This is a genomic window from Pseudomonas sp. DTU12.3, from assembly GCF_004124275.1.
Classification (GTDB): Bacteria; Pseudomonadota; Gammaproteobacteria; order Pseudomonadales; family Pseudomonadaceae; genus Aquipseudomonas; species Aquipseudomonas helmanticensis.
On sequence record NZ_CP027218.1, the window covers coordinates 4,038,108 to 4,482,500 of the forward strand.

Annotated in this window: 404 protein-coding genes, 10 tRNA genes, 2 rRNA genes and 4 pseudogenes (2 of these 420 running past the window's edge); 195 read left to right on the plus strand and 225 right to left on the minus strand. The window is 59.4% G+C overall.

Annotated elements, in window-relative coordinates; translation table 11 throughout:
* On the minus strand, positions 1 to 675 hold the 5' portion of the coding sequence (locus tag C2E19_RS18290; protein WP_129394475.1) for an FAD-binding oxidoreductase. It extends 627 nt beyond the left edge of the window; only the first 675 of its 1,302 coding nucleotides appear in the window; its start codon is at positions 673 to 675; its stop codon lies off the left edge, out of view.
* 160 nt (positions 676 to 835) lie between these two features.
* On the opposite strand from C2E19_RS18290, the gene C2E19_RS18295 reads away from it, so the two are divergent.
* Positions 836 to 1,726, plus strand: coding sequence for a LysR substrate-binding domain-containing protein (locus C2E19_RS18295; protein ID WP_129394476.1), 891 nt, complete (start codon positions 836 to 838; stop codon positions 1,724 to 1,726).
* Positions 1,727 to 1,799: 73 nt separating this feature from the next.
* Here C2E19_RS18295 and C2E19_RS18300 read toward each other — a convergent pair whose 3' ends face one another.
* Both C2E19_RS18300 and C2E19_RS18305 read right to left on the minus strand, forming a co-directional pair.
* A complete protein-coding gene (locus tag C2E19_RS18300) occupies positions 1,800 to 2,192 on the minus strand; it encodes a c-type cytochrome (protein ID WP_129394477.1) in 393 nt (130 codons plus the stop codon).
* Positions 2,193 to 2,276: 84 nt separating this feature from the next.
* Complete coding sequence (locus C2E19_RS18305; RefSeq protein WP_129394478.1) at positions 2,277 to 3,608, minus strand: PLP-dependent aminotransferase family protein; 1,332 nt, start codon at positions 3,606 to 3,608, stop codon at positions 2,277 to 2,279.
* A 90-nt stretch (positions 3,609 to 3,698) separates the two neighbouring features.
* On the opposite strand from C2E19_RS18305, the gene C2E19_RS18310 reads away from it, so the two are divergent.
* Positions 3,699 to 4,592 (plus strand): DMT family transporter, encoded by an 894-nt coding sequence (locus C2E19_RS18310; RefSeq protein WP_129394479.1) that lies wholly within the window; start codon positions 3,699 to 3,701, stop codon positions 4,590 to 4,592.
* 4 nt (positions 4,593 to 4,596) lie between these two features.
* Here C2E19_RS18310 and C2E19_RS18315 read toward each other — a convergent pair whose 3' ends face one another.
* On the minus strand, positions 4,597 to 5,412 hold the full coding sequence (locus C2E19_RS18315) for an AraC family transcriptional regulator (protein ID WP_129394480.1): 816 nt from the start codon (positions 5,410 to 5,412) through the stop codon (positions 4,597 to 4,599).
* A 325-nt stretch (positions 5,413 to 5,737) separates the two neighbouring features.
* Here C2E19_RS18315 and C2E19_RS18320 point away from each other — a divergent pair, with 325 nt between their 5' ends.
* The gene (locus C2E19_RS18320) at positions 5,738 to 6,250 is read left to right on the plus strand and encodes a carboxymuconolactone decarboxylase family protein (RefSeq protein WP_129394481.1); all 513 of its coding nucleotides are present in this window, start codon (positions 5,738 to 5,740) and stop codon (positions 6,248 to 6,250) included.
* A 142-nt stretch (positions 6,251 to 6,392) separates the two neighbouring features.
* On the opposite strand, the gene C2E19_RS18325 is transcribed toward C2E19_RS18320, so the two are convergent.
* A complete protein-coding gene (locus C2E19_RS18325) occupies positions 6,393 to 7,838 on the minus strand; it encodes a SulP family inorganic anion transporter (RefSeq protein ID WP_129394482.1) in 1,446 nt (481 codons plus the stop codon).
* A gap of 159 nt (positions 7,839 to 7,997) precedes the next feature.
* Between C2E19_RS18325 and C2E19_RS18330 the strand changes: the two genes are divergently transcribed.
* A complete protein-coding gene (locus C2E19_RS18330; RefSeq protein ID WP_129394483.1) occupies positions 7,998 to 8,306 on the plus strand; it encodes a hypothetical protein in 309 nt (102 codons plus the stop codon).
* Here C2E19_RS18330 and C2E19_RS18335 read toward each other — a convergent pair.
* Positions 8,297 to 8,755, minus strand: a complete 459-nt coding sequence (locus C2E19_RS18335) for an N-acetyltransferase (protein ID WP_129394484.1) — start codon at positions 8,753 to 8,755, stop codon at positions 8,297 to 8,299. The genes C2E19_RS18330 and C2E19_RS18335 overlap by 10 nt on opposite strands.
* Positions 8,756 to 8,897: 142 nt before the next feature.
* Between C2E19_RS18335 and C2E19_RS18340 the strand changes: the two genes are divergently transcribed.
* Entirely contained in the window at positions 8,898 to 9,539 is a 642-nt protein-coding gene (locus tag C2E19_RS18340) for a TetR/AcrR family transcriptional regulator (RefSeq protein WP_129394485.1), read from the plus strand.
* Between the two features lie 747 nt (positions 9,540 to 10,286).
* Here C2E19_RS18340 and C2E19_RS18345 read toward each other — a convergent pair.
* Together C2E19_RS18345 and ggt are read right to left on the minus strand one after the other, a co-directional pair.
* A complete protein-coding gene (locus C2E19_RS18345; protein ID WP_129394486.1) occupies positions 10,287 to 10,823 on the minus strand; it encodes a cysteine hydrolase family protein in 537 nt (178 codons plus the stop codon).
* Between the two features lie 66 nt (positions 10,824 to 10,889).
* Positions 10,890 to 12,617: a gamma-glutamyltransferase gene (ggt, locus tag C2E19_RS18350; RefSeq protein ID WP_129394487.1), complete on the minus strand. Its 1,728-nt coding sequence runs from the start codon at positions 12,615 to 12,617 to the stop codon at positions 10,890 to 10,892.
* Between the two features lie 151 nt (positions 12,618 to 12,768).
* On the opposite strand from ggt, the gene C2E19_RS18355 reads away from it, so the two are divergent.
* Positions 12,769 to 13,284 carry a methylated-DNA--[protein]-cysteine S-methyltransferase gene (locus C2E19_RS18355; protein ID WP_129394488.1) on the plus strand — a complete coding sequence of 172 codons (516 nt, stop codon included), beginning with the start codon at positions 12,769 to 12,771 and terminating at the stop codon, positions 13,282 to 13,284.
* Positions 13,285 to 13,411: 127 nt separating this feature from the next.
* Here C2E19_RS18355 and C2E19_RS18360 read toward each other — a convergent pair.
* The 3 genes and pseudogenes from C2E19_RS18360 to C2E19_RS18370 all read right to left on the minus strand — a co-directional run.
* Positions 13,412 to 14,434 (minus strand): annotated as a pseudogene (locus C2E19_RS18360) (chitinase); the annotation flags it as partial.
* A gap of 41 nt (positions 14,435 to 14,475) precedes the next feature.
* A complete protein-coding gene (locus C2E19_RS18365; RefSeq protein WP_129394490.1) occupies positions 14,476 to 15,111 on the minus strand; it encodes a lytic polysaccharide monooxygenase auxiliary activity family 9 protein in 636 nt (211 codons plus the stop codon).
* Positions 15,112 to 15,332: 221 nt separating this feature from the next.
* Positions 15,333 to 15,770, minus strand: coding sequence for a hemerythrin domain-containing protein (locus tag C2E19_RS18370; protein ID WP_129394491.1), 438 nt, complete (start codon positions 15,768 to 15,770; stop codon positions 15,333 to 15,335).
* Positions 15,771 to 15,918: 148 nt separating this feature from the next.
* Here C2E19_RS18370 and C2E19_RS18375 point away from each other — a divergent pair, with 148 nt between their 5' ends.
* Positions 15,919 to 16,344 carry an N-acetyltransferase gene (locus tag C2E19_RS18375; protein ID WP_129394492.1) on the plus strand — a complete coding sequence of 142 codons (426 nt, stop codon included), beginning with the start codon at positions 15,919 to 15,921 and terminating at the stop codon, positions 16,342 to 16,344.
* Positions 16,345 to 16,446: 102 nt separating this feature from the next.
* Here the strand turns inward: C2E19_RS18375 and C2E19_RS18385 are convergent, their stop codons facing one another.
* Positions 16,447 to 16,797 (minus strand): hypothetical protein, encoded by a 351-nt coding sequence (locus C2E19_RS18385; protein WP_129394494.1) that lies wholly within the window; start codon positions 16,795 to 16,797, stop codon positions 16,447 to 16,449.
* Positions 16,798 to 16,931: 134 nt separating this feature from the next.
* Between C2E19_RS18385 and C2E19_RS18390 the strand changes: the two genes are divergently transcribed.
* From C2E19_RS18390 to C2E19_RS18425, 8 genes are all read left to right on the plus strand, one after another.
* Positions 16,932 to 17,261, plus strand: coding sequence for a DUF6388 family protein (locus tag C2E19_RS18390; RefSeq protein ID WP_129396148.1), 330 nt, complete (start codon positions 16,932 to 16,934; stop codon positions 17,259 to 17,261).
* A gap of 25 nt (positions 17,262 to 17,286) precedes the next feature.
* On the plus strand, positions 17,287 to 17,991 hold the full coding sequence (locus C2E19_RS18395) for a YoaK family protein (RefSeq protein WP_129394495.1): 705 nt from the start codon (positions 17,287 to 17,289) through the stop codon (positions 17,989 to 17,991).
* 178 nt (positions 17,992 to 18,169) lie between these two features.
* Positions 18,170 to 18,562 (plus strand): sulfurtransferase complex subunit TusD, encoded by a 393-nt coding sequence (tusD, locus tag C2E19_RS18400; RefSeq protein WP_129394496.1) that lies wholly within the window; start codon positions 18,170 to 18,172, stop codon positions 18,560 to 18,562.
* A gap of 1 nt (position 18,563) precedes the next feature.
* The gene (gene tusC / locus C2E19_RS18405) at positions 18,564 to 18,920 is read left to right on the plus strand and encodes a sulfurtransferase complex subunit TusC (protein ID WP_129394497.1); all 357 of its coding nucleotides are present in this window, start codon (positions 18,564 to 18,566) and stop codon (positions 18,918 to 18,920) included.
* Positions 18,920 to 19,213: a sulfurtransferase complex subunit TusB gene (gene tusB, locus C2E19_RS18410; protein WP_129394498.1), complete on the plus strand. Its 294-nt coding sequence runs from the start codon at positions 18,920 to 18,922 to the stop codon at positions 19,211 to 19,213. The genes tusC and tusB overlap by 1 nt, the downstream gene beginning before the upstream one ends.
* A complete protein-coding gene (locus tag C2E19_RS18415) occupies positions 19,210 to 19,545 on the plus strand; it encodes a TusE/DsrC/DsvC family sulfur relay protein (RefSeq protein ID WP_129394499.1) in 336 nt (111 codons plus the stop codon). The genes tusB and C2E19_RS18415 overlap by 4 nt, the downstream gene beginning before the upstream one ends.
* On the plus strand, positions 19,542 to 20,543 hold the full coding sequence (locus C2E19_RS18420) for a glycosyl transferase family protein (RefSeq protein ID WP_129394500.1): 1,002 nt from the start codon (positions 19,542 to 19,544) through the stop codon (positions 20,541 to 20,543). Before C2E19_RS18415 ends, C2E19_RS18420 begins: the two co-directional genes overlap by 4 nt.
* Positions 20,544 to 20,634: 91 nt before the next feature.
* Entirely contained in the window at positions 20,635 to 21,636 is a 1,002-nt protein-coding gene (locus tag C2E19_RS18425; protein WP_129394501.1) for a glutathione S-transferase family protein, read from the plus strand.
* Positions 21,637 to 21,724: 88 nt separating this feature from the next.
* Here C2E19_RS18425 and cysG read toward each other — a convergent pair whose 3' ends face one another.
* The 6 genes from cysG to C2E19_RS18455 all read right to left on the minus strand — a co-directional run bounded on the left by cysG (position 21,725) and on the right by C2E19_RS18455 (position 29,403).
* Positions 21,725 to 23,119: a siroheme synthase CysG gene (cysG, locus tag C2E19_RS18430; protein ID WP_129394502.1), complete on the minus strand. Its 1,395-nt coding sequence runs from the start codon at positions 23,117 to 23,119 to the stop codon at positions 21,725 to 21,727.
* Positions 23,120 to 24,400 (minus strand): serine--tRNA ligase, encoded by a 1,281-nt coding sequence (gene serS, locus C2E19_RS18435; protein WP_129394503.1) that lies wholly within the window; start codon positions 24,398 to 24,400, stop codon positions 23,120 to 23,122.
* A 15-nt stretch (positions 24,401 to 24,415) separates the two neighbouring features.
* The gene (gene crcB, locus C2E19_RS18440) at positions 24,416 to 24,790 is read right to left on the minus strand and encodes a fluoride efflux transporter CrcB (RefSeq protein ID WP_129394504.1); all 375 of its coding nucleotides are present in this window, start codon (positions 24,788 to 24,790) and stop codon (positions 24,416 to 24,418) included.
* On the minus strand, positions 24,790 to 26,112 hold the full coding sequence (locus C2E19_RS18445) for a replication-associated recombination protein A (protein ID WP_129394505.1): 1,323 nt from the start codon (positions 26,110 to 26,112) through the stop codon (positions 24,790 to 24,792). The genes crcB and C2E19_RS18445 overlap by 1 nt, the downstream gene beginning before the upstream one ends.
* 195 nt (positions 26,113 to 26,307) lie before the next feature.
* Positions 26,308 to 26,928: an outer membrane lipoprotein chaperone LolA gene (lolA, locus tag C2E19_RS18450; RefSeq protein ID WP_129394506.1), complete on the minus strand. Its 621-nt coding sequence runs from the start codon at positions 26,926 to 26,928 to the stop codon at positions 26,308 to 26,310.
* 66 nt (positions 26,929 to 26,994) lie between these two features.
* A complete protein-coding gene (locus C2E19_RS18455) occupies positions 26,995 to 29,403 on the minus strand; it encodes a DNA translocase FtsK (protein ID WP_129394507.1) in 2,409 nt (802 codons plus the stop codon).
* 296 nt (positions 29,404 to 29,699) lie between these two features.
* Here C2E19_RS18455 and trxB point away from each other — a divergent pair, with 296 nt between their 5' ends.
* The 4 genes from trxB (at position 29,700) to infA (ending at position 32,499) form a co-directional block, all read left to right on the plus strand.
* Positions 29,700 to 30,659 carry a thioredoxin-disulfide reductase gene (gene trxB / locus C2E19_RS18465; protein WP_129394509.1) on the plus strand — a complete coding sequence of 320 codons (960 nt, stop codon included), beginning with the start codon at positions 29,700 to 29,702 and terminating at the stop codon, positions 30,657 to 30,659.
* Positions 30,660 to 30,722: 63 nt separating this feature from the next.
* Positions 30,723 to 31,403: a leucyl/phenylalanyl-tRNA--protein transferase gene (aat, locus tag C2E19_RS18470; RefSeq protein WP_129394510.1), complete on the plus strand. Its 681-nt coding sequence runs from the start codon at positions 30,723 to 30,725 to the stop codon at positions 31,401 to 31,403.
* A gap of 57 nt (positions 31,404 to 31,460) precedes the next feature.
* Positions 31,461 to 32,168, plus strand: coding sequence for an arginyltransferase (locus C2E19_RS18475; RefSeq protein ID WP_129394511.1), 708 nt, complete (start codon positions 31,461 to 31,463; stop codon positions 32,166 to 32,168).
* A 112-nt stretch (positions 32,169 to 32,280) separates the two neighbouring features.
* Positions 32,281 to 32,499 carry a translation initiation factor IF-1 gene (gene infA / locus C2E19_RS18480; protein WP_002553999.1) on the plus strand — a complete coding sequence of 73 codons (219 nt, stop codon included), beginning with the start codon at positions 32,281 to 32,283 and terminating at the stop codon, positions 32,497 to 32,499.
* Positions 32,500 to 33,484: 985 nt separating this feature from the next.
* On the opposite strand, the gene clpA is transcribed toward infA, so the two are convergent.
* A complete protein-coding gene (gene clpA, locus C2E19_RS18485; RefSeq protein ID WP_007920210.1) occupies positions 33,485 to 35,755 on the minus strand; it encodes an ATP-dependent Clp protease ATP-binding subunit ClpA in 2,271 nt (756 codons plus the stop codon).
* Positions 35,756 to 35,785: 30 nt separating this feature from the next.
* On the minus strand, positions 35,786 to 36,169 hold the full coding sequence (clpS, locus tag C2E19_RS18490; RefSeq protein WP_129394512.1) for an ATP-dependent Clp protease adapter ClpS: 384 nt from the start codon (positions 36,167 to 36,169) through the stop codon (positions 35,786 to 35,788).
* A gap of 224 nt (positions 36,170 to 36,393) precedes the next feature.
* Here clpS and C2E19_RS18495 point away from each other — a divergent pair, with 224 nt between their 5' ends.
* On the plus strand, positions 36,394 to 36,705 hold the full coding sequence (locus C2E19_RS18495) for a cold shock domain-containing protein (protein ID WP_129394513.1): 312 nt from the start codon (positions 36,394 to 36,396) through the stop codon (positions 36,703 to 36,705).
* Positions 36,706 to 36,786: 81 nt separating this feature from the next.
* Here the strand turns inward: C2E19_RS18495 and icd are convergent, their stop codons facing one another.
* Positions 36,787 to 38,043, minus strand: a complete 1,257-nt coding sequence (icd, locus tag C2E19_RS18500) for an NADP-dependent isocitrate dehydrogenase (RefSeq protein WP_129394514.1) — start codon at positions 38,041 to 38,043, stop codon at positions 36,787 to 36,789.
* A 481-nt stretch (positions 38,044 to 38,524) separates the two neighbouring features.
* On the opposite strand from icd, the gene C2E19_RS18510 reads away from it, so the two are divergent.
* The 26 genes from C2E19_RS18510 to C2E19_RS18640 all read left to right on the plus strand — a co-directional run bounded on the left by C2E19_RS18510 (position 38,525) and on the right by C2E19_RS18640 (position 70,075).
* A complete protein-coding gene (locus C2E19_RS18510) occupies positions 38,525 to 40,750 on the plus strand; it encodes an NADP-dependent isocitrate dehydrogenase (protein ID WP_129394515.1) in 2,226 nt (741 codons plus the stop codon).
* 205 nt (positions 40,751 to 40,955) lie between these two features.
* Positions 40,956 to 41,402, plus strand: a complete 447-nt coding sequence (locus C2E19_RS18515) for an NUDIX hydrolase (RefSeq protein ID WP_129394516.1) — start codon at positions 40,956 to 40,958, stop codon at positions 41,400 to 41,402.
* Positions 41,403 to 41,461: 59 nt separating this feature from the next.
* Positions 41,462 to 42,586, plus strand: coding sequence for a tRNA 2-thiouridine(34) synthase MnmA (gene mnmA, locus C2E19_RS18520; protein ID WP_129394517.1), 1,125 nt, complete (start codon positions 41,462 to 41,464; stop codon positions 42,584 to 42,586).
* Entirely contained in the window at positions 42,583 to 43,206 is a 624-nt protein-coding gene (gene hflD / locus C2E19_RS18525) for a high frequency lysogenization protein HflD (RefSeq protein WP_038362633.1), read from the plus strand. Before mnmA ends, hflD begins: the two co-directional genes overlap by 4 nt.
* Positions 43,207 to 43,332: 126 nt before the next feature.
* A complete protein-coding gene (purB, locus tag C2E19_RS18530) occupies positions 43,333 to 44,703 on the plus strand; it encodes an adenylosuccinate lyase (protein WP_129394518.1) in 1,371 nt (456 codons plus the stop codon).
* A gap of 86 nt (positions 44,704 to 44,789) precedes the next feature.
* Positions 44,790 to 45,959, plus strand: coding sequence for a cupin domain-containing protein (locus tag C2E19_RS18535; protein ID WP_129394519.1), 1,170 nt, complete (start codon positions 44,790 to 44,792; stop codon positions 45,957 to 45,959).
* Entirely contained in the window at positions 45,952 to 46,377 is a 426-nt protein-coding gene (locus C2E19_RS18540) for a GNAT family N-acetyltransferase (RefSeq protein WP_016987414.1), read from the plus strand. The genes C2E19_RS18535 and C2E19_RS18540 overlap by 8 nt, the downstream gene beginning before the upstream one ends.
* A 302-nt stretch (positions 46,378 to 46,679) precedes the next feature.
* The gene (locus tag C2E19_RS18545; RefSeq protein WP_129394520.1) at positions 46,680 to 47,441 is read left to right on the plus strand and encodes a secretin N-terminal domain-containing protein; all 762 of its coding nucleotides are present in this window, start codon (positions 46,680 to 46,682) and stop codon (positions 47,439 to 47,441) included.
* 473 nt (positions 47,442 to 47,914) lie between these two features.
* Entirely contained in the window at positions 47,915 to 49,240 is a 1,326-nt protein-coding gene (gene aceA / locus C2E19_RS18550; RefSeq protein ID WP_008032724.1) for an isocitrate lyase, read from the plus strand.
* A gap of 772 nt (positions 49,241 to 50,012) precedes the next feature.
* Positions 50,013 to 50,426: an NADH-quinone oxidoreductase subunit A gene (locus tag C2E19_RS18560; RefSeq protein WP_003223812.1), complete on the plus strand. Its 414-nt coding sequence runs from the start codon at positions 50,013 to 50,015 to the stop codon at positions 50,424 to 50,426.
* A 10-nt stretch (positions 50,427 to 50,436) separates the two neighbouring features.
* A complete protein-coding gene (locus tag C2E19_RS18565) occupies positions 50,437 to 51,111 on the plus strand; it encodes an NADH-quinone oxidoreductase subunit B family protein (protein WP_003223809.1) in 675 nt (224 codons plus the stop codon).
* Positions 51,112 to 51,184: 73 nt separating this feature from the next.
* Entirely contained in the window at positions 51,185 to 52,969 is a 1,785-nt protein-coding gene (gene nuoC / locus C2E19_RS18570; RefSeq protein ID WP_129394522.1) for an NADH-quinone oxidoreductase subunit C/D, read from the plus strand.
* A 2-nt stretch (positions 52,970 to 52,971) separates the two neighbouring features.
* Positions 52,972 to 53,469: an NADH-quinone oxidoreductase subunit NuoE gene (gene nuoE / locus C2E19_RS18575; RefSeq protein ID WP_129394523.1), complete on the plus strand. Its 498-nt coding sequence runs from the start codon at positions 52,972 to 52,974 to the stop codon at positions 53,467 to 53,469.
* The gene (nuoF, locus tag C2E19_RS18580) at positions 53,466 to 54,821 is read left to right on the plus strand and encodes an NADH-quinone oxidoreductase subunit NuoF (RefSeq protein WP_129394524.1); all 1,356 of its coding nucleotides are present in this window, start codon (positions 53,466 to 53,468) and stop codon (positions 54,819 to 54,821) included. Before nuoE ends, nuoF begins: the two co-directional genes overlap by 4 nt.
* Before the next feature lie 133 nt (positions 54,822 to 54,954).
* Positions 54,955 to 57,669 (plus strand): NADH-quinone oxidoreductase subunit NuoG, encoded by a 2,715-nt coding sequence (nuoG, locus tag C2E19_RS18585; protein ID WP_129394525.1) that lies wholly within the window; start codon positions 54,955 to 54,957, stop codon positions 57,667 to 57,669.
* Complete coding sequence (nuoH, locus tag C2E19_RS18590; RefSeq protein WP_129394526.1) at positions 57,666 to 58,673, plus strand: NADH-quinone oxidoreductase subunit NuoH; 1,008 nt, start codon at positions 57,666 to 57,668, stop codon at positions 58,671 to 58,673. Before nuoG ends, nuoH begins: the two co-directional genes overlap by 4 nt.
* A gap of 11 nt (positions 58,674 to 58,684) precedes the next feature.
* The gene (nuoI, locus tag C2E19_RS18595; protein ID WP_129394527.1) at positions 58,685 to 59,233 is read left to right on the plus strand and encodes an NADH-quinone oxidoreductase subunit NuoI; all 549 of its coding nucleotides are present in this window, start codon (positions 58,685 to 58,687) and stop codon (positions 59,231 to 59,233) included.
* 9 nt (positions 59,234 to 59,242) lie between these two features.
* Positions 59,243 to 59,743 (plus strand): NADH-quinone oxidoreductase subunit J, encoded by a 501-nt coding sequence (nuoJ, locus tag C2E19_RS18600; RefSeq protein ID WP_129394528.1) that lies wholly within the window; start codon positions 59,243 to 59,245, stop codon positions 59,741 to 59,743.
* Positions 59,744 to 59,746: 3 nt separating this feature from the next.
* Positions 59,747 to 60,055, plus strand: coding sequence for an NADH-quinone oxidoreductase subunit NuoK (gene nuoK / locus C2E19_RS18605; protein ID WP_003223790.1), 309 nt, complete (start codon positions 59,747 to 59,749; stop codon positions 60,053 to 60,055).
* Entirely contained in the window at positions 60,052 to 61,905 is a 1,854-nt protein-coding gene (gene nuoL / locus C2E19_RS18610; protein ID WP_129394529.1) for an NADH-quinone oxidoreductase subunit L, read from the plus strand. Before nuoK ends, nuoL begins: the two co-directional genes overlap by 4 nt.
* Before the next feature lie 39 nt (positions 61,906 to 61,944).
* Positions 61,945 to 63,477: an NADH-quinone oxidoreductase subunit M gene (gene nuoM, locus C2E19_RS18615; protein ID WP_064117787.1), complete on the plus strand. Its 1,533-nt coding sequence runs from the start codon at positions 61,945 to 61,947 to the stop codon at positions 63,475 to 63,477.
* Positions 63,478 to 63,484: 7 nt separating this feature from the next.
* Positions 63,485 to 64,948 carry an NADH-quinone oxidoreductase subunit NuoN gene (gene nuoN, locus C2E19_RS18620; RefSeq protein ID WP_064117786.1) on the plus strand — a complete coding sequence of 488 codons (1,464 nt, stop codon included), beginning with the start codon at positions 63,485 to 63,487 and terminating at the stop codon, positions 64,946 to 64,948.
* Positions 64,949 to 65,257: 309 nt separating this feature from the next.
* Positions 65,258 to 65,881: an aldehyde dehydrogenase iron-sulfur subunit PaoA gene (gene paoA, locus C2E19_RS18625; protein ID WP_129394530.1), complete on the plus strand. Its 624-nt coding sequence runs from the start codon at positions 65,258 to 65,260 to the stop codon at positions 65,879 to 65,881.
* On the plus strand, positions 65,878 to 66,834 hold the full coding sequence (locus C2E19_RS18630) for a xanthine dehydrogenase family protein subunit M (protein WP_129394531.1): 957 nt from the start codon (positions 65,878 to 65,880) through the stop codon (positions 66,832 to 66,834). Before paoA ends, C2E19_RS18630 begins: the two co-directional genes overlap by 4 nt.
* Positions 66,831 to 69,029: an aldehyde oxidoreductase molybdenum-binding subunit PaoC gene (gene paoC / locus C2E19_RS18635; RefSeq protein WP_129394532.1), complete on the plus strand. Its 2,199-nt coding sequence runs from the start codon at positions 66,831 to 66,833 to the stop codon at positions 69,027 to 69,029. The genes C2E19_RS18630 and paoC overlap by 4 nt, the downstream gene beginning before the upstream one ends.
* 155 nt (positions 69,030 to 69,184) lie before the next feature.
* A complete protein-coding gene (locus C2E19_RS18640) occupies positions 69,185 to 70,075 on the plus strand; it encodes a LysR family transcriptional regulator (RefSeq protein ID WP_129394533.1) in 891 nt (296 codons plus the stop codon).
* A gap of 29 nt (positions 70,076 to 70,104) precedes the next feature.
* Here C2E19_RS18640 and C2E19_RS18645 read toward each other — a convergent pair whose 3' ends face one another.
* Positions 70,105 to 71,064: an aldo/keto reductase gene (locus C2E19_RS18645; RefSeq protein WP_174823938.1), complete on the minus strand. Its 960-nt coding sequence runs from the start codon at positions 71,062 to 71,064 to the stop codon at positions 70,105 to 70,107.
* A gap of 111 nt (positions 71,065 to 71,175) precedes the next feature.
* Here C2E19_RS18645 and C2E19_RS18650 point away from each other — a divergent pair, with 111 nt between their 5' ends.
* The gene (locus C2E19_RS18650) at positions 71,176 to 71,946 is read left to right on the plus strand and encodes an alpha/beta hydrolase (protein ID WP_129394534.1); all 771 of its coding nucleotides are present in this window, start codon (positions 71,176 to 71,178) and stop codon (positions 71,944 to 71,946) included.
* A gap of 299 nt (positions 71,947 to 72,245) precedes the next feature.
* On the plus strand, positions 72,246 to 73,112 hold the full coding sequence (locus C2E19_RS18655; RefSeq protein ID WP_129394535.1) for a CAP domain-containing protein: 867 nt from the start codon (positions 72,246 to 72,248) through the stop codon (positions 73,110 to 73,112).
* 119 nt (positions 73,113 to 73,231) lie between these two features.
* Here the strand turns inward: C2E19_RS18655 and C2E19_RS18660 are convergent, their stop codons facing one another.
* Together C2E19_RS18660 and C2E19_RS18665 are read right to left on the minus strand one after the other, a co-directional pair.
* Positions 73,232 to 73,864 carry a PQQ-binding-like beta-propeller repeat protein gene (locus C2E19_RS18660; protein WP_129394536.1) on the minus strand — a complete coding sequence of 211 codons (633 nt, stop codon included), beginning with the start codon at positions 73,862 to 73,864 and terminating at the stop codon, positions 73,232 to 73,234.
* Between the two features lie 31 nt (positions 73,865 to 73,895).
* Entirely contained in the window at positions 73,896 to 75,107 is a 1,212-nt protein-coding gene (locus C2E19_RS18665; protein WP_129394537.1) for a helix-turn-helix domain-containing protein, read from the minus strand.
* A gap of 142 nt (positions 75,108 to 75,249) precedes the next feature.
* On the opposite strand from C2E19_RS18665, the gene C2E19_RS18670 reads away from it, so the two are divergent.
* From C2E19_RS18670 to C2E19_RS18690, 4 genes are all read left to right on the plus strand, one after another.
* Positions 75,250 to 77,385, plus strand: coding sequence for a type VI secretion system tip protein VgrG (locus tag C2E19_RS18670; protein WP_256661219.1), 2,136 nt, complete (start codon positions 75,250 to 75,252; stop codon positions 77,383 to 77,385).
* On the plus strand, positions 77,382 to 77,960 hold the full coding sequence (locus C2E19_RS18675; RefSeq protein WP_129394538.1) for a DUF4123 domain-containing protein: 579 nt from the start codon (positions 77,382 to 77,384) through the stop codon (positions 77,958 to 77,960). The genes C2E19_RS18670 and C2E19_RS18675 overlap by 4 nt, the downstream gene beginning before the upstream one ends.
* Positions 77,961 to 78,011: 51 nt before the next feature.
* Positions 78,012 to 78,614, plus strand: a complete 603-nt coding sequence (locus tag C2E19_RS18680; RefSeq protein ID WP_129394539.1) for a hypothetical protein — start codon at positions 78,012 to 78,014, stop codon at positions 78,612 to 78,614.
* A gap of 452 nt (positions 78,615 to 79,066) precedes the next feature.
* Complete coding sequence (locus tag C2E19_RS18690; protein ID WP_129394540.1) at positions 79,067 to 79,495, plus strand: nuclear transport factor 2 family protein; 429 nt, start codon at positions 79,067 to 79,069, stop codon at positions 79,493 to 79,495.
* A gap of 191 nt (positions 79,496 to 79,686) precedes the next feature.
* Here C2E19_RS18690 and mqo read toward each other — a convergent pair whose 3' ends face one another.
* On the minus strand, positions 79,687 to 81,333 hold the full coding sequence (mqo, locus tag C2E19_RS18695; protein ID WP_129394541.1) for a malate dehydrogenase (quinone): 1,647 nt from the start codon (positions 81,331 to 81,333) through the stop codon (positions 79,687 to 79,689).
* A gap of 538 nt (positions 81,334 to 81,871) precedes the next feature.
* On the opposite strand from mqo, the gene C2E19_RS18700 reads away from it, so the two are divergent.
* A complete protein-coding gene (locus tag C2E19_RS18700; protein WP_129394542.1) occupies positions 81,872 to 82,303 on the plus strand; it encodes a nuclear transport factor 2 family protein in 432 nt (143 codons plus the stop codon).
* Between the two features lie 166 nt (positions 82,304 to 82,469).
* Here C2E19_RS18700 and C2E19_RS29430 read toward each other — a convergent pair whose 3' ends face one another.
* Both C2E19_RS29430 and C2E19_RS29435 read right to left on the minus strand, forming a co-directional pair.
* Positions 82,470 to 83,333: a methyl-accepting chemotaxis protein gene (locus C2E19_RS29430; RefSeq protein WP_372238487.1), complete on the minus strand. Its 864-nt coding sequence runs from the start codon at positions 83,331 to 83,333 to the stop codon at positions 82,470 to 82,472.
* A pseudogene (locus tag C2E19_RS29435) lies at positions 83,328 to 84,083 on the minus strand (MCP four helix bundle domain-containing protein); the annotation flags it as partial. The pseudogene C2E19_RS29435 and the gene C2E19_RS29430, both read right to left, overlap by 6 nt.
* Before the next feature lie 245 nt (positions 84,084 to 84,328).
* Between C2E19_RS29435 and sodC the strand changes: the two are divergent.
* The 3 genes from sodC (at position 84,329) to C2E19_RS18720 (ending at position 85,807) form a co-directional block, all read left to right on the plus strand.
* Complete coding sequence (sodC, locus tag C2E19_RS18710; RefSeq protein WP_129394544.1) at positions 84,329 to 84,850, plus strand: superoxide dismutase family protein; 522 nt, start codon at positions 84,329 to 84,331, stop codon at positions 84,848 to 84,850.
* Between the two features lie 160 nt (positions 84,851 to 85,010).
* A complete protein-coding gene (locus C2E19_RS18715; protein WP_122594408.1) occupies positions 85,011 to 85,325 on the plus strand; it encodes a DUF2388 domain-containing protein in 315 nt (104 codons plus the stop codon).
* A gap of 80 nt (positions 85,326 to 85,405) precedes the next feature.
* On the plus strand, positions 85,406 to 85,807 hold the full coding sequence (locus C2E19_RS18720; protein WP_174823939.1) for a hypothetical protein: 402 nt from the start codon (positions 85,406 to 85,408) through the stop codon (positions 85,805 to 85,807).
* Here the strand turns inward: C2E19_RS18720 and ligD are convergent, their stop codons facing one another.
* Genes ligD through C2E19_RS18735 form a run of 3 tightly spaced genes read right to left on the minus strand, consistent with a single transcriptional unit; the run spans position 85,808 to position 90,773 of the window.
* The gene (gene ligD / locus C2E19_RS18725) at positions 85,808 to 88,414 is read right to left on the minus strand and encodes a DNA ligase D (protein WP_129394546.1); all 2,607 of its coding nucleotides are present in this window, start codon (positions 88,412 to 88,414) and stop codon (positions 85,808 to 85,810) included.
* 17 nt (positions 88,415 to 88,431) lie between these two features.
* Complete coding sequence (locus C2E19_RS18730) at positions 88,432 to 89,385, minus strand: class I SAM-dependent methyltransferase (protein ID WP_129394547.1); 954 nt, start codon at positions 89,383 to 89,385, stop codon at positions 88,432 to 88,434.
* Positions 89,386 to 89,396: 11 nt separating this feature from the next.
* Positions 89,397 to 90,773: an iron-containing redox enzyme family protein gene (locus C2E19_RS18735; protein WP_129394548.1), complete on the minus strand. Its 1,377-nt coding sequence runs from the start codon at positions 90,771 to 90,773 to the stop codon at positions 89,397 to 89,399.
* A gap of 301 nt (positions 90,774 to 91,074) precedes the next feature.
* Here C2E19_RS18735 and C2E19_RS18740 point away from each other — a divergent pair, with 301 nt between their 5' ends.
* Positions 91,075 to 91,533 carry a transposase gene (locus C2E19_RS18740; protein ID WP_129394549.1) on the plus strand — a complete coding sequence of 153 codons (459 nt, stop codon included), beginning with the start codon at positions 91,075 to 91,077 and terminating at the stop codon, positions 91,531 to 91,533.
* A gap of 111 nt (positions 91,534 to 91,644) precedes the next feature.
* Here the strand turns inward: C2E19_RS18740 and C2E19_RS18745 are convergent, their stop codons facing one another.
* Positions 91,645 to 92,403 (minus strand): tellurite resistance TerB family protein, encoded by a 759-nt coding sequence (locus C2E19_RS18745; protein WP_129394550.1) that lies wholly within the window; start codon positions 92,401 to 92,403, stop codon positions 91,645 to 91,647.
* 261 nt (positions 92,404 to 92,664) lie between these two features.
* Here C2E19_RS18745 and pcsA point away from each other — a divergent pair, with 261 nt between their 5' ends.
* Entirely contained in the window at positions 92,665 to 93,387 is a 723-nt protein-coding gene (pcsA, locus tag C2E19_RS18750) for a phosphatidylcholine synthase (protein WP_129394551.1), read from the plus strand.
* Between the two features lie 126 nt (positions 93,388 to 93,513).
* Here pcsA and C2E19_RS18760 read toward each other — a convergent pair whose 3' ends face one another.
* Both C2E19_RS18760 and C2E19_RS18765 read right to left on the minus strand, forming a co-directional pair.
* Positions 93,514 to 94,326, minus strand: coding sequence for a class I SAM-dependent methyltransferase (locus C2E19_RS18760; protein ID WP_129394552.1), 813 nt, complete (start codon positions 94,324 to 94,326; stop codon positions 93,514 to 93,516).
* A 33-nt stretch (positions 94,327 to 94,359) separates the two neighbouring features.
* A complete protein-coding gene (locus tag C2E19_RS18765; RefSeq protein WP_129394553.1) occupies positions 94,360 to 94,632 on the minus strand; it encodes a DUF4242 domain-containing protein in 273 nt (90 codons plus the stop codon).
* Between the two features lie 225 nt (positions 94,633 to 94,857).
* Here C2E19_RS18765 and C2E19_RS18770 point away from each other — a divergent pair, with 225 nt between their 5' ends.
* Entirely contained in the window at positions 94,858 to 95,319 is a 462-nt protein-coding gene (locus C2E19_RS18770; RefSeq protein ID WP_129394554.1) for a GNAT family N-acetyltransferase, read from the plus strand.
* Between the two features lie 8 nt (positions 95,320 to 95,327).
* Here C2E19_RS18770 and C2E19_RS18775 read toward each other — a convergent pair whose 3' ends face one another.
* Together C2E19_RS18775 and C2E19_RS18780 are read right to left on the minus strand one after the other, a co-directional pair.
* Positions 95,328 to 96,539, minus strand: a complete 1,212-nt coding sequence (locus C2E19_RS18775; RefSeq protein ID WP_129394555.1) for a cytochrome c biogenesis protein DipZ — start codon at positions 96,537 to 96,539, stop codon at positions 95,328 to 95,330.
* 48 nt (positions 96,540 to 96,587) lie between these two features.
* The gene (locus tag C2E19_RS18780; protein ID WP_129394556.1) at positions 96,588 to 96,794 is read right to left on the minus strand and encodes a hypothetical protein; all 207 of its coding nucleotides are present in this window, start codon (positions 96,792 to 96,794) and stop codon (positions 96,588 to 96,590) included.
* A gap of 295 nt (positions 96,795 to 97,089) precedes the next feature.
* On the opposite strand from C2E19_RS18780, the gene C2E19_RS18785 reads away from it, so the two are divergent.
* Positions 97,090 to 97,830 (plus strand): response regulator, encoded by a 741-nt coding sequence (locus C2E19_RS18785; protein ID WP_064392669.1) that lies wholly within the window; start codon positions 97,090 to 97,092, stop codon positions 97,828 to 97,830.
* Positions 97,827 to 99,140 (plus strand): ATP-binding protein, encoded by a 1,314-nt coding sequence (locus C2E19_RS18790; RefSeq protein WP_129394557.1) that lies wholly within the window; start codon positions 97,827 to 97,829, stop codon positions 99,138 to 99,140. The genes C2E19_RS18785 and C2E19_RS18790 overlap by 4 nt, the downstream gene beginning before the upstream one ends.
* Positions 99,141 to 99,229: 89 nt before the next feature.
* Here C2E19_RS18790 and C2E19_RS18795 read toward each other — a convergent pair whose 3' ends face one another.
* Both C2E19_RS18795 and C2E19_RS18800 read right to left on the minus strand, forming a co-directional pair.
* Complete coding sequence (locus C2E19_RS18795; protein ID WP_129394558.1) at positions 99,230 to 99,982, minus strand: DUF2063 domain-containing protein; 753 nt, start codon at positions 99,980 to 99,982, stop codon at positions 99,230 to 99,232.
* A complete protein-coding gene (locus tag C2E19_RS18800) occupies positions 99,975 to 100,826 on the minus strand; it encodes a DUF692 domain-containing protein (protein WP_129394559.1) in 852 nt (283 codons plus the stop codon). The genes C2E19_RS18795 and C2E19_RS18800 overlap by 8 nt, the downstream gene beginning before the upstream one ends.
* A gap of 454 nt (positions 100,827 to 101,280) precedes the next feature.
* On the opposite strand from C2E19_RS18800, the gene C2E19_RS18805 reads away from it, so the two are divergent.
* Both C2E19_RS18805 and C2E19_RS18810 read left to right on the plus strand, forming a co-directional pair.
* Positions 101,281 to 102,327 carry a class I SAM-dependent methyltransferase gene (locus C2E19_RS18805; RefSeq protein WP_129394560.1) on the plus strand — a complete coding sequence of 349 codons (1,047 nt, stop codon included), beginning with the start codon at positions 101,281 to 101,283 and terminating at the stop codon, positions 102,325 to 102,327.
* A gap of 188 nt (positions 102,328 to 102,515) precedes the next feature.
* On the plus strand, positions 102,516 to 103,364 hold the full coding sequence (locus C2E19_RS18810; protein WP_129394561.1) for an NAD-dependent protein deacetylase: 849 nt from the start codon (positions 102,516 to 102,518) through the stop codon (positions 103,362 to 103,364).
* Between the two features lie 87 nt (positions 103,365 to 103,451).
* Here C2E19_RS18810 and C2E19_RS18815 read toward each other — a convergent pair whose 3' ends face one another.
* Positions 103,452 to 104,333: a LysR family transcriptional regulator gene (locus C2E19_RS18815; RefSeq protein ID WP_129394562.1), complete on the minus strand. Its 882-nt coding sequence runs from the start codon at positions 104,331 to 104,333 to the stop codon at positions 103,452 to 103,454.
* Between the two features lie 265 nt (positions 104,334 to 104,598).
* Here C2E19_RS18815 and C2E19_RS18825 point away from each other — a divergent pair, with 265 nt between their 5' ends.
* From C2E19_RS18825 to C2E19_RS18835, 3 genes are read left to right on the plus strand one after another with little or no spacing between them, the layout of a single operon-like run.
* Complete coding sequence (locus C2E19_RS18825) at positions 104,599 to 105,297, plus strand: CoA transferase subunit A (protein ID WP_129394564.1); 699 nt, start codon at positions 104,599 to 104,601, stop codon at positions 105,295 to 105,297.
* Positions 105,298 to 105,321: 24 nt separating this feature from the next.
* Positions 105,322 to 105,987, plus strand: a complete 666-nt coding sequence (locus C2E19_RS18830) for a CoA transferase subunit B (protein ID WP_129394565.1) — start codon at positions 105,322 to 105,324, stop codon at positions 105,985 to 105,987.
* Between the two features lie 11 nt (positions 105,988 to 105,998).
* A complete protein-coding gene (locus tag C2E19_RS18835; protein ID WP_129394566.1) occupies positions 105,999 to 107,180 on the plus strand; it encodes an acetyl-CoA C-acetyltransferase in 1,182 nt (393 codons plus the stop codon).
* A 221-nt stretch (positions 107,181 to 107,401) separates the two neighbouring features.
* Here C2E19_RS18835 and C2E19_RS18840 read toward each other — a convergent pair whose 3' ends face one another.
* A complete protein-coding gene (locus C2E19_RS18840) occupies positions 107,402 to 108,721 on the minus strand; it encodes an Nramp family divalent metal transporter (protein WP_129394567.1) in 1,320 nt (439 codons plus the stop codon).
* 158 nt (positions 108,722 to 108,879) lie between these two features.
* Positions 108,880 to 109,416, minus strand: coding sequence for a chalcone isomerase family protein (locus C2E19_RS18845; protein ID WP_129394568.1), 537 nt, complete (start codon positions 109,414 to 109,416; stop codon positions 108,880 to 108,882).
* 146 nt (positions 109,417 to 109,562) lie between these two features.
* On the opposite strand from C2E19_RS18845, the gene C2E19_RS18850 reads away from it, so the two are divergent.
* Both C2E19_RS18850 and C2E19_RS18855 read left to right on the plus strand, forming a co-directional pair.
* A complete protein-coding gene (locus tag C2E19_RS18850; RefSeq protein ID WP_129394569.1) occupies positions 109,563 to 110,339 on the plus strand; it encodes a hypothetical protein in 777 nt (258 codons plus the stop codon).
* 80 nt (positions 110,340 to 110,419) lie between these two features.
* The gene (locus C2E19_RS18855) at positions 110,420 to 110,983 is read left to right on the plus strand and encodes a hypothetical protein (protein ID WP_129394570.1); all 564 of its coding nucleotides are present in this window, start codon (positions 110,420 to 110,422) and stop codon (positions 110,981 to 110,983) included.
* Here C2E19_RS18855 and C2E19_RS18860 read toward each other — a convergent pair.
* The 21 genes from C2E19_RS18860 to C2E19_RS18965 form a co-directional block, all read right to left on the minus strand.
* Entirely contained in the window at positions 110,973 to 111,689 is a 717-nt protein-coding gene (locus C2E19_RS18860) for an alpha/beta hydrolase (protein WP_129394571.1), read from the minus strand. The genes C2E19_RS18855 and C2E19_RS18860 overlap by 11 nt on opposite strands.
* An 869-nt stretch (positions 111,690 to 112,558) precedes the next feature.
* The gene (locus C2E19_RS18865; protein WP_129394572.1) at positions 112,559 to 113,419 is read right to left on the minus strand and encodes a CsgG/HfaB family protein; all 861 of its coding nucleotides are present in this window, start codon (positions 113,417 to 113,419) and stop codon (positions 112,559 to 112,561) included.
* Positions 113,420 to 113,448: 29 nt separating this feature from the next.
* The gene (locus C2E19_RS18870; RefSeq protein ID WP_129394573.1) at positions 113,449 to 113,880 is read right to left on the minus strand and encodes a curli assembly protein CsgF; all 432 of its coding nucleotides are present in this window, start codon (positions 113,878 to 113,880) and stop codon (positions 113,449 to 113,451) included.
* Complete coding sequence (gene csgE, locus C2E19_RS18875) at positions 113,877 to 114,269, minus strand: curli production assembly/transport protein CsgE (RefSeq protein ID WP_129394574.1); 393 nt, start codon at positions 114,267 to 114,269, stop codon at positions 113,877 to 113,879. The genes C2E19_RS18870 and csgE overlap by 4 nt, the downstream gene beginning before the upstream one ends.
* Positions 114,266 to 114,805 (minus strand): type II secretion system protein, encoded by a 540-nt coding sequence (locus C2E19_RS18880; protein WP_129394575.1) that lies wholly within the window; start codon positions 114,803 to 114,805, stop codon positions 114,266 to 114,268. Before C2E19_RS18880 ends, csgE begins: the two co-directional genes overlap by 4 nt.
* The gene (locus C2E19_RS18885; RefSeq protein ID WP_007919395.1) at positions 114,780 to 115,154 is read right to left on the minus strand and encodes a type II secretion system protein; all 375 of its coding nucleotides are present in this window, start codon (positions 115,152 to 115,154) and stop codon (positions 114,780 to 114,782) included. Before C2E19_RS18885 ends, C2E19_RS18880 begins: the two co-directional genes overlap by 26 nt.
* Positions 115,155 to 115,159: 5 nt before the next feature.
* The gene (locus tag C2E19_RS18890) at positions 115,160 to 115,636 is read right to left on the minus strand and encodes a type II secretion system protein (RefSeq protein WP_129394576.1); all 477 of its coding nucleotides are present in this window, start codon (positions 115,634 to 115,636) and stop codon (positions 115,160 to 115,162) included.
* A gap of 2 nt (positions 115,637 to 115,638) precedes the next feature.
* Positions 115,639 to 117,486, minus strand: a complete 1,848-nt coding sequence (locus C2E19_RS18895) for a secretin N-terminal domain-containing protein (protein ID WP_129394577.1) — start codon at positions 117,484 to 117,486, stop codon at positions 115,639 to 115,641.
* The gene (locus C2E19_RS18900) at positions 117,483 to 118,001 is read right to left on the minus strand and encodes a hypothetical protein (protein ID WP_129394578.1); all 519 of its coding nucleotides are present in this window, start codon (positions 117,999 to 118,001) and stop codon (positions 117,483 to 117,485) included. Before C2E19_RS18900 ends, C2E19_RS18895 begins: the two co-directional genes overlap by 4 nt.
* Positions 118,001 to 118,549, minus strand: a complete 549-nt coding sequence (locus tag C2E19_RS18905; RefSeq protein WP_129394579.1) for a GspMb/PilO family protein — start codon at positions 118,547 to 118,549, stop codon at positions 118,001 to 118,003. The genes C2E19_RS18900 and C2E19_RS18905 overlap by 1 nt, the downstream gene beginning before the upstream one ends.
* On the minus strand, positions 118,536 to 119,081 hold the full coding sequence (locus tag C2E19_RS18910) for a PilN domain-containing protein (protein WP_034152599.1): 546 nt from the start codon (positions 119,079 to 119,081) through the stop codon (positions 118,536 to 118,538). Before C2E19_RS18910 ends, C2E19_RS18905 begins: the two co-directional genes overlap by 14 nt.
* Before the next feature lies 1 nt (position 119,082).
* Entirely contained in the window at positions 119,083 to 119,886 is an 804-nt protein-coding gene (locus C2E19_RS18915) for a hypothetical protein (protein ID WP_129394580.1), read from the minus strand.
* Complete coding sequence (locus C2E19_RS18920; RefSeq protein ID WP_129394581.1) at positions 119,867 to 121,573, minus strand: GspE/PulE family protein; 1,707 nt, start codon at positions 121,571 to 121,573, stop codon at positions 119,867 to 119,869. Before C2E19_RS18920 ends, C2E19_RS18915 begins: the two co-directional genes overlap by 20 nt.
* Before the next feature lie 81 nt (positions 121,574 to 121,654).
* Entirely contained in the window at positions 121,655 to 122,185 is a 531-nt protein-coding gene (locus C2E19_RS18925) for a response regulator (protein ID WP_129394582.1), read from the minus strand.
* A gap of 219 nt (positions 122,186 to 122,404) precedes the next feature.
* A complete protein-coding gene (locus C2E19_RS18930; RefSeq protein WP_129394583.1) occupies positions 122,405 to 123,166 on the minus strand; it encodes a SurA N-terminal domain-containing protein in 762 nt (253 codons plus the stop codon).
* Between the two features lie 14 nt (positions 123,167 to 123,180).
* The gene (locus tag C2E19_RS18935; protein ID WP_129394584.1) at positions 123,181 to 124,731 is read right to left on the minus strand and encodes an ABC transporter substrate-binding protein; all 1,551 of its coding nucleotides are present in this window, start codon (positions 124,729 to 124,731) and stop codon (positions 123,181 to 123,183) included.
* A gap of 9 nt (positions 124,732 to 124,740) precedes the next feature.
* On the minus strand, positions 124,741 to 125,361 hold the full coding sequence (locus tag C2E19_RS18940; RefSeq protein WP_129394585.1) for an SCO family protein: 621 nt from the start codon (positions 125,359 to 125,361) through the stop codon (positions 124,741 to 124,743).
* A complete protein-coding gene (locus C2E19_RS18945; RefSeq protein ID WP_129394586.1) occupies positions 125,358 to 126,008 on the minus strand; it encodes an SCO family protein in 651 nt (216 codons plus the stop codon). Before C2E19_RS18945 ends, C2E19_RS18940 begins: the two co-directional genes overlap by 4 nt.
* A gap of 14 nt (positions 126,009 to 126,022) precedes the next feature.
* Positions 126,023 to 127,945 (minus strand): YncE family protein, encoded by a 1,923-nt coding sequence (locus tag C2E19_RS18950; protein ID WP_129394587.1) that lies wholly within the window; start codon positions 127,943 to 127,945, stop codon positions 126,023 to 126,025.
* An 892-nt stretch (positions 127,946 to 128,837) separates the two neighbouring features.
* The gene (mnxG, locus tag C2E19_RS18960) at positions 128,838 to 134,672 is read right to left on the minus strand and encodes a manganese-oxidizing multicopper oxidase MnxG (protein ID WP_129394588.1); all 5,835 of its coding nucleotides are present in this window, start codon (positions 134,670 to 134,672) and stop codon (positions 128,838 to 128,840) included.
* A 201-nt stretch (positions 134,673 to 134,873) separates the two neighbouring features.
* Positions 134,874 to 135,482, minus strand: coding sequence for a lytic transglycosylase domain-containing protein (locus C2E19_RS18965; RefSeq protein WP_129394589.1), 609 nt, complete (start codon positions 135,480 to 135,482; stop codon positions 134,874 to 134,876).
* Between the two features lie 205 nt (positions 135,483 to 135,687).
* On the opposite strand from C2E19_RS18965, the gene gspG reads away from it, so the two are divergent.
* The 3 genes from gspG to C2E19_RS29095 all read left to right on the plus strand — a co-directional run bounded on the left by gspG (position 135,688) and on the right by C2E19_RS29095 (position 137,947).
* Entirely contained in the window at positions 135,688 to 136,116 is a 429-nt protein-coding gene (gene gspG, locus C2E19_RS18970; protein WP_129394590.1) for a type II secretion system major pseudopilin GspG, read from the plus strand.
* A 14-nt stretch (positions 136,117 to 136,130) separates the two neighbouring features.
* Positions 136,131 to 137,318, plus strand: coding sequence for a type II secretion system F family protein (locus tag C2E19_RS18975; protein WP_129394591.1), 1,188 nt, complete (start codon positions 136,131 to 136,133; stop codon positions 137,316 to 137,318).
* A 74-nt stretch (positions 137,319 to 137,392) separates the two neighbouring features.
* Positions 137,393 to 137,947, plus strand: a complete 555-nt coding sequence (locus C2E19_RS29095; protein ID WP_178083593.1) for a hypothetical protein — start codon at positions 137,393 to 137,395, stop codon at positions 137,945 to 137,947.
* A gap of 545 nt (positions 137,948 to 138,492) precedes the next feature.
* On the opposite strand, the gene C2E19_RS18985 is transcribed toward C2E19_RS29095, so the two are convergent.
* On the minus strand, positions 138,493 to 139,392 hold the full coding sequence (locus C2E19_RS18985; protein ID WP_129394592.1) for a LysR family transcriptional regulator: 900 nt from the start codon (positions 139,390 to 139,392) through the stop codon (positions 138,493 to 138,495).
* Positions 139,393 to 139,620: 228 nt separating this feature from the next.
* Between C2E19_RS18985 and C2E19_RS18990 the strand changes: the two genes are divergently transcribed.
* A complete protein-coding gene (locus tag C2E19_RS18990) occupies positions 139,621 to 140,640 on the plus strand; it encodes an alpha/beta hydrolase (RefSeq protein ID WP_129394593.1) in 1,020 nt (339 codons plus the stop codon).
* Positions 140,641 to 140,847: 207 nt separating this feature from the next.
* Entirely contained in the window at positions 140,848 to 142,275 is a 1,428-nt protein-coding gene (locus tag C2E19_RS18995) for a mechanosensitive ion channel family protein (protein WP_129394594.1), read from the plus strand.
* Positions 142,276 to 142,497: 222 nt separating this feature from the next.
* Here C2E19_RS18995 and ycaC read toward each other — a convergent pair whose 3' ends face one another.
* From ycaC to C2E19_RS19025, 6 genes are all read right to left on the minus strand, one after another.
* Complete coding sequence (ycaC, locus tag C2E19_RS19000; protein WP_007913541.1) at positions 142,498 to 143,121, minus strand: isochorismate family cysteine hydrolase YcaC; 624 nt, start codon at positions 143,119 to 143,121, stop codon at positions 142,498 to 142,500.
* 71 nt (positions 143,122 to 143,192) lie between these two features.
* The gene (locus C2E19_RS19005) at positions 143,193 to 145,031 is read right to left on the minus strand and encodes an amidohydrolase (protein WP_129394595.1); all 1,839 of its coding nucleotides are present in this window, start codon (positions 145,029 to 145,031) and stop codon (positions 143,193 to 143,195) included.
* Between the two features lie 43 nt (positions 145,032 to 145,074).
* A complete protein-coding gene (locus C2E19_RS19010) occupies positions 145,075 to 145,701 on the minus strand; it encodes an antibiotic biosynthesis monooxygenase (RefSeq protein ID WP_129394596.1) in 627 nt (208 codons plus the stop codon).
* Complete coding sequence (locus C2E19_RS19015) at positions 145,694 to 146,110, minus strand: DoxX family protein (protein ID WP_129394597.1); 417 nt, start codon at positions 146,108 to 146,110, stop codon at positions 145,694 to 145,696. Before C2E19_RS19015 ends, C2E19_RS19010 begins: the two co-directional genes overlap by 8 nt.
* A 154-nt stretch (positions 146,111 to 146,264) precedes the next feature.
* Entirely contained in the window at positions 146,265 to 149,150 is a 2,886-nt protein-coding gene (locus C2E19_RS19020) for a hypothetical protein (protein ID WP_129394598.1), read from the minus strand.
* Between the two features lie 433 nt (positions 149,151 to 149,583).
* Complete coding sequence (locus C2E19_RS19025; RefSeq protein ID WP_129394599.1) at positions 149,584 to 150,507, minus strand: LysR family transcriptional regulator; 924 nt, start codon at positions 150,505 to 150,507, stop codon at positions 149,584 to 149,586.
* A 211-nt stretch (positions 150,508 to 150,718) separates the two neighbouring features.
* Here C2E19_RS19025 and C2E19_RS19030 point away from each other — a divergent pair, with 211 nt between their 5' ends.
* Positions 150,719 to 151,150 carry a helix-turn-helix domain-containing protein gene (locus tag C2E19_RS19030; RefSeq protein WP_129394600.1) on the plus strand — a complete coding sequence of 144 codons (432 nt, stop codon included), beginning with the start codon at positions 150,719 to 150,721 and terminating at the stop codon, positions 151,148 to 151,150.
* Between the two features lie 128 nt (positions 151,151 to 151,278).
* Positions 151,279 to 154,203 carry a winged helix-turn-helix domain-containing protein gene (locus C2E19_RS19035; RefSeq protein ID WP_129394601.1) on the plus strand — a complete coding sequence of 975 codons (2,925 nt, stop codon included), beginning with the start codon at positions 151,279 to 151,281 and terminating at the stop codon, positions 154,201 to 154,203.
* Here C2E19_RS19035 and C2E19_RS19040 read toward each other — a convergent pair.
* Together C2E19_RS19040 and C2E19_RS19045 are read right to left on the minus strand one after the other, a co-directional pair.
* Positions 154,168 to 155,616 carry a winged helix-turn-helix domain-containing protein gene (locus C2E19_RS19040; RefSeq protein ID WP_129394602.1) on the minus strand — a complete coding sequence of 483 codons (1,449 nt, stop codon included), beginning with the start codon at positions 155,614 to 155,616 and terminating at the stop codon, positions 154,168 to 154,170. The two genes, C2E19_RS19035 and C2E19_RS19040, sit on opposite strands and share 36 nt — an antisense overlap.
* A 90-nt stretch (positions 155,617 to 155,706) precedes the next feature.
* Complete coding sequence (locus C2E19_RS19045; RefSeq protein WP_129394603.1) at positions 155,707 to 156,657, minus strand: GlxA family transcriptional regulator; 951 nt, start codon at positions 156,655 to 156,657, stop codon at positions 155,707 to 155,709.
* A 219-nt stretch (positions 156,658 to 156,876) separates the two neighbouring features.
* Between C2E19_RS19045 and C2E19_RS19050 the strand changes: the two genes are divergently transcribed.
* Positions 156,877 to 157,599 (plus strand): pirin family protein, encoded by a 723-nt coding sequence (locus C2E19_RS19050; RefSeq protein WP_129394604.1) that lies wholly within the window; start codon positions 156,877 to 156,879, stop codon positions 157,597 to 157,599.
* A 52-nt stretch (positions 157,600 to 157,651) separates the two neighbouring features.
* On the opposite strand, the gene C2E19_RS19055 is transcribed toward C2E19_RS19050, so the two are convergent.
* Both C2E19_RS19055 and C2E19_RS19060 read right to left on the minus strand, forming a co-directional pair.
* Positions 157,652 to 158,116 carry a hypothetical protein gene (locus C2E19_RS19055; RefSeq protein ID WP_256661221.1) on the minus strand — a complete coding sequence of 155 codons (465 nt, stop codon included), beginning with the start codon at positions 158,114 to 158,116 and terminating at the stop codon, positions 157,652 to 157,654.
* 182 nt (positions 158,117 to 158,298) lie between these two features.
* Positions 158,299 to 159,174 carry a LysR family transcriptional regulator gene (locus C2E19_RS19060; protein ID WP_129394605.1) on the minus strand — a complete coding sequence of 292 codons (876 nt, stop codon included), beginning with the start codon at positions 159,172 to 159,174 and terminating at the stop codon, positions 158,299 to 158,301.
* Positions 159,175 to 159,285: 111 nt separating this feature from the next.
* On the opposite strand from C2E19_RS19060, the gene C2E19_RS19065 reads away from it, so the two are divergent.
* The 3 genes from C2E19_RS19065 to C2E19_RS19075 all read left to right on the plus strand — a co-directional run bounded on the left by C2E19_RS19065 (position 159,286) and on the right by C2E19_RS19075 (position 162,676).
* Positions 159,286 to 160,563: a YbfB/YjiJ family MFS transporter gene (locus tag C2E19_RS19065; RefSeq protein ID WP_129394606.1), complete on the plus strand. Its 1,278-nt coding sequence runs from the start codon at positions 159,286 to 159,288 to the stop codon at positions 160,561 to 160,563.
* A 57-nt stretch (positions 160,564 to 160,620) separates the two neighbouring features.
* Positions 160,621 to 161,619: an NAD(P)H-quinone oxidoreductase gene (locus tag C2E19_RS19070; protein ID WP_129394607.1), complete on the plus strand. Its 999-nt coding sequence runs from the start codon at positions 160,621 to 160,623 to the stop codon at positions 161,617 to 161,619.
* A gap of 112 nt (positions 161,620 to 161,731) precedes the next feature.
* Positions 161,732 to 162,676 carry an alpha/beta hydrolase gene (locus C2E19_RS19075; RefSeq protein WP_129394608.1) on the plus strand — a complete coding sequence of 315 codons (945 nt, stop codon included), beginning with the start codon at positions 161,732 to 161,734 and terminating at the stop codon, positions 162,674 to 162,676.
* Here the strand turns inward: C2E19_RS19075 and C2E19_RS19080 are convergent.
* On the minus strand, positions 162,673 to 164,484 hold the full coding sequence (locus tag C2E19_RS19080) for an ABC transporter ATP-binding protein (protein ID WP_129394609.1): 1,812 nt from the start codon (positions 164,482 to 164,484) through the stop codon (positions 162,673 to 162,675). The two genes, C2E19_RS19075 and C2E19_RS19080, sit on opposite strands and share 4 nt — an antisense overlap.
* 242 nt (positions 164,485 to 164,726) lie before the next feature.
* Between C2E19_RS19080 and C2E19_RS19085 the strand changes: the two genes are divergently transcribed.
* Positions 164,727 to 165,140 carry a VOC family protein gene (locus C2E19_RS19085; RefSeq protein ID WP_129394610.1) on the plus strand — a complete coding sequence of 138 codons (414 nt, stop codon included), beginning with the start codon at positions 164,727 to 164,729 and terminating at the stop codon, positions 165,138 to 165,140.
* Positions 165,141 to 165,198: 58 nt separating this feature from the next.
* Here the strand turns inward: C2E19_RS19085 and C2E19_RS19090 are convergent, their stop codons facing one another.
* The 4 genes from C2E19_RS19090 to C2E19_RS19105 all read right to left on the minus strand — a co-directional run bounded on the left by C2E19_RS19090 (position 165,199) and on the right by C2E19_RS19105 (position 168,526).
* A complete protein-coding gene (locus C2E19_RS19090) occupies positions 165,199 to 165,528 on the minus strand; it encodes a hypothetical protein (protein ID WP_129394611.1) in 330 nt (109 codons plus the stop codon).
* A 187-nt stretch (positions 165,529 to 165,715) separates the two neighbouring features.
* Positions 165,716 to 166,828 (minus strand): succinylglutamate desuccinylase/aspartoacylase family protein, encoded by a 1,113-nt coding sequence (locus tag C2E19_RS19095; RefSeq protein ID WP_129394612.1) that lies wholly within the window; start codon positions 166,826 to 166,828, stop codon positions 165,716 to 165,718.
* A gap of 198 nt (positions 166,829 to 167,026) precedes the next feature.
* Positions 167,027 to 167,806: an ABC transporter substrate-binding protein gene (locus C2E19_RS19100; protein WP_129394613.1), complete on the minus strand. Its 780-nt coding sequence runs from the start codon at positions 167,804 to 167,806 to the stop codon at positions 167,027 to 167,029.
* A 291-nt stretch (positions 167,807 to 168,097) separates the two neighbouring features.
* Positions 168,098 to 168,526 (minus strand): rhodanese-like domain-containing protein, encoded by a 429-nt coding sequence (locus C2E19_RS19105; protein ID WP_129394614.1) that lies wholly within the window; start codon positions 168,524 to 168,526, stop codon positions 168,098 to 168,100.
* A gap of 102 nt (positions 168,527 to 168,628) precedes the next feature.
* Between C2E19_RS19105 and ftrA the strand changes: the two genes are divergently transcribed.
* Complete coding sequence (ftrA, locus tag C2E19_RS19110) at positions 168,629 to 169,603, plus strand: transcriptional regulator FtrA (RefSeq protein ID WP_129394615.1); 975 nt, start codon at positions 168,629 to 168,631, stop codon at positions 169,601 to 169,603.
* Positions 169,604 to 169,687: 84 nt separating this feature from the next.
* Here ftrA and cobF read toward each other — a convergent pair whose 3' ends face one another.
* Together cobF and C2E19_RS19120 are read right to left on the minus strand one after the other, a co-directional pair.
* On the minus strand, positions 169,688 to 170,443 hold the full coding sequence (gene cobF / locus C2E19_RS19115) for a precorrin-6A synthase (deacetylating) (protein WP_129394616.1): 756 nt from the start codon (positions 170,441 to 170,443) through the stop codon (positions 169,688 to 169,690).
* Complete coding sequence (locus tag C2E19_RS19120) at positions 170,443 to 171,012, minus strand: histidine phosphatase family protein (RefSeq protein WP_129394617.1); 570 nt, start codon at positions 171,010 to 171,012, stop codon at positions 170,443 to 170,445. Before C2E19_RS19120 ends, cobF begins: the two co-directional genes overlap by 1 nt.
* Before the next feature lie 331 nt (positions 171,013 to 171,343).
* Here C2E19_RS19120 and C2E19_RS19125 point away from each other — a divergent pair, with 331 nt between their 5' ends.
* The 8 genes from C2E19_RS19125 (at position 171,344) to C2E19_RS19160 (ending at position 179,664) form a co-directional block, all read left to right on the plus strand.
* Positions 171,344 to 172,198 carry a MurR/RpiR family transcriptional regulator gene (locus C2E19_RS19125; protein WP_129394618.1) on the plus strand — a complete coding sequence of 285 codons (855 nt, stop codon included), beginning with the start codon at positions 171,344 to 171,346 and terminating at the stop codon, positions 172,196 to 172,198.
* Between the two features lie 2 nt (positions 172,199 to 172,200).
* Positions 172,201 to 172,845, plus strand: coding sequence for an isochorismatase family cysteine hydrolase (locus tag C2E19_RS19130; protein ID WP_129394619.1), 645 nt, complete (start codon positions 172,201 to 172,203; stop codon positions 172,843 to 172,845).
* Positions 172,842 to 174,173, plus strand: coding sequence for a glutamine synthetase (locus C2E19_RS19135; protein ID WP_129394620.1), 1,332 nt, complete (start codon positions 172,842 to 172,844; stop codon positions 174,171 to 174,173). Before C2E19_RS19130 ends, C2E19_RS19135 begins: the two co-directional genes overlap by 4 nt.
* Positions 174,157 to 174,909, plus strand: coding sequence for an N-formylglutamate amidohydrolase (locus C2E19_RS19140; RefSeq protein WP_129394621.1), 753 nt, complete (start codon positions 174,157 to 174,159; stop codon positions 174,907 to 174,909). The genes C2E19_RS19135 and C2E19_RS19140 overlap by 17 nt, the downstream gene beginning before the upstream one ends.
* A gap of 86 nt (positions 174,910 to 174,995) precedes the next feature.
* Complete coding sequence (locus C2E19_RS19145) at positions 174,996 to 176,345, plus strand: APC family permease (RefSeq protein ID WP_129394622.1); 1,350 nt, start codon at positions 174,996 to 174,998, stop codon at positions 176,343 to 176,345.
* 117 nt (positions 176,346 to 176,462) lie between these two features.
* Positions 176,463 to 177,479 (plus strand): arginine N-succinyltransferase, encoded by a 1,017-nt coding sequence (locus C2E19_RS19150; RefSeq protein WP_129394623.1) that lies wholly within the window; start codon positions 176,463 to 176,465, stop codon positions 177,477 to 177,479.
* Positions 177,480 to 177,540: 61 nt separating this feature from the next.
* A complete protein-coding gene (gene astA / locus C2E19_RS19155) occupies positions 177,541 to 178,575 on the plus strand; it encodes an arginine N-succinyltransferase (protein ID WP_129394624.1) in 1,035 nt (344 codons plus the stop codon).
* 219 nt (positions 178,576 to 178,794) lie between these two features.
* A complete protein-coding gene (locus tag C2E19_RS19160) occupies positions 178,795 to 179,664 on the plus strand; it encodes an oxaloacetate decarboxylase (protein ID WP_129394625.1) in 870 nt (289 codons plus the stop codon).
* A gap of 122 nt (positions 179,665 to 179,786) precedes the next feature.
* On the opposite strand, the gene C2E19_RS19165 is transcribed toward C2E19_RS19160, so the two are convergent.
* A complete protein-coding gene (locus C2E19_RS19165) occupies positions 179,787 to 181,022 on the minus strand; it encodes a M20/M25/M40 family metallo-hydrolase (RefSeq protein WP_129394626.1) in 1,236 nt (411 codons plus the stop codon).
* 243 nt (positions 181,023 to 181,265) lie between these two features.
* Complete coding sequence (locus tag C2E19_RS19170) at positions 181,266 to 182,336, minus strand: diguanylate cyclase (protein ID WP_129394627.1); 1,071 nt, start codon at positions 182,334 to 182,336, stop codon at positions 181,266 to 181,268.
* Between the two features lie 275 nt (positions 182,337 to 182,611).
* On the opposite strand from C2E19_RS19170, the gene C2E19_RS19175 reads away from it, so the two are divergent.
* The 3 genes from C2E19_RS19175 to C2E19_RS19185 all read left to right on the plus strand — a co-directional run bounded on the left by C2E19_RS19175 (position 182,612) and on the right by C2E19_RS19185 (position 186,516).
* Positions 182,612 to 184,066, plus strand: coding sequence for an NAD(P)/FAD-dependent oxidoreductase (locus C2E19_RS19175; protein WP_129394628.1), 1,455 nt, complete (start codon positions 182,612 to 182,614; stop codon positions 184,064 to 184,066).
* Positions 184,067 to 184,087: 21 nt separating this feature from the next.
* Positions 184,088 to 185,017, plus strand: a complete 930-nt coding sequence (locus tag C2E19_RS19180) for an alpha/beta fold hydrolase (protein ID WP_129394629.1) — start codon at positions 184,088 to 184,090, stop codon at positions 185,015 to 185,017.
* A 119-nt stretch (positions 185,018 to 185,136) separates the two neighbouring features.
* Positions 185,137 to 186,516 carry a VOC family protein gene (locus C2E19_RS19185; protein ID WP_129394630.1) on the plus strand — a complete coding sequence of 460 codons (1,380 nt, stop codon included), beginning with the start codon at positions 185,137 to 185,139 and terminating at the stop codon, positions 186,514 to 186,516.
* Positions 186,517 to 186,584: 68 nt separating this feature from the next.
* On the opposite strand, the gene C2E19_RS19190 is transcribed toward C2E19_RS19185, so the two are convergent.
* Entirely contained in the window at positions 186,585 to 187,262 is a 678-nt protein-coding gene (locus C2E19_RS19190; RefSeq protein WP_129394631.1) for a type 1 glutamine amidotransferase domain-containing protein, read from the minus strand.
* A gap of 404 nt (positions 187,263 to 187,666) precedes the next feature.
* Here C2E19_RS19190 and C2E19_RS19195 point away from each other — a divergent pair, with 404 nt between their 5' ends.
* From C2E19_RS19195 to C2E19_RS19235, 9 genes are all read left to right on the plus strand, one after another.
* Positions 187,667 to 188,182 (plus strand): Hcp family type VI secretion system effector, encoded by a 516-nt coding sequence (locus C2E19_RS19195; RefSeq protein ID WP_007919523.1) that lies wholly within the window; start codon positions 187,667 to 187,669, stop codon positions 188,180 to 188,182.
* 91 nt (positions 188,183 to 188,273) lie between these two features.
* Complete coding sequence (gene tssI, locus C2E19_RS19200) at positions 188,274 to 190,316, plus strand: type VI secretion system tip protein TssI/VgrG (protein ID WP_129394632.1); 2,043 nt, start codon at positions 188,274 to 188,276, stop codon at positions 190,314 to 190,316.
* On the plus strand, positions 190,306 to 191,043 hold the full coding sequence (locus C2E19_RS19205; RefSeq protein WP_129394633.1) for a DUF4123 domain-containing protein: 738 nt from the start codon (positions 190,306 to 190,308) through the stop codon (positions 191,041 to 191,043). Before tssI ends, C2E19_RS19205 begins: the two co-directional genes overlap by 11 nt.
* Positions 191,043 to 195,743, plus strand: a complete 4,701-nt coding sequence (locus C2E19_RS19210) for an RHS repeat-associated core domain-containing protein (protein WP_256661222.1) — start codon at positions 191,043 to 191,045, stop codon at positions 195,741 to 195,743. The genes C2E19_RS19205 and C2E19_RS19210 overlap by 1 nt, the downstream gene beginning before the upstream one ends.
* Entirely contained in the window at positions 195,740 to 196,126 is a 387-nt protein-coding gene (locus C2E19_RS19215; RefSeq protein WP_129394634.1) for a hypothetical protein, read from the plus strand. The genes C2E19_RS19210 and C2E19_RS19215 overlap by 4 nt, the downstream gene beginning before the upstream one ends.
* A 172-nt stretch (positions 196,127 to 196,298) precedes the next feature.
* A complete protein-coding gene (locus C2E19_RS19220) occupies positions 196,299 to 196,703 on the plus strand; it encodes a HEAT repeat domain-containing protein (RefSeq protein ID WP_129394635.1) in 405 nt (134 codons plus the stop codon).
* Between the two features lie 277 nt (positions 196,704 to 196,980).
* Complete coding sequence (locus tag C2E19_RS19225; protein WP_174823940.1) at positions 196,981 to 197,268, plus strand: barstar family protein; 288 nt, start codon at positions 196,981 to 196,983, stop codon at positions 197,266 to 197,268.
* A 103-nt stretch (positions 197,269 to 197,371) separates the two neighbouring features.
* Positions 197,372 to 197,746 carry an SMI1/KNR4 family protein gene (locus tag C2E19_RS19230; RefSeq protein WP_129394636.1) on the plus strand — a complete coding sequence of 125 codons (375 nt, stop codon included), beginning with the start codon at positions 197,372 to 197,374 and terminating at the stop codon, positions 197,744 to 197,746.
* 125 nt (positions 197,747 to 197,871) lie between these two features.
* Positions 197,872 to 198,897 (plus strand): hypothetical protein, encoded by a 1,026-nt coding sequence (locus C2E19_RS19235; RefSeq protein ID WP_129394637.1) that lies wholly within the window; start codon positions 197,872 to 197,874, stop codon positions 198,895 to 198,897.
* A gap of 70 nt (positions 198,898 to 198,967) precedes the next feature.
* Here the strand turns inward: C2E19_RS19235 and C2E19_RS19240 are convergent, their stop codons facing one another.
* Positions 198,968 to 199,942: a tetratricopeptide repeat protein gene (locus C2E19_RS19240; protein WP_129394638.1), complete on the minus strand. Its 975-nt coding sequence runs from the start codon at positions 199,940 to 199,942 to the stop codon at positions 198,968 to 198,970.
* 51 nt (positions 199,943 to 199,993) lie between these two features.
* Positions 199,994 to 200,812, minus strand: coding sequence for a VanW family protein (locus C2E19_RS19245; RefSeq protein ID WP_129394639.1), 819 nt, complete (start codon positions 200,810 to 200,812; stop codon positions 199,994 to 199,996).
* 227 nt (positions 200,813 to 201,039) lie between these two features.
* Here C2E19_RS19245 and C2E19_RS19250 point away from each other — a divergent pair, with 227 nt between their 5' ends.
* A complete protein-coding gene (locus C2E19_RS19250) occupies positions 201,040 to 201,843 on the plus strand; it encodes a glycosyltransferase family 2 protein (protein ID WP_129394640.1) in 804 nt (267 codons plus the stop codon).
* Positions 201,844 to 202,179: 336 nt separating this feature from the next.
* On the opposite strand, the gene C2E19_RS19255 is transcribed toward C2E19_RS19250, so the two are convergent.
* The 7 genes from C2E19_RS19255 to C2E19_RS19285 all read right to left on the minus strand — a co-directional run bounded on the left by C2E19_RS19255 (position 202,180) and on the right by C2E19_RS19285 (position 209,525).
* Positions 202,180 to 202,764, minus strand: a complete 585-nt coding sequence (locus tag C2E19_RS19255) for a hypothetical protein (RefSeq protein ID WP_129394641.1) — start codon at positions 202,762 to 202,764, stop codon at positions 202,180 to 202,182.
* Positions 202,765 to 202,848: 84 nt separating this feature from the next.
* Positions 202,849 to 203,046, minus strand: a complete 198-nt coding sequence (locus C2E19_RS19260) for a hypothetical protein (protein ID WP_129394642.1) — start codon at positions 203,044 to 203,046, stop codon at positions 202,849 to 202,851.
* Between the two features lie 11 nt (positions 203,047 to 203,057).
* Entirely contained in the window at positions 203,058 to 203,300 is a 243-nt protein-coding gene (locus C2E19_RS19265) for a hypothetical protein (protein ID WP_129394643.1), read from the minus strand.
* 171 nt (positions 203,301 to 203,471) lie between these two features.
* On the minus strand, positions 203,472 to 204,542 hold the full coding sequence (locus C2E19_RS19270; RefSeq protein ID WP_129394644.1) for a lipocalin-like domain-containing protein: 1,071 nt from the start codon (positions 204,540 to 204,542) through the stop codon (positions 203,472 to 203,474).
* Positions 204,532 to 207,003 (minus strand): FtsX-like permease family protein, encoded by a 2,472-nt coding sequence (locus C2E19_RS19275; protein WP_129394645.1) that lies wholly within the window; start codon positions 207,001 to 207,003, stop codon positions 204,532 to 204,534. Before C2E19_RS19275 ends, C2E19_RS19270 begins: the two co-directional genes overlap by 11 nt.
* Complete coding sequence (locus C2E19_RS19280) at positions 207,000 to 207,653, minus strand: ABC transporter ATP-binding protein (RefSeq protein ID WP_129394646.1); 654 nt, start codon at positions 207,651 to 207,653, stop codon at positions 207,000 to 207,002. Before C2E19_RS19280 ends, C2E19_RS19275 begins: the two co-directional genes overlap by 4 nt.
* A gap of 174 nt (positions 207,654 to 207,827) precedes the next feature.
* Entirely contained in the window at positions 207,828 to 209,525 is a 1,698-nt protein-coding gene (locus tag C2E19_RS19285) for a sulfatase-like hydrolase/transferase (protein WP_129394647.1), read from the minus strand.
* A 391-nt stretch (positions 209,526 to 209,916) separates the two neighbouring features.
* Here C2E19_RS19285 and C2E19_RS19290 point away from each other — a divergent pair, with 391 nt between their 5' ends.
* From C2E19_RS19290 to C2E19_RS19370, 17 genes are all read left to right on the plus strand, one after another.
* The gene (locus C2E19_RS19290) at positions 209,917 to 211,269 is read left to right on the plus strand and encodes a UDP-glucose/GDP-mannose dehydrogenase family protein (RefSeq protein ID WP_129394648.1); all 1,353 of its coding nucleotides are present in this window, start codon (positions 209,917 to 209,919) and stop codon (positions 211,267 to 211,269) included.
* The gene (locus C2E19_RS19295) at positions 211,266 to 212,303 is read left to right on the plus strand and encodes an NAD-dependent epimerase (RefSeq protein WP_129394649.1); all 1,038 of its coding nucleotides are present in this window, start codon (positions 211,266 to 211,268) and stop codon (positions 212,301 to 212,303) included. Before C2E19_RS19290 ends, C2E19_RS19295 begins: the two co-directional genes overlap by 4 nt.
* 18 nt (positions 212,304 to 212,321) lie before the next feature.
* Complete coding sequence (locus C2E19_RS19300; protein WP_053119140.1) at positions 212,322 to 213,068, plus strand: sugar transferase; 747 nt, start codon at positions 212,322 to 212,324, stop codon at positions 213,066 to 213,068.
* The gene (locus C2E19_RS19305) at positions 213,068 to 213,715 is read left to right on the plus strand and encodes a CpsD/CapB family tyrosine-protein kinase (protein WP_008084477.1); all 648 of its coding nucleotides are present in this window, start codon (positions 213,068 to 213,070) and stop codon (positions 213,713 to 213,715) included. The genes C2E19_RS19300 and C2E19_RS19305 overlap by 1 nt, the downstream gene beginning before the upstream one ends.
* 21 nt (positions 213,716 to 213,736) lie before the next feature.
* The gene (locus C2E19_RS19310) at positions 213,737 to 214,762 is read left to right on the plus strand and encodes a polysaccharide biosynthesis/export family protein (RefSeq protein WP_129394650.1); all 1,026 of its coding nucleotides are present in this window, start codon (positions 213,737 to 213,739) and stop codon (positions 214,760 to 214,762) included.
* Between the two features lie 16 nt (positions 214,763 to 214,778).
* Positions 214,779 to 216,371 carry a Wzz/FepE/Etk N-terminal domain-containing protein gene (locus C2E19_RS19315; RefSeq protein ID WP_129394651.1) on the plus strand — a complete coding sequence of 531 codons (1,593 nt, stop codon included), beginning with the start codon at positions 214,779 to 214,781 and terminating at the stop codon, positions 216,369 to 216,371.
* The gene (locus C2E19_RS19320) at positions 216,368 to 217,459 is read left to right on the plus strand and encodes a glycosyltransferase family 4 protein (protein ID WP_129394652.1); all 1,092 of its coding nucleotides are present in this window, start codon (positions 216,368 to 216,370) and stop codon (positions 217,457 to 217,459) included. Before C2E19_RS19315 ends, C2E19_RS19320 begins: the two co-directional genes overlap by 4 nt.
* Complete coding sequence (locus C2E19_RS19325; protein ID WP_129394653.1) at positions 217,456 to 218,829, plus strand: O-antigen ligase; 1,374 nt, start codon at positions 217,456 to 217,458, stop codon at positions 218,827 to 218,829. The genes C2E19_RS19320 and C2E19_RS19325 overlap by 4 nt, the downstream gene beginning before the upstream one ends.
* Positions 218,826 to 219,794 (plus strand): glycosyltransferase, encoded by a 969-nt coding sequence (locus C2E19_RS19330; RefSeq protein WP_129394654.1) that lies wholly within the window; start codon positions 218,826 to 218,828, stop codon positions 219,792 to 219,794. The genes C2E19_RS19325 and C2E19_RS19330 overlap by 4 nt, the downstream gene beginning before the upstream one ends.
* Entirely contained in the window at positions 219,787 to 220,923 is a 1,137-nt protein-coding gene (locus C2E19_RS19335; protein WP_129394655.1) for a glycosyltransferase, read from the plus strand. The genes C2E19_RS19330 and C2E19_RS19335 overlap by 8 nt, the downstream gene beginning before the upstream one ends.
* Positions 220,924 to 220,936: 13 nt before the next feature.
* Positions 220,937 to 221,938 (plus strand): polysaccharide deacetylase family protein, encoded by a 1,002-nt coding sequence (locus tag C2E19_RS19340; RefSeq protein WP_129394656.1) that lies wholly within the window; start codon positions 220,937 to 220,939, stop codon positions 221,936 to 221,938.
* On the plus strand, positions 221,935 to 223,239 hold the full coding sequence (locus C2E19_RS19345) for a lipopolysaccharide biosynthesis protein (protein ID WP_129394657.1): 1,305 nt from the start codon (positions 221,935 to 221,937) through the stop codon (positions 223,237 to 223,239). The genes C2E19_RS19340 and C2E19_RS19345 overlap by 4 nt, the downstream gene beginning before the upstream one ends.
* The gene (locus C2E19_RS19350) at positions 223,236 to 225,155 is read left to right on the plus strand and encodes a hypothetical protein (protein ID WP_129394658.1); all 1,920 of its coding nucleotides are present in this window, start codon (positions 223,236 to 223,238) and stop codon (positions 225,153 to 225,155) included. Before C2E19_RS19345 ends, C2E19_RS19350 begins: the two co-directional genes overlap by 4 nt.
* 281 nt (positions 225,156 to 225,436) lie before the next feature.
* Entirely contained in the window at positions 225,437 to 226,126 is a 690-nt protein-coding gene (locus tag C2E19_RS19355; RefSeq protein WP_129394659.1) for an N-acetyltransferase, read from the plus strand.
* A gap of 4 nt (positions 226,127 to 226,130) precedes the next feature.
* Positions 226,131 to 227,315, plus strand: coding sequence for a GNAT family N-acetyltransferase (locus tag C2E19_RS19360; RefSeq protein WP_129394660.1), 1,185 nt, complete (start codon positions 226,131 to 226,133; stop codon positions 227,313 to 227,315).
* On the plus strand, positions 227,287 to 228,078 hold the full coding sequence (locus C2E19_RS19365) for a ChbG/HpnK family deacetylase (RefSeq protein ID WP_129394661.1): 792 nt from the start codon (positions 227,287 to 227,289) through the stop codon (positions 228,076 to 228,078). The genes C2E19_RS19360 and C2E19_RS19365 overlap by 29 nt, the downstream gene beginning before the upstream one ends.
* Positions 228,079 to 228,192: 114 nt before the next feature.
* On the plus strand, positions 228,193 to 228,885 hold the full coding sequence (locus C2E19_RS19370; RefSeq protein ID WP_129394662.1) for a GNAT family N-acetyltransferase: 693 nt from the start codon (positions 228,193 to 228,195) through the stop codon (positions 228,883 to 228,885).
* Between the two features lie 170 nt (positions 228,886 to 229,055).
* On the opposite strand, the gene C2E19_RS19375 is transcribed toward C2E19_RS19370, so the two are convergent.
* Complete coding sequence (locus tag C2E19_RS19375) at positions 229,056 to 229,853, minus strand: class I SAM-dependent methyltransferase (RefSeq protein WP_129394663.1); 798 nt, start codon at positions 229,851 to 229,853, stop codon at positions 229,056 to 229,058.
* A gap of 273 nt (positions 229,854 to 230,126) precedes the next feature.
* On the opposite strand from C2E19_RS19375, the gene C2E19_RS19380 reads away from it, so the two are divergent.
* The 3 genes from C2E19_RS19380 to C2E19_RS19390 all read left to right on the plus strand — a co-directional run bounded on the left by C2E19_RS19380 (position 230,127) and on the right by C2E19_RS19390 (position 231,183).
* Positions 230,127 to 230,420 carry a type II toxin-antitoxin system RelE/ParE family toxin gene (locus tag C2E19_RS19380; protein WP_129394664.1) on the plus strand — a complete coding sequence of 98 codons (294 nt, stop codon included), beginning with the start codon at positions 230,127 to 230,129 and terminating at the stop codon, positions 230,418 to 230,420.
* Between the two features lie 2 nt (positions 230,421 to 230,422).
* Positions 230,423 to 230,728, plus strand: coding sequence for an addiction module antidote protein (locus C2E19_RS19385; protein WP_129394665.1), 306 nt, complete (start codon positions 230,423 to 230,425; stop codon positions 230,726 to 230,728).
* A 107-nt stretch (positions 230,729 to 230,835) separates the two neighbouring features.
* Positions 230,836 to 231,183, plus strand: coding sequence for a hypothetical protein (locus C2E19_RS19390; RefSeq protein ID WP_129394666.1), 348 nt, complete (start codon positions 230,836 to 230,838; stop codon positions 231,181 to 231,183).
* Between the two features lie 143 nt (positions 231,184 to 231,326).
* On the opposite strand, the gene C2E19_RS19395 is transcribed toward C2E19_RS19390, so the two are convergent.
* From C2E19_RS19395 to C2E19_RS19415, 5 genes are all read right to left on the minus strand, one after another.
* Positions 231,327 to 232,757 carry a sigma-54 dependent transcriptional regulator gene (locus C2E19_RS19395; RefSeq protein ID WP_129394667.1) on the minus strand — a complete coding sequence of 477 codons (1,431 nt, stop codon included), beginning with the start codon at positions 232,755 to 232,757 and terminating at the stop codon, positions 231,327 to 231,329.
* Entirely contained in the window at positions 232,726 to 234,219 is a 1,494-nt protein-coding gene (locus C2E19_RS19400) for a HAMP domain-containing sensor histidine kinase (protein ID WP_129394668.1), read from the minus strand. Before C2E19_RS19400 ends, C2E19_RS19395 begins: the two co-directional genes overlap by 32 nt.
* A 94-nt stretch (positions 234,220 to 234,313) precedes the next feature.
* Complete coding sequence (locus tag C2E19_RS19405) at positions 234,314 to 235,393, minus strand: SCO family protein (RefSeq protein WP_129394669.1); 1,080 nt, start codon at positions 235,391 to 235,393, stop codon at positions 234,314 to 234,316.
* Between the two features lie 17 nt (positions 235,394 to 235,410).
* On the minus strand, positions 235,411 to 238,218 hold the full coding sequence (locus C2E19_RS19410) for a multicopper oxidase domain-containing protein (RefSeq protein ID WP_129394670.1): 2,808 nt from the start codon (positions 238,216 to 238,218) through the stop codon (positions 235,411 to 235,413).
* Positions 238,219 to 238,506: 288 nt separating this feature from the next.
* Entirely contained in the window at positions 238,507 to 239,955 is a 1,449-nt protein-coding gene (locus tag C2E19_RS19415; RefSeq protein WP_129394671.1) for an ATP-binding protein, read from the minus strand.
* A 398-nt stretch (positions 239,956 to 240,353) separates the two neighbouring features.
* Between C2E19_RS19415 and C2E19_RS19420 the strand changes: the two genes are divergently transcribed.
* From C2E19_RS19420 to C2E19_RS19435, 4 genes are all read left to right on the plus strand, one after another.
* On the plus strand, positions 240,354 to 241,700 hold the full coding sequence (locus tag C2E19_RS19420) for a hypothetical protein (RefSeq protein ID WP_129394672.1): 1,347 nt from the start codon (positions 240,354 to 240,356) through the stop codon (positions 241,698 to 241,700).
* A 35-nt stretch (positions 241,701 to 241,735) separates the two neighbouring features.
* Positions 241,736 to 243,970, plus strand: coding sequence for an Ig-like domain-containing protein (locus C2E19_RS19425; protein WP_129394673.1), 2,235 nt, complete (start codon positions 241,736 to 241,738; stop codon positions 243,968 to 243,970).
* A gap of 72 nt (positions 243,971 to 244,042) precedes the next feature.
* Positions 244,043 to 244,507 (plus strand): curlin, encoded by a 465-nt coding sequence (locus tag C2E19_RS19430; protein WP_103305806.1) that lies wholly within the window; start codon positions 244,043 to 244,045, stop codon positions 244,505 to 244,507.
* A gap of 27 nt (positions 244,508 to 244,534) precedes the next feature.
* Positions 244,535 to 245,986, plus strand: a complete 1,452-nt coding sequence (locus C2E19_RS19435; RefSeq protein WP_129394674.1) for a curlin — start codon at positions 244,535 to 244,537, stop codon at positions 245,984 to 245,986.
* A gap of 589 nt (positions 245,987 to 246,575) precedes the next feature.
* Here C2E19_RS19435 and C2E19_RS19445 read toward each other — a convergent pair.
* Complete coding sequence (locus tag C2E19_RS19445; RefSeq protein WP_129394675.1) at positions 246,576 to 246,947, minus strand: DUF6124 family protein; 372 nt, start codon at positions 246,945 to 246,947, stop codon at positions 246,576 to 246,578.
* Between the two features lie 602 nt (positions 246,948 to 247,549).
* The gene (locus C2E19_RS19455) at positions 247,550 to 248,476 is read right to left on the minus strand and encodes an alpha/beta hydrolase (protein WP_129394677.1); all 927 of its coding nucleotides are present in this window, start codon (positions 248,474 to 248,476) and stop codon (positions 247,550 to 247,552) included.
* A gap of 295 nt (positions 248,477 to 248,771) precedes the next feature.
* On the opposite strand from C2E19_RS19455, the gene C2E19_RS19465 reads away from it, so the two are divergent.
* The 3 genes from C2E19_RS19465 to C2E19_RS29030 all read left to right on the plus strand — a co-directional run bounded on the left by C2E19_RS19465 (position 248,772) and on the right by C2E19_RS29030 (position 249,687).
* Positions 248,772 to 249,041 (plus strand): hypothetical protein, encoded by a 270-nt coding sequence (locus C2E19_RS19465; protein ID WP_129394678.1) that lies wholly within the window; start codon positions 248,772 to 248,774, stop codon positions 249,039 to 249,041.
* A 52-nt stretch (positions 249,042 to 249,093) separates the two neighbouring features.
* A complete protein-coding gene (locus C2E19_RS19470; RefSeq protein ID WP_129394679.1) occupies positions 249,094 to 249,477 on the plus strand; it encodes a hypothetical protein in 384 nt (127 codons plus the stop codon).
* 66 nt (positions 249,478 to 249,543) lie between these two features.
* Positions 249,544 to 249,687, plus strand: a complete 144-nt coding sequence (locus C2E19_RS29030; RefSeq protein ID WP_164979440.1) for a hypothetical protein — start codon at positions 249,544 to 249,546, stop codon at positions 249,685 to 249,687.
* Between the two features lie 145 nt (positions 249,688 to 249,832).
* On the opposite strand, the gene C2E19_RS19480 is transcribed toward C2E19_RS29030, so the two are convergent.
* Both C2E19_RS19480 and C2E19_RS19485 read right to left on the minus strand, forming a co-directional pair.
* Positions 249,833 to 250,162 (minus strand): hypothetical protein, encoded by a 330-nt coding sequence (locus tag C2E19_RS19480; protein WP_129394681.1) that lies wholly within the window; start codon positions 250,160 to 250,162, stop codon positions 249,833 to 249,835.
* Positions 250,163 to 250,366: 204 nt separating this feature from the next.
* Entirely contained in the window at positions 250,367 to 250,705 is a 339-nt protein-coding gene (locus tag C2E19_RS19485; RefSeq protein ID WP_129394682.1) for a superinfection immunity protein, read from the minus strand.
* Between the two features lie 114 nt (positions 250,706 to 250,819).
* On the opposite strand from C2E19_RS19485, the pseudogene C2E19_RS19490 reads away from it, so the two are divergent.
* A pseudogene (locus C2E19_RS19490) lies at positions 250,820 to 251,059 on the plus strand (site-specific integrase); the annotation flags it as partial.
* 75 nt (positions 251,060 to 251,134) lie between these two features.
* On the opposite strand, the gene C2E19_RS19495 reads toward C2E19_RS19490, so the two are convergent.
* From C2E19_RS19495 to thrS, 9 genes are all read right to left on the minus strand, one after another.
* Positions 251,135 to 251,211, minus strand: a tRNA-Pro gene (locus tag C2E19_RS19495).
* 89 nt (positions 251,212 to 251,300) lie between these two features.
* Positions 251,301 to 251,657 carry a MerR family transcriptional regulator gene (locus C2E19_RS19500; RefSeq protein WP_003179985.1) on the minus strand — a complete coding sequence of 119 codons (357 nt, stop codon included), beginning with the start codon at positions 251,655 to 251,657 and terminating at the stop codon, positions 251,301 to 251,303.
* A complete protein-coding gene (ihfA, locus tag C2E19_RS19505; RefSeq protein ID WP_002553164.1) occupies positions 251,638 to 251,940 on the minus strand; it encodes an integration host factor subunit alpha in 303 nt (100 codons plus the stop codon). The genes C2E19_RS19500 and ihfA overlap by 20 nt, the downstream gene beginning before the upstream one ends.
* A 3-nt stretch (positions 251,941 to 251,943) precedes the next feature.
* Entirely contained in the window at positions 251,944 to 254,322 is a 2,379-nt protein-coding gene (gene pheT / locus C2E19_RS19510; protein ID WP_129394683.1) for a phenylalanine--tRNA ligase subunit beta, read from the minus strand.
* A 26-nt stretch (positions 254,323 to 254,348) separates the two neighbouring features.
* Positions 254,349 to 255,365, minus strand: a complete 1,017-nt coding sequence (gene pheS, locus C2E19_RS19515) for a phenylalanine--tRNA ligase subunit alpha (protein WP_105708849.1) — start codon at positions 255,363 to 255,365, stop codon at positions 254,349 to 254,351.
* Positions 255,366 to 255,474: 109 nt separating this feature from the next.
* On the minus strand, positions 255,475 to 255,831 hold the full coding sequence (gene rplT / locus C2E19_RS19520) for a 50S ribosomal protein L20 (protein ID WP_007913489.1): 357 nt from the start codon (positions 255,829 to 255,831) through the stop codon (positions 255,475 to 255,477).
* Positions 255,832 to 255,859: 28 nt separating this feature from the next.
* On the minus strand, positions 255,860 to 256,054 hold the full coding sequence (rpmI, locus tag C2E19_RS19525; RefSeq protein WP_002553160.1) for a 50S ribosomal protein L35: 195 nt from the start codon (positions 256,052 to 256,054) through the stop codon (positions 255,860 to 255,862).
* Between the two features lie 60 nt (positions 256,055 to 256,114).
* Positions 256,115 to 256,666, minus strand: a complete 552-nt coding sequence (gene infC, locus C2E19_RS19530) for a translation initiation factor IF-3 (RefSeq protein WP_170947229.1) — start codon at positions 256,664 to 256,666, stop codon at positions 256,115 to 256,117.
* Positions 256,666 to 258,588, minus strand: coding sequence for a threonine--tRNA ligase (gene thrS, locus C2E19_RS19535; RefSeq protein WP_007913488.1), 1,923 nt, complete (start codon positions 258,586 to 258,588; stop codon positions 256,666 to 256,668). Before thrS ends, infC begins: the two co-directional genes overlap by 1 nt.
* A 370-nt stretch (positions 258,589 to 258,958) precedes the next feature.
* Here thrS and C2E19_RS19540 point away from each other — a divergent pair, with 370 nt between their 5' ends.
* Together C2E19_RS19540 and C2E19_RS19545 are read left to right on the plus strand one after the other, a co-directional pair.
* On the plus strand, positions 258,959 to 259,261 hold the full coding sequence (locus C2E19_RS19540; protein WP_129394684.1) for a hypothetical protein: 303 nt from the start codon (positions 258,959 to 258,961) through the stop codon (positions 259,259 to 259,261).
* Positions 259,262 to 259,551: 290 nt separating this feature from the next.
* Entirely contained in the window at positions 259,552 to 259,764 is a 213-nt protein-coding gene (locus C2E19_RS19545) for a cold-shock protein (protein WP_003179963.1), read from the plus strand.
* A 72-nt stretch (positions 259,765 to 259,836) separates the two neighbouring features.
* Here the strand turns inward: C2E19_RS19545 and C2E19_RS19550 are convergent, their stop codons facing one another.
* Both C2E19_RS19550 and C2E19_RS19555 read right to left on the minus strand, forming a co-directional pair.
* Entirely contained in the window at positions 259,837 to 260,154 is a 318-nt protein-coding gene (locus C2E19_RS19550) for an I78 family peptidase inhibitor (RefSeq protein WP_129394685.1), read from the minus strand.
* A 167-nt stretch (positions 260,155 to 260,321) separates the two neighbouring features.
* Positions 260,322 to 260,627, minus strand: a complete 306-nt coding sequence (locus C2E19_RS19555; protein ID WP_129394686.1) for a hypothetical protein — start codon at positions 260,625 to 260,627, stop codon at positions 260,322 to 260,324.
* Positions 260,628 to 260,758: 131 nt separating this feature from the next.
* Between C2E19_RS19555 and C2E19_RS19560 the strand changes: the two genes are divergently transcribed.
* Complete coding sequence (locus tag C2E19_RS19560; RefSeq protein ID WP_129394687.1) at positions 260,759 to 260,971, plus strand: hypothetical protein; 213 nt, start codon at positions 260,759 to 260,761, stop codon at positions 260,969 to 260,971.
* A 33-nt stretch (positions 260,972 to 261,004) separates the two neighbouring features.
* Here C2E19_RS19560 and C2E19_RS19565 read toward each other — a convergent pair whose 3' ends face one another.
* The 8 genes from C2E19_RS19565 to C2E19_RS19600 all read right to left on the minus strand — a co-directional run bounded on the left by C2E19_RS19565 (position 261,005) and on the right by C2E19_RS19600 (position 268,626).
* Complete coding sequence (locus C2E19_RS19565; protein WP_129394688.1) at positions 261,005 to 262,033, minus strand: nucleoside hydrolase; 1,029 nt, start codon at positions 262,031 to 262,033, stop codon at positions 261,005 to 261,007.
* Positions 262,034 to 262,065: 32 nt separating this feature from the next.
* Positions 262,066 to 262,470, minus strand: a complete 405-nt coding sequence (gene rbsD, locus C2E19_RS19570) for a D-ribose pyranase (protein WP_129394689.1) — start codon at positions 262,468 to 262,470, stop codon at positions 262,066 to 262,068.
* Complete coding sequence (gene rbsK, locus C2E19_RS19575; protein WP_129394690.1) at positions 262,467 to 263,384, minus strand: ribokinase; 918 nt, start codon at positions 263,382 to 263,384, stop codon at positions 262,467 to 262,469. The genes rbsD and rbsK overlap by 4 nt, the downstream gene beginning before the upstream one ends.
* Before the next feature lie 24 nt (positions 263,385 to 263,408).
* On the minus strand, positions 263,409 to 264,428 hold the full coding sequence (locus C2E19_RS19580) for a LacI family DNA-binding transcriptional regulator (protein ID WP_129394691.1): 1,020 nt from the start codon (positions 264,426 to 264,428) through the stop codon (positions 263,409 to 263,411).
* A gap of 9 nt (positions 264,429 to 264,437) precedes the next feature.
* Positions 264,438 to 265,415, minus strand: coding sequence for an ABC transporter permease (locus C2E19_RS19585; RefSeq protein WP_129394692.1), 978 nt, complete (start codon positions 265,413 to 265,415; stop codon positions 264,438 to 264,440).
* On the minus strand, positions 265,412 to 266,965 hold the full coding sequence (locus C2E19_RS19590) for a sugar ABC transporter ATP-binding protein (RefSeq protein ID WP_129394693.1): 1,554 nt from the start codon (positions 266,963 to 266,965) through the stop codon (positions 265,412 to 265,414). The genes C2E19_RS19585 and C2E19_RS19590 overlap by 4 nt, the downstream gene beginning before the upstream one ends.
* Before the next feature lie 57 nt (positions 266,966 to 267,022).
* Entirely contained in the window at positions 267,023 to 267,979 is a 957-nt protein-coding gene (locus C2E19_RS19595) for a sugar ABC transporter substrate-binding protein (RefSeq protein ID WP_129394694.1), read from the minus strand.
* Positions 267,980 to 268,179: 200 nt separating this feature from the next.
* On the minus strand, positions 268,180 to 268,626 hold the full coding sequence (locus tag C2E19_RS19600; protein ID WP_129394695.1) for a hypothetical protein: 447 nt from the start codon (positions 268,624 to 268,626) through the stop codon (positions 268,180 to 268,182).
* 349 nt (positions 268,627 to 268,975) lie between these two features.
* On the opposite strand from C2E19_RS19600, the gene C2E19_RS19605 reads away from it, so the two are divergent.
* From C2E19_RS19605 to C2E19_RS19615, 3 genes are all read left to right on the plus strand, one after another.
* Complete coding sequence (locus C2E19_RS19605; protein WP_129394696.1) at positions 268,976 to 270,064, plus strand: asparaginase; 1,089 nt, start codon at positions 268,976 to 268,978, stop codon at positions 270,062 to 270,064.
* 198 nt (positions 270,065 to 270,262) lie between these two features.
* Positions 270,263 to 270,532, plus strand: coding sequence for a DUF1654 domain-containing protein (locus C2E19_RS19610; protein WP_166219800.1), 270 nt, complete (start codon positions 270,263 to 270,265; stop codon positions 270,530 to 270,532).
* 4 nt (positions 270,533 to 270,536) lie between these two features.
* Positions 270,537 to 271,226 (plus strand): endonuclease, encoded by a 690-nt coding sequence (locus C2E19_RS19615; protein ID WP_129394697.1) that lies wholly within the window; start codon positions 270,537 to 270,539, stop codon positions 271,224 to 271,226.
* 57 nt (positions 271,227 to 271,283) lie between these two features.
* Here C2E19_RS19615 and C2E19_RS19620 read toward each other — a convergent pair whose 3' ends face one another.
* A complete protein-coding gene (locus C2E19_RS19620) occupies positions 271,284 to 272,195 on the minus strand; it encodes a siderophore-interacting protein (RefSeq protein ID WP_129394698.1) in 912 nt (303 codons plus the stop codon).
* Between the two features lie 87 nt (positions 272,196 to 272,282).
* On the minus strand, positions 272,283 to 272,651 hold the full coding sequence (locus C2E19_RS19625; protein WP_129394699.1) for an SPOR domain-containing protein: 369 nt from the start codon (positions 272,649 to 272,651) through the stop codon (positions 272,283 to 272,285).
* 250 nt (positions 272,652 to 272,901) lie between these two features.
* Between C2E19_RS19625 and csrA the strand changes: the two genes are divergently transcribed.
* Entirely contained in the window at positions 272,902 to 273,096 is a 195-nt protein-coding gene (gene csrA / locus C2E19_RS19630; protein ID WP_003179932.1) for a carbon storage regulator CsrA, read from the plus strand.
* 219 nt (positions 273,097 to 273,315) lie between these two features.
* Here the strand turns inward: csrA and C2E19_RS19635 are convergent, their stop codons facing one another.
* Complete coding sequence (locus C2E19_RS19635) at positions 273,316 to 273,771, minus strand: DUF2214 family protein (RefSeq protein WP_129396153.1); 456 nt, start codon at positions 273,769 to 273,771, stop codon at positions 273,316 to 273,318.
* Between the two features lie 438 nt (positions 273,772 to 274,209).
* On the opposite strand from C2E19_RS19635, the gene C2E19_RS29240 reads away from it, so the two are divergent.
* On the plus strand, positions 274,210 to 274,749 hold the full coding sequence (locus C2E19_RS29240) for a hypothetical protein (RefSeq protein ID WP_256661224.1): 540 nt from the start codon (positions 274,210 to 274,212) through the stop codon (positions 274,747 to 274,749).
* A gap of 36 nt (positions 274,750 to 274,785) precedes the next feature.
* Positions 274,786 to 275,097 (plus strand): hypothetical protein, encoded by a 312-nt coding sequence (locus C2E19_RS19645; protein ID WP_256661225.1) that lies wholly within the window; start codon positions 274,786 to 274,788, stop codon positions 275,095 to 275,097.
* 140 nt (positions 275,098 to 275,237) lie between these two features.
* Here C2E19_RS19645 and C2E19_RS19650 read toward each other — a convergent pair.
* Positions 275,238 to 275,314 (minus strand) — tRNA-Val (locus C2E19_RS19650).
* 183 nt (positions 275,315 to 275,497) lie between these two features.
* On the opposite strand from C2E19_RS19650, the gene C2E19_RS19655 reads away from it, so the two are divergent.
* On the plus strand, positions 275,498 to 276,781 hold the full coding sequence (locus C2E19_RS19655; RefSeq protein ID WP_129394700.1) for an FAD-binding oxidoreductase: 1,284 nt from the start codon (positions 275,498 to 275,500) through the stop codon (positions 276,779 to 276,781).
* Between the two features lie 152 nt (positions 276,782 to 276,933).
* Here C2E19_RS19655 and C2E19_RS19660 read toward each other — a convergent pair whose 3' ends face one another.
* The 23 genes from C2E19_RS19660 to leuC form a co-directional block, all read right to left on the minus strand.
* On the minus strand, positions 276,934 to 277,905 hold the full coding sequence (locus tag C2E19_RS19660; RefSeq protein ID WP_129394701.1) for an XdhC family protein: 972 nt from the start codon (positions 277,903 to 277,905) through the stop codon (positions 276,934 to 276,936).
* Position 277,906: 1 nt separating this feature from the next.
* Positions 277,907 to 279,142, minus strand: a complete 1,236-nt coding sequence (locus C2E19_RS19665; RefSeq protein WP_129394702.1) for a cytochrome c — start codon at positions 279,140 to 279,142, stop codon at positions 277,907 to 277,909.
* A gap of 2 nt (positions 279,143 to 279,144) precedes the next feature.
* The gene (locus C2E19_RS19670) at positions 279,145 to 279,684 is read right to left on the minus strand and encodes a (2Fe-2S)-binding protein (protein WP_129394703.1); all 540 of its coding nucleotides are present in this window, start codon (positions 279,682 to 279,684) and stop codon (positions 279,145 to 279,147) included.
* Positions 279,677 to 282,508, minus strand: a complete 2,832-nt coding sequence (locus C2E19_RS19675; protein ID WP_129394704.1) for a xanthine dehydrogenase family protein molybdopterin-binding subunit — start codon at positions 282,506 to 282,508, stop codon at positions 279,677 to 279,679. Before C2E19_RS19675 ends, C2E19_RS19670 begins: the two co-directional genes overlap by 8 nt.
* Before the next feature lie 553 nt (positions 282,509 to 283,061).
* Positions 283,062 to 283,138 (minus strand) — tRNA-Asp (locus C2E19_RS19680).
* Between the two features lie 91 nt (positions 283,139 to 283,229).
* Positions 283,230 to 283,306: transfer RNA gene (locus C2E19_RS19685), tRNA-Asp, on the minus strand.
* 55 nt (positions 283,307 to 283,361) lie between these two features.
* A tRNA-Val gene (locus C2E19_RS19690) sits at positions 283,362 to 283,437 on the minus strand.
* 217 nt (positions 283,438 to 283,654) lie between these two features.
* Positions 283,655 to 284,431 (minus strand): SDR family oxidoreductase, encoded by a 777-nt coding sequence (locus C2E19_RS19695; protein WP_129394705.1) that lies wholly within the window; start codon positions 284,429 to 284,431, stop codon positions 283,655 to 283,657.
* Entirely contained in the window at positions 284,428 to 285,639 is a 1,212-nt protein-coding gene (locus tag C2E19_RS19700) for an O-succinylhomoserine sulfhydrylase (RefSeq protein WP_129394706.1), read from the minus strand. Before C2E19_RS19700 ends, C2E19_RS19695 begins: the two co-directional genes overlap by 4 nt.
* 73 nt (positions 285,640 to 285,712) lie before the next feature.
* Positions 285,713 to 287,218 carry an amidophosphoribosyltransferase gene (purF, locus tag C2E19_RS19705; protein WP_007913462.1) on the minus strand — a complete coding sequence of 502 codons (1,506 nt, stop codon included), beginning with the start codon at positions 287,216 to 287,218 and terminating at the stop codon, positions 285,713 to 285,715.
* Between the two features lie 41 nt (positions 287,219 to 287,259).
* Entirely contained in the window at positions 287,260 to 287,820 is a 561-nt protein-coding gene (locus tag C2E19_RS19710) for a CvpA family protein (RefSeq protein ID WP_007913461.1), read from the minus strand.
* A gap of 98 nt (positions 287,821 to 287,918) precedes the next feature.
* Positions 287,919 to 288,569: an SPOR domain-containing protein gene (locus tag C2E19_RS19715; RefSeq protein ID WP_129394707.1), complete on the minus strand. Its 651-nt coding sequence runs from the start codon at positions 288,567 to 288,569 to the stop codon at positions 287,919 to 287,921.
* The gene (folC, locus tag C2E19_RS19720) at positions 288,553 to 289,860 is read right to left on the minus strand and encodes a bifunctional tetrahydrofolate synthase/dihydrofolate synthase (protein ID WP_129394708.1); all 1,308 of its coding nucleotides are present in this window, start codon (positions 289,858 to 289,860) and stop codon (positions 288,553 to 288,555) included. Before folC ends, C2E19_RS19715 begins: the two co-directional genes overlap by 17 nt.
* A complete protein-coding gene (gene accD / locus C2E19_RS19725; protein ID WP_129394709.1) occupies positions 289,857 to 290,777 on the minus strand; it encodes an acetyl-CoA carboxylase, carboxyltransferase subunit beta in 921 nt (306 codons plus the stop codon). Before accD ends, folC begins: the two co-directional genes overlap by 4 nt.
* Positions 290,778 to 291,004: 227 nt before the next feature.
* The gene (locus tag C2E19_RS19730) at positions 291,005 to 291,625 is read right to left on the minus strand and encodes a phosphoribosylanthranilate isomerase (protein ID WP_129394710.1); all 621 of its coding nucleotides are present in this window, start codon (positions 291,623 to 291,625) and stop codon (positions 291,005 to 291,007) included.
* A 65-nt stretch (positions 291,626 to 291,690) separates the two neighbouring features.
* Positions 291,691 to 292,581 (minus strand): tRNA pseudouridine(38-40) synthase TruA, encoded by an 891-nt coding sequence (gene truA / locus C2E19_RS19735; protein ID WP_372238451.1) that lies wholly within the window; start codon positions 292,579 to 292,581, stop codon positions 291,691 to 291,693.
* A 159-nt stretch (positions 292,582 to 292,740) separates the two neighbouring features.
* On the minus strand, positions 292,741 to 295,395 hold the full coding sequence (locus C2E19_RS19740) for a FimV/HubP family polar landmark protein (protein ID WP_129394712.1): 2,655 nt from the start codon (positions 295,393 to 295,395) through the stop codon (positions 292,741 to 292,743).
* A 208-nt stretch (positions 295,396 to 295,603) separates the two neighbouring features.
* Positions 295,604 to 296,614, minus strand: a complete 1,011-nt coding sequence (locus tag C2E19_RS19745) for an aspartate-semialdehyde dehydrogenase (protein WP_129394713.1) — start codon at positions 296,612 to 296,614, stop codon at positions 295,604 to 295,606.
* A gap of 250 nt (positions 296,615 to 296,864) precedes the next feature.
* Positions 296,865 to 297,977, minus strand: a complete 1,113-nt coding sequence (gene asd, locus C2E19_RS19750; RefSeq protein WP_129394714.1) for an aspartate-semialdehyde dehydrogenase — start codon at positions 297,975 to 297,977, stop codon at positions 296,865 to 296,867.
* A gap of 66 nt (positions 297,978 to 298,043) precedes the next feature.
* Positions 298,044 to 299,126, minus strand: coding sequence for a 3-isopropylmalate dehydrogenase (leuB, locus tag C2E19_RS19755; RefSeq protein WP_129394715.1), 1,083 nt, complete (start codon positions 299,124 to 299,126; stop codon positions 298,044 to 298,046).
* Positions 299,127 to 299,180: 54 nt separating this feature from the next.
* Positions 299,181 to 299,948, minus strand: coding sequence for a class I SAM-dependent methyltransferase (locus tag C2E19_RS19760; protein ID WP_129394716.1), 768 nt, complete (start codon positions 299,946 to 299,948; stop codon positions 299,181 to 299,183).
* A 136-nt stretch (positions 299,949 to 300,084) separates the two neighbouring features.
* A complete protein-coding gene (gene leuD / locus C2E19_RS19765) occupies positions 300,085 to 300,729 on the minus strand; it encodes a 3-isopropylmalate dehydratase small subunit (protein ID WP_007913445.1) in 645 nt (214 codons plus the stop codon).
* 10 nt (positions 300,730 to 300,739) lie between these two features.
* On the minus strand, positions 300,740 to 302,158 hold the full coding sequence (leuC, locus tag C2E19_RS19770; RefSeq protein WP_129394717.1) for a 3-isopropylmalate dehydratase large subunit: 1,419 nt from the start codon (positions 302,156 to 302,158) through the stop codon (positions 300,740 to 300,742).
* 140 nt (positions 302,159 to 302,298) lie between these two features.
* Between leuC and C2E19_RS19775 the strand changes: the two genes are divergently transcribed.
* Positions 302,299 to 303,183: a LysR family transcriptional regulator gene (locus C2E19_RS19775; protein ID WP_064389123.1), complete on the plus strand. Its 885-nt coding sequence runs from the start codon at positions 302,299 to 302,301 to the stop codon at positions 303,181 to 303,183.
* 74 nt (positions 303,184 to 303,257) lie between these two features.
* Positions 303,258 to 306,536: a PAS domain S-box protein gene (locus C2E19_RS19780; RefSeq protein WP_129394718.1), complete on the plus strand. Its 3,279-nt coding sequence runs from the start codon at positions 303,258 to 303,260 to the stop codon at positions 306,534 to 306,536.
* A 58-nt stretch (positions 306,537 to 306,594) separates the two neighbouring features.
* Here the strand turns inward: C2E19_RS19780 and C2E19_RS19785 are convergent, their stop codons facing one another.
* The 9 genes from C2E19_RS19785 to gltX form a co-directional block, all read right to left on the minus strand.
* A complete protein-coding gene (locus C2E19_RS19785) occupies positions 306,595 to 307,554 on the minus strand; it encodes a tRNA-dihydrouridine synthase (protein WP_129394719.1) in 960 nt (319 codons plus the stop codon).
* Between the two features lie 163 nt (positions 307,555 to 307,717).
* A complete protein-coding gene (locus tag C2E19_RS19790) occupies positions 307,718 to 308,155 on the minus strand; it encodes a thioesterase family protein (protein ID WP_129394720.1) in 438 nt (145 codons plus the stop codon).
* 46 nt (positions 308,156 to 308,201) lie between these two features.
* Entirely contained in the window at positions 308,202 to 309,035 is an 834-nt protein-coding gene (locus C2E19_RS19795) for an alpha/beta fold hydrolase (RefSeq protein ID WP_129394721.1), read from the minus strand.
* Between the two features lie 30 nt (positions 309,036 to 309,065).
* Positions 309,066 to 309,605 carry a TetR/AcrR family transcriptional regulator gene (locus C2E19_RS19800; protein WP_129394722.1) on the minus strand — a complete coding sequence of 180 codons (540 nt, stop codon included), beginning with the start codon at positions 309,603 to 309,605 and terminating at the stop codon, positions 309,066 to 309,068.
* Positions 309,606 to 309,786: 181 nt separating this feature from the next.
* A tRNA-Glu gene (locus C2E19_RS19805) sits at positions 309,787 to 309,862 on the minus strand.
* 80 nt (positions 309,863 to 309,942) lie between these two features.
* Positions 309,943 to 310,018 (minus strand) — tRNA-Ala (locus tag C2E19_RS19810).
* A gap of 53 nt (positions 310,019 to 310,071) precedes the next feature.
* Positions 310,072 to 310,147, minus strand: a tRNA-Glu gene (locus tag C2E19_RS19815).
* 80 nt (positions 310,148 to 310,227) lie between these two features.
* Positions 310,228 to 310,303: transfer RNA gene (locus C2E19_RS19820), tRNA-Ala, on the minus strand.
* Between the two features lie 256 nt (positions 310,304 to 310,559).
* Entirely contained in the window at positions 310,560 to 312,041 is a 1,482-nt protein-coding gene (gene gltX / locus C2E19_RS19830) for a glutamate--tRNA ligase (RefSeq protein ID WP_129394723.1), read from the minus strand.
* 228 nt (positions 312,042 to 312,269) lie between these two features.
* Between gltX and C2E19_RS19835 the strand changes: the two genes are divergently transcribed.
* A complete protein-coding gene (locus C2E19_RS19835) occupies positions 312,270 to 313,319 on the plus strand; it encodes an HlyD family secretion protein (protein ID WP_129394724.1) in 1,050 nt (349 codons plus the stop codon).
* Positions 313,320 to 313,368: 49 nt separating this feature from the next.
* Entirely contained in the window at positions 313,369 to 314,859 is a 1,491-nt protein-coding gene (locus tag C2E19_RS19840; RefSeq protein ID WP_174823974.1) for an MDR family MFS transporter, read from the plus strand.
* A 113-nt stretch (positions 314,860 to 314,972) separates the two neighbouring features.
* Here the strand turns inward: C2E19_RS19840 and uvrB are convergent, their stop codons facing one another.
* A complete protein-coding gene (gene uvrB, locus C2E19_RS19845; protein ID WP_129394726.1) occupies positions 314,973 to 316,988 on the minus strand; it encodes an excinuclease ABC subunit UvrB in 2,016 nt (671 codons plus the stop codon).
* A gap of 337 nt (positions 316,989 to 317,325) precedes the next feature.
* Between uvrB and C2E19_RS19850 the strand changes: the two genes are divergently transcribed.
* Entirely contained in the window at positions 317,326 to 318,522 is a 1,197-nt protein-coding gene (locus C2E19_RS19850) for an amino acid aminotransferase (protein WP_129394727.1), read from the plus strand.
* Positions 318,523 to 318,747: 225 nt separating this feature from the next.
* Positions 318,748 to 318,948, plus strand: coding sequence for a hypothetical protein (locus C2E19_RS19860; RefSeq protein ID WP_102358660.1), 201 nt, complete (start codon positions 318,748 to 318,750; stop codon positions 318,946 to 318,948).
* On the opposite strand, the gene C2E19_RS19865 is transcribed toward C2E19_RS19860, so the two are convergent.
* Entirely contained in the window at positions 318,945 to 319,175 is a 231-nt protein-coding gene (locus C2E19_RS19865; RefSeq protein ID WP_129394728.1) for a hypothetical protein, read from the minus strand. The two genes, C2E19_RS19860 and C2E19_RS19865, sit on opposite strands and share 4 nt — an antisense overlap.
* A gap of 219 nt (positions 319,176 to 319,394) precedes the next feature.
* Here C2E19_RS19865 and C2E19_RS19870 point away from each other — a divergent pair.
* A tRNA-Asn gene (locus tag C2E19_RS19870) sits at positions 319,395 to 319,470 on the plus strand.
* A gap of 203 nt (positions 319,471 to 319,673) precedes the next feature.
* Here the strand turns inward: C2E19_RS19870 and C2E19_RS19875 are convergent.
* Positions 319,674 to 321,197 carry a nucleobase:cation symporter-2 family protein gene (locus C2E19_RS19875; RefSeq protein ID WP_129394729.1) on the minus strand — a complete coding sequence of 508 codons (1,524 nt, stop codon included), beginning with the start codon at positions 321,195 to 321,197 and terminating at the stop codon, positions 319,674 to 319,676.
* A gap of 254 nt (positions 321,198 to 321,451) precedes the next feature.
* Between C2E19_RS19875 and C2E19_RS19880 the strand changes: the two genes are divergently transcribed.
* On the plus strand, positions 321,452 to 321,736 hold the full coding sequence (locus C2E19_RS19880; RefSeq protein ID WP_129394730.1) for a BrnT family toxin: 285 nt from the start codon (positions 321,452 to 321,454) through the stop codon (positions 321,734 to 321,736).
* A gap of 3 nt (positions 321,737 to 321,739) precedes the next feature.
* Positions 321,740 to 322,069 carry a BrnA antitoxin family protein gene (locus tag C2E19_RS19885; RefSeq protein ID WP_129394731.1) on the plus strand — a complete coding sequence of 110 codons (330 nt, stop codon included), beginning with the start codon at positions 321,740 to 321,742 and terminating at the stop codon, positions 322,067 to 322,069.
* A gap of 3 nt (positions 322,070 to 322,072) precedes the next feature.
* On the opposite strand, the gene C2E19_RS19890 is transcribed toward C2E19_RS19885, so the two are convergent.
* A complete protein-coding gene (locus tag C2E19_RS19890; RefSeq protein ID WP_129394732.1) occupies positions 322,073 to 322,900 on the minus strand; it encodes an arylamine N-acetyltransferase in 828 nt (275 codons plus the stop codon).
* A 101-nt stretch (positions 322,901 to 323,001) separates the two neighbouring features.
* Positions 323,002 to 323,796, minus strand: a complete 795-nt coding sequence (xth, locus tag C2E19_RS19895; RefSeq protein WP_129394733.1) for an exodeoxyribonuclease III — start codon at positions 323,794 to 323,796, stop codon at positions 323,002 to 323,004.
* A 128-nt stretch (positions 323,797 to 323,924) separates the two neighbouring features.
* On the opposite strand from xth, the gene C2E19_RS19900 reads away from it, so the two are divergent.
* Positions 323,925 to 324,506, plus strand: a complete 582-nt coding sequence (locus tag C2E19_RS19900) for a GNAT family N-acetyltransferase (protein WP_129394734.1) — start codon at positions 323,925 to 323,927, stop codon at positions 324,504 to 324,506.
* Positions 324,507 to 324,591: 85 nt separating this feature from the next.
* Positions 324,592 to 324,903, plus strand: a complete 312-nt coding sequence (locus C2E19_RS19905) for a hypothetical protein (protein WP_129394735.1) — start codon at positions 324,592 to 324,594, stop codon at positions 324,901 to 324,903.
* Between the two features lie 53 nt (positions 324,904 to 324,956).
* On the opposite strand, the gene C2E19_RS19910 is transcribed toward C2E19_RS19905, so the two are convergent.
* Complete coding sequence (locus C2E19_RS19910) at positions 324,957 to 326,525, minus strand: sensor domain-containing diguanylate cyclase (protein WP_129394736.1); 1,569 nt, start codon at positions 326,523 to 326,525, stop codon at positions 324,957 to 324,959.
* 260 nt (positions 326,526 to 326,785) lie between these two features.
* On the opposite strand from C2E19_RS19910, the gene C2E19_RS19915 reads away from it, so the two are divergent.
* Positions 326,786 to 327,280, plus strand: coding sequence for a LysR substrate-binding domain-containing protein (locus C2E19_RS19915; protein WP_256661226.1), 495 nt, complete (start codon positions 326,786 to 326,788; stop codon positions 327,278 to 327,280).
* 220 nt (positions 327,281 to 327,500) lie between these two features.
* Here the strand turns inward: C2E19_RS19915 and C2E19_RS19920 are convergent, their stop codons facing one another.
* A complete protein-coding gene (locus C2E19_RS19920) occupies positions 327,501 to 328,166 on the minus strand; it encodes a ribonuclease T2 (RefSeq protein ID WP_129394737.1) in 666 nt (221 codons plus the stop codon).
* Between the two features lie 165 nt (positions 328,167 to 328,331).
* Between C2E19_RS19920 and C2E19_RS19925 the strand changes: the two genes are divergently transcribed.
* Positions 328,332 to 328,802 carry a hypothetical protein gene (locus C2E19_RS19925; protein ID WP_129394738.1) on the plus strand — a complete coding sequence of 157 codons (471 nt, stop codon included), beginning with the start codon at positions 328,332 to 328,334 and terminating at the stop codon, positions 328,800 to 328,802.
* Positions 328,803 to 328,808: 6 nt separating this feature from the next.
* Here the strand turns inward: C2E19_RS19925 and C2E19_RS19930 are convergent, their stop codons facing one another.
* Complete coding sequence (locus tag C2E19_RS19930; RefSeq protein WP_129394739.1) at positions 328,809 to 329,663, minus strand: LysR substrate-binding domain-containing protein; 855 nt, start codon at positions 329,661 to 329,663, stop codon at positions 328,809 to 328,811.
* A gap of 102 nt (positions 329,664 to 329,765) precedes the next feature.
* Here C2E19_RS19930 and C2E19_RS19935 point away from each other — a divergent pair, with 102 nt between their 5' ends.
* Both C2E19_RS19935 and C2E19_RS19940 read left to right on the plus strand, forming a co-directional pair.
* Entirely contained in the window at positions 329,766 to 330,413 is a 648-nt protein-coding gene (locus tag C2E19_RS19935; protein WP_129394740.1) for an FMN-dependent NADH-azoreductase, read from the plus strand.
* Positions 330,414 to 330,471: 58 nt separating this feature from the next.
* Positions 330,472 to 331,257, plus strand: a complete 786-nt coding sequence (locus C2E19_RS19940; RefSeq protein WP_129394741.1) for a transporter substrate-binding domain-containing protein — start codon at positions 330,472 to 330,474, stop codon at positions 331,255 to 331,257.
* Here the strand turns inward: C2E19_RS19940 and C2E19_RS19945 are convergent.
* On the minus strand, positions 331,226 to 332,077 hold the full coding sequence (locus tag C2E19_RS19945) for a helix-turn-helix domain-containing protein (RefSeq protein WP_129394742.1): 852 nt from the start codon (positions 332,075 to 332,077) through the stop codon (positions 331,226 to 331,228). The two genes, C2E19_RS19940 and C2E19_RS19945, sit on opposite strands and share 32 nt — an antisense overlap.
* A gap of 162 nt (positions 332,078 to 332,239) precedes the next feature.
* Here C2E19_RS19945 and C2E19_RS19950 point away from each other — a divergent pair, with 162 nt between their 5' ends.
* Positions 332,240 to 333,151, plus strand: coding sequence for an alpha/beta hydrolase (locus C2E19_RS19950; protein ID WP_129394743.1), 912 nt, complete (start codon positions 332,240 to 332,242; stop codon positions 333,149 to 333,151).
* Positions 333,152 to 333,343: 192 nt separating this feature from the next.
* Here the strand turns inward: C2E19_RS19950 and C2E19_RS19955 are convergent, their stop codons facing one another.
* A complete protein-coding gene (locus C2E19_RS19955) occupies positions 333,344 to 333,559 on the minus strand; it encodes a hypothetical protein (RefSeq protein WP_129394744.1) in 216 nt (71 codons plus the stop codon).
* A gap of 135 nt (positions 333,560 to 333,694) precedes the next feature.
* On the opposite strand from C2E19_RS19955, the gene pseH reads away from it, so the two are divergent.
* Both pseH and C2E19_RS19965 read left to right on the plus strand, forming a co-directional pair.
* Positions 333,695 to 334,261, plus strand: a complete 567-nt coding sequence (pseH, locus tag C2E19_RS19960) for a UDP-4-amino-4,6-dideoxy-N-acetyl-beta-L-altrosamine N-acetyltransferase (protein WP_129394745.1) — start codon at positions 333,695 to 333,697, stop codon at positions 334,259 to 334,261.
* Positions 334,262 to 334,312: 51 nt separating this feature from the next.
* Positions 334,313 to 334,717 carry a hypothetical protein gene (locus C2E19_RS19965; RefSeq protein ID WP_129394746.1) on the plus strand — a complete coding sequence of 135 codons (405 nt, stop codon included), beginning with the start codon at positions 334,313 to 334,315 and terminating at the stop codon, positions 334,715 to 334,717.
* 138 nt (positions 334,718 to 334,855) lie between these two features.
* On the opposite strand, the gene lepB is transcribed toward C2E19_RS19965, so the two are convergent.
* A complete protein-coding gene (lepB, locus tag C2E19_RS19970) occupies positions 334,856 to 335,644 on the minus strand; it encodes a signal peptidase I (protein ID WP_129394747.1) in 789 nt (262 codons plus the stop codon).
* 181 nt (positions 335,645 to 335,825) lie between these two features.
* Complete coding sequence (locus C2E19_RS19975; RefSeq protein ID WP_129394748.1) at positions 335,826 to 336,188, minus strand: DUF6124 family protein; 363 nt, start codon at positions 336,186 to 336,188, stop codon at positions 335,826 to 335,828.
* Between the two features lie 1,027 nt (positions 336,189 to 337,215).
* On the opposite strand from C2E19_RS19975, the gene C2E19_RS19980 reads away from it, so the two are divergent.
* Positions 337,216 to 338,457 (plus strand): AAA family ATPase, encoded by a 1,242-nt coding sequence (locus C2E19_RS19980; RefSeq protein WP_129394749.1) that lies wholly within the window; start codon positions 337,216 to 337,218, stop codon positions 338,455 to 338,457.
* Complete coding sequence (locus C2E19_RS19985; protein ID WP_129394750.1) at positions 338,450 to 339,124, plus strand: hypothetical protein; 675 nt, start codon at positions 338,450 to 338,452, stop codon at positions 339,122 to 339,124. The genes C2E19_RS19980 and C2E19_RS19985 overlap by 8 nt, the downstream gene beginning before the upstream one ends.
* Here C2E19_RS19985 and C2E19_RS19990 read toward each other — a convergent pair.
* Complete coding sequence (locus C2E19_RS19990; RefSeq protein ID WP_129394751.1) at positions 339,121 to 340,104, minus strand: hypothetical protein; 984 nt, start codon at positions 340,102 to 340,104, stop codon at positions 339,121 to 339,123. The genes C2E19_RS19985 and C2E19_RS19990 overlap by 4 nt on opposite strands.
* A pseudogene (locus C2E19_RS19995) lies at positions 340,077 to 340,784 on the minus strand (hypothetical protein). Before C2E19_RS19995 ends, C2E19_RS19990 begins: the two are co-directional and overlap by 28 nt.
* Positions 340,785 to 341,057: 273 nt before the next feature.
* On the opposite strand from C2E19_RS19995, the gene dusA reads away from it, so the two are divergent.
* Both dusA and C2E19_RS20005 read left to right on the plus strand, forming a co-directional pair.
* Positions 341,058 to 342,044 (plus strand): tRNA dihydrouridine(20/20a) synthase DusA, encoded by a 987-nt coding sequence (gene dusA / locus C2E19_RS20000; protein WP_129394752.1) that lies wholly within the window; start codon positions 341,058 to 341,060, stop codon positions 342,042 to 342,044.
* Between the two features lie 75 nt (positions 342,045 to 342,119).
* Complete coding sequence (locus tag C2E19_RS20005) at positions 342,120 to 342,491, plus strand: DUF2388 domain-containing protein (protein ID WP_129394753.1); 372 nt, start codon at positions 342,120 to 342,122, stop codon at positions 342,489 to 342,491.
* Here the strand turns inward: C2E19_RS20005 and C2E19_RS20010 are convergent, their stop codons facing one another.
* Positions 342,492 to 343,325, minus strand: coding sequence for an undecaprenyl-diphosphate phosphatase (locus C2E19_RS20010; RefSeq protein ID WP_129394754.1), 834 nt, complete (start codon positions 343,323 to 343,325; stop codon positions 342,492 to 342,494).
* Positions 343,326 to 343,808: 483 nt separating this feature from the next.
* Between C2E19_RS20010 and C2E19_RS20015 the strand changes: the two genes are divergently transcribed.
* The 3 genes from C2E19_RS20015 (at position 343,809) to C2E19_RS20025 (ending at position 347,255) form a co-directional block, all read left to right on the plus strand.
* Positions 343,809 to 344,549 carry a winged helix-turn-helix domain-containing protein gene (locus tag C2E19_RS20015; protein WP_129394755.1) on the plus strand — a complete coding sequence of 247 codons (741 nt, stop codon included), beginning with the start codon at positions 343,809 to 343,811 and terminating at the stop codon, positions 344,547 to 344,549.
* Positions 344,550 to 344,828: 279 nt separating this feature from the next.
* On the plus strand, positions 344,829 to 345,470 hold the full coding sequence (locus tag C2E19_RS20020; protein WP_129394756.1) for a winged helix-turn-helix domain-containing protein: 642 nt from the start codon (positions 344,829 to 344,831) through the stop codon (positions 345,468 to 345,470).
* A 390-nt stretch (positions 345,471 to 345,860) separates the two neighbouring features.
* Positions 345,861 to 347,255 carry an undecaprenyl-phosphate glucose phosphotransferase gene (locus tag C2E19_RS20025; protein WP_129394757.1) on the plus strand — a complete coding sequence of 465 codons (1,395 nt, stop codon included), beginning with the start codon at positions 345,861 to 345,863 and terminating at the stop codon, positions 347,253 to 347,255.
* Positions 347,256 to 347,667: 412 nt separating this feature from the next.
* Here the strand turns inward: C2E19_RS20025 and C2E19_RS20030 are convergent, their stop codons facing one another.
* From C2E19_RS20030 to galE, 6 genes are all read right to left on the minus strand, one after another.
* Positions 347,668 to 349,746, minus strand: coding sequence for a YjbH domain-containing protein (locus C2E19_RS20030; RefSeq protein ID WP_129394758.1), 2,079 nt, complete (start codon positions 349,744 to 349,746; stop codon positions 347,668 to 347,670).
* A complete protein-coding gene (locus C2E19_RS20035) occupies positions 349,743 to 350,456 on the minus strand; it encodes a capsule biosynthesis GfcC family protein (RefSeq protein ID WP_256661228.1) in 714 nt (237 codons plus the stop codon). The genes C2E19_RS20030 and C2E19_RS20035 overlap by 4 nt, the downstream gene beginning before the upstream one ends.
* Positions 350,457 to 350,500: 44 nt before the next feature.
* Entirely contained in the window at positions 350,501 to 351,166 is a 666-nt protein-coding gene (locus C2E19_RS20040; RefSeq protein WP_129394760.1) for a YjbF family lipoprotein, read from the minus strand.
* Positions 351,167 to 351,177: 11 nt separating this feature from the next.
* Complete coding sequence (locus C2E19_RS20045) at positions 351,178 to 352,239, minus strand: polysaccharide biosynthesis/export family protein (protein WP_129394761.1); 1,062 nt, start codon at positions 352,237 to 352,239, stop codon at positions 351,178 to 351,180.
* Between the two features lie 144 nt (positions 352,240 to 352,383).
* Entirely contained in the window at positions 352,384 to 352,620 is a 237-nt protein-coding gene (locus C2E19_RS20050) for a hypothetical protein (protein WP_129394762.1), read from the minus strand.
* Positions 352,621 to 352,851: 231 nt separating this feature from the next.
* Entirely contained in the window at positions 352,852 to 353,868 is a 1,017-nt protein-coding gene (gene galE, locus C2E19_RS20055) for a UDP-glucose 4-epimerase GalE (protein ID WP_129394763.1), read from the minus strand.
* Between the two features lie 389 nt (positions 353,869 to 354,257).
* Between galE and galU the strand changes: the two genes are divergently transcribed.
* Together galU and C2E19_RS20065 are read left to right on the plus strand one after the other, a co-directional pair.
* A complete protein-coding gene (galU, locus tag C2E19_RS20060; RefSeq protein ID WP_129394764.1) occupies positions 354,258 to 355,091 on the plus strand; it encodes a UTP--glucose-1-phosphate uridylyltransferase GalU in 834 nt (277 codons plus the stop codon).
* A gap of 50 nt (positions 355,092 to 355,141) precedes the next feature.
* Complete coding sequence (locus tag C2E19_RS20065) at positions 355,142 to 355,552, plus strand: mannose-1-phosphate guanylyltransferase (RefSeq protein WP_129394765.1); 411 nt, start codon at positions 355,142 to 355,144, stop codon at positions 355,550 to 355,552.
* Between the two features lie 98 nt (positions 355,553 to 355,650).
* On the opposite strand, the gene C2E19_RS20075 is transcribed toward C2E19_RS20065, so the two are convergent.
* The 8 genes from C2E19_RS20075 to C2E19_RS20110 all read right to left on the minus strand — a co-directional run bounded on the left by C2E19_RS20075 (position 355,651) and on the right by C2E19_RS20110 (position 365,379).
* The gene (locus tag C2E19_RS20075; protein WP_129394766.1) at positions 355,651 to 356,772 is read right to left on the minus strand and encodes a GDSL-type esterase/lipase family protein; all 1,122 of its coding nucleotides are present in this window, start codon (positions 356,770 to 356,772) and stop codon (positions 355,651 to 355,653) included.
* Positions 356,773 to 357,047: 275 nt separating this feature from the next.
* Positions 357,048 to 358,085 carry an acyltransferase family protein gene (locus C2E19_RS20080; RefSeq protein WP_129394767.1) on the minus strand — a complete coding sequence of 346 codons (1,038 nt, stop codon included), beginning with the start codon at positions 358,083 to 358,085 and terminating at the stop codon, positions 357,048 to 357,050.
* A 12-nt stretch (positions 358,086 to 358,097) separates the two neighbouring features.
* The gene (locus C2E19_RS20085) at positions 358,098 to 359,201 is read right to left on the minus strand and encodes a hypothetical protein (protein ID WP_129394768.1); all 1,104 of its coding nucleotides are present in this window, start codon (positions 359,199 to 359,201) and stop codon (positions 358,098 to 358,100) included.
* Positions 359,192 to 360,424, minus strand: coding sequence for a phosphoribosylaminoimidazole carboxylase (locus tag C2E19_RS20090; RefSeq protein WP_129394769.1), 1,233 nt, complete (start codon positions 360,422 to 360,424; stop codon positions 359,192 to 359,194). The genes C2E19_RS20085 and C2E19_RS20090 overlap by 10 nt, the downstream gene beginning before the upstream one ends.
* Complete coding sequence (locus tag C2E19_RS20095) at positions 360,421 to 361,533, minus strand: polysaccharide pyruvyl transferase family protein (RefSeq protein WP_129394770.1); 1,113 nt, start codon at positions 361,531 to 361,533, stop codon at positions 360,421 to 360,423. Before C2E19_RS20095 ends, C2E19_RS20090 begins: the two co-directional genes overlap by 4 nt.
* A 14-nt stretch (positions 361,534 to 361,547) precedes the next feature.
* On the minus strand, positions 361,548 to 362,630 hold the full coding sequence (locus C2E19_RS20100) for a glycosyltransferase family 4 protein (protein WP_129394771.1): 1,083 nt from the start codon (positions 362,628 to 362,630) through the stop codon (positions 361,548 to 361,550).
* A 40-nt stretch (positions 362,631 to 362,670) separates the two neighbouring features.
* Positions 362,671 to 364,899 (minus strand): polysaccharide biosynthesis tyrosine autokinase, encoded by a 2,229-nt coding sequence (locus C2E19_RS20105; protein WP_129394772.1) that lies wholly within the window; start codon positions 364,897 to 364,899, stop codon positions 362,671 to 362,673.
* A 39-nt stretch (positions 364,900 to 364,938) separates the two neighbouring features.
* Complete coding sequence (locus C2E19_RS20110; RefSeq protein ID WP_129394773.1) at positions 364,939 to 365,379, minus strand: low molecular weight protein-tyrosine-phosphatase; 441 nt, start codon at positions 365,377 to 365,379, stop codon at positions 364,939 to 364,941.
* A gap of 292 nt (positions 365,380 to 365,671) precedes the next feature.
* Between C2E19_RS20110 and C2E19_RS20115 the strand changes: the two genes are divergently transcribed.
* Together C2E19_RS20115 and tal are read left to right on the plus strand one after the other, a co-directional pair.
* Positions 365,672 to 366,625, plus strand: a complete 954-nt coding sequence (locus C2E19_RS20115) for a cellulase family glycosylhydrolase (protein ID WP_129394774.1) — start codon at positions 365,672 to 365,674, stop codon at positions 366,623 to 366,625.
* A 202-nt stretch (positions 366,626 to 366,827) separates the two neighbouring features.
* Positions 366,828 to 367,754: a transaldolase gene (gene tal, locus C2E19_RS20120; protein ID WP_129394775.1), complete on the plus strand. Its 927-nt coding sequence runs from the start codon at positions 366,828 to 366,830 to the stop codon at positions 367,752 to 367,754.
* 190 nt (positions 367,755 to 367,944) lie between these two features.
* On the opposite strand, the gene rssC is transcribed toward tal, so the two are convergent.
* Both rssC and rssB read right to left on the minus strand, forming a co-directional pair.
* Positions 367,945 to 368,427 carry an anti-sigma factor antagonist RssC gene (rssC, locus tag C2E19_RS20125; protein WP_042560140.1) on the minus strand — a complete coding sequence of 161 codons (483 nt, stop codon included), beginning with the start codon at positions 368,425 to 368,427 and terminating at the stop codon, positions 367,945 to 367,947.
* Positions 368,427 to 369,608 (minus strand): two-component system response regulator RssB, encoded by a 1,182-nt coding sequence (rssB, locus tag C2E19_RS20130; protein WP_047302218.1) that lies wholly within the window; start codon positions 369,606 to 369,608, stop codon positions 368,427 to 368,429. The genes rssC and rssB overlap by 1 nt, the downstream gene beginning before the upstream one ends.
* Before the next feature lie 276 nt (positions 369,609 to 369,884).
* On the opposite strand from rssB, the gene C2E19_RS20135 reads away from it, so the two are divergent.
* Positions 369,885 to 370,184, plus strand: coding sequence for a PilZ domain-containing protein (locus C2E19_RS20135; protein WP_129394776.1), 300 nt, complete (start codon positions 369,885 to 369,887; stop codon positions 370,182 to 370,184).
* Positions 370,185 to 370,236: 52 nt separating this feature from the next.
* On the opposite strand, the gene C2E19_RS20140 is transcribed toward C2E19_RS20135, so the two are convergent.
* Positions 370,237 to 370,926 (minus strand): VacJ family lipoprotein, encoded by a 690-nt coding sequence (locus tag C2E19_RS20140; RefSeq protein ID WP_129394777.1) that lies wholly within the window; start codon positions 370,924 to 370,926, stop codon positions 370,237 to 370,239.
* Between the two features lie 197 nt (positions 370,927 to 371,123).
* On the opposite strand from C2E19_RS20140, the gene C2E19_RS20145 reads away from it, so the two are divergent.
* Positions 371,124 to 371,744: an HAD family phosphatase gene (locus C2E19_RS20145; protein ID WP_129394778.1), complete on the plus strand. Its 621-nt coding sequence runs from the start codon at positions 371,124 to 371,126 to the stop codon at positions 371,742 to 371,744.
* Between the two features lie 108 nt (positions 371,745 to 371,852).
* The gene (locus C2E19_RS20150) at positions 371,853 to 372,116 is read left to right on the plus strand and encodes a DUF4404 family protein (protein ID WP_129394779.1); all 264 of its coding nucleotides are present in this window, start codon (positions 371,853 to 371,855) and stop codon (positions 372,114 to 372,116) included.
* An 85-nt stretch (positions 372,117 to 372,201) separates the two neighbouring features.
* On the opposite strand, the gene queF is transcribed toward C2E19_RS20150, so the two are convergent.
* Both queF and C2E19_RS20160 read right to left on the minus strand, forming a co-directional pair.
* Entirely contained in the window at positions 372,202 to 373,032 is an 831-nt protein-coding gene (gene queF, locus C2E19_RS20155) for an NADPH-dependent 7-cyano-7-deazaguanine reductase QueF (RefSeq protein ID WP_129394780.1), read from the minus strand.
* Between the two features lie 61 nt (positions 373,033 to 373,093).
* Positions 373,094 to 373,621, minus strand: a complete 528-nt coding sequence (locus tag C2E19_RS20160; RefSeq protein WP_129394781.1) for a plastocyanin/azurin family copper-binding protein — start codon at positions 373,619 to 373,621, stop codon at positions 373,094 to 373,096.
* A 173-nt stretch (positions 373,622 to 373,794) separates the two neighbouring features.
* On the opposite strand from C2E19_RS20160, the gene C2E19_RS20165 reads away from it, so the two are divergent.
* Positions 373,795 to 374,475, plus strand: coding sequence for a heavy metal response regulator transcription factor (locus C2E19_RS20165; RefSeq protein ID WP_129394782.1), 681 nt, complete (start codon positions 373,795 to 373,797; stop codon positions 374,473 to 374,475).
* On the plus strand, positions 374,475 to 375,824 hold the full coding sequence (locus C2E19_RS20170) for a heavy metal sensor histidine kinase (protein ID WP_129394783.1): 1,350 nt from the start codon (positions 374,475 to 374,477) through the stop codon (positions 375,822 to 375,824). Before C2E19_RS20165 ends, C2E19_RS20170 begins: the two co-directional genes overlap by 1 nt.
* 170 nt (positions 375,825 to 375,994) lie before the next feature.
* On the opposite strand, the gene C2E19_RS20175 is transcribed toward C2E19_RS20170, so the two are convergent.
* From C2E19_RS20175 to C2E19_RS20185, 3 genes are all read right to left on the minus strand, one after another.
* Complete coding sequence (locus C2E19_RS20175; protein WP_129394784.1) at positions 375,995 to 377,239, minus strand: lipoprotein-releasing ABC transporter permease subunit; 1,245 nt, start codon at positions 377,237 to 377,239, stop codon at positions 375,995 to 375,997.
* 63 nt (positions 377,240 to 377,302) lie between these two features.
* Positions 377,303 to 378,001 (minus strand): lipoprotein-releasing ABC transporter ATP-binding protein LolD, encoded by a 699-nt coding sequence (lolD, locus tag C2E19_RS20180; RefSeq protein ID WP_129394785.1) that lies wholly within the window; start codon positions 377,999 to 378,001, stop codon positions 377,303 to 377,305.
* Positions 377,994 to 379,244 (minus strand): lipoprotein-releasing ABC transporter permease subunit, encoded by a 1,251-nt coding sequence (locus C2E19_RS20185; protein ID WP_129394786.1) that lies wholly within the window; start codon positions 379,242 to 379,244, stop codon positions 377,994 to 377,996. Before C2E19_RS20185 ends, lolD begins: the two co-directional genes overlap by 8 nt.
* A gap of 94 nt (positions 379,245 to 379,338) precedes the next feature.
* Here C2E19_RS20185 and C2E19_RS20190 point away from each other — a divergent pair, with 94 nt between their 5' ends.
* Together C2E19_RS20190 and C2E19_RS20195 are read left to right on the plus strand one after the other, a co-directional pair.
* A complete protein-coding gene (locus C2E19_RS20190; RefSeq protein ID WP_129394787.1) occupies positions 379,339 to 379,920 on the plus strand; it encodes a PilZ domain-containing protein in 582 nt (193 codons plus the stop codon).
* A 14-nt stretch (positions 379,921 to 379,934) separates the two neighbouring features.
* Complete coding sequence (locus C2E19_RS20195; RefSeq protein ID WP_129394788.1) at positions 379,935 to 380,657, plus strand: glycerophosphodiester phosphodiesterase; 723 nt, start codon at positions 379,935 to 379,937, stop codon at positions 380,655 to 380,657.
* Positions 380,658 to 380,699: 42 nt separating this feature from the next.
* On the opposite strand, the gene sthA is transcribed toward C2E19_RS20195, so the two are convergent.
* Entirely contained in the window at positions 380,700 to 382,094 is a 1,395-nt protein-coding gene (gene sthA / locus C2E19_RS20200; protein WP_064117858.1) for a Si-specific NAD(P)(+) transhydrogenase, read from the minus strand.
* 197 nt (positions 382,095 to 382,291) lie between these two features.
* Complete coding sequence (locus C2E19_RS20205) at positions 382,292 to 383,278, minus strand: FAD:protein FMN transferase (protein ID WP_174823942.1); 987 nt, start codon at positions 383,276 to 383,278, stop codon at positions 382,292 to 382,294.
* A 119-nt stretch (positions 383,279 to 383,397) separates the two neighbouring features.
* On the opposite strand from C2E19_RS20205, the gene C2E19_RS20210 reads away from it, so the two are divergent.
* Entirely contained in the window at positions 383,398 to 384,699 is a 1,302-nt protein-coding gene (locus C2E19_RS20210) for an MFS transporter (RefSeq protein WP_129394790.1), read from the plus strand.
* A 170-nt stretch (positions 384,700 to 384,869) separates the two neighbouring features.
* Here C2E19_RS20210 and C2E19_RS20215 read toward each other — a convergent pair whose 3' ends face one another.
* The gene (locus C2E19_RS20215) at positions 384,870 to 386,333 is read right to left on the minus strand and encodes a glyceraldehyde-3-phosphate dehydrogenase (RefSeq protein WP_129394791.1); all 1,464 of its coding nucleotides are present in this window, start codon (positions 386,331 to 386,333) and stop codon (positions 384,870 to 384,872) included.
* A 354-nt stretch (positions 386,334 to 386,687) separates the two neighbouring features.
* Between C2E19_RS20215 and mfd the strand changes: the two genes are divergently transcribed.
* From mfd to C2E19_RS20230, 3 genes are read left to right on the plus strand one after another with little or no spacing between them, the layout of a single operon-like run.
* Positions 386,688 to 390,137 (plus strand): transcription-repair coupling factor, encoded by a 3,450-nt coding sequence (gene mfd, locus C2E19_RS20220; protein ID WP_129394792.1) that lies wholly within the window; start codon positions 386,688 to 386,690, stop codon positions 390,135 to 390,137.
* 10 nt (positions 390,138 to 390,147) lie between these two features.
* Positions 390,148 to 390,714 carry a CsiV family protein gene (locus tag C2E19_RS20225; protein ID WP_129394793.1) on the plus strand — a complete coding sequence of 189 codons (567 nt, stop codon included), beginning with the start codon at positions 390,148 to 390,150 and terminating at the stop codon, positions 390,712 to 390,714.
* 11 nt (positions 390,715 to 390,725) lie between these two features.
* On the plus strand, positions 390,726 to 393,416 hold the full coding sequence (locus C2E19_RS20230; protein ID WP_129394794.1) for a DEAD/DEAH box helicase: 2,691 nt from the start codon (positions 390,726 to 390,728) through the stop codon (positions 393,414 to 393,416).
* 139 nt (positions 393,417 to 393,555) lie between these two features.
* Here C2E19_RS20230 and C2E19_RS20235 read toward each other — a convergent pair whose 3' ends face one another.
* The 3 genes from C2E19_RS20235 to C2E19_RS20245 all read right to left on the minus strand — a co-directional run bounded on the left by C2E19_RS20235 (position 393,556) and on the right by C2E19_RS20245 (position 396,182).
* Positions 393,556 to 394,293 (minus strand): S-methyl-5'-thioinosine phosphorylase, encoded by a 738-nt coding sequence (locus C2E19_RS20235; RefSeq protein ID WP_129394795.1) that lies wholly within the window; start codon positions 394,291 to 394,293, stop codon positions 393,556 to 393,558.
* 12 nt (positions 394,294 to 394,305) lie between these two features.
* A complete protein-coding gene (gene nagZ, locus C2E19_RS20240; protein WP_064117851.1) occupies positions 394,306 to 395,316 on the minus strand; it encodes a beta-N-acetylhexosaminidase in 1,011 nt (336 codons plus the stop codon).
* Positions 395,317 to 395,474: 158 nt separating this feature from the next.
* A complete protein-coding gene (locus C2E19_RS20245) occupies positions 395,475 to 396,182 on the minus strand; it encodes a TetR/AcrR family transcriptional regulator (RefSeq protein ID WP_016986747.1) in 708 nt (235 codons plus the stop codon).
* 229 nt (positions 396,183 to 396,411) lie between these two features.
* Between C2E19_RS20245 and lexA the strand changes: the two genes are divergently transcribed.
* Together lexA and sulA are read left to right on the plus strand one after the other, a co-directional pair.
* Positions 396,412 to 397,020 (plus strand): transcriptional repressor LexA, encoded by a 609-nt coding sequence (lexA, locus tag C2E19_RS20250; protein WP_042560165.1) that lies wholly within the window; start codon positions 396,412 to 396,414, stop codon positions 397,018 to 397,020.
* Between the two features lie 10 nt (positions 397,021 to 397,030).
* Positions 397,031 to 397,504, plus strand: coding sequence for an SOS-induced cell division inhibitor SulA (sulA, locus tag C2E19_RS20255; RefSeq protein WP_129394796.1), 474 nt, complete (start codon positions 397,031 to 397,033; stop codon positions 397,502 to 397,504).
* A 98-nt stretch (positions 397,505 to 397,602) separates the two neighbouring features.
* Here sulA and C2E19_RS20260 read toward each other — a convergent pair whose 3' ends face one another.
* The 7 genes from C2E19_RS20260 to C2E19_RS20295 all read right to left on the minus strand — a co-directional run bounded on the left by C2E19_RS20260 (position 397,603) and on the right by C2E19_RS20295 (position 406,011).
* Positions 397,603 to 397,836, minus strand: a complete 234-nt coding sequence (locus C2E19_RS20260; RefSeq protein WP_064392830.1) for a hypothetical protein — start codon at positions 397,834 to 397,836, stop codon at positions 397,603 to 397,605.
* A 106-nt stretch (positions 397,837 to 397,942) separates the two neighbouring features.
* Positions 397,943 to 398,467, minus strand: a complete 525-nt coding sequence (locus tag C2E19_RS20265) for a DUF6586 family protein (RefSeq protein WP_129394797.1) — start codon at positions 398,465 to 398,467, stop codon at positions 397,943 to 397,945.
* Positions 398,468 to 398,611: 144 nt separating this feature from the next.
* Complete coding sequence (gene topA, locus C2E19_RS20270) at positions 398,612 to 401,242, minus strand: type I DNA topoisomerase (RefSeq protein ID WP_129394798.1); 2,631 nt, start codon at positions 401,240 to 401,242, stop codon at positions 398,612 to 398,614.
* Positions 401,243 to 401,356: 114 nt separating this feature from the next.
* A complete protein-coding gene (locus tag C2E19_RS20275; protein ID WP_007910467.1) occupies positions 401,357 to 401,593 on the minus strand; it encodes a DUF1653 domain-containing protein in 237 nt (78 codons plus the stop codon).
* A 99-nt stretch (positions 401,594 to 401,692) separates the two neighbouring features.
* Positions 401,693 to 402,868, minus strand: a complete 1,176-nt coding sequence (gene fadA, locus C2E19_RS20280) for an acetyl-CoA C-acyltransferase FadA (protein ID WP_008082213.1) — start codon at positions 402,866 to 402,868, stop codon at positions 401,693 to 401,695.
* A 32-nt stretch (positions 402,869 to 402,900) separates the two neighbouring features.
* Complete coding sequence (gene fadB / locus C2E19_RS20285; protein WP_129394799.1) at positions 402,901 to 405,048, minus strand: fatty acid oxidation complex subunit alpha FadB; 2,148 nt, start codon at positions 405,046 to 405,048, stop codon at positions 402,901 to 402,903.
* 525 nt (positions 405,049 to 405,573) lie between these two features.
* The gene (locus C2E19_RS20295; protein WP_129394800.1) at positions 405,574 to 406,011 is read right to left on the minus strand and encodes a hypothetical protein; all 438 of its coding nucleotides are present in this window, start codon (positions 406,009 to 406,011) and stop codon (positions 405,574 to 405,576) included.
* Between the two features lie 103 nt (positions 406,012 to 406,114).
* Between C2E19_RS20295 and C2E19_RS20300 the strand changes: the two genes are divergently transcribed.
* Positions 406,115 to 406,552 carry a universal stress protein gene (locus tag C2E19_RS20300; protein ID WP_053122097.1) on the plus strand — a complete coding sequence of 146 codons (438 nt, stop codon included), beginning with the start codon at positions 406,115 to 406,117 and terminating at the stop codon, positions 406,550 to 406,552.
* 140 nt (positions 406,553 to 406,692) lie between these two features.
* On the opposite strand, the gene C2E19_RS20310 is transcribed toward C2E19_RS20300, so the two are convergent.
* Positions 406,693 to 408,615 (minus strand): ATP-binding cassette domain-containing protein, encoded by a 1,923-nt coding sequence (locus C2E19_RS20310; protein ID WP_129394801.1) that lies wholly within the window; start codon positions 408,613 to 408,615, stop codon positions 406,693 to 406,695.
* A gap of 214 nt (positions 408,616 to 408,829) precedes the next feature.
* On the opposite strand from C2E19_RS20310, the gene C2E19_RS20315 reads away from it, so the two are divergent.
* Positions 408,830 to 410,758 carry a transglycosylase SLT domain-containing protein gene (locus tag C2E19_RS20315; protein WP_129394802.1) on the plus strand — a complete coding sequence of 643 codons (1,929 nt, stop codon included), beginning with the start codon at positions 408,830 to 408,832 and terminating at the stop codon, positions 410,756 to 410,758.
* A 168-nt stretch (positions 410,759 to 410,926) separates the two neighbouring features.
* Here C2E19_RS20315 and C2E19_RS20320 read toward each other — a convergent pair whose 3' ends face one another.
* Positions 410,927 to 412,711 carry an ABC transporter transmembrane domain-containing protein gene (locus C2E19_RS20320; protein WP_129394803.1) on the minus strand — a complete coding sequence of 595 codons (1,785 nt, stop codon included), beginning with the start codon at positions 412,709 to 412,711 and terminating at the stop codon, positions 410,927 to 410,929.
* Between the two features lie 256 nt (positions 412,712 to 412,967).
* On the opposite strand from C2E19_RS20320, the gene C2E19_RS20325 reads away from it, so the two are divergent.
* Positions 412,968 to 413,147 (plus strand): PA1571 family protein, encoded by a 180-nt coding sequence (locus tag C2E19_RS20325; protein WP_129394804.1) that lies wholly within the window; start codon positions 412,968 to 412,970, stop codon positions 413,145 to 413,147.
* Between the two features lie 169 nt (positions 413,148 to 413,316).
* On the opposite strand, the gene pdxB is transcribed toward C2E19_RS20325, so the two are convergent.
* Entirely contained in the window at positions 413,317 to 414,462 is a 1,146-nt protein-coding gene (gene pdxB / locus C2E19_RS20335; RefSeq protein ID WP_129394805.1) for a 4-phosphoerythronate dehydrogenase PdxB, read from the minus strand.
* A 213-nt stretch (positions 414,463 to 414,675) separates the two neighbouring features.
* On the opposite strand from pdxB, the gene C2E19_RS20340 reads away from it, so the two are divergent.
* On the plus strand, positions 414,676 to 416,085 hold the full coding sequence (locus tag C2E19_RS20340) for an MATE family efflux transporter (RefSeq protein ID WP_129394806.1): 1,410 nt from the start codon (positions 414,676 to 414,678) through the stop codon (positions 416,083 to 416,085).
* A gap of 135 nt (positions 416,086 to 416,220) precedes the next feature.
* On the opposite strand, the gene tusA is transcribed toward C2E19_RS20340, so the two are convergent.
* Positions 416,221 to 416,472, minus strand: coding sequence for a sulfurtransferase TusA (gene tusA, locus C2E19_RS20345; RefSeq protein ID WP_025111044.1), 252 nt, complete (start codon positions 416,470 to 416,472; stop codon positions 416,221 to 416,223).
* Positions 416,473 to 416,651: 179 nt separating this feature from the next.
* Complete coding sequence (gene rlmM, locus C2E19_RS20355) at positions 416,652 to 417,725, minus strand: 23S rRNA (cytidine(2498)-2'-O)-methyltransferase RlmM (RefSeq protein ID WP_129394807.1); 1,074 nt, start codon at positions 417,723 to 417,725, stop codon at positions 416,652 to 416,654.
* 221 nt (positions 417,726 to 417,946) lie between these two features.
* Here rlmM and acnA point away from each other — a divergent pair, with 221 nt between their 5' ends.
* Complete coding sequence (gene acnA, locus C2E19_RS20360) at positions 417,947 to 420,688, plus strand: aconitate hydratase AcnA (RefSeq protein WP_129394808.1); 2,742 nt, start codon at positions 417,947 to 417,949, stop codon at positions 420,686 to 420,688.
* Positions 420,689 to 421,035: 347 nt separating this feature from the next.
* On the opposite strand, the gene C2E19_RS20365 is transcribed toward acnA, so the two are convergent.
* Both C2E19_RS20365 and C2E19_RS20370 read right to left on the minus strand, forming a co-directional pair.
* Positions 421,036 to 421,851 (minus strand): aminoglycoside phosphotransferase family protein, encoded by an 816-nt coding sequence (locus tag C2E19_RS20365; protein ID WP_129394809.1) that lies wholly within the window; start codon positions 421,849 to 421,851, stop codon positions 421,036 to 421,038.
* Positions 421,838 to 422,326 carry an SRPBCC family protein gene (locus C2E19_RS20370; RefSeq protein WP_129394810.1) on the minus strand — a complete coding sequence of 163 codons (489 nt, stop codon included), beginning with the start codon at positions 422,324 to 422,326 and terminating at the stop codon, positions 421,838 to 421,840. The genes C2E19_RS20365 and C2E19_RS20370 overlap by 14 nt, the downstream gene beginning before the upstream one ends.
* A 142-nt stretch (positions 422,327 to 422,468) precedes the next feature.
* On the opposite strand from C2E19_RS20370, the gene C2E19_RS20375 reads away from it, so the two are divergent.
* Entirely contained in the window at positions 422,469 to 422,759 is a 291-nt protein-coding gene (locus C2E19_RS20375; RefSeq protein ID WP_129394811.1) for a hypothetical protein, read from the plus strand.
* A gap of 52 nt (positions 422,760 to 422,811) precedes the next feature.
* Complete coding sequence (locus C2E19_RS20380; protein WP_129394812.1) at positions 422,812 to 423,216, plus strand: lysozyme inhibitor LprI family protein; 405 nt, start codon at positions 422,812 to 422,814, stop codon at positions 423,214 to 423,216.
* 113 nt (positions 423,217 to 423,329) lie between these two features.
* Here the strand turns inward: C2E19_RS20380 and peaD are convergent, their stop codons facing one another.
* The 4 genes from peaD to peaA all read right to left on the minus strand — a co-directional run bounded on the left by peaD (position 423,330) and on the right by peaA (position 427,896).
* Positions 423,330 to 424,448 (minus strand): quinohemoprotein amine dehydrogenase subunit beta, encoded by a 1,119-nt coding sequence (peaD, locus tag C2E19_RS20385; RefSeq protein WP_129394813.1) that lies wholly within the window; start codon positions 424,446 to 424,448, stop codon positions 423,330 to 423,332.
* Between the two features lie 29 nt (positions 424,449 to 424,477).
* On the minus strand, positions 424,478 to 424,801 hold the full coding sequence (gene qhpC / locus C2E19_RS20390) for a quinohemoprotein amine dehydrogenase subunit gamma (protein ID WP_123409863.1): 324 nt from the start codon (positions 424,799 to 424,801) through the stop codon (positions 424,478 to 424,480).
* Position 424,802: 1 nt separating this feature from the next.
* Positions 424,803 to 426,233 (minus strand): quinohemoprotein amine dehydrogenase maturation protein, encoded by a 1,431-nt coding sequence (gene peaB / locus C2E19_RS20395; RefSeq protein WP_129394814.1) that lies wholly within the window; start codon positions 426,231 to 426,233, stop codon positions 424,803 to 424,805.
* Between the two features lie 82 nt (positions 426,234 to 426,315).
* Positions 426,316 to 427,896, minus strand: coding sequence for a quinohemoprotein amine dehydrogenase subunit alpha (peaA, locus tag C2E19_RS20400; protein WP_129394815.1), 1,581 nt, complete (start codon positions 427,894 to 427,896; stop codon positions 426,316 to 426,318).
* Positions 427,897 to 428,455: 559 nt separating this feature from the next.
* Between peaA and C2E19_RS20405 the strand changes: the two genes are divergently transcribed.
* A complete protein-coding gene (locus C2E19_RS20405; protein ID WP_129394816.1) occupies positions 428,456 to 428,638 on the plus strand; it encodes a hypothetical protein in 183 nt (60 codons plus the stop codon).
* Positions 428,639 to 428,815: 177 nt separating this feature from the next.
* Complete coding sequence (locus tag C2E19_RS20410) at positions 428,816 to 430,306, plus strand: aldehyde dehydrogenase (RefSeq protein ID WP_129394817.1); 1,491 nt, start codon at positions 428,816 to 428,818, stop codon at positions 430,304 to 430,306.
* Between the two features lie 99 nt (positions 430,307 to 430,405).
* Here the strand turns inward: C2E19_RS20410 and C2E19_RS20415 are convergent, their stop codons facing one another.
* The 5 genes from C2E19_RS20415 to C2E19_RS20435 all read right to left on the minus strand — a co-directional run bounded on the left by C2E19_RS20415 (position 430,406) and on the right by C2E19_RS20435 (position 436,542).
* The gene (locus C2E19_RS20415) at positions 430,406 to 431,701 is read right to left on the minus strand and encodes an FAD-dependent monooxygenase (protein ID WP_129394818.1); all 1,296 of its coding nucleotides are present in this window, start codon (positions 431,699 to 431,701) and stop codon (positions 430,406 to 430,408) included.
* The gene (locus C2E19_RS20420; protein ID WP_129394819.1) at positions 431,698 to 432,375 is read right to left on the minus strand and encodes a S8 family serine peptidase; all 678 of its coding nucleotides are present in this window, start codon (positions 432,373 to 432,375) and stop codon (positions 431,698 to 431,700) included. Before C2E19_RS20420 ends, C2E19_RS20415 begins: the two co-directional genes overlap by 4 nt.
* A complete protein-coding gene (locus C2E19_RS20425) occupies positions 432,365 to 434,083 on the minus strand; it encodes an ABC transporter ATP-binding protein (protein WP_129394820.1) in 1,719 nt (572 codons plus the stop codon). The genes C2E19_RS20420 and C2E19_RS20425 overlap by 11 nt, the downstream gene beginning before the upstream one ends.
* Positions 434,083 to 435,987 carry a sigma-54-dependent Fis family transcriptional regulator gene (locus C2E19_RS20430; protein ID WP_129394821.1) on the minus strand — a complete coding sequence of 635 codons (1,905 nt, stop codon included), beginning with the start codon at positions 435,985 to 435,987 and terminating at the stop codon, positions 434,083 to 434,085. The genes C2E19_RS20425 and C2E19_RS20430 overlap by 1 nt, the downstream gene beginning before the upstream one ends.
* Positions 435,988 to 436,089: 102 nt before the next feature.
* Positions 436,090 to 436,542: a MerR family transcriptional regulator gene (locus C2E19_RS20435; protein ID WP_129394822.1), complete on the minus strand. Its 453-nt coding sequence runs from the start codon at positions 436,540 to 436,542 to the stop codon at positions 436,090 to 436,092.
* Between the two features lie 114 nt (positions 436,543 to 436,656).
* Between C2E19_RS20435 and C2E19_RS20440 the strand changes: the two genes are divergently transcribed.
* The 4 genes from C2E19_RS20440 to C2E19_RS20455 all read left to right on the plus strand — a co-directional run bounded on the left by C2E19_RS20440 (position 436,657) and on the right by C2E19_RS20455 (position 439,183).
* Positions 436,657 to 437,295, plus strand: coding sequence for an NAD(P)H-dependent oxidoreductase (locus C2E19_RS20440; protein ID WP_129394823.1), 639 nt, complete (start codon positions 436,657 to 436,659; stop codon positions 437,293 to 437,295).
* Positions 437,296 to 437,605: 310 nt separating this feature from the next.
* Positions 437,606 to 438,211 carry a hypothetical protein gene (locus C2E19_RS20445; protein WP_129394824.1) on the plus strand — a complete coding sequence of 202 codons (606 nt, stop codon included), beginning with the start codon at positions 437,606 to 437,608 and terminating at the stop codon, positions 438,209 to 438,211.
* 9 nt (positions 438,212 to 438,220) lie between these two features.
* Positions 438,221 to 438,427, plus strand: a complete 207-nt coding sequence (locus tag C2E19_RS20450) for a helix-turn-helix transcriptional regulator (protein ID WP_007910409.1) — start codon at positions 438,221 to 438,223, stop codon at positions 438,425 to 438,427.
* 84 nt (positions 438,428 to 438,511) lie between these two features.
* Entirely contained in the window at positions 438,512 to 439,183 is a 672-nt protein-coding gene (locus C2E19_RS20455) for a hypothetical protein (RefSeq protein ID WP_129394825.1), read from the plus strand.
* A 56-nt stretch (positions 439,184 to 439,239) separates the two neighbouring features.
* Here the strand turns inward: C2E19_RS20455 and mrdA are convergent, their stop codons facing one another.
* The 3 genes from mrdA to C2E19_RS20470 all read right to left on the minus strand — a co-directional run.
* The gene (gene mrdA / locus C2E19_RS20460) at positions 439,240 to 441,132 is read right to left on the minus strand and encodes a penicillin-binding protein 2 (RefSeq protein ID WP_129394826.1); all 1,893 of its coding nucleotides are present in this window, start codon (positions 441,130 to 441,132) and stop codon (positions 439,240 to 439,242) included.
* A gap of 222 nt (positions 441,133 to 441,354) precedes the next feature.
* Positions 441,355 to 441,470: ribosomal RNA gene (gene rrf / locus C2E19_RS20465) — 5S ribosomal RNA — on the minus strand.
* A gap of 168 nt (positions 441,471 to 441,638) precedes the next feature.
* Positions 441,639 to 444,393 (minus strand): 23S ribosomal RNA (locus tag C2E19_RS20470); it runs 139 nt beyond the window's last position.

Sequence of the window (444,393 nt, forward strand, 5' to 3'; positions counted from 1 at the left end):
GCCCTCTACGGCATTGGCGCGCAGACGCCCTTGGCTCAGGCGCTCCAGAGCGCTGATGTCGGTGTTTTCGTACACGGTGATGCTGCCCGGCAAGGCATTGAGCAAGCCCTTCACGTACTTGGCTGGCTGCAACAACGCGTTGCCATTGCCACAGCAGATCGCCGCCTCGTAGTGGCGAGTGCCGAGCTTTTGCGCCAATGCCGCGCCCTGCAGAAATTCCGCACGGGCGCCGAGGGCGCGCAGGGTCGCCAGTTTGGCGTCGACCTGGTCGAGCTTGGCCCGATCGTTGACGGCAAAGTAATAACCGCTGTCGCGAAAGTCGCATTCGATGCCGTGGCGGGCGATGCGTTGGCGCACTTCTTCGCTGGCAGCGCGGGAAATATTCGTGTCGATTTCAAACCCGGCGAAGCCCGGCGCGCCGATCAGTTCGCTGTGCGCCGGATGCTCATGGGCAACGACGAATCCCGAGTTGCGTGCCGATGCGCCTTGCGCCGCCCGCTGCCGATCAACCACGACGATGCGCGCCTGCGGATGCATTTCGGCAAGGGTATGCGCGGCGCTGAGGCCGGTGATGCCGCCACCGATTACCAGCCAGTCGGCCTTCTGCGCACCACTCAGGCGACCACGTTCCGGCGAGCTGCCAGCCTGCGCGATCCAGCCACATACGTTTTCCATGCACCACCTCATTCGACTGTCGTTCTGCGGCTTGCTTCTGCACAGCGGCCATGCGTGAATCGCATGAGCTGCTTGAGAAGATTGCCGCCAGAGCTAAAATCTATAAGGTCTTCGTCGCCCCAACCAACGTTATAAAATCATCGAGCCATTCGGAAAACGCATGGATAAAATCCGCCACGTGCCCTCACTGCAAGCCCTGCAAGCCTTGGTCGAAGTCGCCCGCTGCGGCAGTTTTACCAGCGCGGCACAAAGCCTTTGCCTGACGCAAAGCGCGGTAAGCCGGCAGATCCAGCAACTGGAACATCACTTCAATGTACCGTTGTTCATCCGCACCAGTCGCAGCCTGCGCCTGACCACGGAGGGCGAACAGGTACTGGCCAGCGCCCGCAGCATCCTCGACCAACTGAAAACCCTGGAAGAACGCCTCGCCCCGCAAAAGCGGCCGTTGCGCATTCGCATGCATGTGTCGCTCGCGGTGCGCTGGCTGCTGCCGAAACTCAGCGACTTTTACCTGCGCCATCCCGAGGTGTCGCTGGCGATTGAAACCGTCGCCACCGAGGTGGTCGAGCCGGCGAGCGACAGTGACGCCTACATTGTCTATTTGCCGCAGCCGTCCAGCGATCCCGATTGCCTGACGCTGTTCGAAGAAACGCTGGTGCCGGTGTGTTCACCGAACCTGGCAGACGCGCCTCGATCGGTGGAAGAACTGCGGCGCTTTCCATTACTGCATCGCTCGGCGGATCGTCAGGCATGGATCGAATGGCTGGCAGCAAACGAGGGAAAACCGCTGGAGGAATACCGGCACATCCCGTTCAACCTGGATGAGCTGGCTCTGGATGCGGCGGCGCGGGGATTGGGCGTGGCGGTGACGGACATGACCCTGGCGGCCGAGTCGATCGAACGCGGTTTGCTGGTCGTGCCATTCGGTGAACCGCTGCGCACGGGCGGCGTTTATGCGTTGTGCCTGCAACCGGAAGCTGCATCGCATCCGGCCTGCGCGCTGGTCATGCAATGGTTTGCCAATCAAGCCACAACCAAAATCCCCCTGTAGGCGCTGCCGCAGGCTGCGATCTGTTGATTTTGTTTTTAAGACAAGATCAAAAGATCGCAGCCTGCGGCAGCTCCTACAGTTGTGCCGGGAAGGTTTGCAGATACGCCAGCAGATTATCGAGTTTCTCTTCGTCGCTGAGGCCCCAGAAAATCATCCGCGTGCCCGGCACCACGCCTTTGGGATCTTTCAGATAGGCCGTCAGCGTGTCGCGGCTCCAGGTCACGCCGGAGTTTTTCATCGCCTCGGAATACACGTAGTTCGCCGATGTGCCGGCGGGTCGGCCGAAGATGCCGTTGAGTTGCGGGCCGAACCCCGGACGCGCGGATTCGCCGACCTGATGGCAGCCGCCGCACAGCCGCGGGAAGATTTTCGCACCGGCTTCGGGATCGCCCGCAGCCTGGGCGGTGCTGCTGAACAGGCCTGCGCTGAGCATCAGGGTGAGGAACAGTGACGCGGTGTTTTTCATCGGGCAATCCAGAACGGTGTCATGCAATTGTGCCAAGGCTATCATTTTGTGGCGAAGGCGCTTGCTCTCGGGCTAGAGCGTTTTTTACAGATAAGCGCCGATGACTTTTCTGACCGTGATCAACGCCTGACGCAAAACCTCCATGTCCACCGAGCCCAGCGCCAGACGTATCGCATGCGGCACATGCGCCGACACTGAAAACGGTTCGGCGCTGGTCACCGAAATCTGTGCGTGCATCAACTCGACGACGATCTGATCGGCACGCACGTCTTCCGGGAGCGGCAGCCACACGAAGTACGAGGCCGGATGGCCAATGACCTTCAATCCTTTGAGCAACTTGGCAGCCAACGCCTGACGCGCCCTGGCGTCGTTGCGCTTTTGCTCTTCGAGCACGGTGACAGTGCCGTCATCCAGCCAGCCGCAAGCGATCGCCGTCATCACACCCGGGGTGTTCCAGGTCGTCGCACGAATGATCCGTTCCAGCGCCGGCACCTTCTGCGCCGGCGCGGCGATGAAGCCGACACGCAAGCCGGTGGCGATGTTTTTCGACAGCCCCGACACGTACAGGGTGCGCTCTGGTGCCAGGTCGATCAGCGCGGCTGGCGGGTTGTCGACCAGAAACGCGTAGGCCGCGTCCTCAATGAGGGTCAGATCATGCCGACGGGCAATCGCCACCAGTTGCTCGCGTTGCGCCAATGGCATCACCCAACCCAACGGATTGTGCAGCGTCGGCATGCTGTAGACGGCACGTACCGAGCGGCTGTGGCAGAGCTTGTCCAGCACGGCGAGATCCGGTCCCTGATCGTTGATCGGGATCGCCACGACTTCCAGATGCAGCGCTTCGGCCAGCACTTTGAACCCGGAATAGGTCAGCGCATCCGCCGCAATCACATCGCCAGGCTTGAGCAGCGCCATCAGCGTTACCGCCAACCCTTGCTGGGCGCCGTTGACGATAAGCACCTGCTCGGCGTCGACGTTGACGCCACGGCTCAGCAGATGGCGCGCCACCGAGGCGCGCTCGTGCGAGCGGCCGGCATGCGGTTGATAACGCAACAAGGCTTCGAGGTCACCGGACAACGCCAGTTGGCGCAACGCCGTGCGCAGCAGGTCGGCCTGACCGGGCAATGACGGGTAATTGAAATTAAGGTCGATCATGCCGACCGCCACGTCTTTCTGATCGATGCCCTGCCCCGGCGCCAGCGACGTTTCGCGCACGAACGTGCCGCGCCCGGTTTCGCCGCTAACCAGGCCCATCGCTTCCAGCTCGGCGTAAACCCGGGAAGCGGTGACCAGCGCCAGGCCCTCCTGCGTGGCCAATTGGCGATGCGTCGGCAGGCGCGTTCCTGGCGCCAGCTGCCCCGAACGAATATCTGCCGCAAAGGTGTCAACGAGGGTCTTGTAGCGAGAGCGCGGCATGCCGGGATGTATCCATGACAATTCTTTGATTGTGCTGATTCTCAACCATAGGATTGCGCCAATGCAACCCACCTCTGAGCGCAACCTCGTATGGAACGAACCACCCATCTGACTACCCCGGCGCTGGAAAAAACCAGCGGCTGGATCAATGGCTTCATCGGCGTGGTGATCTTCAGCGGCTCGCTGCCGGCCACGCGCCTGGCGGTGCTGGAGTTCGATCCGGTGTTTCTCACGGTGGTGCGTGCGGCCATCGCCGGCGTCCTCGCGGTGGCGCTGTTGTGGCTGTTTCGCCAACGCCGCCCGGCGCGCCAGCAATGGTTGTCACTGTTTATCGTGGCGATGGGCGTGGTGCTCGGTTTTCCGCTGCTGACCGCGCTGGCCCTGCAACACGTGACGTCGGCGCATTCGATTGTGTTTGTCGGCCTGCTGCCGCTGGCGACGGCGATTTTCGCCGTGCTGCGTGGCGGCGAACGCCCACGGCCAGTGTTCTGGCTGTTTTCACTGCTCGGCAGTGCCCTGGTGGTCGGCTTCGCTCTGTCGCAGGGACTGACCGCCTCGCCCACCGGTGACCTGCTGATGCTCGCGGCCATTGTGGCCTGCGGCCTCGGTTACGCCGAAGGCGCAAAACTGTCGCGAACCCTCGGCGGCTGGCAGGTGATTTGCTGGGCGCTGGTGCTGTCGCTGCCATTGATGGCGCTGCTCAGCCTGTGGCTGGCGCCCGCCTCGTTCAGCCACATCAGCCTGTCGGCGTGGCTGTGTCTGGCTTACGTCTCGCTGTTCAGCATGCTGATCGGCTTCGTGTTCTGGTATCGCGGACTCGCTCAGGGCGGGATCGCCGCTGTCGGGCAATTGCAGTTACTGCAACCGTTTTTTGGCCTGGCGCTGGCGGCGACATTGCTGCACGAGCAGGTCAGCCTCGGCATGCTCGCCGTGACGCTGGGGGTGATTCTGTGTGTGGCCGGGGCGAAGAAATTCGCCCGATAAGCACTCAGGCGCCAGCCTTCCACTCGCGTGGGCTGAGCCCGGTCTTGCGACGAAACGCCCGGGCCAGCGCCGAGGGACTTTCATAGCCGACCTCTTCGGCAATCAGCGCAATCGGCTTGCCCTCGCGCAGACGCTTCTGCGCGAGGCTGACCCGCCAGCTCAGCAGATAATCCGCCGGAGTCTGCCCGACTACACGGCGAAACTGCTCGGCAAAACCTGCGCGCGACAGGTTGGCTGCGGTCGCGAGATCGGCCACGCTCCACGGCTTTTGCGGTTGCTCGTGCATCAGGCTCAAGGCGCGCGACAACCGTGGATCGGCCAGCCCGGCCATCATTCCCGGCTGCTGATCACGACTGCCGATCAGGTGGCGCAACAGCAGAATCACCAACAATTCAAACAGCCGGTCCATCACCGCGACACGTCCGCAATGGCCTTCGAAGGCTTCTTTGAACAACCATTCGAGGGTGCCGCCCAGCTCTGGGATTTCAGTGAGTTTCAGCACCAGATAATCCGGCAGCGCCGCCGCCAGCGCATTGCCTGAACCACCGTCAAACGTCAGCGTGGCGCAGACCACTTGGGTGTTCGTGGCTTCATCGGCAAACATTCGATGGGGAAACGGTCTGGGGAAGAAAATCAGTGAAGGCTCGTTGAGTTTGATCTCACGCTCACTGCCGGGTTTGAGCAGCAACTCACCGGACTGCAACAGATGCACATGGCCGGCCGGCTCGCCTTCATGCACGGCGACACCGCAAAACGCGCCGCTGTGGAAGGTGCCGGCATTGACGCCGAAATGGCTGAGTAATGTAGACAGGCGATCCATGGTCGACTCCGGCTGTATCTGGCTGCTGCTTGTGTAGTTTCACCGCAGATACCGTGGCGCGATCTTCGCGAGCAAGCCCGCTCCCACATTTGAAACGCATTCCCCTGTGGGAGCGGGCTTGTTCCCACATTTGAAACGCATTTCCCCTGTGGGAGCGGGCTTGCTCGCGAAGGCGTCCGCCATGTCAGCATAAATTATCAGGGCGCGGGTATTTTTGGACGATCTGTCGCATATCCTCGACGATTTGCCGCCAAAGCACCATCCGCGATCCCTAACATCCTCTCCATCGCCGGCGCATTTCGCGCCGGACTTTCGGAGAATCACCATGAGCCGCATCAACGCCATCAGCCTCGAAAACGCCACCGACGCCAGCCGCCCAGTGCTGGAGGGTGTGAAGAAGAAAATCGGCTTCCTGCCCAACGTCTTCACGACCTTGGCCAAGGCTCCAGTCGCGCTGGAAACGTACGTGCAAGCCTCGGCGATCCTCGGCAAGACCTCATTGAGCGCCAAGGAAAAAGAAGCCGTGTACCTCGCCACCTCCCAGGTCAACGGCTGCGATTATTGCCTGGCGGCGCACACCCTGTTTGCCGGCAAGGCCGGGCTGTCGGCGCAAGAGATCAGCGCGGCGCGTCAGGGCGAATTGAACGCCTACGCGGCCCTCGCCCGGCAACTGACCGAGACGCGCGGGCACTTGAGCGACGAGCAGATCGCCGCCGCCCGCGCTGCCGGGATCAACGACGTAAAAATCATTGAAGTGATCGCGCTGGTGGCGGTGCAGACACTGACCAACTACCTGAACAACAGCGCCCTGACGGACATCGACTTCCCCGCCATCTAAGCCACCGCGCGCTGACGGACATCGACTTCCCGCCATCTAACCCACCCCCTGTAGGAGCTGCGGCACGCTGCGATCTTTTGACTTGGTTTTTAAAGACCAGATCAACAGATCGCAGCGTGCCGCAGCTCCTACACGGGGGGTGTCAGTCGTGGTTGATGTCGGCGCGTTTCAGCAGTTTTTTGCAGCGTTCCGAGAGATGAAACACTTGCAGGTGCTTGCCGGCCTTGGCGTAGCGCTCGCGCAGGGTTTTCAGTGCGGCAATCGCCGAGTAATCGACGAAGCTCAGATGCCGGCAATCCAGGGTGACCTTTTGCGGGTCGTTGGCCGGGTCGAACTGGTTGAGAAACGGCGTGGTCGAGGCAAAGAACAGCGTGCCATGCAGGCGATAGAGCTTGCTGCCGTCCGCTTCCAGATGTTCATCGGCGTACAGCTCGCGGGCCTGCTGCCAGGCGAAATTCAGTGCGGCAATGATGATCCCGCACAGCACGGCGGTGGCCAGATCGGTGAACACGGTGATGGTAGTCACCGCGATGATCACCAGCACATCGTTGAACGGGACTTTGTTGATCACGCGCAACGACGCCCAGGCGAAGGTCTGCTGCGACACCACGAACATCACACCGACCAACGCCGCCAGCGGAATGCGCTCGATCAGCGGTGACAGAAACAGGATGAACAACAGAATCAGCACGCCCGCGACCACCCCGGACAAACGCCCGCGCCCGCCCGAGCTGAGGTTGATCACGGTCTGGCCGATCATCGCGCAACCGCCCATGCCACCGAATGCACCCGAGACCATGTTCGCCGCGCCCAGCGCCACGCATTCGCGGTCCGGGTAGCCACGGGTTTCGGTGATTTCGTCGGTGAGATTAAGCGTCAGCAGGGTTTCCAGCAGGCCGACCAGCGCCATCAGAATCGCGTACGGGGCGATGATGCGCAGGGTCTCGAAGGTCAACGGGATGTCCGGCAAGGCCAACGTCGGCAAGCCGCCGGCAATGTGCGCCATGTCACCGAGGGTGCGCGTCGGCAGGCCGAACAGGTAGACCAGCAGACCGACGCCGAGGATCGCCACCAGCGCCGGCGGCACCGCTTTGGTCAGGCGCGGCAGGACGTAAACGATGGCCATGGTCAGCGCCACCAACCCGGTCATCCAGTACAACGGCGTACCGCTGAGCCACGCTTCGCCGCTTTTGAAATGCTCCAGTTGCGCCAGCGCGATAATGATCGCCAGGCCGTTGACGAAGCCGAGCATCACCGGATGCGGCACCATCCGCACCAGTTTGCCCAAGCGCAACAGCCCGAACGCCATCATGATCAAGCCGCCAAGCAGCACCGTCGCCAGCAGATATTGCACGCCGTGCTGGACCACCAGCGCAACGATCACCACCGCCATCGAACCGGCCGCGCCGGAGACCATGCCCGGCCGCCCGCCGAACAACGCGGTCAATGTACAAATGATGAAGGCGCCGTACAGGCCCATCAACGGATTGAGGTGCGCCACCAGCGCGAACGCAATGCATTCGGGCAACAGGGCAAACGAGGTGGTGAGTCCGGCCAGGACATCGGCGCGCAGACGAATCGGTTTCATGCTGTACCTGACTGAGCGGCCGCCGTGCGCGGCCGCAGATGTTCGCGGGATTTAAGGGGTGCGGATGTTACGGAAATGTCCGGGATCGGGCCAGTGATCGCTGACACTTGTCGACTTCGGCTTTATGCTGGCGCGCTCTTCTGCTCGTCGAGTTTAAACATGGGCTCTTTTCTTACTGCCCGCGAAGTGTGCCAGCGTTTGCGTGACGCTGCGCTCGGCGTGCTGGCGTTCAACGTCTGCGAGCGGCCGAACGCGGCCGGGATGGTCGCGGTGGACATCGACGGTTGGTCTCTGCTGCTGGATTTCGCAGATGGTCGACTACATCACTGTGAACACGCCCGCACTGCCGATGGCAGGGATGGCGCATTCGACACTTGGCAGCGTTACGGCACTGATCCGGTGAGTTTGCTCAGTACCTGGGAGCTGGCGCAGATCGAAAAATTACTGCACGAACTGACTCAGCCCTGACGCAAATCGAGCAGGTAGGTGTAGTAACCCGTGTCGCGCACGTACCCCAGTGACTCGTACAAACCCTGCGCCGTGACGTTATCGGTGGCGGTTTCCAGCATCAGGCCTTTGGCGCCGGTCTGCAGTGCAAACTCTCGCGCCGTGTTCATCAGCAAGCGACCTACCCCGCGACCACGGGCAGCGGGCGTGGTGAACAAATCGCTGAGCAACCAGGTGCGATGGGCGTCGATCGACGAAAACGTCGGGTACAACTGCACAAATCCCAGCGCCGCGCCGGACTCATCCTGCACCAGAAAAATCGCTGACTCATTGCCGGCCATGCGCTCGGCGATGAACGCGCGTGATTGCTCAAGATTCGGCGGTTGCTGGTAAAAACCTCGATAGGCGTCGAATAACTGCGCCACCGCGTCCAGCTGTGCGGCGCCCGCGCGCAATGCCTGAATGGCCATTTCCCCTCCTTTTTTACGTCAATGATCGAACCAGCATAGCGCTGCGCGTCGAGTATGCTGGATTCACCGCTATATAGTTTTGTATATTGCGAAACCGAAATCGCCAGAAGCTTTCCATGCCGTCCAATCAATTCGTGTCTCCATGAGTGCCATACGCGTACGTAACGAGCAGTTGATCCTCGCCGCCGCCAGCGAAGAATTCGCCGCCAAAGGCTTCGACGCCACCCAGACTCGCGACATCGCGGCCCGTGCCGGGGTGCCCAAGGCCAACCTGTATTACTACTTCCAGACCAAGGAAAACCTCTACGGCAAAGTGCTGCTGGGTTTTGTCGAACCGCTGCTGGAAGCTTCGGCGGTGCTACGTGAAAGCGATGATCCGCTGATTGGTTTGCGTGCCTACGTGGCGGCGCGGATTCGCATCGCCCGGGAACATCCGGCGATTGCCAAGGTGTTCAGCGGCGAACTGTTGCTCGGTGGCCGACAATTGCCCGACGAATGTCGCGACCTGCTGCACGCCGAAGCGCGGCGCAATGTCGAGTGCCTGCGCAGCTGGATCGAGCGCGGCTTGCTCGCGCCGGTGGATCCGCAACATTTGATGCTGTTCATCTGGTCGGCGACGCGCACGTACACCAACATCGGCTGGCAGATGGGCTGCATCACCGGGCGCGCCGAACCGCAGGATGAGGACTATCAGGCAGCGGCGGAAACGATTACGCGAATGGTGCTGGAGGGGGTGGTGTCGGAACCGATGAAAAGTGCGCGCGGATGGTTGTTCGCGACGTGAATGACGCGGGGCTGCTGGGCAGCCCCGACGATGTTCGCCAAGTACCTCGCCGCAGAGTGTCAGGGCATGAAATCCAGCGGCAAAGTTTCACCGTCCGTTTTTGCAACAACGTCTGATAATCGCCTTTGAGCAGCGTGTGCGGTAGCTCGTTTTCCTGCTCAGTCCGCGCCACGCCCAGGCTGAGCAGGTCGTAATCAATCGACAGCGACCGTTTCGACGCTACGTAGCAGAGTTTGCAAGACAACATCGACAGATTCCATTCTTCGGGGCGGCGGCATTATGCCAGCGGAGTGTTGTCAGTGCTGCCGCCTTCGCGAGCAGGCTCGCTCCCACAGGGGAGTTATGCCGGACGCAGGAATCTGTAAACACCCCCATTATTGTGGGAGCGGGCTTGCTCGCGAAGGCGTCGTGTCAGCCAAAACATGCGTTACAGGCACACCGCTTTCGCGAGCAAGCTCGCTCCCACAGGGGAGTTATGCCGGACGCAGGAATCTGTAAACACCCCCATTATTGTGGGAGCGGGCTTGCTCGCGAAGGCGTCGTGTCAGCCAAAACATGCGTTACAGGCACACCGCTTTCGCGAGCAAGCTCGCTCCCACAGGGGAGTTATGCCGGACGCAGGAATCTGTAAACACCCCCATTATTGTGGGAGCGGGCTTGCTCGCGAAGGCGTCGTGTCAGCCAAAACATGCGTTACAGGCACACCGCTTTCGCGAGCACGCGTTGCTCCTACAGTGGCTCGGGGGGTTATTTGAAGGTGATGGCGGCGGCGAGTTCTACGTCGATGCGGGCCACGGAGCCGGTCAGGTGGGCGAGGTCCTTGTTGTATTCGGCAATGATGTCTTCGGCGCTGGTGTTGCCATTATCGATGGTCGAATGTGCATCGGCGGCGAGCACCACGTCATAACCCAGTTGATGGGCCTGGCGCACGGTGGCATTGACGCAGTAATCGGTTTGCAGGCCGCAGATGACCAGTTGCTCGAAATCTTCGCCGGGCAGCAGTTTGCGCAAGTCGGTCTGGTAGAACGAATCCGGGGTGGTCTTGCGCACGCGCAGGTCTTTCGGGCTTGTTTCAAGGCCTTCGGCCAATTGCCAGCCTTCGGCACCATGGGCCAGCGGGCTGTCCTTTTCTTCGTGCTGAACCAGCACCACTGGCACGCCGGCCTTGCGGGCACGGCCGCTAAGAACGTTGATCGCTTCGATCACGCGGGGAATGTCGAAGCACTGGTATTCGCCCGAACAGAGAGCGCGCTGCACGTCGATGATCAGCAATGCGGTGGTCATGGTGTGCCTTCCTTGATCAGTCCTTGAGACAGGGGCGGATATGACTCCGCCCCCTTTTTACGCCTCTCAGTAACCCAGTGACAACCCGGTGTTGCGCCGTGGATCGTTGGCGCCGTAGAAGCGGTTTTTGCCGACCGGTTTACCGCCCAGCGACGGCGCGCCGACCAGAATCGCGGCGATATGGTTAGCATCCTGGGGACCTGCAAACTTGTGACCCCAACTTTCGAGGATCTTCTTCGTATCCGGGCTGGCGGCGAAGTCTTCGAGGTTGGTTTCTTCCGGCATCCACTGCTGGTGGAAGCGTGGCGCATCGACCGCTTCCTGTAAGCCCATGCCGTAGTCGATGACGTTGAGCATGGTCAGCAAGGTCGCGGTGATGATCCGGCTGCCACCCGGTGTGCCCACCACCATCACCACTTTGCCGTCCTTGGTGACGATGGTCGGGCTCATCGACGACAGCGGCGCCTTGCCCGGGGCGATGGCGTTGGCTTCGCCCTGCACCAGGCCGTACATGTTCGGCACGCCGACCTTGGAGGTGAAGTCGTCCATTTCGTCGTTGAGGATCACCCCGGTTTTGCTTGCCATCACGCCGGCGCCGAACCAGTCATTGAGGGTGTAGGTGACCGAGACCGCGTTGCCCCACTTGTCGACGATCGAATAGTGCGTGGTGTTGCTGCCTTCATGCGGTGCGACGCCGGGTTTCAGCTCAGCCGACACACCGGCCTTCTGTGGCTGGATGGCGTCGCGCAGTTTGGTCGCGTAGTTCTTGTCGAGCAGGTGCTCGATCGGGTTCTTGACGAAATCCGGATCGCCGAGGTAGCTGTTGCGATCCACGTAAGCGTGGCGCATCGCTTCGATCTGGTAGTGCATGCCCTGGGCCGAATGGAAGCCCAGATCCTTCATCGGATAGCCTTCAAGAATGTTCATGATCTGGCAGATCACCACACCGCCGGAGCTTGGCGGTGGCGCGGAGACCACGTGATAGCCACGGTAATCGCACTCCACTGGCGCCAGTTCGCGCGTCTTGTACTTGTCGAGGTCGGCCTGGGTGATGATGCCCTTGTTGGCCTGGCTGGAGGTCACGATGGCGTCGGCCACCCAGCCTTTGTAGAACCCGTCGGCGCCTTTTTCCGAAATCGTCCGCAGGGTTTTACCGAGATCCTTTTGCACCAGTTTCTGCCCGACCTGCATCGGCTCGCCGTTGTGCAGGAAAATCGAACCGGAATCGCGCATGTCCTTTTTGAACACATCGGTGGCGTAGTCCAGCAGTTCGACGTCGCCCTGCTCCAGTTCAAAACCGTCTTCAGCCAGTTTGATGGCCGGCGCGATCATTTCCTTGCGCGGTTTAGTGCCGTACTTGCTCAGGGCCAGCTCCATGCCGGACACGGTGCCCGGCACGCCGACGGCCAGATGGCCACGCGTACTCAGATCCGGGACGACGTTGCCGTCCTTGTCGAGGTACATGTTGGCGGTCGCTGCCAGCGGGGCTTTTTCGCGGAAGTCGAGGAAGGTCTTGCGCCCGTCCGCCAATTGAATGGTCATGAAACCGCCACCGCCCAGGTTACCGGCGGCGGGATACACCACCGCCAGCGCATAACCCACTGCAACAGCGGCATCCACGGCATTCCCGCCGCTCTTCAAGACGTCGACGCCAACGTGAGTGGCGAGGTGTTGCGCGGTGACCACCATGCCGTTTTCGGCGGCAACCGGGGCCACCGAGGCGGCGTGAGCCATGAGGCAGCTGAGTGCCAGTGAGGTCGCTATCAGCGATTTGGCAAAAGGTTCGTACTTCATGAGTCGATCTCTTTTTTGTTTTTAGGAGATGGGCAAAACCCAGGGGAACGCTTCAAGAGCAACAAGCAGTATGGTCGGCTTTGCGTATTGCGCCTCCCAGCACGGGCGCTATGCTGGACGCCGTTCACACTTTGCGCCGGAGCCTGTCGTCATGCCCTACACGTTCATCACCCTGCCCTCGCCGGTCGGCGAGCTGAAGCTGGTCGCGAACGGCGCACGACTGGCGGCCATCCTCTGGGAAAACGACAAACCGAACCGCGTGCCCCTCGGGCCGATGAGCGCAGCGCCGGACAATCCGATCCTGCTGAAAACCGCCCGGCAGCTCGAAGAATATTTTGCCGGTACGCGCGATTGCTTCGATCTTGAACTGGACTTCGCCGGCACTGCGTTTCAGAAACAGGTCTGGGCCGCATTGCTGACCATTCCGTTTGGCCAAACACGCACCTACAGCCAGATCGCCGCGCAGATCGGCAATCCTGCTGCGGTAAGAGCGGTGGGTGCGGCGAACGGGCGTAATCCGATCTCCATCGTCGCGCCGTGTCATCGGGTGATTGGCGCATCCGGAAAACTGACCGGGTTTGCCGGAGGCCTTGAGGCAAAAGAGCGGCTGTTGGTGCTTGAAGGTGGGCAGTGGCCAGGAACCACCGGACGTTTGGAAGGCTTCTAAATGTAGGAACTGCCGCAGGCTGCGATCTTTTGATCTTGACCAACCCACAAAAAAGCCCGGCAGCGCTACCGGGCTTTTTGTTCACTTACCGCTGATGCGCAATACCCTCCACGAGCGCATCAAACGCCTGATCAGACAACCGCGCCCCATGAATCAGCGGCCCATAACGCCGGCTGAATTCCCAGTTGTACGGCACGCGATCCTTGCTGACGCCGTTGTCCCAGTTGACCGACCAGGTCATCAAGCCTTTGATCGGATGCCCCTTGATCGCCAGACGCTTCAGCGCATTGCCGACCACGGTGTTATCGATCACGTAACCGGTGGCAGCCGCATCATTGTTCGCTGGCAGACCGATGACGAACTTGTCCGCCGGGATTTTGGTGAAGCCACGCGTGCCGGTTACCAGACTTTCGGTCAGGTAATAGAGGAAGTCCTCCTTCAGCGCATCGTTGTTCTGCGCGATCCACGCGCCCGCACCGTTATTCGCTTCAGGCACCCAGACGCCGTCGCCACCCTGGTTGTAGAACTGCGGCGCGATGAAGTCGTAGTAGCCTTCCAGTGCCTGCAGGTAACCGACGTATTTGCCGTTACTGGTCAGGTAGGGAAACTCCGGGGCCATGCTGATGATGAAGTGCTTGCCCTGACCGGCGTAATGATCCCTGACCAGTTTCAGCGCAGCCGGCAGGACAGTCTTGTTGGCAGCGAAATCAATCGCGCTCTGTTCAAGATCGATGTCCAGACCATCGAAGCCATAGGTTTCCACCAGCCGGATGATCTCGTTGGCCAGCGGTTGTTCCTGGCCGGCGCGCAGCTCGATGTGCGCATCGGCACCGCCGAGGGAAATCAGCACCGCCCGCCCCTGACTGTTGAGCACACCGACCTGGCGGCGAAACTCGGCATCGGAGACATTGAACGGTTTGAAGGTCGGAATCCCGCGGCCCTTCATGAAGGCTACCGCAACCACGTTGTACTCCTTGGGCACCTCTTCAAGCGCGAGGCTGGCGAAACGGCCTTGACGATAACCATCGCTCGGCCCCGCCGGCCAGTTGTGCCAGAAGCCCATGAGGATCTTCTTGCCGGCAATGTCCGGCATCAGAGAGGCAGCATCGCTCGCCGCGTTGTGCATTAAAGAAAAGTCGATGTTTGACATGTTCTAATCCTTCAGAACGTGTGGATTTGGCGTTACGAACGCTATTTGAAGTCGACGTCAAAAGCCTGATAGAAGGCGTTGCCAGTGTTGGCGACGATCCACATCAGCACGATAACGTGATGACCCTTTTTATTGGCCGGTAGTTTCACCGCGTGATTGACCTTGGCCTTCAGCTCGTTCGGATAGCTGTAGTAAGGCACCTGCGGGTAGAAATCCTCGAAGAACGGTTGGGTTTCCAGTTCCGCGCGGGTGATGCGTTGTTTCGGGTCCCAGCCATCCTTGGTGATCAGCCAGCGATAGCCGCGAGTGGTGTGCGGCGCGGTGTATTCCCATTTGATTTCGAGGGTCTGCCCCGGGGTGACGTTAAGCAGCGGCCAGGTGAACGGGCGAGCGAGCTTCTTGCTCATTTCCTCGCTGGTGAAGTTCACGCAGTCACGGGCATCGGTCTTGCCACCGCTGAGAATGTAGCCGTCGGCCGGCGGCGTGACACTGTCAGAGTCAGTCTGATACGGCGCCGGGAAAGGTCCCGCCGTCAGTGCCGGGAAGTTCTTGCCACCTTCCATCTCGTTGACCTGCCAGGCACCGAGCAATCCTTGCTCGATGGCAACCGCACCGCGGCTGGCAGGGGAAATGACACGACCGTGTCGCAGTTGGGTTAGTGCTTGTGGTTGATTCATGTTTTTCACTCCGTTGATTTAAGAACTCTCCTGTCCGAGGAGAGGCCTTCAAGCTAACGGAGGGGTATTTTTTGTCCATCGGCGCTTTTGTCGCAGCACGACGTGCAAAACCACTGAAACGGCGAAAACACTGGATAGATAAACAGTACATTGCAACGATTCGTACCTGACGTGTAGCCAAAGGCGTACACGTCGATGTTACGAAATCTTGCATTCACCCATCACGGCAACTGCGCCTTGAACTCCTTTTCGTATTGCCCGGCGAGCTGCTCTTTCTGCTTTTCGTTGAGCAGTTTGCCGGCCATCTGAAAGAACTTCTGCTCTTCTTCCTTGAGATGGTGATGGACCTTTTCCGAGAGTTTTTTCGCCGTGGCCAGCCACGCGGGGCTGGACATCTCGGTCTCGTCGAGTTCTTCCATCATCTCGTCCATTTCATGGTGTTCGGAAATCGCGTGACGGCTGAGATCGACGCCGTTGTCGAACTCCATCAACGGGATGTAGAAGTGCCGTTCTTCGGCGGTTTCATGAGCTTGCAGTTCAGCCTTGAGCTGTTTGTAGGCCTCGACCCGTTCCGGCGTGTCACCGCTGGTCTCGATCAGGGTTTTGACGTAGCTGCGCTGGCGGTCGTGGCTTTCGCGAAGGGCTTCGAAAATGTTCATGGGATGTCCTCATCAACCGCGTGCTGGAATGACGCTGTAAAGGCTAGACCCCGGCGTGAGAGCGGCAGTTCCACCGAGTTGAAGAAGCGTTTGGAAGATGGCCGTCGGGCGGGATAGGCTGTTGATTCAGACCACAAGGAAGTCATGCATGAACTTGCATATCGAGTTGTCGCAGAACCCCACCGAAGAACAACGCAACGCGATTCTGGCGCCGTTGCGCGCGCATAACATCGCCCAGGCCGGCGCCTCGAAGAAGGAGCCGCTGGCGCTGTTGGTGCGCGACGAGCACGACGCGATTCTCGGCGGCCTGTATGGCCACACGTTCTATCGCTGGTTATTCATTGAGCTGCTGGCAGTGCCGGAGCAAGGGCGCGGCCAGGGCATCGGGTCAAAGTTGATGCAGATGGCCGAGGATTTTGCCCGGGACAACGATTGCGTCGGGATCTGGCTCGACACCTTTTCGTTTCAGGCGCCGGAGTTTTACCGCAAGGTGGGATTTAGCGAGTGTGGCGAGATTGTCGATTATCCGCTGGGACACAAACGGCATTTCTTTCAGAAGCGGCTTATCGGTTGAATTCAAGGGCCTCTTCGCGAGCAGGCTCGCTCCCACAATTGAAATGCATTCCAATGTGGGAGCGAGCCTGCTCGCGAAAGCGGCAAAAGTATCACTGCATCGTTACAGGCAGGTCGCCAACGCCGCCAGGCGCCGCTTGGCAACAAAATCATCCTTCTGCGCGTAGTAATTCAAGGTCGTGCCCGACGCCTCGGTGATCACGTCGACAAACGACTCCGCCGAACGCGTATAGACCGTTGTCCCGCCAAGCTTGCGTGGCTCCAGATAAGCCGCCGCATCGACACCGAACACCGCCTCGTCCTGCCAGCCGAATTGCACGCACTGGGCCACGACTTTCTCGGCTTTGTCCGAGGTCAGTACTTTGTAAGGGGCTTGCGTGCGAGCATCGTTCATCGCCGAACCCGCGCAACCGCCCAGCATCGTCGCGGCCAGCGCTACCATCAGAATTCGCATTGCATTCGCTCATTCAGAAAAAAGCGGACTGTATCACTGCAACGCGGGAAATCGTTCTGCTTTACTGCATTTATAGCGCGACACCTGCCCGCCGCTACGGCAACCTAAGGACATCAGCCTCACAAGGAAAACCCATGGCGCCTACCGACCAACGACATGAACACGCCCTGCAAGTATTTCTCGATGCCCGCCCCGAGCTGCGCGAAAGTCTCGATCATCTCAACCCGTTGCTGGCCCAGGCCAAGGGCGAAACCCAGGCGCAGTATCGCGAAGAACGCCTGCATGAAGCGTTTGAGGCCGAGGCGGAAAATCTCGGACTGTTTGCCTGGGAATTGACCTTGCAACTGACGGCTGATTCGCCCGAGGAATATCAGGCGCAACGCTTGGAAGTGCATCGGGAAGTGGCAGAAATGGCCGGGATGGATTGGCTGGAATATTGCGATTTGTATGGGATAGAACCGTAACCGCCGCTCAAGGACACCTGCACCGATGCTGCCATCCGCCTCGACTCATCGCGCCAGCCCTGGCCATCTGCACACGCAAAAGTGGCGCGGCCGCGTGGGTCTGGCACTGGTGGCGAGCCTGTCGGTACTGGCCGGAATGACCGATGCAATCGGCTTCATGGCCAGCGGCGACTTCGTCTCGTTCATGAGCGGAAATACTACCCGACTGGCCGTGGCAATCAGCGTTGGTGACATCGGACTGACCATGCGCCTGGTGATTCTTGTCGCCACGTTCGTGGTCGGTAACACCTTGGGGGTTGTCGTGGCGCGTCTGGCCGGACGACGCGCGCTGCCGCTTTTGCTGTGCATCGCCACCCTGCTCTGTGCGGCGGCAGCCTGGCCGTATGACACGCAACTGCCGGCATTGCTCGCAGCGATCATTGCGATGGGCATGCTCAACGCGTCGGTCGAAGAAGTGAATGGTTTACCGGTCGGACTCACCTATGTCACCGGCGCGTTGTCGCGATTCGGACGCGGACTGGGCCGCTGGATGCTTGGCGAACGGCGCAGCGGCTGGCGGGTGCAACTGGTGCCGTGGAGCGGGATGTTTATCGGCGCGATTCTCGGAGCGGTGCTGGAACATCATTTCGGACTCAAGGCGATGTTTGCCAGCGGTTTGCTGGCCGCGATGATCGGGCTGCTCTCGCTGAAAATCCCGCGGCGCTGGCAACTGGGCTACATGCCCCGCTAACCGCAAATCCCCTGTAGGCGCTGACGAGCGAAACGGGCTGCGATCTTTTGATCTGGTTTTTTAAAATCAAGATCAACAGATCGCAACGTGCCGCAGCGCCTACAGGGATCGGGTTTGCGCGATCCTTTGGCGGCCGCAATGCTTTATCATGGCCGCAGTTTTGCTGATCGAGTCCGTCATGAAGTTCGCCATCGCGCTGTTTTCCGCCGCCCACGCGCCCTCCTCGCGCCGCGCCCTGCTGTTCGCGCAGGCTGCGCTGGCCGGTGGGCATGAAATTGTCCGGTTGTTTTTCTATCAGGACGGCGTCTACAACGCCTCGGACGCGGTGGTCTCGCCGCAGGACGAACTCGACCTGCCCAAGCAGTGGCGCACATTCATCAGTGAGCAAAAGCTCGACGGCGTGGTGTGTATCGCTGCTGCCCTGCGTCGTGGTGTGTTGAACAATGAGGAAGCCAAGCGTTATCAGCGTGAAGCCGTCTCAGTCAGCGCGCCGTGGGAGTTGTCCGGCCTCGGTCAGTTGCACGACGCGGTGCAAGACGCCGACCGTCTGATCTGCTTCGGAGGTGCGTAACATGGCCAAATCCCTGCTGCTCATCAGCCGCCAATCGCCATGGTCCGGCCCGGCTGCCCGCGAAGCGCTGGACATCGTCCTCGCCGGTGGCGCCTTCGATCTGCCGATCGGTCTGCTGTTTCTCGATGACGGTGTGTTGCAACTCGCTGCCGGGCAGAACGCCAAGGCCCTGCAACAGAAAGATCTCAGCGCCAACCTGCAAGCGCTGCCGATGTTTGGTGTAGAAGAGTTGTTCTACTGCGCCGACAGCGCCAGCGCCCGTGGCCTCGACCAGTTGTCGCTGGACGAAGCGCAGGCGCTGGCCGCCGAGCAAATCACCGCCCTTATTGACCGTTACGACCAAGTGATCACCCTCTGATGTCGACTTTGCACGTGTTGTCTCATTCCCCGTTCGGCGACGATCGCTTGAACAGTTGCCTGCGCATCATCGGCAATGCAGACGCGTTGCTGCTGTCCGGCGACGCGGCTTATGCGTTGCAACCCGGCACTGCGCCGTTTAATGCGCTGCAAAGCCGTCAGGTGAAACTGTTCATCCTCGCGGAAGACGCGCAGGCCCGCGCCATCGAGATCCCGGACTGGGCCGACCCCATCGATTACCCGGCCTTCGTCGAGCTGTCGACCCACCACGACAAGGTTAATAGCTGGCTATGAATTCGATCACCGTCGGCGCCCGCGCCATCGAACTGGACAAGGACGGTTTTCTGGTCGACTTGAGCGACTGGTCGGCCGACGTCGCCAGCGCCCTCGCCGCCGCAGAAGAGATCGAGTTGAAGCCTGAACACTGGGAAGTCCTCGAACTGCTGCGCAGCTTCTATGCAGAATTCCAGCTGTCGCCGGCCACACGTCCGCTGATCAAGTACACCGCGCTGAAACTCGGCCCGGATAAAGGCAACAGCCTGCACCTGAACCGACTGTTCAAAGGCACCCCTGCCAAACTCGCCGCGAAACTGGCGGGCCTGCCCAAACCGACGAATTGCTTATGACCGACTTTCCAGCGCTGACCCTCGAAACACCCGCCGAGCACCCGTTCGCCCAATTCGTGCGCATTCTCGGCAAGGGTAAACGCGGCGCTCGCGACCTGACCCGCGAAGAGGCTCGCGAGGCGATGGGCATGGTCCTCGACGACAAGGTCGAAGACACTCAGCTCGGCGCCTTTCTGATGTTGCTGCGGCACAAGGAAGAAAGCGCCGAGGAAATGGCCGGTTTCACCGAAGCCCTGCGCGCACGTTTGCAGGCGCCGGCCTTGAATGTCGATCTGGACTGGCCGACCTATGCCGGCAAGAAGCGCCATCTGCCGTGGTATCTGCTGGCGGCCAAGTGCCTGGCGCAGAACGGCCTGCGCATTTTCATGCACGGCGGCGGCGCGCACACCGCCGGGCGCCTGTATAGCGAACAACTGCTCGGCGAGCTGAACATTGCGTTGTGCCGCAATTGGCAGCAGGTTGGCACGGCGCTGGATAACGGTGGCCTGGCGTTCATGCCGCTGGTGGACTGGGCGCCGCAACTGCAAAAGATGATCGACCTGCGCAATACGCTGGGCCTGCGCTCACCGATTCATTCGCTGGCGCGGATTCTCAATCCGCTGGGCGCACGTTGCGGGCTGCAAAGCATCTTCCACCCGGGCTATCAGGCTGTGCACCGCGATGCCAGCGGTCTGCTTGGCGACACGGCGATTGTGGTCAAGGGCGACGGCGGCGAAATCGAGATCAACCCGGATGCCGACAGTCACCTTTACGGTACTACCGGCGGCGAGAGCTGGGACGAGGAATGGCCGCAACTGTCGGCGCAACGTCACGTCAAACCGGCCTCGCTGGAGGTCGAACACCTGAAGGCCGTGTGGCGCGGCGACGTGGTCGACAGCTACCCGCAAATGGCCCTGATTGCGACCATGGCCCTGGCATTGCGCGGTCTCGGTCAAAACCGTGAACAGGCTTTCGCCACCGCCGAGCAATATTGGGCCGCCCGGGACAAATCGATTTAACCGATCATTCACGCCCGATCTTTGCGCTTTTTGTTCGAACTCATCGGAATAGACTCGACTCCAACGATTATTGGTTTACGGAGTCTTGATCATGGGTTTACTCGTCGACGGCCACTGGCAGGACAAGTGGTACGAAAGCAGCAAGGACGGCGCATTTCAGCGCGAACAGGCCAAGCGCCGCAACTGGGTGACCGCAGACGGCCAGCCCGGCCCGAGCGGTGAAGGTGGCTTCGCCGCCGAAGCCGGGCGTTATCACCTCTACGTTTCTCTCGCCTGTCCATGGGCGCATCGCACGCTGATCCTGCGCAAGCTCAAAGGTCTGGAAAGTCTGATCGACGTTTCGGTGGTCAGTTGGTTGATGCTGGAGAACGGCTGGACTTTCGACAAGTCGCACGGCTCGACCGGCGACAAACTCGATGGTTTCGACTTCATGCACCAACGCTACACCGCCGATACCGCCGACTACACCGGCCGTGTGACCGTGCCGGTGCTGTGGGACAAAAAGCTCAAGCGCATCGTCAGCAACGAATCGGCGGAAATCATCCGCATGTTCAACAGCGCGTTCGATGGCTTGACCGGCAACGATCTGGACTTCTACCCGGCGCCGTTGCGCGGTGAAATCGATGCGCTGAACGAGCGGATCTATCCAGCGGTAAACAACGGTGTCTATCGCGCAGGCTTTGCGACTTCGCAACAGGCTTATGAGGAAGCGTTCGATGAGGTGTTTGCCGAACTCGATCATCTGGAGCGCGTGTTAGGCGCCAACCGTTATCTGAGCGGGGAATTCCTGACTGAAGCGGACGTGCGTCTGTTCACCACCATGATTCGGTTTGACGCGGTGTACCACGGCCACTTCAAGTGCAACCTGCGGCGGATTGCCGATTACCCGAATCTGTCGAACTGGTTGCGTGAGTTGTATCAGTTGCCGGGGATTGGCGAGACGGTGGATTTTCAGCACATCAAAAATCACTACTACGGCAGCCACAAGACCATCAACCCGACGGGAGTTGTGCCGAAGGGACCGGAGCAGGATTTCACTGTGGCCCATGATCGGGCGCGGTTGGCTGGCAAAGGGGTTTGGTTGAAGGGTTAACAACAAAAGATCGCAGCCTTCGGCAGCTCCTACATGAGAATGCGTTCCCCTGTAGGAGCTGCCGAAGGCTGCGATCTTTTGATCTGCTTCAGACCTGCGCCTGAGCGCCCTCGAACCACGCCAGTTTCTCGCGCAGTTGCACCACTTCCCCAACGATCACCAATGTCGGCGCATGCACTTCATGCTCCGCCACCAATCGCGGCAGATCAGCCAGCGTGCCGGTAAAGACCCGTTGATTGACCGTGGTGCCCTGCTGAATCAACGCCGCCGGGGTATCCGCCGAACGACCGTGCTTGATCAGCTGTTCGCAGATAACCGGCAAACCCACCAGACCCATGTAGAACACCAGCGTCTGCGCCGGCGCGACGAGGTCGGCCCACGGCAGATCGGTGGAACCGTCCTTCAAATGCCCGGTAACAAAACGCACTGACTGCGCGTAATCACGATGGGTCAGCGGAATCCCGGCATACGCCGCGCAACCGCTGGCCGCCGTAATTCCCGGCACCACCTGAAACGGAATGCCGTGGGCCGCCAGCTCTTCGATCTCTTCGCCGCCACGGCCGAAGATGAACGGATCACCGCCCTTCAAACGCACCACACGCTTACCGGCCTTGGCCAAATCGACCAGTTGCTGGTTGATCTGATCCTGCGGCACGGCGTGATCGGCACGACGCTTGCCGACATAAATGCGTTCGGCATCGCGACGGCACAGTTCAAGAATCGCCGGCGCGACCAAGCGGTCGTACAGCACCACATCGGCTTGCTGCATCAGGCGCAAGGCCTTGAAGGTCAGCAGATCCGGATCGCCCGGCCCTGCCCCGACCAAATACACTTCACCAGTGGTGACCGTGGCTTCGCCATCGATCTTCGCCTGTAGCAAACGCTCGGCTTCGGCGCCCTGCCCGGCCAGTTGCCGATCGGCAATCGGGCCCTGGAACACGTCTTCCCAAAAGCCACGACGCTGCTGCACATCCGGAAACAAGGTTTTCACCTGATTGCGGAAGCGTGCCGCGAGCCCGGCCAGATGGCCGTAAGTCGATGGAATCCAGGTTTCGATCTTGGCGCGAATCAACCGCGCCAGCACCGGCGCATCGCCGCCGCTGGACACCGCGATGATCAGCGGCGAGCGATCGACAATCGCCGGGAAGATCACGCTGCACAAGGCAGGCGCATCGACCACGTTGACCGGCACGCAGCGCCGATGAGCATCGGTCGAGACTTGTGCGTTCAGCGTTTCGTCGTCGGTGGCGGCGATGATCAGCCCGCAACCGTCCAGATCCGCTTCAACGTAACCGCGCAACAGGCACTCGCCAGCAGAGGCTGTGACCAGTTCGCGCAGTTGCGCTTCGATTTCAGGTGCGACCACCCGCAGCAGCGCACCGGCGTCGGCCAGCAGGCGGGACTTGCGCAAGGCAATTTCCCCCCCACCGACGACCAACACACGACTGCCGCGCAGGTTGTGAAACAGCGGCAGATATTTCATTTAGCCGATGACCTCAAGGCCACCCATGTACGGCTTCAGTACGTCCGGCACGCGGATCGAACCGTCTGCCTGCTGGTAGTTTTCCAGCACGGCCACCAGCGTACGACCGACCGCCAGACCCGAACCGTTCAAAGTGTGCACCAGCTCAGGCTTGCCGGTTTCCGGGTTGCGGAAACGCGCTTGCATGCGGCGGGCCTGGAAGTCGCCGCAGTTCGAGCACGAGGAGATTTCGCGGTACTTGTCCTGGCTCGGGATCCACACTTCCAGATCGTACGTTTTGACCGCGCTGAAGCCCATGTCGCCGGTGCACAGGGCCAGGGTACGGTAAGGCAGACCGAGCAGTTGCAGGACTTTTTCGGCGTTGGCGGTCAGGCCTTCCAGCGCTTCCATCGAGGTCGACGGCTCAACGATCTGGACCATTTCAACTTTGTCGAACTGGTGTTGACGGATCATGCCGCGCGTGTCGCGACCCGACGCACCGGCTTCGCTGCGGAAGCACGGAGTGTGAGCGACGAACTTGATCGGCAGCAGTTTCGAATCGACGATTTCGCCGGCAACGATGTTGGTCAGCGACACTTCGGCGGTCGGGATCAGGTACAGATCGGCTTCGCCTTCGCGGGCGATCTTGAACAGGTCTTCTTCGAACTTCGGCAGCTGACCGGTGCCTTGCAGCGCCGGGGCCTGAACCAGATAAGGCGTATAGGCCTCTTCGTAGCCGTGCTCATTGACGTGCAGGTTGATCATGAACTGCGCCAGTGCGCGGTGCAGACGGGCGATCGGGCCACGCAGCAAGGCGAAACGGGCGCCGGACAGCTTGGCGGCGGTTTCAAAATCCAGCCAGCCGAACTTCTCGCCCAGGGCAACGTGGTCTTTCACTTCGAAATCGAAGGCCGTCGGCGTGCCCCAGCGGCGCACTTCGACGTTGTCGTCTTCGTCTTTGCCGACCGGCACAGATTCGTGTGGCAGGTTAGGAATACCCAGCACGATCGAGTCCAGCTCGGTCTGGATCCCGTCCAGCTCGACTTTACCGGCGCTCAGTTCGCCCGCCATACGCTCGACGTCCGCCATCAACGGAGCGATGTCTTCGCCGCGCTGCTTGGCCTGACCGATGGATTTGGAACGCGCGTTACGCTCAGCCTGCAGTGCTTCGGTGCGGGTCTGGACGGTCTTGCGCTGTTCTTCCAGCGCTTCGATGCGCGCGGTATCCAGGGCAAAGCCACGGGAAGCCAGGCGGTCCGCTACGTCCTGAAGGTTGCTACGTAACAGTTTGGAATCGAGCATGTCGGTTTCTCGTTATCAAAGTTTGGTCAAAGACAGGCCAGCCCACGTTGCGAGCAGCCCGCCGAATACGCTGAGTGCCGCATAGCCCAGGGCCAGCGGTACTTGCCCGCTTTCCAGCAGGCGCACCGTATCCAGTGAAAAGGATGAAAAAGTCGTCAGCCCCCCGAGGAAGCCGACCATCAACCCGGCGCGCACCTCGATCGGCACTTCCGGGCGTATCAAAAACAGGCCGTACAACACGCCAATCAACAGACAGCCCACGATATTAACGGCCAGCGTCGCGGTATAGAAGTGCCGCGGCCAATTGGCGTTGATCCAATTGCCGGTGGCGAAGCGCAACAAGGTGCCGGCAACCCCGCCGACGGAGACCGCAACGATCAATGGAAGCACTATTTTCTCCGCTGCCGAGGGCTTAAACGATCAAGTTGGGCGAGGTGGTTGAGCTTCTCGCCGATCTTCAGCTCAAGGCCGCGCGGCACCGGTTGGTAGAACGGGATCGGCTCGAGATCTTCCGGGAAATAGTCTTCGCCGGCAGCGTAGGCATCCGGTTCGTCGTGGGCGTAGCGGTATTCGTCGCCATAACCCAACTGTTTCATCAGCTTGGTCGGCGCGTTGCGCAAATGCAGCGGCACTTCCAGCGAGCCGTTTTCGGCGGCGGCACGCAGGGCGGTTTTGAAACCCATGTACACCGCGTTGCTTTTTGGCGCACACGCCAGATAAGTGATGGCTTGCGCTACCGCCAACTCGCCTTCCGGGCTGCCGAGGCGTTCCTGCACTTCCCACGCCGCGAGGCACAGGCTCAGTGCGCGCGGGTCGGCGTTGCCGATGTCTTCGCTGGCCATGCGCACCACGCGCCGGGCCAGGTACAGCGGATCGCAACCGCCGTCGATCATCCGCGCGAACCAGTACAACGCGCCGTCGGGGTTGGAGCCGCGTACCGATTTGTGCAGCGCCGATATCTGGTCGTAGAACGCTTCGCCGCCTTTGTCGAAGCGTCGACGGGTGTCGCCGAGCAGGCTTTGCAGCAGCTCGGTGCCAATCTCGCTGTCGTCTTCGGCCAGATCCGAGGCGTTTTCCAGCAGATTAAGCAGGCGCCGACCATCGCCATCGGCGGCGGACAGCAGCATCTGGAAACCTTCATCGTTGAGCGTCAGATTGCGCTTGCCCAGGCCGCGCTCTTCGCTGAGCGCGCGCTGCACCAGTTTGCGCAGCGCTGCTTCGTCGAGGCTTTTCAGCACGTAGACGCGCGCGCGGGACAACAAGGCGTTATTGAGTTCGAACGAAGGGTTTTCGGTGGTGGCGCCGATGAAGATCAGCGTGCCGTCTTCAACGTAGGGCAGGAACGCGTCCTGCTGGGATTTGTTGAAGCGGTGCACTTCATCGACAAACAGAATCGTGCGCTTGCCGTACTGGCCGGCTTGCTGCTTGGCGATTTCAACCGCCTGACGGATCTCCTTGACCCCGGCGAGCACCGCCGAGACCGTTTCGAAGTGCGCATCGGAGACTTCCGCGAGCAACCGCGCCAGGGTGGTTTTGCCCACGCCGGGCGGGCCCCAGAAGATCATCGAATGCAGGGCACCCTGCTCCAGCGCCTCACGCAGAGGCTTGCCGCGAGCGAGCAGGTGTTCCTGGCCGACGTACTCATCCAGATTGGTCGCCCGCAAACGCGCGGCCAGTGGCTGGGCAATCGGTGCACTGCGAAACAGATCCATCACGTAGCGTTGAAACCTCTATTTTTTCGAATACTGTGTGAAACCGTGTGGCGAGGGGATTTATCCCCGTTGGGCTGCGAAGCTGCCCCAAAAGCGACGACTGCTGCGCAGCCCAACGGGGATAAATCCCCTCGCCACAATAGCCCCTCAACAGCAGGCCCTCACCACAAAGGCCCTGACACAAGGGGCCTGGATTTATTCCTGGATCACGTCCGCACCCTTGGGGATGTCGAACTTGAACTTCGAGGCTGGCACTGGCTCGTTGGCCTTGACCCCGGTGAACAGGATGTTGGTGCGCTGGCCGACGCTGTCGATCAGTTGCATGTCGTTAAGCAGACCGTTGCGGAATGACAGACGCAGGTTGTCGAACAGGGTGTCCTTGGTTTTCGGCTTGAGGGTGAAGTCGATCACGCCGCCCGCTTCTTTCGCGCTGATGTCGAAGCTCTGGCTGATCTTCGACACGTCACCGGACAGCAGCAGCGCCGGGGTCTGGGTCAGGCGTTCGTCGAGCTTCTTGATGGTGGCCTGTTCCAGATCCGGGTCCCACAGGGTGACTTTCTTGCCATCGGAAACCATGGTCTGCTCGGCCGGCGCGTTGGTGTGCCAGTAGAACAGGCCCGGACGCTGCAGGGTCATGTCGCCAGTGGTTTCCTGCAACTGCGTGCCGCCGCCGTCGAGGGTCAGCTGCGAGAAGTTCGCGCTCAGGGTCTTGGATGTTTCCAGCAATTGGGTCAGACGTGCCACGTCCTTGTCATCGGCGTGAGCCGTGAGGGTGGTCAACGCCAGTACTGGCAACAGCATGCGGATAAGACGCATGGGAGTCCTCTTGAATACTCGTGGGAGAGCGGCGGAACATCATTGTCCCGCCTCTTGCTTTTGCAATCAGTCGCGAACCGGGCCCGGGGCCAGAACTTCACGCGAACCGTTGGTGTTCATGGAGGTGACGACGCCGGCCATTTCCATGGCTTCGATCATCCGCGCAGCGCGGTTGTAACCGATCTTCAGCTTGCGCTGTACCGCAGAAATCGATGCCCGACGGCTCTCGAGGACGAACTGTACGGCTTCGTCATACAGCGCGTCGGTTTCCGGATCATCGCCATCGCCGCCACCGCTGCTGCCTTCAAAGCCGCTGCCGGCCTCTTCGACACCGTTGAGGATGTCGTCGTTGTATTCCGGTGCGCCGCGCAGTTTCCACGCTTCCACCACGCGATGGACTTCTTCGTCGGAAACGAACGCGCCGTGAACGCGGATCGGCAGGCTGGTGCCCGGCGGCATGTAGAGCATGTCACCGTGGCCGAGCAGTTGTTCGGCGCCGCCCTGGTCGATGATGGTCCGCGAGTCGATCTTGCTCGACACCTGGAACGCCATACGTGTCGGAATGTTGGCCTTGATCAGACCGGTGATCACGTCCACCGACGGTCGCTGGGTCGCGAGGATCAAGTGGATACCCGCCGCACGCGCCTTCTGCGCGATACGGGCGATCAGTTCTTCAACCTTCTTGCCGACGATCATCATCATGTCGGCGAATTCGTCGACGACCACAACAATGGTTGGCAGCTTCTGCAACAGCGGCGCTTCGTCGTGGATGCTTTCGCGCTTGTACAACGGATCACTCAACGGCTCGCCGGCGTCCTGGGCTTCCTTGACCTTGGCGTTGAAGCCGGACAGGTTGCGCACGCCCATCTTCGCCATCAGCTTGTAGCGCCGTTCCATCTCGGCAACGCTCCAGCGCAGGGCGTTGGCGGCGTCTTTCATGTCGGTCACGACCGGGCAGAGCAAGTGCGGAATGCCTTCGTAGATCGACAATTCCAGCATCTTCGGGTCGATCATGATCAGCTTGGCGTCTTCCGGGCCGGACTTGAACAGGATCGACAGGATCATCGCGTTGACACCCACCGATTTACCGGAACCGGTGGTACCGGCCACCAGCAAGTGCGGCATCTTCGCCAGGTCAGTGATCACCGGTTTGCCACCGATATCGTGGCCCAGCGCCAGGGTAACCGGCGATTTGAAGTTGTCGTACTCAGGCGTCGACAGCACTTCGGAGAAGCGCACGATCTGCCGGTCTTCGTTGGGAATCTCGATACCGACGGTGGTCTTGCCCGGAATCACCTCGACCACCCGCACACTGGTCACGGCCAGCGAACGCGCAAGGTCTTTCGCCAGGTTGGCAATGCGGCTGACTTTGACGCCAGCAGCCGGCTGGATTTCGTAACGGGTAATCACCGGGCCGGGATGGATCGAATCCACCGTGACTTCGACGCCGAACTCCTTGAGTTTGATCTCCAGCAAGTGGCCGACCGCTGCCAGGGATTCCGGAGAATAATTGAGTTGTTTCTTTTCCGCAGGATCGAGGATCGAGATCGGCGGCAAGGTGCCTTCCACGGCGCTGTCGACGAACAACGGCACCTGTTTCTCTTTCTGTACGCGCTTGCTTGGCTCCGGGGCCTTGACCGGCGCCGGGGCAATCACTGGCGGCACCTGTTTCTCGCGGTCGGACATGTGCTTGCTCAGGGCTTGCTCACGTTCGATCAGGCGTTCTTTGACTTTGGCTTGCTCGCGCTTGTCGGTGACCGTTGGCGCGACCACGTCATGCACGCGATCGTCGACTTCACGCAGTTGCGCGACCAGTTGTTTGCGCTCGGTACGTGCCGACCACCAGCGGTTGAGTGCGCCCTGGAACAGTTCGAACAGGTCGAGGGTGATCTTGCCGGTGATGTCCATCACCTTGAACCACGACAGGTCGGTGAACACGGTCAGGCCGAACAGGAACAAGGCAATGAACAGCAATGTGCTGCCTTGAATGTTCAGCGCGTTCTTCGCCAGATTGCCGAGGCTTTCGCCCAGCGCACCCCCCGCACCCGCCGGCAGACCCGACGCCGCATGAAAGTGCAGATGCGCCAGCGCAGCGCCGGACAGCACCAGAAACACCAGACCGATCAGGCGCCAGGAGAACAGCCAGCCGCTCCACTGCCACGGCTCGTGACGCTGACGGAATATCTGATAAGCCTTGATCGCCAGCAGCAACGGGAAGATATAGGCGAAATAGCCGAGCACCATAAACAGGATGTCGGCGCTGTAGGAGCCCGCCGGGCCGCCGAAATTCTGCACGTCGTCGATCTTGCTGTTGTGGCTCCAGCCCGGATCGTCCTTGCCGTAGGTCAGCAAGGCCATCATCAGGAACAGGCACAAGGCGCCAATGGCGATCAATGCACCTTCCTTGAGCCGGTAGTGCAACTGTTGGCGCCAGAGCGGAACGACTGTTTTAGGTGCTGCGGTGGATTTCTTCAAAACGCTACTTTTCCTGCGCCCGAGGCGCGTCCATCTATTGAATGACGATAAAAAACTGCCCAATCCAGGCAGGTAACAAAGTGAGCGAGCGCAACTGGGACTACTTTTAACACTGCGCCGAGGCTTTTAAAAACACGGCACAGCGCGAATATTCTGTAACAGCCCGGCATTGTACGGGTTTGTACGTGCGATGCCATGCTTCAAACCCCAGGGTAAAGCATAGTCAAGCACACAAACCTGTGGGCCAATTTGAGCATGCATTACCTTTTGTGACAAAGGCTTATGAGGTGTATTTGATGAACGCAGCGAAGCATTCACGCCTGATCATCCTCGGCTCCGGCCCGGCCGGTTACAGCGCCGCCGTATACGCCGCTCGCGCCAACCTCAAACCGGTGGTCATCACCGGACTGCAGGCCGGTGGCCAGCTCACCACCACGGTCGAAGTCGACAACTGGCCCGGCGACGTCGAAGGCCTTACCGGCCCGGTACTGATGGAACGCATGCAGAAACACGCCGAACGCTTTGCCACAGAGATCGTTTACGACCACATCCACACCGCCAAGTTGCAGCAGCGCCCGTTTGAGCTTGTCGGCGACAGCGGCACCTACACCTGCGACGCGCTGATCATTGCCACCGGCGCCTCGGCGCAGTATCTGGGCCTGCCGTCGGAAGAAGCCTTCGCCGGCAAGGGCGTTTCCGCCTGTGCGACCTGTGACGGATTCTTTTATCGCAATCAGGTGGTCGCGGTCATCGGTGGTGGCAACACTGCCGTGGAGGAAGCGCTGTACTTGTCGAACATCGCCAAAGAAGTGCATTTGGTCCATCGTCGCGACAAGTTGCGCTCAGAGAAAATCCTCCAGGACAAACTCTTCGAAAAAGCCGCCAACGGCAATGTGCGCCTGCACTGGAACCAGAATCTCGACGAAGTGCTCGGTGATGCCAGCGGTGTGACCGGCGCTCGTCTGCGCGACAGCCACACCGGCGAAACCCGCGAGCTGGCGCTGTCCGGCGTGTTCATCGCGATTGGCCACAAACCCAACACCGACCTGTTTCAAGGCCAGTTGCCGATGCGTGACGGTTATTTGCAGGTCAAGGGCGGCAGCGACGGCGATGCCACCGCCACCGCCATCCCCGGCGTGTTTGCCGCCGGCGATGTCGCTGACCATGTTTATCGCCAGGCCGTCACCTCAGCCGGCGCCGGCTGCATGGCCGCGCTCGATGCCGAGAAGTATCTGGACGACATTCCTGTCATTTAACGGCACACTTTATCGCGGGCCGAACGGCCCGCACTGCCCTCCCCTTCTGCAAGCCTGGATGCCATGCTGACTTGGTTACAACGCAATTCCCTGACTTTTCCGCCACTGGAAAAGGCCATGCGCGACCCCAACGGACTGCTCGCCGCTGGCGGAGATCTGTCTGCCGATCGTTTGATCCAGGCGTATCGCCACGGCTGTTTTCCGTGGTTTTCCGAAGGCCAGCCGATTCTCTGGTGGTCGCCGGACCCGCGCACCGTGTTGTTTCCCGACGAACTGCATGTCTCGCGCAGCCTCGGTAAACTGTTGCGCCAGCAACGCTATCAAGTGACGTTCGATCAGGACTTCGATGCGGTGATCCGCGCCTGCGCCGCACCCCGCGATTACGCCGACGGCACCTGGATCACGGAGGCGATGCAAGACGCTTACATCGAACTGCACCGCCGCGGCTTTGCCCACTCGGTCGAGGTTTGGGATCAGGGCGAATTGATCGGTGGCCTGTATGGCCTGGCGATGGGCCAACTGTTTTTCGGCGAGTCAATGTTCAGCCGCGCCGACAATGCCTCGAAATATGGCTTTGCCACGCTGGTACAGCACCTGAAAGACGCGGGATTCGTGCTGATCGATTGCCAGATGCCGACCGATCATCTGCACAGTCTCGGCGCCCGGGCCATTCCCCGCGACGAATTCGCTGATTATCTGGCCCGCCACCTGGATCAACCCAGTCGCGCCACCTGGGTTTGCTGAGCGACTTTTGCGCGCGTGGCTTACACTTAATTCACCAGCTTATCCCGAGGGTTGATCATGACCGAGTTGGCGCGTTTGAAGTTCTATGCCACTCAGCCTCACTCTTGCAGTTATCTGCCCGAGGAGCAGGCCACGACCCTGTTTCTCGACCCGAGTCAGCCCATGGATGTGCACGTCTACGCAGACCTGTCGGAAATGGGCTTTCGTCGCAGCGGCGATCATCTGTACCGGCCGCATTGCCAGAATTGCAATGCGTGCGTGCCTGCGCGCATTCCGGTCGCGCAGTTCACCCCCAATCGTCAGCAGAAACGCATTTTCAAACGCAATGCCGATTTGCAGGTGCGCCCGGCCAAACCGCAGTTCAGCGAAGAATATTTCGATCTGTACCAGCGCTACATCGAACAACGCCATGCCGACGGCGATATGTACCCGCCGAGCCGTGATCAATTCTCGACGTTTCTGGTGCGCGACCTGCCGTTCTCGCGCTTTTACGAGTTCCGACTCGACGGACGGTTGCTGGCTGTGGCGGTGACCGATTTGCTGCCCAACGGTTTGTCGGCGGTGTACACCTTCTACGAACCTGACGAAGAGCGGCGCAGCCTCGGGCGTTTCGCGATCCTGTGGCAGATCGGCGAGAGCCAGCGTCTCGGGCTTGAAGCGGTTTACCTGGGTTACTGGATCAAGAACTGCAAAAAGATGAACTACAAGACGCAATATCGGCCCATCGAATTGCTGATTAATCAGCGCTGGGTCATCCTCAACTAAACCCGCGCCCTAAACCCCTTGGCGTAAACCCCATTTTTCGGGCACAATGCACGCCGCTTTTGCCTGGCGCAGTTGCACCGGGCCATTCATTGGATACCGAGGGCTTTACTGCATGTCGAAAGAAGACAGCTTCGAAATGGAAGGCACTGTCGTCGACACCCTGCCCAACACCATGTTTCGTGTGGAGTTGGAAAATGGGCACGTCGTAACCGCGCATATTTCCGGCAAGATGCGCAAGAACTACATTCGTATTCTTACCGGTGACAAAGTGCGCGTCGAGCTGACGCCCTATGACTTGAGCAAAGGGCGCATTACTTACCGCGCTCGTTAATCAAGTCAATACAGAACGCCCGGTTTATGCCGGGCGTTTTTGTTTGTCCGCGTTTTGGGTTTTAGTCTTGTGTTTATATCCGTTGCTGCGGTAACGGCTTCTTAGGGTTTCGCCCTTACGGCGAGTCACCTTTTCCAAACGCCGAAAAGGTAACCCAAAAGGCTTTGCCCCGGCGTACGGCACTTCGCTGAGGCTCAGTGTTCCCTCGCTACGGTGTCCATCCGGGGGCATCGCCTACGGTTTGCTTCGCTGCACCTCCTCTCGATGTGTGCGGCTGCGCCGCACGGCGCTGCGCGCCTAACCCCCGGATGGACACCTACGCTCGGCCTGCCGATGGGGCAAAAGATCAAAAGCCGAAGCCAAAACAAGATCACAAGCCAGATCAAGAGCCCCTCACCCTAGCCCTCCCGAAACGTCGGACCGCCCGTAGGGAGAGGGGACTGACCGCGGTGTTTGGGGAAGGTACGCCGACATGCGATACCGCGTTGAGCTCAGGTTTTGAAAAGCCCACAAATCGGCTCCCTCTCCCTCGGGAGAGGGTTGGGCGGGCGGCGTTCCGATGAAGGGCAGCTCCAACGCAAATCCAAAGCCGGCCACGCTTTGCCCCTCACCACTCAACAGGATGAGCGTTAGCTCGGCTGCAGCTTTTGATCTGTAAGGCGACGTCGGAAGGCTGAGTGGAGGGATTGATCCGGGCGTGGGAGCGCAGCGACCGTTTGGCGCAGCCAAACACAGCGAGAGGAGGTGCAGCGAAGCAAACCGTAGGCGCTGCGCCCGGATCGATCCCGGAGCGAAGGAACCCCGAGCCCCAGCGAGCGGGCCGCACGCAGGAGCAAGCCTTTTTGGTTACTTTTTCGGCGTCTGGAAAAAGTGACCCGCCGTAAGGGCGGAACCCTAAGCAGCCGTTGCCGCAGCAACGGATATATACCCAAAAGCAAAAGGCACCCGAAGGCGCCTTTAGCTTTACAGCATCAGCCAAAAACCATCAGGCCATCTCTGCGGTGGTCTCGAAGTCAAACGTCAACTCGCCATCCTTGATGTCGATGTGCACCACACCGCCATGCTCGGCCAGCTCGCCAAACAGAATTTCCTCTGCCAGCGGACGCTTGATCTTGTCCTGGATCAGACGCGCCATTGGACGTGCGCCCATTGCCGAGTCGTAACCACCAGCCGCGAGCCAACTGCGCGCCGCGTCGGTCACTTCCAGCAACACACGCTTGTCTTCCAGTTGCGCCTGAAGCTCGGTAAGGAACTTGTCCACCACACTTTTGATGACCTCATGACTGAGGCGACCAAACTGGATAATGGTGTCCAGACGGTTACGGAATTCCGGCGTGAAGCTCTTCTTGATCACTTCCATCGCATCGGACGAGTGGTCCTGATGGGTGAAACCGATCGAAGCACGCGCCGCCGTTTCGGCACCGGCGTTGGTGGTCATGATCACGATCACGTTGCGGAAGTCCGCCTTGCGCCCGTTGTTGTCGGTCAGCGTACCGTGGTCCATGACCTGCAACAGCAGGTTGAAGACTTCCGGATGCGCCTTCTCGATCTCATCGAGCAACAATACGCAGTGCGGCTGCTTGGTGATCGCTTCGGTCAACAGACCGCCCTGATCGAAACCGACATAGCCTGGAGGCGCACCGATCAGACGCGATACGGTGTGACGCTCCATGTACTCGGACATGTCGAAGCGAACGAGTTCGATCCCCAACGCCTTGGCCAGTTGCCGCGCGGCTTCGGTTTTACCGACACCGGTCGGCCCTGCGAACAGGAACGATCCGACTGGCTTGTCAGGCGATTTAAGCCCGGCACGCGACAGTTTGATTGCAGTCGACAGCGAATCGATCGCGGCGTCCTGACCAAACACCGTTAGCTTCAGGTCTCGCTCCAGGTTACGCAGCAGTTCCTTGTCGGAGCTGGTGACGTGCTTCGGCGGAATCCGCGCGATTTTCGCGACGATGTCTTCGACATGCGGCACTTCGATACGCTTGGCGCGCTTCTCGACCGGCTGCAAGCGTTGATAGGCGCCCGCCTCGTCAATCACATCAATGGCCTTGTCCGGCATGTGCCGGTCATTGATGTAGCGCGATGCCAGTTCAGCAGCTGCACGCAGCGCTTCGTCGCTGTATTCGATGTTGTGGTGCTGCTCGAAACGCCCTTTCAGGCCGCGCAGGATACCAATGGTGTCTTCCACCGATGGTTCGACGACATCGACCTTCTGGAAGCGACGCGCCAGGGCACGATCCTTCTCGAAGATCCCGCGAAACTCCTGGAACGTGGTCGAACCGATGCAGCGAATGTCGCCAGACGACAGCAGCGGCTTGAGCAGATTCGAAGCGTCCATGACCCCGCCCGACGCAGCGCCCGCACCAATAATGGTGTGGATCTCGTCGATGAAGAGTATGGCTTGCGGACGTTTCTTCAGTTCATTGAGCAGCGCTTTGAAGCGCTTCTCGAAATCACCGCGATACTTGGTGCCCGCGAGCAGAGCACCGAGATCAAGCGAATAAACCACGCTACCGGCCAGCAGATCCGGCACCTGGTTGTCGACAATACGCTTGGCCAGGCCTTCGGCAATCGCGGTTTTACCCACGCCTGCTTCACCGACCAGCAGCGGATTGTTCTTGCGTCGACGCGCGAGAATCTGCGCGACACGCTCGACTTCCGATTCGCGGCCTACCAGCGGATCGATGCGACCCTGGCGTGCGAGTTCGTTGAGGTTGCTGGCATAAGCATCCAGAGGATTGCCTGAAGAAGAAGACTCACCGCCCTCGTCGTCCTGCATATCTTGTTCACCTTCAGAGTGATCGCCATGCCCAGGCACTTTGGAAATGCCGTGAGCGATGTAGTTGACGACATCGATGCGCGCAACGCTCTGCTGTTTCAGCAGGAACACTGCCTGACTCTCTTGCTCACTGAAGATTGCAACCAGCACGTTGGCGCCAGTTACTTCGCGTTTGCCCGAGCTCTGTACGTGGAAAACAGCACGTTGCAATACACGCTGGAAGCCCAGGGTTGGCTGGGTTTCGCGATCTTCGTCATGAACGGGGATCAGTGGCGTGGTGGAGTCGATGAACTCCTGCAGGTCATGCTTGAGTTTGTCGAGGTTCGCGCCGCAGGCACGCAAAACGGTGGCGGCAGCCTCATTGTCCAATAAGGCCAGCAAAAGGTGTTCGACGGTCATGAATTCATGACGCTTCGAACGAGCCTCCTTGAAGGCAAGATTGAGGGTGACTTCGAGCTCGCGGTTTAACATAGCTTCACCTCATACCCAAGTGGTCGGCGATTAACCGTCCTTCTCGATTTCACAGAGTAGCGGATGCTGGCTTTCCCTGGCGTACTGGTTGACCTGCATGGCCTTTGTCTCGGCGATGTCGCGGGTAAACACTCCACATACTGCCCGTCCTTCTGTGTGGACGGCCAGCATGACCTTGGTCGCCAGCTCGCGATTCAGGTTAAAAAACACCTCGAGCACTTCGACGACGAAATCCATCGGTGTGTAGTCATCGTTGAACAAAACCACCTTGTACATCGGCGGCGCCTGTAATGCAGGCTTTGCTTCCTGAACAGCAACGCCCGCCGAATCGTCGTCGTGTTCCTCCGGGTGATCCTTTTGGAGAGTCGGGCGATCCTGATTGAATGTTAGTCGAATCTGGCTGATTGCATGCATGGAAAGAAAGGTTCGTCAGTTGTGCAAATACAGTGGTGGGGGCGGTTGTCCACGTTTTCAACTCCGACTGCCCGGTCACCTTGACTATCGGGAAAACGGTGTTACAACCAATAGAGCCCACAGTGGGTAAAAAAGATCCGCGGAGTCAATCCTTTTAACGGATTAGATTGCGGATGACTTGGATGATACTCCAGCGATGGAGTCTGTTGCAGAGGGATTTGAGCATGGCTGTCGGCAAGGTGAAATGGTTCAACAATGCCAAGGGATTCGGCTTTATCAATACCGACGCCCGCGAAGGCCGCGACGAGGACGGCAAAGAGATCGACTTCTTTGCCCATTACTCCGCCATTGAAATGGACGGGTATAAAACCCTCAAGGCAGGACAAGCCGTGGTTTTCAATATTGTTCAAGGCCCCAAAGGACTGCATGCGGTCGGCATCAATGCTGTCATCGAGAAACCATCCAGTGCCGCTGAAGGCGCTGCTGTCGGCGCCGCTGCTGCTGCCGCTGCCGCGACTGCCAAAGCGATGAGCTGACTGATTTACCTCTGAATACCGGCAACAAAAAAACCGCCTGACTCAATTCATCGAGTCAGGCGGTTTTTGTGTGCCTGCGTTTTACATGTGCGAGATCAACGCATCGCCGAAGCCTGAAGACGAAACCAGTTTGGCGCCGTCCATCAGTCGTTCGAAGTCATAGGTCACTGTCTTGGCCGAGATCGCGCCGTTGGTGCCCGTGATGATCAGATCCGCCGCTTCCGTCCAGCCCATGTGGCGCAGCATCATTTCTGCCGAGAGAATCAGCGAACCCGGGTTGACCTGATCCTTGCCGGCGTACTTCGGCGCGGTACCGTGGGTCGCTTCGAACATGGCCACGGTATCGGACAGGTTGGCGCCCGGCGCGATACCGATACCGCCCACTTCTGCGGCCAAGGCGTCAGAAAGATAATCGCCGTTCAGGTTGAGGGTGGCGATCACATCGTATTCGGCCGGGCGCAGCAGGATCTGCTGGAGCATGGCGTCGGCGATGGCGTCCTTGACCACAACGTTCTTGCCGGTTTTCGGGTTCTTGAACTGCATCCACGGGCCGCCGTCGAGCAGGGTCGCGCCGAATTCTTCGGCGGCCACTTCGTAGGCCCACTCTTTGAAGGCACCTTCGGTGAACTTCATGATGTTGCCTTTGTGCACGATGGTCAGCGAATCGCGGTCATTGTCGACCACATATTGCAGGGCCTTGCGTGCCAGGCGCTTGGTGCCTTCCAGCGAAACCGGCTTGACACCGATGCCGCAGTTTTCGTCGAAACGGATCTTGGTGACGCCCATTTCTTCTTTAAGGAATTTGATGACTTTGGTGGCTTCCGGCGAACCGGCCTTCCACTCAATGCCGGCATAGATGTCTTCGGAGTTCTCGCGGAAGATGGTCATGTCGACGTCGCCAGGCTTTTTCACCGGGCTCGGCACACCTTCGAACCAGCGCACCGGGCGCAGGCAGACGTACAGGTCGAGTTGCTGACGCAGGGCCACGTTCAGCGAACGAATGCCGCCACCGACCGGCGTGGTCAGCGGGCCTTTGATGGAAACCACGTAATCCTTGACTGCGTCGAGGGTTTCCTGCGGCAGCCAGGTGTCCTGATCGTAAACCTGAGTGGCTTTTTCCCCGGCGTAGACTTCCATCCAGGAAATCTTGCGTTTACCGCCGTATGCCTTTTGAACTGCAGCATCGACAACCTTGATCATCACCGGGCTGATGTCGACACCAATGCCGTCACCTTCGATGAAGGGGATGATCGGGTTATCAGGAACATTGAGAGAATGGTCTGCATTGACGGTGATTTTGTCGCCGACGGCTGGAACCTGAATCTTCTTGTAACCCATGCTGAACTCCATTGTTTGGATTGAACATCTGGCTTGGTTCGAGCGTAACCCAGTTAAATCAACACGCAAACCCTCTGTTCCCGGCAATCGCACAACTCGTTTCGTACAAGCCTGAAAGCAAAGGGAAAAGCGCCAAACTCAAGCATCCGCGACGACTCTACGCGCCACCCTGCCCTGCGACCTTTAGACCAATGGACGAGATTGGTTGCATATGAACCATCGGCAGATTGCCAGCTACCTATGTATAATGCCGCCCGCTGACCACAGGGTCACGACGGCTGGCCTCTCTAGTACGAGACTTTCCGCCTGATTGGTCGGGTTGTTACCGCAGCCTGACTGCTTGACGCTCTACTGATGCACCCAACATCACCGCGAAGAATCTCGACATTCGGTTCATGGATGACTTTGAACGAACGCGCTTACCCGGCGCCCCTCGAGTTTCTGCGCACGCTTTAGCAAAGAAGAGAGAGTTAATCCGAATATGCCCACCCGCTCGAAGATCATCTATACCTTCACCGACGAAGCTCCTGCCCTCGCCACCTATTCCCTGCTGCCGATCATCGAGGCTTACACCGCCTCGGCCGATATCGCCGTGGAAACCCGCGATATCTCTCTTGCAGCACGCATCCTGGCAAGCTTCCCCGAGCAACTGGGCGACAAAGCCGTAGCCGACCACCTCGCCGAACTGGGCGACCTGGCCGTTACGCCTGAAGCCAACATCATCAAGCTGCCGAACATCAGCGCTTCGGTTCCACAGCTGCAAGCCGCGATCAAAGAGCTGCAAGCTCAGGGTTACAACCTGCCGGACTACCCGGAAACCGTGACCAGCGACGCCGACAAAGACGCCAAGGCGCGTTACGACAAGATCAAGGGCAGCGCCGTTAACCCGGTTCTGCGCGAAGGCAACTCCGACCGTCGTGCACCGCTGTCGGTGAAGAACTACGCGCGCAAGCACCCGCACAAAATGGGCGCCTGGGCCAAAGACTCCAAGTCCCACGTCGCTCACATGAGCACCGGCGATTTCTACGGCAGCGAAAAAGCTGCCCTGATCGACGCCGCTGACGCTGTGAAGATCGAGCTGATCGCCAAAGACGGCACCGCGACCGTTCTGAAAGAAAAAACCACCGTTCAGGCTGGCGAGATCCTCGACTGCGCCGTGATGAGCAAAAACGCCCTGCGTGCGTTCATCGCTGCTGAAATCGACAACGCCAAGGCTCAAGGCGTGTTGCTCTCGGTTCACTTGAAAGCGACCATGATGAAGGTCTCCGACCCGATCATGTTCGGCCAGATCGTTGCCGAGTTCTATAAAGACGCATTGACCAAGCACGCAGCCGTGCTGGCCGAGATCGGCTTCAACCTGAACAACGGCATTGGCGATCTGTACGCGCGCATCAAAGCCCTGCCGGCCGAGCAGCAAGCACAGATCGAAGCTGACATGGCCGCGGTCTACGCTGCTCGCCCATCGCTGGCGATGGTCAACTCCGACAAAGGCATCACCAACCTGCACGTGCCGAGCGACGTTATCGTCGACGCCTCGATGCCAGCGATGATCCGTGACTCCGGCAAAATGTGGGGCACCGACGGTCAGCTGCACGACACCAAGGCTGTGATCCCGGATCGTTGCTACGCAACCATCTACCAGGCGGTGATCGAAGACTGCAAAGCCAATGGCGCTTTCGACCCGACCACCATGGGCAGCGTGCCAAACGTTGGCCTGATGGCGAAGAAAGCCGAAGAGTACGGCTCGCACGACAAGACCTTCCAGATCAAGGCTGACGGCGTGGTTCGCGTGACCGACAGCAAAGGCACCCTGCTGATGGAACAGGCTGTTGAAGCCGGCGACATCTTCCGCATGTGCCAGACCAAAGACGCGCCGATCCAGGACTGGGTCAAACTGGCTGTCAACCGTGCTCGCGCAAGCAGCACGCCAGCGATCTTCTGGCTCGACCCAATGCGCGCTCACGACGGCGTAGTGATCGAGAAGGTTCAGGCGTACCTGAAGGATCACGACACTGCCGGTCTGGACATCCAGATCATGGCGCCGGTCGACGCAATGAAGTTCACCCTGCAGCGCACCCGCGAAGGCAAGGACACCATTTCGGTGACCGGCAACGTACTGCGCGACTACCTGACCGACCTGTTCCCGATCATGGAACTGGGCACCAGCGCCAAGATGCTGTCGATCGTGCCGCTGATGAACGGCGGTGGCCTGTTCGAAACCGGCGCCGGCGGTTCGGCTCCGAAGCACGTGCAGCAACTGGTTGAAGAGAACTTCCTGCGCTGGGATTCGCTGGGCGAGTTCCTCGCACTGGCAGCGTCCCTCGAGCACTTGGGCGTAAACTACAACAACCCGAAAGCGCTGGTGCTGTCGAAGACTCTGGATCAGGCCACTGGCCAGTTCCTCGACAACAACAAGTCGCCATCGCGCAAAGTCGGCAACATCGACAACCGCGGCAGCCATTTCTACCTGGCGATGTACTGGGCTCAGGCCTTGGCCGCCCAGACTGAAGACGCTGCACTGCAAGCGCAGTTCGCGACCCTGGCAAAAACCCTGACCGAGAACGAAGCAACCATCGTTGCCGAACTCAACGCCGTTCAGGGCAAGCCAGTCGACATCGGCGGTTACTACCACGCCAATGCCGAGCTGATCAGCAAGGCCATGCGCCCAAGCGCAACCCTCAACGCGGCGATTGCTGCGCTGGTTTAAGGTTGTAGCGCGGTAAACAAACCCCGGCCCTGTGCCGGGGTTTGTGTTTCCGGGTTTTATGATCACCACAAAACCCTGTGTGGGAGCGGGCTTGCTCGCGAATGCGGTTTATCATTCAACCTCTTCATTGACTGACCCACCGCTTTCGCGAGCAAGCCCGCTCCCACAGGGGATTGGGTTTCAATTCAATATTTGAGGAAGATTTATGGAATGGCTCCCCCACATCACCGTTGCCACCATCGTCGAAGACAACGGTCGTTTCCTGATGGTCGAGGAACACAAGGCCGGGCGTAACGTGCTCAACCAGCCCGCCGGCCATCTCGACCCGAACGAAACCCTGATCGAAGCTGCCGTGCGTGAAACCCTCGAAGAAACCGGCTGGGACGTCGAACCCACCGGCGTCATCGGCATTTACCTGTACACCGCACCGAGCAACGGCGTGACCTACCAGCGCGTGTGTTTCAGCGCCAAAGCCGTCAAACATCACCCGGATTACCAGCTTGACGACGGCATCGTCGGCGCCAAGTGGCTGACCCGTGACGAATTAATCGCCCAGCGCGACCACTGGCGCAGTGAGCTGATCATCCGTTGCATCGACGATTATCTGGCGGGCAATCACTTCGGCCTCGAACTGATCCGCCCTTCTCTTTAGCCTTGAGGCCGTGAGCCTGATAGAATCGCGTCCTTTTTCAAGACACTCATTGAATCCCTATGCGTGATCCAGCCCCTTCTGACACATCCAAGAAGCGCGTCATTGTCGGCATGTCCGGCGGCGTGGACTCTTCCGTTTCCGCTCTCCTGCTGATCGAGCAGGGTTACGAGGTGGAAGGCCTGTTCATGAAGAACTGGGAAGAAGACGACGGAACGGAATACTGCACCGCCATGGACGACCTGGCGGATGCCCAGGCTGTGTGCGACAAAATCGGCATCAAGCTGCACACCGCCAACTTCGCCGCCGAGTACTGGGACAACGTGTTCGAGCACTTCCTGGCCGAATACAAGGCCGGGCGCACGCCCAACCCGGACATCCTGTGTAACCGCGAAATCAAGTTCAAGGCGTTCCTCGACTACGCCATGATGCTCGGCGCCGACCTGATCGCCACCGGCCATTACGTGCGCCGCCGTGACATCGACGGCCGTACCGAACTGCTCAAAGGCCTCGACCCGAACAAGGATCAGAGCTACTTCCTGCACGCCGTCGGCGGCGAACAGATCGCCAAGACCCTGTTCCCGGTCGGCGAACTGGAAAAGCCCGAAGTTCGCAAAATTGCCGAAAAATACGAACTGGCGACCGCCAAGAAGAAGGATTCCACCGGGATCTGCTTTATCGGCGAACGTCGTTTCAGCGACTTCCTCAAGCAATACCTGCCGGCACAACCGGGCGAGATCAAAACCACCGAAGGCGAAGTCATCGGCCGTCACCACGGTTTGATGTACCACACCATCGGCCAGCGTCAGGGCCTCGGCATCGGCGGTTTGAAAGACGCTGGCGATGAGCCGTGGTACGTGCTGCGCAAGGATCTCGACACCAACGAGCTGATCGTCGGCCAAGGCAACAACCATCCGTGGCTGTTCTCCGGCGCCCTGCTCGCTTCGGAAATCTATTGGGTCAACCCGATCGACCTGAGCCAGCCGCTGCGCCTCACTGCCAAGGTTCGCTATCGCCAGAGCGATCAGGCCTGCATTCTGGAAAAAACCGCCAGCGGCTACCGCGCTGTGTTCGACGAGCCGCAACGCGCGGTGACGCCGGGCCAGTCCGTGGTGTTCTATGACGGTGAAATCTGCCTCGGCGGCGGCGTGATCGAAGTCGCCGAGCCGTGGAGCGGCCAGGCATGAGCCCGACTCAGGAACAACTGACGGCGCTCGGCGGGGTATTTCTCGCCGCCGTGCTGGTCGACCGGATCGCCAAGACCGGGCAGACCAGCGAAGCCGGCCTGACCTGCATGCTCGGCAGCCTGCTGGTGCGCGACCCGAAAGACACGCTGGACGTCTATGGCGGCGACGACCTCAATCTGCGCGAGGGTTACCGCGCGCTGATCGGGGCGCTGGAACGCGACCCGAGCACACTGCAGCGCGAGCCACTGCGCTACGCCCTGTCGATGCTCGGTCTGGAACGTCAACTGGCCAAGCGCAACGACATGCTCGACACCATCGGCAAACGTCTGCCGCAGATCCAGTCGCAGGTCGAGCATTTCGGCCCGGCCCATGAAAACGTGGTTGCGGCTTGCGGTGCTCTGTATCAGGACACCCTGAGTACCCTGCGCCAACGCATTCAGGTGCACGGCGACATGCGCAACCTGCAGCAACCGAGCAACGCCTCGAAAATTCGCGCCCTGCTCCTCGCCGGCATTCGTTCGGCGCGCCTGTGGCGGCAACTCGGCGGCCATCGCTGGCAGTTGGTGATCAGCCGGCGCAAGCTGCTCAAAGAGCTGTATCCGTTGATGCGCAGCGAGTAAACGCCGCGCAATAAAAGCTTTGTAGTCTGTAACGCGTAATACGCCGGTCAGTTGGCAACGGACCGGCGGATTTTTTCATGTATGATACGCGCCCCATTTCGTTGCCCGACTGTCCGAGAACACCCCATGCAGCTTTCTTCGCTCACTGCGGTTTCCCCTGTTGACGGCCGCTACGCCGGCAAAACCCAGGCCCTGCGCCCGATTTTCAGCGAGTACGGTCTGATCCGTGCCCGTGTTCTGGTTGAAGTGCGCTGGCTCCAGCGCCTGGCCGCCCACGCTGGCATCCCTGAAGTGCCAGCCTTCTCCGCCGAGGCCAACGCCGTTCTCAATGAACTGGCTGAAAACTTCTCGCTGGAGCACGCCGAGCGCGTCAAAGAAATCGAGCGCACCACCAACCACGACGTCAAGGCGATCGAATACCTGCTCAAAGAGCAGGCGGCCAAGCTGCCGGAGCTGGCCAATGTCAGTGAGTTCATCCACTTTGCCTGCACCAGCGAAGACATCAACAACCTGTCCCACGCTCTGATGCTGCGCGAAGGCCGTGACGACGTGATGCTGCCACTGATGCGCCAGACTGCCGAAGCCATCCGCGAACTGGCCATCCGTTTCGCTGACGTGCCGATGCTGTCGCGCACTCACGGCCAACCAGCCTCGCCGACCACTCTGGGTAAAGAGCTGGCGAACGTGGTCTACCGTCTTGAGCGTCAAATTGCTCAAGTCGCTGCCGTTCCGCTGCTGGGCAAGATCAACGGCGCTGTCGGCAACTACAACGCACACCTGTCGGCCTACCCGCAGATCGACTGGGAAGCCAACGCCCGCGCCTTCATCGAAGACGAGCTGGGCCTGGGCTTCAACCCGTACACCACGCAGATCGAACCGCACGACTACATCGCCGAGCTGTTCGACGCGATCGCGCGCTTCAACACCATCCTGATCGACTTCGACCGCGACATCTGGGGCTACATCTCCCTGGGTTATTTCAAACAGCGCACTATCGCTGGCGAAATCGGTTCGTCGACCATGCCACACAAGGTCAACCCGATCGACTTCGAAAACTCCGAAGGCAATCTGGGCATCGCCAACGCACTGTTCCAGCACTTGGCGAGCAAACTGCCAATCTCCCGCTGGCAGCGCGACCTGACCGACTCCACCGTACTGCGCAACCTCGGTGTCGGCTTCGCCCACAGCGTTATCGCATACGAAGCCAGCCTCAAAGGCATCAGCAAGCTCGAGCTGAATGCTCAGAAGATTGCTGCCGACCTCGACGCTTGCTGGGAAGTATTGGCCGAGCCGATCCAGACCGTGATGCGCCGTTACAACATCGAAAACCCGTACGAGAAGCTGAAAGAACTGACTCGCGGCAAGGGCATCAGCCCGCAAGCGCTGCAGACTTTCATCGATGGCCTGGACATGCCAGCGCAAGCGAAAGCCGAGCTCAAGCAACTGACCCCGGCCAACTACATCGGTAACGCTGTAGCGCAAGCCAAACGTATCTGATCGACCGCTTGACCCGTTTGAGACGCCCGGCCGCGCCGGGCGTTTTTATTCCCGTCTGAAAAGTGCTTTTTTTCAATAGGTTACATATGAATTCCGATATTCCTCTTCAACTTCTGGGCGGCATCACAGCGCGCGAATTCCTGCGCGACTACTGGCAGAAAAAGCCACTGTTGATCCGTCAGGCAATTCCTGACTTCGAAAGCCCGATCGACGCCGACGAACTGGCCGGCCTGGCCCTGGAAGAAGAAGTCGAATCGCGTCTGGTGATCGAGCACGGCGAGCGCCCATGGGAACTGCGTCGCGGCCCGTTCGCTGAAGACGAGTTCAGCAAACTGCCGGAAAAAGAGTGGACCCTGCTGGTACAAGCGGTTGACCAATTCGTCCCGGAAGTCAGCGAGCTGCTGGAAAACTTCCGCTTCCTTCCGAGCTGGCGCGTCGACGACGTGATGATCAGCTTCGCCGCCCCGGGTGGCAGCGTCGGTCCGCACTTCGACAACTACGACGTGTTCCTGCTGCAAGGCCACGGCAAGCGCAACTGGAAAATCGGCCAGATGTGCGATTCCGAGAGCCCGCTGCTGCAACACGCCGATCTGCGCATCCTCGCTGAATTCCACGAGACCGAAGAGTGGGTGCTGGAACCGGGCGACATGCTCTACCTGCCGCCGCGCCTGGCTCACTGCGGTGTCGCGGTCGACAACTGCATGACCTATTCGGTCGGCTTCCGTGCGCCGAGCGCTTCCGAAGTGCTGACCCACTTCACCGACTTCCTCAGCCAGTTCCTGACTGACGAAGAGCGCTACACCGATGCCGACGCGCAACCGGCAGCCGATCCGCATCAGATTCAGCACGATGCGCTGGACCGCCTGAAAAGCCTGCTCGCCGAACACATGAGCGACGAGCGCCTGCTGCTGACCTGGTTCGGCCAGTACATGACCGAGCCGCGCTATCCGGAGCTGGTGGTTGGCCCGGAAGAAGTCGAAGAAGAAGACTTCCTCAGCGCTCTGCAGGATGGCGCGATCTTGATCCGCAACCCGAGCGCGCGCCTGGCCTGGTCGGAAGTCGATGACGACCTGCTGCTGTTCGCCAGCGGCCAGAGCCGTTACCTGCCGGGCAAACTGCGCGAGCTGCTGAAATTGATCTGCGCCGCTGACGCCCTGCACACCGATAACCTCGGTGAGTGGCTGAACGACGAAGACGGTCGCGGCCTGCTGTGCGAGCTGGTCAAGCAAGGCAGCCTGGGGTTCGCGGATGAATAAGATTCGCGTACGTGTCGCAGATTGGCAGAAGGACATCGCCGAAATCCGGCGCATTCGTGAAACGGTGTTCATCGCCGAACAATCGGTGCCACCCGAGCTTGAATGGGACGCGGATGACGCGACCGCCGTGCATTTTCTGGCGTTTGAAGGCGACTTTCCGATCGGCACTGCACGCCTGCTGCCGGATGGGCACATCGGCCGGGTTTCGGTGCTGAAAGACTGGCGCGGGATGAAGGTCGGTGATGCGCTGATGCAAGCGGTGATTGCCGAAGCGGAAGCGCGCGGCTTGAAAGAGCAAATGCTCAGCGCGCAGGTTCAGGCCACAGCGTTTTACGAGCGCCTGGGCTTTAGCCTGGTCAGCGAGGAATTCCTCGAAGCCGGGATCCCGCATGTCGACATGGTTCGCCATTCGGCCTGAGACCGCGGCGCGGCTTTCGCGAGCAGGCTCGCTCCCACAAGGAATCTCCAGCGGACACGATATTTGTGTCAGGCAGGGATTCAATGTGGGAGCGAGCCTGCTCGCGAAGAGGCCCGCAAGCACAGCACAAAATCCTGTGGCGAGGGAGCTTGCTCCCTCGCCACAAAAAGCAGTATGTGAACATCTCAAAACGCCCCGCCATTTTCGGATGCCGGGGCGTTTTGCTGTCTACGATTCAACTTGCCCCACCCAAGGCCGACAAACTGGCAATATCAAGCCTTTCGAAAGCGGAGATAACGGACATGTCCCTACGCACCCTGCTCACCACCCTGCTGCTCGGCTGCAGTTTTTCGGTGATGGCAGCCACAGAAATCGTGCCTCTCAATTACCGCACCAGCAATGACATGCTGCCGATGGCGCAAGACTTCCTCGGCAAGGACGGTCAGGTCAGCGCCTATGGCAACCAACTGATCATCAAGGCCGAGCCGGACAAGATTCAGGAACTCAAGGCGCTGATCACCCAACTCGACACCGCGCCCAAACGCCTGCTGATCACCGTCGACACCAACGAAAACAACGGCCGCGGCGACGAAGGCTATTCGGTCAACGGCGCACAACCGAGCCAGACCCGCATCATCAGCCGCAGCACCACCAGCCGTAATGGCGGCGTCCAGCAGGTTCAGGCCAGCGAAGGCATGCCGGCGCTGATTCAAGTCGGGCAAAGCGTGCCGATCACCAGCAGCCAGAGCAATTCCTACGGCGATTACAGCAGCCAGACTCAATACCGCAACGTCACCCAGGGTTTCTATGTCACCGCCAGCGTCACCGGCGACATCGTTCACTTGGCGATCAGTACCAACCATGACCGCATGAGCCAGGAACGTCCCGATGTAGTGAACGTGCAAAGCACCGACACAACGGTCAGCGGGCGCCTCGGTGAATGGATCACTCTCGCTGGCGTCAACAGCCAGACCCAGGCCGACAAACAGGGCCTGGCCCGCAGCTACTCGACTCAAGGCCGGGATGACATGACCTTGCGGGTAAAAGTCGACACGCTGGACTAAAGCACCGAAAACTGACTGATTAGTCGTATTAGACGAAAGATGTAGTGCCTGAAAAAAAGCACTACAAAACGTTTGACGAGGCAAAAAAGCGAAGGCATGATGGCCTCGCTCCCGCTAATCAGAGGCCCTGGCAAGGGCCTTCGAAGCGATGTTCGCACCTACCCCGCGAACCGCTTCGTGTCTGTACCGCCCACAAGGTGTGTTTGACGAGGTTGCCGACTGGAACGAAGTTGTCCCGAGGGACGGAAGCGTAATTAGGTAACCCGGCTCCACACTGTAGAACGTATAGAGGCCCACGACGCCCGAATGCGCCCGCAGTCCGCCACTACCTGCTCACTTCCCCTCGAGCCCATCGTTCATCCCGTCGCCTACCCCGCCGAATCCGACTTGACCACCTAAGCTTCTGGTCAGCGAGCGCAGGAATTTTCCACCGCAGAACAACTTTTCATAAAGACGCGACGAGGTTTATCTCCATGGCACTGACACGCGAACAGCAAATTGCAGCCCTCGAAAAAGACTGGGCTGAAAACCCGCGCTGGAAAGGCGTGACACGCGCTTACTCCGCTGCTGACGTCGTCCGCCTGCGTGGCTCGGTTCAACCTGAGCACACTTTTGCAAAACTGGGCGCCGAGAAGCTGTGGAACCTGGTCACCCAGGGTGCCAAGCCGTCCTTCCGTCCTGAGAAAGATTTCGTCAACTGCATGGGCGCCCTGACCGGCGGCCAGGCTGTGCAACAAGTCAAAGCCGGCATCCAGGCGATCTACCTGTCGGGCTGGCAGGTGGCTGCGGACAACAACTCCGCCGAATCGATGTACCCGGACCAGTCGCTGTACCCGGTGGATTCGGTTCCAACCGTGGTCAAGCGCATCAACAACTCGTTCCGTCGTGCTGACCAGATCCAGTGGAAAGCCGGCAAAGGCCCGGGCGACGAAGGCTACATCGACTACTTCGCGCCGATCGTGGCTGACGCTGAAGCCGGTTTCGGTGGCGTACTGAACGCCTACGAGCTGATGAAGAGCATGATCGAAGCAGGCGCCGCCGGCGTTCACTTCGAAGACCAACTGGCTTCCGTGAAAAAATGCGGTCACATGGGCGGTAAAGTACTGGTTCCAACTCAGGAAGCCGTACAGAAGCTGACCGCTGCACGTCTGGCTGCCGACGTTGCCGGTACCCCGACCATCATTCTGGCCCGTACCGACGCGAACGCCGCTGACCTGCTGACCTCCGACTGCGACCCGTACGACCAGCCGTTCGTGACTGGCGAGCGCACTCAGGAAGGTTTCTACAAGGTACGTGCCGGTCTGGACCAGGCCATTGCCCGTGGCCTGGCTTACGCGCCATACGCCGACCTGATCTGGTGCGAAACCGCCAAGCCGGATCTGGACGAGGCTCGTCGCTTCGCCGAAGCGATCAAAAAGGAATACCCGGACCAACTGCTGTCGTACAACTGCTCGCCTTCCTTCAACTGGAAGAAAAACCTCGACGACGCGACCATTGCCAAATTCCAGCGCGAACTGTCCGCCATGGGTTACAAGCACCAGTTCATCACCCTGGCCGGCATTCACAACATGTGGCACAGCATGTTCAACCTGGCGCACGACTACGCCCGCAACGACATGACTGCCTACGTGAAGCTGCAAGAGCAGGAATTCGCTGACGCCGCCAAGGGTTACACCTTCGTGGCTCACCAGCAGGAAGTGGGCACCGGCTACTTCGACGACATGACCACTGTGATTCAAGGTGGCTCGTCCTCGGTAACCGCACTGACCGGTTCGACCGAAGAAGAACAGTTCCACTGATCTGATTCGCCTGAGCAAACGGCCCCTGCGGATCGGATAGAAAGCTAACCGCAGAGCCGCAAAACTGACGCCCCGACTGGTTCGGGGCGTTTTTTTTGCCCCCGGAAAACAAACCCTCCCCGGTAGGAGCTGCCGCAGGCTGCGATCTTTTGATTTTGTTTTTTCAGATTCAACAGCAGGATCAAAGGATCGCAGCCTGCGGCAGCTCCTACATGGGGCATGTGTTGGGCTAAAGAACTCCCAAGCGCCACGAAACCTTGTGGGAGCGAGCCTGCTCGCGAAAGCGTTGTGCCAGCTTGCACACGTGGTGACTGACCCACCGCATTCGCGAGTAGGCTCGCTCCCACGGGAAAGCGTCAGCCTCGAGACAAAACATTGATCCAGAGCGGTACAACCGTCAGAAAAATCGGCTAAAACGGGCGCCGTCGCTACTTGCAGTAACGTGCAAGTAAGACAACTTCCCAACTGGCACCCCGTTAAACAGTTACAAAACCACCTCAAACGATATTAATTATCATTTAGCCGCAACTATGTTCGTTACATTCCCCACAAAACATTATTCGCAGAAAACCGCCTAAAGCCCGCTACGCATGGGCTGCAGGGCATTGGAGATGCGCTATGTGCTTATTCCAATAAATAATTTCGCTATAGGAATTTTACTTGCAGGGTGTTTAGCCATAAAATCAGCGCGATTGATTGCTGCGACATATCGTCACTGCCTTATTTCTTTATCAAGCTCAGAGACCTTTGCTCTCTGTTAAGGATTACCAGCATGCCCGAAGCGACAGGACTCATGGCCCACAACTGGGGCTTTGCCATTTTCCTTCTGGGTGTCGTCGGCCTGTGTGCCTTCATGCTTGGCGTCTCCAGCCTTCTTGGGTCAAAAGCCTGGGGCCGCAGCAAAAACGAACCGTTCGAGTCGGGCATGCTACCTACCGGTGGCGCCCGCTTGCGGCTCTCAGCCAAATTCTATCTGGTCGCGATGCTCTTCGTGATCTTCGATATCGAAGCCCTCTTTCTCTTTGCATGGTCTGTGTCCGTCCGCGAAAGCGGCTGGACCGGATTCGTCGAAGCTCTCGTTTTCATAGCAATTCTGTTGGCAGGTCTTGTCTACCTGTTCCGAGTGGGCGCCCTTGACTGGGCTCCGGAAGCTCGTCGCAAGCGGCAGGCGAAGCTGAAACAATGAGGCTTTGGCAATGCAATACAATCTCACCAGGATCGACCCCGATGCTCCTAACGAGCAATATCCGATTGGCGAACGGGAAACCGTTTCCGATCCGTTAGAAGATCAAGTCCACAAAAACATTTTCATGGGCAAGCTGGAAGACGTGCTGAGTGGCGCGGTCAACTGGGGACGTAAGAACTCCCTGTGGCCGTACAACTTCGGCCTGTCGTGCTGCTACGTGGAAATGACCACTGCCTTCACGGCGCCCCACGACATCGCGCGCTTTGGCGCCGAAGTTATCCGGGCATCGCCGCGTCAGGCCGACTTCATGGTTATCGCCGGTACCTGCTTCATCAAGATGGCGCCGATCATCCAGCGTCTCTACGAGCAAATGCTCGAGCCGAAGTGGGTTATCTCCATGGGTTCGTGCGCTAACTCCGGCGGCATGTACGACATCTACTCTGTGGTTCAAGGGGTGGACAAGTTCCTGCCTGTGGACGTCTACGTACCTGGCTGCCCGCCTCGTCCAGAAGCTTTTCTGCAAGGCTTGATGCTGTTGCAGGAATCGATTGGACAGGAGCGTCGTCCGCTTTCCTGGGTCGTTGGTGATCAAGGCGTTTATCGCGCCGACATGCCTTCGCAGAAGGAACAGCGCCGCGAACAGCGAATCGCAGTCACCAACCTGCGCAGCCCTGACGAAGTCTGATCCAGATCTGTTCTGACAAAGAAACGAGAAGCTGGCTTCATTCTTTACGTTGACCGAAAGCGAAAAAATAACCATGACTACAGGCAGTGCTCTGTACATCCCGCCTTATAAGGCAGACGACCAGGATGTGGTCGTTGAATTGAACAACCGTTTTGGCGCCGAAGCGTTCACCGCTCAGTCGACCCGCACCGGCATGCCGGTGCTGTGGGTCGCTCGCGCCAAACTCGTCGAAGTCCTGACCTTCCTGCGCAACCTGCCCAAGCCGTACGTCATGCTCTATGACCTGCACGGCGTGGACGAGCGCCTGCGCACCAAGCGTCAAGGGTTGCCGAGCGACGCTGAGTTCACTGTGTTCTATCACCTCATGTCGCTGGAGCGTAATAGTGACGTGATGATCAAGGTCGCCTTGTCCGAGAGCGACCTCAGCTTGCCGACCGTCACCGGCATCTGGCCGAACGCCAACTGGTACGAGCGTGAAGTCTGGGACATGTTCGGCATCGACTTCAAAGGTCACCCGCACCTGTCGCGCATCATGATGCCGCCGACCTGGGAAGGTCACCCGCTGCGCAAGGACTTCCCGGCGCGCGCCACCGAATTCGATCCATACAGCCTCAACCTCGCCAAGCAACAGCTCGAGGAAGAAGCCGCGCGCTTCCGTCCTGAAGACTGGGGCATGAAGCGCTCCGGGACGAACGAGGACTACATGTTCCTCAACCTCGGCCCGAACCACCCTTCTGCGCACGGTGCGTTCCGCATCATTCTGCAGCTGGACGGTGAAGAGATCGTCGACTGCGTGCCGGACATCGGTTACCACCACCGTGGTGCCGAGAAGATGGCCGAGCGTCAGTCGTGGCACAGCTTCATCCCGTACACCGACCGTATCGACTACCTCGGCGGCGTGATGAACAACCTGCCGTACGTGCTCTCGGTCGAGAAGCTGGCCGGCATCAAGGTGCCCGAGAAGGTCGACGTCATCCGCATCATGATGGCCGAGTTCTTCCGGATCACCAGCCACCTGCTGTTCCTCGGGACTTACATCCAGGACGTCGGCGCGATGACTCCGGTGTTCTTCACCTTCACCGACCGCCAGAAGGCGTACACGGTGATTGAAGCCATTACCGGTTTCCGTCTGCACCCGGCCTGGTACCGCATCGGTGGCGTTGCCCACGACCTGCCGCGCGGCTGGGAAAAACTGGTGAAAGACTTCGTTGAATGGCTGCCAAAACGCCTCGACGAATACACCAAGGCTGCCCTGCAGAACAGCATCCTCAAGGGCCGTACCATCGGCGTCGCCCAATACAACACCAAAGAGGCCCTGGAATGGGGCGTCACCGGTGCCGGCCTGCGTTCGACCGGTTGCGACTTCGACCTGCGTAAAGCGCGTCCGTACTCCGGCTACGAGAACTTCGAGTTCGAAGTGCCGCTGGCCGCCAATGGCGATGCTTACGACCGCTGCATGGTCCGCGTTGAAGAAATGCGCCAGAGCATCAAGATCATCGACCAGTGCATGCGCAATATGCCGGAAGGCCCGTACAAGGCGGATCACCCGCTGACCACGCCGCCGCCGAAAGAGCGCACGCTGCAGCACATCGAAACCTTGATCACGCACTTCCTGCAAGTTTCGTGGGGCCCGGTCATGCCGGCCAACGAATCCTTCCAGATGATTGAAGCGACCAAGGGCATCAACAGTTATTACCTGACGAGCGACGGCGGCACCATGAGCTACCGTACCCGGATCCGCACTCCAAGCTTCCCGCATCTGCAACAGATCCCTTCGGTGATCAAAGGCAGCATGGTCGCGGACATGATTGCGTACCTGGGTAGTATCGATTTCGTTATGGCCGACGTGGACCGCTAAGCATGAACAGCACGCTTATCCAGACAGACCGTTTCACCCTCAGTGAAACCGAGCGCTCGGCCATCGAGCACGAGCTGCATCACTACGAAGACCCGCGCGCGGCGTCGATCGAAGCCCTGAAGATCGTTCAGAAAGAACGTGGCTGGGTGCCGGATGGCGCCTTGTACGCGATCGGCGAGATCCTCGGCATCCCGGCGAGCGACGTTGAAGGTGTGGCGACGTTCTATAGCCAGATTTTCCGTCAGCCGGTTGGCCGTCACATCATTCGCGTCTGCGACAGCATGGTCTGCTACATCGGCGGCCACGAGTCGGTGGTCAGCGAAATCCAGAACAAGCTGGGCATCGGCCTGGGTCAGACCACCACCGACGGTCGTTTCACCCTGCTGCCGGTCTGCTGCCTCGGCAACTGCGACAAGGCACCGGCGCTGATGATCGACGACGACACCTTTGGTGATGTGCAGCCTGCTGGCGTCGCCAAACTGCTCGAGGGCTACGTATGACCCTGACATCTTTCGGTCCTGCCAACCGCATTCAGCGTTCGGCCGAGACTCACCCGCTGACCTGGCGTCTGCGTGATGACGGCGAAGCCGTGTGGCTCGACGAGTACCAGGCCAAGAACGGTTACGCCGCTGCGCGCAAAGCCTTCGCCGACATGGATCAGGACGCCATCGTCCAGACCGTGAAAGACGCAGGCTTGAAAGGTCGCGGCGGTGCAGGCTTCCCCACGGGCGTGAAGTGGGGCCTGATGCCCAAAGACGAATCCATCAACATCCGCTACCTGCTGTGCAACGCGGATGAGATGGAACCGAACACCTGGAAAGACCGCATGCTGATGGAGCAACTGCCCCATCTGCTGATCGAAGGCATGCTGATCAGTGCACGCGCGCTGAAAACCTACCGTGGCTACATCTTCCTGCGTGGCGAATACACCACCGCCGCCAAGCACCTCAACCGTGCCGTGGAAGAAGCCAAGGCTGCGGGCCTGCTGGGTAAAAACATCCTCGGCAGCGGCTTCGATTTCGAGCTGTTCGTCCACACCGGCGCCGGGCGTTATATCTGCGGTGAAGAAACCGCACTGATCAACTCCCTCGAAGGCCGCCGCGCCAACCCGCGCTCCAAGCCGCCCTTCCCTGCCGCTGTTGGCGTGTGGGGCAAGCCGACCTGCGTGAACAACGTTGAAACCCTGTGCAACGTGCCGGCGATCATTGCCGACGGCGTTGACTGGTACAAATCGTTGTCTCGCGAAGGCAGCGAAGACATGGGCACCAAGCTCATGGGCTTCTCCGGCAAGGTCAAGAACCCCGGCCTGTGGGAGTTGCCATTCGGCGTCACCGGTCGCGAGTTGTTCGAAGACTACGCCGGCGGCATGCGCGACGGCTTCAAGCTTAAGGCCTGGCAGCCAGGTGGCGCCGGTACCGGTTTCCTTCTGCCTGAGCACCTCGACGCACAAATGTACGCCGGCGGCATCGCCAAAGTGGGCACCCGTATGGGTACCGGCCTGGCCATGGCGGTGGACGACAGCGTCAACATGGTCTCGTTGCTGCGCAACATGGAGCAGTTCTTCGCTCGTGAGTCGTGCGGCTTCTGCACCCCGTGCCGTGATGGTTTGCCATGGAGCGTCAAGCTCTTGATGGCCATCGAAGAAGGCCGCGGTCAGCCAGGCGACATCGAGACCCTGCTGGGTCTGGTCAACTTCCTCGGCCCAGGCAAGACCTTCTGTGCTCACGCACCGGGTGCCGTGGAACCGTTGGGCAGCGCCATCAAATACTTCCGTCCAGAGTTCGAAGCCGGTATCGCGCCAGTCAGCGCCGCCGTCCCGCCTCTGGCAAGGCCGATCGTAATCGGCGCGTAAACGCTTAAAAGGTGAAGGGCCCGGGCCTTTCGCCTCCTGCGATGACGCCTTTCGAGGCTGGTTTGATTCGCACGGATAACAAGATTCCATTAGCCACGCCCGCTGACACCGGGCCAACGAAGACCTTTGAACCATGGCCACTATCCACGTAGACGGCAAAGCGCTCGAAGTCGACGGGGCAGACAACCTGTTACAGGCATGTCTGTCGCTGGGCCTCGACATTCCATATTTCTGCTGGCACCCCGCGCTCGGTAGCGTCGGGGCATGCCGCCAGTGCGCGGTCAAGCAGTACACCGACGAGAACGACACCCGTGGTCGCATCGTCATGTCCTGCATGACGCCTGCCACCGACAACACCTGGATCTCCATCGAAGATGAAGAATCCAAGGCGTTCCGCGCCAGTGTTGTCGAATGGCTGATGACCAACCACCCGCACGACTGCCCTGTGTGCGAAGAAGGCGGTCATTGCCACCTGCAAGACATGACAGTGATGACCGGCCACAACGAGCGCCGTTATCGCTTCACCAAACGCACCCACCAGAACCAGCAACTGGGCCCGTTCATTTCCCACGAAATGAACCGCTGCATCGCTTGCTACCGCTGCGTGCGTTTCTACAAGGATTACGCTGGCGGCACCGACCTCGGTGTATTCGGCGCCCACGACAACGTGTACTTCGGTCGCGTTGAAGACGGCACCCTTGAAAGCGAGTTCTCCGGCAACCTCACCGAGGTCTGCCCGACCGGTGTGTTCACCGACAAGACTCACTCCGAGCGCTACAACCGCAAGTGGGACATGCAGTTCTCGCCGAGCATCTGCCATGGCTGCTCGAGCGGTTGCAACATCTCCCCGGGCGAGCGTTACGGTGAACTGCGTCGCATCGAAAACCGTTTCAACGGTTCGGTGAACCAGTACTTCCTGTGCGACCGTGGCCGTTTCGGTTATGGCTACGTCAACCGCACAGACCGTCCACGTCAGCCGCTGCTGGCCGACGGCACCAAGCTCGGTCTCGACGCTGCACTGGATAAAGCTGCTGATCTGCTGCGCGGGCGCAACATCGTCGGTATCGGTTCGCCGCGTGCCAGCCTCGAAAGCAACTACGCGTTGCGCGAACTGGTTGGCGCCGAGCACTTCTACTCGGGTATCGAAGCGTCCGAACTGGAACGCATCCGTCTGGTTCTGCAAGTGCTCAAAGACAGCCCGCTGCCAGTGCCAAACATGCGCGACATCGAAGACCACGACGCGATTTTCGTTCTCGGTGAAGACCTGACCCAGACCGCCGCCCGTATGGCGCTGTCGCTGCGTCAATCGGTCAAAGGCAAAGCCGAAGACATGGCCGAAGCCATGCGCGTCCAGCCTTGGCTCGACGCTGCGGTGAAGAACATCGGTCAGCACGCGCTGAACCCGCTGTTCATCGCCAGCCTGGCGGAAACCAAGCTCGACGACATCGCTGAAGAATGCGTTCACGCCGCTCCGGACGATCTGGCGCGCATCGGTTTCGCCGTTGCCCACGCACTGGATGCCAGCGCGCCTGCCGTTGAAGGTCTGGACGCCGAAGCACTGCAACTGGCCAAGCGCATCGCCGACGCCCTGCTCGCCGCCAAACGTCCGCTGATCATCGCCGGTACGTCGCTGGGCTCCAAAGCCCTGATCGAAGCCGCCGCGAACATCGCCAAGGCGTTGAAGCTGCGCGAGAAGAACGGTTCGATCAGCCTGATCGTGCCGGAAGCCAACAGCCTCGGCCTGGCCATGCTCGGTGGCGAATCGGTGGATGCTGCGCTGCAAGCCGTCATCGACGGCAAGGCTGACGCGATCGTCGTGCTGGAAAACGATCTGTTCACCCGCACCGCCAAAGAAAAAGTCGATGCCGCACTGAACGCTGCGCAAGTAGTGATCGTTGCTGACCATCAGAAGACTGCGACCAGCGACCGCGCGCACCTGGTTCTGCCAGCCGCAAGCTTCGCTGAAGGCGACGGTACGCTGGTCAGCCAGGAAGGTCGCGCCCAGCGCTTCTTCCAGGTTTTCGACCCGCAATACCTCGACGCGAGCATTCTGGTGCACGAAGGCTGGCGCTGGCTGCACGCCCTGCGCGCGACTCTGCTGAATCAGCCGATCGACTGGACACAACTCGACCACGTCACCGCTGCCGTTGCTTCGAGCACCGAGCAACTGGCGCGTATCGTCGACGCTGCACCGTCGGCGGCGTTCCGCATCAAGGGTCTGAAACTGGCGCGTGAGCCGCTGCGTTATTCCGGTCGCACCGCGATGCGCGCCGACATCAGCGTTCACGAACCACGCACCCCGCAAGACAAAGACACCGCGTTCGCCTTCTCCATGGAAGGTTACTCGGGTTCGGTTGAACCGCGTCAGCAGGTGCCATTCGCCTGGTCGCCGGGCTGGAACTCGCCACAAGCGTGGAACAAGTTCCAGGACGAAGTCGGTGGTCACATCCGTGCTGGCGACCCGGGCACCCGCCTGATCGAAAGCACTGGCGATTCGCTGAACTGGTTCGCTGCAGCACCGCGTGCGTTCAACCCGGCGCCGGGTACCTGGCAAGCCGTGCCGTTCTTCCACCTGTTCGGCAGCGAAGAAAACTCTTCGAAAGCCGCACCGGTTCAAGAGCGTATTCCGGCGGCTTACGTGGCACTGGCGAAATCCGAAGCGGATCGTCTGGGCGTCAATGACGGTGCCCTGCTGAGCCTCAACGTGGCCGGCCAGACCCTGCGTCTGCCGCTGCGCATCAATGAAGAACTGGGCGCAGGTCTGGTGGCATTGCCTGCGGGCATCGCCGGCATTCCACCGGCATTCGCCGGCGTATCCGTCGACGGTCTGCAGGAGGCAGCGCAATGACCTGGTTCACCCCTGAAGTGATCGATGTGATCCTCTCGGTCGTCAAAGCCATCGTGATTCTGTTGGCCGTGGTGGTTGCAGGCGCGTTGCTCAGCTTTGTCGAACGTCGCCTGCTGGGCTGGTGGCAGGACCGCTACGGTCCGAACCGCGTTGGCCCGTTCGGTATGTTCCAGATCGCCGCCGACATGCTGAAGATGTTCTTCAAGGAAGACTGGACCCCGCCGTTTGCCGACAAAGTGATCTTCACTTTGGCACCGGTGGTGGCCATGTCCGCCTTGCTGGTCGCGTTTGCGATCATCCCGATCACCCCGACCTGGGGCGTCGCGGACCTGAACATCGGCTTGCTGTTCTTCTTCGCCATGGCCGGTCTGTCGGTCTACGCGGTGTTGTTCGCCGGCTGGTCGAGTAACAACAAGTTCGCCCTGCTCGGCGCGTTGCGTGCTTCGGCGCAGACCGTGTCCTACGAAGTGTTCATGGGCCTGGCCCTGATGGGCATCGTGGTCCAGGTTGGCTCGTTCAACATGCGTGACATCGTCGAGTACCAGGCGCAGAACCTGTGGTTCATCATTCCGCAGTTCTTCGGCTTCTGTACCTTCTTCATCGCTGGCGTCGCCGTGACTCACCGTCACCCGTTCGACCAGCCGGAAGCGGAACAGGAACTGGCCGACGGTTACCACATTGAATACGCCGGTATGAAATGGGGCATGTTCTTCGTCGGTGAATACATCGGCATCATCTTGATCTCGGCGCTGCTGGTCACCCTGTTCTTCGGTGGCTGGCACGGTCCGTTCGGCATCTTGCCGCAACTGGCTTTCCTCTGGTTCGCACTGAAGACCGCGTTCTTCATCATGCTGTTCATCCTGCTGCGCGCATCTATCCCGCGTCCGCGTTATGACCAGGTGATGGATTTCAGCTGGAAATTCTGCCTGCCACTGACCCTGATCAATTTGCTGGTGACCGCTGCGGTCGTGTTGTTGAACACGCCTGCAGTCGCGGTTCAGTGAGGATTTGACCCATGTTCAAATATATTGGCGACATCATTAAGGGTACCGGTACCCAGTTGCGCAGCCTGGTCATGGTCTTCGGCCATGGCTTTCGCAAGCGCGACACCCTGCAATACCCGGAAGAAGCGGTCTACCTGCCACCACGCTACCGTGGTCGCATCGTCCTGACCCGCGACCCCGATGGCGAAGAGCGTTGCGTTGCCTGCAACCTGTGCGCCGTGGCTTGCCCGGTAGGTTGCATCTCGCTGCAGAAAGCTGAAACCGAAGACGGTCGCTGGTACCCGGACTTCTTCCGTATCAACTTCTCGCGCTGCATTTTCTGCGGTCTCTGCGAGGAAGCCTGTCCGACCACCGCAATCCAGCTGACACCGGATTTCGAGATGGCCGAGTTCAAACGTCAGGACCTGGTGTACGAGAAAGAAGATCTGCTGATCTCCGGCCCCGGCAAAAACCCTGATTACAACTTCTATCGTGTTGCAGGTATGGCAATCGCTGGCAAGCCGAAAGGCGCCGCACAGAACGAAGCCGAACCGATCAACGTGAAGAGCTTGCTGCCTTAAGGAAGAACGATGGAATTCGCTTTCTATTTCGCATCGGGTATCGCTGTTGTGGCCACGCTACGTGTGGTCACCAACACCAACCCTGTGCACGCCCTGCTCTACCTGATCATCTCGTTGATCGCCGTGGCCATGACCTTCTTCGCACTCGGCGCCCCGTTCGCCGGCGTGCTGGAAGTGATCGCCTACGCCGGCGCCATCATGGTGCTGTTCGTGTTCGTGGTGATGATGCTCAACCTCGGCCCCGCCGCGGTTCAGCAAGAACGCGCCTGGCTCAAGCCCGGCATCTGGGCCGGGCCGGTGATTCTCGGCGCGCTGCTGCTGGCCGAACTGCTGTATGTGCTGTTCGCTCACCAGAGCGGCCAGTCCATCGGCCACACCACCGTAGACGCAAAAGCCGTGGGCATCAGCCTGTTCGGCCCGTACCTGCTGGTGGTCGAACTCGCCTCGATGCTGCTGCTCGCTGCAGCCGTCACGGCGTTCCATTTGGGCCGTAACGAGGCGAAGGAGTAAGTCATGCCTGCTATCCCTCTCGAACATGGTCTGGCGGTTGCCGGCATCCTGTTCTGCCTTGGTCTGGTCGGCCTGATGGTCCGCCGCAACATTTTGTTCGTGTTGATGAGTCTGGAAGTGATGATGAACGCCTCTGCACTGGCGTTCATTGTCGCGGGCGCCCGTTGGGGCCAGCCGGATGGACAGATCATGTTCATCCTGGTGATCAGCCTTGCAGCTGCCGAGGCCAGTATTGGTCTGGCGATCCTGCTGCAACTGTATCGCCGCTTCCACACGCTCGATATCGACGCTGCCAGTGAGATGCGCGGATGAACCTGATCTTTCTGACTTTCGTATTCCCTCTGCTCGGTTTTCTGCTGCTGTCGTTCTCCCGTGGACGCTGGTCGGAAAACCTCTCGGCGCTGATCGGCGTGGGTTCCATTGGCTTGTCGGCGATTGTCACCGCCTACATCATCTGGCAATTCAACGTCGCGCCACCGGAAGGCGGTCACTACACCCTGGTGCTGTGGCAGTGGATGGCGGTCGAAGGCTTTAAGCCTGACTTCGCCCTCTACGTCGACGGCCTGTCGATCACCATGCTCGGCGTGGTGGTTGGCGTCGGTTTCCTGATCCACCTGTTCGCGTCCTGGTACATGCGCGGCGAAGCGGGCTACTCGCGCTTCTTCTCGTACACCAACCTGTTTATCGCCAGCATGCTGTTCCTGGTGCTCGGCGATAACCTGTTGTTCCTGTACTTCGGCTGGGAAGGCGTGGGCCTGTGCTCGTACCTGTTGATCGGTTTCTACTACAGCAACCGCAACAACGGTAACGCCGCACTCAAGGCGTTCATCGTGACCCGGATCGGCGACGTGTTCATGGCCATCGGCCTGTTCATCCTGTTCCAGCAAGTGGGCACGCTGAACATCCAGGAACTGCTGGTGCTGGCACCGCAGAAATTCCAGGTCGGCGACTTCTGGATCACCCTGGCGACTTTGATGCTGCTGGGTGGTGCGGTCGGTAAATCGGCGCAACTGCCGCTGCAAACCTGGCTCGCGGACGCGATGGCCGGCCCGACCCCGGTTTCGGCACTGATCCACGCTGCAACCATGGTTACTGCGGGTGTTTACCTGATCGCCCGTACCCACGGCCTGTTCACCCTGGCGCCGGACATCCTGCACCTGGTCGGCATCGTCGGTGGTGTGACCCTGGTACTGGCAGGTTTCGCCGCACTGGTACAGACCGACATCAAACGTATCCTCGCCTACTCGACCATGAGCCAGATCGGCTACATGTTCCTGGCGCTGGGCGTGGGCGCATGGGATGGCGCGATTTTCCACCTGATGACCCACGCCTTCTTCAAGGCCCTGCTGTTCCTTGCTTCCGGTGCGGTGATCGTTGCCTGCCACCACGAGCAGAACATCTTCAAGATGGGCGGTCTGTGGAAAAAACTGCCACTGGCCTACGCCAGCTTCATCGTCGGCGGCGCGGCACTGTCGGCCCTGCCACTGGTGACCGCAGGCTTCTACTCCAAGGACGAAATCCTTTGGGAAGCGTTCGCCAGCGGCAACCACGGTCTGCTTTACGCAGGTCTGGTCGGCGCATTCATGACGTCGCTGTACACCTTCCGCCTGATCTTCATCACGTTCCACGGTGAAGCCAAGACTGAAGCCCACGCCGGTCACGGCATCGCTCACTGGCTGCCGCTGTCGGTACTGATCGTGCTGTCGACCTTCGTCGGCGCGATGATCGTTCCACCGCTGCACGGCGTTCTGCCAGAAAGCGTTGGCCATGCTGGCGGCGAAGCCAAGCACAGTCTGGAAATCGCTTCGGGCGCTATCGCCCTGGCCGGTATCCTGCTGGCAGCGCTGCTGTTCCTCGGCAAACGTCGCTTCGTCACGGCGATCGCCAACAGCGGCATCGGCCGTTTCCTTTCGGCCTGGTGGTTCGCTGCCTGGGGCTTCGACTGGATCTACGACAAACTGTTCGTCAAGCCTTACCTGGCGATCAGCCACGTACTGCGCAAAGACCCGCTCGACCAGACCATCGGTCTGATCCCGCGTATGGCCAAGGGTGGTCACACTGCCCTGAGCCGCACCGAGACCGGTCAACTGCGTTGGTACGCTGCTTCGATGGCTGCTGGTGCCGTGCTGGTGATTGGCGCCATCGTGCTGGTAGCGGTCTGATATGAACCTTGCGAATTTGCGAAAGGAAACGAGCCCGTCATGATTCTGCCTTGGCTAATCCTGATCCCCTTCATCGGCGGCCTGCTGTGCTGGATGGGTGAGCGCTTCGGCGCTACCCTCCCCCGCTGGATTGCGCTGTTGACCATGACCCTGGAACTCGCCCTCGGCCTCTGGCTGTGGGCCCACGGTGACTATTCATTTGCTCCGGCGCCTGGCGCCGATCCGACCTGGGCGCTTGAGTTCAAGCATGTCTGGATCCAGCGCTTCGGCATCAACGTGCACCTGGCCCTCGACGGCCTGTCGCTGTTGATGATCCTGCTGACCGGTCTGCTGGGTATCCTCTCGGTACTCTGCTCGTGGAAAGAGATTCAACGTCACGTTGGCTTCTTCCACCTGAACCTGATGTGGATCCTGGGCGGCGTTGTCGGCGTGTTCCTCGCCCTCGACCTGTTCATGTTCTTCTTCTTCTGGGAAATGATGCTGGTGCCGATGTACTTCCTCATCGCGCTCTGGGGTCACAGTTCTTCGGACGGCAAGAAAACCCGGATCTACGCGGCGACCAAGTTCTTCATCTTCACTCAGGCTTCCGGCCTGATCATGCTGGTGGCGATCCTCGGTCTGGTGCTGGTCAACTTCAACAACACTGGCGTGATTACTTTCAACTACGCCGACCTGTTGAAAACCAAGATGTCGATGACCACCGAGTACATCCTCATGCTCGGCTTCTTCATCGCTTTCGCGGTCAAGCTGCCGGTCGTACCGTTCCATTCGTGGTTGCCTGATGCCCACGCCCAGGCGCCGACTGCAGGTTCCGTCGACCTCGCCGGTATTCTGCTGAAAACCGCTGCCTACGGTCTGCTGCGTTTCGCCCTGCCGTTGTTCCCGAATGCTTCGGCCGAGTTCGCGCCGATCGCCATGACCCTCGGTCTGATCGGGATCTTCTACGGTGCGTTCCTCGCGTTCGCGCAAACCGACATCAAGCGCCTGATCGCCTTCTCCTCCGTTTCCCACATGGGCTTCGTGTTGATCGGCATCTACTCCGGCAGCCAACTGGCCCTGCAAGGTGCAGTGATCCAGATGTTGGCGCACGGTGTTTCGGCGGCGGCACTGTTTATCCTCAGCGGTCAGTTGTACGAGCGTCTGCACACTCGTGACATGCGGGAGATGGGCGGTCTGTGGTCGCGTATCGCTTACCTGCCGGCGATCAGCCTGTTCTTTGCGGCCGCGTCCTTGGGTCTGCCGGGTACCGGTAACTTTGTCGGTGAGTTCCTGATCCTGATCGGTACGTTCGCCAGCGCGCCATGGATCACCGCGATTGCTACCTCCGGTCTGGTGTTCGGTTCGGTCTACTCGCTGATCATGATCCACCGTGCCTACTTCGGTCCGTCGAAATCGGATTCGATCCTGCACGGTATGGACGCTCGCGAACTGATCATGGTGCTGGGCCTTGCGGTACTGCTGATTTACCTCGGCGTGTACCCGCAACCGTTCCTCGACACGTCTGCCGCCACGATGCATGGCGTACAGCAGTGGCTCGGCACCGCCTTCACTCAACTCGCTTCGGCCCGGTAAGAGCGCTATGGAATTCACGATTCAACACTTTATTGCGCTTGCGCCACTGTTGATCACCAGCCTCACCATTATCGTGGTGATGCTGGCAATCGCCTGGCGCCGCAACCACTCGCAGACCTTCCTGATCTCGGTCGCCGGTCTGAACCTGGCCTTGCTGTCGATCCTGCCGGCATTGAAAGTCGCGCCTTTGGCCGTGACCCCGTTGCTGCAGATCGACTCGTTTGCCTGCCTGTACATGGCACTGATCCTGGTCGCCACCCTCGCCTGCGTCACCCTCGCCCACGCCTATTTGGGTGATGGCGGTACGGGTTACCCGGGCAACCGTGAAGAACTGTACTTGCTGATCCTGATGGCCGCCGCCGGTGGTCTGGTTCTGGTCAGCGCGCAGCACCTGGCCGGTTTGTTCATCGGTCTGGAACTGCTCTCGGTACCGGTTTACGGTCTGGTGGCTTACGCCTTCTTCAACAAGCGTTCGCTGGAAGCCGGCATCAAATACATGGTGCTGTCGGCCGCCGGTTCCGCGTTCCTGTTGTTCGGTATGGCGCTGCTGTACGCAGACTCGGGTTCGCTGAGCTTCGTCGGTATCGGTCAGGCTCTGGCTGCAACTGGCCTGCCTAGCTCGCTGGCGCAACTGGGCCTGGGCATGATGCTGATCGGTCTGGCGTTCAAGCTGTCGCTGGTACCGTTCCACCTGTGGACGCCGGACGTCTACGAAGGTGCTCCGGCTCCAGTGGCTGCGTTCCTCGCGACCGCGTCGAAAGTGGCAGTGTTTGCGGTGATGGTGCGTCTGTTCCAGATCTCCCCTGCCGCCAGCAGTGGTGTACTGAGCGACGTGCTGACCGTTATCGCCATCGCCTCGATCCTGTTCGGTAACCTGCTGGCCCTGACCCAGAGCAACCTCAAGCGTCTGCTCGGTTACTCGTCCATCGCGCACTTCGGCTACCTGCTGATCGCGCTGGTGGCGAGCAAGGGTCTGGCGGTGGAAGCCATCGGCGTGTACCTGGTCACCTACGTGATCACCAGCCTCGGCGCTTTCGGCGTGATCACCCTGATGTCCTCGCCGTATAACGGTCGTGACGCAGATGCCTTGTACGAATACCGCGGCCTGTTCTGGCGCCGTCCGTACCTGACCGCCGTACTGACCGTGATGATGTTGTCGCTGGCGGGTATCCCGCTGACTGCTGGCTTCATCGGCAAGTTCTACATCATCGCTACCGGTGTTGAATCGCACCAATGGTGGCTGGTCGGTTCGCTGGTGCTGGGCAGCGCCATCGGCGTTTTCTACTACCTGCGCGTGATGGTCACCCTGTACCTGATCGAGCCAAACCTGCGTCGCCACGACGCCCAGCTGCACTGGGAACAGAAGGCAGGCGGCGTAATGCTGCTGGCCATCGCTCTGGTCGCATTCTTCCTGGGTGTGTACCCGCAGCCATTGCTGACACTGGTTCAGCAGGCGGGTCTGGCGGGCTGATTGCTCGGCTGGCTACACATGAAAACGGCACCTTCGGGTGCCGTTTTTTTTTGCAATTTCAAGATCAAAAGATCGCAGCCTGCGGCAGCTCCTACAGGTATTCGTGTAGGAGCTGCCGAAGGCTGCGATCTTTTGATCTCCCCCGCACCATTACATTAATGAGCAAAACACATAACTCTATAGCGCAAATCCGCAAAAACCTTTTCCTCTCTCCAGCAGTCACTCCTTAACGAGACCGGCGCTCACGCCGGCACGCCCGTTTGGGCCATTTGACCCTGCTGCCCTGATTGAGAAAAAAGGAATCGAACCATGACGATTTCCCGACGCAGATTTCTGATCCTTGGCGCCGTCACCGCGACGGCGTTCGCCATGCCGCCGTTTATCAGCCTCAAGGCCTACGCGGCCAACCTGGAGCAACCGGCCATGAGCAAAGTAACGATCAACGTCAACGGCAAACCGCGTGAACTGCATGTCGATACGCGCACGACCCTGCTCGATGCGCTGCGTGAACACCTGCACCTGACCGGCAGTAAAAAAGGCTGCGACCACGGCCAGTGCGGCGCCTGTACAGTGATCGCCGATGGCCGCCGGATCAATTCCTGCCTGACCCTGGCGGTGATGCACGAAGGCAGTGAAATCACCACCATCGAAGGCCTCGGCATGCCCGACAGCCTGCATCCGATGCAAGCGGCGTTCATCAAACACGACGGTTACCAGTGCGGTTATTGCACGCCGGGGCAGATTTGCTCGGCGGTCGCCGTCATCAAGGAAATTCGCGACGGCATCCCCAGCCACGCCAGTGCCAGCCTGACCGAACCGCCGCAACTGATCGCGGCGGAATTTCAGGAGCGCATGAGCGGCAATATCTGCCGTTGCGGCGCCTACTCGAACATCATCGAAGCCATCACTGAAATCGCGGAGGTGCCGGCATGAGACCGTTCAATTACAGCCGCGCCGACTCGCCTGCCGCCGCTGCTGCGCAAGCCGCTCAAGTCGAAGGCGCAAGGTTCATCGCCGGTGGCACCAACCTGCTCGACCTGATGAAACTCGACATCGAAACCCCGCTGCACCTGATCGACGTCAATCACCTCGGCCTGGACCAGATCGAAGCCACACCCGAGGGCGGACTGCGCATCGGCGCGCTGGTGCGCAACACCGATCTGGCTGCCGACGCACGCATCAGAAAGGATTACGCCCTGCTCTCGCGCGCACTGCTTGCCGGGGCTTCCGGGCAATTACGCAACATGGCCAGCACCTCCGGCAACCTGCTGCAGCGCACGCGTTGCCCGTATTTCTACGACACCCATCAAGCCTGCAACAAACGTAATCCCGGCAGCGGCTGCGCAGCGATTGGCGGCGTCAGTCGGCAACTGGGCATCATCGGCGTCAGCGATGCCTGCATCGCCACCCATCCGAGCGACATGGCGATTGCCATGCGCGCACTCGATGCACAGATTGAAACGGTGAAACCCGACGGCAGCACGCGCAGCATCGCAATCGCGGATTTCCACCAATTGCCGGGCACCACGCCGAACATCGAAACCAGCCTGACGCCAAGCGAATTCATCACGGCGGTGACCTTGCCCGCACCGGTTGGCGGCACGCACGTCTATCACAAGGTCCGTGATCGTTCGTCGTACGCCTTTGCGCTGGTCTCGGTGGGTCTGATTCTGCAAAAAGACGGCAGCGGGCGCATCGCCGTCGGCGGTATCGCGCCGAAACCCTGGCGCGTCGAAGCCGCCGAAGCGCTGCTGCCCAAAGGCGCCAAAGCCGTCAGCGAACGCCTGCTCGACGGTGCCACGCCGACGCACGATAACCAATTCAAACTGACCCTGGTCGAGCGCACGCTCGGTTCAGTGTTGGCGCAAGCGAGGGACGAAGCATGAAATTCGACACGCCCGCCACCACCAACCCGATCGACCAGTTGAAAGTCATCGGCAAACCCACCGACCGCGTCGAAGGCTCACTGAAAACCAGTGGCCAGGCGCCGTACGCTTACGAGCAACATGAAGCGGTGGCCAATCAGGCTTACGGCTTCATGGTCGGTTCAGCCATCGCCAAGGGGTGGATCAACAACATCGATCTGGCGGCAGCCAAAGCCGCGCCCGGCGTGTTGGCGATCGTCACCGCCGCCAACGCCGGCAAACTCGGCAAGGGCAAGTACAACGCCGCACATTTGTTGGCGGGGCCAGAGATTCAGCACTATCACCAGGCCGTCGCGCTGGTGGTCGCCGAGACCTTCGAACAGGCCCGTGCTGCTGCGCAAATGGTCAAGGTCGATTATCTCGCCGACAAGGGCGAGTTCGATCTGACCAGCGTGCGTGACAAAGGCGTAGAACCGAAAGACGAGTTGCCCGATGTCAAACACGGCGATTTCGCCAAAGCCTTCGCCGCCGCGCCAGTGCAGTTCGATCAGACCTACACCACGCCGGATCAGTCCCACGCAATGATGGAGCCGCACGCGACACTGGCCGCCTGGAAAGGCGATCAGTTGACCCTGTGGACGTCGAACCAGATGATCGCCTGGAGCGTTGCCGACATCGCCACCACCCTCGGCCTGCCCAAGGAAAAAGTCCGCCTGATCTCGCCGTACATTGGCGGCGGCTTTGGCGGCAAGCTGTTCGTGCGCGCCGACGCAATCCTCGCCGCCCTCGGCGCACGCATGGCCGGCAGACCGGTGAAAGTCGCCCTCGCCCGCCCGCAGATCGCCAACAACACCACCCATCGCCCGGCAACGATCCAGCGCATTCGCATGGGCGCGACGGCGGACGGCAAGCTCACTGCGATTGCCCATGAAGGCTGGTCGGGCAACCTCGCTGAAGGCAAAGTCGAAGTCGCCGCGCAACCCAGTCAGCTGTTGTACGCCGCCGAAAATCGCCTGGTGAGCATGCGCCTCGCACCGCTGGATCTGCCGGAGGGCAACGCCATGCGCGCGCCCGGTGAAACCCCGGGGCTGATGGTGCTGGAAATCGCCATGGACGAAATGGCCGAGCAGCTCAAGCTTGATCCGGTGCAATTGCGCATCCTCAACGACACTCAGGTCGACCCGGTGAAAACCGAGCGGCCGTTTTCCCAGCGACGGCTGATCGAATGCCTGCAAACCGGCGCCGACAAGTTTGGCTGGGACAAACGCAATGCGCAGCCCGGTTCTCGCCGTGAAGGTCGCTGGCTGATCGGCATGGGCGTGGCGGCGGCGATCCGCAACAACCTGCTGGTGAAATCCGCTGCGCGCGTGCGCCTGGAGCGTGACGGCAAGATCACCGTCGAAACCGACATGACCGATATCGGCACTGGTAGCTACACGATCATCGCCCAGACCGCCGCCGAAATGATGGGCGTGAGCCTGAAAGAGGTTACGGTGCATCTGGGCGATTCGAGCTTTCCGGTGTCCTCCGGATCTGGTGGCCAATTCGGTGCCAATTGCTCGACTGCTGGGGTGTACGCCGCGTGCATGAAATTGCGTGAAGCGGTGGCCGGCAAGTTGGGCATGGCGGCTGATCAGGCCGAGTTTGTCGCCGGTCAGGTGCGGGTAGGCAACAAAAGCCTGCCGATGCGCAACGCAGCGCAAAACGGCGCAGTAACGGCGGAGGACAGTATCGAATTCGCCGACCTCGCCAAGCAGTATCAGCAGTCGACATTCGGCGCGCATTTCGTCGAAGTCGCCGTAGATGCGGCGACTGGAGAAGTGCGGGTGCGGCGAATGTTGGCGGTGTGTGCAGCCGGGCGGATTCTCAATCCGAAAGCGGCGCGCAGCCAGGTCATCGGCGCGATGACCATGGGCGTTGGTGCGGCGTTGATGGAAGAACTGGCGGTGGACAAAAAGCTCGGCTTTTTCGTCAACCATGACCTGGCCGGATACGAAGTGCCGGTGCACGCCGACATTCCGCATCAGGAGGTGATTTTCCTCGATGAGACCGACCCGATTTCTTCGCCAATGAAGGCCAAGGGTGTCGGCGAGCTGGGCATTTGCGGCGTCAGTGCGGCCGTCGCCAATGCGATCTACAACGCCACCGGCGCACGGGTTCGCGACTACCCGATCACCCTCGACAAAATCCTCTCCTCCCTACCCCCGATGCTCTAAACATCTCCCCTGTAGGAGCTGCCGCAGGCTGCGATCTTTTGATTCTGTTTTCAAGATCAAAAGATCGCAGCCTGCGGCAGCTCCTACAGGGGTGGGTTAATCGCTCTGCGGATATTCGACTAGAATTCGAAAAAACTTATGCAGGAAAATCATCAATGCTCCGGGAAAACGCCACCGACCTGCTCGCCTTCCTTGCCGTGGCGCGCGAACGCAGTTTCACCAAAGCGGCGGCCAGGCTCGGCGTTTCGCAATCGGCGCTGAGCCATACCATTCGGGCACTGGAAGCGCGCCTTGGCCTGCGTCTGCTGACCCGCACCACCCGTAGCGTTTCCCCCACCGAGGCCGGCGAACACTTGCTGCAAACCATCGGCCCGCGTTTCGAAGAGATCGAACTGGAACTGCAAGCCCTGAGCAATCTGCGCGAAACCCCGGCAGGCAAAATTCGCATCAGCGCCACCGACCATTCGCTGGACTGGTTGCTACGCCCGGTGCTCAAGCAATTCCTGCCCAAGTACCCGGACATCGCCGTCGAAGTCTGTTGCGATTACGGTTTCGTCGACATCGCCGGGCAAGGTTTTGACGCTGGCGTGCGCCTGGGCGAAGACGTCGCGCAAGGCATGATCGCCACCCGCATCGGCCCGGACATGCGCATGGCCGTGGTCGGCTCGCCAGCCTATTTCGCCCGTCGCCCTGCTCCGCAAACCCCGCGCGACCTCACCGCGCACGCCTGCAACAACCTGCGCCTGCCCACCAATGGCGGACTCTATAGCTGGGAGTTCGAGAAGGATGGCGAACGCCTGAAAGTGCGCGTGACCGGGCAAGTCACCTTGAGCGGCGTCTATCCGTTACTGGATGCGGCACTGGATGGTTTCGGTCTGAGCTACATTCCGGAAAACATCGTCGCACCGTATCTGGCCGATGGCCGCTTGCTGCAAGTGCTGGAGGACTGGTGCCCGACGTTTGCCGGTTATCACCTGTATTACCCGAGCCGGCGTCAGGCGGCCCCGGCGTTTGCGTTATTGCTGGAGGCGTTGCGCTATCGCTAGTAACGATCTCTCAACGACATAACTTGCGATCAACCGACCAACGCAATCAACTGATGCCGCTGCGCATCGGTGAGCATCGGCCCGAATCCGGCCTTGACGTTGTCGGCCATGTAGCGCGGATTACTCGTCCCCGGAATCACACAGGTTACCGCCGAATTCGTCAGGAGAAACTTCAATAACAGTTGCGGCCAACTGTTGACCTGAACATCCGAGACCCACGCCGGCAGCGGTTTGCCCTTGACTCTGGCAAGCAGACCACCACCGCCGAACGGCCGATTGCAGATCACCGCGACCCCGCGCTCGCGGCACAGCGGCAAAATGCGTTTCTCCACGCCACGGTCATCGAGGGCGTAATTGATTTGCAGGAAATCCACTTGCTCGGCTTTCAACACCGCTTCGACTTCGTCATAGGCCGAGGGCGTGTAATGGGTGATGCCGATATAGCGAATGCGCCCTTGCTCTTTCCATTCACGCAACGTGGGCAGATGGGTTTGCCAATCGAGCAGGTTGTGGATCTGCATCAGGTCGATGCGCTCGGTGCGTAGCAGGCTGAACGATTGCTCCATTTGCGCGATGCCCTCGTCGCGGCCACGCGTCCACACCTTGGTGGCGAGGAATGCCGGAGAGCTGGGTTCGTGGATCGACAGCAATTCACCAGTGGTCTGTTCTGCGCGGCCATACATCGGCGAGCTGTCGATAACCGTGCCGCCCTTGGCAAACAATTCATCGAGCACCGCCGGCAATTGGCGGTACACCGGGTCGCCCGGGGCCACGTCGAAACCGCGATAAGTGCCGAGCCCCACCATGGGCAGCGATTCGGAGCTGGAGGGGATGGCGCGGGTCAGCATGGTCTGGTCTCCTGCGGCACTGGGCAGCGTGACGGCGGACGTGGTGGCAGTGGCCAACGCCCGGTTCAAGGTGCAGACCGCCGAAACCCCGGCAGCCAGCGTGAGCAATCGGCGACGGGAGTAACCCTCAGTGTGGCTCATGCTGGTTCCCCTGCTGCGTGGATCTGTTGCACGTTGTGTGCGCAGGCTGCCTGGCCGAATCGCTGGACTACACTGCGACAGCGAACCTGCTTACCCGTTAAAAGTAGCCGAATGTCCCGAACCCTGATGTCACTCGTCGTTTTGATCGTCGCCGTTTACTTGGTGCTGTGCGCCGCGCTGTTCGTTTTCCAGCGTTCGCTGATCTATTTTCCGCAGCCCGCAGCGCTGGATTCGGCGGATTCACGGTTGAAACTGTCGATGCCGGATGCGCAGGTGTGGGTCAGCACCCGCGAGCGCGTCGGGCAGCGGGCGCTGATCTATTTCGGCGGCAATGCCGAGGATGTGTCGCGCAATCTGCCGGAGTTCAGCGAGGCGTTTCCTGATTACGCGCTGTATTTTCTGCATTACCGGGGCTTTGGTGGCAGTGGCGGTTCGCCGTCCGAAGAGGCGATTGCCGAGGATGCGCTGGCGCTGTTCGATCAGGTCTATGCCCGTCATCCGCAGATTGCCGTGGTCGGCCGCAGCCTTGGCTCCGGCGTCGCGGTGCGTCTGGCCAGCCAGCGGCCGGTGCAGAATCTGATTCTGGTGACGCCTTACAACAGCCTCGAAGAAATCGCCGCGCGGCAGTATCCGTGGGTGCCGGTGCAGTGGTTGCTGAAAGATCGCTACGAGTCGGGCAAATACGCCGCGCACATCCGCGTGCCGACCTTGCTGCTGGCGGCGAGTGATGATGAGGTGATTGCGCGGGCCAGCACCCAGCGTTTGCTGGAGAACTTTCCCAAGGGCGTGGCGGTGCTCAAGGTGGTGCCGGATTCAGGGCATAACTCGATTTCCGACCGTGTGCAGTATTTGCAGTGGATGGGCGATGTGCTGAATCGCTGAGGGTTAGGTATCTGCAATTATCGGTTGTGTGCTCCGGCCTCTTCGCTGGTAAGCCAGCTCCCACAAGGATTGCAGCCGTACTCAAAAACTGTATTCACAAAAAACCTGTGGGAGCTGGCTTGCCAGCGATTGGGCCAAATCAATCGCCATCAATTTTCCCGAAAAAATCAGCAGGTCGTCGCCCCGCAATAAAAGCCCTCACCGAGCCTTGAACCAAGCCCTGAAAACCCAGTCCTACTCGCGCCGCTCGCTGCGGTTCACCTCCTTTTGGCGCTGCCCTCTTCAGAGCTGTCCGTCCCATGCGCCACGCCGTTCGTTCGTCTCGCTTCGTTTCGCTGTGCCTGCTGATCCTTTCACCTTTGTTCGCCGATACCGTCCTGGCTGGAGCGGAACGACAGTTGGTGGCCGCCATCAACGATTACCGCGCCCTCCCGCAACGCTGCGACCGACGTCCCGCGCAGCGCTTGTCACCGCTGGCGCTGAAATCGAACCTGGCATTGCCGATCGGCTATCGCTATGGCGGCGGAATGCGCGAAGCCTTGAAGGCTTCAGGGTATTCAGCGGTGGCGGTGCGCAGCATTCGCATTGTCGGCGCCGAGGATGCCGAGGCAGCGTTCGACCGATTGCAGAGTGATTACTGTGGCGCACTGCTGGACGCCAGCTACGCCGACATCGGCATCAGTCGCGCACGCAATGAATGGCAAGTGGTGCTGGCGCAACCGGTGCTCGACAGCCGTGTCGGCGATAACCGCAGTGTCGGCAAGGCGCTGCTGGCCGAGGTCAACGCCGCCCGCGCACGGCCGCGAATGTGCGGACGCCAACGCTTCGCCGCAGCCCGGCCGTTGAGCTGGAATCCAGCGTTGGGCGCCGCAGCGCAGGGGCACAGTAAAGCCATGGCTTACGGCAATTACTTTGCGCACCGTGATCCCGACGGCGACCTGCCCGCGGATCGCGCCCGGGCAGCCGGTTATCGAGGGCGTCAGGTAGGCGAAAACATCGCGGCCGGACAGAGCTCGCCGGGCAAGGCGATGGCGGGTTGGCTGGCCAGCCCAGGGCACTGCGCCAATTTGATGAACCCGATGTTTACTCAGGTCGGCGCGGGGTTTGCCAGTGAGGCGCGCAGCGATGAAGGGGTTTACTGGACGATGGTGTTGGGTGCGCCTTGATTTTATGGCGACGCGGATGAGTTTTCGCGAGCAGGCTCGCTCCCACAGTGGCTCAGGTATACGCCGAACCACTGTGGGAGCGCGCCCGCCCGCGATGGGGCCTGATCTGGCAGCGTAATTTATTCAGGCCGACGCACAGCCCGCACCTGCCCACTGTCACCGCCACCGCAATAAAACCGCTCAGCGCCGTCCGCCTCCAGCCCGGAAACGCCCTTGCCGTCGGGCATTTTCAGACTTTCCAGCACTTCGCCATCCTGCGGATCGATGCGCCGCAACTCGCTCTCATCCGCCTCCCAGGTGCCATGCCACAGCGCCCCGTCAACCCAGGTCACGCCGGTAACAAAGCGGTTCGATTCCAGCGTGCGCAGGATCTTCCCGGTCTCCGGGTCGATCTGATGAATCTTGCGCTCGCGATACTGGCCGACCCATAACGAACCCTCGGCCCAGGCCATACCGGAATCGCCACCGCCGCCGGGGGCGGGAATCGTGTGCAATACACGCCCGGTGACCGGGTCGATCTTGTGGATCTGCCGGTCGGCGATCTGAAACAGATGCTTGCCGTCGAACGCGGTGCCGCCGTCGGCGCCGACCTTGAGCGTGCGCACAGTCTCACCGCTGTCCGGGTCGAGTGCGTTGAGCTGACCATCGCTGGCAAACCAGACTTGCCGACCATCGAACGTGACGCCATGAATGCCTTTTATATGCTCAAACGGACCATATTCGCGAAGCACTTCTGCCTTTGCCTGTTTCATGCTGACTTCCTCATGGGTGTGTGAGGCCAGACTAACCATTGCCCAGCGACACCGGGAGTAACAAGATCGTCGCGAAACCCGGCACCGGCGGTGTCATCCAGCGCCGCGCGCGACCGAGACCGAAAGCCTGCACCTTGTCTTGCCCCGCGAGATTTTCCAGCGCCCGCTGCACCTGGCGTTGACTGCTGGCGAGAGCGAGCGCCAGTGCCGAACTCGACCAGGCTTCACCATCGGCGAGCAACGCCAGCAGCGCGGCGTGCTTGTCCTCGACGGGCAGCGTCAGCAGCGCCACAGCCGTGGCCTGCAAAACGAAACCCTGGCGGGTCGCAGTCACTTTCGCCAACGGTTGCAACGCCGCACGCAAGCGTCCGATTTCGACGCGCAAACGCGCGCGGTGCGATTCATCGCTGAGCTTCAGGCGAAAGGCTTTGGCAATCAGCACTTCGCGAGTCACCTCTGCCGGCCAGGCTTCGGCCAGCGTACGCAGCAGATTGAACAGCACCGGCCGGGTCGCCAGCGGCACAGTCATGCCGGCGCCACGCACGCTATAGCGACAGGCATCGACGAGCAATTTGTCCGACGTGAACAGTGCCTCGACCTGTGCCAGTGTGACTGCCCGCGACTGACCGGCAAACGTCAAGCGGGCTGCGGGCGCGCAGAGCAATTGACTGGCGTGTTCGATTTCCGCCGTCAGCGAGGCGATGCCGGCCTGTTGCGCCGCCTGCTGCGCTCGGGCCAGCGCCGCTTCGGCCTTGCGCGCCTGCACTCGGCGCAAAGCGATGCCGGCCGATACCAGTTCATGGGCCGCACGCAATGCCGGCGGCAGCGGCGCCGGGTCCAGTTCACCGAGCAGCGCTTCGGCCGCGTCCAGCTCACCGATCAGCAACAACCGGCGAATTTGCAGATAACGCGCGTGAGCGGCGTTTAACCAGTCACCATGACTGTGTAAAACCTGCCGCGCGGTCTCCAGCGCCTTGACCGGCCAACTTAGCTCCCGCACGGCCAATGCCACTTCTGCCTCGGCCACTACACAGCGTGCTCGCGACAACGGTTCATTCGCGCCGAACGCCTTCACCGCCCTCTGCAGCAACGTTCGCGCGCGCGGTAAATCGCCAAGCTGAGCCATGGCAATGCCGCGTAGCGCCAGCGCGGGCGGGTCTTCGCGCAAAGCCACGTAGTTCAACGCGGTCAGTGGATCGCCAGCAGCGAGTGCCCGGCCGGCGGCGGTAATCAGCGAGTCCATGGTGAGTTCATCTTCGCGGCCACTGCGCTTTACAGCGCTGAAATCGAGTTTAATTTCGCTGTTTATGTGCGTTTAAAATCCCTTGATAGCACTTTAGTATTCCTGCACCATCGGCACAGCTTTTCCACGGAAGGAGTCAGGCATGCTGGACGCAAACGCTACCCACATTACCTTTTCGCTCGAAGGCGTTTCCGCCGATCTGCAAGTGTTGAGTTTTGTTGGCCGCGAAGCCATCAACCAACCCTTCTGTTTCGATATCGAACTGGTCAGCGCCCGCCCCGACCTGAAGCTCGAAGAACTCCTGCACAAGCCCGGCGTGCTGACCTTCGGCGCCACCGGCGAAGGCACGATTCATGGCCTGGTGTATCGCATCGAACAAGGCGATTCCGGCAAGACCCTGACCCGCTACAGCATCAGCCTGGTCCCGCAACTCGCCTACCTGCGACACAACCACGACCAGCAGATTTTCCAGCAATTGAGCGTGCCGAAAATCATCGCCCAAGTGCTTGAAGATCGCGGCATTCTCGCTGACGCCTACGATTTCCAGCTCAGCGCCGAGTACCCGCCGCGCGATTACTGCGTGCAGTACGACGAATCCGACCTGCATTTCATCCAGCGCCTGTGTGAAGAAGAAGGCATTCACTTCCACTTCCAGCACAGCAGCAGCGGCCACAAGCTGGTGTTTGGCGACGACCAGACGGTATTCCGCAAACTCAAAGCCGTGAGCTACCAGCAAGACTCCGGCATGAGCGCCGACAAACCGGTGATCAAGCGCTTCAACCTGCGCCTGGAAACCCGCACCACACGCGTTTCTCGCCGCGATTACGACTTCGAAAAACCGAAGATCCTCCCCGAAGGCGCAGTCAAATCCGACTTCGCCCCGGATCTGGAGGACTACGACTACCCCGGCCGCTTCACCACCCGCGAGCGCGGCAAATTCCTCTCCACCCGCGCCCTCGAACGCCATCGCAGCGACTACAAACTCGCCGAAGGCAAAGGTGATGAACCGACCCTCACCAGCGGCCATTTCCTCACGCTCGCCGAACACCCGCGCGGCGAATGGAACGATCTGTGGTTGCTGCTGGAAGTCTTCCACGAAGGCAAACAACCGCAAGTGCTCGGCGAAAACGTCACCAGCGACGTCACCGACCACAAAAGCGATTTCCACCAGGGCTACCGCAACAGCTTCCTCGCCACGCCGTGGGACGCGCACTACCGCCCTGCCCTTGCGCACCCGAAACCAAAAGTCCTCGGCAGCCAGACGGCCGTCGTCACCGGGCCGGCCGGTGAAGAGATTCACTGCGATCAGTACGGCCGGATCAAGGTGCAATTCCACTGGGATCGCGACGGTAAGTCCAACGACAAAACCACCTGCTGGATGCGCGTCGCCAGCGGCTGGGCTGGCGCAGCCTACGGCGGCATCGCCATCCCGCGCATCGGCATGGAAGTCCTCGTCACCTTCCTCGAAGGCGATCCCGATCAGCCGCTGGTGACCGGTTGCCTGTACCACAAGGAAAACGTCGTCCCTTACGACTTGCCGGCGAACAAGACCCGCAGCACCTTCAAGACCCTGAGTTCACCGGGCGGCAAGGGCTACAACGAGTTTCGCATTGAAGACAAGAAAGGCGTCGAGCAGATCTACATCCATGCCCAACGCGATTGGGACGAGAACATTGAGCACGATCAGAAGATTCGCGTCGGCAATGAGCGGCATGACACGGTTGAAGCTAATGCGCTGAGTGAGTTCAAGGTTGAAGAACACCGGATTACCCACCTCGACCGCAAGACGGAAACACGGGTCGATGACCATCTGACGGTGGGCGTCACCCGGCACCTGAAGGTCGGTACCGCGCAATTTGTCGAGGCTGGCACCGAGATCCACTACCACGCCGGCGCCAAGGTCGTGATCGAAGGTGGCATGGAACTCACGGCCAAGGCTGGCGGCAGTTTTGTGAAGGTGGATGCCGGCGGCGTGACCATCAGCGGTGCCGAGGTGAAAACCAACTCCGGCGGATCGCCAGGCTCGGGCACCGGAATCGCGATCAAGCTACCGATCGCCTTGACCCCCGCCGACGCCGATGCTGCCGGCAAACTCCTCAGCGCGGCGCCGATCAACACGCCGACGCCTGCGGAGCTTCTCGCCGCACCATCATCCGGCGCCGCACCCGCTGCGCCAACGGCTGCAGAAACCCGGTTGATCCAACAGAACATGCAGGCGCAAACCCTGGTAGCTGCCGCGAAAAGCGGCGTGCCCTTCTGCGAGATCTGCAACCGATGAGCCAGTTTCGCCCCAGTCTCAACGAATGGTTGACTGCCGAGTTCTGGCCGCAGGGCACGCAGCCTGACGCGCCGAAGGCCTATGCCCTGCTGGACGGTGCCCGCGACCCACGCATCGAACCGCTGGTGCGCAGCAGCGGCGCGGAATTTTCCTGCCTGTACGCGGGCGAACTCGCTCCGAGCCTGTCGGCCGCAGCGCCCTATCTGCTGCAGCTCGACCCGCAACAGCCGTATACATGGCGACTGTTCGAGGAAGGCTGGGGGCAGAGTTGGGGCAGTTTCGTCATCGCCCCGGCGCACGTGTCGCTGGACGACCTGCGCAGCCACTTTCGCACGCTGCTGCGGGTGACCGATCCGGATGGCAACCTGTTGGTGTTCCGTTTCTACGACCCCAGAGTCCTGCGCGTTTACCTGCCGACCTGCACCGCGCAAGAGCGCGCCGCGATGTTTGGCCCGGCGAGCAAGCTCATTGCCGAAACCAGTACGGGTAATTCCTTGATTGTTTACCCGGCGGATCCCGCCGGCGGGCCAGCCGCGCGAGTCAGTGGCTGGCCGTCGGCTGATGCGGTTGGGTAATACGCTCTGGAAAACCCTCGAGCGGCAAAATAACCATCACGGAGTGGCTGATTGAAACGTCTCGCCTGTCTATTGTTTCCGCTGCTCGCCGCCTGTAGCGCTGGCCCGCTGATGTATCCCGAATCGACAGCAGGTCGCCCGACGCTCCTTTATCCGACCTGCCCTGGGCCGCAGACGGCGATGCGCTTCACAACGACATCAAACGAGCTGAACTGGGTTTTCCTGCTGGTTCACGTCTCGTTGCCGGGAGGCGAGACCTGGCCGCCAGGAGCCGCAGTGACGGAAACCGAGGTACGACTTTCCACACAGCTGTATATGGAATATTCGCCTCGCCGTGCACTTCCCCCCCAGGGTCAATCCGAGACACAACCCAAAGTGCCGCTGCGGATCAGCGCCTCATCGCCGATGGCAACCGTGCAGTTGGCCAACGGAAAAACCTATCAAGTCAGCATCGAACGCCTGAAAACCGGCTTCGATCCGCGCGCCCCTGAAATACGCGATGTTCAGCACCCCGGAAGCCCACTTGGCAAAGGGGATCTGGGCGATTTCATCCTGACCTTGCCCGAGCTGTACCTGAACGGTGAGAAAATCAACACCGCGCCGATCCATTTCAAGAAACGTGAAGAGCGCTATTTCCCGATATTCAACTGTTGAAGGCTCAGACCGGAGAAATGGTCGCGAGCAAGCCGATCAGAATGGTCAGTGTCAGAAATCCACCCAGAAAAAACGCCATCTTGTTCATGTTGCTCTCCTCAATGCTGAGCTTGCGGTGCACCGGACGCTTCGGGATGAAGGACTGCCGCGAGTGACCGGACTACGGGGCTATTCTGAGCCGATGACTGCGCCGGTTACAGAGGCAGATCGCACTGAAAAATACATATCAGATGCACATCTGATCCTGTAGGAGCTGTCGAGTGAAACGAGGCTGCGATCTTTTGATCTTAAAAAAAATAAAATCAAAAGATCGCAGCCTCGTTTCACTCGACAGCTCCTACACAGGCTTTTCATGGGGTGATATTCAGGTAGCCACGACAAGGTTGCCCTGCCGGCGCTTTGATCTAGAGTCTTGAACACCGCGAGAACAACTAGAAAAAACCGGAGTGAACATGACCGACCTGAACCTGCAAGCCAACGTCGCCGAATCCCTTAACCGCTGGCACCAGATGATCCGCACCGGCGACCTCAAAGCCCTGCCCGAGCTGCTCGATCCCAAAGCCGTATTCCGTTCGCCAATGGCGCACTCCCCGTATCCCGGCGCGCCAGTGGTGGCGATGATTCTGAATACCGTGTTTGAAGTTTTTGAAGACTTCAAATACCACCGTGAACTGGCGACGGCGGATGGTCTCAACGTGATTCTGGAATTCAGCGCCAGGGTCGGGACGAAGGAGCTGAAGGGCATCGACATGATTCGCTTTGATGAAAGCGGCAAGATCGTCGAATTTGAAGTGATGGTGCGGCCATTGAGCGGGTTGCAGGCCCTCGGCGAAGAAATGGGCCGGCGCCTCGGCGCATACCTGGCAAACGCAAAACCCTAACTACGAACCCCCATGTAGGAGCTGCCGCAGGCTGCGATCTTTTGATCTTTGTATTTAAGATCAGAATCAAAAGATCGTCCGAACGCGGCCCGAGCCTGCGGCAGCTCCTACATGGGTAGATACAACTCGTGCCCACAAAAAAGCCCACTGACCTTTACCGGTTCAGTGGGCTTTGTGTATCCGGCGTCTAGTTACAGAGCCATATCACGTGCAGCGTTTTCCTTCGGCGCTTCAGCTTTTCCAGCGGCCGGTGCAGCCGGAGCAGCAACCTGACCAATCACCGGAGGCGTCGGCAGTTCGAGGATCTTGGCGGTGTAAGCCCATTCTGCAGCCACTTTGGCTGGATCGCTGTTCAGCTGAGTGCCGTAGCTTGGAACGATCTGGTGCAGCTTGGTTTGCCACTCTGGGCTAGCCACTTTGTCTTTGAAGACTTTCTGCAGCACGCTCAGCATGATCGGTGCAGCGGTCGACGCGCCTGGCGATGCGCCCAGCAGGCCGGCGATGGAGCCGTCTTGCGCGGCAACGATTTCGGTGCCCAGTTTCAGCACGCCGCCAGCGGCTTCATCACGCTTGATGATTTGCACGCGTTGGCCGGCTTGCCACAGGCGCCAGTCTTCGGCTTTGGCGTTCGGGAAGTACTCCTTCAGCGCGTTCATGCGGTCTTCATCCGACAGCATCAGTTGGCCAGCAAGGTACTCGACGAGCGGGTATTCCTTGATGCCGACCTTGGTCATAGGCCAGATGTTGTGGGTGGTGGTGCTGGTCAGCAGGTCCAGGTACGAGCCTTCCTTGAGGAACTTGGTGCTGAAGGTCGCGAATGGGCCAAACAGGATCACGCGCTTGCCGTCCAGAACACGGGTGTCCAGGTGCGGAACCGACATCGGCGGTGCGCCAACCGAAGCTTTACCGTAGGCCTTGGCCAGGTGCTGTTCAGCGATGGCCGGGTTATCGGTCACCAGGAACGAACCACCGACCGGGAAGCCAGCGTATTCCTTGGCTTCAGGAATGCCCGACTTCTGCAGCAGGTGCAGTGCACCGCCGCCAGCGCCGATGAACACGAACTTGGCGTCGGTTTCGGTTTTAGTGCCGTCTTTCAGGTTTTTGTAGCTGACGCGCCAGGTGCCGTCGGCGTTCTTGGTGATGTCCTCGACTTCGCTCGACAGTTTCAGATCGAAGTTAGGCTTGGTTTGCAGGTGGGCAGCGAACTGGCGGGTGATTTCGCCGAAGTTCATGTCGGTACCCAGCGGGCTCCAGGTGGCCGCGATTTTCTGGTTCGGGTCACGCCCTTCCATCATCAGCGGAACCCACTTTTTGATCACAGCCGGGTCTTCGGAGTACTGCATGCCGGCGAACAGCGGGCTCGCTTGCAGGGCTTCGTAGCGCTTTTTCAGGAACTTGATGTTGTCATCGCCCCACACGAAGCTCATGTGCGGAGTGGTGTTGATGAACGAGCGAGGGTTCTTCAGAACGCCTTGCTGAACCTGCCACGCCCAGAACTGACGCGACACCTGGAACGCTTCGTTGATCTCGACCGCTTTCGGGATCGTCACGTTGCCTTTGTCGTCTTCCGGGGTGTAGTTCAACTCAGCCAAAGCCGAGTGACCGGTACCGGCGTTGTTCCAGCCGTTGGAGCTTTCGAGGGCGACGCCATCGAGGCGCTCGACCATTTCCATCGACCAGCTTGGCTCCAGCTCATTGATCCACACACCCAGGGTGGTGCTCATGATGCCGCCGCCGATCAGCAGAACGTCGACTTTCTTTGCTTCGTCAGCATTGGCGGATGTCATCCCCATCGCCAAAGCCAGACCCAGCAGGGCTGTGTTCACTTTTTTAAACATCTGTTGCACCTATGATAAAACGCCTTCCGCCCGCCGCTGTTATCTGTATGCGATCCGCTTTGATGACGCTCAGGCTAGCGTCTGGGATTGCGGCACACTTCAATTTTGACGGGTGGGCACACAAGGCCGACGTGCTGCATCGACCTCAGTTAATGTCCCTTCTGAACTGACTTCTTATCATTATTGGCTTCAGCTACTTGAGCGACAGGGATTCCGTCAGCCCGCCCGAAGGCAAGCAAACTGAATTAGGTCAAACCAAGTTGGCGCGAAGAATATCACGTCAGGGCAAACCCGCGCGTCTGTTCCCGACTTGAGAGTCCTTTTCCGCTCAGGGACTTATCGGCCGTCAATCGCCGAACATGACCCCGGCGCAGGCTCTGACTGAAGCCTTTCAGCGTTCCTGCTGGGGTTATGGCCGTTCATGCCCCTGTCAACGCTGCCCAATCAATCAAGAAGCTGCTAAGTTGTACGATGACTGATGAATTCACATCCTGAATCAATCAGTCATCAAACCCATAACAACAAGGAAATACCTTCCATGAATAACACCCGCCTCCTGATCGGTTTTCTCTGCGCCTTCAGCGGTTACACCCTGGCCGCCCCTGCTCCGGCGGAGAATGACGTCGCCCAGGCCGTCGATCATTTGACCCAGGCGATGCTGCACAAGAACATCGCCGAGCTGAACGCCCTGACCGCGCCCAACCTGACTTACGGCCATTCCAGCGGCAAGATTCAGGACAAGAAAGAATTCATTGCGGATATCGAGACCGGCAAGAGCGCGTTCAAAACGCTAGAGATGCAGAAGCAGACCATCACCTTGTCTGGCGATACCGCGTTGGTGCGCCACCACTTTTCTGCGCAGGCATTGAAGGGCGCTGAGGTGGTACCGACCGAGATCGAGAACTTTCAGGTCTGGCAGAAGCAGGATGGCAAGTGGCTGCTGGTGGGGCGGCAGGCGTTCAAGTTTTGATTGAGATTTATCTGGCCTGAATGGATGTTGACTGGGCTGGCGTCATCGCGAGCAGGCTCACTCCTACAAGGAATTGGGGGCGTGTATGGGATATACGTACCGCCGCGCCCCTTGTAGGAGTGAGCCTGCTCGCGATGGCGGCCACCCAGACAATACAAATCTCCGGTCACAACCGAAACCGGTCCACCGATTGCGCCAACTGCCCCGCCAGGCTGGACAGCTCATCGGTAGTATTCGCCGTCTGCCCGATCACCCGGCTGTTGCCCTCGGACATCCCGGCAATCATTTCCACCTGATGGGCGATTTCGTTACTGGCCTGACTCTGCTCGCCAATCGTGCGGGTAATGTCATTGACCAGTTGCGTGGTGCTCAAGGTCGCTTCGAGGATTTCGCGGATGGCGCGTTCGACGTCAGCCGTTACCGCCATGCCCTTGTCGACCTGTGCCACCCCCGCCTCCATACTGCTGACCGCCTCACGGGTGCTGTTTTGAATGCGCGCGACCATCGCCGCGATCTCTTGCGTCGAGGCACTGGTGCGCGCCGCCAGACTGCGCACCTCATCCGCCACCACCGCAAAGCCCCTACCCTGTTCACCGGCGCGAGCCGCCTCGATCGCAGCGTTGAGCGCCAGCAGGTTGGTCTGGTCGGCAATGCTCTTGATCACCTGAATGATGTTGAAGATGCCTTCCGATTCCTGATCCAGCGTGCGAATCACCTGCGCCGACTGTTGCGCCGAGCGAGCGATGTCGTCCATGTCGCTGACCACTTGATGAATCACCCCTCCGCCCTCTTTCGCCAGGGATTCGGCCTGGTTGGCCATGCTCAGGGCGCGCTCGGCGTGACGGGTTATTTCCTCGATGCTCGCGGTCATCTGGCTGGCGGCCGCGGCCATGGTGCTCGCGGCAACGCTTTGTTGCTGGCTGCTGTCGGCGACCTGATGGCAGCCCTGACTGAGCTGTGCACTCATGCCGCTGACGCCGTGGGCATTGCTGCGCACCACGTCGATCATGTTGCGCAGGTCGCGCTGCATGGTCGCCAACGTGCGAATCAGCGCGCTCGCCTCATCCTTGCCGGACGGCTCGATGATCGCTTCGCCAAGGTTGCCGTGGGCAATGCTTTCGGCGATACGGCTGGCGGTTTTCAGTGGCCCCATGATGCTGCGGACCACCCAGCGTCCTTCGACCAATAGCAGCAACAACCCGGCAAGCAACACCACACCGAGCGCGAGGTTGGCATTACGGATCGCGGCTTCGGTGCCAGCGCTGGTCTGCCGGGTATTGGTTTCGATCAGCTCACTCAAAGCCGCCATCTGCTCTTCGAGCTGGCCAAATGCGTTGTTGAAGGTGCCAAGTTCCTGCTGTGCGGTGTCCGGGTTATCCAGCGCCAGGCCGACAATCCGCTCGCCCGCGTTGATGTAGGTGTCGAGGCTCGGCTTTATCTGCTCCAGCGCCGTGCGCAACGCAGGATTGATCGGCAACTTGAGGTTCTCGTCGAGCACTTCGCGAAAATGCCCCGCGTGTTCGTCGATCGACTTGCGCACTTCTGCCGCCGTGCTGGTGCTCTTGCCCAACCCCACCAGCATCGCCGAGTAGACATCGGCGCGCAGGGCGTCGTGCATCATGTCCGCCTCCATGTGGTTGCGCAGCGCGCTCATGCTGACCGCGTTGTCGCTCACCGCGGCGGCCATCCGCTGGTTGCCGACGTAGCTGACCAGGCTGACGATCAAGGCCGTGAGCAGGCTGGTAACAATCAGCAACACTAAACGCAGTTTGATCGACACCGTGTTTTCCTCCTTGGGGTGCGCCCGAAAACGCTCGTCAGACCTTGAGTTAAGCCTATTTGCACCGGTCTGCTGCGCCAGAGCGTGTCAGCAGGTCCGCCGGACGCGGTAACCGCCATAAAACTTTCGGATTGGGCGGCAAGTCTCACTTTGCAACGCACCCGGACATGCCTTCATCGCTGGTTAATACCGCTGGGCTATCAGTCCACCCTTCAAAAAACTCGTTACAGCAAAAGGAAACGCTTATGAAACGCGCACTGTGGTTGGGCTTGCTCGGTACCTTCGCCATCGGCACCGCTCAGGCGGCGGAGGAAAAAGTCGCCATCAATCTGGTCAGCGCCGATGGCGCCCCGCAAGCGATTGGCTCCATCACCATCAGCGAGACGCCGTATGGCCTGTTGTTCACGCCCGAGCTGAAATCGTTGCCGGCCGGCGTGCACGGTTTTCATGTACATGAAAACGGCAGTTGCGAAGCCGGCATGAAGGATGGCGTCAAAGGCGCCGCACTGGCTGCCGGCGGGCACTTCGACCCGCAGAAAACCGGCAAACACCTCGGCCCTTATGCCGATGGCCACTTGGGTGACTTGCCGGCGGTCTATGTCAGCGCTGACGGTAACGCCAACTATCCGGTGCTGGCGCCGCGCCTGAAGAAAATCGCCGAAGTCAAAGGCCACGCGCTGATGATCCATGCCGGTGGCGACAATCATTCGGACATGCCAAAACCTTTGGGTGGCGGCGGCGATCGCATGGCCTGCGGAGTCATCTGATTTCCCCGCGATGAAGACCCGGGCAACCCGCAACGGCGTTGCCCGCATCGGTTTTGCAATCACACGGACTTTTTCACGCCACGGAACTCCGCCCCTGCGCGCCCCTCTCACATTATGTAGTCCTTCCCTTTTTGCTTCGCGCTTGTGGAGGAACACCGTCATGCGCAAGTTAGTGCTCGTTTCTTCTTTACTCTTATGCCTGCCGGTCGGCTCGGCGCTGGCTCGCGTCGACGCGGGCGATGTCGCCACTTCGGCCGGTGTCTCCGCGTCGCTGTACTCGACCTTCAAGGATCACAAAATGGTGATCCCGGCCCGTGACGACTTGTCTGCATTTGTCGCCAGTGGCGGGGCCATCCGTGGGGTTTATCTCGAGTCGGTGCTGCAGCAGGTGCGCCAGGACAACCCTGGCCTCAACGCCAGCGATGAAGACCTCGCCAACGCGATTCTGGTGCATTACGAAGGCCTCAATCAGTAGCGTTCAGGGACCCGGCAGCCGATGGACGGCCGCTGAACGCGCATAGGCAAAACTGTCCGACGGCCTCTATGATGGAGGCCATGACGACCACTGCGCCATTGCGCTCACCCTGCCCGCCCGGCGCCTGCATTTGCGGGCGCGACCCGTTGCTGGAGACGCCCGGTGCGGACTTGCGCATCCTGCGCCTGACCCGCGAGGAAGAAAAACGCTTGCTCGCGCGCCTGGAAATGCTCAAGGATCTCGACGACCTCAAACAACTGCAACAGCGCATGTTTGACCAGTTGGGCATTCGCGTGGAAGTCGCGCCGGGATTCAATGAAGTGCGGACGATGCGCGGCATCGCCATTCAGATCGACGCCTTGCCAGGATTGTGTCGCAAGACCCGCGCGGCGATTCCGGCAGCAATTCGCCGAGGCCTGGAAAATCATCCGCAAATTGCTTTCGAACTGCTCAACGCGCACGACTTGCTGCGCGACACTTGATCACTTCTTCATGCCGACCCGTTTGCGCATCTCGGCGGTGATGCTCTGGCGGGTTTTCTTCATGTCCGCCCACGGCTCATCACCGACTTCGGCCAGACGTTCATGGACGTTGTGCACGTTCCACTGATTACCGCCCTTGATCTCGGCGACTTCCTCACGGAACAACGGCACCGACACTGGCAAACCTTCACGCGTGCGCGCCGAGTAAGCACAAATGGTGGTGGCGCCGAGACCGTTGCGCAGGTAATCGATGAAGATCCGCCCGACACGGTTTTTCGGCCCGGACACCGCCGAAATCCGCTCCGGCAACAGCTTGGCCATGTGGCTGACAATCGCATGGCTGAAGTCTTTGACCTCATCCCAGCCAAGTTTGCGCGTTATTGGCACGACCAGATGAATGCCCTTGCCGCCACTGGTCTTGAGAAACGCCTTGAGCCCCAACTCATCCAGCACGGTCAGGGTCAGCGCGGTGGCTTCGACCATGCTTTTCCAAGGCAGCGCCGGATCCGGGTCGAGGTCGAGAACGAAGCGATCCGGCTTATCCAGATCGACGGTCGTAGCGTTCCAGGTGTGCAACTCGACAGTGCTCATCTGCACCGCGCCGATCAGCGCTTCGGCGTTGTTGATCAACATCACCGGTTGACCGGTGACGTCTTTGTCCAGCGTAGTGATCCCCGGAATCGCCAAACGCTCGGCGTTCTTCTGGAAAAACAGTTCGCCGGCAATACCGTCCGGAGCGCGCACCAGCGCCACCGGGCGCTCTTTGAGTTGCGGCAGAATCCATTCGGCGACACTGGCGTAATACTCGGCCAATTGCATTTTGGTGGTGCCGCTGACGGCATCGATCACGCGATCCGGGTGGGTGATGCGCACTTTGCCGCTGGCCACACCGAGTTGCGACGGCGCACTGCTGGTGTCAGCCGTAGAGGCTTGTTTGGCGGGGGCTTCTTTCGCTGGTTTTTTCGCGGTGGTTTTCTTCTCTGAAGTCTTCACGGGCTTCGCTCGCTCCTCAGTGATGTCCTTGGCCGGTTTGTCATCGCGCAGACCATGGAACACAGCATGGCGCACCGAGCCGTCCTTGGTCATCTCGGCAAAAGCCACTTCTGCCAACAGCTTCGGCTTCAGCCAGTGCACGCCTTTGGCTTCGAAGCCACTCGGGGGATTGACCACTGCCGCTGTCTTCGCCTGCAACGGTTTCAGTTTGGCGAGGATGCTTTTCAACGTCGCTTCGTTGAACCCGGTGCCAACCTTGCCGGCGTATCGCAATTGGCCGCTGTCGCGATCATGCAGCCCCAGCAACAATGCCCCGAAGGCACTGCGCGAGCCTTTCGGTTCGGTGTAGCCGACCACGACGAATTCTTGCCGATGTTTGCACTTGAGCTTGATCCAGTCGCTGCTGCGCCGCGAGAGATAAGGAGAGCCGAGACGCTTGCCGATCAAGCCCTCCATCTGCATCTGGCAGGCGCTGTTGAGCAAGGCGTCCGGGGTTTCGTCAAAGGCTTCGGAGAAGCGCAGCAGCGGATTTTTCTGCGCGCCGAGGATGGTCGCCAGCGCGGCGCGCCGCTCCTCGACCGGCACTTCGCGCAAGTCGACGCCGTTGAGATACGGCAGATCAAACAGGTAGTAGAGAATGTTAGCGCTACGCCCGACTTCGAAGGCGTTTTGCAGCGCCTGAAAGTCCGGCACCCCGTGTTCGTTGGCGACGACCATTTCGCCGTCCAGCCAAGCTGACTCCAGCCCCAGCGCGGCAAGGGCCTCGGCTTGTTGCGGCAGTTTATGCGTCCAGTCGTGGCCGTTGCGGGTGAACAGTTGCACCTGGTCATGATCGATGCGCGCCATGATCCGATAGCCGTCGAACTTGATCTCGTAGCTCCACTGCCCTTGCGGCGCGCTATCGACCAACGTCGCCAGTTCCGGTTTGAGCTGCGCGGGCAGTTTGGCTTTGTGCGCCCCGGTCAGTTTTCCACTGGCCTGCTTGCGGGGCTTGGCCGGGACTTGCTTCGCCGGCTTGCTTTGCTCGGCAGCGAGTTTGGGTTTACCGACAATCGTGCGCTCACTCAACACACTGTCCGGCTCGGCTACCAACACGTCGTAGTCATCCTGCGGCCGCGCAGCGCTGTCCTGATGCTTGATCAGAAACCATTGCTCCTTCTTGCCCGGCATGTGCGTGCGTACCAGGTTCCAGATCCCGCCGAGCTTCTCGCCTTGCAGCTCAAACTTGAGCTTGCCCTTGGCGTAGGCCTTGTGCGGATCTTCCTGCGGGATCCACACGCCGCGATCCCAGACGATCACATCGCCGGCACCGTAATGCCCCTCGGGAATGCTGCCCTCGAAGGTCGCGTAATCGAGTGGATGGTCTTCGACATGCACCGCCAGACGCTTGACCTTGGGATCGAGTGACGGCCCCTTCGGCACCGCCCAACTCTTCAGCGCGCCATCGAGTTCCAGGCGAAAGTCGTAGTGCAGGTGCGAAGCGTCGTGCTTCTGGATACAGAACTGCAAGGCGTGATCCTTGGCGCTTTTGCTGCCGGAGCGCTTGATCGCCGCCGGCTCCGAAGTCGCTGAAAAATCGCGCATGCGGTTGTAATCATCGAGGTTCCTGTTCATCGCGCACCTGCCTTGCTTCAGCCAATTCGGGTTACGGTCAGCGCAACCACGGCGATCCGGTCGACCCGTTGATAGCCGGGATTGAGCAGCTCCTCGCCGAACACATCGGGATCAAGTTCACGGTAAGTCCAGCCGAAGCGCTTGGCGTCCAGCCGTGGCAGCACCGTGTCGAGAAACGGATCGCGGCCGTCGACCATTGCCACCCCGGTATAGAGCAGCAGCGAGCCGCCGGGGGTCAGCCGATTCAGCGCCTGTTCGACGATGCGCAGCGACAGCCCTGCGCCCAGCGTGCCGCCGCCGTGGCGATAGGCGCGAGCTGCCGGATCGGCCATGTACGGCGGGTTGGCGACGATCAGGTCGAACTCGCCATCGACCCCCTGCAACAGATCGCTGGCGCGTGCTTCGACATTGGCCACCTCCGCCAGCGCGGCATTGATCGTGGTCAGGCGCAACGCGGCGGGGTTGATGTCCAGCGCCAGCACTTGCGCCTCGCGGCGGGCACGGCCAATCAGGATCGCACCGACGCCAGCGCCACAACCAATGTCCACCGCACGCCGGATCGGTGCGAAGTTCTGCTGCAGATGCGCCTGGATGAGTTGGGCGAAACGGTAAGTGTCGGGGCCGAAGAACACCGCGTCCGCCGCATCGGTGGGAAACGCCGAATGCACGAACAGCAAGTCATCGAGGCTTGACCAGCGCACGCGACTCTTCAAGCGTCCCTCGCAGGCATCGAGAATCTGCGCGTCCTGCAATTGGCGTTGTTCATCGGCAGACAACAAGCCCGGCTCGAACGGCCGCGACCAACCAAAGACATCGCGCAGGCAGTCAGCCGGCTGGCCCTCGGCGCGTTGGTTGACGCGCTGATGAGTCAGCGGCGTCGGGGTGATGAAACGATAGTTGTCAGCCTGCAAACGCCGGCCCAATTGCAGCAGCGCAAGATCGTTGGCGCACAGCTGTTCTTCCTGATTCATGGGCAAAGTCCTTAAGGCAGTCGCGATTTCAGTTCGATAAACCGGCGGGTGGCGAGCAGCCCGGCCGGATGCGCGTGGCGCGCGGGCGCGAGCCAGGGAATCAGGATCGGCATTTGCGCGATTGCGTCCTTGCCCTCCAGGGCCGAGTTGAGCTGCTGGACATCCGGATCCACATCGCAGACCGGCAATGGCGCCGAGGCCTGGGTGTGACGCCGAGTGAGTCTCGGCGTATTCGGGCTCGTCCAGTCGGCGGCAATCCAGTCGTGGATCAGTTGCTTTTCATAAGCGCTGAAAACCCCGAACATCGCCGCGCCATCGCCGTCGATCAGTTGGAAGAAGCGGCTGCCTTGCGGGTCTTCATTGCGCTTGATCCAGCCCTTGTTTTGCAACGCCTGGAGGAACCCCGGCAATTGCTCCGGAGCGCTCAGCCATTGATTGACGGTCTGCCCTTCGAAGCGGCAATAGTCGGAATGCATGTGCTGGCCGAAGGGGCGCTTGCGCTCGAGCATCGCCAGCAGCTCACGCTCGAGATCAAACCCTTCGATGATCGCGCGGCTGCCCTGCCCCAGGTCATTGAGTCGATAGCCCAACGACACCCGGCGCAGGAAATCGGCGCGATCCGCCTCGATCGGCAGCAGGTCGAGTACCGCCTGCACGGCCTTTTGCGCGTGGCCGGTGCTGGCGTTGTCGATGGTCACATGCAGGGTGAAGTAATACGGATCGATGCCCAGCTCACTGAGTTCATAACTGCTGATCAACAAGTGCAACGGCAGCTGTTCGTAGCCGAGGTTGTAACCGATCACCTCCGGCAGATAATCCGCCGCGCAGGCGCCAAGGGCCAATTGCAACGCACCCTGCAGGTAGCGCTCATCGGCAATCGCAGTGCTGTCCTGCAAATCGTGTTCAGCCAGAAGTTTGCGGTAGATCACCACATGATTCTGCGCAGGATTACCCTCACCCAATTCTTCCAGATAGGTGCACAGCAAGCCCGCGAAGCGTGGATCCTGCCAGTGTGGCAACAGGCCGCAAAGCCACGCGCCGTCGACCAGTTTGGTCGGCGCCACGGCTTGCAGAAAATACAGCGCCTGCGCCTTGCAGGCGAAGAACTGCCGTGGCCCGCCGGCTTTGCGTTGTTGCAGGTATTGGGCGTATTGCCCGGCGACATCAGTGCAATGCGCGGCCACCCAGGCGTGCCACGTGGCGGGGTCTTGCGGCAGCGGGTCGGGCAATTGCGCGGCGTGTTGCAGGTGCTCCTGCAAGAACGCTTGAGCGAGCGGTTGCGGGTTTTCCTCGTGCAACAGGGCTTGATAAATCGGCCGTATGTTCCCCGCGCAATTCATCGATTGCAGTTGGGCCGGCGCAGCTTGCAGGCGTGTCAGGACAGTCATGGCAATGATCTCGGTCGGTTGGCAGGGCGCTGATTCACACGCCTCTACAGCAGCAGAGAGGCTGCGCCTGCGAAAAATTCAATCGACGTGAAAATTGCCCGGACGGACGGCCACCGAATCCCCCCTGTAGGAGCTGCCGCAGGCTGCGATCTTTTGACCCTGTTTTTTAAAATCAGAATCAAGATCAAAAGATCGCAGCCTTCGGCAGCTCCTACAGGGTTACATCGTGCAATGGGTTGGAATGGCGTGGAGGTGACGGATGGCTATGGTTCAGGGACGTTAGGTTTTGGAGGGCAAAGGAATGCCTGTTGCGGCAAAAGCGTGTGGATTGCGCAAAGGACGATATAGCGAGGCTGGACGTATTTATCTGCTCACTGCAGTTGTGCACGAACGTCAGTCGGTGTTTTCAGATTGGAAGTTGGGAAAACTATTGGTTGAACAGATGCGTGCGGCCAATGACGAGGGAATGGTCAAGTCACTGGCGTTCGTTGTGATGCCAGATCATCTGCATTGGCTGGTTGAGCTAAAGCAAGGTTCTTTGGCGCAACTGATGTGCCGTGTGAAGTCGCGAAGCTGTCGGGCGATCAATATTCGACGTGGCAGTCAGGGGCGATTATGGCAGCGCGGTTATCACGAACGGGCGTTGCGTCGGGAGGAAAATCTCAAGAGTGTCGCGCGATATATCGTCATGAACCCTTTGCGGGCCGGGCTGGTGCAGCGGTTGGGGGATTACCCGCTCTGGGATGCGGTTTGGATTTGAAGATCAAAAGATCGCAGCCGCGTTTTGCGCGACCACGCTCCCCTGTAGGAGCTGCCGAAGGCTGCGATCTTTTGACTTTTGACTTTTGACTTTTGACTTCTGACTTTCGCCTCAGGCCTGCCCCTTGGCCTGCTGCTCCAGATGCACCTGCAACTCAGGATCAATCCGCAACGCCGCCGCCAACGCGTCCAGATAACTGCGCTCAGCGTCCTGCTGATCATCCACCAGCATCACACTGGCCAGGTACATTTCAGCGGCGACCGCCGGATCGTCATTCGCTGCCTGAGCCACTTCGCTCGCGTCCAGCGGCTTGGCGACTTCCGCATCGAGCCATTGCTGCAACTGCGGGTCATCGGTGTGCTTGCCGATTTCGCTGCTGATCAGGTGTTTCTCTTTTTCATCGATGCGCCCGTCCGCCTTGGCTGCCGCAATCAACGCGCGCAGCACCGCGTGGCTGTGTTCTTCGACATCGGGACCGGCGAGCAGATTGGCCGTTTGCGGCAGCTGTTGCGGCGCCGCGCTCGCCTGGCTGCGTTGCCAGGCTTGATAAGCCTGGTACGCCATCATCCCCAGTGATGCCAGCGCCGCGTAATTGCTGCCACCGGAGCGACTTTGCGTACCGCCTCCGCCACCCAAGGCGCCGCCCAACCCGCCAGCACCGCCACCCAGCAGGCCGCCGAGCAAACCACCCAGACCGCCAAGCCCACCGCCCGCAGAACCACCGCGCGTGCCGCTGGCGTCGGCGCCACCCAGCAGACCGCCCAGCAAGCCGCCGAGCCCGCCGAGGCCATCACCGGTCGTAGCGCTGGTTTGTTGTCCCGCCGAGGCCTGGCCTCGCAGCAGTTGTTCGAGCAAATCGCTGGTGTTCATGACGTCATCCTCAGGCTAAGGCCGTGACTGCGTCTGGCAACGATAGACCGCTGCGGCAGGAGCGCCAGCACCGTTGGGCTGACGCTGAATCCGCCAGGGTATTTCCCTCGCGTAATTTTTCCGTGGCCAGCTAAGATTCAAGGAGGGTGAACCTTATCCCGGCCAAACCGGTCGATAGCTGCAACCCCGACCCGGTTTGCCGGCGCCCTTGCTGCCCAAGGGTGATACCCGGCCTGCTTCATTTTTCTGGAGAACGCCCCCGTGATATCGACCGTACACATCGCCAGGCTCAAAGCATGGGGCGCCCATGGTTTTACTGCGACTGGCGTGGTCACTGCATTCCTGGCCACCCTCGCCCTGCTGGAAAATCAGCCGACCCACTGCCTGATGTGGCTCGGCGTCGCGCTGATCGTCGACGGCCTCGACGGTGCGTTGGCACGCAAGGTCAACGTGCAATCGGTGCTACCGAGTTTCGACGGTTCGATCCTCGATCTGGTGATCGATTACCTGACGTACGTGTTCATTCCGGCGCTGTTCATCTATCGCTACATTCCCCTGCCCGACTACACCCTGCTGCTGACGGTGTCGCTGATTCTGGTGTCGTCGCTGTTCTGCTTCTGCAACGTCAACATGAAGAGCAAGGACAACTATTTCGTCGGGTTCCCGGCCGCGTGGAATGTCGTTGCCCTGTGCCTGTACATCATCGGCCCGGGGCCGTGGATCACCTTCCTGACCGTGATCGGCCTGGCGCTGCTGACCGTAACGCAAATGAAATTCCTGCACCCCTTCCGCGTGCGCCGCTTCATGCCGATCAACATCGCGGTGACGGCGATCTGGTTGCTGTGCAGCCTGTCGCTGGTGCTCCAGCACCCGGTGATAAACCCGCTGGTGATGGGGCTGTGGTTGCTGATGTCGGCATATTTTCTCGGGATCTGCATCTGGCGCACGGCGCTGGAATGGTTTGAGCGGCCGCCCGTGAAATAGACCTTCACCCCAACTACATTTCCCTTGTGGGAGCGAGCCTGCTCGCGAAGAAGGAGTGTCAGACAACATCTGTGTTGAATGACACAACGCTTTCGCGAGCAGGCTCGCTCCCACAGGGATCTCCACTCAGCGTTTACTGATCACCACCTCCAGATACTCGCTCGGCACCACCAGCGATCCCTCCCCCGCCCGGTTCATGCGATTGAGCAAATCCGCCAGATCGCTTTCCAGCGCCTGCGCGCTTTCCGGCGGCAGCACCGCGAAAGCCTTGTGCACCGGCCCGTACCAATGGCGAAAGATGTCGATGAAGTGCGCCGCCGAGCGATAGCGGAAGTTGAACTCGCGCCGGGTTACGCGCACCAGAAAATCGCGGTCATCGAAGTGTTTGTGCAGCCAAGCGTCCGAGCCCCAGTTCGATGGCGGTTGCGCACCGGCGGGCGGTGGCAGATGGTGGCCGAGGATCTTGAACATCTGGCCGACGAAGCCTTCCGGCGTCCAGTTGGCCAGACCGATACGCCCGCCTCGGCGACAGACTCGTCCCAACTCGCCAGCAGCCTTGGTCTGATCCGGCGCGAACATCACGCCAAACGTCGACAGCACGGCGTCAAAACTGTCATCGGCAAACGGCAAGGCTTCGGCATCGGCGACCTGGAACGTCACGTCCAGATGCTCGGCCCGGGCGCGATCCTGACCCCTTTCCAGCAGGGCTGCGACGTAATCGGTCGAGGTCACCAGACAGCCACGCCGCGCCGCCGCCAGCGTCGCATTGCCATTGCCGGCAGCGACATCCAGCACCGCTTCATCGCACAGCAGGTTGCAGGCTTCGGCGAGGTTTTCGCCGACGATTTGCAGCGTGGTGCCGACCACGGCGTAGTCACCACTGGCCCAGGCGACTTTCTGGCGTTCCTTCAAGGCAGTGAGATCAATCGGTGTACTCATGAGGTCGAGCTCCGCTGCAAGTCGGGACGATGGTCATTCGGCGGTGGTCGGGTCGATGACCGTTATCACCCGCGCCACGCTATTGGCCGGGAATCCTCCGAGCCTGGCGTGCTCACGCACCTGTTCCTCATCAGGGGCGATATAGACGCAGTAGATTTTATCGGCGGTGACGTAACTCTGTAGCCACTGCACCTGTGGGCCAAGTTGGCGCAACGCCTGGCAGGACGTTTGCGACACGGCCTGGAGTTCTGCTTCCGACAGCTTTCCGGCCCCTGGAATCTCGCGTTCAATCACGAATTTCGGCATGGCAACCTCGCGTTCTTGTTATGTGGCAGAGCCGGCAGTGACCCCGCTTCAGCACTATCGCGCCGCAGCCGGCCGGCGTCCTTGCCAATCGTCCGGCAACCGCGCAAAACAGCGGCTTTGCCGATGAGTGGCGGCAATCTGTTAAGCCGCTGCAACACCGTCGGGATTGCCAAGTGCCGGACATTGGTTTTTGATGCGCGTTCGCCACCGCAACGGACTCGACCGATGTCACTGCAACTCGACTGGCTCGCCGGCCACATGCATCACAGCGACACGTATGCCGCCTGGATTCACCAGCAGTTCCACTACGAATATGCCCATCAACCGTTGGCCGAATGGCAGCGCGAATTTGCCGATGGCCAAAGCAATGGCAAGTGGTCGTGCCTGATCGCCTTCGACGGTGACCGATTGATCGGCGGTGCCGCGCTGGCTCGTGATGATCTCGCCCATCGGCCTGACCTCGGCCCGTGGCTGGCCTGCGTTTTCGTCGACCCACAGGCGCGCGGACAAGGTCTGGCGGAACAGTTGATCGAAGGCGTCTGCGATGAAGCGCAAAGGCGCGGACTGAAACGACTGTATCTGCACACGCAGAACAAACGGGACTACTACGCCAAACGCGGCTGGCAGAGGCTGGAAGACTTCCGCGCCTGGGATAATCAACATTGGCTCATGGTGCGCGACCTCTGAGCTTTTGATCAGGCGGATGGTGCTTTGGCCTCTTGCAGCAGTTGCCGGATCATTTGTTCCTGCTCTGCATAACGTCCCTCGCCGAAGTGGCTGTAGCGCACCTGCCCCTTGGCATCAATCAGGTAATGCGCCGGCCAGTACTGGTTGTCGAAGCTGCGCCAGATCGCGTAGTTGTTATCGATGGCCACCGGGTAGGTGATGCCGAGTTTCGCGACCTGATCCCTGACGTTGTCGATGATCCGCTCGTAGCCGTATTCCGGGGTGTGCACGCCGATGACCACCAGGCCATCCTTCTGGTACTTCTGCGCCCAGTCTTTGACATAGGGCAGCGTGTGCTGGCAGTTGATGCAGTCGTAGGTCCAGAAGTCGACCAGCACCACTTTGCCGCGCAGGGATTGCGCGCTCAGCTCAGGCGAGTTGAGCCATTGCACGGCACCGGACAGCGGCGGCATCCCACCCTTGCTTGCGTCAGGCATGGAATCGGCTTTCACTTTGCTGATGAAGTAGTCGAGCACTTTCGGCAGGTTTTCCAGCACGCTGCTCTCGACCGTCGCGACGCCTGCGGAAGAGGTACCGGCGAGCAGGGTTTTGTCCGCTCCCGTGGCAATCAGCACTGCTGCAGCAAGCACCGCAACACCGGCCCCGCGCCGCAACCAACCGGTAAACGGGATCGACGGTTTGAGCCGATTGACCAGGCCGCGACCAGCAAAAATCAGCGTTGCCAACGACAAGGCGCTGCCCGCGCCATAAGCCAGCAACAACAAGCTGGTGTGGGCATTGGCGCCTTGCACCATCGCGCCAGTCAGGATCACCCCAAGAATCGGCCCCGCACAGGGCGCCCACAGCAGACCGGTGGCGACGCCGAGCAGGAGCGATGCCAGCGGCCCGGCGTTTTTGCGCGTGCCTGCATCGAGACGGTTGCCGAGCGCCACAAACGGCCGCGTCAACCAGTCACCGATGCGCGCGGAAATCAACGACAAGGCAAACAACATCATTACGATCAACGCGAGGTGACGACCGCTGTTGCTGGCCTGAATCACCCACTCGCTGCTGACCACGGCCAGGCTGGAAATCAGGGCAAAGGTCAGGGCCATGCCGGCCAAGGTCAGCAGGATCGCCGAGCGCTTGCGATTGGCGCCGGCAAACAGGAACGGCACCACCGGCAGAATGCAGGGACTGAGGACGGTCAGCAGACCGCCAAGAAATGCGATGAGGTACATGGTCGGTCACTCAAGGTGAATGGGCACGGCCTGACTGAGGCCAGGGCTTCAAGCGTTCTGGCTTTCCAGCCAAAGGCTCTGCGGCGTGCGGCTGGCGCCGTTTTCGACAACCAGGTCATCAGCATTGACCGGCGGCGTCAGTTGAAAGCAGCTGCCGCTGTGGCAGCTATGCTGTTCAACCGCAGCGTTGGCATCGGCGGCAAAACCGGCGCAGGCAAAAGCGCTGGCAGTCAATAAACGTGAGAGTTTGTTCATGGTGTTTTCCTCAAGGCTTCAGTGGAGTTGAGTCGAGGCGCTCGGTGGAGGCCTCGATGGCGCTCATTTGAAGCCCGCGAGGTATCACGGATGTGTCGGCAAACGGCGCGGGTAAATCGCTGTGTATCGCTGCCGCGCGGGGATACACAGCGATACAGAACCCTGAAAAAACCCGGTATTTGCGTTTCCGTGTATCGCTTGTCACCGCAGATACACTGCAATACAAAGGCAGGCAGGCGCGCCGGCAAAGGCTCGATAGACTGCAGGGCATTCCCTTTGATAGAGGTTCTGGGCGATGGAACATGTCGATCACATTCTCATCGTTGACGACGATCGCGAGATCCGCGAACTGGTCGGCAACTACCTGAAGAAAAACGGCCTGCGTACCACGGTGGTCGCCGACGGCCGACAGATGCGCAGTTTTCTCGAAGCCAATACCGTCGACCTGATCGTCCTCGACATCATGATGCCGGGCGACGATGGCCTGCAGCTGTGCCGGGAACTACGCGTGGGCAAACACAAAGCCACACCGGTGCTGATGCTGACTGCGCGCAACGATGAAACCGATCGCATCATCGGTCTGGAAATGGGCGCCGATGACTATCTGACCAAACCCTTCGCCGCCCGTGAACTGCTCGCGCGGATCAACGCTGTGCTTCGGCGCACGCGCATGCTGCCGCCCAATCTGGTGGTTACCGAAGCTGGGCGTTTACTGGCGTTCGGTCGTTGGCAACTGGACACCTCGGCGCGCCATCTGCTCGACAAGGACGGCACCATGGTCGCGCTGAGTGGCGCAGAATACCGTTTGCTGCGGGTATTTCTCGATCATCCGCAACGCGTGCTCAGCCGCGATCAGTTGCTCAACCTGACCCAGGGCCGCGACGCCGACCTGTTCGACCGCTCGATCGATTTGCTGGTCAGCCGCTTGCGCCAGCGTCTGCTCGACGATGCGCGCGAGCCGGCCTATATCAAGACCGTGCGCAGCGAAGGTTATGTGTTTTCGCTACCGGTCGAGATCCTCGGTGCCCCGGCATGAAGCTGAACCTGCACTGGCCGCGCACCCTCGCCTCGCGGCTGTCGCTGATTTTCCTGATCGGGCTGATCCTCGCCCAGGCGCTGTCATTCGGCGCGCAGTATTACGAGCGTTACCAGAGCGCGAAGAACACCATGCTCGGCAACCTCGAAACCGACGTTTCGACCTCGATTGCCATCCTCGACCGCTTGCCCGCCGAAGAGCGTCCGGCCTGGCTGCAACGTCTGGCGCGGGCCAATTACGGCTATCTGCTGAGCGAGGGCGAAGTGGGCACGCCGATTGCGTCAGGCAATGTGCCGATTGCCGTCACCTCGATCACCGAGGCCATCGGTGAGCAATACCCGCTGACCTTCAGCGATATTGCCGGCGCGCAAAAACACTTTCAGGGGCATTTGCGCCTGAGCGACGGCAGCCCGGTGACCATCGATGTGCGCCCGGCGATGGTGCCCCTCTCGCCGTGGTTGCCGGTGGTGCTGCTCGGGCAGTTGGCGTTGATGATTGCCTGCACCTGGCTGGCGGTGCGCATCGCCATCCGCCCGCTCACGCGCCTGGCCAATGCGGTGGAAACCCTCGACCCCAATGCGCATCCGATCAATCTGCACGAACAAGGCCCGACTGAAGTGGTGTACGCGGCGCGTGCGTTCAACGCGATGCAGGCGCGGATCGCCGCGTATCTGAAAGAACGCATGCAACTGCTGGCAGCGATTTCCCATGACCTGCAAACCCCGATCACGCGGATGAAACTGCGCGCCGAGTTCATGGACGACTCGGCGGAAAAAGACAAACTGTGCAATGACCTCGGCGAGATGGAGCATCTGGTACGCGAAGGCGTGGCCTATGCCCGCAGCATTCATGGCTCGACCGAAGAAAGCCGGCGCACCAACATGGATTCATTCCTCGAAAGTCTGGTGTTCGACTATCAGGACATGGGCAATAATGTGCAGCTAGTGGGCAAGAGCGAAGTGGTGGTCGACACCCGTCCGCATGCGCTGCGCCGGGTGTTGGTCAATCTCACCGACAACGCGCTGAAATTCGCCGGCAGCGCCGAAGTCTGGGTCGAAGCGAACAAGGGCAGCCTGGCGATTACCGTCATGGATCGCGGCCCGGGCATCGCCGAAACGCAACTGGCGAAAGTGATGGAACCGTTCTATCGCGTGGAAAATTCGCGCAATCGCAGCACTGGCGGCACGGGGCTTGGCCTGGCCATCGCCCAGCAATTGGCGATGGCGCTGGGCGGCTCGTTGACCTTGAGCAATCGCCAGGGTGGCGGCCTCTGCGCCGAGCTGAAATTGCCGCTGCAGCAAAATCTGTAGGAGTGAGGCTGCTCGCGATAGCGTCCCGTCAGTCAATATACATTCGACTGTAGGAACGCTATCGCGAGCAGGCTCACTCCTACAGGGGATCAGGTTGCCAGGCCGATGACCTGATCTGCTTGCAGCTGCTGTAATAACGCCAGGCCAGCGTCGATGAACGAGGTGTTACCGACCTCGCCAGCCTCCTTGGCCAATCCCTGCAACTGCTCATGCCCGGTCAGAGACGCAAACTCGGTGATGCGCTGCAACAAGCGCCAGGCCAACGGGCTGAGTTCGGAAAACTGCACACTGAAATCAGCCGTTCGCCGCACCAGAATCAGCGTCGGCTGTGGTGGCGCAATCGACGGCTGATAATCCGGCGACAGCAGCTGCACCGGCCATGCATAAGCCAATGGCCAGGCCAGCGCCGAAACCTGCAATGGCCGCTGAAGTAAAAATTCCGCATCGCCCACCGGCAATGGTTCAGCGTCGGCCTGCTGCAAGGCCATTTCCACCCATTCGTAATGTGCCAGCTCCAGCACAAATGCCGGCCATTCGCCCGTGCGCAAGATCTCGGGTGCGCTGGCGAGAAAACCGACAAACTCTTCGGCGATCTCGGCAAACTTGGGCGTCTGTGCGCGGTAGTCGCGCAGAAACCCGCGCACCAGCGTTTGCCAGCGTGCCGCACCGATGATACGTATCAGCACCGGAAAGGTCGGACTCAACAACGCCGATACGTTATTCAACAGCAGATCGCGATAGACATTGACCCGCGCCATGTTCATCTCGGCCGGCGGGGACTGGTTGTCAGGATCGCGCAGATATCGGGTCAGCGCCTGTTGTTGCTGCAAGAGGTTAGCCATGGCTGGTGGCCTCCCGGGATTGCAGCTGGCGGATTGTCTGCAGTTCTGCGACCAGCTCGGTAAATGCCGGAAAGTTGAAATCCCGTTCCAACAAGGTCGGCTGCGCACCAAAACGTCTATACGCCTCGGCCAGCAACGCCCAAACCACAGGTTTCACCGCAGCACCGTGGGTGTCGATTTTCAGCGTCGCGGACTCATCGAAGTGCCCGGCGACGTGCATGCCCACCACCCTGCCCGGCTCGATCCCGGCGAGAAATGCCAGCGGATCGAAACCGTGATTGATCGAGTTGACGTAGACGTTGTTGACGTCCAGCAGCAGGTCGCAATCGGCCTCGCGCAACACCGCATTGGTGAACGACACTTCGTCCATGTCCTGGCGCGGAGCGGCGTAATAGGAGACGTTTTCCACCGCCAGACGCCGGCCGAGAATATCCTGAGCATGACGAATCCGCGCCGCGACGTGGTGCACGGCTTCTTCGGTGAATGGCAGCGGCAGCAGGTCATAAAGATGACCGTCATCGCTGCAAAAACTCAGATGTTCGCTGTACAGCGGCACGTGATAATGATCGAGAAACACGCGGACTTCCTGAAGAAATCCAACATCCAGCGGCGCCGAGCCGCCAAGCGACAGTGACAAGCCGTGGCAGGACAACGGATAACGCTCGGCCAACTCGCGCAAAGCCGCACCGTGGGCACCGTGGGCACCGCCGACACCGATCCAGTTTTCCGGGGCGACTTCAAGGAAGTCGAAATCACCTGCGCTGGCGGCTTGCAGATCTTTGAGCAGGCCACGGCGCAGACCGAGTCCGACGCGCGAGGGCATTGATGTTTTGAAGTTTGACATGGGGCACCTCGAGTATTGGCTGACCCCGACAGTAGAAATGCTGGCTGTATCGGAGCTGTGTCCAGCCCGCCGACTTTTGCCACATTGCGTATCACCCGCCCATTGATACACACGGAGATACACGACGCTGACGCCATTTAGCGCAAACGCGATAAAAAGCGACCTTTTTATACCTGTCAAAGTTGACAGTATCGGACGGACAAATGTGCCTCTTATAGTGGTGCTCCAACGGTCGGCATGACCATTGGAGAGGAAGTGCAAACTGCGCACTTGAAATGCCCCCGAATTGCCCAGCAAGACTAGACTCTTAATTACCCTGTTCACACCCAGGGCAACCGGGGCGATGGCACGCAGGACGCGGCTTTCGCTCGAACCCAAGACGACCACACCCCAGAGGTGTATGCCTGGGATAAGCAAGACCTCTGGATCGTGATCCAGGCACAGGAGCATCATCATGGACGAACTCAAACTCAACGAATTCATGGGCAAACTGGTCAACGACATGGGCGGTGCGGCGATGCTCGCCAATGTCATTGTCGGCGAGGAACTCGGACTGTACAGGGCGATGGCCGACAGTCAGTTGATCAGCCCCAAAGCCCTCGCGGAAAAAACCACCTGCAACCCACGGCTGGTACGCGAGTGGCTCAGCGCGCACGCCGCCTCCGGCTACATGGAGCACCGCGACGGCCAGTTTCGCTTGCCGGAAGAACAGGCACTGGCGCTGGCCGTGGAAGATTCCCCGGTGTATGTCGCCGGCGGGCTGGGCGTGGTGGCGTCGTTTTTCCATGACAAGGACAAACTGGTCAAAGCCATGCGCGGCAACGGCGCCCTGCCCTGGGGCGATCACCATCCGTGCATGTTCAGCGGCACCGAACGGTTTTTCCGTCCGGGCTACAAAGGTCACCTGATCGCCGAATGGCTGCCGGCGCTGGAGGGCGTCGTCGACAAACTCGCAAAAGGTGCCAAAGTCGCCGACATTGGCTGCGGCCATGGCGCCTCGACCGTGATCATGGCGCAGGCGTTTCCCAACTCGCGCTTTGTTGGCTTCGACTATCACGCGCCGTCGATCACCGTCGCCACCCAGCGCGCGGAAGAAGGCGGCGTCAGCAGCCGGGCGAAGTTCTTCCAGGGCACAGCGAAAAATTATCCGGACGATGACTATGACCTGATCTGCTATTTCGATTGCCTGCACGACATGGGCGACCCGGTCGGTGCCGCGCGGCATGCCTTCGACTCGTTGAAGGATGACGGCACCGTGTTGCTGGTCGAGCCATTCGCCAACGATAAACTGGACGACAACATCAATCCGGTCGGACGCCTGTTTTATGCCGCGTCGACGTTCATCTGCACGCCGAATTCGCTGTCACAGGAAGTCGGCCTGGGCCTCGGTGCGCAGGCCGGGGAAATGCGCCTGCGCAAAGTCTTCAACGAGGCCGGCTTCAAAACATTCCGCCGCGCGGCGCAAACGCCGTTCAACCTGATACTGGAGGCACGCAAGTAACCCTGCTTAAACCTTTGGTTCTGCAAAACCAGTGGCTCTGCAAAAAACCTGTGGCGAGGGGGCTTGCCCCCGTTGGACTGCAAAGCAGTCCCCTGATTTGGGGACGCTACGCGACCCAACGGGGGCAAGCCCCCTCGCCACAGGGTCAGTGCTAATCTGCATGGCATCCCGCCCCCGGAGCGCTGACCATGCTCGACAGCCCGACCCGCAAACACCTCGACACGTTGCAACAGGCGATGGCCGATGGCGATTTCATCGTGCTGACCGGCGCCGGCATCAGCACGCCCTCCGGCATACCTGATTACCGCGACAGCGACGGCGTGCGCCGTGGTCGCCAACCCATGATGTATCAGGAGTTCCTCGCTGCCGCCGAATCGCGCCGCCGCTACTGGGCGCGGGCGATGCTTGGCTGGCCACGGGTGCGCCAGGCGCAACCGAATGCGGCGCACGAAGCGCTGGCCGGTTTGCAGCGACATGGCTTGCTGCGCGCCTTGATCACGCAGAATGTCGACACCTTGCACGATCAGGCCGGCAGCCATGACGTGATCGAATTGCACGGCAGCCTGCATCGGGTGGTGTGCCTGGATTGCGGTCAGCGCAGTGAGCGCGATTCGATTCAACGCTTGATGGAAATGCACAATCCCTATCTGGCGGGCGTCGATGCGGTGCAGGCACCGGATGGCGATACCTTGCTCGATCCGGCCTTTGAGGCGCGGTTTCAAGTACCGCATTGCCCCTATTGCGCGGGAGAGCGGATGAAACCGGATGTGGTGTTTTTCGGCGAAAACGTCGCGCAGCCCACCGCCGCCCGAGCAATGGCTGCGGCCGAGAATGCCGCCGGGATGCTGGTGGTCGGCTCGTCGTTGATGGCGTATTCAGCATTTCGCCTGTGCCGGGTGATTGCCGATCGCGGCAAACCGTTGATCGCGATCAACCTCGGCAAGACCCGCGCGGATGACCTGCTCGACCTGAAGATCGAAGCCTCCTGCGAACAACTTTTGCCCCTGCTCGCCCACCACCTGAACGTCCCCCTGTAGGAGCTGCCGCAGGCTGCGATCTTTTGATCTGAACAACAACATCAAAAGATCGCAGCCTGCGGCAGCTCCTACACGGTGGGGTGTGTTTCAGGCGTAGTGTTCCTGTTGGAGGATATCGAACAGCGCTTGCGCCGCTGCCGACAGCTCATTGCCCGGTTCGGTCAGCACGCCGATGGCCCGTTCCACCGAGTCGTTGAGTGTCAGGCAGTGCGCGCCGAGTTCCAGCATCTGTTCGGCGCACAACGCTGGCACCGCGCTGACGCCGAGTCCGCTGGCAACCATTCTGCCGACCGTGGCCAATTGATGACTTTCAAACTCCACCGGCAACTTCTTCCCGCGCGCCTGCAAGTGCTCCTCGAGCATCACCCGCACCGTCGACGGTCGTTGCAAGGTAATGAACGGTTCCTGCAACAAGGTCTGCCAATCGATCTCGTTGCGTCCGGCCAGCGGCGAATCCTTTGGCACCACCGCCACAAAGCGATCCATGTACAACGGCGTAAACGTCATCGAGGTGTTCTGCATCGGTTCGAACGCCACGCCGAGTTCAACCTGGCGATCGCGGACCATTTCCAGCACCTGCTCATTGATCACGTCGTTGACCGTGACGTTGACGTTCGGATAGCGCGCGCGAAAGGTTTTCAGAATCGGTGGCAGCAGGTTACCGGCAAATGACGGCATGGCCGCCAGCGTCACCCGCCCGCGTTGCAGGCTGAAGCGCTGGCGCATTTCGTCTTCGGCGTTGTCCCAGTCGGCGATCAGCCGTCGGGCCAATGGCAGCAGCGATTCGCCTTCCGGGGTCAGCGCGACGTTGCGCGTGTTGCGGCTGAACAGGCGCCCGCCCAAACCTTCCTCCAGCGCCTTGATGGTCAGGCTCAAGGCCGATTGCGACAGGTGCAACCGCTCGCAGGCCACGGCGAAACTCAGACTATGCGCGACGGCGAGGAAGGCGCGGATCTGTTTGATGGTCATACTCAAACCTCAGGACATACCTCTGGGCCATGTAGGAGCTGCCGCAGGCTGCGATCTTTTGATGTTGATTTTAAAGATCAAAAGATCGCAGCCTGCGGCAGCTCCTACAGGGATTCGTCGAATTCGTTCGGTTGCGTTGATTTCGGCGATTGTTGAGTTTTATCTATCAATTAACCTTAAAAATCAACTTAACAAATATATCCTCCAGCGAGACACTCCAACCATTCGGCTAGCCAGCCGCCCGCAAATAATAAAAGAGGTGCATATGGCAGGTTTCGACAAGCGCGTGAGTTCCTACGAGGAAGCCCTGGCCGGGCTTGAGGACGGCATGACCGTCATCGCCGGCGGCTTCGGTCTGTGCGGCATTCCGGAAAACCTGATCGCCGAGATCAAGCGCAAAGGCACCCGCGACCTCACTGTCGTGTCCAACAACTGCGGCGTCGACGGCTTTGGCCTCGGGGTGCTGCTCACCGACCGTCAGATCAGCAAAGTCATCGCCTCCTACGTCGGCGAAAACAAGCTGTTCGAAGAGCAACTGCTCAAAGGCGAAATCGAAGTCATCCTGACCCCGCAAGGCACCCTCGCCGAGAAAATGCGCGCGGGTGGCGCCGGCATCCCCGCCTTCTTCACCGCCACCGGCGTCGGCACCCCGGTTGCCGAGGGCAAGGAAGTGCGTGAATTCAAGGGTCGCAAGTACCTGATGGAAGAATCCATCACAGGCGACTTCGCCATCGTCAAAGGCTGGAAAGCCGACCACTTCGGCAACGTCATCTACCGTCACACCGCGCAGAACTTCAATCCGCTGGCCGCCACCGCCGGCAAGATCACCGTGGTTGAAGTCGAAGAAATCGTCGAACCCGGCGAGCTCGACCCGGCGCACATCCACACCCCGGGCATCTACGTCGATCGGGTCATTTGCGGCACGTTCGAAAAACGCATCGAACAGCGCACCATCCGCAAATAATTCAGGCTGACGGAGAATAAAAACATGGCACTTTCCCGCGAACAAATGGCTCAGCGCGTCGCCCGCGAAATGCAGGACGGCTACTACGTGAACCTCGGCATCGGCATTCCGACCCTGGTCGCCAACTACATTCCCGAAGGCATGGAAGTCATGCTGCAATCGGAAAACGGCCTGCTCGGCATGGGCCCGTTTCCGACTGAAGACACCATCGATGCCGACATGATCAACGCCGGCAAACAGACCGTGACCGCACGCATCGGCGCGTCGATTTTCAACTCCGCCGAGTCTTTCGCGATGATCCGCGGTGGCCATGTCGACCTGACCGTGCTCGGCGCGTTCGAAGTCGACGTCGAAGGCAACATCGCTTCGTGGATGATCCCCGGCAAACTGGTCAAGGGCATGGGCGGCGCGATGGATCTGGTGGCTGGCGCGGACAACATCATCGTCATCATGACCCACGCCTCCAAGGACGGTGAGTCGAAACTGTTGGCCAAATGCAGTCTGCCGCTGACCGGCGCCGGTTGCATCAAACGCGTGTTGACCGACCTCGCCTATCTGGAAATCGAAAATGGCGCTTTTGTCCTCAAGGAACGCGCACCTGGCGTCAGCGTCGAGGAAATCGTCGCCAAAACCGCTGGTAAACTGATCGTCCCGGATCACGTGCCGGAAATGCAGTTCGCTGCCGAGTGAGGAATTCGAAAATGCAAGACGTCGTAATTGTTGCCGCCACGCGTACCGCGATCGGCAGTTTCCAGGGATCCCTGGCCAGCGTTTCCGCGGTGGATCTGGGCGCGGCGGTGATCCGCCAGTTGCTTGAGCAGACCGGTCTGGACGGTGCGCAGGTCGATGAAGTGATCATGGGCCAGGTGTTGACCGCCGGCGCCGGTCAGAACCCGGCGCGTCAGTCGGCGATCAAGGCTGGCCTGCCGCACGCGGTACCGGCGATGACCCTGAACAAGGTCTGCGGTTCGGGTCTCAAGGCTCTGCACCTAGGCGCGCAAGCGATCCGCTGCGGCGATGCCGACGTGATCATCGCCGGCGGCCAGGAAAACATGAGCCTCTCCAACTATGTGATGCCGGGCGCCCGCACCGGTTTGCGCATGGGCCACGCGCAAATCGTCGACACCATGATCAGCGATGGTCTGTGGGATGCATTCAACGACTACCACATGGGCATCACCGCCGAGAACCTCGCCGACAAGTACGAGATCAGCCGCGAGCAGCAGGACGCCTTCGCTGCCGCCTCGCAGCAGAAAGCCGCCGCCGCCATCGAGGCCGGTCGCTTTGTCGATGAAATCACCCCGATCCTGATTCCGCAGCGCAAGGGCGATCCAGTTGCGTTCAAGGTCGACGAGCAACCGCGCGGTGACACCAGCGCCGAATCGCTGGCGAAACTGCGCCCGGCGTTCAAAAAGGACGGCAGCGTCACCGCCGGTAATGCTTCGTCGCTGAACGACGGCGCCGCCGCCGTGATTCTGATGAGCGCGGAAAAAGCCAAAGCCCTCGGTTTGCCGGTGCTGGCGAAAATCGCTGCTTACGCCAACGCGGGCGTTGACCCGGCGATCATGGGCATCGGCCCGGTATCGGCGACCCGCCGTTGCCTCGACAAGGCTGGCTGGAACATCGAGCAACTCGACCTGATCGAAGCCAACGAAGCTTTCGCCGCGCAATCGCTGGCGGTGGCCAAGGATCTGCAATGGGATCTGAGCAAGGTCAACGTCAACGGCGGCGCCATTGCGCTGGGCCACCCGATCGGCGCATCGGGCTGCCGCGTGCTGGTGACGCTGCTGCATGAAATGATCAAGCGTGATGCGAAAAAGGGTCTGGCGACCCTGTGCATCGGCGGCGGTCAGGGTGTGGCTTTGGCGCTGGAACGGGCTTAAGCAAAGGGTTCAACGGAGGGCGGCGGATCCACGACATCCGCCGTTTTTCGGCAACAAAAAACCCGGTGCAGCTTGCGTTGCACCGGGTATTTTTTTTTCTGGATTTTATAGGCTGGCCTTGAAGGCCCCTTCGCGAGCAAGCCCGCTCCCACCTTGAAATGCATTTCCCTGTGGGAGCGGGCTTGCTCGCGAAAGGGGCCAGTCCAGTCAGCACAAAATTTTCAGTCAACCAATTGCAGGATCAACCAGGCATTCGCCCCACTGATCACCACAAACAACCCCCACGCCAACATCCGCGTCGGCAGCCGATTCACAAACGGCCCCATCAGCTGTTGGTCATTGGTCATGCGAATCAGCGGATACAACGCAAACGGCAGTTGCAAACTCAACACCACCTGACTCAGCACCAGCAACTTGCCCACCGCGTTATCGCCCATCAGCCACACGCCGATAAACGCCGGAATCAGCGCCAGCCCCCGGGTGATCAGGCGCCGCTGCCAGCATGGAATCCGCAGGTTGAGGTAACCCTCCATGATCACCTGGCCGGCGATGGTGCCGGTGAAGGTTGAACTCTGCCCCGAAGCGAGCAACGCCACGCCGAACAGTACGCTGGCCAATGCCCCACCAACCAGCGGATCGAGCAAGTGATAGGCGTCCTGGATATCGACCACCTCGGTATGCCCCGACTGATGAAACGCCGCTGCCGCGAGAATCAGAATCGCCGCGTTGACCAGCAATGCCAGCGCCAGCGAACCGATGGTGTCGATGCGCGCCAGCTTCACAGCGTCCTGCTTGCTGGCCAGATCCTTGCCGATCATGCGCGTCTGCACGATCGAGGTGTGCAGGTAGAGGTTATGCGGCATCACCGTCGCGCCGAGAATGCCGATGGCCAGGTACAACGGCGCGGCATCGCTGATGGCTGACAGAGAGGGTTTGAAACCTTGAAAGACGTCCGGCCAATAGGGTTTGATCAGCACCAGCTCAACGAAAAAACACACGCCGATGGTCGCGACCAGCACCAGCATGATCGCTTCCAGTCGGCGGAAGCCACGATTCTGCAGGGCTAGTACCAGCAAGGTGTCGAACGCCGTCAGGGCAATGCCGAAGGTCAGCGAACAGCCAAGCAACAAGTGAAACGCCAGCGCACAACCGAGCACTTCGGCAAGGTCGGTGGCGATGATCGAAATCTCCGCCAACACCCACTGCAAGCGGGCGACCGGCGTGCTGTAGCGTTCGCGCGACAGCTGCGCGAGATCGCGTCCGGTGGCGATGCCCAGGCGCGAACACAGACATTGCACGACCATGCCCGCCAGACTCGCCAGCAACACCACGAACAACAGGCTGTAACCGAAACGCGAACCGGCTTCGATGGCGGTCGCCCAATTGCCCGGATCCATGTAGCCGATCGACACCAGCAAACCGGGACCGGCGAAACGCAGCACGCGCTTGAAGAACGCGGCGTTGGGATCAACCTCGACGCTGCCGGCCACTTCCGGCGGACAAAACGGCGCGGTGGCGATTTTGGGCAAACTGAATTTCACGCACACATCCAGAAACAAGTCGGAAAGATGCAGCTTAGACGTTTCAGTCGCTGGCTAGAAGATCAAAAGATCGCAGCCTGCGGCAGCTCCTACATGGTACGCATTTCAAATGTAGGAGCTGCCGGAGGCTCGGGCCGCGTTCGGACGATCTTTTGATCTTAGCGATTCACACCCAACAACTGCTCCCGCAATTCGGGGCTGCGTGTGCGCGGATCAAGCCAGATATTGAAGAACGCCCGGGCAAACAACGGATCATCGATTTCATGCTGCAACTGCTGACCGACAAAAAACCGCGCGCCCTGCCCCGGCAGATACACCCCGGTAATCCGCGTGCCGGCCTGCACATCGATAAACGATTGCTGCATCTGGATCTGCCAGCCGGCCAGTTGCGCGGGGCTGACGTTGGCGCCGGCCAGGCGTTTGATTTCGTCGACGCTGGCTTTCACCAGGTCATCGCGCGAGATGCTGCGGCGATAAATCAGCTCCAGGGCAAACGGCTGCCCCTCGGCCAACGGTCGCGCGGCACTCCACAGCCGCGCGTTGTACACATCGAAACCGAACACGCTGAAGTCGCCGGAACCGATGATCTGCGCACCGGGCACCGCGTCCTGCCAATTGGCCCACGTCGGCGTCAACAACAAGGCCCACAAGCCGATGCCGCAGCATCCACGCAACACCTTGGGTGTTCTGTTCATCGCGGTAACGACTCCGGCAAGCCCTGATAATCAGAGCATAGCCGGCTTCATCGCTATAGCTTTGTATACAATTTTTGTCTGACAATGCAGCAATCTGCCGGCGGCAATGCTAACGTGGCCCTCACTCGTCCGACGGAGATTTGCGCGTGCTGATTCTCAAACTGCTGCTGATTCCTGGTTTTCTGCTGCTGATTTCCCTCGCTGGCAAGCGCTGGGGACCGAGCGTGGCCGGATGGCTGTCGGGACTGCCAGTGGTGGTCGGGCCGATTCTGTTTTTCCTTGCCATTGAACAGGGCCCACAGTTTGCCGCGCAATCGGCCGTGGCGGCGTTGTCGGCGATGTTCGCGATGATTGCCTTCTGCATCACCTACGCGCAGGTCGCGCAACGGGCAAACTGGCCTTGGGCGCTGGTGATTTCGCTGTCGGTCTGGGCGCTGTTGGCCTTGGTATTGTCGTTGCTTCCGACGTCGCTGCCGTTCTCGATAGCCGCCGCAGCGATCGCCCTGCTGGCGGCGCCGTACCTGTTTCCCGACGTGCAGCCGGTGCTCAGTGGCCCGGCGCCGAAGTCGGACAAACTGATCTGGCGAATGATTGCCGGCGCCGCGTTGACGCTGCTGGTGACCCTGCTGGCCAGCACCGTCGGCGAACGCTGGAGCGGCCTGCTCGCGGTGTTCCCGGTGCTCGGCAGCGTGATGGCGGTGTTCTCCCAGCAAACCCGTGGCCCGGCGTTTACTGCCGTGCTGTTACGGGCAACCGCGACGGGGATGTATTCGTTTTCGGCGTTCTGCCTGGTGGCGGCATGGACCCTGCCCACCCTGGGACTGAGCGGATTCGCGGTCGGCGTGGCCGTCTCCGTGGCCATGCTCGGCGTGACCCGCCAACTGCTGGCCCGGCCGGTGGCGAAACAGCAACAGGCACAGTAACCCTGACGAACCGCGCTGGAGTGACAGCGCGCTGCGTGGGATGATCGCCCGCCTAGCGCGTCCATCCCTCGGAGATTCGAATGTCATTGTTGAGCAAGAAAGCCGTCATCGTGTTGCTGGCGGCCGTCGCCGGTCTCGGCGCCATCAACGCTCAGGCTGCCAAAGCCAAGGAAAAAGCCACGACCGAGCAAGTCTCGCTGCTCGGCGGCAAGTTCACGTTCACTCTGCCTAAAGGCTTCGTGGCTGATCCGTTACCGGCCAGCCCCGGCGGCGCCACCGGCACGATGTACACCAACGAGTCCACCAAAACCGTGGTCATCGCCGCCGAAAACCAGATCGCCGAAGGCCAGAACGTCAAGGACAACGACGGCGAATTCCTCGACGGCAGCGTCGCAAGCTTCATCGAAGACCAGCGCAAAGCCCTGCCGGACTTCAACAAACTCAGCGAAAAAAGCCTGACCCAGAAAGGCACTGGCCTCGGCCTGCGCCAGGTCGACAGCACCGCCACCCAAGGCGGCGGCCAGACCCTCAACACCACGTTGATGGCCGGCTCCGGCACAAAAATGGCGCTGGTTCAGGTGATCTCCCGCGCCAGCGACAAGAAAGGTCACGATGCCTTGGTTAAAACCATCCTCAAGGATTGAGCTGCTGCAACCAGCCATTCAAATCCCGCAGTTCGGCCGCACTGATGCTGTGGCCGACGCCGGGATAAGCGTGGAACTCGGGTTTGTAATCAAGCTTTTGCAGCAAGTCATTGGCCGCGGTGCCGTCGTGATACGGCACACGATCATCGGCGGTGCCGTGGCCGATAAAGATGTGCAGCGGCAGCGGCTGTCGCTCAGCCTTCAACTCGTTTTTCAACACCGGCAACACACGCCCACTCAACGCTGCAATCCCGCCCACCGCCACCGGCGCACGCAAACCAACCTCGTACGTCATCATCGCGCCCTGGCTGAAACCGATCAGGTAGACCTTGTCCGGCGCGGCGTGATACTTCTTCGCCGCCTGCGCAATGAAGTCGCGCAGCTTCTGCCCGCTGGCCTGCAAATCATCCGTCTCGCCGTTGTAAGCGCCCTCGCCCTTCTTGCGAAACCACTGATAGCGATCCTCGCCCAACGACAACGGCGCCTGCACTGACAGATAGTTGTACTGCGCCGGAAGCTGGAATTTCATCCCGATCAGATCCGCCTCGTTACTGCCGTAGCCGTGCAGAAAAATCACCAACGGCCGCGGCTCGGCGTCAGGGTTAACCTGCTCGAGATACTTCAGCGGGAGATCGGATTGCAGCGTGGTTTGCGCCTGGACGGCGGTAGACGCCAGCAGCGTCAGTAGAGCGAACACCTTCAACATAAGCCTTCCTTCACAGAATGCAGGGATTGGGGGGAGCCTAACATTCCGGGGTGGAGATCCAAATATTTGGGGAGGTTGGGGTCGTCATTGCTGGCAGGCCGGTTCCCACAGAGGCAGGTATATATGCGAGGGATTGAGTGGTTGTCAGAGCGCCATCGCGAGCAGGCTTTGCTCCTGCAAAGGCAAGATCAAAAGATCGCAGCCTTCGGCAGCTCCTACATGTGAATCCAGTCCATCCGCCAAAACAGGTCGGCTGTCAGGCCGCCATCGCAGGCAAGCCAGCTCCCACAGGAATTGAGTTCACCCGATAAATTTTCGCATCGCGCCCGCTCTTCACCACTCAACAGGATGAGCGTTAGCTCGGCTGCAGCTCTTGATCTTGATCCATGAGCGACGTCGGAAGGCTTCGTTCCGGGATTGATCCGGGGGGTGGGAGCGCAGCGACCGTTTGGCGCAGCCAAACACAGCGAGAGGAGGTGCAGCGCAGCAAACCGTAGGCGCTGCGCCCGGATCGATCCCGGAGCGAAGGAACCCCGAGCCTTAGCGAGCGGGCCGCACGTAGGAGCAAGCCTTTTTGGTTACTTTTTCGGCGTCTGGAAAAAGTGACCCGCCGTAAGGGCGGAACCCTAAGCAGCCATTACCGCAGCAACGGATATGCACAACGTCAGAAAGAACCCCACCGCCTGACAAAACGCCTTCGCGAGCAGGCTCGCTCCCACATTTGGAACTGGGTACACCCGCCAGAGACTGGTCGGCTATAAGGCCGCCATCGCTGGCAAGCCAGCTCCCACAGGGGTTTGGGGACATTCTCAAAAGCATCAGTCCCGCCGACCTCTACAAGAACCTGGTCGGCCCGAAGGCCGCCACGTTCACTCGGCCTCAGGATCAATCTTGTTCTGAGTCAAATACCGATTCAAAACATCATCCTGCCCAGGCGTAGAAGCGTCCCCCGCCACCTGCCACAAATGCCGCTCGATTCCCTGCGCCACCATATGCCCCACCGCCGCCTCAATCGCCGACAACACACACAACTGCGCCGGCTCATTCGTCGTATAACCAACCTCAGCCTCAAGCAACTTCTTGAACTCGATAAACTTGAAAATCCCCGCACTGCGCGCTACCGAATAAATCGTCTTGCTGGTCATCACATTCGCCAACACCTGCCCGCTACGTACATCCACCGCACGCAAGTTGACGGTCACCTGATCCACCCGATATTCACGCGACAGATCAATCCCCAGATACCGCGCCCCTTCCCCACCGCTGCGAACGTTAGTGTCATAAGCGATGATCCCGCCTTCGAGCATCATGTTCGCCGCCTGCAACGGTGGCAGCTCACCCTGAATATTCACTGGCGTATTCGGCTTCTTCTGCGAGGCGCGAATAATCTTGCGTTCGGTCAACAGGTTCTGCAGCCCTTCGCGTTCCAGCACGACAAACCAGCCACTGGCCTGCATCGCGTCCATCAACATCGACGCCGCGCCCTGGGTCACGCTGGTGGAAAACGAGCTGGCCGGGGTCGGTTTGTACTGCCCGGTCTGGTCACGGAAGCCGTACACCACCGCCATCAGCCGCCCCTTGGGCCGCGGCATCTTCAGCAAGTCGTAATAGGTCGAGGCCCTGGGGGTCAGGGTCGGGGTTTCGGTGTCCTGCTCGGCCGACATCGGCTCACGCAGACTGCACCCTTGTAATGTCGCCAACAGCAGCCCTAGCGCGATTATTCTTTTCATGTCCGTCTCTCCCCGGAACCGTCAGCCCGTCATGGGTTGAGGCCGTTCACCTGAATTTCCGAAACTTCGCCGCTCGCTCGGTCGGTCACCTCAATGGTGAGTGCCCCCGAGTCGTCGACGACGTTGACGATAAAAGCGTCAGTGGACAGGCTCCCCGTGTTGCCGGTGGAGATGTTGTCCAGCAACTGCCCCAGCAGCCGCGATTGCAATTGACTGGTGAAGCGTTCGAGCGCCGACGTGCCGGCCACCGTGGTGCGTTTTTTCAGGTCGGGATCGTCGTAGTCGTTTTGTGCCTGGGCGTTATTGAGCAGCCAGGTGCCGTTCAGCGGGTTGCCGCCGAACGACGGGTTGACCGGCGTGTAGACCAGTTCAGTGGCCTGGACAGCAGTGGCGCTGGCGAGCCCGATCAACAACCCCGAGATCCAGAATCCGCTGCGCCGTGAGAACGTTGTGCTGTTCATAGTTCGTCCTTCTCAAGGTCGGTGGTGTCCTGCAACATGGTTTCCAGCTTGCGCCGGACAACCTCCAGTCGAACCAGATCGGCGGCCTCATAGGCCTCATCCTTCAGTTCCACAGTGTTCGGCGGCAGGAAGCGCCGATAAACCAGGCGTTGCTGATATTCCACGGTCACCAGGCTGCCCCAGCGCGCGTCGGGCCGCTCGCGCACCACCAGGTTGAAATCCATCGGGCTGGTGTCGCGCAGGCGTTCACTGAACGAGTAGTAAAAGTCGTGGCCGATGTGCGAGATCGTGTCGTCGACGATGAAGCCCATCATTTCGTCTTCTTCACCGGCATGGGCGCAGCCCGCCACGACGGTGAGAACCAACGCGCACCACCAGTGGCGAGTCATGGCTGCAACGCCTGCGGCAGATTCGACTGGCCTTTCGCCGGGCCATTGCTGCCTTCGAGAAAGGCTTTCTCGGCGACGAATTGCCAGTCGGAATAACGCTGCATGCCTTCGAAATCCGACCACTGCGTCGGGAAGTCCGCCTGCTTCAACGGCAGCTCGGTCGAAGGGCTATTGAGACCCGTGATGCGCCCATCGAAACCGCGTTGCACTGCCCATTCACCCTGACCGATCGGATCCGGATAGAGCTGACGCAAATGATGTTTCGCCTCGGGAAAACGCTGATCGTCGAGCAGATCGACCAACTCCTTCGGGTACTGCGCCAACCCCGGCGAACTGCGGTAATAGCTGCGCAGCGCCTGAGCGTATTGGGTGCCAACCCAGAGCAACTGACGCTCGCGGTCGCGGCGTGATGCGGTCGACCACAACTCGCCGGCACTGGCCAGGCCCATGCCCATCACCACAATCAGGAACAGCACGCCCAAGTAGGTGAAGCCACCCTGCTGCGCGCGGTTACCACTCGGAATACTGGCTGCCATCACGCGCCCTCCCGGTAGCACCGCTTTTGATGTCGGCCACACCACCGGCAACGCCGTCCGGTGGCGCGATCAGCACCCACTGGTCTTTGCGTTCGGTGATCGGATCGAGTGGCGCGTTGCGCAGATAACGTTGTTCGATCAGTTGCTCGATGGAATCGGGATAACGCCCGGTGTCGCCGTAAAAGTGATCCAGCGCCTCACGCATCGCCGACAGGCTCTGGCGCAAGGTGGTTTCCTTCGACGCTTCGAGGCTGTTGAAGTAGCGCGGCAGCGCGATGGTCATCAGCGTGGCGATGATCGCCATCACCACCATCAACTCCAGCAAGGTAAAACCTTTTTCCCGACGCATGAGATTCACCACTCGCGATAGGCGATGCCGTTGAGGCCCTTGCCACGGGCGTGGGAATAGACGTCGAACACGTCCTCGCCATCGCGCGGGTTCTGAGCCGAACTGTCGTAGGCGCGCACGCCCCAACCCCCACCTTCGTCATTACGTTTGGCCGGCACCAGCGGATCGCGCGGGATACGACGCAAAAAGTAGAACTTGGCGCCTTTGGCACTGCGCACGTCGCGCACGCCTTCGACCAGCACTTTCAGGTTCGGCGGATAGCCGCTGCTGTTCAGTGACTTCTCGATGTAACCGGCATCAAAGGCGCGTTTGTAGGCGTCGATGGCATCGCGAATCTGGTACAGCGCGGCGCGCAACTCCTGCTCCTTGCCACGCCGCACCAGGGTCTCGGTCAGTGGCGCAGCCATGCTCGCCAACAGGCCGATCAGGGCCAGCGTCACCACGACTTCGATCAGGGTGAAACCGCGTTGGCAGGCGTTCATGATCAAGGCTTCTCGACAGTGACGCGGGTGGTGGCCACGGCCGATTCAGCGACGGCACGCGGCTGCGCGGCAGGCGACGGCATCACGTAGCTCTGCGAACGGTCCGGGGCCTGGATGTGCATGCTGGTTTCGGTGCCGGTGGAAAACTCCATGTCCGACGGGCTCTGGTACGGCAGGTTGCGCACAATCCGTGGGGTGATCGACAGCACCAGTTCCGATTTGCCGATGGTGTCTTTGTTGCTGCCGAACAAACGGCCCAACCCGGGAATGTCACCGAGGCCGGGAATCTTGTTGCCGGTGGCGCCGTGATCGTTGCGCACCAGCCCGGCGAGGATTTGCGTTTCGCCATCGTGCAGACGCAGCGAGGTTTGCGCGTTGCGGGTATCGACCTGCACCGGAATCGTGCCCTGGCGGGTCGGTTCGAGCGGCGTGGCGTTACTCACTTCCAGGGCAATCTTGATCGCCACTTCGTTGTTCAGGTGCACGGTCGGGGTTACTTCGAGCTTCAGACCGACATCCAGATACGTCACGCTTTCGGTGATCACCGGCCCCTGTGTCGACGGCACCGAAGTCGCGCTGATGATCGGCACGCGCTGACCGATGTGGATGCGTGCCTGCTCGCGGTTGCTGACGCGAATCACCGGGCTGGCGAGGGTGTTGATGTCGTTGTCCTGCGCGTTGATCTTGGCCTGCGGCGATGGCCCGATCGAGATGCGGTCAGAGTTGATGCCCTTGAGTTGCCCCAGCAGGGTGACCGGAGAACCATCGGTGTTGACCACGCCGAAGGTGCTCGGCCATTGCAGGCCAAGGTCGAGAATGCGCTGGGTGGCGACTTCCATCACCTCCACTTCGAGCACCACTTCGGGGTTGGACTGGTCTTGCGATTGCAGGAGTTTCTCGGCCATGCGCACGGCGTCTTCGGTGTCGCGCATGGTCAGGGTATTGAGTCGTTCGTCGACGAATACGTCGCGGGTCTTGAGCATGGTTTTGACCATGTTCAGCGCGGTGTTGGCGTCGATGCTGGTCAGGTAGAACGTGCGCATCACCAGTTCCTGGTAATCCTTCACTTTCTGCGGCGAATCCGGGTAGATCAGCAAGGTGTTTTCGTTCACCACTTTCTGGTGCAACTGGTTCTGTTGCAGCAGCAGGGTCACCGCGTCTTCGATGCGCACGTCACGCACGAAGATTGTGGCTTTCATGTCCGGGCGCAGGTCTTTGTCGAAGATGAAATTCAGCCCGGCGACCTGCGACAGCACTTCGAAAATGGTCTTCAAGTTGGCGTCACGAAATTCCAGAGTCACTGGCCGATCGAGCTTGGTGCGCAGTTGCGGATACGCAATGACGTTGCGACTCTGCACCAGGCGAATGCTGCCTTGCAGCTCCAGCGCACCTTCGTTGGCCGGATCAAGTTCGAGGATCTGCTTGACCTGACGATCAGCACCGTAGATATCGCCGCGACGCAGGTCGCCACGGGCCAGCTCGAGCTTTTCGTCCATGCTGCGCAGGTATTCCATCTGCTTCAGGGCATCCTGCGCGCGGCGGTTGTTCGGCTCGATGGTCAGCACGCGCATGTACGCGGTGCGCGCCGAAGTAAAATCGCGACGCGAACGGTCGATGTCGCCGGCCGTCAACAACGAAGTGATCGCCTTGGCCCGACCGGTGTTGAGCAACAGGTGCAATTCGGTGTCGCGCGGATTCTCGCGCAGGCCATCTTCGATCCGGGCCAGCCCCGCCTCGTACTGACCCTGATCAATCAGGTCGGCGGCTTCCTTGTTGGCCACTTGCGCGGAACTGCACGCGGCCAGCCCGGCACACAGACCCAGGCTCATCAGCAAACGGCAACGGTTCATTGCGTACTCCCCACAGACAAGGTCTGCGACAAATGCAAAGGCAGGTAGACCAGGCTCAATTCCACATCGGAAATGCCGGTGATCTTCCAGGTGTCGTCGATCACATCCCCGTTGCGCACGACGTAGATCTTTTCGCCGTTCTGCAAAAACACTTGCAGGTCGCTGCGGTCATGCAGCCGCCCGACGAACTGAAACGGCACCGGTGGCAGGCTCGGGGCTTGCACCACTGTTGCGGGATTGACGGCAATTTCGGTGACCGTGGCCAGGGTTGGCGCGGCCTTCCAGCTCTTGGCGGCAAACAGATCGCCGGCCGGGCTCAGGTCCATGATCGGCGCCTCTTTGGCCTTGGCGTTGCTGGCCGGTAGCGCGCCACGGTTGGCGTTTTTTGCCGGCGCGGTCACGCTCACTTCAGCGGAATCGGCGTCTTCGCTCGGCGAGAAATATTCCGGTAACCACGCCAGTGCGGCCGCCACGCCGAAGAACGCTACCCACCCTGTCACGCGCTTGGTATTCATCACGACCTCGACAGGAAAAGGGTCAAACGGATCCGGCCATTGAGGTCGGTGTCGCCAATCTTCTTGCGTTGCAACTCGAGGTCTTCCACCACCACCGCCGGCAACTGGCCGAGCAAGGCGTGCACGAAGCGGCGCAGTTGCGGATAGCTGCCGCGCACTGGCAGGAGGATCTGATAGCGCGCCAGATGGGTTTTCGGGTCGACACCGAGCGCATATTCGCCGCGCGCCAAAGTGATGTGTTCCTGGGCTGCGAGGGCGTAGATGCGGTCGATGGCGACCGTGGCTTGCGGCTGCGCCGGCAGTTTGTTGCGGAAGTCGTCGAGCTGACGTTGCGGCACCACCGGCGGCGCAATGCTGCCGTCTTCAACCTTGGCCAGATACTCGGTAGCTTCCTGAGTTTGCTGGCTGAGGTGCTGCAACGATTGCCAGCCCGGCAGCAAACCGCCAAGCGCCCAAGCCACGGCGATCAGCAGCAGTGCCAGCCCGGCCAGGCCCGGAATGCCGAGGCCTTGCAAGTATTCGTGGACGATCAGTCTAGGGATTCGCATCGCCCATCTCCCAGGTCGCCGACAGGTTGAATTGCACCGGTTGTTCCGGCGATTTGACGACGATCTCGTGGCTCAGCAGCGACACGTCGGACAGCTCGTCGCTGGCTTCCAGACGTTTGTGGAAGTCGAGCATCGCTTGCAGATCCCGCGCTTCGGCGCTGATCCGCACTTGGCCTTTGCGTGCATCCGGAGTGAGGCTCAGCAGTGCGACGTCATCGCGCGGCATCGCTTCGAGCATGGCGAACAGGCGTTCCCACGGCCGGCGCAGTTGCTGCGAAACCTTGCGCATCTCGGCGAGGTTTGCTGCTTGCTCGCGGATTTGCGCCGGGCTCAGGGTGGACTTGGCGCCGCTGTCGCCAGTGAGCTGGCGCTGAGTGGTTTGCAGGTGGCCTTGTTGCTGTTCGGTGTGCGCGTCGAGGTGCTGTTGCACGCCGAAGCACAGCAGCGCCAGCAGCACGCCACCACCGAGCAAACTCCAACCCAATGGGCCGGAACGTGGACGTGGCTGGAAGTCGAGATTGAGCGCACGCATCTCAGGCCACCGCCCGGGACATGACGTACAAGCCGTCACGCACGGTCATCGAGTCGTCTTCAAGGGTGCGCAGTTGCACACCCGCCACGTCCGGATGCGCATCGAGGCGCGCCGGCGCATGCAGATAAACGTTGAAGGCGCGTTCGCTGGTCGAGGCTTGCAGCTGCCGTTCACGACCGATCAGCGCATTTAACGCGGCATCGCTGTCGCTACCGCCCGCAGAGCGCACGCCGGCCCAGCGCCCTTCCCTCGCCAGCAACAACACACTGCGTTGCGGCTCGGCGACGACGAAGAGGAAATCGCCGGCATCGAAGCTTTTATCGAAGCGGTTGAACGCCGCCATCAGGTACGGCTGCACCGAGCGCAGGCGCAAACCGCGAGCGCTGACCAGCGTGCGCAGGCGATCAAGCAAATCTTGCGGCAAGGCGCTGGCGATGCGGTCGTAACCGCCCGGCTCAGCGGACAGCACCAGACGCCACGGCTGGGTTGGCGCACCAAACAAGTCTTCAAAACACAATTGGGCAAAGCCGCGCAGTTCTTCAGGGCTGCTGATCTGCGCGCTCCATGGCACCAGGCAGAAACGGCTGAAGTGCCCGGAGATGACCACGCTCAATTCGCCACCGGCACGGGCGTGTTCACCGAGCAGGCGGTCGAGGGTGTCCAGGGCCACCGCGTAGCTCTGGAAGCCTTCGTCGATGTAACCGACGCTGCCCAGCCACAGGGTGTCGCTGCCACGCCGTTGACCGAGGCCAACACCGCTGGCGCCGAGCACGGCGACAAAACGCTCACGCGATAAAAGTGACACGATTGATCTCCTCCAGCGTGGTGCGACCTTGCTCCACCAGCTCCAGCGCCGATTCGCGCAACAGGCGCAAACCACGGGCGCAGGCCAGGGCTTTGATTTTTGTGATGGGTTGGCGCTCGACGATCATCTGGCGCAGTTCGTCATCGAGGTGCAGCAACTCGGCAATCGCCGTGCGCCCGCGATAGCCACTGCCCCGGCAGTGGCCGCAGCCCTTGCCGTGGACGAAGTGGTAATGGTCGACTTTCTGTGGATCGAGGCCCGAGGCGCGCAGCTCTTCATCGCTCGGATTGACCGGTGCGCTGCAACTGGCGCACACCAGCCGGATCAGGCGCTGGGCGAGAATCGCGTTGAGCGCCGAGACCAGACTGTAGGGGTCGATTTCCATTTGGGTAAAGCGGCCAATCACGTCGAAGACGTTGTTGGCGTGAATGGTGGTGAACACCAGGTGACCGGTGAGCGCCGATTGCACGGCGATCTGCGCGGTGTCCGGGTCACGGATTTCGCCGACCATGATCTTGTCCGGGTCGTGACGCAGGATCGAGCGCAAACCCCGGGCGAAGGTCAGGCCTTTTTTCTCGTTGACCGGGATTTGCAGCACCCCCGGCAATTGATACTCGACCGGGTCTTCGATGGTGATGATCTTGTCCACGCCGTGGTTGATCTCGGTGATCATCGCGTACAGCGTGGTGGTCTTGCCGCTGCCGGTCGGGCCGGTGACCAGCACCATGCCGTAGGGTTCGGCGGCGAGCCGGCGCAACTGGCGCAGGGTTTCGTCTTCAAAGCCCAGCGCCTGCAATTGCACGCCGCAGACCTTGTCGGCCAGATCCTGTTTGTCGAGCACCCGCAGCACCGCGTCTTCGCCAAAGATGCTCGGCATGATCGACACGCGAAAGTCGATCTGCCGGCCACTGATACCGATCTTGAAACGACCGTCCTGCGGTACGCGTTTCTCGCCGATGTCCAGTTCGGCCATGACCTTGACCCGCGAGATCACCTGCTCGGCGAACTCGTTGCCCTGGACTTTGCTGATGTTGTTGAGCACGCCGTCAATGCGGTACTTGATCACCAGACCGTGGCCGGTGGTGCCGAGATGGATGTCGCTGGCGTGCATTTTCAGCGCGTCGTAGAGGGTCGAGTTGACCAGTTTCACCACGCTGCTGGCGTCTTCGCTGATGCTGGTCAGCGACAGGCTTTGCAGGGTGTCGATTTCGTGGTGGGTGTCGCCTTGGGCGTTCAGCGATTCGACGGCGTGGAAGCTTTCTTCGTGGCGGGCCAGATAGGCCTTGAGGTCATCGGCGTGCACTAGATACAGCGGCGCGCCGTGCAGGCAATCGTCGATCCAGGCCAGGCGCGCCGGGTCGAAGGGGTCGGCAAAGACGCCGATGACTTCGTCGTTGTGGCGCAGCAGGATGAATTCACGTTTCAGGCATTGTGCGAGGGTGACCCGGTCGAATACCGGCGTCGCGGCGAACAGGCTGTCGGTGTCGAGCACCGGGTAATGCAGGGTGGCGCCGAGGGTGTGAATGAACGGCATCGGCGCCAGTTCGCACAACACGCCGAGGGCTTCAAGCACGCGTTCCCCGGAAGTGGCGGCCCGCGCCCGGGCCTGGGCAAGCTGTTCACTTGAAAAACGCTCTGGGGCGCTTTCGGCCGGCAGTGGTTCGACGACAACGGACAGACGTTCCATGGCTTGCTCTCCAACCGGGGCTCAGAGCCCTGTCGGCGCGGCAAACCTTGGCGGCAAGTGCCGGAACGTCTGTTCGCGCCATTACTCCCCGGTGAGCATTTGATCGTCGTCCGGTGCCATGGCGTGCAACTGTCGTCGCCGATCCGCCAACACCCAACTGCCATCGTACAACTGCAACGGGAAGCTCTCGGTCCTGCTCTGGCGTCGTTCGACAAAGCCCTCGGAAGGGCTCGCACCGGGTTTCGCTTCGCGCTTGATGCCAAGAAGGTCGCAGACCGCCCGCGCCAGTTCCGCCAAGGGAAACGGTTTGAACAGGATGTGGCTGACCCCCAGTTGCCGCGCCCGCTCACAGACTTCAGCGGTCGGGTGACCCGTTATCAGCACAAAATGACACGCCCTGTTCTGGCGGACCGCGTCGAGCACCTCAAAGCCTTCCATATCGGGCAAGCGGTAATCGAACACCAGCACGTCGGGGGCAAACGTTTCGGCCAAACCGATAGCCGTCGCTCCGTCATGTGCAATCCGGACATCCAGCCCCTGCGCCAACAGATAATCCTGAAGATTCTGTGCAAGCAGCTGTTCGTCTTCGACAACCAGTACTTTGTTAACCAAGGTCGACTCCTTGAAACAGCAGGTCCGATGACCCCGCCCTGAGAGTGCGCCTTACCATCGGTAACGCACACTTCATGCCAGGCAGAGCGCCGGTAATTTTATCTCTTCATGTCCTTGAAATTAATGACAATGCCCGCTCGTCCCGGTACCCCGTTCCCCAGAAACGGGGAAGCACCTGAATGGGCATCGAAGCCATTCCCCACTATTGGGGGGGAACCTTCAGTCGTCGTCAATTCGTTCGATCCTGTTCTGCACCCGTAATTGCGCGAGCACCTGACGACGAGCCTGGGTCTGTTGCTGTCGGGCGAGCTGTGCCCTGACTGAATCCAGCCCCTGTAAATCTGGGACATCGGCGGCCTCCAAGTGGTTCTGCAAATAAATCACATGCCAGCCGAACGGTGAACGCACCGGTTGGCTGGCGAGCGCTGCTCCGCTGATGATCGAGGCGCGCATTTGCATCAAGCGTAGACGCGCTGCGGCCACTGTGGCGGCATCCGCTTGCGCGGGCACACGGATCAGCAAGTGCCGGGGTTGCAAGGTATTGGCGCGGATCAGCTCGGCGAACATCTGCTGCGCCGCCAGTTCGCGACGGGTGTACTCGGTGAAGGACGCCTCATCGAAACCGGCATCCTGCAAGCGACGCACGAATTTATCCGCGCCGCCGATGGCCATGCGGGTTTGCTCGATTTGCTGACGCAGCGCTTGCTCGTCGATCTGCCGGCCATGCTTCTGCGATTCCTGCCACAGCAGTTCTTTGTCGATCAGCATTTGCAACGCCGCATGCCGCAGTTCCTTGTAGGCCTTGGGGCTGCGAATACTCGCCACCGCGCGACCCTGATCTTCCAGGTATTCGGCGAAAAAGCGCTCGAAACGAAACCCGGAGATTTCCTCGCCGTTGACCCGCGCCACGGCCGGTTCGTTATTGGCCCACGCCAGCGGAAACCAGCAGGTCAGCAGCACTATCAGACTTGTGAGCTTCATGATCGGGCCTCCGTTCAGGGGCTGGCAACAATCGGTTTATAGGGCGCGACCAGATAAAAATGCTGATCGGGCAAATCCACGGTGACCACGTGCGCGCCGTTCAAGCCCAGGCGTCGACCGGGACCGAAGCTCAGGCGCGGGGTCAGGCCGGTGTCGAAGTCGTGCAGGCCTTCCAGCGCCGCCACCAGTTTTTCGCGGCTGGCGTCGCGGCCGGCCTGTTTCATGCCTTCGCTGAGCAACAGCATCGAGGCGTAGGCGCCGACTTGCAGCACCGCGTGCTGGGCGCCGAGACCTTGGTGTTCACGCAGCAACGTCAGGGCCATGCGCCCGGCCTGGGTCCAGTCGCTGGGCACAAACGGATAGGCGAGAAACACCCGCCGCGAGAATCCCTCCGGCACTTGCAGCAACTCACCAGCAACCTGGCTCGAAGCGGCGAACAGATACGGCACTTGCCCGGCGCTTTGCAGGCGTGTCGCCAAGCGACCAAAACCACCGCCATTGCCCAGATAAAACACCGAGCGCGAGCCCAACGGCAGTGCCTCCGCCGCCGGGTCGTAGGCTTGCAGATGGACTTTCTGCCAGCCGTGATCCTGCAAGTACTGGCCGAGGTTTTGCGCGGCCAGCGTTTGTGCCGGGTCATCGGGATACGCGATCAATGTCGGCCCTTGCAGCACGCGCAGGCTTGCTATGGCGTAATCGGCCAGCGCGATCAATTGCTCGCGCAAGCCCGGTAAAGGCTCGAAAATCTGCGGACTCGCCTGCATCGAGCCGAGCAACGACAAGGCGCCAATCAGTGGCACGCCGGACTGTTCCAGACGGCTTGCCAATTCACTGTCGAGTGCCGGCGCCAGCGGCGCGATCAGCGCGAACACTTGTTCTTGCTCAATCAACTGCTGCAGGGCTTGCTCGGCGCTGGCGCGATCCGGGCCGGGATCGATCACGGTCAAGCGCAGTTGCCGACCGTGAATACCACCGGCCTGATTGATCCGCGCGACGCTGCCGTTAAGAACTGCCGCGATGGTCATGCCCTCCTCGGCCAGCGGGCCTTGACTGGGCAGCAAGGTGCCGAGGTGCAAGGTTTGCGCCTCAAGGCCCGGGTCGCGTTCATCGGCCAGGCGTTTGAGGTACGCGGTGAGGTTGCGCCGATCCTTCATCGACAGCAGAAAACGCGGCATGCTCGGGTCGAGGCGATTGTGGCCGGGGTCGCATCCTTGCTCGATGACGGTCGCCAGACTGCTCTCGGTGTACGCCGGATAACTGCGGCCGTTGACCTGTTGCTGGCCGTAGGTGCTGGTCAGCCGCGCCCAGTTCAACGGCGGCGGACGCACCCCGCCTTCGGGCCGACCGAGGCCATCGGCGCCGTGGCAATTGGCGCACGGCAAACTCGTCGCCGGCAGCAACACATCCGCCGCGCCGACCCGCGCCATGATCGCCTCGCCGCTGGCCGACAAGCCTTGGCGGTACAGGCGCTTGCCCGCCGCTTCTTCCGGGGTCAGCGGTGCAGCGCCCGCGCCAAGGCTGACGCCAGCGAGCAGGATCAGGGCGAGTACGCGGCAGCGGTTCATGGCGCGGGCTCAGCGATCGGCCACGGGCATTGTCAGCAACTGCAAGCGCTGGGCAATGGCGGCGGCCGGGGCATCGGGGCGGATTTTGCTCCAGCGTTTGTTCGCGACGTCGCCGACGATCAACTGCGTGGAGTGCTGCTCGGGCGTCGGCACGATCTGGCCGATGCGACTCAGCACCAGGTCCATCTGCGCCTTGTCGCCGGTAAGAAAAAGCCAATGAGGGTCATCGGAACCCTGCTTCAAGGTGTAAGCCTTGAGCACCGCCGGCGTATCGCGCAGCGGGTCACTGGTAAGGGAAATGAAGGTGATGTCCTGCGCCTTTTCGCCCAACAGCTCGCGCACCTCTTTGAGCTTTTGCGTGATCAGTGGGCAGGCATCGTTGCAACGGGTGAAAATCACGTTGAGCAGGACGATGCGGTTTTGCAGGGCATCGCTGTAGAAGCGCAGGGTTTCGCCGTTCTGATCCTGCAACAGCGTGTCGGTGAACCAGGTTTTTGCGTCGTGGGTGCCTTGGGCCGGCGCGGCGGCAACCGTTGTCGGGGCTTCGGGGGCATGGCCTTCGTGGGCGAACGTGACGGTGCTGAAGATCCAGAAGCACACGCTCAGGGAGATCCAGTCGAGCATTCTCATGGCTGTTGCTCCATGGCGATGGCGGTGTGTTTGGCGTGGGTGCGCAGGCCGCTGAGTTTCTCGACTTCCTTGGCCAGCAGCGCCGGATCGGTGAAGCCGTAGTAGCGCATCCAGTGGCGGTTGTTGCCGTCGCCGACGAGGATCAACGGCTGATGATTCTTGAAGTCACCGCTGAAACTGCCGAGGCCTTTGAGGGTTTCATTGATCGATTGTGGTGAGCCGGTCAGCCAGCTCCAGCCCGGCCCGCGCTGGAAGGTGCGCGCGTAATCCTGCAGGCGTTTCGGGTCGTCGCGTTGCGGGTCGATACTGATCGACACCAGTTGCACTTCGTTGCCGACGCGCGCGCCGAGTTGTTTCTGCACTTTGCCCATGATCGACGAAACCACCGGGCACACCGTGGTGCAACTGGTGTAGATAAAGCTCATGACGACGATTTTGCCCTGCACCAGGTCTTGTTCGAGGCGCACGGTTTTGCCGTTCTGATCGAGCAGTGGCACGTTGGCGAATTTCACCTGGGTGTGTTCTTGGGTGTTGCTCGCCGGCGCCTTGTGCCCGACGTGTTCGTCTGCCGAATGGGCGTTGGCGTGTTGAATGCCGAGGCTTAACAGGCACAGGATCAGCAGGCCAGTGGATGCAAATCGGTTCATGTCGAAACTCCTCTTCAACGGGCCTGGTCGGGAGTGACCCGGACACTGGCAAAGGTCTTGTTATCGAAACCAGCGCCCAGCGACGCCGCGCGCACATGCAGGTACCAGGCGCCGCTGTGGTCGAGATTGATGGGGGCTTCGTAGACGCCATCGGCAACTTCCAGCGCCGCCACTTCGCGCGGGTGCGAGGTGGGCGCGAGGTAGTAGCGCAGTTGCACGTCTTTGACGCCGCTGCGTTGGGTTTTGTCTTTGCCCTGGACGATGCGGAAACGCACGACGTAGGGGGCGTTGAGCGCCACGGCAGTCTTGTCGAGGAGGAACTCGACTTGCGGCTGGCCGAGGTGTTTTGGCTGTTTGCCGTCAGGATCAATCTGCGCGGTGAAGCAGTGAATGATGTTCGGTTGATTGAGCAGGAACGCCACGTCGAAGCGCCCCGCCGCCGGCAGTTTCACTCTGGCGCTGTAGAGGCCCGGCGAGACTTCGCGCAGGCTGCGGTCGATGACCATGGCGGCGCGGGCGATCTGGCCACGGTTGGGGTAACCGGACATCGGCGCGTTCATGCCTTCGGCGTAGAAGTAGGTGGTGTTGTCGACCGGGTTGACCACGAAGACCGCATTGTCGTCGCGTGATACCGCGAGGCTTGAGGCCAGCGGCAGATCCCCGGCCAGGCGCGGTGCTTGCGGGCCGGCTTCGAAACTTTGGCTGATCGGCTGGCGGCCTTCGCCCAGCGAGGACAGGTTGATCATGGTGACTTTCGGCGAAGCGAGTCCGCGGATGTAGGCGTAGGCGTGGGTGAACACCACCTGGTAAGGCTCGGCGCTGACGTCCAGATCATGGATGGCGCTGTTGGTCGCGGCATCGATGACGCTGGCGCGGTTTTCCACGGTGTTGAGCACCACGCCGAAACGGCCGTCGGCGCTGAAGCCCATCGGGCCGAGGCCTTGTTGCAGCTTGATCACCCGGCGGATGGCGTGGGTGCTGGCGTCGATCACGGTGACGGTGCCGTCCTTGCCATTGGCCACGTAGACTGCGCCGGACAGCGGCGAATAGGCGACTGACAGCGGTTGCGCGCCGGTTTTGATCTGCTGAATGATATTCAGGCTGGCGATGTCGACCACGCTGACGGTACCGTCGTCGCGATTGCTGACGAAGGCGAAGCGGCTGTCTTTGCTGAAGGTGATTTCGTGGTGACCGCGACCGGTCTGCAGATGTTTGAGGGGTTTGAGGCTTTGGCTGTCGACTACGGTGACGCCGGAGTCTGCAGGTTTGCTGGCGTTATTGCCGACCCAGAGCAGGCGTTCGTCCGGTTGCAGGGCGACGCGAAACGGTTGGCTGCCGGCGCTGATCGAGGCGATGACTTTGAATTGTTCACTGTCGATCACCGCCACTTCGCCGGCGGTTGGCATCGAGACGAACACGCGTTTGTTGTCTTTGGGCGTGACCCAATCCATCGGCGGTTGCTTGAGTTCGATGCGCGCGAGGGTGCTGGTGATGCCGCCGACTGATACCGATGGATCGACCACGGCGATGCTCGCGTCGCGGTTCATCACCAGCAGGAAATAGCTGTTGAGGTCGAGCAATGGCCGCGCGCCGATGTTGGACTTGAGGAACACCCCGACCCGGGCTTTGCAGCTCTGGTCGCGGCCCTGGGCCTTATCGGCAGCGAGGGTTTGCGGATCGACCCAGGCACCCGGGGCCACGCCGGACAGAGGCTGGCCGGAAGCGCTGTCGCTGATGCGGAACTGCACATCGGCGAATTCGCCCTCGCGCAGCTTGCCGTCAGCGGCCAATGGCTTGAGGTCGAAATCCACCGCCACGCCATCGCGGGCCAGCGACTGACTCGCGCCGGTTTGCGCCAGCGCAATCTCACTCAGCGTTAGCAACGCCCCGGCCATGGCCAGGGTGCAAATACCGATGATGTTGATGATCCTGTTCATACACCCTCCCCTACTTCCTTTACCTGGCAAAACACCGACCCTGTGGGAGCGAGCCTGCTCGCGAAAGCAATCTGTCAGCCACCACACCTGTTGCCTGTGCCGACCTCTTCGCGAGCAGGCTCGCTCCCACAAAGGTTTTGCATTCATCCCACTTCCTCACTGCCCACCACCGGCCCCCTGTGGGAGCGGGCTTGCTCGCGAAAGCAAACTGTCCGCCACCACACCTGTTGCCTGTGCCGACCTCTTCGCGAGCAAGCCCGCTCCCACAAGGAATTTGCATTCATCCCACTTCCTCACTGCCCACCACCGGCCCCCTGTGGGAGCGGGCTTGCTCGCGAAAGCAATCTGTCAGCCACCACACCTGTTGCCTGTGCCGACCTCTTCGCGAGCAAGCCCGCTCCCACAAAGGTTTTGCATTCATCCCACTTCCTCACTGCCCACCGCAGCCCCTGTGGGAGCGGGCTTGCTCGCGAAAGCAATCTGTCCGCCACCACACCTGTTACTTGTGCCGACCTCTTCGCGAGCAAGCCCGCTCCCACAAAGGTTTTGCATTCATCCCACTTCCTCACTGCCCACCACCGGCCCCCTGTGGGAGCGAGCTTGCTCGCGAAAGCAAACTGTCCGCCACCACACCTGTTGCCTGTGCCGACCTCTTCGCGAGCAAGCTCGCTCCCACAAGGAATTTGCATTCATCCCACTTCCTCACTGCCCACCACCGGCCCCCTGTGGGAGCGGGCTTGCTCGCGAAAGCAATCTGCCAGCCACCACACCCGTTGCCTGTGCCGACCTCTTCGCGAGCAAGCCCGCTCCCACAAAGGTTTTGCATTCATCCCACTTCCTCACTGCCCACCGCTCCCACAAGGGTTTTGCATTTACAGGCATGTCGTTGGGCCTATTGCCCCTGCGGCGCCGGCTCGGGTTCGTTGGTCACGCGCAGCAGTCCCCATAACCCGGAGGTGTTGCCGTAGGCGGCGTAGTCGCGGAACAGGTAGTCGCCGGGTATCGCATTGCTGCCGCCGGCGCTCGGGATCATGAAGCTGAAGTGCGCGGCCGGCAGGATGCTTTCGTGGGCGCCGATGTACATCGACATCGGGTTGTAGCCGAAGCGCACCGAGCCGACGCCCGGCGACCCCATCGGATAACCACCGATATCGCTCTTCTCGGCCTGGAACGGGTTCACCGACCAGACATGCCCATCGAGCTGGAACGTGGTGCCGCGACTGCCACCGCTCGGCATCAGAATGTGCGTACGCAACGGCTGCCCCGGTTTGGCGTAAAGCACCGGCGTCTGCGGATCGCCACCAACCAGCGCATTGCTGTAGGCCATGTGCGCATTGGTCATGTCGCCATAACCCGCGCCATCGGCATGCCCGAACGGTGCGTCCGGGGCAAGGCCGAAGCGGTACCACAGCGGCTCGGTCTTGTAGTTGATCGCCATGCTCGAGTTGTCCTGCGGATCGGTGGGCACGCCGAAGCCTTCAGCAGCGATCCCTTCCACCGGCCGGCCATTGGCCCAACGGGTGTTCAACGCCTTGTGCCAGACCATCGCGAAGTCGCGGTAGCTGGTCTGCCCTGGCGCGGTGACCGTGGCGTTGACCTTGCGCGCATCGTCGACCCAGGTCGCGCCGATCGGCAGAATACTCATCGCCCCGCCAAGACCTTTTTGCGGCTGCTTGATCACGTCCGCCGGGGTGATGTTCAAACCGCCGAACTCGACCGCCGTGGCATTGATGTTGTCGACGTTGCGGCCCAGTTGAGTCACCGGTTTGCCTTCGCGTTCCAGGTGCCCGGCGTAGTACTGATAAGTACGGGTCGGGTACGCGCCGCTGTTGCCGACGCGCGGTGGCACGGTCTGGATCGGGTTGGCGCCGACGTTGGCGCCGTCGGATTTGGTGATGTCATACGCCAGCAATTGTGCGTGCAGGCCGACGTGGCTGGACGGCCGCATCAGGTTGTTGCTGAAGGTGGTCGAACCCAGACCGCTGTTACGATCACGCTTGACCATGCCTTGCATCACAGCGGTCTGGGTCAGGTCCGGCATCACGCTCGGCAGACGGTTTTCCAGGGTGATGTTGAGGCAATCCCCCGCTGCGGCGCGCAGCACCAGCGGTTCGACCGGGATGCCGGGTTTCAATTTGCCGCTGAGCGGATCGAGATCGGATTTACGCACATAGAGGATCGCGGTCGGATCATGCAGCGGCCCGCTCTGCCCGCCGATGGTGATGGTTTCGCCATCCTCAGGATCGGTCACGGTGACTTGTGGAATGCTCACCGTGCGCGAGTTCAGCACCAGGGTGCCACCCGCCGGATTCAGCGGCCCGCCGACATGCTGACCGAGCCCTTCGGGGTCGCCGATGGTCAGGCCCAGCGCATTGCCGAGAATGTCGTTGGCCAGCGCCGCAACCACTTCATAGTTGCGCTGCACCGTCGGCCGGGTACCGATGCCATTGGGGTTGGCGCTGATCCGTGGGCAACTGCCTTCGAACGCCACGGTGTTGCGCATGCCCGCCGGATTCGGGTTGTTGGGGATGGCGAACAGGTCATTGCGTTTGGCAGTGTAGTTGCGCATCACACCCCAGATACCGCTCCAGTAACCTTCAATCGAAGCGTCCATCGAGTACAGATAATCACCCGTGGTCGCCGCCGAACTGGAGAGCATCGACACCGGCGCAATAAAGCCCATCTGCTCGGAAATGCCGATCATCTGCGAAGCACGCCAGCCAGAGTTGGAGCTGTTGCCGAAGCCGGAACCGCTCTGCAGCCATTTCACACCGTGCAGGGTGACGTTGTGCTCCTCTTCATGGCCGCCGGCGTGCACCCGCAACCGCACGTTGTCGCCGGTGTAGGTACGCAGCATCGGCGTGAACGGATCGCCAGGTTCAGCGCCGCCCTTGTTGATGTGCGGCGGAAACAGCGTGGTGCCGCCGGTTGGGCCGGTGGCCGAGGTGAGCAGATTCGGCGCCAGGTTCATCGCCGGAATCGCCCGGTCGGTACGGCTTTGCATGGCGAACGAGAGATCGCCACCGAGGCCGTCGGCCTGCATGCCGCGCTTGCCGTCCGGGCCGACCTTGTTCGGGTCGTACACGCGCAGGGCCAGCGGCTCGTTGCGATAGTTGACGACGAACATGCCCGGATCATCCACCGAGATCGCCTGCGGACATGGCCGGCTCGGGCAGCCGGGGACCTGACCGCCCTGCACTTCCAGCACGCCTTCAAGCAAATTGCTGGCGTTGTTGCGCACTGGCGGATTGATCGCGTAGCGGAAGCTGTCGGCCGTGGCCGGAAACGCTTGTGTATTTGGCACACCGTTGGGACCTGCGCCGACATAGACGCCGGCTTCATAGGCGTGCTGGAAGTCACTGTATTCGAGGAAGAACTCGCGGAAGCTGTCGTTCTTGCCGTCGCCATCGAGGTCGCCGGTATTGATCACCGCTTGCCACGACGTCGGGCCGCCGTCCTGCCGCGCGCCGCTGTACAACGGCTCGCCGGTTTCGGCGTGGAACCAGGTGGAACCGGCCGGTTCGGCCAACACGGTGGCGTACAGACCGATCTGCTGGTGCGTCGATGGGCCCAGGTGGTCGTGGGTGAAGATGGTGCCGAGGCCGCGATCGACGCCTTTGGCGTTGACCACCGGATCGACGAACCAGCGCTGCATCGCCGTGCGCGCACCAACCCAGTCGGCGCGGCCGTACTGGCCGAAGAACGGATGGTTCTTGGCTTTCGGGCAGGTCTGGGTGCCGTCACGCGGATCGGTGCCGGCGCATTGGTTGAACTCGCGGATCGCGTGAACGCGTTCCTGCACGGCGCCGGGCGAGAGCACGCCGTCCTCGTAATTCCAGCCGTTGGACGAGCCGTCCGCCGAGGTCAGATCCCACTTCGGCAAGTGGATGTGCTGGCCGATCACATCGGTCGGCGTGCGCACCTGATAGTCGTCCATCTCATAGGTGGCCGGCACCAGATTGGTTTGCTGGTATTGCACGCAGTCGAAAGTGTTCATGCGCATCACCAGCGGTTCTGGCGGACGCTGCTTGGTGATCACCGGCCAGGCGTCTTCCCACAGCGCCAGAATGCGCGCCTGCGGGAAGTGATAACCGACCTTGTTGTACACCGCGTCGAACTGGATGTTGGCGGCTTTGTAGATCCGTGGGCGGTCGGCGGTGAAGCTCGAGGCGCCAACAAAGGACAGACCGTCGATGCGTTCACCACTATTGAATTCGCCACTGCCAGCGCTGCTGGTCAAGCGTTTTTGCCGGTCGTCCATGCACGGTTCGTAGTACGGCGCACCGGCCATCGGCAAGGCACCGTTGGTGCGGAAGGCCTTGGCCACCACTTGATTGCCGGGCAGCAAGGCATAGCTTGGGTGATCTTTTTTCGCGTGGAAGGCCATCGCGGCTTGTTCGACTTCGGTGCCCTCTTCCGGCAGGTAAATCGGTTTGGCGCGGGTGACTTCCTTGGAGAAGTCCAGCGAGGTGGTCACGGTGTGCGCTTCGCCACCGGCCGCGACGCCGTCGAGGGTATGGCGCTGCAAGCCGCCATCCCAGCCGCCGGATTGCGCCGGGTCAAGGTTGGCCCACAGCGCTTTACCGCTGGCCTTCAAAGTCTGCGCGGTGGCTGAGTCGAGCATGTCCAGCGGCGGGGTTGGCGGACGTTGGCCGACCGAACTTTCCATGCCACCGATCCAGAACGGATAGCCAGGGTTTTTCAGGCTGCCGTCGGCATTGCGGTTGGCTTCGCTGCGATCAACCAGCGCCAGCGAACCGATGGCTTGACCGCCGGCATTGCCGCCGTGATGTTCGCTGTCTTCGTCGCCCTCTTCTTCCTCATCGTCGTCATTACCGGCGATCAGGGTTTCACCGATTTTCGGCACGACCACGACTTTGCCCGGCATGGGTGCCATGGCTTTGCCCGGCAGCGGCACAATCGCCGGAATCGGTGTGCCGGCAACGATCTCGCCGTCCGGCAAGGCGCGTGCCCCGGCGGCAGGTTTACCGCTGCGCAAGGCAAACGGTTCGCTGTGGTAACCGTCGGCGCCCTGCTGGGAAACGTCGAGCCGGGTGCCCTCTTCAAACACATCGTGCACGCGCCACATGGCCCACATGCCTTGGGCAAAGTGCGGATAGAAATGGCAGTGATAGATCGCATCGCCGGCCACGCGGTTGCGGTTGCCGGAACCGCCATTGGCGATCTCATAGGTGTAACCGGCACCCGGGCCAATGCCCTGGGCGTCGACGTAATCGGAGTTGTCGTCGTTGGGGTTGAACAGCCACTGATGGCCGTGCAAGTGAAAGATGTGCTGCTCATGGCCATTGTGGGTGTTGCGGAATTTGACGAAGTCACCGATGTAGCTGTGATTGACGTTCGATGGCTCCGACGGATACAGCGCCATCGTCGCTTTCACACCGATCTGATCGGCGCGCGGTATCTGGCCGGGGGCGATGCTCTCAAGCCCCGCGTTGGCCGGCACATCGACCAGCATCGCCACATCGCCAACGGTGTGCGAGCTGAGAAAGAATTCTTCGTAGGCGCAAGACAGGCAATCGTGCATCGGCCCTACACCCAAACGGTTGGCCACCACTTCGGCGCCCATGCCGCCCGAGCCGTAGTTGATCATGAACGAGTCGCGAGTCGGCTCCAGCACGTGGGCCATCACCGGGTCGGCCCAATAGGCCGGGAATGCTTGAGTGGCGGCGGTTTCGTCCTGGAATTGCGAGGCGAAATCGCGGAACGCTTCCAGTCGATTAGGGATCGCCGGGTTGCGTTTGCCGACCGACTCCAGCGGATAAGTGCTGGGCGGGAAGCTGCCATCGGCGTTGCTGCCCATGACAATCGCATCGCTTTCGCTGGAGATGATTTCGTTGCCGTCGACCATGCCGATTATCGGCGTACCGGCCTTGCCCTCACGCAACCACGGTTCGCGTTGCGGGTAGCGCGCCTGGTAATCAACGATCGGTTGGCCAGTGGGTGCGCGACCGGTGGTGGCCAGGCGCATTTCTTCTTCGGTGAGGGTGTTGCGATAGCTGCGACCGCCCTTGGGCAGGACGACGACCTGGCCGAACAAGCCATTGGCGACGTTGCCGGCCGCGCCCTCGCCACCGAACGTTGCGCCACGGCTGCTGACGGCAAACGCGCCTTCACGCTCGGCGTACAGGGTGTAAGAACGGCTCGCGCCCGGCGGTACCAAGGTGTTGGCGTTACGTCCGGTGAACGAGGAAATGTCATCGATGCTGTTCACTGCTTGCAGGCCGTTGACCTGGAAACCAACGTGACGGTCAGCGACTTGCTCATCGACTTTGAAGTCTTCGCCAGCGTTGGCGTTTTCGACGCCTTCCTCTTCTTCACCTTCATTCTCGAAGTGCTTGTTCGGGTTGGCCTGGTAGTCGAGCAGATTCTGCAAATTGATCGTCAGGCAATCCCCGGCGGCGACCCGCAGTACCAATGGCCGCGGCCGCTTGTCCGGCCGCAGCGAGATCTTGCCCGGCACTGCCGAACCGCCGTAGGCCAGCGACATATTGCGGTCATCAACGACGTCGCGGCGCAGGGCGAACATCATGCCGTTGATGTTCTGCGCGCCGAGGCGGTTGAACATCAGCGGTTGATCGAAGGCGACGACGTTGGCTACCAGGTTGCGCTCGCAACGCACGGCCGCGCTGGCCAGCTCGACGCTGAGCATCGAGGCCAGAATCACTAGCCAGTTCAACAGAGACGGAGCGTGATGAATGCCAACCATGATCAGTAACCTCGTAGTGGGTGCTCTTGGGAACACTTCTCGACAAATACCTCGGAGCAATCCGCGTGCCACAAAAAATTGCATTAGCGTTCAATCAGTTACCGCGACCACTTGAGAACCCGGGGGATATTCCCCACCGGTTTTCCCCACTTTTCGGGTCTGTCCGGTTTACCCCGAAAGTGGGGAAAACCGGTGTAGGGGCTACAACGGCGAATCTGCCGCCAGCCCTTGCAGGCGGCGGTATTGGCGTAACACGTTGGGCACATAACGCTGGGTTTCGGCGAACGGCGGAATCACCCGACCACGGCTGAGCACTGCGTCGGGCCCGGCGTTGTAAGCCGCCACGGCGAGGGCAATGTCGTTGTCGAACAAGGTCATCAGGCGCTTGAGGTATCGAGCGCCGCCCTGGATGTTGGCCTTGGGGTCGTAGACGTCGGTCACACCGAGTTCGCGCGCGGTGTCGGGCATCAATTGCATGAGCCCGCCCGCGCCTTTGGCTGAGGTCGCGCCGGGGTTGTAATGCGACTCGGCGTTGATCACCGCATGCAGCAGCGCTTCAGGCAATTGGTTGACTTTGGCCGCCGCCGAAACCAATTCCGCGTAAGGCTGGTTGGCGATCATCTGCGGCTGCTGATCGAGGCTGACCACAGCGGCTTCAGCCTCGTGGATCACCCGTTCGTAAGTGCGGCCGGGCCGGTGAACGTTGGACAGCACGTAGCTGCCCTTGGCGTCCACGGAGATGAATACATCGGCCTGCGCTGCCCCGCTGAGCAGCACACAACCGAGCAATCCGCTGGCGAGAAATTTCATGTCGGGCCTCCCCGGATCGACCCCGATAAATTGGGGGAAATGCCCCAATGGCCGATCACGCTTGAGCCATACGCAAGCACTGTGCCGACTCGGCAGATGCCCGTATTACAAGGCTTGCAGCCAATCATCAGCTTTTCGACGGGGCTGAGCATGGCAATTGCATAAGCCCTGTTGGCGACACGGCTGCCACTCACGGGAGGTCATCATGAAGCTGCAATTTCGTCCGCGTGGCCAACGCGGTTTTACCCTGCTCGAATTGCTTGTGGTGCTGGTGGTGCTCGGCCTGTTGGCCGGGATCGTCGCGCCGAAATACTTCGCTCAACTCGGCCGCTCGGAAGTCAAAGTGGCCAAGGCGCAGATCGAAGGGCTGAGCAAGGCGCTGGATTTGTATCGACTGGAAGTCGGCCACTACCCGTCCACCGAACAGGGTTTGCAGGCCTTGGTCACCGCACCGAGTGACGAGGCGAAATGGACCGGCCCGTACTTGCAGAAAAAGCTGCCGCAGGATCCGTGGGGGCGTAATTACGCTTACCGTTATCCCGGCGAAAACAGCGAGTACGACTTGCTGTCGATGGGCAAGGACGGCCAGCCCGGTGGCGAAGGCGAAAACGCCGAAGTGACCAACTGGCAGTAAGCGGAGCGCAGCCCATGCGATTTCATTTGAAGGCGGTCGGCAAGGCTGGCGTGGTGTCCTTGAGCGTGGAAGCGCCGGGCGACAGTGAGGCGCGGCGGATTGCCGAGGATCAGGGGTTGCGCGTAGTCAGCCTGCATGCGGAGAAACATTGGCACTCACTGCGCTGGCGTCAGCGCGAGACCTTCAATCTGGTGTTGTTCAGCCAGGAACTGACCACGCTGCTCAACGCCGGCCTACCGTTGATCGATGCACTGGAAAGCCTCGCCGAAAAAGAATCCGCCCCCGCTGCCCGGAAAACCTTGAGTGAGCTGGTGCGCCTGCTGTACGAGGGCAAATCGTTTTCGCAGGCGCTGGGCCAGTTGTCGGCGGTGTTCCCGCCGCTGTACGTCGCGCTGGTACAGTCCAGCGAGAAGACCGGCGCGGTCGGCGATGCGCTGGGCCGCTACGTCAGCTATCGCCAGCGCATGGACGAGGTGCGGCAGAAGATCATCAGCGCCTCGATTTACCCGATGCTGTTGCTGATAGTCGGCGGTGGCGTGGTGCTGTTCTTGATGGGTTACGTGGTGCCGCGTTTCAGCCTGGTGTTTGAAGGTCTGGGCAATAACCTGCCGTGGCTGTCGCAGGTGTTGATGAGCAGCGGCATGTTTCTGCACGCGCATCAGGCGGAATTTTTCGGCGCGCTGGTCGCGTTGGTGACCGCCCTCGCCGTGCTGCAAAAACAACCGGCGTTTCGCCGTGGACTGGACCGGCTGGTGGAGAAATTGCCGGCGGTGCATCAACGGATTTTCATGTACGAGCTGGCGCGGTTTTATCGTTCGTTGGGGATTCTGCTGCAAGGCGGAATTCCGCTGGTGACCGCCATGGCCATGGTCCGTGGCTTGCTCACCGTGGCTTCGCGGACGCGACTGGATCAGGCCTGCGAGCGGGTGCGCGAGGGACAATCGTTGTCCACCGCGCTGGAACTCAATCAACTGGTGACGCCGGTGTCCCTGCGTCTGCTGCGGGCGGGTGAGCAGTCCGGCAACCTCGGGCAGATGATGGAGCGCAGCGCCGACTTCTACGACGAGGAAATCAGCCGCTGGCTGGAGTGGTTCGTGAAATTGTTCGAGCCGCTGCTGATGACGTTTATCGGCCTGCTGATCGGGGTCATCGTGATCCTGATGTACATCCCGATTTTCGAACTGGCTTCAAGTATTCACTGACCCCGGGAACGGGTTGGATCTGTGTCACAACGCTCATCGACGTTCCCAACAAGACCACAAAGACGGAGAACGATATGCACATTAAAAAGCTCGTGCTCGCAATGGCCATCGGCGCAGTTCTGTCGGCGTCCACGGTATTGATTCCGGACAGCCTGTCCGGAGTGTCCAGTGCTCACGCCAAGGATGGGGGGAGTGGCGGCGGAGGTGGTAGCGGTGGCGGTGGCGGAGGGAGCGGCGGTGGTGGTGGCGGCAGTGGTGGCGGTAATGGCGGTGGTGGAAGCCACGGCGGTAATGGCGGAGGGAGCGGCGGAAACGGGGGTGGCGGCGGCAGTGGTGGAAGCGGTGGCGGTGGCAATAGCGGTAACGGCGGCGGCAACAGTGGCCACAGCGGCAGCGACCATGGATCGGGGCACTCCGGCAACAGCGCCTCCTCCGGCCGCAACGGCGCCCATGCCGAACCGGGTGATGACCATGGCGTCCATCGTGCCGGTGAAGTCGGCGATGATCACGGCGTCCACCGTGCCGGTGAAGTCGGCAATAACCGGGGCCTGCACGCAGCAGGTGAACCGGGCGACGATCGCGGTGTACATGTCGGCGGAGAACCGGGCGATGACAAGCGCGCCAACTGATCATTAGACACACCGCAAGCCCTGTGGGAGCGGGCTTGCTCGCGAAGGCGTCATGTCAGTCAATTGTGTTTTAGCTGACCCGACGCTTTCGCGAGCAAGCCCGCTCCCACAGGTCTCGTGGTTTACCCGGATTTCACAGCCATCCATAAAGCCAATGTGGGAGCGAGCCTGCTCGCGAAGGCGTCATGTCAGTCAATTGTGTTTTAGCTGACCCGACGCTTTCGCGAGCAAGCCCGCTCCCACAGGTCTCGTGGTTTACCCGGATTTCACAGCCATCCATAAAGCCAATGTGGGAGCGAGCCTGCTCGCGAAGGCGTCATGTCAGTCAATTGTGTTTTAGCTGACCCGACGCTTTCGCGAGCAAGCCCGCTCCCACAGGTCTCGTGGTTTACCCGGATTTCACAGCCATCCATAAAGCCAATGTGGGAGCGAGCCTGCTCGCGAATGCTGTGGGTCAGCTAATGATGGGTTAACTGACAGTCCGCCTTCGCGAGCAGGCTCGCTCCCACAGGGTTTTGCAGTGTTTGAAAAATCCACTGTAGGGTTTAGAGGGCGACGTGGCTCTGGTTCAGGCGTTCGCGCAGAAATTCGACCAGCGCCTGTACCGGCCGCGATGCCTGCCGATGTTGCGGATATACCGCCGACAACGTCAGCGGCTCCGGGCGCAAATCATCCAGCACCGGCACCAGACGGCCATCCTTCAGCGCCGCGCCGACGATGAACGTCGGCAGATAAGTAATCCCCATCCCCTGCACCGCCGCGTCCCGGAGCAACTCGCCGTTGTTCACGCGCATGCGCCCGGTGACATTCACCAACACCGGTTTGCCCTGCCCCGCATTGAATCGCCATTGCACCGAACGCCCATGCCCGTAAGGCAGGCAGTCATGGCTGTGGAGATCTTCAGGCTTGAGCGGCGTGCCGCGTTCGGCCAGATAGGCCGGGCTGGCGCAATACACCCGTTCGATGGAGGCAATGCGCCGGGCAATCAGTGTCGAATCTTCCAGCACACCGATCCGCAGTGCCAGGTCGTAGCCCTCACCGAGCAAGTCCACCGGCCGATCACTCAGATCCACTTCCACCGTGACGTCGCGATAGCGCTGCAAAAACACCGGCAGCAGACAGCCCAGATGCGCGACGGCAAACGACAACGGCGCACTCAGGCGAATCGTTCCGCGTGGCTCGGCAGTCTGCCCGGCGATGCCCTGCTCGACCTGTTCGACTTCGCCCAGCAGGCGCAAGGCCGACTCGTAATAACTTTGGCCCAGCGGGGTGACGTCGAGGCGCCGGGTCGAGCGATTCAACAACCGCACACCGAGGCGCTCCTCCAACTGCATCAACCGCCGACTGACGAATTGCTTGGACAGCCCCAACTGATCAGCCGCCGACGTGAAGCTGCCGGAGTCCATGACCTGGCAAAAAATACGCATGTCTTCGAACGGGTTCATTGTCACTCTCTGGTAGACAGTTAAACGCTTTATAGCCGCTTTTTCACTTTTCAGCAGCCTATTAATCTGTGTTCACGGTTTGAAAACAACCCCCTACCGGTAGGAGCTGCCGCAGGCTGCGATCTCTTGATCTTGATCTGCGGTGACATCGGGTAAAGGCAAAAACAGGATCAAAAGATCGCAGCCTGCGGCAGCTCCTACCTCACACATTCGAAAATGGAATTGAACATGAACATTAAAAAGACCCTGACCGCTTCCCTTCTCGCACTCTCTATCGGTAACGCTTTCGCCGCCGAGACCTCCGGCGTCGAACACAACACCCAGGCCTTCCTCAATGCCCTCGCCGCCGGCGGTGGCAAACCCCTTGAGCAACTGAGCCCGAAAGACGCCCGTGCGGTGCTGACCGGTGCGCAGGCTTCGGTAAAGGTCGACCTGTCCGGTGTTGAAGTCAGCGACAAGGCAATCAAGGTCGACGGCCAGACGATCAACCTGAAAGTGGTGCGTCCGGACAAGGTCAAAGGCAACTTGCCGGTGTTCATGTTCTTCCACGGTGGCGGCTGGGTGCTCGGCGATTACCCGACGCACCAACGCTTGATCCGTGACCTGGTGGTGGGTTCTGGCGCCGTCGCGGTCTACGTCGACTACACGCCATCGCCGGAAGCGCAGTACCCGACCGCGATCAACCAGGCTTACGCTGCGACGAAATGGGTGGCCGAGCACGGCAAGGACATCGGCGTCGACGGCAAGCGTCTGGCAGTGGCCGGCAACAGCGTCGGCGGCAACATGGCGGCGGTCGTGGCGTTGATGGCCAAGGAGCAGAAAACCCCGGCACTGCGTTTCCAACTGTTGATGTGGCCGGTGACCAACGCGCAGTTCGACGACGGCTCGTACCAGCAATTTGCCGAAGGCCATTTCCTCACCAAAGGCATGATGCAGTGGTTCTGGGACAACTACACCACCAACCCGGCCGAGCGTGCGCAGATCCATGCCTCGCCACTCAACGCCAGCGCCGAACAGCTCAAAGGTTTGCCTGCCGCACTGGTGCAGACCGCCGAGTTCGACGTGTTGCGTGATGAAGGCGAAGGCTATGCGCGGCACCTGGATGCGGCCGGGGTGGCGGTGACCGCGGTGCGTTACAACGGGATGATTCATGATTTTGGTCTGCTCAATCCGTTGAGTCAGATTCCTGAAGTGAAGGCGGCGGTGCGTCAGGCGGCGGCTGAGCTGAAGACGCATTTGAATCCTTAAAAACAAAAGATCGCAGCCTGCGGCAACTCCTACAGAGAACGAGTGCAGTCTGCGATCTTTTTTGTTGATCTTGTGGCGAGGGAGCTTGCTCCCGCTGGGCTGCGCAGCGGCCCCAAAACCGGGTGAGCGCTGCGCACTCAAGCGGGAGCAAGCTCCCTCGCCACAAAAGCTGCTCCGTACGAAGCCTGTGCCTTTCTGGAGTCTTCCATGTCCTTCCTCCTCACCCACCTGCTGTCCCTTAGTGCCGCCCTGCTGCTTCTCGACGCCGTGCTCTGGCACTTCACGCCTTTCACCCATCGTGCGCCAAGAGTGGCTGTGCGGCTGGCGCTGTTTCTGGCCTTCACCGCGCTGGTGATCAACGCCGGCGTCAGTCCGTTGCAAGCACCGCTGTTTGCCGATGATCGCGTCGCACAACTGGGTGCCACTGCGTTGGGCATTCTCTGGTGGCTGTACGCCGCGCGGGTGTTGACCGAGGTGATTGGCCTGGCGCTGATGCGCCGTATCGGTCACAGCGGTCGTTTGTTGCAGGACGTCATCGGTGCGCTGGTGTTTCTCGTCGCCATCGTTGCCGCCGCCGGCTACGTGCTGGAGTTGCCGGTGAAAGGCTTGCTCGCCACCTCCGGCGTGGTCGCGATCGTCGTCGGTCTGGCGCTGCAAAGCACCCTGGCCGATGTGTTTTCCGGGATCGTGCTCAACACCACCAAGCCCTATCAGGTCGATGATCTGGTGATGATCGACGGCGTCGAGGGCAAAGTGTTCGACATCGACTGGCGCGCCACGCATCTGCTGACCAGCGCCGGGACCATGGCCGTGGTGCCGAACTCGGTGGCGGCGAAGGCGAAGATCGTCAACCTCAGCCGTCCGACCAACATGCACGGCGTGTCGATCAGCATTCAGGTGCCCAATCACATTCGCCCACGTCGGGTGCTCGATGCTCTGGATCGTACGCTGCAAGGGAGCAGCTCGCTGTTGCTGACGCCGGCGCCAAAAGCCGTACTGAAAGAGGCCGGTGAAACCATGTCCGAATACGTCGCCAGCGGTTTCATTGCCGAGCTTGGCAAGAAAAGCGAAGTGCGCAATCAGCTGTTCGACCTCGCCCACCGGCATCTGGAAGCGGCAGGTATTTCGCGGCATCCGGACGGCGTGATCGAACCATCGACCCGCGCCCGTGCGTTGCTCGATGAAGTGAAAATCTTCCGTTCGCTGAGTAGCGACGAACGTGATCGCCTGGCCGAATCGATGGTCGCGCAGCAATACGCAGCGGGCCAGGTGGTGCTGGATCTGGATGAAGTGCCGGACAGTTTGTTCGTGATTGCCACGGGCGTGGTCAGTGCCACCGTGCCTGACGGTGACAGCAAGATCGAAGCCGGACGGATGGGACCGAGCGAAGTCATGGGGGAGCAGAGCATTCTCGCCGATACTCCATCGCAAGCCACGTTCACGGCGCTGACGTCGAGCATCATTTATCGTCTCGACAAAAACCTCACTCGCCAGTGCATGGAACAGCGCACTGAAATTGGCCGGGCGTTGAACAAGTTGCAGGCGGTGCGTCAGCAGAACAGTCGCCTCGCATTGATGGCCAAACCGGTGGCGGTGAGGAAAGGTGGGTTTCTGGGTTGGTTGCAAAAGCGTTGAAGCGGCAAGATCAAGATCAAAAGCCTCCCCCTCACCCCAGCCCTCTCCCCCACGGGGGGCGAGGGGAAAGGGAGCCGATCTCCATGTATTTCAAGATCGGAGTTCGGCTCGGTATTGCATGTCGGTGTATCCCGAAAGAACCCCTCGGTCAGTCCCCTCTCCCTCCGGGAGAGGGTTAGGCGGGCGGCGTTCCGATGAGGGGCTCTTCCAGCTGACACAAAATTACTTGGCAGTGAACTTGGTATAGCTATTGATCAGGTTGCGATAGTTAGGCAAACGCTCCGACAACAAATGCGCCAGGCCTTCCATATCGTTGCGCCAGTCACCCTGCAGCTCACACGCCACCGAGAACCAGTTCAACAGGTGTGCACCCGCCGCCGACATCCGCGCCCACGCCGCTTGCTGCACGGTGGTGTTGAAAGTGCCGGAAGAGTCAGTCACGACAAACACTTCATAGCCTTCAGCAATCGCCGACAGGGTCGGGAACGCTACGCAAACGTCCGTCACCACACCGGCGATGATCAGTTGCTTGCGGCCGGTGGCCTTGATCGCCTTGACGAAGTCTTCGTTGTCCCAGGCGTTGATCTGGCCTGGACGCTGAATGAACGGCGCATCCGGGAACTGCTCACGCAATTCAGGCACGATCGGGCCGTTCGGGCCGGCGTCGAAACTGGTGGTCAGAATGGTCGGCAGCTTGAAGAACTTGGCGATGTCGCCCAGTGCCAGCACGTTGTTCTTGAATTCGTTCGGGGTGAAATCCTGTACCAGAGAAATCAGGCCGGTCTGGTGATCGACCAGCAGCACAACCGCATCATCTTTGTTCAGACGTGTGTAAGGAACGCTCATGGGAAAACTCCTGGATGGACGGATGGTTGAAACGTGCAGCGCCGACCGCATGGCCGGCGCTTTGGGGAAAATCAGAAGGCGAAGCAGGAGCAGCCGAACGCGCCCCAGAAACCGGCAAAGTCACTGACCGGCGCGTTCGACATCCGCGCTTTTTCATGGCTGTGGGTGTGCACCGCGCACGGTCCGCTGCACTGGTGAACCTGCGCCTGCAACGGCGAATTCGGCCGCCAGTGGCCCGGTACCTTCACCACCGGCGACCAGTCCGGCAGCACTGGAATCGAGCGCGGGCCGAGGTCTTCGAAGTCGTCGGCGGCGTAGACGATCTTGCCGCCGACCACGGTCAGTACCGACTCGATCCACTTGATCGCTTCTTCTTCGACATGAAAGAAGTCCGCGCTCAACGCCGCCAGATCCGCCAGTTGCCCGACCTTGATCTGGCCCTTTTTGCCCTGCTCCGAAGAGAACCAGGCACTGCCGTGGGTGAACAGTTCCAGCGCGGTGGTGCGTGGCAAACCTTCTTCGTACAAGGCCAGACCGCCGACGGTGCGACCGCTGACCATCCAGTACAGCGACGTCCACGGGTTGTAGCTGGAAACGCGCGTGGCATCGGTGCCGGCGCCGACCGGTACGCCTTCGGCGAGCATGCGTTTGATCGGCGGAGTCGCTTCGGCGGCTTGCTTGCCGTAGCGGTCGACGAAGTACTCGCCCTGGAACGCCATGCGATCCTGGATCGCGATGCCGCCGCCCAGCGCTTTGACCCGTTCGATGTTTTGCGGGGTGATGGTTTCGGCGTGGTCGAAGAACCATGGCAAGCCGTTGAATGGAATGTCTCGGTTGACCTTCTCGAACACGTCGAGCATGCGGCTGATCGATTCGTTGTAAGTCGCATGCAAACGGAACGGCCAGCGCTGTTCAACCAGGTGACGCACCACTGGTTCCAGCTCTTGCTCCATGGTTTGCGGCAGGTCCGGACGCGGCTCGAGGAAATCTTCGAAGTCGGCCGCCGAGAACACCAGCATTTCCCCGGCACCGTTGTGGCGCAGGTAGTCGTCGCCCTGATGCAACTTGACGCTGCCGGTCCAGTTCTGGAAGTCGCTCAGCTCTTCTTTCGGCTTCTGGGTGAACAGGTTGTAGGCGATACGCACGGTTAACTGGTCGTCCTTGGCCAGTTGCTCGATGACCTGATAATCGTCCGGGTAGTTCTGGAAACCGCCACCGGCATCAATCGCACTGGTCAGGCCGAGACGATTGAGTTCGCGCATGAACTGACGGGTCGAGTTGACCTGATATTCCAGCGGCAGCTTCGGCCCCTTGGCCAGCGTCGAGTAGAGAATCATCGCGTTCGGTCGCGCAACGAGCATGCCGGTCGGATTGCCGTTGCTGTCGCGGACGATCTCGCCACCCGGCGGGTTCGGCGTGTCGCGGGTATAACCGGCCACGCGCAACGCGGCGCGGTTGAGCAGCGCGCGGTCATACAAATGCAGGATGAACACCGGCGTGTCCGGCGCGGCCTGGTTGATTTCTTCCAGCGTCGGCATGCGTTTTTCGGCGAACTGGAATTCGTTCCAGCCACCGACCACGCGCACCCATTGCGGGGTCGGCGTGCGGTCAGCCTGATCCTTGAGCATGCGCAACGCATCGGCCAGCGACGGCACGCCTTCCCAACGCAGTTCGAGGTTGTAGTTCAAACCGCCACGGATCAGGTGCAAGTGCGAGTCGTTGAGGCCGGGAATGACGCAGCGGCCATGCATATCGACCACTTGCGTGTTCGGCCCGCGCAGGGCCATGGCCTGATTGTCGTTGCCGACGACGACGAAGCGGCCGTCGGTGATTGCCACCGCACTCGCCAGTGGTTTGGTGCGGTCGACGGTATGAAATTGGCCATTGAACAGAATCAGATCGGCGCTCATCGCAGTTCCTCAAGCAAAGTAAAAAGGAGCAAACCCCGCGCGCTCAGCGTGGCGAGGTTTCTTGGGAATCGAGGTGTTCATGGGCCTGACCGGCTGCGAGCCAAGGTGCGAACAATCGCGTTACGCGAGGCATGAACACGTACACCACCGACACAACGATGGTCAGGGTGATCAGGAACGTCGCGACCACGTAGTTGGAAAGCAATGGGTGCAGCTTGAGCAACGGCCCCCAGATCAGCGGCACCAGCAAGGTGTGCGGCAGAATCACCAGCAACGTGATCACCGCTTGTTTCCAGCGTGGCGGTGGCGAGGCGGCTTCGGCCAGCGGCGAGAACCAGAATTCGTTGACCGGCGCGATTTCGGTCTGGTCGCCATCCGCCAGCATTGGCGCAGCTTCGTCGACCAACGCCTGACGCTCGGATGACTCCAGCCATTGCTGCATCGCCTCGGTCGAACAGAAACGCAGCACGCAGGTATAGAAATCGAGACCGGCACGCTTGCCGCGTACCACGTCCACGCCCAGATGCCCTTCCCGCAGCCCCGCCACCCGCACGATATTGCGCAGCCAGGCTTCATACGCCGACTCGAAACCAGCCTTGACCCGGTGCTTGACGATCAGCGTGACCGTCTCATCGGCCCCCGGCGCTTGTGGATTGAGGACTTCAGGCATAACGCAGCACTCCGGGCAGACGAACAGGAATCACCAGCCGTCCCGGCCCGGCGATCAACACAGTGGCAAACAGGATCAACAGCAACCAGCCGAACTGCCCTTCGGCCACACTCCACTGCGGATGCACGACCAACAGCGCCACCAGCAGCACAAAGAGAATAGGCACGCAGGCCAATCGCGCCAGTAATCCGGCGACGATCAGTAACGGACAGACGACTTCGGCGAAGATCGCCAGGATCAACGTGAGGTGGGCACCAAGGTGGAACGGGTCTTCGATCAGTTGCAGCTGGGCGCTGAAATCCAGCAGCTTGGGCAAGCCGTGCACCCATAACAGGAACAGCCCGCCGCTGACCCGCAGGAACAGCAGACCGAGGTCGCGCGCCCGTTCATCCTGTTGCGAAGTGTTCATGACCTCACGCCCTTGAATTATTATCGAACGTAATAATGCCGAGGCCGAAAGGGGAAAACTTGAACGTACGTGCTCTCTTTAGAGTGAAAGCCGTGACCCGCTACTGGCACTGCCGGAAGCTTCGGCAGTGCCTGCGTCGTGAACAGTCTGTTGGCTAACCGAGGTAATAGGAAAGCTGTCGGAGCAACTGATCCTGAACCGCATCACTATCGCCACCGCCGCCCGCCAGTCCGGCGGTCACCACTCGGCGGTCAGCCGTCAGAAAGGCAAATGCCTGGGCGTTGCCGGTTATCGACCTGACGCCGGTCAATTGACCGGCGACTGAACGGACATCGCCCCCCCATAACGGATTGCCAAAAGCATCGGCTGTGCCGTCGGCATACAACACCGCATAGGCACCATTGGTACTGGCGATTTGCACAATGTCGTCACGCAGCGCCACTGCATCGGGAACCCTGCCGCCCTGGTCCTGATCGCCCCACGTATCGATCCTGTTGTCCTTCCGGCGTACTGCAAAACCATAACCGCCGCCAATGATCTCGATGACGTTGGTGTAGGCGGAAATGCGTGACGGCACCAAGCCACCGGCGGCCGGATTGCCCCACGCAGCGACTCGCCCGCTGGACAGCCGCACCGCAAACGACGAACCGGAACTGGTCACGTCTACAATGTTGCTGAGTCGGGCAATGTCAGCAGGGATCTCACCGCCAGATTGCCCTTCCCCCCAACCCACTACAGTGCCATTGGCTCTGAGCGCCACACACGCGTTGTGGTTACAGGTGACTGCGACAATATCGCGCAGCGCGGCGATCTCTGCCGGCAAGGCAGCGCCAAAACGGGCATCGCCCCAAGCGACAATTTGCCCATTGGCCAATAGCGCCACAAAAGCGGAGACCGTGGCAAAAACACTGACGACATTGCGCAGGCCAGCGATGGCCGCCGGTACTGCCCCGCCAAAGCGGGCGTCCCCCCATGCTTGCACCTGACCGTTGGCGCGAACGACCGCAAAGCCATAGCCGCCGGGGGTGACTTTGATGACGTCGGTCAAGCGCGAAACTTCGGCGGACACCACACCACCGAAACCGGCGTCTCCCCAGCCGACGACAGAACCATTAGCGCGCAATGCCGCAATAGCCCGTGCACCACCGAAAACCTCAGTGATATCGCGCAGCGCAGCAATGGCAGGCGGCAGAATCCCCCCGTAGCCGCGATCGCCCCATGCCACCAGACTGGCGGAATCCCGCAGGGCGACAAGCACCGCATGTTCTTCGCGAGGCGTAGCGGGATCACCCCACCCGTTGCCGAAGATATTGGCACGTTGCAACACCACCTGATATCCAGCGCTGCCAACCCGAAGCAAACGCTGGGGTTGTACATCATCGAAGCGCTGACCGCGAAACAGCTGGCTATCGCCTTCGTACTGCCAGACTGTTTCCAGCGGCTGCAGGCTGACCGGATCAAGCGCCGAGAGAAACCGCGAACTGCCTTTATTCGACCAATACCTGACCGTGGTCCCGCGCGAGCCAATGACCAGAGGCACAACGAGACTCGGCGCTTCACTGATGAAAACCGACAACGATGGCGATTCGAATATCCGGCCATTGCGCAGTAACAAGAAATGAAGCTTGACCGATTTACCCCTGTTCGCTGCGATAAAGGCCAGACCCAGAGGAAAGTTCGCCCGGCTGTTGGCGTTCAGTGACTTCGCCTCAAACACTGGCGATCCTGCGCCCGGAGCGCCTTCGACAATCAGCCGAACCGTATCGCCCGGCTGATGTCCGAGAAATTCAACCTGCCCGTTCGCCCCTTGAAGGTTGGCCGGATCCGTTGGATCGAACACGCCGTCAACGGACTTCTGCAATCGCGGCGGTTGCAGCTCCGGCAAGCCTTCGCCCACCACCCGCGCCGTAGCGGTGCTGGAAATGCCAATCAGCACACCGTTGCGCCATACCTCATAATTGGCACTTACCGCATCACCGGAAATCACTTTGTCATTGGCCACTGGCAAGATGACGGGCTTGAGCTGGCCGAAATCGTCGGCTTCGATCTTGCCCTCGACCACCACGTTCGGCTGACCTGCAACCTCGGAAAGAAAAGTCGCCCGAATGATGTCGCCTGAGCGCAGACGATTATCGGTGGTGAATACAATCAACAGCAGCGGGTTTTTACCGAGTTTCTCCAGGTCGACAATTTCCGAGATATCGCCGCTGTCCGTCTGGTTCTCCCGAAAGATCAGGGGCGCGAACCGGGTGCCATCCAGATTCTCGTCGACGATCTGCGAAGCCGACCAGAGCGCGTCGGGATCCACGGTGTTGCCAAGTTGATCGGTGACGGTAAAAACGAACTCCAATGTCTGGTCCGCCCGCTTGGCGCTGTCGAGAAAGGCCCGGGTCACGAGGAAACAAACGGTGATGGGAACGGCCGATCCCGGATTGGGTGGCGGTGGCGCCTCAGTCGGCTTGACGGTGTAGTGCAGAAGGCTGGCGTTGCACTTCAAGGTGATCACGTCGTGAGCCCGGCAATACGGATAACTGACGCAAACCTGAGCACTGGAAAAGTCCGCGCCAACGCCTTTGAGAATTTCATCGGGTAACAACAAGTTCAGTTCGCTATGGCCTTCGACCGTGGGCTGTTTGTCTTTGAGTCCTGGACGAATCTTGTTGTACAGCGCAGTCAGATCCAGCGATCTGGCGATGTTCTGGCTACCGCGCACGATATTGAAGAACAGCAGATTGACCAGGTCGAAAGACAGCCGTCCATTCGGAATGCGCAGAAAAATCACCTCATTGACGTCAGAGATGATTTGACTGTCCAGCAATGCCGACTCACCCACGCGAAACAGTTGAATAACGTCGCCTGGAGTTACCGTACCACTTGCAACCGGGTCAACGCGGACCGTTGCCCCGAGCCCGTCGGCGACTTGATCGGATATTTTCAACGGTATGCCAACGTCTGCGCCCACCACCGAGTGGTCTGCCTCAGGAATGTCGGGTGGATAAATTACCAATACGCCGGCGTCATTGGATCGCGAAGTACTCATGTGCCAGGTTCCTGTGCAGTAAGGTGTGGACAGGTCCTAGCAGATCGCGATTCAAGGCATTGCGCACCTGACAGTTCTGACAGTGTGTGCCAATTCAAGACGAACGGTATCGTCTGGAACATCCCTCTACAGCCGCAGATAATTGGCCGAAACCAAGGAACTGTAGGTGCCGTTGGTAACCCAGGCTCAATGCACCCTATTCGTCCTCCCCACCCATCTCCGCAGATTGTGCGCCCCGGTGTCTTTTTGTCTCTCCAGATCAAGCACGATAGGTTGATTCACTGAAACGTGCGGCCAGACACCAAACAACAGATTTACGCTGGATTGAACATCTTTCAGATCAAGAATATCGCTGCCGTTGGCCACACCGCCTCATCACACACGGTATGTTCCCGACGAACAGCGCAGGTTGATCCGGGGACTATGCACAGCCTCATTTCTGCTCGATATCCAGCGCTGCCGCCATAAACTGCGCAATCCGCGATCTGAGCCATTTCTCGGCCGGATCATTGTCATGCACGCCGCTCCACGCCATCGACAACTGCGCCGCATCAATCGGGAACGGCGGGTCTTCGGCGCGCAACGCACAACCTTCGACCAACGCGCACGCCGCGTAATCCGGCACGGTGGCGATCATCTCGGTGCCGGCGAGCAAGGCCCGCAAACCACTGAATTGCGGCACCCCCAGCACCACGCGGCGCGAGCGGCCGACCTTGGCCAGGTCGACGTCGATATTGCCGCTCAAATCACCGGAGAACGACACCATCGCATGCGGGCGCTGGCAGTATTCGTCGAGGGTCAGTGGCCCCGGACGGTCATCACCACGCAGGACTTTGCACGGAATATCACGCAGCTTCTTGCGCTTGGCATTGGCCGGCAGATCGGTGGTGTAGCTGACGCCGACAGAGATTTCGCCGGACGCCAGCAATGCCGGCATCAGCAGGTAATTGGCGCGACGGACGACCACGACAATGCCCGGTGCTTCCTCCTGAAGCTGGCGCAGCAATGGCGGAAACAGGCCGAATTCAGCGTCATCCGACAGGCCGATGCGAAATACCTCGCAACTGGTTGCCGGGTCGAACTCCTTGGCCCGGCTGACCGCTCCGGAAATCACGTCCATCGCCGGCTGCAGCTCTTCGAGAATCGCCAAAGCCCGCGCTGTCGGCTCCATGCCCCGACCGTTGCGCAGCAACAATGGATCGTCGAACAGATCACGCAGGCGACCGAGTGCCGCGCTCACTGCCGGTTGGCCCATGAACAGCTTTTCGGCGACGCGGGTCAGGTTCTTCTCGAACATCAGTGCTTCGAAAATCACCAGCAGGTTCATGTCGACGCGACGCAGATCGTTACGGTTCATGGGCACGGATTCCTTTTAGCCTGGCAGACGCAAGTGCTCTGCACTGTACGCGATCAGGGGCGTCTGGATGGCGGGTTGGCCCGCAGAATTAACAACGATTAACTCGTCAGTTTCAAGCCCCGAGCCAACAATGAATGCCTCTGCGCAGCGTTGTTTTTTGACCAGAGGGAAAGTGCCGAGCGCGCCTTCCTCACCGACACGGACCTTGGCCATGGCTCACTTACAACCAACCGTCGCCCTCGCCCCTGCCAGCGCACCGCGCAAGAGCGGCATCGGCGGACTCAGTCCGCAGCGCGAACGGCAAGTGAAACAACTGATCCTCGAACGCCTCGGCGACAGCCTCGAAGTCACCGAACTGGCCCGCGCCTGTTCGTTGTCGCGCAGCCATTTCTCTCGCGCCTTCAAGTGCAGCACCGGCCTCTCGCCGCAGGACTGGATCCGCGCCCAGCGGATTGCCCGGGCGAAACTGCTGATCCAGCACACCGACCTGAGCCTGACGCAAATCAGTCTGGAATGCGGCTTTTGCGATCAGGCGCATTTTTGCCACATGTTCACCCGCAGCGAAGGCATCAATCCGTTTGCCTGGCGCTGTCAGGTCATGCGTGAACTGAAGAGCATCCGCTCACTGCCCGCGCTGTTTTGAATCCGCCGCTCACGCCAGCCGTTGCACTGATGCTCAAACCTGAGGATTATGCCCGGGCACCGCGAACCAGAAGGCCTGCACGCGCTTCCAATTCCGCCTGTCCGCCGTCGTATCGCAGGAGTGAGCTGTTGAGTCTTCCGCCGAATCAGGCCCTCGGTTTCGGCCCTTACCGGATTCATCCCGGGCAACGGCTGCTGCTTGAGGGCGACCAGCCGCTGCGACTGGGCCGACGGGCGATGGATATCCTGCTGATTCTGCTGGCCCATGCTGGCGAGGTGGTGAGCAAGCAGCAATTGATGGCCGGGGTCTGGCCGGACAGCGTTGTCGAAGACATCAACCTGCGCGTGCACATGGCGGCGTTGCGCAAGGCACTGGGCGACGGTCAGGCCGGCCAGCGCTTTATCATCACCGTGGCGCATCGCGGCTACAGTTTCGTCGCGCCGGTGCTGCACGAATCCATCGAGCAGCGTCTGCCGGGCGCTACTGCCAGCCGGCACAACCTGCCGCTGCGGCGCACGCGCATGATCGGCCGCCAGCCACTGGTCGACAGCCTGATGAGCCAATTGCCACGCCAGCGCTGCATCACTCTGGTCGGCCCGGGCGGGATCGGCAAGACCACCGTGGCCTTGCGCGTCGCCGAGCAGTTGATCGGCCACTACCGTGACGGCATTCGCCTCGTGGATCTGGCGCCGCTCAACGATCCCCGGCTGATTTGCTCACACCTGGCGACGCTGCTCGATCTGGCGCTGCTCGACGGCGATCCGCTGGCATGCCTGGTCAATGGCCTGCGCGAACGGCAGATGCTGCTGGTGCTCGACAACTGTGAACACTTGATCGATGCCGTGGCGGTACTCAGCGAAGGCATTTTGCGTGGTGCGCCGAAGGTGCATCTCCTCGCCACCAGTCGCGAGAGTCTGCGCGCTGAAGGCGAGTTCGTGCAGCGCCTGGAATCCCTCGACTATCCGCCGCTGCAAACGGTGCTCGACCGTCGGCAAGCGCTGGGTTTTTCTGCCTTGCAGTTGTTTTTCGAGCGGGCGCTGGCGGCGCAGGAAAACTTCGAGCTGAGCGACGCGCAACTGCCGCAGGCCATTGAAATCTGCCACCGACTCGACGGCATGCCCCTGGCACTGGAACTCGCGGCGGCGCAGGTCGCCGAGCTGGGGCTGGAAGGTTTGCTCGCGCAGTTGCAGGGTCGATTGCCACCGTTAGTCGCAGGCAATCAAACCAGTCTGGAGCGACACCTGACCCTGCGCGCTACGCTGGACTGGAGTTTCAATCTGCTCACGGCCTGCGAGCAAACCTGCTTGCGTCGCCTGGGTGTGTTCCGCGGTGGATTTACCCTGGAATCGGCCGCGGCAGTCATCGTCGGCCAACACATCGAACCCGGCGCGGTGTTTGCCTCGATCACCCAATTGGTGGCGAAATCGCTGCTCTGTGTCGAGGTCGGCGATGAAGAAGTGTTTTACCGTCTGCTCGACACCACCCGCCGCTATGCCTTGGAAAAACTCGACCTCGCCGCCGAACTCGACGACACCCGCCGCCGTCATGCCGAGCGCTGCCTGACGTTGATGCAGCAAGCACAGCAAGCGTGGGAAGACACCCCGACAACCTTGTGGATCGAGCGTTATGCACGGGGCCTGGAAGATTTGCGCGGCGCTCTGGACTGGAGCCTGAACGGCTGCACAACCCGCGAACTGGGGATTGATCTGGCCGCGACCTCGGCGCCGTTATGGCAAGAGCTGTCCCTATTGCGCGAATACGGCGGTCATGTGCGCCAGGCATTGCATCTGCTGGAAACCAGCGACAAGCCTTGCCCGCGCCTGCAAATCGCCTTGAATCTGGCGCTCGGCAGCGCTTGTTACCACACCTGGGGCGGTATCCCGGAAACTGTCGAAGCCTTCGTCAACGCCCGTCTGCTCGCGCAACAGCACGGCGATCTTGCCGGGCAATTGCGCGCGGTGTCCGGGCATATGGCGGTCAACCTCAGTTGCGGGCATTACCGGATGGCACTCGAACAAAGCGAGCAATTCGATCGCCTCGGCCTGCACGGCGACCCGCTGTTATCGCTGAGCACACACCGTTTGCGCGTGCTGGCTCTGCACTACGCCGGTGATCAGCCGCAGGCACGCCTGCATGCCGAGCAGGTCATCGAGCGCATGGCCCACAGCGGTCATCTCAACCGTTTTACCCATGGTTTTGGCGTGCAATACGACCAAAGCGTCGCCTCGCTGACCGTGCTCGCCCGGGTGTTGTGGGTGCAGGGTTTTCCAGAACAGGCATGGCGCACGGCGCGCCAGGCGCTGGACATTGCCGTGCAGATCAATCACGGCACTTCGATCTGCTACACATTGGCGCTGGCCAGTTGCCTGATCGCCCATTACAACGGCGACCGGCAGAATGCCCGGGCGTTGTTGCATCTGCTGCTTGAGCAATCGCAGAAGCATTCGGTGCTGCTGTTCCATCACTGGGCGCGGCATTACGCGCAGGTGATCGATGCCGATAACGCCACGCCGATGCCGGCAGATGGTAGCGGTTTGATCCGGGAAATCATGGTCACGCTGGATGAGCGCTTTATGGATGAAGCGCTGCTGGAGCGCGCGCGGCGGGGTGATGCCGGATGGAGCACGGCGGAGATTTTTCGCGCGCGGGCAAATGCCTTGCTGGCTGAAGAATCAGGTGAGACTGGAGGCCGCCATCGCTGGCAAGCCAGCTCCCCCAATGAATCTGTGTTAAATCCAAAAGCTCAACTCAGCACGAAATCCTGTGGGAGCGGGCTCGCCCGCGAAGAGGCCCGCGCTGACAACGCAATTTTCCTCGAAGCTGAAAAAACCCTGCAACAAGCCCTGTCCATCGCCAAGGCCCAAGGTGCGCTGGCCTGGGAACTGCGCAGCGCCACCTCACTGGCCCGACTCTGGCAGCGTCAGTCGCGTTATCGCGAAGCGCTGGATCTGCTCACGCCGATCTACCAGCGCTTTACCGAAGGCTATGCCACCCCGGACCTGCGCAAAGTGCGCCTGCTACTCGACGAACTGCTCTGCCAGCAGCCCGCTTGAAGCACGGCTGCCAGACTGCACATGGCGATAGTCGAAATCGCTGGGGGCTATTTGTGCGCTGGCATAGCTGCGGGTGGTATTGAGCATTCGATAGCGCACCAGCGCACTCCCCTGCTCCACCGCCAGCAACGATTTGCCCGCGAGTTGCGCGATGACCGTGCCCAACGCCGAGGCCGGTAATTGCGCGCAGGTGCTCGCACTCAAGGCGTCTTCCAGCGTGAAAGCCTTCTTGAACATCGACAACCGTTGCAAGGCCAGTTGCTCCTGCTCACCCAGGCATTGATAACTCCAGTCCAGCGCCGCTGTCAGCGTCTGGTGACGCGGCACGGCGGTGCGGCGACCGTGACTCAACAGTTGCAGGCAATTGCCCAGTTGCGCCTGTAACCCGACCAGCGCCAATGCATCGATCTGTGTCACGGCCAGTTCAATCGCCAGCGGCAAACCATCGAGTTTTCGGCAAATGTCGCAGACCGCTGCAAGGTCTTGTTCACGCAGAGTAAAACCCTGCTGACGAGTGCGCGCGCGGCTGACGAACAACTGCACCGCCGAATAGCTCATCGCCTCTTGCACACTGAGCAGTGCCGATGATTTCGGCACTGTCAGAGGTCGTAAGGGTTGCAGTGTTTCCAGACCGAGTTGCAGAGCCTCGCGGCTGGTGGCAAGCACCGACAGCCGTGGCCCGGCATCGAGTAATCGGCGCACCACTGCGCGGCATTGCTCGCGCAAGTGTTCGCAATTGTCGAGCACCAGCAACGCGTGCCGAGAGGTCAATGTCGCGAGGTCGACATCCAGTGTGTCGAGGATGTGTTCGAGCAGCGGCGTGGTGTCGTCGACGAGCGCCAGGTCGACCCGCCACACGCCGTCGCGAAAGTGTTCCAGCAACAGCTCCGCCACACGCAGGGCAACCGTGGTTTTACCCACGCCGGCAGGCCCGGTGACGGTCATCAACCGGCACAGCGGCATTTGCCGCACGAGCCCACCGACCAGCGCGTCACGTCCGGTCACCGGGGTCAGTCGCGCCGGTAAATTGTGTTGCGGCGCCTGCAGGCTTTCGAAGACTACTTGCCCGATGCTGTCGTAATGCACCGGGGCGATAAAGCTGTAACCGCATTGCGGCACATTGACGATGTAGCGCTGACCGTTTTCGCCGTCACGCAGCGCACGCCGCAGCGCAGCAATGTGCACGCGCAGGTTGATCTCCTCGACCACCGACGTCGGCCATACCCAGGCGATCAACTGCTCCTTTGTCACCACCCGTCCCGCGCGTTCGACCAGCAACTGCAGAATGTCGAGGGCACGACCGCCCATGCGCAATTGCCGATCCCCTTCGAGGATCAGGCGTTGACGCAAATGAAACGCATACGGGCCGAAACGCAGCACCGATGCCGGGTTCGAATCGTTGTGATTATCCATGCCAAACATCTTGGCAGCCTTGAGTGACGGTACAACCGCCACACAGGGCGCAACACGGACATAGGAGTGCGCGGTACGGACAGAACCGCTCTAGCTGAACTGTTCGCGGTACTGCGCAGGGGTCAGGCCGAGCCTTTGCGCGAACACCGAGCGCATGTGCCGCACGCTGCCAAAACCACTTTTATAGGCCACGGTTTTCAGCGGCAGGTCGCTGGTTTCCAGCAGGCTTCGCGCAAAATCGATGCGCGCGCTTTGCAGAAACTCCATCGGCGTCATGTTGATGTCGCGGGTGAACACCCGCGCAAAATGCCGCGCGCTCATGTTTGCCAACCCGGCCATGCGTTCTATGGTGAACGCCTCGTCGAGGTGTTCGAGGATGTAATTCTGCGCGCGGGTGATCGGCGTCTCCTGTGGGGCCACGGCTGCCATCAACGGGCTGAACTGCGCCTGCCCACCTTGACGCTTCATCACCACCAGCAGGACTTTCGCCACATCCTGAGCGAGTTTCTTGCCGTGATCCCGAGCGACCACCGCCAACGCCAGATCGATGCCGGCCGTCACCCCGCCCGAAGTGATCAGGTTGCGGTCTTCGACATAGATCTGGTCCGTCGCAACAGTGGCTTTGGGGAATCCCTTGATCAGCCGCTCGGTGTAATTCCAGTGAGTGGTGACCCGATAACCGTCGAGCAGCCCGGCATTACCCAGCACAAAGGCACCGGTACAAATCGAACCGTATTGTCCGGCACGTGACACCGCGCTTTGTAGCCAGGCGAACAGTGCCGGGAATTTTTCGTTGTAGGCACCTGGCCCGCCGGGCACCAGCAACAGGTCATAGCGATCAGAAGCCTCTTCGATGTGCCGGTCGGGCAGCACCGATACGCCGTTGGATGCTCGCAGTGCCCCGCGCTCGGTACCGAGGGTAATCAGTTGATAGTGCGATTCAGCTTTCAGAAAGCGGTTGGCAACCGAAAACACTTCCAGCGGCCCGGCCATGTCGAGCAGGAGAAAGTCGGGAAACAGCACCATTGCCACGGTTTTCATGGGAGGACTTCACAAAATCAAAGAAAGTTGCGCAGGAAACAGACCGCGCATTATGGCCAGAGAGTCGGTTGCCGTTGCAAAAGAAAGCGTGACCGGCGCCACAATACTGTCAACCAGATCAGGACAGTATTTCAATTTCCATCTACTTATTGCGCAGAGCGGTAACCAGTAACCTTCTCCTCACTCGGACGAATTCACGTCCCGCAAGGAGATTTCATCATGCTGACCCTTCGCAAAGCCTCCGATCGTGGCCTCGCCAATCATGGCTGGTTGAAGTCGTTCCACACGTTTTCCTTCGCCAGCTACCGCGACCCGCGTGAACAGGGTTTCTCCGACCTGCTGGTGATCAACGATGACCGTGTTGCAGCCGGCAAAGGCTTCGGCCAGCACCCGCATCGCGACATGGAGATTTTTTCCTACGTGCTTGAGGGTGCGCTGGAACACAAGGACACCCTCGGCACTGGCTCGGTGATCCGCCCCGGCGATGTGCAACTGATGAGCGCCGGCAGCGGCGTCGCGCACAGCGAATTCAACCATTCAGCGAGCAAGCCGGTGCACTTCCTGCAAATCTGGATCGTGCCGGAAGTCAGTGGCGCCAAACCGCGCTATCAACAGGAGCACTTCAGCGCGCAGAAAAAACGCGGTCGCCTGCAGTTGATCATTTCGCCGGACGGCTCCGATGGCTCGCTGAAAGTACGTCAGGATGCACGGGTGTTTGCCGGCCTGTTCGACGGTAAGGAAAGCGCCACGCTGAAACTGGCGGCCGACCGTTATGCCTACGTACATGTGGCGCGTGGCAGTGTTGAACTCAATGGCGTGCAATTGCAGGAAGGCGATGGCGTGCGGGTTCGTGAGGAGCAGGCACTGACCTTGAGCAATGGCGTGGATGCCGAGGTGCTGGTGTTCGACTTGCGGCCGCAGGAGTTGCCGCAGATGCCATGAAGTGGTGCTTTCCAACGGCGATAAAAAAGCGGCCTTCCTTGAAGGCCGCTTTCTATTGGGGCGTTGTAAGCGATGGCAGTAGCAACTGCTTCGGTACACTGATGTCCTTCCCCGCCTGAACCGCAGCGAGCGTCGTTTGTATCGCTACATACATGTTCGCCTGATTCGCGTAATAGGCACCAACGACGATGGCGACCAACCCAAGTAACTGAACAGCCGTTGCAGCCCAGACGTTAGCTTTGACGGTGGCACCTTGCCTGGCGGCTTCCTCTGCGCCTTTGGCGATTCTTTGCATATCCAGCGAGATCAGGTCGTAGCGTTTATCACGCTCGGTCTGCACCGAAATATAGGCATCTATTTTTGCCGACACACCCTCAACCCGAGCATCCATCCGTGCCTCAATGGTCTCGATCCTGGCATTGAATTCTTCGCGGCTGATAGCGTTCATGGCTTGAGTATTCCGACCTTTGCTCGATAAATCACTGACTGGATTCTGACTGAGTTCCGTGGCTTTCATTCGACACCTTCCTGGGTCTACCGAGACCGTCCGTGGTCCATCACCCCGGTGCAAGCCTGAAACCTTTCACCGGGCTGCAGAAACAATAGAACCCATCCCCAACGTCCACAAGCCGGCTGATTCCGACCTGTGTGTAGGCCGTTTCGTCAGCCGATGTAGCCCCGTCAAAACAGACTATCGGGCTATTCATTCTCCTGCGCAAACGCCTCGACGATCTGCGCGATCACCGCTCGCACCCGCGCGGTATGGCGTAAATCCGCATGGGTCACCAACCACACTTCGTAGGGTTGCGGGCGGGTTCGCTCCGGCCAGAGCCTGACCAGACCGTCGCGTTCGCCCATGTAGACGGTCATTTCTCCTACACCGATGCCCGCCGCAATCGAGCGCCGCAACAACAGGCTGGAGCCGAGGCTGGCAACGATTCGCCCGCGACTCACCGGTTCGCACACCAGGGTCAGGTCTTTTTGACTTTGCAGATACGGCTGATAGACCACCAGATCATGGCCTTCGAACGCGGCGCCCTGCTGCGGGATACCTTTGGCGTCGATGTAGGCCTGTGAAGCAAACAACCCCACCGGCCAACGGGCAATGCGTCGAGCGATCAGATCGGGATTGTCCGGACGGGTATTGCGCACGGCGATGTCGGCTTCGCGCTTGGCCAGGCTGAGGATTTGCGTAGAAGCATCCAGTTGCACCCGTATATCGGGATGTAGCTCATGCAGGTGGGCAATCGCCGGGATCAGAAAGTCGATGGCCAGCGAATCGGTGGTACTGATCCGTACGGTGCCGGTAAGGCGGTCATCCAGCCCCTGAATCTGCCGCTCCAGCTCCAACGCCGAATGCTCCATTTTCTCGACGTTTTTCAACGCCGCTTCGCCGACCGCCGTCAGCGCATAGCCGTCGGAAGTTCGCAGGAACAGCGTCGCGCCCAGCGATTTTTCCAGCGCACTGATTCGCCGTCCGACAGTCGCCTGATCAACGCCCAGCACCCGCGCAGCGCCGCGCAGGGTCGACTCGCGGCAGACGGCCAGAAACACCCGTGCATCATCCCAATTCATCCAACCTCCAAGTGATGCAATTACGCATCACAACCATGCCAAATCGCTGCATTAACGCAGCAACCATAGCCGATATGCTGGGCGCCATAAACCATTCACGGGATCGCAATCATGCGTACTTCAACATCCAGCAGGATCTGGCTGCCGATCTTCGCCGGGCTCTGCGCCAGTCTGGTGAGCATCGGCCTGGCGCGCTTTGCTTACACACCGCTGATTCCTGCGCTGATTCAGGCGCAGTGGTTCGCGGCCAACGATGTGGTCTATCTCGGCGCAGCCAATTTGATCGGTTATCTGATCGGTGCGCTGCTCGGTCGACCGCTGGCGCGTCAACTCGGCAATAAAACCGCGCTGCGCGTGATGATGCTGGCCGTGACGGCGGCATTTTTCGCCTGTGCCTACCCGCTCTCGGTAAGCTGGTTCTTCGGCTGGCGGTTGCTGTCGGGGATCGCCGGCGGCGCGATCATGGTACTGGTCGCCGCCACCGTTTTGCCGCATGTGCCGGTGCCTCGTCGAGGGCTGGCGAGTGGGGCAATCTTTCTCGGCATCGGCCTGGGCATCGCCGGTTCCGGGACGATTGTCCCGCCGCTGCTGAGCCTGGGTTTGCCTGCCACCTGGTTGGGGCTCGGCGCATTGTCGCTGTTACTGACGGCGCTGAGCTGGTTCGCTTGGCCAGTTGATCTGCCGCATCCTGTTGCAGCGCAGCACAGCGCGGTGGTTCAGCCGACACCGCCCGGGGTTTATCTGTTGTTCGCCCAATATGCGTTCATGGCCGCCGGTCTGGTGCCAGCCATGGTGTTTCTGGTCGATTACGTGGCGCGCGGACTCGGCGCCGGGGCGCATGTCGGTGCGCTGGTGTGGGTGATGTATGGCTTGGGCGCGATTGTCGGGCCGGTCAGCTATGGCGTTCTGGCGGATCGCTTTGGCGCGCTCTGGAGCATTCGTCTGGTGCTGGTGGTGCAGGCGATCACGCTTGGCTTGCTGGCGGTGAGCCATTCCTTTCTTGCGCTGGCGTTGCTCGCGGTGATTCTCGGTTCCTTCCCGCCAGGCATCGTGCCGCTGGCGCTGGCCCGCGTGCATGAACTGGTGCCGGAGCATCATCGCCAGCAAATTGCCTGGAGCCGCGCGACAGTATCGTTTGCGACGTTTCAGGCGCTGGCCGGATTTGCGTATTCGGCACTGTTCAATGCCTCGGGCGGCCATCACGCGCTGTTGTTCGTGATTGCAGCGGGTGCGATTGGGGTGGCGCTGCTGCTGGAGCAAGCGATGATTTTATGGAATCACGCATCCCCCTGGAGGGAGCGTGCTCGCGATGGCGCTTTCTCTGATAACACAGCAGTGACTGACCCGACGCCTTCGCGAGCAAGCCCGCTCCCACAGCGATTGTCCTGAATTTATCCTGCGATGCACCACTCCCATCTACACACACCCTTATCAGGAGGAACCAACATGTCCCTGCCCAACGAAATGACCCGCATCGAGATCACCGAACCTGGTGGCCCCGAAGTCCTGCAAGCCAGACGTGTGCCACTGCCGGTCGTGGCTGAAGGCGAAGTGCTGATCCGCGTGCACGCCGCCGGTATCAATCGGCCCGACGCGTTGCAGCGCGCCGGGAAATACCCGATGAAACCCGGGATGAACCCGATTCCTGGCCTGGAAGTGGCTGGCGAAGTCGTCGCGCTTGGCAAAGGCGTCAGTCAGTTTGCCGTCGGCGATCGAGTCTGTGCGCTGACCAATGGCGGCGGTTATGCCGAATACTGCAACGTCCCGGCCGGCCAGACCCTGCCGATTCCCGAGGGAATTGACTGGATTCAGGCCGCCGCCATCCCGGAAACCTTCTTCACCGTGTGGGCCAACCTGTTCGGCCTCGGGGGCGCCAGCCGCGGCCAACGCGCGCTGATTCACGGCGGCACCAGCGGCATCGGCACCACCGCGCTGATGCTCTGCAATGAATTCGGCATCGAAGCCTTTGCCACTGCCGGAAGCCCTGACAAATGTGCAGCAATACGCGAGCTGGGTGGCCAGCCGATCAATTATCACGAAGAGGATTTCGCCGGCGTCATCGCCGAGAAAACTGGCGGCCAAGGGGTGAACGTGGTGCTCGATATCATGGGCGGTTCGTACCTCAACAATAATGTGCGCGCCCTGGCGATGGATGGCCGCGTGGTGATGCTTGGTTTCCTTGGCGGCGCCAAGGCCAATGAGTTCGATCTGCTGGCGATGATGGCCAAACGCGCGGTCATCACTGGATCACTGCTGCGCGCCCGCACGGCGGCGGAAAAAGCCGAAATCGCCGAGCAACTGCGCGAACACGTCTCGCCGGTGCTGGCCGCCGGCCGTTGCCTGCCGATCATCGACAAGGTGTACGCGCTGGCCGACGCCGCCCTGGCCCATGCGCACATGGAGGCCGGCGACCACATCGGCAAGATCGTGCTGCGCGTCGACTGAGTCGTTGCAGCATTTTGTAATCGTTGCGCGGGCACGTTGGTCGAATATGTCGCGCGCAACGCAAGGCATCTGTTAAAAAGCATTCTTTGTCTGCGCCTTGGTGAAACGTTTAATGTTCCTTGCCTTCATGACTCGCCTGCGACGCCGCCGTCTGGCGTTCGCCTGCATGGCCGCGCTGATCATCGGCGTGCCGACGAGTTGTGCCGTACTCGAACACACCGAGCGCAAACTGTTGTTTCGCATCGAACCGGGCACGGCTGGCTGGTACCACGGCTTGCCCGGCAGCGTGCAGGAACTCGATCTGCAACCGAAAAGCTTCAAGGCCGGGCAAAACATCCACGCCTGGTGGTGGCCGGCCGAGAAAGCCAATGCCCCGGCCATCCTCTATTTGCATGGCGTGCGCTGGAATCTCACCGGGCAGTTGTTCCGCATCGAACAACTGCGCGCAGCGGGTTATTCGGTTTTGGCCATCGACTATCGCGGCTTCGGCCAGAGCCACGGCGATCTGCCGTCGGAAAGCAGTGTTTACGAGGACGCGCGGGTAGCGTGGGAACGTTTCAAGCTGCTGCAACCGGATCCGGATAAACGCCTGATCTATGGCCATTCACTCGGTGGCGCCGTCGCCATCGATCTGGCCGCTGAACTCGGCCAGGACGCGGCTCGCGAGCACACGCCGTTACCGGTGCGCGGGCTGGTGATCGAATCGACCTTCACCTCGCTCGCCGACGTCGCCGCTGCCGTGGCCAATACTTCGCTGCCGGTGCGCTGGCTGCTGTCGCAGAAATTCGACTCGATCGACAAGATCGCCGACATCCATATGCCGCTGCTGGTGGTGCATGGTTTGGCCGATGCGTTCGTACCGCCGCGTTTCAGCGAGCAACTGTTCAACGCCGCCCAACAACCCAAACGCCTGTTGCTGGTGCCGGGCGCCACGCACAACAACAGCATGGCGCTCGGCGGGCAAAACTACCGCAAGGCACTCGACAGCCTGATGCAGAGCAAACCCGCCCCGAGGGTGGCCGGGCCGGCGACCGTGCACAGCGGGCGCGACACCTAGCGGTAACCGCGCGCCTGCAAGTCGAACAGTTGCGCATAATGCCCGCCAGCGGCGATCAGTTGCTCGTGAGCACCCTGCTCGAGAATCCTCCCCTGTTGCAGCACGATGATGTGGTCGGCGTTGCGCACGCTGGAAAACCGGTGGGAGATCAGCAGCGTCATGCGCCCTTCAGTATGCTGGCTGAAATGCTCGAACACCGCCGCCTCGGCCGCCGGGTCGAGGGCCGAAGTCGGCTCATCGAGGATCAGAATGTCGGCATCACGGCGCATGTACGCGCGCGACAAGGCAATCTTCTGCCACTGCCCACCGGACAATTCCTGGCCACCGGCAAACCAGCGCCCCAACTGCGTGGCATAACCCTTGTCGAGACCTTCGATGAAGGGTGCGGCCATGCCTTGGGCTGCGGCTTCCTGCCAGCGTTGCTGGTCGTTGAACGCCAGGGTATCGCCGACGCCGATATTTTCTCCGACGCTGAACTGATAGCGGATGTAATCCTGAAAAATCACGCCAATGCGCCGACGTAACGCTGTTTCCTGCCAATCCTGCAAATCGCTGCCGTCGAGCAGAATGCGCCCTTGATCAGGACGGTAGAGCCGGGTCAGTAACTTGATCAGGGTGGTCTTGCCGGAACCGTTCTCCCCAACCAACGCAATGCTCTTGCCTGGCAGCAGTTGCAGGTCAATGTTTTCCAGGGCCGGCCGACTGGCCCCCGGATAGCGGAATCCGACGTTCTCGAAACGCAAACCATCGCCCGGGCAGGCGCCAACCGTCAGGAGGCCGGTATCCGCCTGCACCGGTTCGGCGAGGTATTCATAAAGACTGGTCAGGTAGAGGCCATCTTCGTAGAGACCGCTGATCGCACTCAAGCTGCTGCTCACCGCACTTTGGCCTTGCTTGAACAGCACCAGATACATGGTCATCTGGCCGAGGCTGATCTGGCCATGCACGGCATCGATCACCACCCAGGCATAGGCCAGGTAAAACGCCGCAGTACCGAGCAGACCGAGGCCGAAACCCCAGCCATCGCGGCGTAACGTCAGGCGCCGGTCTTCGGCATACAGCCTGGCGAACGTGTCGCGGTAGCGTTGCAGCAACAGCGGGGCGAAGCCGAACAGCTTGACCTCTTTGATATAGGTTTCGTGGGACAGCAAGGTTTCGATGTAGCTCTGCTGACGACTCTCCGGCGCGCGGCGAGTGAACAGGCGGAAGGCGTCACCGGAAAAATGCGCCTCGGCAAAGAACACCGGCAACGCACCCACCACCAACAGCACCAGCGCCCAAGGGGAAAAGTGCACCAGCAACACGCCAAAGCTGATCAGCATGATCAGATTCTGAACCAGGCCCAACGACTTCATGACCAGCGCCAGTGGCCGGGTCGACGCCTCGCGACGCACACGCACCAGCTTGTCGTAGAACTCGGAGTTCTCGAACTGCACCAGCGAGAGGGTCTGCGCTTTCTGCAAGATCAGCGTATTGACCTTCTGCCCCAGCTGCACCCGCAACAGCGACTGCTGCACCGAGAGTGCCCGTTGGGTGCCCGACAACAGCGCCAACACCCCGGCTTCCAGCAACACATAACGCAACACTGGCCACAGCGGCGCACTGCCGTTTTGTGCGTGCAACTGCATCGCTGCCACCGCGGCATCAACAATCCGTTGCCCCAGCCAGGCCGCCAGTGCTGGCAAAAGCCCGGCCACCAATGTCGCCAGCACCAGCCCCAGAAACAAGCCGCGCGATGTCCCCCAGACCAGCCGCATGGCGCGCTGCGCCTGATCGAACAAGGACGTGATACGCGATAGATCAGGCATGGGACACGGGACTCAGCAGGTGATGGCGGTGGCTCATGGTACTCCAGCGCCGCGAGTGAATTTCACACGGCGCATTCATTCAAGAAGGCCTGTTCAGTATTAGGCACAAAGCTTTTTAGAAGTAAAACGTCTGGAGAACTCCAGCCCTTGCGACGTCCAACGCTCTGCTATGTTTTAACCGCCGAACGCGGAACCCGGCGAACACTCGCCACGCTCCGCGCCTGACTGCCAGGAGCAGAGACATGAGAATCAACCCGTACCTGATCTTCAACGGTGACTGCCGCGAGGCTTTCACTTTTTATGAGCAAGCCTTGCAGGGAAAACTCGAGGCGATGATGACCTTCGGCGAAACCCCCGCCGCCGAGCATGTGCCGAAAGAGCATCACCACCTGATCATTCACACCTGCCTGAAAGTCGGCGATCAAATGATCATGGCCTCGGACACCACGCCCGACCGGCCGACCCAAGGCATGAGCGGCTGTTCGATTTCGCTGAACGTCGACAGCATTGCCGAGGCCGAACGGCTGTTCAACGCACTGGCCACAGACGGTCGCGTCGACATGCCGCTGGAAGCAACGTTCTGGGCCGCGCGTTTCGGCATGCTGGTGGATCGTTTCGGCGTGTCGTGGATGGTCAATTGCGAGAGTGAAAAATAGCCTTGAGATTTCCTCGGGCGAAAAAAAGCCCAACCGTTACGGGTTGGGCTTGGGCATTTCAACGCTGCGCCAGTTCGTGCCTGACGCATTGTTCGTAGTACGTCTGCTTGACCGCCGCAGGCTTGAGCTTCGAGGTGCTGTTGTAGGTTTGCTCAGTGATGCCCATCGCGGTCATGCGCATCCACGGCTGCTGGAATTTGCGCACTTGCAATTGCTTGCGCGCGCCATACAGGGAAATGCCCGACAGTTTCGATTGCTGTGCACCGGCGGCCATATCAGAACCCCAGGTGCAGGCAAACCGGTGACTCTTGCTTAACTCTTTCGCCTGAACTCCCGAGGCAAGAACAGCCAGGGAAAGCGTTGCAACGGTTATGACAATCGTCCGCATATGGCCAACCTAACCTTTTGAAAAAAGGCGATTTTGCCGATGAAAACGCGGGTTGGGGGCCAGCAATTTGCCGCTTTTTACAAAGATCTGCCGGCATGACAGGCGAAACAGCGGCGCAGTTCTGCGTGAAGTCGTCGAACACTCGGTGCGTACGGTACTGCTGCCGCTAAAAAAGCCTCGGCGCTTATCAGTCGTTGGTCAGCTTGCCCGTGCGAAATGGCATGCGTCCCGCCACTTTCGCCTGCCAGATCCCGGGTTCGGTGTAGCGCCCACGATCAATCGCGAACAACACGCCACTGGTGCCGGCGTGCACAGTGCTCAGGCGATCCTGTAACGGATCAACCACTTCAAACAAGGCATCGCCCTTTTCTACCCATTCGCCGGCACGGCGCAGAAAACTCACCACGCCATGGTGCGGCGCGAACAGGTATTCGGTGCCTTCGAACGGCATGCCTTCGCAGCATTCGCTCGGTGCCGCCGGCCATTCACCGCTGATGAAACCCTGCTCGGCGAGAAAACCCAGAATCGCCTCGCAATTGGCCTGAGCCTGATCGACGCGGGTGTCGCCCATGCTCCCCAGTTCCAGCGTCGTGGCGAGGTTCGCCGGCGGAATTGCCGCAGCGGGAAAGGCCCGCGCCAGACGCAACCAGGGCGTCGAACAGGATTCATCGAACGAGCTGCCGCCGGAATCCTCGCACAGCAACGCCACGCCAGCCTGCAAACGGGCCGCCAGAGATTGCCACTGCGGCCAGTGTTGCGGCAGCGCATAAAGGTGGATCGCCGCGTCGAAATCACAATGCAGATCGAGGGTGATATCGGCGTCGCAGGCATGGCGCAGCAGCAGTCGATGCAGTGCTTCCAGTTGCGAGGCCGGCGCCGGCAGTTGTTCGAACACCTGCGCCATGGCCTGACGGATCAGGGCGACGTTGGTCTCGGCATCGGCCCCCAGCTGCGCACCGATCATGGCGGCTACCGGCGCACTGAGTTCGACGAACGCGCGGTTGAAGTTCTTGCCGCTGCCCATTTCGAAACGGCCCATGTGATTGCCTTGCAGGTGCTGATCCATCCCGATCGGGTTGGCCACCGGCACCAGCTCGATCACGCCATGCAGGCGGCCCTGCTGTTCGAGGTCGTTGAGGCGTTGCTTGAGTTCCCATGCGGTGCGCATGCCCGGCAGCTCATCGGCGTGCAGGCTGGCCTGGATATACACCTTGCGGTCACCGGCGCCATAGCGGAAGACGCTGAGAGAGCGCTCGCTGCCCAAGTGGCTCCAGGGTAGAACATGGTCGATACGTTGCATGAGAAAACTCCGCTATTTCTGTAGGAGCTGGTGCAGGTTCGGGCCGCGCTCGGACGATCTTTTGATCTTGATACCAAAAACAAGATCAAAAGATCGCAGCCTGCGGCAGCTCCTACATTGGGACGTGTGTCGGCAGGATAAATCATGGGCGTAAAAAAAGTGGCCACCGCGTACACGGGGCCACTTTTTTACGGCGTATTAATGGCCGTAGACGTCAAAGTCGAAGTACTTGTCCTGCACTTGCTTGTACTTGCCGTTCGCGCGGATCTCGGTGATAGCCTGGTTGAATTGCTCGGCCAGCGCGGTATCGCCCTTGCGTACCGCAATGCCGGCGCCGCCGCCGAAGTATTTGGCGTCTTCGTAGGTCGGGCCGACGAATTCAAAACCTTTGCCGGCGTCGGTTTTCAGGAAACCGTCGCTGAGGTTGACCGAGTCGGCCAGCATCGCGTCGATACGTCCGGAGACCATGTCCAGGTTGGCTTCCTGTTGCGAGCCGTAACGCACCAGTTCGATCCCGGCCGGAACCAGCACCTCGGTGGCATAACGGTCGTGGGTACTGGCACGCAGCACGCCGACTTTCTTGCCTTTGAGCTCGGTCAACGGGTCTTTCACGCCCGAGCCTGCCTTCATCACGAAGCGCGCCGGGGTGTGGTAGTACTTGATGGTGAAATCAACGTTCTTTTTGCGATCGTCGGTGATGGTCATCGAGGACAGGATCGCGTCGATCTTCTTCACTTTCAGCGCCGGGATCAGGCCATCGAACTCCTGCTCGACCCAGGTACATTTGACTTTCATCTGCTCACACAGCGCATCGCCGATATCGACGTCGAAACCGGTCAGTTTGCCGTCAGGGGTTTTCATCGAGAATGGCGGGTAACCGGCTTCGATACCGATGCGGATCGGCTTGGCGTCTTCGGCCACAGCGGTCAAGGACAACATCGACAGTGCCAGGGCACCGAACATCACTAGCTTGTTCATTTATAACTCCTGTGTGCGGAGGCTTTTATTGGCAGCTTCGATTCAGCGTTCGGTCATGGCCATTTAGCGGCAAATACCGAAGTGGCCGGCAGTCTATGGCGGCGCGCACAGGGTAAATTGTGTTTAAGCGACAAATACTTACAGAAATTCGGCACCACCATTGACCGGGGTCAAGGGCTGCTCCGTCGTGGTGCAAAGGCTGTAGGACACGCCCTACGCGGGGGCTGCGATCTGGTGCTTTTTTGAAAACAACGGCAAAAGATCGCAGCCTGCGGCAGCTCCTACAAGTGATCAGCAGGCGCAGTTGATGGGGGTGTTTGCAGATTTGGATACGTTGAGTTCGAAGCCTTCATCCAGCCAGCCGGTGATGCCGCCGATCATCTCTTTGACTGGATAACCCAGCGCCGCCAGTTTCACCGCAGCCTTGTTGGCGCCGTTGCAGTGCGGGCCGGCGCAATAGACCACAAACAGCGCGCTCTTTGGGTAGCCAGCCAAGCCTTCTGCCGTCAACAACCGGCCGGGAATATTGATCGCGCCGGGTACATGGCCGCGTTCAAACGCCAGTGGTCCGCGTACGTCCACCAGCACAAAGTCGATCTCACCGCCCTGCTGGCTGCTGAACACGTCGGAACAATCGGTTTCGAAGGTCAGACGATTGCTGAAATGCATCAGCGCAATCGCCGAAGGGGCGGCAGGAATTTCGCGAACCAGGCTCGGCATGGGGTGTTGCTCCTACGTCTTGAGGGGAATGAACAGACTTTATCGAGGCGCCGCAAATCGCTACAGTGGCGCACAAGACACTCATCGGGAGTTTTCCGCCAAATGCCCACCTCACCAGGATTGGTCGCGATTCTGGCCTACGACGGCCTCTGCACCTTCGAGTTCGGCATTGCCGTGGAAATCTTCGGCTTGGCGCGCCCGGAGTTCGAGTTCCCGTGGTACGAGCACGCGATTGCTGCGGTCGATCAAGGCCCGATGCGCGCCATGGGCGGCATTCAGGTATTGGCCGATGGCGGCCTGGAACTGCTCGCCGAGGCACGCACCATCATCATTCCCGGTTGGCGCGACCGTAACGCCGAGGTGCCGCTAGCGTTGCTCGACGCCCTGCGCCAGGCCCACGCCCGGGGTGCGCGGCTATTGTCGATCTGTTCCGGGGTGTTTGTGCTGGCCGCCAGCGGTCTGCTCGACGGCCATGCTGCAACCACGCATTGGCGCTACGCGGCAGAACTGGCGCAACGCTTCCCGATGATTGCCGTCGACGCCGATGTGCTGTACGTCGACGCGGGACAGTTGATCACCTCGGCGGGCAGTGCTGCCGGGATCGATGCCTGCCTGCACCTGGTGGCCCGAGACTTCGGCACTCAGGTTGCCAACACGGTGGCGCGGCGACTGGTGATGTCGCCGCAGCGCACCGGCGGTCAGGCGCAATTCATTCCGACGCCGGTCAGCCCGACGCCGCGCAACGATCTGTCACGGGTCATGCAATGGGCGCGCGAACGCCTGCATGAACCGCTGGAGGTGCGCGAACTGGCCAGCGAAGCGGCGATGAGCGAGCGAACGTTCTTGCGGCGTTTCAGCGAAGCCAGCGGGCAGTCGCCCAAGGCGTGGTTGCAGCATGAGCGACTGGCGCGGGCGCGGGAGTTGCTGGAGAGCACGGCGGACAACACCGAACAGATTGCGCACCGTTGCGGCTATCGCTCGGTGGAGAGTTTTCGCGTGGCGTTTCGTGGCGTGGTGGGCGTGCCGCCGTCGGTGTATCGGGAGCGGTTCGGGCGTGGGGCCATTGCCAGGTCTTGAGGTTTTCTCCAGGGCCTCATCGCTGGCAGCCCGCTTCCACAGGTTTTTTTATGAACGCCTTGCAGCGATGAGGGCAGCGAAAATCTAGGGTTTGCGTAACAGATAGGTGTCCATGATCCAGCCATGCTCGGCCCGGGCAGCCTTGCGCACCCGCTCGATCTCATCGGCGACATCGCCAAGCTTGCCGCTGATCAAAATCTCATCCGCCGTGCCCAGGTACGCCCCCCAGTAAATCGCAGTTTGCGGGTCGGCCACGTGGTGGTAGGAATCCTCGGCATCGAGCATCACCACCACGCTGTCGGCATCACTCACCTGCCCCGCCGCCAGACGCCGGCCCGTGGTGATCTCGACGGAGCGGCCAATACTGTTCAACGGCACTTTATGCTGCGCCGCCAGCGCCTGAACGCTGGTGATGCCGGGGATGACCTCAAATTCGAAATGACAACGACCCGAATCCAGAATCGCCTGAAGAATACGCACAGTGCTGTCGTACAACGCCGGGTCGCCCCACACCAGAAAACCGCCGCACTGGCCGTCAGACAATTCGTCATTGATCAGCCGCTCGAAGGTCGCTTGCTTGGCGCGGTTGAGTTCATCGACGCTGGCGCCGTATTCGACATCACCGCGCTCACGCTCCGGGCTCGCGGCTTCGGCGAAACGGTAGGCGGAATCGGTGATGTAGCGTTCGCAGATCTCGCGGCGCAGATCGAGCAGTTTGTCCTTGCTCTGGCCCTTATCCAGCAGAAAGAACACATCGACGCGATTCAGCGCCTTGACCGCCTGCATCGTGATGTAGTCCGGATTACCGGCACCGATGCCGATCACCAGCAGTTGTTTCATCAGTGTGTTCCCTCGATGTCGATGCCCGGCAAGCGTAGCCGCCAGATCCCGTTGAAGCGCAACTCGATGACAGACAGCGGTTCAACGTCGATTGCATTGAATGCCGCTCCTTGCACCACCTGCATCAGCGCGGCCCGCACGACGTAGGGGTGAGTGATCGCCAGCACATGCCCCGGCGTCGCCTGCAAACCTTGCAGCCATGCCGCGACTCGCGTGGCCAAGTCCGTGACTGATTCGCCGCCGTGGGGCGCTGCGTGCGGATCTGTCAGCCACGCTTGCAAAGCCTGCGCTTGCGTCGTTTGCAAGTCCTTGATCGAGCGCCCGTGCCAATCCCCCCAGTCGCAATCACGCAATGCCTCGTCAACCTGAGCATCCGCGCCGAACCAGGCCGCCGTCTGCCGGGTGCGCAATTCGGGGCCGCAGATCAAACGTCGAGCCGCAGCGAAGCGAGCCGCCAAGCTGTCAGGCGCCAAAGCACTATTTTCAACAGGCTCGTTCGTAGGAAAACGCGCCAATTTCTGTGCGACGGTTCGCGCGTGGCAAATCAGTGTCAAGCGGGTGGTCTGCACGATGAATCACTCTGCCGAAGGTCATGAACAGCAACGGCGTCGCGCCGGGTTGCAGGCAATTGTGCCGTAAACCGAGGGTTGCCGGGTGTATCGATGCGTTGCTGCGCCAACGGTGAATGTTAGAAAAGCGGTGATGTCTGACACAGCTATGGGCAATGGACTACAAGGCTTGTCGACTTCCGTGTAGCCCTTATGACACGGGCGTCCTGCGCCATTTTGGGGCCTTTTAAACACGGTGAAAAATTCACTAGACATGTAGCGTCAGTTACATAAATACTGTTTTAACGGATTATGAAGCGAATTCGACACCCCCCATCCAGCAGGAGCCCGGATGCCCCCTCTTAGAGACCTGATCACCGATCCCGGCCTGGAACTCACGCCGTCGGAGCGCAAAGTCGTTCGCGCTTTGCTCGATCAGTATCCGCGCAATGGACTTGGACCGATGGCGCGCCTGGCTGAACATGCCGGCGTCAGCGATCCGACGATTGTGCGCCTGGTGAAAAAACTCGGTTTCGGCGGTTATGCCGAATTCCAGGAAGCCCTGCTCAGCGACATGGACCACCGCTTGCGTTCGCCGCGCACACTATTGCAGCCACGCGCGCAGCAAAACAAGGACGACGCCTGGGCCCATTACCTCGCTGACAGCCATCGCCTGCTGGTCGACACGCAATCCCTGACCCAGCCCGAAGACGTGCGAATCCTCACTGACTGGCTGCTTGATGCCCGGCATCAGGTGTACTGCTTCGGTGGCCGTTTCAGCAGCCTGATGGCGACTTACCTGCTCAATCATTTGCGCCTGCTGCGCCCCGGCTGTTTTGCTCTGGAAGACAACGCGCTGCTGCCCGACCGCCTGTTCGACCTGCAACGTCAGGACGTCGTCCTCGTATTCGATTACCGTCGTTATCAGACCCAGGCACTGCGTGTCGCCACGGCGGCAAAAAACAACAATGCCCGCGTGGTGCTTTTCACCGACATCTATGCCTCGCCGTTGCGCGAAATGGCCGACCTGATCATCAGCGCTCCGGTCGAATCGGCCTCGCCGTTCGACACCATGGTCCCGGCGCTGGCCCAGGTCGAGGCGCTGATTGCCTGCCTGACCCTGCGCAGCCCGGATCTGGCCGATCGCCTTGAGGGCATCGATGCCCTGCGCAACGACTTCGCCACTCATCTGCTGGAGGACAAATAAGGATGTTCAGCCTTCCCCACCGCTCGCCGCGGGACTTGCCATTTGTCACCGACCACACCGCGTTGCTGTTGGTGGACATGCAGCGCGCCTGGCTCGAACCGCAGTTCGATCCGCACCTCAGTGGCCCGGACGCCGAGTATTTCCTCAACCGCGCGCGCACGCAGGTGGTGCCCAACCAGCAACGGCTGCTCAGCGCCTTTCGCGAGGCCGGGCAAAATGTCCTGCACACCCTGATCGAAAGCCTGACTGCCGATGGTCGCGATCGCTCGCTCGACCACAAACTGTCAGAAATGCACCTGCCCAAGGGCAGTCCGCAGGCACAAGTGATCGCCGAACTGACCCCGGGCGAAAACGAGATCGTCCTGCCGAAAACTTCGTCTGGCGTATTCAACTCGACCGCTATCGATTACGTGCTGCGCAACCTCGAAACCCGTCATCTGATCATCGCCGGTATCGTCACCGACCAATGCGTCGACATGGCCGTGCGCGACGCTGCCGACCGTGGTTATCTGGTGACTCTGGTCGAAGACGCCTGCGCCACCTACAGCGCCGAACGTCATCAGGCCTGCCTCAACGCGATCAAGGGTTATTGCTGGATCACCGACACCGCTACCGTGCTCGGCCGCTTGCGGGAGATGCAGGCATGACTTCGCGCCTGATGCCGCTGCCGATGACCACCATCGTCACCACCGACCTGATCGGTATCACTCGCGGCCGTTCGTTTCCCACCGATGAACTTGAGCATTATCAGGCGGCCGGTTGTGGCTGGGTGCCGGCCAACAGCGCGCTGACCCCACAAGACATCATTGCCTCGAGCAATCCATGGGGCGCCTATGGCGATCTGCGCCTGATTCCGGATCTGGCCAGCCGCGTCACCGTGCCCAACGGCCCGGATCCCGATGCGCCGGCGCTGGACTTCATCCACGGCGATATTCGTGAAACCGATGGCCGTCCGTGGGGCGCCTGCCCACGCACCTTGCTGCGCGATGAAATCGAACGTTATCGCGACGAACTGGGTTTGCAGGTCAACGCGGCGTTCGAACACGAATTCAACCTGCACGCCGGTTTCGCCGAGCATCTGGCGTTTTCGCTGGAGGCCCAGCGCCAAGGCGCAGAATTCGGCGGCTGGTTGCTCAGTGCGTTGCGCGCCGGCGGTGTCGAGCCGGAAATGTTCCTCCCCGAATACGGCAAGCACCAATACGAAATAACCTGTCGGCCGACGCTCGGCGTCGCCGCAGCCGACCGCGCGGTCAACGTGCGCGAAATCACCCGCGAGATCGCCCGGCAGATGGGCCTCGACCTCAGCTTCGCGCCGAAGACCGCCGCCGATGCTGTGTGCAACGGCGTGCACCTGCACGTCAGCCTGCTCGATCTGGCCGGCCAGCCGATGCTTTACGACGCTGGCACGAGTAATGGCCTGTCGAGCCTCGGCCAGCATTGGGCAGCCGGGATTCTCCATTATTTGCCGGCGCTGTGCGCGTTCACTGCGCCAACGCCAGTGTCGTACGAGCGCCTGCAGCCGCACCACTGGAGCGCGTCTTACGCGTGTCTGGGTCAACAGAACCGTGAAGCGGCGCTGCGCATCTGCCCGACGGTGACCCTCGGCGGCAAATCCGTGGCGACGCAGTTCAACCTGGAGTTCCGCGCCATGGATGCCACGGCCTCGCCGCATCTGGCCATGGCCGCGCTGTTGATCGCCGGGCGCCTGGGCATCGAACAGCGCCTGGCGCTGAACGCGATCACCGATGAAGTTCCCGATTCACTCAACGACGAGCAACGCAAGGCTCGGGGCATCGTCGCCCTGCCCGCCTCGCTGGCCCAGGCACTGGATTGCCTGCGCGACAGTGGCGCCTTCAACGATTGGCTGCCCAAGCCGTTGCTCGACACCTATCACGCCCTTAAAACCGAGGAACTGGCGCTGACGGAACAGCTCTCGCCCGCTGACCTGTGTGAGCACTATGCACGCCTGTACTGAATCCGCCGAGCTTGGGTTATACACCCGACCGGTCTACAACCTGAGCCGCGAGGACTCGACAAATCCGTTGATCCTCGTGTGCGAACACGCCAGCCGCTATATCCCCGAGGCCCTCGTCAATCTGGGCCTGGACGATGTCGCTGCCGGCGAACACATCGCCTGGGACATCGGCGCGCTGCAACTGGCAGAACAGTTGTCGGAAAAACTTGGCGCAACGTTGTTGAGCGCCAACTATTCGCGACTGTTGATCGACCTGAATCGCCCACGGCATGCGCCCGACAGCATTCCGGCACAAAGCGAGATCTATCAGATACCGGGCAACCGCGAGCTGAACGAAGTCACTCGCGAGTACCGCCGTCAGACGCTGTTCAAGCCGTTCCATGCGCGCTTGCAGACATTGATCGACGAACGCCTGGCCAAGGGTCAGGCGGTACGGGTGGTGGGGATTCACAGTTTCACTCCGGTGTATTACGGCAAGCCGCGAACACTGGAGGTTGGCGTGCTGTTCGGTCAGGCGAAGGCGTACGCGCAAAGGTTGCTCGACGGTCTCGGCGAACACCCGTTGCAAGTGGCCGGCAATCAGCCGTACAAGATCGACCCGCTGGGTGATATGACCGTACCGGTGCATGGCGATGCCCGGGGCCTGGACTCGGTGCTGGTCGAGGTGCGCAACGATTTGCTGCGCAGCCCGCAAGCGGTTTCGCGCTGGGCCGAATACCTCGCGCCATTGCTGTAATCACTGCTTTATCGACTGCTGACGCTGTAAACGATGGACCGACATAACAACTAAAACAACGATTGGCTGACAAGGAGTTGCGCTTCATGGAAATTGAAGAATTCGGCTACAAGCAGGAGTTGAAACGTAGCCTGACGCTCACCGACCTGGTGGTCTACGGGATGATCTTCATGATCCCCATCGCCCCGTTCGGTGTGTATGGCTACGTCAATGCCGAGGCACCGGGGATGGTGCCGCTGGCGTACATCATTGGCATGGTGGCAATGCTGTTTACCGCGCTGAGCTACGGCAGCATGGCCCGCGCCTTTCCGATTGCCGGCTCGGTGTATTCCTACGCACAACGCGGCCTGAATCCACACGTCGGTTTCATCGCCGGTTGGCTGATGCTGCTCGATTACCTGCTGATTCCGCCGTTGCTTTACGTGTACGCCGCCATGGCACTCAACCATCTGTATCCGGACATTCCGAAGGTCGGCTTCATTCTCGCGTTCCTTGTCAGCGCCACCTTCGTCAACCTGCGCGGCATCACTTTCACTGCGCGGATGAACATCATCTTCCTGCTGGCGCAACTGGTGGTACTGGGGATCTTCCTGTTCTATGCATGGAACGCCCTGCACAACGGTGGCGGTAATGGCGAGCTGACACTCGCGCCGCTGTATCACCCGGAAACCTTCAATTTCGCGCTGCTGATGCAAGCAGTATCGATTGCAGTGCTGTCGTTCCTCGGTTTCGATGCCATTTCTACCCTCGCCGAAGAAATCAAAGGCGACCCGGGCCGCAGCGTCGGCAAAGCCGCATTGATCACCCTGGTGGTGATGGGTGTGATTTTCGTCGTACAAACCTGGATTGCCACCGATCTGGCAGCGGGCATGGGCTTCAATTCCGCCGATACCGCGTTCTATGAAATTGCCGAAATCGCTGCTGGTAGCTGGCTGGCCACGCTGACCGCTGTCGCCACCGCCCTGGCCTGGGGTGTCGCCGTGGCGATCACTTCGCAAGCCGCAGTTTCGCGTCTGCTGTTCGGCATGGCCCGCGACGGCAAACTGCCAAAAGTGCTGGCCAAGGTGCACCCGAAACACAACACGCCGTATCTGAGCATTTATCTGGTGGCGGTGCTGTCACTGATCATCTGCTACCTGTTCATCAACTCGGTCGACACCCTGACGTCGCTGGTCAACTTCGGCGCACTCAGCGGTTTCATGCTGCTGCACCTGACCGTGATCAACTACTACTGGCGTCGGCAAAAGTCCGGTCAGGTTGTGCGTCACCTGATCTGCCCGGTCATTGGCTTCATCATCGTTGCGGCCATCATGTACAACATGGGCGTCGATGCGCAGAAACTCGGCCTGATCTGGATCGTTCTGGGCCTGGTGTACCTGTTCTTTCTCAACAAGCTCGGCGCCAGTACCGCGTTGCCTGACCCGAGCAATGGCTGACAAGAAAAAGAGCGGCGTCTGACAACAAATCAGGCGACCGCCGATTTAACGCGTGGAAACCGACAGTGATAGTCAGGTTCGTGAATTCGCCGAACCCTTTGATACAGGAGTGCATCCATGCTGGTCTTACGCCCAGTCGAGCCAACCGACCTGCCGCAATTGCAACAACTGGCCCGCGACAGCATGGTCGGTGTGACCTCGCTGCCGGATGACAGCGAGCGCCTGTGCGACAAAATCGCCGCGTCCTGCGCCTCGTTCGACAGCGAGGCGCAGACGCAGGGGCCGGAAAACTACTTTTTCGTGCTGGAAGATTGCGCCACGCAACGCTTGGTCGGTTGCTCGGAAATTCTTGCCACGGCGGGTTTTAAAGAGCCGTTCTACAGCCTGCGCAATCGCCACTTCACCAGCGCCTCGCGCGAGCTGAACATCGAGCACGGTGTGCCGGCGTTATCGCTGTGCCATGACCTCAACGACCACACGTTGCTGCGCGGCTTTCACATCGACAAGGCGCTGGTGCGCACGCCATTCTCGGAACTGCTCTCGCGGGCGCGGCTGCTGTTCATTGCCGCCCATGCGCCACGTTTCGCCGAAGCGGTGATTACCGAAATCGTCGGCTACAGCGATGAAGAAGGTCATTCGCCGTTCTGGGATGCGCTGGGCAAGCACTTCTTCGATCTGCCCTACGTTGAGGCTGAGCGTCTATGCGGCTTGCAGAGCCGCTCATTCCTCGCCGAACTGATGCCGCAATATCCGATTTACGTACCGATGCTGCCGCAGGCGGCGCGCGAGTGTATCGGGCGCATTCACCCGGACGGGCAAGAGGCGTTCGATATCCTTGAGCGCGAAGGCTTTGAAACCAACAGCTACATCGACCTGTTCGATGCTGGCCCGACCCTGTACGCGCGTACCTCGAATATCCGCTCGATTGTGCGTAGCCAGACTGCTCCGGTGCAGCAATTGCCGGAGATCGATGCGCGTGGCCGCTATCTGCTGAGCAACGACGCGTGGCGTGGCTACCGGGCCATCGTTGCCGAACTGGATTACCAAGCCGATCAACCGCTGTCCCTCACGCCTGCAATGTGTGCGGCGTTGAACGTGACCGATGGCAGCCAGATCCGGCTGATTGCCCTTTGAACCGCGCCCGGTTCCGCCGCCAACGACAGTGCCCGAGCAGGCGCGCAAAAGGAGTTACAGCATGATTGTCCGCCCGGTCAACGTCAGCGATCTGCCAGCATTGATGACGCTGGTCCAACAAGCCGGCCCAGGGTTCACCACCCTGCCGGCCAACGAAGATCGCCTGGCCCATCGCGTGCGCTGGGCGCAACGTGCATTCGCCGAGCAAGTGGAGCGTGCTGACGCCGATTATCTGTTCGTCCTCGAAGACGATGACACACACGTGGTCGGTGTCAGTGCGTTGGCCGGCGCAGTTGGCTTGCGCGAGCCCTGGTACAACTATCGGGTCGGACTGACGGTGAGTTCGGCGCCGGATCTGGGCATTCAACGGCAGATCCCGACGCTGTTCCTCAACAACGAACTGACCGGGCAATCGGAACTCTGTTCGCTGTTCCTGCGCCACGATCAGCGCACCGGCAGCAACGGCCGCCTGTTGTCGCTCGGGCGTTTGCTGTTCGCTGCCGAGTTCCCGCAGCTGTTTGGCGAGAAGATGATCGCCGAACTGCGCGGCAGTGCCGATGAAAAAGGTTGTTCGCCATTCTGGGACAGCCTCGGCCGGCATTTCTTCCAGATGGATTTCAGCCATGCCGATCATCTCTCAGGCCTGGGCAACAAGTCGTTCATCGCCGAGTTGATGCCGCGTCAGCCGCTGTATACCTGCCTGCTCACCGAACAGGCCCAAGCGGCCATCGGTCAGACGCATCCGAATACCGAACCGGCGCTGAAGATTCTTCAGGCCGAAGGCTTTGCCCACAAGGGCTACATCGACATTTTTGACGGCGGCCCGGTCATTGAAGCACCGCTGCGCAGTATCCGCACCGTGCGCGACAGCCTCGAACTGACCCTGAGCCTCGGCACCCCTGATGAACAGGCGCCGCTATGGTTGATTCACAACCGTCGCCTGGAAAACTGCCGCATCACCGTCGCCCGCGCCCGTCGCGTCGGCAGCAGCCTGGCAATCGACCGTGCTACCGCCCAACGCCTGCAATTGCAGCCGGGCAATTCGGTGCGCGCGGTGATGCTGCCCAATCAACAGCGACAGGCGGTGGCGGCCTGAGTGACCGCCCCGCCTCAACCTGTGCAGTCAGGCTGTGTCTCCTTGATACAGCTAAATTTCGCCCGATCAGCTTAATCCTTTCAGCAAAGCGTTCACCGGCAAACACCCGCCTTGCAAATTCGTCATGATCCTTGACCCATTCGCGTGATAGCCTTTTCATTCTTCGGCGTTGACACATTTGCTCAAGCCTTTCCATTCCTTTGTATTGGTGGAACTCGTATGACCAGGCTTTCTCATCAAGATTTGCGCCGTAGTTTCCGTCAGCTACTGGCATCCGACACCTGCTATCACACCGCTTCGGTGTTCGACCCGATGTCCGCCCGCATTGCCGCTGACCTGGGTTTTGAAGTGGGGATTCTCGGCGGCTCCGTCGCTTCGTTGCAGGTACTGGGCGCACCGGATTTTGCCTTGATCACCCTCAGCGAGTTCGCCGAACAGGCCACCCGCATCGGCCGCGTCGCCCAACTGCCGGTGATTGCCGATGCCGACCACGGGTACGGCAACGCTCTCAACGTGATGCGAACCATCGTCGAACTGGAACGCGCCGGCGTCGCCGCGCTGACCATCGAAGACACCTTGCTGCCCGCCCAGTTCGGCCGCAAATCCACCGATCTGATCACGGTCGCCGAAGGTGTCGGCAAGATCCGCGCAGCGCTGGAAGCCCGCGTCGATACGGAAATGGCGATCATTGCCCGGACCAACGCCGGCATTCTGCCGACGCAGGAAATCATCAGCCGTACCCTGCAGTACCAGAATGCCGGGGCAGACGGCATCTGCATGGTCGGCGTACGCGACTTCGATCACCTCGAACAGATTGCCGAAAATCTCAATGTGCCGCTGATGCTGGTGACCTATGGCAACCCGCTGCTGCGTGACGACAAACGCCTGGCGGAACTGGGCGTGCGCGTCACCATCGATGGCCACGGCGCGTACTTTGCGGCGATCAAGGCGACCTATGACAGCCTGCGCGAACAGCGGCAGATTTTCACTCAGGCTGCGGACCTGAATGCAACTGAACTGACGCACACCTACACCCAGCCGGAAGAATATATCCGCTGGGCTGAAGAGTTCATGAGTGTGAAAGAGTGATGTCGCACCTTGTGTAGGAGCTGCCGCAGGCTGCGATCTGTTGATCTTGTGTCATGAAAACAAGATCAACAGATCGCAGCCTCGTTTCACTCGTCAGCTCCTACAGGCGGTTGTGTTCAGATTCAGGGTTTGGAGAGTTCCATGATCATCCGCGAGAGCAGATAGATGCGTGGTGCCACACTCGCCACTTCGGCGTATTCCTCAGGCGTATGGATATTGCCGCCGACAATCCCGAAACCGTCCAGCGTCGGCGTGCCCACTCCGGCAGACAGGCTGGCATCCGCAGCGCCACCGCTGCCCTCTTCAGTCAACTTGCGGCCAATTTCGCCGTAAATCCCCTGCGCCATTGCCATCAACCGATCCGACTCGGGCGTTTGCGGCATCGGCGGCAGACCGCGCTGTAAAGACGTCTTCACTTCGGTATCGGCAATCAGTTTGTTCTGGGAAACTCGCGCCAGATCTTTCTCGATCCGGTCGAATTCTTCTGGCACCGCCGCGCGCACATCAGCCTTGGCCGTAGCTTGATCCGGAATCACGTTGGTACGATCCCCCGCCTTGAGCACGGTGAAATTGATCGTGGTTTTCTTTTCTTCGTCGCCGAGTTTGCCCAGTTGCAGAATCTGGTGCGCAACTTCCATCGCCGCATTGCGCCCAAGCTCCGGGGCGACGCCGGCGTGAGCGGCCTTGCCCTTGACCTCGACCAGCGCGGTCGCGCTGCCCTTGCGCCACACCACCAGACCATCGGCGGGACGGCCCGGCTCAAGGTTGAGGGTGACGTCGTGCAGTTTGGCGGTTTTCTTGATCAGGTCGGTGGCGACGTCCGAGCCGGTTTCCTCGCTGGCATCGAGCAGGAAGGTGATTTGTGCGTAATTCTTGAAGTCGAGATTTTTCAGGACTTTCAGCGCATAGATCCCGGCGACGATACCGCCCTTGTCGTCCATCACTCCCGGCCCGTAGGCGCGGCCATCCTTGATGTGGAATGGCCGTTCGGCGGCGGAGCCTTCCTTGAACACCGTGTCCATGTGCGCCATCAGCAGGATTTTCGCCTTGCCGGTGCCTTTGAACGTGGCCAGTACATGGTTGGATTTTTCCGGCGTATTGGGCACCAGCTCGATGGTTGCACCGAGCTTCTTCAACTCGTCAATGGCGATTTCGCTGACTTGCTTGAGGCCCGGTTCATAACCGGAACCGGAGTCGATGTTGACCAGGCGCTCCAGCAGCTTCAAGGCTTCGGGTTGGTATTGCTCGGCGTCGGCGAGGACTTGTTTGTGCGGCTCGGCGAAGGCATTGGCGGCTGACAGAGCAAGGGCAAGACCGAGGCTGGCGGCGAGAAGAGAGCGAGAGAATGAAAACGTCATGAATCGATCCTTGTTTCGCGTCGGGGGACTTGAACCGTACCCGACATCGACGCAAGGCTCCACACCGAATACGACACTCCCAAAACCCAAAACGAACACCGGACATCGAACGCCGAACACCAAACACCAAACACCAAACACCAAACACCGTAGGAGCTGCCGCAGGCTGCGATCTTTTGATCTTGTTTTTTAAAAAGAGCGAAAAGATCGCAGCCTGCGGCAGCTCCTACAGGGGGGATTAGGTCAGACTGAGTCGAGCAGTTCGCGTCGGGGTTTGTCGCAATTGCAGATCACCCGGTTACGGCCGCTCGCCTTCGCTTCATACAATGCCTGATCGGCATCGTTGAGCCAGCGCGTCGCGTCGGCGTGCGACGGATCGTAAGCCGCCAGACCAATGCTCAAACTGACTTTCAACGCTGGATTCTGCTCATAACCCAGCGTGGCAAAACGCTCGCGTAACGCCTCCATTGCCTGGGCAGCGTTGAACAGCGGCAGCTCTGGAAGAATCACGCAGAATTCATCACCGCCATAACGCCCGGCCACGTCGGTGGCGCGCAGGTTCTGCCGGAGCATCTTGCTCAGTTGTCGCAACACAATGTCGCCGGCGACGTGGCCGTAGGTGTCGTTGATCGACTTGAAGTGATCAATGTCGATCAAGGCAATCGCCGCGCCCTGCTGCTGCCGTTTGCAGCGCTGGAAAGCGATCTCCAACTGATCCTTCCAGGCGCCATGATTGAGCAAACCGGTGAGGCTGTCGGTACGGCTCAACGCCAGCAATTCACGCTTATGCTGGCCAAGGGTGTACGCCTGACGAAAGCAGATCCAGCCCAATGCCAGCGGATACAGCATCAGTAACGGAAGGCAGGCATACAGCTGCAAGGGCGAGGTCTGCGGGATGAATGCCGGGGCAAACACCACCAGCCCGACACCGACGCCGAGAATCTGCGCCGCCGCCCCGGCCAAGAGAAAACGCAGCCCGCCGATGGCAACGTTGTTCATCGCCATCATCGACACAGTCGTGGCACTGGGCAGCGGATTGAAATGCATGGCGGCGACCCAGAAGCCACCGAGAAAGGAGTCGACCAACAGGTTTCGGTGTTCGGCGTGGTAAGGCACGCTTGAACGGCGCGCCCATTGAAAGGCCAGATGCGGCCACACCAGACCGTTGAACAGCATCAGTGCCCACACCCACAGCGGCGGATCGAGCGGGTACATCGCCACGCTCACGCACATGAGCCCCAGAGCCAGCCCGAGGGTCCGCGATGTATAAAGCCTCCTGGCCAATGAAAGTCCCTTTCCTCCCGTGTTTCCCATAAGGGCCTCGACACTCGACGGAACCTGCGCACCGTAGGACGGATGTGTTGGAAGTCTATCAGGGCGACGTTAAATAGCCATCACCGGCCAGCGCCCCCTTAACAACCTCCCCTGTCCCGTAGGAGCTGTCGAGTGAAACGAGGCTGCGATCTTTTGATCTTCAAAATCCAAATCAAAAGATCGCAGCCTCGTTTCACTCGTCAGCTCCTACAGGGCGAATATTTGGCTATACATGAAAGGACTAAAACGGAAAAACAACTATAAGAAGGAGGCCCATGCAGACCTACCAAGTGTTGATCATCGGCAGTGGATTTGGCGGCCAGTGCGCGGCGGTCAACCTGCTCAAGGCCGGTATCGAGGATTTTCGCCTGCTCGAGCGCAGGGACTTCTTCGGCGGCACCTGGTGCCAGAACACCTACCCCGGCGCCGCCGTAGACGTGCCGTCGCCGCTGTATTCGCTGTCGTTCGCGCCATACCGCTGGTCTCAGATGTTTGCCGAGCAGGCCGAACTGCACCGCTACACCGAACATGTGATCGAGCAATTCAACCTGCGTGAGCGCGTGGAACTGCAAGCCAACGTCGAGCGCGTCGAATGGGACGACACGGAAAAACGCTGGGCCGTGCACACCGCCAGCAAAGGCACGTTCTACGCGCAGTTCCTGATCAATGCCAGCGGGCCGCTGAGTCAGCCGGTCATCCCACAGATTCCTGGCCAGGATCGCTTCCAGGGCAAGACATTTCATACCAACAATTGGGATCACAGCTACGACTACCGCGGTAAACGCGTGGCGATTGTCGGTAGCGGCGCCAGCGCCGTGCAGGTCATTCCGACGATTGCGCCGCAGGTCGAGCAGTTGCACGTGTTCCAGCGCACCGCGCATTGGCTGTTGCCGCGTGCCGACCGCCGCTTCGGCGCGTTCCAGCGTTGGCTGCTTGGTTTGAAACCGGCCTACAAACTGCTGCGCTGGTTGATCTACTGGCAATTCGAAACCCGGGTGATCGCCTTCAAATATTCGCGACCGGCGATCCACATGGTGCAACGTCAGGCCATGCGCCTGCTAGAACGTCAGGTACCGGACCCGGTGATGCGGGCCAAACTCACGCCGGACTTCACCATCGGCTGCAAACGGGTCCTGCTCTCGAACACCTATTACCCGGCGCTGACCCGCGCCAATGTGATGCTGCATACCCGCGAACAAGGCATCGCGTCGCTCGATGAAAGTGGAATCAACACCACGGACGGCCAGCACATCGATGTTGACCTGATCGTCTGGTCGACCGGTTACGACGCCACTGACGGGGTAATTTCCTACCCGGTCAGCGGAAAAAACGCCGTGCAACTCAGAGACGTCTGGGCCGAGTATCCGCGTGCCTACCTCGGCACCAGTCTGCCGGGTTTTCCCAATCTGTTTTTCATCACCGGCCCCAACACCGGCATTGGCCACACTTCGGCGCTGTTCATCATCGAATCGCAGATGAACTACATCCTCGACTGCATTCGCACCGTGCAGGCCAAAGGTCTGAGCAGCATCGAAGTACGCCCCGAAGCGGAACGTACCTACACTGCAATGATTCATCGGGAAATGCAGCGCACGGTCTGGAAGTCCGGCGGCTGCCACAGTTGGTACCAAAGCAAGAGCGGTCATGTGATCGCAATGTTTCCCGGCTTCAGTTTCAGTTATCACCGGTTGACCCGGGCGCTGAAACCGGCCGACCACATTTTCTCCTGAACACGTAAAAGGAAGACGTCGATGCTTTTGCTGTTTGTTGCCCTCGCGGTTTTTGTGGCCTGGAGCTGGTTGAGTTATCCGGCGGTCGGTCATTGGCTGTATGACCTGAGCATGGCCGTCGAGGCCAAGCTGTACAAATTGCACAAGATCGAAGTGCCGATCGCCGAAATGACTGTTTCGACCTGGCAAGGCGGGCCTTACGAAGCCGCCAGCGCGATCCTGATGCTGCACGGTTACAGCGCCGAAAAAAACCTCTGGCTGCGATTCTCGCGGCATTTTGTCCGCCAGTATCGGGTGATCATCCCGGACCTCGCCGGCCACGGTGAAACCGGCTTCAAGGCCGGCGGCGGCTACGACATTCCGCTGCAGGCCAAACGCATGATTCAACTGCTCGACGTCTGCGGCGTGGAGAAAGTCCATGTCATCGGCAACTCGATGGGCGGCTACATCGCCGCATGGCTGGCGGCGACTTACCCGGAGCGGATTGCCTCGGTGGCATTGATCGACCCCGCTGGCGTCACGGCGCCGGAAGTCAGCGACATGGAGCGCCATCTGGCACGCGGGCATAACCCGTTCCTGATCAACTCCCGCGAAGAATTCCGGCGTTTTTATGCGATGACCATGGCGTCGCCGCCATGGGTGCCCGGCCTGGTGCTAGACGCCATCGCCCAGCGTTACGAACAACAACGCGATGATCTCGAAGAAATCTTCCGCGACTTTCGCGCCAGCCCGCCGATGGAGCCGAAACTGGCCGACATCAAATGCCCGGCACTCCTGCTCTGGGGGCGCAAAGACCGCTTGATCGACGTCAGCAGTGTGCCGATCTGGAGCAAAGGCATCGCCAATCTGCAGGTGGAAGTCTGGGAAGGCGTGGGGCACATGCCGATGGTCGAACATCCGGCCAGCACTGCGCGCCTGTATCGGCAGTTTCTCGGGCAACAGGTGCACTGACAGGACACGGGATCAGTCATTGGCAGAATGAAGTTCGTAGGATTCTTCGTTTGCCGACGTCAGCGAAGGCTGCGATCTTTTCCAGCATCCTTTACGTGACCGTGGCAGGAATTTTTTTCATGACCGTGCAGCCTTTCGTCAGCCCTGACCTGATCCGCCAACGCTTCTCCAAAGCGATGTCAGACATGTACCGCGAAGAAGTGCCGCTGTATGGCGCGCTACTGCAACTGGTCGAGCAGACCAATCACGACGTGCTCGAACGCGAGCCGCAGATCGCTGCGCAACTGCACAACAGCGGGGAAATCGAACGGCTGGACATGGAACGCCATGGCGCGATTCGCGTCGGCACCGCCAGTGAACTGGCCACCCTCGCCCGCCTGTTTGCAGTGATGGGCATGCAACCGGTGGGTTATTACGACCTCACGCCAGCGGGTGTGCCGGTGCATTCCACGGCATTTCGCGCGGTGCATGAGGACGCGCTGCAAATCAGTCCATTTCGAGTGTTTACCTCGTTACTGCGCCTGGAATTGATTAAAGACCCTGAGCTGCGCGCCTTCGCCGAATCGGTGCTGGCCAAGCGAACGATCTTCACCCCCGCCGCGCTGCACCTGATCGAGCGCGCCGAAACCATCGGAGGCTTGAACGCTGACGAGTCTGAGGAGTTTGTCCTACAGGCACTGGAGACCTTTCGCTGGCATCACAGCGCAACGGTCAGCGCTGCGCAGTATCAGACGCTGAGTGCCCAGCACCGCTTGATCGCCGACGTGGTGGCGTTCAAAGGCCCGCACATCAACCACCTGACGCCGCGCACCCTCGACATCGACATCGTCCAGGCACAGATGCCGGCGCATGGCATTACGCCGAAAGCAGTCATCGAAGGCCCGCCGCGTCGGCAGTGCCCGATCCTGTTGCGCCAGACCAGTTTCAAGGCGCTGGACGAGCCCATCGCCTTCACCGACCAGAACCAGACCCGTGGCAGCCACAGCGCGCGCTTCGGCGAAATCGAACAACGCGGCGCGGCGCTTACACCCAAGGGCCGCGCGTTGTACGACCGTTTGCTGAATGCCGCACGAGATGAACTGGGAGACTTCCCCAACGAAGGCAACGCCGCACGCTACAACGCGCTGATGACGCAGCACTTTGGCGAATTTCCTGACAGCATCGAAGGCATGCGCGAGCAAGGGCTGGCGTATTTTCGCTATTTCGCCACGGAAAAAGGCCTCGCGGCAGGTAGTCTTGCGCAGACCTCGCTGGAGGATTTGCTCCGCGATGGCCATGTGAAAGCGGAGCCGCTGGTGTACGAAGATTTCCTGCCGGTCAGCGCAGCAGGGATTTTTCAATCAAACCTCGGCGACGCTGCCCAAACACACTATGGCGAACACTCCAACCGCCAAGCCTTCGAACAGGCTCTGGGACGAACAACTATTGATGAGCTTCAGTTGTATGCCGAAACACAACAACGCTCACTCGACGAATGCCTTGCCGCCATCTCAAAATAACCACCACAAAGATCGCAGCCAACCGCCTCCTGCAGGAGCTGCCGCAGGCTGCGATCTTTTAATCGCCATCAACGCAACCGCGACAACAACGCCAACGCCGTCTCTTCAGAAGAAGCCGGATTCTGCCCCGTCAGCAGCAACCCATCCTCACGGGTATAATTCGACCAATCCGCACCTTTCGAGAAAATCCCGCCCTTGGCCTTGAGCTCATCTTCCACCAGAAACGGCACGACTTTAGTCAACTGCACCGCCTCTTCCTCGCTGTTGGTAAACCCGGTCACCTGTTTGCCTTTGACCAACGGCTGGCCGTCCGCACCCTTGGCATGGCGCAGCACACCCGGCGCGTGGCACACCGCCGCAACCGGTTTGCCACTGTTGTAGAAAGCCTCGATCAACGCGATCGAATGGCGATCCTCGGCCAGATCCCACAGCGGGCCGTGCCCGCCCGGATAGAACACCGCATCGAAATCCGCAGCTTTTACCGAATCCAGTTTGACCGTCGCAGCCAAAGCCGATTGAGCCGCCGAGTCTTTGCGAAAACGTTCGGTGGCGGCGGTTTGCGCATCCGGCTCGTCACTCTTCGGATCCAGCGGCGGTTGACCGCCCTTGGGCGACGCCAATGTCAGTTGCGCGCCAGCATCCTTGAACACGTAATATGGCGCGGCGAATTCCTCCAGCCAGAAGCCGGTTTTCTTGCCGGTATTGCCCAGTTGATCGTGGGACGTCAGAACCATCAGGATTTTCATGTCGTTCTCACTCGATTTGGGGGGTGTGCAGACGCCAATGGCGCGGGTGTCAGTGATTGACCCTGAGGAGCGACGGATCGTTTCAACCGGATCAAAGCTGGCCTCTGGCCAACTGCGCAAGAAGTTGCGCACTTGTTTTCAAAAAAACCCGGTAAAACGCGCTGGAAGCCTCGCCAGACGTGGCCTGCAGCCAAGTGCGCAAGAAGTTGCGCAGTACTGCGCAACTTCTTGCGCACTTTTAACTTCGCCTCCCTGCTTTTTTCGCAGAATCGCCGGCAAAAAACCGCTATCCCCTTGATCCATAAGGGCGCCGCATTTGTTGGCACGCTCCTTGATAAGAAACAGGCACCCACCGGGCGATTTCGCCCCGGGCACCCTAAATTTATCCGCAAGGAGAGCACCCCATGGCAACACCAGCGTACATGTCGGTTACCGGCGAAAAACAAGGCCTGATCACTGCAGGCGCATTCACCGCTGACTCCGTAGGCAACACCTACCAGGAAGGCCACGAAGACCAGGTCATGGTTCAGGCTTTCAGCCACGACGTGATCATCCCGCGTGACCCGCAATCCGGTCAGCCAACCGGTCAGCGCGTTCACAAGCCAGTTGTGATCACCAAGGTCTACGACAAGGCTTCGCCTCTGCTGCAAGCCGCTCTGACCTCCGGCGAGCGCATGAGCGAAATCGTTATCCAGTGGTTCCGTACTTCGGCTCAAGGTACCCAAGAGCACTACTACACCACCAAACTGGAAGACGCGATCATCGTCGCCATCAACAACAAAATGCACAACTGCCAGGATCCAGGCAACTCGCACTTCACCCACCTGGAAGAAGTGCAGTTCACCTACCGCAAAATCACCTGGACCCACGAAGTATCCGGTACTTCGGGTTCCGATGACTGGCGTGCTCCAGTCGTTTAATTACGGCTGATCGTTACAAGCATCGGCCAGCTCTGCTGGTCGATGTTGTTTTCGCAACTCCAGATTTTTGTGACAGCACGAGGAACAACGGATGTTCGCGCCGGCCAATGAAACCCACTTTGCCCTGACCATCGAAGGCCTTTCCGCCGACTTTCAGGTATTTACCCTGCAAGGCCGGGAAGCCATCAGCCAGCCTTTTGTCTTTGAGGTGGAGCTGGTCAGTGAGCAGCCGTCGCTGGACCTCGAAACCCTGCTGCACAAACCGGCCTTCCTGCAACTGTCGCCCGACGGCAGCGGCATCCACGGCCAGATCTATCGCGCCGCGCAAGGCGATTCGGGCAAACGCCTGACGCGCTATTCGCTGACCCTGCGTCCGCAGCTGTCCTACTTGGCGCACCGCATCAACCAACGCATCTTCCAGAACCTCACGGTGCCGAAAATCATCGGCAAGGTCCTCGAAGAACACGGCATTCAAAGCAACGCCTACGAATTCAAGACCGGTTCGATTTATCCCGAGCGCGTTTACTGCGTGCAATACGATGAGTCGGACCTGCATTTCATCCAGCGCCTGTGCGAAGAAGAAGGTATCCACTACCACTTCGAACACACCGCCACGGCGCACAAACTGATCTTCGGCGATGACCAGACGGTGTTCCCGAAACTGGCGCCCGTGGCCTATCAGCAAGACTCCGGCATGGTCGCCAGCGACCCGGTGATCAAGCGCTTCGACCTGCGCCTGGAAACCCGTACCAGCCGCACCACGCGCCGCGATTACGACTTCGAAAAACCGCGCATCACCCTCGAAAGCGAAAACCGTGGCGACGCCCTGCCCGACCTCGAGGATTACGATTATCCCGGCCGCTTCGTCGACCGCGAGCGCGGCAAACACCTGGCCAAACGTGCCCTCGAACGCCATCGCAGCGACTTCCAGCTGGCCGAAGGCAAGAGCGATCAGCCGTTGCTGGTCAGCGGCCATTTCCTCGCGCTGACCGCGCACCCGAAAGCCAAATGGAACGACCTCTGGCTGCTCACCGAAGTCCTCCACGAAGGCAAACAGCCGCAAGTCCTCGAAGAGTCGGTGACCAGCGACACCACCGCGCTCAAAGACGATTTCCATCAGGGCTACCGCAACCGCTTTCAGGCCACGCCATGGGACGTGCCAAACCGCCCGCCCCTGCGCCACCCGAAACCACGCATTCTCGGCAGCCAGAGCGCCGTGGTCACCGGCCCCAAAGGCGAAGAAATCAACTGCGACGAATACGGCCGCGTCAAAGTCCAGTTCCACTGGGACCGCGAAGGCCAGGCCGACGACAAGACCAGTTGCTGGCTGCGCGTCTCCTCCGCCTGGGCCGGCGCCCAGTACGGCGGCATCGCCATCCCGCGCATCGGTATGGAAGTGCTCGTCACCTTCCTTGAAGGCGACCCCGACCAGCCATTGATCAGCGGCTGCCTGTATCACAAGGAAAACACCGTCCCCTATCCACTGCCGGCAAACAAGACCCGCAGCACCTTCAAGACCCTGAGTTCGATGGGCGGTGGCGGCTACAACGAACTGCGCATCGAGGACAAAAAAGGTCAGGAGCAGATCTACCTGCACGCCCAGCGCGACTGGGACGAAAACATCGAACACGACCAGAAAATTCGCGTCGGCAACGAACGCCACGACACCGTTGAAAAGAACAGCTACAGCGAATTCAAGGCGGAAGAACACCACACCGTCTACGAAGACCGCAAAGTCGAAGCCCGCGCCAACGACCACCTCACCGTGGGCGTGAACCAGCACATCAAGATCGGCACTGGGCAGTTCATCGACGCGGGGCAGGAAATCCATCTCAGCAGCGGCATGAAAGTGGTGATGGAGGCTGGCGCCGAACTGACCCTGATCGGTGGTGGCAGCTTTATCAAGATTGATGCTGGCGGCGTGACCATGAGTGGGCCGGTGATCAACATGAACTCCGGCGGTGGGCCGGGGAGCGGCACCGGTGCGGCGCCATTGATACCCGGCGTACTGAAACAGGCCGACGCTGACAAAGCCGGCCAAGTCCTCACCCCGGCCCAGATCAACACCCTCAAACGCAACGCGCCATTCTGCGAAGAATGCGAAAAATGCAAGGCAGGTGCCTGTGCCATCTGATCGAATTACGCCCAAGGATTGGCTGGCGCAACAGCCGTTGCAGACTGGCGAGCGTTTGTATTTGGTTATTAGTGCGGCGAGTGATTCCGACGCGCTGAAAAACCTCTACCTCACCGAACCCACCGCCCAACTCTTGCCGATCTGGGGCGGCACGCCCTACTCCACCTGGCAACCGGTGATGCCCTACGTCACCGAACTCAAGGGCAACTCGGCATTCTTGCCATGGATCGCCGAAACCGACGCCCTCGATTGGGGTTGGCTGGCGGTATCGCGCTCGGAGCCGAACGAAGTGTTCGAGCATCTGCGCAGCCTGACGCAGGTGAAGATGCCTGACGGGACTGAGGTGTTTTTCCGGTTTTGGGATGGGCGGCATATCTACCCGATTCTGCATGAACTGGGGGACAAGGCTGGGGAGGTGCTGCCGGTGTTTGAGCGGTATCTGATTAATGGGCAGACGCTGGAGGTTGGGACGCGGGTTGTGCCGAAGGTGAAAGATTGGCCTTGGTGGGAAGTGCCCAAGCCGTTATTGGATGGCTTGGCCAAGGAAAATCCGACGACGCTGATCAGCAACTTGATGCAGTGGCTGGAAGAAGACCGCCCGGACATCTACACCGTTTGGCCCGAGAGCAACCTGAGGCTGAAAATCAGCCGTTTCGTGCGCCGGCCAGATGCTCCAAAAAACCTTAAAGAAGCACTGTTAAACCACCTGATTCTGGAGCAAGGCTGATGGATCGCGTTGCCTTTGTTGACAACCAACTGAACACCTTCAAGGACAGTCTGAAGCTGTATCAGGAACAAACCAAAACCTGGTACGCAAGGGTCGCCGACAAGGCCAGTCGGGCCGCTGACCTGCCCTCACTGCTTGGCATGGAGCGAGTGATCAAGGTTGGCGACACCAGCAAAGCGGTGAGCATGACCGACGGCAACTTTACCTCGAACGTGGCGCAGTGCCCGCTCAAGGGTCCGTTGCTGATCGAAAGTAAATTCGAGTCGGTTTACGACATTCCTATCGGCGAAATCGAAGTCGAGATCGTCGCCGTTGAGGGTGGTGCAGTCAGCAAGGTCAAACTCGACGCTCAAGGCAAAGCCGCCTGGACCGGCGGTATTCCAGGCAAGTTCTACGAGATCCGCGTTCATAACGAAGTGACGCCGGCACAAATCGATGCCCTCTTCAGCTCCTACAGCGGCGTGACCGCAGACCTCGAAGGTTTTCTTCGCAAAGAGTGGGCCGGGTTCAAACCGCAATGGTCGAACCTTTCCACCTCGGGCACCGCGATGGCGATTGGCACCGGCATTCTTGAAGGTGGCTGGGAGGCGATAAAGGGTGTGTGGGATGGCATCAATCAGGTGCTCGATATCCTGCAGGATCCGGGCAAGTTCGCGAAGGATCTTGGCGCGGGTGCAGATGAACTGATCAAAGTTGCCAAAAGCTCGCCGGACATCATGAAAAAGGCCATGTTGCTGGCCAGCGACGAAGCCGCGCTGTTCCTGCTGGTACGCAGTGCCGTGATCTGGTTGGCAGCCCTGCCGCCGATGAAGATGGCGGGCGACATCGCGAAAGCCACCACGGCAATGGTGGTCGGTATCGCCATCGACATCGTGATTGGCGTGGTACTCACCATTGCGGCTGAAGGCACCGGCGTTATCTACCTGATCGCCCGCTTGAAGAAGTACGGTGAGCTTGTCCTCAACGCCGTCGTCGGTTTCGTGAAGTCGCTGTTCAAGATCATCAATGGCTTTATGGAGTACGTCGCGAAATACACCGCTGTTGCGGCGCGGGGTGTGACGGCCAAGGTGAGAAATGGCATTTCCGAGTTGCGTTTTGATGGGAAGAAAAACGCGAAACTTGCGGACGGTAAAATAGCTGACGATGCTTCCAAGCAAGCGAAGACACCTGCCGACAAAAGTGCAGAACCTGCCGCCGAGACTTGCACTAACGGGTGCCCGGTTTCGATGGTGACCGGTGAAGAGCTGTTGACGCTCACCGACGGTCAACTCGACGGGCTACTGCCGTTTGAGTGGACGCGTCTCTACAGAACCAGTGCCGTGGAAATTGATTGCGGGCTGGGTTATGGCTGGAGCCATGCCTTGGCTCATCGTATTGATATCAATGGCGATGAAGTCATCTGGACCGACCACGAAAACCGCGCAACGCCCTTCCCGCTCCCGAGTGAACAACGTCCCGCGATTAGCAACAGCCTTTCAAAAGCTGCGATTTTCCTCGGTGACGATCCATCGGAACTGATTCTGGCCCAAGCCGGCAAGCGTCCATCGTTCTACCACTTTCGCTTTAACAGCAAAGGCGCAACGCTGATCGCCATCAGCGACAGCTACGGTAATCGACTGCACGTTACACGCGACATCCACGGTCGCATCAAACGCCTCGACAACGGCGCCGGTCGCGCCCTGCTTCTACGTTACGACCGCAAACACATTGTCGCGGTCGACTATCAGCAGTTCCTGCCCGCGGACAATCTGGAAGACGCCTGGAATACGGTGCAAACGCTGGTCACCTACAGCTACGACGCCCAGCATCGCCTAATCGAAGCGAAGAACGCCGCCGGTGAAGCCGAGCGCTATCGCTACAACGAACAGCACGTCATTCTCGAGCGGCAACTGGCAGGCGGCGCGGCGTTCTACTGGGAGTGGGAAAACGAAGGCAAGCTTTCTCGTTGCACCCGTCACTGGGCCAACTTCTCGCAGATGGAAGCGCAGTACGCGTGGGATGACAAAGGCAGCGTGACCGTCACCAACGCCGACGGCAGCGAAGAGGTGTACACCCACGATGATCAGGCGCGACTGATCAGCAAGATTGACCCGGACGGTGCCCAGCATCTCAAGGCCTACGACGACAAGGGCCGATTGATTGCGGAAAAAGACCCGTTGGGCGCCGTCACCGAATACCGCTATGACGACAACGGGCTGATGACCGCCATCATCCCGCCGGAAGACGAAGCCACTACCTACGAATACGTCAACGGTTTCGTCAGCGATGTTCATCGCGGCAAAGCGAGTTGGAAGTACCAACGCAACCGTCAGGGCGATATCACTCAGCAAACAGATCCGGACGGCAACACCACGCTCTACAGCTACGATTCCCAAGGCCGTCTGTTGGAGATTCGACACCCGGACGGCAGCCGTCATCAACTCGGCTGGAACAACCTCGGCCAGTTGCTGGAAGAACGCCTGCCCGATGGCGGCCAACGCAAGTATCGCTACGACGCACTGGGTCGGCAGATCACCCGCCAGGAAGAGTCCGGCGCCATCACCCAATACCAGTGGGACGCAGCTAATCGCCTCGCACAGGTCACGCTGCCGGGCGGCGTAACACGTACGTTTACCTATAACGCTTACGGTAATGTCACCGCTGAACGCGATGAACTCGGCCGCATCACTCGGTACGAATATGCCGAAAATCTGCATCTGGTCAGTCGTCGTATCAATCCGGACGGCAGCCAACTGCGCTATCGCTATGACAACTCGCGCCTGCTGCTGACTGAAATCGAAAACGAGCGCGGCGAGCAATACCACCTCGACTACTACGCCAACGGCCTGATCCAGCAGGAAACCGGTTTCGACGGTCGTCGCACGGCTTACGAGTATGACCTCAACGGGCAACTGCTGAAGAAAACCGAGTTCGGCGACGATGGCAGCGAACTGGTCACTGAGTATCAGCGCGATGCTGCTGGTCGGCTGCTGGTGAAAACCCTTGCCGATGGCGAAGAAATCCACTACGGCTACGACGCCCTCGGTCGCCTCGTCAACGTCGACGACGATCATTGGCCGCTCGCCTACAAATACGACCTGCAAGACCGCCTCATCGAAGAACACCAAGGTTGGGGCACCCTGCGCTACGAATACGACAGCGTCGGCCAGCTCAAACACTGCCGCCTGCCTGACGGCAGCGAACTCGATTACCGTCACCAACCGGGCGGGCAACTGAGCAGCATCGACCTTAACGGCTCCCGCCTGACCTCTCACCAGTTCAGCGCTGGGCGCGAACAAAAACGTCAGCAAGGTTTGCTGCTCAGCCAATACCAGTACGACGAACAAGGCCGCCTGCAAGCCCACACTGTTGGCCAGCGAGACAAGAACCTGTTCCAGCGTCGTTATAATTACGATGCCAACGGCAACCTCGCTGGCATTGATGACAGCCGCAAAGGCAATCGCAGCTACCACTACGACCCGCTTGATCGACTCATCAGCGTGCGCGGTGCTACTCCGGAAAGCTTCGCCCATGACCCGGCGGGCAACCTGCTGGGACAAAACAATGAAGGCACAGCAAACCTCGCCAACGTCAAAGGTAACCGCCTGCTGATGCAGGGTGATCGTCACTACGAGTACGACGCGTACGGCAACCTGAGTCGCGAACGCCGTGGCACAGGACAGAAACTCGTCACCGAGTATCGTTACGACTGCCAGCACCGCTTGATCGGCGTTAGCCTGCCGGGTGGCAGCACTGCAACCTACAAGTACGATGCCTTCGGTCGACGTATAGAAAAAACCGTCGACGGCCACATCACCGAATTCCTTTGGCAAGGCGAACGCCTGATTGCCGAAAGCGCCGAAAACCGCTACCGCAGCTACATCTACGAACCGGGCAGCTTCCGCCCATTGGCGATGCTCGATGGCGAAGGCCCACGTAAAGCAACGCCGTTCTATTACCAACTCGACCACCTCGGCACACCGCAGGAGCTCACCGACTACAGCGGTGAAATCATGTGGTCGGCGAAGTACCGAGCCTACGGTAATCTCGCCGCGCTGGACGTCAGCGAAATCGATAACCCGTTGCGGTTCCAGGGTCAGTATTTCGATGCCGAGACAGGGTTACATTACAACCGACACCGCTACTACAATCCGAGTACTGGGCGGTTTTTAACGCCGGATCCGATCAAGCTTGCAGGTGGTTTGAATAGCTACCAGTACGTGCCTAACCCTACGGGGTGGGTGGATCCGCTGGGGTTGAATGGGTGCCCACCAGATGGTGAGGGGAAAGGAAACTCCACGGCACCGACTGAAAATGCAAAAATTGACACTAAGGAACCAACTTTACCGGATGTAGACTGGTCAAGTCCTAGCGTTAAAAGAGCCTCGGCGCAGCTTGATCAAGGCGCTAAAGACGTAACCGTCAACAGTCGAGCAGAAGCTGAAGAACTATTCAGAGGGAAATACGTAGGCCAAGGATATAGAAATGCCGAAGAATTCAACTCGGTAACCGCGAAGGATTACTTTCAAACCCCTCAAGGCAAAGAGTCCTATTACCATTGGGATGATACGCCGGTATCAAATTTGGAGACTCGAAAAGTTTATATGGCAAATCATAGCCCTACTGACCCACATGCGGCCATGCCACACTTGCAACTGCACCCGAAAGATGGAAAAGTAATTCGAATCTATTGGCCAAACCCATTTGAAGGTCAAAAATGACAGAACAGAAAAAAATCCCACGAAGTGTATGGTATGGTCTTGATGGAACGGGTTACGACAATATCGCCCAAGAAATGGCATCCGAAGACCCACTAATGAGAAAATGGGTTTCAATATACGCTATTTATAAATATCAATTCACGGAAGATCCACACCAATATTTCGATTTTATTCACAACTCAAAAAACTCCAAATATGCACTAATAATATTTACGATACCCGTCGAAAAAATCAATACAAACGACGGACTTGACGATAGAGACATCATCATATCTGAAATTAAAACCATGGATTCTGAGGAAGAAATCAACACATCTCTAGCCACATTAAAAATCGATCCGGAATTGTTTGCTCCCCCATGGCGATGCGATTATCCACTTTAAACAACAATAGCGTAAATGGGACAGACTATGGTTTATTATTCAGAAAGAATAAAACGGGGATAGACCACGATTCCTTATTTTAAACGGGGCAGACCGCAGTTTTATATCTATGATCTGCCGTCTGGAAACCCCCCTCTTTCTCGCTATTTAACGTGATCCACCCCTGAACAACATGAACAAGATTTTCGAAGAGTACAACTACTGGCTTGGACCGAATGAAGACTCAAATTGGAATGAGTACATTACTGAACAGGTAGCATATGGAGTTTTAAGAAAATTTAACATCATGAACTGGCAACAGCTTAATGAAGCAATTCTTTTAAAAGAGGAATACTGGCAAGAAAGAAGCGCTGCTGCTCTCGGAGAGTTGCGATCGCCCGAAGCGATAGAGGTTTTAAAAAAACTTCTTGACTCTAGGTTCTCCGAGGTAGCAATCGCCGCAGCTTCCGAACTTGATTGGACTGAAGCAGCTATTGAGGAAAAATACTCTAATAAAATTCAGCGAATCATAGACAATCTACCCGATGAAGAAATTGATTGTTACCCTGAACTCAAAAACCTACTAAAAAAATCATAAAACCAAGGTTCCTAATAAAAAACTGAAAGCCTGAGTTTTTAAAACGAGTAAAAAGCCTCTACAAGTGCGAACACCGCTTTAAATTCATCACTTTGCTTGCTAGAAATACCACAACCACAGGATGGCTCTAACACCAAACTGTAGTGATCCGAAAGAGCTGGGAAGAGATCACGGTTTCGCGTTTCAAACGTGGTTCCGTCCTGGATACTGCCCAAATGACAGACTGCTTTATCAATAGCGATCATTACGCCCCCTACTGAAAGTGGAGCAGATTAATATGATAATTCAGCTTGATGGATCATCCATCTCAACCGAGGAAGAATCCCATAAACAGATATCATCTTCTTTTTCGGTCACCCAATACTACGGAAACAACCTTAATGCTCTTTGGGACCTGCTCAGCACCGACATAGAGCGCCCAATTGAATTAATTTGGACAAATTCAAACCATTCAGAAAAATTAATGGGCGACTCATACAAAAAAATATTAATCATTCTTGATCGAGTGAAAATTCAAGATGAAAGCTTTGGACTGAATGATAAGTTCAACTACCAACTTAAATAGCAAAGACGTAACCGGGGAGCAGGCCAAATTTTATTTTGTCCAAAGGTGGTTTTACCCGAACCTTTTCGCGCTCTAAACGTAGTCTTCTCGTGATTAATCACTTATGAAAACCCATCTCAACATCGATGACCTGCCTGACTACCCATACCCTGCGAACTTCATAAAATTTGCATCCATTGAACCAGAAACAGACATCGAGCCTTGGTGGCTGCTGGTATACAACGAAGGTACAATCAACAACTGGTACAAAACACTCAAACAGCTTTATCCAAAACGCACATTGATCCCATTTGCCAAATTCAACGCGAATGATGACATCGCATGTTTTGATGGGGATGATTTTTCTGGGCAGCCCCAGGTGTTGATAATTCATGCTTATGCGTCAGAGAACTGGGAACTTCACGCCACCTACGCTAGCTTCGATAAGTGGCTAGAAGAAGCCATGGTGCAAAATGCCGAGTGGCTCAACGAGGACTAAAAACTTTAATCCCGACAATCCTGGTATTTGCTTTAGAAAAAACGAGAGAAGCGCAGGCAGCTCCTGAGAAATCTCGTTGTTTAACCTCTACTCCCCCCGGACTGAACAATCAAAGGACTGTAGCCTTGAAACGCCTGAATCGCCCATTTTCCATCCTCCTCGCCCTCACCTTCTCCCTCAATGCGACTGCACTGTCCCTTCGCTCCGAACAACGCCCCGACGGCACCACTGCCCTGTTACTTTCAAACGAATCCGCCGCAGAACGCGCGCCAAAGCTCAACCAGGATCCAGCGGTGCGCTCTGCACTGGTCGATTTTTTTGGCTATCAGACCGGTAGCTACACCAACGACAACACAATGATTGTGCAGCAAGTTCTGGAAGCGCTTGATTCGGAAATGTCGACGTTTGCGGACGGCGTGCCTGCCGGCAGCAAAATGATTACTGCCATGGATGATGGCAACAATGGGTTTGAGCGCGGCGCATTGTTGCTTAACGACAAGGGCCAGTTGGTCGCTGTCGGTTTGGTCAATGGCCACTGCGCGGTCAAGTCGCGTGAGGAGGCTTTGACCTGTAACGATGCCCCGCAAACCGTGCTGACCATTTTCCAACCGCAAGGCGCTAAACAACCTGATGCCGAATCTTTGATTGGCTGGAGTAAACAACTGCCTCCGATGATGGCGATATGGGCGGAAAGTGATGATCCGGAGCGCCGAGCCAACGCGCAGAAAATTGCCAGCGTTGAATACGCTGCAACCAAACCGGAACAGGGAGCGTGGACAGCGGCACAGTTACCTTCCGACTTTCCCAAAGCCATGCTGGCGATGCTTCCGCAGCGGGCTCACCTGATAGGTGCTGGCGCACACGGCGTTTTCACGACACCGGGGATGGAGGGCACGCCGATTGAAGGTGACTGGGATAAAATAGCCGGCCGTCCACAACATGAGTTCGAAGTCATTCTCCGGACTTTTACAGAGTACGCGGACGTCATCGACTTCTATCAGCAGCATGCGAAGGATGCCGAAATCAGCGGCAACCAGAGAAAGGCACTCGTTGAAGGCTATATTGGTGGCGGCACCTACAAGATTGAAATCAGTAATAGAAAAGACGAAGGCACAGTGATCACGCTCTCTGCTTGGGGACAGGAAGTCTGATTTATCCAAATAAAAAAAGGGCGATACTATGATCGCCCTCTTTCAAATCAAGATCCCCTTCCTTTGCACATTAAAGCTTTTGCAACTCTTCTTTAGCTCCCGGAGCACCGCGATCAATTGCTTTGAGCATCCAGTACTCGGCCTTGGATTTGCTTTTTGGCAACCCGCCACGTCCTTGTGCGTACATTTTCCCAAGCGCCAACTGCGCGTTGCCAAAATCGGCATCCGCAGACTTGCGGTAAAGCTTGGCTGCTTCACGTTGGTTTTTTACGGTGCCTCGCCCCTGTTCAAGCATTTGCGCCATTTCATACTGCGCGTACTTATTGCCGAGCGCAGCCGACTTGCCGAACCAGGTAAAAGCTAGCGCTTCATCCTTGTCTATACCACGTCCTGCGGCGATCATCTCCGCGAGGTTAAGCTGTCCATAGTCGTCACCAGTTTCAGCCAGTTTGCGATACCACTGAGCGGCAACAACATCATCCTGTGTAACTCCGTCCCCTTTCTCGTAAAGGCTTGCCAGCAGCATGTAGGCTGAGGGATATCCGCCTTCGGCGGATTGGTGGTAGTACGCTAATGCTTTGTCCATGTCCTTGATATTTTTGATCGATCGGCCACCGCGATGGTAGATCTGCGCCAAACTGAACTGCGCTTTGGCGTTCCCCTGCTCCGCAGCTTTCAGATCCCAGTAAACACCTGCGTCTTCACCCTCAACGCTTCGATCCCAACGAAGTTCCTCAGCCAATCCGACTTGCGCTTCGGCATTACCTTGCTCTGCAGCTTTGCGAAACCACACTTCCGGCATACCCGGAGACCACTGCTCAACCACCCCGCAGAGGTTCTCCTGAATGGCTTTGCCAAACTGCGTCTGCGCGTCGAGATCACCTGCGACCGCTTGTTCATGCAGCCGCTCAGAATTTGGTGCGCACTTCCCTGCTTTCATACCATCGTAGTAATCACGTGGCGGTTGTGCCCACGTATTACAGGCGATGAGCATTGAAAAAAGTACCGTGCTCGCCGTACCGACAGTTTTGAAACGATTGCTCATTTGTTACGTCCTTGTGGCTTAAAAAATCCAACGAAAACCTTGCAGAAAATACTAGCTCGCTTCGAACATCAGCTCGTCCACCTCATATTTGACCACCACCCGATTCCGATACAACCTCACCCGCTCCACCAATTCCCCGACCTGCCCCTTCTCCCGCACCTCCCGCCAAATCTCATTCTCCCGATACACCCGCGCCCCCTCCCGCACAAACCGATGCGCCTCTTGAAACACGTGATAGCGATATTCCCTCACCCGATCACACAACAACTCCCCTTCGAGTTGCGTCTCGCCCACGTTCAGCTTCAACTGAAAGCTTCGATCCGTCGGGTTATGCAGCACCAGATCAACATAGTTGTAGAAAATCGCCGCCCCGGACCCGAACGGCAGCACCCGCCCCTCATCCGGAAACGGATCGAAGCTGTGGTTGGAGCGCTCGACCACCACCAGCGGTGAGTGAATCGCCATCCAGTGAATCAGGTTGCTCAGTTGGCAAATTCCACCGCCTACCCCGCGTCGTGCCTCGCCGAAAGACAGTTCCATGCCTTCAACGTAACCGCGCTTCAAAGTCGGGCGGCCGACCAGGCGGCAGAAGGAGAAGTGTTCGCCAGGAGCGATGATGACGCCGTCGATCGCGGCGACGGCGAGTTTGAGGTTGATAACTTTGTTGTGTTGCAGGGCGAGGTCGGAGTCGCCGAGTTTGCGGATGAGTTTCGAGGTGTGTTTGAGGTAGCGAAATGGCAGGCGCTCGGCCGTAGCAACGGGGCGTGCGTAGCGTTTGCTGGAACAGCGCCAGGCAATTTGGCGGAACAGTCTTTTTTGCCACACGCGCAGCCAATACAAGGCTGGGTGGTAGAGGGAGAGTGGTTTCATCCGTGACACAACGGCATGCGCCGTTTCTTCCTTGAACCGTGAGAGTGGCGCGCATTTTATCCGGTAATGACCGCCAGTACTGCCTGCATTTCATGACACCAGCGGTCTCAATTCGACACACTCTGCCGGCCACCCAATCCGCAAATTAAGGTTCGCCTAAGGTTGCCTCGCTACGATCACGGCCACGAAACCCTGTCGCCCTTGAATCGCAGATGAGTCCTTCTGACATGAAATCGTTTGATTTACCAACCCAGCCAGCGTCGAACTTCAGCCTTGTCTTGGTAAATTACAAAACGGCGGACCTCACCCGAATGTGCCTGGAGCTTTTGCGCGAGCACGTTCAGGAGCGGCAAATTCCCGTGTGGGTGGTGGACAACGATTCGGCCGATGCCAGTCTCGATTACTTGCGTTCGCTGGACTGGATCAACTTGATCGAACGGCCTTCACCGGGCAAAGAGGCCGGGCATATTGCCCACGGCAAAGCGCTGGATCTGGCGCTGGACCAAGTTGCCACCGATTACCTGTTTCTGCTGCACACCGACACTTTTGTCTACGACAAGGAAGTGTTTGCCATGATGATGCGCGAGTGCACGAAAACGGCGGATATCGCTGCGGTCGGTTGTGTCGAGCAAATCAATCGTGGGGTTGTGCGAGATACCTGGCGTTTAACTTCGCGCTTCTGCAAACACTATGTTCGCCGGGCAAAGACGCAGTTTGGACTAAAAACCAAAGAGCCGAAACCGTATAGGGAAACCCATCTGAAGAGTTTCTGTACGTTGTGGAACGCGCGGTTGATGAAGTCGCAAGGACTGCACTTTTGTATGGATGATCGAGTACCGGGTTATACGCTGCAAGACCGGATGTCGGCGTTGGGCTACGGCATCAAGTTCCTTTCTCCGCGCAAGATCTTTCATTATCTGGATCACATCCAGTCCGGCACGGTCGCGGCGGCAGGCACGTACGGCAAGGATCACCGCCGCACGAAAATGTATCAGGCGACCCTCAAGCGCATTCAGGCACAGCAAGCGTAGCCGGGCACTGCCTAAATCAAGGGTGAACAAAAAGGGCGACTCTAGAGTCGCCCTTTTTGTTTTCAAATATTGTATACAACCTCCAAAGAGGTGTTCGCCCAGTGTAATGGCCTGGCAATCCATGCACCGGTAAAGAGCCCTGACACTGGGCGAACGAGAGGGATTTTAATAGAAGTTGGCGGTTATGTCGTCATTGATAATGATGAATTTTATGTACTAGAAAGTTAAAAAGTGTGTATCGCCGATATTTACCGAGAAACTTCCGACAACACACTTTTATATGATTGTTCTCATACCTAAACCTGTACAAGAACAATCACCCTGTAGAGTTAATGCTCAACTTTCGTGTTGACTGGTCACTTTCAAGATATCGGTGTAAGTGACGATGACGCTCTGCCCTTCTTTCAAATCTTTCAATTTGGCTTGAATTTCAGGCTTTTTCACGTCGAGGGTTTTCGATACGCCGGCCGGGTTTTCCAGGGTCACCTGATTCTTCTTCAAATCAATTTTGGTGATTTTCAGTTGCACCTGAACCTGACGGAATGCTTCGCCCCCGGGGTTATCGCTACCTTGCGCCTTGCGCAGCTCACCGGTTCGCTCGGTGGAGCCAGGCAAACCTTTATCCACATCGGTATCGAGATAAGCGGCGACCGAACGCTGCACTTCGATGTTGACCTGATCGCCGGCCTTCAGATTGGCGAGGTTTTTCGCTTTATCGCTGAGCTGTACGTGAACCGGCTTACCTTCGGCGCCTTCCAGAACCACCTGATGATTGGCCGCATCGACGGACAACACTTTGGTGGTGACCTGATCCGCCTCAACCGTGGCGGACAACGGGATATCGGCAGCCAGGGCGCCGAAGCTGGTGGCGGACAGTACGGTTGCGAGGGTGATGGCCTTGGCCAGTGCGTCGAGCTTCATAAGCAATACTTTCCCTGTGATGAATGGCAGCGCCCGGCGCCAAAGTGGCTTGGCGGCGGACGTGCCACTGAGCATAGACGCTGTTCAGGGCTTGGCTTTGTTTTGTGACGGCGAGGTGTTTTGCTTGGCGGTGTCTTGCGCAGTGGATTCGCCACTGGGCGTGCCTTTGCCACTGTTTTCACGTTGTTTGGGATCAGTGGGGCGCAGGGCATCGTTGTCGCGTTCGGTTTCGCCCGGTGGCCGGGGTTCATCGGGGTGTTCGCCTTGGGTGATCGGTTTCATGGCGGTAGTCCTCAGGCTTCGGGATCGTCGAGTTCACGGGCGACATTGATGGCGGGGGAATCCTTGTGCAGATCAGCGGCCTTGGCACGCAGGATCTGCCATTGTTCGAGGTCGATGGCGCCTTGGCCGAGCAGGTCGTCGGCGATGCGCTGCAGATCAAAGTAATGCGCGTCGGGCGATTGCTGCCAGTAGCTTTCGTCGTCGAACAAACGCTGCCAGGTATTGAGATCCGGGGGTTGCAGGTCGTCGCTCATGGCAAATCCTCGACGGGTTTCCCTGTAGAGGACAACACCGCAACCCAAGTTCAAACCGATCCTTGTAGGAGCTGCCGAGTGCAACGAGGCTGCGATCTTTTGATCTTGCCCTGAAAAAACACGATCAAAGGATCGCAGCCTTCGGCAGCTCCTACACAGAGGGGGGGGGGGTTAGTAGCCGGTCATTTCCAGGTAGCCCTGGCCGGGATGGCTGCCGGTGATGCGCACCGGGCCTTCCCAGTAGGGGATGCGCAGGTTCATCCAGGCGTTGCGGTTGAGGGCGTTGAGCTGAATGTCGAAGTGTTTGTCGGGAATACTGATCGACCATTTCACCGGCATCGAGCGGCCGGCGACCGTGGCGGTATCTTGCGGAGTCAGTGTGATCTGCTCGCTGCGCAGGGTTTGCGTCTGGCCGTCGGCGGCAATCCAGGTGCCGGTGAGGTACGGAGCGCCGTCCTTCTGCCGGGTGCGAAAGAGCATGACTTTTTCACCGCTGTCGAGGTGCAGCGACAGCCAGTCCCAGCCGGTCTGGTTGACGCTCAGCGGCTGGCTGCTCCACTCGCGGTCGAGCCACGCCGGGCCGCTGACGGTGTAGCTCTGGCCGTCGATCTGCAAGGTGCCGCTGGCCTGAAAAAACGGCTGACTGTAGTAATACGACGCCTGCCCCTCTGCGGATTTGCGGCTGAAACCGTTATCACCTTGCAGCACCAGCGGACGGCTGGAGGTTAGGTGCAGTTGATAGGCGAAGTCTTTGTCGCGGGCACTCAGTTGCAGATCGCTCAAAGGATCCGGTGCCTGACTGGCGAACCGCCAATCGTCGATCCACGCCTCGAACGGCGCCACGCGCGCACCCGCCTGCCCTACGCCCCCCCGGGCATAACGTTCGGCGGCGTGATGTACGTCAGCGGAGGTCACCGCCGCATGCCCCAGCCAGATCGTCTGATTGGCCCAGCCGGCCTGCTCTGCCACAGGCTTCAGCGCACTGCGAAACAACGTCCACTGCACACCGAATTGATTGCCCTGCTGATCCTTCAGATTGGCCGTGACGTACCACCATTCGATGCGAAAACCGGCATGCGCGCCATGATCCGCCGGGAAGCTGAACACTCGCCCGGGCAGCACCGGGGTGAACGCCAAAGCCTGATCGCCCATCCCGGCAAAGCCTTTCTGCTCCGGCGCCGATTGATCGCAGCCGACGAGCAGCAACACAACCAGCAGCAATACAGCGGCGTCAATCCTCATGGGCAAACGTCCTGAGCAAGTCCGCCGGTTGCGTGCGGTACAGCGAATACAGCGGCCACGCCGAAGCCAACAATGTCGCCAGTAGTGCCAAACCCATCAACTGCAAAAGCTGCCAAGGGAATACCCGCAACGGCAGACGCCAGCCAAATGCCTGCACATTGATTACCGCATCCAGGCACCACGCCAATGCGATTCCCAATGGCAGCGCCAAGACCAGCGTCAGCACTGCCAATAGCCAGGTTTGGCCGAGGTTGAGCAGCATCAATTGTTTGCGCGTCACGCCCAACGCCCACAGCGGCGCGAGTTGTCCGAGACGGCTCTGGCTCTGCGTCAGCAGGCTGATAAACAGCGCCACGCCGGCGACTGCCAGCGTCAGGCTGTTCAACGCCGCCGTCGCCGCAAAAGTGCGTTCGAACACTTGCAGCGACCAGCCCTTGAGGCGGGCCTGATCGACGATACGACTGTCATCCAGCTGAAAACGCGCCTGCAACGCGCTCAACAACGGCGGGATATTCGCTGGATCGATGCGCAGGTTAAAACGGTTCGGCGTCAGTTGCGGCCAGCCGCGCAGCAGGTGATTGACGTTGGCCAGCAAGTGTCCCTTGGGATTGCCGTAATCGGCGTAGATGCCGACGATGCGCGGCGACCATGCGCCGTTGGGTGTGGGAATGGTCAGGTGGTCGCCCGCGCGCACCTTCAGGCGCCGGGCGAGTTGTTCACTGAGCATCACCGCATCGTCGGTCGCCAGGTGCCCCCACGGGTCGCCGCCACTGGCATCGAGCAACGGCCAGTGTTGGCGATAATGCGGGTGATCGATCACCCCGAACACTTCGGCGGGCCAGCCTTGCAGCGTTACCGACACTTGCCAGTTGGGCAGCACCGCCGCGACGTTCGGTTGCTGCCTGAGCCAGCTGTACATCTCGCGCGCCTGCGCCGGATTGCTCGGGTTGATGTACAGCTCGGCGCTCAGGCGTTGTTCGAGCCAGTCATTGAAGGTCTGGCGAAAACCGGCGGTCATGCTGCCCGCGCCGATATTCGCAGCAAGGGCCAACAGCAACGCCATCAGCGCCAGACTCAACGCCGGCAATTGTTGCCGGCAATCGGCGAGAAACCACTGCCCGAGCACCGAGCGACTGTGCCCCAGCAACTGATTCAAGATCGCGCTGAGCAACACCGGCAGCGCCAGCGCGGCGCCGAGCAGCAACCCGGCCATCAGCACAAATCCGCTGGCCAGGCTGTCGCCCCACACCAGTGCAGCCAGTGCCAGCGCTCCCAACAGCAAGGCAAGCCAGCATTGGCGGCGCAGCCACAGCGCATATTGCTGGTGCCAGGCTTGCGGGTCCGCCACCGCCAGCAGTGGCAACTTCGCCGCGCGCAGCAAACTGTTGGCCCCGGCGAGCAAGGCGCCGAGCAGGCTCAAACCAATGCCGCTGAACCACCACCATGGGCTCAGCCGCAACTGCCCCGCCACTTCCGCGCCGTACAAACCGCGCAGGCTGGCGGCGACGTCCGGCAACAGCACGCTGGCCAGCCAGTAGCCGCTGATCACACCGAACAATCCGCCAATCAGCGCCAGCACAGCTAATTCGACGATCAGGCAAAAAATCAGCATCCGCGCGCTGACACCGCAGGCCCGCAGGGTGCGCAGCAAGCCTCGGCGCTGTTCCAATGCGAGGCCGATGGCGGCATGGACGATGAACAATCCCACCACAAACGAGAGAAAACCCAAGGCATCGAGATTCAGATGAAAGCTCTCGGTCAGCCGCGCCAGATTGTTTTCCTCGCCGCTGCTTTTCAGCTGTAACTGGCCGTTGAACGCAGACGGCAGCGGCTGGTGAAACTCCTTGGGCAGCAACAGCCGCGACAATTGTCCGGGTTGTTCGAGCAGGGTTTGCGCCACGCCGATATCGACCAGCAAGACACCCGGCGCCATGTCCTTTTGCACGCGCAACGGTGGCAACGTCAGCCCATTGATAGTCTGCGGTGTGGCGCCCTCGGCGAGGTTCAAGGCCTGCAAGGTTTCCGGGGAAACCCAAGTAGTGCCCGGCGGGGTGAAGAATTCAACGATGCGCTCGATCGGCATCGCCTGCCCGGCCACAGCAGAGTCCGCCGGCAACGACACCGGTTCGATGCCGATCAATTGCAGCCGCTGGTTTTCCTCACCCTTGAGGAGCAAACGGCCCTGCAACAGCGGCGACACCGGCCAGCCCTGTCGACGCAGATCGACAAACCACTGTTGGCTGAACGTCGCACCGTTTGGCGTACTCAGACTGGCCTGCGGTTCGCCGCCGATCATTTGGCTAGCGCGGGCGTAGCTGTCGCGGGCCTGACTGTTCAGCGCCTCGACGCCGGTGAGCAGGCTGGTCGCCAGCCACAACCCGGTCAGCACACTGAAAAACTGCACGGGATGACGTCGCCAATGGCTGAGCAGCGCGCGCAGGGTCTGGCGGAAAACGTTCACGTCAGCCGTCCTTTCGACAGCACCAGCCGTTGCGCCAACCGCGCCGCCACCCGGTGGCTGTGGGTGACCATCAGCAAAGTGGTCGACGTGTCGTCGAGCAGTTCCAGCAACAGGCGCAGCACTTCATCACTGGTCGCTTCGTCGAGGCTGCCGGTGGGTTCATCGGCCAGCAACAGTTTCGGTTGCGACGCCAGCGCCCGGCCCAATGCAACCCGCTGTTGCTGACCACCGGAAAGCTGTTCCGGATAACGCTTGAGCAAATCGCCCAGCCCCAGGCGCTGCACCAAATGCGCCTGCCAACGCGGCTCATGACGCCCGGCCAGGCGCGTCTGAAACGCCAGATTGTCCTCGACGCGCAAACTGCCGATCAGGTTGAACTGCTGAAACACCAGACCGATTTCCGTACGCCGCCAGTGCGCCAGTTGCGCTTCGTTCATTTCTTCCAGCCGATGCTCGCCGCTGTGAATGCTGCCGCGATCGACCTTGTCGAGACCGGCGACCAAGTGCAACAAGGTGCTTTTGCCGCTGCCGGATTCGCCCATCAACGCGAGGCTGCTGCCGGCTTGCAGCGTCAGGTCGACGCCTTGCAGCACCGGCAGCGAGCCTTGGGGTGTAACGTAGCTTTTGAAGACGTTTTCAACGCGAAGCATGCCGCCACCTGATCGGTCAGAGTGAGGCAAGGATAGCGGATGCCGATGACAGACCAGAATCTTGCGGTGAATCACACGACCGCTTCGCGAGCAGGCTCGCTCCCACATTTGGAATGCAGGCAACCTGTGGGAGCGAGCCTGCTCGCGAAAGCGTCAGCCCAGCCAACTCAAAATCTACTGTCCCGCCGCCACACTCGTCGCTGCCTGCGCCGGCGTGACGATGCTGCCAAGATCAATATGCTTCCACTCAGGCTTGGCCCCCAGCCGCGCATTGAAGCGATAGTTGAAGGTGAACTCATCCGCCGTCGGCACGCTCAGCGGTTTGCCGTAAAGCGCCTCGATCCCCGCCAGGTCATAACCCATCAACTGCAACAGCGTCGGGAAGATGTTGTAGTGACTGGAGCGGTCCTTGTTCGCCGGCAGTTGCGCCGACCAGTCCAGTGTCTTCAGATCATTGCCCTGAATCACCACCAATGGCACCAGCCCTTCCTCCTCCACCGGGTCGCCACCGCAATGGGTATTGAGCCCGGGATTACCGCGTTCATGCAGATCCTGGCCATGATCGGAGGTGTAGATCAGCAACGCATTATTCAGATGGGCCTGGGCGAACACCCGCGCAAAGAATTCGCCGACGTTCCATAACACGGTGTTCTTGTAGGCGTTGCGATACAGCACCCAGTCATCCGGCTGGCCATTGAAACCGGTGCGTTCGCCCGTGTCGGCGACTTCGGTGAACTGCCCGCGCGGCAGAGTCGGGCGGTAGGCCATGAACGCATCCGGGTATTTATCGTGCACCGGAAAATGCGCGCCAACCTTGTTGATCACCACCAGTTCCGGCTGGTCGTCGTTGAGCAGTTCGATCAGCTTCGCCGCAGCCGCCATGTCGCGGTCACGCACACTGGTCTGGTCGAATTGCACGAACTCATCGATGTCCTTCTTCTCGGTATCGGTCATCAGATTCTGCAGATTGCCGCCGGTACGTTGGGCATCGATGTACACCGTGCGCAGCCCGACCTTTTTCGCGTACTGCCAGATCGACGGCAGCGTGCTGTTGATGCGCATGTAGTCGGCGCGGGTCCCGCCGTAGCGCAACGTGACGTTGGTGTCGGCGCTGCAATTGGCGATGGATGCCGCGTAGCCGTAATTGAAAATGGCGACGCCGGGGTGCGCCTGGTTGAGGTTGCTGTGCACACCGAACGGCGCGTTGATATCGAGATAATTGCCGGAGATGCTTTCGTCGATGATCAGCACGATGTCATGCCCGACCGCCGTCGAAGCGCGCGCCAGCGTCACCGGTTCACGCGGGCCGACGGTGTTGTGCAGCGCTTCGTAGACAAACAGGTTCAGATAGGCCAGCGGCGTGTACATGATCGGCAGGCCACGGGCGCCCTCGCCCGCCCGCAAAAACAGCACCGCGCTGAGCAGCAACACGCCACACACCGGCGCCGCTACGCGCAGGGCATTGGGCACCACCAGTGCATGCCGTGGTTTGAGGCCAACGCCCAACAACAGCAACAAACCGCTGAGCGCACCGTGCAGGATCGCGTCACGGTACTGATACGCCGCTTCCTGGATGAAGCCACCGGAGTAGACCAGCGAGACGAAGCTGCTGTAGCTCAGGTAATCGGCCGTGACCCGCGTATAGACATCAAAAAACACCGCCGAGACAAACATCGCCAATGCGAATAAATGCCGAATGAGTGTCTGCCGTATATACGCCGTTAGATATAACGCTAAAGTCAGCGCCAAAAACATCGCGCCAAAAAGAAGTGCAGCAAAACCGAAGCCGATAGCATTTAACCGATCAATGTAATATTCGCAATAAAGCAGCAAATAAATAACTAAAAGCAGTTCTTTCAAATATCGAAACATGGCAATTCCGCTCGCGCAAAAACGGCAGAGGGTCAAGAGATTGTCGGTCAAAATCTGACACTAGCACCCGGCCATCAAAGCGCAAGAAATGGCTGACTTTTCGTAAAAGCGTCAAAAAACCGATGACTCAAATCTGACACACTCAAGTTGCTGAAAGCCTTTAATTTCGCGGCCTTCGACCGTTTATCGCTTTCTTTTAAATGTGAAAAAGGCGTCAAGGACGGTACAAATCCAGCAATAGCAAGCACTTGATGGCCAATCGCCCCCAAAATTGGGGCTGTTATACAGGTGCAACATGTCATTTTGCTGACACGCTTTTCCCACCCTGCGCTATACCCCTTTTGACAGTCTCATTTCGAACTCTTTCCACCGTCTTACGAGGCACGCCAATATGGACGTGAGCGTATTTGGTACGGGCTATGTTGGCCTGATACAAGCAGCGGCACTTGCCGATGTTGGACATCGTGTTCTTTGCGTGGATATAGACCCGAATAAAATCAAGCAACTGCAACAAGCAGTTCCACCAATCAGTGAACCGGGATTATCCAGCACCCTGGAAGAAAACATCAAAGCCGGGCGTTTGTTGTTCAGCACCCAGGCCAGTGATGCCGTCGAGCACGCAGAGCTGATCTTCATCGCCGTGGGCACGCCGGCCGACGAGGATGGCTCTGCCGACCTCAGCCACGTGCTCAACGTTGCTCGCCAGATCGCCTCGCACATGGAAGCCGATCGCACGCTGATCATCAAATCCACGGTGCCGGTCGGCACGGCCGATCAGGTGCTGGCAACGGCCAACAGCGAACTGCTGCGTCGCGGCAAAACCGCGCTGACCGTGCGTGTGGTTTCCAACCCGGAATTCCTCAAGGAAGGCAGCGCCCTCGCCGATTGCATGCGCCCGGACCGGATCATCGTCGGCACCCGCGACGACGAGGCCCGCGAGCAGATGAGCGAGCTGTACGCGCCGTTCTGCCGCAACCACGAAAAACTGATGTTCATGGACAACCGCAGCGCCGAGCTGACCAAGTACGCGGCTAACGCGATGCTCGCCACGCGCATCAGCTTCATGAACGAGCTGGCCAACCTCACCGAGCTGCTTGGCGCCGACATCGAAGCGGTGCGTAAAGGCATCGGCTCTGATCCGCGCATTGGCTACCACTTCATCTATCCGGGCTGCGGCTTCGGTGGCTCGTGCTTTCCCAAAGACCTGCGCGCCTTGCTGCACACTGCCGAACACAACGGCATGCCGCTGAAATTGCTGCGCAGCGTCACCGACGTCAACGACCTGCAGCGGCACATCCTGTTCAGCAAACTGAAAGCGCAATTTCCCCAAGGTCTGGCCGGCAAGTCCATTGCGATCTGGGGCCTGGCGTTCAAACCGAACACCGACGATATGCGCGAAGCCCCCAGCCGTTATCTGATGGATGCGCTCTGGGCCGAAGGCGCCAGCGTGCAGGCCTACGACCCGGAAGCCATGTCCGAATGCCGACGCCTCTACGGCTACCGCAATGACCTGCATCTGTGCGCGACCCGCGACGACACCCTCGAAGACGCCGATGCGCTGGTGATCTGCACCGAATGGAAAAACTTCCGCGTGGTCGATTTCGAACTGCTCGCGCAAAAGCTGCGCTCGAAGGTGATCATCGACGGCCGCAATCTCTACAACCCGGAACAAGTGGCCGCCGCCGGTTTGCACTACAGCGGCATAGGCCTGCGCCACATCGCTCCCGAAGGGCTGCGGCCATGAAGATTCTGGTCACCGGTGCGGCCGGTTTCATTGGTGCCCATTGCGTGTTGCGGCTGATGCGCGATGGCCACGCGGTGGTCGGTCTGGATAATTTCAACGCCTACTACGACCCGCAACTCAAGCACGATCGCGTGCAATGGGTGCGCGAGCGGGTTGGCGATTTCCAGCTCGCCACGGTTGACCTGGCCGATGCCTCGGCCATCGAAGCGCTGTTTGTCCGCGAACGCCCGCAAGTGGTGATTCACCTCGCGGCGCAGGCCGGGGTGCGTTATTCGCTGGAAAATCCACGAGCGTATCTGGACAGCAACCTCAACGGTTTCCTCAACATTCTGGAAAGCTGCCGGCATCACCCGGTCGAGCATCTGATCTACGCCTCGTCGAGTTCGGTGTACGGCGCCAACCAGCACACGCCTTACTCGGTGAAAGATGGCGTCAATCACCCGCTGTCGCTGTACGCGGCGACGAAAAAGGCCAATGAGCTGATGGCGCACAGCTACAGCCACCTGTTCGGCATTCCCAGCACCGGGCTGCGCTTTTTCACCGTGTACGGGCCATGGGGCCGGCCGGACATGTCGCCGATCCAGTTCGCCCGGGCAATCACCGAGGGCACGCCACTGAAGCTGTTCAATTACGGCGAACACCAACGCGACTTCACCTACATCGACGACATCGTCGAGAGCATCGCCCGCCTTGTCGAACATGCGCCGCACGCCCATCCGGAATGGGACCGCGAACATCCCGATGCGGGCACCAGCATGGCGCCGTGGTGCCTGTTCAACATTGGCGGCCACCACCCGGTGGAACTGAAAACCTATCTGGCGCTGATGGAGAAACACCTCGGCCAGAAAGCCCTTGTCGAGCTGTTGCCACTGCAACCGGGCGACGTGCTCAACACCTGTGCCGAGACCGACGATCTGGCCCAGGCCACCGGATTCCAGCCACGCATAGAGCTGGATGAAGGACTTGGACGCTTCATCGCATGGTTTCGCGACTACTACCCGACTGCCTATCGCCCACGCGCCGCTCGCGGCTGAACATCAGCGGAGGACTCCATGACTGGACATGAAAAAGGTGTACCGATCCAACAACTGCAGCGCGACAAGCGCATGGATCCTGAGCAGCGAATGCGCCTCGACGCAGCGATTCATCGCCAGGGTCGCGGTTGGTTCACGGGCCGCGATGGCGGTCGCCCATGGCAACTGTCACGCACCAACCGCGTGGTCGCCTGCCTCGGTGCGCTGATGATTCTGCTGCTGATTTCGCCGCTGCTGCTGGGCCTCGCACTGGCCATCAAATACTCCAGCAAAGGCCCGGTGATGTTTGTGCAGAAACGCACCGGCTACCGTGGCCGCAAGTTCGGCATGTACAAGTTCCGCACCATGGTCGCCAACGCCGAAGAATTGAAAGAGTCGCTGCGCCACCTGAATAAACACGGTGCCGACGCCATCGACTTCAAGATTGATCAGGACCCACGCATCACCGGCATCGGCGGTTTTTTGCGGCGCACCAGCCTCGACGAACTGCCCAACCTGATCAATGTAGTGACCGGCGACATGCGCCTGGTCGGCCCGCGTCCGACCTCGTTCAACGCCTACCGCTACAAGGACAGCCACCTCGCCCGTTTGGCGATTTACCCCGGTATGACCGGCCTCTGGCAGATCTCCGGGCGCAGCAACATCGACTTCGACCAGCGCGTTGAGTTGGACCTCAGCTACATCGCCGAGCAGAGCCTTTTGCTTGATCTGAAGATCCTGTTGAAAACCCCTTTCAAAGTATTCAGCGGCCACGGAGCAAGCTAATGGACGGTTCAACGAATAAAAGCCTGAGCATTGCCAATCCCAGCGAATCGAACCTGACCTCGACCGTGCTGGATCTCGATCTGCGGATCTTGTTCCTGACCGCCGCCAACCCCGGCGCGGGTACCACCACCAGTGCGCTGGCGCTGGCCAGCCAACTGGCGCAAATGAGCAGCGGCCAGGTGCTGCTGGTCGATGCCAGCCAGTCGGCGAGCAACCTCACCCAGCAACTGAACCTGAGCAAGGAGCGCGGCCTGCGCGACTTGCTGTTCAACCCGGACAACCCGCCGCTGTTGCAGGACTGCGTGGTGCAGGTGTCGAGCCTGCCCTTCCACGTGCTGCCCAATGGTCGGCCGATCCGCACCATGGAACACCTGACCGCCGAGCGCCTGAGTCCGTTGCTCGACCAGTTGGGCAGCCAGTACCGCTTCGTGGTGATTGACGGCGACGCGGTGTATTCCGCCGCTGACACGCTGGTCATCAGCACCCAGGTCGACGGCGTGGTGTTTGTCGTGCGCGCTGAGGACACCCGCTGGGAAGTCGCCCAGGCCGCCGTGCAACGCCTGACTCAGGCCGGGGCGAAAGTGGTCGGCAGCGTGTTCAACCGGCGCAAGTACTACATGCCCAAATGGCTTTACAAAAACCTCTAAGCGAACGCGAAGGATGACGCCATGAACGCCAAGATTCTTGTGCTGCTGATGCTGCCGCTTGCAGGTTGCTCCAGCAATTCCGAAACCCAGAACATGCCGGTGAATATCCTCACCGCCACCCCGGCCAACGCCCAGGCCACCGACATGCCGAAGATCGAGCAGACCCTGCGCCCGCAGGATGTGCTGGATGTGATCTTCCATATCAGCACCAGCGGCTCGGACGCTTATCGCGTGCAGTCGGGTGACCAGATCGGCCTCAACTTTACCGCTGCCAGCCAACTCAACGGCAATCAACTGGTGCTGCCCGACGGCACCATAGAACTGCCGGGCGCCAACACTTCGGTGAAAATTGCCGGGCTGACCAGTGATCAGGCGCGCGAGGAAATCCAGCGCGCCTATCAGCGCAAACAGCTGTTCCAGCCCAACCGCAATCAGCTGACCGTGCAGATCATCAGCCCGCTGACCAATGAACAGAACCTGAAAAGCGCGCTGAATCACCCGGCCACCGGCATGAGCCGCGAGATCACCGTCGGCACTGACGGCTACGCGAGTTTCCCGGAAATCGGCGCCGTGCCGCTGCAAGGCATGACCGTCAATCAACTGGAAACCTTCCTCAATAAAAAATACGCGCAACTGCCCGGTCGGATGACCGTGGACGTGCTGCTGAAATCCACCGCTGGTAACGAGATCTATGTGCTCGGCGAAGTCGGCCAACCGGGTTCCTACCCGATCCGCCGGCCGGTCTCAGTACTTGAAGCGCTGACGCTGGCGCGTGGCACCAATGCCAAGGCGCGGCTCGATTCGGTGGTGATCATGCGCCGCAACGGCAATCAGGTGCAGGCGGTGCGTTATGACGTCGAGAAGGCTCTGTCGGGCGAGGCGCCGCAAATCGCCTACCTGCAACCGGACGACATGCTCTACGTGCCGAAAACCAAACTGGCCAGCGCCGGCGAACTCGCCCGGCAATTGGCAGACGTTGTGTTGTTCCAGGGTGTTGGCCTGAGTTTCGGCTATCGCCTGGACAACAAAGACGACAACAGCAACTGACTCTCAGGTGACCGACATGAATCCCAAGGAAAACTACCTGCATGAGTTCTTCAGGATCTTCTTCGCCAACAAGCAACTGGTGAAGCGTGTCTTCCTGATCTTTGCAGTGATCGCCCTGCTCCTGCCGCTGGTGCTCAAACAGAGCTTCGATATCACCGCGCAGGTCATCGTGCAGTCGAAAAAACTCTCCCAGGGTGACGCCACCACGTCGCTCACGGTGGACAACGCCACGTTCATTCCGCCATCGCTGGCGGACATGGAAACCGAGAGCAACATCCTCCGTTCCCCAGCGTTGATCCGCCAGACCATCAGTGAACTGCGCGCCAAGGGTGAATACACACCTTCGCCGGGTATCTTCAGCAAACTGGTGGCCGAACCGTTCAAGCGCTACATCAGTTCGCCGCTGCGCCAGTACGTGATCAATCCAGTGCGCAGCGTGCTCGGGCTGGAGACCGATCCTGTGCGTGACACGGCGCTCGACGCCCTCACCCAACAAGCCATCGACAGCCTGAAAATCGAGACCCTGCCCGGCTCCAACGTGATCTCGATCGTCTACAGCTTCCCCGATCCGCATCAGGGCACGACGTTTGTCAGTGCGCTGCTGCAGAACTATCTGGTCAGCCGTCAGGCGCTGCAATCGATCGACTTGCCGCAGTCCTTCTACGAGACCAAAAAGCATCTGTACCAAGTGCGCATCGATGGTCTGGAAGGCAATCGTCAGGCCTTGCTGGAAAGTGTTGGCGCGTCGGATCCGAAGGAAGAAATCACCTTCCGCCTCAACGCAATCAATACCGAAGAGCAAGCGCTGAACCTCTACCGCGATCGCCTGCTGCAAAGCCAGCGCTGGCTCGAATACCTGAAAACCGCGCTGGCCGCTGCGAGCACTAACAAGCTCAACGACTACACCTTTCCCTACACCTTCACCACCACCGTCGACAACGTCGCGTTCGAGGATCGTGAGATCAAGCAAATGGGCGAACAACTGACCACCCAGGTCAGCCGCTACATGAATGATCTGGCGGTGTTCCAGCCAGGCAGTGAGCCGATGCTGCTGACCCGTGAACAGATTGCCCGCACCCGTGGCCAGTTCCTCAAAGTGGTGAGCAACCGCATTCAGGAACGCACCAACGATCTGGCCGTGGTGCAACAGGTCATCGATCAGAAAACCGCGCGCATCACTGAGTTCAAGAACCGCATCCACGAGTTGCAGCAGACCCAGAGCAAGCTGCGGCAGATGGACACCGAGATCGATGCGATGCACGCCGCGTTCTCGACCTACGCCCAGCGCTTCGCGGAAAGCAGCACCACCCGCTCGCTCAGCGACGATCTGTCCAACGCGCGGGTGCTCAGCCCGCCGTTCGAACCGACCGAAGCGGCGTTCCCGAAACCGGGTCTGATCATTCCGTTCGGCTTGTTCACCGGGTTGTTGCTGGCGATTGCCCTGGTCTACGTGCGTGAGTTCTTTGATCACCGCTTCAAACACCCAGCGCAAATCAGCCACGAGCTGGGCGTACCGGTGCTGTTGGTGATCAACGATCAGAACGTGCTGCCAAGTAATCCGCACAAGAACTGGACGGTGCCGAGCTTCCTGCACTGGGTGCGCAATTGAACACCGCACCCTGCCCTGTTGCCGCGCTGCCGATCATTCATTTGCTCAGCAGCGGCGGTTTCTATGGGGCCGAGCGGATGTTGCTGGATCATTGCCTGGCGACGCCGGGGCAGCATCAGGTGCTGTTCCTCGACGCGCCACCAGATTTGATCCAGCGCTTTCGCGAGGCCGGGGTGGACTGTCGCGGCTGTGCCGGGCTTGGGGAGTTGCTGCGGCACTTGCGTCAGCGTCGCGGTGAAAAGCCGCTGATCAATACGCACAACTTCAAAGGTCTGCTGTTCGGCTGGGTCGGCGCGACGCTGTTGCGCCTGCCGCTGGTGATTACTCAGCACGGTTTTACCCCGCGCAGTCGCAAGCAGAAGTTCTACACCTGGCTGAGCCTGCAACTGTGTCGCACGGCGTCGGTGGATCGGGTGGTCTGCGTGGCGGAAAGCATCGCCACGCTGCACCGTCAGGCCAGCGTCCGGGCGGACAAGTTACAGGTGATCCCCAACGGCTTGCCGGCGGCTGCGGCGCTGGTGCCGGATGCCGATCGGCAACGCTGGCTGGCCGGCTACGTCGGCCGCTTGAGCAGCGAGAAAGGCCCGGATCTGTTTCTCGATGCGTTGATCGCGCTGTGTCATCAACATTCGCAACTGGATGCGGTGATGCTCGGCGATGGCCCGGAACGCGAGGCGTTGCAGGCGCGAATCGACAACGCCGGTCTGCACGAAAGGATTCGTTTGCCCGGTTACCAGATCGCCATGCAACCGTGGTGGCAGCAACTCGATGCGCTGGTGATCAGCTCGCGCACCGAAGGTACACCGATGATTTTGCTCGAAGCCATGCAGGCCGGAGTGCCGGTGGTGGCGTTCGCTGTCGGCGGGATTCCCGACGTGCTGCAAGACCGCCACAACGGTCTGCTCGCCGCACCGGCCGACACCGCCGCCCTCGCCCGGCAGCTCGACACGCTGCTGACCGAGCCGAAGCTGGCCGCACAGCTGCGCGACAACGCAAAACGCACGCAACAGGATCGCTACGACCTCAAGGCCTTGGCCGAACGCTGGTCGCAGCTGTACATCCGCACGGCACGGGAGGCACGCGCATGATTTTCCCGCTCTCGATCGTCAGTTTGCTCGGTCTGGTCTGCATCGCCCTGCTGGCCAGCCCTTATCCGTATCTGGCGCCGGGAGTGGTGCTCGGCCTGGTGGGTTTTGCGGTGCTGTATCGCAAACCGACCTGGGGCCTGCTGGGCATTGCCGCACTGGTGCCGTTCGAAGGTTTCTTCAAGGACAGTTCGTTTTCCGGGAGCAAATTGCTCGGTGCAGGGTTGGCGGTGATCCTGATGCTGCAACTGGCGCTGCACCAGATTCCGTCGGAGCGTCTGCGCAGCAATATCTGGCGCTACCTCATCTGGTTCATGGTTCTGTACTTTCTCAGCCTGCTCAATACCGATGACATGGGCATGTCGCTCGGGCATCTGCGTGAGCTCAGCGTCGGCCTGATTCTGTTTGTCATCACCCTGCTGATCGGCCGCGAGCTCAACCTCGACCTGTTCGCCCGCCTCGTCACCCTCGCCGTCAGTACCACCTGTGCGATGGCGATGTTCTCGACCAAATTCCAGGATCAGGGCCGCGCCGCCGGCCTGCTCGAAGACCCCAACGCCTTCGCCCTGCTGATCGCTTTTGCCGTGCCGATGGGCCTGCTGCTGGTGATTCGCAGCCCGAACCTGCTGCACCGCTTGTTCTGGGGCGGTTGCTGCCTGCTGTTGCTCGGCGGCATGACCAAGACCGAATCGCGCTCGGGTCTGGTGGTGTTGGCCTTGAGCCTGCTGATCGGCTGCTGGCATTACCGCACGCAACTGACGCGGATTCGCCCACGGCATTTGGGCTTTGCCATGCTCGGCGCGGCCATCGTGATTCCGCTGGCGATTTACGCGATGCCCGCCGGTTACCTCGCGCGTATCCAGTCGCTGAGTGTGTTGAGCGCTGGCGCCAAGGGTCACGACGACGAATCCCTCGGCCGTCGTGCGTCGTACATCGTCGTCGGCAGTCAGATGATCCGCGAGAACCCTCTGCTCGGCTCTGGTCCCGGCACCTTCCCGCTGCATTACGCGACTACCGGTTACGCCAAGGCATTCTCCGCCAACCGCAAGATCGGCGACCTGTATCGCCGCGCGCACAACACTTATCTGGAAATTTTCAGTGAACTGGGCATTCCTGCCGGGCTGTTGTTCGTCGGCATGCTCGGCCTCGGTTTGTACAACCTGATTCGCGCACGGGCGGCGTGGATGTTGCGCCGCGATTCGTATCAGGCGGATCTGATGACCCACCTCGGTGTGAGCTTCCTGTCGTTGACGCTGTTCCTGATGTTCCTCAGCGCGCCGAACCAGAAATACGTGTGGATCATGCTCGCGCTGACCAGCGTGCTGCGCCTGAAAGCCGAGCAGGCACCGCTGACCACGGAGGCGAAGGCATGAGCCGGATCAGCATCGTCATCCCGATGTTCAACGAGGCCCGGCACATTGGCCGGACCTTGCTCGCCGCGCAAAAAGCCGCGTTCGCCGCCAATGTCGAGTGCGAGCTGATCGTCGTCGATAACGGCTCAAGCGATGACGGCCCGCACATTGCCCGCCAGTTCGGCGCGCAGGTGCTGGAACTGCCGGGGTTGTTGATCGGTGCGCTGCGCAATCGCGGCACGGCCATCGCCAGCGGTAAGTGGCTGGCGTTCATCGATGCCGACATCGAAATGCCCGAAGACTGGCTCAAGCCGCTGTTCGAACTGGAGGCCAGCGGCCAGGCCGATGTTTTCGCCCTGGATCTGCACACCCCCGCCGAAGCGCCGTGGTACGCCACCGCATGGCAGCGCCGGACCTTGCGCGTGTCGTCACAGACCTCGCACGTCGTCGACTGGCTGCCCAGCGCCAACCTGCTGATGCGTCGGCGCTGGTTCGACAAGGTCGGCGGTTTCAACGAAACCCTGCGCACCGGCGAAGACAAAGAGTTCACCCTGCGCCTGCACGAACAAGGCGCGCGGCTTCTGTCGATCAACAACAGCGTCGCCCTGCACTGGGGCTACGAAATGAACTGGCGCGAGTGGATGGGCAAGGAGATGTGGCGTCAGGGCAGTCATCTGCAACTGCTGCGCACCCACGGTTTCAGTCTGCGCCTGCTGCGTTTCCCGATGCTTTCGCTGGTGGTGTGGTTGCTGGATTTTCTGGCGATTTCGGCGTTATTCAATGGCTTTCCGCATCACGCGGCGATCATGGTCGCGATCACCAGTTTGCCGGGGCTGGTGCTCAGCCTGCGCCAGAGCGCCAAACACCACGATATCGGCCTGACTCTGCAACTGTGGGGCCTGCACTGGGTGCGTCTGCATCTGGCCGGGGCTGCATTCATCTTGAGTCTGTGTCATTGGAACGCCAGGAGGCCTGCCCGTGGCTGAGTTCATTTTCTGGATGTGCCTGTTGCTGCCGGTCTACGCCTACGTCGGCTATCCACTGCTGCTGACGCTGGTGGCGCCGCTGTTCCCGGCCTGGCGCCACACCCCGGCGCCGCCGCTGAACGTCAGCATCGTGATTGCCGCGCACAACGAGGCGCGGCATATCGAGCACAAATTACGCACGTTGTTGGCGCAGGATTATCAGCCAGCAACCCTGCAAATCATTCTCGCCAGCGACGGTTCAACCGATGACACCGTGGCTTGCGCGCACAACGTCGTTGACCCGCGCATCACCGTCCTCGATCTGCCGCGCCAGGGCAAAGCGGCAACGCTGAATGCCGGCGTAGCGCTGAGCAGCGGCGACATTCTGGTGTTCACCGACGCCGACAACCAATGGTCGCGCGAAACCCTCGGCTACTTGCTTGCGCCGCTGAATGATCCGCAGGTCGGCGGTTGCGCCGGGCACATGGTCATCCCGGTCACTGGCGGTGGCTTGAGCGTCGGCGACAGTCTCTATCGGCATTACGAAGGCTGGCTGCGCCGGGTCGAGAACCGCACCGGTTGCATGGTCTCCGCCGATGGCGCCCTGCTCGCCCTGCGCCGCGAGTTGTTCCAGAACGTGCCGGCCGAGGTCAACGACGATTTCTTCATCAGCACCTGCGCACCGGTGGCGCACAAACGCATCGTCTACGTGCCCGAAGCGCAAGTGATCGATCACGGCGTCGATGAAGCGGACAAGCAATTCCGTCGCCGTCAGCGCGTCACCGTGGGCGGTCTGCAAAGCCTCGCCCAGCGTCGCGAGCTGCTCAATCCGTTGAAATATGGTCTGTATTCGATTGCCTTGATCAGCCACAAACTGATCCGCCGACTCGCACCGATCCTCTTGCTGCCGCTGCTGCTGAGCAACTTCTGGCTGTGGGACGACCACGGTTTCTATCGCCTCGCCCTGATCGCGCAACTGTTCGGCTACGCCATCGCGATTGCCGGGCTGCTGGATTCGCAACACCGTTTGCCGAAACCCTTCCGCCTCGCCGCGTTTCTGCTGGTCACCCTTGCCGGGATGAGTCTCGGCCTGTGGCAGTTCCTGCGCGGCCAGCGGTATGCCCAGTGGAATCCTGAACAGAACCGTTAAGAGGACCGAAGCCATGGCGATCAAACAACTGATAAAACGCACCAGTGGCTGGCTCTATCTCAACTCATCCGTGGGCCGCAACCAGTTGCACGGCGCCGGGGTGATTCTGATGCTGCACCGGGTGCTGGCCAACGACCGCGCCGCCGACCTGCCGCATCGCAACGAATTGTGCGTCGGGCCGAAAGCCTTCGAGCATTTGCTGGTGTGGCTGCGCAAACATTTCGATTGCGTGCCGCTGATGGAAATCCTCCAGCCCAACTCGCTGCGCACCGAGCGCCCACGGGTGGCGCTGACCTTCGATGACGGCTGGCGCGACAATGCGGTCAACGCCTTCCCGTCGCTGCAAAAACATCAGGTGCCGGCGAGCATTTTTCTCTCCACCGATTTCATTGGCAGCCGTCAGCGTTTCTGGTGGGAAAGCCTCGGCGAAACCCTCTGGGGCAGCCACGGCGACAAGGCGCGGATGCATTTGATCGAATGCCTGCACAGCCTGCATCACCCGTTGCCGGTATTGCTTGATGACATCGACGTCGACCGGCGCAGCCTGGCGCTGCTGCATTACCTGCAAGGGTTGAAGTCGATTGACCCGCAGGAACTGGAACGGCTGACCGATGAATGCCCACAGGAGTCGCAACCGCAAGCGCTGGATTGGCATCAAGTGCGCGCGCTGGAGGCTTCCGGTCTGGTGCGCTTCGGCCCGCACGGTGCCAGCCACGCGATCCTCACCGGCCTCGACGATGTGCGTTTGGACGAAGAAATCACTCGCAGCCGCGATGCCCTGTACAACGGCTGCAACCGGCCATTGCCGGTGTATTGCTACCCCAATGGCGACAACGACGAACGCGTACGCCAACAGATCGCCAGCCATGACTATGCGTTTGCGTTGGGCACCGGCACCGGCATTTATCGCGGCGAAGGCGATCCGCTGAACCTGCCGCGTTTCGGTGTCAGCCAGCGCACCGCGCGCAATCCCGAACTGCTGTCGTGGCGGATATTTCGCGGGGCGCGGCCATGAGCCGAGGCAACTACCTCAGGCATCTGGCGCTGAGCATGGGCACCAAACTGGCGATGATCGCCCTGCGCTTGTTGCGCAATGTGCTGCTGGCGCGGATTCTCGGGCCGAGTGAGCGCGGGCTGTTTGCGTTGCTCAGCACCTTGCCGGATCTGATCAGCGCGGCCACCAGTGGCGGCTTGAATTCGGCGGTCGGCTATCAAGCGGCCAAGCAACGTCCGATGGGTTTGCTGCTCAGTCAGGTGTTGGTGTTCGGTTGTTTGCTGGCGGCGTTGCTGACCTTGCTGGTAGTGGCGTTGGTGCGCGAATTCGGCACTGAACTGGATATAACGATGCAGCTTGGCTTGCTCGCCTGGCTGTTGCTGCTGGCGGTGCCGCTGACCGTATTGAAAAGTGGTTTGCTGACACTGCACAACGCCTCCGGCGGCGTGGTGGCGTTCAATGCCTTGCGTCTGGTCGAGTCGCTGGCGCCGCTGCTGCTGTTTCTTGCGCTGTTCTGGATGTGGAAAAGCGCTGCCCTCGAAGCGGCGCTGATCAGTTGGCTGGCCGGCATCAGTCTGGTGGTGCTGGTCGGTTGGGTCTGGCTCAAACGTGCGCAGCCGTTGCAGTTGCAATGGGACCGCGCCAGCCAGAAAGAACTGCTGCGCTACAGCGCGCGCAGTCATCCGGATCTGCTCTTCCAGCAAGTGATCCTGCGTTCGGATTATCTGTTTATCGGCGCCCTGCTCGGCAGTACCGCGCTCGGTCATTATGCGATGGCCAGCGCTGCCGCCGAATTGCTGCTGATCGTCCCGGAAGCGGTGACCACGCCACTGATGAAACGCCTGTTGCAACAGGACGAAGGCATGGACAAGGTCACGCCGCTGGCCCTGCGCCTGACCGCGACGGTGATGCTCGGCGCGTGCCTGGCCATGGCGGTGATTGGCGAATGGCTGATCGTCACCTTGTTTGGTGCAGTGTACCAACCTGCGTATCCAGCCCTGCTCGCCTTGCTGCCGGGGCTGTTGGGCCTTTGCTATGCGAGCATTCTGCGTCTGGATCTGCTGGGCAAGAATCGCCCGGGCACGGTGTCGTTGCTGATGGGCTTGGGCGCTCTGCTCAATCTGGCTTTGAACCTGGTGATGATTCCGGCTTACGGGATTGTCGGTGCGGCGGCGGCTTCGTCGATTGCCTATCTGGCGGTGACCGTGGCGATGCTGGTGCTTTATTGCCGTTTGAGCGGCGTGCCGTTCTGGCAAACGCTGATCATTCTGCCGCGCGACGTCATGCCGATGTGGCTGATGCTGCAACGGAAAGCCGCATGAAAGGCCTGGCCCTGCTGCTCGGTCTCGGCCTGTCGCTGGACGCCTTTGCGGCGTCGATGCGCTGGGGCGAGATCCGCGACGGCAGTCTGTATCTGCAAGCCGATCGGCCGGACACGGTGACCGTGCGCTGGACGCCGGCGTGGCAGGCCGAGGCCAATGAAGAGCATCTGTATCTGCTCGATGGTCAGGGCAAACTGGCGGGTGATCGCTTTATAAAGGCCAGCGAAGTGCGTGGCAGTCAGAGCTGGCCGTTGCTGCCCGGCGCGGCCAGTTATCGGCTGGAGATTCCTGGCTACAGCTTCCGCAATTACCGCATCGAACACGACGAGCGCACGGTGGCGTTGTTCGCCCCGGCAAAAGTGCATTTCAGCGCCGACACGCACAATGGCGACGAGTTGTATTTCAAGGTCGCGCCGGGTGAACACGCGGTGCTGGCGGGCAAGTTTCATGGCGGCGTCAGTGGTTTGCAGGCGCAGCGGGTCGGCGATGATCAGCAACTGACGCTGGCGCTGAAACCCTATCGCGCCTATTGGCAGTTCGATCAACTTGCCCTGCCGGTCAGCGAACGCGAACAGATCTGGCGCCTGCGCCTGCAAGGCAGCGGCAAAGCGGCTTTTTGGCTCGATGGCACGGCCAATCTGTTTGCGCAGAATCCGCAGCAACTGAAAGCGCTGCGTGAAGACGCCGGGCAGACCCGCTTGACCCTGCACGATAAAGTTCTCGGGCGCACGCCGGATCTCGGCATCGCCCTGCCCTACGTGATGCCGCCGCCAGCCAGTCATGCTGCGCTGGATACGCTGAAACCGACGGCGGCGAGTTACTACAGTTTTGTCGATGTGATGGCGAAGAATGCACATTTCGAAGATGCGTTTCGTCGGGTGTATCAGGATCGTTTCGGCATCAAGCAGGACATTACCCTGCTGGCCGGCAGTCAGCGTCAGGCCGATTTGCGTGCCGATGTGCAAAGCAACAGCGGCCTCGATGCGTGGCTGGCCGGCACTCGTGCGCTCGGTGGCAAAGGTACGCACTACATCGGCTTTGCCGATGAGCCGAACCTCAACTATTCCAGCTACGCGCAATATCAGGCGATTTTCACCAGCATGGCCCGCCAGGTGCGCAGCGATCCGGCGAATGCCAAGGCTGGCGTACGCATCGCCATGCCGGCCAGTTCGCGCTTGGTCAACGGGCCGTTCGCCGATAACGCGGCTAGCAAGCGCGGCATTGATTGGGCGCGGCGGTTGCTCAGCGAATCGGGCGATCAGGTCGATGCGCTGGCGTGGCACGAATGGATGATCCGCGACCTGCTCGCCACCCGCGTCTACCGCGACAGCGTGCATCGCGCCGCCGAACTGGTCGGCCTCGACGCCAAGGGTCAGCCGCGCAAAGCCTTGCTGCTCGACCAGACCAATATGTCCAGCGGCTCCAGCCTCAGCCCCTACGATCAGGAAACCCACTACGCTTCGCTGTGGTGGGCATCGGTGGTGATCAACGCTTCGCAGGATGGCTTGCTGAGCATGCTCAACTGGTTCCAGGCCGCCGATGAGCCACAGTATCCCAAGGGGATGTTGCGGGTTTTGGGCGACGACCATTTCGAGTTGAAACCGGTCGGTCTGGCCCAGCAATTCATCGCACAGCACTGGCTGCATCAGGTGCTGTGGCTGGAAAACGATGCGTTCGAAGTCGATGTTCTGGCGATGGCCGGCGACGATCAACGCGGCTTGCTCGGGGTGAACAAAGGCACGCGTCTGCAACGTGTCGATTTGAGCGGAGCCAAATGCCCGCTGAACAACGGCGCCCTGCGCTATTTCGGCGCCGACAACCGCAGTCGCGACGCGCCGTTTACCTGCCGCGATGGACGCGTCAGCTTTGAGTTGCCGGGACAAACCCTGTTTGCACTCAGCTGGATCGCGTCATGAAGCCAATTGCGAACATTCATGAGAAAGGCCAGGCGAACATAAAACCTGTGGTGAAGGGATTTGTTGTGGTGAGAGGAATTGTGCTGGGGAGCTTTTGTGGCGAGGGGATTTATCCCCGTTGGGCTGCGAAGCGGCCCCCGCTTTTTCAGGCTAAAGAGCGACGACTGCTTCGCAGCCGAACGGGGATAAATCCCCTCGCCACAAAAGCCCTCCACCACAATCTTCACCACAGTAAACCCCCACAAGGGTTTCGCCGAGGCCAAGGTTCAGGAGCACACACCATGGGCATCGTCAGCAAACTCAACGAACACATCAAGCAAAAAGGCCTGCGCGCGACCCTCGCGAAAGCGTGGAAACATTACATCTTTTCCCATCAGGAATTGCTGTGGATGGAGCGCGATCTGGTCAGCCCGGTGCCACCGCACAGCCTCAAACCCTACCCGCCGCTGCGGGTGGTGAAAATCACACCGGACAACGCCAGTGCCTTCGCGCGCTACTTCGGCGACCGCGTCGGTACCATGGCTGAACTGGCCAACGAGGGCCACACCGGGCACATGCACCTGGACGATCAGGGCGATGCCGTGGCGTTCATCTGGGGCAGCTCGCGGGACTATTTCGACCGGCATTACTACGGCTGCATGTTCCCGGTGAAACCCGGCGAGTTCTTCGAGTTTGGTGGTGAACTGACACGCGCCTATTGGGGCACCGAGCTGTCGGTGGATCTGCAACTGGAGCTGTGGAAAGCCATGGCCGCGCAAGGCTGCGACAAGGTCGTCGACGTCTGCGAATTTCACAACATCCCGGCGCTCAAGCTGCATTTGCGCATGGGCTATACCGAGCAGAACCGCATCATGAATGTCTACACCCTGTTCGGTCGCTGGCGCTTCTACCGCGAAAGCCGCTACAGCGGCTCACGCCTCGATGCGCTGCGCAAACCGTCCCGTCCACCCGTAACAGCCACGGCGGCCTGAGCCTATGCTGACGCGATTCGAATGGCGCACTTCGCTGTGCGCCGCCGACTTCCCGGCAGCTGCGTATGAAGCGCTGCGCCTGCAGGTGACGGATCACACGCCGTTCAACAACCTTGGCTGGTTGTGTGCGGCCGAGCAGGCCCTTGGCGAGGGTGAGCGTCTGCACATCCTGCTGGGTTGGGAGGCGGACGAATTGCGCCTGTGCCTGCCGCTGGTGGCGAGTCGCGAGCGCTTTGCTGGCGTGCCGTTTCGGGTCTTGCATCACTTGGGCTATCCGCTGGCGGATCGCTTGGCGCTGTTGTCTTTGCTGGGCAGTGAGGACATGCGCAAGGCGCTGGTGTTGATTCGCCAACGTCTGCCCCACGCAATGCTGCAACTCAATGAGCTGTCCGAACCTGTCGGTGAAGAAAGTGCGCTGACCGAATGGATGGCGCGCAGCTCGACCGGTGAACGAAGGCTGAGTTGTCGGGTGCCGGTGCACCTGATCAGTGAGGCCGATCATCAGGAAGTCTCCGGTGACCCACGCTACAAGCTGCGGCGGGCGCGCAAGCGAATTGCCGCGTGTGGTGCCGAAGTGCGCCGGATCATTCCCGATGCGATGAGCATGGGGCCGCTGCTGCAGCTCATCAGCGAAGTCGAAGCGGTGAGCTGGAAAGGTGATGAAGGTGTGGGGATTTTCGCCGGTGAACGCAGTCGACAATTGATCGAACGCGCGTTCACCGCCCTCGCCGGTCAAGGCCTGGTGCGCGTGGTGACGCTGGAGTTGAACGGGCGTTGCATCAGCTATCGCCTCGGTCTGCTCGAACAGGGTCGGCTCTACGATTACAACCTCGCCTTCCTGCCGCAATACGCCGATCTGGGCAGCGGTCGGGTGTTGCTGGAAGAGTGGATTCGCTGGGGCCTGGATGACCACTGGCGCTGGATCGATGCCTCGCGGGTCAGTCTGGAAAACTCCAGCCATCAACTGCACGAACGCATGAGCGGACAACTGGAACACTGGCGCTGGAGTTTTTATTCCTGGCAGCCGAGTGGCATCGTCCTCGGTCTGGGCCTGCGCCTGTGGCATCGACTGAAACCGCACGTGCAAGCCTGGCGCGCGCGCCGTGCCGAGCATGCGAAACCCACACTGAAACCTGTCGCGGTCACCACGGAGGGCGAACATGCCTCGCCAAGTCATAGTCAACGCTGACGATTTCGGCCTCAGCCCGAACGAAAACGCGGTGATCTTCGCTGCGTTTCAGGCTGGGGTCATCAGCTCCGCCACGGCCATGGCCAACATGCCAGCGTTTGAAGCAGCCTGCGCGATGGCCCGCCATCCGAGCCTGCAAGGCCGGGTTGGCCTGCACTTCAACCTGACCTACGGACGCCCCTTGAGCCAGGCGATTCTGGCGCGTCGCACCTTCTGCGATGACTTCGGTGTGTTCGACCTGAGCCTGCCGCGTCACAGCTTCTGGCTGGGCCGCGAGGATCGTGAAGCGGTGCGCGAAGAGTTGCAGGCGCAGTGGCAACGTTGCGTCGATCACGGCATGCGCCCCAGCCATATCGACTCTCACCAGCACGTGCACAACATCTGGCCGATTGGCGAGATCGTCGCGCGCTTCGCCGCGCATCAGGGTGTACCGATTCGCCTCGCACGCAATCTGGGCCGCAACCTCAGCCTGCCCAAGCGCGTCTTCAAGGGTTTGCTCAATTGGCGTTTGCAGAGTCTGGCCGGTGTGACGGCCGACTATGTGTGCACGCCGATTGACCTGCGCAACGACACTTTGCCGACCGACGGCGTGCTGGAAATCGTCGCTCATCCGACTCAGCTCGGCAGCGATTTTGGTGATGCCTATCTCAATCCCGGCGAATCCCTGAGCCGCGTGCTAGAGCAGCGGCTGGCCGGGGTTGCACGGGTTTCCTACACCGATCTGAACAAGGATTTTCTACGCGGTGCCGCGGCACTCGATTGAGTTACATACCTTGCAATACTTTCGAAGATGGCACTTTGAAATGAATTTGCACAGGTGATCTATACCCTCAAAAGCACCATCCACAACACCCGGGCTACGGCCACGGAGGGCATCATGAGCGTCATCGAAAAACTACAAGAACGCATCCGGCAAAAAGGCTTGGGCCGCACTTTCGGCACGCTGTGGAAACGCTACGTGTTCTTCCATTGGGAACTGTTGTGGATGGAACGCGACCTGGTCAGCCCGGTGCCGCCGCACAAACTGCGCCCTTACGATGGGCTGCGCAAAGTCGATATCACCACGGAAAATGCCGGGGCGTTCGCCAAACATTTTGGTGATCGCGTGGAGACCATGGCCGAGCTGGCGGCCGAGGGTCACACCGGGCACATGTACCTCGATGCCGATGGGCATGCGGTGGGGTTTATCTGGGGCAGTCTGCGTGATTATCACGACCGTCATTATTACGGCTGCACATTCGCGGTAAAGCCCGGGGAATTCTTTGAGTTTGGCGGTGAAATGACTCGCGCGTATTTCGGCAGCAGCCTGTCGGTAGATGTGCAGGTAGCGCTGTGGGAGGCGATGGCGGCCAAAGGCTGCAACAAGGTGGTGGATGTTTGCGAGACGCACAATATTCCGGCGCTGAAGCTGCATATCCGCATGGGCTATCACGAGCAGGGGCGTGTGATGAACGTGTATTGCCTGTTCGGTCGCTGGAAGTTTTTCCGGGAGACGCGGTATGAGGGTTCACGGCTGGAACCGCTGCGCAAACCAGGGCGGCCGGTGGTGAGTGCGGCGGCGCGGGCTTGATTCAGATCTGAAATGTTGTGGCGATCATGAGGCCTCTTCGCGAGCAAGCTCAGCTCAGCTCCCACAAGGGTGCTGCTGTGCGCCGGAGACCCTTGTAGGAGCTGCCGCAGGCTGCGATCTTTTGACTTTGAAGATCAAAAGATCGCAGCCTGCGGCAGCTCCTACAGGTTTCAGATTTTAGTGACGATGAGGGTGAAGCACATCGGCATCTGCGCTTGCTGATTCAGATACTGGTCATACACCTCTTCCCGATTCGAATGCGCATACTCCTTGAAGTGCGCGATGTTCAGCCCGGCCGCAATCGCACCGCTGAAGATGGCGCCAAGGTTATGCACAAACCAATACGACTTCGCCGCCTGCTGCTCAACTTTGCCGACGTAGACAATCGGCTCTTCCTGCACAAACGGTTCGGCGCGGAAATACGAGCTGGCGAGGCGGTACGGATCTTCGCCATCCGGGTCGACCATTTCCAGGAACGGATGGGTTTCGTAGATCACCAGTTTGCCGCCCGGTTTCAGGGTCTTCGCAACGTGGCCGAAAAACTCGCCGATGTCGGGCATCCAGTTGAGAACACCGATGGTGATCAGCGCCACGTCGAAGCGATTGTGCAAGGACGCTGGCAGGTGATGAATATCGCTTTCAATGAACTCGGCGTTGTGCGGCGAACGCTTGTTCAGCTGCCGCGCCTGTTCGAGAAACGCCGCCGACTGGTCGACACCGACCACACTGCGCGCACCGAGCGCGAACAACGAAAGACTCTCGCGGCCGTTGTTGCAGCCCAGTTGAATCACATCCTTGCCGTCGACCTCAAGCAACCCGCTCAACGTCTCATCGAGGCAAGAGAAATCCGCCTGCGCAACTTCGCCGAGTAATGCCCGCCAGTCAGGCGAATCCTGGTGATGGCGGGCGGAATCGTTCCACGCCTGTCGATTGCTGTCGATGGCGGTTTTTTTGTTGGGCACTTCCATGGCGCACTCCGGACGATGCTCGTGATTGAGCGGATCCGAGTCTAGATCAGCCCGCCAATCCCGGTTGTTACAAACTTGTAAACCACCCCCTGTAGGAGCTGCCGCAGGCTGCGATCTTTTGATCTTGTTTTTAAGATCAAGATCAAAAGATCGCAGCCTGCGGCAGCTCCTACAAATGAAGCGATCGTTGCCTACAAATGCCGACGATTTTTCAAGGTTTGATAGAAGACTTGGCTGACTGCTCGCCTGTATCTACTTGGATACAGTCGGGCAATGAATTATCTTATTCGACAAACAGCGGTATTTCAGGCTTGGCACCAATCGGTTCGAGACCTGCGGGCCAAGGTGGCCATCGCCCGCCGCATTGATCGGGCTTCAACAGGAAATCTCGGCGACGTCAAATCGGTGGGTGATGGCGTCTCTGAAATGCGCGTAGATGTGGGTGCGGGCTTTCGGGTGTATTTCACGATGCGTAACGGTGCAGTCATCGTTCTTTTGGCTGGAGGCGACAAATCTTCACAAAACGCAGACATCCGACGCGCACAAAAAATGGCTAAGGAGGTTTAACCATGAGCCAGACGTTGACGAATTTCGACATGGCAGCACTGCTGGACAGTGACGAAGCCATCAGCGAATACCTGTCTCAGGTACTCGCAGACGGGGATAACGAAGAGTTTCTTCGCGCAATCGGCTATGTGCTCAAGGCGCGCGGGATGACGCAGATAGCCAAAACTTCTGGCATGGGTCGCGAGAGTCTGTACAAGGCGTTCGCACCGGGTGCAAAACCGCGCTTCGACACGGTTTTGAAAGTTATGCATGCCCTTGGCATCGATCTTTACGCACAGCCGGGGCACGTGAGCCACCCGATTTCCTGAGTGTAGGAGCTGCCGGAGGCTCGGGCCGCCGGCTGCTCCTACATTGGTTTCGTGGGGGGCAGCTATAGTTAATAGCCTTGGGGAAAACCGTATTTGCAGGTGCCGCCATGCATAGGCTCGATCGGCTGCTGTTGATGGGTTGTCTGCTTGCTGCCAGTCAGGCGCAAGCGCTGGACAGCAATTTTGTTTACTACGGGCCGAACCAGCCCTTCGCTCACCCTGCCCCGTATTCACTGAGTTCCACGCCGCCCAAGCCTTATGACGATACGGCGCCGCAGGATTTTGTGGTGATCCCGGGTGACCACGAGTTCTCCGATTCGCAATTGCCGACGGTGGCGGATGCGACGGTGCGGGTGTTTATCCGCACGTACGATGCCGAGCGCGGGATTTATGTGAATGACGAGGTACTGGATCCGGGGTGTTTGCTGGAGTGTTTGAGTCGGCAGCAGCGTTGATTCGGGTGACCACATATCTGCAGACACCACAGAACCCTGTGGGAGCGGGCTTGCTCGCGAATGCGGTCTGTCAGCCGACATCAAAATGACTGACACACCGCATTCGCGAGCAAGCCCGCTCCCACATTGGATTTGCGGTGGGGTTACCACTGGCGTTTGTCGGGGCGGGCGAGGCCGAGTTTTTCGATGCGGTAGCGCAGCATGTCGCGGCTCAGGCCCAGCAGGCGCGCGGATTTGGTGACGTTCCAGTCGGTCTTGTCGAGCATCTTGCGCACCATGTCGCGTTCGACTTCCGGCAGGTTCATCGATTCGGTATTGCTCGCCGGCCGTGGTTCGTAATGCAGCGGGGTTTCGTGCAAATGCATCGGCGGTTCATCGACCAGGCTCATGCACACGTTCAACTGATGTGCGGCGATGGTGTCGCTCGGCGCCAGCAACACGGTCTGCTCAAGCATGTTGCGCAGTTCGCGCACGTTGCCCGGCCAGGTGTAACTGAGCAGCAGCTCCTCAGCCTGCTGGCTGAAATGCAGGTTCGGTTTGCCGTAGCGTTTGCCATGGCTGGCAAGGAAGTGCCGCGCCAACAGCAAAATATCCTCGCCCCGGGCATACAAACGCGGCACCTTGATCGAGATGATACGCAAGCGGAAAAACAGATCGCGGCGGAATTTGCCCTGCTGCACCATCTGTTCAAGGTTGCAGTTGGTCGCACTGATCACCCGCAGGTTGACCTTGCGCTCCTTCACCGAACCGACCCGGCGAATCGTTCGATCCTCGAGCAACTTCAAAATCTTCGCCTGCAACAGCAGGTCCATCTCGCCGATCTCGTCAAGAAACAACGTGCCGCCATCCGCCGCTTCCACCAGCCCGACACGGCGATCCTTGGCGTCGGTAAACGCGCCTTTCTCATGACCGAACAGCTCCGACTCGACCAGATTCGACGGGATCGACGCACAGTTGAATTCAATGAACGGGCCTTTGCTGCGCGGGCCGTCGAAGTGCAGCGCACGGGCCACCAATTCTTTACCGGTGCCGGTCTCGCCTTCTACCAGAACCGGCGGCAAATCGGTGTTGGCCATGCGCCGCTCGGCATCGAGCAATTGGCCGATGGTGTTTTTCAAATACTGCATCGGCGCCGAGTCGCCAATCAGCGCCTGCACCCCGGATTTCTGCGCCTCGCGTTCCTGATAGAACGACAGCGTGCGCTCCATGCGCTCGGTGGCCAACGCCTTGTCGAGCAGCAGTTTCAGTTCCGCCAACGCCACCGGTTTGGTCACGTAATGAAAGGCGCCCTCCTTCATCGCCACCACCGCATCTTCGACGTTGCCGTAACCGGTCATCATGATCACTTTCAGATCCGGCGCGCTGATGCGCAGCTTCTGGATCAGGTCATGACCGCTCATGCCCGGCAGCGAGTTGTCGGTCAGCACGATGTCAGGCATGAAGCTGCCCAACTGCTCCAGCGCGTCTTCGGCCGAATGGCAGACCGTCACCTCGAAGTCCTTGCGCTCCAGGTAGGTCTGAATATTTTCGGCCAGCAGTTCGTCATCTTCGACCAGCAGAATGCTGTGCTCCATATTCCCCTCCCGATGCCACTTTGAAGTTGAGACTGACGCGGGTTCCTTCCTGCTCGCGGCTGGTCAGCACGACCGAACCTGCGAAACGCTCCATGATTCTTTTGACCAACGCCAGGCCAACCCCGAGGCCGCCCTGTTTGGTGGTGAAAAACGGTTTGAACACCAGCAGTTGCTGCGGCGCGCTCATGCCCTTGCCGGTGTCGCTCAGGGTCATGCGTACACAGTCTGGCTGCGGCGTGGCGAATTCGACGCTGAGCACACCGCCCTTGGGCATGGCTTCCAGAGCGTTGGCAAACAGGCTATTGAGGATTTGCGTGAGCAGCACCTTCTGACTGACGACTGGCGGGCAGATTTGCGGACTGAATCGCACGTCGACGCGGCTGCGCTGGATCAACGCATCGAAGGCTTCCAAGGTGTCCTCGACCGCCAGCACCAGATCGACCGCCTCGCCGTCGTCATTCATTGGCCGCAGCGACACCAGCAGTTCTCGCACCCAGCGCGACATGCGGTCGACCTGGCTGATGATGTCGCCGATGTTGCGTTGCGCGCCGGAGCTGGCCACTTCCTGGGCCAGTTCGGCGCTGGAGCGAATGGTCGCCAGCGGATTGCGCAGGCTGTGCGCCACCGCCGAAGACATCTCGCCGAGGGCGACAAAGGTTTCGTTGCTGATCAGTTGTTGCTGCTGGCTCTGCAGCAACGTCGCCGCACGGCGGACGATCCAGAACAAGGCGAGAAAGATCGCCGCACCACCAAAAAACGTCGCCGCCCAGATCGAAGCGAAACCACGGTCGATACGATCAACCAGATCCGCCGGTTCCTTGTAGATTTCGACCATGGCGATGACTTTGCTTTTGTCGGCGTTGAACATCGGGATGTAGTTCTCGATGAACAGGTATTTCGGTTCGCGCAGCAGACGTTGTTCTGGGCGTTCGTCGTCGATTTTGTGATAGCTGGAGGAGACCGGTACTCTCATTTCGAACGACTCATCGAGCTCGTCGTCGTCCTCGATGTGCACGCCGATCAGCTCGGCATTGGTCGACCAGATCACCGTGCGATCCAGCGCATACACGGTGGCCAGCAAAATATCCGGCAGATGTTCGACGTGATCGAGAAACTCGCTGCGCGCCGCAGCATGCGCTTCGGGATCGACATCGGGGTATTTGCCGTCCTGACGCATATCGAGCATTTCACCCATGGTGCGCGCCGGGCTGATGCCGGCGTGGCGCACTTCCGCTTCGCCGATGGCCTGGACGAATTGCGCGGTCAGCAGCGCATCGCGCTCGACGCTTTCAGTGACGACAAAACGCGTGGAGATGTAACCGAGCCCCAGCGCCACGGCCGCGATGATGAAAAAACTTGCGAGCGAGAACCAGCGCAGCAGATTGAACTGCTCGCGCCATCCCTTGCTGACTGCTGCCGGTGCGTGCGGCGCAGGTGTTTTTTGTGCTTCCAGTCGCTGCATGGGAGTGCCCTGGAGTATTTGTATCGAGCCGGTTACAGCCATCAGTGTAGGTGGCTCTGACCGCGACACACGGTTCAATGATGCTCTTTCGCCGCTACTGCATCCGACTCACTGTCGCGGCGCTATCGCCCGGTGTTACTGGCGTCAAGCCGCCGTCGGCCATGGCTTTGGCGGCCGTTTGCTGACGCTCGGTTTCGTCACTGAGGAAGTCGATGATCGACTGCGCCGACGCTTCGTCGAGCCGCAGGTTGGGCATCGGGATTCGCTCGAATTGTTCATACAGTTGCAGCGCAATCGGGTCTTTTTCCGCGAGCAGGCGATCCGGTTCGCGAATCCAGCGATTCAGCCATTTGCCGTCGCGATTGCGCGTCACACCGATCAGGTCCGGGCCGATGCTGCGCATGCCGATGCCCTGACCGTCCTGCGGGCCGAGGCTGTGGCACGACGCGCAACGGGTGCGGAACAATTCTTCGCCATTGCTCGGCGGGCGAATGTCCGGGGCGTTGGCGTAGCTTTCTTCGACACTGGGCTGTTTCCAGTTTTGCAGGGTGTTGGCCAGTTGATCGGCGAGGATCCACGGGTTCTCGAACGGCGAGGCTTTCATCCAGCGCCCGGTGGTCTGGTTGCCGACGATCAGGCTGAGGTTGTGGTCTTTGCTGCGACCGTTGTCGACGCCTTCGATGAACAGCCCGAGCTTCTTGCGCAGGTCGGTGACGTCTTCGAATTCACCGGTGAGAAATTTCCAGCCGGGACCGACCTTGAAGCGCTGCGCATAGGCCTTGAGCACTTCGGGCGTATCGCTGAGCGGATCGATGCTGATCGAGTAGAAAAAGATGTCTTGCCCGACGCGATCGCCGAGCAGTTTCTGCACCTGGCGCAAGCGTGCAGTTTCCAGCGGGCAGGAGTCGCTGCACGAGGTGAAGATGAAGTTGATCACCACCACTTTGCCTTTGATCAGATCATCGAAGAAATGCACCTGCCGACCGTCCTGATCGGTCAGCAGGGTATTGGGGAAGTAGTCGCCACCCCACGGGGTGGCGGATTCACTGGCCGCTGGCGGTTCACCGACACTGGCCTGGTGCGCCAGCAGCACGCGGCTGCCGAGCACACAGACCACCAGCATCAGCACCAGGTGCATGCCCAGCGCGCGGGAACGCGGAGTTTGTGTTGGCATGACGGCGCGCTCGCGGTTCATTTTTTCACGGTCACTTGCGGGCCGAAGCCATCGCCGTTGCGGAAGGTTGGCAGCGCGGCGGAGTTGACGTAGCGCACACCGTCCCAGCTTGGCAGAGGCGTCGGCATCAACTGCAATTGCCCGGGCTTCTCAAGGTCCCAGCGCAGCAGCATCGAGTTGTCCTCATGCTGGGTGTTGTGACAGTGCTCCATGTAGGTCCCGGCGAACTCGCGGAAGTTGATCGCCATCTCGACGCTGTCCAGCCCATCGGCTTCGGAGCCGATCCGGTAGACGTCTTTGCGCGCCCATTTTTCCCACTCGGGTGGTGCCTTGCCGCCGCGACTGAGAATGATCCCTTCTTCGAAGTGCACGTGCACCGGATGGCTCCAGCCCTTGCCGCCGGCCTTGATGTTCCACACCTCCAGGGTGCCGAAACCGGTGACACCGGCGTCGGTCGGGCCGCTGGACAGTCGGGTCGAGGCGTTCAGCCGACGTGGGTCCATGTGGAAGCCGAAACCGCCATCGGTCTTGACCGTCCACGGCGCTTCATCGGTGCCGTCGGAACGGCCGAAGGTGAAGGTGCGGTGACGGGCGTTGGCCAGCAGGGCTTTATCGGCAGCGTTGTCGCGATGGATCTTCAGCGGGATCATCACCAGCCCTTCCGCCTTGCCCGGTTTGGCCGGTTCGTAGGCTGCCGGGTCCATGGCCAGATCCTGGCCGGTGTAGGCCTTGACGTTCAGCTGCAAGACCTTGCCCACCGCCGGATCGCCCTTGTCCCACTGCGGGCCTTTGCTGCTCTGCTTGATCACCGCGAGGTATTTCTCGGAGAGCACGTCGGCCAGCGAGATCACTTCTTTGGGGCCTTTGCCGTCGTCGTGGGCCTGCAGGTTGAGGAAGAACACCTTGTCGCCAGGCTTGATGCCGTTTTTGCCGAAGTTGACGATGATGTCGAAGCGCTCGGCGATGCCCTGGGTCGGCAGAATCGCGTTGTGGTTCTGTTTATCGCCATCGGCGTCCAGGTCCATCGTGCCGTCGAACGGCACGCTGTGTTCCATGATATTGCCGTCGTTGGCGATCATGTGGAACGGCACACGGCTGTACGACACGCCGGAGTTTTTCGGCCCCTGGAACTCGCCGCCGCTGCCTTTGATTTCACGCACCAGCGCCAGTTTGAAGTAACGCGACACCGAGCCGTTGAGGATGCGGAAACGGTAGCTGCGCGCGCGCACGTCGAGCGTCGGTTTCCACTGCCAGTTGACCAACACCTGATCGCCAAGGAAGCCATCGGTGTTGAACGGGTTGAACCACAGCTGACCTTCCTGATCCCAGGCCTTGTCGGCGAACACCAGGTTGACGTCATAGTCACGGTTACCCCACGGCAGCGCACTGCCGCTGGGCAGGCGCAGGTTGACGCCGTCGTTTACCGACTCGTTACCGCGATCGAGGGCGCTGTAATAGTTCATCATCGCCGCGTTGCCCTTGTAGACGTTCTGCGCGGTGAAATCGAGCATGTGGTCGTGGAACCAGTGGGTGCTCATGGTTTCGCGCCAGTCGCCACGGATCTTGATGGTGCCGTGGTCGCAGGTCTTTTTCGCCGGCGCCACGTCGTTGACCCACAGGGTTTCGCCCGGTGCGCAGGGAAATGCCGCGCGCGGATCTTCGGCCTTGGTGTTGATGCTGTCGTAACCGGCGAGCTGGATCGGCCAGCGATAGTCGTAGAACTGCCCCGGGAAAAAGAAAGCATTGGCATAGCCGTCGCTTTCCGCCGGCGCGTGGCCATTGTGTTCGTGGGTGCTGATGGTGTGCAGGCCGAAACCACGGTTGGCCGCTGGATCGATCGGCAGGCCGTTGTAGTGGCGCATCATCACCGGCTGGCCGTAACGCACCATCAACAGTTTCGGTGGCAGCGTGCCGTCGAAGGTCCACACCGCGTTGTGGTTCTGCACCGGCATGCTCGGGTGGAAGCGCGGATCGACGCCTTTGGCCGTGCCGTCCGTCAGCGGCACACCCGCGACGTTGTGGTAAAGGCCGCCGGCGCCGAATTCACCCACTGCGTAATGGTGCATCTGCACGCTGTCACGCAGGCCACCATTGAGCCGCGCGCCAGTCTGCGCGGTTTTGTAGGCGACTTGCGGGTAGAACTCGTTCCAGCGCTGGTGCGCCCAGCCTTTTCCTGGCGGCCGCCCTTCTGCCGACGAGCCGATATGGCGGTTGAGGAACACTTCGATCTGCGCCTGCCACGGGTTGCGGTCGACCACGTTGGAAAACTGACTAGGGAATGGTGTCAGCCCAGGCTGCCGCAAGAACGCATCAAGCGCCGTGCCGGGTGGCGCGCTGCGGGCGATGTTGTTCGGGTCTTGTGCGGGCGCCGGGCCGATCGCGGCGGGCGGGAATGGCAGCGGCGCGGCCGGGGTGGTCGGGTCGAGTTTTTCCGGGCCGAACTCTTCGAACAGGGTCAACTGCTGGGTGAACGGTTGCGCGCCATAGAGCGGGCTCGGCTTGCCGTTGGTGGGGTAGTTGAAACTGGTCTGCACGGTCGGCGGCAGAATGTTTTCTGCGCGAGTGGTATTACGCGAGCCTTTCACACCGTCGGGCAAATCGAAGGAATCTTCGTTGGCCTCGGGCATGGTCAGGATAGCGTTGAGCGCCGTCGCCTCGTCCGTCGGCTCGTCGTAGTAAGCCGACGGATCGGACGCTTCCGGCTCGCGCTCGTCATCGATCGGGCTGGCGCGAACGCCGGCCATGGTGCTGAGGGTCAACAGCAGGAAGACGCTCAGCGGCGTCAGCAGGAAGGTGTTACTTGGGTTACGCGTTGTTCTGTCCATCACCAGCCGCCTCATCAAGGAAGGGGTGATGGTGTTTTGCAACTAGTGCGCCAAGAAATCATTTCGAGTTGTAACAGTGACTTGCGATGCCTGTGGTGTCCCCCACTCCCCGGTGACCGGGGCTTGACACCCACTGATGGGGGAAGTTCATAAAAACTTTGGGTCATACAAAACCCCCGTAGGAGCTGCCGAAGGCTGCGATCTTTTGATCTTAAAAACAAAATCAAAAGATCGCAGCCTTCGGCAGCTCCTACAGTGAGTGATGGATTGTCAGATGGGAAATGTGGCTCAGGGGACGAGTTGAAAGGCCAGGCGCACGGTGGTGCCCTCGCCTTCGCGGCTGTCGAGCGTCACGCCGCCGCCGAAGCGTTCCATGATGCGTTTGACCAGCACCAGGCCGACGCCCAGACCACCGGTTTTGGTGGTGAAAAACGGCCGGAACGCCATGGTCCGCTGCTCTTCGTTCATGCCTTTGCCGGTGTCGCTGAGCGCTACGCAGACACCGCCGTCAGCCGCTGGCTCAAGGCTGACGGTCAATGTGCCGCCCTTGTCCATCGCTTCCAGCGCATTGGCCAGCAGGCTGTTGAGGATCTGCGTCAGTTGCACCGGCTGACTGAGCACCATCGGCGTGTGCTGCGGATGGAACACCACTTGCACCCCGGCCCTGGCGATCTGCTGTTCGAAGGCGACAAGACTTTCGTGCAGCGTTGCCACCAGATTCACCGGTTCCGGGTCATCGTTGAGCGGACGCAACGATTGCAGCAACTCGCGCACCCATTTCGACATGCGATCGACCTGGCCGATGATGTCTTTGATGTTCTTCTCGGCCGGGCCGGCATCGAACTCCAGTGCCAACTCGGCGCTGGAGCGGATGGTCGCCAGCGGATTGCGCAGGCTGTGCGCCACGGCGGAGGACATCTCGCCCAGCGCAACATAGGTTTCATTGGCAATCAGTTGCTTTTGCTGGACGGCGAGGAGAATCGCCGCGCGCCGGACGATCCAGTACAGCCCCAGATAAATCAGGCCGCCGCCGAGCGCGGTGGCCAGCCAGATCAGCGTCAACCCACGTTCCATTCGGGCGATGAGGTCTTTCGGTTCCTTGTAGATCTCGACCATCGCGGTGACGTTCTTGCCGTCGGCGTCGAACAGCGGGATGTAGTTTTCGATGAAAATGTAATCCGGCGGGATGATGAACTTCTGTTCTTCACGAGCCTTGTCGACGTCGTGGTAGCTGGCCGACACCGGGATTTTTTCGTTGAAGGCGCGATCGAGGTCTTCGTCGGCTTCGATGGTTTTGTTCATCAACGCCGGGTTGGTCGACCAGATCACCTGGCGGTCCGGTGCATAGATGTTAGCGAGGATCACGTCAGGCAGGTGTTCGATGTGATCAAGAAACTCACCCCGGGCACCTGCGCGGGCCTGCGGATCGACGTCGGGGAAATTCTTGTCCTGGCGCGGGTCGAGCAACTCGCCCATGGTTCGCACATTGGGGATGGAAACGTGGCGCACCTCGGCTGACGCGATGGCCTGAATGAACTGCGCGGTGAGCAAGGCATCGCGCTGCACGCTTTCTTCGATCACAAACCGTGTCGACACCGCCCCGAGCGCTACCGCCACCGTGCCGATCACCGCCATGCTGATCAGCGAAAACCAGCGCAGCAGATTGAACGACTGCTTGCGCGAGCTCAAGCGTAGATTGCCCTCCTCGAGCGCAAGCGATTTCGACTGTATGTTCATGGCGGCGACTTCCCGATACGTCCCTATAGGGTTATAGCCCACGGTTGGGTGTTTGCCCGGTTGCGGGGATATCGCCCCGATGCACCAATCCCAAACCCACCCCAAATCCCTGTAGGAGCTGCCGAAGGCTGCGATCTTTTGATCCTGTTTTTAAATCAAGATCAAAAGATCGCAGCCTTCGGCAGCTCCTACAGGGGTTCTGTGTTCATCCCCATCGTCCCCGATTCTGGGGAATTGCGCCCTTTTCCCGCCTGTCGCGCTCAGCACTTCGCAACGGCGAAAGCACTCTATCCCGGCCCTCTTGCGCCCATTCACCGCACCTTGGCATGGAAGGTGTACAGGCCCTCTGCAACTGACCCACCCCCAAGGGGCAGGTACTTTGATAGAGGGATTAACTCATGCACCCTTTACTGTCCAAAACCGCGACTGTCCTGGTCGTGAGCGCCTTGGCCCAGGGCATTGCCCAGGCCGCTTTGTTTGCTGTTGATCCAGGTCCGTATACGCCGGCCAATGGCGGTTTCGCCAATTGGTATCAGGACACCCACGGTCGCACTCTCGATCTGTGCCTGTCCAAAGCCCTCAGCTCTCGCGTGCCCAGCGCTCCGGGCGCACCTTCGTACATGTGCTCGCTGCTGCCGACCCCCGGCGTGTTCGACGACACCCAGCCGATTGCTTTCCCCAGCAACTTCCCCGATGAAGCGTTCTGGTTCACCGGCGAAACCACCCTCGTCGATGCTGCACGCGGGATCGACCTGACTTATATCAGCGCCGTCGAAGCCGCGTTCGCCGCCGAAGAACCGGTCGAAGGCGATCAAGTCAGCTTCGCGCGGATCCGCATTCGCGTCGATGTGCCCACCGCCGGCACCTACGTCATCACCCACCCATACGGTGTCGACGTGTTCAATATCGACACCCCCGGCCGCCGCGCGATCAACATGACCCGCGACATTGGCATCGGCACGCCGAAAACCTACGACGGCGCGCTTAAGGGTGACATCGGCCCGTTCCTGCGCAGCGTCAACGGCCCCTACACCGAGACCAACCCGGTGACCGGTGCCGCCGAACAATTTGTCGGCGACCCGAACCTCAGCGAGGCGGTCACCGGCAGCCCGTTCAACACCAACTACGTGCGCATCGAAGGCCCCGGCGGGATTGACTTGCGTACGACTGCGTTTGCCGTCTCCGGCAAGCTCTCGACCGTGGTCCGGCCAACGCCAATGATCACCCAGCGCAGCACCTACTCGCGTAAAGCCGGGACTAGCGCGCCGGTCGCCCAGCAGGACGTGTTCGTCCTCGCACCGCCAGCCCCGGGCACCGTCGCCGTGACCAGTTTCACCCCGGTGCTGAACATGACCGAAGCCAACTCCACCGGTGCCTGGTACGCGCAATCGTCGGCCAACCCGACCGTACCGAGCGTCCTGCAGGTGACCGCCGACAACCACCTGGCCATCGCCAGCAGCACGCCGACCACCCTGCCCATGACCCTGACCGACCTGGTGGTGATTTCGCGCGCCGAATACAGCCTCAGCTCCGGGCAACTGACGCTGGTGGCTTCGACCAGTGACGAAACCTCGCCGCCGGTACTCACCGCCACCTCGATCAGCGGCGCCGCGATTGGTGCGCTGAGTGGCGACGGCGCGGTGAAAAGTCTGGCCACCGGGATCTCGCCGATACCGCCGGCCAAGGTCCGCGTGACGTCGTCCAACGGCGGCAGCGATACCGAAGAAGTGGTCATCGTGCAATGAACGCTCACATGCCCAGATCCGCATCAGGAGGCATCATGAACAAGTGGCCACGCTTTGCGCTCAACGCGCTCGGGCTCGCTCTCTCGCTGACCGGCAGTGCCTATGCGCAACTCGCCGCCGTCGACCCCGGCCCCTACACCTTCGCCACCGGGAAATTCCCGATGTGGTACCAGGACAGCAATAACCTGTCGATGGAGCTGTGCCAGTCGCGCGCCGCCAGTTCGCGCGTCGGCGTCACCACGCCACCCGCCTACATGTGCACCCTGCTGGCAGAACCGGGCATCTACGATGACAGCCTGCCGATGGTATTCCCCGACAACTGGCCGCCGGAAGCCTTCTGGTTCCTCGCCGAAACCAATATCCCCAACAACGGCGCCGGGTTTGGCATGGACGCTTATGTCGCCGGGATCGAAGCGGCGTTTGCCTCCGAGAACCCGGTGGATGGCGATCAGCAAAGCTTCGCGCGGATCCGCATTCGGGTGAACGTTCCCGTGGCTGGCACCTACGTCATCACCCACCCGTATGGCGTCGAAACCGTCAATGTCACCACCCCGGGACGGCGCGCGATCAACATCACCAAGGACATCGGCATCGGTGCGCCGGGCGATTTCAGCGGCACGCTCAACGGCGCCATCGGCCCGTTCCTGCGCAGCCTCAACGGCCCCTACACCGAAGTGAACCCGGACACCGGCAGCGTCGAAACTTTCGTCGGCGACCCGAACCTCACCGAAGCGGTGACCGGCAGCCCGTTCAACACTAACTTCGTGCGCATCGTCGGGCCGTCCGGCGCCGGGACCATTCAGACCACCCTGTTCACGGTCGCCGGCAAGGTGCTCGACAGCCGTCAGCAAACCCATGTCGACATCGACCGCGCCACCTATCGCCGGACCTCGGCCGGTGTGCGTGCCGAAGTGTTCGCCAAGGCTGACACCAGCTCGACGCTGTGCTTTCGCGAAACCGTCGCGCTGCTGCCCGGCCCGCCACCAACGCCGTGCCAGACCAGCCTGACGGGTGACAACACTGGTCTGTTTTTCGGCCAGCGCCTGGGCAACGGCACTCTGCCGTCGGTCGTCGTCGTGACCGCGACCAATCCGGCCGGCACCACGCGGCCGACCGCCGTTTCGGCCAAGCTCACCGATGTGGTGAAAATCCAGACCGCACGCTACAGCTGGGCCAATCACAGTCTGTTGATCGAAGCGACATCGACCGATGAAGTAGCGATCCCGGACATGGTTGCCCAAGGCTACGGGCGCCTGTCGAAAACCGGCACGTTGCAACGCATCACCGTTGCCGACCTGACCCAGCCACCGGCTACCGTAACGGTGAAATCCGCCGCCGGCGGCAGTGACACTGAGGCCGTCGTCGTGCTCGGCACCGCGCCGGACACCGGGGAAAACCAGGCGCCAATCAGCAATGCCGACACCGGCAGCACCAGTTTCGGCGTGCCGATCACCCTCAGCCTGCTGACCAACGACAGCGATCCCGACGGCAACACGCCGCTGAGCATCACCGCGTTGACCCAACCGGCTGCCGGCCAAGGCACGGTCGCCCTCAGCGGCACCGCCGCCGTGGTCTACACCCCGCCAGCGGTGGTCAACGCGCCACTGACCACCACCTTCACCTACAAAGCGCAGGACGCCAAAGGCCTGGCCTCGACCACGCCGGCCACCGTGACGATCAGCGTCGCGCCAAACCGGCCACCGACCGCCGTCGCCGACAGCGTCGCCACGTTGGGTGTGGCGATCCCGATCAACGTCCTGGCCAACGACACCGATCCGGAAGGCAACGTGCCGCTCGGCGTCGCCAGCCTGACCCAACCGGCCGCCGGCCGTGGCACGGTCAGCACTGACGGCACGGTGATCACCTACACCCCACCAGCCACCGTGACCACGGCGTTCACCACGACCTTCACCTACATCGCCCGGGACAGCTTCGGCGCCCTGTCGACGCCGGCCACGGTCACCGTGCAAGTGTCGCCACGGCCAGCGGCAGAGACCTTCACCGTCACTGCTTCAACAGTGCAGGCACGAGCAGGTGGACGCTTCAACTGGGACTTCACTGGCACCTCGTCAGTGACCACCGGCAACACCATCACCGTGCAGGTCACCACCCCGACCGGGCTGGTCACCCTCGGCACCACCACCGTACCGGTCACCGGTCGCTGGCGGCTGACGCTGAACAACACGACGGTAGTGCCATCGGCCAACCCGACCGCGACGATCCGCTCCTCCCAGGGCACCGTGCGCACGGTCTCGGTGACCACGCTGTAAGCCTGATCCCCGGCCACTTTCGGGTGGCCGGAACCGACTTCGAACCGGTTAACGCCCGACAGGATGTGAGCCATGAACACGCCGACCGCCGCCCTGCTTTGCCTGCTCCTGTTGTGCAGCAGTGCGGGCGTGCGTGCCGACGACCTGATGGACAACGACGACCTGGCCCCGACCAGCAGCGACCTCGGCGAACTGCCCCCACCGGTGGGTCAGCAAGCCCTGATCGATCAGCTCGGCCAGGCCAACGTCGCCCTGCTGCAACAGAACGGTCAGTCGCTGCTCGGGCAGATCGTGCAGTCGGGCAGCAATCAGGAAGCCTACATCCTGCAACAGGGCAGCGACCTGATGGCGCTGATCAACCAGAACGGTTCCGGCAACGCCGCCTCGATCACCCAGAACGGCAGCCACAACCGCGCGCAGATTTCGCAAAACGGCAACAACAACGACGCCAGCATCGAGCAGGCCGGCACGGGGCTGCAAAGCGCCGTGACCCAGTCGGGCAACGGCATGAGCGTTTCGGTCAAGCAATATCGCTAAGCACTGCAAATCATCGGAGAGATCATCATGTTCAAACTGACGCCCCTCACCGCCGCCCTCCTGGTCATGATCAGTGCCCAGGCCATGGCCGACGACAGCCTGTCCAACCAGAGTCAGGCCGGTACTGCCAACATCGCGGACGTGAAACAGACCCAAGCGCCGTTCAGCACCGCCACCCAGACCCAACTGGGCCAAGGCAACGACGCCGCCGCCGTGCAAGACCACGCCAGCAGCGTGATTACCCAGGACGCGGTCGGCGACTACAACGCCGGTTACGCCGAACAGCTTTACGAAGACAACGCCACCATCACCCAGCAACAGGTCGGCGCCTTCAACACCGCCCACGCCAGCCAGTCGCTGGGTTTCGGCGCACCAAACAGTGCGCTGCAACAGCAGCAAGGCAGCGGTAACTTCTCGTTCATCTATCAGGATTCGCAGAACGGCAGCGAAGGCAAAACCTTCCAGTTCGGCGACAGCAACGAAGCCAACATCGAACAACTCTATGAAGGCAGCGGCAACAGCTCGGTGATCACCCAATACGGCACCGCCAACTACGGCACCGCCGAACAGGTCACTCACAACGGCGGCCAGATCGGCATCAACCAGGCCGGCGAAAACAACTACGCCTACGGCGACCAGCGCAACGGCACCGGCGGCAACATCACCATCAACCAGTTCGGCAACCTCAACGGCAGTGAAATCTGGCAAGACAGCCAACTCGCCAGCCAGGCCACCGTCAACCAATACGGCGACAGCAACGAAACCGTGGTCGACCAAAGCTTCGGCGAAAACAACAACGCCGCCGTCACCCAGGTCGGCAACACCAACGCGATCTACGCCGACCAATTCGAATCGGTCAACTCGACGCTGGCGCTGTACCAGGTGGGCAACGGCAACGTGCACTACACCTATCAAAGCGGCGACGGCCACGTGCTCAGCGCCACCTCCGTAGGCAACGACAACAAGGTCTACGCGAGCAACTGGAAAGGCCCGCAATCGGGCGGCCAGTTCGGCAGCAACCAGCGTGCGACGGTGACTCAGGCGGGGAATGGCAACGTTGCCAGCTTCACTCAGGATGGCGTCGGGCACGTGATGACCACGCATCAGACCGGCACGGGCAACAAAACCACCGTGAGTCAGGCTGAGTCGTATAACGAGCTGTATTTTGATCAGAACGGTAGCGACAACCTCTTGATCTCCGATCAGCGCGGCACCGGCAACCTGGTGCAGGGTTCATCGAACGGCACGGGCAACAGCGCCGAGTTTGATCAGTCGGGGTCCGGCAACCAGGCGTACACCGCGCAGTTGTATGGCAGCGACAACATGATCACGGTGAAACAGGCGGATACAATGAACGTGGCGTACGTGACCCAGGGCGGGACGGGGAACATTGCCAATGTCGATCAGAGCGGGATGACGCAAACGGCGAATATTCAGCAATTTGGCTCGGCTAACCAGGCGACGGTTTTGCAGCAGTAGGGGTTGGGTGTTGATGGGCCGCGATTCTCTGGTGAGGGGGGTCGCGGTTTTTTTTGCGCTGACGCTTGAATTGCGTCCTACGGAAAACGCAACGTTTTCAGAAATTCGGGGAGTTTTCTGACAAGTTCTGGCGGTTGGCCGTCGGAAGTGCAGGCTCTAGGATTTACCGGGACAACTTGATCTTCATGGAGCTTGGCCTACATGCAATTCATCCAGACAGCGACGACAGCGATACCGTTAACGAATAGACTTCGAGGCACCAAACCCGGAGGTTCTATGATCGACCCGTCCTTGATCGACCCACTGTGCCCGCCCGAACTATCTCGTCGTTTATCAAGTGGCGGACCACATTGAGATTGTGAGCATCTTGCATGCGCGTCAGGAGTACCCTCGACGCGACCCCGGTTAAGAACTCTTCCTCGTCTCAACACAAGAAACCGTGCTTCCCGTGGAGGTACGGTTTTTTTGTATCTTGATCGTTCCCACGCTCTGCGTGGGAATGCCTCTCGGGACGCTCCGCGTTCCAGCTCGCGAATTTGTCGCAGAGCTTCAAGGGCTGCATTCCTTTGCTGCGCGTGGGAACGATCAATCAGCCGTCCTTCAACTCGACGTGATCCAGCGCTTGATTCACCGCCAGTTCGCCCAACATGACGACTTGTGCGATGCCCAGTGCAGTTTTGCGCTGTGCGGTTTCCAGCGAGGCGGCGAAGTTGATCAGCATTTCGCTGGCCGAGCCGAGGGTTTCGCTGGCGTTGGCGAGCAGGGATTCGGTGTTGTACCTGGGATTGGCGAGGTACATCGGCTCCGGCTCGTTGCGGCTGGACATGATGCGGGCGGCGGGATTGAGGTAGAAATCGAGGGCGCGGTCGGCGGCTTCGTGGAGTTTCTTGCTGTCGACTGAGGCGTAGGGGGATGTGGAGTCGGTGTCTGGTTCTGGGGGGTTGGGTGTTGGTTTTTTCATAGTGAATCTCTCTCATTGATAGTTTCAGCTGGCCCATTCGACTTCCAGGAAAAATGGGTGGCAGCTGTACGCAGGCTGGAAATCCGGGAGAGAGCAACCCGGCAGACACGAATGTCTCCCGCGCACAACCGCCATAACAGAGTGCACACAATGAAAGTGCGCAAGCATACGTTATGAAAGGCCGATTCGCTCTCTCGTGTCTTCGGGTTTCCATGCCCGATCGCTGATTTGGCAGCGACGAACACAGGCTAGAGGCCGGACGTCCGACGGACAACCTGAAAACATTGTGGGAAGGTTCGACAAATTTGAAACAAGTTTTAAACATTCCGTCACGGACAAGGGCTCCGGGTGGGAGTGGGCTTGCTCACGACAGCAAGCAATTAAGCCCGCAAGATCTTTGCTGACTGACCTGACGCCTTCGCGAGCAAGCCCGCTCCCACAGAGTTTTGTTGTGAACACAGGAACTGAGTACACCCTGCAAACCTGTGGGAGCGGGCTTGCTCGCGAAGGCGTCAGTTCAGTCAATTCATCATTGGCTGAACGAACGCTTTCGCGAGCAAGCTTTGCTCCTGCACTGGTTTTGTTTTTTCAGTTGGAGTGCGTCAGATGAGCGCCCGACGCAAATCGGCGGCGGCCTCGGAGAGCACTTGCGCGGCGCGCTCGACCACCGGCGCCATGCTGATGAACCCGTGAATCATGCCGTCGCAACGCTGTTCACGGACGCTCACGCCAGCCTCGCGCAAGCGCCGGGCAAACGCCTCGCCCTGATCGCGCAGCGGATCGAATTCGGCAGTGATCAACGTGGTCGGTGGCATCTGCGCCAGGCTTGCAGCGCGCAACGGCGAGGCCAGCGGATCATCCCCCTGCCCGGCCTCTGGCAGATATTGCTGCCAGAACCAGTCCATCATGTTCGCCGTGAGGAAATATCCTTCGGCAAACTCCACATAGGAGGGACTGTCGTTACGTGCGTCGGTCACCGGATAAAACAGGCACTGGTAGCGGATCTTCGGCCGTTGGTGCTGCGCCGCCAATTGACTGACCGCGAGCGCCATGTTGCCGCCCGCGCTGTCCCCGGCCAAAGCGAGACGGCTGCCATCGACGCCCAGTTCGGCCGCGTGTTCAACCAGCCAGCATGTCGCCTGATAGCAGTCCAGCGGTGCTGCCGGGAATGGATGCTCCGGCGCCAGACGATAAGCCACCGACACCACCACCGCTTCGGTCTGGCGCGCCAGCGAGCGGCAAAGATTGTCGTGGGTATCGAGGTTGCCAACGACAAAACCGCCACCGTGGAAATACACCAACAGCGGTAAATTGTGTTCTTGCGAGGGTCGATACAGTCGCGCATCGAGTTCACCGACGGAGCCGGCGACCCGCAGATTGCGCACCTCGCTCATCGGTTCACCAGGAATGACCGGCTGCATGTCGTCGAAAAACTGCCGGTATTGCGCGGCATCGAGCTGGCTGTAATCGGGTGCCGGCAGCTCGCTGAATTGCTGGAGGATCGGGGCGATCTGTTTATCGACTGGCATGGACGTCTTCCTTAACATCGGACATTTGAAACTGTGGGTTGGATTCTTCGAGGATGCTTTGTACACGAAGCGGCAGTGCCGCTTCAAAGCCCTTGTGCGACAACACTCAAAAAGAGTTTCGCGGCGATGGCCGCAAACACTTGCGCCGCCAGCTCAGTGGGGGCATGCCTGCGCGAATGCTGCGCTTTGCGTGCCTGAATAGTTGGATCGGGAGATGCCGCCGGTCTGATGACTCGCACGATCAGCTTTTGGGTTCTTCCAATGCAGTACATGCCTTTGCTCGGAAGACCCTCTCATGAACAATAAAATGGCTGTAATCGGGCTGGCTGGCCTGATTTCGATCTGCCCGCTGTTCGCCCTTGCCGTGGAAAAAACCGGCGGATCCTCGGTACCGCCGACGGCGATTCCGGGGGTGAATCAGGGCGGGTCGGAGTCGAAAGAAGAAAAAGCGGACAAAAAGGGAGAAGAAGCTTCGGGTTCCAACTCAGGGGCTGAGTCGCATGAGACGCAGAAGGATGCCGACAGCTCGAGTGATTCAAAAGATGTAAAAAAGTCCGGGCAATGAATCTTCTCTGGGCGTTAACTTGAGCAAACTCGGCAAGTGGTGGCGCTGAGCCATGAATGGTAAAGTTCAGGCTCTAAATCAGGGATGGCGCGTCATGATCAAACGAGTTTTTGTAGCAGCAACGCTAATGTTCACCAGCCTTGCGGCTAACAGCGCCAATGTGCCCAACGAGCTTTTGGAAGAGTGCAAACGAGTAGAAAACTCCGCCGGAGCAATCATGAAGGCCAGACAAGAAGGCCTGCCCCTCAAAACAGCGCTGGACTTGGCCGACAACGCACGAAAAGAAAACGAATATGTGGGGAGCTTGTACCGAAGCCTGATCGGTAAAGCCTATGAGTTTCCACAGCAACCGAACGTCAAGATGCAGAAGGACCTGATCGCTGAGTTTCAGAAGACGTATTACTCGCTCTGCATCGATGCCGCGCAAAAGACCTAGGGCAAAACTACCTGAGGGGTTATGCGGATCAATAGATAGAAAAAACCCGCCGAGGCGGGGTTTTTTGTGAGTCAGGCGATCAAGTCGCTAGACCTCAACGGTGAAAATGGCCCCTGCCGGCGCATCAGCGAAGGCGCTGGAAAAGTCGTTTATTTCGATGCGCTATCCATGCTGCTGAACAAGGTGATGATCCCGCATATAGCGGGATAAAGCAGATATTGGCCGGGATGGACCACCAACCCGACAGCCCAGCCAACGAGCAGCGCAAGACCGACAATGCGTCGGTGGCGAGGCGTGAATCGTCGCTGAATGCGCGCCCGCGGTTGGCGCGAGAATCCTGTTAAATTCCGCATGTTCATACCTTTTGAACAGTTGTGCTGAAGCTGAGGAAGTAGAACGAGATTTTTTCTTCTTCAACATCCCTCAGCTCATATCTGATTCTGTCGAGACCATCGTCGATTCGGGTCACGCTCAGATCCATGAATTGAGTGAGTCCACCGCCGAAACCTTTCAGGTGCAGTGCGCTGACGTCATGGAATTTTATCGGGACAGCGGCTGTTTCTGGATCGCTGGAGGACGACATGGTTAACGATAGGTTGTACTTGAAATCCTGCATCTCGATGTTGATTGAGATGACGCAGTTGTGCGAGGACAGGAGATCGTTCAGGTGGGGAATGCTGTTCATTGTTAGTGAACTCGATACATGTTTTGTCGGCTTGCCTGTACTCAGAAATCGTGGGCTGGAGCGACGTTTCGACGATCCACCTCATACAGGGCATATCTTGGAAACGCGAGTCCGACATTAGCAAGGCCAGACATTTTCGCGCAGATCTTATAAACACGTGGGAAACGCGATCGTGTCTGCTATGAACGTAAAGGGCACTCTATTCTAGCTTTGCAGGAGTTTGGCCTTTTCAGCCTCAAATTCACTCTCAGTGAGCAGGCCCTTTTCCTTCAGGCTACCGATTCTTTCGAGCTTCTGATATTTGTCTTCTTCAGACTGAGACTGAGACTGAGGCTGAACATGGATCGTGTCTGCAGATTGTGTTGAGGAGACGGACCAAACGAGGGAAACAACCCAGCCAATGATGGTCCAGCCGAGAAAAAGATCCAGCATAAAAATAGGCCATCTTTCCGGGTGCTTTCGACTGAAAGCATTGAATGAAGGCAAAAAATATGTGGCGATCATCAAGAAGAGGAGAACTATAGCCATTCCGATGTCCAACATTCCAATACTCACCTCTCTAAATTGATCGCAGCAATTTATCACTATCCAAAGGCAGCGTTATAGATAGTTGCAAGCCCATCGATGAAGCTCTGCATCAAGTGCTTCGCTGTGCGTCAGTCGACTCTTTTCGGGGAGTTGCCGACTCACCTGCAAACGATGGCGCTTTTCAAGGTGAACACCGGCTGTCGCGAGCAGGAAGTTTGCAAGCTGAGGTGGGACTGGGAGATTTCGGTGCCGGAGCTCGGCACCAGCGTATTCCTGATCCCGGCTGACTTTGTCGGCAGACACGAACGGTCTGGCGTGAAGAATGGCGACGAGCGCCTGGTGGTGCTGACGATTTTAAAAAGGAAAATTGGATGAAGTCCCGAAAAACTCCCCACCAATGAAAAAGCCCAACTGGCTAGAGTTGGGCTAAGTCATTGAAAAATATGGTCGGGACGGAGTGATTCGAACACTCGACCCCTAGCACCCCATGCTAGTGCGCTACCGGACTGCGCTACGCCCCGACTGGTCTTTCAACTCGCTCCTCACCTCGAAGAGCGCTCAAGAATATAGCGCAAGCTTTTGAAAACTGGAAGTATTCAAAAGCAGCTTTTTATTTCTTGAGAACCACCAACACGTCTTCCAACTCGGCAATCATCTGCCGGATCATTTGTTTGTATTGGGTGGTGTCGTCTTTGGCTTCGTCGCCGGACAGGCGCAGGCGTGCGCCGCCGATGGTGAAACCTTGATCGTAAAGGAGCGCGCGGATCTGCCGGATCATCAGCACGTCCTGGCGCTGATAATACCGGCGGTTTCCGCGGCGTTTGACGGGGTTGAGTTGAGGAAACTCCTGCTCCCAGTAGCGCAGCACGTGTGGCTTTACGGCACACAGCTCGCTGACTTCACCAATGGTGAAGTAGCGTTTGCCCGGGATGACGGGTAGTTCGTCGTTATGACTTGGTTCCAGCATAAGCCTCAACTCGGGCCTTCAACTTCTGCCCTGGACGAAAGGTGACCACACGGCGAGCCGTGATCGGGATTTCTTCCCCCGTTTTCGGGTTGCGGCCAGGCCGCTGGCGTTTGTCCCGAAGGTCGAAATTGCCGAAACCGGACAATTTGACCTGCTCGTTGTCTTCAAGAGCGTGCCTGATTTCCTCGAAAAACAGTTCTACCAATTCCTTGGCTTCCCGCTTGTTCAGGCCCAGCTCTTCATACAGACGTTCCGCCATCTCAGCTTTCGTCAAAGCCCCCATACGTCACTTCCTTAACGTGGCGTTCAACCTTTGTTCGAGCGAGGTGAGGATATTTTGCGTCGTCGAATTCACCTCATCGTCATTAAGAGTGCGCGATGGATGCTGCCAGGTCAAGCCAACTGCAAGGCTTTTTCTATCAGGATCAATGCCTTTACCCTGATATACGTCAAACAGCCTGAGATCTGTGAGCCATTCGCCTGCATTTTCACGGATTACGTCCAGTACAGCCGAGGCTGCGACGTCTTTGTGCGCGATCAGTGCAAGGTCACGACGCACTTCAGGAAAGCGCGACAACTCGTGGAATTTCGGCATTTTACCGAGTGCCACTTCAGCCAGAACCAGCTCGAAAACGAAGACTGGACGATCCAGACCCAAGGCTTTCGACAATTCCGGGTGAATGGCGCCGATGAAACCGACTTCACGCCCTTCGCGTTCGATGCGCGCGGTTTGACCCGGGTGCAGCGCCGGGTGTTTGCCCGGAGCGAAAGTGAAGGAATCCAGTGCACCGGCAAAGCCCAGTACCGCTTCCACGTCAGCCTTGACGTCGAAGAAGTCCACGGTATCGCGACCCTGCGCCCAACCTTCCGGCAGACGGCTGCCGCAGACAACACCCGACAGCATCGGCTCTTGCTTCAGGCCTTCGAGTTGACCGACGAAGCGCAGACCGCTTTCGAACAGACGCACGCGATCCTGCTGACGGTTGAGGTTGTGCTGCAGCGCCTTGACCAGACCCGGCCACAGCGACGAGCGCATGGCAGCCATGTCGTTGGAGATCGGATTGGCCAGCAACAGCGGCTCGACGCCCGGATTGAACAGTTCGAACTGACGCGGATCGATGAAGCTGTAAGTGATCGCTTCCTGATAACCACGGGCCACCAGCAGGCGACGCAGTTCAGGCAGATCGCTACGTGCTTCAGCCTTGGCTTGCGGTGCCAGGCGCGCTTGCGGGTAACGAACCGGCAGACGGTTGTAGCCGTACAAACGCGCCAGTTCTTCGATCAGATCGACTTCCAGGCTGATGTCGAAGCGATGGCTTGGCACTTCTACGCGCCACTGCCCTGCCCCGTCGGCGGTAATGCCCAGACCCAGGCCGCCGAGCAAACGCTCGACCTGAGCGGAGTCCATTTCCATCCCAAGCATCTGGGTGATGCGCTGGGCACGCAGGGTGATCGGCGCGATCGACGGCAAATGTTGCTCGCTGACGGTCTCGATGATCGGACCGGCTTCGCCGCCAGTGATTTCCAGCAGCAGGCCAGTAGCGCGCTCCATGGCTTCACGGGCCAGTTGCCAGTCAACGCCACGCTCGTAGCGGTGCGAGGCATCGGTGTGCAGGCCGTAGGAACGAGCCTTGCCAGCAACAGCGATCTGGTCGAAAAACGCAGACTCAAGGAAAACGTCGCGAGTGGTTGCGGACACACCGCTGTGCTCGCCACCCATCACACCGGCAATCGCCAGAGCGCGAGTGTGGTCGGCGATCACCAGCGTATCGCTACGCAGGCTGACTTCCTGACCGTCGAGCAGCACCAGCTTCTCGCCCTCTTCCGCCATGCGCACACGGATGCCGCCATTGATTTCGGCGAGATCGAAGGCGTGCAGCGGCTGGCCAAGCTCAAGCATCACGTAGTTGGTGATGTCGACGGCAGCGTCGATGCTGCGCACGTCGCCGCGACGCAGACGCTCAACCATCCACAACGGGGTCGGCTTGGACAGGTCAACGTTACGGATCACTCGACCCAAGTAACGCGGGCATGCCGATGGGGCCAGCACTTCTACCGAACGCACTTCATCGTGCACGGCAGGAATGCTCATGATCACCGGGCGAGTGACTGGCGCGTCGTACAGCGCGCCGACTTCTCGGGCCAGACCGGCCAGGGACAGGCAATCGCCACGGTTCGGGGTCAGGTCGACCTCGATGCTGGCGTCTTCCAGATCCAGATACACGCGGAAATCTTCGCCCACCGGCGCATCGGCTGGCAGCTCCATCAGACCGTCGTTGCCTTCACCGACCTGCAGCTCGGCTTGCGAGCACAGCATGCCGTTGGACTCGACGCCGCGCAGCTTGGCTTTCTTGATCTTGAAGTCGCCCGGCAGTTCGGCACCGATCATGGCAAACGGAATCTTCAGGCCCGGGCGCACGTTTGGCGCTCCGCAAACGACCTGGAAGGTTTCCGCGCCATTACTGACCTGGCACACGCGCAACTTGTCGGCATCAGGGTGTTGCTCGGTGCTCAGCACCTCGCCCACCACTACGCCGCTGAATACGCCGGCGGCCGGCGTAACGCTATCGACCTCAAGACCGGCCATCGACAGGCGAGCAACCAGCTCGTCGCGATTTACCTGCGGGCTAACCCAGCCACGCAGCCATTGTTCACTGAATTTCATCCTGCTCTCCTAAGAATTCGTTACGACTAGCGAAATTGCGCGAGGAACCGCAAGTCGTTGTCGAAGAACAGACGCAAGTCGTTCACGCCGTAACGGAGCATGGCCAGACGCTCGACGCCCATGCCGAAGGCAAAGCCGGAGAATTCTTCCGGGTCGATGCCGGACATGCGCAGCACGTTCGGGTGAACCATGCCGCAGCCCATCACTTCCAGCCAGCCGGTCTGCTTGCAGACGCGGCAGCCTTTACCGCTGCACATCACGCATTCCATATCGACTTCGGCGGATGGCTCGGTGAACGGGAAGTACGAAGGACGGAAACGTACGGCCAGTTCTTTCTCGAAGAACACCCGCAGGAATTCTTCGATGGTGCCTTTGAGATCGGCAAAATTGATGTCGCGATCGACCAGCAGGCCTTCGACCTGGTGGAACATCGGCGAGTGGGTGATATCGGAGTCGCTGCGGTACACACGGCCTGGGCAGACGATGCGGATCGGCGGCTGTTTCGATTCCATGGTGCGGACCTGTACCGGCGAGGTATGGGTGCGCAACAACATGTTGGCATTGAAATAGAAGGTGTCATGCATCGACCGGGCCGGGTGATGGCCTGGGATGTTGAGCGCTTCGAAGTTGTGGTAGTCGTCTTCGACCTCAGGGCCTTCGGCAATGCCGTAGCCGATGTGGGTGAAGAACTGTTCAACACGTTCCAGAGTCCGGGTAACCGGATGCAGACCACCGGAGGTCTGGCCACGGCCCGGCAATGTCACGTCAATGGATTCGGCAGACAGTTTGGCAGCCAGTTCGGCTTCCTCAAACAGAGCCATGCGCGCATTGAGAACGCCTGTTACACGTTCCTTGGCAACGTTGATCAGCGCGCCGACTTGCGGACGCTCTTCTGCCGGCAAATTCCCCAGGGTCTTCATCACCTGAGTCAATTCGCCCTTTTTGCCAAGGTATTGAACCCGGATTTGCTCCAGGGCATTGATATCTTCAGCGCTTTGCACAGCCTCTAGTGCTTGAGAGACCAGCGCATCCAGGTTTTCCATGTACAGACTCCAGATACAAAATAGGGGAAGAGCTTGAAGGCTCTTCCCCTATTTAAGACGTTTACCACCTGGCCCCACGGAAGTGAGGCCGGGTGATTGTCGGGGGTACTTAAGCCAAGGTGGCTTTAGCTTTCTCGACAATCGCAGCAAACACCGCTTTTTCGTTCACTGCCAGATCAGCCAGAACCTTACGGTCGATCTCGATGGACGCTTTTTTCAAGCCAGCGATGAAACGGCTGTAGGACAGACCGTTAACACGAGCACCAGCATTGATACGAGCGATCCACAGAGCGCGGAACTGACGTTTTTTCTGACGACGGTCACGGTAGGCGTATTGGCCTGCCTTGATTACCGCTTGCTTGGCAACACGGAATACGCGCGAACGTGCACCGTAGTAGCCTTTAGCAAGTTTCAGAATTTTTTTGTGACGCTTACGGGCAATGACGCCACGCTTTACACGAGCCATGAGTTACTTCCTCTATTCTTGACTAAAATTAACGAAGGCGCAGCATGCGCTCGACTTTTGCCACGTCAGACGGATGCAGCAAGCTGCTACCGCGCAGTTGACGCTTACGCTTGGTCGACATTTTAGTCAGGATGTGGCTCTTGAAAGCGTGCTTGTGCTTGATACCGTTAGCAGTTTTCAGAAACCGCTTAGCAGCACCACTTTTGGTTTTCATTTTTGGCATGTTCGGATACTCCGCATTCAGTTGATAAACATAATCAGAAGGCCTGCCGTGCCCTGTTGATTACTTCTTCTTTTTCGGGGCGATGACCATGATCAGCTGGCGTCCTTCCATCTTAGGATGCTGTTCGACCGAACCGTACTCGAGCAGGTCAGCTTCAACCCGCTTGAGGAGTTCCATCCCCAGCTCCTGGTGGGCCATCTCACGGCCGCGGAATCGCAAGGATACCTTGGCCCTGTCCCCATCACTCAGGAAACGTACCAGGTTGCGCAGTTTTACCTGGTAATCCCCTTCCTCCGTCCCTGGACGAAACTTGATTTCTTTAACCTGAATCTGCTTCTGGTTTTTCTTGGCTGCGGCAACCTGCTTCTTCTTTTCGAAGATCGATTTGCCGTAGTCCATCAGTTTGCAAACAGGTGGTACTGCATCGGCGGAAATTTCCACCAGATCCAGTTTGGCCTCTTCAGCCTTAAGAAGCGCGTCTTCAATTGACACAATCCCAAGCTGTTCACCTTCAGCACCAATTAACCGAACCTCGCGTGCCGAGATATTCTCGTTGATCGGGGCTTTCGGTGCAGCTCGTTTATCTTGTCTCATTTCACGCTTAATAATAATTACTCCGAATCTGGGCGACCACGCCGGGAAACCGCTTGCGCGAGAAACTCAGCGAACTGGGCGACGGGCATCGAGCCCAGGTCAGCACCTTCACGAGTACGCACAGCGACAGTCTGCATCTCGACTTCCTTATCTCCGATAACCAAGAGATAGGGAACCTTGAGCAAAGTATGCTCGCGGATTTTAAAGCCGATCTTTTCATTTCTCAAGTCGGACTTGGCACGAAATCCGCTTTCGTTGAGAGTTTTTTCAACTTCTGCAACAAAATCTGCCTGTTTATCAGTGATATTCATGATCACCGCCTGGGTTGGCGCCAGCCAGGCAGGGAACGCACCTTCGTAGTGCTCGATCAGGATTCCGACGAAACGCTCGAAGGAACCGAGGATCGCACGGTGCAACATCACCGGGTGTTTGCGGCTGTTGTCTTCAGAGACGTATTCAGCGCCCAAACGGACAGGCAGGTTAAAATCGAGCTGCAAGGTACCACACTGCCAGACGCGACCGAGGCAATCTTTCAGCGAGAATTCGATCTTCGGACCGTAGAACGCACCCTCACCCGGCTGCAGATCGTACGGCAAGCCCGCAGAATCAAGGGCTGCAGCCAATGCAGCTTCGGCGCGATCCCACAGCTCGTCGGAACCGACGCGTTTTTCCGGACGAGTGGACAGCTTCATCTCGACATCGGTGAAGCCGAAGTCACGATAAACGTCCATGGTCAGCTTGATGAACGCAGCGGACTCGGCCTGCATCTGCTCTTCGGTGCAGAAGATGTGGGCGTCATCCTGAGTGAACGCACGTACACGCATGATGCCGTGCAGCGCACCCGACGGCTCGTTACGGTGGCAGGCACCGAACTCGGCCAGACGCATCGGCAACTCGCGGTAGCTCTTCAGGCCTTGGTTGAACACCTGCACGTGGCATGGGCAGTTCATTGGCTTGATGGCGTAGTCGCGGTTTTCAGACTGCGTGGTGAACATGTTGTCGGCGTAGTTGGCCCAGTGCCCGGATTTCTCCCACAGGCTACGGTCAACGACTTGAGGGGTCTTGATCTCAAGGTAGCCGTTGTCGCGCTGGATCTTGCGCATGTACTGCTCGAGCACCTGGTACAGAGTCCAGCCGTTCGGGTGCCAGAACACCATCCCCGGGGATTCTTCCTGGGTGTGGAACAGGCCCAGACGCTTGCCGATCTTGCGGTGATCGCGCTTTTCAGCTTCTTCGATGCGCTGGATGTAAGCCGCCAGCTGCTTCTTGTCTGCCCAGGCAGTGCCGTAAACGCGCTGCAGTTGCTCGTTCTTGGCGTCGCCGCGCCAGTAGGCACCGGACAGCTTGGTCAGCTTGAAGGATTTCAGGAAGCGCGTATTCGGCACGTGCGGACCGCGGCACATGTCGACGTATTCTTCGTGATAGTACAGACCCATGGCCTGCTCGTTCGGCATGTCTTCGACCAGACGCAGCTTGTAGTCTTCGCCGCGAGCCTTGAACACTTCAATCACTTCGGCGCGCGGAGTGACTTTCTTGATCACGTCGTAATCTTTTTCGATCAGCTGTTGCATGCGCTGTTCGATCGCAGCCATGTCGTCCGGAGTAAAAGGACGTTCGAAGGCGATGTCGTAATAGAAGCCTTCGTCGATGACCGGCCCGATGACCATTTTCGCAGTCGGGTACAGCTGCTTGACCGCGTGGCCAACCAGGTGAGCGCAAGAGTGGCGAATGATCTCCAGCCCCTCTTCATCCTTTGGCGTGATGATTTGCAGGGTCGCGTCGCTGCTGATGATGTCGCTGGCGTCGACCAGTTGGCCATTGACCTTGCCGGCCAGGGTGGCTTTGGCCAGACCTGCACCAATGGATGCAGCGACCTCGGCTACGGAAACCGGGTGATCGAATGAACGTTGACTGCCGTCGGGAAGAGTAATAGTTGGCATGGCGCCTCCTCTCCTAGTGGTGACCCCTACCAAAGGTCACGTGGGTTGGGATGAGCCAGTACAAGATCCGATCCAGGCCATTCAATGACGAACGCCTGCCTTACAGCGGCAGGAGCCTTGCGGCCAACCGGAAAACCGAACCAGAGTGACTGGGATTCAAATCGAAATATTCGCACGCTGACCGCTGCCGGGACTGAAGGTCACCGGAGCCTGAGAACGCTTGAGCCCGGCATGCTAGCACAGATGAGCGGTCACTTATGCCTCTGTTTCGCCAGAAGGCAAATCGTCCGTTTTTATGCCAGAGTGCTGAACTTGATCGGCCCTTCAGCCCTCAGATAACAAGACATTGACCCACAAGGAGCATCCTCGCATGCGTCTGAACACCTTATTCGCCGTAGTCGCCCCCATTGTCCTGCTGCTGCCGCTGAGCGCTCACGCCGATTGGCCGAAGGGCGAGCGTGACAAGTACATGGCCCAGTGCACCCAAGCGGCTACCCCACAGATTGGCGCCGCAGCGGCGAAATCCCACTGTGCCTGTGGCGCGGATGCAATCAAGTCTTACCCAGCCAGCGACATTCAGGCATTGATGGACAACAAGGCGACGCCTGAACTGCAGCAGAAAGCCCTGGGCCAAATCGCCAAATGCAAGGCGAATACCCCGGCTAAAAAGTGATGAAAAAGGCCTTCATGATCGGCTAAAGGCTGGAAAAAAGTGCCCGAAATGAGCCTTTTCAGACGATTTATGCAGGTTTTACAGGTTTTTTTACTGTCTTTACTTTTCGCTCAAAGCCTTTTAAACCGGGGCCTCCAGCCGAAATTGGCAGTAAAGAAAACACGACTGATTGGCAAACAGCACGTCCGGGGGGCTACCAAAGCGAACATTTCGACTATGATACTCCGGTGTGCCCAGTTGGCCTGAGCAGCACAGTACTACTGAAAATATATGTTTCTTGGAGATACACCATGTCTAATCGCCAAACCGGCACCGTTAAATGGTTCAACGATGAAAAAGGCTTCGGCTTCATCACTCCTCAAGGTGGCGGTGACGACCTGTTCGTACACTTCAAAGCTATCGAATCCGACGGTTTCAAAAGCCTGAAAGAAGGCCAGACTGTCTCCTTCGTGGCTGAGAAAGGCCAAAAGGGTATGCAAGCTGCACAGGTTCGCCCAGAGTAATTTCTCGGCGCACTAAAAAAACCCCGTCCATGTGACGGGGTTTTTTATGCCTGCAACAAAAGCGTTCTGCGATCAGCCGCAGTTGACGCGAGTGACGACCAGGTTGGTATCAGTGTTCAGGTTCAGGCGATCCGAACGGTATTCCAGGGTGATCATGTCGGTTGGCTTGAGGAAGCGGGCGTTCTGCGCACCGGCCTTGGCTCGCGCTTGCTCAAGCAGCTCCGGAGATGCTTTCTTGCCGATGGCGAATTCCGCTGCCGTCGCTTCACAGCGGCTGTGACCGGACTCGGTCGCCACTGCATCCTTTGCCGACTCGCTGGAGCTCGTACTGCAACCGGCCAACATCGCAGCGGCCATGAGTGCACCCAGTGTCGCGAACTTCAAAGGCATGAAGCCTCCTTGTTTTCAAATAGTTAAGCTGAGATTGTGCGACCGCCAATCCGGCGTTTGGTTTCATGGCAGATACCATCACCTTGCCGCACCATCGGAAAAACGCCGAGTTTGCCTGAGCGTGGCGCTCCCCTGCGCAATCAATCGTGACTGAATATTAACAATGCTCAGTAGACGTCGATGTAGTCAAACGGCGGATTTGGCCAGTTGTCCTTCAGTGCGTTGAAAATCTGCATCACCCACACCTCGTCGCTGGCTGCGACATTTCCCACATAACCCGAACCCTTGGCCCAAGTCTCAAGGCGAAACAGCAGGCCGTCGATGTCCTGCCCGCCAGTGATGCCCGAAGAAATATAGGCAATACCGCCCTTGGTCACGCGCACTTGCGTGTGCTCGTCATCACTGGCTGACGCGAGCAACTGGCGCACAGCGTCGAGCGTGAGGCCGTCGGGGGTATTCAAATCAATCTGCACAGTACGTTCCCTGCTTCGCCGGAAAAGACCAAGTGTCGCATAGCGTTGCATTCATGCCTAAGTCGCAGTGCCAAACGCCCGACAAAATGGTTAACTCGAAACTCAGACTTCCCGACTTTTCGAGCGCTCTCATGACCACCATCAGCATCGACGCCGACATCAAAGCCAAATGGGCAGACGGACACAGCTCCTACAGCCCGGGGACCACCGAAGAGCTGGCGCTGATTGGTATCGATCTATTGGTCAAAGAGCTGGGCACCGAAGCCGCCCAACAATTCATCAAGCAGATTTTTGAGCGTTACCCGACCGAACAGATCGAGCACGAGCATGCGCAGAAGGGGTAAAAACCCGCAGGCTGGCACCTGCGGGCGGATTGCTTACTTCAAACGCTTCAGGCGTTCGGTGAGCAAATCGAAGAAGCCCTGAGCATCGCCATTTTCCACCCAGAATGCATTCTTCGGTGCTTTGAGGCCGTCATACCAGTCGACGATGGTCTGACCGAAAGTCGGCCCTTCACGACTATCTACTACGACATTCACCGAACGACCGGTGAACAGCTCAGGCTTGAGCAGATAAGCCACGACGGTGGCGTCATGCACCGGACCACCCGGAATACCGTAGTGCTCCATATCGCCCTTGACGTATTCGTTGAGGATGTCGCCAACGATCTTGCCCGCATTGTTGTTGAGCGAGGCAATCTGCTTCAGGCGTGCATCACTGGTGAGAATCTTGTGCGTCACGTCCAGCGGCAGATACGTCAGTTTCACGCCGCTCTTGAGCACCACTTCAGCCGCTTGCGGATCGGCAAAGAGGTTGAATTCAGCCACTGGGGTAATGTTGCCGCCGTTGAAGTGCGCGCCACCCATGATCACCACTTCCTTGATGCCCTGAACAATCTCCGGCTCCTGGATCAGTGCCAGCGCCAGGTTGGTCTGCGGACCGAGCATGGCGATGGTGATGCTGTGTGGCTTGGCTTTTTTCAGGGTATCGATCAGGTAATTGACCGCATTGCCCTCTGCCAGACCTTTTTTCGGCTCATGCACGGTGACACCCGACAGGCCTTCCTTGCCATGAATGTTCTCGGCGTAGATCGGCGTGCGCATCAGCGGCTTCGGCGCACCGGCGTAGACCGGAACGTCCTCGCGCCCTGCCCACTCGCGAGCCAGGCGCGCGTTACGCGATGTCTTGTCGAGACGCACGTTGCCGGCCACGGTGGTCAGTGCACGAATATTCAGTTCATCGGGCGAGGCCAGGGCGAACAGCAAGGCGACCACGTCGTCTGCGCCCGGATCGGTGTCGATGATCAGGTCGATTTTTTCCGCCGCCTGAGCGCCGGTCGCAGTTATCACGGACAAAAGCAGCAAACCCCGGATTAATTGATGCAGTTTGTGAGCATAGCGTTGCATGGCGCATTCCTTGTGCAGGTAGACATCGAAATTTAGAACGTAACCCCGGCAACCAGCACGATGTTGCAGTACGGCTGACATTCGCCTGTACGCACAATCGCCCGTGCCTGGCGGCTGAGGACCTTGAATTGCTCATGACTGAGCAGGTCGCGACGACCCAGTTCGCCTTCACCATTCAGCGCCTCCAGCGTGATCAGCGCCGTCGGTTGCTTGTCGAAGATTTCATTGGCCAGCGCATGGCTTTCCACTTGCATCTCACTGAGCACGACTTTCAGCGTGCTGACGAAATCAGGGACACCGTGGGTCAGCGCCAGATCGATCAGCTCGACACCCGGCGGCACCGGCAATCCGGCATCACCGATGACGACCATGTCGCCATGGCCCAGGGAGGCGATCAGTCGCGACAGCGCGACGTTGAGCAAAGGAGTCTTTTTCATGCGGGTTTAAAAGCCTGTACGTCGGACATGGTTGGAATGGACGGTTGCGCGCCGGCGCGAGTAACCGACAGCGCCGCGGCGATCTGCCCGTAGCGAATGGCCTCGGCTTCGGATTTGCCGCCCGCCAGCGCAGCTGCAAAACCACCGACGAAGGTGTCCCCGGCGGCAGTGGTGTCGACTGCTTTCACCTTCGGCGCGGGAAAGTGCTCAAAGCCCTTGCCACTGGCGAACAGCGAACCTTCAGCACCAAGGGTAATGATGACTTTGCCCGCGCCCATGGCGATCAGATGACTGGCGGCATTTTCCGCCGTTTGCAGCGAATCGACGGGCAGCCCGCTCAATGCGGCCGCTTCGCTCTCGTTGGGAATCAGATAATCGATCGCGGCGAACCAGTCTGCCGGAAGCGGCCGACTGGCCGGCGCCGGATTGAGGATCACGGTCTTGCCCAACGCGCGTGCACGCTTGAGTGCGTGCCCTACGGTTGCATCCGGGATCTCGAGCTGGCAAATCACCACGTCGGCGGCTTGCAACACCGCATCAAAGCGGTCGATCACTGCCGGCGTCATTGCACCGTTGGCACCCGCGACAATGACGATGGCGTTCTGACTGTTGTCATCGACCACGATCAGCGCCACACCACTGGAGTCCTCGACGGTACTCACCGCCTGGCAGTCGATCTGCTCGGCCAGCAACGCGTCACGCAGTTGCACACCATAGTCGTCGTTGCCGACGCAGCCGACCATCGCGACCTGTGCGCCCAGACGTGCAGCCGCCACCGCCTGATTGGCGCCCTTGCCACCGGAAACGGTGGCAAAGGAATGACCGATCAGCGTTTCACCGCCCCGCGGCAGCCGTGGCGCGCGGGTGACCAGATCCATGTTCAGGCTGCCTATTACCACTACATTTGCTGGCATACATCACTACTCGTCAATTCGGTTTCAGCGGTATTCGGTGAACACGCCGGACAGCGGCGCGGTCGATTCGCGCAAGACAATACTCGGGGTCACGATTCGTTGATCGGTGCCCAGATCCGGTGTAGCAATCCTTCGCAGCAGCACTTCGGCCGCCATCTCGCCCAGTTGCAGAATCGACTGGCCGACGGTGGTCAGCGCCGGATACACGTAACGGCTCATCTGGATATCGTCGAAGCCGATCACCGACAGCTCGCTCGGCACCCGCACATTGCGCTCGGCCGCCGCGCGCAGCACACCGATGCCAATCATGTCGTTACCGGCAAAGATCGCGCTCGGCGGATTGCTTTCCAGCAGAACCGCCGCCGCGTTGTAACCGCCGGTGCTGGTGAAATCGCTTTCCAGCATGCGCGCCTGACGCACTTTGATACCCGCCTCTTGCAGCGCCCTGCGATATCCGGCCTGACGCATCTGCGCCACGCTGGTACTGGCCGGGCCGCCGATGGTGGCGATGTCGCGGTGACCCAACTCGAGCAAATGTCGAGTGGCGAGATACGCGCCGTATTCGTGATCGATGCGCACCAGATCGGCGTCCACACCTTCCAGACCGCGGTCGACAATGACCATCGGCGTCTTCACACCTGCCAGCCCTTGCGCCAGACCGCTGTCACCGCCGGCCGAGGCAACGATCAAACCGTCGATGCGTTTTTCCAGCAGAACACGTAAATAGCTGCGCTGTTTTTCCGGATTATCGTCGGAGTTGCAGAGGATCACGCAGTAGCCGTTGCGCTCACAATAATCCTCGATGCCCCGCGCGAGTTCGGCGAAGTACGGGTTGAGACTGTTCGGCACCAGCAGACCGATGGTTGCGGTGGTCTTGGCTTTCAGCGAACGCGCCACCGCACTCGGCACATAATCGAGACTCTTGATTGCCGCTTCGACTTTCAGGCGCACTTCCTGACTGACCGGCCGCGTGTTGTTCACCACATGCGACACGGTCGTGTAGGAGATGCCTGCAAGCGCCGCTACATCCTTGATCGTTGCCATATTGGTATATCAGCCCCGTCGACTGGCGCGTTGACTGCGATAAGTGTCGAGCACCACGGCGATCACAATGACCGCACCGGTGATGATGCGCTTGGTCGGTTCGGTCGCACCAATCTGCGCCAGACCGGCCGCCAGTACGGAAATGATCAACACGCCAAAGAACGTACTGATCACCGAGCCGCGCCCGCCCATCAGGCTGGTACCGCCGATCACCACCGCGGCGATCACTTGCAGTTCAAGGCCGGAGCCGGCGTTCGGGTCGGCAGCTTCAAGACGGGAAATCTGAAACAGCGCAGCGATCCCGGCCAGCAAGCCCATCAGGCTGAACACCAGAATCTTGTAGGGTTTCGGGTTGATCCCGGCCAGGCGCACCGCTTCTTCGTTGGTGCCGATACCGATCAGGTAGCGGCCGAACACCGTGCGGGTCAAAACCGCCTGAGCAATGAAAATCACCAGCAAGGCAATGATGAACGACGGCGAAATACCGAACGCGATCGGGTTTGACAGCCAGGCAAATGAATCACCGATGTAGGCCGTGCGCGACCCCGTCATCTGGTACGCCAGGCCCCGGGCCATTTCCAGCACACCGAGGGAAACGATAAATGAAGGAATTCGCCATGCCACGGTGATCGAACCGGTAACGGTGCCGGCCAGCGCCGCAACCGCCATGCCGAGCAACGCCGCCGGCAATACGCCCCAGCCCCAGCCGAGCATGGCGACGCTGACCGTCGATGCCGCCAGCGCCAGAACCGAACCCACGGACAGATCGATACCGCCGATGATCAGCACGAACGTCATGCCGACCGCCAGCACCATCAGGTCGGGAATCTGGTTGGCCAGGGTGCTGAAGGTGTTATAGGAGAGAAAGTGGCTGCTCAAGACCGAGAACAGCGCAACCATCGCCAACAAGGCACCGGCCAGGCCCAGATAAGTGCCGAGGCCGTAGAAGTTGCCACTACGTTTGCCGGCAGGAGATGCAGTTTTCATGGGAGATCCCTAGGCGCCGCTTCGTTGAGCAACGCATCACGTTTTTGGTAGCCGGCGAACGCGGCGGCAAGCAAATCATCCTGGGTCCAGCTGTCGCGCTCGAAGGTGTCGATCAGGCGCCCTGCCGACAACACGCCGATCCGGTCGCAGATCAGCATCAGTTCACGCAAGTCACTGGACACCACCACCAGCGCTTTGCCCTGGCGCGTCAATTCGCCGAGCAAACCATAGATGTCGAACTTGGCGCCGACGTCGATGCCACGCGTGGGCTCATCGAACAGCAGCACCGAACAATCACGCTCGAGCCAGCGGCCGATCACGACTTTTTGCTGGTTACCGCCAGACAACTCGGAAACCAGCTGTGTCGGACTCGAGCTGCGGATACGCATGGCATCGATCTGCCGCTGCGCCAGGGAGTTCTCATCGTTGCTGTTGACGATGCCGCCACTGGAAATTTCCGGCATGTTGCCCAGCGCGATATTCGCACTGATCGACTGACTGAGCAGCAGGCCCTCGCCCTTGCGGTCTTCGGTGATCAAGGCGATGCCATTGCGCACCGCATCGGCGGGCGAACGCACGCTGACCACTTGCGCAGGCGAGCCAAGGGCAATCGTGCCGCTGTCGGCAACGTCTGCACCAAAGATCAGCCGCAGCAGCTCCGTGCGCCCTGCCCCGATCAGCCCGGAGATCCCGAAGATTTCACCGGCGCGCACTTCAAAGGAAACATCGCGCACTTTGTCCGAACGGCTCAGGCCTTTGACCGTCAACGCCGGAGCGCCAATCTTGCGCGGCCCCATGTCAATGTGTTCGCCGAGCTCGCGACCGACCATCAGCGTCACCAGTTGCTCGCTGTTGTAGTTGGCCATCGGCTCGACGCACACCAGGTTACCGTCACGCAGCACGGCAATGCGCTGGGCAACGCGCGCCAGTTCTTCGAGACGGTGAGAGATGTAAATGATCGAAACGCCACGCGCCTGCAGACGAGTGATCTGCTCGAAGAGCATTTCGACTTCGCGCGCCGTCAGCATCGCGGTCGGCTCGTCGAGAATCAGCACATGGCAATCACCGATCAGGTTGCGGGCGATTTCGACCATCTGCTGATGGCCGATACCCAACTCGCCGACCAGCGTGTCCGGATCGATCGCGTCGAGCCCGACTTGCGCCATGGCTTCGATCGCCGCTTTGCGCAACTGCTTGCGGCTGATCCAGCCACCGTTGCTTGGCAGGTTATCGAGAAACAGGTTCTCCGCCACCGACAGCGTCGGTAACAGATTGAGTTCTTGCATGACCATGCGCACGCCGAGGTCTTCAGCCTGGGTGCGACTGCCAGGGCGATAATCCTTGCCCTGAAACTGCATCTGGCCGGTGGTCGGCGTAACCAGCCCACCAATGATCTTCGACAGGGTGCTTTTGCCGGCGCCATTCTCGCCGGTCAGCGCCAGCACTTCACCGCGCATCAGCGTCAAATCGATGCCGGTGAGCACCGGTTGCGCATAGGTCTTACCGATACCGCTGACCGAGAGGACGGCGTTCGGGGCGGAAACTGACATAAAAAACTCTCCATGCGCTCGCCCGGACGGACGAGCGCCGTTGTGTCGCCAGAAGACTTACTTGGTGACCAGCTCGACCGGTGTTTCGATCACGCCGTTGGCACCGCTGTCGACCTTCTCGCCCTTGATGATTTTCAGCGCAGTTTCGATACCGAACACAGCCTGCCTGGCGGCGAACTGATCGGCAGTCGCCAGCACGCGACCGTCTTTGAGCATTGGCTTGATGGCGTTGATGTTGTCGTAACCGACAACTTGCACCTGACCGGCCTTGCCGGCGGCGCGCACGGCGGAAACGGCGCCTACAGCCATGCTGTCGTTACCGGCCAGCAGAGCCTTGACGTCCGGGTATTCGCTGAGGATCGAAGCGGCAACCTTGTTGCCTTTGTCGATTTCCCAATCACCGGATTGCAGGGAAACGACCTTGATCTGCGCCGCGTCCATCGCGTCCTTGAAGCCAGCGGTACGCTGCTGGGCGTTGGTCGTGGTCGACACGCCTTCGATGATGCCGACCTGATCGCCGGCCTTGAGCTGCTTGGCCAGGTATTCACCGACCAGACGTGCGCCTTTACGGTTATCCGGGCCTACGAATGGCACACTGATGTTCTTGCTTTTGACGATTTGCGGATCGAGCTGGTTGTCGATGTTGATCACGGTAATACCGGCGTCGACGGCCTTCTTGATCACCGGCACCATGGCCTTGGAATCAGATGGCGCGATGACCAGGGCATTGACCTTGGCGAGGATCATTTGCTCGACGATCCGCGTTTGGCCAGCGGTGTCGGTCTCGTCCTTGATGCCGTTGGAGATCAAATCGAAATCGGCGGAATGTTCTTTTTGATAAGCCTTGGCGCCGTCTTCCATGGTCAGGAAGAATTCGTTGGCCAGAGACTTCATAACCAGCGCGACTTTGGGTTTTTCAGGGGATTCGGCGAACGCCGAAGAGACAGGGAGCGTGGCAGCGGCGGCGGCCAGCATAGCGACAGCGAGAAGACGTCCAGCAAATGGCAGCTTCATGGGTTCACTCCGATCTTATGATTATTGTGAGCAACGCTTGCGCTGGCGTAAGCTACGTCGCTTTCAGCCGAGAGACAGTGCATCGGGAAAGCCGCGCAAACGTTTGCGTAGACCGAACTATGCGAATCCCGCCGACATTTGTCAACAATCAGAAATCGTCATTTGTTGTAGGGCGAATCTGCTGACTCGCCCCTCGCTGTTTACGCCGTGGTGCTGACCAGGTTACCGCTGGTGGAATCCTTGGTCATTTCCTTGAGCAGTGCCGCCGCGACCTCCATCATCTCACCGCTGGTTTGCGCCATCTGCCCCTGAATGGACATCACCGCCTGCGACTTCGCTTCCGGCGTCGGATAACTCTGGGCCTGGGCCGCAGCCAAGCGCTGTTGCTGCTCCTGAAGCTGCTTCTGCAATTCCTGCATGCGCTTCAGCAGCATTTTGACCGTGACGCTCAGGTTATCGCCGCTTTCAGCTTTGCTGTCTGCTGGTGCGGCGCCGCCGGTTCTGACCTGGTTGCTTTCACCCTTGTCCGTACCCAACGCCTCAGCGGACGCGTCTGTCTGCCCCTCGCTCAAGGCATTGATGGTTGCTGCGGTTTTGCCGCCGATGGTGACGGCACCGGGGTTTGCCAAACCGATCGTCAGTGACATGTGGACTCCCTACATTTTAGTTTCCTTGAACCAGCATCGGCCTGAGTGAGGGTTTCTTTAGCAGAACAATCGAATCCGGCAAGCGGATACGTTCGACAGGATCGGTAGTCCTTTTCGGTGAACCGAACAAGAAAGTCTCCATTGTTCGGAAACCCGGACAAGCGCTTTGCATCACCTTTTACTCAATCATAAAAACTTGATTTAAATCATCAGGTTAAACATTTCCCTCAAGCAAAGTACGGCTGGTACAGATCCTGCTCTTCCCATAGCACTCCAGGCATTCAGATCAGCCCGGAGCGCATCTAGATGAACCTGCACCAGCACCGTCTCACTACTAGAGAGAAAAATAATGAAATCTGCTTTTAACACTTTGGTTCCGGGCGCTTTGGCCCTTCTCCTGCTCCTGCCCACCGCCCTTCAGGCAAAAGAAGTCGAAACCCAGGCCAAACTCGCCAACGTCGTGGTCCTTGCCACTGGCGGCACCATTGCCGGTGCCGGCGCGAGCGCTGCCAACAGCGCCACCTACCAGGCTGCCAAAGTTGGCATCGAGCAATTGATTGCCGGTATTCCCGAGCTGAACAAACTGGCCAATGTGCGCGGCGAACAGGTCATGCAGATTGCTTCGGAAAGCATCACCAATGACAACCTGCTGCAACTGGGTCGCCGTGTCGCCGAACTGGCTGACAGCAAAGACGTCGACGGCATCGTGATCACCCACGGCACCGACACTCTGGAAGAGACCGCCTACTTCCTCAATCTGGTCGAGAAGACCGACAAGCCGATCATCGTCGTTGGCTCGATGCGTCCGGGCACTGCCATGTCGGCAGATGGCATGCTCAACCTGTACAACGCCGTCGCTGTCGCCAGCAGCAAAGACGCTCGCGGCAAAGGCGTACTGGTGACCATGAACGATGAAATCCAGTCTGGTCGCGACGTCAGCAAAATGATCAACATCAAGACCGAGGCATTCAAAAGCGCCTGGGGTCCATTGGGTATGGTGGTCGAAGGCAAATCCTACTGGTTCCGCTTGCCAGCCAAGCGCCACACCATGGATTCCGAATTCGACATCAAGAACATCAAGAGCCTGCCTGACGTAGAAATCGCCTATTCCTACGGCAACGTAAGCGATACCGCCTACAAAGCACTGGCCCAATCCGGCGCCAAAGCGATTATCCACGCCGGTACTGGCAACGGTTCGGTGTCCTCCCGCGTGGTGCCAACCCTGCAAGCCCTGCGCAAGGATGGCGTACAGATCATTCGTTCGTCCCACGTCAACGCTGGCGGTTTTGTCCTGCGTAACGCCGAACAGCCTGATGACAAGTACGACTGGGTCGTCGCGCACGACCTGAACCCGCAAAAAGCGCGCATCCTGGCGATGGTCGCGCTGACCAAAACCAACGACAGCAAAGAGCTGCAACGGATGTTCTGGGAATACTGATTGACCTTCGCCCGGTCGATTCTCGATCGGGCACTCGGTTCACCACTCGCCTGCCTGGCGGGTGGTGCGTTGCTTACAACCCTTCTGCATTTTTCCTACAAAAAATTCGACACGACCTACACCAAATTAAGAAAACCGCTGTCAGAGGATTTTCTTGAATTTTAAGCAGTTGCGAAAATGCTTACAGTTAAATACTGTATGCACGTACAGCTTAATAAGGATAACCTCGTGGCCACCTCTCCTGATGCTCCTGACGCTTACGAACGCATGGGTATGCGCGTTCAGAAAATCATCAACTCCCCCACCGCACAAAAAGCCAAAGCCGCGCTGATCTTCCGTTTGCCGGATGAGCCGATGGATGAGTGGGAGCGCCTGCTCGAGGAAATCGACGAGAACGACAACGTCACCCTCGCCTACCGAGACGATGGCGGCGTGCAGATTTTTTGGGTTGTGCCGAAGGAAGATTGATTCAATGAGTGTCCGCTGTTTCGCTTTGCTGTTGTTGTTCGTCGCCATGGGGGCCCAGGCCGGCGCACCCCGCACATTCACCGAAGCCAAAAAGGTCGCCTGGAAGCTGTATGCGCCGCAGTCCACCGAGTTCTACTGCGGATGCAAATACACCGGCAACAAGGTCGATTTGAAAGCTTGCGGTTACGTACCGCGCAAAAACGCCAAACGCGCTTCGCGCATCGAGTGGGAGCACATCGTGCCGGCCTGGCAGTTTGGCCATCAGCGCCAATGCTGGCAGGACGGCGGACGCAAGAACTGCACACGCTATGACCCGTCCTACCAGAAAGCCGAGGCCGACCTGCACAACCTGGTGCCAAGCATCGGCGAGGTCAATGGTGACCGCAGCAACTTCAGTTACGGCTGGCTACCGGTGCAATCCGGCCAGTACGGTTCGTGCCTGACCCAGGTCGACTTCAAGGCGAAGAAGGTCATGCCCCGCCCGTCGATTCGCGGCATGATCGCCCGTACTTACTTCTACATGAGCAAGCAATATGGCTTGCGCCTGTCGAAACAGGATCGGCAATTGTACGAGGCGTGGGACAAGACCTACCCCGTGCAAGACTGGGAACGCCAGCGCAATCAGAGCGTGGCGTGTGTGATGGGACGCGGCAATGAGTTTGTCGGGCCAGTCAATCTGAAAGCCTGCGGTTAATCGGCCACACAATACAAAAAGGGCCTCGAACGTTATGTTCGAGGCCCTTTTTCATGCCTAGCTGCCAGACTTGTTGTAGCGCCAGTAACCCATCAGGTTGAGCGCTTCGCGTGGGATGTCGCACTCCTTGATCAGGTATTTGCGCAAACTCATGACCGCCGCACTCTCTCCTGCAATCCAGCCATAGAAACCAGCTGGTGCGGTGTCGGCGACTTCCCAGAGAATGTCTTTATCGATATCGACGTCCGCCAGCTCCACGGCCTGCCCCTCTGAAGATTTATGCACGGGCAAGATCGCTTGCCGCACGGCATCGACCATCAGTGCACCGGCGACCTCAGCATTGGCCTCATCACGGATCAACCATTGCACCGACAACCCAGGCCAGTCAGGCACGGCGAGCATGTCTTGCGCACTGTCGACTTCGAAGAAAGCCTGGGTTTGTGGTGGCTCGGCGAGGACCGCCAGTTCGTCGAGAATGCCCATCGCCGCCGGCAACGCCGTGGAATCGGCGACGAGTAGCAATTGCTTTAGCGCTTGCGGAGGTTTCCACTCGAACCCGCCGGTTTCCTGCGCTGAAAAACGCATGTCAGGGGCAAGAATCTGCATCGAATCGCCTGGTTGCGCGCGCAGGGCCCAACGCGATGCCGGACCGGTTTCACCGTGCAGAACGAAATCGATATCCACTTCGCCCTGTTCGGCGCGCAGGTGGCGAATGGTGTAGGTGCGCATCGCGGGGCGTCGATCGACCAGCATCGACTTGAAGCGCGCGTACCAACCTTCGTCCTGGGCAAGCTTTGAGTGCGAACCGTCAGCAGCAGGGAAAAACAGCTTTACCCGTTGATCCGGCGCCCACGTGGCCATTTCGGTAACGGGCGGGCCCGCCAGAGTGAGGCGCATCATGTGCGGACTCAATCGGGTTTTGCGCTGCAAGGTGACATCGAACAATTTGTAAGGATTGGCGGAGGCCATGGGGAGCTCCTTCTGGAAATCTTCGGCGATTACAAAGGAACGAATCGCGCTTGATGACCTTTAGGCAGCTCCGCCGAATGGAGCGTGTTACGGGGTGATTGGATGCTCGATGATGACCGATTCTACGTTCTGTTTTTTGGCTTTCACCAACGCCGCATCTACCTGCACCTTACGGGCTTCAGCTTCGGCCTGGGAATTGAACGGGCCAATCAGAATGCGCGTTTTGCCGCTGCTGTCCCTGACAACTGTTGGAACAAAAGCGTGTTCGATCAACCAGCCGCTCAGATCGCTGACGGCCTGAGGCGTTTCGCCACGAACTTCGAGATCCCACTGCGGAGCAGATGCCGCGGCAGGAGCTGTCGCGACCACCGTTTTCGGCTTTTGCTCGTCTAAACTCTTGCCTTCACCACACCCTGCCAGTGCCAGTGCCGCGACCAACCAGACCAATTTGCGCACAACGTTTCCCTCGGAATTCTCAAAGCGGCGATCTTAACATTCATAAATACTTCGCGAGCCCCGCAAAATGGGCACAAAACAACGAGATTGATGATTGCAGCCTCTGTATAGTTACGCCCTGGGAATTAATGCCGCATCTGCGCGTCAGAAAGAGGCACCCAAACCGTGAGACTTCGCACTAATCTATACGTACCACCGACCTCTGCACTGTCTGAATCAGGTGCCCTACAAAGCAATCAAGGAGAAGACCATGCTGATACTCACCCGCAAAGTCGGTGAAAGCATAAACATTGGTGATGACATCACTATCACCATTCTGGGCGTAAGCGGCCAACAGGTTCGCATCGGTATCAACGCTCCGAAAAACGTTGCCGTGCACCGCGAGGAGATTTACCAGCGCATTCAGGCAGGCCTGACCGCCCCGGACAAGCCACAAACTCCCTGAGACGCATCGCAGTCAGTAGCCAGTTCGTTTGCCTGCACGCAATGACTGGCTAAAGATTCACGCGCCGTTTTGCCATCCGCTTCCCAAGCTCCTTGGGTACGGCGCCTGACACATGCCCCCGCCGCGTTACCCTCCCGCCCTTTCTGCTGATCGATACTACCGAGCATTCTCAAGGCTGGCTGTCGGACATTTCCGATAGAGCACAGGGAATTCGCCTTCCTATCCGAACGTCACACCACGCGCCATGCCAGTGGCAGCAACCATCATCAGCACCAGCAGCAACGCCTCGACGTGACTGATGCGTGCGAACAGCTTTGCTCGCCCGGTATCGAGTACCGCCCCCCGCGCCTTGGCGATTCGCCATTTGATCAGCGCGACCATCGGCGCAAGCTCTATCAGCAGAATCAGCACGAACAGCGTCATCTTCAGATGAAACAGCGGCTGATGAAGATAATAGTCAGTGCCTTTTTCGTAACCGCCAAAGGCACGCATCCCACCTGTGATCAACAAGATCAGCGCGCAAATCCCCCAGACATTATCAGCCAGCAGAACCCGCCCGGCCTCCCCGGTCCCGGCTGCCAGGCGACTGAACGCTGTCCCACGCGTCAGTACCGCCCAAAAACCCAAGGCAAATGCCAGCAGATGAACAGCTGCAAGAAACCAATGAACCAGCATCGATAAACCCTCATCGCAAAGAGTTGAAAATCGGCCAGTCAGTAGTAGTTGAAAAAACAAGGATTTGCCTGCGGGGGTGTCGCCAGGCATTCAGGAGAGATCGAAACGAGAAATTCGGCCGATTGAGGCAAATCGCAGGCAAAAAAAATCCCAAGCAGCTGATGGAAGCTTGGGATTTAAAAATGCATAAACCGTGGTGGTGAACGCGGGGCGGATCTTACTGAATCATCCTGCACGTAACAACTTATTTTTGATAACCGGTCGGTTAAAAATAATCGTAAGTCGTTAAATATCCGCACTATTTTAAAGGATGCTGGCGACAGACGGTCAAAAATCAACCCTCCAGACATTCCAGGAATTGTTGACCAATACTTCTGCTCCGGAGGATTATTCGAGCGCAAATTTACACGGACAGTAACAATTGGAAAATTCTCGCCCATGGACAGGCAACTCTCTCCCCCTATTCGTCGTGAATGCCTGCGCATTCCATGCGCCACGCGCCCTCAGCCCGACTTCTCCCCCGGAACAGAAGACTTGATTGCGGAGGAAGGGTTAGCCATCTGCAGAAGCTTCAGTGGCGCCAAAAAATCAAACCGAACCGGATTGAGCCTTTTCCGTAAGCCGCGCGTTGCCATGATTCATTTTGCCAACGTCTTGAGCATCTTTGGCTGCTTCAGTTTTTTTGCCTGTGCAGCCGAGTTACCTATTACACAGGGAATGCCATTTCTGAGCGCACGAAAAGCGCTGCTCAAGCAGGGCTGGGAACCAAACTTGACGGATGAAATGGACCCCTACGGCTTAATGAAAACACTTAGAAATATGGGGGTCAGCGAAGTGCAGCGATGCACGGAAGGCGTTCAATACTGCGAGTTAAACTATAAAAGAAACAACGAATGCCTGGTCGTCAGCACAACAGGCGAAAAGGTCAAAGACATGAGAATCAACAATTGGGGCTTCAAATGCCGTGACACCGATTAAGGGCGACTCACAGTGAGATTCGCCCCTTGTGCTTGCATGTTGTTTTATTTTTCCAGCGCCATTGCCTGCGCATCAGATCTTCCAATCAAGCAAGGCATGCCTTTCTTAGCGGCACGGAGCGTATTGCTCCAGCACGACTGGAAGCCAAGTGCGGCGAAAGAGATGCAGCCGGTCGGCACGGCACTGGAACTTGAAAACATTGGAATTGTAGAAATCGAGCGGTGCACCCAAGGAGTGCAGTACTGCGAATTCCATTACAAAAAAGACAACGAATGCCTGGGCATCACGACGACAGGAGAAGAGGTAGAAGACCTGATCATTGATGCCTGGGATTTTGAATGCCAATAATCCTTCCAGACACAATCGCCCACACCGTCCAAGTGAACACACCCGAGACCTTTTGAGCGCTCCGCACAAATCGCAGACAACAAAAAAGGGCCCACCTTTCGGTGAGCCCTTCTAGACCGCCCAGCAGAGCGGATTTTGTTTGGTAGGCGCGATTGGACTCGAACCAACGACCCCCACCATGTCAAGGTGGTGCTCTAACCAACTGAGCTACGTGCCTGCTGTGAGGCGGCATTCTACGGAATTCCGGAGGGGTGTCAACACCTTTTTTTCACCTAACCCTATGAATATGCAAAATATTTAATTTCGGGTCGCTGAGGAAGATTTTCCGGTGGCTGGCGGAGGTTTTTCAACTCGGGTAGGATCGGCGCACTCGTAAAATATATTAAACAGAGGCTGCAGGATGGCGAACACCCCTTACCCAGAGTCTTATTACGCTGCGTCGGCCAACGCCGTACCGCCCCGCCCTGCCTTGCAGGATGATGTGGAGACGGACGTCTGTGTGATCGGCGCCGGGTATACCGGTTTGTCGTCTGCCCTGTTTCTGCTGGAGAACGGTTTTCGGGTGACGGTACTGGAAGCGGCCAAGGTCGGTTTCGGCGCTTCCGGGCGTAATGGCGGGCAGATCGTTAACAGTTATAGCCGTGACATCGACGTGATCGAACGTTCCGTTGGGCCGAAGCAGGCGCAGTTGCTCGGGCAGATGGCTTTCGAGGGCGGTCGGATCATTCGCGAGCGGGTGGCCAAATACAATATCCAGTGCGATCTGAAAGATGGTGGCGTGTTTGCTGCCCTGACTGCCAAGCAAATGGGGCACCTGGAATCGCAGAAGAGTCTCTGGGAGCGCTTTGGTCATACGCAACTGGAACTGCTCGATCAGCGCCGCATTCGCGAAGTGGTCGGGTGCGATCAGTATGTCGGCGGCATGCTCGATATGAGCGGCGGCCATATACATCCGCTGAACCTGGCGCTGGGTGAAGCGGCTGCGGTTGAGTCCCTCGGCGGCACTATCTATGAGCAATCGCCTGCCGTGCGCATCGAGCGCGGCGCCAACCCGGTCGTGCATACGCCGCAAGGCAAGGTCAGGGCCAAGTTCATCATTGTCGCCGGCAACGCTTACCTCGGTAATCTGGTGCCGGAACTGGCGGCCAAATCGATGCCGTGCGGCACGCAGGTGATCACTACCGAGCCGCTGGGTGACGAGTTGGCGAAAGCGTTGCTGCCGCAGGATTATTGCGTCGAAGACTGCAACTACCTGCTCGACTATTACCGCCTGACGGGCGACAAGCGTCTGATCTTCGGCGGCGGTGTCGTCTACGGTGCGCGCGATCCGGCGAACATCGAGGCGATCATCCGCCCGAAAATGCTCAAGGCGTTCCCGCAGCTTAAAGACGTGAAGATTGATTACGCCTGGACAGGAAATTTCCTGCTGACCTTGTCGCGCTTGCCGCAGGTTGGGCGCTTGGGCGACAACATTTATTACTCGCAGGGCTGCAGCGGCCATGGCGTGACGTACACGCATCTGGCAGGCAAGGTGTTGGCGGAGGCGTTGCGCGGTCAGGCCGAGCGTTTTGATGCGTTTGCCGATTTGCCGCATTACCCGTTCCCGGGCGGGCAGATGTTGCGCACGCCGTTTGCGGCGTTGGGGGCCTGGTATTACGGGTTGCGGGACAAGTACGGTTTTTAAATTCGAGCTATAGAAACCAATGTGGCGAGGGGATTTATCCCCGTTGGACTGCGTAGCAGTCCCCTTCTATACAAGAGGGGGCGCTTCGCACCCCAACGGGGCGGTGCGACGTTTCGCTAAATCCCCTCGCCACAAATGCATTTACCACTTAATCAGAGCTGATCGCGAGCAATGCCGCTGCGGATCCGCAGAATATCCGCGAGCACCGCCAAGGCAATCTCCGCCGGCGTCTTGCTGCCCAGGTTCAGACCGATTGGCGCATGAATCCGCGCCAGCTCACCCTCCCCCAGACCACCAATCCGCCGCAGGCGTTCGAAGCGCTTCTGCGAGGTCTGCAGCGAACCCATCACGCCAATGTAGAACGCTTCGGTGCGCACCGCTTCCATCATCGCCAGATCATCGATGCGTGGATCATGGGTCAACGCGACAACGGCGGTATCGCGGTGGCAGCCGCCATCGGCGATAAACACCGAAGGCAATTGCCGACGAATCTCCACGCCATCCAGCACCACGCCTTCTAGCACTTCATCACGCGGATCGCAGAGAATCACTTCAAACCCGAGGCCGACAGCAAACTCGGCACACGCCTGCGCCACGCTGGAATACCCGGCGAGCAGCAGACGCTGCGCCGCGCCAACGCGGATGCGTACCCGATCAATCTCGCGTTCGATCCGCGCACCCTGCTCGCGATCAGCGAACAGACTGCGTGCACCGTTGGCCAGATCGACTTCGCGAATCAGCCGACGCTGACCGAGCAGCGCCGATTCCAGTTCACGCAGATGCGCCTGCACCTCGCAGTCGGCGTCAAATTTCTCTACCAGCACATCGAGAATGCCGCCACAGGGCAGGCTGACCCGCGAACGCGGATCATCACCCTCGCCGTAGCGCACGACATTGACCGCATCGAGAAACGCCCCCTCGGCGACGCGCTCGAGAAAATCTTCCTCGACGCAGCCACCCGACAGCGAGCCGATCCACTGTCCGCCATCGTTCACCGCCAGCAGCGAACCTGGCGCACGCGGTGCCGAGCCGTAAGTCGTCAGCACGGTGCAGAGCCAGATGCGCTGCCCCGCCACCGACCACTCCAGCGCCCTTCGCACCACTTGTAGATCGAGATGCTGCATGTCAGTGGGCCTTGTGCTCGATGGACGGTGCGTCGGCTTGCAGCTTCTGCACCTCGCTCACTGCCAGCTCGGCGGACTGCCCGCCCCAACCTTGGCGCAGGTAGTTGAGCAGATCGGTCAGTTGTTCAGGACTGAGCTTGTCGGCGAAACCCGGCATCGGCTGCATGCGCTCGAACCCGGAAAACTTCTGCTCGCCGATACCATCTTCGATCACGCGCAACAGGTTGCGTGGGTCTTCCAGACGCAACGTGGTGTTGCCGCGCATGGCCACCGCGATGTGCGGTTTGCCTTCGCCACCGACCGCATGGCAACCGGCGCAGACGTTCAGATATGCCTGCTGGCCGCGCTGGGCACTGGCGCCGAGTTTCTCGACTGGCACTTCAACCAACGCCTTGGCTGCCGGCGGCTTGTCGCCGAGCAGGAACGTTGCCATCGCCGCCAGATCGGTATCGCTCAGGCCTTGCGTGCTGTTGTGGAACACCGGGAACATCTCGTTGAACATCGTCCCTTGCGCGCTCATGCCGTGCTTGAGGAACGTGCCCAGATCCTGCTCGTTCCAGCCGCGAGCGGCCAGGTCGGTGGCCAGCAGGCTCGGCGCCAGGTAACCATTGAGAATGCCGCCGGTGAGGCGTTTGTCCAACTGCATCGCGCCAGGCAGGCCGCGTGGCGTGTGGCATTCGCCGCAGTGACCAAGGACTTCGACCATGTACTGGCCGCGCTTCCACGCTTCACTTTTGCCTTCGGCCGGCTGCAGTTTCAGGTCTTTGCCGTACATAATGTTCCAGCCGATCAGGCCCGGACGCACATTGAACGGAAAGCTCAGGCTGGTGACCGGTGCTGCGCGCTCGATCGGCTCGACGGTTTTCAGGTATGCATGGATCGCGTCCGAATCTTCACGCGGCATCAGGTGATACGAGGTGTACGGCATCGCCGGATAAAGGTTCGCACCATCACGACGCTTGCCTTCGGTCAGCGCAGCAAAGAACTCGTCATCGTTGTACAAACCGATGCCATGCTCCTTGCTCGGGGTGATGTTGGTGCCGTAGATCGTGCCGAACGGCGAGACAATCGGCAGGCCGCCCGCAAACGGCGCGCCACCCGGAGCGGTGTGGCAAGCCATGCAATCGGCGGCGCGAGCGAGATACTCGCCGCGCTTGACCTGATCATCGGCGTGAGCGAACAACACCGGCGCGGCGAGGCCGACTGCCAGGGTCAGGCGGGTCAGAAAAAGCTTCATGCTTAACCCTCCTTGACCAGGCCGAGATCGGTCAGCACGTTGCGGGTGGCGTTGTAATAACGCACGTACCCGGTGCAACGGCAGATGTGATGACCGAGGCTGTCCTCGATGACTTTTTCCAACTGACTTTTGACGATCGGCTGGCGCTGCAGTTTCTCCACCAACACGGTCGCGGCGTTGACGAAACCGGGTGCGCAGTAGCTGCACTGGAAGGCGAACTCGTCGACGAAGCGCTGTTGGATCGGGTTCAGCTCGGTGACCTGGCCGCTCTCGTCACGCTTGGCGTGGGATTCGATGGTGCGGACTTTCTTGCCTTCGAAGTAATGCGCGCCGGTGATGCAGGTGCGTACTTCCTCGCTGGTGCCGTCCGGGTTGTCGACGATCACCACGCAAGCGTGGCAGATGCCCTGGCCGCAGCCCAGACGCGAACCGGTGAGGTTTTTGTATTCGTGCAGGTAGTCGATCATCGGCAGGTCATCAGGGATGTCCACCGGGCCGACGGATTGACCATTGAGGGTCAGTTGAAACGGACGGTTAGCCATTGAGGGCCTCCTTGATGCGCGCTGGAGTGATAGGCAGATCGCGAACACGTTTACCGATGGCATGCGCCACGGCGTTACCGATGGCACCGACAATCGGGATCATCACCACTTCGGCGATGCCTTTGGACGGATCGCTTGGCGAAAGCGCCGGGAGAATCTCCGACGTCTGTTTCCACACGGCAACGTGACGCGCCATCGGCAGACGGTAACGGTTGAAGTTCCAGTCACCCTCCCCCGGCCCGCCTTCGTACAACGGCATCTCTTCCATCAGTGCGTGACCGATGCCCATGGCGATACCGCCTTCCATCTGGCCCTTGACCAACTCTTCGACCAGCACACGACCGCACTCCACCCACGAATGGTGGTTGAGCACTTCGACTTCGGCAGAACCCTTGTTGACCTTCAGCTCGACCAGCGTGGCGACCGGACTGTAGTAAGTCACGGCAGCGTTGTTCAACTGAGTTGCCGGGTAGCTGATGTTCTGGCGATCGAGCAGGTGGAAACCGGCCGTGCTCATCAGCGCTTGCTTGGCTTTCGGGGCACCATCGCCGTACTTCACCGCCAGACCGTCGAGCGGCAGACGCTCGCGCACGCCGTCGATGCTGTATTCAGCTTCGGCCCAACTCCAGCGGTTGAAACCGTGGACGGTGGCAGCGGTGACCAGACCCCGCTCGTGAGCGCGTTTGGCCAGCTCTTCGAAGCTCAACGGCTGCATGCCGTTGGCAGTCAGTTTGCCGTCGACCCAATGCGCATCTTCGCGACGCACCACGTAAGGGTTGGCCTGGCCGCCGAACGGGCCCTGACGCCAGATCTCCAGCGCTGCCGGCCACAAACCGTGGTTGAACAACACGCGCGCCGCTTCACGGGTGGCGTGGCTGAAGTAATACGCCGAGTTGGTCGCCGACGAGGCCGAGGCCAATTTGCCGACCCAACGCGGGTTGCGCAGGAAGTTGTCCTGTTCGGCCTGGCTCATGATGTAAGGGTTGCCGCTGGTGATCAGCTGCATTTCCTTCCATTCGGTTTCGCCAGTCTTCACTTCGTGCGCTGGGCTGCCGAGGAAATCAGCGACGACCAGGGCTTGCGAGGTGGACATGCCGGTGCCGATTTCGATACCGATGTGGCGCAGCGTAATGCGCCCGTCAGCGGTGAATTCGATGCTGGCCATCGGCGCTTCGGAACCGGTACCGAAGTCTTTCTGGCAAATGGCGAAACCAACGCCGTACCAGTTGTCCGGGTCGGCGGCTTCGCGTTGTTTCTTGATCGCGTCGCGGTTTTTCCAGACTTCGTGCACCGAGGCTTTGTCGAGAATCTCGTGCAGGCGCAGGGCACCGGCCGGGATCGCGCCCTGGGTGTTTTTCATGCCCGAACGCAGGGCGTTTTTGCGACGCAGGTCGATCGCATCGACACCGAGACGATCAGCAATTTCGTCGACCATCATTTCGGTCGACGCCATGCTTTGCAGAGTGCCGTAACCGCGCATCGAACCGGCTTCAACGCCACGCGAGTGATAGGCAGTAACTTGCAGATCGTTCTGCGGCATGTAGTAGATCGACTGCGCAGCAGTGGCGCCAACCGCAGCTACCGACGGGCTGTAGTTGATCCGGCCACCACCGTCGACGCTCATTTCCGCGCGGAAAATCTTGAAGCTGTAGTCGCTCTTGTCCACGGCCAATTGGTAGCGGATGTCGAACGGGTGACGCTTGATGCCGCTCTGGAACTGCTCGTAGCGGTCGTTCGCCAGACGCACCGGCACACCGGCGCCGTACAGCGCGGCAAGGGCTGCGTAGTAGACGAAAATGTTGTGGTCTTTGGAACCGTAGCCCACGGTATAACCCGGGTGCATGTTGAGGTTGTCCAGGCCGAAGCGCGACGGCGCGATCATTTTCGCGGTCTCGGTCGCAGCTTCCAATGGGCACTGGGTGGCCACGACGAAGTGCAGGGTCTTGGTTTTCGGGTCGTACCAGCCGTTGCCGTTGTCCGGCTCCATCGCGGCAGGCTCGATCGACGGGGTTTTGTAGCGTTCGTCGAACACCAGCCAGTTGTCTGGCGGGGTATCGATCTCTTTCTTCATGCGGTCGGCGTAGAACAGGCCGCGCTCGGTCAGGTTGCCGTGCAGGTTGGGCTGGGAATTCCACACCGGGCGACGGTTTTTCAGCATCGGAAAGAGGATCGAGTCCTTCAGGCTGGCGAACTCATCTTCGTCGGCCGAGGTCGCACCACCCACACGCACGTAGCGGAAACTGCCATAGGGGTCGCCTTCGTAGAACGGCACTTGTGCACCGTAACGAATCGCCTTGTCATTGAATTTGAGTTTGTTCTTGGCCTGACGGAAACGCTCGAAATCGTTCCAGATCAGGATCGCCACCGGATGACCGATGAACATCGGCACTTTGCCTTCCGGCAGCAGCGGATCCGGCGCGTGCTCTTCCGGGAAGACGATGCCGTCCTTGTCCAGATCAGCGGCGGTGACGATACGGTCAGGCTGCAAGTCGGCGCCGAGCCACGACAGGTCGTAGCCGTCGTAGATGCGGTCAGCCTTGATGGTTTTCAGCAACATGGCGTGGCCTTGCTGCTCAGGCCAGCCCGGCATGTCCTTGGAGCGGATGTCGCGGGCAAAGACCTTGCTGCCGCAGACCTTGGACAGTGCATCGTTACGCTGACGCGCCTTGCCGTTGTTGCCGAGCCATTTCTCGGACGGCACGGTGACGCTGTTTTCCATCAAGGCAGCCAGCGCCTGACTGCTGAGCGGCGTGAGCGTGACGCTCACACCCGCCACCAGCCCGCCCTGGAGGAACGAGCGCCGGGATATATCACGGTTGGACATGGATCATCCTCTGGGCGGTTATACGTCCGCCCTTCTGGTTATCTACTGGGGAATCTCGAGTCTTGCAGAAGCCCTTCTTGGCTAAACGAAAGGCGTGATGACAGTGCAAAGCTGACCGAAAGGTTAACTTTAAAGGTTTCTGCGCTCGCAGCAAACAACCAGATACAAATTTCTGACTAAAGAATCAAAAAAGACAATGCGACGTGGTAGCGCATGAGGTCAATTGACACACCCACCACACACCTGAAAATACAAACGTAACTCCCCCTGCAACAGCTGTAACAGGAGCTGTAACAGGAGCTGTTGTAGGAGCTGTTGTAGGAGCTGTCGAGTGAAACGAGGCTGCGATCTTTTGATCTTTTTTTACGATCAAGATCAAAAGATCGCAGCGTGCCGCAGCTCCTACAGGAGCCGGGTTGCGGGATGGGAGCGGAGGTCAAATTTCAGACACAAAAAACCCCGGTCTTTCGACCAGGGTCTTTGCTATCGATTCCGAATCAACCAAAGGTTGCTTTCGGTGCTTCAAGGCGTTCAGTGGTCCTTGAAGCAGATATGGCGCAGCGGACGGGACTCGAACCCGCGACCCCCGGCGTGACAGGCCGGTATTCTAACCGACTGAACTACCGCTGCGTATCGCTTTGAGCTTGCGCTCAAGTAACTCGTTGACTGCTAGCTTCGGTGCTTGGCAATCGCGAACCAGATAAATCTGATTCGTTAAATATGGCGCAGCGGACGGGACTCGAACCCGCGACCCCCGGCGTGACAGGCCGGTATTCTAACCGACTGAACTACCGCTGCGCGTCGGTGCAGGCACTTTCAGCCTACGTTCTTGCTTAAGCAAGTTCTCGGGGAGTGGTGGGTGATGACGGGATCGAACCGCCGACATTCTGCTTGTAAGGCAGACGCTCTCCCAGCTGAGCTAATCACCCGTTTGCATCTCCGAGGCCGCGAAATTTACGCAGGTAGCGAACCTAAGTCAATAGCAGGATTGAAGTTTTTCTAAAAAAGACGAAATTGTTTCCATCCTGCAAGAGCGCCTTCGCGAGCAAGCCCGCTCCCACAGGGGAATGCATTCCAAATGTGGGAGCGAGCCTGCTCGCGAAGGCGCCAGTCCATTCAACGCAAATTCAGAAGAAAGAACGCGATCTATTCGCTGTAAATCATCTTCTTGGTCATGCCGCCATCGACGACGAATTCCTGCCCGGTGACAAACCCGGCATTCCTCGACAACAACCAGGCGACCATCGCCGCCACATCTTCGACCGTCCCTACTCTGCCCGCCGGATGCTGAGCATGATCGGCTTCAGCCAAAGGCTCAGCTCGACGCGCAGACGGATCGCGCGCATCGATCCAGCCCGGACTGACCGCGTTGACGCGAATCTCCGGCCCCAGGCTGATCGCCAGCGCATGCGTCAGCGCCAGTAACCCGCCCTTGCTCGCCGCATACGCCTCGGAGTCGGCCTCCGACTGTCGCGCACGGGTCGAAGCCAGATTGACGATAGAACCGTTATGCGCGCGCAGATACGGCGCACAATGCTTGGCCAGCAACATCGGCCCACTGAGATTCACCGCCAACACGCGATTCCAGTAAGCCAGATCAAGGCTTTCCAGGGTGATGTTGTGCGGATCAGCCACCGCTGCGTTGCACACCAGCGCATCGAGACGACCAAACTGCCCCAACACCTCGGCAACACCCAACGCAACCTGGCCCTCATCGGCAACGTCCATGGCGATGAACCAGGCGTTTTCGCCCAGCACCTTCGCCACTTTCGAACCGCGCGCACGATCCAGATCGGTCAGCACGACTTGCCAGCCTTCGCTGATCAACCACGCCGCGATCCCCAGACCGATACCGCGCGCGGCACCCGTGACCAGCGCAACGCGGCCATGGGTACCGGCTTTCGGGGTCGACAACTCGATCACAGCGCTGCCAGACCGCGCGCCAGGTCGGCTTGCAGGTCAGCAACGTCTTCCAGACCGACCGCGATGCGGATCAGGCTATCGCGAATACCCGCCGCCTCACGCTCCTGCGGCGCCAGACGGCCGTGGGAGGTGGTGCTCGGATGGGTGATGGTGGTTTTGCTGTCGCCAAGGTTAGCGGTGATCGAGATCAGGCGAGTGGCATCGATAAAGCGCCAGGCGCCCTCTTTGCCGCCCTTGACCTCAAAGCTTACGACCGCACCGAAACCCTTCTGCTGACGCTGGGCCAGCTCGTGCTGCGGATGGCTCTTGAGACCGGCGTAATGAACCTTCTCGATACCGTCCTGCTGCTCCAGCCATTCGGCCAGTTGCTGGGCGTTTGCGCAGTGCGCCTTCATCCGCAGGTTTAGGGTTTCCAGGCCTTTGAGGAAGATCCACGCGTTGAACGGGCTCAGGGTCGGCCCGGCGGTGCGCAGGAAGCCGACGATTTCTTTCATCTGCTCGCTGCGACCGGCTACCACACCGCCCATGCAACGGCCCTGGCCGTCGATGAACTTGGTCGCCGAGTGCACGACGATGTCCGCACCCATTTTCAGCGGCTGCTGCAACGCTGGTGTGCAGAAGCAGTTGTCGACCACCAGCATCGCCCCTTTGGCGTGAGCGATTTCCGCCAGCGCGGCGATATCGACCAGTTCAGCCAGAGGGTTGGATGGCGATTCGACGAACAGCAGCTTGGTATTCGACTTGATCGCCGCATCCCAACCCGAAAGGTCGGCCAGTGGCACGTAGTCGACTTCCACGCCGAAACGCTTGAAGTACTTCTCGAACAGGCTGATGGTCGAGCCGAATACGCTGCGCGAGACCAGCACGTGATCGCCGGCACTGCACAGACTCATCACCACCGCCATGATCGCGGCCATGCCGGTTGCGGTCGCAACGGCCTGCTCGGCGCTTTCCAGCGCAGCAATACGCTCTTCGAACGCGCGCACGGTCGGGTTGGTGTAACGCGAGTAAACGTTGCCCGGCACTTCCCCGGCAAACCGCGCAGCCGCGTCGGCGGCGGTGCGGAACACGTAGCTGGAGGTGAAGAACATCGGATCACCGTGTTCACCTTCCGGCGTACGGTGCTGACCGGCACGTACGGCCAGGGTATCGAACGCTACGCCTTCAAGGTCGCTGTCCAGCCGACCGGCATCCCATTCCTGACTCATGCTGTCACTCCTTGCCCTGTTCGCAAAAATTGAAATTCAGATACAAAACCGGCCCCTCAGGGCCGGTAGAAACTCAGTTGTTGTACAGATCGATGATCGCACTGACCGCTTGAGTCTTGATCTTCGAGGAGTCGTTACGCGCCTGTTCGATCTTGTTCAGGTACGCCTCGTCGACGTCGCCGGTGACGTACTTGCCGTCGAACACTGCGCAATCGAAGTTCTCGATCTTGATCTTGCCGCCACCAACCGCTTCGATCAAGTCAGGCAGGTCCTGATAGATCAGCCAGTCAGCGCCGATCAGATCCGCCACGTCCTGGGTCGAACGGTTGTGCGCGATCAGTTCGTGCGCGCTTGGCATGTCGATGCCGTAGACGTTCGGGAAACGCACAGCCGGCGCCGCCGAGCAGAAGTAGACGTTTTTCGCGCCGGCTTCACGAGCCATCTGGATGATCTGCTTGCACGTGGTGCCACGCACGATCGAGTCATCGACCAGCATCACGTTCTTGCCGCGGAACTCCAGCTCGATGGCGTTGAGCTTCTGGCGAACCGACTTCTTGCGAGCCGCCTGGCCCGGCATGATGAAGGTCCGGCCGATGTAACGGTTCTTGACGAAGCCTTCGCGGAATTTCACGCCCAGGTGGTTCGCCAGCTCCAGCGCGGCGGTGCGGCTGGTGTCCGGAATCGGGATGACCACGTCGATATCGTGCTCTGGACGCTCGCGCAGGATCTTCTCGGCGAGTTTTTCACCCATGCGCAGACGCGCCTTGTACACCGACACGCCGTCGATGATCGAATCCGGACGCGCCAGGTAGACGTGTTCGAAGATGCACGGGGTCAGGGACGGATTGGTCGCGCACTGACGGGTGTGCAGCTTGCCGTCTTCAGTGATGTAGACCGCTTCGCCCGGCGCCAGGTCGCGAATCAGGGTGAAACCGAGCACGTCCAGCGAAACGCTTTCCGAGGCGATCATGTACTCGACGCCTTCGTCAGTGTGACGCTGGCCGAACACGATCGGGCGGATGCCGTGCGGGTCGCGGAAACCGACGATGCCGTAACCGGTGACCATCGCCACAACCGCGTAGCCACCCACGCAACGGTTGTGCACGTCGGTCACGGCGGCAAACACGTCTTCTTCGGTCGGCTGCAGCTTGCCGCGCTGGGCCAGCTCGTGAGCGAACACGTTGAGCAACACTTCCGAGTCGGAACTGGTGTTGACGTGACGCAGGTCGGATTCGTAGATCTCTTTGGCCAACTGTTCGACGTTGGTCAGGTTACCGTTGTGCGCCAGGGTGATGCCGTAAGGCGAGTTGACGTAAAACGGTTGGGCTTCGGCCGAAGTCGAGCTGCCCGCAGTCGGGTAACGGACGTGGCCGATACCCATGTGGCCGACCAGACGCTGCATGTGACGCTGTTGAAACACGTCACGCACCAGGCCATTGTCCTTGCGCAGGAACAACCGGCCATCATGGCTGGTCACGATACCGGCAGCGTCCTGGCCGCGGTGCTGGAGCACGGTTAGCGCGTCATACAGCGCCTGATTGACGTTCGACTTACCGACGATACCGACGATGCCACACATGCGACGCAACCCCTACTTAATGGATCTGAACTGAACAACACTCACTGAGGCGTTTTCGCCGACGGCAAGAGCTGCTCCTTGAACGGAATATCAGCGGGTACGCTGATTCCGCTGGCAAGCCACTGACTGCTCCACCCAAGGATCAGGTTTTTGGACCAATCGGCGACCAATAGAAATTTTGGTACGAGCTGTGATTCTTTCCACCACCCGTCCTGCTGTACCGGCCCCAGGCTCAACAGCCCGACCGCCACGACCACCAGCAACACGCCACGCGCTGCGCCGAAGGCCATGCCGAGGAATCGATCGGTCCCGGACAACCCGGTGACGCGAACCAACTCGCCGATAAGATAATTGATCATTGCGCCCACGATCAGTGTGGCGACAAACATGATGGCACAGCCCGCGATCACGCGAGCCGATGGGGTTTCGATGTATCCGGCGAGGTACTCGGACAATGAGCCACCGAACATCCAGGCGACGACTCCTGCGATGATCCAGGTCACCAGCGATAATGCTTCCTTGACGAAGCCGCGGCTCAAACTGATCAAAGCGGAGATGGCGATGATTGCAACGATCGCCCAGTCAACCCAGGTAAATGGCACAGTGCAGCCTACAGACGGATAAGGCGGCGCATTTTAGCAGAGCGCATGCCTCTCGGTAAGCTGCGATTGTCAGTGCATTTCAATCGAGGCGATAGTTTTCAGCCACGCTCAGGCTGGAAGCGCACGACGAAACCCTTGAGGTTCTGCTGCCGACCCAACAGATCACGCAGACGATCGGCTTCGGAGCGCTCGATCAGCGGCCCGACAAACACCCGATTCTTGCCGTCGGCCGAACGGATATACGCGTTATAGCCTTGGCTGCGCAGGGTTTTCTGCAAGCTCTCGGCACTGGCACGACTCGACAGGCTCGCCAGTTGCACCGACCAGCTCACCGACAGGCCGTTGGCATCGACGCGGCTTTGCGTGGTATCAGGCTTGCTCGACGCAGCCGCGATTGGCTGGGCAGGCGCCGGAATCGACTTGGCCACCGCAGGCGGCGCAGCAGGCTTGGTGATCATGATGGGCGCCGTCGGGGTCGCTGCAACGGGCGCAGCAGGCGCCGTGTCTTCGGCGACTTCTTCATCCGTTGGCACTGGCTCTTGCGGCAAGGCTTGCGGTTCAGGCACGGCCACCGTTTCCATTTGCACCTGCGGCACAACGGGCGCCTGTGGTGCGGCCGGGGCTTCGACAGTCACTTGACGCTGCTCATCCTGACGGGAAAACAGCATCGGCAGGAAAATCACCGCCAGCGCCACCAGCACCAACGCGCCAACCATGCGCTGCTTGTACGCTTTATCCAGCAAAGCCATTTGCCGCTTCCTCCGTGGAGCGCCGGGCCAGCCATTGAAGGGCCTCGGCGACACAATAAAATGATCCGAACAACAGAATCTCGTCGTCGCTGGTCGCTACGGCGCACTGCCCTTCCAGCGCAGCCGCGACACTGTCGTAAGACGTGACCGACGCGCCAAGGTTCTGCAATGCCGCCTGCAATTCAGCCACCGGGCGCGCACGCGGCGAATCCAGCGGCGCCACCGCCCAGTGCTCGACACTAGCATTCAATTCACCGACAACACCATCCAGATCCTTGTCGGCGAGCAGACCAAACACCGCCAGGCGTTTGCCCACCGGTGGCCGCGAGGCCAGACGACGGGCCAGATACTCGGCAGCATGCGGATTGTGACCAACATCCAGCAACAAATTCAGGCGCTTGCCGTTCCACTCGAACGAGCGGCGATCGAGACGACCGACCACGCGAGTCGCCTGCAAAGCAGCGACGATCTGCTGCGCATTCCACGGCAAACCAAGCAACAAGTAAGCCTGCAACGCCAGCGCGGCGTTTTCCATCGGCAGATCCAGCAGCGGCAGGTCAACCAGCTCAACTGCCTGTCCTTGCGCATCGGTACCGCGCAATTGCCAGTGCTGATCAGTGATGCCGAGATCGAAATCACGACCCCGCAGGAAAAATGGACAGGCCAGCTCACGCGCCTTGTCGAGCAACGGTTGCGGCGGATTCAGATCGCCACACAGGGCAGGCTTGCCCTGACGGAAGATCCCGGCCTTCTCGAAAGCCACGGATTCACGGGTGTCGCCCAGATAATCGGCGTGATCGACACCAATACTGGTGACCAGCGCGATGTCGGCATCAACCACGTTGACCGTGTCCAGACGCCCGCCCAGACCGACTTCGAGCACCACAGCGTCGAGTTTTGCCTGTTGAAACAGCCAGAACGCCGCCAGGGTGCCCATTTCAAAGTAAGTCAGGGAAGTGTCGCCACGCCCGGCCTCGACCGCAGCAAAGGCTTCGCACAACTGCGCGTCAGTGGCTTCGACGCCATTGAGCTGCACCCGCTCGTTGTAACGCAGCAGGTGCGGAGAATTGTAGACACCAACGCTCAGGCCCTGCGCCCGCAGCAAGGAAGCCACGAATGCGCAGGTCGAACCTTTGCCGTTGGTACCGGTGACCGTAATCACCCGAGGCGCCGGCTGGCCCAGCCCCATACGGGACGCTACCTGTTGCGAACGCTCCAGGCCCATGTCGATGGCCGACGGATGCAACTGCTCAAGGTAGGCGAGCCATTCGCCAAGGGTGCGCTCGGTCATAGGCCAGCAGGTACCGGCGGAACCACGATCGGCTCGATTGGCGCCGCGACGAATTTCGGCGTCGGCTTGCCAGTCATCTGTGCCAGCAGGTTACCCAGACGCGGGCGCAGTTCCTGACGGTGGATGATCATGTCGATTGCACCGTGCTCCAGCAGGAATTCGCTGCGCTGGAAGCCTTCCGGCAGTTTTTCGCGCACGGTTTGCTCGATCACACGCGGACCGGCGAAACCGATCAGGGCTTTCGGCTCGCCGACGATCACGTCGCCGAGCATCGCCAGACTGGCGGAAACGCCGCCGTAGACCGGGTCGGTCAGCACGGAGATGAACGGAATGCCTTCCTCACGCAGACGCGCCAGTACAGCCGAAGTCTTGGCCATCTGCATCAGCGAGATCAGTGCTTCCTGCATGCGTGCACCGCCGGAAGCGGCGAAGCAGATCATCGGGCAACGGTTTTCCAGTGCGTAGTTGGCAGCGCGTACGAAGCGCTCACCGACGATGGCACCCATCGAACCGCCCATGAAGGCGAATTCAAAGGCCGAAACCACAACCGGCATGCCCAGCAGAGTACCGCTGACGGAGATCAGCGCATCTTTTTCGCCGGTCTGCTTCTGTGAAGCGACCAGGCGATCCTTGTACTTCTTGCCGTCGCGGAATTTCAGACGGTCAACCGGCTCCAGATCGGCGCCCAGTTCGTTGCGACCTTCGGCATCGAGGAAAATGTCGATACGCGCACGTGCGCCGATGCGCATGTGGTGGTTGCACTTAGGGCAAACGTCCAGGGTCTTTTCCAGCTCCGGGCGATACAGCACAGCCTCGCAAGACGGGCATTTGTGCCACAGACCTTCAGGCACCGAGCTCTTTTTGACCTCGGAACGCATGATCGAAGGGATCAGTTTGTCTACTAGCCAGTTGCTCATGCTTTCTTTCTCCAGTACCGGCGGTTCGAACGCTCTGGTTCGCAACCCCGCGTATGCCCTTCAGCTAAATTCATGTGTGTGGCGATGGTGTCTGGGTGACCACGGTCAGCGCGAAACATGACCTGCGTGCCCTCCAGAAACCCTCAGCCGCGCCTGCTTTGTGCAAGTGCATTGATGGACGGCGGCAGACTGCCAGCCGTCACATCAATATCGGAACCGGCAGGTTCCTATATTCCTTTTACGGCGTTAATGAATGCGCGAATCTTTGCGTGATCCTTGATGCCCTTGCTCGCTTCTACCCCGCCGCTGACATCTACCGCGTACGGTTTTACCCGCGCCACGGCGCCTGCGACATTCTCCGGCGTCAGACCACCCGCCAGAATCAGCGGTTTGCTCAAGCCTTGCGGAATCAATGACCAGTCGAACGCCTCGCCGGTTCCGCCGGGCACGCCTTCAACGTAGGTATCGAGCAAAACGCCACTGGCGCTCGGGTAAGCATCGACGGCGGCAGCGATATCATCGCCTGCCTTGACCCGCAGCGCCTTGATGTACGGACGATGCCAGCTTTCGCACTCTTCGGCGGTCTCCTCACCATGGAACTGCAGCAAGTCCAGCGGCACGGCGTCGAGGATTTCCCCCAACTCGCAGCGGCTGGCATTGACGAACAGGCCCACCGTGGTCACAAACGGCGGCAGCGCCTTGATGATCGCCCGCGCTTGTTGCACCGACACTGCGCGCGGGCTCTTGGCGTAAAACACGAATCCGATCGCATCCGCCCCGGCCTCGACGGCGGCCAGCGCATCTTCCATGCGGGTAATCCCGCAGATCTTGCTGCGAACGGCTGACATTTCGAGAAAAACTCCAAGGCAAAATCCGGGAAAGTCCCGGATGGTAACAAAAGCGTTCGAGGGCGTCAGCCGTCCAGTTCGGAGAAACCCGTAAGGAAATGTGGCCCGACAAAACGCTCGGGCAACGGGAACTCATCGTGATACTCGACCTGCACCAGATACAAGCCGTACGGATGCGCGGTCACCCCACCGGAGCGGCGCTCACGGCTTTCGAGGACTTCCTTCATCCACTCGACCGGACGCTCACCCGCGCCAATGGTCATCAATACCCCGGCGATGTTGCGCACCATGTGATGCAGGAAGGCATTGGCGCGGATATCGAGCACGATCATCTTGCCGTGACGGGTCACGCGCAGGTGATGCATTTTCTTGATCGGCGACTTGGCCTGGCACTGACCGGCGCGGAACGCACTGAAATCGTGAGTACCGATCAGGTGCTGCGCCGCCTCGGCCATGCGCTCGACATCAAGCGGACGGTGGTTCCAGGTGATTTCTTCGTTGAGATGCGCCGGGCGAATCTGATCGTTGTAGATCACATAGCGATAACGCCGGGCAATGGCTTTGAACCGCGCATGGAAATGCGCCGGCATCACCCGCGCCCAACTGACGCTGATGTCATGGGGCAGATTGATATTGGCGCCCATCACCCAGGCTTTCAGCGAACGATCGACCTGAGTGTCGAAATGCACCACTTGCCCACAGGCATGCACGCCGGCGTCAGTGCGCCCGGCGCACTGCAACGAAACCGGCGAATTGGCGACTTTCGACAAGGCTTTTTCAAGCTCTTCCTGCACCGTCTTCACACCCGTCAGCTGACGCTGCCAGCCGCTGTAGCGCGAGCCTTTGTACTCAACGCCTAGTGCAACGCGGTAAAAGCCGTCGGGGGCCAGTTCGGCGACCGGGTTATCTATGTTTGCCAAGGTGGGACAGCCTGCTGTTTTTGCAAAGGCGGGCATTATAAGGCCTCAGGATCAAAAGATCGCAGCCTTCGGCAGCTCCTGCACAGAAATCCGCATTCCCCTGTAGGAGCTGCCGAAGGCTGCGATCTTTTGACCTTGAAAACCAAAAAAAACGGCAGCCTTTGTGGGCTGCCGTTTCGTTTACCGCTGGACTGATTACAAGCTCGAGAGCATTTCCTTGGCCTCGCCACGCTGCTTCTCGTCACCCTCGGTCAACACCTCGTTGAGGATGTCACGCGCACCGTCGCTGTCGCCCATGTCGATGTAGGCCTGAGCCAGATCGAGCTTGGTCGCCGCTTCATCGGTGCCGGCAAGGAAGTCGAAATCGTCTTCGCCCAGATCGTCACCCATCGCCGCATCGGCTTCGGTGAAGGTCGGCTCGGCAACCGATTGCGACAGGCGATCGAGCTCAGCATTGACGTCATCCAGCTCCGCTGAGAAGGCATCAGGCTCCGCCGCCGGGTTACTGTCCATTTCGTCTGCCAGCGACAGGTCGAAATCGGCCGGCAATTCCAGATCATCCTGCGGCAAGTCGGCCACGACCGGTGGTTCTACCGGCGACAGGTCTTTCACGCCCTCGTCCAGATCCAGCAGGAAATCGTCGTCCGCCAGGTCAACCGCTGGAGCTGGAGCCGGATCAGCACCGAGGTCCAGATCGAGGTCGAAGTCCGACAAATCGTCGAGGTTCTCTTTGATCTCGGTCTGCTGTTGCAGCACCGATTCGAAGCTCAGATCGTCGTCCGACGGGAATTCGTCCAGCTCGACCGGCGCTTCAGGCTCAACAACTGGCGCAGGTTCTACCGGCGTGATGTTGTCGAGATCGTCCAGACTCAGGTCAAACGCGCTGTCCAGATCGTCTTCCACTGGTGCCGGCGCCGGTGCTTCAGGCTCATCCAGCAGCAAGTCCTTGACGTATTGCGCGTCCAGCTCGGCAGCAACGGCGGCAGCGGCCAGACCGGCAGCAGCGACGACGGCCATGGCCGGGAAGCGGCTTTTCAGTTCTTCGACCTTGGCAAAGTTGTCGCCGTTGGCCACCAACTGACGCTCCTGGCCGACGAACGCATCGCGATCGCCTTGCTGGCCGTAGACTTCCATCAGTTTCAGGCGCAGGTCACTGCGTTGTGGCTCAAGGCTGACGCCCTCCTCCAGCAACGCCGCAGCCTGATTCAGGCGACCGGCATTGATGTGCGACTGGGCCTTGTCGAGCACGTCATCAGAACGCTCGGCGGCCGGCGCTACCAGCGGCGCAGCAATCGGTTCGGCCATTACCACGGGTGCCACGACCGGCGCAGGAGCCGGGGCCGGGGTTGGTGCCGGAGTATTGAGTTTGACGCTGGCGGCAGGTGTTTCCAGACCTTCGAAACTGCTTTCCGGCAGATCCTGTTCGGCGGAGAACTCTTGCTCTTCGGCCAGCGCACGCGCCATGCGCACGTGCTTCTCGGCTTCCTGCTGAGCTTTGCGGCGACGTGCCAGCAACAACAGCAGGAGCAGCAGCACCACCGCACCGCCACCGATCAGACCCAGCAGGATCGGGTTGGTCAGCAGTTCGTTGAACGTCTTCTCGTCATCGACCGCAGGTGTCGGCGCGACCACCGGTTCGGCCGGTGTCTCGACCGGTGGTGCGATCGCCGATTCAGGCGTCGGCGATGCCGCCGCAGCGTCTGCCGGCGTCGCAGGTGGCGTGGCAGCCAATTCGGCGGTGATCGCCGGAACCGCTGCTGCCGCACCATTCGCCGCTGGCGCTGCGCCCGAACCTTCGGCCTGCAACTTCGCCAGTTGATTGTTTTTCAGCTCGATCAGCTTTTGCAGTTTGTCCAACTGACTCTGCAGATCGGTCATGCGGCTTTTCAGTTCCTCGTTGTCACGACGGGTCGTGTCGAGGCTTTCCTGGGTGACCGCCAGTTTGTTGCTCAACGCCTTGGCGTCGCCCGCCGCGCCTTTGCCGCGACCTTTAGCGCTTTCGGCAGAGACCAGGCTGAGGTTGTCCTGAGCGTTTGATGCAGCACCAGTGTTCGCCCGGCCGCGATTGGTCGCATCGAGCTGCTGCTGGCCGCTGCCCGGTTTGGCCACATAACGACGGCCCTGACGCCAGGCTTCGTTCTGCGCCGCCACTTCAGCAATGGCTTTGTTCTGCGGCAACGCGGTACTTTGCACCGCGTCCGGCAGTCGCAAAACCTGGCCGGTTTTCAGGCGGTTGATGTTGCCGCCGATGAACGCGTCCGGATTGAGCGCCTGAATCGCCAGCATGGTCTGCTGCACCGAACCGCCGGTGCGCGCCTTCGCGGCGATTTCCCAGAGGGTATCGCGCGGCGTGGTGGTGTATTGCGTCGGGTGCGTGGCGCCCGTGGTCGGCGCAGCGATGGTCTGCGATGGTGCCGGTTGCGCGGCGGCATCAGCGGTCTGCGGCGAGAACTTCGACGGATCGAGCAGCACGCTGTAGTCGCGCAGCAGACGGCCGTTCGGCCACATCACCTGCACGAGGAATTTCACCATCGGTTCCGACAGCGGCTTGCTCGACGTCACGCGCAGCACGCTTTTGCCGCTGGCGTTGAGCACCGGGGTGAAGGTCAGATCGTTGAGGAAGGCCTGGCGATCAACGCCGGCCTTAGCAAAATCTTCGGCTGAAGCCAGGCTCGGCACCACTTCGGCAGCGGTGAGATCCTTGACGTCGAGCAGCTCGATTTCAGCCACCAGCGGCTGGTTCAGGGTCGACTTCAGGGTCAGCTCCCCGAGCCCGAGGGCATGCGCCATACCGGAGGACAGCGCCGAGGCGGCCGCTATTGCTAACACCAGTTTGCGAACTTGAACCATAGCCTCATCCTTTGTTTGAACGTTCCTCGGCCAGCGAGAAGATATTGATTGTCGCTGCCGTAAGGCATTGCGCGCGACGACGACAGATGTCGCGCGCGATCATTTCTTTGATGCCCCGGAAAGTCCCGGAGGGTGACACGTTATCAAGCGCTCCGGGCAAGCATAGCGCTCACCTAGAATCAGTCGACAAATTGTTGCCAAGTATCTTTTACAGCAGGTCTTTTATCAACAATTCAGCCACCTGCACAGCGTTAAGGGCTGCACCTTTGCGTACGTTATCTGACGTCAGCCACAGATTAAGTTCCGCCGGGTCGTCGACGCCACTGCGCACGCGCCCGACGTAGACAACATCCTGACCCACTGCGTCACCGACCGCAGTCGGATAATCACCGGCCTCGACCAGCTCGATACCCGGCGCATCTTCGAGTGCGGCGTTGACCTTTACCAGGTCGACAGCCTGCGTTGACTGCAAGGTCACGCTAAAGCTATCGCCAAAAAACACCGGGGCTTGAACGCAAGTTGCGGAAATCTTTAATGAAGGCAGCGCCAACACCTGGCGCAACTCGCGCACCAGACGTTTTTCCAGCAGCGTGTGGCCCTGCGCGTCAGGCGTACCGACCTGTGCCAGCACGTTGAAAGCCATCTGCCGATCGAAGAAGGTCGGCTCCAGCGGGCGCATGTTCAGCAACTCGGCGGTTTGCCGCGCGAGTTCGGTAACGGCTTCGCGGCCCTGAGCGGAAACGGCCAGATTGGCGGTGACATGCACCGATTGCAGGTCGAGCAGATCAAGCAGCGGCGCCAGCACCACGGCGAGCGAAGTGGCCGACGGGCTTGGGCTGCTGACCTGGAACGGCGCCTTCAAACCGGCGAGCCGGGCGGCATTGGCCTCCGGAACGATTTGTGGCGCCTGATCGGCCGGCAACGCGCCGGACAGGTCGATCAGCGAGCAACCGGCAGCCTGCACGCGGGCGGCATAGCTCAGAGTGATCGCCGGGCCGGCGGCGAAGAACACCAGTTTGACCTTGCTGAAATCGAACTCGTCGACTTCGCGAACGCGCACGTTCTTGTTGCGGAACAGCAGCGAACTGCCGGCGGATTCGCTGCTCGCCAGCAGGTGCAGATTGCTGACCGGAAAGTCGCGCTCTTCGAGAATCTGTACGAGGGTTTCGCCGACAGTACCGGTGGCGCCGATTACGGCAATATCTAGGGTCTGGGTCATGGTGCGAGCCTCTGGCGAAACGGGGGGAGCGGCACTTTACCGGGTGACCGCCGCACAGGCAATTTCTGCCGGGATTTGCGGCGACAGTACCGGCCTCTTCGCGAGCAGGCTCGCTCCCACATTTGAAATGCATTCCCCCTGTGGGAGCGAGCCTGCTCGCGAAGGGGCCACACCAGGCAACCGAGAAATCCAAGGCATAAAAAAACCCGCACCTCTTTCAAGGCGCGGGTTCTTTCATTGCATCAAACGATCAACGCTCAAGCAAAATCCGCAGCATGCGACGCAGCGGCTCGGCCGCGCCCCACAGCAGCTGGTCGCCAACAGTGAACGCGCCGAGGAACTGCGAGCCCATGTTCAGTTTGCGCAGACGACCGACCGGAACATTCAGGGTGCCGGTGACCTTGGTCGGGCTCAGCTCCTGCATGCTGATATCGCGCTGGTTCGGCACCAGTTTGACCCAAGGGTTGTGCTGGCTGATCAGCCCTTCGATGTCGGCGATCGGCACGTCTTTGTTCAACTTGATGGTCAGCGCCTGGCTGTGGCAACGCATGGCACCGATGCGCACGCAGATGCCGTCGACCGGGATCGGGCTCTTGAAGCGACCGAGGATCTTGTTGGTCTCGGCCTGGGCCTTCCACTCTTCGCGGCTCTGGCCGTTCGGCAGTTCCTTGTCGATCCACGGGATCAGGCTGCCGGCCAACGGTACGCCGAAGTTTTCGGTCGGGTACGCGTCGCTGCGCATGGCGTCGGCCACGCGACGGTCGATGTCGAGGATCGCGCTGGCCGGATCGGCCAGTTGATCGGCGACAGCGGCGTGGGTCGCGCCCATTTGCTTGATCAGTTCACGCATGTTCTGCGCGCCGGCACCGGAGGCCGCCTGATAGGTCATGGCGCTCATCCACTCGACCAGACCCGCTTCGAACAGGCCGCCCAGGCCCATCAGCATCAGGCTGACGGTGCAGTTGCCGCCGATGTAGTTCTTGGTGCCCGCGTCGAGCTGCTGGTCGATAACCTTGCGGTTGACCGGATCGAGAATGATCACTGCGTCATCGTTCATGCGCAGGCTCGAGGCCGCGTCGATCCAGTAACCCTGCCAGCCGGCTTCGCGCAGCTTCGGGAACACTTCGCTGGTGTAGTCGCCGCCCTGGCAGGTCAGAATCACGTCGAGGGTCTTCAGCTCGTCAATGCTGTAAGCATCCTTGAGCGGAGCAATGTCCTTGCCCACGGACGGGCCTTGGCCACCGACATTGGAAGTGGTGAAAAACACCGGCTCGATTAGATCGAAATCCTGCTCTTCCAGCATCCGCTGCATGAGCACGGAACCGACCATCCCGCGCCAACCGATCAGACCTACACGTTTCATCGCAACTACACCTTCTTGAAAAGTGGGCCGCTGCTTTGTATTGAATTTCGCAGCGGGCCCGAGAGATTACAGATTCCGCAGCGCGGCGACTACTGCGTCGCCCATTTCCTGCGTACCGACTTTGGTGCAACCGGCCGAATAGATATCACCGGTGCGCAGACCTTGATCGAGCACGACGCTGACGGCTTTTTCGATGGCATCGGCGGCGTCCTGCAGATTGAAGCTGTAACGCAGCATCATCGATACCGACAGAATGGTCGCCAACGGGTTGGCGATGCCTTTACCGGCGATGTCCGGCGCCGAACCGTGGCAAGGCTCGTACATGCCCTTGTTGTTGGTGTCCAGCGAGGCCGACGGCAGCATGCCGATGGAACCGGTGAGCATCGACGCCTGGTCGGACAGAATGTCGCCGAACATATTGTCGGTGACGATCACGTCGAACTGCTTCGGTGCGCGCACCAACTGCATGGCGGCGTTGTCGACGTACATGTGGCTCAGTTCGACCTGCGGGTAATCCTTGGCCACTTCTTCAACGATTTCACGCCACAGTTGGCTGGACGCCAGCACGTTGGCCTTATCCACCGAGCAGAGCTTCTTGCCACGCACCATGGCCATGTCGAAACCGACGCGAGCGATGCGGCGGATTTCGCTTTCGCTGTACGGCAGCGTGTCGTAGGACTGACGTTCGCCGTTCTCCAGGGTGCGGGTGCCGCGCGGTGCGCCGAAGTAGATGCCACCGGTCAGCTCACGGACGATCAGGATATCCAGACCGGCAACGATTTCTGGCTTCAGGCTCGAAGCCTCGGCCAGTTGCGGGTACAGAATCGCCGGACGCAGGTTGCCGAACAGGCCCAGTTGCGCACGGATTTTCAGCAGGCCGCGCTCAGGGCGGATGTCACGTTCGATGGTGTCCCATTTCGGACCACCGACGGCGCCCAGCAGCACGGCGTCGGCAGCACGGGCGCGGTCGAGGGTTTCGTCGGCCAGCGGCACGCCGTGCTTGTCGATGGCAGCGCCACCGATCAGGTCATGGCTCAGCTCGAAACCCAGGCTGTACTTGTCGTTGGCGAGCTCCAGCACCTTGACCGCTTCGGCCATGATTTCCGGACCAATACCGTCACCTGGGAGAATCAGAATCTGCTTGCTCATGCTTTCCTCGTGTCTTCAGTCGGTGCGCCATCTTAGGCGCGCCCGGAAAAATTCTTAGCGCTCAGCCATCAGTACGATCACATCTGTACTGAACGAGCCGTCGGCATCAATCTCAAAATATTCGCGCACTTCGTTGCCCATCGACTGCTGCAACTGACGGATCGCCGCGCGCATCACTTCGGGTGTGCGCATGCGTTCAACCCAGCTTGTGTATTCCAGACGCAGGCGCTGGCGCGTGGTACTGCGCACATGCAAACCGGCCTCGCTGACCTGACGCAACCATTCAGCGCCTGAATAATCGCGCACATGGCTGGTATCGCGCAGCACTTCGACGCTTTGCAGGTAAGTGTCGAACAACGGACTGCCCGGTGACAACACATCAACGAACGCCGCCACACCGCCCGGCTTCAGCACCCGGCGCACTTCGCGCAGGGCCACGCCGAGATCGCTCCAGTGATGCGCCGAATAACGGCTGAACACGAAGTCGAACTCGCCATCGGCAAACGGCAGACGCTCGGCGGCGCCGTTGACCGTGGCGATGTTGCTGATGTTGCGATTAACGGCAGCGGCGGCAACCACATCGAGCATTTGCTGCGACAGGTCGTAAGCGACCACTTCCTTGACCAGCGGTGCGACGTGGAAACTGACGTGACCGGCGCCGCAACCCAGATCCAGCACCCGAGCCTCGCCCTGCCCGGCCAGCTCAGCCTGTAGCAGCGCGAATTCGGTGCCTTGAGCGTGAACGGCGCTGCTCAGGTAGGCGGCGGCCTGTTCACCGAATTGCTTTTGTACGACCTGGGTGTGTTGGGCGGTGCTGGTCATGGTCACATCCTGATATTTGTGCTGTTTGGGCTGCCGCCTTCGCGAGCAGGCTCGCTCCCACCTTGGAATGCATTCCCATGTGGGAGCGAGCCTGCTCGCGAAGGGGCCGGCCCTGACTACATCAATCTCGAATCAATCACGCGTCGCGGAACAACCACGGCTGGCTAACCCGATGCTTGGCCTCAAACGTCGCAATCGCATCACCGTCCTGCAAGGTCAAACCGATATCGTCCAGACCGTTCAACAGGCAATGCTTGCGAAACGCATCGATCTCAAAGCTGTAAACCTTGCCATCCGGACGCGTCACGGTCTGCGCTTGCAGATCGACCTGCAATTGATAGCCCGGCTCGGCCTCGACCTGCTTGAACAACTCATCGACTTCCGCGTCGCTCAAGATGATCGGCAGCAAACCGTTCTTGAAGCTGTTGTTGAAGAAGATATCGGCGTAGCTCGGCGCGATGATGCTGCGGAAACCGTATTCTTCCAGCGCCCACGGCGCGTGTTCACGGCTGGAGCCGCAACCGAAGTTCTCGCGAGCCAGCAACACGCTGGCGCCTTGATAACGCTCGGCGTTGAGGACGAAGTCCTTGTTCAGCGGGCGCTTGGAATTGTCCTGATACGGCTGGCCGACATCGAGGTAACGCCACTCGTCGAACAGGTTCGGGCCGAAACCGGTGCGCTTGATCGACTTCAAAAACTGTTTCGGAATGATCTGATCGGTGTCGACGTTGGCACGATCCAAAGGCGCGACAAGACCAGTGTGCTGAGTAAAAGCTTTCATGCTGCGCTCCTTAAATCAATTCGCGAACGTCGATGAAACGACCGTTCACCGCTGCCGCCGCCGCCATGGCCGGGCTGACGAGGTGGGTACGGCCACCGGCGCCCTGACGGCCTTCGAAGTTACGGTTGGACGTCGAGGCGCAATGTTCGCCGGACTCCAAACGGTCCGGGTTCATCGCCAGGCACATCGAGCAACCCGGCTCACGCCATTCGAAACCGGCCTCGAGGAAAATCTTGTCGAGACCTTCGGCCTCGGCCTGAGCCTTGACCAGACCCGAGCCCGGCACCACGATCGCTTGCTTGATGGTCGAAGCGACTTTACGGCCCTTGGCAATGACTGCCGCAGCGCGCAAATCCTCGATCCGCGAGTTGGTGCAGGAACCGATGAACACGCGATCCAGCTGAATGTCGGTGATCGCCTGATTGGCAGTCAAACCCATGTATTTCAGGGCACGGACGATCGAGTCGCGCTTGACCAGATCCATTTCTTTCGCTGGATCCGGCACGTTTTGGTCAACGGCCAAGACCATCTCGGGCGAAGTGCCCCAACTGACTTGTGGCTTGATCTGCGCAGCGTCGAGTTCAACCACGGTGTCGAACTTGGCGTCGTCGTCGGTCACCAGGTCTTTCCAGGCTTCGACGGCCATGTCCCATTCCGCGCCTTTCGGTGCAAACGGACGGCCTTTCACGTAATCGACGGTCTTCTGGTCCGCTGCCACCAAGCCAACGCGGGCGCCGGCTTCGATGGACATGTTGCAGATGGTCATGCGGCCTTCAACGGACAAGTCGCGGATCGCACTGCCAGCGAATTCGATGGCATGGCCGTTACCGCCGGCGGTGCCGATCTTGCCGATCACCGCGAGGACGATGTCCTTGGCGGTCACGCCGAACGGCAATTGCCCTTCAACGCGCACCAGCATGTTTTTCATTTTCTTCGCGACCAGGCACTGGGTAGCGAGCACGTGCTCGACCTCGGAAGTGCCGATACCGTGGGCCAACGCGCCAAACGCGCCGTGGGTCGAGGTGTGCGAGTCGCCGCAGACCACGGTCATGCCCGGCAAGGTCGCGCCCTGCTCCGGACTGATCACGTGGACGATGCCTTGGCGCACGTCGTTCATCTTGAACTCGACGATGCCGTATTCATCGCAGTTGTCGTCGAGGGTCTGAACCTGCAAACGCGAGACCTGATCGGCAATCGCTGCGATGCCGCCCTTGCGCTCTGGGGTGGTCGGTACGTTGTGGTCCGGAGTCGCGATGTTGGCATCGATGCGCCAAGGCTTGCGCCCGGCCAGACGCAGGCCTTCGAAGGCTTGCGGCGAGGTCACTTCGTGAATGATGTGACGATCGATGTAGATCAGCGCCGAGCCATCGTCGCGCTGCTTGACCAAATGCGAATCCCAGAGCTTGTCGTAGAGCGTTTTGCCGGCCATCAGACGGTTCCTCATCAGCTTGTTTCTATGCCCTGGGCTTTTCAATAACCCTTTGGCTTGTGAGGCCGATCCTATGGGGTTAGATTAAATAACTCAAATTCATATTTTTTATGCTTTGGATAACCAACTGGAATACGAACATGGATCTGGCCAACCTCAACGCTTTTATCGCGATTGCCGAGACCGGCAGCTTCTCCAATGCCGGCGAACGCTTGCACCTGACACAGCCGGCAATCAGCAAGCGCATCGCCGGGCTGGAACAACAATTGAAGGTAAGGCTGTTCGACAGGCTCGGCCGTGAAGTCGGTCTGACCGAGGCCGGCCGCGCCCTGCTGCCACGGGCGTATCAGATTCTCAACGTGCTCGACGACACCCGCCGCGCGCTGACCAACCTGACCGGTGAAGTCAGCGGTCGCCTGACCCTGGCCACCAGTCACCACATCGGTTTGCACCGTTTGCCGCCGCTGTTAAGGGAGTTCACCCGCCGTTACCCACAGGTCGCGCTGGATATTCAGTTCCTCGATTCGGAAGTGGCCTACGAGGAAATTCTCCATGGCCGCGCTGAACTGGCGGTCATTACCCTCGCGCCGGAACCTCACGCGCTGGTCAAAGCCACGCCGGTGTGGGATGACCCGCTGGATTTCGTGGTCGCCCCGGAACATTCGCTGATCAATAACGGCGCCGTCAGTCTGGCCGACATTGCCGGTCATCCGGCGGTTTTCCCCGGCGGCAACACCTTCACCCACCATATTGTCCAACGCTTGTTCGAAGCTCAGGGGCTGACGCCCAACATCGCCATGAGCACCAACTATCTGGAAACCATCAAGATGATGGTCTCGATCGGCCTCGCCTGGAGCGTTTTGCCGCGCACCATGCTCGACGATCAAGTGGCGAGCATCGTATTGCCGGGCATACAGCTCAGTCGCCAGCTAGGCTATATCTTGCACACTGAACGGACGCTATCGAATGCGGCAAGAGCGTTTATGGCCTTGCTGGATGCACAAATCGATCTGCCAGGGACTTAAGGCCAACTTGTGCTACTCCTATAGAGCCGCTGCCCCTGTGCCTAATGCCACCATCAGCTCAAGGCCTGTTAACGATGCCGAAATCTGTTGACCGAATTCCGCCGATGCCGCGTATTCAGGCCATTGACCCGCGACGATCCGAGCAGAGCTGGGAGAGTGCGCCGCAATTGCTCGCCGCGCTCAACGGCGCGCGGCTCGGCGCCTGGTATTGGGACATTGAGCGCGGGCAGATCAGTTGGTCACGGGGCACCCAGGCCTTGTTCGGCTTCGATCCGCGCCAACCGTTGCCCGAAGACCTCGAATACCTCGACCTGTTGCCGCCGGAAGACCGCGCAAAAACCGTCCGCGCCTTCCACGCCGTTATCGCCGGCGCCCCGCTGGAACAGGCGATGCACCATCGCATTCGCTGGCCGGATGGCAGCCTGCACTGGCTGGAGATCAATGGCAGCCTGTTACCCGACAAGAACGGCCGCCCCCGAATGATCGGGGTGATTCGTGAAATCACCCACCAGCGTCAGCGCGAGCAAGCCCTGAGCAGCTCGGAGAAACGTTTCGCCACACTGTTTCACCTGTGCCCGAACATGGTTCTGCTGACCCGTCAGGAAGACGGCCTGATCAGCGAAGCCAACCAGTATTTTGAAAGCCTCTTCGGCTGGCCGGTGCAGAGCGCGATTGGCCGCACCACGCTGGAACTGGGGCTGTGGGTGCACCCGGAGCAACGCGCCGAACTGGTCAAGAAAACCAAGGCCAAGGGTGAACTGATCAGCATGGAGGTGCAGTTTCGCGCCAGCAACGGGCAGATTCACGACGGCATTCTCAGCGCACAGAAAGTCGAGCTCGAAGGTCAGCCGTATCTGCTCAGCACCTTCCTCGACACCACCGAACGCAAAGCCGCCGAACATGCATTGAAGGACAGCCAGGAACGTCTCGATCTGGCGCTGGACTCGGCGCAACTCGGCACGTGGGACTGGCATATTCCCAGCGGCATGCTCTACGGCTCGGCGCGGGCCGCGCAATTGCACGGGCTGGAGCCAAAACCGTTCCACGAGTCGTTCGACGAGTTTTTCGAAGGCGTGCCCGGCGAAGAGCGCGACAGCATGCGCGACGCCTACCGCAGCCTGCGCGAAGGCCCGGCAGGCAATTATCAACTGACCTATCGCGTGCAACTGCCGGACGGCAGCTCACGTTATCTGGAAAGCCGCGCCCGCCTCTACCGCGATGAAAGCGGCGCACCGTTGCGCATGGCCGGCACGCTGCTCGACATCACCGACCAGGTCGAGCGCGAACAACGCCTGGTGGCCTCGGAAGAAAAATTCGCCACGCTGTTCCAGGTCAGTCCCGATCCGATTTGCGTCACACGCCAGGACAGCGGCGAATTCATCGAGATCAATTCCAGTTTCAGCCAGACCTTCGGCTGGAGCGCTGCCGACGTCATCGGCCACACCGCCGAAGAAATCGGCCTGTGGGACGCCTCGGCGAAAAGCCTGCAACGCATCGAACGGGTGATCCGCGAACAGGGCTTGAGCAACGTTGCGATCATCGTCCAGCACAAGGACGGCCAATCGCTGACCTGTGTGATTTCCAGTCGGCAGATCAGCGTCGGCGACCAGCCGTGTATCGTCACCACGCTGCGCGACATCACCCAGCAACAACGCTCGGAAGCGGCGCTGAAGGCCAGCGAAGAGAAATTCGCCAAGGCGTTTCACTCCAGCCCCGACGCGATCACCATCACCGAGCGCGACACCGGCCGATATCTTGAGGTCAACGACGGCTTCTGCCGCCTCACTGGCTATCGCGCTGAAGATGTCGTCGGCAAAACGGTTTATCAGGTAGGTATCTGGGCCGAAGAGAAACAGCGTTCGGCGTTACTCGCCGAGTTGCAGATCAAGGGCCGCGTGCATCATCAGGAAATGCTCGGGCGCAACAAACGCGGTGAACTGCTGACCGTGGAAGTCTCTGTCGAGCCGATCACCCTCAATGAAACCGCCTGCCTGCTCCTGACCGCCCGCGACGTCAGCCTGCTGAAAAACGCCGAAGCGCAGATCCGTCACTTGGCGTACCACGACCCGCTGACCAACTTGCCCAATCGCGCCCTGCTGATGGATCGCCTGAGCCAGCAGATCGCCTTGCTCAAGCGCCACAACCTGCGCGGCGCGTTGCTGTTTCTCGACCTCGATCACTTCAAGCACATCAACGATTCGCTCGGCCATCCGGTCGGCGACACGGTGCTGAAGATCATCACCGCGCGGCTCGAAGCCAGCGTGCGCATGGAAGACACGGTCGCGCGCCTCGGCGGCGATGAATTCGTGGTGCTGCTCAGTGGCCTCGAAGGTTCGCGCAACGAAGTCAGCGCGCAAGTCCGCTCGCTGGCCGACACCCTGCGTGAATTGCTCTCGGAGCCGATGTTCCTCGACGGCCAGCGCCTGCAAGTGACGCCGAGCATCGGCGTGGCACTGATTCCCGACCACGGCTCGACCCCGACCGACCTGCTCAAACGCGCCGACATTGCCCTGTACCGGGCCAAAGACTCCGGGCGCAACACCACGCAGATGTACCACAACACCATGCAGAAGGCCGCCAGCGAACGGCTGCGCATGGAGACCGACTTGCGCCTGGCGTTGTCACGCGGCGAATTCAATGTGCACTTCCAGCCGCAGATCGACGCGCGGGATAACCGCATCATCGGCGCCGAAGCGCTGGTGCGCTGGAATCACCCGGAACTTGGCGCGCAATCGCCTACCGAGTTCATCAAAGTGCTGGAAGACAGCGGGCTGATTCTTGAAGTCGGCACATGGATCCTTGATGAAGCCTGCGAAGCGTTCAAGCAACTGATCGCTCTGAAACTGGTCGATCCGTTCAACTTCAGCCTGTGCGTCAACATCAGCCCACGGCAGTTCCGCCAGAACGACTTCGTCGAACGCATCGAACACAGCATGACCAGCCACGGCCTGCCCTGCTCGCTGCTGAAACTGGAAATCACCGAAGGCATCGTCATCCAGAACCTCGAAGACACCATCAGCAAAATGCGTCGTTTGAAAAAGCTTGGCGTGAGTTTCGCCATGGACGATTTCGGCACCGGTTACTCATCGCTGACCTACCTCAAGCGCCTGCCAGTGGACACGCTGAAAATCGATCAGTCGTTTATTCGCGATGCGACGACTGATCCGAACGATGCCGAAATCATCCGCGCCATCGTTGCCATGGCGCGCAGTCTTGAACTGGAGGTGATTGCCGAAGGTGTGGAAACGCCGGAGCAACTGGCGTTCCTGCAAGGTTTGGGCTGCCATTTGTATCAGGGTTATCTGCACAGTCGACCGATGGCACTCGAAGATCTGAAATTGATGCTGGAATAGCGAGCATAAAAAAGGACGCCATTGGCGTCCTTTCTTTGCAGCGGATTTACAGATTTTTTCAGGCCGCTTCAGCGACCGTTAGACCGAGCAAGCGCGAGACATGATCGGGTTCGGTTTCACGGCGCAACACCGTGAACAGCTCGGTCGCTTCGGGATAATTGCGCGTCAGCATCGCCAGCCATTGCTTCAAACGGCCCGGCGATTGCCGCGCGGTCATCTGCGCCTTGGCTTGCAGCCAGAAGTCCTGAATCAACGGCATCAGCTCGGCCCAGCTCATCTCAATGACTTCTTCGCCGGCGCGGGCAGCGGCAATTTGCTTGGCCAGATCCGGGCGCGACACCAGTCCGCGACCGAGCATGATGTCTTCGACACCGCTGATTTCGCGGCAACGGCGCCAGTCTTCGACGCTCCAGATATCGCCGTTGGCGAACACCGGGACTTTGACCACGTCTTGTACGCGCGGAATCCACTCCCAATGTGCGGGCGGTTTGTAGCCGTCCATTTTCGTACGGGCGTGAACCACGATGTGTTCGGCGCCGCCTTCGGCCAACGCCGTAGCGCAGACCAGCGAGCCATCCGGGCTGTCGAAACCGAGGCGCATCTTCGCGGTGACCGGAATGTGCGCCGGTACTGCGCGACGCACGTGCTCGACGATCTGGTTGAGCAGTTCAGGCTCCTTGAGCAGCACCGCCCCGCCACGGGATTTGTTCACGGTCTTGGCCGGGCAACCGAAGTTGAGGTCGATCACTTCAGAGCCGAGTTCGCAGGCCAGTGCCGCGTTTTCCGCCAGACAGACCGGGTCGGAACCGAGCAATTGCACGCGCAATGGCACACCGGATGCGGTACGGGCGCCGTTGAGCAACTCCGGACCGAACTTGTGGAAATAGGCCGGCGTGAGCAACTGGTCGTTGACCCGAATGAATTCGGTCACGCACCAGTCGATGCCGCCAACGCGGGTCAGCACGTCGCGGAGGATGTCGTCGACCAACCCCTCCATGGGTGCCAGAGCAATTTGCATGGGGAAACACTACTTGAAGAAAAAACGTGCCGCAGTTTACTGGATTGCAGCCACAAAGCGGTAACCCCTGTAGGAGCTGCCGCAGGCTGCGATCTTTTGATGTTGTTTTTTAAAGATCAAGATCAAAAGATCGCAGCCTGCGGCAGCTCCTACAGGGATCGGGTCAGGCGGGGATTTGGATCGCCGGGCCGTAGCCTTCAATAAACTCAGCCGGCATGCGCTTGGGCCTGCCAGTGGACAGTTCGATGCAGACGAACGTGGTCTGCGCGCGCAACAGCGTGGTGTTGTCGCTCGGACGCTTGAGCTGGAAGTGCCGGGTCATTTTCAGGCGCTGATCCCAATCGACGATCCAGGTCGCCAATTGCAGTTCGTCGCCTTCATAGGCCGCCGCCAGATAATCGATTTCATGGCGAACTACGGCCATCGCCCGGTCCAGCCGCCGATATTCGACCAGGTCCAGCCCCAGACGCTGCGAGTGGCGCCAGGCGCAGCGTTCGAGCCAGGTCACGTACACCGCGTTGTTCGCGTGGCCCAGACCGTCGATGTCTTCAGCGCCTACTTGCAGATCAATGGTAAACGGCGTTGCCCGATCCCAGCCCATGCCCCACTCCCGGTCAATGTATTCAACCGGGGCAGTGTAACGGAGCTCACGCCGATTGGCGCGCCTGAAGGCTGCGGCCGGCCAGCAGTGATAACACTCCATCAATCACACGAGGGTCGGCGAGTACGCGCTGATGACCGCCGCCTTCGAGGCGCAACAAGCGGCTGTCGAACCACGATTCGTGGATCAGTTGTGACTCTTTGACCGAGACGAAGGTGTCGTCCTCGGCATGTACGATCAGCCCGGGCATATCCAGTTGATAGTGCGCAACGTCCAGCGTGGCGGCACGCATGCCGACATCCTGCTCGACCTGACGAATGAACGCGGAGCGCGCTCGCGGCGGCATGCCCATGTAGCGGGCGAATCCGCGCAGTACACCCAGAATGCGCGCCGGCGCGGCAATACTCACGAGGGTTTCGGTGCGCAAGCCCAATTGCACGGCGAGCATGGCACTGGCGCCGCCCATGGAGTGGCCGATGACGGCTTGCAGTGGCGGTAACTCGGCCGCCGCTTCGAGCATCGCCCGAGCGAACAGCACGACATTGGCCTCACGCCCCGGCGAGCGACCGTGGGCCGGACCATCGAGTGCGACGACGGTGTAGCCGGCTTCGACCAGCGCGGTGATCAACGACGCGAATTGAGTCGGTCGGCCTTCCCAGCCGTGCATCAGCAACACGGTCGGACCTTGGCCCCAGCGCAGCGCCGACAGGCCGAAGCGCAGGGTAATCCGCTCGGAATTGGCCAACAGCGGCAATTCCCAATCGCGCAACGGCAGCGCGCGCGGCGTCATGAATACCGAACGCATTTTGCTCGCTACCCGCTTCGGTGCAATCCAGCCCAAGGTGCCATTAACGCCACGAACCCATTTCAACGTGCTCATCGCTCTCTCCTCAGGCCTGTTGCCTTCAGGTCAACGCACCGCCGACTTGGCAGCGCGCAGCAATCGATCGGATAAATCTCCCGGGCCCAGCGCTCTTGCGAGGGCCAGACCACCCACCATCAAGGCCATGTCGGCCAAAGCTTTATCGGTGTCTTCAGGGCTGGCCGCCAACTGCGCAACCATCAACTCCAGGTGTTCGTTCAGCGCGAGGCGGAACGAATCCGGCAAACGCCCCAGTTCGCCGATGGAAGCAGGAATCGGGCACGCCGCTTCGCTGGAGTCGCGGTGCTTGCGCGACAGGTAGAACGCAGCGACCAGCGCGCGGCGCTCTTCACCAGTCAGTTCGCTGTCCATGTCGGCAATCAGGTCGCGGCGGCGACCGAGCAATTGCTTGAACGCTTCAAGCATCATCGCGTCCTTGCTTTCGAAGTGCGCATAGAAGCCACCGACGGTGAGGCCGGCCGCGCCCATCACTTCGCCCACGCTAGGGTCTGCCGGGCCGCGCTGAATCAGTGCGGAGCTGGCAGCCTTGAGAATGCGTTCGCGGGTTTGAGCTTTTTTATCGTTCATCGTTGCCTCCGAATATTACGACTAGAATATTATTCGCATAATAATATTCCGCAAGTCAAGAATATGACCGCTGGTCTGAAGTACAGTGTAAGGAAAAAGGAGAGTTGGCCAAACGCCAGACAAACAAAAGGGCCATTCAATAATTGAATGACCCTTATAAATCCCGCAGAGCGGGTAATCGTGGCGTCCCCTAGGGGACTCGAACCCCTGTTACCGCCGTGAAAGGGCGGTGTCCTAGGCCACTAGACGAAGGGGACACAAACCTTCTATACAACTGATCAGTGCTGAGAGCTGATCGATTCAAGGCCGGTGTGGCCAGACCTTGAACTTGTAAAATTGGTGGAGCTTAGCGGGATCGAACCGCTGACCTCCTGCATGCCATGCAGGCGCTCTCCCAGCTGAGCTAAAGCCCCGGATTTTTCGCCTCGCGGCGGAGTGACATCTTGCAATATCACTTCTGTAAAACTGGCGTCCCCTAGGGGACTCGAACCCCTGTTACCGCCGTGAAAGGGCGGTGTCCTAGGCCACTAGACGAAGGGGACGCAAACCCTTCTATACAACTGATCAACGCTGAGTGTTGATCGCTTCAAGGCCGGTGTGGCCAGACCTCGAAGTGTAAAATTGGTGGAGCTAAACGGGATCGAACCGTTGACCTCCTGCATGCCATGCAGGCGCTCTCCCAGCTGAGCTATAGCCCCTCATCGTTGATGTCATCGCTGAGGACGGGGCGAATCTTAAGGGTGTATCGAAAGCCTGTCAAACTTATTTTTGAAAAAAATCAAAACTTTTCGTCGGCATAACAACCACTTACCGCCCTCCTCCCGAAAATCCGGGACTTGGGATAAAGCCTGCCCCTGTAGGAGCTGCCGCAGGCTGCGATCTTTTGATCTTGCTTTTAAAGATCAAGATCAAAAGATCGCAGCCTTCGGCAGCTCCTACAGGGGGGTTAAGCTATCAGGCGATGGCGGCCAGGAGCTTTTCCCACTCTTTGTTTTCTTTCTTCGACACGCCGCCCAGCAGGTCGATCGCCTGGCGCAGACGGAAACGGGTCAGGTCCGGGCCGAGGATTTCCATCGCATCGAGCACCGACACCGAACTCGCCTGACCGGTGATCGCAGCAAACATCAGCGGCATCGCGTCACGCAGTTTCAGCTCCAGCGATTCGACCACTGCCTGAATCGTCGCGGTGATGTTGTCCTTCTCCCACTGACGCAGGCTTTCCAGCTTCCACAGGATCAACTGCATCAACTGACGCACCTGATCGCCGGAGAGCTTCTTCGATTCGAACAACTTGGCATCCGGGTTGACACCACCGGCGAAGAAGAACCCGCCCAGCGGAGCAACCTGGCTGAAGGTTTCAACGCGGCCCTGCACCAGCGGTGCGATCTTCATCATGTATTCCGGGTTCAGCGCCCAGGTCTGCAAGCGGCTGGCGAACTCTTCCACCGGCAGATCACGCAGCCACTGACCGTTAAGCCACGAGAGCTTCTCGATGTCGAAGATCGGCCCGCCGAGGGACACACGCTTGAGGTCGAAGTTGTCGACCATTTCCTGCAGCGAGAACTTCTCGCGCTCGTCCGGCATCGACCAGCCCATGCGACCGAGGTAGTTGAGCATCGCTTCCGGCATGAAGCCCATGCGCTCGTAGAACGTTACCGAAGTCGGGTTCTTGCGCTTGGACAGCTTGCTCTTGTCCGGGTTACGCAGCAGCGGCATGTAGCACAGCTCCGGTTGTTCCCAGCCGAAGTATTCGTACAACAGAATCAGTTTCGGTGCCGATGGCAGCCATTCTTCGCCACGCAATACGTGGGTGATCCCCATGAGGTGGTCATCGACCACGTTGGCGAGGAAGTACGTCGGCAGGCCGTCGGTCTTCATCAGCACTTGCATGTCCATGCGATCCCACGGGATCTCGACGTCGCCACGCAACATGTCCGGCACCACGCAGACGCCTTCGCTCGGCACTTTCATGCGGATCACGTGCGGTTCGCCAGCCGCCAGACGGGCCGTGACTTCTTCTTTCGACAACAGCAGTGCGCGACCGTCGTAGCGTGGCGTTTCGCCGCGAGCCATTTGCTCGGCGCGCATCTGATCCAGCTCTTCAGCGGTGCAGAAGCATGGGAACGCGTGGCCCATTTCAACCAGTTGCTGGCAATACTTCTGGTAAATGTCGCCGCGCTCGCTCTGGCGATACGGGCCGTGCGGGCCGCCAACGTCCGGGCCTTCGCTCCAGTCGATACCCAACCAGCGCAAGGCGTCGAAGATCTGCTGTTCGGACTCGCGGGTCGAACGCAACTGGTCGGTGTCTTCGATCCGCAGGATGAACTCACCGCCATGCTGCTTGGCAAAGCAGTAGTTGAACAATGCGATGTAAGCGGTACCTACGTGGGGATCCCCGGTAGGCGATGGCGCGATGCGAGTGCGGACGGTGGTCATGGCATGTCTCGAAAAGAATGAAAAGCAAAACAATCAAGCGGCGAATGGTAACAGGCGACACCCGCCCCGCTCCAGCAGACAGGGCATTTAAGCCAAGTTTGCGTCTGTAACGCGCGTAAGCCGCAGTGAATGGCGGAATATCAACCGTGGGCATTTACCGTTTATCGGCTGTATGCGAGATTCAGCCGCTGATAACTTTCCTTACAATTCCTCGACTACAGTTTGCCCATGCCTGCCCAACTCAAGCGTCGCCTGTTGATTTTCCTGCTGCTCGTCCTGCTGATTGCCGGGGGCTTTTTCGCTCATTGGTTTTTCAAGGGACGCTTTTATGAAAGCACCGACAACGCCTATGTCCAGGGCGAAATCACCCGTGTGTCGAGCCAACTGAGCGCGCGCATCGATGAAGTGCTGGTGCAGGACAATCAACACGTCGAAAAAGGCCAGTTGCTGGTACGCCTTGAGCCGAACGATTTCCATCTGGCCGTGGACCGCGCCAATGCCGCCCTCGCCACCCGCGAAGCCGAACGCCTGCAAGCGCAAAGCAAACTCACCCAGCAATCGAGCCTGATCGCCGCCAGCGATGCGCAAGTGGCGACCACGCAAGCGACGCTGGGCCGTTCGCAAATGGATTTGTCGCGGGCGGAAACCCTGCGCAAACCCGGTTATGTCTCTGAGGAACGCGTGACCACCCTCTCCGCCGACACTCACATTGCCCGCTCGCAAGTGGCCAAGGCGCAGGCTGATGCGCAAGGTCAGCGCCAACAGGTCAACGCCTTGAACGCGGAAATCAAACGCCTCGATGCACAGATCGCCAACGCCCGCGCCGATCTCGCGCAAGCCGAACTCAACCTGACCCGCAGCGAAATCCACGCACCGATCAGCGGCCTCGTCGGCCAGCGTGCCGCGCGCAATGGCCAAGTAGTGCAGGCAGGCGCTTATCTGTTGTCGATCGTCCCGGACGAAGACATCTGGGTGCAGGCCAACTTCAAGGAAACCCAGATCGGTCACATGCAGCCCGGGCAAAAAGCCGAGCTGACCTTCGACGCCTACGGCGACACGCCGATCGAAGCGCGGGTCGACAGTCTGTTCGCCGCGTCCGGCGCACAGTTCAGCCTGCTGCCGCCAGATAACGCCACCGGCAACTTCACCAAAGTCGTGCAGCGGATTCCGGTGAAACTGACCTTCAAGGCCGACAACCCGCTGCACGGCAAAATCCGCCCGGGCATGTCCGCCACCGCCACCGTGAACATCAAAGACGCCCCGGACAATGGCCGGTGATTCGCTAATCCGCCCGATCGGCGAACCGACCCGGCGCGATTGGATCGCAGTGATGAGCGTGATGCTCGGCGCCTTCATGGCCGTGCTCGACATCCAGATCACCAACTCATCGCTCAAAGACATTCAGGGTGCGTTGTCGGCGACGCTGGAAGAAGGCTCGTGGATTTCCACCTCTTACCTGGTCGCGGAAATCATCATGATCCCGCTGACCGCGTGGCTGGTGCAGTTGCTCTCGGCGCGGCGCCTGGCGGTGTGGGTGTCGCTGGGGTTTCTGGTGTCTTCGCTGCTGTGCTCGATGGCCTGGAGCCTGGAGAGCATGATCGTCTTTCGCGCCATGCAGGGTTTCACCGGCGGCGCGCTGATCCCGCTGGCGTTCACCCTGACCCTGATCAAACTCCCTGAACACCACCGCGCCAAAGGCATGGCGATGTTTGCCATGACCGCCACTTTTGCGCCGTCCATCGGCCCGACGCTGGGCGGCTGGCTTACGGAAAACTGGGGTTGGGAATACATCTTCTACATCAACATCCCGCCGGGCCTGATCATGATCGCCGGGTTGATGTACGGGCTGGAGAAGAAAGAAGCGCACTGGGAATTGCTCAAAAGCACCGACTACACCGGCATCCTCACGCTAGGGATTGGCCTCGGCTGCTTGCAGGTATTTCTGGAAGAAGGCCATCGCAAGGACTGGCTCGAATCGAGCCTGATCGTGACGCTGGGCAGCATTGCGCTGGTGAGCCTGATCACCTTTGTGATCGTGCAGATCTCCAAACCGAATCCGCTGATCAACCTCGGCATTCTGCGTAACCGCAACTTCGGTTTATCGAGTATTTCCAGCCTGGGCATGGGTGTCGGGTTGTACGGCTCGATCTACCTGTTGCCGCTGTACCTTGCGCAGATCCAGAACTACAACGCCCTGCAGATCGGTGAAGTGATCATGTGGATGGGCGTGCCGCAGTTGTTCCTGATTCCGCTGGTGCCGAAGCTGATGAAGTTCGTCTCGCCGAAATGGCTGTGCACGCTCGGGTTCGGATTGTTTGGTCTGGCGAGTTTTTCGTCAGGGGTGCTCAACCCGGACTTCGCCGGGCCACAGTTCAATCAGATCCAGATTATTCGGGCGCTGGGGCAGCCATTGATCATGGTGACCATTTCGCTGATCGCCACGGCTTACATCCTGCCGCAGGATGCGGGCTCGGCGTCGAGCCTCTTTAATATCCTGCGTAACCTGGGCGGAGCGATCGGCATTGCCTTGCTCGCGACATTACTGGATGCGCGCACCAAGACTTATTTTGATTATTTGCGTGAAGCGGTAGTGCCGACCAATCCGCAGGTCGCTGAGCGACTGGCGTCGATGACGGATCGGTTTGGCAGTGATACGGCGGCGCTGGGCAAGTTGAGTGAGATCGTCCATCAGCAGGCGGCGATCATGGCTTACAACGATGCGTTTCACTTTGTCGGGATTGCGCTGGGGGTGAGCATGCTGGCGATATTGTTGACCAAGAAATTGCCACAAGGGTTGAAGGCTGGGGAGTCTCATTAAGACCGAGTCGCCCCATTCGCGAGCAGGCTCGCTCCCACAGGGGTTTTGTGAACGACACAGATCCAAAGTGGGAGCGAGCCTGCTCGCGAAGAGGCCCGCTCAGGCAATGAAGATCAAACAGCCAATAGGCGTTCGCGCAATTTGGCAATCTCATCGCGCATTTGCGCCGCCGCTTCAAACTCCAGATCCCGCGCCAGCTGATACATCTTCTCTTCCAGCGCACGAATGCGCTTGGTGATCTCGCTTGGCGAGCGCAATTCGGCTTCGTACTTGGCGTTCTCTTCGGCGGCCTTGGCCATGCCCTTGCGTTTCTTGCTGCGCGAGCCCGGCACGGTGGCGCCTTCCATGATGTCGGCGACATCCTTGAACACGCCTTTCGGGGTGATGCCGTTTTCCAGGTTGTAAGCGATTTGCTTGTCGCGACGACGCTCGGTCTCGCCAATCGCCCGCTCCATCGAACCGGTCATGCGATCGGCATAGAGAATCGCCCGGCCATTGAGGTTACGCGCCGCCCGGCCAATGGTCTGGATCAGCGAGCGTTCGGAACGCAGGAAACCTTCCTTGTCGGCGTCGAGAATCGCCACCAGCGACACTTCCGGCATGTCCAGACCTTCACGCAGCAGGTTGATCCCGACCAGCACATCGAACGTGCCGAGACGCAGGTCACGGATGATCTCCACGCGCTCAACGGTGTCGATGTCCGAGTGCAGATAACGCACACGCACGCCGTGGTCGGCGAGGTAATCAGTGAGGTCTTCGGCCATGCGCTTGGTCAGCGTGGTGACCAGCACGCGCTCTTCGATTGCCACGCGCTTGGAGATTTCCGACAGCAGATCGTCGACCTGCGTCAGCGCCGGGCGCACTTCAATCTGAGGGTCGACCAGACCGGTCGGACGCACCAGTTGCTCGACCACGCGCCCGGCATGTTCGGCTTCGTAGTTACCTGGTGTCGCCGAGACAAAAATGGTCTGCGGGCTGACCCCTTCCCACTCGTCAAAACGCATCGGCCGGTTATCCAGCGCCGAAGGCAGGCGGAAGCCGTATTCAACCAGGGTTTCCTTGCGCGAACGGTCGCCCTTATACATCGCGCCGACCTGCGGCACGCTGACGTGGGACTCGTCGATCACCAGCAACGCATCCGCCGGCAAGTAATCGTAAAGCGTAGGCGGCGCCGCGCCGGCCGGACGGCCGGACAGATAGCGTGAGTAGTTTTCGATGCCGTTGCAGTAACCCAGTTCGAGGATCATCTCGAGGTCAAAACGGGTGCGCTGCTCCAGACGCTGAGCCTCGACCAGCTTGTTGTTGCTGCGCAGGTATTCGAGACGCTCCTGCAATTCGACCTTGATGTGTTCGATGGCATCGAGCAGGGTTTCCCGTGGCGTCACATAGTGGCTCTTCGGGTAAAAAGTGAAACGCGGCATCTTGCGAATGACTTCGCCGGTCAGCGGGTCGAATGCGGAAATGCTTTCGACTTCGTCATCGAACAACTCGATGCGGATCGCTTCAAGATCGGATTCCGCCGGATAAATGTCGATCACATCGCCACGCACGCGGAAGGTCGCGCGGGCAAAATCCATGTCGTTGCGGGTGTATTGCAGGTCGGCCAGACGGCGCAGCAGTGCACGCTGATCGAGCTTGTCGCCGCGATCGACGTGCAGGACCATCTTCAAATAGGTTTCCGGGCTACCGAGACCGTAGATGCACGACACCGTGGTGACGATGATCGCGTCCTTGCGCTCCAGCAGCGCTTTGGTCGCGGACAAACGCATCTGCTCGATGTGGTCGTTGATCGACGCATCCTTCTCGATGAAGGTGTCGGACGACGGCACATAGGCTTCGGGCTGGTAGTAGTCGTAGTAGGAAACGAAATATTCGACGGCGTTGTTCGGGAAAAACGCCTTGAACTCGCCGTACAACTGCGCAGCGAGGGTTTTGTTCGGCGCCAGCACCAGCGTCGGGCGCTGGATCTGCGAGATGACATTGGCGATGCTGAAGGTCTTGCCCGAGCCGGTCACACCGAGCAGCGTCTGGTGCGCCAGCCCGGCTTCGATACCCTCGACCAGTTGGCGAATGGCTTCCGGCTGATCGCCGGCGGGCTCAAAGCGGGTGACGAGCTGGAATTCGGACATATACACCTCTGGGATCGCGGTACTCCGAGCAAAGCGGAGCACCACGGGGACGACCGCAAACGACCGATGTCGCGCAAGAAAAAACCTGGATTGTGCTCAATGTGGTGGCGATTGCCTCACCTTTCAAGGCAAACGTCCTACATCCGGTAAAGACTCTGACATGGCCAATCGACTAACGGTCGAGAAATAATCGGAAAAACTTACCTGAAAAGCCGATTCGCCTGTCGCCATTGCTCGCAGATGGCCTCTATACTAGCTCCCCGTTTGTGCACCGCTCTAGTGCATTCGGCTGGAGCGCCACACGTCCCTCCACTATCCATTCAGAGCCGCCGTAATAATGAGCCTGTTCTCCGCTGTCGAAATGGCACCCCGCGATCCAATCCTGGGCCTCAACGAAGCATTCAACGCCGATACCCGGACCGACAAGGTCAACCTGGGCGTGGGTGTTTACTGCAACGAAGAGGGGCGAATTCCACTTCTGCGCGCCGTTATCGAAGCCGAGACGATTCGCGTCGCTCAACACGCTTCGCGCGGTTACCTGCCGATCGATGGCATCGCTGCCTACGACCAGGCCGTGCAAAAGCTGCTGTTCGGTAACGACTCGCCGCTGATCAGCGCCGGTCGCGTCATCACCACGCAGGCCGTCGGCGGGACCGGCGCCCTGAAAATCGGTGCCGACTTCCTCAAGCAACTGCTGCCCAACGCCGTCGTCGCGATCAGCGACCCGAGCTGGGAAAACCACCGTGCGCTGTTCGAAACCGCCGGTTTCCCGGTGCAGAGCTATCGCTACTACGACGCTGCCACTCACGACGTTAACCGTGCCGGCATGCTCGAAGACCTCAACGCCCTGCCGAACGGCTCGATCGTTATCCTCCACGCTTGCTGCCACAACCCGACCGGCGTCGACCTGACCCCGGCGGACTGGAACAACGTGCTGGAAGTGGTCAAGGCCAAAGGTCACGTGCCGTTCCTCGACATGGCTTACCAGGGTTTCGGCGACGGTATCGACGAAGACGCCGCTGCCGTGCGCCTGTTCGCTGAGTCCGGCCTGACCTTCTTCGTTTCGAGCTCGTTCTCCAAGTCGTTCTCGCTGTACGGCGAGCGCGTGGGTGCGCTGTCGATCATCAGCGAATCGAAAGAAGAAAGCGCGCGCGTACTGTCGCAAGTCAAACGCGTGATCCGCACCAACTACTCCAACCCGCCGACCCACGGTGCAAGCATCGTCGCTGCGGTGTTGAACAGCCCGCAACTGCGTGCGCAGTGGGAAGCCGAGCTGGCCGAAATGCGTCTGCGCATTCGTGGCATGCGTACGCAGATGGTCGATCTGCTGGCAGAGAAAGCCCCGGGCCGCGACTTCAGCTTCGTCGGTCGTCAGCGCGGGATGTTCTCCTACTCGGGCCTGACCACTGAACAAGTGCATCGCCTGCGTAACGAGTTCGGCATCTACGCCCTGGACACCGGCCGCATCTGCGTGGCTGCACTGAACCAGAGCAACATCAAGGCTGTGACGGATGCGATCGTTCAGGTCATCTGATTTCGCTGCGTGTTGAAAAACGGGAAGCCTTGGGCTTCCCGTTTTTTATTTGTCCGAAGGAATGCAACATTCCCTCTAAACTGCACACAAATCAAAACTGTAGGAGTGAGCCTGCTCGCGATAGCGTCGGATCAGTTGACGCTTCACTGCCTGACACACCGCTATCGCGAGCAGGCTCACTCCTACAGGGTTTTGTGTACATCCGAGAATTCTGTGAGAAGCCAAATGAAGAACGACAACCTGCGCGCCGACCGTGACGATCTGGATGACTTCATCCCTCGCGCGTCGGCCAAACGCGAAAAAAGCCTGGTGCTGCAAGTTGCCGCCGGGGTGTTTCTCGGTGGCCTGGCCTTGTGGCTGGTGCAACTGGCGGCGACTGCGGCCTACGCCAAATTGCTGCTCGGCACGATCACCTTCGGCAGTTAAGCCAGTTCGCTCGCGCGCTGACTGGCCGCATCGTCATAGGCGACGTAGAGCGATTCGGCGATCTGACTCTTGATCGCCTTGGCGCTTTCAAGGCCAAGGACAAAACCTTCGGCCTTGCCGCCGGCACGGTTCAATTCTTCAGCGGTGCTGGCCTGAGTGATCGCGTCGAAGAGTTTCTCGGCGTGAGGCCCTACCCCCTTGGGCAGGCTGATTTGCGCGATGCTCATGCGAACACCTGGTTTTTGCGGGTTGTCTGGTTCATGGCGCGTACCTTTTCGGCGAATGGCCGGCAGCGCGTGTTACCACTTCCGGGCGGCCATGGTAGACCTCTGCTACGGTTCTGGTAACCGCCAATCGCTGACAAACCACCGTCTGTCCTGATGAATTGCAGTTTTTTCCACCTCGCGCTTGACTTCTCTTTTTGAATCAGTAACATACGCACCAATTCCGCAATAGCTCAGTTGGTAGAGCAAATGACTGTTAATCATTGGGTCCCTGGTTCGAGTCCAGGTTGTGGAGCCAAATAGCAAAGCCCCTGAATCGAAAGATTCAGGGGCTTTTTTGTGGGCGCCTGAAAAAGATCAGAAGATCGCAGCCTTCGGCAGCTCCTACAGGGATTGGTGATCTCATGTAGGAGCTGCCGAAGGCTGCGATCTTTTGATCTACCAACGAAAAGGGCCGATCTGTGTGTAACAGATCGGCCCTTTTCTATTCAGACACAGCGGTCAGACATGCTCGCTGCTCTTCACCTGCGCTTTCGGCGCGCCATGTCCGTGGTCGTGATCATCCGGCTCGATCACCGGCACTTCCTTGCCATCGCAGTCATGCAGTTTGCCGTCGCTGAAGTAGTCGCCTTCACGCAGCGCATCCAGATCGCGATAACGCAGGGTGCGCTCCTCCGCTGCCGCAAACACCGACTGCTGATCGGAGTTACCGGTGGTGAAGTGGTTGAACGCGAGGTTAAGCAGGATCGCCATGATCGCCGACGAGCTGATGCCCGAATGGAAAATGGTCGCGAACCAGCTCGGGAAGTGATCGTAGAAGTTCGGCGCGGCAATCGGGATCATGCCGAAACCGATCGACGTCGCCACGATGATCAGGTTGACGTTGTTGCGGTAATCAACCTTCGACAGTGTACGAATCCCACTCGCTGCAACCGTGCCGAACAGCACGATACCGGCGCCGCCGAGTACCGAAGTCGGCACTGCCGCGATGACCCGACCCATGAATGGCAGCAGGCCAAGGATCACCAGGAACACACCGCCAGTAGCAACCACGAAACGGCTCTTGATCCCGGTCACTGCCACCAGCCCGACGTTCTGGGCGAAGGCACTCTGGGTGAAAGAGCCGAAGATCGGCGCGAACATGCTCGACAGCATGTCGGCACGCAGGCCGTTGCCCAGACGCTTGGAATCAACCTTGGTGCCGATGATTTCACCGACCGCCAGGATATCCGCCGAGGTTTCCACCAGCGTCACCATGACCACGATGCACATCGACAGGATCGCGGCGAAGTGGAATGTCGGCATGCCGAAGTGGAACGGTGTCGGGAAGCCGAACATCGGGCCAGTGGTGACACTGGAGAAGTCCGCCATGCCGAGGAACACCGCCAGCACCGTACCGATTACCATGGCCAACAGGATCGACAGACGCGAGATGGTCGAGCTGCCGACCTTGCTCAGCAGCAACACCAGCACCAGCGTGACCGCCGCCAGACCGATGTTCTGCATGCTGCCGAAGTCCGGCGCGTGGCTATTGCCACCCATGGCCCAGCGTGCGGCCACCGGCATCAGCGTCAGGCCGATGGTGGTGATCACAATGCCGGTGACCAGTGGCGGGAAGAACTTGGTGATTCGCGAGAACACCGGCGTAATCAGCAAGCCGATCAATGATGCGGCAATCACCGCGCCCAGCACCGACTGGAAGCCGCCCTCCCCGCCACTGCTGACGATCGCGACCATGGTCGCTACGCCGGAGAACGACACGCCCTGTACCAGCGGCAACTGACAGCCAAAAAACGGCAGACCCAGGGTTTGCAGCAGTGTTGCCAGCCCCCCCGCAAACAATGAAGCAGCAATCAGCAAACCAATGTCTGCCGGCGACAGGCCGGCCGCCTGGCCGATGATCAGTGGCACCGCAACGATACCGCCGTACATGGTCAGAACATGTTGCAGGCCGTAAGCCATATTCGCGCCGACCCCGAGATTTTCGTCCTCGGGCCGTTGGTGTGAAACATGGGGCGTTTTCATGGTGGGGGGTTCCCTGGTTTTTGTTATGCGCACACTGTATTCAATACTCGGGACAAATGTCCATAGAGTTGTATACAACTTATCAGTCACATAATGGATAGGTAGCCACCCAACCTTCTAGCCCGCGGCTTGCATCCCCCACAAATCCGGCAACACATCCCTTCCTGCGTCTTCGCTCGCCCCCACTAGGCTGAACTGTTCATGGCGACCGACGGTACGGTCGCATCGTTTTTTATACATATAAAGTATGCATAATGAAGTCATTGGACATTCAGTACGACAAAAGCAAGAACGCAGCCAACAAACTCAAGCACAAAGGCGTCAGCCTCGCCGAGACCGAACCGGTCTTTCACGACGAACGAGCACTGACGATCGAGGACAACGATCACGATGAACAACGCTGGATCACCCTTGGTCTCGACGGCAAGGGACGTTTGTTGGTCGTTGCTTACAGTTATCGCGGCGCGAATGTCGTACGAATCATTTCTGCACGTATCGCCACACCGAGCGAACGTTGCGCGTATTTTCCGGAGGCTTGACCGATGAAAGATGAATATGACTTCTCCCAAGGCAAACGCGGCGCACTGGCGCCGGCCAAGGGTAAAACCCGCATCACCATCATGCTCGACGATGCCGTCATCGAGGCGGCGCGCAACGTCGCGGAAAACGAAGGTTTCGGTTATCAGACAGTGATCAACAACACGCTGCGCCAGGTGTTGCTGGAGGATGCCGGAAAGCCGGCCGATGACCCGGCCCTTTCCGGGCAGTTCAAACAAGGCATTACCGCCGCCGACCTCAAGAGCCTCGAGAAAAAACTGTCGGCGGCCGTCGGTGAGATCCGCCGCGTACTCGAGCCGGACGCAAAACCCTGACCGTCAGACAGGCACAAGCATTCGCGCCAGCGACTGGCGCACATGTGGCTGATCCGGCAGACGCAAACCGAACTCCTGTTGCAGCACTTCGATCAGCTCATCGACGTCGCAGACTTCCCGGCGCTCACTGTCACCGCCCATGCGATGCAGGGCGAAACTGCCGTTGTTCAAGGTTTTGCGCCAGCCGTCGCCAGTGCGCGCAGCCATCAGACGCTTGGCGAAAGGAGATTCCGGGTGAGTCGAGACGTACCAGTTACCGACGGTGTAGTCGGTGTCTTCCTGGCGCTGCAGATCGAACAGGTACATCGACCGCCACTCGCCGGCGACCTTGGCGCGCAGCATGTAGCCATCGACCTGCTTTTCGATGCGATAGGGTTCGTGGGGGGTGATTTGCTCGGCTTCGGAGTCGAGCAGTAACGGTGCGGTCGGCACCATGCCGCCAAACCCGACGTCAGTGATGTAACGCACATCATCGATGGTCACCAGACTCAAACGGTGAGTGCGCGTGGTCCAGGTGCCTTCAGGCTGGTTCATGACCACTCGACCGCTGATGGCACGCGCGTCGAAGCCCAGTTCGAGCAACAGGGCAAAAAACAGGTGATTGAGTTCGTAGCAGTAACCGCCGCGCCCGTCATGCAGGACTTTCTGCTCGATGGACGGCAGATCGATCAGTACCGGCGCGCCAGTAATGGTCGAGAGGTTTTCGAAGGTAAAGGCACCGGTGTGACGCCATTGCAATTCGCGCAGGGTGGCCAGGGTCGGCGCCGGCGGCTCAGCGAAACCCAGGCGTTGCAGATACAGTTTCACATCGTTCAGGCGGGGCTCACTCATTGCTCGATCCTTATGCATTGGGCCGCAGGTCACTGCGTTGATGGTCGCCATGTATACGGGATCGAGCAGCTGTTTCGATAATTGATTTCGCCAATCGCCCGCTAGCGCTTCTTGCGCGAAGCGATACGAATCCACGTCGGCGCATGATCGCTGGCATGCGGCTCGTTGCGCACCCAGGCGTCTACCCCGGCCTCATGCAAATACGGACTCAGTGCCGGATTGAGCAGCAGATGATCGATGCGCAAACCGGAGTTGGTTTGCCAATGCTGACGAAAATAATCCCAGAAGGTATAGAGGCGATCCTCGGGATACAGATGGCGCAATGAATCGGTCCAGCCCTGATCCAGTAAACGCTGGTAACACTCGCGGCTTTCGGGTTGCAGCAACGCGTCCTTGAGCCAGGAACGGGTGTTGTAGATGTCCATGTCGGTGGGCACGACGTTGTAGTCACCGGCCAGCACCACCGGGTGATCGCTCTGTTGCAGATCTTTCGCGTAGCTGATCAGCCGTTCGAACCAGGCCAGTTTGTAATCGAATTTCGGTCCCGGCTGCGGATTGCCATTGGGCAGGTACAGGCAGCCAACCAACACCCCGTGCACCGCCGCTTCCAGATAACGGCTGTGCTTGTCATCAGGGTCGCCGGGTAGCCCGCGCCGACTCTCCAGCGGTTGCGCATCGCGGGCCAGAATCGCCACCCCGTTCCAAGCCGCCTGCCCTTGCCAGATCGCCCCGTAACCGGCGGCTTCCAGTTCGGCAGCGGGGAAGGCACTGTCGAGTGACTTGAGTTCTTGCAGGCAAGCGATGTCCGGTTGCTCGCGTTTGAGCCACTCCAGCAGGTTCGGCAATCGGGCGCGCAAACCGTTGACGTTGTAGGTGGCGATCCGCAGGTTTTTCATCGGCTGAGGCTCCTGCCCATGGGCTGTAAAAATACTGACCCCACGACACTCGCGCCGGTTGCATCGGATCGGCCCGCTGCGGCGTAATAGGCGCTCGTCATTCGCCCGCACTGCCGAGAACCGAATCCATGCCCACCACGCTGCAAGGCCAGCGCATCGTTCTGCGCCCGCTTCAGTATGCCGACGCCGACGCCCTGCTCCATGCCGCCGCTGACGGCGAATTGTGGAACCTCACCGTCACCGTCGTGCCGTCGCCTGACACCATCGACAATTACCTGAAAAAAGCCCTCGATGGCCGCGACGCCGGCACGGTCATGCCGTTTGTCATCGTCTTGAAGGACAGCGGCGAAGTGATCGGCTCAACGCGGTTCTGGAAGATCGATCCGCTCAATCGCAAACTGGAAATCGGCAGCAGCTGGATCGCCGCGCGCTGGCAGAAATCCTTCGTCAACACCGAAGCCAAATACCTGATGCTGCGTCATGCCTTCGACGTACTCGACTGTGTGCGCGTGCAGTTCACCACCGATGAGAACAATCAGAAATCACGAAACGCGATCCTGCGTCTCGGCGCGCAACAGGAGGGCATCGTCCGTCATGAACGGATCATGCCGGATGGCCGCAAGCGCAACTCGGTGCGCTTCAGCATCATCGATGACGAGTGGCCACTGGTGCGCCAGCGCCTTGAGCAAAAGTTGGCGGCGTACGACTGAAGCGACCGCTCGTCACCCGGCAGGCACCAAGTGTGGCGCGTCTCAGACCAACGTCAGGTAACCAGCCCTATTCTGGAGACCTACCATGACTACCCGCACCCTGACTTCACTCGTGCTCGCCGGCCTGCTGGCAGCCACTTCCGCCGCAGCCTTCGCCGCCAACGATGGCGCGGACGCTACCGGCACCAAGTCCGGCGCCACCAGCGGCACAAACATGCCGCCCAACAGTACGCCCGGCGCACCTTCCGGCAGCACCGGCAATGGCAATGACGGCTCCGTTTCGGGGTCCGGCACCGGCACCAACGGTGGCGCCAGCGGCTCGGGCTCAGGTGCCGGCGGTGGCACCGGAGCAGCGGGCGGCGGCACCGGCGGCGCGGGTGGTGGCACTGGCGGCTGAACGAACAAGAGCAGGCCATGGTGAGCGCCATGGCCTGTTTGTTTACGCGCAGATCAACGATCCGAGCGCAACAGCTCCCCGATCACGGTGTCCATCGACAACACGGCGGCGCGATTGCGTCCGGCGTTTTTCGCCTGATACAGCGCCGCATCGGCACGCTGAATAAACACCTCGGGGCTGTCATTGCCCAGCGGAATGAACGAGTAGCAGCCGAGGCTCACGGTGAGATATTCCGAAGGTGATCCGCTGTGGGCGATGCGTTTGTCCATCACGCTACGGCGGATTTGCCCGGCAATCGCCAGTGCGCCGTTGATGTCGGTGTCCGGCAGCAACACCGCAAATTCCTCACCGCCATAACGCACGGCCAGATCAGCCTTGCGCTGACAGCAACTCTTCACCACCTGCGCCACCTGAGTCAGGCAATGATCTCCCGCGACATGGCCATAGGCGTCGTTGTAGCGCTTGAAAAAATCGATGTCGAGCATGATCAGGCTGACCGGACTCGACTGCCGCGCGCCTCGGGCAAATTCGATTTCCAGCGAACGCTCGAACAACCGCCGGTTGGCCAGCCCGGTGAGGCTGTCATGGGTAGCAATCTGTTCCAGCGCCCGTTGCGCCCGGAGCAGGTTCTTCTCGATCCGTTCGCCGTCGCGCACTTGATGGATGAACACCCAGCCGAACAAACCGACCCCAAGAATCACCAACGCGATGATCACACTGGACTGAAACGCGCGCTCGTACCAACCTTTGAGAATTGCGTCACGCGACGTCGCTGCCGCCACCACCAACGGATACGACGCCAGTTGCCGGTAGCCATACAAACGCACGACGCCATCGACCACCGAGTTGATCATCGCCGTACCGGCTGAAGCCTCAGGCAACAACGTCTTGTAAATCCGGCCCTGCGCCAGCGAAGAACCGATCAGGCCCTCATCGAAAGGTCGACGCGCCAACAGCGTGCCGTCAGTCAGGCCGAGGAACATGTTGCCGTTGTTGTCCAGGCTGAAGCTTTCGAAGAACTTGTCGAAGTAGGACATCTTGATCCCGGCCATCAACACGCCCTGGAAGTTGCCGGCGCGGTCGCTGATGCGTTTCGAGATGGGGATGATCCATTCGCCATTCTCACGGCTGCGAATCGCCGGGCCGATGTGCGCCAGCGTCGAAGCGTTCTGCTGGTGGAACTTGAAATACTCGCGATCCGCCACGCCGTTGCCACGTGGCAGATCGGTAAACGAGGTGATCACCCACTGACCGTCGCGATCGAACAGGAACATGCCGTGCAGCTGATCCAGTTGCTGCACCCGTCGGGCAAAGGTTTTCTGCAAGCGCGGCTTCTGGCCGGCACCGTAGCCATCGTCCTCGATCCAGTCGACCAGGCTGGTCAGCACCAGATCAGCGGCCAGAAAGGTGTCCTCGGCCTGTTGCGCCATGGCGCGGGTCAGGTTGCTCGACGCCATCTTCGCCATCGCCAGATCCTGGCGGCGCGACTGCTCCAGTTGCAGATACAACAAACCGAACAGGCACAGGCATATCGCAACGATAAACAGCGCCGCCGCTTTGCGCAGCGGCAATCGTTTGAGTGCGCCGGGAGCCTGATGAGGATCGTGAATGGGGATTGGCAAAAGCGTGTCCTGGGCAGGTACGACAGGGGCAAACGCCCGAAACCCTTGTGTTGGTGAGCGTAGCCCACCGGGATACACCGGGCAAACGCCCTGATCCCGCCCAGTAGTATCGGCGCACAGCGAGTTTCGATGATCGCTGTTCGCAGATTTATTTTCGATTGTTCTTTGCGGTTAGTCCGTTGTGAAGAGCCAGCCGGCGCATCGCACTGTGCAGTGAAGCGCTGACCAGCGACCTCGATCTGGCAATCCTGCGCATCGGTATGCTGGAAAACTTCGATGCCCGCCGCAGGGCGCTGATCCTCGCCGGCTTCACCCGCAACCACCCGCACGCACGCCTGGAAACCATCAGCGGCATGAGCCTGGACCTGCGCCAACGGCTCGACGCTGGCGACATCGACATCGCCCTGATCAAACGCGAACCGGACAGCGGCCCGGCGTGGGCAACCTGGCCGGAACGGCTGGTGTGGGTCAAAGGCGCGGATTTCGATTCGTCCAGTGGCGTGCTGCCGCTGGCGCTGTTTCCGCAAGGTTGCCTGTATCGGCAGCGGGCGATCCGCTTGCTCGATGTTGCGCAACGGCCGTGGCGGGTGGCGTTTGGCAGACACAGTTTGACCGGAATTCAAGCGGCGGTGGCTTCAGGATTTGGGGTTCGGTGTTGCCGGCTTCGGCGGTATTGTCGGAGCATCAAGTGTGTACGGACTTGCCTGAACTGGCGCCGACGGAGTTGGCGTTGGTCAGCCGTGAAGGGGTTTTGAGTGGGTTGCAGCGGGGGGTTGGTGGAGTTTTTGCGTGGGGAGTTGGGGGTGGATGCCAGGGGATTTGCCTGACAGGTCAAGGTCGACATCAAGCCTTTTGTGGCGAGGGGATTTATCCCCGCTGGATCGCGCAGCGGCCCCAAAAAAGGGTCTGCTGCGCAGCCCAACGGGGATAAATCCCCTCGCCACAGTCATGTGTACTTGATATTTAGCTAGCGTGTCAGCGCGACGGCGGCACCCGAATATCCCCCGCCCGGCATTGCGTCTTCACGCCCTTGCCACACGCGCCAAACTGCAGATCCTTGCCCATGCACACGCGCACTTCCGACAGTTCCGGGCCGCTGCAAATCACCGCAATGCCGTTTGCCGGAATCCCCGGGTTGGCCTTGCGGAACAGGTCGGCGATCTCCTGGGCTTCGAAGTAATACGAGGAGCTGAGCGGTTGCAGTTCGTCCGGGACCTTCACTGCCGCGACGGCTTTATCCGCTTCATCCAGATAGCCCATCGCACCAAGGCCGCTGCAAGTGCCGTGCTTGGACCATTCGTGATCGAGCAGTTTTTTCGTCGGGAACAGTGTCAGGCCTTTAGCGGTTTCTGCTGCCGACAATGTCGTCAGCGGCGGGCAGGATTCCGGCCAGCCGCCGTTGGCGTATTGTGGCCACAGACCGTGCAGCACGAAGCCGTAACCCTTGCCGGTGCACTGTGAATCATCCTTGTGGGTCAAGCAGAACGTCGGCGACCAGGACAACGTCAGCAGGTAGTAATCGAACACCCCCGCCACTGCTTCTGCCTGCACCTTGCTCGATTGCGACTGACGCGCCGAACTCAAGCCGATGCTACCGGCCGTCAGCGCAATCACTGCCAAAATTGTAAACAGCTTTTTCATCTACCCGCTCCTTGGGACGCCTGCGTCCGTGGTTTTCGATCCTGGCCAGACTTGGCCAGTGCTGATTTCGACACGCTTGTGTTGCAAGTGCATGACGCAAGGCAAGGCCGTACGCCGTTGAAAGGTCTACGATTAACAGGCAGACATCAAACCAAGGGATCCGAAATGAGTAAAGCAGACGAACTCGCCGCCAAACTCAAGCAAACCCGGCACACCCACGCGGATGCGGCGCTGGAGATCGATTGCTGGCCGGCGCAGGTCTACGACCTGTACCACCGCATCGAGGCGTGGCTGCAACCGGTCACCGAGGTCGGCCTGAAAATTCGGCGTAATCCGACCCACGTTTGCGAAACTTCGCCCGATGGCGAAAGTCACGATTACGCCATCGACCAATTGGTGATCGAGGCCAATCATCAAAGCCTGACATTTGATCCCATTGCCCGGTTTACCGAGGATGGCGCCGGACGGGTACAGATCAATCCGTCAGCCACGGACACCTATTTGCTGCGTACCGTGGATGAGCATGGCGAAAGCCATTGGTGGATGCAGTCGATTGAAACCGGGCAGCAGCTGGACGCCATCGCGCTGACGGAAAACAATCTTTTGCTGGCGGTACAGGCAGGTCTCGGCCTATAGCACTGACTATTGCCGCCGCGCCGCACAGAAATCGAAGATCGCCTGAGACACCGCTTCGATCATCTGCGGATCGGCATCAGCCGCGGTGAACAAGCGGAACTGCGCATCCGGCAACGCCGGCAAGCCATGTTCCGCATCCAGCGCCGCCAGCCCTTGGCCCAATTGACTCAATGGCATCGGTGCCACGGCAAATCCCGCCAGCGCCGCTGCGCGCAAACCGGCATTGCTGGAGCAAAGCATGGCGGTGCGCTGCGCGATCCCGGACTGGGCCAAACGGGTCAGCGCCGCTTCACGATACGGACACGGCTCAGGGAACAGCGCCAGCGGCAATGGCGCCGGCAGTTGCGTAAGCGGTTGCGCGGCCCACGCCCACACCAGCGGCTCCTGCCAGAGCAAGCGCCCCGACTCGCCGGTTTCACACAGCGAGCCGATGACCATTTCCAGGTTGCCCTGCTGCATCTGGCTGAGCAAAGTCCCCGGAATGTTTACCTGTATATCGATCTCCATTCCCGGGTGCTGCGCCGCGCAATCCTGCAATGCGCGCAACAACCGCGCCTCGACAAAATCCTCGGAAACACCGATCCGCACTCGCCCCTGAAACGGCGTGCGCGTGAGTTGCGTCCAGGCATCGCGGTGCAACGCCAGAATCGTCCGCGCATAAGCGATCAGGCGTTCGCCGTCAGCCGTGAGCTGTTGCGAGCGCGTGGTGCGCTTGAGCAGCGGTTTGCCGACTTGCTCTTCCAGCCTGCGCAGATGACCGCTGACCGCCGATTGGGTCAGGTGCAGTTTTTCGGCGGCACGACTGAAGCCGTCCTCATCGACAACCGTGACAAACGTCTTGAGCAACAGTGCGTCAAACATAGTGAGATACGTGATCAATGGCGGATTTATTCACGATTTATAGTTTGATGCGCGCTATGTTGCAATGCCTCGCACTGTCCACCCGAACTGTCGAGGCTTAACGTGACCACCCTTCTGCACATCGAATGCTCACCGCGCAAACAACGCTCCGCGTCCCTGCAAGTGGCCCGCAGCTTCATTGATCGCCATCTCCAGCACCATCCGCAGACGCACGTCGAAACCCTCGATCTGTGGAGCTTGCAGCTGCCAGAGTTCGGTGAAGAGGCGATGAATGCCAAGTACGCAGGCCTCAGCGGAATAGCGCGTACAGCGGCCCAACAATCGGCCTGGGAAGAACTCGAGACGCTCGCCGCCCACTTGCACCGTGCCGATATTCTGGTGATGTCAGTGCCGCTGTGGAATTACAGCATTCCCTACAAACTCAAGCACTACATTGACCTGGTGTCGCAGAAAGACATCCTCTTCAGCTTCGACCCCGAGCGTGGCCCGCAAGGTTTGCTGCACGGCAAAACCGCTGTTGTGGCGTATGCCCGTGGCCTGGATTTTTCGGCGCAATCGACCACGCCCGCCGAGCGGTTCGACTTTCAGAAACCGTACATGGAAGCGTGGCTCGACTTTGTCGGGATCACCGATGTGCACGCGTTGATCGTCGAAAAGACCATTCTCGGTGAAGACCTCGACCGCGATTCGCGACTGCTCGCCTCACAACAGGCGCGGGATCTGGCTGATCGTCTCGCGCGGGCCGGGTGACACCCACAAAAGCCTTTCACTACACTGGGCCACCTTCCTTCTCGGAAACCCGATCGCAATGACAATTCTAAAAAGCACGATGATCCTCTGCGGTGCGCTCACTTTGGCCACCGCCGTTCAGGCGCAGGAAAGCACTTCACACCTCGACAGCATCCAGCAACAAGGCCAGTTGCGCGTCTGCACCACCGGCGACTACAAGCCCTACACCTTCAAACGCACCGACGGCGACTTCGAAGGCATCGACATCGCCATGGCCCGTTCGCTGGCCGATAGCCTCGGAGTCAAGGTCGAATGGGTGCCGACCACCTGGAAAACCCTGATGCCGGACATGCTGGCCGGTAAATGCGACATCGGCATGGGCGGTATTTCGGTGACGCTGGAGCGACAGAAAAAAGCCTACTTCAGCAACACCCTCGACACCGACGGCAAGATCCCGCTGGTGCGCTGCGCCGACGTCAGCAAGTACCAGAGCGTCGAGCAAATCAACCAGTCCAACGTGCGCCTGGTCGAACCTGCCGGCGGCACCAACGAAGCCTTCGTCCACGCTTTCCTGCCCAAGGCGCAACTGGCCTTGCACGACAACGTGACGATCTTCCAGCAACTGCTCGACAACAAGGCCGACGTGATGATCACCGACGCCTCGGAAGCGCTGTATCAGCAGAAACTCAAACCGGGGCTGTGCGCGGTGAATCCGCATCAGTACATGCAGTATGGGGAGAAGGCTTACTTGCTGCCGCGCGATGACATCAGCTGGAAACTGTATGTCGATCAGTGGCTGCATTTGAGCAAGGTCACTGGCAAATATCAGCAGGTCATTGGTCAGTGGCTGGCCGTACCGCAGTAAGTTTTTCCAGTGCTCGGCTGGCTTCACTGTCCGCTGCGGCGGTCATGACGATGATCGCCTGATCGAGACTCTCGGTGCAGGAGAGCATTTGCCAATCGAGGCTGAGCTTGCCCACCTGCGGGTGCAGGAACGTTTTGCTGCCGCAGGTCGGGCTGGCTACCAGATGCGTCGCCCACCAGCGGCGAAAATCCTCGTCGCGCAACGACAGTTCGCCGATCAATGAGGCTAGTCGCGGATCGTCCGGGAAACGCGCCGTATCCATGCGCAGAAACGCCACGCAGTTGCGGCCGTTGTTCTCCCAATCGACGTACAGACGGCGAAACCTCGGGTCGAGAAACGACAGGCGAATCAGGTTGCGTTGCTCGATCGGCATCTCGGCGAAATCAACGTAAAGCGCCGCTGCCAATGGGTTCCACGCCAACACATCCATATAGCGGCCAATGACAATCGCCGGAATACCTTGCAGGCTGTCGAGCAGACGCTGCGTCTGCACGCCCACCGTTTGCCGCCGCTGCCGATCAACCGTGGTGCGGCCCAATCGCGCCAGTCGATAGAGATAATCCAGATCGTCTTCTTGCAGGCGCAATGAACGCGCGACCGCCGCCAGCGCCGACTTCGACGGCGACAAACGCCCCTGCTCCAGACGCGTGTAGTAATCGACGCTGATGCCCGCGAGCAGCGCCACTTCTTCACGGCGCAAACCAGCAACGCGACGTGCACGCCCGGCGTCGGCGGGCAAACCGACTTGTGTCGGTTCGAGTTCAGATCGACGAGCACGGAGAAATTCGCCGAGGTCGTTAGGATGGGTTTGTGTATTCATGGGCCGATCATGGCGCGCGGGCGCGAATCAGGGAAGACACTCCTTATCATAGGAAAAACTTTCCCAGGAACCGCGCTCTCTTTTTGCCCCTCACCCAGCGGTTCACTCTTTGCCTCGTCAGCCGCCAGACGCGGCATCGCATCTACCCCGTGGAGTGCACCCATGAAAACCAACGTCAGCTTCCTCAGCAACGGCCTCAAACTCGCCGGCCACCTTTACCTGCCGGCCGACTTGCAGCCCGGCGAACAGCGCCCGGCCATCGTCGTCGCTCACCCGTTCGGCGGCGTCAAAGAGCAGACCGCCGGCCTCTACGCACAGAAGCTCGCCGAAAAAGGCCTGATCGCCCTCGCCTATGACGCCAGCTACCAAGGCGAAAGCGCAGGTGAGCCGCGTTATCTGGAAGATCCGTTCGTGCGCGCCGAAGACATCAAAAGCGCCGTCGACTTCCTCGCCAAGCACGCCTCGGTCAACCCTGAACGCATCGGCGCCCTCGGCATCTGCGCCTCCGGTGGCTACGTGCCTTTCGCAGCACAGACCGAACGCCGCATTCGCGCCGTCGCCACCGTCAGCGCCGCCGACATCGGTCTGCTCTACCGCGAAGGCCTCGGCGGCACTGGCAGCCCTGGACAACTCAAGCAACTGTTAGAAGAAGTCGGCCAGCAACGCACTCGCGAAGCCCGTGGCGAACCGGTGCGCATCGACCCGATCGTCCCGGAAACCGCCGACATCAGCGCAGACACCCCGACCCTGTTCCGCGAAGGCAGCGACTACTACCGCACCACACGGGCACAGCATCCGCACTCGCCGAACAAATATGTGTTCACCAGCATTGGCCGGATCGCAGCGTACTCGTCCTTCGATCACATAGATCTGATCTCGCCGCACCCGCTGCTGATGATTGCCGGCACCGAGGCCGACACCCGCTACTTCAGCGAAATGGCCATTGAGAAAGCAATGGAGCCTAAAGAGTTGGTGCTGATCGAAGGCGCAACCCACATCGACCTGTACGACAAGGAACAGTTTGTCGGACCAGCCGTGGAGAAACTGGCCGGATTCTTCAAGCACTACCTGTAACGTCGTGTGATGAAAAAAAGGGCGCCAGCAATGGGCGCCCTTCTTGTTTTTCCACACAAATTTTTTGCCTCTACCAACCCTGAACAGCCCACCCACCTGTGGCGAGGGAATTCATCCCCGATGGACTGCGCAGCAGTCCCCGCTTTTAACCAAAACCATAGCCCCCAACATCAGCCTCAAACTCAAACTCAATCAATCGTCATGCAACATGCCAGAGCTGTACTGATTCAAGCTGCTGCCAATACTGTTCCCGCCAAACTTCAGCGTATTGGCATTACTACGCCCTTCCGGCGACTGACAATCCGAGGAAAAACAACTCGTAGTCGTTAGCCCACCCGCCCCCGAACATGCACTCAACACCGATACAGCTGCAGCAATCAACAGCACTTTGACGACATTGGCGCTCATGGCACGATACCCCTCAGGATGAAAAGCGACGATCTTGTGCCAACATCCTAGGCCTGCGCCGCACGCGGCAACATGAAACTTTGCGGATCGACAGCGCGGGTTCAGAATCGCCTCCCTGCCAGACAAGGACATCCCATGCAATTGCTCCCTCTCACCGACGCCAGCCCCGCCATTCAGGCCCACGTCCGCACCCTGCGAAACCAGCCCGACGTGCGCAAATACATGTACACCTCGCACGAAATATCCGAGCAGGAACATGCGAACTGGCTGAACTCGTTAAAGGGCAATCCACGCCAGCAAGTGTTTGTGGTGATCAAGGATGAGCAAGCGGTGGGGGTTGTTTCGTTGAATGCGATCAATGTTTTGCACAAGAGCGCGGATTGGGCGTTTTATCTGGATGTCGGGTTGCAGGGTAAGGGCTTGGGCAGTGTGGTCGAGTTCTGGATGCTCGATTACGCGTTTGGCGTGGCGGGGTTGGAGAAGCTGAATTGTGAAGTGCTGGCGATGAATTCGGCGGTGGTGAAGATGCATCAGAAGTTTGGGTTTGAAGTTGAGGGGGTGAGGCGGCAAAACGTGGTGAAGGATGGGGTTCGGGTCGACGTGGTTTTGCTCGGTATTAGCAAAAACGAATGGCAGAACAAGCGCCCGGCCTTACAAAGCGTGATTACCCGACTTGAGAGCCGCGCTGTCGGCAGCCCTTAAACACGAGGCGGATATCCTCTCACTCGCACAGCACGTGAATGGAAGTCAGAAATGGTAGAGCCGGCGCCGCGAATAATCGACCCCGTCAAACGTGACTGGGCGTCGGCGACTGAACAGCAGCGATTCGACGTCCATTGGGCGCTGTCAGATGCGTTTGTCGACAATGAGGTCAACTACGCATTTATCGCACGCGAAACCGAAGACTACGACCCACAAGAGATAAAGCGAATCCTCTACGAAGAGGTCGCACCTGTTTGCCATACGAATCTGGAAACCGTGATTCCAATGATCTGGTCTGCCTTCAACTCGGAGCAGTTGAAGGCAGACATAGCAGAGACTTTGAAAGCCCGGGAAAACAGCCGCTTTCGACGGCAGATAGACAAACTGCTGATACGTTGGCTGACGTTTCGATACAAATACATTTGGAAAGAGATCTCCAGGCATTATCGAAAGTGACCGACCCCATCGCTAGCTAATAGTTGGCGACCGCCGCAGCCTCCAGGCCATACCAAAAACTGTTTTTGATGGGCGCTTGGACTTTCGCTCAAGGACAAGTCAACAGCCACCACAACCCACCCTTCAGGATTGGACTCATCAGTGAAAGACGGTGCCAATCCTCGATCGATCTTCTGAAAACCAGATCCCGGTGACCTTACCGACAATGTCCTCAACGGCGACCTGCCCCATAAAACGGCTGTCGTTACTGCTATCGCGGTTATCGCCGAGCAGATACACGTGGCCTTTCTCGATCACCGTCTGCGGCGTTTGCAGATAACGACGATCCTTCACGCGCTCTGGCGGTGCAAAGAACAACCCCATGTTTTCACCGTTGCGAATGACCTTACCGTCAACGATCGACAAGGTATCGCCACCCACTGCGGCGACACGTTTGACCGCCTCCGTGCCGTTGTAGCGATAAACCACAATGTCGCCAACCTGCGGCGCGTCGATACGCGTTTTGGTGACGATGTAGTCCCCGATCGAGAGAGTCGGAACCATCGAGCCAGAGGGAATGAAGTAAGTCTTGAACCCGAGAATCGGCCCTCTCAACGGCCCCAACAGAACCAACGAAACGATGATCAGCGCTACCACGTAAAGCACATGAAAACGGCTGCTGGGACTGTCCACCGAGCTGTCTTCTTTGCGCGCCAACATTGCTGCCGCCGTCGCCGATCCCAGTTTCACCAGCACGATAAAAATGCCGAAGACATACAAACCGATTGGCGTCGTCGTTACTCCGCACACGCCAAGCAAAATTACGCCGACGTAGAGCAGCGCTGCCACGCGCACCGCCCATTTAACGCGACCGACATAAACCAGACCCCAGCCAGCCACCAGGCACGACATCACGAACGCTTGCAGCGGATTTTTACGAGTATTCATAAACTCTCATCGACGAGGTTGAAAGCGATCAGTGCTTCCGTGGAATTGCGGCGTTTTTAAACGCGGCGCGCGCGAAATGCTACTGAATGGCCATCATTCTGTCCATGTGGGCAAATGGGCTGATTCCAGCGCTTTCCCCTCATGGCGACGGACTGACCGCCGTCGCCACGAAGGTCAGGATTTACGCCTTCAACTCGACGTTATCCAACGCCTGATTCACCGCCAACTCACCTAGCATCACCACCTGCGCAATGCCCAGCGCGGTTTTGCGGTGCGCGGGGTCGAGTGCTGCGGCGAAGTTGTTGAGCATTTCGGAGGCTGAACCGAGGGTTTCGCTGGCGTTGGCCAGGAGGGATTCGGTGTCGTACTTCGGATTGGCGAAGTACATGCGCTCGGGTTCGTTGGTGCTGGCCATGATTTGGCCGGGCGGGAGGAGATAGTGATCGAGGGCGCGTTCGGCGGCTTCGTGGAGTTTGCGCGAATCGAGGGATTCGTAGGGGGATGCGGGATCGGTTTCTGGTGGATTCGGTGTTGGTTTGAACATGGTGTAACTCCTGACGGATAAACGAAAAGGAGCCATCACTCTCGCTACCAAACGAAGGGTGGAGGCCATACGCAGGTTGGTAGACCGGTCGTCAGGAACCCCGGCGCATCCGCAGACGCCCCGCGCATGACCACCATAAAACGAAGACGAGAAACGCCCTCGCAAGACAGTAGTCTTGTGCTTCTGACGGAGACGGGCTACCAAACCCGATCACTGGTTCTCAGTGACCTAGGAACAATAGAACCCGCTAGCTAGACGCACAAGCCGGCGGATTCTGTCTTAGGTGTAGGGGGTGGCGCAAGGTGGTGTAGGCTGAGGACTGCAGGAACAGGCTTCATTTAAACAGACACGTTTTTTCCGTTTGGAAGGCTTTTCTGGCACGCTGATTGATCCAAATACTGTGTAACATCACAGAGTATCGCGATCCTTTTTCAAGAGCTGTCCGTCGCTCCGATGATGGATCGGACTGATCCCTCTTTTACCTTCCGTAAATAAAGGCCCAAACGCCTTGCCGCTAACCCGCGTACCAGTTGCGTACCACCCCTGTTTCCCTCCCTCTTCTTCCCTTCAAAAATTTTCACTCTGTGAAATCGCCGATCACCTGCAGCCCCCCATGCCCCGCCTGGTCTGCAGGTTCGATTGAACTCCCTCGGCGTTTGCACAAAAAACAGACGCGAAGCCCGTCGGCGGGAGGGGAATAAGTGCTTTTTCAGGAAGTTTTTTGGTGGTGACAAAATTTCGGCCGATCACCGATGATGGCGATCCGCCCCCGACTGCTTCAGAATTCGGGACAACGGTTTACGGGTTACGCTACACGAACAAGGTATCTCGGCAGTTGGGTCTGTCTGTACCGGCACTTGAGACAATCGGCTTCAGCACACCGGATGTTTCTGAAGTAGTCACAAGTTATGGGATGCGCTAGATATCTTGGATCGTAAGGATGAGCGGAATGATTAGATTGCGAGCTACACCAACAGCATTAATACTCAAGCTTATTAAATACTAATTGCAATGGAGTGTGTAACTCATGACAGAACCAGAAACAGCGATCCAAAGCGGCGATAAATTTCTTCTAAACATATTCGGAAAAGTTTTAACAACAGATCAAGACATCGCCATAGATCTAAAATCACGCAACTTGATAATAATTGGAAAAAATGGTTCAGGAAAAACATCCTTTCTTAAGTCGCTACACACAATGCTACTACGCAACATATCTGAAGGCCATGCAGAAAAACTGACAGAGTATCGCGAACACTTAGCGAACTTTAAACGCAGACTGGCCAAAGAACCTAATCTCGAAGGAACCATCGATCACTATAACAAATTGATTGAAAATAACACCACTCCATTATTCGCAACCTATAATACGCTTTCAGAATTCATAAAAAAAACCAAGGACGGTACGGCACTAATTAGATATTATGAAGCAACACGAAAAATCGCCATAACCAAGGTCACATCTGCGTCACCACTCACCCAAGAAATATCTGAGCACAAAAGAAAAGAAAACCTCGGCCCAAATCTAGAGCAACACTTAGTAAACTTGGAAATCGTTATGGCATTAGCCATGCGGAAAAACAATCTAGTAAAAACTCAAAAAATTGAGAGCTGGTTTAATAAATTCGAAGAAGACCTTAAATTTCTATTCGAAGATGAAACCGTTCATTTGGTTTTTGACGACGAGAAATTGGCTTTTTCGTTAAAGCAAGAAAGCCGCCCCCCTTATTCCTTTCAAAACCTCTCTTCTGGCTATCTCGCCATTTTCGATATTTATGCTGATTTATTAGTCAGAAGCGAGTACTTTGATATATTGCCCACTGACCTATCGGGCATTATATTGATCGACGAACTTGACGCACACTTACATATATCTCTTCAGCGAAAAATATTGCCCTTCTTCACTCGGTCCTTCCCCAGAATCCAATTCATCGTAACAACACACTCTCCTTTTGTCGTCAGTTCCACTGACGACTCTCTTATATATGACATATCTACAGGCAAAGAATGTGAAGACGTTTCTCTTTTCTCAATAGAACATATTATCGAAGGGGTTCTAGGAGTCCCCCCAATATCTCAAAAAATGCAGGGTTTGATTTCAGAACTCACTGCTTCCAGCAACAACCCAGACGCATCTATTGACGAAACTAAAAAGCTACTAAATACGTTAGCGCCTTATGCCGACACCTTGGACGACGAATCAAGGATGTTTTATGAAATCGCCCAAAACAGATATCTAAAAAAGAAGAGAGACGATCGCAATGTTTAATGTAGCTCGTCCAAAAGTCATCCCCACCTCACTATCCGCCCAAAAAAGCTATAGCGAAAGAGATGTAGTTGAATCGTTAGAAATAACTTTCCATGGCAAATGCTACATATGCGAGACAAAGGAACTGCTTGCCCTTAACGTAGAGCACTTCAGTGCTCACAAGGGCTGCGTACAGAAAAAATTCGCGTGGGACAATCTATTTTATGCGTGCGCACGCTGCAATAACTTCAAGCGACACACCTATGATGACATATTGAACTGCACTGACCTTAATATCGACGTATTAAGATTGATTCGCCACACTCCACCATTGACGCCTTATTCGGACATTATTATCGAACCAATGGATACAGACCCAAAAACAATTCGCACCGCGGACTTAATATCTAGAATATTCAACGAAGATGATACGGGCAATAAGTCCGTAGTTAGAGTACAGCTAAGGAAACGAGTATACAAACGATATGCAAAAATATTGCAGCACATCAATACTTATATAGACGAGGACGAACTGCCAGCCTCAAAACTTTTAGCAGTAGAACATTTAAAAGCGTTAATGGATGTTACACAAGAGTACTCGGCTTTTCTAAGATGGCCTATCTTGGACTCTCCGGAATTATACAAACTTCTTGGAGAGTCAATCAATCAATACAAAATGGTGGATTAAAGCGTAATTTTGCGGAGAGCCGCTGACAAATACTCGGCATCACTTGCGTTACTCAAAAAATCCGCTGAATATTCCGGGCTTGGCGGCGAACCCGGAATATGCGTATGAGCTGACATTTTGGCATTCATTCGCTGTAGTAGATCAAGTATTTCGCACATTACGTGAAACAGATTTACAGTTTCTGAACCGACCCAGTTTTTTGGCGCCTGTAGGCGCTGCTCTTGGCCAGCCACGCTTCGGCGCAGGCCTTCAATCCGCTCATGCATACCGCCACCCACCGTAGCGTTGTGCTTTTGACCCACCACCAGATTCAGATCCCGGCCCGAAGCCTGGTGCAGATCGTCCACCGCCGCCAAGCTCGCGGATCCGCCCGACATCAGCTTGAGCGCGCCCAGCGCCTCGATCTTTTTCACACCACCCACAGTCTCGGCTGAGTGGTCATCAATCGTCTGCGTGTGGCTCTGGAACTGCTCACGGTTGTCGAGGGCTTCGACTTCGCGCTCGATCGCCTGATCTCGGATCTTGACATCGGTCTGGCGCAGCCAATTGCCGTCGGCGTCGACGCGCTGCTGGGTGGCCTCGCTGTGCTGCCACACCTGATCACCTTTAGGCACCTTCGGCATGCTCAGCCCATGCGGTAAGATCGATTGAATGTAGGGCTTGTTTGGCAGGCCGTAGGCAAAGCACACCACGACCCGCGTGCCCTCCTCCGGAAAGGCGTAAATGCCCATTTCCTCGCCACCGGTGGGCAGCGGTAAAGGAACACCAGTGAGCGGCGGCATGGCCGGATCTGGCTCGTCATCCGGGCCGAGTACGACAATATCCACGGCGTAATGCGGGCGGAAGTCGTCGCACAGTCTGGCGTCCGCGTCTGCGGGCCGGTCGGCCACGGTGACAACCCGGGCAAATCGTGGCAGGTAATATCCTCCGGTGAGTTCGGGGAATTGGCGCTCTACAGCGCGGCGGATTGCGTCGTCCATCGGATGGCCATCTGGTCATTGGTGAGCGCCACCGTGGTGACGCGCTCGCCGTTGTTGATCGATGCACCTGGTCGCCCCCCCCCCGGAAGGGCCGCAATCATTGCGCTCTGGTTGCCCTGGTAGCCGTCGAACAGCTCCGTGGGGATTTGCAGCGGCGCACGTGCGCCGAAAAAACTGTCGGCCCAACTGCCGGCGAACACTTCACCGTTGCCCAGCTGGTGCCAGGTGAAGTCGGGAATGCTGAACACTCGGGCCAAACTGTCCATAGCCTGGTAACCGGCAACTAAGGCTGTAGAAATAAGGCGCCTTCACGTTGGCATAAGGCCGATCGGGCACACGAAAGCGCAGCCCGGTTTGTTCGCTGATCTCGGCCAGCACGGCGCGCAGATCCACATGACGCAGGTTCAACGGCAGCGGGTTGGCCAGCACGGCGGCCAGCTCCCGGCAGAACAACACCTGTTCGACCGCGTTGGCGGCGGTGCAGTGCTCGATGTAACCGATGAAGTACCTTTGCAGCGCGCCCTCGTTGTAGCCGATATCCAGCGTCACCATCCCTTCAGTTGCACAGGGGATTGAGCTGTGAAGTTCGCCCGGCCGGGGCTGGTAGCGTCCAGCCTGACGTCTTCTTTGATCAGCCGGATCGGCGCGCCATTGATGGCCAATACCTTGTGCAGCTTCACTTCTGCTCACTCCCACCAAACCGTGTATCCATCGCCCGTGCACTTTTTCAAAATCGCATATCGCTGGACTGTGGCAGGTTTGGTCGCAATCGTCGGGTTGACCGACCAGCGCGCCTGGGCCCCATAGATCAATCGGGCAAACCACTCAACTTATACGACCTTAAACACCGCCTATCATCGACCGGGCACACATGAATCCCAGTGCGTAAAGCTCTGCCCACCTCATTCCTGATAAACTCTCCCACCTTCGCCCCTCTGATCCAGATTCCCCCAATGCCTCTACAACCCGCCCCACTCTCCCGCCGCTTCTCCGTCGCCCCCATGATGGATTGGACTGACCGCCATTGCCGTTTCTTCCTACGCCTCCTATCGAAGAACGCCCTGCTCTACACCGAAATGGTCACCACCGGCGCGCTCCTCAACGGCGATCACGAACGTTTCCTCCGTCACAACGAAGCCGAGCACCCTCTCGCGCTGCAGTTGGGCGGTAGTGTTCCGTTGGATCTGGCCGCCTGCGCCCGCATGGCCCAGGAACACGGTTACGACGAAGTAAACCTGAACGTCGGCTGCCCCAGCGATCGTGTGCAGAACAATATGATCGGCGCGTGCCTGATGGGTCACCCGCAACTGGTGGCGGATTGTGTGAAGGCGATGCAAGACGCGGTGTCGATTCCTGTGACGGTAAAGCACCGCATCGGCATCAACGGTCGGGACAGTTACGCCGAGCTGTGCGATTTCGTCGGCACCGTCCGCGATGCCGGGTGCACCAGTTTCACCGTGCACGCACGAATTGCGATTCTCGAGGGGTTGTCGCCGAAGGAGAATCGCGACATTCCGCCGTTGCGCTATGACGTGGCGGCGCAGCTGAAGGCGGATTTTCCGGCGTTGGAGATTGTGCTGAATGGCGGGATCAAGACGATGGAGGCTTGCCATGAGCATTTGCAGACGTTCGACGGTGTGATGTTGGGGCGTGAGGCTTATCACAATCCGTATGTGCTGGCGGAGGTGGATCAGCAGTTGTTTGGCAGTTCGGCGCCGGTGATCAGTCGGGCTGAGGCGTTGGCGCAGTTGCGTCCTTATATAGCCGAGCATTTGCTGGCGGGTGGTGCGATGCATCACATCACGCGCCATGTGCTGGGCTTGGGCACGGGGTTCCCGGGGGCGCGGAAATTCCGTCAGTTGTTGTCGGTGGATATTCACAAGGCCAAGGATCCGCTGGCGTTGCTGGATCAGGCGGCTGAGTTGCTTGAAGGTCGTTGATTGAAATTTTGAGTATGCGGGCGACGCATGAGCGTTGCCCGCTGTTTTGTTGTACCGACAGGATGTCTTTTGTTTATGCCCGCGTTTACTTTTTCTGCTTTCAAGCGTTTCACCCTCCTCGCCTTGTTCAGCTTCACTTGCGACGTTTATGCGCACTGCGATGGCTTTTGCATGGGCCGTACCGATACGCCGTGGGAAGTGACGCAGTTTTCCGGCTTCACTTTGGTGTCTTTAATCCTCGCACCTATTTCGTCTAGCCAGGAAACGACCGACAGCCATAAACGCGTTTACTCCGCCGAGGAGCAGGAAGACGCGCGACTCTATCTAGCCAGCGACGGCATGCTGCAGGCCGCGTATTTCACGTCGGCCTTGCAGCGCTACCGTCAAGAGTCGCCGGATTCGGCGCTAAACGATCTGGCCATTGCGGCGTTGATCAGCAGCCAGTGATCAGGCGGCCGCTGCTGCGGTCCAGTTGACCCAGCCAAACAGCCACGTCGCCAGAATCAACAAACCAAAGCCGATCCGATACCAGGCGAACGCGGCGTAGCTGTGGTTGGCGATAAACTTCAGCAGCCCACGCACGGCAATCATCGCGAAGACGAACGCGGTGACGAAGCCGAGGGCGAAGACTGGCAGGTCGTTGGGCTGGAACAGGTCGCGGTATTTGTAGCCGGAGTAGACGGCGGCGCCGACCATGGTCGGCATGGCGAGGAAGAACGAGAACTCGGTGGCGGCTTTGCGCGAGAGGCCGAAGAGCAGGCCGCCGATGATGGTCGAGCCGGAGCGCGAGGTGCCCGGAATCATCGCCAGGCATTGTACGAAACCTATCTTCAGCGCGTCGGACCAGCGCATGTCGTCGACGTGCTCGACGCTGATCACGTGATTGCGCTGTTCGGCCCACAACATGATGACGCCGCCCACCACCAATGCCACGGCGACGGTGATCGGGTTGAACAGGTATTGGTGGATTTTGTCAGCAAACAGTACGCCGAGTACCACGGCTGGCAGAAACGCAATCAGCAGATTGAGGGTGAAGCGTTGTGCGTTGCGTTGGGTGGGCAGGCCTTTGACGATATCGAAGATCTTCGTTCGAAACTCCCAGACGACGGCAAGAATGGCACCCAGTTGAATAATAATGTTGAACGCCATGGCGCGTTCGCCGCCGAAATCGAGCAAGTCGGCTACGATGATTTGGTGGCCGGTACTTGAGATTGGCAGGAATTCAGTCAGACCTTCTACCGCACCTAATATCAACACCTGGAAAAGGGTCCAGAAATCCATTAATCCTCCGTCAGAGCGCTCTTGATGAGCGACCGGGTAGTAACACTCAGGGGTTGAGTATCTGAAGTTACACAATTGGTTTGTTCTTGAAGAATAGGTCTTATGAATTGCCACACTCAAGCCATGTTAGTAATCGTCGGCCGACGAACTAAGAGGAAAATATTTAGGCCCTTCCTGGAAAAAAACTTGCCCAACCAACAAAGTGTGATCAATATCACACAATCCCGAGATGGCCAGACAGTGGCAAAAGGACATAGACAAAGCCATCGCAATAGACTCAAAATAGTGGCACCATTGCATATCGCCACTATCTAATCACTAATTCACAGCTCCGCGAAAATCAACTAAAAGCTTGAAAAGCTTATTTATTGTTAGAAAACTCGCGAGACACGTCTAAAATCCGCGCAAATGTTACCAATTGTCAGTCACAGATGAGAACCGGTGCTTTAACATCCCGATGTCAGCACTAATTCGAGTCAATGCATGATGCTCTCAGGGAACTTAGCGACTAGAAGCCCGCGCCCGACAAATGACGAACCTGGTGTTCTCACTCTGGGTCGTACCCGTGGCGTGGCTGAACATTTTAGTGCGCTGGTCGCCAAGCATGTGCAGACTGATATGGCACTTGAGGCTAGTTCCTACACTAGTTCATATCAGCTAAATGAATATTGCGGCTCTTATCGGGCCATCTTCCTGGTCATCGACAATCCACAGGCGCTTGAAGACAATCTGGCGCTGGTGCAGAACCTGCGCTCGGGTAATTTGAAACCGATCATTTGCGCGGTCATCACCGGTCGCGGCGCCTTCAACAAGATCAAATATTATCTTGCCGGCGCGGACGCTTGTATCAAGCTCAATACCCTTGCCGACGAGGGCGCCGACTTGCTCAGCGAATTCTTCAGCAGTGAAGAGTGGCAGCGCGATACCAATCTCACGCTTGATCCGACGCGGATCTGCCTGATGGACACCAGCAAGAAACTCGACATCTCGTTCGCCGAGATGAAGATCCTGGAAGCCTTTGCGCAAACCAGCAACCACATTCTCAGCCATGATGAAATCGCCAGCATCATGGGCCTGAACAGCAATTTCTACGACCCTCGAGCGCTGGAAAAATCGATCAGCCGCTTGCGTGGAAAAATCAAGGACATGTATGGTACAAACGCGATTCAGAGCATTCGCGGCTATGGCTATCGCCTGCTGCGGGGTCTGATATCGACTGCCTGAGTCACGGGCAGCCAATCCCTTTTGCAACGTACGAAGGATCGTCCAATGCAACCATATCGTTCTATCTGCATCTCACGCCTATTAGAAATCAAGCAATTGAATGAGCGCGGCAACACGACCCATAAAAATAAAACTCCATAACATAGCAGCAGTTCGAGTGGAATTTATCGAGGGCCATTATTGGGCCCAGACCCTGCCTATCGATTACTTCCAAGGAAGTCATTGCTCGCCTGCCGATTTATCTTTTAGCCAATTTTGGTGTGTATTTAGGAGAGAGACATGGAAACTAGTACAACCCTCCCAAGGAAATATTTTGTTGTCGTGACTCACAGCACAACGTCGCAACGTGAACTCGAGAGTATCCTCGCCAGCGAACGCTTCAATTCGTTTGGCAACTCTGAAGGTGTTGCGTCGCCCTCCTCCGCGCCAATGGTGATGGAGTTCACATATCCAAGCGTTAGTCGAAAGAATGTTGCTCGCAGCATTGAATATGACACCCAGCGAATTCTCGCGACTCTTGAGTCCGAATGGCTGGCAGCGCAAACCGCCAATCCTTTTCAAAGTATCCCGGCACTGACCGGCGAAAGCAGCAATATGCCACCGGCCATTGAAGGCGATCTGCCTTGCAGCGAAACCTGGCATCTCGACAATGATCAAGGTGCACTGGTCAAGGACGGTATCGAGATCAGTCTGACTGGCCTGGAAACAGCTTTGGTCAGGAAAATGCTCAATCATGAAGAGCGCGTTGTCAGCCGAGACGAGTTGATCCTCAGTATCGGTCGAGAGCCGGAGCAATACCGCGGCCTGGAAATGTGCCTGAGTCGCCTGCAGGACAAATTCAAAAGCGCCAGTAATGGCGAGCGCCTGTTTCGTGCCGTAAGAAATCGCGGTTATTGCCTCATTCAGGAAATCGTCGCGTAAACACGCAGCCGACACCGAACAAAACAAACAGATTCAAGTGCGATTACAAAAACAACAAGAGCACTCTGTTTGGGTTCACCTCCCTTTGATAATAGAAACTCCCTGCCTCCACCCCTCCAACAGTAACAAATACGACAACACTTATTCACCCCCCGCTCTGCGACCTTTTCTAACACTCTTCTATTTAATTATTAAAAAGTTGGCACTGTGCCATCTTGTTAGAACTCGTCAGACACCATTCCCGTCGATAACTTAGTCTATTGACTGACGACAGTTCGGCATATCGATGTTGTTATCTCAAGACACTCGCTAGAACAAAAACAATAAGTCTGCATAACAACTCGGCTTTCAACTGTTGAAACCTGAATGGACGTCTTTTGGGGATATCGTATGGATCTTTCTCTTAGTATCAATCGAAGCGCAGGCCTCAAGGGACTGACCTTTTGGGGCCAATGGGCGCTGGCGCAGGGCTTTGTTGTAACGCTGTTGTTTATCCTCGCCGAGCAGCACACCGGGACGGTCGCGTTTTACTACCGTATGTGTGCAACGCTGGCGGTGCTGGCTTCGGTGCCGGCGTATACGTTCAGCGGTGTTTATCGCAAGCGTGACAACTACCTGACCGGGCTGGGCCGGCTGTTCATGGGTTGGTCGATGACCATGGCAGCGCTGGCTTGCATCGCGTTTGTCTGCCAGGCCGATGAGCTGTTTTCGCGGCAGGTGATCCTGAGCTGGGCGGTGTATGGCTTCCTCGGCCAGGCGTTTTTGTATGCGCCGCTGCATGCGTTTTCGAAGTTCTATCAGCGCTCGCGCAAAAGTGAGCACAAGACGCTGATTGTCGGCACCGGTGAACTGGCGTTGGGTCTGGCGAAGAAGCTCAGCCAGCTGGAGAATCTGCCGCTGGTGGGTCTGGTCAGCAACGGCGACGTGTCCGCGCTAGGTAAAGATGCACCGCGCGTAGTCGGCGCTCAGGAACAGTTGCTGGAGCTGATCGAAGCACACGACATCCGCCGTTTGTACATCACCCTGCCACTGTGCGAAGCGGCGAAAATCGAAGCGATGTATGTCGATTTGCTCGGGGCCAACGTCGATGTGGTCTGGGTACCGGATCTGAACGCGCTGACGCTGCTCAATCACTCGGTAAAAGTCGTGGATGGCCTGCCGGCGATCTACTTGAACGAGAGCCCGCTGACCAGTCGCCCGACCGCTGCCTTGAGCAAGAGTCTGGTGGAGAAAACCGTAGCGTTGCTGGCGATCATCGCGCTGAGTCCGATCCTGTTGATCATCGCTCTGGCGGTGAAATTCAACTCGCCTGGCCCGGTGTTCTTCAAGCAGGATCGCCATGGCTGGAACGGCAAGGTGATCAAGGTCTGGAAGTTTCGCTCGATGAGCGTGCACGATGACCGCGATGTGAAACAGGCCAGCCGCAATGACTCGCGCATTACATCGGTCGGGCGCTTTATCCGTCGCACTTCACTGGACGAGTTGCCGCAATTGTTCAACGTGCTGCAAGGGCATATGGCCCTGGTTGGCCCGCGCCCGCACGCTGTCGCGCACAACCATTTCTACTCGGGGAAAATCCTCGCCTATATGGCGCGCCACCGGATTAAGCCGGGCATCACCGGGCTCGCACAAATCAGCGGCTGCCGCGGTGAGACGGACACCCTCGACAAGATGCAGAAGCGTGTGGAGATTGACCTGCAGTACATCAACAGCTGGTCGTTGTGGCTGGATCTGAAGATCCTGGTGAAGACACCGTTTACGTTGCTGTCGAAGGATATTTACTGAGGCTCGACGCTACACACCGCAAGGGGACGAAAGTCCCCTTTTTTGTGCGTGGGATTTGGTGGTTGGCAGTGGATCTGTGGCTCAACACATAACCCCTGTAGGTGCGAGCCTGCTCGCGATCGCGGTGGGCCAGGCAAAGACGATGTCGGCCGTTCTGACGCCTTCGCGAGCAGGCTCGCTCCCACAGAGGAATGGGGTTGCGCACAGGGAGCGGGATGGACACAAAACATTGTGGGAGAATCTCCCACAGGGATCTGGGTGTGGCAGTGGATCTGTGGCTCGGCACATAACCCCTGTAGGAGTGAGCCTGCTCGCGATGGCGGTGGGTCAGCAACGGGGATGTCGGCTGGTCTGGCGCTATCGCGAGCAAGCTTTGCTCCCACGGGTTATGCGGGGGTCGTGGGATCAGCGCTTACTCGGTGATTTTCTCGAAGTTGCGGTAGAACATGTCCCCTTCCCGGCTATCGGTCATCGAGTGCAGCTGGAAGCTGCGGTTGAGTCGTGCACCACCGTCACGGGTCAGCGGCGCCCAGACCAGGTTGGCGCGGCGCATGGTCGACATGCTCATCATTTCGTCGAACGGAATCGACAGGTAGAGACCTTTGTCGAAACTACCCTCGCCATACTCGGCACTGCTCGCGGTGGTGATCGTCGCCCACGCGCCAAAGCGCACACCGTTGAAAAACTCCCGCGAGATATCCAACGTGCCACCCCAATCCCCGGCCAGATAACGACCGACGCTGACAGCCGCCAACGTATCGAACGGCAAATCCGTATACCCGGTGATATGCCCGGTCACCACCGAGTAATCACGCAGGGCAAAACCCTGATCGAAATCACGCTGGCGCACCCAGTTGATATCCGCGCCCACCGACCAGCGCTCGCCCGTCGGACGGAACAACACCTCGCCGCCCACACCGGCAAACATCGACTCCAGATAGCCGCCGTAAACCATGCCATACAGGTCTTTATCCAACTGCTCGGCATGGCTGACCTGGAACAGCGGCATCGTCGTGTTGGACGTGGTCAGGTACTGACGCAAATCCGTGCGCACGCGCGGCAAACCGCTCGGCGCATCGTAGGTGAATTTGTCGAAGTTGTTCACCAGGTTGGCGCTGAGCAAACCGTTCCACCAGGTGTTGCGATTGAAGCGATATTCGGCGTCCGCATCGGCAGTGAATTGATAGAGCAAACCATCCGGACCGCCGACGTTCTGTTTGAAGCCCAGCCCGACGCCATAACTGAAATGCTGCGGCGCTTCGGTGTAGAGGGTTTTCTCGTTGTGCGGCATCGCCGGGTTGATCTCGGTGGTGCGGTGCAACGACTGCAGCGGTTCCTCGTTGTTGATCACTTCGCGGAAAGTCTGGCGCGGCACACTGGTTTCTTCCAGCGGCAAGTCATAGCGCTTGTTGACCACAGTGAACCAGTCGATATCGTCATTGACGCTGTTGTCGAGAATCCGGCTCGCACGCCCGACTGCCTTCGAAGAATGGAAGTATCGCTGCTGCTCGCCATAGACGATCAGCTCGGAATCACGCTGGGCAATACGCTCGACTTTATAGCCGGCGTTCTGCTGCAAACGCTGCGATACGTTGGCCCAATCGACCTGTTCCATCGACGCGGTCGGCGCCTTCGCCGGCAGTGGTTCTGGCGTTGGGTCGTAGGTCTTGGCCGGCGCCTTGCGGCTGACGAAATTGGTATGCAACGTCACACCAAACATCGCCGTGTTGCCGCGTTCCCACGCTGCGCTGAGGTCGATCGAATCGGTGACCTTGAACACCGCGCCGAGGTTGATCGGCGAGTCCTGCTTGATCTCGTTGTCCTTCGGCTCGTGCTTGTAATCGTTGCCATCGAATTCGAGTTTCAGACTCAGGCGATCCCACGGCGTCTGATAGCTCACACCGCCGAAAAACGAAGGCCGTCCACGAAAATATGAACCGGCGTTGACGTCACCGGTGCCTTCCACTGCCGGGCGGGTCTTGAAGCGATCATCCAGATAGCCCAGCGGGTTATCGATGTCGCCACGATTACCGATGTAGCCCCAGGCAATCCCCGCGCTGAAATCGAAATTGTCATAGCGCTTGTTGGCGACGAAAAACTCACTGGCGAACAAACCCGTACCACCGATATCTCGGAAGCCCAGCGCCACTTCCGGCGCCCAATGGCTTTCCTGCCAGAGTCGGACTTTGGCATCGACCGCCTTGTCCTTATAGCTTTGACTACCGCTCAGGGCCTCCGAGCCGTACGGCCGGTTGGTGATCGCGGTGTAGCGAAACGAGCCTTCAAGCCAGTCCAGCGGCTGCAACGAAACGCTGTAGCGACTGTACGGTTCGGTGCGGTTGGCGTTGACGCTCAACTCGCCGGCCGGGGCCATGCGCGCCGTTGGCGTCTGCAACAGACCGGTGCCACCGAAGTCATTCTGGGTAATGCGCGGCTCTGCATGAGCCAAACCACACGGCAATAACAACACAGCTGCAAAACGTAACTTCAACGAACCACCTCGGCCAGCTGCGTGGCAATAAATTCAGCCAACTGCTGATTCAGCTCAGGGATAGGCGGATCAAGATCATCATTTTTAACCGGCACCAGAATCTTGCTGCCAGCCACTGGAAAGTGCCCGCTCTCGCGATTCCAGTGGGCAATGCCGACGCGCTGCGAAGCGCCGTCGGGCTGGATCAGCCACAGGTAATCGGCCTCGGCGTCACTCAGAATTGTGCAGCCTTGCAGGTATTCACGCGCCTCCAGCAACGGCTGATACGGCAAGTGGCACGGCTCGGCGACGGCACCGATTACTTGCACTTCATCGACGCGTTTCGGGTAGATCAGGCGATCACCATCGCCGAGACGAATGTTGCGTGCAAAGCCGACTTCCAGTGCGACCGGATCGAGATCGGCGATCTGCCGTCCGGTGACCGGCATCTGCCGCACTTCTTCAGCCATGCGCTGCGCCAGCGCCGCACGACTCGGCCGGTCGAAAAGCATCGACATGCGCTGCAGCACGTCCAGATCGAACAGCACGCCGACCTTCAGCCGTGTCTGCTCCTCAACCAGCGACTGACGCAGCAATCCGCCAGCCAGCCAATAGCCTTCGGCATTCGGCACCGCGACGCTGATCACATCGAGCAAACGCCCGCCCGGCGGCAGTTCAACAGGCCCCGGGTTGGCCACGTCACCGGTGACAGTGACGGCTGCGTGGCTCATGCCAGCGATCAACATCAGGCACGCCGATAGCAAACCCCGGCGCGTCACGGCAGGTGCCTGCGATCAGGAGTCAGTTGCACAATTTTCACGCGCAGTTGCGAAGTCAGTTGCTGCTCGCTCTGCAAGATGAAACCGTCACGCGGATCGACCCAGTAACGATTCGTCGCGTTCAAGCCGATGGCCGGCGCGTCAATCTGTTCATCGACACGCAGCACGGTGTATTGCTTGTCGAGAATCTGCAGGGTTTGTTCCGATCGCCGGGAGAAACGACTGTTGACGATCACCCCGACTTCCTGGCCCTTGTACAGATCGATCCAGCGCCGCGTGGTGAAACCATCGGCGACCCGATGCAGGCCTTGCTTGAACGGCGCGTCATCGGCCAGCCGCGTGCCATCCAGATCGCCTTCCAGCCCGAGGCCGACACTGCGTACGGCGAGGCCATCGCGCAGGAGCAATACCTGTTTGCCGGAAGCGACCCAGAACTGCAGATCCTCGCGCTCGCGCATCAGCGCGAGCACACCGGAACCGGACGGCGTGGTCAGTTTCAGTTGCGGGTAGTTGACCGCAGCCACTTCGGCCGCCGTCACGTCCGCCTCATCCGGGCCGACGACCGCTGCCTTCAGGTTGTTCAACGAAGCGCTCATCAACGGGTTACAGCCACAGAGCAACGAGGCCGCCATCAGGCAGACGCCAACTTTCAAGATGTTCAAAGTCGGCAACCTTATTTGCTGTTGTTACTGAATTCGCTCCAGTTCTTCGCAGCGGAAGCGCCTGTACCGACAATCGATGCCGACGGCACCAACTGACTGATGAAGCGGTTCCAGCGAGTCACGTTGGCAGGCCCGACATAGACGACGTCCTGAGGACGCACTTCGAAGTGCGAAGCGAGCGCCATGGCGGTCGGCGATTCGGCTTCCAGTTGATAGATTTTCGCCGGCTCGACATCGAGGTTTTCCACACCGCGAATCACGTACACCGCATTGCCATTGGAAGTGGTCTGGCTCAAGCCACCGACCGAACCGAGTACGTCGGACAGGTTCATCGTCGCCGTCTTGAAGCTCAATGCACGCGGCTGGTTGACTTCGCCCATCACATAGATGCGCTTGTTGTCGTTGTATGGCAGGTACAGCTGATCGCCGCCCTTGAGGTAGACGTTCTGCAACTCGGAATCCGGTTGGTTGAGCGAGTCCAGGTTCAGCGGATAAACCCGTCCCTTGCGGGTCAGCAGCAGTCCGGACAAATCGGCGTTATTGGTGTCGATGCCGGCCGACCCCAAGGCTTCGACGACGCTCAGCGGATTGGTCGAAATCGCTTGTGGACCAGCCTTGGTCACCGCGCCGGTGACCACGACTTTCTGACTGGCGAAACGCAACACCGCGACATCCACTTGCGGCTCGGCGATGAACGCCGACAGCCGCTGTTCAATGTCAGAGCGCAGTTGCTGGATGGTCCGGCCGGTGGCCTGGACTTCCTTGATGAACGGGTAATAGAGCGTGCCATCGGAGCGCACCAGGCGGCCGTTGGCATCGATCTGTTGCTGCGCGCCGGACGGGGCCGTCAGCTCCGGGTGATCCCACACGGTGATGTACAGAACATCGTTGTTGCCGATGCGGTATTCGGCGGGTGTCGCCAACAGTTCCGCAGGCACTGACTCACGCTTTTGCGTGGCACGGTTCATGGAGATCAGTTTGGGGGTGATCGGGATCAGCTCGACCCGGCTGCTTTCACTGGCGCCTTGGCGAGTGATGCTGCCGGTGCTCAGATACTGACCGGGGGAAAACATGCAACCTTGCAAAGCGAGACTTGCCAACATTAAAAGATAAACACTACGAGTCATAATGGCACTACGCTATTCAAGGGCGAATCCAAAAACAAAGTCACCCGACTTGCGTCGGGCGACCTTGTACTGCACTAACAGAACTTCCTGTTAGTTATGCGTGCCGGTTGTACCGGTGGTACCCGTCGTACCGGTGGTACCGCCGTTGGCACTGCCACCACTGTTGGACGCCGCTACAGCACTGGCAACCATTGCAGTACTGGCTGCAGGCGCTTGAGAAGCCGCTACATTGCCACCTACATTGGTTACCGCTGTCAGCGGCGCTTCAGCAGCGGCAGCCCAGTTGCTCAACATCGTCAACAGGGCAATTGCCATCACTTTCTTCATATCAACTCCTTTCTAACATTCGACCTGTTAAAAAACCGGTCTGTGTTAGCGGTGGTAGAGTTCAAGCCCGCAAAAAGCGCGAACAAGATCCGTTGTTCTTTCACAGTCTTACCCAACTGATAAAAGTCGAACGGCAGGTTTATATCTACGGACTTGCAAAAGGCATTGCCAGTGTAATTTCCCGACGTAATCTAACAACCTGACTGAAAATAACATTGGACTAAATGGCCATCATTGCAGATAGCCTTTGGGATGATTCGACTGCCAGCGCCAAGTATCGGTGACCATGTCCTGCAAGTTGCGCGTGGCCGTCCAGCCGAGTTCTCGCGCCGCCTTGGAAGCATCCGCCCAACTCTCGGCGATATCCCCGGAACGTCGCGGCATCACTCGATACGGCACCGGCTGCCCGCAAGCCTGTTCGAAGGCGCGCAGGACTTGCAACACGCTGTAGCCATCGCCAGTGCCGAGATTCCAGGTGTGGATGCCGGTGCGCCCGCTGATCGCCTGCAACGCCTTTAAATGGCCGTCCGCCAGATCGACGACATGGATGTAATCGCGCACGCCGGTGCCGTCCACGGTTGGATAATCATCGCCAAAGATCGACAGCTCTTGCAGGCTGCCCACCGCGACCTGGCTGATGTAAGGCAGTAGATTGTTGGGGATGCCATTGGGGTCTTCGCCCATATGCCCGCTGTCGTGCGCACCAATCGGGTTGAAGTAGCGCAGCAAGGCGATGCTCCAGCGCGGCTCGGACTGACACAGGTCGCGCAGCACGTTTTCGACGATCAGTTTCGACTGGCCGTAAGGATTGGTCGGCGTGCCCGTGGGGAAATCCTCGCGAATCGGCATCTGCTCAGGCTCGCCATACACCGTCGCTGACGAGCTGAACACCAGCCGGAACACCCCCGCCGCTGCCATCGCCTGACACAGCGTGATGCTGCCGCTGACGTTGGTTTCGTAGTACTCAAGCGGCTTGCGCACGCTCTCGCCCACCGCTTTCAGCCCGGCGAAATGCAGGACGGCTTCAATGCTGTGCTCGCGGAAAATCCGGTCGAGCAAGGCGCGATCGCAGACGTCGCCACGAATCATCTGCGCGCTCTTGCCGCAGATGGCTTCAACGGCGTGCAGTGCCGCATCGCTGCTGTTACAAAGATTATCCAGTACGACAACTTCATAACCTGCTTCAAGCAGTGCAAGTGTGGTGTGCGAGCCGATATAGCCAGCACCACCCGTTACCAGAATCTTCATAGCGCGGTCCGTCAATGGATAAGTACCCGGTAGCGTGTCAAGCCTGATTTATTGGAGTTGTGCTGCAATCCACATAAACAAGCCGACAACAACCTCAAACAAAATAAGTTCAGCGACTGACAATAAATATTTTTCCAGTTCAAACTGTATTGCAAGGTACTTATTAGCACTTCAAGTGCGCCCATCACTATCAACAGATACCGACTAAAAATAACTAAAAAGGCTCTAACCGACATCTCATAACATTGTCATGCTTTATCCTTACGATTAATTGCCATGAACAACCTGACTCAGGTATTAAAGCAATCGTTCAATACTATTGAAACTTGCCCACTTGCATGAGTGCGCGCATTCGTCGCCTGTGTTCCATGACTGTCCAGGATACTTTTATGATTCGTAAATGTTTGTTCCCCGCTGCCGGCTATGGCACACGTTTCTTGCCGGCAACTAAAGCGATGCCCAAGGAAATGTTGCCGATCGTCAACAAGCCGTTGATCGAATACGCCGTTGAAGAAGCACGGGACGCCGGCCTGCAACACATGGCCATCGTCACCGGCCGGGGCAAACGCGCGCTGGAAGACCATTTCGACATCAGTTACGAGCTGGAACATCAGATCCGCGGTACCGAGAAAGAGAAGTTCCTCGCCGGCACCCGCGAACTGATCGACACCTGCACCTTCTCCTACACCCGTCAGGTCGAAATGAAAGGCCTCGGCCACGCGATCCTCAGCGGCCGTCCGTTGATCGGCGACGAGCCGTTTGCCGTGGTGCTGGCCGATGACCTGTGCCTGAACCTGGAAGGTGACGGCGTGCTCACGCAGATGATCCAGCTGTACAAGAAATTCCGCTGCTCGATCGTCGCCATCCAGGAAGTCCCGGCCGATCAGACGCACAAGTACGGAGTGATCGCCGGCGAGCTGATGTCCGACGGCATCTACCGGGTCAACAACATGGTGGAAAAACCGGCACCACAAGACGCGCCATCGAACCTGGCGATCATCGGCCGCTACATCCTCACGCCGGATATTTTCGACCTCATCGCCGATACCGAACCGGGCAAGGGCGGCGAAATCCAGATCACCGACGCGCTGATGAAACAGGCGCAGAACGGTTGCGTGCTGGCCTACAAATTCAAAGGCATGCGCTTTGATTGCGGCGACGCCGAGGGTTATCTGCAAGCGACCAACTTCTGCTACGAGAACGTTTACCTCAAGGGTCGCTGAGACGGCCCCAACGCCACCTCACGCCCACTCTTCACTTCAGGCAGGCCACCATGAACATTGCACAACATTCCGTAGAGATTGAACGCGAGGTGGGTAACCTCGGGGTGATGAGCTGGTTGTCCCGCCATCAGCCATTGCCCAGCGCCAATGAAACCTGGCTGGGGACGATCTTGCTGGTCGAACGCATTGGCGTGTTTCCCGCGTCCGGCGATATCCGCCGTCCGATGCGCGATCCCTATCCCCTGCTCACGCACTTGAAAAAGCGCTACGACGGGCAGGCGCTGGAAATCGATGACAGCGATGGTCTGAAAGTGATCTTCAGTGACTGGCGTTTCCGCGTGCGTCTTTGCTGCAACGATCCGGCGATCATCATCAACGTGGAAACCCGCTGCGATACGCGGTTGATGCCGCAAAAGCTCACGGAATTGCTCGATCAAGTCGACACGTTCACCGACGCCTGAACTGTCCCCTGTAGGAGCTGCCGAAGGCTGCGATCTTTTGATCCTGTTTTTAAAAGACAAGATCAAAAGATCGCAGCCTTCGGCAGCTCCTACAGGGGCTAGTTATTGCAGCGTATGTGGGTGCCGGTGATCCAGCCGTAGAAGTAATCGGCAATCACCTTGCCACCCGTGGCCGGCACGGGGTGAATCTTGTCCGGGCCGATCATCGCCGCCGCGTAGCGTTTGACGTCGGGCCCGAACGCGCATTGCAGGTTGGTGTAACCCAGATGCTGCTCGCGTGCCCACGGCTCAAGCACCTGCGCATACGCCGCCATCGGATAAGCACTCGAGCGAGTGGTGTCCTGACGCATGATCAGGTTGATGCTCGCCTGCGGTTGGATCTCGCGCAGCATCCCCACCAAGCCCTGAACATTCTGCAGATACTGCGCCGGTTTCACGCCGAAACCCTGATCGTTGCCACCGAGCATGATCAGATAAACATCCGCAGGAATCTTCGACACAGCGGCTTTCCACTGCACCTGCCATTGCGGATCCTGGTGATAGAAATCCGCAGAAGCCGCACCCGATGCCGCCAGTTTCGACACCCGAACGCCTTTCTGATCGTTGCTCATCCATAAGCCGAACAACGTCGGCGCGCCCTTCACAACTTCCAGTTTGAAGGACCAGTCTTTCGCTGTTGAGAGGCCTGTCAGTGGCACTTCCTGAACGCCCGAACCCTCAAGCTTCAACGGTTGCCAGTCTTGCGATGGCGCCCAGCGGTAACGGATTTCGCTGGCTTCGCCGTTGCCCAGATAAAGCAGTTTCGCCTCAGTGACCGCCGTATCGATGCGTGGCGAGGGATTGGCATCCACTTGCAGCCAGGCACCGGGGCGGCCTGTGACTGTGCGACTGTCCGGACTCGCCTGCCCCAGGCCAGACACCTTCCAGTCTCCGCCAAAATACTTTTCACTGCTGCGGGTGTATTTGAAATGCGTCCCGCCAAGCGCCGCGCCGTGGTTGAAGCCGACATAACCCGGCCCGGAAAAACCCACCTCGCCAGCCACGCGCTGCACCAGTTTGTTCAGATAAAAATCCTGTCCGGCGCTGTAGCTGTCGCCGATCACCGAGACCGACAACACCGCGCCGGCCTTGCCTTCGCGCCACTGCGCAAAACGCTCGCGGGCATCGCCCACCTCAACCACCGACGCTGCTACGGGTTGCGCGTCATCTACTGCCAACATGCAAAATTTCCTCAGTCTGGAATGGTCCTTCGCGAGCAGGCTCGCTCCCACAGGGATTGTGGTCATCGGCGAAACCCTTGTGCGCCGGGAAATTTGTGGGAGCTGGCTTGCCAGCGATGGCGGTGGCTCTGGCAATGACGCTACATCTTCCACAGGGATTGTGCGGCTGGCAAAGATCCATGTAGGAGCTGTCGAGTGAAACGAGGCTGCGATCTTTTGATCCTGACATTCAAAGACAAGATCAAAAGATCGCAGCGTGCCGCAGCTCCTACAGATCAGGTTTGCGGCACTGGGGTGATCGGCGCCAATGGTTTCTTCTTCGCCGCACGCTCGCCAAGGAACAGCACGGAAGTGAAATTGAACCGACTGAAAATCATCGACAACACCACCGGCCCGAGCAAGCCAAAGCTCAATCCACCCAGCACCAGCAGGCTTTCATCCTTCACCCCCAACCGCCCCAGCACAAACCGCGACGTCGCTGCGAACAGCACATGGAACAGGAAGATCGCATAGGAATAACCGCCCAACCACGTCAGCGCCTTCGAGCGCATATCACTCGACAGCAAAGCGATACACGACACGCAACCCACAGTCAGACCCACCAGGCTACGACGATCAACAATCAACTCACGATCAATCGCCGCCACATACAGCAGCGTCAGCGAGATCAACACAAACACCAGCGGCCCGATCACCTTGAAGCGCTGCTTCAACGCATCGACGTTCTCTTGGCCAATCATCCCCGCGACAAAAAACGGCAGCAGATAAATCGCGCCGTTAATCCCGAAAGCATCGAACGTGAACGGCGGCAGTAAAAACAATACGGCGGCAAACGCGAACAACCCATACAAGCGCGTCGCCGAACGCAACATCCCGCGCCACTCCAGTAGCCCGACGAACATGAAAATGATGAACACCGCCTGCAAGAACCAGAAGTGGTTGATCGGTACCCAGAACGACAACAACGCGTCGATCACCCCGACGTCCTTGTTCACCCCAGGCCCCACCGCTTGCAGCACCGAGAACGGCACGCCGACGCAAAACAGCGGCACGATCAAGCGGCGCACCTTGCCGGAGAAAAACGCCGAAAAGTCATTGCCGCGGATTTTGTAGATGGAATAGATGTACCCGGAAATGAACGTGAACAGCGGCATGCGCACGTACACCATCGAATCGGCAATCACCCGGAACGGCGAGCCGATATCGATCTTCAACCCACCGCCCAATGGCCCGATGACGTGATAGAGCACCAGCAGCAGGCACGCCAGGCCACGCAGGGTTTCGATCTCCAGGGACTTTTTCTTGCTCGACATAAAGCACCCGCCTCAATTCAGAATTCTTGATTCAACCTGCACCGGTTTGTTTGCCCGCAGCATCAATCCGAGGCCGACGAACAACACTGGCACCACCATTGAAAAGTGCCGGGCGAAGGAGCCGAAGTCCGGTTCGAACAAACCTTGCACCAGCAGAAACGCCAGCGGAATCGCGATCAGTTCCTTGGGTTTGGTCTGGATCGGCGCGCCCTTGTAATCGGTCGAGGTGATGACTTTGAACAGCAGCAACGCGGTCATGATCATCAACGCGACGAAGATCACCTGGCCTGGTCCGGACAGCAGAATCAGTTCCACCGGGAACGACAGCCGGAAGAAAATGATCATCGAGTCCAGCGCTTGCGAGACGAAATCGCTGCCGCTGAGCCACGAGACGATCAACGACTTCGAGCCCTCCTCGCCCGCCGTGCGCAGTTCGTTATTGCTGGCACGAATCGACGACACCGGGAAGCCCAGCGCAAGCTGGATCGACATCGCCACGGCCAGATAGAACAGGAACAGCATCAGGAAGAAGGTCGTACGCGACACGTACTTTTTCATCACGCAGACACCGACCCACGACAGCGAAAACAGGATCCAGTAAGGCCGAATCAGCACGCCGTAGATCACCGCCGAGAGGAAAAAACCACCACGGTATTTGCGCGATAACGAGCTGAGCAAAATGCTCAACACCGCCACCGAGACGATGATTTCCTTGGTCAGGTTTTCCAGAAAAAACGAACGAACAATGCCCCACAGACACAGGGTTCCGAAGATCGCCAACGGCATGCGGCGGAACACCACCACTGGAATCGCCGTGAGGAAAAAATTGCAGAACATGCCGTAGGCCCAGGCATTGGTCAGGTTGATCCCGGTGGGCCGCAACAGGAACGCCGAACACTCGTAGGAGGAGCGATCCGGTGAGAACGGATTCCAGAAATTGCAGTTGTCAGCCCGCGCATACGACGACCACAAGGTCATCGCATCCGGCCCCGGATCGCGAGGAATCAACAACGGCATGGCCACCGACAGAAACAGCCCGGTGAAGAGGATCAGGAACGACAGCGAAGAGTCGAGTTTCTTGCCGCGAAACTCAATGCACGGCAACTTCAGGCCCATGACAACGCAGCCTTTTTCGCAGCGGTCACGCGGGTCAGCAAAGCAATCACGCCGAGCTGCACGACGATCGCAAAAACGTTGCCACACGCGGCGCCATAGATCGAGTAATGCTTGATCAGCACATAGCTGACCGGCACTGAAACCAGCAGGCAGATCGCCGCACTGGCGAGCGAGACGCGACTGTTTTTCGAGGCGATCAAACCACCCCAGACGATGTCGCCAATCGCACGCAAGGCAAAGGAGAAGATCAACACGCCGAGGATCGCATTGTCCGGACGCGGCACACTGGTGGCGACGTAATCGAGCGCCACGTTGAAGAACAGATAAATCGCCACCGCCACCGCCGCCGAGACCACCAGCGAACGCATGACCCACTTGTTGACGAACAATTGCTTGACCGTGAAGGCCTGCTGGTCGGCCTGAAAACGCTTGGCCAACACTGGAATCCCGACCACCGCCACCACCGCATACGACAAGGCTTGCAAGGTGTTGGCCGCCGACCACGCGTAGACGTATTTACCGAGGCTGGCGTAGGGCTCCAGATCGATGATCAGAAAGCGTTCGGCGTATTGACTCAACGCGATCAGACCGGTACCGAGATAGAACGGCAAGCCGGCCTTCCACACCGTCGCCGTGGCCAAGGTCCCGGCGACTCGGCCCTTGTGCACGTTCACCACAATCAGGTAACCGGCGATGATCACCAACACGTTGGCCGCCACCCACAACCACAAAACACTAGCGACGCTCGACACCCAGCCGAGCATCATTCCGGCCACGGCCAACACCGCCCACAAACCGGTCTTGATGAAGAACAACAACGCGCCGGCCGTGGCTTTCTGCGCAGAAAACACGAAGGAGTTGATCTCGAACGACAGGTGTTCGGTGAGCAACACCAGGGTCACACAGAGGATCAGCGCAGCCGTCGCTTCCACTTGCTGGAACAGTGAATAGATCAGCACCGTCACCACCGACAACAGCAGCCCGACGGTCAGGTACAGCAACAGCACTTTGTCGACGACACGACGCGAGCTGCCGCCGACGCTGATCAGCCGATTGATCTCGGAACTGAAACCGACGCTGTAGAACTTCGACGCGATCAACGACGCGGCAACCACCACGCCGTAAAAACCCAGCGCCTCGTAACCGAGGTAATGGGTGAGCGCCAACACCAGCAAAAACTTCGCGCCCAAGGCTCCGCCGCGAAGCAGCAGCCGAAATATCATCGAACGACACCCTTGATGATGTCGTCCATGGCCACGGTTTTCGCTTCGATTTCACGACAGGTGTCGGTCAGGCGCTTGCCGAAATTCGTCAGCGCGTCCGGTGCGTAAACCGTGTCGATGATTTTATCGACATCAATGTCGCCGCCATTGATCACCCAGTCTTCCACGCCCATGTCCTGATAGGCGCCAAAGCCTTTGCGCTCATAGCTGATGTGGTACGCCGGCACGCCAGAGAGCAGCGATTCGATGGCACCGTGCAAGCGCACGGAAATCACCAGGTCCGGTTGATATTTGGCAATCGTCGCCTTCAACGACAACAGGTCTTCAGTGATGCCCAGTTCGCGATAGAAAGCGCCGTCATCGTTGCCGCGCACCGCGCTCTGTACGGCGCAGACCACTTTGCTTTTGTTCTTCAGGCGCTGCAGCAGCAACTTCAGATTGGCCACGTAAGCGACTTTCTTTTCCTTGCTCCACTCCGGCGGCTTGCGCAGCACCACACAGACGGTGGCGGGCGAAGCAGCGCAGCGGGTGAACTTCGGCTGTTGGAGGATTTTGCTCGCCAGCGACTGCACTGCCAGATCCGGCGCACGGTAGACGTTTTCACAGGCGTCGAAGATCGCTGAGGAACGGTTATCGCGCACGAACACCGCGTCGGCGCTGGCGTAATGCTCGACGATCTGGCTGCTCTCGCCGTGGAACGGGCCGATGCTTTGCGGCAGGTACACCGACGGCACTTTGCTGAGGATCGCGGTTTCCAGTTGCTTGGCATGGCCGAGCTTCAACTTGATGTGTTCGAAAGCGCTTTTCGAGCGCATGTAGCCGCCACCGACGCCGACGATCAGATCGGTTTTGCGCAACAGGTCGGCCAGCCCCGCGTAGGACTGGTTGAGAAACACTGCCTGCTTGACCCGGCCCAGGCCCTTGGCCGCCATCACCGGCGCATCGAAACGCGGGTGCGGCAAGTAGCTGAAAGAGTCCGGATCGGAGGCGACCACGCTGATCGCCGTGTCATCGCCAAAGTTGCGCTGCACCAGGGCAATGGCCAGATCGACGAGCAGGCCGTCACCGGAGTTGGACGCACTGTAGCCATGCAAAATCGTTACGTTCATAAGCTGAGTTCTACTTAATAAGTGGGAGCGCAATACACGTCGTAGGTCTGGCGGATCATCAACGCGGCGCTGAAGCGCTCGCGGACAATGCTGCGCCCTTCGGTGCCGAGGTCGAGTAACCGCGGCTTCTGGATTTGCGCCAGCACATCGGCCAGCGCCTGGTGATCACCAGAGGGGAAGACATAGCCCGACACGCCGTGCGTAACCAGTTCCGGCAGCGAGGTGCAATTGCTCGCAATCACCGGCAGCCCCATGGCCATGCCTTCCAGCGGCACCATGGCAAACCCTTCCCAGCGACTCGGCACGATCAGCGCATCGGCTTTTTGATATAGCGCCTGCACTTCGCCCGGGGTGACCCAAGGCAAATATTCGACGGCGTCCATCGGCGGGCACTCGACCGAGTCCTCGTTCACCGCGCTGCCGACCACCGTCAGTTTCAGGTCATTGCGCTGCACCTTGGCGAACGCCTTGAGCAACACATCGAAGCCTTTCTGGTAGTCGAGACGGCCGACGAACAGCAGGTGAATCGGCTCGGGACTCGCCGCTTTCGGTGCGTCGTCCTTGTGATGAATGCCGTTGTAGATCAGCTTCATCCGTTTGCGCTCGATGCCGAAGCGCGCGGCTTTATCCAGTTCGTACTGGCTGACGCAAATGATCACGTCGGTGACCTTTTGCAGCACCCGCTCGATCCACGCATAGACTTTCTGTTTGATCGGCGAGCTTTCCATCAGGAACGAAAACGCATGCGGGCAATAGACGATTTTCGGCTTGCGCCACGGTCGCAACAGCACGCACACACAACGGCCGATCACCCCGGAAAAGGTGCTGTGCAAATGCACCACATCGGGTTTTTCCTTGAGCAGCACCTGGCTCAGGCGCCAGGCGAAGCGCAGCAACGACGGCACATTGCGGCCGGTACGGGCGAACGTGCGAATCTGCTCTGCGCCGATCCCGTGCAGCTCTTTTGCCTGATCGTCCGGCACCAGATACACCAGCTCGTAGTTCGCCGCATCATCCTCGGGGGATGCCGAAATCGTGCGGATAACGGTCGCGACGCCACCTTTGATCGTCTCTGCCACGTGCAGTATTTTCTTCACAACTCACCCACTTAAAACAGGAAAGAACAATCGCTGACAGTCAGGATTTGTCGGACGCATATTCGTAGTTGTAATAGCCGTAGCCGCCGTTGCCGTAGTAACTGGCCGCGCGCTTCTCGACACCGTTGAATACCGCGCCCTTCAACTCGATACCGTTCTGTGCGAAACGGCGAATGGTCAGTTCGATCTCCTTGGCCGGGTTCACCCCGAAACGCGTGACGATCAGGCTGATCCCGGCTTCACGGCCGACAATTGCCGCATCGGTCACAGCCAGCAGCGGCGGCGTATCGATGATCACCAGGTCGTAGCGCTCGCTCAGTTCGGCGAGCAGCTCGCGGAAGTTGGCGTGCATCAACAGTTCCGAAGGATTCGGCGGCACCTGGCCGCGACTGATGAAGTGCAGGTTGTCGACTTCGACCCGGTTGATCGCCTGCTCGATGCTGCAGCGTTTGACCAGCAGGTCCGAGAGGCCATTGGTGATCGGTGTGTTGAGGGTTTTGTGCAAATGCCCTTTGCGCATGTCGGCATCGATCAGCACCACGCGCTGGCCGCTCAGCGCCATGACGGCAGCGAGGTTGGACGAGACGAAGGTCTTGCCGACCTGCGGGCTCGGCCCGGAAATCATGATGCGGTTGTTGGTTGAATCGAGGCCGGCGAAGTGCAGACAGGTGCGCAGGCTGCGAATCGATTCGATCGACAGATCGGTCGGGTTGCGCAAGGCCAACAGGTAAGCAGGCTTATCGACGCCGTCGCGCGCACGACCTTTTTTGCTGTCCTCTTCCTGCTGCAAGGCGCTGTAGGGAATCGATGCGTACACCGGCAGGCCAAGCTGCTCGATGGCTTCGGGACCTTCCAGACCACGACTGAGGGATTTACGCAGCAGCACCAGCGCCACGCCGACGAAGGCACCGAGGAATGTGGCGATGATAACGATCAGGGCTTTTTTCGGTTTGACCGGGCTGGTCAGGTCGACATCCGCCGCATCGACCAAACGCACGTTACCCACGGCACCGGCGCGAACGATGTCCAGCTCTTGGGATTTGTTCAGCAACTGCGTGTAGATCTGCGAGGCCACTTCGACATCGCGGGTCAGGTTGAGCAGCTCTTGTTGGGTCGCGGGCAGATCGCCGACCTTGCCTTCCAGCGACTTCTGTTGCTGGGTCAGTTCGCCAATCTGGCTCATCAACGCACGATAGGCCGGGTGTTGTTTGGTGAACTTGCGGTCCATCTCCGCCTGCTGCATTTTCAGCTCGGAAATCCGCGTTTCCAATGCGACGGACTGACCGAGCACCGATTGCGTTTCCAGCGAGATGTTCACGGTTTTGCCGTGGGTCTGATAGGCGTTCAGCGCGTCACTGGCCTTGGCCAGATCACGCTTGACCTGGGGCAACTGGCTTTGCAGGAAAGCCAGGCTCTGCGCGGCTTCCGCGGAGGTGCGGCGCACATTCTGATCGACGTACAGCGCGGCGATCTTGTTGAGGATTTTCACCGCTTCAGCGGCGTCGCTGCTGGCCAGCGCCAGTTTGATAATCCCCGATTCCTTGCCCTGCTCGGAGATATCCAGTGCGTCCTGATAACCCTGGATGGTCACGATCCGTGGATTGCGCACCACTTCGAAACGCGTGCCGGGGTTGGCCTGCAATTGCGCGATCTGCCCTTCCACACCGTCCTGCGCGAAGGCTTCACCGGCAACGCCGTCGACCAGCAGGTTGTCGTTGTCATCGAGCAACTGGAAGCGCTTTTGTTCACCAGCGATGAGGGTGAGTTTCTTGCCGAGCAGCTCTTTCGGCAGATTGAGCCGGGCAAACTCCAGGCGCTCGCCGCCCCAGGCATAACTGTTCAAGCCGAAACGCGGCGCAGCGACGCTGGTCTCGGTCTCGCCGCGATAACGACGGGCCAGAAAACCGCCAATCACCGGGAAGGTATTCGGCGTGACATCGATATCCAGACGCAGATCGTCAACGGTTTTGCCGATCACCGCGCGGGACTTGATGATGCCGATTTCGGTCACTGACGGCGATTGCCCACCGAGCATGCTGTTGAGGTCGGAGAAGCCAAGCATGTCGTTCTTTTTCGGCTCGACCTGCACCAGCGCATTCGCCAGGTACACCGGGGTGGCCAGAACCGCATAGGCCACGCCGGTGACCATGAAGGCACCGGTAAGCGCGCCGATCAGCCATTTCTGGTCGATCAGGCTGCCGAATATGCCGAGCAGATCAATACTGTCTTGATCGTTGTCACGGGTGCCGATTACTGACGGTAACTGCATAAGTCTGTTCTTACCATTCACTGTTCTGAAGAATATTGATCAATGCCCGAGGCGCTGCGCCCATGAACTAACAGCATCTTCAATCAATGCATGAGCATGAATAAAAGCGGCCTGGCCTTGACGATACGGGTCTTGTATTTCGCGCTCGCTCTGCCATTTGCCGAGTAGAAACACTTTGCCCCTCGCGTGAGAGGCAATCTTCAGTACTTGATTTACATGTTGTTTTTCCATCACCAGAATCAAGTCTGATTCGTTGACGATGTCCGAAGTCAGTTGCCGCGCCTTGAACGCTTCGGCACTGTGCCCATGGTTTTCCAGGACCTCGCGGGCCGAAGGCTCGACGCCCTCGCCAACCCTGGCGGACAAGCCCGCAGAGGACACGGTGATCGCTGAAGAGGCCAGCGCGTTACGCAGCAACAGTTCTGCCGTCGGACTCCGGCAAATATTGCCCACGCAGACAACTAGGATCTTTCTGAACAAGATTTTACTTTCCCGTGTAATGTCAAACGGCCAACATGCGAGAGAACTTTAGTGAACCCTCAAGATCTTCCTGCACTCAGAAATAGATTCGCCGTGTTAGTACCGGAGCATTAAGTACCACAGCGTTTTATAGCGCCCCAACCACAATTAGCGGACTAAAAATAACTGTGATTTTCAGCCGATTGATTTCCGACAAAAAATAACATTCGCGCACTAAGTGCCATCATCCTTATCGAAAATTGAGAAACGAGATAAATATTCGCTGTTGTCACTTCTCTTCGGGAGAGCAGACATGAAATCCGTACATCTCAAAAAACTCGGCGCCCTGGCGCTACTGATGCTGGGTGCCACTCAGGTTCACGCCAGCGAACTGTTCCCTAACCTTCCAGCCAAGAACATCGGCGTTCAGGTGAAAATCCAGAACTTCACGGCGGCCGACGCCGCGCAGATCAAAACGGCAGGCTTCGGTTTTGTCCGCTTTGGCGTATGGAGCGAGAGCCTGACTGCCAAGGCTTATCAACAACAAGTCAGCGACGCTTTTGCGGCGGCCAAGTCGGCGGGGCTGGAAGTCTTGCTGACGGTGCGGGCGATCAAGCCATTGCCTGCCACATCAAACGCCGAACTGGCCAGCGCCGGTGAAGGCTTCGCCAAAGCGGTGACCGGCCTGGAACAGACGTACGGCTCGCAAATGGTCGCGATTGAGTTATGGAATGAGCCGGATCTGGAAACTTACTGGCCGACGGGCAAGTTCGACACCACGTTTGTGCCGTTCATGAGCGCCGTGTGTAAGACGCTGCAAGGTCAACCGCCATCGACGCCGGTAATCGGTTACGGCTTCGCCCGGCCACCCAGCGCAGGCTCGGCCTCTACCGTGGCGCTTAATCGTATCGTCAGCGAATACCCGAAATGCCTGAGCGCCGTGTCCTACCACCCCTACGGCATGACGGCCACGCAGATCAGCAATGCGCAGGCGTTTATCCAGCAGAACTTCCATCTGCCGGGGGTCATCAGTGAATGGGGCATCTCGGCACTCGCCTCCAATGGCGGGCCTGAAGGGCAAGCGAGCAAGATCAACGCGTTTATCGGCGATGTTAAAAGACTCAACATCCCGCTGACCTCCATCTACGAATGGAAGAACAGCGATACCGGCAGCAATGAACGCGAGAAGAACTTCGGCCTGCTGACGTCCGACGGGCAACCGAAACCGGCGCGCATGTCGGTCGAAGCCCTGTTGAACGCCCAATAGCGCCTGCACAACCGACCTGTACGCAGGTCGGTTGCTTTGAACCTGTTGGCTGTTTTGGCATCGTATTCATCGATAGCCGCCCCGACCTTTCAAACAATCGTTTTCAGGTTGTTGCCGCAGGGGCCATCGATACACGCACGCGCCCTTGAGTGACTGTCAGCGCTCGGGTAATGTCATCAGACCCATAGGATAGAGCACGCCCATGACTTCCAAGCTGGAACAACTCAAACAGTTCACCACCGTAGTTGCCGACACTGGCGACTTCGAAGCGATCGCCCGGGTCAAGCCGGTAGACGCCACCACCAACCCTTCGCTCCTGCTCAAGGCCGCGGCCATTCCGGCGTATGCCGAGCTGCTGAATGCCTGTGTCAGCGACTGCAAGGGTGATGTCGGCCTGGCCAGCGACCGTTTCGGCGTTGCGGTCGGCCAGGAAATTCTCAAAGTGATCCCGGGCCGTATTTCCACCGAAGTGGATGCGCGCCTGTCGTTCGACAAGGATGCCGTGCTGAAACGCGCGCATCGCCTGATCGAGCTGTATGACAAGGCCGGCATTGGCCGCGACCGCGTCCTGATCAAGATCGCCTCGACCTGGGAAGGCATCCGCGCCGCCGAGGTGCTGGAAAAGGAAGGCATCCAGACCAACCTGACCCTGCTGTTCTCCTTCGCCCAGGCAGCCGCATGCGCTGACGCCGGGGTGTTCCTGATTTCGCCGTTCGTGGGCCGCATCTACGACTGGTACAAAAAGGCTAACGGCAACGACTACACCGGCGCTGATGATCCGGGCGTACAGTCGGTAACGCGCATCTACAACTACTACAAGGCCAATGACTACAAGACCGTGGTCATGGGCGCGAGCTTCCGCAACCTGAATCAGATCGAGCAGTTGGCCGGCTGCGACCGCCTGACCATCAGCCCGGACCTGATCGACAAGCTGGCAGCCGACACGGGCAAGCTGGAGCGCAAATTGGCTCCGGGCCACGCCGGAGAAGCGCGTCTGAACCTCAACGAAGCGCAATTCCGCTGGTTGTCCAACGAAGACGCGATGGCTACCGAGAAACTGGCTGAGGGTATTCGTCAGTTTGCCCGCGACCAGGAGAAGCTTGAGGCGTTGTTGCAGGCCAAGCTGTGATCTGAGTTAGCGAAATGCAAAAAGGGCGAACCTTCACGGGTTCGCCCTTTTTTGTGGCTGCGGGAAAATTCGTGGTGATCTTGCGGCCGCTTTCGCGAGCAGGCTCGCTCCCACAGGGGGATTTGTGATCGACGCCACGTCAGTGTGGGAGCGAGCCTGCTCGCGAAGAGGCCCGTCCGGTCGGCATCACTTAATGCCGCTCGAGGGCATTCACCAGATCATGGAACGCTTCACGATTGGAATCGTTCAGCCCCATGAGGATCTTGTGCGCTTCGAGCACCTTGATCCGCACCACTTCTTCCGACTGGTCCTGATCCGGCAGGTCGTCCAGGCACTCGGGGCATGGCACCGGGTGATTGACGATGTTGAACACCTGCTCGAAGCCCATCGATTGCAGCAGACGGGTGATGTCATCGTGGGTGGTGACGACGGTCGGCAACAAGCCGACCTTCTGCCGCGACAGGATCGACAGTTTGGCCAACAGGCCCAACGTCGTGCTGTCGATGCTGCGGGTTTCGGTCAAATCGATCACGATCGCGTTGAAATTCAACGCGGTGAAGATTTTCTCAATAGTCGCATCCAACGCCGAACACAGGGTCAGGCGAACTTCACCGACGAACTTCAGGACGAAGGTGCCGTCCTGCTCGGCGAACTGGATTCTACCGGTACTCATTAAAGATTCCTGCTCAACACCAACAGGGCGATATCATCCGGCATCTCCCCTAGCGTGGCCAATCCAAACACTTGCCGCAGACCATCCAGGCTGCCGCCCGCCGACTTCACCCGTTGAGGCAAAGCGGCTTCTTTTTCTTTGAGCGTAGGTTCTGGCAAAAGATCCAGAATGCCATCCGACATCAGCGTCAGACTGAACGTCGGCGGCAGCTCAAGCACGTGATCTTCGTAGGTGGCTTCATTGAAGAGGCCAACCGGCAGACCGCGTCCTTCGAGATAACGAACACTGTCAGGCGTGTACAACACTGGCAACGGCAGATGGCCGCCGATGCTATAGGTCAACAAACCGGTCTCCTCGTCGATGACTCCACCGACCATTGTGACGTGTTTACCCAGCTTACAACTGATCAGCCCCCGGTTGATATGACCAAGGACTTCCGAAGGCTTGAATTCCGGCAAAGTGCCGTTGCGCTTGGATTCGAACAGCAAGCGCGTGGTCATGAACTTCAGCAGCACGGTGACAAAGGCTGAAGAGGCGCCATGACCGGATACATCCGCCAGGTAGAACGCGACCCGGCGCTCGTCGACACGGAAATAGTCGACAAAATCACCCGACAGGTACAACGACGGGATGATCTGGTGCGCAAACTTGAACTCGTCGATGCTCCACGGGCTTTCCGGCAGCATGTTCATCTGCACCTGGCGACCGGCGTTCTGGTCTTCCTGGAGCAGGTTCAGGCTCGCCTCAAGCTCGCGGTTGGCCTTTTCCAGCTTCTCGCGGTAGCGCTGGTTTTCCAGCAGCAGGCGCGCACGATCCAGGGCCCGGCGCACGGAGTGCTCGAGCACGGCCAGATCTTCGAGAGGCTTGATCAGGTAGTCCGCCGCGCCCAGGCGCAGGGCCTCGACCGCGTCGTTCATTACGCCGGCACCCGAAACCACGATCACCGGCGTTTGCGGCGACAGCTCGGTGACCTGACGGATGAGTTCGAGACCGCCCATCTGCGGCATGCGCAGATCGCAGATGACCAAGTCGGGCTTGTCTTGCTCGAATACCTGAAGACCCTGTTGGCCGTTGCTGGCCTGCAGGACACTGAAACCACTGTCTTCCAAATAGGCCGCGAGACTCGCGCGCACTACTTCGTCATCATCGATTATCAGCAGCGTGGCACTGGTTTTTGGCATGTGGGCAAACGGCGCCAGAATTAGGTTGGCGTAGTTGGCTGGGCATTTTGGCCCTGCGCAGACTACTGGATTCGCTTTCTAGCCACTCTGTTGCACCGCTTTCGAGCGTTCGCCCTGCACACGGTTACACCAGAGGTGCCCTTCTAAGGCGCAGACGGTACTCCCATCCGCAGAGCGTTTCAAGCATGCGCCGATGGTCGCTTGACGACTTTACTTGTCAAATCACCGAGAGTTATAAGAACAGCTCAAACCGTAACCCAATGGAAGGACGGAACCATGAGTCAAACCGGTCGGGACTACAGCGAAAAGCGCGATTTCATCCGCATGCGGGTCGATGCCGATGTCGTGTTGATTCATGCAGGCGATCAGGTTTCAGCGACCTGCATCGATCTGTCCAGCAGCGGCATGCAGGTCGAAGCACCGCGCCAGTTCAAGGTTGGCGACCGTTTGCGGGTGTGCATCGACTCCGATCACGCGGCGCTCAGCGGCCTCGAAGCGGAGACCGAAGTGGTCTGGGTCAAGGCGCAGGATGGCGACAGCCAGAGGCTCGGGCTGAGCATTCTTGCGATGAAATAGCTGCACACAAAAAAGGCGACCCTGAGGTCGCCTTTGTTTTTACCGGTCGAGATTAAAAATCGTCTTCGACCTGGCCATCCTTCACCTTGAACTCGCGGTTCTGCAGGTAAGCGTTGCGGATGAAGGTGTATTTGTCGCCGCTGATCAGCTTCTCGCTCGACAGCAGGCTGGCGCGGGTGTCGACGATGTTCAGGCCGAAGATCGAGTTACGCACTGGCACATCGTTGATGTAGTGGTACATGCCGGTGTAGCTGTCGACGTATTTCGACGGTGCATCACGCAGGGTGCTTGGGCCGAGCAATGGCAGCATCACGTACGGACCGCTGCCGACACCCCAGTAGCCGAGGGTCTGGCCGAAGTCTTCGTCGCTACGGTTCAGGCCCATTTTGGTGCCGACGTCGAAGAAACCGAGCAGACCGAAAGTGGTGTTGAAGATCAGGCGTGCCGTGTCGACGCCAGCGGCGGCCGGTTTGCCCTGCAGAACGTTGTTCGCCAGGTTGGTGACATCACCGACGTTGCGGAACATGTTGTGGATGCCGTCTTCGACAAACTGCGGCGTGACAAACTCATAACCCTGCGCCAGAGGCTTCAGCGCGTAGGTATCAACGAAGTCGTTGAACTGGAAGATCGGGCGGTTGACGCTTTCCCAAGGGTCTTCTTCCGTTGCGGCCTGAGTGGCGAACGGAGCCAGCAACAGGCCGGCATAGACACAAAGCTGAGCGAGCGGATGGCTCCAGCGCATAGAAAAACTCCTTGGATTTGTACTGTCGCGGGCAACTTGGCTCACGCATTAAGGCCGCTAGTATAAGCGCAAAAGCCCATTTGGGCAGTCCGGGAATGCACTGACTTGTAGGACATTTCCTGCACGCCCTTTCACGCGGCTGTCATCCAACTGTCACCGACAAACCCTAGCCTTGTGGCTATTTCAGGGACGTTGCCATGTCACATGCCGAAACCTTGCCTATCGCTGCGCCCAGTCTGACCGCCGTGCTGTTCGGACTCAGCGGTTGCCTGGTGGATTTCGGCGCCCGCGCCCGGCAACAGACTCCCGCCGCGTCCGCACACGCCGATGCCACACCGGGTGCGCTCGAAAGCTTGCACAGCTTGCAGCGCCAGCAGATTCCCTGTGCCTGGCTCGATGACTTGCCCCCTGCCCTCGCACAACCGCTGTCGGCTGCGCTGCCGGCCTGGATCAAATCACCGCAACATTCGGCAACAATCAATCCATGGCCGGCGCCCAACGCCTGCTGGCAAGCCTTGATGGATCTCAACGTTAGCAGTCTCGATGGCTGCGTCTTGGTCAGCGGCGAACCGCGCCTGCTGCAATCGGGCCTGAATGCCGGGCTGTGGACCATTGGCCTGGCGTCGTGCGGTTCGCTGTGCGGCCTGGCGCCAAACGAATGGCAGGCCCTGAGCCAGAAAGAACGCGAACAACTGCGCGGCAAGGCCACGATGCAGCTGTTCGGGCTCGGCGTACATTCGGTGATCGATCATCTGGGCGAGCTCGACAACTGCCTCGCCGACATCCGCCTGCGCCGCCTCAAAGGCGAAAAGCCCTGATCGGGATCATGCACACCTGACGAGAGTGGATTAATCTAAAGGTCAGCCATAGACCTTTGGCGCGCGGCTGCGGTCAATGCCAGTGCCTCTCGATAAAAGGAAAACACCATGCCCGCCCAAGAACTGCAAAAACAGCTCGAAACCCTGCGCGAGCAGCTGGAGCAGAATCCGCCGCTGTCGGAAGCTGAACGGGAAGATTTGCACGCGCTGATGGCGCAGATCGAATCGGAAATTCAACTGGAGAATGCTACTCAGGACGCTAGCATTGCCGACGGCGTGAACCTTGCGGTCGAACGGTTTGAAGTCGAACACCCGGCCATTGCCGGCACCCTGCGCAACATCGTCAATGCGCTGGGCAGCATGGGGATCTGATTCCCCAAACTCAAAAGATCGCAGCCTGCGGCAGCTCCTACATTGATCAACTGTAGGAGCTGCCGCAGGCTGCGATCTTTTGATCTTACTGACGTACCAACCGATGGTTCGGCAGTTGTACGCTTTCGGTGCTGCGGTACGGGTTGATGTCCAGACCACCGCGACGCACGTAACGTGCAAACACGGTCAGCTTTTCCGGTTTCAGCAACCGCTGCAGGTCGAGGAAAATCCGCTCCACACACTGCTCATGGAAATCCGAGTGCTGGCGGAAGCTGACGATGTATTCGAGCAAGCTCGCATGATCCAGCGCCGATCCGCGATATTCCACCACGACACTGCCCCAGTCCGGCTGACTGGTCACCGGGCAGTTGGATTTGAGCAAATGGCTGTGCACGCTCTCTTCAACGATCCGTGAGTCATCGCAACGCAGCAGCTCCGGACGCGGATGCTCATAGTTGCTGACGCTGATATCCAGATCGTCGATGCACACGCCCGGCAATGCCACGACGCCTTCCGCTTCAACATCCTTCAGACTACGCACGCGCACGCCTACCGGTTTGCCGGCGGCGGCGGACAGGTCCTTGACCAGCGTCGCTTCCAGCGCGGCGGTGTCGGCAAACGGCGTCTGGTTCAGCGAGTTCAGGTACAGCTTGAACGACTTCGATTCGATGATGTTCGGCGAATCCGCCGGGATGCTGAACTCAGCGATCGCCACCACCGGTTTGCCGGAAGGCAGCAGCCACGACAGCTCGAAGCAGTTCCAGAAATCCACGCCTTTATACGGCAGGGTTTCGGCGGTCAGCCCCAGTTCGGCCCACTTCGCGGTGCGCGGAATCGGGAACAGCAGGGACGGCGTGTACGTGGCGATGTATTCGCTGGATTTGCCCAGCGGCGAGTGTTCGGCTGCGGGATGCATGGCGGAAACCTGACTGAAGAATCAGCGGATTCTACCAGCCTTTGCGCGCGCCTTTGAGTGCTTACTGACTGACAGTCAATTTGCCGACCATGCCCGCCTGGTAATGCCCGGGAATATTGCAGGCGAATTCCAGGCTCGTGGCTTTGCTGAACGTCCAGGTCAGCTCGGCGGTCTTGCCCGGTTCGACCAGCACACTGTTCGGGTCATCGTGCTTCATGGTGTGGCCCATCGCGGCGTGATCCATGCCCGCCATGTCGTGGGACATTTCCTTCATGCCAGTAGGCGTGAGCATGCCGCTTTGCTGCATCTGCAACATTTCCTGCTGGTGTTGGGCGTGCATTGCCGCGTCACCGAGGTTGAATTCGTGCAACAACTGGCCTTTATTCACCAGCACAAAACGCACGGTCTCACCGGCCTTGACCTGAATCGCCTTCGGGTCGAACGACATGTCGTTCAGCACCACTTCAACGCTACGCGTGGCTTGGGCGGCGGGAGCCGGCTGGCCGAAGTCGTAGGTGTGCGCGGGGGCTGCCCACACCGGCGAACTCAACGCCAACAAACACAAGGCCAGGGATTTACGCAAAAACATGGTCGTACTCCAACAAGATAAGGTTCAGCTTGTGGGAAACTTTAGCCGGCCTGCGCTGGCATCAAGCTGACAGGCAGATTACAACTTTGTCAGGTTGGCGCCTGTCGTCTGCTGTCACGCTATAAAGCTTTCGTTACCAGAACCCGAATCACCCCGGACAACCCGAGTCGCCCATGAAACTGTTGATCGTCGAAGACCAAGCGAAAACCGGCCAATACCTGCGTCAGGGCCTGACTGAGGCCGGGTTCAACACCGAGCTGGTGGCCGACGGCAACAGCGGCCAGCAATTGGCCTTGAGCGGTGAGTATGCCTTGTTGATCCTCGATGTGATGTTGCCGGGGCGCAATGGCTGGCAGATTCTGCACGCGGTGCGCAGTGCCGGGCTGGATACGCCGGTACTTTTTCTGACCGCCAAAGACGCGGTGGAGGACCGGGTTCACGGCCTCGAACTGGGCGCCGACGACTATCTGGTCAAACCGTTCGCCTTCTCCGAACTGTTGGCGCGGGTACGCAGCCTGTTGCGTCGCGGCAGTGGCACGCCGCAGGAGACCAGTCTGCAACTGGCCGATCTGCGCCTGGATCTGATCCGTCGCCGGGTCGAACGCAGTGGCCAGCGCATCGACCTGACCGCCAAGGAATTCGCCCTGTTGGAAATGCTCTTGCGTCGCCAGGGCGAAGTGCTGCCGAAATCGCTGATCGCCTCACAGGTCTGGGACATGAATTTCGACAGCGACACCAATGTCATCGAAGTGGCAATCCGCCGCTTGCGTCTGAAGATCGACGACGACTTCCCCAACAAACTGATACACACCGTGCGCGGCATGGGCTACGTGCTTGAAGAGCGCGCAGTCTGATGCGCCGACTGTCCTTGAGTTCACGCCTGGCCTTGTTGTTTGCCGCTTGCACCGCCGTGGTTTCGTTGTTCGCCGGGGTGTTGTTCAACCGTGCCAGCGAGGCGCATTTCATCGAACTCGACCAGCAACAACTGGATGGCAAACTGATTGGCCTGCGCCGCGCCCTGCAGGATCTTCAGCCTGCTCAGCGTGAAGTGCGACTCGCGGATGAGCTCAGTCGTCAGGCCGATTTGTCGCTACGTATCACCGGCGCTGATGGCCAGCGCTGGTATGACAGTTCGACGCAGATTCCCAGAAATTTGCCCCAACAAACTGGCTTGTCGACGATCAGCAATGACGGCACCGATTACCGCGTGCTCAACGCCCCGCTCTATCCCGATAAAACCGATTCGCCACAACTGAGCCTGTTGCTCGACATCACCCATCACCAACACTTCCTGCAACGCATGCAGCACTTGATCTGGCTCACGGTCGGGCTCTCGGCATTGGCGACGGCGCTGCTCGGTGCCTGGGCGGCACGCAGCGGTTTGCGCCCGTTGCGGCGCATGAGCGCGGTGGCCCGTGGGATTTCCGCACAGTCGCTGAATGCGCGCCTGCCGCAAGAGCAAATGCCGCCAGAGCTTGCGGAAATGGCCCACAGCTTCAACGCCATGCTCGCACGACTCGACGACTCGTTTCAGCGCCTCTCGGCGTTCTCCGCTGACATTGCCCATGAACTGCGCACGCCACTGTCGAACTTGCTGACCCACACGCAAGTCACCCTCACCCGGCCACGGCCGATCGAGGATTACCGCGAAGCGCTGCACAGCAACCTTGAAGAACTGCAATGGATGGCGCAACTGGTCAACGACATGCTGTACCTGGCCAAGGCTGACCACGGTTTGCTGATGCCCAAGCGTGAACCGCTGGAACTGGCGGATGAGGCTGATGTGTTGCTGGAGTTTTTCGCACCGTTGGCGGAGGACGCCGGGGTGACGTTGACGCGCGAGGGTCATTCGCGAATTGAAGGTGATCGCAGTATGTTGCGGCGGGCCTTATCGAATCTACTGGATAACGCTCTGCGCTTTACCCCGGCTGAGGGCGAAGTGAATGTGCGGATCGTTGATCAACCGAGCGCCGTGCGCATTTCGGTCGAGAACAGTGGTGAGGGGGTTTCAACTGAGTTGTTGCCACGGTTGTTTGACCGGTTTTATCGGGCGGACCCGGCGCGACAGGAAGGCAGCAGCGAGCATGCGGGGCTGGGGTTGGCGATTACACAGTCGATCGTCCGGGCCCATGGTGGGCAGATTCATTGCGAATCAGAGGCGGGATCGACGCGCTTTGTGATTGAGTTACCCAAGAAGGATTGAGGCCAGTAGTTCCGGCCTCTTCGCGAGCAAGCCCGCTCCCACATTGGAGTGTTGATCAGGAATCTGTGATCCAACTCATCCTGTGTGAGAGATAGCTGCCACACATTGGATCTAGGTCGTTCACAAATCCAATGTGGGAACGGGCTTGCTCGCGAAAGCGGTGTACCAGATTACGAATATCTGAGTGCGTGAGCTGGCTCGATCTTCGCCGCTCGCCACGCCGGGTACACTGTTGCCAAGAAGCTTAGAATGAACCCCGCCGAGCAGATCAACAGCACATCCCCAGCCTGCAATTCCGACGGCAAGTTGCTGACGAAGTACACGTCAGAACTGAAGATATGCTGCCCGCTCACGCGCTCGATCCAGCCAACCATCTCGCTGACATTCAGCGCAGCAATCACGCCCAGTACGCCGCCAATAATGGTGCCGACAATGCCGATCACCGTGCCTTGCACCATGAAGATCGCCATGATCTGCCGTGGCGTGGCACCGATGGTACGGAGGATCGCGATGTCCGCGCCCTTGTCGTTCACCACCATGATCAGCGTCGCGATGATGTTGAACGCCGCCACCGCGACGATCATCAGCAACAGCAGGCCGATCATGGTTTTTTCCATTTTCATCGCGCTGAACAGACTGCCTTGGGTGTGAGTCCAGTCGTCAGCCTTGAAATCCGCGCCCAAGCCGGCGGCGATGTCCGAAGAAACCTTCGGCGCGGCATACAGATCCTTGACCGCCAGACGCACGCTCTGCACCTGATTCGGCTGCCAGTGCTGCATGGTCGCGGCGTCAGCCACGTGGATCAGGCCCATGGAGCCGTCCAGTTCGGCGCCGACCTTGAACACGCCCACCACGTTCAGCCGCTGCATACGCGGGGTGATGCCACCCGGTGCGGTGCTGACTTCGGGGACGATCAGGGTGATTTTGTCGCCGACGTTGAGACGAAAACGACGCGCAGTAATCTCACCGATCACCACACCGAACTCGCCCGGTTTCAAGGCATCGAGGCGGCCCTGCACGATGTGCTGGGCAACGATCGACACCTTGCCTTCCTGGGCCGGATCGACGCCGCTGATCTGGATCGGCTGCATCAACCCTTTATAGGAGAGCATGCCTTCCATTTCAGTGAACGGCACGGCGGCGGTCACTTCGGGATTCTTCATCGCGGCGGCGGCAACCGGCTGCCAGTCATCGATCGGCTTTACGCCAACGATGGTCGCGTGCGGCACCATGCCGAGGATGCGCGAGCTCATCTCGCGCTGGAAGCCGTTCATTACCGACAACACCACGATCATCGCCAGCACGCCGAGGGCGAGACCGATCATCGAGGTCATCGAAATGAACGAAACAAAGCGATTGCGGCGCTTGGCGCGGGTATAGCGCGTGCCGATAAAGATCGATAACGGTCTGAACATTCGCTGGGGCACCGTATAAAAATAAAAGACCCGACGCCTTTGCAGACGTCGGGTTGCAGCCAATCAGACAGGCGTGAGGCAACCTTCTTGCAGGTGCAGCACGCGGTCCATCTGGCGGGCCAGGTTCATGTCGTGAGTCACCACCAGAAACGCGGTGCGCATTGAGGTGCTGAGTTCCAGCATCAAATCCTGAATGCCTTGCGCGGTGTGGGAGTCGAGGTTGCCGGTCGGCTCGTCGAGCATCACCAGGCCTGGCTTGTTCACCAGCGCGCGGGCGATGGCGACACGCTGACGCTCACCACCGGACAGTTCGGATGGCTTGTGCTCAAGGCGATGGCCGAGACCGACGCGTTCCAGCAAAGCAGTCGCACGCTGACGCGCTTCAGGGATCGGCGTCTTGCCGATCAGCAGCGGCATGCACACATTTTCCAGCGCAGTGAATTCCGGCAGCAAATGGTGGAACTGGTAAACGAAACCGAGCGAACGGTTACGCAGCAGGCCACGCTTCTTTTCGCTCAGCGCCGACAACTCTTCGCCGTCGAGCCAGACACTGCCCTTGGTTGGCGTATCGAGACCACCGAGCAGATTGAGCAAAGTACTTTTGCCCGAACCCGAGGTGCCAACGATTGCCACGCGCTCACCCGGGTGCAATTCCAGTTGCAGGCCGGCCAGTACTTCTACCGATTCCGGGCCTTCCTCGTAGGATTTGCCCAGGTTGCGGCAGCTCAAGATTGCTTGTTCACTCATGCCCGACTCACTCATAACGTAACGCCTCCGCCGGCTGGGTGCGCGCGGCACGCCAGGCTGGATACAGGGTGGCGAGGAAACTCAGGACCAACGCCGCTGCGCAGACCATGACCACATCCTGGCTCTGCACCTGCGACGGAAGATAATCAATGAAATACACGTCAGCATTAAGGAATTTATGGCCGATCAGGCCTTCCAGTGCCGCGATGGCTGCGCTGACGTTAAGCGCGGCGAAAATCCCGACCACCGCACCGATGGCCGTGCCGACCACGCCGATCACCGTGCCTTGCACCATGAACGTGCGCATGATCGTGCCCGGCGTTGCGCCCAACGTACGCAGAATGGCGATGTCGCCCTTCTTGTCGTTGACCACCATCACCAGCGTGGAAATGATGTTGAACGCGGCAACAGCGACGATCAGCAGCAACAGCAGGCCGATCATGGCTTTTTCCATGCGGATCGCCTGATACAGATTGCCGTGGGTGCGCGTCCAGTCGCGGGCGTAATAATGGTCTTCGCCAAGTTGCTGGGCGATGTTCCATGCCACGCGCGGCGCCTGGAACAAGTCATCGAACTTCAGGCGGATGCCCTGCACCTGATCAGGCTTCCAGCGGTGCATCTTCGCCAGATCCTGCAGATTGGTCACGCCCAGATAGCCGTCGAGTTCGCCAGCGCCGACATGGAAAATGCCGACCACGGTGAAGCGCTTCATGCGCGGGAACATCCCGGCCGGGGTCACGCTGACCTCCGGCGCGACGAAGGTGATCTTGTCACCGATGCCCACGCCCAGCTTGGTCGCGGCCTTGTCGCCGATGACGATGCCGAAACTGCCCGGCGTCAAATCGTCGAGTTTGCCCTGCTTCATGAAGTTGTCGATGATCGACACATTGCGTTCGAGCGCAGGGTCGATGGCATTGAGCAACACCTTGGAGACCTGACCGTTGTTGGTCAGCAGCCCCTGCATCTGGGTGAACGGCGCAACGGCCGTCACCTGCGGGTTCTGCTTGACCTTGGTGGCCAGGCTTTGCCAATCGTTGATCGGCTCAGTGGATTCAATGGTCGCGTGGGGCACCATGCCCAACACGCGGGTGCGCATCTCATGATCGAAGCCATTCATCACCGACAGCACGACGATCATCACGACCACGCCAAGGGCGAGCCCGATCATCGAAGTCAGGGAAATGAATGACACAAAATGATTGCGACGCTTTGCACGGGTATAACGCGTGCCGATAAATACGAAGAGAGGTCTGAACATGTCGGGGCTTGTTCGGAGGGAAAAGGAACGTCCTTGTGGCGGGGGTCGATAACCAGCTTTACACTCAGACCACCGCCGCTACCATGGGTTCGCCATGTCGACATTAGATGAAGAAGATCGCCGCGAATACTACCGTATCGAGGACACGATCGCACTGGAAATTCGGCCCCTGTCTGCTCCCGAAGCCGCAGGCCAGGAAGTGTTGCAGGATGCTTCCCCGCTGTTCAACCTGCTCAGCGAACTGCACCTGAGCGAATTCGAGTCGCAACACCTGTTGCGCCAGATCAGCGAGCGCGACCGGGCTATCGCCGCGTTCCTGAAATCGCAGAACAAACGCATCGACCTGCTCAGCCAGGTGGTCGCCCTGACCGTGCTCGGCCAGATCGGCGAGCCGCAGCCGGTGATCATCTCCGAGGGCGGGATCGACTTCCAGCACCCGACGCCGATTGCCACCGGCGCACACCTGTCGGTGAAACTGGTGCTGATGCCGCAGGCGCTGGGCCTGTTGCTGCGCGCGCGCGTCACCCATTGCGACCGCAAGGGCGACGGTTATGACGTCGGCACCGAGTTCGAACACCTGACCGATGCCCAGCGTCAGTTGCTCGCCCGCTATATCTTGCAGAAGCAGGCCCAGGAACGACGCCTGGCCCGCGAACAAAACGAATCAGGCATTTAATTTAAGGAAGAACCGTGACCCTCATCTACGGCCACCGCGGCGCCAAGGGCGAAGCACCGGAAAATACCCTGAGCAGTTTTCAGGAATGTCTCAAGCACGGCGTGCGCCGCTGCGAACTCGATCTGCACCTGTCCAAGGACGGCGAGTTGATGGTCATCCACGACCCGACCCTCAAGCGCACCACCGACCGCCGTGGCAAAGTCGTTGAGCACACCGCCGCCGATCTGGTGACCTACGACGCGCGCAAGGGTGGCCCGGGCTGGATCAAACCGTGTCCGATTCCGACGCTGGAAGAGTTGTTCGAAAAGTGTGATTTCGAGCACTGGCAACTGGAAGTCAAAAGCGCTTCACGCACCCGCGCCGCCACCACGGTGCTGGCGATTCGTGAAATGGCCCAGCGACATGGCCTGCTCGACAAGGTGACGATCACCTCGAGTTCACGGGAAGTATTGAAAGCGGCGCTGGATCTGGTGCCGGATGTGTCGCGCGGACTGGTTGCCGAGTACGCCTGGCTAGACCCGTTGAAGGTCGCGGCCAGTTATGGCTGTGAGATTCTCGCGCTGAACTGGACCCTGTGTACGCCGGAACGCCTGCAGAAGGCGCAGCGTCAGGGGCTGCATGTGTCGGTGTGGACCGTCAACGAGCCTGCGCTGATGCGCAGACTCGCCGACTTCGGCGTTGACAGCCTGATTACAGACTTTCCCGGTTTGGCCACTGCCACGCTCGAGAATTGCTGAAATCGGTCTCCCCGGCCGGCTCAGGCCACCGGCCGGAGCCCGTCAAAAAAGCCGGTTGAGGCCGTCGTACGCCGCTACCCGATAGGCTTCAGCCATGGTCGGGTAGTTGAACGTGGTGTTGACGAAGTACTTCAGCGTGTTCAGCTCGCCCGGCTGGCTCATGATCGCCTGACCGATGTGCACGATCTCCGACGCCTGATAACCGAAGCAGTGAACGCCCAGCACTTCCAGGGTTTCACGGTGGAACAGGATCTTCAGCATGCCTTGCGGCTCGCCGGCGATCTGCGCACGCGCCATGCTCTTGAAGAACGCTTTGCCGACTTCGTACGGCACTTTGGCCTGGGTCAGCTCCTGCTCGTTCTTGCCGATCGAGCTGATCTCCGGAATGGTGTAGATGCCGGTCGGCACGTCATTCACAAAGCGCCAGCTACCGTTATCGACAATACTGCCAGCAGCCGAACGACCTTGGTCGTGGGCGGCACTGGCCAGGCTTGGCCAGCCAATCACGTCACCGGCACCGTAGATGTTCGGTACGCAGGTGCGGTAAGCCTCGTCGACTTCGATCTGGCCACGGCTGTTGACCTTGACGCCGATGTTTTCCAGACCCAACTGGTCAGTGTTACCGGTACGACCGTTGCACCAGAGCAAGGCGTCGGCCTTGATCTTCTTGCCGGACTTCAGGTGCAGGATCACACCGTTGTCGACGCCTTCAACGCGATCGTAATCTTCGTTGTGGCGCACGGTGATGTTGTTGTTGCTGAAGTGGTAGCTCAACGCCTGGGAGATTTCCGAGTCGAGGAAGCTCAGCAACTGACCACGGTTATCGACCAGCTCGACCAGCACACCCAGTCCGCTGAAGATCGACGCGTATTCGCAACCGATCACGCCGGCGCCGTAAACGATCAGCTTGCGCGGGGTATGGCCGAGGCTGAGGATGGTGTCGCTATCGTAGATACGCGGGTGGTGGAAATCGATGTCCGCCGGACGATAAGGACGCGAACCGGTGGCGATGATGATGTGCTTGGCCACCAGTTTTTCGACCACGCCGTTGGCGCAGACCACTTCGATGGTTTGCTCGTCGGCGAAGCTGCCGGTACCGAAGAACACGTCGACGCGGTTACGGGCGTAGTAGCCGGTACGCGAAGCGACTTGTTTGGAAATGACTTTCTCGGCGCTTTTCAACACGTCCGGGAAGGAGAACCAGCGTGGCTCGCCGATCGCCCGGAACATAGGATTGGTGTTGAACTGCATGATCTGCCGCACCGAGTGACGCAGTGCCTTGGACGGGATGGTACCGAGGTGGGTGCAGTTGCCGCCGACCTGGCGACGGCTGTCGACCATCGCGACCTTGCGCCCTGCTTTGGCGGCGTTCATTGCCGCGCCTTCTCCCGCCGGGCCGGAACCCAGCACCACCACGTCGTAGTTGTAGACAGCCATGCGTACTCCTCAGAACAGGCCGCGGTGCCAGCAGCACCTACGGCTAAATCACGCCGAACGGCGGCGCGAAGGAACAATTGGGGGTCAATCAAGAACCCGGACACAGTCTATAGAAGCGTCAACGCCGCGCACATTAACCCTTGGTCGCGTCGTAGGCTACTTTTGCCTGCACTACAACGCCAGCTTTCGTATTGTTCTCAGTCAGTTTTTTCGCCACTGAGGCGCTCGAAAGCCTTGTTGGTGCGGACGATAAAACCTGTATCGGCACGAATCACAAAGAATGCACCAACGTCATGTTTTTCGGCATAGTCCCACGCCCTTTCGGGGCCGAGAATAAGCAACAGCGTCGATAGTCCATCAGCCATCAACGCTGAAGGATGAATCACCGTGACTGACGCCAGGTCGTGTAGGACGGGGGCGCCTGTGCGGGCATCAAAGGTGTGGGAATAGCGCCGACCGTCCTGCAGGAAATAGTTGCGGTAGTCGCCGGAGGTCGAGACGCCATAGCCATCGACATTGATGATGCGCTCGGCGATTTGTTGATCGTCGCGGGGTTCTTCCAATGCAACGCGCCAAGGGGAGCCATCGAGTTTTTTGCCTTTGGCCTTTAACTCGCCCGTGGCTTCAGCCAGGTAATCGTGGATGCCCAGCGCGTCGAGCCTGGCGGCGATGGTGTCGACGGCATAACCGGCGGCGATGCTGTTGAAGTCGACTTCGACAGCGGCGTCTTTACACAACTGATCGCCGTTGATGCGCAGATGCTGATGGCCAACCCGTGGCATCACCTTTGCCAGTATGGCGGCATCAGGGACTTTCTCTTCACGACCTTGCGGACCGAAACCCCAGAGATTCATCAGCGGCTCGACGCTGAGGTCGTAGGAACCGTCGCTTTGCACTGACAGTTGTTCGCCGACGCGGATCAATTCGAGTATCGATGCAGGCATTTTCTGACAGCTATTGGCGGGCAAAGCGTTGAAGCGTTCGATGTCCGAATCGTCGCGGTAGGTGGACAGCTGCCGATCGACTTCGCCGAGGATGCCCTCCACTTCACTGCGAACCTGCGTTGATTCAGGCATGCCAGCGTGGCGCAGGTACTTGATCGAATACGTGCTGCCCATGGTTGGCCCGCCAAAGCTTTCCATGGAATCGCCATTGCCGCAGCCAGCCAATATGCCAGCCAGCATCACAAGCCCAAGCAACCGTCCAGTGAACAATTATTCATCTCTCCGTAAACCACGGCGGCCATTATGAATTAACGGACCTGCAACATCTTTATACAAAATCCAATAGTGAGTACCTGAACATGTCCACCACCACGGGCAAAGGCAAAGCGATCTTCCGCGTTGTCAGCGGCAACTTTCTCGAAATGTTCGACTTCATGGTTTATGGCTTTTACGCCACGGCCATCGCCAAAACCTTCTTCCCCACGGACAGTGCCTTCGCTTCGCTGATGCTTTCATTGGCCACTTTTGGTGCCGGTTTTCTGATGCGTCCGTTGGGGGCGATTTTCCTCGGCGCCTACATTGACCGTCATGGCCGTCGCCAGGGCCTGATCATTACTCTGGCGTTGATGGCTGCCGGCACGGTGCTGATCGCCTGCGTTCCGGGCTACGCCACTCTCGGCGTTGCCGCACCGCTGATCGTACTGTTTGGCCGCTTGCTGCAAGGTTTCTCGGCGGGCGTGGAGCTGGGCGGCGTGTCGGTGTACCTGGCAGAGATCGCCACACCAGGACGCAAGGGCTTTTTCGTCAGTTGGCAGTCCGCCAGCCAGCAAGCGGCCGTGGTGTTCGCTGGATTGCTCGGGGTTGGCCTCAACCATTGGCTGAGTCCGGAACAGATGGGCGACTGGGGCTGGCGCGTGCCGTTCCTGATCGGCTGCATGATTGTGCCGGTGATCTTCGTTATTCGCCGTTCGCTGGAAGAAACCCCGGAATTTCAGGCGCGGAAACATCGCCCTACCCTGCGGGAAATTGTCCGTTCGATCGGTCAGAACTTTGGCATCGTCATCGCCGGCATGGCGCTGGTGGTGATGACCACGGTGTCCTTCTACTTGATTACCGCGTACACCCCGACGTTCGGCAAGGCTGAGCTGCACTTGTCTGACTTCGATGCGTTGCTGGTGACTGTGTGTATCGGCCTGTCGAACTTCTTCTGGCTGCCGGTGATGGGCGCGGTGTCCGACAAGATCGGGCGCAAACCCCTACTGCTGGCGGCGACGATTCTGGCGATTCTTACCGCTTACCCTGCCCTGTCGTGGCTGGTGGCGAATCCGAGCTTCAGCCATTTGCTGATCGTCGAGTTATGGCTGTCGTTCCTCTACGGCTCGTACAACGGCGCGATGGTGGTGGCACTGACCGAGATCATGCCGGTGGAAGTGCGAACGACCGGGTTCTCGCTGGCCTATAGCCTGGCGACGGCAACCTTCGGCGGGTTTACGCCGGCGGCGTGTACTTATCTGATCCATGTGCTGGATAACAAGGCTGCGCCGGGGATCTGGCTGAGTGGCGCGGCGGTGTTGGGGTTGATTGCGACGCTGGTGTTGTTCCGCGGCAATAAGCATGAACTGCGCACCGCGCAAGCGGCCATACCCGGCGGCGCTCGATAGAACGCTTTCGCGAGCAGGCTCGCTCCCACAGGGAATTTTCTGAGCGACACAGATCCAGTGTGGGAGCGAGCCTGCTCGCGAAGAGGCCGGTACTGACAACACAGCTCTAAAAGGCACACAAACAAAAACGCCCCGACCAAAGTCGGGGCGTTTTCATGTGCAGCTAAGGCTTAGCGCGGGAATGCTGGCGGGTTTACCCCGGCCATGTCTTCCATAACGCGGATCACCTGGCAGCTGTAACCGAACTCGTTGTCGTACCAGACGTACAGAACAACGCGGTTATCCTGGGTGATGGTCGCTTCAGCGTCGACCACACCGGCGTGGCGCGAACCAACGAAGTCGGTCGAAACCACTTCCTGCGAGTTAACGAAGTCGATTTGCTTGTGCAGATCGGAGTGCAGCGCCATGTAGCGCAGGTACTCGTTCATCTCTTCACGGGTAGCGGCTTTCTCAAGGTTGAGGTTGAGAATGGCCATCGACACGTTTGGCGTCGGCACACGGATCGCGTTACCGGTCAGCTTGCCGGCCAGCTCAGGCAGGGCCTTGGCAGCGGCGGTGGCAGCACCGGTCTCGGTGATCACCATGTTCAGCGCGGCGCTACGACCACGGCGATCGCCCTTGTGGAAGTTGTCGATCAGGTTCTGGTCGTTGGTGTACGAGTGAACGGTTTCGACGTGACCGTTGATGATGCCGAACTTGTCATTCACAGCTTTCAGCACCGGCACGATGGCGTTGGTGGTGCAGGAAGCGGCGGAGACGATCTTGTCGTCAGCGGTGATTTCGCTGTGGTTGATACCGTGAACGATGTTCTTCAGCTTGCCTTTGCCTGGCGCGGTCAGAACAACGCGGTCGATACCCGGGCACTGCAAGTGCTGGCCCAGGCCATCGGCGTCACGCCATACACCGGTATTGTCCACCAGCAGCGCGTCTTTGATGCCGTACTGGGTGTAATCCACTTCAGTCGGGTTCTTCGCGTAGATCACCTGGATCAGGTTACCGTTGGCGGTGATGGTGTTATTTTCTTCGTCGATGGTGATGGTGCCGTTGAACGAACCATGCACCGAATCGCGACGCAGCAGGCTGGCGCGCTTGGTCAGGTCGTTGTCGGCGCCTTTGCGCACGACGATGGCACGCAGACGCAGACCGTCGCCACCACCGGTTTTCTCGATCAGGATACGCGCCAGCAGACGACCGATACGACCGAAGCCGTACAGCACAACGTCGGTGCCTTTACGGGCCGAAGCGTTTTGCTGGCCAACCACGTCAGCCATTTCTTCACGCACGAACTGCTCGGCGGTACGGCCGTTGCCTTCGTTGCGGAATTTGAACGCCAACTTGCCCAGATCTACCGAAGCCGCGCCGAGCTTGAGCTCGCTCATGGCTTTAAGCAGTGGGAATGTTTCGTGGACGGAGAGTTCGCTGTCGTCGGAAGAACGGTGACGCGCAAAGCGGTGAGCTTTGAGAATCGCGATGACAGACTGGTTGATCAGGCTGCGGCCATAGATCGAGCTCACCACGTTGTTATTGCGGTAGAGCTGACCGATAAGCGGAATCATCGCTTCTGCGAGAGCTTCACGGTCGATCCATTCACCAAGACACTGGTCGGGCTTCTGAGTCACGGTAACCTTCCACATGTAGGGGCAGAAAAAAGGGGCTACATTATGCCGCCGACAACCTCATTCAGCAATGCGCGCTTGTCGCGAAATCGGTAACAAAATTCCTTTCAAAAAAATCACGCCTCGCGCCAGCCCAGTAAATACGCGGCTTCCAGCGCAGTCAATTTTTCGTCGACTGTTAGACGATGTCTGTAACCCTCCGTAACACGAGCCAATTTCGGCACTACATAATCGCTAAAAAACGCCTGCTTTTTATGGTTACCACTACATTTCGCCGAAACAGCGAAGATAGACACAGTCTGCAACTGACAGGTGACACCGGACGCCGCTACAATTACCGACTTTGTCGCAAAGCCTGGAGCTCAACCTTCCGTGCCCGTTCTGCGTCTACCGCTACTCCCTGCCGAGGCAGGTAAACAGCATTGGGGCAATTTGCCCGGTGCTGCCCTCAGTCTGGCGATTGCCGAGGCTGCCAGCGCTGCCAAGCGCTTCACCCTGCTACTGACCGCCGACAGCCAGAGCGCTGAACGACTGGAACAGGAGCTGAGTTTCTTCGCCCCGGATTTGCCCGTTCTGCATTTCCCCGACTGGGAAACCCTGCCGTACGACCTGTTCTCGCCGCACCAGGACATCATTTCCCAGCGCATCGCCAGCTTATATAGGCTGCCGGAACTGGCGCATGGCGTACTGGTGGTGCCGATCACCACCGCCCTGCATCGTCTGGCGCCGACCAAATTCCTGCTCGGCAGCAGTCTGGTACTCGATGTCGGCCAGAAACTCGACGTTGAACAGATGCGCTCGCGGCTCGAAGCCAGCGGCTACCGCTACGTCGACACGGTTTATGAGCACGGCGAGTTCACCGTGCGTGGCGCATTGATCGACCTGTTCCCGATGGGCAGCAAACTGCCCTATCGCATCGACCTGTTCGATGACGAAATCGAAACCCTGCGTACATTCGATCCGGAAAACCAGCGCTCGATCGACAAGGTCGAATCGGTCAAGCTGCTACCGGCACGCGAATTTCCGTTGCAGAAAGACGCAGTCACCCGTTTCAAGGCACGTTTCCGCGAGCGTTTCGACGTCGACTTCCGGCGCTGCCCGATCTTTCAGGATCTGAGCAGCGGGATTACCCCGGCCGGCATCGAGTACTACCTGCCGCTGTTCTTCGACGAAACCTCGACCCTGTTCGATTACCTGCCGCAGGACACGCAAGTGTTCTCGCTGCCGGGCATCGAGCAAGCGGCCGAAAATTTCTGGAACGATGTGCGTAATCGCTATGAAGAGCGCCGCGTCGATCCATCGCGTCCTTTATTGCCACCCGCTGAATTGTTCCTGCCGGTGGAAGACTGCTTCGCGCGCTTGAAGAGCTGGCCGCGCGTGGTCGCCAGCCAACAGGACGTCGAAAGCGGTGCCGGGCGCGAGCGCTTCCCGGCGCAAGCCCTGCCGAATCTGGCGATCGAGGCCAAAGCCACGCAACCGCTGGCGGCACTGGCCGGATTCCTCGACGAATTCCCTGGGCGCGTGCTGTTCACCGCCGAATCCGCTGGGCGTCGCGAAGTGCTGCTGGAGTTGCTCGAGCGCCTGAAGCTGCGGCCGAAAACCGTCGACAGCTGGCCGGACTTCGTTGCGAGCAAGGATCGCCTGGCGATCACTATTGCGCCGCTCGACGAAGGCCTGATGCTCGACGAACCGGCGCTGGCACTGGTCGCCGAAAGTCCGCTGTTCGGCCAGCGCGTGATGCAGCGTCGCCGTCGCGAGAAGCGTGCCGATGGCAACAACGATGCGGTGATCAAGAACCTGACCGAGTTGCGCGAAGGCGCGCCGGTGGTGCATATCGATCACGGCGTCGGCCGCTACCTCGGCCTGACCATTCTGGAAATCGACGATCAGGCCGCCGAATTCCTCACCCTCGAATACGCCGAGAACGCCAAGCTCTACGTGCCGGTGGCCAACCTGCATCTGATCGCGCGCTACACCGGCAGCGACGATGCACTGGCGCCGCTGCACCGCCTCGGCTCCGAGACCTGGCAGAAAGCCAAGCGCAAAGCCGCCGAACAAGTGCGTGACGTTGCCGCTGAACTGCTTGACATCTATGCCCGTCGTGCCGCTCGCGAAGGTTATGCGTTCGCCGACCCGAAAGCCGATTACGCAACGTTCAGCGCTGGTTTCCCGTTCGAAGAAACCCCGGATCAACAAACCACCATCGAAGCCGTGCGCGCCGACATGCTCGCGCCGAAACCGATGGATCGACTGGTCTGCGGCGACGTCGGTTTCGGCAAGACCGAAGTGGCCATGCGCGCGGCGTTTATTGCCGTGCACGGCGGTCGTCAGGTAGCGATTCTGGTGCCGACCACCCTGCTCGCCCAGCAGCACTACAACAGTTTCCGCGACCGCTTCGCCGACTGGCCGGTGACTGTCGAAGTGATGAGCCGCTTCAAGTCGACCAAGGAAGTCAATGCGGCGATCGCCGACCTGGCGGAAGGCAAGATCGACATCGTCATCGGCACGCACAAACTGCTGTCCGACGATGTGAAGATCAAAAACCTCGGGCTGGTGATCATCGACGAAGAACACCGCTTCGGTGTGCGTCAGAAAGAACAGCTCAAGGCCCTGCGCAGCGAAGTAGACATCCTCACGCTGACCGCCACACCGATTCCGCGCACGCTGAACATGGCGGTGTCGGGCATGCGCGATCTGTCGATCATTGCCACGCCGCCAGCGCGACGCCTGTCGGTGCGCACTTTCGTCATGGAGCAGAACAAGAGCACGGTCAAAGAGGCTCTGCTCCGCGAACTGCTGCGCGGCGGTCAGGTTTACTACTTGCACAACGATGTGAAAACCATCGAGAAATGCGCCGCCGATCTCGCCGAGCTGGTGCCGGAAGCCCGCATCGGCATCGGTCACGGACAGATGCGCGAACGCGAACTCGAACAGGTGATGAGCGACTTCTATCACAAGCGTTTCAACGTGCTGATCGCCTCGACCATCATCGAGACCGGCATCGACGTGCCGAGCGCCAACACCATCATCATCGAGCGCGCCGACAAGTTTGGCCTGGCACAACTGCACCAATTGCGTGGTCGTGTCGGCCGCAGTCACCACCAGGCTTACGCGTACCTGCTGACGCCGCCGCGCCAGCAAATCACTTCGGACGCAGAAAAACGTCTGGAGGCGATCGCCAATACCCAGGATCTCGGGGCGGGTTTCGTGCTCGCGACCAACGACCTGGAAATCCGTGGCGCCGGCGAACTGCTCGGCGATGGCCAGAGCGGTCAGATTCAGGCTGTGGGCTTCACGCTGTACATGGAAATGCTCGAACGCGCGGTGAAATCAATCCGTAAGGGCGAGCAGCCGAACCTCGACCAGCCGCTCGGCGGTGGCCCGGAAGTCAACCTGCGGGTGCCGGCACTGATTCCGGAAGACTATCTGCCTGACGTTCACGCGCGCCTGATCCTGTACAAGCGCATCGCTTCGGCCACCGACGAGGAAGGCCTGAAGGATCTGCAAGTCGAGATGATCGACCGTTTCGGCCTGCTGCCTGAGCCGACCAAAAACCTGGTGCGCATCACTGCATTGAAGTTGCAGGCTGAACAGTTGGGTATCAAGAAGGTCGACGGAGGGCCGCAAGGTGGACGAATCGAGTTCGCGGCGCAGACGCCGGTCGACCCGATGACCCTGATCAAACTGATCCAGAGCCAGCCAAAACGCTACAAATTCGAAGGCGCCACGATGTTTAAATTCCAGGTGCCGATGGAACGCCCGGAAGAGCGCTTTAATACTGTAGAGGCGCTGTTCGAGCGCCTCATCCCGAAAACTGTTTGAAGGACGCCGCATGCGCCTGTTTCGCTCACTGACTTTGCTACTGACTTTGGTAGCACCTACGGCGTTTGCCGATGACCTGTATCAGGTCGAGATGATTCTGGTGCGCCAGAACGCTGTGCCGGCGATTGTCAGCCGCGCAGCACCGGAAGACTGGGCCGTCGGCGCCCAGCGCTTGGCTGAGAACAGCACGCGGACACCGGCGCTCAATGATGTCGCCAGCAAACTCACCGCCAGCGGCGAGTACAGCGTGCTGATGCACAAGGCCTGGCAACAGACCCTCGGCGAAGCACCGGCGAAAGTCGCGGTCAGTGACGGCAAGGAGCAGTTCGGCCAGTTCCCGATCGAAGGCACGCTGGAGCTGAAGCTCGGACGCTTCACCGATGTCGCCGCCGACTTCTGGGTCAATCAGCTCGACGCCAATGGCCTGGTCACCGCCAGTGAACGCCTGAAACAGGACAGCCACACCAAGAATGGCCAGCTCAACTACCTCGACAACGGCCACCTGGCGTTGCTGATCAAGATCACTTCCCTGACCGCACCTGCGCCACGGGAAGCGCCTGAAGCGATTCCGGACTGATCGAAGTCCTTATGAACCCGCCGCTGAGTAAACCGTTGGCACCCTCCTGGGTCAGCCGATTCAAGGAACAGAGCCTGGAGCGTGGCCGCCGCTACGCCCTGGAAAACCGGGTACGCATCGCTCAGGTCGGCGATGCAACCATCACCGCCAGTTGCGAAGGCTCTGGCGGTAACGTTTACCGCCAGACCATTCACCTGCGCGAGTCAGCCAAAGGCACTCTGCTGTTGGTCGATGCCGGTTGCACCTGCCCGGTTCGCACCAATTGCAAACACTGCGCAGCGGTGTTGCTGAAAGTTCAGGAAACCCTCGACTACCCCGCCGCCGCCAAAGATGCCGAACTGCTGGAAAAACTCCAGGCAGTGCTGGAAAATCGCGGCCCGAAAGCACCGCCGCAAGTGCTGGTCGATAACGTTCAGCCAATGCCGCGCCTGTGGCTGGCCAGTGTCGAGTTCAGCGCTTTCGAACCGCGCAACGGCAAGATGCAGCGCTACATCCAGCATCGTGCGGCGCTATCGTTCAGTTATCTGGACGAATACGTCAGCGGGCAGAAGAACAGTGACATCCTGATCCGCCAGGAAACCCAGACGCTGCGGATAAAACGTCACCCGGATGTCGAACAGTCCTACCGCGAACAGTTACGAATCCTTGGCTTTCGCATCGCTACGCGACAGAGCAAAGCCCTGCCGGAAAGTGCCGGCGAGCTGTATGAGATGGTCAACGACAGCGCGTGGCTGACGTTCACTCTCAACGATCTGCCGAAGCTGCGCACCCAAGGCTGGGAATTGCAGATTGACGAAGAGTTCGGCTTTGACCTGACCGCTGTGGATGACTGGTACGCCACAGTCGAACAGGCACCGGAACGTGACTGGTTCGATCTGGAGTTGGGGATCATCGTCAACGGTGAACGCCTGAGTTTGCTGCCGATCCTGCTCAACCTGATGCGCTCGCACGCGGAGATTCTCAACCCGGAACGTCTTGCGCGCCGTCGTGATGACGAGCTGATTCTGGTCAACGTCCCGCAACGCAACAGCGAGCACGGGCCATTGCAGGTGGCATTGCCGTTGGGCCGGTTGAAACCGGTGCTGATGACCCTCGGCGAGTTCTATTTGCAGGAGCCGGGCGAAACCACTTTGCGCCTGAGCAAGGCCGACGCCATACGCCTGAACTCGCTGGAAGGCATTCCGCTCCTGTGGGAGGGTGGCGAGCAGATTCGCACCTTCGCCCAACGCCTGCGCGACATTCGTGATTTCAGCGTTGAAGCGCCGGAAGGCTTGAATGCGACGCTGCGCCCGTATCAGCTTGAAGGCTTGAGCTGGATGCAGTCGCTGCGGCAACTGGAAGTCGGCGGGATTCTCGCGGATGACATGGGTCTGGGCAAAACCCTACAGACCCTGGCGCATATTCTCAGTGAGAAAATCGCCGGTCGCCTCGATCGCCCTTGCATGGTGGTGATGCCGACCAGTCTGATTCCGAACTGGCTGGATGAAGCGGCGCATTTCACACCGCAGTTGAACGTGGTCGCGCTGTACGGCGCCACTCGCAAGAAGCACTTCGACAATCTGGCTGATTTCGACCTGATTCTCACCACCTACGCGCTGCTGCCCAAGGACGTCGAACGTTTGGCAAAGCAGCCGCTGCATGTGCTGGTGCTGGATGAGGCGCAGTACATCAAGAACCCGAACAGCAAAGCGGCGCAGGCAGCGCGCGAGCTGAATGCGCGTCAGCGCCTGTGCCTGAGTGGTACACCGCTGGAAAACCACCTGGGTGAGCTGTGGTCGCTGTTTCACTTCCTGCTGCCGGGCTGGCTTGGCGACGTAAAAAGCTTCAACGCCGATTACCGCGTGCCGATTGAAAAGCGCGGCAGCGAAGTCCGGCTTCAGCACCTCAACGGCCGGATCAAACCGTTTCTGCTACGTCGCACCAAGGAACAGGTCGCTACCGAGTTGCCGCCGAAAACCGAGATCATCCACTGGGTCGATCTCAACGAAGCGCAGCGCGACGTGTACGAAACCATGCGCCTGGCGATGGACAAGAAAGTCCGCGACGAGATCACCCGCAAGGGTGTCGCGCGCAGCCAGATCATCATTCTTGAAGCGCTGTTGAAACTGCGTCAGGTCTGCTGCGATCTGCGCCTGGTCAACGACGCCACCCTGCCCGCGCGCGGCAGTACGTCCGGCAAGCTCGACAGTTTGATGGAGATGCTTGAAGAGTTATTCGAGGAAGGCCGAAGGATTCTGCTGTTTTCGCAGTTCACCTCGATGCTGTCATTGATTGAAGACGAGCTGAAAAAGCGCAATGTCTCCTACGCGTTGCTGACCGGCCAAACCCGCGATCGGCGTACGCCGGTGAAGGAATTCCAGAGCGGCAAGCGTCAGATATTTCTGATCAGTCTGAAGGCCGGTGGTGTTGGCCTGAATCTGACCGAAGCGGATACGGTGATTCACTACGACCCGTGGTGGAACCCGGCGACCGAGAATCAGGCGACGGACCGCGCTTACCGAATTGGTCAGGAGAAACCGGTGTTCGTCTACAAGATGATTGCCCGGGGCACGGTGGAAGAGAAGATTCAGCATCTGCAGAAGGAAAAATCCGACTTGGCGGCGGGCGTGCTGGATGGGCGCAAGGCCGGGGACTGGAAGTTGCAGAGTGATGATATTGAAGCGTTGTTTGCGCCGTTGCCGGACAAGCTCGAGAAGCGTTGAGATCTTTTTCGTCTGTTAGATAGCTATCGCTGGCAAGCCAGCTCCCACAGGTTATGAGTCGTACACAAAAATGTGATTCAACTCGATTCTTGTGGAAGCTGGCTTGCCAGCGATGGGGTCAACTCGGTCTCGGCAGGACTCAGCCCTTGAGTACCCGCGCCAACGCCGACTTCACCTTGCCCATGCCGTCATGCAAAGCCTGCTCGATCTCGGCCATGGTAATCACTTCAGTGGTCTTGCCCGCAGCAGGGTTCACCACCAGCGCCAGACAGGCGTAATCCAGCTCCAGCTCACGTGCCAGCGCCGCTTCCGGCATACCGGTCATGCCGACGATGTCGCAGCCATCACGCTCCAGACGCACGATCTCGGCCACGGTCTCCAGACGCGGGCCTTGAGTGCAGGCATACACGCCCTGATCGCTGTACTCGCAACCTTCGGCAGCCACGGCGGCAATCAATTGCTGACGCAGCGGTTCGCTGTAAGGAAAGCTGAAGTCGATGTGGGTGACATGCTCCAGATCATCTGCGAAATAGGTGTGTTCACGCCCGCTGGTGTAGTCGACGATCTGATGCGGCACGCAGAAATGCCCGGTGCCCATCGCCGAATGAATCCCGCCCACGGCGTTCACCGCGATGATCGCCTCGGCACCCGCCTGCTTCAACGCCCACAGATTGGCGCGGTAGTTGACCTTGTGCGGCGGAAAGCGGTGCGGGTGGCCGTGACGGGCGAGGAACAGCACTTCCTTGCCAGCGTATTCGCCGATCTGTACTTCGGCTGAGGGTGCGCCGTAGGGCGTGTCGACTGCCAGCGACTGACGAATGCTCAGGCCTTCGAGCTGGGTCAGGCCGGTGCCACCGATGATTGCGTAAACGGTCATAGCGAAAAATCCTTAATCGATCAGTTGAGCGTCTTTGAGCGCGCCGATAGCGGTGAGCCAGCGCGGATCCTGGCGATAATCGGTGCTGGCGAATGCCTGACCGCGCATCCGCGCGATTCGCGCCGATGGCTTGACCTTCATCCGTTGCGCCGCACTGAGGGCCAGTTCGGCAGCGGCGCGGTCGTTGCACACCAGGCCCATGTCGCAGCCGGCAGTGAGCGCGGCCTCGATGCGGCTCGCGGCGTCGCCGACCACGTGCGCACCGGCCATCGACAGGTCATCGCTGAAGATCACACCGTCGAACTGCAATTCGCCGCGCAAGATGTCCTGCAACCAGCGCCGCGAGAAGCCGGCAGGCTGTGAATCGACCTGCGGATAGATGACGTGCGCCGGCATGATTGCGGCCAGTTGCTTGCTGAGTTTGGCGAAGGGCACAAGGTCGTTGGCGCGGATTTCGTCGAGGCTGCGTTCGTCATTCGGGATCGCGACGTGGGAATCGGCTTCGGCCCAGCCATGACCGGGGAAGTGCTTGCCGGTGGCCGCCATGCCCGCGCTGTTCATGCCGCGAATGAATGCCCCGGCGAGCAGTGCGGCACGCTCGGGGTCACCTTCAAATGAACGGGTGCCGACCACGGCGCTGCGCTGGTAATCCAGATCAAGCACTGGGGCAAAGCTCAGGTCGAGGCCGACGGCCAGCACTTCGGTGGCCATGATCCAGCCGCATTGCTCGGCGAGGTATTCGGCATTCGGGTTGTCGGCAATGGCGCGCATCGCTGGCAGGCGTACGAAGCCTTGGCGCAGGCGCTGCACGCGACCGCCCTCTTGATCGACGGCCAACAGCAAATCCGGGCGAATCGCGCGAATCGCTGCGCTGAGCTCGCGCACCTGACGCGGATGCTCAATGTTGCGCGCAAAAATGATCAGGCCGCCCACTTCGGGCTGACGCAACAATTGGCGATCTTCAGCCGTCAGCCAAGTACCGGCGACGTCCACCATCAACGAGCCTTGCAGGCCAGCAGTCATAGAAATTCCTTGAAAACGAAAAACCCGATGCGCAGAAAATCGCTACCGTGAGCAATGCTCGGCAGGTCGGCAATTTCTGTTTGGATCGGGTTCAGAACGAGAGTCGGCATGGGCGGCTAGCTTAGCGGATACCAGCTGCCGCGCCCACCCGTGCGCGGTTAAACCTTGGCGGCGACCGGCGTTGATTTGCTGCGCGGACGCAGTTGTGCGGTGGCCATCGCCGTGTCAGTGACACCAGTTTCGGCGCGCATGCCTGCGGCAAGGAACGGCACCATCAGGCGCATGACTTGTTCGATGGAGGTGTTGACGCCGAAATCGGTCTCGGCGATTGCGCGCAACGCCTTGATACCGGACATGCTGAATGCGGCGGCGCCGAGCATGAAGTGCACACGCCAGAACAGCTCGATCGGAGGAATACGTGGCGCGGCCTCGTTGACCAGCAGCATGTAGCGGCGGAACACCTTGCCGTACATGTCTTCCAGATAACGGCGCAAGTGGCCCTGGCTCTGACTGAATGCGAGGCCGAGCAAGCGCATGAAGATCGACAGATCGTTGCCGCTGCGAGGCTGAACCACGAGGGCCTGCTCGACGAGGATTTCCAGCAGTTCTTCGAGCGTCGGCTTGTTTTCAGGCTTGGCCTGGCGACGCTCCAGCTCTTTGTCGAGGCTGATGCAGAACGGCCCGAGGAAGCGCGAGAACACCGCCTGAATCAGGGCTTTTTTCGAGCCGAAATGATAGTTGACTGCTGCCAGGTTGACGCCAGCCTTGCTGGTGATCAAACGCAATGAGGTTTCAGCGAAACCTTTCTCCGCGAACAACTGCTCGGCAGCATCAAGAATGCGTTCAACGGTTTCCGACTGGGCCATGGCTACTCCGCCTGACAAACACTTGTTTGAAACATACGTTTCAGCCTGTGCGTTGTCAAGCCTGCCGGTTCGTTTTGGGAATGGTCGGTCAGCTATTTAACCACACAACCCCGGCGCTTTTATAAGCAGCGCTGCCGACCGTCCGGCGGCGGGCAAAAAAACGGGCATTGCCAAGACCGTTTCACTGTATATAATCCCAGTCACTGTATAAAAAGACAGAGCGATCATTATGCTAAAGCTGACGCCACGCCAAGCCGAGATTCTGGCCTTTATCAAACGTTGCCTCGAAGACAATGGTTATCCGCCAACCCGTGCGGAAATCGCTCAGGAACTGGGCTTCAAGTCGCCGAACGCGGCAGAAGAACACCTCAAGGCCCTGGCCCGCAAAGGCGCCATCGAGATGACCCCGGGCGCCTCGCGAGGCATTCGCATTCCTGGCTTCGAAGCCAAGGCTGACGACTCTACCCTGCCGATCATTGGCCGTGTCGCTGCCGGCGCGCCGATCCTCGCTCAGCAGCACATCGAAGAATCCTGCAACATCAATCCCGCCTTCTTCCACCCGCGCGCCGACTATCTGTTGCGCGTGCACGGTATGAGCATGAAGGACATCGGCATTTTCGATGGTGACCTGCTGGCCGTCCACACTACTCGCGAAGCGCGCAATGGCCAGGTTGTCGTCGCCCGCATCGGCGATGAAGTGACCGTCAAACGCTTCAAGCGTGAAGGCAGCAAGGTCTGGCTGATGGCCGAAAACCCTGAGTTCGCCCCTATCGAAGTCGACCTGAAAGATCAGGAACTGGTGATCGAAGGCTTGAGTGTCGGCGTAATCCGCCGCTAAAGGAGGCTTTATGCAGTTCCCACACATACCTCAGCAAACACAACTGCCTTTATTCGAAGCGTTTCTGGCGCAACCAATGGCACCGACCCTAAAAGAAGTGGTCGAGCGCCCCTGGAATGCCGAACCTGAAGTATTCAGTGAGCTGTCACTGCGCGGTGCGGCCGGGAACTGCCTGAACCTGCTTGCCCCGATCCTTCGCGAACTGAGCGAAGATCAGGACGCCCGCTGGCTGACGCTGATTGCACCGCCAGCGAGCCTGACGCAAACCTGGCTGCGGGATGCCGGCCTGAATCGTGAACGCATTCTACTGCTGCAACCGCGAGGCACTCAGAGCGCCCAGCAACTGGCGTGCGAAGCATTGCGCCTGGGCCGCAGCCACACAGTGGTCACCTGGCTCAATCCGTTGAACAGCAGTTCGCGGCAACAGCTGATCAGCGCTGCACGTACGGGCGACGCTCAAAGCCTGAATATTCGTTTGGGCTGATTAGCGATTAAAAAGCGCTGTGTGAAGCGCAGGGCTTCTCCAGGGACAGAGAAGCCGATCTGAAGCGGCAATGACAAAAAGCTGAAAATAGGCGGGGATCAATGAAGAACCCGCGGCCCCTCGTCCTTATCAAATTCGCCTTCAATCATTCGACCTGCCATCTGCACGCCGACGCTCAACATCGCCTTGGCGATTTCCACGTGCTGGCCCTGCAGGAAGGTCTTGGCATCCTCGGAGAAATCCAGAGTCACCAGAGAACCTTCGTCCTCAGCCCTGCGCAGTTCGATTCGGCCGTCTGGTAACTCGACAATTTCTAGAAAGGACGTTGGCATATAGGTCTGTTCTCCACGAAAGGCAGGGATTATATAGACATCATTCAGGCTTCGCTCGGGATCTTGACCAGCAGCATGTTTCAGATTGCCACCGAGTCAATACCTGTCAGCACTCGTTCAAACCTTCGCGAAACCGGATGGCCAGACCCTTGAGGTTCTGCCGCCAGCTCTCCAGCTCTTCCCGGCTCAATTCCCGCGGCGCCTCTGCTTCATCCAGATTAACCGCCTGAATCAACGGCTGTGTCACATCACCCTTGGGCTTGTGCGGAACCCGTGGTGGCTGGAACAGCGCCGAGTGCGCCGCCAACAGCTTCGCCAGCCAGGTTTCCGGATTACCCGCCAACTCGACCATTTCAGCCAGTTCGGGAATCGCGATCGACTCCAGCACTTCACGCGTCAATAACGCCTCCGCTCGTGGCGCGCTAGCCTGAGGCAGGCGATAGAATCCGGCAATCTCATGACACAGCCCCAACAGCGCGCCGTAGAGATGAAACAACGCCGATTCACGACCAGCCTGAATCAGCGCCAGAGAATTCATCGCCCGCCCTTCTTCAGCGCGAGCCAAGGCTTCCAGCGAAAGGCCGGCGAAATAGATCTTCTGGTTGGTACGGGTATAGAGTTCGTGGGCCATGAAGGCAGTCTCCACAACGAAATAATTGCTTCACACAGGCCGGACAGTGTCGTGGATCAGTTGATCCAACCGCAAGCACAAAACAAAAAGGCCGCATGAGAACCCGAGGGTTCTCATGCGGCCTTTGCAGTATCGGACTAACGCTTACTCAGCCTTGGCCTTTGTACGTTTGTCTTCAACCGTCCACTTGCCGCCGTCGTAGAAAGCCTTCCAACCGGTAGGCTTGCCGTCGACTTCGGTCTGCACATATTGCTCCTTGGTCTTGCGGCTGTAGCGGATGACCGCTGGCAGGCCGTCAGGATCCTTCTTCGGAGCGTCGCAGAGGAAGTGGTACTTCGGATCGATTTCGTCCTTGTGCGGCACAATCTCGATCACCAACGGAGCACGGGTCTCGCGGTTTTTCGGGAACTGGCTGGCCGCCAGGAACAGGCCGGAGGCACCGTCGCGCAGGATATAGGTGTCGTTGACCTTTTCGCATTTCAGCTCAGGCATCTTCACCGGGTCCATCTTCGGCGGCGCCGCGTCACCACTCTTCAGCAGTTTGCGGGTGTTCTTGCAGGTCGGGTTGGTGCAGCCGAAGAACTTGCCGAAGCGGCCGGTCTTGAGTTGCATCTCGCTGCCGCACTTGTCGCATTCCAGGCTCGGACCTTCGTAGCCTTTGATGCGATAGCTGCCCTCTTCGATTTCGTAGCCGGCGCAGTCCGGGTTGTTACCGCAGATGTGCAGCTTGCGTTTCTCGTCGAGCAGGTAAGCGTCCATCGCCGTGCTGCAGATCGGGCAGCGATGCTTGCCGCGCAGCACCAGCGATTCCGATTCGCCCTCGTCGTCCGCAGCGATTTCATCGCCCGGCACCAGATTGACGGTGGCCTTGCAGCGCTCTTTCGGCGGCAGGCTGTAGCCCGAGCAACCGAGGAACACGCCGGTCGATGCGGTACGAATCTGCATCGGACGGCCGCAAGTGGTGCACGGAATATCGGTCATGACCGGCTGGTTGGCACGCATGCCGCTGTCCGGGTTTTCGGCCACTTCGAGTTTCTTTTTGAAGTCGCCGTAGAACTCGTCCAGCACGTTTTTCCAGTCGCGCTCGCCCTGCGCCACGTCATCGAGGTTCTCTTCCATGCCGGCGGTAAAGCCGTAATCCATCAGGTTCGAGAAGCTTTCGGACAGACGCTCGGTAACAATGTCGCCCATCTTTTCCGAATAGAAACGACGGTTATGCAGGGTCACGTAACCGCGATCCTGAATGGTAGAAATGATCGCGGCGTACGTCGAAGGACGACCGATGCCGCGTTTTTCCATTTCTTTAACCAGGCTCGCTTCCGAATAACGCGCCGGCGGCTTGGTGAAATGCTGGGACGGATCAAGCTTGATCAGCTTCATCACGTCGCCCTGCGCCATATCTGGCAGAACGTCGTCATCGCCTGGTTTGGCGATCTGCGGCATGACACGGGTGTAACCGTCGAACTTGAGGATGCGGCCTTTGGCACGCAGCTCGAAATCGCCAGCGCCGACGCTGACAGTAGTCGACAGATATTGTGCCGGCAGCATCTGGCAAGCGAGGAACTGGCGCCAGATCAGCTCGTAGAGACGCTCAGCATCACGTTCCATGCCCGCCAGCTTGCTTGGAATGGTATTGGCGTCGGACGGACGAATCGCTTCGTGAGCCTCTTGTGCGCCTTCCTTGCTGCTGTAGACGTTCGGCGTTTCCGGCAGGTACTTCTTGCCGAACTCGTCTTCAATATAGGCACGCGCCATCGTCACGGCATCAGCCGAGAGGTTGGTCGAGTCGGTACGCATATAAGTGATGTAGCCGGCTTCGTACAGACGCTGGGCCATCATCATGGTTTTCTTCACGCCGAAGCCCAGGCGGTTACTGGCAGCCTGTTGCAGGGTCGAGGTGATGAACGGTGCCGACGGCTTGCTGCTGGTCGGTTTGTCTTCGCGCTTAACGATGCTGTAGCTGGAAGACTTGAGCTTCTCCAGCGCCGCCATGGCCTGGGTTTCATTAAGCGGCTTGAAGGCTTCGCCTTTCTCGCGAGCCACTTCGAAACGCACGGTCGAGCCTTTGGTGGTGCCGAGATCGGCATGCACTTCCCAGTATTCTTCCGGGTTGAACGCACGAATCTCGCGCTCACGCTCAACTACCAGTTTCACGGCAACCGATTGCACGCGACCGGCAGACAGGCCACGGGCGATCTTTGCCCACAGCAACGGCGAAACCATGTAGCCAACAACGCGGTCGAGGAAGCGACGCGCCTGTTGAGCGTTGACACGATCGATGTCCAGCTCGCCCGGCTTGGAGAACGCTTCCTGAATCGCCTTCTTGGTGATTTCGTTGAACACCACGCGCTTGTAGCGGCTGTCGTCACCACCGATGGCTTCGCGCAGGTGCCAGGCAATGGCTTCCCCCTCGCGATCCAAGTCGGTTGCGAGATAGATGGTGTCAGCATCTTTGGCGAGCCGGCGCAGCTCTTCGATGACTTTCTCTTTGCCCGGGAGGATCTCGTACTTGGCTTTCCAGCCATGATCGGGATCGACACCCATACGCGAGACCAGCTGCTTGCGCGCTTTCTCTTTCGGCGTGAGCACCGGACCTTCGCCCGCAGCAGCCTTGCCGCGCTTGGCGGCTGGCTCTTTGCTGGCGCTAGCCGAACCGCTGGTGGGCAGGTCTCGGATATGGCCGATACTCGACTTCACCACGTATTGGTTACCCAGATACTTGTTGATGGTCTTGGCCTTAGCCGGGGATTCCACAATGACCAGCGATTTGCCCATGGATCAGAAAATTCCTGAATTCTAGAAGTGAAAGGCGGTTGGCGCCTGACGCGGCACCGCTATATATAGTTGATACAAGGTGAGGTCAAGCACAGGGTTCTGTGCGCACTCCCCTTACGCCTTGGAAAAAAGGCTCGGTTCGGCTTGCACCAAAGCAAAGCGTGGCACCTGCTCGCCGTCAACCTCGACCGACTCGAGAAACATGCTCAGAGGGCGCACCCAAAAGCCGTAATCCCCATACAGGGCTTGGTAAAAGACCACTTCTTCTTCGGTCTCGGAATGCCGCGCAACACTGAATACGCGGTACTGCGGACCTTTGTAATGTTGATAGAGCCCAGGTTGTATCGGCATGCTTTGGCCCTCACTCAAATTTTTTCAAAATAAAAACAAAAATAAATCCACAAAAACAAAAACCGGGGCACTTGGCCCCGGCTTCCATCGACGAGACGCTTAAACGCGTTCGAAGACGGTGGAGATGCCTTGGCCGAGACCAATGCACATAGTGGCCACCCCGAAGGTGCCGCTATTCTGCTTCATCACGTTCAGCAAGGTGCCGGAAATACGGGCACCGGAGCAACCGAACGGGTGACCCAGGGCGATCGCGCCGCCGTGCAGGTTAACCTTCTCGTTCATCTTGTCGAGTACTTTCAGATCTTTCAGCACTGGCAAGGCCTGTGCGGCGAAAGCTTCGTTGAGCTCGAAGAAGTCGATATCGTTGATGCCAAGACCCGCGCGTTTCAGCGCTTTTTGTGTCGCCGGAACTGGACCATAGCCCATGATCGCCGGATCCACACCCGCCACTGCCATCGAACGGATAACCGCCATTGGCTGGATACCCAGGTCCTGTGCGCGCTGCGCCGACATCACGATCATGCACGAAGCACCGTCAGTGATCTGCGACGAAGTACCGGCAGTCACGGTGCCGCCCTTTGGATTGAAGGCAGGCTTCAGGGCCGCCAGACTTTCCAGGGTGGTTTCCGGACGAATGGTTTCATCGTAGTCGAACAGTTTCAGGAAACCGTTCTCGTCGTAGCCCTGCATCGGGATGATTTCGTCTTTGAACTTGCCTTCCACGGTTGCCTTGTGGGCCAACTGGTGGGAGCGCACGCCGAAAGCGTCCTGCTGTTCGCGAGTGATGCCGTGCATTTTGCCAAGCATTTCAGCGGTCAGACCCATCATGCCCGAGGCTTTCGCCGCATACAGCGACATGTGCGGGTTCGGATCGACACCGTGCATCATGCTCACGTGCCCCATATGCTCGACGCCGCCAACCACGAATACGTCACCGTTACCGGTCATGATCGCTTGCGCAGCAGTGTGCAGCGCGCTCATCGACGAGCCACACAGGCGGCTGACGGTCTGGCCGGCAGCAGTGTGCGGGATCTGGGTCATCAGCGACGCCATGCGCGCGATGTTCCAGCCCTGCTCCAGGGTCTGGTTTACGCAGCCCCAGATCACGTCTTCGACTTCGTTCGGATCTACCTTGACGTTGCGTTCCAGCAGTTTGCTGATCAGGTGCGCCGACATGTCTTCAGCGCGGGTGTTGCGGTGCATGCCGCCCTTGGAGCGGCCCATCGGAGTACGACCGAAGTCGACAATCACGACGTCTCTTGGATTCAAGCTCATAAAATTTCACTCTCGCTCAAAAGTTGGGACGCTTAACCGAAGAACCGTTGGCCGGTTTTGGCCATTTCACGCAGTTTCGCGGTCGGGTGGTACAGCGCGCCCAAATCAGCGTACTGGTCAGCCAGGGCAACGAACTCGGCAACACCGATCGAGTCGATGTAGCGCAGCGCACCGCCACGGAATGGAGGGAAACCGATACCGTAGACCAGACCCATGTCGGCTTCAGCGGCGGTTTCAACGATGCCGTCTTCCAGGCAACGCACGGTTTCCAGGCACAGCGGGATCATCATCCAGTTGATGATGTCTTCGTCAGTGACTTCGCGCTGCTCGTAAACGATCGGCTTGAGCACTTCGAGTACCGACGGATCGGCGACTTTCTTCTGCTTGCCTTTCTTGTCGGCCTCGTAGGCGTAGAAGCCCTTGCCGTTCTTCTGACCCAGGCGCTTGGCTTCGTACAGTACGTCAATGGCCGAACGACGGTCATCCTTCATGCGGTCCGGGAAACCTTCAGCCATCACGTCACGACCGTGGTGACCGGTGTCGATGCCGACCACGTCCATCAGGTACGCCGGGCCCATCGGCCAGCCGAATTTTTCCATGACCTTGTCGATACGGACGAAGTCCACACCGGCGCTGACCAGCTTGGCGAAACCGCCGAAGTACGGGAACAGTACGCGGTTGACCAGGAAGCCCGGGCAGTCGTTGACGACGATCGGGTTCTTGCCCATTTTCTTGGCGTAGGCAACGGTGGTGGCAACCGCCAGCTCACTCGACTTCTCGCCACGGATCACTTCCACCAGCGGCATCATGTGCACCGGGTTGAAGAAGTGCATGCCGACGAAGTTTTCCGGACGCTTGAGGGCTTTCGCCAGCAGGCTGATGGAAATGGTCGAAGTGTTGGACGCGAGGATGGTGTCCTCTTTGACCTGGCCTTCAACTTCCGCCAATACGGCTTGCTTGACCTTCGGGTTCTCGACGACAGCTTCGACCACCAGATCAACGTGACCGAAGTCGCCGTAGGACAGGGTTGGACGAATGGCGTTGAGCACTTCAGCCATTTTCGCGGCGGTCATGCGACCTTTATCAACGCGGCCAACCAGCAGTTTGGCGGCTTCGGCCAGACCCTGCTCGATACCGTGCTCGTTGATGTCCTTCATCAGGATCGGCGTGCCTTTGGAAGCCGACTGATAAGCGATACCACCACCCATGATGCCGGCGCCGAGTACGGCAGCCTGCTTCACGTCTTTGGCGATTTCGTCGTAGGCCTTGGCCTTTTTCTTCAGTTCCTGGTCGTTCAGGAACAGACCGATCAAGCTCTGCGCGGCAGAGGTCTTGGCCAGTTTGACGAAACCGGCGGCTTCCACTTCCAGCGCCTTGTCACGACCGAAGTTCGCGGCTTTCTGGATGGTCTTGATCGCTTCAACCGGCGCCGGGTAGTTCGGGCCAGCTTGCCCTGCGACGAAACCTTTGGCGGTTTCGAAAGCCATCATTTGTTCAATGGCGTTCAACTTGATTTTTTCAAGTTTCGGCTGACGCTTGGCCTTGTAATCGAACTCGCCGGAGATGGCGCGCTTGATCAGTTCAAGGGCAGCTTCCTGCAACTTCTCTGGAGCAACCACAGCGTCGACGGCGCTTACTTTTAGCGCGTCTTCAGGACGGTTTTCCTTGCCGGAGGCAATCCACTCGATAGCGTTGTCGACACCGATCAGGCGCGGCAGACGCACGGTGCCGCCGAAGCCCGGGTAGATCCCCAGTTTGACTTCCGGCAGACCGATCTTGGCCTTGGTGGACATGACGCGATAGTCAGCTGCGAGGCACATTTCCAGACCGCCGCCCAGGGCGATGCCGTTGATGGCCGCTACGGTTGGAACGTTGAGGTCTTCGAAATCGCTGAAGATCTTGTTGGCTTCGAGATTGCCAGCAACCAGCTCGGCATCCGGCAGCTTGAAGTTCTCGACAAATTCGGTGATGTCGGCGCCGACGATGAAGACGTCCTTGCCACTGCTGACGATCACGCCCTTGATCGAAGCATCTGCCTTGATGGTGTCTACGGCCTGACGCAGTTCGTTCAGGGTTAGACGGTTGAACTTGTTGACGGACTCACCCTTGAGGTCGAATTTCAATTCGACGATGCCACTTTCAAGAGCTTTAACCGTGATGGCTTTACCTTCGTAAATCATCAACTGATCTCCACGATATGGAAGCTGAACAGTACACGTCGGACGCAGGCGAATGGCTCGGCAGGACGCTTTTTCGTCGATGCTAACGCCAATCCACCCGGCACACCCGCCAACGCGATAGTCGGGATTCTGTAGGAGCGGTCAGTAAGACAAACGCTCAATTCATACGCCCGTTTGATTTGGGTACGTCACCTTCACGGAATTTCCGACAATTGTCAATCGCCCAAAATACGGGTTGAAATACGACTTTGCGGTCATTTCCGTAACACGCAGACCTGCAACACGCGCCTGCATGCAAAGCCATTCATAGAATCAATAGTTAGAAAATTCGCCCTAATTCGCGTCGAGCCTTGTTTAACGGGCTACGCTGGCTGGACTACAGGGAAAGGCACCGATCATTCGAAGCCTGATCAGTGGAAAAGTTTACCGGCCTGCCTGGCCAACCCAGCCCGATGAATCATGTCGGGCTTTTTATTGCGCGTCTGCCGGACGTTCCCCACCGTTGCAGTGGGAAAAATCCGCGCGTCATGCCAGAGCTTTCAGTGTCGCGTCGATATCCAACAGCACTGTCGCTTCGCCTTTCTCGCCCCAATACAAGGCGATCATCTGCTTGTCGGCCTCGATCTTGAAGACGTTGTCCGGCAACTTCTCGAAATGATTGAGCAGCGCCCGATCCTCACAGATTTCCTGCCACTGATTGACCCACACGCCCGGTGATTTCTGCCAGTAGGTCCAGCACAGCGGTTTACTGCTGCGGCGCGGTCGATGGTACTGCGCGCACGGACTCGGCGGCTCTTGCGCCAGCCAGTGCGGCCACTCCTGAGGCGCCAGTTGCATGGCCAGGCCAATGCGCCGCGCCTCCATGCGCAGGGCGATTCGGCCACTTTGCGCACGCGATGGACGCAACCATGCCAGCGGACTCAAAACCACCAGCAGGATTGACACCACCAACCAGACCGTCATATCAGTACTCCCGTTTTTTGATGAGCGCATTGTGTCACTTTGGAACCAATGCGCTTGAAACCAGCCATACTTACCAATATTGAACCGTCACGAGGAGCACCTCATGCCCTACACCCATATCCTGGTCGCCGTAGATCTGACTGAAGAGTGCGACCCTGTGATCCACCGCGCCCGCGAGCTGTCGGTGAGCAACGGCGCCAAGCTGTCGCTGGTGCATATCGTCGAGCCGATGGCCATGGCATTCGGCGGCGACGTGCCGATGGATCTGTCACAACTGCAACAACAGCAGTTCGATCAGGCCAAGGAACGCCTGGAGCGCCTGAAGCTCAAGTACTCCGAGCTCGAAGGCGCCAACTGCCACCTGACCTACGGCCAGCCACGTCAGGAAATCCACCACTTCGCCAAAGAACAGCAATGCGATCTGATTGTGGTTGGCAGCCATGGTCGTCATGGTCTGGCGCTGTTGCTCGGCTCGACTGCCAATGACGTACTGCACGGCGCGCCGTGCGATGTGCTCGCTGTCCACCTGGTCAAACGCTAACCCGTGTAGGAGCTGCCGAAGGCTGCGATCTTTTGATCTTGTTCTTTTAAAACAAAGTCAAAAGATCGCAGCCTTCGGCAGCTCCTACAAAAAGCCCGGCCTCACGCAAATGAGGCCGGGCTTTTTTATTGCCGGATCAATCAGGCATCCAGCTCGGCCCAACGCTCCATCAACGCATCCAGTTCAGCCTGCAACTGCTCAAGCGATGCAATCACCTTGGCCGTTTCTGCCGCAGGACGCTGATAGAAGCCGGCGTCAGCCATTTCGGCCTCCACGGCAGCGATCTGCTGTTCCTTGGCATCGATGTCACCCGGCAACGCTTCCAGCTCGCGCTGCAGCTTGTAGCTCAGCTTCTTTTTGGCCGCCGGGGCGGCAACGGCAGGTTCAGCCACCACAGCCGGCTCAGCGGTCACTACAGCCGAATTCAGGTCAGCCTTACCGGATTTGCTTTCAGTCACGCCCAGCAGGCGCGGCGAACCGCCCTGACGGATCCAGTCCTGATAGCCGCCGACGTACTCACGGACCTTGCCTTCGCCTTCGAAGACCAGCGTGCTGGTCACCACGTTGTCGAGGAATGCCCGGTCGTGACTGACCATCAGCACAGTGCCGTTGAAAGTCAGCAGCACTTCTTCAAGCAACTCCAGCGTTTCCACGTCGAGGTCGTTGGTCGGTTCGTCGAGGACCAGCAGGTTTGCTGGCTTGCTGAACAACTTGGCCAGCAACAGACGCGCACGCTCACCACCCGACAGCGCCTTGACCGGCGTGCGGGCACGCTGCGGGCTGAACAGGAAGTCGCCGAGGTAGCTGAGGACGTGGCGGCTCTGGCCGTCGATATCGATGAAGTCGCGACCTTCGGCGACGTTATCGATCACGGTTTTTTCCAGATCGAGCTGATGACGCAACTGGTCGAAGTAGGCCACGTCGATGCGCGTGCCCTCTTCCACTTTGCCGCTGGTCGGTTGCAGACCGCTGAGCATCAGTTTCAGCAGAGTGGTCTTGCCGGTACCGTTAGCGCCGAGCAGACCAATACGGTCGCCGCGCGTCAGCACCATCGAGAAATCCTTGATCAGGAACGGGCCGCCCGGGTGAGCGAAACTCACATTCTCGAGCACCATCACCTGCTTGCCGGACTTGTCGGCAGTGTCCAGCTGAATGTTGGCTTTGCCGGTGCGCTCGCGACGCTCGCTACGCTCAACGCGCAGGGCTTTCAGCGCGCGGACGCGGCCTTCGTTACGGGTGCGGCGCGCCTTGATGCCCTGGCGAATCCAGACTTCTTCCTGGGCCAGTTTCTTGTCGAACAGCGCGTTGGCGGTTTCTTCCGCGGCCAGCGCAGCTTCTTTATGCACGAGGAAACTGGCGTAGTCGCCGTTCCAGTCGATCAGGCCGCCGCGGTCCAGTTCGAGGATGCGCGTGGCAAGGTTTTGCAGGAAGGAACGGTCGTGCGTGATGAACAGCACAGCGCCCTGGAAGTCTTTCAACGCTTCTTCGAGCCAGGCAATCGCACCGATGTCGAGGTGGTTGGTTGGTTCGTCGAGCAGCAGCAGATCCGGCTCGGACACCAGCGCCTGTGCCAGCAGCACGCGACGGCGCCAGCCGCCAGACAACTGGGCGAGGGTCTTGTCGGCCGGCAGTTGCAGGCGGCTCAGAGTGCTGTCGACCAGAGTCTGCAAGCGCCAGCCGTCACGGGCTTCGAGGTCTTGCTGAACGTGCATCAGCTTGTTCAGGTCTTCTTCAGTGACGCAGTTTTGCGCCAGGTGATGGTACTCGGCGAGCAACGCGCCCACGCCATCAAGGCCTTCAGCGACCACGTCGAACACCGTCCGATCGTCGGCCACTGGCAATTCCTGCGGCAGCTCGCCGATTTTCAGACCGGGGGCACGCCACACCGAGCCGTCATCGGGCTTCTGGTCGCCCTTGACCAGTTTCATCATGCTGGACTTGCCAGTGCCGTTGCGGCCGATGATGCACACCCGCTCACCACGGGCGATCTGCCAGGACACCTTGTCCAACAACGGCATAGCGCCGAACGCAAGGGACACATCGCTGAATTTGAGCAGGGTCATGAGCTTCTCCAAAAACCGGGCGCGCATTCTACCTGAGTTAGGGCTTGAGCAGGCCGGCAATTTGTCTGTCGAAGCACTCTGCACAACATTTGTTGCGAACTTGTGCTGCAAGGCCGGCAAAGCTTTCGCCCCTTGCTGGCAAAAGGCTAAGCTACAGACAATTCAGTGCTGACCGAGGTCGGTACTTGTCATGATTTCTCTGCCCGGATGTCTCATGCGCAGTCGCCTTTTCAGTGTTTTGTCCTGTTTGCTACTTACCGCCGCTGCCGTTCAATCCGCCCAGGCGGTGGACCTGTCCACCCAACGCCAGTATTACGATGAAGCCAAGCGCGCGCTGGCCAAAGGCGATACCGGCCCGTATTTCCGTTACAGCCAGGCCTTGGCCGATTATCCGCTGGAGCCGTACCTGGCTTACGACGAGCTGACCGCGCGCCTGAAGTCCGCGAGCAATCCGGAAATCGAGAAATTTCTCGCCGAACACGGTGACCTGCCCCAGGCCAACTGGATGAAGCTGCGCTGGTTGCGCTGGCTCGCCGACCGTGGCGACTGGGCAACTTTCGTCAAGTATTACGACCCGAAACTCAACTTCACCGAACTGGACTGCCTGAATGCGCAGTACCAGATCACCCACGACAAGAAAGCCGAGGGTTACGCCAACACCGAAAAGCTCTGGCTGACCGGTAAATCGCAGCCCGCCGCGTGTGACGCGCTGTTCGGCATTTGGGCCGCTGATGGCCAGCTCACCGAACAGAAACGCTGGGAGCGCACCAAACTCGCCGCTCAGGCGCGCAACTATCCGCTGGCCAACAGCCTGGTCAACGGCCTGACCACCCTCGCCCCGCGCGGCCGCTTGCTGGTCGATGTAGCGCAGAAACCCGAGTTGCTCAACCAGCCGTCGCGCTTCACCCCGGCCGACGAACCAATGTCCGACGTGGTCAGCCTCGGCCTGCGCCGCCTCGCCCGTCAGGATCCGGACAAGGCCATGGCCCTGCTCGACGGTTACGCCAGCAGCATGCATTTCTCCCGCGATGAAAAAGTCGCGATTGCCCGGGAAATTGGCCTGACTCTGGCTCGGCGTTTCGACAGCCGCGCGCTGGACGTAATGACCAAATACGACCCGGAGCTGCGTGATAACACGGTTTCCGAATGGCGCCTGCGCCTGTTGTTGCGTCTGGCCCGTTGGGACGACGCTTATCAACTGACCAAACGGCTGCCGCAAGACCTCGCCACCACCAACCGTTGGCGCTACTGGCAGGCGCGCAGCCTCGAACTCGCACAGCCGCAGAACCCGGAAGCGCAGACGCTGTACAAGAGCCTTGCGCGCGAACGTGATTTCTACGGCTTTCTCGCTGCCGACCGTTCCCAGTCGCCTTACTCGCTGGTGAACAAACCGCTGGTTCTCAGCCAGGCAACCATCAACAAAGTGCGTAATACACCGGGCGTACGTCGTGCGCTGGAATTCCACGCGCGCGGGCAGATCGTCGACGGTCGCCGCGAGTGGTATCACGTCAGCCGTCATTTCAACCGCGACGAAATGGTCGCCCAAGCCAAACTGGCCTATGACCTGAAATGGTACTTCCCGGCGATCCGCACCATCAGCCAGGCGCAGTATTGGGACGACCTGGATATTCGTTTCCCGATGGCCCATCGCGACACCCTGGTGCGTGAAGCCAAGGTTCGCGGCCTGCACTCGAGCTGGGTGTTTGCCATCACCCGTCAGGAAAGCGCGTTCATGGATGATGCCCGCTCCGGCGTCGGCGCCAGCGGCCTGATGCAACTGATGCCCGGCACCGCCAAGGAAACCGCGCGCAAGTTCAGCATTCCACTGGCCTCGCCCCAACAAGTGCTCGATCCGGACAAGAACATCCAGCTCGGCGCCGCTTACCTGAGCCAGGTGCACAGCCAGTTCAACGGCAACCGCGTGCTCGCCTCCGCCGCCTACAACGCTGGCCCCGGTCGCGTGCGCCAATGGCTACGTGGCGCCGATCACCTGAGCTTCGACGTCTGGGTGGAAAGCATCCCGTTCGACGAAACCCGTCAGTACGTGCAGAACGTGCTGTCGTACTCGGTGATCTACGGTCAGAAGCTCAACTCGCCGCAACCGCTGGTGGATTGGCATGAGCGCTACTTCGACGACCAATGACCTGTAGAAGCTGCCGCCGGCTGCGATCTTTTGATCTTGCTCCAAATAAAATGCCCGCATTTTCATGCGGGCATTTTTAGATCAAAAGATCGCAGCCTTCGGCAGCTCCTACAGGTGCCTATAGCTGACCGACCGCTAGCGACTCATGCCCGATGCGAGCACTGCCCATCAGTGTTGATCAGCCGTGACTTTGCCATCATTGAACTGCAACGCCGCCAGCCGCGCATACAGCGGATTGCTCGCAATCAGCTCCTGATGGGTGCCAATCGCGACGAGTTGGCCCTGATCCATCACCGCGATGCGGTCAGCGTTTTTCACCGTCGCCAGACGATGTGCAATCACCAGCGTGGTGCGGTTTTGCATCAGGCTCGGCAGGGCTTCCTGAATCAGGTGTTCGCTCTGTGCATCGAGGGCGCTGGTGGCTTCGTCGAGTAGCAGGATCGGTGCGTCAACCAGCAACGCGCGGGCTATCGCCAGGCGTTGGCGCTGGCCGCCCGAGAGTCCCAGGCCGCCGTCGCCCAGATGAGTCTGGTAGCCGTTGGGCATTTTTTCGATGAAGTCGTGGGCATGCGCAATTTTCGCGGCGTCCATGACTTGCGCCAGCGTCGCCTCTGGATTGCCGTAGCGAATATTCTCTTCAACGCTGCCGAAAAACAGCGCCGGCGATTGTGATACCAAAGCAAAGTGGCGGCGCAGATCCAGCGGATCGAGGCGGGTCAGCAGCACTCCATCAATGAGAATCTGCCCTTCCTGGGGGTCGTAAAAACGCAGCAACAGATCATAGACTGTGGACTTGCCAGCGCCGGACGGCCCCACCAATGCCAGTGTTTCACCGGGCCTGATGGTCAGATTCAGGCCGTTTACCGCATAGCTTTCCGGGCGCGACGGATAGGAGAAGCGCACATCCTGCAATTGCAGTTCGCCTCTGACGCGCTCCGGCAGGGTCATCAGCCCCGTGCTTGGCGGCTGGATGATATTTTGCGAACCAAGCAGCTCCGCAATTCGCTCCGCCGCGCCTGCAGCACGCTGCAATTCGCCGATGACCTCGCTCAGGGTGCCAATGGCGCTACCGACGATGAGGCTGTAAAAGACAAACGCAGCCAGTTCACCCCCGGTGATGCGCCCGGCGATCACGTCCATGCCACCGACCCACAACATCACCGCCACGGCGCCCAGCACCAGCACAATCACCATGGTGATCATCCACGAGCGCTGGAAGATGCGTTTGCGCGCGGTGTCGAAAGCCTCCTCGACCGTTGCCGCAAAACGCCGCTCGTCCTGAACCTGATGGTTGTAGGCCTGCACGGTTTTGATCTGGCCAAGGGTTTCGGAGACATAGCTGCCGATATCGGCGACCCTATCCTGGCTCAACCGCGAAAGATTGCGCACCCGCCGGCCGAAAATCAGGATCGGGGCGACCACGAACGGCAAGGCAATCACCACGATGCTGGTGAGTTTGGCATTGGTGACGAACAGCAGAATGACGCCGCCGATGACCATCAACAAATTGCGCAGGAACATCGACAGCGACGAGCCGATCACCGATTGCAGCAAGGTGGTATCGGCCGTCAGCCGCGACTGAATCTCCGAACTACGGTTGTTCTCGTAGAAGCCGGGGTGCAGATACACCAGATGGTTGAACACCTCGCGGCGAATATCCGCGACGCAGCGCTCGCCAATCCACGACACCCAGTAAAATCGCGCGAACGTGCCCACCGCCAGGCCCAACACCATCAACATGAAGATGCCGATGCTCTGGTTGAGCTGGTGCGGCGACTGGGTCATGAATCCGCGGTCGACCAGCAGCTTGATCCCCTGCCCCATCGACAAAGTGACGGCAGCGGTGACAATCAACGCCAGCAGCGCACCGATGACTTGCCAGCGGTAAGGGGCCAGAAATCGACTGGTCAGGCGCAAGGCGCGACGGTGCCTTGAGGAAAGCTTCGGGGTCATTCAGGTACACATCCGTGTTGATGAAAGGATTAGCGTAAACCTTCTATGGGGTGGAACTCTGTAAATCACAATGAGTCAGGTTAAATATGCCCCCAAAGACTAGGCCATAGTTGCTATTGGTCTAATGTCCGGGTTGAGACGAGCGGTCATTTCTGGTTGAGTGGAGTTGCCACCACCGACAGACCGCAGGGAGTTGTCACAGCCCGGTCACGTGGCGGTTTTAACGTAGGCGTACAACCTGATGAGGAGACAGGCCATGTCCTTGCAACACAGCAGCGATGACAAGATTGAAGTGATCCGCACCAAGCCCGGCCAGCCTCTGGGTTGCTCGATTATCGATAAGGATGGGCGCGAAGTACCGATCACTGAAGACATGATCCAGGACGCTTGCCGCGAACTGGAAAAGCGATTGGTCAAGCCTGCCGAAGAAAAGTGATATAGCCACCGTCTTCCTGACCCGGCTCTTTTTGGCCGGGTTTTTTCTGTCCGTAATTCGCCGAGTAACCGTGTAGGAGCTGCCGAAGGCTGCGATCTTTTGATCTTGCTTGTAAAAAACAACATCAAAAGATCGCAGCCTTCGGCAGCTCCTACACGGGGTTGTGTGGTTACGGGATTGCGATTGCACCCAGCGCCGCCACAATCTGCTGCAACTCTGGCGACTCCCCTTCAATCCGCACCTTCAGTCCTTCAATCTCACGACGCACCGGATACTGCTTGCGCAACACATCGAACGCCGCACGCTGCTCGCCGACATTGCCTACAAGACTGCGACGAAAATCCGCATCATCGCGGCGCGGGTCGTACACGCCTCGGCACAACATCGCCAGCGCCCAGGCTGGATCGCTGTCGGCATGCAGGGAAACTGCCGACAACCACGGCGCCGGCAGCAAGTCACTGAGCTGGATACTCGCGGGTTGCCCGATGAATTCGCAGTACGCCTGATAGATCTGCGCCGTCCCGCGCTGTTTGCCGTCGAGGCTGTATCCGGCAATGTGCGGAGTCGCCAACACACAGAGTTCAGCCAGTGCGACATCGACTTCCGGCTCGGCTTCCCAGACATCGAGCACTGCTTGCAGGTCTTCACGCTCCAGCAGCACATTGCGCAGCGCGGCGTTATCCACTACCGGACCACGCGCCGCGTTGATCAACCACGCGCCGGGCTTGAGTTGCTGCAAGCGCTGCTGATCGAACAGATGCCAGGTGGCGCCATCGCCGTTGCGCGTCAACGGCGTGTGCAGGCTGATCACATCGCACTGCTCGATGATCTGTTCGAGGCTGACGTAATCGCCGCTCTCGGCAGCCTGACGCGGCGGATCGCAGACTTTTACGTTCCAGCCCAGGCCCTTCAAAACCTTGATCAGTCGACCGCCCACTTCGCCGGCACCGACAACGCCGAAAGTACGCCGGGGCAGATCGACACCCTCGATTTCAGCGAGGGTCATCAGGCTGCCCAGCACATAATCGACCACGCCCCGGGCATTGCAGCCGGGGGCGCTGGACCAGGTGATACCCGCCTCGCTGAAATAGTCGAGATCCAGATGATCAGTACCGATGGTGCAGGTCCCGACAAAGCGCACCTTGCTGCCTTCGAGCAATGCGCGGTTGACGTTGGTCACCGAACGCACCAGCAACACGTCGGCCTGCTCGACCGTCGCACGGTCGATGGAACGGCCCGGCACCCGGCGAATCTCGCCGAAACCGGCAAAAAAAGCATCGAGCAGCGGAATATTTTCGTCGGCAACAATCAGCATAGGGGGCTCCTTTGGCGAATCGGCAGTCTAACTGTAGGAGCTGCCGCAGGCTGCGATCTTTTGATCTTGTTTTTAACAATCACCAGCAAAAAGATCGCAGCCTGCGGCAGCTCCCACAGTTTACAAATCCGCAACAGAGGATTTTTCCTGACCAAGGCGTCAGCGGCGTAGAATGCGCCGCCCTGCGCATCAATCTCTGTGGACGCTTTGCCTGTGAATTCTGTAACTGACCAACCTGTCGCCGTCTCCCTGACCCGCCCTGCGCGGATTCGACTGGAGTTCAAGAACCTGCTCGCCCTCGCGCTGCCGATCATCATCGCGCAGCTGGCGACCACGGCCATGGGCTTCGTCGATGCGGTGATGGCCGGGCGCGTAGGGCCAAAAGATCTTGCAGCAGTGGCACTGGGCAACTCGATCTGGGTGCCGGTGTTTCTGTTGATGACCGGCACGTTGCTGGCAACCACACCGAAAGTCGCCCAGCGTTTCGGCGCCGGCACCCACAGCGAAATCGGCCCAATCGTGCGTCAGGCATTGTGGCTGGCGCTGGTGGTCGGTCTGATTGCGACCGCGATGCTGGTCGCCGCCGAACCGGTGCTGCACTTGATGAAGGTCGATCCCGAACTGATCGGCCCGTGCATGCAGTACCTGCACGGCATCGCCAGCGGCTTGCCGGCAGTAGCGTTCTATCACGTGCTGCGCTGCACCAGTGACGGCATCGGCCGCACCCGCCCGGCGATGGTGCTGGGCCTGTGCGGTCTGGCGCTGAATATTCCGCTGAACTACATCTTCATTTATGGCCACTTCGGCGTGCCGGCCATGGGCGGCGTCGGTTGCGGTTGGGCCACGGCGATCGTCATGTGGGTGATGGCGCTGGGCCTGGCCGGTTATGAGCGCTGGGCCCCGGCCTATCGTTCGAGCGAGATTTTCAGCCGTTTCGACTGGCCACAATGGACGGTAATCAAGCGGCTGCTGGCGATCGGCCTGCCGATTGGCATCGCGGTGTTTGCCGAGTCGAGCATTTTCGCGGTGATCGCTCTGCTGATCGGCAGCCTCGGCGCCACCGTGGTCGCCGGGCACCAGATTGCACTGAACGTCAGCTCGCTGGTGTTCATGATTCCGTATTCGCTGGGCATGGCAGTGACCGTGCGCGTCGGCCAGGCACTGGGCCGTGAAGAACCGCGCGAGGCACGTTTTGCGGCCGGCGTCGGCATGGGCACTGCGCTGGCTTACGCTTGCCTGTCGGCGAGCATGATGCTGTTGCTGCGTGAACCGATTGCGGCGATCTATACCGCTGACCCGACGGTGATTCACATTGCGGCGATGCTGATTGTGTACTCGGCGCTGTTCCAGTTTTCTGACGCGATTCAGGTTACCGCCGCAGGTGCGTTGCGTGGTTATCAGGACACTCGGGTGACGATGATCCTGACCCTGTTCGCGTATTGGGGCATCGGCCTGCCGGTGGGTTACGCCCTCGGCCTGACCGATTGGCTCGGCGCGCCACGCGGCCCGAGCGGCTTGTGGCAGGGCTTGATCGTTGGTTTGAGCTGCGCGGCGTTCATGTTGTCGATCCGCCTGACGCGCAGTGCGCGCAAGCGTATTCGGATCAGTCGCTCGGCGGGCTAAATCCTGGCGCAGGACAAAAAATGTGGGAGCGGGCTTGCTCGCGAAAGCGGTGTATCAGTCGACATTTATAGTGACTGACACACCGCTTTCGCGAGCAAGCCCGCTCCCACATTTGGTTTTGCGTGTGCCTGGAGGTCAGGCGTGTTTCTTGCGGATCCAGTACAGGTATGTACCGGCCTCTTCGTGCTGGCCCACCAGTTCGTGGTCGAGAAACACACAGAACTTGGGAATGTCGCGGCGGGTCGACGGGTCGGTGGCGATCACCTTGAGCAGGCCACCGGGCACCAGGTCACGAATGTGCTGATGCAGCATCATCACCGGTTCCGGGCAATTGAGGCCGGTGGCATCGAGCGTGCCGTCGACCGGGGTATCGATCATTTCACTCATGATTCACTCCTGAAACTGGCCGGCATTGTCGCGCATTGCCGGGTATTCGGTCACCTGCGGCTTTAAGCCACACCCCCTGTAGGAGCTGCCGCAGGCTGCGATCTTTTGATGTTGATCTTCAAAAACAAGATCAAGAGATCGCAGCCTGCGGCAGCTCCTACACAGGGTTTTGTGGGGTTTCAGCGCGATTTTGGTTTCTTGATATCGTGACGGCGCAGGTGGCAGGTCACTTCCTCGCGATCGTGATAGAGCTGCTTGCAGCCGATATCGACCTTGATCCCGCGTGCCTTGAAGCCATCGGCAATGCGTTCGAGCAGGCGCTTCACTTCGGCGTAACGCTGTTTCATCGGCAGCTTCAGGTTGACCACCGCTTCGCGGCAGTGCCCCTCGCCGATCCACTCTTCGAGCATCGCGGCGTTGCGCGCCGGTTTCTCGACGATGTCGCAGACCATCCAGTCCACCGGCTGACGCGGTTTGAAGGTAAAACCATCCGCCATCAAATGCTGCACCAACCCGGTGTCCATCAGGCTTTCGGCCATCGGGCCGTTGTCGATGGCGGTCACCAGCATGCCGCGGTTGACCAGTTGCCAGGTCCAGCCGCCCGGCGCGGCGCCAAGGTCGACGCCCGTCATGTCGCTGTGCAGGCGATCATCCCACTGATCACGCGGGATGAAATGGTGCCACGCCTCTTCCAGCTTCAAGGTCGAGCGGCTCGGTGCCTCGCGCGGAAACTTCAGGCGCGGAATGCCCATCGGCCACATCGCCGAGTTACCGGCATCGGCCATACCGAGAAACACTTCACGACCACTTTTGAATGTCAGCAACAGACGCGGCTTGCTGGCGTCCTCCACCAGTTTGCCGGCGCCGGTCAGCGCCTTGCGCAGCGGGCCTTCGAATTTCTTGCAGAAATTCGACAGTTCCTTGCCGTCATTGGTGTCGACGACTTCCAGCCACAGGCTGCCGCACACCGGGAAATCCGCCATGTGCGCGAGGATCACGCTGATGCGATCGTTTTCCGGCAGATCGATGAAGACGCCACGCGCCCATTGGCGCGGGAAGATCAGCTCGGCGAAACGCTGACCGCGCATCAGGCGCTCGGCGCCGTCTTCTTCGGTGCAGACAAACTCGGCGCACGCGGTGGCCGCTTTCGCCTTGGCGTAACCGGCCACGTTGAGTTGGGCAGCGAGATCGGAAATTTCCGAACAGACTTCGCCTTCGAAACCTGGCCGGCAATGCATGAATAGGGTGTTCATTCTTACTCCTGGGCAGCGGGCGATCATTCGGCCCCTGCGCGATGTCCAGACTTTGCGTTGCAGCAAAGCCTGTCACGAAAACCGGCGCATGATAGCCGATGTCGGAACCTTGGTTCCGCTCATAGAGTCCAGTTATTAGCCAGCTACCTGAAACAGGGCTAGGTTTAAAGCTCTATTCGTCCCCCGATCCGTAGCCGTGCGGATTCAAAGGAGTGATCGTAATGCCGTCCCTCGATAGCCTGAAGACCCTCAAAACACTGCAGATAGACCAAAAGACCTACCACTATTTCAGCCTGCCGGATGCCGCCAAAAGCCTGGGCGACCTCGACAAGCTGCCGATGTCGCTGAAAGTCCTGCTGGAAAACCTGCTGCGCTGGGAAGACGAAAAAACTGTCACCGGCGCCGACCTCAAAGCGCTTGCCGCCTGGCTCAAGGAGCGTCGCTCCGATCGGGAAATCCAGTACCGCCCGGCCCGCGTCCTGATGCAGGACTTTACCGGCGTCCCCGCCGTGGTCGACCTTGCTGCCATGCGCGCAGCAATGGCCAAGGCCGGCGGCGATCCGCAGCGAATCAATCCGTTGTCGCCGGTGGATCTGGTGATCGACCACTCGGTAATGGTCGACAAGTTCGCCACAGCCAGTGCGTTCGAGCAGAACGTCGACATCGAAATGCAGCGCAACGGCGAGCGTTATGCATTTTTACGCTGGGGCCAAAGCGCCTTCGACAACTTCAGCGTAGTGCCGCCGGGCACCGGCATCTGCCACCAGGTCAACCTTGAATACCTCGGCCGCACCGTGTGGACCAAAGAGGAAGACGGCCGCATCTATGCCTTCCCTGACACTCTGGTCGGCACCGACTCCCACACCACCATGATCAACGGCCTCGGCGTGCTCGGCTGGGGTGTCGGCGGGATCGAGGCGGAAGCAGCGATGCTCGGGCAACCGGTGTCGATGCTGATTCCAGAGGTGATCGGTTTTAAACTCACCGGCAAACTCAAGGAAGGCATCACCGCCACCGACCTGGTGCTGACGGTCACGCAGATGCTGCGCAAGAAAGGCGTGGTGGGCAAATTCGTCGAATTCTACGGTGACGGTCTCGCCGACCTGCCGCTGGCCGACCGCGCGACCATCGCCAACATGGCTCCGGAATATGGCGCGACGTGCGGTTTCTTCCCGGTCGATGACGTGACGCTGGAATACCTGCGTCTGTCCGGTCGTCCACCGGAAACGGTAAAACTGGTCGAGGCCTACACCAAAGCTCAGGGCCTGTGGCGTCTGCCCGGTCAGGAACCGGTGTTCACCGACAGTCTGGCGCTAGACATGGGCAGCGTCGAAGCGAGCCTCGCCGGGCCAAAACGCCCACAGGATCGCGTATCGCTGCCGAATGTGCCGCAGGCCTTCAGCGACTTCATCGATCTGCAATTCAAACCCACCAGCAAAGAAGAAGGACGCCTGGAAAGTGAGGGCGGTGGTGGCGTCGCGGTGGGCAATGCCGATCTGGTCGGCGAAACCGATTACGAATACGAAGGCCACACTTATCGCCTGAAAAACGGCGCCGTGGTCATTGCTGCGATCACTTCCTGCACCAACACCTCCAACCCGAGCGTGATGATGGCGGCCGGGTTGCTGGCGAAAAAAGCCGTTGAGAAAGGCCTGACCCGCAAGCCGTGGGTGAAGAGCTCGCTGGCCCCTGGCTCGAAAGTGGTCACAGACTATTACAAGGCTGCGGGGCTGACGCAGTACCTCGACCAGCTCGGGTTTTCGCTGGTCGGTTACGGCTGCACCACCTGCATCGGCAACTCCGGGCCGTTGCCCGAGCCCATCGAGAAAGCCATTCAGAAAGCTGATCTCACCGTCGCTTCGGTCCTGTCCGGCAATCGCAACTTTGAAGGTCGCGTGCATCCACTGGTGAAAACCAATTGGCTGGCCTCGCCGCCGCTGGTGGTCGCCTATGCCCTGGCCGGCAGCGTGCGCAGCGATATCAGCAGCGAACCGCTGGGCGAGGATCAGCAAGGCAACCCGGTGTATCTACGGGATATCTGGCCTTCGAGCAAAGAGATCGCCGACGCGGTGAGTCAGGTCAACACGGCGATGTTCCACAAGGAATACGCCGAAGTATTTGCCGGTGATGAACAATGGCAGGCCATCGAGGTGCCGCAAGCGGCGACTTACGTGTGGCAGGACGATTCGACCTACATCCAGCATCCGCCGTTCTTCGACGATATTTCCGGACCGCTGCCGGAAATCAAGGATGTCAAAGGTGCGCGGGTATTGGCCCTGCTCGGCGACTCGGTGACCACCGACCACATCTCCCCCGCCGGCAACATCAAGGCCGACAGCCCGGCCGGGCGTTATCTGCGTGAAAAAGGTGTCGAGCCACGAGACTTCAACTCCTACGGCTCACGCCGTGGCAACCACGAAGTGATGATGCGCGGCACCTTCGCCAACATCCGTATCCGCAATGAAATGCTCGGGGGCGAAGAAGGCGGCAACACGATCTATATTCCGACCGGCGAAAAACTGGCGATTTACGATGCGGCGATGAAGTATCAGGCCTCGGACACGCCGCTGGTGGTGATTGCCGGCCAAGAATACGGAACCGGTTCCAGTCGCGACTGGGCGGCCAAGGGCACTAACCTGCTGGGGGTGAAAGCGGTGATTGCCGAAAGCTTCGAGCGAATCCACCGCTCCAACCTGGTGGGCATGGGCGTGCTGCCATTGCAGTTCAAGCTCGATCAGAACCGCAAGAGCCTCAACCTGACGGGCAAGGAGACTTTTGAGATCCAGGGTCTGACCGGCGTCGAACTGACGCCGCGGATGAACTTGCCGCTGGTGATCACTCGTGAGGATGGGCGCCAGGAGAAAATCGAGGTGCTCTGCCGGATCGATACGTTGAACGAGGTGGAGTACTTCAAGTCGGGCGGGATCCTGCATTACGTCCTGCGCCAACTGATCGCCTCGTAACGCATGCCCCCTGTAGGAGCTGCCGCAGGCTGCGATCTTTTGATCCAGATCTTGGTTTAAAAAAACAAGATCAAAAGATCGCAGCCTGCGGCAGCTCCTACAGGGGGACTGTGCTTTTCTGGGGGCGAAAAAAAACCCGCCGAAGCGGGTTTTTCCCAAGACCATTATCGACTCCCTGTCGGCAGCGATCCTTGCAAATGGTCGATCATCCTTGATCCTGAAACACTCCCTGTGTCTCAGTTGATGGGTGTAGATTACGCAGTGGATCCAATCGACAAAAGTCGAAAAAGCTACCAACGCGTGTAAGACATTCGCTATACCTGCCCTTCCGAAAACCCTTAGATGTTTCAGCCATCAAGCATGGAAGCCGCGATCTGCGCGACTTTCAGCTGCCCTGAGGCTTGTTCCAGAGCGTCATCCTCCAGAAACCATGCAGCCGACAAGCCGGCGAACGCCAGCACCCATTGCAGCAATCGTTGACGATCCAGGCCGGCAGCTTCGCTGATCACTTCAAGCTGGCGACGCAAACGCTTGGGATCCGTCGCCGTGGGCAAATCCGGGTTACAAATCAGATTGGCGTAGTCGTAACCACGCTCTCCCCTCACCCGTTTGGGATCAATCGCCAGCCAGCCGCGCACGCCGAAATCTAGAACATTGTCGTGATGCATGTCGCCGTGCAGCACCACCACGTCCTGCGGGGTAGCGAGCAAGGCTTCGGCGGTTTGCAGGCAAAGTGCATAGAGTCCGGCATGTTGCGCGGCAGCGCTTTGTAGCGAGGCAAACCATGGCGCCAATTCCACCAATGGCGGTGGTGGCGTTGCACGCGCTACGTGCAGCCGCGCCAGCGCCGTGCACAAAATGCGGCTGGCCTCATCATCTTCGCCATTGAGCGCCATGTGCATCAGCGAACGCTGACCCATGGCTCGCTCCATCAGCAGCCCATCGCCGTGGTGCGCCAACACCCGCGCAGCACCCTCGCCGTCCCACCACGTCATCAGCAGGTTGCCGTACTTTTCCTCGGCATCTTCCGCCAGCTTCAGCATGGCCGGGGTGTCGCCCATGCGCACCGGCAGCAAACGGCTGCCCGGGGTGATGATCGGCGCGCCGTCCGCTATCAATGACCAGCGTTTCAGCCACGGTTCAAAGCGCTCAGCCACCGTCACGCTCGCGAGCCTTGGCGCTTTCGGCGAGAAACTGTTCGAGCCGGCTCAACTGTTCTTCCCAGCCGCGACTGTCCATGAAATACGCCTCTTTCTGACGCACATCGGGGATATGCGCGAAACCCGACTCGGAAACCTTGAGCAGCGTACCGTCCTCGTAATCCTGCAGCTCGAACCTGACCAGCGTCGTCGGTTCCTGGGAATAGTCGATCTTCGGATTGACCGCATAAGGATGCCAACGGAACGAGAACAACTGCTGCGGCTCGACCCGCTCGATCAGCACATTCCACAACACATGTTCATAACCCGGATACGTGACCTGCCCTTGCGTCCATTCACCGGCAATGAACCGCCTGCCCTCCAGCGCCACACCAAACCACTGGCCAAACGCCTCGGCATCGACCAATGCACGCCAGACATGAGAACGCGGCGCCTTGAGCGTGATTTTGCGTTCGAAACTATTGGGTACTGGTTTCATACGTCACCTCCTGTTCTGAACACTAGGCCTGTATGACCACATGTCCAATGTGAAGTTGTATCAAGGAGCTATTTGGTCATCCGCAACAGAAGAAGTTACGTCTAGACTCAAGGGTCTATCCAATGGGCGGTGGGAGAAAGACATGCGGCTATCGAACCTCGGTCTGTGGGCAGCACTGCTGACGCTGTCCGCTTGCGTCACCTCCGTCGATCACTGGAACAAGCCCGGTGCGAGCCAGGCGACGATCGATCACGACAAAGCCGAGTGCCAGTATCAGGCCAAGTCGGCAACCGCCAGCTACAACAGCACGCCGTCGGACAAAAGCATGTCAGCGGCCGTCGGCGCCGGAGTCGGGGATGGCATCGTGGTAGCCGAGAAACAGATTGACCTGACCAATGACTGCATGCGCCTGCGCGGCTACAGCGGCAGTTGAACCTGCTCGCTACAATGGCTGCTATTTCCGACATTCACTGCGAGACCTGACCATGTCCCCACGTTTGCTCCTGGCCCTGACCCCTTTTCTGTTCACTCCCCTCGCCCACGCCGCCGTCGACTGCGCCAACGCCAGCGATCAGGCGACGATGAACCAGTGCGCCGGGCAGGACTTCAAAGCGGCGGACAAGGAGTTGAATACCGTGTATCAGCAGATCACCGGGCGGTTGAAGGATAATCCGGAGGGCAAGAAGCTGTTGGTCGGTGCGCAGCGGGCGTGGGTCGGGTTTCGTGATGCCGAGTGCAAGTTTTCGGCATCCGGGGTGACGGGCGGGAGTGTTTACCCGTTGATTTACAGCAATTGCCTGACTGGGGTGACCAAGGTGCGTGTCGAGGCACTGAAGGAGTATTTGAAGTGTGAGGAAGGTGACATGAGTTGCCCGGTGCCGGGGGCCTGATTTTGCGGGGGTTTTGAGGGCATCTTCGCGAGCAAGCCCGCTCCCACATTGGAATGCATTTCAAAATGTGGGAGCGGGCTTGCTCGCGAAGGCGTCAGAACAGCCGCGACAAATTACCGGACAAATATCTGCGCAGTCGTGATCGCCATATCCCCCCCAGGCAGTTTGATGCTCCCCGTCTGCTTCATCGTCTCGGCATCGAAAATCGCCACATCATTGAACGTCCCGGCCAGATAGATCTTGCTGCCCTCCTTGTTGAACGAAATGCAGTAGTAGGAATGCTCCAGCGTCGCCGCTTGGATCAGTTTCTTCTGCTTGATGTCGTACTTGGCCAGCCGGTTGAGCACGCCAAACATCAGGTTCGGGTCCTTCGGCGAGCGCATGCCGCTGAAGTAGATTTCAGTCAGAGGCCCGAAGTCGGTGGTTTCGGTCTTGCCGGTTTTCAGGTCGATGCTGAACAGTCCATACAGATATTCGGCGGTCGCTGGATCCTGCTTCTTGTCCTTGAATTTCGCCGTGGTATAGAGCAGCGAAAAATCATGGCGGAAGGTCTGCTGATTCCACACATACAGAACGTCCGGCGCACTGTAGTTCGCGCGTTTCCAATGGCGGCTGGGGATCAGCACGTCGAACTTGCCGCTCTGCACATCGACCTTGTACACATCGGCGCCCGCCACATAGAGCGTGCCGTCATCGCCACTTTGCATGATCGTCAGTTGCCGTGGCGCGGGAAAACTGCGCACAGGCTTGGCGTTCATCCCGGCATCCGTCGCGTAGACATCCAGACGCGGCTGTTTCACCTCATAACGGTCGTTGAGCATCTGCGTCGGGTTGGCGATGGTGTACAGCTCTTTGCCGTCGTGGCTGACAGTAAACGCAAACATCGAGCGCGCCTTCTCCCCCGGTTGCTGGGTGATGCTGGCGTGGAACACCTGTTTGCAGGTGTCGAGTTCGACACCGTAGACATCGGCGTAATGATTGTTCAGCACATAGGCGGTTTTGCGATCCGGCGACAGCTGCACAGTGCCGGGGCCAAACGCATCAGGCATCTTGCAGGTCTTGTACAGGCTGTCGGTGGCCAGATCGAGGACGTGCAGGTTATTCGGATAATTGGTGGTCACCATGTACTCGTGACCGTCTTGCAGCACGGTGTTTTCATCGGCCAGAACACTGAACGAGCAGACGCTCAGCGCGGCGAACGCGGCCAGGCCGCAGGCTTTTATGCTACGCATACTGGAATCCTTCTTCTTGTCCGGGGCGATCACTTGTCTTTCGGGAAGACCGTGCCGAGGTTGCGCCAGTTGTCATTGGACGCCTGGGCATCCTTGTTCCAGTCCGGATAGGTGCTCATCATGTCCGGCACCTGCGCCGGCCACCAGCACGGGTCGGAGCAGCCATACAGGTCAGCTTCCATCGGCTGGCACAGCGACGACACGCCGCCAAACGCATCGATCTCCCAGCCCGGATCGGTAGTCGATGCACAGCCCGCCACCGAACTCATCGCCACCACTTCTTCGATGCGGTTTTCCGCCGCGGCCTGATCGAGCTTCAACGCTTTGTTATTGATTGCCTTGAGATGTTTCATATCAGTGAGCCTTGCGCGGAGTGATGTAGCTGCTGATAAACGCAGGGTTATTGGCCATGATCCGGGTGTAGACCTCGATGCCGAAGTCGACCCAGTCACGCATCAGTTCGCAGTAGTGATAGGTCGGGTGAGTCGGGTCGCCGTAGCGCGCGTAGCTCTCGTGATAGCAGCCGCCGGAACACAGGTTGCGGATCTGGCAATCCTCACAACCGGTGTTGCTGCGATCCAGACGTTGGGACAGAAAGTCGTTCAATTCGACCTGCTTCACGCCGCTGTGCACGTTGCCGAAAGTCGGCAGCGTTGAACCGGTGAAGCGGTGGCACAGGTTCAGTTCGCCCTTGTGATCGACCGCCAGCATCTTCAGCCCGGCGCCGCACGGCAGGGCCTTTTTGTGGCCTTCGTGGATGTCAGTGATCAGTTGGTGCAGATTGGAGAAACCGATGTTGCGGTGCTCCAGCGCCGCTTGCAGATAACGCCGACCGAGGCGTTTCATGCTGGCGAACACTTCGATCAGTTCGTCGCTGCTGAGGTTGAAGCTGCTGATATCTCCCGAGGTCACCGGGGCGAAACCGACCTCGGCGAAACCCAGTTCATTGAACAGGTGATCCCAGATGGTTTCGACATCGGTGACGCCGGTGGTCAGCGTCACACGCGCACCGACCGGGCGACTGTTGTAGCGCGACAGGAGCATTTCGGCCTTGCGCCGCACCACGTCGTAAGTGCCCTGCCCGCCCACGGTGATGCGGTTGCGGTCGTGCACGGTTTTTGGCCCGTCGATACTCACTGACAAGCCGAAACGGTGGGCGTTGAGGTAGTCGACGGTGTCTTCGGTCAGCAGCGTGGCGTTGGTGGTCATGACGAATTCGACAAACTTGCCAGCCTCGCTGAAACGCTTCTCGCAGTAGTCGACCATGTACTCGATCAGCTTGCGATTGCTCAGCGGTTCGCCACCGAAAAACACCACGGTGAAACGCTCTTCATCCGGCGATTCACGCAAAAGCATTTCCACTGAAGCGATGGCGGTTTCGACGTCCATCTTCTTCCCGGCCGATGGCTTGTCGAGGTCTTCCTTGTAGCAATAGGTGCAGCTCAGGTTGCAGCCGGTATTGACGTTGAGCACCACGGTATTGATGGCCGTGCGCTCGACGCGTTTGACCGCGATATCGGGGGTCAGTGGCGAGCCGTCGCTGACCAGTTCCAGCGAGATCAGCTCGCGCAGGGTCTCGTTGATTTCCTCGCCGTTGAATCGGGCGGCTAGGCGCTCGATCAAGTCTTCCGAAGAGCAGCCGGGGCCGCGCAAGGTGTCGATGATGGTGCCGGTCAGCTCATCGCTGGCAAACAGCGAACTGCTGGGAATGTGAAACAGCATGCGGTCGGCGTCGACGTGCACTTCGTGCAGATTGCGTTCGACCAGATTCAAGATAGCGCCCATTGCAAACCTCCTGTGCAGGCCCCGCTTGGCGAGGCTTGCGGTCATTCCGAAAAGTGTCTGAAGCGTGTCCGTTCAAGGCAACTCAAGGAATGGGTGGATTGTTCCAGCGTTGCACGGTGACGATCAGGTGGCCTTCGCCGGTGAGGGATTTCCCTGCATCGTCGACGGCGGCAATCACCTTGAGGTTGCCGGCGTTGTTGGTGGACATTTTGCGCGCCGGATTCGGCCCGGCATCGCCCGGGGTGAACACGCCCGCGTCGGCCTGCATGGTGCCGGCGAACTTGACGTCTTCGTCCGCTTTGGCGCGATCGTCGAAGGCTTCGACCTTCCACTGCGCCGGGAACACGCCGATGCGATACGGTTTGCCATCGGTGCCCTTGCCCCACGCTTCGGCGTCGAAACGGCCCTGGACTTTCGGCGTGGAACCACCGCCCTCGCCGATCCGCGCCACGGAGAATTCCGGCACCACTTTGACCGAGGCGATGCTGTTGTAAACCGACAGGCTCGGGCCTTTCAGCGCACCAACGCTGACGGCGCGCATTCCCGGCTGGGCATTGGCGGCGGCTTTGACTTTGACCTTGATCCGCTCGGCGTTTTGCTCAAGCACTTCGACGACTTCCACGCCTTTGCCGAAGTTCGGTTTACCGCTCAGACCTGTGCCAATCAGGGTCACTTCGGTTTCGCTGCCGGTCTTCACGTAACCCGGCTGCACGGCGAGCAAACGTTGCGAGCCTTGTTTGGCGGCGACGAAATCGAGACCGCGTTCATCGTGCTCGGCGTCGAACATGCGTCCTTGCATGGCATTACCCTGCGCGGCGAATACCTGGCGCATGGTCACGCCATCGACGCTGACGTTGCCGCGCCATTCATAGCCGCTGTAGAGGATTGCGCTGCCGTCGCCATTGAAGGCGCTGCCATCGGCGTATTGACCTTTGACGCTGACCTTGAAGGTGTCGTTGCCATCGGCGGTCACGCTCATCACGCCGGCCAGTTCACCTTTGCCCGGCAGGTGGCCGCTGAAACTCCAGTCGCCAACCAGCGCTGCGGCTTTCGGCGCAGTTTTCAGCCATTGCTGCCACGCCGGATTGTCCAGCGGATAACGCTTGGCCAACAACGGCACCATCTCTTTACGAGCGATATCGAACCAGTCGCGATCACGCGCCAGCGCCTGATACTCCAGCGACGGCCATTGGCCGAGGTGGAAGTTGACCAAACGCTCCCACTCCTGCGCCGGACGCCGTTGCAGCGCAACCCGCGCGCCGGAGTGGCAGCGGCCGCACATCTGACTGGTTTTCTCATCGAGCTGCTCGACCGTGTTCAACCGGCGTTCCAGCGCATAACGCACGCCATCGGTTTCGCTCGGCGCCAGACCTTGGGTGTCAGCCAGGTATTTGACCAGGGTGCGGCGGTCGTCATCGCTGATCTGCAAACCGTGCATGGTCTGCATGCGGGCGATGCTCATCAGCCAGCCTTCCGGGGTCTTGCGCTGGTGGCTGATGCGGCTCAAGGCGTTATCAGCCTCGGGGGTGTGACAGCCCTGACAGGTTTCTTTCAGGATGGTCTGGGCATCGCGGGCAGCCAGGCTGTGCGGCGAATGCAGGGCCACGCAAGCGGCCACGGCCAGCAGGCTGGCGCTCATGCCTGATCGGAGTCTTCTCTTCATCAACGTCGAACCTCGCACGGTGCTTTCTTATTGTTGTCGCTTATCGTTTTTATGGTTTCTGCCGTCGATGGTGTAGCGCCGACGGAGGCAAGAGAAACGTCTGTGATGAGCAATACACGGAGCGTGCCAGCTTGCGGATAAGCTTTTCAATCAAGCATTTACGTGAAGATCACTGCGTTGCAGGGGTGGCGTGGGTGTCGACTGGCGTCCAATTTCGCGACAACTGTTGCAGTGTGAGACAAGCATAGTTGTCGCGGGGTTGGGGGCGTTGGGTCAGCGGACGGGATGCTCTGAATGGACTTGATATCGCCCGCAAAACTCGCAACACCTCGGGCACGCTCCTGGTGGGCGCTCTTTGGCCGCTGATTCCCTGGATTTGCGCTTGGTGGCTTCGACCCAGTGCCCCCACCACAGCGCGAACGCTGCAAGCAAAATCATGCTGAGCGACCATAAGATAATGATTAGCGGATCAAGATTTATCCTCCAGCAGAGCCAGGCCAAAAGAGGCGAAAATTATAAAAAAACTGCTGACGGCCATCGCTGCACTTGTTCGGATCGTATGAGCATCGCTCCACTGGCCAATCACCAGCGCAGCGAGAAGCGCGTATCGCTCATGGATACGCCACTGGATAAAGAACTTAACTCGAACCCCTTCAATCCACCAGACGGGTTAAACCGACTGTTCAGCGACTCTTCCTACAGCAGTTCGGCCACCGTTTCGTCCGGCGCCTGCCAGGCCTGATCCGATCCGTATCTTGCATCTCAACGACTGTCGCTTTTTGCGACAAATTCACCGTACCGCACGCCTCAACGTCCACCTCTCACGCCTAGCACAACAGGCTCGCAAGCCTTCCTGAAGCATTTGGCACAGCCATTGCGAAAGCCCTCTGAACGACAACGAACAACAAGAGGCTGTGCCATGTCCCTCCCGTATTTGCTCCCTGCCACTTCTGCCTTCATCCAGCGCAAGCCGCGCATGTTGATCGGCGGCGATTGGGTCGAGGCCGCCGACGGCCAGACCATGCCATTACACAATCCGGCCACCGGTGAAATCCTCTGCGTGGTGCCCCGCGCCACACCGGAAGATGTCGACCGCGCGGTGCTCGCCGCACGTCAGGCCTTCGACGATTCCGCCTGGAGCCGCACCCGCCCGCGCGAGCGGCAGAATCTGTTGTGGAAACTCGCCGAGCTGATGCAGCGCGATGCTGAAATGCTCGCGCAACTGGAATGCCTGAACAACGGCAAGAGCGCAGCAGTGGCGCAGGTGATGGACGTGCAATTGGCCGTCGACTTCCTGCGTTACATGGCCGGTTGGGCGACAAAAATCGAAGGATCCAGCGTCGAGGTGTCGCTGCCGCTGATGCCGAATGATCAGTTCCACAGTTTCATTCGCCGCGAAGCCGTCGGTGTGGTCGGCGCCATCGTCGCCTGGAATTTCCCGCTGCTGCTGGCCTGCTGGAAACTCGGCCCGGCGCTGGCCACCGGTTGCACCGTGGTGCTCAAGCCTGCGGATGAAACCCCTCTGACTGCGCTGAAACTGGCGGAGCTGGTACTCGAAGCCGGTTACCCGGAAGGCGTGTTCAACGTGGTCACTGGCACCGGGATCACTGCCGGTTCGGCGCTGACACATAACCCTTTGGTCGACAAACTGACCTTCACTGGCTCCACCGCTGTCGGCAAGCAGATCGGCAAGACCGCCATGGATTCGATGACCCGCGTGACCCTTGAACTGGGCGGCAAATCGCCGACCATCGTGATGGCCGACGCTGATCTGAAAACTGCTGCGGCGGGTGCCGCCGGCGCGATTTTCTTTAATCAGGGTCAGGTCTGCTGCGCAGGTTCGCGGCTGTATGTGCAGCGCAAGCATTTCGACAATGTCGTCGCCGATATCAGCGATATCGCCAACGCAATGAAGATGGGCAACGGCCTCGACCCGAGCGTGGAAATGGGCCCGCTGATTTCCGCGCGCCAACAAGAGCGCGTCTACAACTACATCGAGATGGGCCGGGAAAGTGGCGCGACCATCGCTTGTGGTGGCGAACAGTTCGGGCCGGGATTCTTCGTCAAACCGACGGTGATTGTCGACGTCGATCAAAAGCATTCGCTGGTGCAGGAAGAGATTTTCGGCCCGGTGCTGGTGGCGATTCCGTTTGATGACGAAGCCGATGCATTGCGCATGGCCAACGACAGCCCTTACGGCTTGGGCGCGAGCATCTGGTCGAATGATCTGGCGGCGGTGCACCGGATGATTCCACGGATCAAGTCAGGCTCGGTGTGGGTCAACTGCCACAGTGCGCTGGATCCGGCGCTGCCGTTTGGCGGGTACAAGATGTCCGGGGTTGGCCGGGAGATGGGGTATGCGGCGATTGAGCATTACACCGAGCTGAAGTCGGTGTTGATCAAGTTGTAATAGCGGCAACCTTCAGGCCGCCTTCACGAGCAAGCCCGCTCCCACAGTTGATCGCATTCCAAAGTGGGAGCGGGCTTGCTCGCGAAGGCGTCAGCCCAGTCAAGGACTGAACCCCTGAGCCAGCAACCACCCCCGGATCACCCTGCCCTGTTCTTCACTCAACCCCGCCAACACCTGCTCCGCCGATTCTGTGCGCAACCGCCGCACCAGCGGCGCCACCTCGACACCCTGCACATGCCAGATCCCCAACGGCTGATCCGCGCTAATCACCACCTCAGCCTCATCGACAAAGCCGTCACGCAGCACTGGCATACGCTCGATCCGCAACGCTGCGAAATTCGCCTCAGCATGCGCGACCTGAGCATCCGGCCACTGCCGCCGCACCCGCCAGAATGGCTGTTCAGCCCAACGTTGCTCGTCAGCATAAAAGTCCCGGCCGATCCGCGCAAAGCGCAAAAACAATTGCTCCACCCGTTGCTGATGAAAGCGTTGCGCCAATGCCGCTCGCTCGGGTTTGCGCAGCAAAGTGTTGATCACCACCGGCGCCTGTAACGCCGAAGACAGCGACTGAAAAATCCCGTTGCCTGACAGCGGATCTACTGCCATAGCGGCATCGCCGACCCGAATCCAGTTAGCGCCACACACCTGATTTGAAAGAATCGCCGTACTGCTGCGCGCGTGCAGTTGCAGCTCGGCTTCGGCTGCATCGGCAAAAAAACTCCGAGCGAAAGCCGAGACGTGTCGCCGTTGACGACAGTAATCGAGCAACTGGGCCTTGGCCGGCAGATCAGCGCTGGCCACGTCCACCGTCCACTGCCAGTAGCATTGTCCGTCGACCCGGCGCGCCATCCACGCCCAACCGTCCTCAAGGCTTTCCACCGCGCTGGCGGTCGTGCCTGGCGCGCCTTGCCAGCGGTTGAGCAAACTGACGGTCTCTGGCCCGCGCAAGCCTTTGCCGAGCGTCGGTGCCTGGCGCCCGCGTGCTTCCACCAGAAAATCGGCGTGCAACGTCGCACCGCCATCCAGTTCGATTCGATGGGGGCTTACTGAAGCCTGTACGTTGAGCACGCGTTTTTCGATCAGCACCACTCCGGCGGCGTGCAAGGCCTCACGCAAACCGCGATCGAAGGTCGGCCGATCGAGGAGAAATTCGATGTTCTGCGCATGCTGCTGTCCGTTCCAGTTCACCTGCCGTTGCGAAGGCAATATCGCCTCCGCCAGCGCCTGGTGCAGGCCCGCACCACGCAAGGCTTCCAGTACCCGCTGCGAGACGCCTTCGAGGGCTGAAAAGCGCCGCCATTCGCTGACCAGTGTCACGTCGTAGCTCAACCGCCGCAGCCCCAACGCCACTGCGGCACCTGCCGGGCCGGCACCGAGAATCACAATGGCAGTCATGGCCCAAGCCGCCGTTCAGGCCCGCGATAACGCGCGTTGTGTTTTAACCACTCGATAATTTCAAGGTTGCTCGCCTGCGGATGTTCCAGCAGAAACCCGGCGATATGCCCGCTCAACGCCGCGCAGCCGAGACTCGCGCCGGATTGCCCCGGATACGTCCCGTGCACGCACGCGGCAAAATCCGCCTGTGCACTGTCGAGCCAAGACCATTGCTCCTCGGTGCAACGCGCATCTCCTGTCACCCGTAGCACCTGCGGATAACTCGCCGGAAACACCGCCGCGCCCTGCGCCGGACTTGACGCGCAAAGCAGAACGCCACGTGCCACTGCCGCCGCACAAGCCTCGCGCAACAGGCTGCGATCCTGGCGTAATCCCAGACTCAAATTGATCAAGCGAACGTCCTGCTTCACCAGCCAATCAATCGCCGTGGCAATCTGCAAAGCACTGGTCACGCCACGCTGATCAAACACCTGTGCCACGCAAATCTGCGCGGCCGGCGCACGACGACTGATCACCTCGATCACCGCGCTGCCATGCCCCAGCGGATCCTCGCGCAAATCACTCTGCGCCAGGCCGTCCTCCAGCAACGAGAACCGCTGCCCGGCAATCACCTGCACCCGTTGCGCCGCCGAGTGCCCGCTGTCGACCACGCCGATCCGCAACTCAGGCTTCATGCAGCACCGTTTTCGAGGTCAGCACGCCGTCGAGCAATTCGAAGCGCAGATCGGCATCGGCCAGGGTCGACGGCCGGTGGCTGATGAGGATGCGCGTACGCCCGGCAAACAAGCGGTCGATGGCTTCGATCACTTCGCGCTCGGTGGCTTCGTCGACAGCCGACGTGGCTTCGTCGAGCACCAGAATCAAGGGATCCTGCAACAGCGCCCGGGCAATCGCGATGCGTTGTTTCTGCCCGCCGGACAACTGCTGGCCGCGCTCGCCCAACGGACTGTCGAGCCCTTCGGGTAGTGAGCCGATCAGGCTGTCGAGCTGCGCCAGCCGCGCGACTTCGGCAATCGATTCGCGACTGGCGTCCGGCACTGCGTAGGCAAGGTTGTCGGCGAGGCTGCCACGAAACAGCACGATGTCCTGACTGACCACCGCAATGCGTCGACGCAGCTCGAACAGGTCGAGTTCGCGCAGATCGACTTCGCCAAGCAGCACCCGCCCCGATTGCGGATCGTGATGACGTTGCAACAGGTCGATCAAGGTCGATTTGCCAACGCCGGAGCCACCGCTCAGGGCGACTTTCAAACCGTAGGGAATCGTCGCTTCAATGCCGCTCAAGGTGCTCGGCCGGCCAGGATGACTGAAGTGCACATTGTCAAAACGCAGCTCGCCCGAGGCCGGCAAAGGTTGCGGCGCAAGCGGCGAGCGCACGGTAGGTTCTTCGCCGCGCAATTCCATCACCCGACCGAGGCTGACGGTCATCCGTTGAATCGCCACATACAATCCCAACAGGCTCTGCACCGGGCCAACCGCCATGCCCAGATAGGTGGAAAACGCGATCAATGCGCCGAGCTGCCAAGTGCCCTGCACCACCCAATAACCGCCGATCAAAAACGCGCAAGCGCGGGACAACGAGGTCAGCGTACCCGGCACCGCCTGGGTGAAAAACTCGGTGACTTGCAGCCGCAGCAACTGATTCATGTAACCCTGGCCGAGATTCTCCAGGCGCCGCGCTTCTCGCTGTTGTTGCCCGGCGGACTGGATGAACTTCATCACCGGCAGCGTCTCGACCATGAACGACGACATGTCTGCCGAACGCTCGCGCAACTGCCGCACATCACGCTCGACCTTGCGCCGCATCCAGCGCAGCCACAACACATCGAGAGGGATCAGCACCAGCGCCAGCAACGACAGCTTCCAAGACAAGGTCAAGAGCATGGCAATCGCCACCACCAGACCAATCACACTGGAGACTGCGGAGAACAGCGAGTCCACGGCAAAGCGCTGAATCTCCGCGACATCGCCATCGAGCCGCGACATCAGATCGCCAATCCGCCGCTGCCCATAGAAGCTCGGCGACAAGGTTTGCAAATGCCGATAGAGGTCATCGCGCAAGGCGAACAGAATCCGCCCGGACAAGCGCGTGTGCAGATAACGGTTGATCCCTGATAACGCGGTACCGAGCAATCCGGCGATGATCATCAGCACCGCGATCAGCACCAGCATCGGGAAATTACGCGCCAGCAGACCATCGTCGATCAGCAGCTTGACCAGCCATGGCTGCACCAGCACCAGCAACGAAGCGCACACCGACAGCCCGAGCAAACCGGCAATCGCCAGACGTTGCGGGCGGACGAAGCCGTACAGCCAGCGCAACGCCGCTTGCAGCGTGGCAGGGTCACGGCTGTCGATCAGCCGAACAATAAAACGCAACATCACGAACGCAACTGTTTGAGTTTGCGATACAGCGTCGCGCGGCTGATACCCAAGGCGTCGGCAGCAGCCGAGACGTTGCCCTGATGGCTATCGAGGGACTGGCGGATCATCTCCAATTCATTCTCGCGAATACTGCCAGCCGGCGGTTTTTCACTGGCGCTCAGTTCGTCGAGCATGCTGTCAGGCAAGTGCTCGAGGGTCAGCACGCTGTCGCCCGGTTCGCGCATGGCCAGCGCGGTGCGCAGGACCATTTCCAATTGGCGGATATTACCCGGCCAGTGATAGCCGGCGAGCAAGCGGTCGAGGTCGTCATGCAGCACTACGTTCGGCGCTTCGAGCTTGCTTAAAAGTCTTGCCACCAGTGCGGCGAAATCATCACGCTCGCGCAGCGCCGGGAGCATCACGCTGATGCCGTTGACGCGATAGAACAGGTCTTCGCGAAACTGCTTGTCGGCGACCAGGATTTTCAGGTCGCGATGGGTGGCGCAGATCAGTGCGACGTCGATGTCCTGCTCTTCACCGGCACCGAGCGGCGCGACTTTGCGATCCTGCAACACCCGCAATAGGCGCGCTTGCAACGCCAGTGGCATGTCGCCGATTTCATCGAGAAATAACGTGCCGCCATGGGCCTGTTGCAAGCGGCCGATCATGCCGCCACGACGTGATCCGGTGAACGCGCCTTCGCGGTAGCCGAACAGTTCCGATTCGATCAGACCTTCGGGAATGGCCGCGCAGTTCACCGCGACAAAGGGTTTGTCGCAACGGCTGCCGGCCGTGTGCAAGGCGCGGGCGATGACTTCCTTGCCGGTGCCGGTTTCGCCGAGCAGCAACACCGGCAGCTCATTGGCCAGACCTTGCCTTGCCATGCGCAAGGCGCGGGCATAGCGGGCATTGCTGCCGGCCAGCGCATCGAGATCCGCTGGCGCTTTAAGGGTTTTCGCCACACTGCGTGGCGCGCCGCCAACGTTGACCGAGCGCGCCGGCGCACGCAGGGTTTTGTAGAAAAACTCGCCCTTGGCCGTTTGCAGACTGCCGACGCCGCCCTGCTGCAAACGACTGAGCAGTTGTACGCCATCGACACCGAGAAACTCTTCGCAGCGGCGTCCGACCAATGCCGAACGTTCGGCCCGCAGCAACTGACAGGCTTGCGCGCTGACCGCGAGGATCTGTCCGCCGAGACTGACTGCGAGCAAGCCCTGCCACGGCGATTCCAGATACTGCCGGCGACTGTGAAACGCCAGGACGATCTGATCAGGGAAACTGTTATTGAACACCCGGCTTTCGATCTGACTGACCGCCATGCTCAATAGCGCGGTGCTGTCATGCACCCGACCGAGCGGGCCTTCGCGGGTCAGATCGAGGACACCGAGAATCTCGCCTTGCGGGCAATGGATTGGCACCGAGGTGCAGGAAAAATCAGTCAGGCGATCGAGGTAATGTTCGCCGCAATCGATCAGCGTCGGTCGGGCTTCGACCAGTGCAGTGCCGAGGGCATTGGTGCCTCGGGCGGCCTCGCTCCAGCAGGCGCCAAGGGTTATGTCCTGCAGGCCACTGCCCTTGAGCCGGTCAGCGCGGCCCTCGACGGCAAGAATGGTTGCGTCGGAGTTGGCGAGGATGATCAAGCCTTCCTTGCCCTGACGTTCGGCAAGGTAATCGATGGCGGGCATCGCGGCGTCGATCAGCAGGCGATTACTCGCCAGCAGCACGTCGAGGCTGGCGCTCGATTCCAGCATCAGCTCGTGTTTGCCGTTGAAGAGCACGCCGTGGCTGAGACTGCGTCGCCAAGAAGCATCGATTTCCGCACGCAGCACACCGTCGGGCACTTGCCCTTCCTGGTGCAACTTTTCCCGGGCGAGCCGGGCTTCGTGGGGTGACTTGGGATCAGTTGTTTTTATAAGAGTCATCAAGCGCTCCGCAGCGGTCCGCTTGGCGCTTTCAGTATTTCAGCGCCCTGACGGCAATCTTTACGTTAACGTCAGGGCGATGGCAAGCACCGTAGGGCGCTATCACCTACTGGCCGGCTGCTCAGGCAATGCGCTTCGCGGGGCGAGGCTCTGTTCATGCCGATACGATTCGGCCCGGTGCCCGCTCGCGCAAACGGGAGGAACGCCGGTGCGCAGACTTTCTTCAAGTGTATGCCGCAGCCTCAGCAGCCCCTGACTTTGCAGCGCCAGGTTGGCCTCGATCTGCCGAATCTCATCCAGACGGATATCGATTTGCGCAATGGTCAGCGATTTCGAACAACTGCCATCCTGCAGGAACAGACCGCGAATGGTGTCGAGAGAAAAACCCAGTCGCTGGGCATCGCGCACCAGGATCAATCGCGCAACAGCCGCCTCGCCATAGTGCCGATATCCATTGGCGTCACGGGTAGAAGGCTCAACCAAACCTTGCTCCTCGTAATAGCGTATCGCCGACGCGGCAACACCTGTGCGCTTGGAAACCTCTCCGATCTTCATAAAAAGTGCTTGACCTTCAAGTTGGCTTTAATCGTTAGCATAAGCCCAGGTTCAGCACGACAGCCAGTCGTTATTGACCCACCTGAACATCTTTCACCTTTACGGAATTTAGTGATGAGCAAACTGACAGAACTGCTGAAATGGCGCTACGCAACGAAGAAGTTCGATTCTTCCAGGACTGTGCCCGATGAGAAAATCGAACGCATCCTGGAAGCGGTCCGGTTAACGCCAACATCCAGTGGGTTGCAGCCCTTTGAATTGCTCGTAGTGACCAATGCCGAGGTTCGCGAAAAGATCAAAGCTGTCAGCTGGAATCAGGAGCAGGTCACCGACTGCTCGCATTTGCTGGTGTTCGCCGCGTGGGACGACATCACGGCGGAGCGGGTCAACATGATGTTCGACCTGACTAACCAAGTGCGCGGCAGCGTTAACGAAGGATGGGAAAACTACCGTCAAATGCTCTTGGGCATCGTCGCTGCACGTGGCAAGGAAGCCAACTATCAGGCGGCGGCGCGACAGGCTTATATTGGTCTTGGCTCGGCGCTGATTGCCGCAGCATTTGAAGAAGTAGATGCGACACCTATGGAAGGCTTCGACCCGGCTGCCATCGACGAAATCCTCGGCCTCGCGGCCCGCAACTTGCGTAGCGTGGTGATTCTGCCATTGGGCCATCGAGCCGCTGAAGGTGACTGGCTGGTGAACTTGAAGAAGGTTCGTCGATCGCGGGAAAACTTCGTCACCGAGATCAAGTAAGCCTTATCAGAGCGGGGGACTGAAGCATGCCTGTGGTGTGTGTCCCCCGCTCCCATCATTCCCTGAACCCGTCACCGATACCGGCGACCACCCAGTGGCTCAGGTCCCTCCCTGCTCTCGACTTGCTACGAATCCGAGAGCCTGTCGACATTGCAAATCCCCGAAAATCGATTGAATTGAAGAATCATTCTATGGCCCCAGCACCTCGATGCCGCCGGGGACCTTCACAAAACAAGAACAATTTATTATTGCCATTAGATAATTAAACATCGAGAATCCGTCACTCCCAATGACACCGCAAGGAATTTTCATGAGTACTCGTATCAACGGATTGGCACTGCAACGCATGCATTGGGTGGGATTGTTGGCGGCGCTTCTGGTCTGGGTTCTAGCGGTCACCGAGGTCGGCAGTACCGCTTCGATCTGGTTCTTCAAAACCGATGAAATGCTCGCGGCGCTGCTCTACGCCTTTGCGGAAAACTCACCGCAACTGCTTGACCCGTTTGTCGAAGGTGCGCTGCTTGCACCCGACACATGGCTGTCGCCACTGGTCACTGCATTGTTGGTGGTGTTGGATTTCCTGCCCGTTCTACTTTCGACTTACGTACTTTGCCTGACCGGGTTGTTTTTTCTGCGCTTGTCCCGCGGTGAAACCTGGACCGAGCGCAACATCAAGGTTCTGTGGCGAGTAGGGATTCTGTGCATCATTTCTCCGGCGGCCTACCCACTGGTGGAGACTTTGCAGGGTTTGACCCTGTCTATCGATCTGCCGCCCGGGGATCGCATTTTTCAATTCTCGATCGGCCTGTCTTCCTCTTCTGCATACGAGATTGTCAAAGGCGTATTGCTCTGTTTATTTTCAATTATCATGCGCGATGCAAAAGTACTCAGCGATGAGCAAAGCCAATACATATAGAACAATACAATGACCATTATCGTCCGCCTTGACGTTGTCATGGCCACGCAAAAAATTCGCTCGAAAGAGTTAGCCAGCCTGCTGGGCATCACCGAGGCCAACCTGTCGTTACTGAAGAATGGCAAGGTCAAGGGCGTGAAGATGGCCACGCTGGACAAACTCTGTGCAGCACTCGATTGCCAGCCTGGCGATCTGCTGGAATACCAGAAAGACTGAACCTTGCGCAGCAGCGCGAGTTAATTGTCGCCAGTCCCCAGCGTTTAACTCTTATTCAATCCTTAGTTGCAAGGCGGCTTTTTCATGACCCGGTTTTTATTCTCCGCGCTGTTTTTACTGACCGCGTTGATCAGCGGCTGCGCCACGCAAATGGACGTAGCGCTGAATGCCACACCAGATCCGGATTATCATTTTGACCGAAAGGCGACGGTACTCGTGACGTCTGCGGGTGGCAGCGACGAAAACGCACTTAACGCTCGCTACTATCTCCGCGACATGGTGAGCGCACTGAAAGACATGGGCTACCAGCAGGTCTATACCGATGTCAGTCTGCCGAAGAACCACGCGCCGATAAAAATGACCATCAGCCTCGACATTGGTAGCCGACAAGTGACCTACCGCTATACCGCTACCGATTACGGGCAGGTGCCGACCAGCACCTCTACCGTGTGCAAGAACAGCAAGAAAAAAGACGACCGGCTGAACTGCACGAGTACACCCAACACCACCTATGGCCCGATAGGTAGCTCGGAGCGCACCGGTTACACCACGCTCAGTACGTTCATTGCCACCGCCCGGGATGAAGTCAGCAAGCGCCCGGTCTACCTGCTTCGCGCGTCGTCCTATAACGAAGACTGCCAGGCAGCCAAGGTCGAAGCTTTTCTGGTGGAGCAAGGCTTGCAGAACCTGAACTTCGAGGACCGTGTGCAGCGCACCTACACCGTCACGATGCCCGAGGGTTATCGTTGCAAATAGGCATTTCACAGCACCGGCCGAGCTTGCATGAGCCGGTGCTGGAAAGCTGTTGACGATTAAACGTGCGGGTCACCCGGCGCTTTGGTCGGCGCCGCGTATTGCGGCTTGAGATGGCCGTCCTGATCGAGTAACCAGGCGTCCATGATCTGCCGCACCACCGGACCAGCAACACGGCCACCGGCCTCGCCGTTTTCGATCATTACCGAAATCGCGATCTTCGGATGCTCCGCCGGAGCGAAACCGACGAACAAGGCGTTGTCGCGGTGCCGTTCCAGGGTTTTCTCGCGGTTGTAACGCTCGCCCTGCTTGATCGCCACCACCTGCGCCGTGCCGCTCTTGCCGGCGATGCGATATTGCGCACCCACCGCTGCCGCGCGGGCAATACCACGCGCGTCGTGCATCACCATCTGCATGCCATGGTTGACCTGCTCCCAATCGCGCGGATCCTTGAGCAGAATATTTGGCATCGGATTCTCATCAACCGGAGCTATGCCGTCGACCGTCTTGGCCAGGTGCGGACGGTTCCACACGCCTTTGTTGGCGATCAGTGCGGTGGCCTGGGCCAGTTGCAGCGGCGTGACCTGCATGTAGCCTTGGCCAATACCGAGAATCACGGTTTCGCCCGGGAACCAGGCCTGTCGACGCGTGGCACGTTTCCACGCCTGAGATGGCATCAGGCCGGGCGACTCTTCGAACATGTCCAGCGAGACTTTCTCACCGAGGCCGAACATCGCCATGTAGTCGTGCAGGCGATCGATGCCGAGCTTGTGCGCGAGGTCATAGAAGTACGTGTCGTTGGATCGCATGATCGCTGCGTCCATATCTACCCAGCCGTCGCCACTGTGGTTCCAGTTGCGGTACTTGTGATCGAAGTCCGGAAGTTGGTAGTAACCCGGGTCGAAGACGCGAGTCTGCGGCGTTACAACACCGGCATCGAGACCAGCAATCGCAACCTCCGGCTTGATCGTCGAACCCGGTGCGTAGAGGCCACGCAGGACGCGGTTGAACAGCGGCCGGTCAATCGAGTCGCGTAGCGCCGAATACTCCTTGGAGCTGATGCCGGTGACGAACAGGTTCGGGTCGAAACTCGGGTTGCTGACCATCGCCAGCACTTCGCCGGTAGACGGATCGAGCGCGACCACCGAACCGCGACGATCACCGAGTGCCGCCTCCGCCGCTTCCTGCAGTTTGACGTCGAGGCTCAGAACGATGTTTTTGCCGGGTACCGGATCGGTGTGTTTGAGCACACGCAGTACACGACCTTGGGCGTTGGTCTCGACCTCTTCATATCCGACGTGGCCGTGCAACTGCGCCTCGTAGAAACGTTCGATACCGGTTTTGCCGATGGATTGCGTGCCGCGGTATTCAACCGAGTCGAGGCTCTTGGATTCTTTTTCGTTGATCCGGCCGACGTAGCCGATCGAGTGGGCGAAATGTGCGCCCAGCGGATAGTGACGAACGAATTGGGGTTCGACATCGAGACCGGGCAAGCGGAACTCGTTGACCGCGAGGACGGCGATCTGCTCTTCCGTCAGCTCGTAGAACAGCGTAACTGGCGTGAACGGATGGCGAGACTGCTTCATCGCCTTATCGAAGACTGTGCGGTCTTCTGCGGGTAAATGCAGCAGATTGATCACCTCGTCCAGCTCCTGATTGACGTCAGTCGCTCGTTCACGGGTGAAGATCAGGTTGTAACTGGGACGGTTATCGGCCAGCAACACGCCATTGCGGTCGTAGATCAGCCCACGTGTCGGCGCAATAGGCAGGACATGAACACGGTTGTTTTCGGAGATGGTCGAGTGGTAGTCGAATTCCACCACTTGCAGGATGTACAGGCGCACCACCAGCGCACAGCTGACGGCGAAGACGAACAAGGCGCAGGCGATCAACCGCTTGTTGACCAGGCGCGTCTCTTTTTCGTGATCCTTGATCGGGATTGGTTCAGGCATTTCTACAGCAACTCTTTGACATAAATGAGTGCCGATCCGTGGGCATGACATCAGTCCATTAAAAAACGAGCTGCACCATACCAAAAACTGCCCGGTCACTTCAGAAGGTTTTTCCCCAATGGCCGCTCTTGCGACGGTTGGGATGCTCTACAAGCGTTCAAAACTTTTTCGCAGGCAAAACAAAACCCCAACTGCTTTCGCAATTGGGGTTTCGGAATTTAATCTTGACGATGACCTACTCTCACATGGGGAAACCCCACACTACCATCGGCGATGCATCGTTTCACTGCTGAGTTCGGGATGGGATCAGGTGGTTCCAACGCTCTATGGTCGTCAAGAAATTCGGGTACTGAGTCGTGGCCGGACGGCCTCGCTTCAGCAAATTGGGTATGTGATAGCTTTCGGTGTTTGTGAACATCGAACTTTCGGTTCGTTTCGTCTTCACACACCGCAATCTGGTCTCTCTCGCTTTTCAGCTTGGAGCATGCAAATTGCTTGGGTGTTATATGGTCAAGCCTCACGGGCAATTAGTATTGGTTAGCTCAACGCCTCACAGCGCTTACACACCCAACCTATCAACGTCGTAGTCTTCGACGGCCCTTCAGGGAACTCAAGGTTCCAGTGAGATCTCATCTTGAGGCAAGTTTCCCGCTTAGATGCTTTCAGCGGTTATCTTTCCCGAACATAGCTACCCGGCAATGCCACTGGCGTGACAACCGGAACACCAGAGGTTCGTCCACTCCGGTCCTCTCGTACTAGGAGCAGCCCCTCTCAAATCTCAAACGTCCACGGCAGATAGGGACCGAACTGTCTCACGACGTTCTAAACCCAGCTCGCGTACCACTTTAAATGGCGAACAGCCATACCCTTGGGACCGGCTTCAGCCCCAGGATGTGATGAGCCGACATCGAGGTGCCAAACACCGCCGTCGATATGAACTCTTGGGCGGTATCAGCCTGTTATCCCCGGAGTACCTTTTATCCGTTGAGCGATGGCCCTTCCATACAGAACCACCGGATCACTAAGACCTACTTTCGTACCTGCTCGACGTGTCTGTCTCGCAGTCAAGCGCGCTTTTGCCTTTATACTCTACGACCGATTTCCGACCGGTCTGAGCGCACCTTCGTACTCCTCCGTTACTCTTTAGGAGGAGACCGCCCCAGTCAAACTACCCACCATACACTGTCCTCGATCCGGATAACGGACCTGAGTTAGAACCTCAAAGTTGCCAGGGTGGTATTTCAAGGTTGGCTCCACGCGAACTGGCGTCCACGCTTCAAAGCCTCCCACCTATCCTACACAAGCAAATTCAAAGTCCAGTGCAAAGCTATAGTAAAGGTTCACGGGGTCTTTCCGTCTAGCCGCGGATACACTGCATCTTCACAGCGATTTCAATTTCACTGAGTCTCGGGTGGAGACAGCGCCGCCATCGTTACGCCATTCGTGCAGGTCGGAACTTACCCGACAAGGAATTTCGCTACCTTAGGACCGTTATAGTTACGGCCGCCGTTTACCGGGGCTTCGATCAAGAGCTTCGCGTTAGCTAACCCCATCAATTAACCTTCCGGCACCGGGCAGGCGTCACACCCTATACGTCCACTTTCGTGTTTGCAGAGTGCTGTGTTTTTAATAAACAGTCGCAGCGGCCTGGTATCTTCGACCGGCATGAGCTTACGGAGCAAGTCCTTCACCCTCACCGGCGCACCTTCTCCCGAAGTTACGGTGCCATTTTGCCTAGTTCCTTCACCCGAGTTCTCTCAAGCGCCTTGGTATTCTCTACCCAACCACCTGTGTCGGTTTGGGGTACGGTTCCTGGTTACCTGAAGCTTAGAAGCTTTTCTTGGAAGCATGGCATCAACCACTTCGTGTTCTAAAAGAACACTCGTCATCAGCTCTCGGCCTTAGAATCCCGGATTTACCTAAGATTCCAGCCTACCACCTTAAACTTGGACAACCAACGCCAAGCTGGCCTAGCCTTCTCCGTCCCTCCATCGCAATAACCAGAAGTACAGGAATATTAACCTGTTTTCCATCGACTACGCTTTTCAGCCTCGCCTTAGGGACCGACTAACCCTGCGTCGATTAACGTTGCGCAGGAAACCTTGGTCTTTCGGCGTGGGTGTTTTTCACACCCATTGTCGTTACTCATGTCAGCATTCGCACTTCTGATACCTCCAGCAAGCTTCTCAACTCACCTTCACAGGCTTACAGAACGCTCCTCTACCGCATCATCCGAAGATGATACCCGTAGCTTCGGTGTATGGTTTGAGCCCCGTTACATCTTCCGCGCAGGCCGACTCGACTAGTGAGCTATTACGCTTTCTTTAAAGGGTGGCTGCTTCTAAGCCAACCTCCTAGCTGTCTAAGCCTTCCCACATCGTTTCCCACTTAACCATAACTTTGGGACCTTAGCTGACGGTCTGGGTTGTTTCCCTTTTCACGACGGACGTTAGCACCCGCCGTGTGTCTCCCATGCTCGGCACTTGTAGGTATTCGGAGTTTGCATCGGTTTGGTAAGTCGGGATGACCCCCTAGCCGAAACAGTGCTCTACCCCCTACAGTGATACATGAGGCGCTACCTAAATAGCTTTCGAGGAGAACCAGCTATCTCCGAGCTTGATTAGCCTTTCACTCCGATCCACAGGTCATCCGCTAACTTTTCAACGGTAGTCGGTTCGGTCCTCCAGTTAGTGTTACCCAACCTTCAACCTGCCCATGGATAGATCGCCCGGTTTCGGGTCTATTCCCAGCGACTAGACGCCCTATTAAGACTCGCTTTCGCTACGCCTCCCCTATTCGGTTAAGCTCGCCACTGAAAATAAGTCGCTGACCCATTATACAAAAGGTACGCAGTCACCCAACAAAGTGGGCTCCCACTGCTTGTACGCATACGGTTTCAGGATCTATTTCACTCCCCTCTCCGGGGTTCTTTTCGCCTTTCCCTCACGGTACTAGTTCACTATCGGTCAGTCAGTAGTATTTAGCCTTGGAGGATGGTCCCCCCATATTCAGACAAAGTTTCTCGTGCTCCGTCCTACTCGATTTCATGACTAAGAGATTTTCGCGTACAGGGCTATCACCCACTATGGCCGCACTTTCCAGAGCGTTCCGCTAATCTCAAAGCCACTTAAGGGCTAGTCCCCGTTCGCTCGCCACTACTAAGGGAATCTCGGTTGATTTCTTTTCCTCAGGGTACTTAGATGTTTCAGTTCCCCTGGTTCGCCTCTTGCACCTATGTATTCAGTACAAGATAACCATCTT

Coding starts and splice junctions, on each gene's coding strand:
- C2E19_RS18975 (WP_129394591.1), top strand. CDS start 136,131: ATGCGATTTCATTTGAAGGCGGTCGGCAAGGCTGGCGTGGTGTCCTTG.
- C2E19_RS20160 (WP_129394781.1), bottom strand. CDS start 373,621: ATGTTTTTGCGTAAATCCCTGGCCTTGTGTTTGTTGGCGTTGAGTTCG.
- C2E19_RS18765 (WP_129394553.1), bottom strand. CDS start 94,632: ATGCCGAAATTCGTGATTGAACGCGAGATTCCAGGGGCCGGAAAGCTG.
- C2E19_RS19375 (WP_129394663.1), bottom strand. CDS start 229,853: ATGGAAGTGCCCAACAAAAAAACCGCCATCGACAGCAATCGACAGGCG.
- C2E19_RS18315 (WP_129394480.1), bottom strand. CDS start 5,412: ATGGATCGCCTGTCTACATTACTCAGCCATTTCGGCGTCAATGCCGGC.
- C2E19_RS18870 (WP_129394573.1), bottom strand. CDS start 113,880: ATGAACAGCACAACGTTCTCACGGCGCAGCGGATTCTGGATCTCGGGG.
- C2E19_RS20145 (WP_129394778.1), top strand. CDS start 371,124: ATGTCACATGCCGAAACCTTGCCTATCGCTGCGCCCAGTCTGACCGCC.
- C2E19_RS19245 (WP_129394639.1), bottom strand. CDS start 200,812: ATGAAACCACTCTCCCTCTACCACCCAGCCTTGTATTGGCTGCGCGTG.
- C2E19_RS18300 (WP_129394477.1), bottom strand. CDS start 2,192: ATGAAAAACACCGCGTCACTGTTCCTCACCCTGATGCTCAGCGCAGGC.
- C2E19_RS18420 (WP_129394500.1), top strand. CDS start 19,542: ATGACCGACTTTCCAGCGCTGACCCTCGAAACACCCGCCGAGCACCCG.
- C2E19_RS18560 (WP_003223812.1), top strand. CDS start 50,013: ATGCCCGAAGCGACAGGACTCATGGCCCACAACTGGGGCTTTGCCATT.
- C2E19_RS18355 (WP_129394488.1), top strand. CDS start 12,769: ATGCCCTACACGTTCATCACCCTGCCCTCGCCGGTCGGCGAGCTGAAG.
- pseH (WP_129394745.1), top strand. CDS start 333,695: ATGCAATTGCTCCCTCTCACCGACGCCAGCCCCGCCATTCAGGCCCAC.
- C2E19_RS18335 (WP_129394484.1), bottom strand. CDS start 8,755: ATGGCCATTCAGGCATTGCGCGCGGGCGCCGCACAGCTGGACGCGGTG.
- paoA (WP_129394530.1), top strand. CDS start 65,258: ATGACGATTTCCCGACGCAGATTTCTGATCCTTGGCGCCGTCACCGCG.
- C2E19_RS20310 (WP_129394801.1), bottom strand. CDS start 408,615: ATGACCCTGCTCAAATTCAGCGATGTGTCCCTTGCGTTCGGCGCTATG.
- C2E19_RS19085 (WP_129394610.1), top strand. CDS start 164,727: ATGAGAATCAACCCGTACCTGATCTTCAACGGTGACTGCCGCGAGGCT.
- C2E19_RS19030 (WP_129394600.1), top strand. CDS start 150,719: ATGGCTCACTTACAACCAACCGTCGCCCTCGCCCCTGCCAGCGCACCG.
- leuC (WP_129394717.1), bottom strand. CDS start 302,158: ATGGCCGGCAAAACGCTCTACGACAAGCTCTGGGATTCGCATTTGGTC.
- gltX (WP_129394723.1), bottom strand. CDS start 312,041: ATGACCACCGTCCGCACTCGCATCGCGCCATCGCCTACCGGGGATCCC.
- nuoE (WP_129394523.1), top strand. CDS start 52,972: ATGAACAGCACGCTTATCCAGACAGACCGTTTCACCCTCAGTGAAACC.
- C2E19_RS20115 (WP_129394774.1), top strand. CDS start 365,672: ATGAAATCCGTACATCTCAAAAAACTCGGCGCCCTGGCGCTACTGATG.
- clpS (WP_129394512.1), bottom strand. CDS start 36,169: ATGCATGCAATCAGCCAGATTCGACTAACATTCAATCAGGATCGCCCG.
- C2E19_RS19445 (WP_129394675.1), bottom strand. CDS start 246,947: ATGAAAAAACCAACACCCAACCCCCCAGAACCAGACACCGACTCCACA.
- C2E19_RS20415 (WP_129394818.1), bottom strand. CDS start 431,701: ATGACTGCCATTGTGATTCTCGGTGCCGGCCCGGCAGGTGCCGCAGTG.
- C2E19_RS18660 (WP_129394536.1), bottom strand. CDS start 73,864: ATGAAACAGGCAAAGGCAGAAGTGCTTCGCGAATATGGTCCGTTTGAG.
- C2E19_RS19150 (WP_129394623.1), top strand. CDS start 176,463: ATGCTGGTCTTACGCCCAGTCGAGCCAACCGACCTGCCGCAATTGCAA.
- C2E19_RS20210 (WP_129394790.1), top strand. CDS start 383,398: ATGTCCACCACCACGGGCAAAGGCAAAGCGATCTTCCGCGTTGTCAGC.
- ftrA (WP_129394615.1), top strand. CDS start 168,629: ATGCCCACCTCACCAGGATTGGTCGCGATTCTGGCCTACGACGGCCTC.
- C2E19_RS19665 (WP_129394702.1), bottom strand. CDS start 279,142: ATGAAGCTTTTTCTGACCCGCCTGACCCTGGCAGTCGGCCTCGCCGCG.
- C2E19_RS19500 (WP_003179985.1), bottom strand. CDS start 251,657: ATGCTGGAACCAAGTCATAACGACGAACTACCCGTCATCCCGGGCAAA.
- rssB (WP_047302218.1), bottom strand. CDS start 369,608: ATGCCAAAAACCAGTGCCACGCTGCTGATAATCGATGATGACGAAGTA.
- C2E19_RS19140 (WP_129394621.1), top strand. CDS start 174,157: ATGCACGCCTGTACTGAATCCGCCGAGCTTGGGTTATACACCCGACCG.
- C2E19_RS18730 (WP_129394547.1), bottom strand. CDS start 89,385: ATGAATCAGGAAGAACAGCTGTGCGCCAACGATCTTGCGCTGCTGCAA.
- C2E19_RS20005 (WP_129394753.1), top strand. CDS start 342,120: ATGCCCGCGTTTACTTTTTCTGCTTTCAAGCGTTTCACCCTCCTCGCC.
- C2E19_RS19025 (WP_129394599.1), bottom strand. CDS start 150,507: ATGAACCGTAACGATCTGCGTCGCGTCGACATGAACCTGCTGGTGATT.
- C2E19_RS19775 (WP_064389123.1), top strand. CDS start 302,299: ATGGATCTGGCCAACCTCAACGCTTTTATCGCGATTGCCGAGACCGGC.
- topA (WP_129394798.1), bottom strand. CDS start 401,242: ATGGGCAAATCGCTGGTCATTGTGGAATCCCCGGCTAAGGCCAAGACC.
- sthA (WP_064117858.1), bottom strand. CDS start 382,094: ATGGCTGTCTACAACTACGACGTGGTGGTGCTGGGTTCCGGCCCGGCG.
- rssC (WP_042560140.1), bottom strand. CDS start 368,427: ATGAGTACCGGTAGAATCCAGTTCGCCGAGCAGGACGGCACCTTCGTC.
- C2E19_RS19580 (WP_129394691.1), bottom strand. CDS start 264,428: ATGGCAACGATCAAGGATGTAGCGGCGCTTGCAGGCATCTCCTACACG.
- C2E19_RS19010 (WP_129394596.1), bottom strand. CDS start 145,701: ATGCCTGAAGTCCTCAATCCACAAGCGCCGGGGGCCGATGAGACGGTC.
- C2E19_RS19355 (WP_129394659.1), top strand. CDS start 225,437: ATGGGCATCGTCAGCAAACTCAACGAACACATCAAGCAAAAAGGCCTG.
- C2E19_RS19620 (WP_129394698.1), bottom strand. CDS start 272,195: ATGGCCTCCGCCAATCCTTACAAATTGTTCGATGTCACCTTGCAGCGC.
- tusB (WP_129394498.1), top strand. CDS start 18,920: ATGTCGACTTTGCACGTGTTGTCTCATTCCCCGTTCGGCGACGATCGC.
- rlmM (WP_129394807.1), bottom strand. CDS start 417,725: ATGAACACCCTATTCATGCATTGCCGGCCAGGTTTCGAAGGCGAAGTC.
- C2E19_RS20260 (WP_064392830.1), bottom strand. CDS start 397,836: ATGCCAACGTCCTTTCTAGAAATTGTCGAGTTACCAGACGGCCGAATC.
- C2E19_RS19365 (WP_129394661.1), top strand. CDS start 227,287: ATGCCTCGCCAAGTCATAGTCAACGCTGACGATTTCGGCCTCAGCCCG.
- nuoK (WP_003223790.1), top strand. CDS start 59,747: ATGCCTGCTATCCCTCTCGAACATGGTCTGGCGGTTGCCGGCATCCTG.
- C2E19_RS18745 (WP_129394550.1), bottom strand. CDS start 92,403: ATGAACACCAGCGATTTGCTCGAACAACTGCTGCGAGGCCAGGCCTCG.
- C2E19_RS19325 (WP_129394653.1), top strand. CDS start 217,456: ATGATTTTCCCGCTCTCGATCGTCAGTTTGCTCGGTCTGGTCTGCATC.
- C2E19_RS19100 (WP_129394613.1), bottom strand. CDS start 167,806: ATGAACAAGCTAGTGATGTTCGGTGCCCTGGCACTGTCGATGTTGTCC.
- C2E19_RS18415 (WP_129394499.1), top strand. CDS start 19,210: ATGAATTCGATCACCGTCGGCGCCCGCGCCATCGAACTGGACAAGGAC.
- mnxG (WP_129394588.1), bottom strand. CDS start 134,672: ATGGTTGGCATTCATCACGCTCCGTCTCTGTTGAACTGGCTAGTGATT.
- C2E19_RS18775 (WP_129394555.1), bottom strand. CDS start 96,539: ATGTACCTCATCGCATTTCTTGGCGGTCTGCTGACCGTCCTCAGTCCC.
- icd (WP_129394514.1), bottom strand. CDS start 38,043: ATGGGTTACAAGAAGATTCAGGTTCCAGCCGTCGGCGACAAAATCACC.
- C2E19_RS19285 (WP_129394647.1), bottom strand. CDS start 209,525: ATGTTTCGATATTTGAAAGAACTGCTTTTAGTTATTTATTTGCTGCTT.
- C2E19_RS19925 (WP_129394738.1), top strand. CDS start 328,332: ATGAGTAAAGCAGACGAACTCGCCGCCAAACTCAAGCAAACCCGGCAC.
- C2E19_RS20425 (WP_129394820.1), bottom strand. CDS start 434,083: ATGTTGCGTTTTATTGTTCGGCTGATCGACAGCCGTGACCCTGCCACG.
- C2E19_RS20185 (WP_129394786.1), bottom strand. CDS start 379,244: ATGTTCAGACCTCTCTTCGTATTTATCGGCACGCGTTATACCCGTGCA.
- C2E19_RS18375 (WP_129394492.1), top strand. CDS start 15,919: ATGAACTTGCATATCGAGTTGTCGCAGAACCCCACCGAAGAACAACGC.
- C2E19_RS19915 (WP_256661226.1), top strand. CDS start 326,786: ATGCTGGAAAACTTCGATGCCCGCCGCAGGGCGCTGATCCTCGCCGGC.
- dusA (WP_129394752.1), top strand. CDS start 341,058: ATGCCTCTACAACCCGCCCCACTCTCCCGCCGCTTCTCCGTCGCCCCC.
- C2E19_RS19165 (WP_129394626.1), bottom strand. CDS start 181,022: ATGACGTTTTCATTCTCTCGCTCTCTTCTCGCCGCCAGCCTCGGTCTT.
- serS (WP_129394503.1), bottom strand. CDS start 24,400: ATGCTCGATTCCAAACTGTTACGTAGCAACCTTCAGGACGTAGCGGAC.
- C2E19_RS19700 (WP_129394706.1), bottom strand. CDS start 285,639: ATGAGTCAGGAATGGGATGCCGGTCGGCTGGACAGCGACCTTGAAGGC.
- C2E19_RS19675 (WP_129394704.1), bottom strand. CDS start 282,508: ATGTCCAACCGTGATATATCCCGGCGCTCGTTCCTCCAGGGCGGGCTG.
- tusA (WP_025111044.1), bottom strand. CDS start 416,472: ATGAGTGAAATGATCGATACCCCGGTCGACGGCACGCTCGATGCCACC.
- C2E19_RS19260 (WP_129394642.1), bottom strand. CDS start 203,046: ATGAAACCGATCACCCAAGGCGAACACCCCGATGAACCCCGGCCACCG.
- C2E19_RS19350 (WP_129394658.1), top strand. CDS start 223,236: ATGAAAGGCCTGGCCCTGCTGCTCGGTCTCGGCCTGTCGCTGGACGCC.
- aat (WP_129394510.1), top strand. CDS start 30,723: ATGCTGACTTGGTTACAACGCAATTCCCTGACTTTTCCGCCACTGGAA.
- pheS (WP_105708849.1), bottom strand. CDS start 255,365: ATGGAAAACCTGGATGCGCTGGTCTCTCAAGCACTAGAGGCTGTGCAA.
- C2E19_RS18835 (WP_129394566.1), top strand. CDS start 105,999: ATGCAAGACGTCGTAATTGTTGCCGCCACGCGTACCGCGATCGGCAGT.
- C2E19_RS18905 (WP_129394579.1), bottom strand. CDS start 118,549: ATGCGAATCCCTAGACTGATCGTCCACGAATACTTGCAAGGCCTCGGC.
- rpmI (WP_002553160.1), bottom strand. CDS start 256,054: ATGCCAAAAATGAAAACCAAAAGTGGTGCTGCTAAGCGGTTTCTGAAA.
- nuoL (WP_129394529.1), top strand. CDS start 60,052: ATGAACCTGATCTTTCTGACTTTCGTATTCCCTCTGCTCGGTTTTCTG.
- C2E19_RS18945 (WP_129394586.1), bottom strand. CDS start 126,008: ATGAACCGATTTGCATCCACTGGCCTGCTGATCCTGTGCCTGTTAAGC.
- ligD (WP_129394546.1), bottom strand. CDS start 88,414: ATGAACAGGAACCTCGATGATTACAACCGCATGCGCGATTTTTCAGCG.
- fadB (WP_129394799.1), bottom strand. CDS start 405,048: ATGATTTACGAAGGTAAAGCCATCACGGTTAAAGCTCTTGAAAGTGGC.
- C2E19_RS20420 (WP_129394819.1), bottom strand. CDS start 432,375: ATGAAGCCTGAGTTGCGGATCGGCGTGGTCGACAGCGGGCACTCGGCG.
- nuoM (WP_064117787.1), top strand. CDS start 61,945: ATGATTCTGCCTTGGCTAATCCTGATCCCCTTCATCGGCGGCCTGCTG.
- C2E19_RS20315 (WP_129394802.1), top strand. CDS start 408,830: ATGCGCAGTCGCCTTTTCAGTGTTTTGTCCTGTTTGCTACTTACCGCC.
- C2E19_RS20045 (WP_129394761.1), bottom strand. CDS start 352,239: ATGTTTTCCCCCGGTCAGTATCTGAGCACCGGCAGCATCACTCGCCAA.
- C2E19_RS20225 (WP_129394793.1), top strand. CDS start 390,148: ATGCGCCTGTTTCGCTCACTGACTTTGCTACTGACTTTGGTAGCACCT.
- C2E19_RS19615 (WP_129394697.1), top strand. CDS start 270,537: ATGAGTGTCCGCTGTTTCGCTTTGCTGTTGTTGTTCGTCGCCATGGGG.
- C2E19_RS18930 (WP_129394583.1), bottom strand. CDS start 123,166: ATGAAGCTCACAAGTCTGATAGTGCTGCTGACCTGCTGGTTTCCGCTG.
- C2E19_RS19885 (WP_129394731.1), top strand. CDS start 321,740: ATGAAAGATGAATATGACTTCTCCCAAGGCAAACGCGGCGCACTGGCG.
- C2E19_RS19945 (WP_129394742.1), bottom strand. CDS start 332,077: ATGAATACACAAACCCATCCTAACGACCTCGGCGAATTTCTCCGTGCT.
- C2E19_RS20050 (WP_129394762.1), bottom strand. CDS start 352,620: ATGAAGAAAGTGATGGCAATTGCCCTGTTGACGATGTTGAGCAACTGG.
- nuoG (WP_129394525.1), top strand. CDS start 54,955: ATGGCCACTATCCACGTAGACGGCAAAGCGCTCGAAGTCGACGGGGCA.
- C2E19_RS19395 (WP_129394667.1), bottom strand. CDS start 232,757: ATGGAGCACAGCATTCTGCTGGTCGAAGATGACGAACTGCTGGCCGAA.
- ihfA (WP_002553164.1), bottom strand. CDS start 251,940: ATGGGGGCTTTGACGAAAGCTGAGATGGCGGAACGTCTGTATGAAGAG.
- C2E19_RS18815 (WP_129394562.1), bottom strand. CDS start 104,333: ATGACCATCAAACAGATCCGCGCCTTCCTCGCCGTCGCGCATAGTCTG.
- C2E19_RS18495 (WP_129394513.1), top strand. CDS start 36,394: ATGGCTGTCGGCAAGGTGAAATGGTTCAACAATGCCAAGGGATTCGGC.
- C2E19_RS19065 (WP_129394606.1), top strand. CDS start 159,286: ATGCGTACTTCAACATCCAGCAGGATCTGGCTGCCGATCTTCGCCGGG.
- peaB (WP_129394814.1), bottom strand. CDS start 426,233: ATGGGCGCTATCTTGAATCTGGTCGAACGCAATCTGCACGAAGTGCAC.
- infA (WP_002553999.1), top strand. CDS start 32,281: ATGTCGAAAGAAGACAGCTTCGAAATGGAAGGCACTGTCGTCGACACC.
- C2E19_RS19420 (WP_129394672.1), top strand. CDS start 240,354: ATGCACCCTTTACTGTCCAAAACCGCGACTGTCCTGGTCGTGAGCGCC.
- C2E19_RS18565 (WP_003223809.1), top strand. CDS start 50,437: ATGCAATACAATCTCACCAGGATCGACCCCGATGCTCCTAACGAGCAA.
- C2E19_RS20010 (WP_129394754.1), bottom strand. CDS start 343,325: ATGGATTTCTGGACCCTTTTCCAGGTGTTGATATTAGGTGCGGTAGAA.
- folC (WP_129394708.1), bottom strand. CDS start 289,860: ATGACCGAGCGCACCCTTGGCGAATGGCTCGCCTACCTTGAGCAGTTG.
- C2E19_RS19425 (WP_129394673.1), top strand. CDS start 241,736: ATGAACAAGTGGCCACGCTTTGCGCTCAACGCGCTCGGGCTCGCTCTC.
- mnmA (WP_129394517.1), top strand. CDS start 41,462: ATGCGTGATCCAGCCCCTTCTGACACATCCAAGAAGCGCGTCATTGTC.
- C2E19_RS19385 (WP_129394665.1), top strand. CDS start 230,423: ATGAGCCAGACGTTGACGAATTTCGACATGGCAGCACTGCTGGACAGT.
- rplT (WP_007913489.1), bottom strand. CDS start 255,831: ATGGCTCGTGTAAAGCGTGGCGTCATTGCCCGTAAGCGTCACAAAAAA.
- C2E19_RS18340 (WP_129394485.1), top strand. CDS start 8,898: ATGAGTGCCATACGCGTACGTAACGAGCAGTTGATCCTCGCCGCCGCC.
- purF (WP_007913462.1), bottom strand. CDS start 287,218: ATGTGTGGCATCGTCGGTATCGTCGGTAAGTCGAACGTCAATCAGGCG.
- C2E19_RS20150 (WP_129394779.1), top strand. CDS start 371,853: ATGCCCGCCCAAGAACTGCAAAAACAGCTCGAAACCCTGCGCGAGCAG.
- C2E19_RS19360 (WP_129394660.1), top strand. CDS start 226,131: ATGCTGACGCGATTCGAATGGCGCACTTCGCTGTGCGCCGCCGACTTC.
- C2E19_RS20245 (WP_016986747.1), bottom strand. CDS start 396,182: ATGGCCCAGTCGGAAACCGTTGAACGCATTCTTGATGCTGCCGAGCAG.
- C2E19_RS18785 (WP_064392669.1), top strand. CDS start 97,090: ATGGAACATGTCGATCACATTCTCATCGTTGACGACGATCGCGAGATC.
- C2E19_RS19210 (WP_256661222.1), top strand. CDS start 191,043: ATGGATCGCGTTGCCTTTGTTGACAACCAACTGAACACCTTCAAGGAC.
- C2E19_RS18715 (WP_122594408.1), top strand. CDS start 85,011: ATGCGCAAGTTAGTGCTCGTTTCTTCTTTACTCTTATGCCTGCCGGTC.
- C2E19_RS18305 (WP_129394478.1), bottom strand. CDS start 3,608: ATGCCGCGCTCTCGCTACAAGACCCTCGTTGACACCTTTGCGGCAGAT.
- C2E19_RS18855 (WP_129394570.1), top strand. CDS start 110,420: ATGTCATTGTTGAGCAAGAAAGCCGTCATCGTGTTGCTGGCGGCCGTC.
- C2E19_RS18780 (WP_129394556.1), bottom strand. CDS start 96,794: ATGAACAAACTCTCACGTTTATTGACTGCCAGCGCTTTTGCCTGCGCC.
- C2E19_RS19160 (WP_129394625.1), top strand. CDS start 178,795: ATGACCAGGCTTTCTCATCAAGATTTGCGCCGTAGTTTCCGTCAGCTA.
- C2E19_RS18640 (WP_129394533.1), top strand. CDS start 69,185: ATGCTCCGGGAAAACGCCACCGACCTGCTCGCCTTCCTTGCCGTGGCG.
- C2E19_RS18995 (WP_129394594.1), top strand. CDS start 140,848: ATGTCCTTCCTCCTCACCCACCTGCTGTCCCTTAGTGCCGCCCTGCTG.
- C2E19_RS20295 (WP_129394800.1), bottom strand. CDS start 406,011: ATGACGGTCTGGTTGGTGGTGTCAATCCTGCTGGTGGTTTTGAGTCCG.
- C2E19_RS19055 (WP_256661221.1), bottom strand. CDS start 158,116: ATGAAAGCCACGGAACTCAGTCAGAATCCAGTCAGTGATTTATCGAGC.
- C2E19_RS19225 (WP_174823940.1), top strand. CDS start 196,981: ATGATAATTCAGCTTGATGGATCATCCATCTCAACCGAGGAAGAATCC.
- tusD (WP_129394496.1), top strand. CDS start 18,170: ATGAAGTTCGCCATCGCGCTGTTTTCCGCCGCCCACGCGCCCTCCTCG.
- C2E19_RS18425 (WP_129394501.1), top strand. CDS start 20,635: ATGGGTTTACTCGTCGACGGCCACTGGCAGGACAAGTGGTACGAAAGC.
- C2E19_RS18365 (WP_129394490.1), bottom strand. CDS start 15,111: ATGAATCAACCACAAGCACTAACCCAACTGCGACACGGTCGTGTCATT.
- C2E19_RS18845 (WP_129394568.1), bottom strand. CDS start 109,416: ATGAACAGAACACCCAAGGTGTTGCGTGGATGCTGCGGCATCGGCTTG.
- pdxB (WP_129394805.1), bottom strand. CDS start 414,462: ATGCTGATTGTTGCCGACGAAAATATTCCGCTGCTCGATGCTTTTTTT.
- C2E19_RS19600 (WP_129394695.1), bottom strand. CDS start 268,626: ATGTCACTGACGATCGGTTTGGCAAACCCCGGTGCCGTCACCATCGGC.
- C2E19_RS18690 (WP_129394540.1), top strand. CDS start 79,067: ATGACCGACCTGAACCTGCAAGCCAACGTCGCCGAATCCCTTAACCGC.
- C2E19_RS18650 (WP_129394534.1), top strand. CDS start 71,176: ATGTCCCGAACCCTGATGTCACTCGTCGTTTTGATCGTCGCCGTTTAC.
- C2E19_RS19220 (WP_129394635.1), top strand. CDS start 196,299: ATGAACAAGATTTTCGAAGAGTACAACTACTGGCTTGGACCGAATGAA.
- C2E19_RS19920 (WP_129394737.1), bottom strand. CDS start 328,166: ATGAAAAAGCTGTTTACAATTTTGGCAGTGATTGCGCTGACGGCCGGT.
- C2E19_RS19730 (WP_129394710.1), bottom strand. CDS start 291,625: ATGTCAGCCGTTCGCAGCAAGATCTGCGGGATTACCCGCATGGAAGAT.
- C2E19_RS19280 (WP_129394646.1), bottom strand. CDS start 207,653: ATGCTTCGCGTTGAAAACGTCTTCAAAAGCTACGTTACACCCCAAGGC.
- C2E19_RS19980 (WP_129394749.1), top strand. CDS start 337,216: ATGACAGAACCAGAAACAGCGATCCAAAGCGGCGATAAATTTCTTCTA.
- C2E19_RS18330 (WP_129394483.1), top strand. CDS start 7,998: ATGGGCTCTTTTCTTACTGCCCGCGAAGTGTGCCAGCGTTTGCGTGAC.
- C2E19_RS18865 (WP_129394572.1), bottom strand. CDS start 113,419: ATGAAAAGAATAATCGCGCTAGGGCTGCTGTTGGCGACATTACAAGGG.
- C2E19_RS18475 (WP_129394511.1), top strand. CDS start 31,461: ATGACCGAGTTGGCGCGTTTGAAGTTCTATGCCACTCAGCCTCACTCT.
- C2E19_RS19095 (WP_129394612.1), bottom strand. CDS start 166,828: ATGCAACGTATCGACCATGTTCTACCCTGGAGCCACTTGGGCAGCGAG.
- nuoI (WP_129394527.1), top strand. CDS start 58,685: ATGTTCAAATATATTGGCGACATCATTAAGGGTACCGGTACCCAGTTG.
- C2E19_RS20140 (WP_129394777.1), bottom strand. CDS start 370,926: ATGCGCTGGAGCCATCCGCTCGCTCAGCTTTGTGTCTATGCCGGCCTG.
- C2E19_RS19585 (WP_129394692.1), bottom strand. CDS start 265,415: ATGAAAACTGCATCTCCTGCCGGCAAACGTAGTGGCAACTTCTACGGC.
- C2E19_RS18800 (WP_129394559.1), bottom strand. CDS start 100,826: ATGTCAAACTTCAAAACATCAATGCCCTCGCGCGTCGGACTCGGTCTG.
- C2E19_RS20095 (WP_129394770.1), bottom strand. CDS start 361,533: ATGAACGTAACGATTTTGCATGGCTACAGTGCGTCCAACTCCGGTGAC.
- C2E19_RS19295 (WP_129394649.1), top strand. CDS start 211,266: ATGAAGATTCTGGTCACCGGTGCGGCCGGTTTCATTGGTGCCCATTGC.
- csrA (WP_003179932.1), top strand. CDS start 272,902: ATGCTGATACTCACCCGCAAAGTCGGTGAAAGCATAAACATTGGTGAT.
- C2E19_RS19965 (WP_129394746.1), top strand. CDS start 334,313: ATGGTAGAGCCGGCGCCGCGAATAATCGACCCCGTCAAACGTGACTGG.
- C2E19_RS18700 (WP_129394542.1), top strand. CDS start 81,872: ATGAATAACACCCGCCTCCTGATCGGTTTTCTCTGCGCCTTCAGCGGT.
- C2E19_RS19550 (WP_129394685.1), bottom strand. CDS start 260,154: ATGCCTTTGAAGTTCGCGACACTGGGTGCACTCATGGCCGCTGCGATG.
- lexA (WP_042560165.1), top strand. CDS start 396,412: ATGCTAAAGCTGACGCCACGCCAAGCCGAGATTCTGGCCTTTATCAAA.
- sulA (WP_129394796.1), top strand. CDS start 397,031: ATGCAGTTCCCACACATACCTCAGCAAACACAACTGCCTTTATTCGAA.
- C2E19_RS19090 (WP_129394611.1), bottom strand. CDS start 165,528: ATGCGGACGATTGTCATAACCGTTGCAACGCTTTCCCTGGCTGTTCTT.
- paoC (WP_129394532.1), top strand. CDS start 66,831: ATGAAATTCGACACGCCCGCCACCACCAACCCGATCGACCAGTTGAAA.
- C2E19_RS20265 (WP_129394797.1), bottom strand. CDS start 398,467: ATGGCCCACGAACTCTATACCCGTACCAACCAGAAGATCTATTTCGCC.
- cysG (WP_129394502.1), bottom strand. CDS start 23,119: ATGAAATATCTGCCGCTGTTTCACAACCTGCGCGGCAGTCGTGTGTTG.
- C2E19_RS18890 (WP_129394576.1), bottom strand. CDS start 115,636: ATGAACGCCTGCCAACGCGGTTTCACCCTGATCGAAGTCGTGGTGACG.
- C2E19_RS19790 (WP_129394720.1), bottom strand. CDS start 308,155: ATGGGCTGGGATCGGGCAACGCCGTTTACCATTGATCTGCAAGTAGGC.
- C2E19_RS20440 (WP_129394823.1), top strand. CDS start 436,657: ATGAGCAAACTGACAGAACTGCTGAAATGGCGCTACGCAACGAAGAAG.
- C2E19_RS18940 (WP_129394585.1), bottom strand. CDS start 125,361: ATGAGAATGCTCGACTGGATCTCCCTGAGCGTGTGCTTCTGGATCTTC.
- C2E19_RS19760 (WP_129394716.1), bottom strand. CDS start 299,948: ATGACCAGCACCGCCCAACACACCCAGGTCGTACAAAAGCAATTCGGT.
- C2E19_RS20455 (WP_129394825.1), top strand. CDS start 438,512: ATGACCCGGTTTTTATTCTCCGCGCTGTTTTTACTGACCGCGTTGATC.
- C2E19_RS19605 (WP_129394696.1), top strand. CDS start 268,976: ATGAAATCTGCTTTTAACACTTTGGTTCCGGGCGCTTTGGCCCTTCTC.
- C2E19_RS18770 (WP_129394554.1), top strand. CDS start 94,858: ATGTCACTGCAACTCGACTGGCTCGCCGGCCACATGCATCACAGCGAC.
- nuoC (WP_129394522.1), top strand. CDS start 51,185: ATGACTACAGGCAGTGCTCTGTACATCCCGCCTTATAAGGCAGACGAC.
- C2E19_RS19185 (WP_129394630.1), top strand. CDS start 185,137: ATGACCGTGCAGCCTTTCGTCAGCCCTGACCTGATCCGCCAACGCTTC.
- accD (WP_129394709.1), bottom strand. CDS start 290,777: ATGAGCAACTGGCTAGTAGACAAACTGATCCCTTCGATCATGCGTTCC.
- C2E19_RS19070 (WP_129394607.1), top strand. CDS start 160,621: ATGTCCCTGCCCAACGAAATGACCCGCATCGAGATCACCGAACCTGGT.
- C2E19_RS19835 (WP_129394724.1), top strand. CDS start 312,270: ATGCCTGCCCAACTCAAGCGTCGCCTGTTGATTTTCCTGCTGCTCGTC.
- C2E19_RS19290 (WP_129394648.1), top strand. CDS start 209,917: ATGGACGTGAGCGTATTTGGTACGGGCTATGTTGGCCTGATACAAGCA.
- hflD (WP_038362633.1), top strand. CDS start 42,583: ATGAGCCCGACTCAGGAACAACTGACGGCGCTCGGCGGGGTATTTCTC.
- C2E19_RS20085 (WP_129394768.1), bottom strand. CDS start 359,201: ATGGGCCTGAAGTTGCCGTGCATTGAGTTTCGCGGCAAGAAACTCGAC.
- C2E19_RS20170 (WP_129394783.1), top strand. CDS start 374,475: ATGCGCCGACTGTCCTTGAGTTCACGCCTGGCCTTGTTGTTTGCCGCT.
- nuoJ (WP_129394528.1), top strand. CDS start 59,243: ATGGAATTCGCTTTCTATTTCGCATCGGGTATCGCTGTTGTGGCCACG.
- xth (WP_129394733.1), bottom strand. CDS start 323,796: ATGAAAAACCTGCGGATCGCCACCTACAACGTCAACGGTTTGCGCGCC.
- C2E19_RS19305 (WP_008084477.1), top strand. CDS start 213,068: ATGGACGGTTCAACGAATAAAAGCCTGAGCATTGCCAATCCCAGCGAA.
- C2E19_RS18445 (WP_129394505.1), bottom strand. CDS start 26,112: ATGGATCTGTTTCGCAGTGCACCGATTGCCCAGCCACTGGCCGCGCGT.
- C2E19_RS19930 (WP_129394739.1), bottom strand. CDS start 329,663: ATGTTTGACGCACTGTTGCTCAAGACGTTTGTCACGGTTGTCGATGAG.
- C2E19_RS20370 (WP_129394810.1), bottom strand. CDS start 422,326: ATGAAACCAGTACCCAATAGTTTCGAACGCAAAATCACGCTCAAGGCG.
- C2E19_RS20205 (WP_174823942.1), bottom strand. CDS start 383,278: ATGCTGGCTGGCATATTGGCTGGCTGCGGCAATGGCGATTCCATGGAA.
- C2E19_RS18830 (WP_129394565.1), top strand. CDS start 105,322: ATGGCACTTTCCCGCGAACAAATGGCTCAGCGCGTCGCCCGCGAAATG.
- C2E19_RS18645 (WP_174823938.1), bottom strand. CDS start 71,064: ATGAGCCACACTGAGGGTTACTCCCGTCGCCGATTGCTCACGCTGGCT.
- C2E19_RS19465 (WP_129394678.1), top strand. CDS start 248,772: ATGAACAATAAAATGGCTGTAATCGGGCTGGCTGGCCTGATTTCGATC.
- C2E19_RS18510 (WP_129394515.1), top strand. CDS start 38,525: ATGCCCACCCGCTCGAAGATCATCTATACCTTCACCGACGAAGCTCCT.
- C2E19_RS18630 (WP_129394531.1), top strand. CDS start 65,878: ATGAGACCGTTCAATTACAGCCGCGCCGACTCGCCTGCCGCCGCTGCT.
- C2E19_RS19990 (WP_129394751.1), bottom strand. CDS start 340,104: ATGGACGACGCAATCCGCCGCGCTGTAGAGCGCCAATTCCCCGAACTC.
- C2E19_RS19380 (WP_129394664.1), top strand. CDS start 230,127: ATGAATTATCTTATTCGACAAACAGCGGTATTTCAGGCTTGGCACCAA.
- C2E19_RS18790 (WP_129394557.1), top strand. CDS start 97,827: ATGAAGCTGAACCTGCACTGGCCGCGCACCCTCGCCTCGCGGCTGTCG.
- C2E19_RS20065 (WP_129394765.1), top strand. CDS start 355,142: ATGAACATTGCACAACATTCCGTAGAGATTGAACGCGAGGTGGGTAAC.
- C2E19_RS18325 (WP_129394482.1), bottom strand. CDS start 7,838: ATGAAACCGATTCGTCTGCGCGCCGATGTCCTGGCCGGACTCACCACC.
- C2E19_RS29430 (WP_372238487.1), bottom strand. CDS start 83,333: ATGCAGCGCGACCTGCGCAACATGATCGACGTGGTGCGCAGCAATGCC.
- C2E19_RS19250 (WP_129394640.1), top strand. CDS start 201,040: ATGAAATCGTTTGATTTACCAACCCAGCCAGCGTCGAACTTCAGCCTT.
- C2E19_RS19145 (WP_129394622.1), top strand. CDS start 174,996: ATGGAAATTGAAGAATTCGGCTACAAGCAGGAGTTGAAACGTAGCCTG.
- C2E19_RS19800 (WP_129394722.1), bottom strand. CDS start 309,605: ATGAACGATAAAAAAGCTCAAACCCGCGAACGCATTCTCAAGGCTGCC.
- astA (WP_129394624.1), top strand. CDS start 177,541: ATGATTGTCCGCCCGGTCAACGTCAGCGATCTGCCAGCATTGATGACG.
- C2E19_RS20405 (WP_129394816.1), top strand. CDS start 428,456: ATGAGCATCGCTCCACTGGCCAATCACCAGCGCAGCGAGAAGCGCGTA.
- C2E19_RS19480 (WP_129394681.1), bottom strand. CDS start 250,162: ATGAACAGCATTCCCCACCTGAACGATCTCCTGTCCTCGCACAACTGC.
- sodC (WP_129394544.1), top strand. CDS start 84,329: ATGAAACGCGCACTGTGGTTGGGCTTGCTCGGTACCTTCGCCATCGGC.
- C2E19_RS19955 (WP_129394744.1), bottom strand. CDS start 333,559: ATGAGCGCCAATGTCGTCAAAGTGCTGTTGATTGCTGCAGCTGTATCG.
- C2E19_RS20435 (WP_129394822.1), bottom strand. CDS start 436,542: ATGAAGATCGGAGAGGTTTCCAAGCGCACAGGTGTTGCCGCGTCGGCG.
- leuB (WP_129394715.1), bottom strand. CDS start 299,126: ATGAGCAAGCAGATTCTGATTCTCCCAGGTGACGGTATTGGTCCGGAA.
- C2E19_RS19890 (WP_129394732.1), bottom strand. CDS start 322,900: ATGAGTGAGCCCCGCCTGAACGATGTGAAACTGTATCTGCAACGCCTG.
- C2E19_RS18515 (WP_129394516.1), top strand. CDS start 40,956: ATGGAATGGCTCCCCCACATCACCGTTGCCACCATCGTCGAAGACAAC.
- C2E19_RS19180 (WP_129394629.1), top strand. CDS start 184,088: ATGCTTTTGCTGTTTGTTGCCCTCGCGGTTTTTGTGGCCTGGAGCTGG.
- C2E19_RS19050 (WP_129394604.1), top strand. CDS start 156,877: ATGCTGACCCTTCGCAAAGCCTCCGATCGTGGCCTCGCCAATCATGGC.
- tusC (WP_129394497.1), top strand. CDS start 18,564: ATGGCCAAATCCCTGCTGCTCATCAGCCGCCAATCGCCATGGTCCGGC.
- C2E19_RS18935 (WP_129394584.1), bottom strand. CDS start 124,731: ATGAACCGCTGCCGCGTACTCGCCCTGATCCTGCTCGCTGGCGTCAGC.
- queF (WP_129394780.1), bottom strand. CDS start 373,032: ATGCATCCCGCAGCCGAACACTCGCCGCTGGGCAAATCCAGCGAATAC.
- C2E19_RS20190 (WP_129394787.1), top strand. CDS start 379,339: ATGTCGACATTAGATGAAGAAGATCGCCGCGAATACTACCGTATCGAG.
- rbsK (WP_129394690.1), bottom strand. CDS start 263,384: ATGCCAGCAAATGTAGTGGTAATAGGCAGCCTGAACATGGATCTGGTC.
- C2E19_RS20320 (WP_129394803.1), bottom strand. CDS start 412,711: ATGACCCCGAAGCTTTCCTCAAGGCACCGTCGCGCCTTGCGCCTGACC.
- C2E19_RS19780 (WP_129394718.1), top strand. CDS start 303,258: ATGCCGAAATCTGTTGACCGAATTCCGCCGATGCCGCGTATTCAGGCC.
- C2E19_RS20175 (WP_129394784.1), bottom strand. CDS start 377,239: ATGTTCAGACCGTTATCGATCTTTATCGGCACGCGCTATACCCGCGCC.
- C2E19_RS18740 (WP_129394549.1), top strand. CDS start 91,075: ATGCCTGTTGCGGCAAAAGCGTGTGGATTGCGCAAAGGACGATATAGC.
- nuoF (WP_129394524.1), top strand. CDS start 53,466: ATGACCCTGACATCTTTCGGTCCTGCCAACCGCATTCAGCGTTCGGCC.
- C2E19_RS19860 (WP_102358660.1), top strand. CDS start 318,748: ATGAAGAACGACAACCTGCGCGCCGACCGTGACGATCTGGATGACTTC.
- C2E19_RS18860 (WP_129394571.1), bottom strand. CDS start 111,689: ATGTTGAAGGTGTTCGCTCTACTGACGCTGCTGGCGTCTACCGCCGTC.
- C2E19_RS18540 (WP_016987414.1), top strand. CDS start 45,952: ATGAATAAGATTCGCGTACGTGTCGCAGATTGGCAGAAGGACATCGCC.
- cobF (WP_129394616.1), bottom strand. CDS start 170,443: ATGAAACAACTGCTGGTGATCGGCATCGGTGCCGGTAATCCGGACTAC.
- C2E19_RS19655 (WP_129394700.1), top strand. CDS start 275,498: ATGGCGAACACCCCTTACCCAGAGTCTTATTACGCTGCGTCGGCCAAC.
- C2E19_RS18990 (WP_129394593.1), top strand. CDS start 139,621: ATGAACATTAAAAAGACCCTGACCGCTTCCCTTCTCGCACTCTCTATC.
- C2E19_RS20135 (WP_129394776.1), top strand. CDS start 369,885: ATGAGTCAAACCGGTCGGGACTACAGCGAAAAGCGCGATTTCATCCGC.
- C2E19_RS20230 (WP_129394794.1), top strand. CDS start 390,726: ATGAACCCGCCGCTGAGTAAACCGTTGGCACCCTCCTGGGTCAGCCGA.
- C2E19_RS19045 (WP_129394603.1), bottom strand. CDS start 156,657: ATGAAAACCGTGGCAATGGTGCTGTTTCCCGACTTTCTCCTGCTCGAC.
- C2E19_RS19130 (WP_129394619.1), top strand. CDS start 172,201: ATGTTCAGCCTTCCCCACCGCTCGCCGCGGGACTTGCCATTTGTCACC.
- C2E19_RS18805 (WP_129394560.1), top strand. CDS start 101,281: ATGGACGAACTCAAACTCAACGAATTCATGGGCAAACTGGTCAACGAC.
- nagZ (WP_064117851.1), bottom strand. CDS start 395,316: ATGACTGCTGGCCTGCAAGGCTCGTTGATGGTGGACGTCGCCGGTACT.
- C2E19_RS18720 (WP_174823939.1), top strand. CDS start 85,406: ATGACGACCACTGCGCCATTGCGCTCACCCTGCCCGCCCGGCGCCTGC.
- C2E19_RS19265 (WP_129394643.1), bottom strand. CDS start 203,300: ATGAGCGACGACCTGCAACCCCCGGATCTCAATACCTGGCAGCGTTTG.
- asd (WP_129394714.1), bottom strand. CDS start 297,977: ATGAAACGTGTAGGTCTGATCGGTTGGCGCGGGATGGTCGGTTCCGTG.
- C2E19_RS18900 (WP_129394578.1), bottom strand. CDS start 118,001: ATGAATACCAAGCGCGTGACAGGGTGGGTAGCGTTCTTCGGCGTGGCG.
- C2E19_RS20015 (WP_129394755.1), top strand. CDS start 343,809: ATGATGCTCTCAGGGAACTTAGCGACTAGAAGCCCGCGCCCGACAAAT.
- C2E19_RS19135 (WP_129394620.1), top strand. CDS start 172,842: ATGACTTCGCGCCTGATGCCGCTGCCGATGACCACCATCGTCACCACC.
- C2E19_RS19950 (WP_129394743.1), top strand. CDS start 332,240: ATGAAAACCAACGTCAGCTTCCTCAGCAACGGCCTCAAACTCGCCGGC.
- gspG (WP_129394590.1), top strand. CDS start 135,688: ATGAAGCTGCAATTTCGTCCGCGTGGCCAACGCGGTTTTACCCTGCTC.
- C2E19_RS20090 (WP_129394769.1), bottom strand. CDS start 360,424: ATGATATTTCGGCTGCTGCTTCGCGGCGGAGCCTTGGGCGCGAAGTTT.
- C2E19_RS18880 (WP_129394575.1), bottom strand. CDS start 114,805: ATGGCAGCCAGTATTCCGAGTGGTAACCGCGCGCAGCAGGGTGGCTTC.
- lolD (WP_129394785.1), bottom strand. CDS start 378,001: ATGAGTGAGTCGGGCATGAGTGAACAAGCAATCTTGAGCTGCCGCAAC.
- C2E19_RS19415 (WP_129394671.1), bottom strand. CDS start 239,955: ATGAACATACAGTCGAAATCGCTTGCGCTCGAGGAGGGCAATCTACGC.
- C2E19_RS18795 (WP_129394558.1), bottom strand. CDS start 99,982: ATGGCTAACCTCTTGCAGCAACAACAGGCGCTGACCCGATATCTGCGC.
- C2E19_RS19230 (WP_129394636.1), top strand. CDS start 197,372: ATGAAAACCCATCTCAACATCGATGACCTGCCTGACTACCCATACCCT.
- C2E19_RS19940 (WP_129394741.1), top strand. CDS start 330,472: ATGACAATTCTAAAAAGCACGATGATCCTCTGCGGTGCGCTCACTTTG.
- C2E19_RS19645 (WP_256661225.1), top strand. CDS start 274,786: ATGTTGTTTTATTTTTCCAGCGCCATTGCCTGCGCATCAGATCTTCCA.
- C2E19_RS20020 (WP_129394756.1), top strand. CDS start 344,829: ATGGAAACTAGTACAACCCTCCCAAGGAAATATTTTGTTGTCGTGACT.
- C2E19_RS19660 (WP_129394701.1), bottom strand. CDS start 277,905: ATGCAGCATCTCGATCTACAAGTGGTGCGAAGGGCGCTGGAGTGGTCG.
- C2E19_RS19015 (WP_129394597.1), bottom strand. CDS start 146,110: ATGAACACTTCGCAACAGGATGAACGGGCGCGCGACCTCGGTCTGCTG.
- C2E19_RS18320 (WP_129394481.1), top strand. CDS start 5,738: ATGAGCCGCATCAACGCCATCAGCCTCGAAAACGCCACCGACGCCAGC.
- ggt (WP_129394487.1), bottom strand. CDS start 12,617: ATGAAGTACGAACCTTTTGCCAAATCGCTGATAGCGACCTCACTGGCA.
- galE (WP_129394763.1), bottom strand. CDS start 353,868: ATGAAGATTCTGGTAACGGGTGGTGCTGGCTATATCGGCTCGCACACC.
- pheT (WP_129394683.1), bottom strand. CDS start 254,322: ATGAAATTCAGTGAACAATGGCTGCGTGGCTGGGTTAGCCCGCAGGTA.
- C2E19_RS19310 (WP_129394650.1), top strand. CDS start 213,737: ATGAACGCCAAGATTCTTGTGCTGCTGATGCTGCCGCTTGCAGGTTGC.
- C2E19_RS18895 (WP_129394577.1), bottom strand. CDS start 117,486: ATGAACCGTTGCCGTTTGCTGATGAGCCTGGGTCTGTGTGCCGGGCTG.
- C2E19_RS19740 (WP_129394712.1), bottom strand. CDS start 295,395: ATGGTTCAAGTTCGCAAACTGGTGTTAGCAATAGCGGCCGCCTCGGCG.
- C2E19_RS19370 (WP_129394662.1), top strand. CDS start 228,193: ATGAGCGTCATCGAAAAACTACAAGAACGCATCCGGCAAAAAGGCTTG.
- C2E19_RS18310 (WP_129394479.1), top strand. CDS start 3,699: ATGGAACGAACCACCCATCTGACTACCCCGGCGCTGGAAAAAACCAGC.
- C2E19_RS19040 (WP_129394602.1), bottom strand. CDS start 155,616: ATGGATAATCACAACGATTCGAACCCGGCATCGGTGCTGCGTTTCGGC.
- rbsD (WP_129394689.1), bottom strand. CDS start 262,470: ATGAAAAAGACTCCTTTGCTCAACGTCGCGCTGTCGCGACTGATCGCC.
- C2E19_RS18670 (WP_256661219.1), top strand. CDS start 75,250: ATGCTGGACGCAAACGCTACCCACATTACCTTTTCGCTCGAAGGCGTT.
- C2E19_RS18535 (WP_129394519.1), top strand. CDS start 44,790: ATGAATTCCGATATTCCTCTTCAACTTCTGGGCGGCATCACAGCGCGC.
- C2E19_RS19435 (WP_129394674.1), top strand. CDS start 244,535: ATGTTCAAACTGACGCCCCTCACCGCCGCCCTCCTGGTCATGATCAGT.
- C2E19_RS19865 (WP_129394728.1), bottom strand. CDS start 319,175: ATGAGCATCGCGCAAATCAGCCTGCCCAAGGGGGTAGGGCCTCACGCC.
- C2E19_RS19470 (WP_129394679.1), top strand. CDS start 249,094: ATGAATGGTAAAGTTCAGGCTCTAAATCAGGGATGGCGCGTCATGATC.
- C2E19_RS18545 (WP_129394520.1), top strand. CDS start 46,680: ATGTCCCTACGCACCCTGCTCACCACCCTGCTGCTCGGCTGCAGTTTT.
- C2E19_RS29095 (WP_178083593.1), top strand. CDS start 137,393: ATGCACATTAAAAAGCTCGTGCTCGCAATGGCCATCGGCGCAGTTCTG.
- C2E19_RS19975 (WP_129394748.1), bottom strand. CDS start 336,188: ATGTTCAAACCAACACCGAATCCACCAGAAACCGATCCCGCATCCCCC.
- C2E19_RS19270 (WP_129394644.1), bottom strand. CDS start 204,542: ATGAGGATTGACGCCGCTGTATTGCTGCTGGTTGTGTTGCTGCTCGTC.
- clpA (WP_007920210.1), bottom strand. CDS start 35,755: ATGTTAAACCGCGAGCTCGAAGTCACCCTCAATCTTGCCTTCAAGGAG.
- lepB (WP_129394747.1), bottom strand. CDS start 335,644: ATGAATACTCGTAAAAATCCGCTGCAAGCGTTCGTGATGTCGTGCCTG.
- C2E19_RS19455 (WP_129394677.1), bottom strand. CDS start 248,476: ATGCCAGTCGATAAACAGATCGCCCCGATCCTCCAGCAATTCAGCGAG.
- leuD (WP_007913445.1), bottom strand. CDS start 300,729: ATGAAAGCTTTTACTCAGCACACTGGTCTTGTCGCGCCTTTGGATCGT.
- C2E19_RS19405 (WP_129394669.1), bottom strand. CDS start 235,393: ATGCCAACACAAACTCCGCGTTCCCGCGCGCTGGGCATGCACCTGGTG.
- C2E19_RS19195 (WP_007919523.1), top strand. CDS start 187,667: ATGGCAACACCAGCGTACATGTCGGTTACCGGCGAAAAACAAGGCCTG.
- C2E19_RS18810 (WP_129394561.1), top strand. CDS start 102,516: ATGCTCGACAGCCCGACCCGCAAACACCTCGACACGTTGCAACAGGCG.
- C2E19_RS20380 (WP_129394812.1), top strand. CDS start 422,812: ATGTCCCCACGTTTGCTCCTGGCCCTGACCCCTTTTCTGTTCACTCCC.
- C2E19_RS20325 (WP_129394804.1), top strand. CDS start 412,968: ATGTCCTTGCAACACAGCAGCGATGACAAGATTGAAGTGATCCGCACC.
- C2E19_RS20235 (WP_129394795.1), bottom strand. CDS start 394,293: ATGACCGTTTACGCAATCATCGGTGGCACCGGCCTGACCCAGCTCGAA.
- C2E19_RS19905 (WP_129394735.1), top strand. CDS start 324,592: ATGACTACCCGCACCCTGACTTCACTCGTGCTCGCCGGCCTGCTGGCA.
- C2E19_RS20430 (WP_129394821.1), bottom strand. CDS start 435,987: ATGACTCTTATAAAAACAACTGATCCCAAGTCACCCCACGAAGCCCGG.
- C2E19_RS19565 (WP_129394688.1), bottom strand. CDS start 262,033: ATGCAACGCTATGCTCACAAACTGCATCAATTAATCCGGGGTTTGCTG.
- C2E19_RS18825 (WP_129394564.1), top strand. CDS start 104,599: ATGGCAGGTTTCGACAAGCGCGTGAGTTCCTACGAGGAAGCCCTGGCC.
- mrdA (WP_129394826.1), bottom strand. CDS start 441,132: ATGCCTGAACCAATCCCGATCAAGGATCACGAAAAAGAGACGCGCCTG.
- C2E19_RS19300 (WP_053119140.1), top strand. CDS start 212,322: ATGACTGGACATGAAAAAGGTGTACCGATCCAACAACTGCAGCGCGAC.
- C2E19_RS18885 (WP_007919395.1), bottom strand. CDS start 115,154: ATGCGTCGGGAAAAAGGTTTTACCTTGCTGGAGTTGATGGTGGTGATG.
- C2E19_RS20075 (WP_129394766.1), bottom strand. CDS start 356,772: ATGTTGGCAGTAGATGACGCGCAACCCGTAGCAGCGTCGGTGGTTGAG.
- C2E19_RS19880 (WP_129394730.1), top strand. CDS start 321,452: ATGAAGTCATTGGACATTCAGTACGACAAAAGCAAGAACGCAGCCAAC.
- C2E19_RS20165 (WP_129394782.1), top strand. CDS start 373,795: ATGAAACTGTTGATCGTCGAAGACCAAGCGAAAACCGGCCAATACCTG.
- C2E19_RS19560 (WP_129394687.1), top strand. CDS start 260,759: ATGACCACCATCAGCATCGACGCCGACATCAAAGCCAAATGGGCAGAC.
- C2E19_RS20445 (WP_129394824.1), top strand. CDS start 437,606: ATGAGTACTCGTATCAACGGATTGGCACTGCAACGCATGCATTGGGTG.
- C2E19_RS18965 (WP_129394589.1), bottom strand. CDS start 135,482: ATGAAATTTCTCGCCAGCGGATTGCTCGGTTGTGTGCTGCTCAGCGGG.
- C2E19_RS18950 (WP_129394587.1), bottom strand. CDS start 127,945: ATGAACAGGATCATCAACATCATCGGTATTTGCACCCTGGCCATGGCC.
- galU (WP_129394764.1), top strand. CDS start 354,258: ATGATTCGTAAATGTTTGTTCCCCGCTGCCGGCTATGGCACACGTTTC.
- C2E19_RS20375 (WP_129394811.1), top strand. CDS start 422,469: ATGCGGCTATCGAACCTCGGTCTGTGGGCAGCACTGCTGACGCTGTCC.
- C2E19_RS19080 (WP_129394609.1), bottom strand. CDS start 164,484: ATGCCTGATCTATCGCGTATCACGTCCTTGTTCGATCAGGCGCAGCGC.
- purB (WP_129394518.1), top strand. CDS start 43,333: ATGCAGCTTTCTTCGCTCACTGCGGTTTCCCCTGTTGACGGCCGCTAC.
- acnA (WP_129394808.1), top strand. CDS start 417,947: ATGCCGTCCCTCGATAGCCTGAAGACCCTCAAAACACTGCAGATAGAC.
- C2E19_RS19985 (WP_129394750.1), top strand. CDS start 338,450: ATGTTTAATGTAGCTCGTCCAAAAGTCATCCCCACCTCACTATCCGCC.
- C2E19_RS18345 (WP_129394486.1), bottom strand. CDS start 10,823: ATGACCACCGCATTGCTGATCATCGACGTGCAGCGCGCTCTCTGTTCG.
- C2E19_RS19900 (WP_129394734.1), top strand. CDS start 323,925: ATGCCCACCACGCTGCAAGGCCAGCGCATCGTTCTGCGCCCGCTTCAG.
- qhpC (WP_123409863.1), bottom strand. CDS start 424,801: ATGAAACATCTCAAGGCAATCAATAACAAAGCGTTGAAGCTCGATCAG.
- C2E19_RS19345 (WP_129394657.1), top strand. CDS start 221,935: ATGAGCCGAGGCAACTACCTCAGGCATCTGGCGCTGAGCATGGGCACC.
- C2E19_RS18295 (WP_129394476.1), top strand. CDS start 836: ATGGATAAAATCCGCCACGTGCCCTCACTGCAAGCCCTGCAAGCCTTG.
- C2E19_RS20450 (WP_007910409.1), top strand. CDS start 438,221: ATGACCATTATCGTCCGCCTTGACGTTGTCATGGCCACGCAAAAAATT.
- C2E19_RS19635 (WP_129396153.1), bottom strand. CDS start 273,771: ATGCTGGTTCATTGGTTTCTTGCAGCTGTTCATCTGCTGGCATTTGCC.
- mqo (WP_129394541.1), bottom strand. CDS start 81,333: ATGTTTAAAAAAGTGAACACAGCCCTGCTGGGTCTGGCTTTGGCGATG.
- C2E19_RS19005 (WP_129394595.1), bottom strand. CDS start 145,031: ATGAGCGCCGATCTGATTCTGTTCAATGGCCAATTTCATACCGTCGAC.
- C2E19_RS18910 (WP_034152599.1), bottom strand. CDS start 119,081: ATGCGTGCGCTCAATCTCGACTTCCAGCCACGTCCACGTTCCGGCCCA.
- C2E19_RS19610 (WP_166219800.1), top strand. CDS start 270,263: ATGCACGTACAGCTTAATAAGGATAACCTCGTGGCCACCTCTCCTGAT.
- csgE (WP_129394574.1), bottom strand. CDS start 114,269: ATGACTCGCCACTGGTGGTGCGCGTTGGTTCTCACCGTCGTGGCGGGC.
- C2E19_RS20300 (WP_053122097.1), top strand. CDS start 406,115: ATGCCCTACACCCATATCCTGGTCGCCGTAGATCTGACTGAAGAGTGC.
- C2E19_RS18760 (WP_129394552.1), bottom strand. CDS start 94,326: ATGAGTACACCGATTGATCTCACTGCCTTGAAGGAACGCCAGAAAGTC.
- C2E19_RS18395 (WP_129394495.1), top strand. CDS start 17,287: ATGCTGCCATCCGCCTCGACTCATCGCGCCAGCCCTGGCCATCTGCAC.
- C2E19_RS19430 (WP_103305806.1), top strand. CDS start 244,043: ATGAACACGCCGACCGCCGCCCTGCTTTGCCTGCTCCTGTTGTGCAGC.
- C2E19_RS18370 (WP_129394491.1), bottom strand. CDS start 15,770: ATGAACATTTTCGAAGCCCTTCGCGAAAGCCACGACCGCCAGCGCAGC.
- peaA (WP_129394815.1), bottom strand. CDS start 427,896: ATGAAGAGAAGACTCCGATCAGGCATGAGCGCCAGCCTGCTGGCCGTG.
- C2E19_RS20025 (WP_129394757.1), top strand. CDS start 345,861: ATGGATCTTTCTCTTAGTATCAATCGAAGCGCAGGCCTCAAGGGACTG.
- uvrB (WP_129394726.1), bottom strand. CDS start 316,988: ATGTCCGAATTCCAGCTCGTCACCCGCTTTGAGCCCGCCGGCGATCAG.
- thrS (WP_007913488.1), bottom strand. CDS start 258,588: ATGCCAACTATTACTCTTCCCGACGGCAGTCAACGTTCATTCGATCAC.
- truA (WP_372238451.1), bottom strand. CDS start 292,581: ATGCCCGCCTTTGCAAAAACAGCAGGCTGTCCCACCTTGGCAAACATA.
- C2E19_RS20035 (WP_256661228.1), bottom strand. CDS start 350,456: ATGAGCCACGCAGCCGTCACTGTCACCGGTGACGTGGCCAACCCGGGG.
- trxB (WP_129394509.1), top strand. CDS start 29,700: ATGAACGCAGCGAAGCATTCACGCCTGATCATCCTCGGCTCCGGCCCG.
- ycaC (WP_007913541.1), bottom strand. CDS start 143,121: ATGAGCGTTCCTTACACACGTCTGAACAAAGATGATGCGGTTGTGCTG.
- C2E19_RS19105 (WP_129394614.1), bottom strand. CDS start 168,526: ATGCCGAGCCTGGTTCGCGAAATTCCTGCCGCCCCTTCGGCGATTGCG.
- C2E19_RS18390 (WP_129396148.1), top strand. CDS start 16,932: ATGGCGCCTACCGACCAACGACATGAACACGCCCTGCAAGTATTTCTC.
- C2E19_RS18735 (WP_129394548.1), bottom strand. CDS start 90,773: ATGACTGTCCTGACACGCCTGCAAGCTGCGCCGGCCCAACTGCAATCG.
- C2E19_RS19075 (WP_129394608.1), top strand. CDS start 161,732: ATGTTCCTTGCCTTCATGACTCGCCTGCGACGCCGCCGTCTGGCGTTC.
- lolA (WP_129394506.1), bottom strand. CDS start 26,928: ATGCGTCTTATCCGCATGCTGTTGCCAGTACTGGCGTTGACCACCCTC.
- C2E19_RS20080 (WP_129394767.1), bottom strand. CDS start 358,085: ATGTCGAGCAAGAAAAAGTCCCTGGAGATCGAAACCCTGCGTGGCCTG.
- C2E19_RS19875 (WP_129394729.1), bottom strand. CDS start 321,197: ATGAAAACGCCCCATGTTTCACACCAACGGCCCGAGGACGAAAATCTC.
- C2E19_RS19170 (WP_129394627.1), bottom strand. CDS start 182,336: ATGGGAAACACGGGAGGAAAGGGACTTTCATTGGCCAGGAGGCTTTAT.
- C2E19_RS19670 (WP_129394703.1), bottom strand. CDS start 279,684: ATGGCTAACCGTCCGTTTCAACTGACCCTCAATGGTCAATCCGTCGGC.
- C2E19_RS19595 (WP_129394694.1), bottom strand. CDS start 267,979: ATGAAGCTGCCATTTGCTGGACGTCTTCTCGCTGTCGCTATGCTGGCC.
- aceA (WP_008032724.1), top strand. CDS start 47,915: ATGGCACTGACACGCGAACAGCAAATTGCAGCCCTCGAAAAAGACTGG.
- C2E19_RS19330 (WP_129394654.1), top strand. CDS start 218,826: ATGAGCCGGATCAGCATCGTCATCCCGATGTTCAACGAGGCCCGGCAC.
- C2E19_RS19485 (WP_129394682.1), bottom strand. CDS start 250,705: ATGTTGGACATCGGAATGGCTATAGTTCTCCTCTTCTTGATGATCGCC.
- C2E19_RS19715 (WP_129394707.1), bottom strand. CDS start 288,569: ATGGCTTTGCTGGATAAAGCGTACAAGCAGCGCATGGTTGGCGCGTTG.
- nuoH (WP_129394526.1), top strand. CDS start 57,666: ATGACCTGGTTCACCCCTGAAGTGATCGATGTGATCCTCTCGGTCGTC.
- C2E19_RS18655 (WP_129394535.1), top strand. CDS start 72,246: ATGCGCCACGCCGTTCGTTCGTCTCGCTTCGTTTCGCTGTGCCTGCTG.
- C2E19_RS20410 (WP_129394817.1), top strand. CDS start 428,816: ATGTCCCTCCCGTATTTGCTCCCTGCCACTTCTGCCTTCATCCAGCGC.
- C2E19_RS20105 (WP_129394772.1), bottom strand. CDS start 364,899: ATGCAGTTACCGTCAGTAATCGGCACCCGTGACAACGATCAAGACAGT.
- C2E19_RS18985 (WP_129394592.1), bottom strand. CDS start 139,392: ATGAACCCGTTCGAAGACATGCGTATTTTTTGCCAGGTCATGGACTCC.
- C2E19_RS19785 (WP_129394719.1), bottom strand. CDS start 307,554: ATGCAAATTGCTCTGGCACCCATGGAGGGGTTGGTCGACGACATCCTC.
- C2E19_RS18920 (WP_129394581.1), bottom strand. CDS start 121,573: ATGGAACGTCTGTCCGTTGTCGTCGAACCACTGCCGGCCGAAAGCGCC.
- C2E19_RS19540 (WP_129394684.1), top strand. CDS start 258,959: ATGCGTCTGAACACCTTATTCGCCGTAGTCGCCCCCATTGTCCTGCTG.
- C2E19_RS19255 (WP_129394641.1), bottom strand. CDS start 202,764: ATGAAGCTCGACGCACTGGCCAAGGCCATCACCCTCGCAACCGTACTG.
- C2E19_RS19545 (WP_003179963.1), top strand. CDS start 259,552: ATGTCTAATCGCCAAACCGGCACCGTTAAATGGTTCAACGATGAAAAA.
- C2E19_RS29240 (WP_256661224.1), top strand. CDS start 274,210: ATGGACAGGCAACTCTCTCCCCCTATTCGTCGTGAATGCCTGCGCATT.
- C2E19_RS19745 (WP_129394713.1), bottom strand. CDS start 296,614: ATGACCCAGACCCTAGATATTGCCGTAATCGGCGCCACCGGTACTGTC.
- C2E19_RS19060 (WP_129394605.1), bottom strand. CDS start 159,174: ATGAATTGGGATGATGCACGGGTGTTTCTGGCCGTCTGCCGCGAGTCG.
- nuoN (WP_064117786.1), top strand. CDS start 63,485: ATGGAATTCACGATTCAACACTTTATTGCGCTTGCGCCACTGTTGATC.
- tssI (WP_129394632.1), top strand. CDS start 188,274: ATGTTCGCGCCGGCCAATGAAACCCACTTTGCCCTGACCATCGAAGGC.
- C2E19_RS18665 (WP_129394537.1), bottom strand. CDS start 75,107: ATGGACTCGCTGATTACCGCCGCCGGCCGGGCACTCGCTGCTGGCGAT.
- C2E19_RS19590 (WP_129394693.1), bottom strand. CDS start 266,965: ATGTCAGTTTCCGCCCCGAACGCCGTCCTCTCGGTCAGCGGTATCGGT.
- C2E19_RS19390 (WP_129394666.1), top strand. CDS start 230,836: ATGCATAGGCTCGATCGGCTGCTGTTGATGGGTTGTCTGCTTGCTGCC.
- C2E19_RS20215 (WP_129394791.1), bottom strand. CDS start 386,333: ATGTGGAAGGTTACCGTGACTCAGAAGCCCGACCAGTGTCTTGGTGAA.
- C2E19_RS19850 (WP_129394727.1), top strand. CDS start 317,326: ATGAGCCTGTTCTCCGCTGTCGAAATGGCACCCCGCGATCCAATCCTG.
- C2E19_RS19400 (WP_129394668.1), bottom strand. CDS start 234,219: ATGCAGCGACTGGAAGCACAAAAAACACCTGCGCCGCACGCACCGGCA.
- C2E19_RS19410 (WP_129394670.1), bottom strand. CDS start 238,218: ATGGACAGAACAACGCGTAACCCAAGTAACACCTTCCTGCTGACGCCG.
- C2E19_RS19240 (WP_129394638.1), bottom strand. CDS start 199,942: ATGAGCAATCGTTTCAAAACTGTCGGTACGGCGAGCACGGTACTTTTT.
- C2E19_RS19340 (WP_129394656.1), top strand. CDS start 220,937: ATGGCGATCAAACAACTGATAAAACGCACCAGTGGCTGGCTCTATCTC.
- C2E19_RS19315 (WP_129394651.1), top strand. CDS start 214,779: ATGAATCCCAAGGAAAACTACCTGCATGAGTTCTTCAGGATCTTCTTC.
- C2E19_RS19020 (WP_129394598.1), bottom strand. CDS start 149,150: ATGAGTACTTCGCGATCCAATGACGCCGGCGTATTGGTAATTTATCCA.
- C2E19_RS19125 (WP_129394618.1), top strand. CDS start 171,344: ATGCCCCCTCTTAGAGACCTGATCACCGATCCCGGCCTGGAACTCACG.
- C2E19_RS19215 (WP_129394634.1), top strand. CDS start 195,740: ATGACAGAACAGAAAAAAATCCCACGAAGTGTATGGTATGGTCTTGAT.
- C2E19_RS20275 (WP_007910467.1), bottom strand. CDS start 401,593: ATGCCGATACAACCTGGGCTCTATCAACATTACAAAGGTCCGCAGTAC.
- C2E19_RS18675 (WP_129394538.1), top strand. CDS start 77,382: ATGAGCCAGTTTCGCCCCAGTCTCAACGAATGGTTGACTGCCGAGTTC.
- C2E19_RS19175 (WP_129394628.1), top strand. CDS start 182,612: ATGCAGACCTACCAAGTGTTGATCATCGGCAGTGGATTTGGCGGCCAG.
- C2E19_RS19795 (WP_129394721.1), bottom strand. CDS start 309,035: ATGAGCACGTTGAAATGGGTTCGTGGCGTTAATGGCACCTTGGGCTGG.
- C2E19_RS19190 (WP_129394631.1), bottom strand. CDS start 187,262: ATGAAAATCCTGATGGTTCTGACGTCCCACGATCAACTGGGCAATACC.
- fadA (WP_008082213.1), bottom strand. CDS start 402,868: ATGAGCTTGAATCCAAGAGACGTCGTGATTGTCGACTTCGGTCGTACT.
- tal (WP_129394775.1), top strand. CDS start 366,828: ATGACTTCCAAGCTGGAACAACTCAAACAGTTCACCACCGTAGTTGCC.
- C2E19_RS18385 (WP_129394494.1), bottom strand. CDS start 16,797: ATGCGAATTCTGATGGTAGCGCTGGCCGCGACGATGCTGGGCGGTTGC.
- peaD (WP_129394813.1), bottom strand. CDS start 424,448: ATGCGTAGCATAAAAGCCTGCGGCCTGGCCGCGTTCGCCGCGCTGAGC.